At 69.0% G+C, this 452,265-nt stretch carries 389 protein-coding genes, 7 tRNA genes, 1 other RNA gene and 33 pseudogenes (2 of these 430 only partly in view); 201 read left to right on the forward strand and 229 right to left on the reverse strand.

All coding sequences use genetic code 11. The annotated features are described in order from the left end of the window. The 11 genes and pseudogenes from tssH to tssA form a co-directional block, all read right to left on the reverse strand. A pseudogene (gene tssH / locus ACFJIX_RS24405) lies at positions 1-394 on the reverse strand (type VI secretion system ATPase TssH) (it extends 2,259 nt beyond the left edge of the window). Beyond that, positions 391-1,368, reverse strand: coding sequence for a type VI secretion system baseplate subunit TssG (gene tssG / locus ACFJIX_RS24410; protein WP_377155234.1), 978 nt, complete (start codon positions 1,366-1,368; stop codon positions 391-393). Before tssG ends, tssH begins: the two are co-directional and overlap by 4 nt. Positions 1,369-1,411: 43 nt before the next feature. Beyond that, the gene (locus ACFJIX_RS24415; protein ID WP_377155235.1) at positions 1,412-1,627 is read right to left on the reverse strand and encodes a hypothetical protein; all 216 of its coding nucleotides are present in this window, start codon (positions 1,625-1,627) and stop codon (positions 1,412-1,414) included. Next, positions 1,624-3,534, reverse strand: coding sequence for a type VI secretion system baseplate subunit TssF (gene tssF, locus ACFJIX_RS24420; RefSeq protein ID WP_377155236.1), 1,911 nt, complete (start codon positions 3,532-3,534; stop codon positions 1,624-1,626). The genes ACFJIX_RS24415 and tssF overlap by 4 nt, the downstream gene beginning before the upstream one ends. A 29-nt stretch (positions 3,535-3,563) precedes the next feature. Continuing rightward, positions 3,564-4,034 (reverse strand): annotated as a pseudogene (gene tssE / locus ACFJIX_RS24425) (type VI secretion system baseplate subunit TssE); the annotation flags it as partial. A gap of 79 nt (positions 4,035-4,113) precedes the next feature. Continuing rightward, entirely contained in the window at positions 4,114-4,917 is an 804-nt protein-coding gene (locus ACFJIX_RS24430; RefSeq protein WP_377155237.1) for a type VI secretion system accessory protein TagJ, read from the reverse strand. A 19-nt stretch (positions 4,918-4,936) separates the two neighbouring features. Next, entirely contained in the window at positions 4,937-5,434 is a 498-nt protein-coding gene (locus ACFJIX_RS24435; RefSeq protein ID WP_377155238.1) for an Hcp family type VI secretion system effector, read from the reverse strand. A gap of 190 nt (positions 5,435-5,624) precedes the next feature. Beyond that, complete coding sequence (locus ACFJIX_RS24440; RefSeq protein WP_377155239.1) at positions 5,625-6,104, reverse strand: Hcp family type VI secretion system effector; 480 nt, start codon at positions 6,102-6,104, stop codon at positions 5,625-5,627. Positions 6,105-6,325: 221 nt separating this feature from the next. Continuing rightward, positions 6,326-7,825, reverse strand: a complete 1,500-nt coding sequence (tssC, locus tag ACFJIX_RS24445; RefSeq protein WP_377155240.1) for a type VI secretion system contractile sheath large subunit — start codon at positions 7,823-7,825, stop codon at positions 6,326-6,328. Between the two features lie 66 nt (positions 7,826-7,891). After that, positions 7,892-8,401, reverse strand: a complete 510-nt coding sequence (gene tssB / locus ACFJIX_RS24450) for a type VI secretion system contractile sheath small subunit (RefSeq protein ID WP_377155241.1) — start codon at positions 8,399-8,401, stop codon at positions 7,892-7,894. An 86-nt stretch (positions 8,402-8,487) separates the two neighbouring features. Next, the gene (tssA, locus tag ACFJIX_RS24455) at positions 8,488-9,519 is read right to left on the reverse strand and encodes a type VI secretion system protein TssA (protein ID WP_377155242.1); all 1,032 of its coding nucleotides are present in this window, start codon (positions 9,517-9,519) and stop codon (positions 8,488-8,490) included. A gap of 698 nt (positions 9,520-10,217) precedes the next feature. Between tssA and ACFJIX_RS24460 the strand changes: the two genes are divergently transcribed. Next, entirely contained in the window at positions 10,218-10,985 is a 768-nt protein-coding gene (locus tag ACFJIX_RS24460; protein WP_377155243.1) for a glycosyl hydrolase, read from the forward strand. Between the two features lie 116 nt (positions 10,986-11,101). Here the strand turns inward: ACFJIX_RS24460 and ACFJIX_RS24465 are convergent, their stop codons facing one another. Next, complete coding sequence (locus tag ACFJIX_RS24465) at positions 11,102-11,530, reverse strand: hypothetical protein (protein WP_377155244.1); 429 nt, start codon at positions 11,528-11,530, stop codon at positions 11,102-11,104. On the opposite strand from ACFJIX_RS24465, the gene ACFJIX_RS24470 reads away from it, so the two are divergent. Both ACFJIX_RS24470 and ACFJIX_RS24475 read left to right on the forward strand, forming a co-directional pair. Next, complete coding sequence (locus ACFJIX_RS24470; RefSeq protein WP_377155245.1) at positions 11,529-11,720, forward strand: hypothetical protein; 192 nt, start codon at positions 11,529-11,531, stop codon at positions 11,718-11,720. The genes ACFJIX_RS24465 and ACFJIX_RS24470 overlap by 2 nt on opposite strands. Before the next feature lie 108 nt (positions 11,721-11,828). Further along, entirely contained in the window at positions 11,829-12,776 is a 948-nt protein-coding gene (locus ACFJIX_RS24475) for a Crp/Fnr family transcriptional regulator (protein WP_377155246.1), read from the forward strand. Between the two features lie 40 nt (positions 12,777-12,816). Here ACFJIX_RS24475 and ACFJIX_RS24480 read toward each other — a convergent pair whose 3' ends face one another. From ACFJIX_RS24480 to ACFJIX_RS24500, 5 genes are all read right to left on the reverse strand, one after another. Continuing rightward, positions 12,817-14,982: a GAF domain-containing protein gene (locus ACFJIX_RS24480; protein WP_377155247.1), complete on the reverse strand. Its 2,166-nt coding sequence runs from the start codon at positions 14,980-14,982 to the stop codon at positions 12,817-12,819. A 20-nt stretch (positions 14,983-15,002) separates the two neighbouring features. Beyond that, entirely contained in the window at positions 15,003-15,914 is a 912-nt protein-coding gene (locus ACFJIX_RS24485; protein ID WP_377155248.1) for a response regulator transcription factor, read from the reverse strand. Between the two features lie 9 nt (positions 15,915-15,923). Next, on the reverse strand, positions 15,924-17,537 hold the full coding sequence (locus tag ACFJIX_RS24490) for an ATP-binding protein (RefSeq protein WP_377155249.1): 1,614 nt from the start codon (positions 17,535-17,537) through the stop codon (positions 15,924-15,926). Next, positions 17,534-18,133, reverse strand: coding sequence for an MEDS domain-containing protein (locus tag ACFJIX_RS24495; protein ID WP_377155250.1), 600 nt, complete (start codon positions 18,131-18,133; stop codon positions 17,534-17,536). Before ACFJIX_RS24495 ends, ACFJIX_RS24490 begins: the two co-directional genes overlap by 4 nt. 447 nt (positions 18,134-18,580) lie before the next feature. Further along, positions 18,581-18,940 carry a four-helix bundle copper-binding protein gene (locus tag ACFJIX_RS24500; RefSeq protein WP_377155251.1) on the reverse strand — a complete coding sequence of 120 codons (360 nt, stop codon included), beginning with the start codon at positions 18,938-18,940 and terminating at the stop codon, positions 18,581-18,583. 243 nt (positions 18,941-19,183) lie between these two features. Between ACFJIX_RS24500 and ACFJIX_RS24505 the strand changes: the two genes are divergently transcribed. The 5 genes and pseudogenes from ACFJIX_RS24505 (at position 19,184) to ACFJIX_RS24525 (ending at position 24,749) form a co-directional block, all read left to right on the forward strand. After that, a complete protein-coding gene (locus ACFJIX_RS24505) occupies positions 19,184-20,563 on the forward strand; it encodes a TolC family protein (protein WP_377155252.1) in 1,380 nt (459 codons plus the stop codon). Positions 20,564-20,626: 63 nt separating this feature from the next. Continuing rightward, entirely contained in the window at positions 20,627-22,783 is a 2,157-nt protein-coding gene (locus ACFJIX_RS24510; RefSeq protein ID WP_377155253.1) for an ATP-binding cassette domain-containing protein, read from the forward strand. A 41-nt stretch (positions 22,784-22,824) separates the two neighbouring features. Beyond that, positions 22,825-23,979: an HlyD family type I secretion periplasmic adaptor subunit gene (locus tag ACFJIX_RS24515; protein WP_377155254.1), complete on the forward strand. Its 1,155-nt coding sequence runs from the start codon at positions 22,825-22,827 to the stop codon at positions 23,977-23,979. Positions 23,980-24,082: 103 nt separating this feature from the next. Beyond that, positions 24,083-24,367 (forward strand): annotated as a pseudogene (locus tag ACFJIX_RS24520) (response regulator); the annotation flags it as partial. 112 nt (positions 24,368-24,479) lie between these two features. Then, positions 24,480-24,749: a response regulator transcription factor gene (locus ACFJIX_RS24525; protein ID WP_377155255.1), complete on the forward strand. Its 270-nt coding sequence runs from the start codon at positions 24,480-24,482 to the stop codon at positions 24,747-24,749. Positions 24,750-24,836: 87 nt separating this feature from the next. Here the strand turns inward: ACFJIX_RS24525 and ACFJIX_RS24530 are convergent, their stop codons facing one another. Then, positions 24,837-26,027: an EAL and HDOD domain-containing protein gene (locus tag ACFJIX_RS24530; protein WP_377155256.1), complete on the reverse strand. Its 1,191-nt coding sequence runs from the start codon at positions 26,025-26,027 to the stop codon at positions 24,837-24,839. 339 nt (positions 26,028-26,366) lie between these two features. Here ACFJIX_RS24530 and ACFJIX_RS24535 point away from each other — a divergent pair, with 339 nt between their 5' ends. Beyond that, on the forward strand, positions 26,367-27,026 hold the full coding sequence (locus ACFJIX_RS24535; protein ID WP_377161944.1) for an OmpA family protein: 660 nt from the start codon (positions 26,367-26,369) through the stop codon (positions 27,024-27,026). An 89-nt stretch (positions 27,027-27,115) separates the two neighbouring features. Here the strand turns inward: ACFJIX_RS24535 and ACFJIX_RS24540 are convergent, their stop codons facing one another. Both ACFJIX_RS24540 and ACFJIX_RS24545 read right to left on the reverse strand, forming a co-directional pair. Beyond that, the gene (locus ACFJIX_RS24540) at positions 27,116-27,319 is read right to left on the reverse strand and encodes a hypothetical protein (protein ID WP_377155257.1); all 204 of its coding nucleotides are present in this window, start codon (positions 27,317-27,319) and stop codon (positions 27,116-27,118) included. A 22-nt stretch (positions 27,320-27,341) separates the two neighbouring features. After that, positions 27,342-27,869, reverse strand: coding sequence for a hypothetical protein (locus ACFJIX_RS24545; RefSeq protein ID WP_377155258.1), 528 nt, complete (start codon positions 27,867-27,869; stop codon positions 27,342-27,344). 263 nt (positions 27,870-28,132) lie between these two features. On the opposite strand from ACFJIX_RS24545, the gene ACFJIX_RS24550 reads away from it, so the two are divergent. From ACFJIX_RS24550 to ACFJIX_RS24580, 7 genes are all read left to right on the forward strand, one after another. Further along, the gene (locus tag ACFJIX_RS24550; RefSeq protein ID WP_067271457.1) at positions 28,133-28,309 is read left to right on the forward strand and encodes a DUF1328 family protein; all 177 of its coding nucleotides are present in this window, start codon (positions 28,133-28,135) and stop codon (positions 28,307-28,309) included. A 35-nt stretch (positions 28,310-28,344) separates the two neighbouring features. Next, positions 28,345-28,881, forward strand: coding sequence for a bacterioferritin (locus tag ACFJIX_RS24555; protein ID WP_377155259.1), 537 nt, complete (start codon positions 28,345-28,347; stop codon positions 28,879-28,881). Between the two features lie 4 nt (positions 28,882-28,885). Beyond that, on the forward strand, positions 28,886-30,418 hold the full coding sequence (locus tag ACFJIX_RS24560; RefSeq protein ID WP_377155260.1) for a phosphatidylserine/phosphatidylglycerophosphate/cardiolipin synthase family protein: 1,533 nt from the start codon (positions 28,886-28,888) through the stop codon (positions 30,416-30,418). Next, positions 30,409-32,682, forward strand: a complete 2,274-nt coding sequence (locus ACFJIX_RS24565; RefSeq protein WP_377155261.1) for an AsmA family protein — start codon at positions 30,409-30,411, stop codon at positions 32,680-32,682. The genes ACFJIX_RS24560 and ACFJIX_RS24565 overlap by 10 nt, the downstream gene beginning before the upstream one ends. A 29-nt stretch (positions 32,683-32,711) precedes the next feature. Further along, a complete protein-coding gene (locus ACFJIX_RS24570) occupies positions 32,712-33,125 on the forward strand; it encodes a response regulator transcription factor (protein WP_377155262.1) in 414 nt (137 codons plus the stop codon). A gap of 135 nt (positions 33,126-33,260) precedes the next feature. Continuing rightward, positions 33,261-34,154 (forward strand): hypothetical protein, encoded by an 894-nt coding sequence (locus ACFJIX_RS24575; RefSeq protein WP_377155263.1) that lies wholly within the window; start codon positions 33,261-33,263, stop codon positions 34,152-34,154. Positions 34,155-34,180: 26 nt separating this feature from the next. Then, positions 34,181-35,143 (forward strand): GSU2403 family nucleotidyltransferase fold protein, encoded by a 963-nt coding sequence (locus ACFJIX_RS24580; RefSeq protein ID WP_377155264.1) that lies wholly within the window; start codon positions 34,181-34,183, stop codon positions 35,141-35,143. A 50-nt stretch (positions 35,144-35,193) separates the two neighbouring features. On the opposite strand, the gene ACFJIX_RS24585 is transcribed toward ACFJIX_RS24580, so the two are convergent. The 4 genes from ACFJIX_RS24585 to ACFJIX_RS24600 all read right to left on the reverse strand — a co-directional run bounded on the left by ACFJIX_RS24585 (position 35,194) and on the right by ACFJIX_RS24600 (position 40,240). Next, a complete protein-coding gene (locus ACFJIX_RS24585; protein ID WP_377155265.1) occupies positions 35,194-36,822 on the reverse strand; it encodes a DHA2 family efflux MFS transporter permease subunit in 1,629 nt (542 codons plus the stop codon). Then, positions 36,819-38,066: an efflux RND transporter periplasmic adaptor subunit gene (locus ACFJIX_RS24590; RefSeq protein WP_377155266.1), complete on the reverse strand. Its 1,248-nt coding sequence runs from the start codon at positions 38,064-38,066 to the stop codon at positions 36,819-36,821. Before ACFJIX_RS24590 ends, ACFJIX_RS24585 begins: the two co-directional genes overlap by 4 nt. A gap of 96 nt (positions 38,067-38,162) precedes the next feature. Then, positions 38,163-39,626 carry an efflux transporter outer membrane subunit gene (locus tag ACFJIX_RS24595; RefSeq protein WP_377155267.1) on the reverse strand — a complete coding sequence of 488 codons (1,464 nt, stop codon included), beginning with the start codon at positions 39,624-39,626 and terminating at the stop codon, positions 38,163-38,165. 74 nt (positions 39,627-39,700) lie between these two features. After that, on the reverse strand, positions 39,701-40,240 hold the full coding sequence (locus ACFJIX_RS24600; RefSeq protein WP_377155268.1) for a MarR family winged helix-turn-helix transcriptional regulator: 540 nt from the start codon (positions 40,238-40,240) through the stop codon (positions 39,701-39,703). 270 nt (positions 40,241-40,510) lie between these two features. On the opposite strand from ACFJIX_RS24600, the gene ACFJIX_RS24605 reads away from it, so the two are divergent. Then, positions 40,511-42,250: an ABC transporter transmembrane domain-containing protein gene (locus tag ACFJIX_RS24605; protein ID WP_377161946.1), complete on the forward strand. Its 1,740-nt coding sequence runs from the start codon at positions 40,511-40,513 to the stop codon at positions 42,248-42,250. A gap of 195 nt (positions 42,251-42,445) precedes the next feature. On the opposite strand, the gene ACFJIX_RS24610 is transcribed toward ACFJIX_RS24605, so the two are convergent. Further along, a complete protein-coding gene (locus tag ACFJIX_RS24610; protein ID WP_377155269.1) occupies positions 42,446-43,180 on the reverse strand; it encodes a response regulator in 735 nt (244 codons plus the stop codon). Between the two features lie 198 nt (positions 43,181-43,378). Here ACFJIX_RS24610 and ACFJIX_RS24615 point away from each other — a divergent pair, with 198 nt between their 5' ends. The 3 genes from ACFJIX_RS24615 (at position 43,379) to ACFJIX_RS24625 (ending at position 47,692) form a co-directional block, all read left to right on the forward strand. After that, positions 43,379-43,756 carry a response regulator gene (locus tag ACFJIX_RS24615; protein WP_377155270.1) on the forward strand — a complete coding sequence of 126 codons (378 nt, stop codon included), beginning with the start codon at positions 43,379-43,381 and terminating at the stop codon, positions 43,754-43,756. A 69-nt stretch (positions 43,757-43,825) separates the two neighbouring features. Further along, the gene (locus ACFJIX_RS24620; protein WP_377155271.1) at positions 43,826-46,480 is read left to right on the forward strand and encodes an ATP-binding protein; all 2,655 of its coding nucleotides are present in this window, start codon (positions 43,826-43,828) and stop codon (positions 46,478-46,480) included. 24 nt (positions 46,481-46,504) lie between these two features. Further along, on the forward strand, positions 46,505-47,692 hold the full coding sequence (locus ACFJIX_RS24625; RefSeq protein WP_377155272.1) for a hypothetical protein: 1,188 nt from the start codon (positions 46,505-46,507) through the stop codon (positions 47,690-47,692). A 152-nt stretch (positions 47,693-47,844) separates the two neighbouring features. Here ACFJIX_RS24625 and ACFJIX_RS24630 read toward each other — a convergent pair whose 3' ends face one another. After that, a complete protein-coding gene (locus ACFJIX_RS24630; protein ID WP_377155273.1) occupies positions 47,845-48,306 on the reverse strand; it encodes a hypothetical protein in 462 nt (153 codons plus the stop codon). Positions 48,307-48,649: 343 nt separating this feature from the next. Here ACFJIX_RS24630 and ACFJIX_RS24635 point away from each other — a divergent pair, with 343 nt between their 5' ends. Continuing rightward, positions 48,650-49,207, forward strand: coding sequence for a hypothetical protein (locus tag ACFJIX_RS24635; RefSeq protein WP_377155274.1), 558 nt, complete (start codon positions 48,650-48,652; stop codon positions 49,205-49,207). 254 nt (positions 49,208-49,461) lie between these two features. Here the strand turns inward: ACFJIX_RS24635 and ACFJIX_RS24640 are convergent, their stop codons facing one another. From ACFJIX_RS24640 to ACFJIX_RS24650, 3 genes and pseudogenes are all read right to left on the reverse strand, one after another. Beyond that, on the reverse strand, positions 49,462-50,064 hold the full coding sequence (locus tag ACFJIX_RS24640) for an EAL domain-containing protein (protein ID WP_377161948.1): 603 nt from the start codon (positions 50,062-50,064) through the stop codon (positions 49,462-49,464). Positions 50,065-50,137: 73 nt separating this feature from the next. Further along, positions 50,138-51,478: pseudogene (locus tag ACFJIX_RS24645) on the reverse strand (diguanylate cyclase domain-containing protein); the annotation flags it as partial. A gap of 103 nt (positions 51,479-51,581) precedes the next feature. Further along, a complete protein-coding gene (locus ACFJIX_RS24650; protein WP_377155275.1) occupies positions 51,582-52,271 on the reverse strand; it encodes an MCP four helix bundle domain-containing protein in 690 nt (229 codons plus the stop codon). A gap of 247 nt (positions 52,272-52,518) precedes the next feature. Here ACFJIX_RS24650 and ACFJIX_RS24655 point away from each other — a divergent pair, with 247 nt between their 5' ends. The 3 genes from ACFJIX_RS24655 to ACFJIX_RS24665 are packed head-to-tail and all read left to right on the forward strand — an operon-like array spanning position 52,519 to position 54,419. Beyond that, a complete protein-coding gene (locus ACFJIX_RS24655) occupies positions 52,519-53,358 on the forward strand; it encodes a thymidylate synthase (protein WP_377155276.1) in 840 nt (279 codons plus the stop codon). Positions 53,359-53,398: 40 nt separating this feature from the next. Further along, positions 53,399-53,659: a hypothetical protein gene (locus ACFJIX_RS24660; RefSeq protein ID WP_377155277.1), complete on the forward strand. Its 261-nt coding sequence runs from the start codon at positions 53,399-53,401 to the stop codon at positions 53,657-53,659. Further along, positions 53,637-54,419, forward strand: coding sequence for a zeta toxin family protein (locus tag ACFJIX_RS24665; RefSeq protein WP_377155278.1), 783 nt, complete (start codon positions 53,637-53,639; stop codon positions 54,417-54,419). Before ACFJIX_RS24660 ends, ACFJIX_RS24665 begins: the two co-directional genes overlap by 23 nt. A 260-nt stretch (positions 54,420-54,679) precedes the next feature. On the opposite strand, the gene ACFJIX_RS24670 is transcribed toward ACFJIX_RS24665, so the two are convergent. Then, positions 54,680-54,922, reverse strand: coding sequence for a DUF2061 domain-containing protein (locus tag ACFJIX_RS24670; protein WP_377155279.1), 243 nt, complete (start codon positions 54,920-54,922; stop codon positions 54,680-54,682). A gap of 164 nt (positions 54,923-55,086) precedes the next feature. Beyond that, positions 55,087-55,653 (reverse strand): thermonuclease family protein, encoded by a 567-nt coding sequence (locus ACFJIX_RS24675; RefSeq protein ID WP_377155280.1) that lies wholly within the window; start codon positions 55,651-55,653, stop codon positions 55,087-55,089. A gap of 261 nt (positions 55,654-55,914) precedes the next feature. Between ACFJIX_RS24675 and ACFJIX_RS24680 the strand changes: the two are divergent. The 4 genes and pseudogenes from ACFJIX_RS24680 to ACFJIX_RS24695 all read left to right on the forward strand — a co-directional run. After that, positions 55,915-56,109, forward strand: a pseudogene (locus ACFJIX_RS24680) (DNA-binding response regulator); the annotation flags it as partial. A 37-nt stretch (positions 56,110-56,146) separates the two neighbouring features. Continuing rightward, the gene (locus tag ACFJIX_RS24685) at positions 56,147-56,320 is read left to right on the forward strand and encodes a hypothetical protein (RefSeq protein ID WP_377162115.1); all 174 of its coding nucleotides are present in this window, start codon (positions 56,147-56,149) and stop codon (positions 56,318-56,320) included. A gap of 274 nt (positions 56,321-56,594) precedes the next feature. Further along, on the forward strand, positions 56,595-57,047 hold the full coding sequence (locus tag ACFJIX_RS24690; RefSeq protein ID WP_377155281.1) for a sugar nucleotide-binding protein: 453 nt from the start codon (positions 56,595-56,597) through the stop codon (positions 57,045-57,047). A gap of 61 nt (positions 57,048-57,108) precedes the next feature. Then, positions 57,109-57,345, forward strand: a complete 237-nt coding sequence (locus ACFJIX_RS24695) for a hypothetical protein (protein WP_377155282.1) — start codon at positions 57,109-57,111, stop codon at positions 57,343-57,345. A 74-nt stretch (positions 57,346-57,419) separates the two neighbouring features. Here the strand turns inward: ACFJIX_RS24695 and ACFJIX_RS24700 are convergent, their stop codons facing one another. Next, positions 57,420-57,965 (reverse strand): histidine phosphatase family protein, encoded by a 546-nt coding sequence (locus tag ACFJIX_RS24700; protein WP_377155283.1) that lies wholly within the window; start codon positions 57,963-57,965, stop codon positions 57,420-57,422. Positions 57,966-58,021: 56 nt separating this feature from the next. Between ACFJIX_RS24700 and ACFJIX_RS24705 the strand changes: the two genes are divergently transcribed. From ACFJIX_RS24705 to ACFJIX_RS24720, 4 genes and pseudogenes are all read left to right on the forward strand, one after another. Next, entirely contained in the window at positions 58,022-58,924 is a 903-nt protein-coding gene (locus ACFJIX_RS24705) for a cation:proton antiporter (RefSeq protein ID WP_377155284.1), read from the forward strand. Then, positions 58,813-59,592, forward strand: coding sequence for a cation:proton antiporter (locus tag ACFJIX_RS24710; protein WP_377155285.1), 780 nt, complete (start codon positions 58,813-58,815; stop codon positions 59,590-59,592). The genes ACFJIX_RS24705 and ACFJIX_RS24710 overlap by 112 nt, the downstream gene beginning before the upstream one ends. A 201-nt stretch (positions 59,593-59,793) precedes the next feature. After that, complete coding sequence (gene gorA / locus ACFJIX_RS24715) at positions 59,794-61,143, forward strand: glutathione-disulfide reductase (protein WP_377155286.1); 1,350 nt, start codon at positions 59,794-59,796, stop codon at positions 61,141-61,143. A 161-nt stretch (positions 61,144-61,304) separates the two neighbouring features. After that, a pseudogene (locus tag ACFJIX_RS24720) lies at positions 61,305-61,682 on the forward strand (hypothetical protein); the annotation flags it as partial. 285 nt (positions 61,683-61,967) lie between these two features. Here ACFJIX_RS24720 and ACFJIX_RS24725 read toward each other — a convergent pair. Further along, positions 61,968-62,861 carry an AraC family transcriptional regulator gene (locus tag ACFJIX_RS24725; RefSeq protein ID WP_377155287.1) on the reverse strand — a complete coding sequence of 298 codons (894 nt, stop codon included), beginning with the start codon at positions 62,859-62,861 and terminating at the stop codon, positions 61,968-61,970. 102 nt (positions 62,862-62,963) lie between these two features. Between ACFJIX_RS24725 and ACFJIX_RS24730 the strand changes: the two genes are divergently transcribed. Beyond that, positions 62,964-63,707, forward strand: coding sequence for an SDR family oxidoreductase (locus ACFJIX_RS24730; protein WP_377155288.1), 744 nt, complete (start codon positions 62,964-62,966; stop codon positions 63,705-63,707). Between the two features lie 11 nt (positions 63,708-63,718). Here ACFJIX_RS24730 and ppk2 read toward each other — a convergent pair whose 3' ends face one another. Next, positions 63,719-64,642 (reverse strand): polyphosphate kinase 2, encoded by a 924-nt coding sequence (ppk2, locus tag ACFJIX_RS24735; protein ID WP_377155289.1) that lies wholly within the window; start codon positions 64,640-64,642, stop codon positions 63,719-63,721. Between the two features lie 206 nt (positions 64,643-64,848). Here ppk2 and ACFJIX_RS24740 point away from each other — a divergent pair. Continuing rightward, a pseudogene (locus ACFJIX_RS24740) lies at positions 64,849-65,318 on the forward strand ((2Fe-2S)-binding protein). A 3-nt stretch (positions 65,319-65,321) separates the two neighbouring features. Next, positions 65,322-67,511 carry a molybdopterin cofactor-binding domain-containing protein gene (locus tag ACFJIX_RS24745; RefSeq protein WP_377155290.1) on the forward strand — a complete coding sequence of 730 codons (2,190 nt, stop codon included), beginning with the start codon at positions 65,322-65,324 and terminating at the stop codon, positions 67,509-67,511. Positions 67,512-67,843: 332 nt separating this feature from the next. Here ACFJIX_RS24745 and ACFJIX_RS24750 read toward each other — a convergent pair whose 3' ends face one another. Further along, complete coding sequence (locus ACFJIX_RS24750) at positions 67,844-68,518, reverse strand: response regulator transcription factor (protein WP_377161950.1); 675 nt, start codon at positions 68,516-68,518, stop codon at positions 67,844-67,846. On the opposite strand from ACFJIX_RS24750, the gene ACFJIX_RS24755 reads away from it, so the two are divergent. The 5 genes and pseudogenes from ACFJIX_RS24755 to ACFJIX_RS24775 all read left to right on the forward strand — a co-directional run bounded on the left by ACFJIX_RS24755 (position 68,429) and on the right by ACFJIX_RS24775 (position 72,481). Continuing rightward, entirely contained in the window at positions 68,429-68,656 is a 228-nt protein-coding gene (locus ACFJIX_RS24755) for a hypothetical protein (RefSeq protein ID WP_377162118.1), read from the forward strand. The two genes, ACFJIX_RS24750 and ACFJIX_RS24755, sit on opposite strands and share 90 nt — an antisense overlap. A 469-nt stretch (positions 68,657-69,125) precedes the next feature. Then, positions 69,126-70,859 (forward strand): annotated as a pseudogene (locus tag ACFJIX_RS24760) (FAD-dependent oxidoreductase). After that, positions 70,856-71,158 (forward strand): antibiotic biosynthesis monooxygenase family protein, encoded by a 303-nt coding sequence (locus ACFJIX_RS24765; protein ID WP_377155291.1) that lies wholly within the window; start codon positions 70,856-70,858, stop codon positions 71,156-71,158. Before ACFJIX_RS24760 ends, ACFJIX_RS24765 begins: the two are co-directional and overlap by 4 nt. A 150-nt stretch (positions 71,159-71,308) precedes the next feature. Next, the gene (locus ACFJIX_RS24770; protein WP_377155292.1) at positions 71,309-71,815 is read left to right on the forward strand and encodes a dihydrofolate reductase; all 507 of its coding nucleotides are present in this window, start codon (positions 71,309-71,311) and stop codon (positions 71,813-71,815) included. Between the two features lie 87 nt (positions 71,816-71,902). Continuing rightward, positions 71,903-72,481, forward strand: coding sequence for a DUF4337 domain-containing protein (locus ACFJIX_RS24775; protein WP_377155293.1), 579 nt, complete (start codon positions 71,903-71,905; stop codon positions 72,479-72,481). Positions 72,482-72,583: 102 nt separating this feature from the next. Here ACFJIX_RS24775 and ACFJIX_RS24780 read toward each other — a convergent pair whose 3' ends face one another. Continuing rightward, positions 72,584-72,787: a hypothetical protein gene (locus ACFJIX_RS24780; protein ID WP_377155294.1), complete on the reverse strand. Its 204-nt coding sequence runs from the start codon at positions 72,785-72,787 to the stop codon at positions 72,584-72,586. A 119-nt stretch (positions 72,788-72,906) separates the two neighbouring features. Here ACFJIX_RS24780 and ACFJIX_RS24785 point away from each other — a divergent pair, with 119 nt between their 5' ends. Beyond that, positions 72,907-74,283, forward strand: a complete 1,377-nt coding sequence (locus ACFJIX_RS24785) for a hypothetical protein (RefSeq protein WP_377155295.1) — start codon at positions 72,907-72,909, stop codon at positions 74,281-74,283. A gap of 17 nt (positions 74,284-74,300) precedes the next feature. On the opposite strand, the gene ACFJIX_RS24790 is transcribed toward ACFJIX_RS24785, so the two are convergent. Together ACFJIX_RS24790 and ACFJIX_RS24795 are read right to left on the reverse strand one after the other, a co-directional pair. Beyond that, a complete protein-coding gene (locus tag ACFJIX_RS24790; RefSeq protein ID WP_377155296.1) occupies positions 74,301-74,918 on the reverse strand; it encodes a 2-dehydro-3-deoxy-6-phosphogalactonate aldolase in 618 nt (205 codons plus the stop codon). Continuing rightward, positions 74,915-75,814, reverse strand: coding sequence for a 2-dehydro-3-deoxygalactonokinase (locus ACFJIX_RS24795; RefSeq protein ID WP_377155297.1), 900 nt, complete (start codon positions 75,812-75,814; stop codon positions 74,915-74,917). The genes ACFJIX_RS24790 and ACFJIX_RS24795 overlap by 4 nt, the downstream gene beginning before the upstream one ends. A gap of 225 nt (positions 75,815-76,039) precedes the next feature. On the opposite strand from ACFJIX_RS24795, the pseudogene ACFJIX_RS24800 reads away from it, so the two are divergent. Continuing rightward, positions 76,040-76,648 (forward strand): annotated as a pseudogene (locus tag ACFJIX_RS24800) (IclR family transcriptional regulator); the annotation flags it as partial. 173 nt (positions 76,649-76,821) lie between these two features. After that, positions 76,822-77,643, forward strand: coding sequence for an SMP-30/gluconolactonase/LRE family protein (locus tag ACFJIX_RS24805; protein ID WP_377155299.1), 822 nt, complete (start codon positions 76,822-76,824; stop codon positions 77,641-77,643). Between the two features lie 115 nt (positions 77,644-77,758). Here the strand turns inward: ACFJIX_RS24805 and ACFJIX_RS24810 are convergent, their stop codons facing one another. After that, positions 77,759-78,664 carry an SDR family NAD(P)-dependent oxidoreductase gene (locus tag ACFJIX_RS24810; RefSeq protein WP_377155300.1) on the reverse strand — a complete coding sequence of 302 codons (906 nt, stop codon included), beginning with the start codon at positions 78,662-78,664 and terminating at the stop codon, positions 77,759-77,761. A gap of 276 nt (positions 78,665-78,940) precedes the next feature. On the opposite strand from ACFJIX_RS24810, the gene xth reads away from it, so the two are divergent. Further along, complete coding sequence (gene xth, locus ACFJIX_RS24815; RefSeq protein WP_377155301.1) at positions 78,941-79,705, forward strand: exodeoxyribonuclease III; 765 nt, start codon at positions 78,941-78,943, stop codon at positions 79,703-79,705. Between the two features lie 27 nt (positions 79,706-79,732). Here xth and ACFJIX_RS24820 read toward each other — a convergent pair whose 3' ends face one another. Next, positions 79,733-80,224 carry a MarR family winged helix-turn-helix transcriptional regulator gene (locus ACFJIX_RS24820; protein ID WP_377155302.1) on the reverse strand — a complete coding sequence of 164 codons (492 nt, stop codon included), beginning with the start codon at positions 80,222-80,224 and terminating at the stop codon, positions 79,733-79,735. A gap of 108 nt (positions 80,225-80,332) precedes the next feature. Between ACFJIX_RS24820 and ACFJIX_RS24825 the strand changes: the two genes are divergently transcribed. Beyond that, positions 80,333-80,911 carry a PaaI family thioesterase gene (locus ACFJIX_RS24825; protein WP_377155303.1) on the forward strand — a complete coding sequence of 193 codons (579 nt, stop codon included), beginning with the start codon at positions 80,333-80,335 and terminating at the stop codon, positions 80,909-80,911. A 134-nt stretch (positions 80,912-81,045) separates the two neighbouring features. Here the strand turns inward: ACFJIX_RS24825 and ACFJIX_RS24830 are convergent, their stop codons facing one another. Both ACFJIX_RS24830 and edd read right to left on the reverse strand, forming a co-directional pair. Next, positions 81,046-81,681 (reverse strand): bifunctional 4-hydroxy-2-oxoglutarate aldolase/2-dehydro-3-deoxy-phosphogluconate aldolase, encoded by a 636-nt coding sequence (locus ACFJIX_RS24830; protein ID WP_377155304.1) that lies wholly within the window; start codon positions 81,679-81,681, stop codon positions 81,046-81,048. Between the two features lie 44 nt (positions 81,682-81,725). Beyond that, on the reverse strand, positions 81,726-83,546 hold the full coding sequence (gene edd, locus ACFJIX_RS24835; protein ID WP_377155305.1) for a phosphogluconate dehydratase: 1,821 nt from the start codon (positions 83,544-83,546) through the stop codon (positions 81,726-81,728). A gap of 183 nt (positions 83,547-83,729) precedes the next feature. Between edd and ACFJIX_RS24840 the strand changes: the two genes are divergently transcribed. Next, on the forward strand, positions 83,730-84,353 hold the full coding sequence (locus tag ACFJIX_RS24840) for a gamma-glutamylcyclotransferase (protein ID WP_377155306.1): 624 nt from the start codon (positions 83,730-83,732) through the stop codon (positions 84,351-84,353). 45 nt (positions 84,354-84,398) lie between these two features. Here ACFJIX_RS24840 and ACFJIX_RS24845 read toward each other — a convergent pair whose 3' ends face one another. Continuing rightward, positions 84,399-85,043: an NTP transferase domain-containing protein gene (locus tag ACFJIX_RS24845; protein ID WP_377155307.1), complete on the reverse strand. Its 645-nt coding sequence runs from the start codon at positions 85,041-85,043 to the stop codon at positions 84,399-84,401. A 189-nt stretch (positions 85,044-85,232) separates the two neighbouring features. Between ACFJIX_RS24845 and pdxH the strand changes: the two genes are divergently transcribed. Continuing rightward, positions 85,233-85,868, forward strand: a complete 636-nt coding sequence (gene pdxH / locus ACFJIX_RS24850) for a pyridoxamine 5'-phosphate oxidase (protein ID WP_377155308.1) — start codon at positions 85,233-85,235, stop codon at positions 85,866-85,868. A 3-nt stretch (positions 85,869-85,871) separates the two neighbouring features. On the opposite strand, the gene ACFJIX_RS24855 is transcribed toward pdxH, so the two are convergent. From ACFJIX_RS24855 to ACFJIX_RS24885, 7 genes are all read right to left on the reverse strand, one after another. After that, the gene (locus ACFJIX_RS24855) at positions 85,872-88,037 is read right to left on the reverse strand and encodes a TonB-dependent receptor (RefSeq protein ID WP_377155310.1); all 2,166 of its coding nucleotides are present in this window, start codon (positions 88,035-88,037) and stop codon (positions 85,872-85,874) included. A gap of 151 nt (positions 88,038-88,188) precedes the next feature. Further along, on the reverse strand, positions 88,189-88,704 hold the full coding sequence (locus ACFJIX_RS24860) for a hypothetical protein (RefSeq protein ID WP_377155311.1): 516 nt from the start codon (positions 88,702-88,704) through the stop codon (positions 88,189-88,191). Between the two features lie 15 nt (positions 88,705-88,719). Continuing rightward, positions 88,720-89,139: a DUF3299 domain-containing protein gene (locus ACFJIX_RS24865; RefSeq protein WP_377155312.1), complete on the reverse strand. Its 420-nt coding sequence runs from the start codon at positions 89,137-89,139 to the stop codon at positions 88,720-88,722. Between the two features lie 272 nt (positions 89,140-89,411). Next, complete coding sequence (locus tag ACFJIX_RS24870; RefSeq protein WP_377155313.1) at positions 89,412-90,623, reverse strand: ABC transporter permease; 1,212 nt, start codon at positions 90,621-90,623, stop codon at positions 89,412-89,414. A gap of 115 nt (positions 90,624-90,738) precedes the next feature. Further along, the gene (locus ACFJIX_RS24875) at positions 90,739-91,395 is read right to left on the reverse strand and encodes an ABC transporter ATP-binding protein (protein WP_377155314.1); all 657 of its coding nucleotides are present in this window, start codon (positions 91,393-91,395) and stop codon (positions 90,739-90,741) included. Positions 91,396-91,424: 29 nt separating this feature from the next. Continuing rightward, positions 91,425-92,000 carry a peptide-methionine (S)-S-oxide reductase MsrA gene (gene msrA, locus ACFJIX_RS24880; protein ID WP_377155315.1) on the reverse strand — a complete coding sequence of 192 codons (576 nt, stop codon included), beginning with the start codon at positions 91,998-92,000 and terminating at the stop codon, positions 91,425-91,427. Positions 92,001-92,076: 76 nt separating this feature from the next. Further along, positions 92,077-96,174, reverse strand: coding sequence for a DUF748 domain-containing protein (locus ACFJIX_RS24885; RefSeq protein WP_377155316.1), 4,098 nt, complete (start codon positions 96,172-96,174; stop codon positions 92,077-92,079). Between the two features lie 54 nt (positions 96,175-96,228). On the opposite strand from ACFJIX_RS24885, the gene ACFJIX_RS24890 reads away from it, so the two are divergent. Further along, the gene (locus ACFJIX_RS24890; RefSeq protein ID WP_377155317.1) at positions 96,229-96,996 is read left to right on the forward strand and encodes a YdcF family protein; all 768 of its coding nucleotides are present in this window, start codon (positions 96,229-96,231) and stop codon (positions 96,994-96,996) included. Positions 96,997-97,201: 205 nt separating this feature from the next. On the opposite strand, the pseudogene ACFJIX_RS24895 reads toward ACFJIX_RS24890, so the two are convergent. Continuing rightward, positions 97,202-98,756, reverse strand: a pseudogene (locus tag ACFJIX_RS24895) (UbiD family decarboxylase domain-containing protein). Between the two features lie 307 nt (positions 98,757-99,063). Here ACFJIX_RS24895 and ACFJIX_RS24900 point away from each other — a divergent pair. From ACFJIX_RS24900 to nusB, 12 genes and pseudogenes are all read left to right on the forward strand, one after another. Next, a pseudogene (locus ACFJIX_RS24900) lies at positions 99,064-99,916 on the forward strand (transglycosylase SLT domain-containing protein). Between the two features lie 378 nt (positions 99,917-100,294). Then, complete coding sequence (glyA, locus tag ACFJIX_RS24905) at positions 100,295-101,545, forward strand: serine hydroxymethyltransferase (RefSeq protein WP_377155318.1); 1,251 nt, start codon at positions 100,295-100,297, stop codon at positions 101,543-101,545. 16 nt (positions 101,546-101,561) lie between these two features. After that, positions 101,562-102,005 carry a transcriptional regulator NrdR gene (nrdR, locus tag ACFJIX_RS24910; RefSeq protein WP_067271194.1) on the forward strand — a complete coding sequence of 148 codons (444 nt, stop codon included), beginning with the start codon at positions 101,562-101,564 and terminating at the stop codon, positions 102,003-102,005. 194 nt (positions 102,006-102,199) lie between these two features. Then, positions 102,200-102,781 carry a Tfp pilus assembly protein FimT/FimU gene (locus ACFJIX_RS24915; RefSeq protein ID WP_377155319.1) on the forward strand — a complete coding sequence of 194 codons (582 nt, stop codon included), beginning with the start codon at positions 102,200-102,202 and terminating at the stop codon, positions 102,779-102,781. Beyond that, positions 102,778-103,356, forward strand: coding sequence for a type IV pilin protein (locus tag ACFJIX_RS24920; RefSeq protein ID WP_377155320.1), 579 nt, complete (start codon positions 102,778-102,780; stop codon positions 103,354-103,356). The genes ACFJIX_RS24915 and ACFJIX_RS24920 overlap by 4 nt, the downstream gene beginning before the upstream one ends. After that, positions 103,353-104,066, forward strand: a complete 714-nt coding sequence (locus ACFJIX_RS24925; RefSeq protein ID WP_377155321.1) for a type II secretion system protein J — start codon at positions 103,353-103,355, stop codon at positions 104,064-104,066. The genes ACFJIX_RS24920 and ACFJIX_RS24925 overlap by 4 nt, the downstream gene beginning before the upstream one ends. After that, positions 104,063-105,175, forward strand: a complete 1,113-nt coding sequence (locus ACFJIX_RS24930) for a hypothetical protein (protein WP_377155322.1) — start codon at positions 104,063-104,065, stop codon at positions 105,173-105,175. Before ACFJIX_RS24925 ends, ACFJIX_RS24930 begins: the two co-directional genes overlap by 4 nt. After that, on the forward strand, positions 105,172-105,699 hold the full coding sequence (locus ACFJIX_RS24935; protein WP_377155323.1) for a prepilin-type N-terminal cleavage/methylation domain-containing protein: 528 nt from the start codon (positions 105,172-105,174) through the stop codon (positions 105,697-105,699). Before ACFJIX_RS24930 ends, ACFJIX_RS24935 begins: the two co-directional genes overlap by 4 nt. 139 nt (positions 105,700-105,838) lie before the next feature. Continuing rightward, entirely contained in the window at positions 105,839-106,942 is a 1,104-nt protein-coding gene (gene ribD, locus ACFJIX_RS24940; RefSeq protein WP_377161952.1) for a bifunctional diaminohydroxyphosphoribosylaminopyrimidine deaminase/5-amino-6-(5-phosphoribosylamino)uracil reductase RibD, read from the forward strand. 127 nt (positions 106,943-107,069) lie between these two features. Further along, positions 107,070-108,182, forward strand: a complete 1,113-nt coding sequence (gene ribBA, locus ACFJIX_RS24945; RefSeq protein WP_377155324.1) for a bifunctional 3,4-dihydroxy-2-butanone-4-phosphate synthase/GTP cyclohydrolase II — start codon at positions 107,070-107,072, stop codon at positions 108,180-108,182. Positions 108,183-108,189: 7 nt separating this feature from the next. Then, entirely contained in the window at positions 108,190-108,654 is a 465-nt protein-coding gene (gene ribH / locus ACFJIX_RS24950) for a 6,7-dimethyl-8-ribityllumazine synthase (RefSeq protein ID WP_377155325.1), read from the forward strand. Continuing rightward, positions 108,651-109,151: a transcription antitermination factor NusB gene (gene nusB, locus ACFJIX_RS24955; protein WP_377155326.1), complete on the forward strand. Its 501-nt coding sequence runs from the start codon at positions 108,651-108,653 to the stop codon at positions 109,149-109,151. Before ribH ends, nusB begins: the two co-directional genes overlap by 4 nt. Here nusB and ACFJIX_RS24960 read toward each other — a convergent pair. Both ACFJIX_RS24960 and ACFJIX_RS24965 read right to left on the reverse strand, forming a co-directional pair. Continuing rightward, positions 109,129-109,434, reverse strand: a complete 306-nt coding sequence (locus ACFJIX_RS24960; RefSeq protein WP_377155327.1) for a hypothetical protein — start codon at positions 109,432-109,434, stop codon at positions 109,129-109,131. The two genes, nusB and ACFJIX_RS24960, sit on opposite strands and share 23 nt — an antisense overlap. Before the next feature lie 111 nt (positions 109,435-109,545). After that, positions 109,546-111,092: pseudogene (locus tag ACFJIX_RS24965) on the reverse strand (MFS transporter). A gap of 43 nt (positions 111,093-111,135) precedes the next feature. Between ACFJIX_RS24965 and ACFJIX_RS24970 the strand changes: the two are divergent. Together ACFJIX_RS24970 and ACFJIX_RS24975 are read left to right on the forward strand one after the other, a co-directional pair. Beyond that, entirely contained in the window at positions 111,136-112,059 is a 924-nt protein-coding gene (locus ACFJIX_RS24970) for a LysR family transcriptional regulator (RefSeq protein ID WP_377155328.1), read from the forward strand. A gap of 259 nt (positions 112,060-112,318) precedes the next feature. Further along, entirely contained in the window at positions 112,319-113,401 is a 1,083-nt protein-coding gene (locus tag ACFJIX_RS24975; RefSeq protein WP_377155329.1) for an ABC transporter substrate-binding protein, read from the forward strand. A 57-nt stretch (positions 113,402-113,458) separates the two neighbouring features. Here the strand turns inward: ACFJIX_RS24975 and ACFJIX_RS24980 are convergent, their stop codons facing one another. The 5 genes and pseudogenes from ACFJIX_RS24980 to ACFJIX_RS25000 all read right to left on the reverse strand — a co-directional run bounded on the left by ACFJIX_RS24980 (position 113,459) and on the right by ACFJIX_RS25000 (position 120,072). Continuing rightward, positions 113,459-114,622, reverse strand: a complete 1,164-nt coding sequence (locus tag ACFJIX_RS24980) for a DUF1624 domain-containing protein (protein WP_377161954.1) — start codon at positions 114,620-114,622, stop codon at positions 113,459-113,461. Between the two features lie 171 nt (positions 114,623-114,793). Next, a pseudogene (locus ACFJIX_RS24985) lies at positions 114,794-116,759 on the reverse strand (TonB-dependent siderophore receptor); the annotation flags it as partial. A 101-nt stretch (positions 116,760-116,860) separates the two neighbouring features. Then, positions 116,861-117,283 (reverse strand): hypothetical protein, encoded by a 423-nt coding sequence (locus tag ACFJIX_RS24990; protein WP_377155330.1) that lies wholly within the window; start codon positions 117,281-117,283, stop codon positions 116,861-116,863. A gap of 180 nt (positions 117,284-117,463) precedes the next feature. Beyond that, positions 117,464-118,489, reverse strand: coding sequence for a GAF domain-containing protein (locus ACFJIX_RS24995; protein ID WP_377155331.1), 1,026 nt, complete (start codon positions 118,487-118,489; stop codon positions 117,464-117,466). Between the two features lie 86 nt (positions 118,490-118,575). Further along, positions 118,576-120,072, reverse strand: a complete 1,497-nt coding sequence (locus ACFJIX_RS25000) for a hypothetical protein (RefSeq protein ID WP_377155332.1) — start codon at positions 120,070-120,072, stop codon at positions 118,576-118,578. Positions 120,073-120,319: 247 nt separating this feature from the next. On the opposite strand from ACFJIX_RS25000, the gene ACFJIX_RS25005 reads away from it, so the two are divergent. From ACFJIX_RS25005 to tolA, 5 genes are all read left to right on the forward strand, one after another. Next, a complete protein-coding gene (locus tag ACFJIX_RS25005) occupies positions 120,320-121,522 on the forward strand; it encodes a pyridoxal phosphate-dependent aminotransferase (protein ID WP_377155333.1) in 1,203 nt (400 codons plus the stop codon). Beyond that, on the forward strand, positions 121,519-122,085 hold the full coding sequence (gene ybgC / locus ACFJIX_RS25010) for a tol-pal system-associated acyl-CoA thioesterase (protein ID WP_377155334.1): 567 nt from the start codon (positions 121,519-121,521) through the stop codon (positions 122,083-122,085). Before ACFJIX_RS25005 ends, ybgC begins: the two co-directional genes overlap by 4 nt. A gap of 140 nt (positions 122,086-122,225) precedes the next feature. After that, positions 122,226-122,918, forward strand: a complete 693-nt coding sequence (tolQ, locus tag ACFJIX_RS25015; protein ID WP_377155335.1) for a protein TolQ — start codon at positions 122,226-122,228, stop codon at positions 122,916-122,918. A 15-nt stretch (positions 122,919-122,933) separates the two neighbouring features. Then, positions 122,934-123,374 carry a protein TolR gene (gene tolR / locus ACFJIX_RS25020; protein ID WP_377155336.1) on the forward strand — a complete coding sequence of 147 codons (441 nt, stop codon included), beginning with the start codon at positions 122,934-122,936 and terminating at the stop codon, positions 123,372-123,374. A 22-nt stretch (positions 123,375-123,396) separates the two neighbouring features. Then, a complete protein-coding gene (gene tolA / locus ACFJIX_RS25025; protein ID WP_377155337.1) occupies positions 123,397-124,488 on the forward strand; it encodes a cell envelope integrity protein TolA in 1,092 nt (363 codons plus the stop codon). A gap of 812 nt (positions 124,489-125,300) precedes the next feature. Here the strand turns inward: tolA and ACFJIX_RS25030 are convergent. From ACFJIX_RS25030 to pcp, 3 genes and pseudogenes are all read right to left on the reverse strand, one after another. Further along, positions 125,301-126,164: pseudogene (locus ACFJIX_RS25030) on the reverse strand (DUF692 family multinuclear iron-containing protein); the annotation flags it as partial. Next, positions 126,134-126,334 carry a hypothetical protein gene (locus tag ACFJIX_RS25035; RefSeq protein WP_377155338.1) on the reverse strand — a complete coding sequence of 67 codons (201 nt, stop codon included), beginning with the start codon at positions 126,332-126,334 and terminating at the stop codon, positions 126,134-126,136. The pseudogene ACFJIX_RS25030 and the gene ACFJIX_RS25035, both read right to left, overlap by 31 nt. Before the next feature lie 219 nt (positions 126,335-126,553). Further along, complete coding sequence (gene pcp / locus ACFJIX_RS25040; RefSeq protein ID WP_377155339.1) at positions 126,554-127,192, reverse strand: pyroglutamyl-peptidase I; 639 nt, start codon at positions 127,190-127,192, stop codon at positions 126,554-126,556. Between the two features lie 167 nt (positions 127,193-127,359). On the opposite strand from pcp, the gene ACFJIX_RS25045 reads away from it, so the two are divergent. Then, positions 127,360-129,897: an ATPase, T2SS/T4P/T4SS family gene (locus ACFJIX_RS25045; protein WP_377155340.1), complete on the forward strand. Its 2,538-nt coding sequence runs from the start codon at positions 127,360-127,362 to the stop codon at positions 129,895-129,897. Between the two features lie 66 nt (positions 129,898-129,963). Here ACFJIX_RS25045 and ACFJIX_RS25050 read toward each other — a convergent pair whose 3' ends face one another. From ACFJIX_RS25050 to ACFJIX_RS25065, 4 genes are all read right to left on the reverse strand, one after another. After that, positions 129,964-130,218, reverse strand: a complete 255-nt coding sequence (locus ACFJIX_RS25050) for a DUF1488 family protein (protein ID WP_377155341.1) — start codon at positions 130,216-130,218, stop codon at positions 129,964-129,966. Positions 130,219-130,359: 141 nt separating this feature from the next. Then, on the reverse strand, positions 130,360-131,436 hold the full coding sequence (locus tag ACFJIX_RS25055; protein WP_377155342.1) for an acyl-CoA-binding protein: 1,077 nt from the start codon (positions 131,434-131,436) through the stop codon (positions 130,360-130,362). Then, a complete protein-coding gene (locus ACFJIX_RS25060; protein ID WP_377155343.1) occupies positions 131,429-131,842 on the reverse strand; it encodes an alpha/beta hydrolase in 414 nt (137 codons plus the stop codon). Before ACFJIX_RS25060 ends, ACFJIX_RS25055 begins: the two co-directional genes overlap by 8 nt. Beyond that, positions 131,818-133,110, reverse strand: a complete 1,293-nt coding sequence (locus ACFJIX_RS25065) for an MASE1 domain-containing protein (RefSeq protein ID WP_377155344.1) — start codon at positions 133,108-133,110, stop codon at positions 131,818-131,820. Before ACFJIX_RS25065 ends, ACFJIX_RS25060 begins: the two co-directional genes overlap by 25 nt. A 90-nt stretch (positions 133,111-133,200) precedes the next feature. Between ACFJIX_RS25065 and ACFJIX_RS25070 the strand changes: the two genes are divergently transcribed. Next, positions 133,201-134,550, forward strand: a complete 1,350-nt coding sequence (locus ACFJIX_RS25070; protein WP_377155345.1) for a GTP pyrophosphokinase family protein — start codon at positions 133,201-133,203, stop codon at positions 134,548-134,550. An 87-nt stretch (positions 134,551-134,637) separates the two neighbouring features. Here ACFJIX_RS25070 and ACFJIX_RS25075 read toward each other — a convergent pair whose 3' ends face one another. Continuing rightward, a complete protein-coding gene (locus ACFJIX_RS25075; RefSeq protein WP_377155346.1) occupies positions 134,638-135,966 on the reverse strand; it encodes a 3-deoxy-D-manno-octulosonic acid transferase in 1,329 nt (442 codons plus the stop codon). Positions 135,967-136,015: 49 nt separating this feature from the next. Next, entirely contained in the window at positions 136,016-137,404 is a 1,389-nt protein-coding gene (locus ACFJIX_RS25080) for a phosphomannomutase/phosphoglucomutase (protein WP_377155347.1), read from the reverse strand. 365 nt (positions 137,405-137,769) lie between these two features. On the opposite strand from ACFJIX_RS25080, the gene ACFJIX_RS25085 reads away from it, so the two are divergent. The 3 genes from ACFJIX_RS25085 (at position 137,770) to ACFJIX_RS25095 (ending at position 141,032) form a co-directional block, all read left to right on the forward strand. Then, complete coding sequence (locus tag ACFJIX_RS25085) at positions 137,770-139,440, forward strand: DNA-3-methyladenine glycosylase 2 family protein (protein ID WP_377155348.1); 1,671 nt, start codon at positions 137,770-137,772, stop codon at positions 139,438-139,440. Between the two features lie 120 nt (positions 139,441-139,560). Beyond that, entirely contained in the window at positions 139,561-140,145 is a 585-nt protein-coding gene (locus ACFJIX_RS25090; RefSeq protein WP_377155349.1) for a methylated-DNA--[protein]-cysteine S-methyltransferase, read from the forward strand. After that, complete coding sequence (locus tag ACFJIX_RS25095; protein ID WP_377155350.1) at positions 140,142-141,032, forward strand: DMT family transporter; 891 nt, start codon at positions 140,142-140,144, stop codon at positions 141,030-141,032. The genes ACFJIX_RS25090 and ACFJIX_RS25095 overlap by 4 nt, the downstream gene beginning before the upstream one ends. Here ACFJIX_RS25095 and ACFJIX_RS25100 read toward each other — a convergent pair. Beyond that, on the reverse strand, positions 140,995-141,585 hold the full coding sequence (locus ACFJIX_RS25100; RefSeq protein WP_377155351.1) for a TetR/AcrR family transcriptional regulator: 591 nt from the start codon (positions 141,583-141,585) through the stop codon (positions 140,995-140,997). The genes ACFJIX_RS25095 and ACFJIX_RS25100 overlap by 38 nt on opposite strands. 157 nt (positions 141,586-141,742) lie before the next feature. On the opposite strand from ACFJIX_RS25100, the gene ACFJIX_RS25105 reads away from it, so the two are divergent. Further along, complete coding sequence (locus ACFJIX_RS25105) at positions 141,743-143,020, forward strand: MFS transporter (protein ID WP_377155352.1); 1,278 nt, start codon at positions 141,743-141,745, stop codon at positions 143,018-143,020. A gap of 147 nt (positions 143,021-143,167) precedes the next feature. On the opposite strand, the gene ligA is transcribed toward ACFJIX_RS25105, so the two are convergent. Continuing rightward, the gene (gene ligA / locus ACFJIX_RS25110) at positions 143,168-145,267 is read right to left on the reverse strand and encodes an NAD-dependent DNA ligase LigA (RefSeq protein WP_377155353.1); all 2,100 of its coding nucleotides are present in this window, start codon (positions 145,265-145,267) and stop codon (positions 143,168-143,170) included. Between the two features lie 91 nt (positions 145,268-145,358). On the opposite strand from ligA, the gene ACFJIX_RS25115 reads away from it, so the two are divergent. From ACFJIX_RS25115 to ACFJIX_RS25150, 8 genes are all read left to right on the forward strand, one after another. Continuing rightward, on the forward strand, positions 145,359-146,015 hold the full coding sequence (locus ACFJIX_RS25115) for a hypothetical protein (RefSeq protein ID WP_377155355.1): 657 nt from the start codon (positions 145,359-145,361) through the stop codon (positions 146,013-146,015). Between the two features lie 10 nt (positions 146,016-146,025). Further along, entirely contained in the window at positions 146,026-146,424 is a 399-nt protein-coding gene (locus ACFJIX_RS25120; RefSeq protein ID WP_377155356.1) for a toxin co-regulated pilus biosynthesis Q family protein, read from the forward strand. A gap of 152 nt (positions 146,425-146,576) precedes the next feature. Beyond that, positions 146,577-148,214 carry a hypothetical protein gene (locus tag ACFJIX_RS25125; RefSeq protein WP_377155357.1) on the forward strand — a complete coding sequence of 546 codons (1,638 nt, stop codon included), beginning with the start codon at positions 146,577-146,579 and terminating at the stop codon, positions 148,212-148,214. Continuing rightward, a complete protein-coding gene (locus ACFJIX_RS25130; protein WP_377155359.1) occupies positions 148,211-149,809 on the forward strand; it encodes a hypothetical protein in 1,599 nt (532 codons plus the stop codon). The genes ACFJIX_RS25125 and ACFJIX_RS25130 overlap by 4 nt, the downstream gene beginning before the upstream one ends. Continuing rightward, positions 149,793-150,425, forward strand: a complete 633-nt coding sequence (locus ACFJIX_RS25135) for a hypothetical protein (RefSeq protein ID WP_377155360.1) — start codon at positions 149,793-149,795, stop codon at positions 150,423-150,425. The genes ACFJIX_RS25130 and ACFJIX_RS25135 overlap by 17 nt, the downstream gene beginning before the upstream one ends. Before the next feature lie 150 nt (positions 150,426-150,575). Beyond that, positions 150,576-152,447: a GspE/PulE family protein gene (locus ACFJIX_RS25140; RefSeq protein WP_377155361.1), complete on the forward strand. Its 1,872-nt coding sequence runs from the start codon at positions 150,576-150,578 to the stop codon at positions 152,445-152,447. Between the two features lie 108 nt (positions 152,448-152,555). Then, complete coding sequence (locus ACFJIX_RS25145; RefSeq protein WP_377155362.1) at positions 152,556-153,635, forward strand: hypothetical protein; 1,080 nt, start codon at positions 152,556-152,558, stop codon at positions 153,633-153,635. Between the two features lie 125 nt (positions 153,636-153,760). Continuing rightward, entirely contained in the window at positions 153,761-154,219 is a 459-nt protein-coding gene (locus tag ACFJIX_RS25150) for a lytic transglycosylase domain-containing protein (protein WP_377155363.1), read from the forward strand. Here ACFJIX_RS25150 and ACFJIX_RS25155 read toward each other — a convergent pair. Continuing rightward, the gene (locus tag ACFJIX_RS25155; protein ID WP_377161956.1) at positions 154,146-155,498 is read right to left on the reverse strand and encodes a hemolysin family protein; all 1,353 of its coding nucleotides are present in this window, start codon (positions 155,496-155,498) and stop codon (positions 154,146-154,148) included. The two genes, ACFJIX_RS25150 and ACFJIX_RS25155, sit on opposite strands and share 74 nt — an antisense overlap. A gap of 176 nt (positions 155,499-155,674) precedes the next feature. Here ACFJIX_RS25155 and ACFJIX_RS25160 point away from each other — a divergent pair, with 176 nt between their 5' ends. The 4 genes and pseudogenes from ACFJIX_RS25160 to ACFJIX_RS25175 all read left to right on the forward strand — a co-directional run bounded on the left by ACFJIX_RS25160 (position 155,675) and on the right by ACFJIX_RS25175 (position 164,530). Next, the gene (locus ACFJIX_RS25160; RefSeq protein ID WP_377155364.1) at positions 155,675-157,030 is read left to right on the forward strand and encodes a GAF domain-containing protein; all 1,356 of its coding nucleotides are present in this window, start codon (positions 155,675-155,677) and stop codon (positions 157,028-157,030) included. Positions 157,031-157,177: 147 nt separating this feature from the next. Further along, a pseudogene (locus ACFJIX_RS25165) lies at positions 157,178-157,418 on the forward strand (ATP-binding protein); the annotation flags it as partial. 354 nt (positions 157,419-157,772) lie between these two features. Next, positions 157,773-159,266 (forward strand): ATP-binding protein, encoded by a 1,494-nt coding sequence (locus ACFJIX_RS25170; protein ID WP_377161958.1) that lies wholly within the window; start codon positions 157,773-157,775, stop codon positions 159,264-159,266. Positions 159,267-159,490: 224 nt separating this feature from the next. After that, on the forward strand, positions 159,491-164,530 hold the full coding sequence (locus tag ACFJIX_RS25175) for an autotransporter-associated beta strand repeat-containing protein (RefSeq protein ID WP_377155365.1): 5,040 nt from the start codon (positions 159,491-159,493) through the stop codon (positions 164,528-164,530). On the opposite strand, the gene ligD is transcribed toward ACFJIX_RS25175, so the two are convergent. Both ligD and ACFJIX_RS25185 read right to left on the reverse strand, forming a co-directional pair. After that, complete coding sequence (ligD, locus tag ACFJIX_RS25180) at positions 164,445-167,165, reverse strand: DNA ligase D (RefSeq protein WP_377155366.1); 2,721 nt, start codon at positions 167,163-167,165, stop codon at positions 164,445-164,447. The two genes, ACFJIX_RS25175 and ligD, sit on opposite strands and share 86 nt — an antisense overlap. A gap of 28 nt (positions 167,166-167,193) precedes the next feature. After that, positions 167,194-168,216: a Ku protein gene (locus ACFJIX_RS25185; protein WP_377155367.1), complete on the reverse strand. Its 1,023-nt coding sequence runs from the start codon at positions 168,214-168,216 to the stop codon at positions 167,194-167,196. Between the two features lie 217 nt (positions 168,217-168,433). On the opposite strand from ACFJIX_RS25185, the gene ACFJIX_RS25190 reads away from it, so the two are divergent. Then, entirely contained in the window at positions 168,434-169,105 is a 672-nt protein-coding gene (locus ACFJIX_RS25190) for a phosphoribosyltransferase (protein ID WP_377161960.1), read from the forward strand. Here the strand turns inward: ACFJIX_RS25190 and ACFJIX_RS25195 are convergent. From ACFJIX_RS25195 to smc, 4 genes are all read right to left on the reverse strand, one after another. After that, a complete protein-coding gene (locus tag ACFJIX_RS25195) occupies positions 169,102-169,782 on the reverse strand; it encodes an RES domain-containing protein (RefSeq protein ID WP_377155368.1) in 681 nt (226 codons plus the stop codon). The two genes, ACFJIX_RS25190 and ACFJIX_RS25195, sit on opposite strands and share 4 nt — an antisense overlap. Next, a complete protein-coding gene (locus ACFJIX_RS25200; RefSeq protein ID WP_377155369.1) occupies positions 169,779-170,330 on the reverse strand; it encodes a hypothetical protein in 552 nt (183 codons plus the stop codon). The genes ACFJIX_RS25195 and ACFJIX_RS25200 overlap by 4 nt, the downstream gene beginning before the upstream one ends. Positions 170,331-170,586: 256 nt before the next feature. Beyond that, positions 170,587-171,702, reverse strand: coding sequence for a cell division protein FtsZ (locus ACFJIX_RS25205; RefSeq protein WP_377155370.1), 1,116 nt, complete (start codon positions 171,700-171,702; stop codon positions 170,587-170,589). Positions 171,703-171,778: 76 nt separating this feature from the next. Further along, entirely contained in the window at positions 171,779-175,291 is a 3,513-nt protein-coding gene (gene smc / locus ACFJIX_RS25210) for a chromosome segregation protein SMC (RefSeq protein ID WP_377155371.1), read from the reverse strand. Between the two features lie 314 nt (positions 175,292-175,605). Between smc and queF the strand changes: the two genes are divergently transcribed. From queF to ACFJIX_RS25250, 8 genes and pseudogenes are all read left to right on the forward strand, one after another. Continuing rightward, on the forward strand, positions 175,606-176,037 hold the full coding sequence (gene queF / locus ACFJIX_RS25215) for a preQ(1) synthase (protein WP_377161962.1): 432 nt from the start codon (positions 175,606-175,608) through the stop codon (positions 176,035-176,037). A 33-nt stretch (positions 176,038-176,070) separates the two neighbouring features. Continuing rightward, positions 176,071-176,496, forward strand: a complete 426-nt coding sequence (locus ACFJIX_RS25220; protein WP_377155372.1) for an SET domain-containing protein — start codon at positions 176,071-176,073, stop codon at positions 176,494-176,496. A gap of 65 nt (positions 176,497-176,561) precedes the next feature. Then, positions 176,562-177,812: a succinyldiaminopimelate transaminase gene (gene dapC, locus ACFJIX_RS25225; protein WP_377155373.1), complete on the forward strand. Its 1,251-nt coding sequence runs from the start codon at positions 176,562-176,564 to the stop codon at positions 177,810-177,812. 59 nt (positions 177,813-177,871) lie between these two features. Further along, positions 177,872-178,690 carry a 2,3,4,5-tetrahydropyridine-2,6-dicarboxylate N-succinyltransferase gene (dapD, locus tag ACFJIX_RS25230; protein WP_377155374.1) on the forward strand — a complete coding sequence of 273 codons (819 nt, stop codon included), beginning with the start codon at positions 177,872-177,874 and terminating at the stop codon, positions 178,688-178,690. 56 nt (positions 178,691-178,746) lie between these two features. After that, the gene (locus ACFJIX_RS25235) at positions 178,747-179,913 is read left to right on the forward strand and encodes a PilT/PilU family type 4a pilus ATPase (RefSeq protein ID WP_377155375.1); all 1,167 of its coding nucleotides are present in this window, start codon (positions 178,747-178,749) and stop codon (positions 179,911-179,913) included. A gap of 32 nt (positions 179,914-179,945) precedes the next feature. After that, the gene (gene dapE / locus ACFJIX_RS25240) at positions 179,946-181,097 is read left to right on the forward strand and encodes a succinyl-diaminopimelate desuccinylase (protein WP_377155376.1); all 1,152 of its coding nucleotides are present in this window, start codon (positions 179,946-179,948) and stop codon (positions 181,095-181,097) included. Continuing rightward, on the forward strand, positions 181,094-181,996 hold the full coding sequence (gene prmB, locus ACFJIX_RS25245; protein WP_377155377.1) for a 50S ribosomal protein L3 N(5)-glutamine methyltransferase: 903 nt from the start codon (positions 181,094-181,096) through the stop codon (positions 181,994-181,996). Before dapE ends, prmB begins: the two co-directional genes overlap by 4 nt. Continuing rightward, a pseudogene (locus ACFJIX_RS25250) lies at positions 181,993-184,010 on the forward strand (ATP-binding cassette domain-containing protein). The gene prmB and the pseudogene ACFJIX_RS25250 overlap by 4 nt, the downstream one beginning before the upstream one ends. 126 nt (positions 184,011-184,136) lie before the next feature. Here ACFJIX_RS25250 and ACFJIX_RS25255 read toward each other — a convergent pair. Next, positions 184,137-185,507 (reverse strand): hypothetical protein, encoded by a 1,371-nt coding sequence (locus tag ACFJIX_RS25255; RefSeq protein ID WP_377155378.1) that lies wholly within the window; start codon positions 185,505-185,507, stop codon positions 184,137-184,139. 283 nt (positions 185,508-185,790) lie between these two features. Between ACFJIX_RS25255 and ACFJIX_RS25260 the strand changes: the two genes are divergently transcribed. Continuing rightward, positions 185,791-186,348 (forward strand): MarR family winged helix-turn-helix transcriptional regulator, encoded by a 558-nt coding sequence (locus ACFJIX_RS25260; protein WP_377155379.1) that lies wholly within the window; start codon positions 185,791-185,793, stop codon positions 186,346-186,348. A 49-nt stretch (positions 186,349-186,397) separates the two neighbouring features. Next, positions 186,398-186,832: an organic hydroperoxide resistance protein gene (locus ACFJIX_RS25265; protein WP_377155381.1), complete on the forward strand. Its 435-nt coding sequence runs from the start codon at positions 186,398-186,400 to the stop codon at positions 186,830-186,832. Between the two features lie 109 nt (positions 186,833-186,941). Here the strand turns inward: ACFJIX_RS25265 and ACFJIX_RS25270 are convergent, their stop codons facing one another. Next, on the reverse strand, positions 186,942-187,853 hold the full coding sequence (locus tag ACFJIX_RS25270; protein WP_377155382.1) for an asparaginase: 912 nt from the start codon (positions 187,851-187,853) through the stop codon (positions 186,942-186,944). Between the two features lie 138 nt (positions 187,854-187,991). Between ACFJIX_RS25270 and lexA the strand changes: the two genes are divergently transcribed. After that, positions 187,992-188,669 (forward strand): transcriptional repressor LexA, encoded by a 678-nt coding sequence (gene lexA, locus ACFJIX_RS25275; RefSeq protein ID WP_377155383.1) that lies wholly within the window; start codon positions 187,992-187,994, stop codon positions 188,667-188,669. A 17-nt stretch (positions 188,670-188,686) separates the two neighbouring features. Then, positions 188,687-188,992, forward strand: a complete 306-nt coding sequence (locus ACFJIX_RS25280; protein WP_377155384.1) for a helix-hairpin-helix domain-containing protein — start codon at positions 188,687-188,689, stop codon at positions 188,990-188,992. Between the two features lie 65 nt (positions 188,993-189,057). On the opposite strand, the gene ACFJIX_RS25285 is transcribed toward ACFJIX_RS25280, so the two are convergent. From ACFJIX_RS25285 to ACFJIX_RS25395, 23 genes and pseudogenes are all read right to left on the reverse strand, one after another. Next, a tRNA-Asp gene (locus ACFJIX_RS25285) sits at positions 189,058-189,134 on the reverse strand. A gap of 102 nt (positions 189,135-189,236) precedes the next feature. Then, a tRNA-Glu gene (locus ACFJIX_RS25290) sits at positions 189,237-189,312 on the reverse strand. 62 nt (positions 189,313-189,374) lie between these two features. Next, positions 189,375-189,450: transfer RNA gene (locus tag ACFJIX_RS25295), tRNA-Ala, on the reverse strand. A gap of 47 nt (positions 189,451-189,497) precedes the next feature. Further along, a tRNA-Asp gene (locus ACFJIX_RS25300) sits at positions 189,498-189,574 on the reverse strand. Positions 189,575-189,756: 182 nt separating this feature from the next. After that, positions 189,757-189,832 (reverse strand) — tRNA-Glu (locus tag ACFJIX_RS25305). 42 nt (positions 189,833-189,874) lie between these two features. Further along, positions 189,875-189,950: transfer RNA gene (locus tag ACFJIX_RS25310), tRNA-Ala, on the reverse strand. 144 nt (positions 189,951-190,094) lie between these two features. Then, positions 190,095-191,495 (reverse strand): glutamate--tRNA ligase, encoded by a 1,401-nt coding sequence (gene gltX / locus ACFJIX_RS25315; protein ID WP_377155385.1) that lies wholly within the window; start codon positions 191,493-191,495, stop codon positions 190,095-190,097. Beyond that, the gene (locus ACFJIX_RS25320; protein ID WP_377161964.1) at positions 191,492-192,703 is read right to left on the reverse strand and encodes an O-succinylhomoserine sulfhydrylase; all 1,212 of its coding nucleotides are present in this window, start codon (positions 192,701-192,703) and stop codon (positions 191,492-191,494) included. The genes gltX and ACFJIX_RS25320 overlap by 4 nt, the downstream gene beginning before the upstream one ends. 24 nt (positions 192,704-192,727) lie before the next feature. Further along, positions 192,728-194,239 carry an amidophosphoribosyltransferase gene (gene purF / locus ACFJIX_RS25325; RefSeq protein ID WP_377155386.1) on the reverse strand — a complete coding sequence of 504 codons (1,512 nt, stop codon included), beginning with the start codon at positions 194,237-194,239 and terminating at the stop codon, positions 192,728-192,730. A 10-nt stretch (positions 194,240-194,249) separates the two neighbouring features. Next, complete coding sequence (locus ACFJIX_RS25330; protein WP_377155387.1) at positions 194,250-194,789, reverse strand: CvpA family protein; 540 nt, start codon at positions 194,787-194,789, stop codon at positions 194,250-194,252. A gap of 68 nt (positions 194,790-194,857) precedes the next feature. Next, complete coding sequence (locus ACFJIX_RS25335) at positions 194,858-195,817, reverse strand: SPOR domain-containing protein (protein WP_377155388.1); 960 nt, start codon at positions 195,815-195,817, stop codon at positions 194,858-194,860. Positions 195,818-195,981: 164 nt separating this feature from the next. Beyond that, positions 195,982-197,245: pseudogene (gene folC / locus ACFJIX_RS25340) on the reverse strand (bifunctional tetrahydrofolate synthase/dihydrofolate synthase). Positions 197,246-197,459: 214 nt separating this feature from the next. Next, the gene (gene accD, locus ACFJIX_RS25345; protein WP_067270997.1) at positions 197,460-198,332 is read right to left on the reverse strand and encodes an acetyl-CoA carboxylase, carboxyltransferase subunit beta; all 873 of its coding nucleotides are present in this window, start codon (positions 198,330-198,332) and stop codon (positions 197,460-197,462) included. A 50-nt stretch (positions 198,333-198,382) separates the two neighbouring features. Continuing rightward, positions 198,383-199,180, reverse strand: a complete 798-nt coding sequence (gene trpA, locus ACFJIX_RS25350) for a tryptophan synthase subunit alpha (RefSeq protein ID WP_377161966.1) — start codon at positions 199,178-199,180, stop codon at positions 198,383-198,385. Beyond that, the gene (trpB, locus tag ACFJIX_RS25355; protein WP_377161968.1) at positions 199,123-200,451 is read right to left on the reverse strand and encodes a tryptophan synthase subunit beta; all 1,329 of its coding nucleotides are present in this window, start codon (positions 200,449-200,451) and stop codon (positions 199,123-199,125) included. The genes trpA and trpB overlap by 58 nt, the downstream gene beginning before the upstream one ends. Positions 200,452-200,544: 93 nt before the next feature. Continuing rightward, a complete protein-coding gene (locus ACFJIX_RS25360) occupies positions 200,545-201,231 on the reverse strand; it encodes a phosphoribosylanthranilate isomerase (RefSeq protein ID WP_377161970.1) in 687 nt (228 codons plus the stop codon). Beyond that, complete coding sequence (gene truA, locus ACFJIX_RS25365; RefSeq protein WP_377155389.1) at positions 201,203-201,985, reverse strand: tRNA pseudouridine(38-40) synthase TruA; 783 nt, start codon at positions 201,983-201,985, stop codon at positions 201,203-201,205. The genes ACFJIX_RS25360 and truA overlap by 29 nt, the downstream gene beginning before the upstream one ends. Before the next feature lie 88 nt (positions 201,986-202,073). Next, positions 202,074-204,761 (reverse strand): FimV/HubP family polar landmark protein, encoded by a 2,688-nt coding sequence (locus tag ACFJIX_RS25370; RefSeq protein WP_377155390.1) that lies wholly within the window; start codon positions 204,759-204,761, stop codon positions 202,074-202,076. 382 nt (positions 204,762-205,143) lie between these two features. Then, positions 205,144-206,274 (reverse strand): aspartate-semialdehyde dehydrogenase, encoded by a 1,131-nt coding sequence (asd, locus tag ACFJIX_RS25375; protein ID WP_377155391.1) that lies wholly within the window; start codon positions 206,272-206,274, stop codon positions 205,144-205,146. Between the two features lie 132 nt (positions 206,275-206,406). Further along, positions 206,407-207,531: a 3-isopropylmalate dehydrogenase gene (gene leuB, locus ACFJIX_RS25380; RefSeq protein ID WP_377155392.1), complete on the reverse strand. Its 1,125-nt coding sequence runs from the start codon at positions 207,529-207,531 to the stop codon at positions 206,407-206,409. Between the two features lie 7 nt (positions 207,532-207,538). Beyond that, positions 207,539-208,189, reverse strand: coding sequence for a 3-isopropylmalate dehydratase small subunit (gene leuD, locus ACFJIX_RS25385; RefSeq protein ID WP_377155393.1), 651 nt, complete (start codon positions 208,187-208,189; stop codon positions 207,539-207,541). Positions 208,190-208,206: 17 nt separating this feature from the next. Next, entirely contained in the window at positions 208,207-209,652 is a 1,446-nt protein-coding gene (gene leuC / locus ACFJIX_RS25390) for a 3-isopropylmalate dehydratase large subunit (protein ID WP_377155394.1), read from the reverse strand. 46 nt (positions 209,653-209,698) lie between these two features. Beyond that, positions 209,699-210,661, reverse strand: a complete 963-nt coding sequence (locus ACFJIX_RS25395) for a LysR family transcriptional regulator (RefSeq protein WP_377155395.1) — start codon at positions 210,659-210,661, stop codon at positions 209,699-209,701. A gap of 344 nt (positions 210,662-211,005) precedes the next feature. Here ACFJIX_RS25395 and ACFJIX_RS25400 point away from each other — a divergent pair, with 344 nt between their 5' ends. Further along, complete coding sequence (locus ACFJIX_RS25400) at positions 211,006-212,043, forward strand: lytic polysaccharide monooxygenase (RefSeq protein ID WP_377161972.1); 1,038 nt, start codon at positions 211,006-211,008, stop codon at positions 212,041-212,043. A 184-nt stretch (positions 212,044-212,227) separates the two neighbouring features. Here ACFJIX_RS25400 and ACFJIX_RS25405 read toward each other — a convergent pair whose 3' ends face one another. Both ACFJIX_RS25405 and ACFJIX_RS25410 read right to left on the reverse strand, forming a co-directional pair. Continuing rightward, complete coding sequence (locus ACFJIX_RS25405; RefSeq protein ID WP_377155396.1) at positions 212,228-213,955, reverse strand: NAD(P)/FAD-dependent oxidoreductase; 1,728 nt, start codon at positions 213,953-213,955, stop codon at positions 212,228-212,230. Between the two features lie 118 nt (positions 213,956-214,073). Next, the gene (locus tag ACFJIX_RS25410; protein WP_297530647.1) at positions 214,074-214,238 is read right to left on the reverse strand and encodes a hypothetical protein; all 165 of its coding nucleotides are present in this window, start codon (positions 214,236-214,238) and stop codon (positions 214,074-214,076) included. Positions 214,239-214,526: 288 nt separating this feature from the next. Here ACFJIX_RS25410 and ACFJIX_RS25415 point away from each other — a divergent pair, with 288 nt between their 5' ends. Further along, positions 214,527-216,272 (forward strand): von Willebrand factor type A domain-containing protein, encoded by a 1,746-nt coding sequence (locus tag ACFJIX_RS25415; RefSeq protein WP_377155397.1) that lies wholly within the window; start codon positions 214,527-214,529, stop codon positions 216,270-216,272. A gap of 3 nt (positions 216,273-216,275) precedes the next feature. Here the strand turns inward: ACFJIX_RS25415 and ACFJIX_RS25420 are convergent, their stop codons facing one another. Further along, complete coding sequence (locus ACFJIX_RS25420; protein ID WP_377155398.1) at positions 216,276-216,494, reverse strand: hypothetical protein; 219 nt, start codon at positions 216,492-216,494, stop codon at positions 216,276-216,278. 321 nt (positions 216,495-216,815) lie between these two features. Here ACFJIX_RS25420 and ACFJIX_RS25425 point away from each other — a divergent pair, with 321 nt between their 5' ends. Next, positions 216,816-217,256, forward strand: a complete 441-nt coding sequence (locus tag ACFJIX_RS25425) for a hypothetical protein (protein WP_377161974.1) — start codon at positions 216,816-216,818, stop codon at positions 217,254-217,256. A 372-nt stretch (positions 217,257-217,628) separates the two neighbouring features. Continuing rightward, positions 217,629-217,985, forward strand: a complete 357-nt coding sequence (locus ACFJIX_RS25430) for a hypothetical protein (protein WP_377155399.1) — start codon at positions 217,629-217,631, stop codon at positions 217,983-217,985. A 132-nt stretch (positions 217,986-218,117) separates the two neighbouring features. Here the strand turns inward: ACFJIX_RS25430 and ACFJIX_RS25435 are convergent, their stop codons facing one another. The 4 genes from ACFJIX_RS25435 to ACFJIX_RS25450 form a co-directional block, all read right to left on the reverse strand. Then, positions 218,118-218,753, reverse strand: a complete 636-nt coding sequence (locus ACFJIX_RS25435) for a DVUA0089 family protein (protein WP_377155401.1) — start codon at positions 218,751-218,753, stop codon at positions 218,118-218,120. Between the two features lie 248 nt (positions 218,754-219,001). After that, on the reverse strand, positions 219,002-219,544 hold the full coding sequence (locus tag ACFJIX_RS25440; protein WP_377155402.1) for a GAF domain-containing protein: 543 nt from the start codon (positions 219,542-219,544) through the stop codon (positions 219,002-219,004). Between the two features lie 138 nt (positions 219,545-219,682). After that, the gene (locus tag ACFJIX_RS25445) at positions 219,683-221,089 is read right to left on the reverse strand and encodes a class I SAM-dependent methyltransferase (protein WP_377155403.1); all 1,407 of its coding nucleotides are present in this window, start codon (positions 221,087-221,089) and stop codon (positions 219,683-219,685) included. Positions 221,090-221,172: 83 nt separating this feature from the next. Then, complete coding sequence (locus tag ACFJIX_RS25450) at positions 221,173-223,437, reverse strand: FAD-dependent oxidoreductase (RefSeq protein ID WP_377155404.1); 2,265 nt, start codon at positions 223,435-223,437, stop codon at positions 221,173-221,175. Positions 223,438-223,766: 329 nt separating this feature from the next. Here ACFJIX_RS25450 and ACFJIX_RS25455 point away from each other — a divergent pair, with 329 nt between their 5' ends. Further along, positions 223,767-224,360: a sigma-70 family RNA polymerase sigma factor gene (locus ACFJIX_RS25455; protein ID WP_377155405.1), complete on the forward strand. Its 594-nt coding sequence runs from the start codon at positions 223,767-223,769 to the stop codon at positions 224,358-224,360. Positions 224,361-224,621: 261 nt separating this feature from the next. Here ACFJIX_RS25455 and ACFJIX_RS25460 read toward each other — a convergent pair whose 3' ends face one another. After that, positions 224,622-224,825: a hypothetical protein gene (locus ACFJIX_RS25460; RefSeq protein ID WP_377162121.1), complete on the reverse strand. Its 204-nt coding sequence runs from the start codon at positions 224,823-224,825 to the stop codon at positions 224,622-224,624. Between ACFJIX_RS25460 and ACFJIX_RS25465 the strand changes: the two are divergent. Then, a pseudogene (locus ACFJIX_RS25465) lies at positions 224,764-224,940 on the forward strand (transcriptional regulator); the annotation flags it as partial. The gene ACFJIX_RS25460 and the pseudogene ACFJIX_RS25465 overlap by 62 nt on opposite strands. Positions 224,941-224,960: 20 nt before the next feature. Here the strand turns inward: ACFJIX_RS25465 and ACFJIX_RS25470 are convergent. From ACFJIX_RS25470 to ACFJIX_RS25490, 5 genes are all read right to left on the reverse strand, one after another. Further along, positions 224,961-225,503, reverse strand: coding sequence for a DUF2177 family protein (locus ACFJIX_RS25470; RefSeq protein WP_377155406.1), 543 nt, complete (start codon positions 225,501-225,503; stop codon positions 224,961-224,963). A gap of 13 nt (positions 225,504-225,516) precedes the next feature. Further along, positions 225,517-226,245, reverse strand: a complete 729-nt coding sequence (locus tag ACFJIX_RS25475; protein WP_377155407.1) for a DUF6134 family protein — start codon at positions 226,243-226,245, stop codon at positions 225,517-225,519. Further along, positions 226,215-227,042 carry a DUF1295 domain-containing protein gene (locus ACFJIX_RS25480; protein WP_377155408.1) on the reverse strand — a complete coding sequence of 276 codons (828 nt, stop codon included), beginning with the start codon at positions 227,040-227,042 and terminating at the stop codon, positions 226,215-226,217. Before ACFJIX_RS25480 ends, ACFJIX_RS25475 begins: the two co-directional genes overlap by 31 nt. 10 nt (positions 227,043-227,052) lie before the next feature. Then, complete coding sequence (locus ACFJIX_RS25485) at positions 227,053-228,114, reverse strand: SAM-dependent methyltransferase (protein WP_377155409.1); 1,062 nt, start codon at positions 228,112-228,114, stop codon at positions 227,053-227,055. A gap of 142 nt (positions 228,115-228,256) precedes the next feature. After that, entirely contained in the window at positions 228,257-229,501 is a 1,245-nt protein-coding gene (locus ACFJIX_RS25490; protein WP_377155410.1) for a WD40/YVTN/BNR-like repeat-containing protein, read from the reverse strand. 1,142 nt (positions 229,502-230,643) lie between these two features. Here ACFJIX_RS25490 and ACFJIX_RS25495 point away from each other — a divergent pair. After that, positions 230,644-231,048 (forward strand): RidA family protein, encoded by a 405-nt coding sequence (locus ACFJIX_RS25495; RefSeq protein ID WP_377155411.1) that lies wholly within the window; start codon positions 230,644-230,646, stop codon positions 231,046-231,048. 166 nt (positions 231,049-231,214) lie between these two features. Next, a complete protein-coding gene (locus ACFJIX_RS25500) occupies positions 231,215-231,709 on the forward strand; it encodes a GNAT family N-acetyltransferase (RefSeq protein ID WP_377155412.1) in 495 nt (164 codons plus the stop codon). A gap of 33 nt (positions 231,710-231,742) precedes the next feature. Here the strand turns inward: ACFJIX_RS25500 and ACFJIX_RS25505 are convergent, their stop codons facing one another. Beyond that, positions 231,743-232,240 (reverse strand): 5-carboxymethyl-2-hydroxymuconate Delta-isomerase, encoded by a 498-nt coding sequence (locus tag ACFJIX_RS25505; protein WP_377155413.1) that lies wholly within the window; start codon positions 232,238-232,240, stop codon positions 231,743-231,745. Between ACFJIX_RS25505 and ACFJIX_RS25510 the strand changes: the two genes are divergently transcribed. The 7 genes from ACFJIX_RS25510 to ACFJIX_RS25540 all read left to right on the forward strand — a co-directional run bounded on the left by ACFJIX_RS25510 (position 232,239) and on the right by ACFJIX_RS25540 (position 239,024). Then, positions 232,239-232,910, forward strand: coding sequence for a hemolysin III family protein (locus ACFJIX_RS25510; RefSeq protein ID WP_377155414.1), 672 nt, complete (start codon positions 232,239-232,241; stop codon positions 232,908-232,910). The genes ACFJIX_RS25505 and ACFJIX_RS25510 overlap by 2 nt on opposite strands. Positions 232,911-232,932: 22 nt before the next feature. After that, positions 232,933-233,400: a nuclear transport factor 2 family protein gene (locus ACFJIX_RS25515; protein ID WP_377155415.1), complete on the forward strand. Its 468-nt coding sequence runs from the start codon at positions 232,933-232,935 to the stop codon at positions 233,398-233,400. Positions 233,401-233,633: 233 nt separating this feature from the next. Continuing rightward, positions 233,634-234,647: a hypothetical protein gene (locus ACFJIX_RS25520; RefSeq protein WP_377155416.1), complete on the forward strand. Its 1,014-nt coding sequence runs from the start codon at positions 233,634-233,636 to the stop codon at positions 234,645-234,647. Then, on the forward strand, positions 234,635-235,189 hold the full coding sequence (locus ACFJIX_RS25525; RefSeq protein ID WP_377155417.1) for an ECF-type sigma factor: 555 nt from the start codon (positions 234,635-234,637) through the stop codon (positions 235,187-235,189). The genes ACFJIX_RS25520 and ACFJIX_RS25525 overlap by 13 nt, the downstream gene beginning before the upstream one ends. A gap of 151 nt (positions 235,190-235,340) precedes the next feature. Next, entirely contained in the window at positions 235,341-236,453 is a 1,113-nt protein-coding gene (locus tag ACFJIX_RS25530; protein WP_377155418.1) for a serine/threonine-protein kinase, read from the forward strand. Further along, entirely contained in the window at positions 236,336-238,213 is a 1,878-nt protein-coding gene (locus ACFJIX_RS25535) for a hypothetical protein (RefSeq protein ID WP_377155419.1), read from the forward strand. The genes ACFJIX_RS25530 and ACFJIX_RS25535 overlap by 118 nt, the downstream gene beginning before the upstream one ends. Before the next feature lie 79 nt (positions 238,214-238,292). Beyond that, complete coding sequence (locus tag ACFJIX_RS25540; protein WP_377155420.1) at positions 238,293-239,024, forward strand: hypothetical protein; 732 nt, start codon at positions 238,293-238,295, stop codon at positions 239,022-239,024. Between the two features lie 451 nt (positions 239,025-239,475). On the opposite strand, the gene istB is transcribed toward ACFJIX_RS25540, so the two are convergent. The 3 genes from istB to ACFJIX_RS25555 all read right to left on the reverse strand — a co-directional run bounded on the left by istB (position 239,476) and on the right by ACFJIX_RS25555 (position 242,717). After that, complete coding sequence (gene istB / locus ACFJIX_RS25545; protein ID WP_377155421.1) at positions 239,476-240,264, reverse strand: IS21-like element helper ATPase IstB; 789 nt, start codon at positions 240,262-240,264, stop codon at positions 239,476-239,478. Next, positions 240,257-241,789: an IS21 family transposase gene (gene istA, locus ACFJIX_RS25550; RefSeq protein WP_377155422.1), complete on the reverse strand. Its 1,533-nt coding sequence runs from the start codon at positions 241,787-241,789 to the stop codon at positions 240,257-240,259. Before istA ends, istB begins: the two co-directional genes overlap by 8 nt. A 544-nt stretch (positions 241,790-242,333) precedes the next feature. Beyond that, positions 242,334-242,717 (reverse strand): DUF427 domain-containing protein, encoded by a 384-nt coding sequence (locus ACFJIX_RS25555; protein ID WP_377155423.1) that lies wholly within the window; start codon positions 242,715-242,717, stop codon positions 242,334-242,336. 261 nt (positions 242,718-242,978) lie between these two features. Between ACFJIX_RS25555 and ACFJIX_RS25560 the strand changes: the two genes are divergently transcribed. From ACFJIX_RS25560 to ACFJIX_RS25590, 7 genes are all read left to right on the forward strand, one after another. Then, a complete protein-coding gene (locus tag ACFJIX_RS25560) occupies positions 242,979-244,205 on the forward strand; it encodes a hypothetical protein (RefSeq protein ID WP_377155424.1) in 1,227 nt (408 codons plus the stop codon). A gap of 6 nt (positions 244,206-244,211) precedes the next feature. Beyond that, on the forward strand, positions 244,212-245,534 hold the full coding sequence (locus ACFJIX_RS25565) for a hypothetical protein (protein ID WP_377155425.1): 1,323 nt from the start codon (positions 244,212-244,214) through the stop codon (positions 245,532-245,534). A 693-nt stretch (positions 245,535-246,227) separates the two neighbouring features. Then, the gene (locus tag ACFJIX_RS25570; protein WP_377155426.1) at positions 246,228-247,697 is read left to right on the forward strand and encodes a hypothetical protein; all 1,470 of its coding nucleotides are present in this window, start codon (positions 246,228-246,230) and stop codon (positions 247,695-247,697) included. Between the two features lie 13 nt (positions 247,698-247,710). After that, entirely contained in the window at positions 247,711-248,961 is a 1,251-nt protein-coding gene (locus ACFJIX_RS25575) for an aminotransferase class I/II-fold pyridoxal phosphate-dependent enzyme (protein ID WP_377155427.1), read from the forward strand. Further along, positions 248,958-250,259 carry a hypothetical protein gene (locus ACFJIX_RS25580; RefSeq protein ID WP_377155428.1) on the forward strand — a complete coding sequence of 434 codons (1,302 nt, stop codon included), beginning with the start codon at positions 248,958-248,960 and terminating at the stop codon, positions 250,257-250,259. Before ACFJIX_RS25575 ends, ACFJIX_RS25580 begins: the two co-directional genes overlap by 4 nt. After that, the gene (locus tag ACFJIX_RS25585) at positions 250,246-251,622 is read left to right on the forward strand and encodes an N-acetylmuramoyl-L-alanine amidase (protein WP_377155429.1); all 1,377 of its coding nucleotides are present in this window, start codon (positions 250,246-250,248) and stop codon (positions 251,620-251,622) included. Before ACFJIX_RS25580 ends, ACFJIX_RS25585 begins: the two co-directional genes overlap by 14 nt. A 14-nt stretch (positions 251,623-251,636) precedes the next feature. After that, positions 251,637-252,431 (forward strand): amidohydrolase family protein, encoded by a 795-nt coding sequence (locus ACFJIX_RS25590; protein WP_377155430.1) that lies wholly within the window; start codon positions 251,637-251,639, stop codon positions 252,429-252,431. Here ACFJIX_RS25590 and ACFJIX_RS25595 read toward each other — a convergent pair. The 5 genes from ACFJIX_RS25595 to ACFJIX_RS25615 all read right to left on the reverse strand — a co-directional run bounded on the left by ACFJIX_RS25595 (position 252,379) and on the right by ACFJIX_RS25615 (position 259,142). After that, on the reverse strand, positions 252,379-253,752 hold the full coding sequence (locus tag ACFJIX_RS25595; RefSeq protein ID WP_377155431.1) for a sigma 54-interacting transcriptional regulator: 1,374 nt from the start codon (positions 253,750-253,752) through the stop codon (positions 252,379-252,381). The two genes, ACFJIX_RS25590 and ACFJIX_RS25595, sit on opposite strands and share 53 nt — an antisense overlap. Positions 253,753-253,913: 161 nt before the next feature. After that, a complete protein-coding gene (locus ACFJIX_RS25600; RefSeq protein WP_377155432.1) occupies positions 253,914-256,136 on the reverse strand; it encodes a diguanylate cyclase domain-containing protein in 2,223 nt (740 codons plus the stop codon). 132 nt (positions 256,137-256,268) lie between these two features. Then, positions 256,269-256,637 carry a hypothetical protein gene (locus ACFJIX_RS25605; protein ID WP_377155433.1) on the reverse strand — a complete coding sequence of 123 codons (369 nt, stop codon included), beginning with the start codon at positions 256,635-256,637 and terminating at the stop codon, positions 256,269-256,271. After that, the gene (locus tag ACFJIX_RS25610; RefSeq protein WP_377155434.1) at positions 256,634-257,881 is read right to left on the reverse strand and encodes a hypothetical protein; all 1,248 of its coding nucleotides are present in this window, start codon (positions 257,879-257,881) and stop codon (positions 256,634-256,636) included. Before ACFJIX_RS25610 ends, ACFJIX_RS25605 begins: the two co-directional genes overlap by 4 nt. Further along, positions 257,820-259,142, reverse strand: coding sequence for a pentapeptide repeat-containing protein (locus ACFJIX_RS25615; protein ID WP_377155435.1), 1,323 nt, complete (start codon positions 259,140-259,142; stop codon positions 257,820-257,822). The genes ACFJIX_RS25610 and ACFJIX_RS25615 overlap by 62 nt, the downstream gene beginning before the upstream one ends. Positions 259,143-259,367: 225 nt before the next feature. On the opposite strand from ACFJIX_RS25615, the gene ACFJIX_RS25620 reads away from it, so the two are divergent. Further along, complete coding sequence (locus tag ACFJIX_RS25620) at positions 259,368-261,305, forward strand: T6SS phospholipase effector Tle1-like catalytic domain-containing protein (RefSeq protein WP_377155436.1); 1,938 nt, start codon at positions 259,368-259,370, stop codon at positions 261,303-261,305. A 37-nt stretch (positions 261,306-261,342) separates the two neighbouring features. Here the strand turns inward: ACFJIX_RS25620 and ACFJIX_RS25625 are convergent, their stop codons facing one another. Next, a complete protein-coding gene (locus ACFJIX_RS25625; protein ID WP_377155437.1) occupies positions 261,343-261,774 on the reverse strand; it encodes a hypothetical protein in 432 nt (143 codons plus the stop codon). Positions 261,775-261,911: 137 nt separating this feature from the next. On the opposite strand from ACFJIX_RS25625, the gene ACFJIX_RS25630 reads away from it, so the two are divergent. Together ACFJIX_RS25630 and ampC are read left to right on the forward strand one after the other, a co-directional pair. Next, positions 261,912-263,141 carry an esterase-like activity of phytase family protein gene (locus ACFJIX_RS25630; RefSeq protein ID WP_377155438.1) on the forward strand — a complete coding sequence of 410 codons (1,230 nt, stop codon included), beginning with the start codon at positions 261,912-261,914 and terminating at the stop codon, positions 263,139-263,141. Positions 263,142-263,277: 136 nt separating this feature from the next. Next, a complete protein-coding gene (gene ampC, locus ACFJIX_RS25635) occupies positions 263,278-264,498 on the forward strand; it encodes a class C beta-lactamase (protein WP_377155439.1) in 1,221 nt (406 codons plus the stop codon). A 76-nt stretch (positions 264,499-264,574) separates the two neighbouring features. Here the strand turns inward: ampC and ACFJIX_RS25640 are convergent, their stop codons facing one another. Continuing rightward, positions 264,575-264,988 carry a DUF5329 domain-containing protein gene (locus ACFJIX_RS25640; protein ID WP_377155440.1) on the reverse strand — a complete coding sequence of 138 codons (414 nt, stop codon included), beginning with the start codon at positions 264,986-264,988 and terminating at the stop codon, positions 264,575-264,577. A 113-nt stretch (positions 264,989-265,101) separates the two neighbouring features. Here ACFJIX_RS25640 and chrA point away from each other — a divergent pair. Together chrA and ACFJIX_RS25650 are read left to right on the forward strand one after the other, a co-directional pair. Next, positions 265,102-266,455 (forward strand): annotated as a pseudogene (gene chrA, locus ACFJIX_RS25645) (chromate efflux transporter). Between the two features lies 1 nt (position 266,456). Next, positions 266,457-267,932 carry a 3-deoxy-D-arabino-heptulosonate 7-phosphate synthase gene (locus ACFJIX_RS25650; RefSeq protein WP_377155441.1) on the forward strand — a complete coding sequence of 492 codons (1,476 nt, stop codon included), beginning with the start codon at positions 266,457-266,459 and terminating at the stop codon, positions 267,930-267,932. A 24-nt stretch (positions 267,933-267,956) separates the two neighbouring features. On the opposite strand, the gene ACFJIX_RS25655 is transcribed toward ACFJIX_RS25650, so the two are convergent. Beyond that, complete coding sequence (locus tag ACFJIX_RS25655) at positions 267,957-271,430, reverse strand: P-loop NTPase fold protein (protein ID WP_377155442.1); 3,474 nt, start codon at positions 271,428-271,430, stop codon at positions 267,957-267,959. Between the two features lie 123 nt (positions 271,431-271,553). On the opposite strand from ACFJIX_RS25655, the gene ACFJIX_RS25660 reads away from it, so the two are divergent. The 4 genes from ACFJIX_RS25660 (at position 271,554) to ACFJIX_RS25675 (ending at position 274,304) form a co-directional block, all read left to right on the forward strand. After that, on the forward strand, positions 271,554-272,192 hold the full coding sequence (locus tag ACFJIX_RS25660; RefSeq protein ID WP_377155443.1) for an HAD family acid phosphatase: 639 nt from the start codon (positions 271,554-271,556) through the stop codon (positions 272,190-272,192). Beyond that, positions 272,159-272,503, forward strand: coding sequence for an HAD family acid phosphatase (locus ACFJIX_RS25665; protein WP_377155444.1), 345 nt, complete (start codon positions 272,159-272,161; stop codon positions 272,501-272,503). Before ACFJIX_RS25660 ends, ACFJIX_RS25665 begins: the two co-directional genes overlap by 34 nt. Positions 272,504-272,623: 120 nt before the next feature. Then, positions 272,624-273,049: a BlaI/MecI/CopY family transcriptional regulator gene (locus ACFJIX_RS25670; protein ID WP_377155445.1), complete on the forward strand. Its 426-nt coding sequence runs from the start codon at positions 272,624-272,626 to the stop codon at positions 273,047-273,049. Then, the gene (locus tag ACFJIX_RS25675; protein WP_377155446.1) at positions 273,042-274,304 is read left to right on the forward strand and encodes a M56 family metallopeptidase; all 1,263 of its coding nucleotides are present in this window, start codon (positions 273,042-273,044) and stop codon (positions 274,302-274,304) included. The genes ACFJIX_RS25670 and ACFJIX_RS25675 overlap by 8 nt, the downstream gene beginning before the upstream one ends. Before the next feature lie 22 nt (positions 274,305-274,326). Here the strand turns inward: ACFJIX_RS25675 and ggt are convergent, their stop codons facing one another. From ggt to ACFJIX_RS25845, 34 genes and pseudogenes are all read right to left on the reverse strand, one after another. Then, entirely contained in the window at positions 274,327-275,997 is a 1,671-nt protein-coding gene (gene ggt / locus ACFJIX_RS25680; protein ID WP_377161976.1) for a gamma-glutamyltransferase, read from the reverse strand. Positions 275,998-276,141: 144 nt separating this feature from the next. Next, positions 276,142-276,636: a DUF1178 family protein gene (locus ACFJIX_RS25685; protein ID WP_377155447.1), complete on the reverse strand. Its 495-nt coding sequence runs from the start codon at positions 276,634-276,636 to the stop codon at positions 276,142-276,144. Positions 276,637-276,648: 12 nt separating this feature from the next. Continuing rightward, positions 276,649-277,308, reverse strand: a complete 660-nt coding sequence (locus ACFJIX_RS25690; protein WP_377155448.1) for an NUDIX domain-containing protein — start codon at positions 277,306-277,308, stop codon at positions 276,649-276,651. Next, positions 277,289-277,624 carry a DUF2818 family protein gene (locus ACFJIX_RS25695; protein WP_377155449.1) on the reverse strand — a complete coding sequence of 112 codons (336 nt, stop codon included), beginning with the start codon at positions 277,622-277,624 and terminating at the stop codon, positions 277,289-277,291. Before ACFJIX_RS25695 ends, ACFJIX_RS25690 begins: the two co-directional genes overlap by 20 nt. 58 nt (positions 277,625-277,682) lie before the next feature. After that, positions 277,683-279,164: an NADH-quinone oxidoreductase subunit NuoN gene (gene nuoN / locus ACFJIX_RS25700; RefSeq protein ID WP_377155450.1), complete on the reverse strand. Its 1,482-nt coding sequence runs from the start codon at positions 279,162-279,164 to the stop codon at positions 277,683-277,685. Positions 279,165-279,176: 12 nt separating this feature from the next. Beyond that, positions 279,177-280,646, reverse strand: a complete 1,470-nt coding sequence (locus ACFJIX_RS25705; protein WP_377155451.1) for an NADH-quinone oxidoreductase subunit M — start codon at positions 280,644-280,646, stop codon at positions 279,177-279,179. A gap of 18 nt (positions 280,647-280,664) precedes the next feature. Then, entirely contained in the window at positions 280,665-282,725 is a 2,061-nt protein-coding gene (gene nuoL, locus ACFJIX_RS25710; protein WP_377155453.1) for an NADH-quinone oxidoreductase subunit L, read from the reverse strand. Positions 282,726-282,750: 25 nt separating this feature from the next. Then, entirely contained in the window at positions 282,751-283,062 is a 312-nt protein-coding gene (nuoK, locus tag ACFJIX_RS25715; protein ID WP_067273420.1) for an NADH-quinone oxidoreductase subunit NuoK, read from the reverse strand. Further along, the gene (locus ACFJIX_RS25720; RefSeq protein ID WP_377155454.1) at positions 283,062-283,703 is read right to left on the reverse strand and encodes an NADH-quinone oxidoreductase subunit J; all 642 of its coding nucleotides are present in this window, start codon (positions 283,701-283,703) and stop codon (positions 283,062-283,064) included. The genes nuoK and ACFJIX_RS25720 overlap by 1 nt, the downstream gene beginning before the upstream one ends. A gap of 79 nt (positions 283,704-283,782) precedes the next feature. After that, positions 283,783-284,239 (reverse strand): annotated as a pseudogene (gene nuoI / locus ACFJIX_RS25725) (NADH-quinone oxidoreductase subunit NuoI). Positions 284,240-284,281: 42 nt separating this feature from the next. After that, complete coding sequence (gene nuoH / locus ACFJIX_RS25730; RefSeq protein WP_377155455.1) at positions 284,282-285,379, reverse strand: NADH-quinone oxidoreductase subunit NuoH; 1,098 nt, start codon at positions 285,377-285,379, stop codon at positions 284,282-284,284. A gap of 13 nt (positions 285,380-285,392) precedes the next feature. Further along, the gene (gene nuoG, locus ACFJIX_RS25735; RefSeq protein WP_377155456.1) at positions 285,393-287,726 is read right to left on the reverse strand and encodes an NADH-quinone oxidoreductase subunit NuoG; all 2,334 of its coding nucleotides are present in this window, start codon (positions 287,724-287,726) and stop codon (positions 285,393-285,395) included. A gap of 21 nt (positions 287,727-287,747) precedes the next feature. Further along, positions 287,748-289,145: an NADH-quinone oxidoreductase subunit NuoF gene (nuoF, locus tag ACFJIX_RS25740; protein ID WP_377155457.1), complete on the reverse strand. Its 1,398-nt coding sequence runs from the start codon at positions 289,143-289,145 to the stop codon at positions 287,748-287,750. A 12-nt stretch (positions 289,146-289,157) separates the two neighbouring features. After that, on the reverse strand, positions 289,158-289,700 hold the full coding sequence (nuoE, locus tag ACFJIX_RS25745) for an NADH-quinone oxidoreductase subunit NuoE (protein ID WP_377155458.1): 543 nt from the start codon (positions 289,698-289,700) through the stop codon (positions 289,158-289,160). Between the two features lie 11 nt (positions 289,701-289,711). After that, positions 289,712-290,968 carry an NADH-quinone oxidoreductase subunit D gene (locus ACFJIX_RS25750; protein ID WP_377161978.1) on the reverse strand — a complete coding sequence of 419 codons (1,257 nt, stop codon included), beginning with the start codon at positions 290,966-290,968 and terminating at the stop codon, positions 289,712-289,714. A gap of 9 nt (positions 290,969-290,977) precedes the next feature. Further along, positions 290,978-291,568: pseudogene (locus ACFJIX_RS25755) on the reverse strand (NADH-quinone oxidoreductase subunit C); the annotation flags it as partial. 20 nt (positions 291,569-291,588) lie between these two features. Beyond that, the gene (locus ACFJIX_RS25760; protein ID WP_067273441.1) at positions 291,589-292,065 is read right to left on the reverse strand and encodes an NADH-quinone oxidoreductase subunit B family protein; all 477 of its coding nucleotides are present in this window, start codon (positions 292,063-292,065) and stop codon (positions 291,589-291,591) included. 173 nt (positions 292,066-292,238) lie between these two features. After that, on the reverse strand, positions 292,239-292,598 hold the full coding sequence (locus ACFJIX_RS25765) for an NADH-quinone oxidoreductase subunit A (protein ID WP_067273444.1): 360 nt from the start codon (positions 292,596-292,598) through the stop codon (positions 292,239-292,241). 264 nt (positions 292,599-292,862) lie between these two features. Further along, a tRNA-Leu gene (locus ACFJIX_RS25770) sits at positions 292,863-292,947 on the reverse strand. A 134-nt stretch (positions 292,948-293,081) separates the two neighbouring features. Continuing rightward, on the reverse strand, positions 293,082-293,474 hold the full coding sequence (gene secG / locus ACFJIX_RS25775) for a preprotein translocase subunit SecG (protein WP_377155460.1): 393 nt from the start codon (positions 293,472-293,474) through the stop codon (positions 293,082-293,084). A gap of 34 nt (positions 293,475-293,508) precedes the next feature. Beyond that, a complete protein-coding gene (gene tpiA, locus ACFJIX_RS25780) occupies positions 293,509-294,249 on the reverse strand; it encodes a triose-phosphate isomerase (protein ID WP_377155461.1) in 741 nt (246 codons plus the stop codon). Between the two features lie 48 nt (positions 294,250-294,297). Then, positions 294,298-295,284, reverse strand: a complete 987-nt coding sequence (locus tag ACFJIX_RS25785) for an NAD(P)H-quinone oxidoreductase (RefSeq protein WP_377155462.1) — start codon at positions 295,282-295,284, stop codon at positions 294,298-294,300. Between the two features lie 28 nt (positions 295,285-295,312). Then, positions 295,313-297,451 (reverse strand): polyribonucleotide nucleotidyltransferase, encoded by a 2,139-nt coding sequence (gene pnp, locus ACFJIX_RS25790; protein ID WP_377155463.1) that lies wholly within the window; start codon positions 297,449-297,451, stop codon positions 295,313-295,315. Between the two features lie 283 nt (positions 297,452-297,734). Beyond that, entirely contained in the window at positions 297,735-298,004 is a 270-nt protein-coding gene (gene rpsO / locus ACFJIX_RS25795; protein WP_067273461.1) for a 30S ribosomal protein S15, read from the reverse strand. A gap of 187 nt (positions 298,005-298,191) precedes the next feature. Continuing rightward, positions 298,192-299,523 carry a branched-chain amino acid ABC transporter substrate-binding protein gene (locus ACFJIX_RS25800; protein ID WP_377155464.1) on the reverse strand — a complete coding sequence of 444 codons (1,332 nt, stop codon included), beginning with the start codon at positions 299,521-299,523 and terminating at the stop codon, positions 298,192-298,194. Beyond that, the gene (tsaD, locus tag ACFJIX_RS25805; protein ID WP_377155465.1) at positions 299,523-300,581 is read right to left on the reverse strand and encodes a tRNA (adenosine(37)-N6)-threonylcarbamoyltransferase complex transferase subunit TsaD; all 1,059 of its coding nucleotides are present in this window, start codon (positions 300,579-300,581) and stop codon (positions 299,523-299,525) included. The genes ACFJIX_RS25800 and tsaD overlap by 1 nt, the downstream gene beginning before the upstream one ends. A gap of 12 nt (positions 300,582-300,593) precedes the next feature. Next, positions 300,594-300,932 (reverse strand): ISC system 2Fe-2S type ferredoxin, encoded by a 339-nt coding sequence (gene fdx / locus ACFJIX_RS25810; RefSeq protein WP_067273474.1) that lies wholly within the window; start codon positions 300,930-300,932, stop codon positions 300,594-300,596. A gap of 58 nt (positions 300,933-300,990) precedes the next feature. Beyond that, positions 300,991-302,859 carry a Fe-S protein assembly chaperone HscA gene (hscA, locus tag ACFJIX_RS25815; protein WP_377155466.1) on the reverse strand — a complete coding sequence of 623 codons (1,869 nt, stop codon included), beginning with the start codon at positions 302,857-302,859 and terminating at the stop codon, positions 300,991-300,993. Positions 302,860-302,914: 55 nt separating this feature from the next. Further along, positions 302,915-303,436: a Fe-S protein assembly co-chaperone HscB gene (gene hscB / locus ACFJIX_RS25820; protein ID WP_377155467.1), complete on the reverse strand. Its 522-nt coding sequence runs from the start codon at positions 303,434-303,436 to the stop codon at positions 302,915-302,917. An 84-nt stretch (positions 303,437-303,520) separates the two neighbouring features. Next, positions 303,521-303,844, reverse strand: coding sequence for an iron-sulfur cluster assembly protein IscA (gene iscA, locus ACFJIX_RS25825; RefSeq protein WP_377155468.1), 324 nt, complete (start codon positions 303,842-303,844; stop codon positions 303,521-303,523). A gap of 8 nt (positions 303,845-303,852) precedes the next feature. Continuing rightward, positions 303,853-304,269 carry a Fe-S cluster assembly scaffold IscU gene (gene iscU / locus ACFJIX_RS25830; RefSeq protein ID WP_377155469.1) on the reverse strand — a complete coding sequence of 139 codons (417 nt, stop codon included), beginning with the start codon at positions 304,267-304,269 and terminating at the stop codon, positions 303,853-303,855. A gap of 71 nt (positions 304,270-304,340) precedes the next feature. After that, entirely contained in the window at positions 304,341-305,561 is a 1,221-nt protein-coding gene (locus ACFJIX_RS25835) for an IscS subfamily cysteine desulfurase (RefSeq protein WP_377155470.1), read from the reverse strand. 55 nt (positions 305,562-305,616) lie between these two features. Further along, on the reverse strand, positions 305,617-306,150 hold the full coding sequence (locus ACFJIX_RS25840) for a Fe-S cluster assembly transcription factor (RefSeq protein WP_067273486.1): 534 nt from the start codon (positions 306,148-306,150) through the stop codon (positions 305,617-305,619). A gap of 168 nt (positions 306,151-306,318) precedes the next feature. After that, positions 306,319-306,783: a low molecular weight protein-tyrosine-phosphatase gene (locus ACFJIX_RS25845; protein WP_377155471.1), complete on the reverse strand. Its 465-nt coding sequence runs from the start codon at positions 306,781-306,783 to the stop codon at positions 306,319-306,321. A 120-nt stretch (positions 306,784-306,903) separates the two neighbouring features. On the opposite strand from ACFJIX_RS25845, the gene ACFJIX_RS25850 reads away from it, so the two are divergent. The 3 genes from ACFJIX_RS25850 to ACFJIX_RS25860 all read left to right on the forward strand — a co-directional run bounded on the left by ACFJIX_RS25850 (position 306,904) and on the right by ACFJIX_RS25860 (position 309,908). Next, positions 306,904-307,068: a hypothetical protein gene (locus ACFJIX_RS25850; protein WP_377155472.1), complete on the forward strand. Its 165-nt coding sequence runs from the start codon at positions 306,904-306,906 to the stop codon at positions 307,066-307,068. Positions 307,069-307,191: 123 nt separating this feature from the next. Continuing rightward, entirely contained in the window at positions 307,192-308,169 is a 978-nt protein-coding gene (locus ACFJIX_RS25855; RefSeq protein WP_377155473.1) for an aliphatic sulfonate ABC transporter substrate-binding protein, read from the forward strand. A gap of 56 nt (positions 308,170-308,225) precedes the next feature. Beyond that, a complete protein-coding gene (locus tag ACFJIX_RS25860) occupies positions 308,226-309,908 on the forward strand; it encodes a rhodanese-like domain-containing protein (RefSeq protein ID WP_377155474.1) in 1,683 nt (560 codons plus the stop codon). A gap of 142 nt (positions 309,909-310,050) precedes the next feature. Here ACFJIX_RS25860 and uvrB read toward each other — a convergent pair whose 3' ends face one another. Continuing rightward, on the reverse strand, positions 310,051-312,216 hold the full coding sequence (gene uvrB, locus ACFJIX_RS25865) for an excinuclease ABC subunit UvrB (protein WP_377155475.1): 2,166 nt from the start codon (positions 312,214-312,216) through the stop codon (positions 310,051-310,053). Positions 312,217-312,349: 133 nt separating this feature from the next. On the opposite strand from uvrB, the gene ACFJIX_RS25870 reads away from it, so the two are divergent. From ACFJIX_RS25870 to ACFJIX_RS25905, 8 genes and pseudogenes are all read left to right on the forward strand, one after another. Continuing rightward, positions 312,350-313,552, forward strand: coding sequence for an amino acid aminotransferase (locus ACFJIX_RS25870; protein ID WP_377155476.1), 1,203 nt, complete (start codon positions 312,350-312,352; stop codon positions 313,550-313,552). Positions 313,553-313,802: 250 nt separating this feature from the next. After that, on the forward strand, positions 313,803-315,125 hold the full coding sequence (locus ACFJIX_RS25875; RefSeq protein ID WP_377155477.1) for a polyhydroxyalkanoate depolymerase: 1,323 nt from the start codon (positions 313,803-313,805) through the stop codon (positions 315,123-315,125). Then, the gene (gene rsxB, locus ACFJIX_RS25880; protein ID WP_377155478.1) at positions 315,122-315,820 is read left to right on the forward strand and encodes an electron transport complex subunit RsxB; all 699 of its coding nucleotides are present in this window, start codon (positions 315,122-315,124) and stop codon (positions 315,818-315,820) included. The genes ACFJIX_RS25875 and rsxB overlap by 4 nt, the downstream gene beginning before the upstream one ends. Positions 315,821-315,874: 54 nt before the next feature. Further along, positions 315,875-316,513, forward strand: coding sequence for an endonuclease III (gene nth, locus ACFJIX_RS25885; RefSeq protein WP_377155479.1), 639 nt, complete (start codon positions 315,875-315,877; stop codon positions 316,511-316,513). Positions 316,514-316,559: 46 nt separating this feature from the next. Beyond that, positions 316,560-316,814: a cell division protein ZapB gene (zapB, locus tag ACFJIX_RS25890; RefSeq protein ID WP_377155480.1), complete on the forward strand. Its 255-nt coding sequence runs from the start codon at positions 316,560-316,562 to the stop codon at positions 316,812-316,814. After that, positions 316,811-317,143: a cell division protein ZapA gene (locus ACFJIX_RS25895; RefSeq protein WP_377155481.1), complete on the forward strand. Its 333-nt coding sequence runs from the start codon at positions 316,811-316,813 to the stop codon at positions 317,141-317,143. The genes zapB and ACFJIX_RS25895 overlap by 4 nt, the downstream gene beginning before the upstream one ends. A 30-nt stretch (positions 317,144-317,173) precedes the next feature. Further along, positions 317,174-317,352: non-coding RNA, 6S RNA (gene ssrS / locus ACFJIX_RS25900), on the forward strand. Between the two features lie 125 nt (positions 317,353-317,477). Next, positions 317,478-317,916: pseudogene (locus ACFJIX_RS25905) on the forward strand (EVE domain-containing protein). Between the two features lie 33 nt (positions 317,917-317,949). Here the strand turns inward: ACFJIX_RS25905 and ACFJIX_RS25910 are convergent. After that, positions 317,950-318,969 carry a GGDEF domain-containing protein gene (locus ACFJIX_RS25910; protein WP_377155482.1) on the reverse strand — a complete coding sequence of 340 codons (1,020 nt, stop codon included), beginning with the start codon at positions 318,967-318,969 and terminating at the stop codon, positions 317,950-317,952. Between the two features lie 458 nt (positions 318,970-319,427). On the opposite strand from ACFJIX_RS25910, the gene rpsU reads away from it, so the two are divergent. The 5 genes from rpsU to ACFJIX_RS25935 all read left to right on the forward strand — a co-directional run bounded on the left by rpsU (position 319,428) and on the right by ACFJIX_RS25935 (position 323,037). Continuing rightward, on the forward strand, positions 319,428-319,640 hold the full coding sequence (gene rpsU, locus ACFJIX_RS25915; RefSeq protein WP_012346814.1) for a 30S ribosomal protein S21: 213 nt from the start codon (positions 319,428-319,430) through the stop codon (positions 319,638-319,640). 157 nt (positions 319,641-319,797) lie between these two features. Further along, positions 319,798-320,244, forward strand: a complete 447-nt coding sequence (locus ACFJIX_RS25920; RefSeq protein ID WP_377155483.1) for a GatB/YqeY domain-containing protein — start codon at positions 319,798-319,800, stop codon at positions 320,242-320,244. A 38-nt stretch (positions 320,245-320,282) separates the two neighbouring features. After that, positions 320,283-320,624, forward strand: coding sequence for a TIGR01244 family sulfur transferase (locus ACFJIX_RS25925; protein WP_377155484.1), 342 nt, complete (start codon positions 320,283-320,285; stop codon positions 320,622-320,624). A 275-nt stretch (positions 320,625-320,899) separates the two neighbouring features. Next, positions 320,900-321,508 carry a TRAP transporter small permease subunit gene (locus tag ACFJIX_RS25930; protein WP_377155485.1) on the forward strand — a complete coding sequence of 203 codons (609 nt, stop codon included), beginning with the start codon at positions 320,900-320,902 and terminating at the stop codon, positions 321,506-321,508. Then, on the forward strand, positions 321,508-323,037 hold the full coding sequence (locus ACFJIX_RS25935) for a TRAP transporter large permease subunit (RefSeq protein ID WP_377161980.1): 1,530 nt from the start codon (positions 321,508-321,510) through the stop codon (positions 323,035-323,037). The genes ACFJIX_RS25930 and ACFJIX_RS25935 overlap by 1 nt, the downstream gene beginning before the upstream one ends. Here ACFJIX_RS25935 and ACFJIX_RS25940 read toward each other — a convergent pair. Together ACFJIX_RS25940 and sugE are read right to left on the reverse strand one after the other, a co-directional pair. After that, a complete protein-coding gene (locus tag ACFJIX_RS25940) occupies positions 323,034-323,354 on the reverse strand; it encodes a hypothetical protein (RefSeq protein ID WP_377155486.1) in 321 nt (106 codons plus the stop codon). The genes ACFJIX_RS25935 and ACFJIX_RS25940 overlap by 4 nt on opposite strands. Positions 323,355-323,497: 143 nt before the next feature. Next, positions 323,498-323,818: a quaternary ammonium compound efflux SMR transporter SugE gene (gene sugE, locus ACFJIX_RS25945; protein WP_377155488.1), complete on the reverse strand. Its 321-nt coding sequence runs from the start codon at positions 323,816-323,818 to the stop codon at positions 323,498-323,500. A 99-nt stretch (positions 323,819-323,917) separates the two neighbouring features. On the opposite strand from sugE, the gene ACFJIX_RS25950 reads away from it, so the two are divergent. Next, entirely contained in the window at positions 323,918-324,937 is a 1,020-nt protein-coding gene (locus tag ACFJIX_RS25950) for a LysR family transcriptional regulator (protein WP_377155489.1), read from the forward strand. Here ACFJIX_RS25950 and ACFJIX_RS25955 read toward each other — a convergent pair. From ACFJIX_RS25955 to ACFJIX_RS25975, 5 genes are all read right to left on the reverse strand, one after another. Beyond that, entirely contained in the window at positions 324,852-325,811 is a 960-nt protein-coding gene (locus ACFJIX_RS25955) for an amino acid ABC transporter substrate-binding protein (RefSeq protein ID WP_377155490.1), read from the reverse strand. The two genes, ACFJIX_RS25950 and ACFJIX_RS25955, sit on opposite strands and share 86 nt — an antisense overlap. Before the next feature lie 27 nt (positions 325,812-325,838). Beyond that, positions 325,839-327,251, reverse strand: coding sequence for a replication-associated recombination protein A (locus ACFJIX_RS25960; protein ID WP_377155491.1), 1,413 nt, complete (start codon positions 327,249-327,251; stop codon positions 325,839-325,841). 21 nt (positions 327,252-327,272) lie between these two features. Beyond that, a complete protein-coding gene (gene lolA, locus ACFJIX_RS25965) occupies positions 327,273-327,893 on the reverse strand; it encodes an outer membrane lipoprotein chaperone LolA (protein WP_377155492.1) in 621 nt (206 codons plus the stop codon). A 78-nt stretch (positions 327,894-327,971) separates the two neighbouring features. Then, a complete protein-coding gene (locus tag ACFJIX_RS25970; RefSeq protein WP_377155493.1) occupies positions 327,972-330,344 on the reverse strand; it encodes a DNA translocase FtsK in 2,373 nt (790 codons plus the stop codon). An 88-nt stretch (positions 330,345-330,432) separates the two neighbouring features. After that, the gene (locus tag ACFJIX_RS25975) at positions 330,433-331,101 is read right to left on the reverse strand and encodes a Crp/Fnr family transcriptional regulator (protein ID WP_067273553.1); all 669 of its coding nucleotides are present in this window, start codon (positions 331,099-331,101) and stop codon (positions 330,433-330,435) included. A gap of 192 nt (positions 331,102-331,293) precedes the next feature. Here ACFJIX_RS25975 and trxB point away from each other — a divergent pair, with 192 nt between their 5' ends. From trxB to rpmG, 3 genes are all read left to right on the forward strand, one after another. Beyond that, entirely contained in the window at positions 331,294-332,253 is a 960-nt protein-coding gene (gene trxB / locus ACFJIX_RS25980) for a thioredoxin-disulfide reductase (RefSeq protein WP_377155494.1), read from the forward strand. Between the two features lie 255 nt (positions 332,254-332,508). After that, positions 332,509-332,742 carry a 50S ribosomal protein L28 gene (gene rpmB, locus ACFJIX_RS25985; RefSeq protein WP_377155495.1) on the forward strand — a complete coding sequence of 78 codons (234 nt, stop codon included), beginning with the start codon at positions 332,509-332,511 and terminating at the stop codon, positions 332,740-332,742. Positions 332,743-332,764: 22 nt separating this feature from the next. After that, positions 332,765-332,935 carry a 50S ribosomal protein L33 gene (gene rpmG, locus ACFJIX_RS25990; protein ID WP_067273562.1) on the forward strand — a complete coding sequence of 57 codons (171 nt, stop codon included), beginning with the start codon at positions 332,765-332,767 and terminating at the stop codon, positions 332,933-332,935. Positions 332,936-333,023: 88 nt separating this feature from the next. Here rpmG and ACFJIX_RS25995 read toward each other — a convergent pair whose 3' ends face one another. From ACFJIX_RS25995 to ACFJIX_RS26005, 3 genes are all read right to left on the reverse strand, one after another. Next, complete coding sequence (locus ACFJIX_RS25995; protein ID WP_377155497.1) at positions 333,024-333,542, reverse strand: DUF3016 domain-containing protein; 519 nt, start codon at positions 333,540-333,542, stop codon at positions 333,024-333,026. A 149-nt stretch (positions 333,543-333,691) separates the two neighbouring features. Next, complete coding sequence (locus tag ACFJIX_RS26000; protein ID WP_377155498.1) at positions 333,692-334,903, reverse strand: fatty acid desaturase; 1,212 nt, start codon at positions 334,901-334,903, stop codon at positions 333,692-333,694. Between the two features lie 232 nt (positions 334,904-335,135). Then, positions 335,136-336,404: an RsmB/NOP family class I SAM-dependent RNA methyltransferase gene (locus ACFJIX_RS26005; protein ID WP_377155499.1), complete on the reverse strand. Its 1,269-nt coding sequence runs from the start codon at positions 336,402-336,404 to the stop codon at positions 335,136-335,138. Positions 336,405-336,473: 69 nt separating this feature from the next. On the opposite strand from ACFJIX_RS26005, the gene ACFJIX_RS26010 reads away from it, so the two are divergent. Both ACFJIX_RS26010 and ACFJIX_RS26015 read left to right on the forward strand, forming a co-directional pair. Then, complete coding sequence (locus ACFJIX_RS26010; RefSeq protein ID WP_377155500.1) at positions 336,474-336,752, forward strand: DUF1653 domain-containing protein; 279 nt, start codon at positions 336,474-336,476, stop codon at positions 336,750-336,752. 18 nt (positions 336,753-336,770) lie between these two features. Next, positions 336,771-337,421, forward strand: coding sequence for a DUF1345 domain-containing protein (locus ACFJIX_RS26015; RefSeq protein ID WP_377155501.1), 651 nt, complete (start codon positions 336,771-336,773; stop codon positions 337,419-337,421). A 59-nt stretch (positions 337,422-337,480) separates the two neighbouring features. Here ACFJIX_RS26015 and purN read toward each other — a convergent pair whose 3' ends face one another. Further along, positions 337,481-338,119: a phosphoribosylglycinamide formyltransferase gene (gene purN / locus ACFJIX_RS26020; protein ID WP_377155502.1), complete on the reverse strand. Its 639-nt coding sequence runs from the start codon at positions 338,117-338,119 to the stop codon at positions 337,481-337,483. Between the two features lie 157 nt (positions 338,120-338,276). Here purN and trpS point away from each other — a divergent pair, with 157 nt between their 5' ends. Genes trpS through ACFJIX_RS26035 form a run of 3 tightly spaced genes read left to right on the forward strand, consistent with a single transcriptional unit; the run spans position 338,277 to position 341,144 of the window. Next, on the forward strand, positions 338,277-339,293 hold the full coding sequence (gene trpS / locus ACFJIX_RS26025; RefSeq protein WP_377155503.1) for a tryptophan--tRNA ligase: 1,017 nt from the start codon (positions 338,277-338,279) through the stop codon (positions 339,291-339,293). Positions 339,294-339,303: 10 nt separating this feature from the next. After that, positions 339,304-339,759, forward strand: a complete 456-nt coding sequence (locus ACFJIX_RS26030) for a DUF3717 domain-containing protein (RefSeq protein WP_377155504.1) — start codon at positions 339,304-339,306, stop codon at positions 339,757-339,759. Beyond that, positions 339,756-341,144 carry an MATE family efflux transporter gene (locus ACFJIX_RS26035; RefSeq protein ID WP_377155505.1) on the forward strand — a complete coding sequence of 463 codons (1,389 nt, stop codon included), beginning with the start codon at positions 339,756-339,758 and terminating at the stop codon, positions 341,142-341,144. Before ACFJIX_RS26030 ends, ACFJIX_RS26035 begins: the two co-directional genes overlap by 4 nt. 3 nt (positions 341,145-341,147) lie before the next feature. Here the strand turns inward: ACFJIX_RS26035 and ACFJIX_RS26040 are convergent, their stop codons facing one another. The 4 genes from ACFJIX_RS26040 to ettA form a co-directional block, all read right to left on the reverse strand. Next, positions 341,148-342,671: an ATP-binding protein gene (locus ACFJIX_RS26040; RefSeq protein ID WP_377155506.1), complete on the reverse strand. Its 1,524-nt coding sequence runs from the start codon at positions 342,669-342,671 to the stop codon at positions 341,148-341,150. Positions 342,672-342,684: 13 nt separating this feature from the next. Continuing rightward, the gene (locus ACFJIX_RS26045) at positions 342,685-343,398 is read right to left on the reverse strand and encodes a response regulator (protein WP_067282373.1); all 714 of its coding nucleotides are present in this window, start codon (positions 343,396-343,398) and stop codon (positions 342,685-342,687) included. A gap of 94 nt (positions 343,399-343,492) precedes the next feature. Next, positions 343,493-344,080 carry a Spy/CpxP family protein refolding chaperone gene (locus ACFJIX_RS26050; protein ID WP_377155507.1) on the reverse strand — a complete coding sequence of 196 codons (588 nt, stop codon included), beginning with the start codon at positions 344,078-344,080 and terminating at the stop codon, positions 343,493-343,495. A gap of 289 nt (positions 344,081-344,369) precedes the next feature. Further along, positions 344,370-346,034 carry an energy-dependent translational throttle protein EttA gene (gene ettA, locus ACFJIX_RS26055; RefSeq protein ID WP_377155508.1) on the reverse strand — a complete coding sequence of 555 codons (1,665 nt, stop codon included), beginning with the start codon at positions 346,032-346,034 and terminating at the stop codon, positions 344,370-344,372. 187 nt (positions 346,035-346,221) lie between these two features. Between ettA and ACFJIX_RS26060 the strand changes: the two genes are divergently transcribed. Continuing rightward, on the forward strand, positions 346,222-347,868 hold the full coding sequence (locus tag ACFJIX_RS26060) for an ABC transporter substrate-binding protein (RefSeq protein WP_377155509.1): 1,647 nt from the start codon (positions 346,222-346,224) through the stop codon (positions 347,866-347,868). Positions 347,869-347,939: 71 nt separating this feature from the next. On the opposite strand, the gene ACFJIX_RS26065 is transcribed toward ACFJIX_RS26060, so the two are convergent. Beyond that, positions 347,940-348,278 carry a winged helix-turn-helix domain-containing protein gene (locus tag ACFJIX_RS26065; RefSeq protein WP_377155510.1) on the reverse strand — a complete coding sequence of 113 codons (339 nt, stop codon included), beginning with the start codon at positions 348,276-348,278 and terminating at the stop codon, positions 347,940-347,942. Positions 348,279-349,105: 827 nt separating this feature from the next. On the opposite strand from ACFJIX_RS26065, the gene ACFJIX_RS26070 reads away from it, so the two are divergent. Together ACFJIX_RS26070 and mnmC are read left to right on the forward strand one after the other, a co-directional pair. Then, positions 349,106-350,674: a DEAD/DEAH box helicase gene (locus ACFJIX_RS26070; protein ID WP_377155511.1), complete on the forward strand. Its 1,569-nt coding sequence runs from the start codon at positions 349,106-349,108 to the stop codon at positions 350,672-350,674. 111 nt (positions 350,675-350,785) lie between these two features. Further along, the gene (gene mnmC, locus ACFJIX_RS26075) at positions 350,786-352,723 is read left to right on the forward strand and encodes an FAD-dependent 5-carboxymethylaminomethyl-2-thiouridine(34) oxidoreductase MnmC (protein ID WP_377155512.1); all 1,938 of its coding nucleotides are present in this window, start codon (positions 350,786-350,788) and stop codon (positions 352,721-352,723) included. 5 nt (positions 352,724-352,728) lie between these two features. On the opposite strand, the gene ACFJIX_RS26080 is transcribed toward mnmC, so the two are convergent. Together ACFJIX_RS26080 and ACFJIX_RS26085 are read right to left on the reverse strand one after the other, a co-directional pair. Beyond that, a complete protein-coding gene (locus ACFJIX_RS26080) occupies positions 352,729-353,121 on the reverse strand; it encodes a hypothetical protein (protein ID WP_377155514.1) in 393 nt (130 codons plus the stop codon). A 138-nt stretch (positions 353,122-353,259) separates the two neighbouring features. Beyond that, entirely contained in the window at positions 353,260-353,622 is a 363-nt protein-coding gene (locus tag ACFJIX_RS26085; protein WP_377155516.1) for a putative quinol monooxygenase, read from the reverse strand. 194 nt (positions 353,623-353,816) lie between these two features. On the opposite strand from ACFJIX_RS26085, the gene ACFJIX_RS26090 reads away from it, so the two are divergent. Then, positions 353,817-355,367 (forward strand): methyl-accepting chemotaxis protein, encoded by a 1,551-nt coding sequence (locus tag ACFJIX_RS26090; RefSeq protein WP_377155517.1) that lies wholly within the window; start codon positions 353,817-353,819, stop codon positions 355,365-355,367. Between the two features lie 67 nt (positions 355,368-355,434). On the opposite strand, the gene rpiA is transcribed toward ACFJIX_RS26090, so the two are convergent. The 5 genes from rpiA to ACFJIX_RS26115 form a co-directional block, all read right to left on the reverse strand. Next, a complete protein-coding gene (rpiA, locus tag ACFJIX_RS26095; RefSeq protein ID WP_377155518.1) occupies positions 355,435-356,094 on the reverse strand; it encodes a ribose-5-phosphate isomerase RpiA in 660 nt (219 codons plus the stop codon). Between the two features lie 67 nt (positions 356,095-356,161). Next, positions 356,162-356,635 carry a DUF6152 family protein gene (locus ACFJIX_RS26100; protein ID WP_377155519.1) on the reverse strand — a complete coding sequence of 158 codons (474 nt, stop codon included), beginning with the start codon at positions 356,633-356,635 and terminating at the stop codon, positions 356,162-356,164. A 37-nt stretch (positions 356,636-356,672) separates the two neighbouring features. After that, positions 356,673-357,101 carry a hypothetical protein gene (locus ACFJIX_RS26105; protein WP_377155520.1) on the reverse strand — a complete coding sequence of 143 codons (429 nt, stop codon included), beginning with the start codon at positions 357,099-357,101 and terminating at the stop codon, positions 356,673-356,675. 4 nt (positions 357,102-357,105) lie between these two features. Further along, positions 357,106-358,248 (reverse strand): 3-deoxy-7-phosphoheptulonate synthase, encoded by a 1,143-nt coding sequence (locus tag ACFJIX_RS26110; RefSeq protein WP_377155521.1) that lies wholly within the window; start codon positions 358,246-358,248, stop codon positions 357,106-357,108. A gap of 52 nt (positions 358,249-358,300) precedes the next feature. After that, positions 358,301-359,275 carry a DMT family transporter gene (locus ACFJIX_RS26115; RefSeq protein WP_377155522.1) on the reverse strand — a complete coding sequence of 325 codons (975 nt, stop codon included), beginning with the start codon at positions 359,273-359,275 and terminating at the stop codon, positions 358,301-358,303. 115 nt (positions 359,276-359,390) lie between these two features. Here ACFJIX_RS26115 and ACFJIX_RS26120 point away from each other — a divergent pair, with 115 nt between their 5' ends. From ACFJIX_RS26120 to ACFJIX_RS26140, 5 genes are all read left to right on the forward strand, one after another. Further along, positions 359,391-360,341 carry a LysR family transcriptional regulator gene (locus ACFJIX_RS26120; RefSeq protein ID WP_377155523.1) on the forward strand — a complete coding sequence of 317 codons (951 nt, stop codon included), beginning with the start codon at positions 359,391-359,393 and terminating at the stop codon, positions 360,339-360,341. A gap of 154 nt (positions 360,342-360,495) precedes the next feature. Beyond that, complete coding sequence (locus ACFJIX_RS26125) at positions 360,496-361,536, forward strand: quinone-dependent dihydroorotate dehydrogenase (protein WP_377155524.1); 1,041 nt, start codon at positions 360,496-360,498, stop codon at positions 361,534-361,536. A 173-nt stretch (positions 361,537-361,709) separates the two neighbouring features. Then, positions 361,710-362,036, forward strand: a complete 327-nt coding sequence (locus tag ACFJIX_RS26130; RefSeq protein WP_377155526.1) for an iron uptake protein — start codon at positions 361,710-361,712, stop codon at positions 362,034-362,036. Positions 362,037-362,053: 17 nt separating this feature from the next. Continuing rightward, a complete protein-coding gene (locus ACFJIX_RS26135; protein ID WP_377155527.1) occupies positions 362,054-363,739 on the forward strand; it encodes a PepSY-associated TM helix domain-containing protein in 1,686 nt (561 codons plus the stop codon). Then, a complete protein-coding gene (locus tag ACFJIX_RS26140; protein WP_377155528.1) occupies positions 363,732-364,043 on the forward strand; it encodes a DUF3325 domain-containing protein in 312 nt (103 codons plus the stop codon). The genes ACFJIX_RS26135 and ACFJIX_RS26140 overlap by 8 nt, the downstream gene beginning before the upstream one ends. A gap of 98 nt (positions 364,044-364,141) precedes the next feature. Here the strand turns inward: ACFJIX_RS26140 and ACFJIX_RS26145 are convergent, their stop codons facing one another. The 5 genes and pseudogenes from ACFJIX_RS26145 to ACFJIX_RS26165 all read right to left on the reverse strand — a co-directional run bounded on the left by ACFJIX_RS26145 (position 364,142) and on the right by ACFJIX_RS26165 (position 370,679). Next, positions 364,142-364,642, reverse strand: a complete 501-nt coding sequence (locus ACFJIX_RS26145) for an FxDxF family PEP-CTERM protein (RefSeq protein ID WP_377155529.1) — start codon at positions 364,640-364,642, stop codon at positions 364,142-364,144. Between the two features lie 230 nt (positions 364,643-364,872). Beyond that, positions 364,873-367,226: pseudogene (gene parC / locus ACFJIX_RS26150) on the reverse strand (DNA topoisomerase IV subunit A). A gap of 163 nt (positions 367,227-367,389) precedes the next feature. Then, positions 367,390-367,992: a lytic transglycosylase domain-containing protein gene (locus ACFJIX_RS26155; protein WP_377155530.1), complete on the reverse strand. Its 603-nt coding sequence runs from the start codon at positions 367,990-367,992 to the stop codon at positions 367,390-367,392. A gap of 220 nt (positions 367,993-368,212) precedes the next feature. Next, positions 368,213-368,662 (reverse strand): GNAT family N-acetyltransferase, encoded by a 450-nt coding sequence (locus ACFJIX_RS26160; RefSeq protein WP_377155531.1) that lies wholly within the window; start codon positions 368,660-368,662, stop codon positions 368,213-368,215. 15 nt (positions 368,663-368,677) lie between these two features. After that, positions 368,678-370,679 (reverse strand): annotated as a pseudogene (locus tag ACFJIX_RS26165) (DNA topoisomerase IV subunit B). Positions 370,680-370,893: 214 nt separating this feature from the next. Here ACFJIX_RS26165 and ACFJIX_RS26170 point away from each other — a divergent pair. The 7 genes and pseudogenes from ACFJIX_RS26170 to bamC all read left to right on the forward strand — a co-directional run bounded on the left by ACFJIX_RS26170 (position 370,894) and on the right by bamC (position 377,621). After that, positions 370,894-372,375 carry an amidohydrolase family protein gene (locus ACFJIX_RS26170; protein ID WP_377155532.1) on the forward strand — a complete coding sequence of 494 codons (1,482 nt, stop codon included), beginning with the start codon at positions 370,894-370,896 and terminating at the stop codon, positions 372,373-372,375. A gap of 101 nt (positions 372,376-372,476) precedes the next feature. Further along, a complete protein-coding gene (locus ACFJIX_RS26175) occupies positions 372,477-373,709 on the forward strand; it encodes an MFS transporter (protein ID WP_377155533.1) in 1,233 nt (410 codons plus the stop codon). A gap of 22 nt (positions 373,710-373,731) precedes the next feature. Then, complete coding sequence (locus ACFJIX_RS26180; RefSeq protein WP_377155534.1) at positions 373,732-373,869, forward strand: hypothetical protein; 138 nt, start codon at positions 373,732-373,734, stop codon at positions 373,867-373,869. Positions 373,870-373,962: 93 nt separating this feature from the next. After that, positions 373,963-374,766, forward strand: a complete 804-nt coding sequence (locus ACFJIX_RS26185; RefSeq protein ID WP_377155535.1) for an SDR family oxidoreductase — start codon at positions 373,963-373,965, stop codon at positions 374,764-374,766. After that, positions 374,763-375,434 carry a class I SAM-dependent methyltransferase gene (locus ACFJIX_RS26190; protein ID WP_377155536.1) on the forward strand — a complete coding sequence of 224 codons (672 nt, stop codon included), beginning with the start codon at positions 374,763-374,765 and terminating at the stop codon, positions 375,432-375,434. Before ACFJIX_RS26185 ends, ACFJIX_RS26190 begins: the two co-directional genes overlap by 4 nt. Positions 375,435-375,496: 62 nt before the next feature. Next, a pseudogene (gene dapA, locus ACFJIX_RS26195) lies at positions 375,497-376,377 on the forward strand (4-hydroxy-tetrahydrodipicolinate synthase). Positions 376,378-376,460: 83 nt separating this feature from the next. Continuing rightward, complete coding sequence (gene bamC / locus ACFJIX_RS26200; RefSeq protein ID WP_377155537.1) at positions 376,461-377,621, forward strand: outer membrane protein assembly factor BamC; 1,161 nt, start codon at positions 376,461-376,463, stop codon at positions 377,619-377,621. Between the two features lie 304 nt (positions 377,622-377,925). Here bamC and ACFJIX_RS26205 read toward each other — a convergent pair whose 3' ends face one another. The 3 genes and pseudogenes from ACFJIX_RS26205 to ACFJIX_RS26215 form a co-directional block, all read right to left on the reverse strand. Further along, entirely contained in the window at positions 377,926-378,126 is a 201-nt protein-coding gene (locus tag ACFJIX_RS26205; protein WP_082938518.1) for a hypothetical protein, read from the reverse strand. A gap of 157 nt (positions 378,127-378,283) precedes the next feature. After that, positions 378,284-378,808: a hypothetical protein gene (locus tag ACFJIX_RS26210; protein ID WP_377155538.1), complete on the reverse strand. Its 525-nt coding sequence runs from the start codon at positions 378,806-378,808 to the stop codon at positions 378,284-378,286. A 44-nt stretch (positions 378,809-378,852) separates the two neighbouring features. Next, positions 378,853-379,982, reverse strand: a pseudogene (locus tag ACFJIX_RS26215) (cupin domain-containing protein). A 107-nt stretch (positions 379,983-380,089) separates the two neighbouring features. On the opposite strand from ACFJIX_RS26215, the gene ACFJIX_RS26220 reads away from it, so the two are divergent. Next, positions 380,090-380,623, forward strand: coding sequence for a peptidylprolyl isomerase (locus ACFJIX_RS26220; RefSeq protein WP_377155539.1), 534 nt, complete (start codon positions 380,090-380,092; stop codon positions 380,621-380,623). Between the two features lie 72 nt (positions 380,624-380,695). Here ACFJIX_RS26220 and ACFJIX_RS26225 read toward each other — a convergent pair whose 3' ends face one another. The 16 genes and pseudogenes from ACFJIX_RS26225 to ACFJIX_RS26300 form a co-directional block, all read right to left on the reverse strand. After that, positions 380,696-381,634 (reverse strand): hypothetical protein, encoded by a 939-nt coding sequence (locus ACFJIX_RS26225; protein WP_377155540.1) that lies wholly within the window; start codon positions 381,632-381,634, stop codon positions 380,696-380,698. Between the two features lie 196 nt (positions 381,635-381,830). Next, complete coding sequence (locus tag ACFJIX_RS26230) at positions 381,831-383,930, reverse strand: sensor histidine kinase (RefSeq protein WP_377155541.1); 2,100 nt, start codon at positions 383,928-383,930, stop codon at positions 381,831-381,833. After that, a complete protein-coding gene (locus ACFJIX_RS26235) occupies positions 383,923-384,591 on the reverse strand; it encodes a response regulator transcription factor (RefSeq protein WP_067273685.1) in 669 nt (222 codons plus the stop codon). Before ACFJIX_RS26235 ends, ACFJIX_RS26230 begins: the two co-directional genes overlap by 8 nt. A gap of 116 nt (positions 384,592-384,707) precedes the next feature. Further along, positions 384,708-384,977 carry a hypothetical protein gene (locus tag ACFJIX_RS26240; RefSeq protein ID WP_377155542.1) on the reverse strand — a complete coding sequence of 90 codons (270 nt, stop codon included), beginning with the start codon at positions 384,975-384,977 and terminating at the stop codon, positions 384,708-384,710. A 351-nt stretch (positions 384,978-385,328) separates the two neighbouring features. Continuing rightward, complete coding sequence (locus ACFJIX_RS26245; RefSeq protein WP_377155543.1) at positions 385,329-386,477, reverse strand: ABC transporter substrate-binding protein; 1,149 nt, start codon at positions 386,475-386,477, stop codon at positions 385,329-385,331. Between the two features lie 109 nt (positions 386,478-386,586). Beyond that, entirely contained in the window at positions 386,587-387,909 is a 1,323-nt protein-coding gene (locus ACFJIX_RS26250) for a TRZ/ATZ family hydrolase (protein WP_377155544.1), read from the reverse strand. Positions 387,910-387,927: 18 nt separating this feature from the next. Further along, positions 387,928-388,932, reverse strand: a complete 1,005-nt coding sequence (locus ACFJIX_RS26255) for a nucleoside hydrolase (RefSeq protein ID WP_377161983.1) — start codon at positions 388,930-388,932, stop codon at positions 387,928-387,930. Continuing rightward, entirely contained in the window at positions 388,929-389,930 is a 1,002-nt protein-coding gene (locus tag ACFJIX_RS26260; RefSeq protein ID WP_377155546.1) for a ribokinase, read from the reverse strand. The genes ACFJIX_RS26255 and ACFJIX_RS26260 overlap by 4 nt, the downstream gene beginning before the upstream one ends. Beyond that, positions 389,927-390,943: a LacI family DNA-binding transcriptional regulator gene (locus ACFJIX_RS26265; protein WP_377155547.1), complete on the reverse strand. Its 1,017-nt coding sequence runs from the start codon at positions 390,941-390,943 to the stop codon at positions 389,927-389,929. The genes ACFJIX_RS26260 and ACFJIX_RS26265 overlap by 4 nt, the downstream gene beginning before the upstream one ends. Positions 390,944-391,152: 209 nt before the next feature. Continuing rightward, positions 391,153-392,464 (reverse strand): annotated as a pseudogene (gltA, locus tag ACFJIX_RS26270) (citrate synthase). Between the two features lie 30 nt (positions 392,465-392,494). Next, on the reverse strand, positions 392,495-392,776 hold the full coding sequence (locus tag ACFJIX_RS26275) for a succinate dehydrogenase assembly factor 2 (RefSeq protein ID WP_377155548.1): 282 nt from the start codon (positions 392,774-392,776) through the stop codon (positions 392,495-392,497). Positions 392,777-392,804: 28 nt separating this feature from the next. Next, a pseudogene (locus ACFJIX_RS26280) lies at positions 392,805-393,508 on the reverse strand (succinate dehydrogenase iron-sulfur subunit). Between the two features lie 22 nt (positions 393,509-393,530). Continuing rightward, the gene (gene sdhA / locus ACFJIX_RS26285; RefSeq protein WP_377155550.1) at positions 393,531-395,339 is read right to left on the reverse strand and encodes a succinate dehydrogenase flavoprotein subunit; all 1,809 of its coding nucleotides are present in this window, start codon (positions 395,337-395,339) and stop codon (positions 393,531-393,533) included. 3 nt (positions 395,340-395,342) lie between these two features. Continuing rightward, the gene (gene sdhD, locus ACFJIX_RS26290) at positions 395,343-395,705 is read right to left on the reverse strand and encodes a succinate dehydrogenase, hydrophobic membrane anchor protein (RefSeq protein WP_377155551.1); all 363 of its coding nucleotides are present in this window, start codon (positions 395,703-395,705) and stop codon (positions 395,343-395,345) included. Between the two features lie 75 nt (positions 395,706-395,780). Further along, entirely contained in the window at positions 395,781-396,221 is a 441-nt protein-coding gene (sdhC, locus tag ACFJIX_RS26295; RefSeq protein ID WP_377155553.1) for a succinate dehydrogenase, cytochrome b556 subunit, read from the reverse strand. A gap of 126 nt (positions 396,222-396,347) precedes the next feature. After that, positions 396,348-397,130, reverse strand: a complete 783-nt coding sequence (locus ACFJIX_RS26300) for a GntR family transcriptional regulator (RefSeq protein ID WP_377155555.1) — start codon at positions 397,128-397,130, stop codon at positions 396,348-396,350. Between the two features lie 255 nt (positions 397,131-397,385). On the opposite strand from ACFJIX_RS26300, the gene ACFJIX_RS26305 reads away from it, so the two are divergent. The 6 genes and pseudogenes from ACFJIX_RS26305 to acnB all read left to right on the forward strand — a co-directional run bounded on the left by ACFJIX_RS26305 (position 397,386) and on the right by acnB (position 403,875). After that, positions 397,386-398,372: a malate dehydrogenase gene (locus ACFJIX_RS26305; RefSeq protein ID WP_297531473.1), complete on the forward strand. Its 987-nt coding sequence runs from the start codon at positions 397,386-397,388 to the stop codon at positions 398,370-398,372. Positions 398,373-398,562: 190 nt separating this feature from the next. Further along, positions 398,563-399,574 (forward strand): annotated as a pseudogene (locus ACFJIX_RS26310) (HpcH/HpaI aldolase/citrate lyase family protein). A gap of 181 nt (positions 399,575-399,755) precedes the next feature. Beyond that, the gene (locus ACFJIX_RS26315) at positions 399,756-400,331 is read left to right on the forward strand and encodes a hypothetical protein (protein WP_377155557.1); all 576 of its coding nucleotides are present in this window, start codon (positions 399,756-399,758) and stop codon (positions 400,329-400,331) included. 232 nt (positions 400,332-400,563) lie between these two features. Further along, the gene (locus ACFJIX_RS26320) at positions 400,564-400,809 is read left to right on the forward strand and encodes an AbrB/MazE/SpoVT family DNA-binding domain-containing protein (protein ID WP_377155558.1); all 246 of its coding nucleotides are present in this window, start codon (positions 400,564-400,566) and stop codon (positions 400,807-400,809) included. Positions 400,810-400,813: 4 nt separating this feature from the next. Beyond that, the gene (locus ACFJIX_RS26325) at positions 400,814-401,236 is read left to right on the forward strand and encodes a type II toxin-antitoxin system VapC family toxin (protein WP_377155560.1); all 423 of its coding nucleotides are present in this window, start codon (positions 400,814-400,816) and stop codon (positions 401,234-401,236) included. Positions 401,237-401,286: 50 nt separating this feature from the next. Next, positions 401,287-403,875, forward strand: coding sequence for a bifunctional aconitate hydratase 2/2-methylisocitrate dehydratase (gene acnB / locus ACFJIX_RS26330; protein ID WP_377155562.1), 2,589 nt, complete (start codon positions 401,287-401,289; stop codon positions 403,873-403,875). 168 nt (positions 403,876-404,043) lie between these two features. Here acnB and sodC read toward each other — a convergent pair whose 3' ends face one another. From sodC to ACFJIX_RS26365, 7 genes and pseudogenes are all read right to left on the reverse strand, one after another. Continuing rightward, positions 404,044-404,580: a superoxide dismutase [Cu-Zn] SodC gene (gene sodC / locus ACFJIX_RS26335; protein ID WP_377155564.1), complete on the reverse strand. Its 537-nt coding sequence runs from the start codon at positions 404,578-404,580 to the stop codon at positions 404,044-404,046. A gap of 15 nt (positions 404,581-404,595) precedes the next feature. Then, positions 404,596-405,099 carry a tetratricopeptide repeat protein gene (locus ACFJIX_RS26340; RefSeq protein ID WP_377155565.1) on the reverse strand — a complete coding sequence of 168 codons (504 nt, stop codon included), beginning with the start codon at positions 405,097-405,099 and terminating at the stop codon, positions 404,596-404,598. Between the two features lie 140 nt (positions 405,100-405,239). After that, complete coding sequence (locus ACFJIX_RS26345) at positions 405,240-405,977, reverse strand: anti-sigma factor domain-containing protein (RefSeq protein ID WP_377155567.1); 738 nt, start codon at positions 405,975-405,977, stop codon at positions 405,240-405,242. After that, on the reverse strand, positions 405,974-406,549 hold the full coding sequence (locus ACFJIX_RS26350; RefSeq protein ID WP_377155569.1) for a sigma-70 family RNA polymerase sigma factor: 576 nt from the start codon (positions 406,547-406,549) through the stop codon (positions 405,974-405,976). Before ACFJIX_RS26350 ends, ACFJIX_RS26345 begins: the two co-directional genes overlap by 4 nt. Before the next feature lie 46 nt (positions 406,550-406,595). Continuing rightward, positions 406,596-407,147, reverse strand: coding sequence for a DUF3455 domain-containing protein (locus ACFJIX_RS26355; protein ID WP_377155571.1), 552 nt, complete (start codon positions 407,145-407,147; stop codon positions 406,596-406,598). A 152-nt stretch (positions 407,148-407,299) separates the two neighbouring features. Then, positions 407,300-408,158 (reverse strand): annotated as a pseudogene (locus tag ACFJIX_RS26360) (YbgC/FadM family acyl-CoA thioesterase). Positions 408,159-408,314: 156 nt separating this feature from the next. Further along, a pseudogene (locus ACFJIX_RS26365) lies at positions 408,315-409,253 on the reverse strand (alpha/beta hydrolase); the annotation flags it as partial. 141 nt (positions 409,254-409,394) lie between these two features. Between ACFJIX_RS26365 and ACFJIX_RS26370 the strand changes: the two are divergent. Both ACFJIX_RS26370 and ACFJIX_RS26375 read left to right on the forward strand, forming a co-directional pair. Further along, positions 409,395-410,555: an iron-containing alcohol dehydrogenase gene (locus ACFJIX_RS26370; protein ID WP_377155573.1), complete on the forward strand. Its 1,161-nt coding sequence runs from the start codon at positions 409,395-409,397 to the stop codon at positions 410,553-410,555. Positions 410,556-410,612: 57 nt separating this feature from the next. Beyond that, on the forward strand, positions 410,613-411,200 hold the full coding sequence (locus ACFJIX_RS26375) for a TetR/AcrR family transcriptional regulator (RefSeq protein ID WP_377155574.1): 588 nt from the start codon (positions 410,613-410,615) through the stop codon (positions 411,198-411,200). A 178-nt stretch (positions 411,201-411,378) separates the two neighbouring features. Here the strand turns inward: ACFJIX_RS26375 and ACFJIX_RS26380 are convergent, their stop codons facing one another. Next, a complete protein-coding gene (locus tag ACFJIX_RS26380) occupies positions 411,379-413,106 on the reverse strand; it encodes an IlvD/Edd family dehydratase (protein WP_377155575.1) in 1,728 nt (575 codons plus the stop codon). Positions 413,107-413,113: 7 nt separating this feature from the next. Then, the gene (locus tag ACFJIX_RS26385; RefSeq protein ID WP_377155576.1) at positions 413,114-414,121 is read right to left on the reverse strand and encodes a Bug family tripartite tricarboxylate transporter substrate binding protein; all 1,008 of its coding nucleotides are present in this window, start codon (positions 414,119-414,121) and stop codon (positions 413,114-413,116) included. A gap of 198 nt (positions 414,122-414,319) precedes the next feature. Between ACFJIX_RS26385 and ACFJIX_RS26390 the strand changes: the two are divergent. The 7 genes and pseudogenes from ACFJIX_RS26390 to ACFJIX_RS26420 all read left to right on the forward strand — a co-directional run. Then, positions 414,320-414,850: pseudogene (locus tag ACFJIX_RS26390) on the forward strand (LysR family transcriptional regulator); the annotation flags it as partial. A 49-nt stretch (positions 414,851-414,899) separates the two neighbouring features. Next, positions 414,900-415,211, forward strand: a complete 312-nt coding sequence (locus ACFJIX_RS26395) for a LysR substrate-binding domain-containing protein (protein WP_377161985.1) — start codon at positions 414,900-414,902, stop codon at positions 415,209-415,211. A gap of 129 nt (positions 415,212-415,340) precedes the next feature. Then, on the forward strand, positions 415,341-415,706 hold the full coding sequence (locus ACFJIX_RS26400) for a helix-turn-helix domain-containing protein (RefSeq protein WP_377155577.1): 366 nt from the start codon (positions 415,341-415,343) through the stop codon (positions 415,704-415,706). Continuing rightward, a pseudogene (locus ACFJIX_RS26405) lies at positions 415,640-416,047 on the forward strand (HipA N-terminal domain-containing protein); the annotation flags it as partial. The gene ACFJIX_RS26400 and the pseudogene ACFJIX_RS26405, both read left to right, overlap by 67 nt. A gap of 157 nt (positions 416,048-416,204) precedes the next feature. Beyond that, complete coding sequence (locus ACFJIX_RS26410; RefSeq protein ID WP_377161987.1) at positions 416,205-417,095, forward strand: HipA domain-containing protein; 891 nt, start codon at positions 416,205-416,207, stop codon at positions 417,093-417,095. Between the two features lie 161 nt (positions 417,096-417,256). Then, on the forward strand, positions 417,257-418,222 hold the full coding sequence (locus tag ACFJIX_RS26415) for a tripartite tricarboxylate transporter substrate-binding protein (protein WP_377155578.1): 966 nt from the start codon (positions 417,257-417,259) through the stop codon (positions 418,220-418,222). A 209-nt stretch (positions 418,223-418,431) separates the two neighbouring features. Next, positions 418,432-419,445: a Bug family tripartite tricarboxylate transporter substrate binding protein gene (locus ACFJIX_RS26420; protein WP_377161989.1), complete on the forward strand. Its 1,014-nt coding sequence runs from the start codon at positions 418,432-418,434 to the stop codon at positions 419,443-419,445. 4 nt (positions 419,446-419,449) lie between these two features. Here the strand turns inward: ACFJIX_RS26420 and ACFJIX_RS26425 are convergent, their stop codons facing one another. After that, positions 419,450-421,309, reverse strand: coding sequence for a M66 family metalloprotease (locus ACFJIX_RS26425; protein ID WP_377155579.1), 1,860 nt, complete (start codon positions 421,307-421,309; stop codon positions 419,450-419,452). A 170-nt stretch (positions 421,310-421,479) separates the two neighbouring features. Here ACFJIX_RS26425 and ACFJIX_RS26430 point away from each other — a divergent pair, with 170 nt between their 5' ends. After that, on the forward strand, positions 421,480-421,764 hold the full coding sequence (locus ACFJIX_RS26430; protein ID WP_377155581.1) for a hypothetical protein: 285 nt from the start codon (positions 421,480-421,482) through the stop codon (positions 421,762-421,764). Between the two features lie 246 nt (positions 421,765-422,010). Then, complete coding sequence (locus tag ACFJIX_RS26435) at positions 422,011-423,546, forward strand: alkaline phosphatase D family protein (protein ID WP_377155582.1); 1,536 nt, start codon at positions 422,011-422,013, stop codon at positions 423,544-423,546. 179 nt (positions 423,547-423,725) lie between these two features. On the opposite strand, the gene ACFJIX_RS26440 is transcribed toward ACFJIX_RS26435, so the two are convergent. Then, the gene (locus ACFJIX_RS26440) at positions 423,726-424,415 is read right to left on the reverse strand and encodes a M15 family metallopeptidase (RefSeq protein ID WP_377155584.1); all 690 of its coding nucleotides are present in this window, start codon (positions 424,413-424,415) and stop codon (positions 423,726-423,728) included. A gap of 105 nt (positions 424,416-424,520) precedes the next feature. Then, positions 424,521-425,648, reverse strand: coding sequence for an AraC family transcriptional regulator (locus tag ACFJIX_RS26445; protein ID WP_377155585.1), 1,128 nt, complete (start codon positions 425,646-425,648; stop codon positions 424,521-424,523). A gap of 137 nt (positions 425,649-425,785) precedes the next feature. Here ACFJIX_RS26445 and ACFJIX_RS26450 point away from each other — a divergent pair, with 137 nt between their 5' ends. After that, positions 425,786-426,637: a class I SAM-dependent methyltransferase gene (locus ACFJIX_RS26450; protein ID WP_377155586.1), complete on the forward strand. Its 852-nt coding sequence runs from the start codon at positions 425,786-425,788 to the stop codon at positions 426,635-426,637. Between the two features lie 57 nt (positions 426,638-426,694). Here the strand turns inward: ACFJIX_RS26450 and ACFJIX_RS26455 are convergent, their stop codons facing one another. The 3 genes from ACFJIX_RS26455 to ACFJIX_RS26465 form a co-directional block, all read right to left on the reverse strand. Continuing rightward, the gene (locus ACFJIX_RS26455) at positions 426,695-427,411 is read right to left on the reverse strand and encodes a GAF domain-containing protein (protein WP_377155587.1); all 717 of its coding nucleotides are present in this window, start codon (positions 427,409-427,411) and stop codon (positions 426,695-426,697) included. A 51-nt stretch (positions 427,412-427,462) separates the two neighbouring features. Further along, positions 427,463-428,434 (reverse strand): GNAT family N-acetyltransferase, encoded by a 972-nt coding sequence (locus ACFJIX_RS26460; RefSeq protein ID WP_377155588.1) that lies wholly within the window; start codon positions 428,432-428,434, stop codon positions 427,463-427,465. Between the two features lie 100 nt (positions 428,435-428,534). Continuing rightward, positions 428,535-429,026, reverse strand: a complete 492-nt coding sequence (locus tag ACFJIX_RS26465) for a response regulator (RefSeq protein ID WP_377155589.1) — start codon at positions 429,024-429,026, stop codon at positions 428,535-428,537. Positions 429,027-429,228: 202 nt separating this feature from the next. Between ACFJIX_RS26465 and ACFJIX_RS26470 the strand changes: the two genes are divergently transcribed. The 5 genes from ACFJIX_RS26470 (at position 429,229) to ACFJIX_RS26490 (ending at position 439,053) form a co-directional block, all read left to right on the forward strand. Beyond that, positions 429,229-434,367: a HAMP domain-containing protein gene (locus ACFJIX_RS26470; protein ID WP_377155591.1), complete on the forward strand. Its 5,139-nt coding sequence runs from the start codon at positions 429,229-429,231 to the stop codon at positions 434,365-434,367. Next, on the forward strand, positions 434,358-435,470 hold the full coding sequence (locus tag ACFJIX_RS26475) for a two-component system response regulator (RefSeq protein ID WP_377155593.1): 1,113 nt from the start codon (positions 434,358-434,360) through the stop codon (positions 435,468-435,470). The genes ACFJIX_RS26470 and ACFJIX_RS26475 overlap by 10 nt, the downstream gene beginning before the upstream one ends. Then, entirely contained in the window at positions 435,463-436,776 is a 1,314-nt protein-coding gene (locus tag ACFJIX_RS26480; protein ID WP_377161991.1) for an ATP-binding protein, read from the forward strand. Before ACFJIX_RS26475 ends, ACFJIX_RS26480 begins: the two co-directional genes overlap by 8 nt. A 97-nt stretch (positions 436,777-436,873) precedes the next feature. Further along, positions 436,874-437,071 (forward strand): hypothetical protein, encoded by a 198-nt coding sequence (locus ACFJIX_RS26485; RefSeq protein WP_377155595.1) that lies wholly within the window; start codon positions 436,874-436,876, stop codon positions 437,069-437,071. 1,097 nt (positions 437,072-438,168) lie between these two features. Next, positions 438,169-439,053 (forward strand): hypothetical protein, encoded by an 885-nt coding sequence (locus ACFJIX_RS26490; RefSeq protein ID WP_377155596.1) that lies wholly within the window; start codon positions 438,169-438,171, stop codon positions 439,051-439,053. A 154-nt stretch (positions 439,054-439,207) separates the two neighbouring features. Here the strand turns inward: ACFJIX_RS26490 and aceA are convergent, their stop codons facing one another. Then, entirely contained in the window at positions 439,208-440,506 is a 1,299-nt protein-coding gene (gene aceA, locus ACFJIX_RS26495) for an isocitrate lyase (protein ID WP_377155598.1), read from the reverse strand. A gap of 469 nt (positions 440,507-440,975) precedes the next feature. On the opposite strand from aceA, the gene ACFJIX_RS26500 reads away from it, so the two are divergent. Both ACFJIX_RS26500 and ACFJIX_RS26505 read left to right on the forward strand, forming a co-directional pair. Further along, the gene (locus ACFJIX_RS26500) at positions 440,976-441,164 is read left to right on the forward strand and encodes a hypothetical protein (RefSeq protein ID WP_377155599.1); all 189 of its coding nucleotides are present in this window, start codon (positions 440,976-440,978) and stop codon (positions 441,162-441,164) included. Positions 441,165-441,502: 338 nt separating this feature from the next. Beyond that, complete coding sequence (locus ACFJIX_RS26505) at positions 441,503-443,053, forward strand: methyl-accepting chemotaxis protein (protein ID WP_377155600.1); 1,551 nt, start codon at positions 441,503-441,505, stop codon at positions 443,051-443,053. Here the strand turns inward: ACFJIX_RS26505 and ACFJIX_RS26510 are convergent. Then, entirely contained in the window at positions 443,040-444,017 is a 978-nt protein-coding gene (locus tag ACFJIX_RS26510; protein WP_377155601.1) for a tripartite tricarboxylate transporter substrate binding protein BugE, read from the reverse strand. The two genes, ACFJIX_RS26505 and ACFJIX_RS26510, sit on opposite strands and share 14 nt — an antisense overlap. Positions 444,018-444,294: 277 nt before the next feature. On the opposite strand from ACFJIX_RS26510, the gene ACFJIX_RS26515 reads away from it, so the two are divergent. Further along, the gene (locus ACFJIX_RS26515; protein WP_377155602.1) at positions 444,295-445,317 is read left to right on the forward strand and encodes an alpha/beta fold hydrolase; all 1,023 of its coding nucleotides are present in this window, start codon (positions 444,295-444,297) and stop codon (positions 445,315-445,317) included. A gap of 48 nt (positions 445,318-445,365) precedes the next feature. On the opposite strand, the gene ACFJIX_RS26520 is transcribed toward ACFJIX_RS26515, so the two are convergent. Then, positions 445,366-446,418, reverse strand: coding sequence for a proline iminopeptidase-family hydrolase (locus tag ACFJIX_RS26520; protein WP_377155604.1), 1,053 nt, complete (start codon positions 446,416-446,418; stop codon positions 445,366-445,368). 96 nt (positions 446,419-446,514) lie between these two features. Continuing rightward, the gene (locus tag ACFJIX_RS26525) at positions 446,515-447,156 is read right to left on the reverse strand and encodes a response regulator transcription factor (protein WP_377155606.1); all 642 of its coding nucleotides are present in this window, start codon (positions 447,154-447,156) and stop codon (positions 446,515-446,517) included. A gap of 271 nt (positions 447,157-447,427) precedes the next feature. On the opposite strand from ACFJIX_RS26525, the gene ACFJIX_RS26530 reads away from it, so the two are divergent. The 3 genes from ACFJIX_RS26530 (at position 447,428) to ACFJIX_RS26540 (ending at position 449,937) form a co-directional block, all read left to right on the forward strand. Then, the gene (locus ACFJIX_RS26530) at positions 447,428-448,267 is read left to right on the forward strand and encodes a DNA-binding response regulator (protein WP_377155607.1); all 840 of its coding nucleotides are present in this window, start codon (positions 447,428-447,430) and stop codon (positions 448,265-448,267) included. Beyond that, positions 448,228-448,881 carry a hydrolase gene (locus tag ACFJIX_RS26535; RefSeq protein ID WP_377155609.1) on the forward strand — a complete coding sequence of 218 codons (654 nt, stop codon included), beginning with the start codon at positions 448,228-448,230 and terminating at the stop codon, positions 448,879-448,881. Before ACFJIX_RS26530 ends, ACFJIX_RS26535 begins: the two co-directional genes overlap by 40 nt. 66 nt (positions 448,882-448,947) lie before the next feature. Further along, a complete protein-coding gene (locus ACFJIX_RS26540) occupies positions 448,948-449,937 on the forward strand; it encodes an alpha/beta fold hydrolase (protein ID WP_377155611.1) in 990 nt (329 codons plus the stop codon). On the opposite strand, the gene ACFJIX_RS26545 is transcribed toward ACFJIX_RS26540, so the two are convergent. Next, complete coding sequence (locus ACFJIX_RS26545) at positions 449,921-451,633, reverse strand: ATP-binding protein (RefSeq protein WP_377155613.1); 1,713 nt, start codon at positions 451,631-451,633, stop codon at positions 449,921-449,923. The genes ACFJIX_RS26540 and ACFJIX_RS26545 overlap by 17 nt on opposite strands. A 243-nt stretch (positions 451,634-451,876) precedes the next feature. On the opposite strand from ACFJIX_RS26545, the gene ACFJIX_RS26550 reads away from it, so the two are divergent. Then, a protein-coding gene (locus ACFJIX_RS26550) for a response regulator (protein ID WP_377161993.1) crosses the window boundary here: on the forward strand, positions 451,877-452,265 show its 5' portion. The gene runs 229 nt beyond the window's last position; only the first 389 of its 618 coding nucleotides appear in the window; the start codon lies at positions 451,877-451,879; its stop codon lies beyond the right edge, outside the window.

The raw sequence follows: 452,265 nt of genomic DNA on the forward strand, positions 1-452,265 counted from the left end.
GCAGCACGTTGCGCATCGACGCCGTCTTCAGCAGGCCCAGCACCAGGTGGCCGGTGCGCACCTGCTGGTCGCCGAACATCAGCGAGCCGTAGACCCAGCCGCGCTCGACCGCGTTCTCCACCCAGCTCGACAGATCGGTCACCGAGGTCGCGCCGCGCGGCAGCCGGTCCAGCGAGGCCATCAGGTCCGACGACAGCTGCGCCGCGTCCAGCCCGTAGTGCTTGACGATGCGATGCAGGTCGGAATCGGGCGTGTTGAGGATCTGGTAGAGCCAGTGCTGCAGCTCGACGTACGGATTGCCCCGCAGCTTGCAGAACACGGTGGCGCCTTCGATCGCCTTGTAGGCCAGCGGATTGAGCTTGCCGAAGAGGCTGGTGCGGGCGATTTCAGTCATGACGATGCTCCCTGTGATGCCGGCGGCGTGGCCCGTCCCTTCACCCGCTGTTGCGGATGCAGGTGCAGGTCGCCCCGGTCGTGACGATGCGGACGGCCGCCCGAGCGGCCCGTCCAGGAGGTGAAGCCCAGGCGCGCGTTGCCGCTGAGCGCCGCGGCGGGTACCTCGTCGCGGCGCAGCACGGGCTGCAGCTCCCATTGCAGGTTGTGGCCGACGTACTGCCGGATCCAGTCGTTCAGCGGCCGCCACGCGTCGCCGTCGGGCAGGAAGCCCTCGTACTGGCGCAGCGTCAGCGGTCCCAGGACGACGCGGAAACGGTATTGCCGGTCCCAGGCCTTGTTGCCCGCGGACGTGTTGCGACCCAGACGCGGCAGCTCCCTGCCGATGCGCTCGGGCCGCTGGCGCGCGAAGCCCAGCCGCGTGCGCTCGCCGTCCTCGACGGGCAGCCAGTGCGGCACATGCTGCTCGATGCGCACCGGCACCTTGAAATGGGACGACAGGATCTTGGCGAGGCCTTCCGGATGCTGCGCGCGCCCGCCGTGCAGGCCCGCCTGGAACAGGCGCGCGGTCTGCGGCAGCGAGTCGCCGGGCCGCTGCGCGCCGTCCAGTCCGGTCGCCGCGCCCAGCCAGGCCGCGTAGCGGTCGGTCGCGGGCCGGTCGTGCTGCACGGCCGGTTGCGACTGCGCCCAGGCGCGGTAGAAGTGCAGCAGCAGCCGGTGATGGAAGACGTCGAGGAAGCGGCTCAGCGTCGGATCGCCGCGCTGGTGCAGCCGTTCACGGGTGTACTCGGTCAGGTGCAGCGGCATCGGCCCCTGCGGGCCGAGCAGGCCGAAGAAGCGCACGCCGAGGCGCGGCGCGGGGTTCCGGCCGCGCGTCAGGCTCTGCAGCGCCGCCGGCGCAAAGTCCAGTTCGGGCTCCTGGCCCAGGCGGATCGCCTCCTGCGAGGGGCGCAGACCGCGCCCCAGCCGCGGCACGTCCGGCGTCAGGCCCTCGATGCGCCGCAGCAGCGCGAAGAAATCATGCGCCCAGGGCGTCGCCTCGACGTCCTCGAAGAGTCGCGCGCAGCGCGGCTTCGCGCTCGTTGCGCTTCTCGGGCCGGCGCGCGAGCAGCGACTCGGGCGTCGGCGCGGCGCCGGCATCGGACGCCTGCGCGACGGCACCACCACCGGACGTGCCGGAGGCGTCCTCGTTGGCGTCGTCACCAGGGGTCGAGCCGGGGCCGTGCAGGTTCATCCGCGCTCCTCGTCGCGCGCGCGGTCGCCGCGACCTTCGGCGTCGCCGCCGATGCGCGGGGCCCAGCGCTTCACGAGGCCGCGCTGCGTCGTGCGCAGGCTCAGTTGCGTGAAGCTGTTGATCGCCGCGTGGCGCGTGAAGTAGCGTTCCAGCACGCTGGCGAAGAGGAAGGTGCTGTGGCCCTGGAAGGCGTGTTCGTCGAGTTCCAGGGCGATCTCCGCGCCGGTGCCGTAGCTCAGCGGCCCACTGAACGGCAGGCGCCGCACGACGGGTTTGGATTCGACCGCACGCACGCCCTCGACCTGACGCAGCCAGCCGGGATCGCCCGGTGGGCCGTACAACGCCAGCAGTCGTCGCAGGGTCGCGGCCGCCTGCGCGGGCGGCTCGTCGGCCCAGGGCAACTGCTGCTGCGTCAGCAGGCCGACCAGGCTCCAGCCTGCTTCGCCCGCCGGCTGGCGGTTGACCGGCCGCGTCGGACCATGCACCGCATCGACCTTGAGCACGGGCCCGGCGGCATCGAGCCGCCACACGCCGGCACCGTTGTGCGGCAGCAGCATCGGCAGGTCGCGGTTGGTGACCAGCGCCGAGACCGACAGCTGCCGGATGTCCTCGCGATACGGCGCATGGCGCGGATCGACCAGGGAGATGAAGACCTCGTCGCCGATGTAGCCGGTGCGCGGCCCCTGCTCCTTCTGGCGCGTGGACATCAGCCGCGGCTCGCGCCGCGCGGTGTAGAAGCCGGGGGCATCGGGCGGCGCCTCGTGATACGTCGCGTAGAGCGGCTCGAAGCCCTGCTGGCCGAGCGCCCCGGCGCCGTAGCCGATGACCGACTGCAGGCTGTGGATCTCGTAGTCCATCGGCCGGGTGCGGTCCGGCACGACGTGATATTCCCAGCTGCCCGTGCCGAGCTGGATGCGGTCCAGCCGTTTCGGGAACAGGTTGATCGCCGGCGTGCAGTGCAGCGAGACGCTGTCGACATCGACCATCGCCTCCAGCGCGCCGTCGCCGCGGGAAAAGAACAGCACGATCTCGAAGGACGTGCCGTCGATGCGCGCAAGGCGGTCGGCCAGTTGATCGATCTCGAGGAACAGGAAGCGCCGCGGCATCGCGGCGAGCTCCTGCATCAGCCGGCTGCCGGAGAAGTTGCGGTGGGTCTCGGGCAGCAGCGCCTCGTCGGGCGCGAAGCCCAGCGGACGGATGCTCGTCGCGGACCGCCATTGCAGGGGCACGGTCGACGCGTCGATGCCGTCGCCGGTGACGAAAGTCCCCAGCGGCGCGCCCAGCGCCAGTTCATGCAGGCGATAGGCGACCTCGTCCGGCGCGCTCAGATACAGCGCGAGCCGGTCGAGTCCGAGCTGCCGCACGGGGATGCCGCCACCGGTCTTGAGCCTGAGCCGCACGCCGCCGCGGCTGCCCGCCGCATCCGGCAGACGCGACACCGGCAGGTCCGGCGCGTGAGTGAAGTACTGGACGTCGTCCAGCGTCAGCGGCCACAAGGTGACGTCATGGGCGGTGCGGAATTCGCAGCGCGTGTCCTGCCCGCGCGGGATGCCGGACTGCAGCACGCTGCCGCGCGGCACCGGATGGCCTTTGGAGAGGTTGGGGTCGGTCGGATCGACGCTCAGGCGCGCGATCATCATCGACGGGATCGGCGCCAGGAAGTTCGGGTAGATCGATTCCAGCAGATGCGAGATCAGCCGCGGGTGCTCGGCGTCGAGCTTGAGCTGGACGCGCGCGGACAGGAAGGCGAAACCCTCCAGCAGCCGCTCGACATAGGGGTCGGCGACCTCGGCATCTTCCAGCCCGAGGCGGGCGGCGATCTTCGGGAAGTCGCGTGCGAATTCGGCGCCGACCTCGCGCAGGTGGGCGAGCTCGTCGTTGTACAGGCGCAGCAGGCGCGGATCCATGTCCTCAGCCCTCGGCGCACTTCGACCTGACCGGCCTCGAGGTCCATCTGCGTGCGCAGCAGGATCTCCAGCGGAATCGGCTGCGCCCACAGGTGGCCGCGGATGTCGAACTCGATCACGTTGTGCGTGTCCATCACGCTCTGCGTCTCGATCGCGCGGACCTCCAGCGTGTCGGGCAGGATGCGCGGCTCGAAGCGCAGGATGGCCTGGCGGATCTGCTTCTCCAGCAAGTGCACGTCGATGCGCGAGGCCAGTTGCCCCGACAGCGCCGGCAGTCCGAAGTTCAGCACGCTGTCGCCCACATGCCCGTAGGGATCGCATTCCTTGCCCATCGGCTGGATCGCGTTGAACAGCCAGCCCAGGTCGCGCAGCACCGCCTGGCGCAGCTGCGACTTGGTCATGACGCGGCGTTCCTCCGCCTCCACGCGGTGGAAGGGATCGTCGTCGGTCAGCCGGTCCAGCAGGGCCGGCTGCAGGCGGTCGCGGTGGATCTGGCTCATGAGCGGGTTGAGCGAGTCGAGCGGGTCGAGGGAATCCGGAGCGCCGGCATGCCGCGGCTGGCCGCGCGCGGCGACGCCGTCATGGCTGGCGGAGTTCGATGAGGCGCGCGTCGAGCAGCCCGGTCTCGCCCTGGTCGGTCATCAGCACGCGCTGGCCGACGCCGGCGTACTGGTCGTCCTGCGAGCCCGGCAGCGGCTGCCATTCGGTGCGGCGCGCCAGCCAGACGCGCTCGTCGTCGAAGGCGACGCTGCGCGGGTAACGCGTCGGGATCAGCGCGACGGAGCCGCCGCCGTTGGGGAATTCGAGGTGCGCCGCGGACCACACGAGATCGCGCAGGTCGGTCGGCGGCTCGATGTGGATCTCCTTGATCGCGGAGAACGGGACCCAGCAGTAGCGGCCGTTGATCACCGCCTCCAGCACCGGGCCGATGCGCGAATCGCCGTCGCAGATCCAGTCGAAGGCCTGGCCGTCGATCGAGCCGGCCGTCGCGGGCGCGGCGTCCAGCGCCTGCGCACGCAGTTGCCGCGCGCCGGCGACGTCGCCGTCATGCTCGAGCTTCAGCGAATGGACCAGGTTGGCGACCCACTCGGCCGGCTCGCCCATCACCATCGGCGTGGTGCGCCCCTCGAAGACGGCCTCGCGCACCAGCTCGCACTTCAGCGCTTCGCGGTAGGTGTTGACCATCGCCAGCGTGCCCGCGTCGAGTTCGCCGCAGACCTCCAGCTGCGCGGCCGCACGCGCCCATTGGCCCGTCACCGCCAGCAGCTGGAACAGCATCGTGCGCAGCTTCGCGTCCTGCGGACGCTGACGGACTTCCGCCTGCGCCGCGGCCAGCGCCTCGGTCGGGCGGCCCGCCGCCAGCAGTTCCTGCACTGCGCTCATTCCATACTCCTCAAGACACTCAGGTGAGGTCGTCGTCGAAGGTGTGCGTGCCGCCCATCGCGCCCTTGGCGTTCTGGGTGCGGTACTCGATGTTGACCTTCTGGAAGCTCATCGAGATGCGCTCCACCGGCGCGCCGGTCTCGTCGCAGTCGATGTCGTAGGACGCGACGCGCGCCTTCTCCAGCGTCAGGCAGAAGTAGTCCTCCTGCGAGCCGCCGGCCTTGCGCAGGTAGAGCTTGGCGCTCTTGACCTCGTCGTTGGTCGCGACGGCGCTCATCAGCGCGGTGCTCGCGCTGTCGAGGCCCTTGGTGATCGTCAGCTGGCGGTAGCTGCGGCGGCCGGTCTGCTGACCGGCCACGGCATCGCCGGCGGCGCCCACGCCCCAGCTGAAGCCGCGCACGACGATGTCGTTGGCGTGGCCCGCCGAGGTGGACTCGCCCTTGACCTTGCCCGCCCGCTTGAGCGACAGGTCCAGGTACATGTCGGCGCTGCTCGCGCCGCTGGTCAACGGATTCATCTTTCGCTCCGGCATGGACAACGGATGACGGCGTCGGACGCCAGCGGGTGGCACCGGACGGCATCACGCGCCGCCCTTGCTCACCGTCATTCGTTGTCCGAGCGCGGCGCGACAGACCGGAGCCTGCCGCGCCGCGGGGATCGTCGAGGGTGCCGCGCCGACGCGAGCCGGCACTGCACCCGTCAACACATCAACGCGTTTCGGTCGTGGCCACGTTCCAGCCGAACTTGACCGCGCCGCCCAGGCCGCCCTTGGCGTCTTGAGCCTTGTACTCGAACTCGATGTCGGCGTAGGACACCGACACGCTTTCGCTGATCTCGCCGCCGGCCGAAGCGGACGGGGAGACCGAGGTCACCAGGACTTGCTTCAGGGTGACCTTCAGGAAGTCCTGCTGGCCTTCGCCGGCCTTGCGGCAGGTCAGGACGGCCTGGTCGAAGTGCTTGCCCGAAGCGCAGGCCTTGGCCAGCACCGGGGACGCCTTGTCGTAGTAGTGCGCGAACACGAACTGGCCAGGAACGCCCTTGCCCTTGCCCGAACCGGTACCGGCGGCGGCGGTGCTTTCCTGACGCACGTCCCACGACCAGGCCAGCAGGTCGATCTCGCCCTTGTGGTCCTTGTGGGTGGATTCGCCTTCGACTCCGGCGAACTTCAGATTGGCGTCGATCGTCATGGTCGGTTTCTCCTAGATGAACTCTGTGAAAACAGTCTCCGCCTCGACGCTGACCGCGACGGAGACCAGGGGATTTCGGACCTTGGAAGGTCCGGATGGCGGGGTGCCTCGAAAGTTCAGACCGCGCCTTTCAAGGCGCTCCCTTCAACACGTCGCGCGTCATCGCGCGCGATTCTCAAATTCTTGTGCCGGCAATGACCGCGCGGCGGTCATCGCCTTGCTCACTTGCCCTTCTGCGACGGCAGCGTCGAGACCAGACGCAGCGACACGGTCAGGCCTTCGAGCTGGTAATGCGGACGCAGGAAGAATTTCGACGAGTAGTAGCCGGGGTTGCCCGGGATCTCCTCGACCACCACTTCCGCGGAGGCCAGCGGCTTCTGCGACTTCGTCGTTTCCGACGAGTTCGCCGGATCGCCGTCGACGTAGTTCATGATCCACTTGTTCAGCCACTTCTCCATGTCGCCGCGCTCCTTGAAGGAGCCCACCTTGTCGCGCACGATGCACTTCAGGTAATGGGCGAAACGGTTGCAGGCGAACAGATACGGCAGCCGCGCGGCCAGGTTGGCGTTGGCGGTGGCGTCCGGGTCGTCGTACTCGGCGGGCTTCTGCAGCGACTGGGCGCCGATGAACGCGGCGAAGTCCGAGTTCTTGCGGTGCACCAGCGGCATGAAGCCGTTCTTGGCCAGCTCGGCCTCGCGGCGGTCGCTGATCGCGATCTCCGTCGGGCACTTCATGGCCACGCCGCCCTCGTCGGTCGGGAAGGTGTGCGCCGGCAGACCCTCGACCGCGCCGCCCGCTTCCACGCCGCGGATGCGGGTGCACCAGCCGTAGGTCTTGAACGAGCGGTTGATGTTGGTCGCCATCGCGTAGGCCGAGTTGGCCCACGTGTACTTGGCGTGTTCGCCGCCGCCGGTCTCTTCCTCGAAGTTGAACTCCTCGACCGGGTTCGTCTTCGAGCCGTAGGGCAGGCGCGCCAGGAAACGCGGCATGGCCAGGCCGATGTAGCGCGCGTCGTCGGACTCACGCAGCGACTTCCAGGCGGCGTACTCGGGCGTGCTGAAGATCTTGGTCAGGTCGCGCGGGTTCGCGAGTTCCTGCCACGAGCCCATCTGCATCAGCGACGGATTGACCGCGGCGATGAAGGGCGAGTGCGCGGCGGCCGCGACCTTGGCGATCTCGCCCAGCAGCTCGACGTCCGGCGGGCTGTGGTCGAAGTAGTAGTCGCCGACGATGGAGCCGAAGGGCTCGCCGCCGAACTGACCGAATTCCTCCTCGTACACGCGCTTGAAGATCGGGCTCTGGTCCCAGGCCGTGCCCTTGTAGCGCTTGAGCGTCTTGCCGAGGTCGTTCTTCGAGATGCTCATCACGCGGATCTTGAGCTGCTCGTCGGTCTCGGTGTTGTTGACGAGGTAGTGCAGGCCGCGCCAGGCCGACTCCAGCTGCTGGAACTCGGCGTGGTGCAGGATCGCGTTGACCTGCTCCGACAGCTTCTTGTCGATCTCGGCGATCATGGCCTCGATCGAGACGATGACGTCGCTGCCGATCAGCGTGGTCTGCGACAGCGCCTGCTGCGCCAGCGTCAGCACCGCCTGCTCGACGGCGGACTTGGCCTCGTCGGTCTTGGGCTTGAATTCCTTGTTCAGCAGCGAGGCGAACTCGCCGCCTTCGTACTCGATGCCCTGCAATGAAGGCGCGTGTTGCGCGAGGGTGTCATCGGCCATGGTGCGTGCTCCGTGGGATCCGTGGGTCGGTTCTTGAATCGGTTCTGGAAAGCGTCAGCGGCGCGCTCACTGCGCGGCGCCGTCGTCGGGCTTCTGGGCCGAGGCCAGCGACTTGAGCAGCGCCTCGTCCTTCACGACCTTGGCGATCAGCTGCTCGGCGCCGGCCTTGCCGTCCATGTAGGTGATCAGGTTGGCGAGTTGCTGACGCGCCTCGAGCAGCTGCTTGAGGCCGTCGACCTTGCGCGCGACCGCGGCCGGGGAGAAGTCGTCCATCGACTCGAAGGTCAGGTCGACCATCAGGTTGCCTTCGCCGGTCAGCGTGTTGGGCACGGCGAACGAGACGCGCGGCTTCATGGCCTTCATGCGGGCGTCGAAGTTGTCGACGTCGAAGTCCAGGAACTTGCGGTCCGACACCGGCGGCAGCGGCTCGGTGGGCTTGCCCGACAGGTCCGACAGCACGCCCATCACGAAGGGCAGCTGCACCTTCTTCTCGGCGCCGTAGAGCTCGACGTCGTACTCGATCTGCACGCGCGGGGCGCGATTCCTGGCGATGAACTTCTGGCTGCTGGTGGCCATGGGGTGCTCCTTGAAGCGGGGATCGGGTGAAAGGCGGAACGTTGAAGAACGGCGTCGAATTCGGTGTCGGTGGCGGTGTCCGGCGCTTACTCGCTGGTCGTGCCGGCGAGCTTCTCGATCTCGTGCACGCCCTCGGGATTGAGGTCGCGCATGATTTCCAGGAAGCTCTTGCTCATCAGCCGCTGCGCGCGGCGGATCAGCAGCGGCGCGGGATTGCTGGGCTCGTGGCGCTCGATCCAGTCGCAGACGCGTTGCAGCGCGCGGACGGCGTCGTCGCGGCTGGCGATCGTGCCCGGCGCGGACACCGCGCCGACGGCCACGCCGCCGAAGCCCGCGGCCGGCGCGCCGGCCGCGTCGTCCGAGGCGGCCGCGACATCGCCGCCGCCCTGCCCCTGCAGTTGTCCGGCGGCCGCGGCGAGCGGCTTGAACAGACGCAGCAGCGGCGAGAAATCAGGACCTTGTCCGGTGCCGAGCGGCGCTTCGATCGCCGCCACGATGCCTTGCACCGTCGGCAGCGCGTCATGCAGTCGCGCGGCGAAGGCGGGATCGTTCGCGGCCTGCGCCGACAGCCCGGCCATCAGGCCTTCGGGCGACGGCACGGATTCCTCGCCCATCGGATCGGCGTTGCCCAGCGCCAGTTCCACGTCGCGGACCCGGGGACCCCCGCGCTGGCCGGTCAGGCTGGCGGCGCGCAGGTCGGCGATGCCGGCCATGACGCTGGTCAGGGGCTGCAGCGCGTTCAGGCGCATCGTGGGATCGTCGTGGTCGGAGGCATCCAGTTGCGGATGCACATGCGCCCACTGTTGTTCCAGCAGACCGCGGATCAGGGCCAGGCCGTCGATGGCGGCGCCCAGTCCCTGCAGCCGGGCACCGGCGCGCACCAGCCAGACGGCGACGCGCAGGTCGCGGGTCCGCTTCGCCAGCGCCAGGGCCTGTTCGTGGACGGCGTGCCAGTCGGGTTCCTCGGCCGGGATGATGGTGTCGCCGAATTGCTGCTCGGGTTTGCCCGCACCCGCCGCTTCCAGTGCGAGGAAGGCAGCGTCGTACTCCAGGTCGGCGCCGCACGGGGCGTCGTCCTGCAAGGGGGCAAGCAGCGAATCGAGGTCGAGGTCAGCCATCGCGTCGGAGGCAGCAAAACGGTTGCATGCCATGGACTCTATTGAGGCCTGTAACCGAGCGCAGTGGTCGAAAGTCACTTTGGCGAGAGAGAGGGGGCGCTCAGGCTAGGGATTGCCGCCCGTCTCAAGTCAAGCCCGGACAGCTCTGCGCAACGCGCGACACCCTCTTCCGAGGTACCAGGATGAATGCCAGCCGTCAGCAACATTAACAATGTGTTTCGACGCGGGACAAGGACATCGGGAGACGCTCATACTCCGGCCCCGCAAGACCTGTCCCCTGCGTGGGGGACAAGGTTATCCATCGCTGCAAGAGCTCCCCCATGAAGCATCCGGCTGAATCCCCTTTGAATGCGCTGACGGCTCCGGCCGCGCCGACGCTCGTCGCGCCGTTGCCGCCCGACGCCGACCGTCGTCGCCTGCTGACCCTGGCCGGCGCGAGCGCGCTGCTGTCCGCCTGCGGCGGCGGCGGCAGCGGCGGGGACTCGCCGGCAACGCCCGCGGCGCCTCCGGCGGGATCGCCGCCCGCGTCCCCGCCACCGCCGGCGGCTCCGCCGCCTCCTGCATCGCCCCCGCCCCCGGCAGCACCGCCGCCGGCCGGGTCGCCTCCGGCATCGCCACCGCCGCCTGCATCGCCGCCGCCACCCCCTCCTCCGCCGCCTCCGCCGCCGCCTCCTCCTCCGCCGCCGCCCATCACGTCAGTGAAGCGTGGCGTCGCCTACGACCTCAAGGACGCGGCCGACTTCAACGCGCTGTCCGGCGGGACCATCGGCTGGTGGTACAACTGGGCGCTCCAACCCAACACGACCGTGCAGTCGCAGCCGTCCATCGCCGGCGCGCTGGAGCACGTGCCGATGCTGTGGAACTTCAACTTCAACACGGCGCAGGTCGTGACGGCGTTGAAGGCACGTCCGACGGTGAAGTACCTGCTGGTGCTGAACGAACCCAACCTCACCGACCAGGCCAATCTCTCGCCGGCCGATGCCGCCGCGCAGTGGCCGCGTTATGAGGACGTCGCGCGCCAGACCGGCGTGAAGATCGTCGGCCCGGCGATCACCTGGGGCACGATGCCGAACTACGGCGATCCGGTCGTGTGGATGGATGCGTTCATCGCCGCCTACCGCGCCGCCAACGGGGGCCGCGATCCGCAGATCGACGCGCTGGCCTTCCACTGGTACGACTACGGGCTCAAGGACCAGCTGGACCGGTTGACCAAATACGGCAAGCCGTTCTGGGTCACCGAGATGGCCAACTGGCACAACGGCGCCGGCCCGCACATCGACACGTCCGACAAGCAGAAGGCGCAGATGGCCGACATGGTCAGCGTCTGCGAGAACCGCAGCGACGTGGCCCGCTATGCGTGGTTCACCGGCCGCTGGGACAACGACGTGCACTTCACCAGCCTGTTCGGCGCCACCGGCGTGCTGACGCCGGTCGGCCAGCAGTACAAGAGCCTGCCGAAGGCTTGACGGCCTGCCGATGGGTCGTCGAGGGATGCTGCCGACCTTGCAGCACCCGTTGCAGGAGGCGCAGGCCCTCAAGGCGACCCTCCAGGCCGCTGACAAGAAGAAGTGATCTGAAGTGATTAGCGCAGCGCGGCGAGCAGCGCCGCCTGCACTGTTTGAACCGCCTCCGCCGCTTGTACCGCGTGCGTGATGCGGCGGCGCTCCTTCTCTGCCTCAGTGCCGCGCCCGTCGACGGGCGCGAGCACGGCCTGCACGTCCACCACGGGCACCACGGCCGCCGTCGCCAAGCGCCGCAGGACAGCGGGCGGCAGGCCGTCGCACGCGATCGCGCCGTAGAGGCGCCCGAGCAGCCGTGCGACATCTTCCAGCGCCGCGCCGTCCTCGATCACCCGCGTGGGGTCGAGGACGGTCACCTGCGCGCCCAGTTCTCGCGCCGCCTGCTGGAACAGCATCGCCCCCGGTGCGCCCTCGTCCCCACACACCATGCCCATCCGCAGGCCCTGCAAGGGCGCAGGCGTCGTGCGCGGAGACGAAGCGGACAGCGGCATGGTCGAACGCGTGGCGTGGAGGGAGGAAGTCGGCGGCATGACGGGGGCGGCGGGCGCGGGGACCACGCCGGGAGGCGAGCTGCACAGCGTAGTCAGCTCGCGGAGGGAGGCGTTGATCGATGTCAACGCGAACGCCTCGTCGACGCCGGGCGCGCAGCACGGCTGCCCGGACTCGACGGGCTGTTACTGAACCGTCACCGAGGGTTCACTGACTGTTGCTGACCGATGTCAAGGATTGGTGCCGCCGTTGCGAGCCGTTTCTAGCATCTCCAGCAATCCCTTCAACCCCGAGACCATCATGCACAGCGCCATCGCCCTCGCCTCCCCTCCGAGCGACCTCCCCCGCGATCGCCTGCGCGATGCCCCGGCTGGCCGGCCGCGTGTGGCGCCTTCGGCCAAACCGGTGCCTCGCGAAGGCGCCGCGCCCCTGTCCGCCACCGCCGCGATCGTCGCGTGCACCACCCCCGGTCTGATCGCGCCCGATCTGCGCCCGCAAGCGCGGCCGCCGCTGCAGGTGACCGTGTCGGAACCGCGCGTCGTCTCCCGTGATCCGCAACAGCGCATGCTCGAGGTGATGCGCACCATCCGCGACATCCTGCAGCCGGCCGCCAAGGTGGTGCGCGCCGGCGACATGGTCTTCCGCGCCTCGCAGCCCTTCAGCACCGTGTACCTGATCAATGCCGGCGCGTTCAAGCTGGTGAGCCGCAGCCTGGACGGCCGCGAGCAGATCGTGAGCCTGAAGTTCCGCGGTGACTGGCTGGGCTTCAGCGGCATCGCGCACGGACGCCATCCCTGCGACGCGGTCGCGATGGACACCGGCAACATCTCGATCATTCCGTATGACCTGCTGCTGCAGGCCTGCGCGCGTTACCCGGAGATGATGGCCGTGGTCCACGAAGGCATGAGCGCCGAGATCACCCATGAGCGCCAGTCGCTGATGTCGGTGTGCACGCTGGCCTCGCTGGCACGGGTGGCGGAGTTCCTCTGCGCCTGGGCGCGCAGCATGCATCAGCGCGGCCTGCGCGCCGATGAACTCACGCTGCGCATGACGCGCGCCGACCTGGGCAACTACCTGGGCATGACGCTCGAGACGGTCAGCCGCTGCCTGTCCAAGCTCAACCGCGAGGGCCTGATCCTGTTCGGCGAACGCGGCCGTCGCCAGATCTCGATCCCCAGCCGGGAACGGCTGGAGCAGTTCGTGATCGGGGGCTCGATGGCGCGGGGGAAGCTGGCGACGGCGGCGTGAGCCCCGCCGGCGCCTTCCGGTGCCGGGCGCCATTCGTCCCTCAGCGCGACATCACCCTCCCGATTGCCCGCGCCAGCGCGGCGCGCTCATAGGGCTTGGGCAGCAGCGCCCAGTCCAGCGCGTTGTCGTGCTCGGAAGAAAGCAGTTCGGCCGAGAACCCCGACATCAGCAGCACGGCGATGTCGGGCCATTCCTTTTGAACGCGTGACGCCAGTTCCGTTCCGCGCATGCCGGCGCCCAACGCGATGTCGCTGAGCAGCAGATGGGGCAGCGGGCTGCCCTCGGACGAGTCAGCCGCTTCGTCCAGGTCGCGCAGATGCCGCAGGGCTTCTTCCCCGCTCGCGCAGGCCGCGACGCTGCAGCCGAAATCGGTCAGGTAGCGACGTGCGACGGCGCGCACTTCAGCGTCATCCTCCACCAGCAGCACGCGCAGCCCCGGCGGTACGGCCGAGGCCGTCGCCTCATGCTCGACCACCTGGCGCTGCGCGGCCGGCGGCTGCGGCAGGATCAAGGACAAGGTCGTGCCGTGACCCGGCGTGCTGTCGATGCCGATCGCCCCGCGCGACTGGCGCGCGAAACCGTAGACGGTGCTCAGTCCCAGTCCGGTGCCACGGCCCGCCTGCTTGGTCGTGAAGAAGGGTTCGAAGGCGCGCTCCTTGACGTCCTCCGGCATGCCCGTGCCGCTGTCGGAGATGGCGATGCGGACATAGTGCATCGCACCATCCGACCCGGATCCCGCAGGCGTCGGATCCTCGTCGTCCTCCTCCAGCTCGCGGCGCAACTCGGGCGGGATGGACCTCAGCGGCCCGGCTTCGAAGAGCAGTTCCCCGCCCTCCGGCATCGCATCGCGCGCGTTGATGGCGATATTCAGCAGCGCCGATTCCAGCTGCGCCGGATCGGCCTGCACATCGGGGCATTCGGCGGCCACCTCGATGCGGATGCGGATGCGCTGGTCAAGCGTGCGGTGCAGCATGTCGGCCAGCGAGCGAAGCATCGCGCCCACGTCGACGCTGGCCGGCTGCAGCCGCTGCCGGCGCGAGAACGCCAGCAACTTGCCCGTCAGCTCCGCGCCCCGGCGCGAGGCCCGCGTCGCCGCCGCGACCAGTTGCGGCGCGAAGCCGTCCTCGGTCACCGCCGGCAGTTCGGCCAGCACCTGCAGATTGCCCTGGATGACGGTCAGCAGGTTGTTGAAATCGTGCGCGATGCCGCCCGTCAGTTGACCCACGGCCTCCAGGCGCTGGGAGTGGCTCAGCGCTTCCTCGGTCTGCGCCCGCTGCAGACAGGTGCCGAGCAGGTTGGCGACCGATTCCAGGAAGCGCAGCTCCGCATCGCCGAAGCGTCGCGGCTGACGCGAGCGCACCGCCAGCGTGCCCACCGGCCTTCCCCGATCGGACAGCGGGACCGCCAGCCCGGACACCAGGCCCGCCAGCAGGTAGCTCTGCGGCACGGCGAACCGTTGCTCGCTGCGGTAGTCCTCGACGACGACCGGCGCGCCCTGGGCCAGGACGAAGCCTTGCGGCGTGTCCGGGCGGTTCGGCACCGTCGCGCCGAGGCCTTCGCCCTCCAGCAATCCGACGCCGTCCGCCAGGCGCAGCGCGGTGCGGCCCGGTTCGAGCAGGAAGACGACCGCCTGGTCCGCCTCCAGCGCCCGGGCGGCAATCGATGGCACCTGGCGCAGCACCTCCTGCGGATCGAGCGAATCGACGGCGATCCTGCCCAGTTGGGCCAGATGCTCGCTGTATCGCGCCCGCTGCAAGGCCTGGCGCACGCGCGGGTACTCGGCGACGCTGCGGATCGAGGCCATCGTGTACGGCAGGCCCAGCGGCTGCAACGGGCTCAGCGCGATCTCCACCAGCACCTCCGACCCGTCACGCCGCCGCGCGACCAGCTCGGTGGCCGTGCCGCCCATGGGCCGCGATCGCGGTGCGGCCTCGTAGGCATGCCGGTAGGCCGCGTGACTCGGACGGATGCTGTCAGGCACCAGCATCTCGACGGAGGCGCCGACGAGGTCCTCGTTGGCATATCCCAGCAGCTGCGTGACCGTCGGATTCGCGAGCCGGATCAGCCCCCGGTCGTCGACGAGCAGCAGTCCGTCCGGCGACGCGGCGAACAGCGCGCGAAAGACGGCGGATTCGTCGAGCCCCGTGGATCCGCCGTCATTCCCGCCCTGCGCGTCGTTCCCGCGGTCGTTGGTGGCGTTGCTCATGACCTTGCTCCTCGCGGCGCTCAGGTCGAGCGCGTCGAGGTCACTCTCGGCGCGAACAGGTAGCCGGCGCCCCGGACCGACTTGATCCACTGGCCTTCACCCGACTCGGCGCCGAGCTTGCGACGCAGCCGTCCCACCTGCACATCGATCGTGCGGTCGAAGGGCCCGGACTCGCGACCCCGGGTGTGCTCCAGCAGAAAGTCGCGCGACAGCACGCGCCCGGGGTGCAGCATGAGGATGTGCAGCAGGTCGAACTCGCCGGTCGTCAGCGCGACCTCCTCGCCGTCCGGCCCGGTCACGCGGCGCGCGGACACATCCATGGTCCAGCCCTCGAAGTGGAGGCGCTCACGGCCGGCGGACAGGTCCTGGACGATCTCGACTGGCTGCCCGCTGGACAGTCCCGGCGGCGCCGATGCGGCACCGGAAGCCACGACCGCATTGCCCAGGTGGCCCGGGTGGCCCGGGTGGCCCGACGAAGCAGGCGCGGCGACCGGGCTGGCCGCCGATCCTGGCGCCAGGCGCCGCAGCACGGCCTTCACGCGGGCGACCAGCTCGCGCAGGTCGAAGGGCTTGGTGACGTAGTCGTCCGCACCGACCTCCAGCCCGACGACCTTGTCCACCGCGTCGCCGCGCCCGGTGACGATCACCAGGCCGCAGCGCCAGTGCTCGCGCAACTGGCGCGCGATCACGAAGCCGTCCTCGCCGGGCAGCCCCAGGTCCAGCAGCACCAGGTCGGGCGTGTCCGCCGCCATCAGGTCCATCAGCGCCCGGCCGGTGTGGAGTTGCGTCGTGCGGAAACCGTGCGACGCGAGGTAGCCGGCCAGGAGCTGGGTGATGTCCGGCTCGTCGTCGAGGATCGCCACATGGGCCGGGGCTGGCGCCGACACGCTCGCGGGCCTGGTCGCGGAAGGGAGGGAATCGGGCGCGCTCATGAGCCTCGATTAGAGCGCGTCCGCGCGGATCAGCCGCTCCAGCGTGCGCGTCAGGCGATCCAGATCGATCGGCTTGACCATGTGCTCGTCGAAGCCGCTGCTCAGCGCCTTGTCGCGATCGGAGGCCTGGCCATACCCGGTCAGCGCGATCAGGCGCGGCGCCGCCGCCCCGAGTTCGTGATGGATCAGGGTGGCCAGCTGGTAGCCGTCGATGACCGGCATGCCGATGTCGAGCACCGCGGCATCGAAGCGCGATGCGCGCACCCGGTCCATCGCTTCCTGCGGCAGCGTCGTCGTGACGACGTCGTAGCCGGCGTAGCGCAGCGCCATGCCCAGCGTCTCGGCGGCGTCGCGGTTGTCGTCGACGACCAGCACCCGCCCCTGCACCGGCGGCAGCGTGTCCAGCGCCTCGGTGGCCGGCCCCGGCGCGGGCGGCGCGGCATGGATCTCCGCCGGCAGCGTCACGCGGAAGGTCGCGCCCTGCCCCGGCCCCGCGCTGAACACCGCCACCTGGCCGTGATGCATCTCGACCAGTTGCTTCACGATCGCCAGCCCGATGCCGAGCCCGCCCTTGGAGCGGTCCAGCGTCGTCGAGCCCTGCTCGAACAGTTCGAACACGCGCGGCAGCATGTCCGCGTCGATGCCGGCGCCGTTGTCCTGCACCTCGATCACCAGCGCATCGTCGACGGCGCGCGCCGCGACGCGGATCTCGCCGTTCGTCGGCGTGTACTTGGCGGCGTTGCTCAGCAGGTTGACGAGAACCTGGCGCAGCCGGGCCCGATCGCCCACCAGCCGCAACTCCGGTCCGACGTCGCAGGCCACCCGCAGCAGGTGGTTGCGTTCCTCGAGCAGCGGGCTCACGCCCTCGATCGCGTCGCTCAGCAGGAAAGGCACGTCCACCGGCTCGCGCGCCAGCTCGATCTTCCCGCGCGTGATGCGGGTGATGTCGAGCAGGTCGTCGACCAGCTTGGAGAGGTGGCCGACCTGGCGTTCGATGATCTCGTGCTCGCGCGACAGCTGGCCGGTCTGCAGGCGGATCAGATGCAGCGCGGTGGAGATCGGCGCCAACGGGTTGCGCAGCTCATGGCCGAGCATGGCGAGGAACTCGTCCTTCGCGCTCGCGGCGCGTTCGCGCTCATGGTCCAGCCTCGCGGCGTGCAGACCGGTCGACGCCAGCGTCGCCGCGGCGCGCATGAAGGCGCTCTGGTGCGGCGACGGGAAGTCCGGCCGGGAGGAGCCGAACCACAGGCTGCCCGCCCGCCCCGCCGGCCCCAGGTAGAGCCGCACCACGCGCAGGGTGCCCAGCGGCGATTCCAGCGCGGTCGCGCTGTCGGCGGTGTCGGGCATCTGGCGGCAGGCGATGATGAAATCGGTCCAGGCCTCCTGCGACACCCGCACGCCCCCGAGCTGCAGGACCGTGGCCGGCGCGGCGTCCGGCACCAGCGGCGCATGCAGCAGGCAGACCGCCGTGCCCACGATCCGGTTCACCGCCTCGGTCGTGAGCTGCAGGACGGTGGCGGCGTCGCGCCCGACCCAAAGGGCCGGCAGCGCGAGCAGGCCCATCAGGTCACGCAGCGCCCGGTCGGCGGCGGACGGTTCTCTTTCTCGGGACATCGTGGTCATTCGGCCCGCCGGGGTCGTGCCGGCACTGGGAGCGCCACCGGCGCGGAGCGCCCGCGACGTCGCCCCGTGGCCCGGCGCGCGGACAGCTCGCGCAGCATCTCGGCCGGCGGCGTGAAGAACGGATTCTCTCGCAGCACGCCGCCGATCATCGTCAGCGGATGCGTGCGCAGCAGATCCATCATGGTGGTGCCATCGAGCGGCGCGAGGTCGTAGACGCAGATCGCCAGGCGCCGGTTCGCGTCCAGGACGCCGTTCAGGCGCGCCTCGTACTCCAGCAGGTCCAGACGGTCGATGCCATGACGGACCGCCCAGCCCATCTGCGTCATCACACGCAGTCCATCGAATCCGCCCAGCTCCCGCCCTTGCGCCGCGGTGGCCAGCGCCATGGCCGCGAGCATGGCCTCCACGTCGATCGCGCCGGGCGCCTGCGGCCAGGGCCACAGGGCCAGCTGGCCGCGGTGTTCGCACGCCACGACGTCGATCCCGGCGCCGACCAGCCGGGCCCGGTGTTCGTCAAGGCCGCCCGGCTCGATCAGATGCAGGTTGCGTTCGTTGTTCCGCTCCGCCTCGCGGTAGACGGCGCCAGCACCTGGCACGCCTCCTCCCGGCTGTCGAAAAAAGCGCAAATGTGGAAATGGGGGGTGATCACTGCTCTCTCGCACCGTCCGCGGCGTCAAGGCCATCGGACGTCCTCCGTCCCGAGTTGCATCGGCCAGTCGGCTGGCTCTTGGGGTCGATCGCCGGATGTTAGCCGTGAAGCGGGTGTGCGACTGGCATCCGATGCCCGACGGCCATCGTCATTCCGTCCCCGACCGTGTTCGAGCGCCCCGGCCCGCCCTGTCACATGGCACGTTCTTCGATCAGTTGCCGACTCACAACCGTCAGGTACGGATTAAATCCCTGAAATCAAAGATGGACACTTGCCAGAAACCCGTCATGGCAATTCATCAATGAACCGACTGCAGTCAGTCAATCGGCCCATCAATAAGTCAGCCGGCAACCGTGCCTTGGCAGAAAGTCTGCCGCCGTGCCGCCAATTGCGCTCAAGCGTGGGCGCCCAGCGCATGTCGCTCACCCGCGTGGACATCGCAGGCAGCTGCGCAAGCCCGGCAAGCCTGGGCGCAACGCCTGCAATGCGCATGCTGATGCTTCTCGCATTCTTCGGCGCACGCCCGGCACAGATGGGCGCACAACGCGCAGAAGTCGCCGTGGTGCGCGGACTCCCGCGACAGCACACCGATCGTGGCCTCGCAGATCGCGGCGCAATCCAGATCCAGCAGGGCGCACACCTCCAGCAGGCGATCGCCGGAGCGGATGCACGCGTTGGCGCACTGACGCGTCGCCAGCAAGGCCTCGGCACACGCCTTCATGCAGGGTTCCAGGTCTTCGGAGGGGGTGGTCATCGCGAGTCCTTCAGGAGGTAAGAGGTGCCGCTTCCGGGCAACCGTCATTCCCCCGAACGCCGGCGTCAGGCCCCCTAGACATTCGTGCCCCGAACCCGACTAGCAAACTATTGCTAGTTTCTTTGCATAAACAAGCCATCAGTGGTTGACGGCGCCAAAAGGCTAGCAAGGAAATGTCATTGTGAGACGGCAGGACAGGAAACGAAACTGAGCGGGATAGAAAACAGCCCGACGGGGTTTCCCTTGAACCGCCAAGCTCCTTTCCGACCATTCCGACCCTTCCGCGCTTTCCGATCACACCGGTCAACGAATATAGACATCGCCACCGGATGGCACTATCCGCTCGCCGCGCTGGCACTGATCAGCCTGCCGGCCCACGCGGACGACGGACGCCAGATGCCGGCCGAGGCCCTGGAGGAAGCCCCCCTCGCCGTTTCCTCCGCCAGCGCCGCTTCGCCGGTGAATGCCGTTCGCTGGGGGGCCGCCATGGATGACTTCCTCACCGGCGCGTTGTCCGCGGATCCCTCGATCGAACGCGCCCGGGCCTCGATCGCCGCCGCCGAGGACGGCGTCACCGCCGCGAAGTGGCAGTTCGGTCCCTCGCCGAGCTTTTCGCGCCAACTCGCCAGCGGCATCGGCGGGTACGTCAACGTCCTGAGCATCCAGCAGCCGCTCTACACGGGAGGACTGCTGTCGGCCAACCTGAGCGCCGCACGGACCACCGTGCGCAGCAGCGAGATGGAGCTGCGCTCCGCGCAACTCCAGTTGAAGCTGAAGATCGTGCAGACCTGGGCCGACTGGGCCAAGGTCCGCGGTCGCATCGACAGCCTGGAGGCGTTGCGCGCGGAGCATCAGCAGTTGCTGGAGATGATCCGGCGTCGCAACCAGGCGGGCGTGGCCACGAACGCCGACGCGGCGCTGGCAGCCTCCCGGCTGAGCGCCGTGCAGGCGGAAATGGCGCAGGCCCGGCTCGAGGAAGCATTGCAACGCGACCGGCTGCAGCGCCTGGCGCGTCGCCCCGTCGACGATGCCTTGCGCGTCGTGCTCGACGGCGAACTCCCCGCGCCACCGGCGTTGAACCAGGTGCTCGACCGCATCCAGCTCTCGCCCGAGATGGCGATCGCGCGCGCGAACGTCGACCTGTACCGCGATGAACTGACCAAGGCCAAGGCCGCGCTGCTGCCGACCGTCAGCCTGCGCATGGACCGTCAGAGCGGCGCCTACAAGGACGATCGCATCGGCGTCGTGATCCAGGCCGGACTGCCCGGTGGCCTGTCGGCCCTGTCCGGCGTGAATGCGGCCCGCTCCCGGATCGCCGCGGCGGAAGCCGCGGTCGCCGCGACCGAACAGGACCAGTTGAGCAACTATCAGCTGGAGTACACGCGCCATGCCGCGGCGGTCGCCTCGCTGCGCAACGCCGAGCTCACCGCCTCGACCGGCGACGAGGTGCTCGCGTCGTACCGACGTCAGTTCGATGCCGGCAAGCGGGCGTGGCTGGACCTGCTGAACATGGTCCGCGAGGCCCACACCACCCGCCAATCCCAGCGCGACGCCGCGATCGACGAACGCGCCGGCCTGTATCGCCTGCACCTGCTCCTCGACGGCGCACCGGCGCTCGATTGAGCGGCTCGACATCCGTCTGCCGCAACGCCCTTCCTGCCCATCGCCACCCGCGAGATGCCCGCCATGACATGGAATCCCTTCAAGCGAACGACGGCCGAGTCGTCGCCCCCTTCGGCCGCCGTCGCGACCACCCTGGCCCACTGGCTGCGCCTGAAGGGGCGTCCCGTGCCCGTCGCGCTGGTCCGTCAACGCCAGATGGAGCTGGCTCTGCCCGGCGAGGATCTTCACAGCGCGCGCCTGCTGGCCGGTGCGCTCGATCAGCAGAGCCATTTCGTGCTGCTCGACGCGCCGCAACTCGCCGCGTTGCCGCTGCTGTGCCACCACGCCGAGCACGGCTGGCAAGTGGTCACCGCCCGCACGCCCGAGGGACTCTGGACGTGCGCCGGGCCTGATCGGCTCCGTCGCGACCTCGTGCTGGACGATCAGCCCTGCCTGCACGCGGTGGTGGATCACGAGACCGAACGGGGCGCGACCCGAAGCGCGCGCGGCATGATGCTCGCGCAGATCCGCGGCCAGTGGCCGATCTTCGTGGAGGCGGCGGGCCTGTCGCTGGTGCTCTCGACGATCGGCATCGCCATCTCGTTCTTCTCGATGCAGGTCTACGACCGCGTCATCCCGAGCCAGGGCCACCAGACCCTGTGGGTCCTGACCCTGGGCGTGGGCCTGGCGGTGGTGATCGAGTTCCTGCTGAAGCTCGCGCGGGCCTCGCTGCTCGAACCGCGGCTGAAACAGCTGGACGTCGGCATCTCGAGGGCACTGATGGCGCGGCTCAACGCGGTCCGGCTGGATCAGCGACCCGGTTCCGTCGGCACGCTGGCGTCGCAGGTGCAGAGCTTCGAGTCGATCCGCGGCATCCTGTCGGCCAGCACCCTGTTCCTGCTCTTCGACATGCCGATGGCGCTGATCTTCGCGCTCGTGATCGCGGCGATCGGCGGCTTCTGGATGGCACTGCCGGCGGTGGTGCTCTTCGGCGTGACCGTGCTGACCGGCCTGCTGCGTGCCCGCCGCATCGCCCGGCTGACCGCGAGCAGCCAGTCCGGGGCCAACGCCAAGACTGGCCTGCTGGTCGAGACCATCGAAGGCACCGAGGCGATCAAGGGCCTGGGCGCCACCTGGCGCTTCGAATCCCGCTGGGCGGCGCTGTGCGAAGTGAACGCCGCGCAGAGCCTCGCCCTGAAGCACGAGAGCGACACCACCTCGTACATTTCCGCCGCCCTGCAACAGGTCAGCTACGTGGCCCTGATCTGCGTCGGCGCGGTGCTCGCGATCGACGGGCACCTGACACAGGGCGCGATCGTCGCCTGCTCGATCCTGTCGGGGCGCGTGCTGTCGCCGCTGGCCTCGATCCCGCCCTTGCTCGTGCAGTTGGGCAGCGCTCGTGCGTCCATGAAGGCGCTCGATGCGATCTTCCGGCTGCAGGTGGACAACGAAGGCGTCGCCCGCCCCCTCGTGCCCCAGGTCCTGCACGGGGAGTTGCGCTTCGAGAATGTCGAATTCGCCTACCCCGGTCAGAAGGAAGCGCTGCGCTTCGGCAGCATGCGCTTCCGCCCCGGCGAGAAGGTCGCCATCCTGGGAACCATCGGCGCCGGCAAGACCACGCTGCTGTCGCTTGCCTGCGGCCTGACCCAGCCGACACGCGGCACCGTCTACCTGGACGGCGTCGACCAGCAGCAGATCCACGCCGGATGGCGTGCGACCCAACTGGCCTATTGCCCGCAGCACGCCTGGCTGTTCTCCGGCACGCTGCGCGACAACCTCCTTTTCGGACTGCCCGACGTCAGCGACGACCTCCTGGTCGCCGCCTGCCAGAAGACCGGTCTCTGGCCCATGGTGGCCCAGCATCCGCTGGGCCTGGACCGCAAGCTCTCGGAAGGGGGACGCGGCCTGTCGGGCGGGCAGCGTCAGCTCGTGGCGCTGACGCGCCTGGTCCTGGCCGATCGCGCGGTGTGGCTGCTCGACGAGCCGACCTCCGGCATGGACGACGGACTGGAACAGGCCACCGTCCGCTTGATGCGGCAGATGCTCAAGCCCGAGACGACGCTGCTGCTGGTGACCCATCGCCTGTCGATGCTGGCGCTGGTCGACCGCGTGATCGTTCTTTCGCCACAGGGCGTCCTGGCGGACGGCCCGCGGGACGAGGTGCTGACCAGGCTGCAGGGCCGACCGGCGCCGTCCAACGACGCCGCGCCCGCCACCAGGGCCGCCACCGCGGCCGCTTGAGCGTCGGCCGCTCGCAGAACTTCCGACATCAAGAGAACGTTATGACAACGACCAAGAGTCTTCACGAGGGTCAGGCGCGCGTGCGCTGGACCGTCCTCGCCACGGTGGCGGCGCTGGCTGCCGGCTTGTGGTGGGCCTCCCAGGCGCAGATCGAGCAGGTGACTCGCGCCGGGGGCAAGGTCATGGCATCCTCGCGCACCCAGGTGATCCAGGCACCGGACGGAGGTGTGGTGGAAAAGCTCTTCGTGCACGAGGGGGATGCCGTCCGCAAGGGCGATCTGCTGGCGCAGCTCGACAACACCAAGGCCAGCGCCGCGCTGGCGGACTCCAGCGAAAAGGCCGATGCCCTGAACGCCTCGCTGGCGCGCCTGCGCGCCGAAACGCTGGGCACGCCCTACCGTCCCGCCGGCACCGGCCCGTTCAACGAGCTGCAGCGCCAGCTCTACGAACGCCGCCACACGGCCTTGCAGGAAGAGCTCACGGTGCTGGCGACGTCCGCCGATCTCGCCCGGCGCGAGGTCGCCCTCAACGAGCCCCTGTACAAGGCCGGCGACATCAGCGCGGCCGACTATCTGCGGCTCCAGCGCACGGCGAACGAGGCCGCGGGACAGGTCACCTTGCGCCGCAACCGCTTCCTCCAGGATTCGCAGGCGGAGCTGGCCAAGACCGAAGAAGAACTCGCCAGCGTGCAGCAGATGCTGAACGACCGTCGCGGCAACCTGGAACACACGCAGTTGCGTGCGCCGGTCGACGGCGTGGTCAATCTGATCACGCTGACCACCGAGGGCGCGGTCCTGCGACCGGGCGACGAGATCATGCAGCTGCTGCCCACCGGCGACGACCTGATCATCGAGGCCCGGCTGCGCGCCGCCGACATCGGATTCATCCGACGCGGCATGCCGGCGGTGGTCAAGGTGGACGCCTTCGACTACAGCATCTACGGCGCCCTCGACGGCAGCGTGACCTACGTGAGTCCCGACGCCCTGACCGAGCGCACCGCGCAAGGCGAGCAGGCCTACTACCGCACGCACATCCGCATCAGCGGCAAGCGTTTCAAGGGCGAGAAGGCCGATCGCATCGTGATCCAGCCCGGCATGACGGCAACGGCGGAGATCATCACCGGCCGTCACACGGTGCTGGACTACCTGCTCAAGCCCGTCCGGAAAACGATCTCGGAATCACTCGGAGAGCGCTGAATCCCCGGCGACCGCACGACGCTTGCGCAAGCACCACTCACTTCACGTCATCAATCTTCATCGCCCATCAGCAACAACAACTCCGAACCAGAGGGGAACAGACATGATCACCGTCACCATCATCGAAGACGATGCCACCGTCCTGCAGCGCCTGATCGACGTCGTGTCGGCCAGCAGCGCCTGCCAGATCGTGGGCATCGGTCGCAACCGCGGCGAATCGGTCTCCGCGATCCTCGCCAATCGTGCGGACATCTACCTGGTCGACCTCGGCCTGCCCGACGTGGACGGGATCGACCTGATCAAGCTGATCGACGAGAAGTGTCCCGATGCCCACAGCATCGTGATCAGCACCTTCGGCGATGCCAAGCATGTGATGCGCAGCCTGCGCTCGGGTGCTTCGGGCTACCTGCTGAAGGAAGAGATCCAGCCCAGCCTGATCGACAAGATCATCGCCACCCACAACGGCCACGCCCCCTTGAGCCCCCGCCGTCTCCCGGCTGGTGCTCGACAAGCTCGAGAGCCTGGAGACCGGCGTGAAGCCCAAGGTGGACAAGGGGCAGAAGCTGAAGGAACTCGGCCTGGGTCAACGCGAGTGGAGCGTGCTGAACCTGCTGATCGAAGGCCTGCCGATCGTCGACATCGGCAGCCGCCTGTCGATCTCGCGCTTCACGGTGAACCAGCACTTGCGGTCGATCTATCGCAAGCTGAACGTCAACTCCCGCGCCATGGCCACGAGTGTCGCCCGGCTGCATGGGCTGATCGACGAGTGAGCGTGCCGGGGGGAGGCCCCGTGCCCGGATGCTCGCGGACAGGCCGCCCTCCCGGGTGGCTTGGTCATGGCTCAAGCGCCTGCGCCCTCAGGCGGCAGCCGTCACCATGCCATTGCCGGGCCTGCCGTCACGAGCAGGTGTGGCGGAGCCAAGGATCGACAGGAACACCGAGGCGGGTTTCGACAGCAACCGCATCCGCAGCAGTTGCTTGCAGAGCATGAAGGAGGCTTGCACCAGCGCTCCCGAGGTGCTCACGAGGCCCTCGCGACGCAAGCGGAGCCGCCCTTCGGCCAGTTCGCCGCGCAGCAGCTGCGCCAAGTCGCGATCCCGGCCATGCACGGCGGCGACGTTGAGCACCGCCAGCCAGGCAACCAGGACCGCACGGGGCAACGACGCCAGCACATCCGCCAGCGACTCCGATGTCGCTGCGCAATGGGGCGCATGGATGGCCTGCACGCGCAGCAGTCGCGCGACCAGTGCGGGATGACGCCCCGCGATCAGCGCGAGCGACGACGCCGAGACCCCCGAGCGCGCCAGCATGAACAGCTGCCCGACCACGTGCGGATCGCATCCCGGCAGCGCGTGCACGGCCAGGGTCGTCGGCCGGGCGATGCCATAGCCTTGGAAATAGTCGGCGCCCGCACGACGCGCGCGCTGAAGGGATGCATCGTCTTCGATCTTCTCGGCGATGACGGCCATGCCGAGTTGGTGGGCCTGGCGAACCAGCGCAGACAGTTGATCTGCATCAAGACCGACGGCATCGATCTTGGCGAACTGGACCCACGGGGCCAGTGCCCATCGCGCGTCGTCGGCGCGGACGATATCGTCGAGGGCGAAACGGTAGCCGCGGCCATGAAGGTCGCGGATTCGATGCAGAAGCGCCGCGTCCACCACGACGGTTTCGAGCAGCTCGATCACGCCGACATCCGGCGTCAGCGCTTCGGCGATCGGACTCATCAGCGTGCGGCAATCCATGTTGACCAGCAGGTCGCCGATGGGGTGCTCCGCGGCAGGCGCTTCGGTCAGCAGTTCGCCATCGATCAACGCGCCCGAGAGGGCCGTGGCCGTCGCGTAGGCGCCCAGTTCCGGTCCGACGCCGTCATCGCTGGCATTCCAGCGGAACAGCAGTTCCGTGGCCACGACGCGGCCGGCACGATCGATGACCGGTTGCATGGCGTAGCGGACATGTGAGCCGAGATGTTCGGCCTGCCAGTTCGGCGAGGGGGAGAGTTCCACACCGTTGACGGGGGTGCGACCGGGTTCGGACGATCGGGACATGGGCACTCCGCGGAGCGGGTAGCGAAGAAGGCTTCATGCTATGAACCAAGGGCCCGGCGCTGAATAACAAACACTTGTCATCCATGGACGCTCGATAACAGTTATGGGAGGGGTCACCGACTGGAACTTGGGGGACACGGCAGGTGCCGCACTTGCCCTCTTTCGTCACCGTCGGAGACGCGCTCGAACCGGAACCCCGGTGCGATGCGCGGGCGACTCACCCGCCAGACCCGGACCGGGTCCGCCGCCGCGCTGGGATACTGACCTGCGCGGGCGGCGGCACAGCCGCCCGGGTCGTTGGGTTTTCTTACCCGGATCACAAGGAGAAGCAACATGCAGATGCGACACACCCGACTGGCCGCGGCCGCCCTGGCGGCCGCCGTCCTGGCCGGCTGCGCGAACATGGACGAACGCCAGCGCGGCACCGCGGGCGGCGCCGCGATCGGTGCCATCTCGGGCGCGGTCATCAGTTCCGCCACCGGCGGCAAGGCGGGGACAGGCGCGTTGATCGGCGGCGCGCTCGGCGCGGTGGCCGGCAACGTCTGGTCACGCCACATGGAGGACAAGCGCCGCGCGATGGAACAGGCCACGCAGGGCACCGGCGTCGAGGTGACGCGCACGGCGGACAACCAGTTGAAGCTGGACGTGCCGAGCGACATCTCCTTCGCGACCAACAGCGCCGCCATCGAGCCGCGGCTGCGTCCGGTGCTGGACGCCTTCGCGAACGGCCTGAACAGCAATCCGTCGCCGACGATGGTGCGCGTGGTGGGCCACACCGACAACACCGGCTCCGATGCGATCAACGATCCGTTGTCGCTGCGTCGCGCGGAGAGCGTGCGGGGTTATCTGGCCGACCGCGGCGTCCGTTCCGACCGGGTCGAGGTCGCCGGCCGAGGCTCGCGCGAACCGCTCGTGTCGAACGACACGGCGGAGAGCCGCGCCAAGAACCGCCGCGTCGAGATCTTCCTGCGCGAGCCGCAGCAGGGCTCGGGCGGATGAGCGTTCCGACGCTCCCATGACAAAAGGCGCCTGTGATGCAGGCGCCTTTTTTCTATCGCGCGTCCAGCGCGTCTAGCGCGTCGAGCGCGTCAGGTCGTGGGCTTGGCGGGCTCGGGTCCCATGTGCGGTCCGGTGCGATGCAGCGCGCCGCCCTCGCCTTCCCAGGTGGTGACCTCCTCGGGTTTCGAATGCGAGGTCTTGTGCCGCGCCTCGAAGCGCCGGGCCTGCCACTGCCACAGGGCGTAGCCGGCCAGGCTCGACAACGCGAGGGGGACGAGTCGTTTCATCAGCATGGTGTCGCTCCTCGTCGATCGATCATCGTGCCGGCGCGCTGGCCTTGGGCTGGCGCGGGGGCGGAACGTCCGGTCCCGGACGCATCGTCGCGCTCGGCGGTTCGGCCGGGGCGGACGGAATCCCCGCCGCCGTCGGGTTCTCCTGCACCATGCGATCGATGCGGGTCAGGATGCCGCCGCTCTGCACGCTGCCGTCGCGCGTGCCCTGCCCCATCACCATCATGCGGCAGTCCTCGCGGTCTTCCGCGGCGACGCGCTGGCAGCGCAGCATCGCGTTGTTGGCGAGGTCCTGCGCGCTCGCGGTCCGGAGGCTGCCGCGCTGGGCTTCCTGACGGGCCGCGCCGGCTTCCTTCAGGCAGGCCGCGCGGGCCTGGCCGGTCTTGCCGGCGAGGCAGTTGGCGCGTTCCTGCTCATAGGTCGCCTGGATGTCGGACTTGGACGCGGCCGCGAAGGCCGGCGTGGTCACCATCATGACGGCCGACAGCACCGCCCCGGCGGTGATCCACGCGGCGGCGGAGGGGGACGTGAGGGTCTTGTTGAGCTTGATCATCTTGGGTTCCTTTCCAGCGCTCGGCGCCGAGGTCGGAAGACGGGACGGGAGGATGAAGCAAGGCTAGGCCCGCGACCCGCCGCGGTCTGTCGTACCGCGCCGGAGCCGCGTGTAGGACGAGTCCGGCACCGCGCTCCAAGGCAGCGGTGGCGGCGTCCTGTCCTACACCCGGACGTGGGCCCTGCTGATCCTTCCGGTCCACGGCGGCTTCTACAGTGACCCCAAGTGCCGCGCCGCGGCCGACAGCTGGAAAGGACATCGTCATGTTGAAGTGGGCCTTGATCTTTGCCGTGATCTCGCTGGTGGCGGGTGTACTCGGCTTCACCGGCCTCGCCGCGGGCGCGGCGGGCATCGCCAAGATCCTGTTCGGGATCTTCCTGGTCATCTTCCTGGTGCTGCTGGTCCTGGGCATCACCGGCGTGAACGCCCTTCGAAAGTGACCTTCACCGATTCTTGAATCCAGAGGAGCCAGCCCATGAACGCCCCCGAACACAAGCACCTGCAGCTTGACGAACAGGCCTTGCAACGCGCTCGCCAGCACCTCGACGAAGGCCCGGTCACGCCCAGCTACGGCCCGTGGCGCGAAGACGTGATCCGCCTGCTCAACGACGCGCTCGCGACCGAGCTGGTCTGCGTGCTGCGCTACAAGCGCCACTACTTCACCGCGCACGGCCTGAACTCGCCGCGCATCGCCGAGGAGTTCCTCGAGCACGCCACGCAGGAGGCGGTCCACGCCGACCGCATCGCCGAGCGCATCGTGCAGCTGGGCGGCGATCCGGACTTCAAGCCGGACACGCTGACCCAACGCAGCCACGCCGAGTACGACGAGTCCAAGGACCTGAAGGAGATGCTGCGATCGAACCTGATCGCCGAGCGCATCGCCGTCGAGGCCTACCGCCAGATGATCCAGCTCATCGGCGACAAGGACCCGACGACGCGACGCATCCTCGAGGAAGTCCTCGCCGAAGAGGAAGAGCACGCCGACGACCTCGCCGACCTGCTGAGGGACTGACAGCATGCGCCGGCGCGTCGCGGCCCTGCTCTTCGCGCTCGGCGCGAGCGTCGGTCTCGTGGCCTGCGGCACGCCGCGCGCGCCGGTCAACGGCCGCGTCCCGGAGCCGCCGTCCACGGCGCCGACGCTGACGCGGGTGGCCGCGCAGGTCGACGTCGTCGGCCCGCGCGGCCAGATGAACCAGGCCAGGCGCGAGCAGGCCCTGCAGGCGGCGGCCGCACAAGGCAAATCGGACCTGCTGAAGCGGCAGATCGCGGCGATGTCCGCGTTCGGGGATGTCGACCTGTATGCCGGCAACGATGCGCAGCTGCTCGTCGATGGGCCGGCCACCTTCGCCGCCATGTTCGCGGCCATCGAGAAGGCACGCCGGCAGATCGTCCTGGAGAGCTACATCATCGAGGACGCCGACGTGTCGCGACAGCTGGCCGACCTGCTGTTGAAGCGACGCGCGGATGGCCTTGAGGTCGCGGTCCTCTACGACGGCGTCGGATCGATCGGCACGGACGAGACCTACTTCGACCGCCTGCGTCAGGGCGGCATCGCGGTCTGCGCCTTCAATCCGGTCAACCCGCTGAAGCAGCGCACGCGGTACCACAAGATCACGCAGCGCGACCATCGCAAGATGCTGGTCATCGACGGCGAGACCGGCTTCACCGGCGGCATCAACATCAGCGCGGTGTACTCGTCGGGCTCGGGTGGTTTCGGCGGCCGAAGCGCGTCGAAGGCGCCCCGGCCCCAGGCCGCATCGAGCGAAGCCAGCGGCAGGACCGGAGGCAAGGCCGGTGACAAGGGGGATGACAAGGGGGATGACAAGGGGGATGACAAGGGGGATGACAAGGCCGACGAGAACGGCTGGCGCGACACGATGATCCAGGTCCGCGGCCCCGCGACGCAGGCGTTGCACACGATGTTCCGCGAGGTCTGGTCGCAGCAGCACTGCGAAGGCACCGTCGCGGCGATCGAGCCGCCACCCGGCCCGCCCGCGGGCCAGCAGTTGATGCGCGTGATCCCGTCCACGCCGCAGGACACCGAGAACCGCATCTACACGCTGCTGCTGGGCAGCATCCGCGCCGCGCAGCGCAGCGCGTACCTGACGATGGCCTACTTCGCGCCCGGGCAGGACATGGTCGACGCCTTGTGCGAGGCCGCGCAGCGCGGCGTCGACGTCCAGCTGATCCTGCCCTCGCGCAGCGACTTCGGCCCGGTGATGCACGCGGGCCGCAGCCACTACGAGCGCATGCTGAAGGCCGGCGTTCGCATCCATGAACTGCAGGACGCGGTGCTGCATGCGAAGACCGCCGTCATCGACGGCGTGGTCTCGACGGTCGGCTCCAGCAACATGGACTGGCGCAGCTTCGTGCACAACAACGAGGTCAACGCGGTCGTGCTCGGCGAGGACTTCGGCGGCGCGATGACGCGCATGTTCGAGCGCGACCGCGGCGCGTCGAAGACGATCGAGCTGCAGCGCTGGCAGGACCGCGGCCTGTGGCAACGGGGCAAGGAATACTTTTCCAGGATGTTTGAGCAATGGTGGTGAACAACGCGCCCTCCTCCGCGCCGGCGCCTTCGCCGGGTCCGCGACGACATCGTTTCCATGGCTGGGCCCTGGGCCTGGGCGTGCTGCTGGCGATGCTGCTGATCACGGTCGGCGTCTGCGAATGGCTGGGCTGGCCCTTCCTGCGCCGTCCGGCGGAGCAATGGCTGAGCCAGAAGCTCGACCGCCAGGTGCGCTTCGACGGCGACGAGGACAACACCGCCTGGCAGCTCCGGCTGATCGGCCACCTGCGCCTGCGTTCGCACAGCCTCACGATCGCCGGCCCCAGCTGGAGCACGCTGGGCGGTCCGATGCTGCAGGCGCAGGACGCCGCGCTGACGCTGCGTTATTCGGACCTGCTGGCCCTGCGCCACGAGGGTCAGGCCTTGCAGGTGAAGTCGCTGCGCGCGGGCGAACTGACCCTGCGGCTGGAACGTGACGTCGAGGGCCGCGCGAGCTGGCAATTCGGCAAGCAGCCGCCCAGCGACACGCAAGTGCGCAAGCGCCCCAACATCGACGGGATCCGCTTCGACCTGCTCGAAGTGGGCCAGGGCACGGTGCTGGTGGACGACAAGATCCAGCAGCTGTCACTGCTGGGCCGTTTCGCGTTGCGCGAGACCTGGGCGACGCCGGAGGACGCTGCTTCCGCGGTGCGCTCGGGCCTTGCCGCATCGGGCGCGGCGTCCGGACAGCGCGCGCCCGCGGCGGCGGCGCGGGTGGCCAGCGCGGCCGCCTCCGGCACCCGGCTCGCCGTGGACTTCGGCGAACGGGTGGCGGGCAAGCCCAAGGGCGCCTCCGCGCCCGCCGGCGAACCGGGACCCGGCGAAGGCGGCCGCAACGGCGTGACGGCGCAGGCCGAGGGCCATTGGCGCGACCTGCCGATCAAGGCCAGCCTGCAGACCGGCTCTGCGCTGCCCTGGATGTCCTCGGACCCGAACGCACCCGCCGTGCCGGTCACGCTGCGCGGCAACATCGGCAAGGCCCAGTTGAGCTTTGACGGCCAGGTCCGCGACCTGCTGGTCAGCCAGGGCCTGTCCGGGAAATACACGCTGTCGGGGCCCTCGCTGGCCGCGGTCGGCGAGCCGCTCGGCGTCACGCTGCCGACCACGCCGGCCTTCGCGATGGCGGGCAAGTTGACGCGCGACGGCTCACGCTGGACCACGGCGGTCAGCAAGGCCACGATCGGCAAGAGCCAGTTGAGCGGCGAGTTCCAGTACGACAAGCCGGAGAATGGCCGCCCCACGCTGACCGGCGAACTGCGCGGTCGCGAGCTGTGGCTGGCGGACCTCGGACCGGCGGTCGGTGTGCCTGCGGAGCCGGGTGCGCGCAAGGCGAAGAAGGGGCCTTCGCGCGTGCTGCCGGACAAGCAGTTCGACCTGCCCTCGCTGCGGGCGATGGACGCCAACGTGAATGTGAAGCTGGCGCGTTTCGAATCCGGCAGCGCGCTCCTGCAGGCCGCCGAGCCGCTGAACGCCCGGATCGTGCTGCAGGACGGCGTCCTGGAATTGCGCGACATCGATGCGCGCGTGGCGCGCGGCCAGGTGGCGGGCAACATGAAGCTGGACGGCCGGGGCCCGCAGGCGAAGTGGCAGGCGCGGCTGCGTGTCGGCGGCGTGCATCTGGAGCAGTGGCTGAACCTGGAGCGCAAGAACGGCCAGCGCTGGGTCACCGGGTTGATGGGCGGGCGCGTCGCGCTGGATGGCGAAGGCAAGTCGACGGCCGAACTGCTGGCGAGCGCGGATGGCCGCATGGTGCTGTACTGGACCGAAGGGACCATCTCCCATCTGATCGTGGAGGCGGCGGGCATCGACATCGCGCAGGGCCTGGGCATGCTGGTGCGCGGCGACGAACCGCTGGAGGTGTACTGCGGCGTCGCCGATCTGCGGGTCAAGGACGGCGTGGTGACGCCGCGGCCGATGGTCATCGACACGAAGGATTCGGTGGTGCTGGTGGATGGCGGCATGTCGCTGGCGACGGAACGGCTGGCGTTGACCGCCAAGGTCGATCCCAAGGACAAGAGCCCGCTGACGCTGCGCACACCGCTGAACATCCAGGGGACGTTCGGCGACCCCCAGATCAGCCTGCAGAAGGGGCCGCTGCTGCGCAAGCTGGTGCCCGCGGCCGTGCTGGGCGTGGCCCTGGCGCCGCTGGCGGCGATCGTTCCGCTGATCGACCTGGGCGAGGAGGCGGACCCGGAGAGTCTCAAGGCGCTGTCTGAATGCAACGCGCGGCTGGCGCCGGCTTCGAAGCGGGGCTCGGGATCGTGATAATGAGCGCCTCGCTCACGCCCATGCCCATGTCCACCGTTCCCGTCACCGCACCGACGCCCGGCACGCTGAACTGTTTCCTGGTCGAGGACAGCCCGCTGATCCGGGAGAACCTCGTCGCGACGCTGCAGGAGATGCTCGACCTCGACGTGGTCGGCTGGGCCGAGGACGAAGCCAGCGCGCTGCGCTGGCTGCACGACGAGGCGGTCCCCTGCGACATCCTCATCATCGACCTCTTCCTCAAGCGCGGCTCCGGCATGTCGCTGCTGCCCAAGGCGCGGCAACTGCAGCCCGAGGCCAAGGTCATCGTGCTGACCAACTACGCCACGGCCGACATGCGGCAGCGCTGCGAGCAGCTCGGCGCCGACCGCGTCTTCGACAAGTCCAGCGAACTGGACGAGCTGATCGCGTACTGCCTGGACCTGGCGTCCTCCAAGGCTTGAGGCCGACGGCGCAAAAGCCCATCATCGATCAAGAAATACATTCATAAATCACTGTTTTTAAACGATTTACTCCATTTTTCAAAAATGCATGGACGATCGGTACAAATCGAACTCAGGCGCCTGCCTGATCTGACCTTGCGACAGGTCATCGACGCTACCCGCGTGTTCAAGGAACAGGTTCGGGTGGATCGGGCGCTGGCGGCTCTGGGTGGTTCGATGTTCTGGAAGACTGTCGGCGACTACGAGTACCTCGTTCAACGCAACGGGAAGAGGCTGATTTATCTCGGTCCGCGCGCAGCGTCGACACAAGCGCGCTACTACGCCTTTCTGGGCGAACGCGAGGAATTGAAGCAACGTTCGACCCTCCTGCATCAGTCGGTGGAAGTGGCGCAACGGATGAATCGCGCAGTGCGAGCGGGCATTGCGCCAACGCCCCTCATCGAGATCCTCAATCAGATCGAACGGCTCGGACTTGGCACCCGGTGCCTGCTACTCGGAGCTGGCGCGCTGCTCGTCTATGCCCAGGTAGCCGGAGTCACCGGCTGCACGGTGCCAACTTCGACGCTCATGCATATCGCCCTGGATGCAGCGGAATCCGGTACGTGGGCTTCCAGGCTCCGCACGGTATTTGAGCGACGAACTCAGGTCGACGTTGCCGACCTGGGAGGTGACGACGGCCTGCTGCTGCGAGTTCGCTTCGATGCCTCTCCCTTGCTTGTGGGCGGTCGCAAACGTCGGTCTGCACCTATCGACGCACCAGGTATCGCTGATGCGCTCCGCGTGATCGGGGACGCGCCGGCGCTGGAACACGTTGTCATCGGCACCACCGGCAAGATGGCCTTTGTGAGGACCATCGATCCAGGAATGTTTGCCTTGCTTGCCCGTCGGCAGGCCAGCGATGCTTTGCCTGTCATCGATCAGATGCTCGACCAGCGGATGGTGAAGTCGTTGTTGGACACCCACCGATATGAGCAGCTAGAACAGCAACTCGAAGGTATTGAGAGAGGGGCAGGTCTTGCCATAGCGTAGCCATCGGTCCATTTCCGGTGGCACGCATGTCTTTCCTTCCCCTGGATTCCATCGTCTCTGCACAGCTGGATGATGCAATTGCCTGCTTTGAACGGCGACGGACCGCCGAAGTGCACGCGAAGAAGTTTCGACATCAGCTCCAATGGGTCCACACGTCGACGGGGACGCGACTTCAACGGTTGGATGTCCAGAGCGGCGCGTGCATCGCAGACCTCGGACTTCGATGTCCCGCCCTTGAGCGTCTCCACGACGATCAAGGACAGCGACGTTCATGCGCCATCGCCGAATTGTCAGCCTGCGATACCGCGCTCGCGCAGATGGAGCTGGACAATTCGGGGACCAGTTTCGCGCGCGTCCCGGATGTAGTCATCCGCATCCTCGATGCGCTCTGGCGCCACGAGCTGATCGATCACTATCGCGTCGTCGGGACCTACAGCCTCTTCGCCTATGAGACGGCGGCGAAGGCAAGCTTGGAGCCCGCCGCAATCGCAACGAATGACGTTGACCTGTTGTGGGACGTCCAGAGTCGCATCCGGTTTGTCCAACGGATGTCCAATCCCCCACGACTCATGCTGGACGTACTTCGCACTGCCGACCCCTCCTTCAAGCGCGACGAATCACAGAAGGAGTCGGCCATCAATGCTGCGGGCTTCTCGGTGGACTTCCTGCGCCGGCAGGAGCCCAGCAAGCACACCGATGCGTTTCCAATCAGCGGGCACGACGGTGATGTTTATCCAGTTCAAGCCGGGAGTGCGCAGGTGCTCTTGAGTTCTCCCCGCTTCGATCAGGTCGTGGTTGGAACGGACGGTCGCATGGCCTTGATGCGCACGATTGACCCGGTCACGTTCGTCCACGTCAAGAGGCGGCTATGTCAGAGCGAATCGCGTGAGTTCATCAAGCGCGCTCGGGATCGACGACAGGCAGAAGTCGTGCAGGCGCTGTTGGATGCCCGACGCCTGCGGTCGACGCTTTGCTCGCAACCGGCATGAAAATGGGGTCCCGCGGGACCCCATTCCGTTCTTGAGCGACAACCGTCGCGTCAGTGCGCCCCGCCCGCATCCACAGGCGCGCCCATCTTCGGGGGCCGCTTCGTGAGCCACACGAAGGCGATCAGCACGACGAACAGCACCGCGGACGCCAGGAAGATGTCGTCCGCCGCCCGGGTGAACGCCTGCTGGTCGACCAGCCGGTTCAGGTAGGCCAGCGCCTGGTCGTGGCTGAAGCCCTGGCGCTGCAGCGTGTCCAGCGCCGCCGTCTCGGCCGGATCGCCCAGCGACAGCCGCTCCGCCAGGTGATGGTGGTGCAGCGCCGCGCGGTTCTCCCACAAGGTCGTGGAGATCGACGTCCCCATCGCGCCCGCCGTGATCCGCACGAAGTTCGACAAGCCCGCCGCCGCGGCGATCCGCTCCGGCGTGATGCCCGACAGGGTCAGCGTCGTCAGCGGGATAAAGAAGAACGCCAGCGCCCCGCCCTGCAGGATCGTCGGGATCATGATGGTCCCGAGGTCCGTGTCCGTCGTGAACACCGACCGCATCCACAGCACGATCGCGAACATCACGAAGGCGAAGCTCGCCATCATCCGCGGGTCCCACACCGACACCTTCTTCCCCACCACCGGTGACAGCAGGATCGCCAGCACACCCACCGGCGCCAGCGCGAAGCCCGCGGCGGTGGCCGTGTAGCCCATGTGCTGCTGCAGCCACAGCGGCAGCAGCACCACGTTGCCGAAGAACAGCCCGTACGCGATCGACAGCACCGAGGCGCCGAACAGGAAGTTCCGCCGCGCGAAGAGCCGCAGATCCACCACCGGGTGCTTGTCCGTCAGCTCCCAGACGATGAACACCGCCAGGCCCACGACCGCGATCACGGCCAGCGCGATGATCTGGTTCGACTCGAACCAGTCCAGCTCCTTGCCCTTGTCCAGCATCACCTGCAGCGAGCCCACCCACAGCACCAGCAGCGCCAGCCCGATGGTGTCGATCGGCAGCTTCTTGGTCGGGGTCTCGCGGGTGCGGTAGATGCTCCAGGTCAGCCCGGCCGCAAACAGCCCCACCGGCACGTTGATGTAGAAGATCCACGGCCAGGTGACGTTGTCGGTGATCCAGCCGCCCAGCAGCGGCCCCACCACCGGCGCGACCAGTGTCGTCATCCCCCATAACGCGAGCGCCGTGCCCGCCTTGTGCTTGGGATAACTCGACAGCAGCAGCGTCTGCGACAGCGGGATCATCGGCCCCGCCACCAGGCCCTGGAACACGCGCGCCGCCACCAGCATCTCCAGCGAGTGCGCGAAGCCGCACAGCCAGGATGCCAGCACGAACAGCAGCACGCTGGTCGTGAACAGCCGCACCGCGCCGAAGCGCTGCGTCAGCCAGCCGGTCAGCGGCACCGAGATCGCGTTGGCCACGCCGAAGCTCGTGATGACCCAGGTGCCCTGCACCGGGCTGACGCCGAGGTCACCGGCGATCGCGGGCAGCGACACGTTCGCGATGGACGAGTCCAGCACGTTCATGAAGGTCGCCAGCGACAGCGAGATGGTGCCCAGCACCAGCGCGGTGCCGGTCAGCGGCGCGGGACCGGCCGGCGGCCCGGAAGTCGCCGGCGATGCCTGCGGCGAGGCGGGCCCGGGGGCCGCCGGCGCGCCGGGCGCGGTTGGAGTGGAATCGCTCATTGCACGCGCGTGGTGGTCGTCTTGGCCGCGGCCTTGCCGAGGTTGGTCGCGATGATCTTGTTCACCTGCTCGTCGGCGGCCTTCTCCTGGACGTCGAAGATCGTCGTCTGCAGGCGCGGCGCGCTGGCGCCGGTCGCGGCGGCCAGCATCGCGCCGCCCTGGTCACGGATGTCGACCTGCACGTCCATCGACAGGCCCACGCGCAGCGGATGCTCCTGCACTTCCTTCGGGTCCAGCGCAATGCGCACCGGCACGCGCTGCACGACCTTGATCCAGTTGCCGGTCGCGTTCTGCGCCGGCAGGAGCGCGAACGCCGCGCCCGTGCCGGCACCCAGGCCCTGCACCGTGCCGTGGTACTCGGTCTTCTTGCCGTAGACGTCCGCCTCCAGCGTCGCCTTCTGGCCGATGCGCAGCTTGGCCAGCTGGCTTTCCTTGAAGTTGGCGTCGACCCAGACCTGCTGCAGCCCGACCACCGCCATCAGCGGCGCGCCGGCCGCGACGCGCTGGCCCAGTTGCACCGAGCGGCGCGCGACCCAGCCGTCCACCGGCGCGATCAGCTCGGCGCGCTGCAGCGCGAGGTAGCTCTCGCGCAGACGCGCGGCGGCGCGCAGCACGTTCGGGTGTTCCTCGACCTTGACGCCGTCCGTCAGCACCTGGTTGGAGGCCAGTTGATCCTTCGCGGCCTGCAGCGCCGACTGCGCGGCGGCGGCTTGCGCACGGGCCGAGGTCAGTTGCGACTGCGCGTGTTCCAGCTCTTCCTTGCCGACGGCGCCGGTGGCCACCAGCGGCTGGCGGCGCGTGACGTCGGATTGCAGGCGATCCAGGTCGACGGAGACGCGCTTCAGGTCGGCCTCGCGGACCTTGACCTGCGCCTCGAAGCCGCTGTTGTTCGCGTACAGCGTGCGGACCTCGCGGACCGTCTGGGCCAGTTGCGCCTGTGCCTGCTCCAGCGCGACGCGGGCATCGACCGGATCCAGGCTCACCAGCTTCTGGCCGGCCTTCACGAAGTCGGTGTCGTCGGCATAGACCGCGCGCACCGTGCCGCCGACCAGCGGCGTGATCTGCACGACGTTGGCCTGCACATAGGCGTTGTCGGTGGACTCGTAGCGGCTGCCGACGATCCATTCATACCCGGCGTAGGCCAGGCCCGCCACGATGACGGCGGCGGCGATGATCGTCAGGCCCTTCTTGCGGGAGCCGTTCTTGGCGGGAGCTTGCGTGTTGGTCGGGGGCGTTGCGCTCATGGTGTGCTCTTCGGGATTCTTGTGATTCGGGGCGCGTCAGCGGCATGACCGCCGGCGTTTCAATGTCGTGTTCGATGCCTGTCGGAGGAACCGGTGTCAGCGGCGATCGGCGGAGGCGGTCGTCTGCGCGGCGTCCCGGGCGGGCTCGGCATAACCGCCCCCCAGCGCGCGCATCAGGTTGATCTGCGCATCGACCGTCAGGGCTTGCAGGTCGATCCGGCCGCGCTGCTGCAGCAGCTGGTTCTGCTGCGCGCTCAGCACCGCGATGCGGCCCGTCAGGCCGGCGCGGTGGCGCTGATCGGCCAGCGCGGCCTGGCTGTCGGCGTTGGCCACCAGCGCGTCCTGCTGCGTGCGCTGCTGGCGCAGCGACTCGAGCGTGGTGAACTGGTCGCTGGCGTCGCGCACGGCGTCCAGCACCGCGACGTTGTAGCTCGCGATCGCGGCGTCCTGCTCGGCGGCGCTGCCGCGCAGGTTGGCGCGCAGCCGGCCGCTGTCGAACAGCGGCAGGTGCAGCGCCGGACCCGCGCCGTACTGGCGGCTGCCGCTCTTGAACAGCTCATCCAGGCCGATCGAGTTCAGGCCGACGAAGGCCGTCAGGCTCACGCTCGGATAGAACTGCGCGCGGGCGACGCGGATGTCCTGCGCCGTCGCCTCGACCCGGGCGCGCGCGGCGGCCAGGTCCGGGCGGCGGCCCAGCAGGTCCAGGTGGGGCGCCTGCTGCCAGTCGAGCGCGACCGGCAGCGCGGCCTCCAGCGATTCGGTCGCCTTCGGGCCCTGCCCCGTCAGCGCGGCGATCTGATGACGCAGCAGCGCCTGCTGCTCGCGCAGCACGACCTGCTGGCGCTGGATGTCGGGCAGCGGCGCCTCGGCGACGCGCAGGTCCTGGCCGTTGTCCAGGCCGGCGGCGCTGCGCTGGCGCACGAGTTCGAAGGACTGGTCGCGCAGCGTCTTCTGCTGCTCCAGCAGACGGCCCTGCGCCTGGCTGCGCGCCAGCGCGACGTAGGCCTTGGCCACGGCGTTGGACACGCTCAGCCGCGCGGCGGCCGCGTCCGCCTCGGCCGCGCGTTGCTGGCCGAGCGCGGCCTGCAGCGCCGCGTCATGCTTGCCGAAGAAGTCGAACTCGTAGCTCAACCCGGCCTGGATGTTGGCCAGCGTGCGGACGCTGCCGGCCAGCGGCGGCGGGTAGATGCCGTTCTCGGTGATGCGCTGGCGGGTCACGTCGGCCTCGAGCTCGGCGGCCGGACGCTTCGCGGCCTCGGCGTTCTCGGTCATCGCCGCGGCGCGGGCGATGCGGGCACGGGCCAGCGCCAGGTTCGGCGAATTCGCGATCGCCTGGTCGACCAGCGCATCCAGTTGCGGATCGCGGAAGGTCTTCCACCAGGACGCGTCGAGCGCCTGGCTCTGGCCGGCGTCGAGGCCCAGACGGGCTGCTTCGGCGCCGTCGATCGGACGGCCGGGTTCGGCCAGCTTGGGGATGGGCGCGCAGGCGGTGAGCACCATCAGCAGCGCCGCGCCCATGGCCAGGGCCAGCGTGGTGCGATGAAGGAAACGGGAGGTCATCGGAGGTTCCTCAGGACTGTTGTTCTTGTGGGGAGAGCAGGCAATGGAAAAGGTCGGCATCGGGTCCGTCGCGATCATTCGAACTTGTCGACCAGCGTGGACGACTCGCCCGTCAGGTCGGCGTCGCGGATGCCCTGGCCGTTGACGACGATGCGTTGCAGCAGGCCGATCAGCGTGCGGAACTCCTGGTCGGTGAAGCCGGCCAGGTGGTCGTTGAACACCTTGGACAGCACGCCCGGGGCGGCCGCCATCGCGTTCACGCCGACCTCGGACAACGACACCATCACCACGCGCCGGTCCTCGACCGAGCGCTCGCGGCGCACCAGGTTCTTCGCTTCCAGCCGGTCCAGCAGCCGCGTCATCGCGCCGCCGTCCATCGCCAGCTCGCGGGCGAGCGCGGCACTGGACATCGGGCCGTTGAAACGCAGCCGCAACATCGGCGCCCATTGCGCGTGGGTCAGGTCGAGTTCGCCGAGCATCTTGTCGGCCTGCAGCACCATGGACTGCTTGATCTGCCGCAGCAGCCAGCCCAGGCTCGGCTCCGACGTGAAGCTGTCGGCGCTGTAGAAATCGGCGGGCGGGGGCAACTTGGCACTCATGACGTCGTCTTTCATGACTTCGGATTTCCGGGATGGCACTGACGGAAATGCTTGATGACAATTATTGCTTAGGCAATGATTGCCTTGCCAATCACTGCCTGGGATGGACTTTCCGCGTGTAGGGACATTCCCGCAACACGCGGCCCCTAAACTGACCTCATGTCCGCCATGTCCCCTTCTTCTCCCGGCTCGTCCCCCTCGGCGACGGCCTCCCGCCACCCCGAACCGGCGCCCTCTTCGAGCGGACAGGCAAACGCCGTGCGCACGCCGCCCCCCTTGCGGGCGATGGGCCCGGCGCTCTGGCCCTTCCTGCGGCCATACCGGGGGCGGATCGCCGCGGCGATCGTCTTCCTGGTCCTGGCGGCGGCAGCGACGCTGGTCTTCCCGCTCGCGCTGCGCCAGTTGATCGACCAGGGCCTGGTGTCCGCCGATCCGGGCGACCGGCTGATGGCATTGCGCGAGCATTTCGTCTGGCTGTTCGCGACCGGCGCGGCGCTGGGCGTGTTCTCGGCCCTGCGCTTCTACGCAGTGACCTGGCTGGGCGAGCGGGTCAGCGCGGACCTGCGCACCGCCGTCTACAGCCACGTGCTGCGCCAGAGTCCCGAGTTCTTCGAGACGACGCAGACCGGCGAGGTCATCAGCCGCATCACCACCGACACGACGGTGATCCAGGGCATCGTCGGCTCCAGCCTGTCGATGGGGCTGCGCAACGTCATCATGGGCCTGGGCGCGGTGGCGCTGCTGATCTTCAGCAATCCGTGGGTGATGACGCAGGTGCTGGGCATCCTGGTGCTGGTCGTGGCGCCGGCGATGTTCTTCGGACGCCGCGTGCGGCGGCTGTCGCGCTCGAGCCAGGACCGCATCGCCGACACCAGCGCGATCGCCGCGGAGATGCTCAACGCGATCACCGTCGTGCAGTCGCATGCGCAGGAGGCGCGCGAGGCCGTGCGCTTCGACGCCGCCAGCGAGGCCGCCTTCGACACCGCGCGCAAGCGGACCAAGGTGCGCTCCTTCCTCGTCGCGTTCATCATCACGGCGACCTTCGGCGCGCTGCTGTGGGGGCTGTACCAGGGCACGCAGGCGGTGATGGCCGGCAAGATCTCCGCGGGTCACCTGGGGCAGACGGTGGTCTACGTGATCCTGCTGGTGTCATCGGTGGCGGTGCTGGCGGAGGTCTGGGGCGACCTGCTGCGCGCGGCGGGCGCGATGGAGCGGCTGATGGAGCTGCTCGCGGCGCAATCGCCGGTGGCGGACCCGGCGGCGCCGGTCGCCCTGCCCGCCTCGACCGGCCCGGCGCGCGTGGCCTTCGAACAGGTCCGCTTCCACTACCCGTCGCGCCCCGACCGCGCCGCGCTGGAGGACTTCACGCTGCGCATCGAGCCTGGCGAGACCGTCGCGCTGGTCGGCCCGAGCGGTGCTGGCAAGAGCACGGTGCTGCAGCTGCTGCAGCGCTTCTTCGACGTGCAGTCCGGCAAGCTGCAGCTGGATGGCGTGCCTGTGGACCGCGTGAAGCTGGCGGACCTGCGCGGCCGCATGGCGCTGGTGCCACAGCAGAGCGTGATCTTCTCGGCCAGCGCCTTGGACAACATCCGCTACGGCCGCCCGGACGCGAGTGCGGAGGAAGTCATCGCCGCGGCCAAGGCCGCACATGCCGACGAGTTCATCCGCCAACTGCCGCAGGGTTACGACAGCTTCCTGGGCGAGCGCGGCGTGCGCCTGTCTGGCGGCCAGCGCCAGCGCATTGCGATCGCGCGGGCGATGCTGCAGGACGCGCCGCTGCTGCTGCTGGACGAAGCCACCAGCGCGCTGGATGCGGAAAGCGAGCGGCTGGTCCAGCAGGCGCTGGACGAGGCGATGCGTGACCGCACGACCCTGGTCATTGCGCACCGTCTCTCGACGGTGCAGCGTGCCGATCGCATCGTGGTGATGGATCATGGTCGCATCGTCGAGCAAGGCACGCATGCCGAGCTCGTGGCGCGAGGCGGCCTCTACGCACGCCTGGCCGCATTGCAGTTCAACGCATGACGGAGGCTGCTCCGTCGATGGCAGTGCGCGAGGCTGCCCGAGGCCGGCGGCGGAGCCCGCTTCCAGGACTGACCAGGCGCGTTCTGTCTGAGAGCAGCGAACCGCAGGTGAGCGGATCGAGTTGAGCGCCCTGGCGGGCTCCGCCGCCGGCCTCGGGCAGTCTCGCGCGGGCTCTCCCTCGCCCCGCTCCCCGACTTACTCCAGCACTTCCACCGGCACGCTGAACACGTACCCGGCCCCGCGCTCTGTGCAGATGTAGAGCGGCTGTGCCGGATCGCTTTCGATCTTGCGTCGCAGCCGCAGGATCTGGACGTCGATGGATCGGTCGTAGACCTCGGCGCCGTGAAGGCGGGAGAGGTCGAGCAGCTGATCGCGGGTCAGCACGCGCTGGGGCGACGAGCAAAGCGCCTGAAGCAGGTTGAACTCCCCATTGGAGAGTTCCACGCGCGCGCCGTCGGGCGCGGTGAGCCTGCGGCTGCGGACGTTCAACTCCCAACCGTCGAAGCGATAGCCGCGTCGACGCTCGTCGCGCGCCGGGACGGCCTCCCGCAGCAGCTGATAGCGCCGCAGCACGGCGCGGATGCGCGCAAGGAGTTCCCGCGAGCTGAAGGGCTTGTTGATGTAGTCGTCGGCGGCCAGCTCCAGCCCCATCACACGGTCGGCCTCATCCTGCCGGCCGGTGACGATGATCACCGGCACCTGACTGCTCTCACGCAGCGTGCGCGCCAGCTGCATGCCGTCCTCGCGGCCCAGCCGCAGGTCCAGCAGCACGAGGTCCACCAGTTGCGCCTGCATCACGGCCTGCATCTCCGCGCCCGACCCCACCGCGGTCACGCGCAGGTCGTGCTCGGTGAGGTAGTCGGTCAGCAGCTCGCGGATGGCCGGGTCGTCGTCGACCGCGAGGATGTGGGGCGTGGTGGTCGCATTCATGGTGGCGGCCCGAAAGCTATCACGGGTTCTTCACGCGGCGGAAGCCACGTCCGGGTGTCTCCGCATTTCAGCTGTAACGCAGGAAATCTCCCGGAAATGATGGCGGAACAGCGCCCGGCGCCAATAGCGTCATTCCCGCCCTTGCGCGCAGGCTCTGCCCCGGACTTCCGGGACGGCCCCGCCACCCGCGCCCCGCCGATGTTCACCGTAGTTGTTCTTGACGACAATGCCGCGATCCGCGAACTGATCTCCGAGTGGCTGGCCGCCGCCGGGCACGACGTGATGGACGCTCGAACGATCGCCGCCGGCTGCGCCGCCGGAGAACCCGGCGCCGAGGCCGTCGGCCTGGTGCTGCTGGACCTGCCGATGCTGCGCGACGGCGTGCGCACGCTGATCGAGCGCGTGCGCGCCACGTATCCGCGCGCGGCCCTGCTGGGATTGTCGACGCAGGTCTCGGAAGCGCTCGGCGCCGCGTCGCCGGCCGCCCGGCAGCTCGGCCTCCAGGGCCTGCTGCCCAAGCCCTGCCTGCGCGAGGAACTGCTGGCCGCCGTCCGCCCGCTGCTGCGCAAGGACTGACCCCCTGCCCCGCCCACACAATCCACCCCGTCCGCCCCTTCAACGTCCACGCCGGCTCCCTTCGCCCCCATGACCGAAACCCGCTCGCTGCGCCGCTGGATCGCCGTCGTCGGAAGCGGCGTGATCCTGGCGTTCGCCGCCTCGTCCGCCTATGACGCGTGGCGGCTGCACCAGCAGGTCACGCAGTCCACCGGCCGCGAGCTGAGCAACCTGGCCCGGGCGCTGTCGGAGGAAGCGGAGCGCAGCCTGCAGGCCGTCGACCTGCTCCTGACCGACACGGCGATCTGGTACCGCGACAAGGGTGCCAGGCAGACCGGCGCCGACATCGAGAACGCGCTGCGGATGCGCGCATCGGCCACCCCGCAGGTCAGCGTGCTGACGATCACGGATGCCGACGGCCGGCAGCGCTACCGCTCGCGCCAGACCGGCGAGCCGCTGGCCGACGTCTCCGACCGACCTTACTTCGAGACGCAACGCGACTCGCGCGTGGCCGGCCTGTTCATCAATCCGCCGATCGTGACGCGGTCGGAGCGCCGCGCCGCGCTTGTCGTGTCGCGGCGGCTGGAGACGCCGAGCGGCGCCTTCGCCGGCGTGGTGACGGCCATCGTCACGCTGGACGAGTTGCGCGAGGTCTACAACGCGATCGACCTCGGCGCGGGCAGCGCCTTGATCCTCACCTTCGACGACGGCCGGCTGGTCGTGCGCCAGCCGCCGGACCCGCGCGCCGACGGGCAGGTCTTCAGCGACCTGACCTCGCAGCAGGCCAGCGCACCGCGGATTGCGCGCAGCCCCGTCGACGGGCGCGAGAAGTTCATCGTGTCGCTCCCGGTCTCGGACCGGCCGCTGATGATGTCGGTGACCAAGGACGCGCACGAGGCGATGGCGCCGTGGCGCGCGGAGATGGTCGGCCTGGCGCTGCGCACGCTGGCGCTGGTGGCGGTGGGCCTGCTGACGATGAGCCTGATGCTGCGACAGCTGCTGCGCGTCGAGCGCGGCGAGCAGGCGCTGCGCCGCAGCGAACAGCGCTACGCGCTGGCGATGGAGGCGGCCAACGAAGGGCACGCCGAGTGGAACCTGCAGGAAAACAGCTTCTTCGCCTCGGAGCGCTGGCTGCGCCTGCACGGCGCGGCGCCGTCGGCGCGGCCGATGGAAGCCCGCGCGCTGTTCCTCTCCCTGGATCTGCATCCGGACGATCGTCCGGTCGTCACGGACAGCTTGCACGAGCACCTGGCGGGCCGCACGCCGGAGCTCGACATCGAGTACCGCGTCCGTCTTTCCGGCGGCGGCACACGTCCCGCCGATGAGCGCCGAGACAGCGCGAGCGGAGCGAAGCGAGAGGTCGGGAATGAAGCCGCGAATGAAACCCTGAGCGACACCCTGGACGACGGCGAGGACGACACCGTCTGGCGCTGGCTGCACCTGCGCGGACGATGCCTGAGCGACGCGGCGGGCCGGCCGACGCGCTTCTCGTGCGCCGCGATGGACATCACGCCGCGCAAGGACGCCGAGGCCGAACGCGAGCGCCTGCAGGCCCAACTGCGCACCGCGCAGCACATGGAGTCGCTGGGCACGCTGGCCGGCGGCATCGCGCACGACTTCAACAACATCCTGGGCGCGATCCTGGGCCACGGCGAGATGGCGCAGCGCCGAGCCGGCACTGCCAACGCCGACCTGGCGCGCCACCTGGACCGCATCATGCAGGCGGGCGCGCGGGCCCGGCTGCTGGTGCGCCGCATCCTGGACTTCAGCCGCAGCGGCGTGCATGACCGCAGCCTGGTCAACGTCGACCAGGCCGTCGAGGAGGCGCTGCAACTGGTGACGCCGACGCTGCCCGCGGATGTCGAACTCCACACCGCGCTGCGCGGCGGCAACGCCGGTCTGCTCGGGGACGTGCTGCAGATGCAGCAGTTGGTCAGCAACCTGTGCAGCAACGCCGTCGGCGCGATGCCTGGCGGCGGGCGGCTGGGCCTCAGCGTCGACGTGCTGGTGCGCGCGCAGCCCGTGCTGCTGAGCCACGGCACGCTGCCGCCGGGCCGGTACGCCGAGGTCCGCGTCTCCGACACCGGCACCGGCATTGCGCCGGACGTCTACGGCCGCATGTTCGATCCGTTCTTCAGCACGAAGGCGGTCGGCGAAGGCACGGGGCTGGGCCTGTCGGTCGTGCACAGCATCGTCGCCGACATGGGCGGCGCCATCGACGTGCGCACCGAGCCGGGCCGCGGCAGCAGCTTCGCGCTGTGGTTCCCGGTGGCCGGCGAAGCGCCGCGCGCGCTCCGGTCGAACGACGCGGAAGCGCCGCCGCGCGGCGACGGCCAGACGCTGCTGATCGTCGATGACGAGGCGCCGCTGCGCGAGTTCGCCGAGGAACTGCTGGCGGAACTCGGCTACGAGCCGGTCGGCTTCCCGAGCGCCGAGGCCGCGCTCGTCGCCTTCGAACGCGCGCCGCAACGCTTCGACGCGGTGCTGACCGATGAGACCATGCCCGGCATGAGCGGCGTCGAGCTGGCGAAGCGGCTGCTCGCGCGACGGCCCGGGCTGCCGGTGCTGGTGATGAGCGGCTACGGCGGCGAAGAGCTCGAAGCCCGCGTCGCCGCCTCCGGCGCGCGCGAGCTGGTGCGCAAGCCGCTGAGCGCGGCGGAGCTCGCGCAGGCGGTGTCCCGCGTGCTTGGCGCATCGGCGGTTTCAGCTGAAACGTCCGGGTCGCCGGGGGTAACCGCGCGGTAGTCGCACCGCCGCACGATGCGGCGCATGGACACGCTGAACCCCGGCGCTGCCGTGGCCCCTCGCTGGGCTCACCGTGGTGCACTCGTGCTGCTGGCGGCGCTGACCGCGACGACCCTCGTCGCCGTCCGCGCCGACCGCCCCTGGCCCGACCTGGCGCCGCTGCCGGCCTCGCGACGCGCGGCGTTGCTGCTGTCGGTCAGCGACGGTCTGCTGACCGCGCCGCTGCGCATCGTCGATGAACGCGACGACGGCCAGCTCACGCCCACGCAGGCCGCCTTCGCCGTGCAGGCGAGCGCCGAACGCGCGCGCAACGCCTTCCGCAAGCTCGGCGACGACCGTCCTCATGAACCCTCGCCCGAACTGACGACGGCGACCTCCGCCGCCGCGGCGCGGATCCGCACGCTGACGCTCGCGCTGGACCGGCTGGCCAACGGCCTGCGCGCCGACGACACGGCGGCGGTGCGGCACCTCGTCGCGACGCAGCTGGCGCCGGCGACCGTCGACGTCCAGCGCGCGCTCACCGATCTGGCCGCCGCGCAGTCGGAGGCGGAGCGCCGACACCAGGCCTGGGCCGCCGATCACGGCGAACGCGACCGCGCGCTGATCGATGCCGCGCTGGCGGCGGGCTGGGCGATGACGCTCGGGCTGCTATGGCTGTCCAGCCGGCTGCGACGCCAGACCGCCGCGATCGGCGCGATGCAGGCGCGTTTCGAGGAGCCGGCCTGGCGCGATGCGCTGCGGCTCGGCGTGACCGGCGAGGCACTCGAAGGCATCGGCAACGCGCTCGTGCGCGCGGGCGCCGCGGATCTCGTCTGCGTCGCGCGGACGGGCCCGGGCGCCGACGCGCTGCATCGCCTGCTGATCCGTCAGGTGGCGGCGCGCACGGGGCTGATCGATCCGCCGTGGGTGGGCGACCTGCTGCTGCTGCCCGGCCGCCAGGAGGTGCTGCGCGCACTGCGCGCCGGCGAGCCGCAGGTGTTGGGACGACATCTCTCCGACCTGGGGACGACCTTCGTGTGGCGCGGCTGCGCGACCTGCGCGCGGGCGCTGCTGCTGCCGATCTGGCACGGTCCCGTCTGGTACGGCTGCCTGGCGCTGTTCTCGACATCGGCGGACGCCTTCGATGCCGGCGAGGTCCAGCGGCTGCAGGCGATCGCCGATGCGATCAGCACGACGCTGGGCCGGGATTCGCAGCTGGGGCATTCGACATGAGCGCCGCCGGCCACCCGGGCAATTCGGGTAACGCGAGAAAGCCGCGCGACACGGGCAGCCCGGGCAGCCCGGGCAGTCCAAGCCATCGGAGCAATCCGGGCAAGTCGGACGAGCCGGGCAACCCCCGCAGCGTCGATGACTCCGCTGGTGCATCAGCGCCGGAGAACTCCACGCTCGTCGCCGCGATCTCCGCACTGGCGGCGCGCCCCGGCGCCCGCCTGGGCATGGCCGGACTGGTGCTCGGCGCTGGCGTCGCTGCCTTCGGCACGGGCATGGCCCGATTCGAAGCCGGCATCGAGACCGACTTGCGCGTCATGCACGGCCTCGATCGGCTCGATCGCCTTGTCGACGAAGCCGGCGCGCAACTGATGCGGGCGCGCGTCGCCCCGCGGCGCGAGATCGACGCCGGCACCCGCGGCGCTTTCCATCGCCTGACGGCCTTGAGCTTCCAGGCCGAGCAGACGCGCAGCGACCTGATCGCCGGCGTGCGCGGCGGCACGTCGCGCGCGGAGATGGCGGACATGCTGTCGGCCGACCGGCGCTTGTGGGACCTGCTGGCCGACGAGAGCGGCCTCGTGCGCGAGGGTTCGGTGGCGATGGCCACGCGTTTGCACGGGGACAGTCAGCGTCAGGCGTTGGACGCCGCGCTGGCGGAACGCAAGACCGTGCGCGAGACGTATGTGACCCGCATGCGCGAGGCGTCGCATGACACCGCGGGCAGCTCGCGGGCCTGGGCGGTCGGCGGCCTCGCGGCGATCGCGCTGCTGGTGGCCGCCGCCGTTCGCGGTGTGCGACCTCGACGCACGTCGGCGAAGGATCCGTCGGACGCTTCAGACGCATCCCCCCGGCGCGGCACCCCGCGTCCGGCCCGATACCACCGATCTCACGCTCGCCCAAGCCGCCGCCCGTCGACTCGAGGACGGGACGGCGGCGACGCTCGCCGGGCTGGAAGCGCGGATGGCGCGGCTGGCCTGGCTGGAACTCCAATCGGCCGGACACATCGCGCGCCTCGGCACACCGGGCCCGCGTCCGCAAGCGCTGGACCGGGCGGGCGCGCGCGCCAGCCTGCGCGCGCTCGACATCGGCCTGCGCGACGCAATCGCGCAGGTGGAAACGCTGATCCACATGAGCAATGCGCTCGACGATCTCGTCGTCCAGCGCGGCAGCGCGGTGCGAAACGAGGCGGCTGCCGTCACTGCCGCCACCGTCAACACTGCCGACATGACGGCCGAGTCAGCCGCGATCACGCAGGAATGGAACCGCCTGCTGGCGCTGGCCTCGGCCGGCGCGGCCGCGGCCTCGCGCGTCGCGCATCAGACGCTGGACCGCCTCGAGATCAGCGCCGCGCTGCTGGGCCGCTGGATCGGGCTGGTGGACGAGGCCATCGCGCTCGCCGAGCAGTCCGGCCTGGCGCCGCTGCCGGCCGAGGCCGGCTCGCTCAAGCCGGCAGACGCCGCCACCTTGTGGCAGGCGCTGGGCCGCGTCCGCGCACGGCTGAAGCGCGCGGCGGCCTGAACCTTCCGGAGACCGCGGGCACGACCCGCGCCATCAACACCCTGCCCGGTCCGGTCCGGGGATCCAGGCCGTCGAGCCGTTCGATCTCCTCCAGCGCGTCGATCACATCGAGGATCTCGGCCATCGCCAGCGGCGCATCGGCGTCGAAGGTCCACGTGCGCAAATCGGCACGATCGCGGGCCCGTTGATCGAGGGGACGCGCACCGATCGCGCGCCGTTGCCATCGGGGGTTCATCGACGACCGCACGGCGCGCTCACGCCGCCGCCAGTGCCGGGAACGACAGCCCGAGCGCGGACGCGGCCGTGGCGCTTGTCGCGACCATCGGCGCCATCGCGGTCAGCGCCGCGCGGCGATCGTGCTGCGCGAGGAACTCCGCGGCCTTGTCCGCCGCCAGCGGGCGGCCGTAGAAATAGCCCTGGATCTCGTCGCAGCCCATCTCCACGAGGCGGGCGCGCTGCTCCTGCGTCTCGACGCCCTCGGCCAGCACCGTCAGCTGCATGCTGTGCGCGAGGCCGACGACCGCGTGCACGATGCACGACGGATTCGCCTTCGGATCGAGGCTCATGCCGCGCACGAAGGACTGGTCGATCTTGAGCTTGTTCAACGGAAACCGCTTCAGGTAGGCGAGGCTGGAATAGCCGGTGCCGAAGTCGTCGATCGCCAGCGCCAGGCCGAGCCCGCGCAGCGCTTCCAGCACGTCCATGACCTTCTCCGGGTCCTGCATCGCGGTGCTCTCGGTGAGCTCGATCTCCACGTGTTCCGGATCGACGCCGGACACGGCCAGCCCGTGGCGGATCGTGTCCAGGAAGCCCGCCTGCTGGAACTGCCGCATCGACACGTTGACCGCGATGACCACCGGTTCCGCGCGGCCCTCGTTCCACAGGCGCGCCTGGTGGCAGGCCTGCTCGAAGACCCAGGGCGCCGATCGGCACGATCAGGCCGGACTCCTCGGCGAGCGGGATGAACTCCGCCGGCGAGACCAGGCGGCCCTGGCGCTTCCAGCGCAGCAGCGCCTCGAAGCCGCGCAGCGCGCCGGTCGCGAGGTCCTGCTGCGGCTGGTAGTGCAGCGCCAGCTCGCCGCGCTCGATCGCGTGCTGCAGATCGGCTTCCATGTCGAGCCGCTCCAGCGTCTGCGTCTGCAGGTGCGCCGAGTACGGCACCAACTGGTCGCCGCCCGCGCGCTCGGCCGACTGCAGCGCGGCATCGGCCTTGCGCAGCAGCGTCTCGGCGTTGCCGCCGTCCTCGCGGCTGTCGACCTCGCCCAGGCTCAGCGTCAGGAAGACCTCGTGGCGGTTGACGCGGAACGGCCGGGCCAGTTCCTCGCGCAGGTGGGCGATGGCGGCGACGTGTTCCGCGCTCGGGCCCTCGTAGAGCACCGCGATCATCGCGCCGTCCAGGCGGAACAACTGGCCGCCGTGGGCGCGGGCCGCGGCCTCCAGCCGCCGTCCGACGTCGAGCATCAACTGGTCCGCATGACGATGGCCGAGGCTGACGACGACGCGCTCGAAACGGTCCAGCTTGCCCGCCACCAGCGTCAGGTCCGCGCCGTCCAGTTGGGCGAGCCGGCGCTCCAGGCTGCGGCGATGCGGCAGCCCGGTCAGCGGATCGTGGACGGCCTGGTGCGCGAGGACATCCTCCGAGCGCAGCCGCGCCCACACGTGGTGGATCATGAACAGCGCCGTCACCGCGGTGATCAGGTTGAAGACGTGGACGACGGTGCCGATCTGGTCGATGCGATGGGTGGCCTGCTCGCTGCTGCGGTAGACCATGGCGTCGATCTCGTCCTGGAGCGCGTCGATGTCGCCGCGGACCTGGTTGGTCAGCCGGTTCAGTTCGAACAGCACCGCCTCGGCCGCGCCGGGCTTGGGGTTGTCGGCGACGGCGTCGAAGCGCGGCGTCAGCGCGAGGATGGACTCGAAGCCCACCTGCATCCGCCCGATGACGTCCTTGTGCTCGGTCTGCGCGCGCAGGGCCTGGAGGTTGGCGTCCATGTCGCGGCGCGTGTCGCGCTCGAGCATGACGAAGCGGTCATGGCTGATCGAGTTCGCGAAGTACTTGTTCATCGCCAGTTGATGCAGCAGCAGCGAAGACTCGAACTCCGAGAGGTGATGCAGCAGCGGCACCTTCTCCTTGAGCAGCGGCGTGGCGCTGCTGCGGATGCTGGCGGTCATCCAGTCCATGGCGACGGACATGCCGATGCTGAGCGCCACCAGCGCGGCCAGCAGACCGTAGACGCCCCAGCGGTAGGGCCGGCTCACCGTGTGATTCATGAGCGTTCTCCGTCGTAGCGGGTGTTCAGGGGTGTTCAGGGGTGTTCGGGGGTGCCGAGGCGCTCGGGCGTACAGGCGTACAGGCGCTCGGCCATCGCGTCGCTCAGGCGCTGAGTCGCGCGACCGCTTCGCCGGTGCCCGGCGCGAGGTCCCGGCGGATCCGCTGGCTGCCGACCACCGCGGCGCCCACCAGCATCGCGGCGCACAGCGCGATCAGCAGGCCGCGGGCGTTCAGGTAGCCCTCCTCGCCTGCTTCCGCCGCGGCGCTGATGAGCGCGGTCTGGCGGTCCTTGAGGGCATCAAGGTCGGCCATGGTCTTCAGCTGCGCCGCGCGCAGTTCGCCCACGAGCAGCGCGCCGGCCTCCTCGCGGTGGCGGTCCTTGAGCAGCGCGACGAAGCGCTGCTGCAGCGGCACGTAGTCCGAGAACGAGCGCGACAGGCGCGCGATGTCCGCGGCGCCGTTTTCCAACGCGGGCTGGTGCTTCAGCGACTCCATGGTGGCGGCGATCTCGCGCGTCTGGCGGCCGGTGTCCACGAGCGCGGCGGCGATGCGGGTCTCGTCCTCAAAGATCAGCGCGTTGCGCAGGCCGCGGCCGACGGCGTTGACCTGGTCGGACATGTCGCCCAGGCGCTGGATCAGCGGGAGGCGTTCGCGCTCGATCTGGCGCAGGCTGGCGCTGACGGCGGCCAAACGCGACACGACCACGCCGGTGCTGAGGGCCGACAGCGCGAGCAGGAGCAGGAACACGGCGGCGAGGCGCGTGCCGGTGCTGAGCGACTGGATGGATTTCATGCGGACCCCGCGTGGCTTGTCTCGATGGCCGGCGGCCGCTGGCGTACGAGCGACGTTGTCCGGGCTGCGGCGATGTTCGGAGGCGCACGTTGGGATCGGGTTACGACGGCTCACCGCGCGCATTACAGGCGTAATGCGATGGGGCGCCGCCTACCTCTTCCGGGGGGTGACGTCGTCCGGGCGAGGGAGCGGCCCGGGGAGACCGCGCGGCCTGGGGGCTCGACGCGGGCCCTCTAGAATCGCCCTCATGACGACCCCGACCACCCCTGCCTCGACCGCTGCGCGCCCCGTGCGCAGCCAGTACGAAGACTTCATGCGCCACGTGTACGAGCACGGCGTGGCCAAGGGCGACCGGACGGGGACGGGCACGCGCAGCGTGTTCGGGCACCAGATGCGATTCGACCTGAGCGAGGGGTTCCCGCTGGTCACGACGAAGAAGGTGCACCTGAAGTCGATCATCCTGGAGCTGCTGTGGTTCCTGCGCGGCGACTCCAACGTCAAGTGGCTGCAGGAGCGCGGCTGCACGATCTGGGACGAGTGGGCGCGCGAGGACGGCGACCTGGGCCCGGTCTACGGCGTGCAGTGGCGCAGCTGGCCGAAGGCGGGCGGCGGGCACGTGGACCAGATCGCGGAGGTGGTGAAGCAGCTGAAGACCAATCCGGATTCGCGCCGGATCATCGTCTCGGCGTGGAACGTGGCGGAGCTGGACCAGATGGCGCTGATGCCCTGCCACGCGTTCTTCCAGTTCTACGTGGCGGACGGCAAGCTGTCGTGCCAGCTGTACCAGCGCAGCGCGGACATCTTCCTGGGCGTGCCCTTCAACATCGCGAGCTACGCGCTGCTGACGCAGATGCTGGCGCAGCAATGCGGGCTGGGTCTGGGGGACTTCATCTGGACGGGCGGGGATTGCCACATCTACTCGAACCACTTCGAGCAGGTGGAGACGCAGCTGTCGCGCAGCCCCTTCCCGTATCCGACGATGCAGATCAAGCGCAAGCCGGCGTCGATCTTCGACTACGAGTTCGAGGACTTCGAGCTGCAGGACTACCAGCACCACGCGGCGATCAAGGCGCCGGTGGCGGTGTAACGGTAGACTCTGACCTACATCCCCCCGAAAGCACCGAGCCATGGCCCGCCGCCCCGAAGACCTCTCCGAATCCGCGATGCGCGCCGCCGAGCGTCGCTTCCCGGAACTCGCCGCCAAGGCGGGCCGGGCGGCTTATAAGCAGTCGCTGGCGGAAACCGGCGCGGTGGTGGTCGCCAACAGCAAGAACCAACTGGTTAAACGCAGGGCGGACGGCACGACGACCGTCATCAAGAACTTGCCACCAGACAAGCGGGTCAAGGTCGGCCTCGTGCTCAAGCGTGTCAAGCAAGAAGCCGCCTGATTCCAGGAAGGCGTCACAACCACGCCTGCGCGTGCTTGCAGGACCGAATGGTTCTGGCAAAAGCACGATCAAGCTCGAACTCAAACCCGAGTGGATCGGCGTATTCATCAACGCCGACGAGATTGAACGCACCCTTCGCGAAACGGAAGGACGTCTGGACCTGGCGTCCCTGGGCATCTCTGCCGCTGCAGATAAGGTGCTTCGCAGTTTTGAGGCCCACATCCGCGGATCCTCTTTCGCGAAGAAGCTTGGCTTGCATGCCTTGCTTGGCCGATTGAACGTCACTCCAACACTTGAGTTGCAGGTACCTGGCCCGTACAACTCCTATTTGGCCTCCGTGCTTGCCGATGCGATCCGGCGCGAACTACTCGAAGAGGGCAAGACCTTCACCTTCGAGACCGTCATGTCGTCCCGCGACAAGATCGAATTCATGCGAGAAGCGCGCGCGCGTGGCTATCGCGTGTACTTGTACTTTGTGGCCACGAAAGATCCGAAGATCAATGTGGAGCGGGTCAAGGTTCGGGTGAAACGGGGCGGCCACCCTGTGTCGGCGGACAAGATTCGTGAGCGCTATGTCCGCTCCATTGATCTGTTAACCGAGGCTGCCGACATCTCCAATCGCGCCTACGTCTACGACAACTCAGGCGACAAGCACAAGCTGCTCGTCCAGGTCATCGACGGGAAATCGATGGAGATCGAGGCGGGGGCGATGCCGCGGTGGTTCATTGAGACCGAGCTCTGGCAGTCGTTCAATTCGTGACTGTCAATTGCCGAGAGACCTGTTGGCCAAACCGCTGACTATCCGCACAGGCCCTGAACAACGCGTCAATTCGAGGTGAGTACGCTTCGGCCAATACACGTTGTAGATAGTACTCAGGGGGCTTCAAGATGACGGGCATAGCAACCTTGTGCAGTCGGTGACGCAATCAGCGGGTCTGGCCGGCGATTTGACACTCAGCCACGTCAATCTTGCGCGAGCAGCTTAGTGCCGTCTGCGTAGATCACAGCCTTAGGGGCCCTTCAGGCGACCTCGACCTTCGCCGTCGCGAGCGAGCGCTCATGCGCCTTCTTACGGCGTGCCGACCACCACGCCTTGATCGACGGGTGCCCCCAGTATTTGTCGAAGAAGTAGTGGAGGACGGTGTTGACCAGCGGCTCGATGAACGTCACCAGGCCCGCGATGGCGATGCTTCCGGTGAGCAGGTAGGTCACCGTGAAAGAGGTCCCGAGGTGAAGCACTCCGAACGTTGCAGTCTTGGCCATCTCGCATCCCCTTCCAGCCGAGTTTGATCTTGCTCGAGATGGTACGGATCGCTGATGCGACCGGCCAATCGCCTTTGCTCATCGCGAAGATAGGTGCTGCTCGACTGATGGTCTGGACTGGACCTCTCCATCCTTCTCAACGCGGCAGAGCAAGACCTGGCACTTCAACGGGAAGACTGATGTTCCGCGGGAGCTCTGGAGCCAGTCACTTTGCTGCGACGGAATTCCCACGGAGGGGTTGGCGTCGTCTCGCTCCACAGGCCGCGCCGCGCGCGCCGGGCATCGATCTCCTCGGCTGAGTACAGGGTGCGTTGTGCGGCCGGTTGCTCCCGCTCGTACGCCTTGTAGTGCCAGGCCAGGCCTGCTCTCAGTTGGGCTTGGCCGACATCGACCGAACGCACGCGGACAAGCCCGAGGATGCGGCCGTAGCGGTCTCTCTTCTTCCAGTCCACGACAACCTCCTGCCGGAAGACCAGCTCCGAGAGGTGCTGCCGCGAACGCTCCCCAAAGGCTTGGCGCTTCTCCGGTGCATCGATACCCACCAGCCGCACGCGATGCGGATGGTGCTCGCTGTCCAGCACGGTCAGCGTGTCGCCATCAGAGAGGCCGACGACTTCGCCGCGGAGCGTCGCTGCGCCGGCGGTGCCGAGCAAGCTGCAAAAGAGGACGGCGATCCGAACCGCGTGGGGCGAGGAAAACGGAGAGAAGCATCTGCCGGAGGGAACGGACATGAACGGTGCGGAGTGGCGGCGGGACCCGGTTTGTAGGTCATTTCCCGACAGCGAGTTGATGGATTTGCCGGCATTCGCACAAATGATAAAACTGCAAAATTCATTTCACGTTGTTACGTCGTGAAGAGCGGCGGCAACGTCCCCGCTTTTCCTCCCTGAGCGGGGTCGACATCAGTCGATTACGCCCGGCGGCGCGCAAGCGATCCGGGCTTCTTTTTTGCTCGCGCAGCGAAGAGGATGGCTGCCACCGACCGACAAGAAATGCGAATTCTGCTAATCGACGCATCGTCCTCGTTCCGACGGCGGCTTCGAGACCGACTGACCCGGGTGCCTGGCGCGGCAGTGGTGGGAGAGGCCGAGCATGAGGATCAAGCCGTCATGGCCGCAGGCCTGTGCAGGCCGGACGTCATCCTCACCGACTTGACCCTGTCCACGGGCAACGGCTTCTCGGCGGTCCAGCGACTCCGGGCCCAGGGGTTTCAAGGCACGGCGTATGCCGTCACCTGTGGGGGACGAAAGCGTGTTCGGGCCGCTGTGTATCGCCGCAGGCATCGACGGCTACTACGACAAGGTCCATGACCTGGACCGTCTGGTGCAGGCGCTGGCCGTGATCGCGGATGCCCCGACCCCACCTACGCGGTCGAGGCTCAAGATCGCCGACCTCTGACGGCTTGTGGCACGAACCGGCTTTGCGCCCATTCGTCGCGGAAAAACACGAGGCTGAATGCTCCGCCGCATCCTGTACGTCGCCTCGATTGCTGAAGGCAAGACCGACCAGGTGCTGACGCAAGCGGGACGAACGACCCGCGGGCCCGCAGCTCTCCCCTGCCGCGATGCGAGGCATGGCGCTGGCCTCCTGAACCGATGGCGGCGAGCCGCGCGCGAAGCCCCGGACGCGTGGCAGAGTCGGGGGGATCAACAGCCAAAGATCGACACTGGACATGAAGCTCCTCATCACCGGACTGAACGGCACCGTGGCTCCCTGGGTCGGCCGTGAAGCGGAAACGCGAGGCTGGGACGTGGTGGGTTGGGACCGCGGCGCGGTGGACCCTGCCGATGAGGCCGCCGCCCTGGCCTTCCTGCGCGCCGAGGCGCCGGATGCCATCGTCCACCTGGCGATGGGCGCCGAGTCGTGGGCAGCTCAACTGGCAGGCTTCGCGAGGCTGCACGGGGTGCCCCTGGTCTTCGTGAGCACCGCGATGGTCTTCGACGCTTCGTCAGGGGGACCTCATCGGCCCCGCGACCAGCGGACCGCAAAGGACGACTACGGGCAGTACAAAGATTCGATGCGAGGACGCGGTGCTGACGGCTTATCCGTCGGCGACCGTGGCCCGCATCGGTTGGCAGATCGCGCCGGATGGTGTCGGCAACAACATGCTCCGTCACCTGGATGAGCAGCAGGCCCGGGATGGGCGCATCCGCGCGAGTTCAGCGTGGCGTCCGGCGTGCTCGTTCATGTCCGACACCGCGGCGGCGCTCTGCGATCTCGTTCAGGAAGGCACCGGCGGGCCGGTTCATCTGGACAGCAACGCATTGGATGCGCTGACTTTCGACCAGTTGGTCCAGAAGGTGGGAAAGAAGTTCGAGCGGAATTGGGTGGTCGAGGTGACGCAGGACTACGTGCATGACCAGCGGCTCGTGAATGAGAGCGGCGGCTCGATGCTGCCGCCACTGAGCGTCCATTTGGGGTGATGAGGCGCGAAAGCGGAGGGACGTCCTCTGACTGAATGAGCGAGGCTTCAGCTTGCCGCGGTTCTGAACGCGGCTCAGGGGGCTGGGGCGGCCAACTGGCCCAGTACTTCTGCGCGTCCGTCGACCCAGCGCAGCGCGACGCCTTCACCAGACGCGGGATGGATTCCGCTGAGCCCGGTGATCGTCACCTGGTGCGTGACGACCACCAGCACGCCCGGTCCGCGCCAACCGGCCAGCAGCGCGGTGGCATCGCGCAGTTGGCCGGCTTCGCGCTCCATCTGCCCGAAGAAGGAGCCGAAGGCCGGCTGCTCTTTCACCGGCAAGCCGGGAAAAGCCAGCCGCGCCGTGTCCAACGTGCGACACCAGGGCGAAGCCCACACCGCGCCGACGCGCAACCCGCCCAGGCGCTGGCGCAGCGCCTCGCCGAGGCGGCGCGCCTGATCGCGCCCCGCGTCGCTGAGGTTGCGCTGCGTGCCGCAATCACCGAGCTTGAGCCCCGGCGGGTCGCCGCCCCCTGGCGCCAGCGCATGGCGGTAGAGCACCACGTCGCCGTCGCGCAGGTCCACCGCCCAGACGGGCGCAAGCAGCAGACAAAGCAGGCAGGCTAGACAGAACTTCATGGCGGCCTATTGTGAACCGGGGCGCGAAAGCCCTTTCGCACTGACATACTCGGCCCGTGCACGACCTAGAGCAGATCATCGTCCTCTTCGTCGCAGCGGTGCTTCTGGCCGCTGCCGCAAGAAGGATGGGCGCCCCCTACCCCGTCTTCCTGGCGGTAGGCGGCGCGGTGCTCGCATTGCTACCCGGCGCGCCTCATCTCACCTTGCCACCCGACCTGGTGCTTGCCCTCTTCGTGGCACCGATCCTGGTCGACGCGGGATACGACGCGTCACTGCGCGACCTGAAGGACAACTGGCTTCCGCTGGCAAGCCTGGTGATCGTCGCGGTCAGCCTGACCACCGCGGCGGTCGCGCTGGTCGCGCACACCTTGGTGCCGACCCTGCCCTGGGCCGCCGCCATCGCGCTCGGGGCCATCGTGGCTCCGCCAGATGCCGTGGCCGCGACCGCCGTCCTTCGCCCGCTGCATCCGCCGCAACGCATCCTGGGCATCCTGGAGGGCGAGAGCTTGCTGAACGACGCCAGCGCGCTCCTGATCTACCGCTTGGCCGTTGGCGCCGTCGCGGCAGGAAGTTTCTCCCTGCAAGCCATTGCGCCGGCCTTCGTCCTCAGCGTGGTCGGCAGCCTCCTCGCAGGGCCCGCGCTGGGCTTGCTGACGCAGCGGCTGCTCGAACGCGTCCAGCACATCCCGACGGCGATCATCATGCAGTTCGTCGGCGCCGTGGCCGTCTGGCAACTGGCCGAGCACCTCGGCCTGTCGGGCGTGCTCACTACGGTGTGCTTCGCCATGACATTGGCCCGCATCGCGCCCGCCCGCATCGAGGCGCGCGTCCGCGTCCCCACCAACGCGTGTGGGCGACGGTCGTCTTCGCGCTCAACATCTTTGCGTTCATCTTCATCGGCCTGCAGTTGCGCCCGATCCTCCTCGACCTGCCCGAGGCCACGCGAGACCACTATCTGACCGTTGCGGCCGCCGTGCTGCTGACCGTCATCGTGGTGCGGATTGCCTGGCACATGGCGTTCAACGCGATGCTCGGCGCGTTCGGCAAGAGACATCGCGTCAAGGTGGCGCGGCTGATGCTGAAGCCGACCGTCGGCAGCGGTCTCGTCATCTCGTGGGCCGGCATGCGAGGCATCGTCACGCTTGCCGCAGCCCTGGCGCTTCCAGCACAGTTCCCCGGGCGAGACCTCATCGTGCTCACCGCATTCCTGGTCGTCCTGGGCACCCTGCTCATCCAGGGCCTGACGCTCAAGCCGCTTCTTCGCTTGCTCAACCTGCGGGACGGCGACCCGGTGGGCGAAGAGGAAACGGCGGCGCGGCAGCGAATGCTCGAGGCCGCCTTTGCCCGGCTGCCGAAAGACTCGACACCCGTGCACGACCTGGTGCGCAAGAACCTGAAGATGCACCTGGGCCGGCCACTTCACGACACCGGCAGCGCCTTCGCGTCGTTCGGCGCCGAGTACGACGACGCCTATGAAGGGGCGCTCGACGCCGCTCGGCAGACGCTCCTGACCATGCGCGACGCGGCGGAGATCGGCGACGACGCCTTCCATACCCTGGAGAACGAACTGGACTGGCTGGAGGCGTCAGACCCACTGCGCGCAGCCAACGCGGACTCGACGGAGTAGCTGCCAAGCTGCACCAGTTGGCCAGCGCCTCAATGTCGCGCCAGCCATCGACCGGTGTCTGCCAAACATTCGCGCTGCAGCACGCGATTGTTCCGACCCGCACAATGACCTGTTCCCCGCCCACCGTTGATGGGCAGAGCGCGCGTCGTTACGCTGTCGTATCGATAGGAGCGCCCGGATCGACCTCCGGGCCGTTGACGTATGCAGCAGTTCGACTTTGATCTCTTCGTGATCGGCGCAGGTTCCGGCGGCGCACGCGCGGCTCGGGTCGCCGCAAAGCACGACGCGCGCGTGGGCATCGCCGAGGGCGCCAATTTCGGCGGCACCTGCGTCAACCGCGGCTGTGTCCCCAAGAAGCTGATGGTCTACGCGAGCCGTTTCCCCGATGCGTTCAAGGCCGGCAAGGCCTTCGGATGGGACGCGCCGGAGGCCCGCTTCGACTGGCACGCGTTGATGAACAACAAGGACACCGAAATCGACCGCCTGGAGAGCGTCTACGAGCGCAACCTCCACGGGGTAGGCGTGCAGACCTTCCCCGAACATGCCACGCTGCTGGGCGCCCACACCGTGCGGCTGCGCAGCAGCGGCAAGGTCGTGACGGCCGAGCGGATCCTGATCGCCACCGGCGCGGCCCCTGACCGCCCCAGCTTCCCCGGCGTCGAACTGGCGATCACGTCGGACGAGCTCTTCCATCTGAGCGAGCAGCCGCGGCGCCTCCTGATCGTCGGAGGCGGCTACATCGCCGTCGAGTTCGCCAGCGTCTTCGCCGGTCTGGGCAGCCAGGTGACCCAGCTCGTGCGGGGCCCGGCGCTGCTTCGCGGCTTCGACGGCGAGATCGCCGAGACACTGCGCGAGCATCTGTCCATGCGCGGCGTCGACCTGGTCTTCGATGACCGCATCGAAGTGCTGCGGCGGGAAGGCGTGGCCCTGCGCGTCGCCACGACCGGCGGTCGCTCCTTCGAGGTGGATGCCGTCCTGCTCAGCACCGGACGCCGCCCGAACATCGAAGGCCTGGGGCTCGAGGCGGCCGGCGTCGAGGTCAACGACAAAGGCGCCATCGTGGTCGGCCCCGGCGGCAGCACGACCGTCGCATCGATCTTCGCCATCGGTGACGTCACCGATCGTCTGAACCTGACGCCGGTGGCCATCCGCGAGGGTCAGGCGTTTGCGGACCGCCACTATGGCGGCATCGAGGGGCCGGAGATCGACTACGCGCTGGTCCCGACCGCGGTCTTCACCACGCCCGAGATCGGCGTGGTGGGCCTGACCGAGGCGCAGGCGCGAGAACGCTTTCCCGGCCTGCGCGTGCTGAAGACCCGCTTCCGCTCGATGGCGCAGGCCTTCGCCGGCTCGCGGGATCAGGTCTTCTTCAAGGTGCTCGTCGATGACGCGACCGACCGCGTGGTGGGCGTGCACCTGCTCGGCGACGGGGTCGCGGAGATGATCCAGTTCATCGCCGTCGCCTTGAAGGCGAACGCGACCTGGCAGGACTTCCGCAGCACGGTCGCCCTGCATCCGACCATCGCCGAAGAACTCGTCACGCTCAAGTGAGATCGGCGAGGCGGATCGCCCCCGCCTCGCGCCTCGCCTTCTCGCCTCGCGCGGACCATGCACGGGGCCCTTCCGCTTGTCCTACACGCACTCGCACCGCTCTCCGGCAGAGGCAAGTCCCGACCCCGGCACCATTCACGGCAACTCACCAGAGCACTGCCATGACCACCAACCCGCCGATCTCCGCCGCCGACATCCTCCTGGCCCACATCACGTCCGCGCGGCCCGCCGTGCGCGTCGAAGACGTCGAGCTGCACAGCTCGGCGCGCCGCCTGAGCAACGCCGCGCTGGATGCGCTGGTCGAGCTCGCGGCGCTGACCGAGACGACCGACGAAGCCGCCGCCGAGGCGGGCTATCGCCAGGCCATCGCCAACGATCCCTGCCACATCGAGGCCTTCGCGCAGCTGACCTCGCTGCTCAGCCGCCAGGGCCGTCATGACGACGCGCTGGAGCTGATCGACCAGGCCGTCGGCTGGTGCAGCGACATCGCGTCGCTGTACTTCTTCGCCGGCAAGGTCCAGGAGAGCGCCGGCCGACTGACGCAGGCCATCGCGGCCTTCGAGCAGGCGCTGGACCTGAACCCCCGCGCTGGCCGAAGCGCATTACCGCCTGGGCTCGCTGTGCGAGCAGCTCGGCGAGCCGCGCGCCTCCGCCGCCCACTTCCGCGTCTATCGCCGCCTCGTGGACGAGAACCAGTCCAACCTGCGTCTGAGCTGAGGGCCCGCGCGCCGCTACAGCGGCGATGCGCCCCCTCTGCCGCCACTGCTGGACTCGGCACGTCTGCTGGCGCGACCCGCGCTCACGCGCGCTGTGTTCCGCGCGGCTCAGCCGCGCGCATGACGACTCGGCGCCATACCCACGTGCCTGCTGAACGCCGTGCTGAAGGTGCTCGTCGAGCCGTAACCGACGCGCTCCGCCACTTCCGAGACCGGCACCTTGCCCGCCCGCAGCAGCTCCTTGGCGATCTCCATGCGCCAGGCCAGCAGGTATTCCATCGGCGCGACGCCGACCGTGCGCGTGAAGCGCTCGTAGAACGCGGACCGCGACAGCGCCGCGAGCTTCGCCAGTTGCGCCACCGTCCACGCGCGCTCGACCCGGGCGTGCATCTGCTGCAGCGCCTTCGCGAGCCGCTCATCGGCGAGCCCGCGCAGCAGGCCCGCCGGTGCGTCCGCGGTGGAGCTCGCCCGCATCGCCTCGATCAGCATGGCTTCGACCAGGCGCGACATCATGAATTCGCCGCCGGGCTTGGGCGCCATCGCCTCCTCGCTGACCAGTTTCACGAGCAGCGCCAGCCGCGATGAGCCTCGCACGTGCACCACGCGCGGCAGCAACGCCACCAGCAGGCCGGGATCGGCGCAGTCGAACGCGAACGCACCGCCGAGCGAGCGCATGTCCGCCGGACCGCGGCGCTCCCCATAGCGCAACTCGCCGCGCGTCTTCGCGGCTTCCCGCGGATCCATCGGCATCACCGGCACCGCGTCCACGCTCGACAGCGTGAAGGCCGGCGTCGTCGGCAGCAGGACGAAGTCGCCGGCCTGCAGCGTCACCGCGTCATGGCCATCGACCGCCAATCGGCTGTGCCCTTCCAGCACGATGCAGAAGCTCGGCTGGCCGTACTCGGTGTACCGCACCGCCCAGCCGCCCTTGCCGCTGATCAGGTTGGCCATGACCGCGCGCGGGCGCAGCAGGCGCACGACATCGGAAAGCGGATCGCTCATGTCCGGACGTTGGCCAAAGAAATGCGGACGATACACCCTCGTTCGTCCGGCGCAGGATCTCTATCGTGGCTCCCTGTTCCCACCCACCCATGGAGATTCCCGATGAAGACCGTCCTGATCACCGGCTGCTCGTCCGGCTACGGCCTCGCCACCGCCCGCCACTTCCACGCCCAGGGCTGGCAGGTCATCGCCACCATGCGCACCCCGCGCGACATCGATATCCCGCCCTCCTCCCGCTTGCGGGTCGTGGCGCTGGACGTCACCCGGCCGGAGAGCATCGCCCGCGCGCTCGAGGACATCGGGACCATCGATGTGCTGGTGAACAACGCCGGCATCGGCCTGTTCGGCGCCTTCGAAGCGACGCCGATGACCACCGTGCGCGACGTCTTCGAGACCAACACCTTCGGGACCCTGGCGATGTGCCAGGCGGTGATCCCCCGCCTGCGCGAGCAGCGCTCGGGCACCATCGTCAACGTGACGTCCAGCGCGACGCTGGCGCCCTTCCCGCTCGTGGCGGCCTACACGGCCAGCAAGACGGCGATCGAGGGGTTCAGCGCCTCGCTGGCGCTGGAGCTGCGCGACTTCGACGTGCGCGTGCGCCTCGTCGAACCCGGCTACGGCCCGGGCACGAACTTCTCGGCGAACGCCGGCGAGCGCATCCAGGGCCTGATCACGGCGCCCTACGCGGCCTACGCGCAGCGCATCTTTGCGGAGTTCGTCGGCGCTTCGCTCACGACGACGCCGGAGGACGTCGCCGAGGCCGTCTGGCTGGCCGCCAACGACACGACGGATCGCCTGCATCGCGCCGCCGGGCCGGATGCGGTGGCGCTCGCCGAGCGCCGTTGATCGGGGCCTGCTCAGTACTTCGCCGGCACGAACATCGACTCCGGCACCGGATGCCGCATGTAGTCGTCGTGCCGCTCGCGATCCGGCAGGCGGATCTCGGTGCGCTCGACCTCGTGGTACGGGAACTGGTCCAGCAGATGCTGGATGCAGTTCAGCCGCGCGCGCTTCTTGTCGTCGGCCGCCACCACCCACCACGGCGCCTCGGGGATGTGCGTGCGGTCCAGCATCACTTCCTTGGCGCGCGTGTAGTCCTCCCAGCGGCGGCGCGACTCCAGGTCCATCGGCGACAGCTTCCACTGCTTGAGCGGATCGTGGATGCGGCCCAGGAAGCGCAGGTGCTGTTCCTCGTCGCTGATGGAGAACCAGTACTTGATCAGCGTGATGCCGGAGCGCACCAGCATGCGCTCGAACTCGGGCACCGAGCGGAAGAACTCCTCGACGTCGTCCTCGCCGCAGAAGCCCATCACCCGCTCGACGCCGGCGCGGTTGTACCAGCTGCGGTCGAAGAGCACGATCTCGCCGGCGGCCGGCAGATGCGGCGCGTAGCGCTGGAAGTACCACTGCGTGCGCTCGCGGTCGTTGGGCGCGGGCAGCGCCACCACGCGGCACACCCGCGGGTTGAGCCGCTGCGTGATGCGCTTGATCGCCCCGCCCTTGCCCGCGGCGTCGCGGCCCTCGAAGAGGATCACGACCTTCTGCCGCGTGTGGTGCACCCAGTCCTGCAGCTTCACCAGCTCGCGCTGCAGGCGGAACAGGTGCTTGAAGTAGGCGATGCGCTCGCCGTGCGCGCTGTCGGAATCGCTCTCGTCCAGCGCGCGCAGCGCCTCGTCGACGTGGCGGTCCTCGATCTCCAGCTCCAGTTCCTCGTCGTAGCCGTCCTGCAGGTCGCGGCGGATGCGTTCGACGAGATCGTCGCGGTCGGATGCTGAGCTCATGGTCGGCGGGGACGGAATGGTGGAAGCCTCGATCATCCGCCAGCGCGGTGACGGCGGCGTGACGATGCCCCGGCCGACCGATCCGGCCTCATCCCGAGGGATGAGGCGCGTCTCCCCGCCCCGAACGAGCCGGCATGCGTCCCCCGTGCTGACGACACCGCCCCGCCATGGCCGGACAGTGGGTCTTCCACAGGAGGATCCCGCTCATGGCCTACCAGCTGAAGATCAACGGCAAGCTTCGGAGCGTCGATGTCGACGGCGACGCCCACTGCTCTGGGTGCTGCGCGACGTCGTCGGCCTGACCGGCACCAAGTTCGGGTGCGGCATGGCGATGTGCGGCGCCTGCACCGTGCACCTCGACGGCAATCCCGTCCGCTCCTGCTCCTTCCCCGTCGAGGGCGTCGGCAAGCAGGCCATCACCACGATCGAGGCCATCGGCCAGACCCCCGTCGGCAAGCGCATCCAGGCCGTCTGGGTCGACAAGGACGTGCCGCAGTGCGGCTATTGCCAATCGGGCCAGATCATGTCGGCCTGCGCGCTGCTCAAGCAGAACCCGCGCCCCACCGAGGCCGACGTCGACGCCGCGATGTCGGGCAACCTGTGCCGCTGCGGCACCTACCCGCGCATCAAGTCCGCCATCCTGATGGCGGCCGCCGGCGCACCGGCCAAGGGGTGAGCCATGGAACGCCGTGATTTCCTCAAGATCGGCGCCGGCACGGGCGGCGCCTTCGTCGCCTCGTTCTGCCTGCCCCTTCGCGCGGACGCCGCCAGTGCCGCAAAGGCCGCAAAGGCCGCAAAGGCCGCCAAGGGCGCGACCGCGGCCTCCGCGGCTGCCTCCTTCGAACCCAGCGTCTACATCCGCATCACGCCGTCCGGCAAGGTCACCTATGTGATCCCCTTCGTCGAGATGGGCCAGGGCTCCTTCACCGCCATCCCGATGATGCTGGCCGAGGAGATGGACGTCCCGCTCTCGACCGTCACCATCGAGCAGGCCCCGGCCGACGAGAAGCGCTACGCCAACCCGGTCTTCGGCATGCAGATCACGGGCGGCTCGGCCTCGATGATCGCCGCGTGGAAGGCGGTGCGAACCGCCGGCGCGACCTGCCGCGCGATGCTGGTCAACGCCGCCGCCGACACCTGGCAATGCACGGCGCAGGAATGCGTCACGCGGGACGGCAAGGTCGTGCAGGCGGCCACCGGCAAACAGCTGGCGTACGGCGCGCTCGTGACCAAGGCCGCCGGGATGCCCGTGCCCAAGGACGTGCCGCCGAAGGACCCGAAGGCCTGCCAGCTCGTCGGCACGCCGGCCAAGCGGCTGGACACGAGGAGCAAGACCAACGGCAGCGCCCAGTTCGGCATCGACACGGCGCCTGCCCGGCATGAAGGTCGCCGCGATCACGCACTGCCCGGTGGTCGGCGGCAAGGTGCGCCGCGTCGACGACAGCAAGGCGCTCGCCGTGCGCGGCGTGCGTCGGGTGCTGGTCGCGGACGACATCGTCGGCGTGGTCGCGGACCACTACGGCGCCGCGCGCAAGGGCCTCGCCGCGCTGGTCATCGATTGGGACGAGGGCCGAATGCGGGCTTCTCGACCACGGCCTGGAAGACCTCGGTGCGCGACGCGCTCAAGCGCAAGGGCATCGTGTCCAAGCAGGAGGGCGACTTCGCCGCGGCCAAGGCCGCGCCGGGCACCCGGCTCGTCGAGGTCGAGTACGACGCGCCGACGATGGTCCACGCGCCGCTGGAGCCGATGAACTGCACCCTGCACTTCCACGACGGCGCCTGCGACGTGTGGCTCGGCACGCAGGCGCCGGTGAAGGCGCAGCAGGCGATCGCCGCCGTCAGCAGCGTGCCGGTCGAGAAGATCCAGGTCCACAACTTCCTGATCGGCGGCGGCTTCGGACGCCGGCTCGACGCCGAATACGTCGGCCAGGCCGCGAAGCTCGCCCGGCAGGTCGACTTCCCGCTCAAGGTGATCTACAGCCGCGAGGAGGACATCCGCCATGGCAGCTTCCGCCCGCTCTACTGCGACGAGATGGCCGCGACGCTCGACAGCGCCGGCAAGATCACGGCGATCTCGCACCGCCTGTCCGGCTCGTCGATCGTGGCTCGCTACGCGCCGCAATGGCTGCAGCCCGGCGTCGCCGATCCCGACGCCGTCGAGGCCGCCGAGACGCCTTATTCGATCCCCGCGAAGATCGTCGAGTACGTCCCGGTCGAGCCGCCGTCCGGCTACATGACCGCGTTCTGGCGCGGCGTCGGCCCCAACCACAACGCCTGGGCCGTCGAGGGCTTCATGGACGAGCTCGCCGTCACGGCCAAGGCCGATCCGGTGGCCTTCCGCCTCGCGCACCTGAACGACAACCCGCGACTGAAGGCGGTGCTGGAGACCGCCGCCGCGAAGTCCGGCTGGGGCACGCCGCTGCCGGCGCGTACCGGCCGGGGCGTGGCGGTGCTCAACGCCTGGGGCAGCCACATCGCGATGGTGATGGAGCTCAGCGTCACGCCCGACGGCGCGGTGATGCTGCGCCGTCTGACCACGGCGCTGGACTGCGGCATCGCCGTCAACCCCGGACAGCGTCGTCGCGCAGATGGAAGGCGGTCACATCTCGGCCTGACGGCGGTGATGCTGGGCAAGCTCACCATCGACAAGGGCCGCGTGGAACAGAGCAACTTCCACGACTTCCCGCTGATGCGCATCGACCAGACGCCGCGCATCGACGTCCACCTGGTCCGCAGCGACGCGGAGCCCGGCGGCGTCGGCGAGATCGGCACCGCAATCATCGCGCCGGCCTACATCAACGCGCTGTATGCCGCGACCGGCAAGCGCTTCCGCAGCTATCCCGTCGCCGTCGAGGAGCTGAAGGCATGAACCATCCGATCTCCCCCTCCACCGGTCGTCCGGGCTCGGCGATCATCCCGACGACCACCTCGGCGACCCCCTTGGCGACCATCGCAACGGCGACGCGCGGCGCGCTGGTGGTGCTGGCCGCGTCCGCCGGACTCGCCGCCACCGCGCACGCCCAGGACGCCCGCCCCGCCGCCGCGTCGGCCGCGGTCGCCCCGCTGCGCACCGTGCAGAGCTTCGACGCGATCGCCGATCCGAAGGAGCGCTCGCGGGCGATCTTCGTCGAGGCCGGCCGCGTCATCCAGAGTCCGCGCTGCGTGGAACTGCCACCCCTCCGGCGACCGGCCGCTGCAGGGTCAGGGCGTGCAGACGCGGCTGCACGCCCCAACGTCACGCGTGGTGCGGACGGCAAGGGCGTGCCGGCGCTGCGCTGCTCGAGCTGCCACCAGGCGAAGAACAACGACGCGTCCGGCGTGCCCGGTCATGCGATGTGGCACGTCGCGCCGCGCGAGATGGCCTGGCAGAACCTGTCGCTCGGCGAGATCTGCGAGCAGATCAAGGATCCCGCGCGCAACGGCAAGCGCACGCTGGCGCAGATCCACGAGCACATGGCGCACGACACGCTGGTCGGCTGGGCGTGGATGCCCGGCGCGCAGCGCGAGCCGGCGCCGGGGACGCAGGCTCAGTTCGGGGAACTGGTCGACGCCTGGATCAAGACCGGCGCCTTCTGCCCGGCGAAGTGACCCGGCGCGCGCGGCCTCCGCGAAGGCGGTCCGTGCTGTCTGGGCTGCCGTCTGAGCCGCCGCAGTCCGGGCCGTCGGGTCCGCCTGTGCCAGGAGCGCCGACTCCTGCGGCGGTCGGGCCGTCAGCCCGCTGCGAGCGGCGATCGCGACGGCCTCGGTGCGCGCGCCCGCGCCGACCTTGCTGAGGATCGCGCGCACATGCGTCTTGACGGTGGCGCCGGTGATGCCCAGCCGCTGCGAGATGTCCTTGTTCGACGCGCCGGTGGACATCGCGACCAGCACGTCCATCTCGCGCTTGGTGAGCCGGTCCTGGGTCAGGCTGCGCGCGAGCTTGGGCGCCAGCTCGACGGACACGAACTGCACGCCGAGCATGACCGCGTCGACCGCCTCGACCAGTTGCTCGGGGCGGCGTCGCTGCAGCGGTAGCCGTGCACGCCGGCCTCCATCGCGGCGCGGACGTCCACTCGCGGTCCATCGCGGTCAGGACGAGGATGCGCGGACATCGGCCGCCGGGATGACCGCCGGGCCGCCGCGCCGCCTGGCGCGCGGTCAGCGCCAGCGCCAGCGCGCTGGTGTAGTCGGCGATGAGGACGTCGCATCGTTCGGGCGACTCGCCGACACGATCCGCACCGCGTGCGACAGGCTGCAGATCGAGGCCGCCAGGTCGGCGCGGCGGCTCGGCGCCGCCGCGCATCCCGCGCAGGTCGGGCTTCCTCGTGGACGATCTGGACGAAGGTCGGTCCAAGATGGGACATGGTCGCGCACCTCGTTGTGCTGGGCGGGTGACCCCCGGTGCTCGAAGGCCACTCCGCGAGACTCCCCACTGTGGGGGCCACTGTAGACCCGCGATCAGCGGTACCGCAACCATCCCGAACACCCGACGCGGGGACACGCCATGAACGCAGAGGCCTCGCACCACTCGCTGGAAACCCGCCGCCATCAGATGTATCCGCGGCTGAGTGCCTGCGACATGGCGCGCATGCAACGCTTCAGCACGCCGCAGACCTTCCAGCCCGGCCAGACGCTGCTCAGCGCGGGCAGGCCCGGCCCGGGGCTCTACCTGATCCTCGCCGGCACGGTGGACGTGTGTCATCGCGACGGCATGGGCAACACCACGCCGCTGGTGCAGCGCACGCGGGGCGACTTACGGGCGAGCTGGCGGCGATGTCGGCAAGCCGTCGCTGGTCGATGCGATCGCGGTGGACGCGGTCGAGACGCTGCTGCTGCCGCCGAGCCGACTGCGCGCGCTGATCATCGCGGAGGCCGACCTCGGCGAGCGCCTGGTGCGGGCGATGATCCTGCGCCGCGTGGGCCTGATCGAATCGGGGGCGAGCGGGCCGGTGCTGATCGGCCGCCCCACTTCGGCCGCGCTGCTGCGGCTGCAGAGCTTCCTGCACAGCAACGGCGAGCCGTATCGCGTGGTCGACGTCGCGCAGGACGCAGCGGCGGCCGCCTTGATCGAGGAATACGGCGCCGCGCCGGGCGACGTGGTCGCCGTCTGCCCGGACGGCGCGGTGCTGGTGAATCCGCCCGAGGCGACGCTGGCGCGCTGCATCGGCATGGTGGACACGACGCCGCGCGAGGAGCTCTTCGACGTCGCCATCGCCGGCGCCGGTCCCGCGGGGCTGGCGACGGCGGTGTACGCCGCGTCGGAGGGGCTGCGCGTGGTCGTGCTCGACCGCCGCGCCTATGGCGGCCAGGCGGGCAACAGCGCGCGGATCGAGAACTACCTCGGCTTCCCGACCGGCATCTCCGGCGGCGCGCTGACCGGTCGCGCCTGCGTGCAGGCCGAGAAGTTCGGCGCCGAGCTGCTGATTCCCACCGAGGTCAATCGCTGGACTGCGCCCGCGAAGGGCCGGAGGGCGAGCTGCTCATCGCCCTGACCGACGGCCGCAAGCTGCGCGCACGCACCGCGGTCATCGCCAGCGGTGCCCGCTACCGCCGGCTGGCGGTGCCGCGCCTGAACGATTTCGAGGGCCGCGGCATCTGGTACTGGGCCTCGGCGCTGGAGGCGCCGCTGTGCATGGGCAGCGAGGTGGTGCTGGTCGGCGGCGGCAACTCGGCGGGACAGGCGGCGGTCTTCCTGTCCGAACACGCCTCGCGCGTGCACGTGCTGGTGCGGGGGCCGGGTCTTGCCGACAGCATGTCGCGCTACCTGATCGACCGCATCGAGGCGACCTCCAACATCGCGCTGCGCCCCTACACGGAGATCACCGAGCTGCACGGCGATCCGCTGCGCGGGCTGGAGGCGGTGACCTGGCGCTGCGCCCGCACGGGCACCGAGTCGCGCCAGGACACGCGCAACGTCTTCCTGTTCGTCGGCGCCGAGCCGGAGACGGATTGGCTGGCGGGCTGCCCGGTGTTGTCCGACGCCAAAGGCTTCGTGCTGACCGGGGCGGACGTGCGACGTGCGCAGCGGCGGGCGGACCCAACCCTGGCCGCAGACCTGGAGTGGCAGATCGAGAGCGGCCCGGCGGCGCTGGAATCGAGCGTGCCGGGCGTGTTCGCGGTGGGCGACGTGCGCTCCGGCTCGGTGAAGCGGGTCGGCGGCGCGATCGGCGAAGGGGCGGCGGTCGTCGCACAGATTCATCAATGTCTGGCGAGAATGCGACTCCGGAGGTCCCCATGATCCTTGAAGTCGCCCCGCTCCCCGTCCGCGCCGGCCACGAGGCCGCGTTCGAAGCCGCGTTCCTGCAGGCGCAGGCCATCCTCTCCGCCATGCCCGGCTACCTGGGGCACGAGCTCCAGCGCTGCGTGGAGCGGCCGGGCGAGTACCTCCTGCTCGTCCACTGGCGCACGCTCGAGGACCACGAAATCGGCTTCCGCAAGTCGCCGCAGTACCAGGACTGGCGCGCGCTGCTGCACCACTTCTACGACCCGTTCCCGGTGGTGTCGCACTACGAGTCGGTGGCCGGCGCGGCGGGATGAGCGGCGCTGGGCCCGCTTCCCCCGCCGCGCACTCGCACTCGCACGCGTGCTCGCGCATCCGCACTCAGTTGTTGCCAGACTTCACCAGCGCGGCCCCGCGCAGTCCGTAAACTCCCGTCCCTGCCCCGTCCGCGCTCCGCCTGAAGCCCCATGCCCCACCTGACCCTCATCGCCGCCCTCGACCGCATGCGCGGCATCGGCCGCGACAACGAACTGCTGGTCCGCCTGCCCGAGGACATGGCGCGCTTCAAGGCGCTCACGATCGGGCACACGGTCATCATGGGACGCAAGACCTGGGACTCGATCCCCGCGAAGTTCCGGCCGCTCGTGCAGCGCCGCAACCTCGTGCTGTCGCGGCAGCCGGGGCTCGTGCTCGACGGCGCGGAGGTCTTCGCGACCCTGGACGCGGCGCTCGCCGCCTGCTCGGCCGACGAGGCCGTGTTCGTCATGGGCGGTGCCCAGGTCTACGAACTCACCCTGCCCCGCGCCGACGCCCTGGAACTCACCGAGATCGACGCCGCCTTCCAGGCCGACGCGTTCTTCCCCGCCGTCGACCCGCAGGTCTTCGCCGAGCTGCGCAGAGAGCGCCACCACAGCCCCGCCGATCGCGGCCACGACTGGCACTACGACTTCGTGCGCTACGAGCGCCGACGCTGACGCCCACACCCCGACGCCTGCCGCGGCCGTCCTGGCGCCTCGGCCGTCCACCCCGACTTCCTCATCGACTTCCACATTCCGAACCCCATGTCCGGCAACCATTTCCACGTCCACGGTCCGCACGACCACGAACTCGAACACGCCGCGCAGCACGAGCCCCACGGGCTCGCCGGCCAGCTGGCGGTGATCACCGCCGTCCTCGCCACGCTGGGCGCGTGCTTCTCGTACATGGGCGGCGCCACGCAGGCCAACGCCGGCCTGTTCAAGAACAACGCCGCGATCACCAAGACCGAGGCCGCCAACCGCTGGAATTACTTCCAGGCCAAGAGCAGCAAGCAGAACCTGGCCGAGTTCGCGCTCGACCTGACCCCCAGCGAGGAGCAGCGGGCCAAGTACCGCGAGAAGATCGCCCGCTACGAGACCGAGAAGAACGACATCAAGGCGCAGGCCGAGAAGCTCGAGGCCGAGTCCGCCGCGTGGGACCACAAGAGCGACGAGCAGTTGCACCTCCACCATCGCTGGGCGCAGGCGACGACGGCCTTGCAGGTCGCCATCGCGCTGGCCGCGATCGCGCTGCTGACCAAGCGCCGCTGGATGGAGTTCGCCACGCTGGGCGCCGGCGCGATCGGCATCGGCCTGGGCATCGCCGCGTGGCTGCACGTCTGATCGCAGGTCGCACCACACGGGCGATCGCGACCCCCACCGCCGGGGGAGATCACTCAAGTTCCTGAGCGCCCGGCCGATAGCGAAGGGATCACCGCCACGCCATCAGAGCACCGCGGGATTGCCGCCAGGGAGGCGCTTCGCAATGACCCTCATCACCTCGACCGGCGCGAGCGTGCTCGACCGCATCGCCGCGAGCCGCACGGCGTCGACGTACCGCCCCGCGGGCGTGTCGGCGCAGGCGGCCAGCGCCGCCGCCAGGACCGCGGCTTCCGCGTCCTCGGCGTCTGCCGCCTCGTCCGCCCCCACGCGCCTGACGCTCGACGCAGCGGCCGCCGGCGACCTCGTCTACGCGAAGCCGAAGACGCCAGGGTTCGGCCCCCCAGCGCTTCTGGGCCCATGCGCGCGACGACAGCCTCAGCGAACTCATGACCCGCAACAGCGGCAAGGACGCCGTCACCTTGTCCGACCGCTGGCGCGGGCTCGGCAGCGGCTTGCTGAAGCAGTTGGCGGACACCGGCACGGCGTACAAGCAGACGCTCGCCGACTACGTGCCGCCCGCCGACGGCGTCAGCGCGATGGACGGCGCCAGCGGCAGCGAAGCCGCCGCGGCGGCCGCGGCGCTCCAGGAACAGGCCATCGGTGGCGTCAGCACGAACGCCGCCGAGGTGAACCTCAAGATCCAGACGCGCTCCGGCCAGACCGTCGAGCTCACGATCGGCGTCAACAGCGGCGACCAGGGCGGCACGCGCGGCCTGCAGGTCGAGGTCAAGAGCTCGGGCGCGCTCAGCAGCGCGGAGCGCAAGGCGCTCGCCGAGCTGGGCGACGGACTCGACCGCGCCCTCGAAGGCCTGGGCGAAGGCGCACCCACGCTCGACCTGTCCGGACTGATGGCCTTCGACCGCGGCGGCGTGCTGTCCGGGCTCGATCTGAAGGTCGAGAACCCGAACGCGCCGGCCGACGTGCCCGGCGTGATGCGGGTGTTCTCGCTGCATCTGGGCACGGACACGAAGTCGGTGTCGATGCGCACCACCAGCGGCGAAATGAACCTGGAGGTCGACGCCACGCCGCCCAAGGGCGGCGTCAACAACGGGCAGCGCTCGTCCGCCATCGATCAGTTGCTGAAGCAGATCGATGCGGCCGCCGACCGCGGCCACGCCGACGCCGCCATGACGAAGTCGTTCAAGGACGCGTTCCAGCAACTGCAGGCACCGCCGGTCGATGGCGAGGTGTCGAGCGCCGTGCCCGTCGGCGCGAACGACGCCGCGAAGCCCACCGCCATCGCCGTCAACACGACGGCAGCGAAAGCCGCCGAGGCGGACGACGCCGCCGCGGCCCCGCCGCCGATGAGTGACGGGCTGCGATCGCAGGTGCAGTCGCTGCAGAGCGGCCTGGCGGACTTCAAGGCGGACTTCAGCGCCGACTCGCAGCGCACCAGCCGCATCGGGAGCATCAAGGAAGCCGGCCACGCCGACTACCGGATCGGCCAGACCACCACCGAGCGTCCGAACACGGTGACCGGCGGCCGCGCGATCACGCAGACGCAGACCGAGGAGATGGACGCCCACTTCGAGAAGTCGCGCACCTTCACGCTCGACCGTGACAACGGCAACTACGACGCCTCCACGGTCAAGGACAGCAAGACTGTCACGACGCTGATCGACACGGTGAAGGACTCGCTCTCGCGCGCCCTGCGCAAGACCGACGAGCAGCGGCTCAAGACCTTCACGCAGGTCGAGAACTTCAAGGCGACGGCGCACAACGAGTGGCCCTCGCAGCGCAGCGTCACGGAACGTCTGCGCTGAGCCGGATCTCCTCGGCGTCAGCCGGACGCCGCCCGAAACCCGGCGGCGTCCCAGGCGACCCGCATCGCACGGGCGCGCTGACGCAGTTCCGCGGCGGAGATCCCCGGCGTGTACAGCGACGACCCCGATCCTGCACCGCTGGCCCCGGCTTCCCGGAAGCTGCCCAGATTGTCCCGACCGATGCCGCCCACGCCGAACATCGGCGTCCCGTCCGGAAACACCGCGCGCCACGCCCGGATCGCCGCCGGTCCCAGGGTATCGGCCGGGAAGAGCTTGAGCGCATCCGCCCCCGCCGCCAGCGCGGCGAAGCCCTCGGTGGGCGTGGCCACGCCCGGCATCGATCGCAGGCCCATCGCCTTGCTGCGGCGGACCACGCCCGGATTCACATTGGGCGACAGCACCAGTCGTCCGCCGGCCTGCTGGACCCGGGCCACGTCGTCGACATCGAGCACCGTGCCCGCACCGATCTCCGCCTCCGGCCCGAAGCGCCGGGCCAGCAGTTCGATGCTCTCCAGCGGACGAGGCGAATTCAGCGGGACCTCGATGATCCTGATGCCGTGCTCCAGCAGGATCTCGCCGACCGCCAGCACGTCGTCGGGGAGCACGCCCCGCAGGATCGCGATCAGGCCGTTCATGCGGCGGCCTCCACCAGCCCGGCCAGCACCGCGATGCGCCACTGGCCGCGTGCCGTGGCGTCGGCCGGCGCCGGTGCCGCCACCGTGCCGGCGCGGCGCAATACCCGCTCATAACGCGCGCACAGGTCGGGCTCGCCCAGCAGCTTGATGCCGCCTTGTGGCCAGTAGGCCAGCGCGCTGCCGACCTCCGCGCCGATCAGCAGGCCCGACAGGAAATCCGGCAGGCCCTCGGGCGGCACACGGCCCAACAGGCTGGCTGCGCGGGCGGAAAACAGCGCCACGGACAGGCGGTCGTACTGCGCCAGCCCCAGCGCCGCGCCTTCGTCGAAGCAGTCGAGCCGCTCCCCGTCGAAGCGCATCAGCTTGGCCAGCATGCCGTGCCGGGTCAGCAGCGCGTACAGCTCGCCGGTCAGGCTCGTCTCGAAGCTGGTGACCCGGCCCCAACCGTCCAGCCTGGCCCACTTGCTGTGCGTGCCCGGCAGCAGGCAGCACGCGGGATCGCCCGGCTCCAGGCCCCAGAGCTGGGTCTCCTCGCCCCGCATCACGTCCTCCTGCCCCGACGGGGACTGGCACCGCAAGCCGGGCACGATGTGCAGCTCCGCCCCGTCCGACAGCGTCACCTTCACCAACGCGCCCGCGGCATCCAGGGCCGTCGCGGGGCACTTCAGGTAAGGCGCCTCCACCCATCCTTCACGGGCGCCGATCATGCCGTTGGCGATGAGCGGTACCCGGCTCCCCCGGAGCCAACCGCCACACAACGCCCGCAGCGCCGATTCGAACGAGCGTTCCCGCAGGTTCAGCAAGCCTTGCGCGCTGGAGCGGATCTCCACCACCTTCCCTTGCCGGTCGAACAGGCGCGCCCGCAGATTGGAAGAACCCCAGTCCAAGGTGATCAAGGCCGTGGATTCCATGTCGCCCCCTGAAGTTTCACTAATTGGAACTATAGCCAGCTTCGGGGCGACCGAAAGGCGAAATGCCTACAATCGCGCGATTCAAAAGTTCCGGGGAGCGGAAGACAGGACATGTCAACGGGAGATCGATCCGCCAACGGTCAACAGGGTCTCGGGGTCCTGGAAAAGGCGATGGGCCTGCTCAACATCGTGTCCGCCAAGCGGGCGCCGATGACCTTCACCGACCTGTTGCGCGCCTCGTCGCTGCCCAAGGCCACGCTGCACCGGATCCTGGGCACGCTGGTGCGGGAAGGCCTGCTGCGCCACGACCCCTACAACAGGAGCTTCCAGCTCGGGTTCCGGCTGCTCGAACTGGCCCACGAGGTCTGGAGCGATTTCGACCTGCGGCTGGCCGCCCAGGACGCGCTGGTGCGGCTGCGCGACAAACTGGGCGAATCGGTGCAGCTCTCCGTGCTGAACGGCCAGCAGGTCGTCGTGGTGGCCAGCGAGCAGGCGGGCCGCGACGTCGCGCCCGTGTCCAGCGTCGGCGTGCGGCTGCCGGTCCACGCCACCGCGGCGGGCAAGGCCATCGCCGCCGACCTCGATCCGCTGCGGCTGCGCCACCTGCTGGAGAACCTGGACTTCCACGCGTTCACGACGAACACGCTGCGCGACGCGGCCGGCCTCCAGGGCGACCTGGCGCTGGCGCGGGCGCGGGGGTATGCCGTGGATGAAGGCGAGTTCGACGAGACCAGCGTCTCCGTCGCCGCGCCGATCTTCGACTACGAGGGGCGCCCGATCGGCGCCCTGTCCGTGACCGGACCGGCATCCCGCCTGGGCGGCGCCCGCGCCCACAGCCTGAGCGCGGCGCTGATCGCCACCGCGCGGGGCATCTCCACGCCGCCGCCGGCGACGCCACGACGATCGCGATGTCCGGCAGGCCCGCGCCCGCCGCGCCGCCGGTCGACGTGCGCTGCATCAACGAGACGCGGGCGCTGCTCGGCGAAGGCCCCATGTGGTCGCCGCGGGACAACGCGCTGTATTGGGTCGACATCCTCACGCCGTCGGTGCACACCCACCGCGCGTCCGGCGGCGTCAATACCGAGATCAAGCTGGGCACCATGGCCAGCGTCGTCATCCCCAAGGCCACCGGCGGCCTGCTGGTGGCGACGCCGGGCGGACTGATGACGCTGGATCCGGACACCAAACGCATGAGCCTGCTGAGCCATCCCGAGGCCGACCGCCCCGGCAACCGCTACAACGACGGCAAATGCGACCGTCGCGGCAGGCTCTGGGTCGCCTCGATGGACATGGGCACGGCGGCCAATCGCGGCAGCCTGTTCCGCGTCGACGCGGACGGCTCATGGAAGCGGATGGACACCGGCTTCACCGTGCCCAACGGCCTGGGATGGAGCCCGGACGACCGCAAGATGTACTTCACCGACACCTATCGCCGGACGATCTACCAGTACGACTTCGACCTCCTGTCCGGGACGATCGCCAATCGCCGCGAACTCATCGTCTTCGGTGCCGACGACGGCCGGCCGGACGGCCTCACGGTCGACGACGCCGGCTGCCTCTGGGTGGCACTGTGGGACGCGTGGCACATCGCGCGCTTCTCCCCGGACGGCCGCGAGATGCATCGCATCCGCATGCCCGTACCCCGCCCCACCAGCTGCTGCTTCGGCGGCGCCAGCCTGGAGACGCTGTATGTCACCAGCGCTTCCGTGCGCCTGAGCGAGGAGGCGCTGGCCAACGCGCCCTTGTCGGGCTCGCTGTTCGCGCTGGAGATTCCCGACGTGCGGGGACTGCCCGAAGCCACGTTCGCGGGCTGACGGACTTGCGGCTCCCCGAGGGCTGACCAAGACGCAGGACTCGCCGTCGGCGACCTGCGGATCCACGCCCTGGATCACGGGGAGGAAACCGAAGGTCCGGCGCACGCCCTGGCGTTCAAGCCTCGCCATGGGGGCTCTCCTGGGTGGCCTCGGGGTGGTCGACGATGTCGAGACAATCAGCGCGTTCGGCGCGTTCGACGGGCTCGGGGCGCTCGGGCGGCGGCTCGATCGGCGATCGCCCCCACCAGCCGCGGATGCGGGTGGACAGCAGCGCGCTCGCGGCCATCGAGGTCAGCCCACCGTCCACCACCAGGTCGGTGCCGGTGATGAAGGACGCTTCATCGGACGCCAGGAACAGGACCGCGGAGGCGACGTCCGCGGGCGTGCCGATGCGCCCCGCCGGATAGCACTCGCGATTGAGCCGCATGTCGCGTTCGGTGGCGCCGCGCAAGGTCCGCTCGGTGGCGATCAAGGCCGGCGACACCGCGTTGCAGCGGATGCCGCGGGGGCCGTACTCGACCGCGATCTGCTTGGTCAGCGCGTGCACGCCGCCCTTGGCCGCGGTGTAGGCTGCCAGGCCCGGATTGGCCACGATCTGGTGGATGGACGCCAGGTTGACGATGGCGCCGCCCCCGCTGGCCAGCATCGCAGGAATGGCGCCGCGGCAGAAGCGGAACGTGGCGCCCAGCGCGGAGTCCAGCGTGGCGGCCCAGTCCTCATCGCTGCAGTCGACGACGCTGCGCTCGCGGTACGACACCGCGTTGTTCACCAGCAGATGCAGCCCGCCGAAGCAGTCGCGCGCATGACGCAGCGCCTCGTCCACCGTGCGTTGCGCGTGCGCGTCGCGGCACAGCAGATGCACGGCGCTGGTATCCAGACCCCGCAGCGCATCACGGGCAGCGACTTCATCCCATTCCACCGCCACCACGCGGGCGCCTTCGCGCACGAAGCGCCGCAGCACGGCCCGTCCGATGCCGTGTCCGACGCCGGTGACGATCGCGACCTTGCCTTCAAGCCTCATGATTTGACCGCTCCGCGCCGTGACTCCGCCTCAAAGGTTCCATTTAATGGAACTCTATCGACGGCGCGATTCTGCCATTCGCACAAGTTTGAAGATTCAGGGGTTAACCCTTCACCCTCCCGCCGCGGACTGCCGGCCCCAAGACAAGCGACAGGCGTGTTGCCCGTCTGGCCCGTCGGGCCTGTGTTGGCGATGGAGGTGCGATCAAGGGGTGACAATCAGGCCCATCCCTCTCGCCTGAACTCCGACGCGCGGCCCACCGCGCTCCGCCCGCCCATGAAATTCGCCACCTGGAACGTCAACTCCCTGGCCGTGCGCCTGCCGCAACTGCTCGACTGGCTGGCCGCCAATCCCGTGGATGCGCTCGTGCTGCAGGAGACCAAGCTCACCGACGACAAGTTCCCGACGATGGAGATCGGCGACGCCGGCTACCAGGTCCAGTGGTTCGGTCAGAAGACCTACAACGGCGTGGCCCTGCTGAGCCGGACGCCGGCTCAGGACGTGGTCAAGAACATCACCGGCTATGCCGACGAGCAGGCGCGGCTGATCGCGGGAACGGTGGGCGATGTGCGCGTGATCGGCGCCTACTTCCCGAACGGCCAGGCGCTGGACAGCGACAAGTTCGTCTACAAGATGGCCTGGCTGGACGGCCTGCGCGCCTGGCTCGCCACCGAGATGCAGCAGCACGAGAAGCTGGTGCTGATGGGCGACTTCAACATCGCCCCCGAGGACCGCGACTGCTATGACCCGGCCGCCTTCGTCGGCCAGACGCACACCTCTCCGCAGGAGCGCGCGCACTTCCAGGCGCTGATCGACATGGGGCTCACCGACGCCTACCGGATGTTCGAGCAGCCGCCCAAGAGTTACAGCTGGTGGGACTACCGGATGCTGGGCTTCCAGAAGAACAAGGGCCTGCGCATCGACCACATCCTGGTGAGCGCGGCGCTGAAGTCCAGGGTCACCGCCTGCACGATCGACCGGCAGATGCGCAAGCTGCCCAAGCCGAGCGACCACGCGCCGGTGATCGTCACGATCGACTGAGCCCCCTGCCGGAGCGCTGCGCGCCGGTCAGTCCGGCGCGAGCTCGCCGCGCATCAACGCGGCGCATTCGTCGAGCAACGCATGCAGGCGCTGCACGCGTTCGTCGCCGAGGCGCTCGTTCAGCGAGAGCTGCGCGCGCTTCCATGTCGCCTTCATCTGTCTGCGCCGCGCGTGGCCCTCTTCCGTCGCCTGCAGCTGTCGGCTGCGCGCGTCCGCGCCAGGCAGTGTCTCCACCAGGCCCAAGGCCTGGAGCGGCTGCACGTTGCGCGACAGCGTCGAGAGATCGATGTCCATGCGCCGCGCGAGCTCGCTCGGCTGGATCGGCCCCAGCACCACGATGTGCGACAGCAGCGCGTACTGCGTCGTGGTCAGGCCGGACTCGGCGAACTGCGCCTCGCAGTGGTTGGACACCAGCCGCGTCACCTGACGCAGCTTGAAGTTGGTACAGCCCTTGGGCGAGATCGGCTCCGCCTGCGTCTGCGAAGGCGTTGTCTTCGAGGGAGAGACGGAAGCGCTCATTGGAGTGATCTCTCAAGGTGTCGCCGGGAGGCTTGACAGCGGAAGATTGTAGCTGCAACCATTGCAGCCACAAGCTTTCACCCAGGCCCACCGCCACAGGACTCCATCATGAGCGCAGCACTGACACCCTCGCCCACCGCCTCATCCGTCGTGTCCCACGACGAAGCGCTGGCCCAATGGCAGGCGGAAGAGAAGGAGGTTCGCGCCCGGCTCCGCCCAGAACACGGCGTGGCCACGATGGCCGAGATCGCCGGCATGGATGGTCTGGAGCAGATGCTGGCGATGCTCGACGGCAAGCTCCCGCCGCCGCCGATCGCGCAGACGCTGGACTTCACGCTGCTGCGTGCGAGCAAGGGCGAGGTGGTTTTCCAGGGCACGCCGAAGTTCCGGCACTACAACCCGATGGGCACGGTGCACGGCGGCTGGTACGCGACGCTGCTCGATTCGGCGCTGGGCTGCGCGGTGCATACGACGATGGACGTGGGTCGCGCCTACACGACGCTCGAACTGAAGATCAACCTTGTTCGCGCGCTCAACGAGAAGGTGCCGGTCGTGCGCGCCATCGGCCGCGTGCGTCACGTCGGCCGCCAGATGGCGACCGCCGAGGCCGATCTGATTGGCCACGACGGCAAGTTGTATGCACACGCCAGCACCACGTGCCTGGTATTCGACCCCCCGAAGCGCTAAGCCCGTTGCCGCTCACCCGCCCCGTGGGGGCGGGCCGGGGTGGGGTGACTTCTGCCCCGCCCGCTTGGAGGGCGGGGATGGGGTGGGAGCGAAACGATAAAGAGGGCTTCCAGAGCCTCCTTCACCGGGTGATTTCAAGCGCGCAGCGCGCTGGCCTCCTTGGCCAGTTGCGTGATGCGGGCCCAATCGCCCGCCTTCACCGCATCCGCCGGCGTCAGCCACGAGCCGCCGCAGACCTTCACGTTTGGCAGCGCCAGGAAGTCCGGCGCCGTCTGCACCGTGATGCCGCCCGTCGGGCAGAACGCGACGTCCGGGAACGGGCCCGCCAGGGCCTTCAACAGGCTCGTGCCGCCGACGGCGGTGGCCGGGAACAGCTTCAGGAAGCGGAAGCCGGCGTCGCTGGCCATCATCACCTCGCTGGCCGTCGACACGCCCGGCAGCAGCGGCAGGAAATGCGCCGAGCAGGCCCCCGCCACATCCATCGTGAAGCCGGGACTGACGGCGAAGCTGGCGCCGGCCTTCTTCGCGGCGATGGCATCGGCCGAGGTGCGCAGCGTGCCGGCGCCGACGAGCGCCTCCGGCACCTCGCGCGCGATCGCGGCGATCGCCTCGAGCGCCACCGGCGTGCGCAGCGTCACCTCCAGCACCTTCACGCCGCCCGCCACCAGCGCGCGGGCCAGCGGCACCGCGTCCTCGACGCGGTCGATGACGATGACCGGAATGACCGGGCCGTGTTCGGCCAGGCTCAGGGTGTCCTTGATGGCAGTCATGTGAGTGTCCTTTTAGTCGAAATCAGTGGGCGTTGAGCTCGGCCTCACAGCCAGCTGATCGCGCCCTCCTCCGCCGTCGTCACGTTGCGCCGCATGCCGGCGAAGAGCTCACGGCCCAGGCCGGCGCCGTTCTCGATCACCGCATCGGCGGTGATCTGCGCCAGCTCGCGGCGATCCCATTCGGCGGCCGGCACCAGCGCGCTCAGCACGCCGGTGTTGGCGCAGACGCGCACCAGATCGCCGTCGCGCAGCGTGGCCAACGGACCGCCGGCCAGCGCCTCGGGGCTCACGTGGATCGCGGCCGGCACCTTGCCCGACGCGCCGCTCATGCGCCCGTCCGTCACCAGCGCCACCTTGAAGCCCTTGCCCTGCAGCACCGCCAGCGGCGGCGTCAGCTTGTGCAGCTCCGGCATGCCGTTGGCCTGAGGCCCCTGGAAGCGGACCACGACCACCACGTCGCGCTCCAGTTCGCCGGCCTTGAACGCGGCCTGCATCGCTTCCTGGCTGTCGAAGATGCGCGCCGGTGCCTCGACCGTGTGCCGGTCCTCCGGCACCGCGGACACCTTGATCACCGCGCGGCCCAGGTTGCCCGCCAGCAGCTTCAATCCGCCGGTCGGCGAGAACGGCGCGGCGGCCGTGCGCACGACGGTGTCGTCGCCGCTCTTGGCCGGCAGGTCGGTCCACGTGACCGAGCCGTCGTCCGCACGATGCGGCAGGCGTCCGAAGGCGCTCAGGTTCTGACCCGACACCGACGTCAGCACATCGCCATGCATCAGCCCGGCGCCGATCAGCTCCTTGATCACGAAGCCCGGACCGCCGGCGGCCTGGAACTGGTTCACGTCGGCGCTGCCGTTCGGGTACACGCGCGACAGCAGCGGCACGACGCCCGACAGCTCGGAGAAGTCGCTCCAGTCGATCAGGATCCCCGCGGAGCGCGCCACGGCGACCCAGTGGATCAGGTGGTTCGTCGAGCCGCCCGTGGCCAGCAGCGCGGCCATCGCGTTGACGATGCTGCGCTCGTCGACCATGCGGCCGATCGGCGTGTAGTCGCGCTGCGGAATGATCTTCAGCGCCTGACGCACCGCTTCGCGGGTCAGCGCCTCGCGCAGGCCATCGTGCGGATGGACGAAGGCCGCGCCCGGCACGTGCAGGCCCATCGCCTCCAGCAGCATCTGGTTGCTGTTGGCCGTGCCGTAGAAGGTGCAGGTGCCCGCGCCGTGATAGGCCTGGGACTCGGCCTGCAGCAGCTCGTCGCGGCCCACCTTGCCTTGCGCGTAGAGTTCGCGCACCTTGGCCTTGTCGTTGTTGGACAGCCCCGAGCTCATCGGCCCCGCCGGCACGAACACGCAGGGCAGATGCCCGAAGTGCAGCGCGCCGATCAACAGACCGGGCACGATCTTGTCGCAGATGCCCAGCAGCAGCGCCGCGTCGAACACATCGTGCGACAGCGCCACCGCCGTGCCCATCGCGATCGTGTCGCGCGAGAACAGGCTGAGCTCCATGCCCGGCGTGCCCTGCGTGACGCCGTCGCACATCGCCGGCACGCCGCCGGCGACCTGCGCGGTCGCGCCCAGGCGATGGACCTCGTCGCGGATGATGCCCGGGTAGGTCTCATACGGCTGGTGCGCCGACAGCATGTCGTTGTAGGCCGTGACGATGCCGAGATGCGGCGCCTTCTCCGCCACGATGCGCAGCTTGTCGTTGGCCGGCATCGCGGCCACCGCATGCGCCACGTTCGCGCAGCCCAGGCGTTGCACGCCGCGCTGCCGACCCGCCATGCGCTCGATCAGGTCCAGATAGCGCTCGCGCGACGCGGCGCTGCGCGCCTTGATCCGCGCGGTGACATCCAGAATGGTCTTGTTCATGCCGACTGCCGATGTAACTCGGCCAGGGTTAGATTGGTAACCATATTACACGCCCCAGAGCGTGTGTGGCCCTCCCTGGCCGGTTTCCCGGGTACAAGGTGGTTACAGAAACAGGGCGCACGCCACACCTTCGCGGCAGGCCACGTACCCGACGCGGGCGGCCGGTATGGCAGCATTCGATTCATGATTCACGACCCCCTTGCGGAAGCCCGCCTGGAAGACCTGCCCGCCCACAGCCAGCAACTGCTGGAAGTGGCGGAACGCACCTGGGACCGCGAGCACGGCCTGATGATGTTCGCTTATGGCTCCCTGATGTGGAACCCTGGTTTTGACCCTGCGCAGACGCTGGTGGCCAGGGTCCAGGGGTATCACCGCGCGCTGCGGTTGCGCTCGCTGGTGAACCGCGGCAGCACCGAGCAGCCCGGCCTGGTGATGACGCTGCTGTCGGGCGGCAGTTGCCGGGGCTTGATGTACCGCGTCGAACCCAAGGACAGCGAGGCGACGCTGCGTCGCCTGTGGCTGCGCGAGATGGTGGTCGGCACCTACGTGCCGCGTTGGCTGGACTGTCATTGCGCCGACGGTCTGGGCACACGCAAGGCGCTGGCCTTCACGCTGTCGCGACGCAGTCCGGGCTGGGTGGGCGATATCGCCGACGACCGGTTGCTGCACATCCTGCGCCACGCGCGTGGCCGTTACGGCACGACGCTCGATTACCTGCAGCGTGCCGTGACCTGCCTGCGGGAGCATGGCATCCGCGATCGCGCGTTGGAACGGCAGCTGGCGCTGGCCCGTTCGAACGGTCTCTGAGACCGATGGCAGGATGGCTTCGGAGCCGCCCGATCGAGGCCCGCCTCAGCCCAGGGACCGCAGGCCTTCGCTGCTCGGACGTGGCTTCGACGGATCGACGGCCAGGCGCTGCAGGTCCTCGACGGTGTCGACGTCGATGAGCACCCCCGGATCGTCGACGTCCACGGCCTGTGCCGGATAACGCGCCAGCAGCCGGCGCGCGCCCTCGTCGCCTTGCAGGCTGGTGAGCTCGGAGAAGAGTTCCGCGTTGAACCCCACCGGATGTCCGCGCCGTCCGCGGTGCTGGGCATACGCGATCGGATCGTGCTCGATCGCCTGCGCGACGGCCGTCAAGGTGGTCGACCGCACCATCGGCATGTCCGCGGGCAGGATCAGCCAGCCGGGCGCGTCCCCGGTTGCGGCCACGCCGGCCGCGATCGAATGCCCCATGCCCAGCGGCGCGGGGCGCCCGAGGCGGTCCTGGTCGGGCAGCACCAGCATGTCGCGCGAGGCCACATGGCGTCGGACCAGAGGCGCCAACGCGGTCGAGGTCACCACGAGCATCGGCAGGCCGGAGGCCATCGTCTGGCGCAAGGTCAGCGCCAGCACGGTATCTCCGTTCAAGACCTGTTCCAGCTTGTGGCCCTCGCCGCGAAAGCGCTGGCCGCGCCCTGCCGCGAGCACGACGACGGCGGGTCGTCGCTGATTCATGCGAACTTCCTTCTGGTTTGGTTCCGATCCCCCTGGGCCGGCTCTGTGGCGCGGCTGGATGGGAGCAAGCATGCCTGTGGCGCGAAAGCGCTCCCACCCGGAGTTTCACGATTGGGAGCTCTACTTAAGGGATGCCCTGCATAACTCCCCCCGGCAGAGCGTCCCGAGGATTCACCCGATACTTGCAAGATGGACAAACTCTCCGACCTTCGAAAGAGCTACGAGCGCGCCGAGCTCGACGAACACCAGTCCGCGGGCGAGCCGCTGCGCCAGTTCCGTGAATGGTTCCAGCAGGCGCTGGACGCCCAGGTGCCCGAACCCAACGCGATGACCCTGGCAACGGTCGGGCCGGACGGACGTCCGTCCACGCGCATCGTGCTGATCAAGGACATCGAGGAACGCGGCCTTGTCTGGTACACCAACTATGACAGCCGCAAGGGCCGCGAGCTGGCGCTGCATCCGTTCGCCGCCCTGCAGTTCCACTGGGTCGAGCTGGAACGCGTGGTCCGCATCGAAGGCGCCGTCGAGCAGGTCGACGCGGCGCAGTCGGATGCCTACTTCGCGTCCCGGCCGCTGGACTCGCGCCTGGGCGCATGGGCCTCGCCGCAGAGCCAGGTGATCTCGTCGCGCGCGGTGCTGGTGGCCAATGCCGCGAAGGCCGCCGCGCAGCACGGATTGAATCCGGGCCGGCCGCCGCACTGGGGCGGTTACCGGCTCGTGCCCGAGCGCTGGGAGTTCTGGCAAGGGCGCAAGTCGCGGCTGCATGACCGGCTCGTGTATCGCCGTGAAGGCGACGAGTGGGTCCGCGAACGGCTCGCGCCTTGACGCTCAGAACTTGACCTGCACCCCCGCGAAGAGGCTGCGGCCCGGCAGCGGTGTCAGCTCGCGGATCGTCTGCACGCTGCTCGCGTTGTAGGCGAGCTTGTTGGCCAGGTTGTCCAGCTTGACGTACCACATCGCGTCCAGGTTGCCGATGTCGAAGTGGCGCGCGATGTTCAGACGCAGGATGCCGTAACCCGCCGTCGGCGTGTCCAGCGCCGGCACGCGGTCCTGGCGCATCGCGCCGCGCAGCTCGGCCTGGACCAGCCACGGGCCACGTTCCGCCTGGATCGAGACACTGCCGCGCACCGGCGCCAGGCGCGGCAGCGGCTCGTTGGTGTCGCGGTTGGTGCCGCGCACGAGGTCGATCGTCGTGCCCAAAGTCAGGTCCCAACCCGCCAGCCTGGGCAGCGGCTGCTTGCCTTCCAGCTCCACGCCGTGCATCCGGGCACGCACGCCGCGGTAGAGGTACTCGGGCACCGATTCGATCCCGCCGTCCTCACCGACCTCGTCGATGCTGCGGCCGCTCGCGTCCAGCGCGATGTAGTTGGAGAAACGCGTCTGGTAGACCTGCACGCTCCACTTCGCGTCGCCCTGCTTCCAGTGCAGGCCGAGGTCGACCGCCTTCGCGCGCTCCAGGCCCAGGTTGATGTCGCCCACCTCGTAGGCACCCGACGCCACGTGCACGCCGTTGGCGAAGAGTTCGTAGAAGGTCGGCGCGCGCTGGCTGCTGCTCAGGTTGCTCGACAGGCTGAAGCCGTTGCCCAGTTCGTAGGCCCCGCTCAGCGAGAAGCTCTTCGGGCTGAAGCGCCGCGTCACCGGGTCGCCGAAACGCTCCTCGTCGCCGCCGGTCGAGCCGATGTTGACGCGCTCCGCGCGCGCGCCGGCCTGCAGACTCCAGGGACCCGAGCGGAACTGCTCGATCAGGAACAGCGCGTTGTTGCGGGTCTTGGTGCCAGGGACCAACGCCTCCTCGCCGAGGGCAGAGAAATCGCTGAGTTCCCATTGCCAGCCGAGCACGCCCTGCATCGAGCCCCAGTCGCCCTGGAAGGCGGCATGCGTCGCCTCGACCCGGCCGTCCTTGCCGTCGGACGAGAAGACGGTGCCGACCTCGCCGCTGCCCTCCACTTCCTGGTGCTTGTAGCGGCTGCTCGCGAACTGCCAGGTCACGCGCGCCAGGCCCGGCAGCGGATCCCGCCATTCGCCGGCGGTCGCGAGGCGCTGACGCTGCATCTCGATGCGCACGTCGGGCTCGACGGTGACGCCGTAGTCGTTGTGATAGTCCTCGACCGACACGCCGGCATACCCCTGCGAGAACAGCAGCGAGCCGCCCACCGCGCCGCTGCGGCCGTGACTGTCGGAGTTGCGGACATGCGTTGAGGCGCCGTCCTCGCTCTCGAAGCGCGGCACGCGCTGGTCGTCGGCGCGGCGGTCGGCCGCGTCCACGTGCCAGGCGAAGCCCGTCGTGCCGCCGTCCAGCACCACGGCACCGCCGCGTTCCTTCGAGGCGCCGCCCAGGCGCAGCTCCGCCGCGCCGTTCAGTCCGGGCTGGGCCAGTCGCGGGATGCGGTTGTCGATCGCATTGACGACGCCGCCGATCGCGTTGCCGCCGTACTGCAGCGCGGCCGCGCCGCGCAGCACCTCGACGCGCGTCAGCACCAGCGGATCGACCGGCAGCGCGTGGTCGAAGCTCAGGCTGGACGCATCGACGGAAGCGCCGGAGTTGCTGAGCATCCGGACGCGATCACCGTCGAGACCGCGCATCGTCGGCCGGTTGCTGTTCGGACCGAAGTAGGTCGAGCCCACGCCGGCCAGGCCGTCCAGGGTCTCGCCAAGGCTGGCGCCGCGCTTGAGGGTCAGCGCGTCGCCGCTCAGCACCTGCACCGGCGCGGCGAGTTCGCGCTGGCTCAGCGGGTTGCCCGTCACGACGACCACGTCGAGCTTGTGCTTGTGAGCCCGATCGGCACCGCCGGATACGGCGCCGGCATCGGCCGAGGTCGGATCGACAGCCGCCGCGGCAGGAGCCGGCGCGGGTGCAGGTGCGGGCGGGGCTGGCTGGGCCCAGGCGCCGCTTGCGGCGGCGCTCAGCGCGACGGCCAGGAGCGTGGGTTGGACAGGGGCGCGCGACGGCGCCGACGAACGGATCAAACGGATCGACGTGGACAGGATGGCCATGGAAACACTCTCGAGCACCGGCGGCGGAACGCCGCGGCGCCATCAAATTCTTGGAGGGCCCGTGCCGGCACGCCGCGACGCCGGAGGCATGCGCGAACGGCCCGGTCGCGCCGGAGGGCGCGCCTGAGCAAGGGCGGAATCGATGGAGGTGTCAGGCTCTCGGCGGACCGCGAGCGCTCTTGCGCCACTGCTGCGCGAGCGTGGCGTCATGCGGCTGATCGATGCCGGTGGGGATGTCCGGCGGCAGCGCGGCCCAGGCGGACGCCTGGACGATGGGACCCAGCACATGGCTGAGCTGGTCGAGCAGTTGGCAGTCGGGCGTTCCGGCCGCGTGACCGAAGCGCGGTGTACTGCCCTCGTCCGCCATCACGGCGACGGCGGTGCCGCCAGCGGTGGAGAGGTTCTCGCCGCCGCCCTCGGACGTGGCGGTGGCGGTGGCGGTGGCGGTGGCGGTGGCGGTGGCGGTGGCATCGACAGTGTCGACCGCCGCTTCAGCCGCCGCAGCGAGTGCCGCGACCGTGAATGCCAGACGCGAGGACGCGGCGGGCGATCCGTGCAGCGTCCGGTGCACCAGTCCAAGCGCCTGGAAGCCCATCACCGCGGCCACGCACAGCCAGATCCACCAGCGCTGCTGGCGGGTCGTGGCGGAGGCGGTCAGGCGGGACATCGGTGTCAAGCGGCGTCAGCGCGTCGCGCGGACGGCGTCCGTCACGCGATAGAACATGCCGTAGGGATCGTCGTTGAGGACGGCCATCTGACCCTCCACGGTCACGACGTCCAGCGTGTAGCGCACCGGTGTCTTGCTGCGAACCTCGACCAGGCCTTCCGGTCCGGCCGGTACGCAGAACGAGCAACTCGTCGGCACCGACGACAGCAGGAAGTGGCTCTGCTTGTCGCCGGGCTCCAGCGGCATCATGAATCCCTGGACCTTCACCGTGCGCTGGTTCAGCGCCAGCACGCCGGACGGGAAGCTCGGGGTGACCTTGCTCTTGTCCGCCTTCACGGTGACCGAGGACAGCAGCTTCCAACTGACGACGCCCTCGACCTCCTGCAGCGGCTTGAAGGGGCTGCGCGGGTCGTGATAGCCGGGGCCGGAGCCCATCGGGACCGCAGCGCCGGAAGCGGCCGGCGCCGCCTGCGCGAAGACGGCGCCCCCCCATGACGATCGTCACGAGCGCGATCGCCGCCCGGCGGGCGCGCGTTGCAGCGGAGGTGATGCGAGTGCTCATCGAGGGCGGTGGCGTCAATGCGGCCTCAGGGCCGCGTGAAGCTCAGCATTGTGCACCGGCTCGGTGACCGCCCGAAGCAAGGTCCGGGCGAGCGGCGACCAGCGCCGGATCAGGCGGGCGGTCGGCCAAGCCGCCTCGGCGTCGCTCAGCGCGGCGTCTGCAGCAGTTCGGTGACGTCGAGCCGATAGCCGCGCCACGCCGGCCACGCCGCGGCAAGCACGGCCAGCCCGAGCGCCAGCGCCGGCACAAGCGCCTCCCACCCCGACACCCAGGCGCCGGAGATCCGCACCGACTGCTGCAGCGCGAGCACCACGCCCAGTCCCGCCGTCAGCGCATGGGCCAGGCCCAGTGCCAGCAGCGTGGCGAGTCCCGCCAGCATCAGCGCCTCCATCGCGATCAGCGCGGCCACGCGCGCCGGCGTGGCGCCGAGCATCCGCAGCATGGCGAGATCGCCCTGGCGCTCCCGCACCGCATGCAGCAGCGCCACCAGCACCGACAGGGCCGCCGCCAGCAGCAGCACGCCGCCGAACCCGCGCAACACATCGACTCCTACGCCGACCATGCTCAGCAGCCGCGCCGTTTCCAGCGCGGGCACCGACGCCTGAAGGCCCGGCTGCGCATTCACCCAGCGCGGCAGCATCACCGCGGCCAGCGGGCTGCGGTAGCGGACCAGCACCATGCTCACTTCCAGCGAGGCCTCGTCGAGAGGCGCGACCTCGCCGTGCCCGTGGGCCGCATGCGCCTCCCAGACGGACGCGAGGTCCGTCAGCACGAGCCGGTCGACCACGCCGCCCGTCGGTGCCAGAACGCCGACGACCTCATAGGCCTCCTCGTGCTCGTCGCCGCCGGACGCCAGTCCGTGCGTGCCGTGGAACCGGTCGCCCGGCTTCAACCCGGAGCGCCCCGCCACCTCGGCGCCCAGCACGGCCTGCATCGGCGCCTTCCAGGCTTGGCCCTGGGCCAGGGCGAGTTGATAGAGCGCCAGATAGTCGGCCGTCGTCCCGACGATGCGGAAGCCCTGGACGCTGTCGCCGAGCGAGATCGGCACCGCCTGCGCGACCAGCGGCTGCGCGCGCAGTTGCGACACGGTGGCCAGCGGGATGTTGCCGGTCGACTGGTCGAGGTGGAACACGCCCGCCAACAGGATCTGCATCGGGCTGCCCTTGGCGCCGACGACCAGGTCGATGCCGCCGAGATCGCGCTTGAGGCCCTGCTCCATCTGCTCGCTGACCAGGACGACGAACCCGATCGCCGCCAGCCCGAGGCTCAGCAGCATCAGGTTGAGCGCCGTCAGCATCGGACGCGCCCAGAGGTAGCGCCACGCGAGGCGCGGCAGGTTCAACGGCGCGCGGCTCATGAGGTCGAGGTCGTCGATGTCACGGAAGAAGCGGCGCTCCGGCTCGGGAGTCGCAGTCGATACGGCTCGGGCCAGTCGACCCAGGCCGCCTCCACCCGTGCGTCATGCGAGGCGATCACCAGGTGCACGCCGTGCTCGGCGGCTGCGCGCCGCAACAGCGAGAGCGTCGCCTCGCAGGCCTCGTCGTCGAGGTTGGCGGTGGCTCGTCGGCGATCAAGATGCGCGGCGCGCGCAGCAGCGCCCTGGCGAGCGCCACCCGCTGCGCCTGCCCTTGGCTGAGCGCATGCGGCCGGCGATGCTCCAGCGCGCCGACGCCGAGTTCATTGAGCAGGCGCCGGATGCGCGGAAGGTCCGGCGCCAGACCGGCCGCCACATAGGGCAGCGAGAGGTTGTCGCGCACGGTGAGCGACGGACTGAGGTGCAGCCGCTGCGGCACGAAGCCGAGGTACTCCCCGCGCCACGCGTCACGCTGGGCGGGAGGCATCCGGGACACCTCCATGCCGGCCAGCATCAGATAACCCGCCGACGGCGTCAGCAGCCCCGCCATCAGCGCGAGCAGGGTGCTCTTGCCGCTGCCCGAGGTGCCGCGCACCAGCAGATGCCCGCCGGCGGGCAGCGCGAAGTCCGGAAACTGCAGGTCGAGCTCGACGCCGAGGTCGACGCCCTGCCCCGACCGGCCCGCGCCGCCGTAGCGGAAGCGCAGCCCGTCGCAGGCGATCATCGGCCAGCCCTCCGGCCGCTCCGACGTCCTGGCCGCCTCGGCGGACTTCACGGCGCCAGCCGCCCCCGCCGCTTCCGACATCAGCCTGCCGCCTCGTCCTTCAGCAGTTCCTTGAACTTCTTGGCGAACTTGTCGACCTTGGGCGCGACGACGAACGCGCAGTAGCCCTGCTCCGGATGGTTGGCGAAGTAGTCCTGGTGATAGGCCTCGGCGGGCCAGTAGTTGTCTTCGGGCTGGACCTCGGTGACGACCTTGCCGCCGTGGGCGCGCTGGGCCTCGTCGACGACCTGCCGGATCACGCCGAGCTGCTCCGGCCGCGTGTAGTAGATGCCGGACCGGTACTGGGTGCCGACGTCGGCGCCCTGGCGGTTCAGCGTGGTCGGGTCGTGGATGGTGAAGAAGACCTGCAGCAGATCCTCCAGGCTGACGACCTGGGTATCGAAGCGCACGCGCACGACCTCGGCATGGCCGGTCGTGCCGGAGCAGACCTGCTCGTAGTTCGGGCTGGCCAGCGGCCCGTTGGTGTAGCCGGACTCCACGCCGAGGACGCCCTTGACGCGCAGGAACACCGCCTCGGTGCACCAGAAGCAGCCGCCGCCGAGGGTGATGAGGTCCTCGCCGGGCTGGAGTTGGACGGGGTTCGGGGTGGTGGTCATGGCGAGGTCCTCATGAATCGGTCGGCCGGGTCACTTGTGGGCGGATCATCGGCGATCAAGCCCTGGCGCCACGGACTTACTGTGCGCTCAGCGCCAGATCCACGCGAGGCGACCAGGGCTTGTCCTTGTCGCCGCCGCGCTCGTCGTCCTTCGCGTGCAGCTTCGGCGAGGCGAGGAACATGCGCGCATTCGGCACGCCGCGCTCAAGCAGCGCGTCGCGGACGGCGACCGCGCGCTGCAGGGCCAGCTCGCGCAGCTGCTCGTCGGTGACGGTGTAGCTGTCCATCAGCAAGTCGCGCATCTGCGCCGCCGGGATGTCCTTGGACAGCCCGATCAGGTTGCGCGGCTTGTTGGGCAGCTTGGCGTTGTCGTAGACGACCTTGAGCAGCCGCGCGCGTTGCGCGTCGTCGAGCACGATCGGCGCGGGGCCCGCGTCGGCGGTGCCGGACACGCCCGACGCACCCGAAGCGCCGGAACTGCTCGAAGCGGCCGCGCCAGGTGCGTTCACCGCCTGCGTGACCGACGCGCGCCGCAGTTCACGGCGACGCTCGGCGATCAGCGCGTCCTCCAGCCGGGCGCCCTGCGCCGCGCGGCGTTCGGCGTCGGGATCGACCCAGCCGGTGATGCTCAGCTGCAGCACCGGCTTGTCGGCCAGCACCTTCGTCAGCGGTTCGAGCTTCTTCGCCGCCTCCGGCTGCAGCGCCGCCGTGCCCGGCTTGAACTCGAGCTGGCTGATCTCGGCGCCAGCGCCGCCGCCCGACAGCAGCGAGAACGGCGCCGTCAGCGCCTTCGTCAGCAGGTTGACGATGAGCTTCACGACCAGGCCGCCGACGCTGAACTCCGGATCGTTGAGCGAGCCGCTGACCGGCAGGTTCACGTCGATGACGCCGTCGCTGTCCTTGAGCAGCGCTACCGCCAGCTTGACCGGCAACCGGGTCGCCGTGGGGCTGTCGATGCGGTCGCCGAAGGTCAGCTGATTGAGCACGATCTTGTTGTCGGCCTCCAGGCGACCGCCGGGCTCGATCTGGTAATGGACCCGTGTGGACAGCTTGCCGCGCTCGATCGCATAGCCCGCGTACTTGCCGGCATACGGCGACAGCGGCGCGAGCTCGATGTCGGTGGCGCTGGCGGTGATGTCCAGCGCCAGCGGCGCGCCGCTGGGGTTCAACTGGCCGCTGATGTCGAGCAGGCCGGTGCCCTCGACCTTGCCCTTGAGCTGCAGCGGCGCCATCGCCGCCGAACCGGCCGAGAACGCGCCCAGCGTCCCTGTGAGTTCGCTGAGGTTGGCGCTGTAGTTGGGCTTGATGAAGCGGTCGTTGAAATCGACCTTGCCGCCGTTGACGCGTGTCTCGCCGATGCTGAGCCGCAGCGGCGGATCGCCGGCCGCGGACGAGGCCGCGCCGACTACCGGCGCAGTGCCGGCCGACGCCGCGCCGGACGGCCCCGTCGCCGGTGTCGGCGCCGACGTCGCGCGAGCCACCGTCGCCGCCACCGGCGCGGACGCCGCCGACGTGCCTGCCACGGCCGCCACGGCCTGGCCCTGCTCGGTCTGGTTCAGGTCGCGCAGGTTGAGGCGGCCCTGCTCGTTGATGATCAGGCGCGCGTAGAACTCGTCCAGCACGGCCTGCTGGATCTTCACGTCCGGCGCTCCGCCGGGCGCCAGCGCCACCCGCAGCCCGCCGAGCTTCAGGCCCTGCCAGCTCAACAGGTCCTCGGCCGAACGGCGTCTGCCGTCCTGCAGCCGCGCCTGGCGCAGCCGGAGGTCGGAGATCAGCAACTCGCCGTCGGCGCGCACCGACGGTCCCTTGGACGTCTCGGTGAACTCGAAGCCGCCGCGCATCGACCCCTCGGCACGCTGCAGGTGGATGCCGATGGACGGATCGAGGTAGGGATCGACCCAGTGCAGCGGCAAGTGCTCGGCGCTCAGGCGTCCCGAGGCTGTCAGCGGCGTCAGCGCGAGTTGACCGTCCCAACGGAACTTCGGCACCTCGCGCGCGTTGCGGCGCGTGGCGTCGGGCCGGCGCAGCGTCGCTGCCAGTTGCACGGGCAGCGGCTTGCGCAGTTGCCGACCGTCCCAGTCGATGCCGGACACCTTCAGCATCAGTTCCTGAACACCGATCGGCCGGGCCGGTTCGTCGTCGAGCACATGCGTCGCCAGATCGAGCAAGGTTGCCTCGCCGCCTTCCACGGCGATCTCGGCAATCTGCGCGGTCCACGGCGCATCGTTCGCCGCTTTGGCAGCGGCCAGCTCGGGATGGTCCGGCGCGCTCAAGGTCAGGCGATCGCCGCGCCCTTCAGGTTCGCGTCGGCGTGAGGCAGTTGCTGCGCCTGTGGCGACTGCGGCGCCCTGCCCGCTCGCCGCGTGCGACGCGGCCGAGGCGCCCATCCAGGCGTCCCAGCTCCACTTGCCGGACTTGTCGCGGCCCAGTTGCGCCTTCGGCGCCACCAGCGCCAGCCGGCCGGCCGTCAGTTGGCGGCTGTCCAGCGCGAGCGCCGCCTGGTCGAGGCTCAACTGCTTGAGCGCCAGCACCGGCTTCTTGCCGTCGGCGAGTTGAACGTCGTCGAGGCTGAGCGCCTTCAGCGACAGCTTGAGGTTCTCGCCCGCCGGTCCCGCGCTCACGGCACCCTGCGTGGCGAAGCGGCCCTGGACCGACAGCGGCGTCGCCGCCTTCAGATACGGCGCGAAGCCGTCCAGCGCCAGCTCCTTCAGCGCCCAGGCGAGCGCGATGCCGGCCTTGCCGACCTCGCCCTTGCCACTCAACGTCGCCGGGGTCTTCGCGCCTTCAGGCGACAGCGTCGCGGCGATCTCCACCGGCGCAGCCTTCGCGGCCAACGGCCAGCTCAGTCCGCTACCCTTGACCGTCAGGCCGTCGACGTTCCATCGGGCCACGGGACGGAGCGTCTCGTCGGTCCAGCCGACGCGACCGCCTTCCAGCGCCAGTTGCTGCACGCCGACCCGCCAGGGCGCCGCGCCCGCGGCGGATGTCTTCGCCGCATCGGAGGACGCCGCCTTCGGCGACGCGGCGACGGCCTTCGGCGCCGGCGTCGCGGCTGCCGACGTGGAGCCCGCGGACATCTCCGGCAGCCACAAGCGGCCTTGCGCGTCGCGGCCCATCAGCAGCTCCGGCTGCTTCAGCGTCACCGCGCCCAGCAGCACCTGACGCTTGAGCGGCTGCACGTCAGCCAGCTCGACGCTCAGCGTCTGCCAGCGCAGCCAGTCCTCCCAGTCACTGTCCGCCTTGCCGTCCGATCCAGCGTCCGCGCGCCGCTGCAGCGACAGCTCGCGCACCGACGTCCGGCCGCTGAGCTTGACCTCGGGCGGCTGCTTCGGCGGCTGCTTGAAATCCAGCGTCAGCTGCGAATCGACCAGGCCCTTGGCCAGCCGCATCGGCAGCTCCTTGGGCCAGTAGGCGCGGTACGCCGACAGGTCGAGCGCGTCGAGCTTGACCGTCATGCTCGCGCTGCGCGTGTCGGCGAAGGGCTGCACCTGACCCTCGCTCTGGAAGCCGACGCCGTTCAGGCGTCCCGACAGCCGCGGCTGCACATGCACCTCGACGTCCGCATCCAGCGTCGACAGGAACGGAATGCCCAGCTGCAGCGCCTTCAGCTCGTGGACCATGCCGGCGCCGCGGTCGTCCAGGCGGAATTCGCCGTCGGTCAGTTCGATGTTGTAGAGCGCCGCCTCGGCGGGCCCGTCGTCCGGCGTCGGCGTCTTCTTCGGCGAAGCGGCCAGCCTCGCGACGATGTCGTCCAGATCGGTCTTGCCATCGGGCAGCAACGCGACGCGCACCCGCGGCGACGCCACCGTCAGCGACGACAGCACCGGCGCCAGATGCCACAGCGATCGCGGCGACAGCACCGTGCGCACGCGCTGGACCTCGAACAGCGGCGGCGCGCCGGCCGTCGGACCGGCGATCTTCAGCTCGTCCAGCGTGAGCGCGAGCCGCCACGGCGTGAAGCTGGCCCCACCCAACGTGACGGGACGCCCCAGTTGCTCCGAAGCGATGCGCACGCCCGCCCGCTCGATCCACATCGGCAGCGCCACCCAGGCCACGAGCAGCAACGCGACGACGAAGAGCACCAGACCCACGAACACACGCAGCGCGCGTCGCGGCCAGACGGGAAGAGCAGAGAAGAACACGGAACAGCCGGCAAAACCCGGACGAGTCGTCAAGGAAGCTGATTATGCTGGCGGGCCTCAACACCTGACACCCATCCCCGGCTCTCGATGAACGACCTGATACATGCGGTCGCGGCCTTCCTGCTGCCGCCCACCGGCGCGTTTCCGCTGCTGCTGCTCGCGTGGTGGCTGCGGCACCGCCGCCGCTGGCTCTCCGGCGCGCTGTTCGCGACCGGGCTGATCGCCGTCTGGGTCGGCAGCACCGAGCTCGGCGCGCTGTGGCTGCAGGACCGTCTGCTGGGGCCGCAGCAGGCGGTGCGGGTCGAGCGCCTGAAGGACGTCCCGCCCAAGGAGACCCTCATCGTCGTGCTCGGCGGCGGCGCCCGCAAGCTGATGCCGGAATACGGCGGCGCCCAGCTCAAGGCCCTGTCGATCGAGCGGCTGCGCTACGGGATCTGGTTGTCGCGACGGACCGGCATCCCGCTGATGTTCACCGGCGGCACGCCACGCGACGCCTCGGACGAACGCATGACCGAAGCAGCGCTGGCCGAACGCACCGCGGCGCAGGAATTCGGCTTCACGCTCGCGGCCAAGGAAGACCGCGCCACCGACACGCGCGAAAACGCGCAGTTCACCGCCGAGCTGCTGCGCGGGCAGCCGATCCGGCGCGTCGTGCTGGTCACGCACGACGTACACATGCGCCGCGCGCTGCGGGCCTTCCGCGAGGCGCTGCCGGCGGAGGTGGAGGTGATCCCCGCGCCGCTCGGCCTGGCGCTGCCGGGGTTCGAATGGCGCGACCTGCTGCCCTCGCAGGAAGGCATCTCGCGGGCGCGTTATCTGGGTTACGAATGGCTGGGCTACGTCGGCGGTCATTGACGGCCCAAAGAGAAACCCCCTCCGCGCCGGACGTGCCGGACGAGGAAGGGGTGGGCGGACCAGCCGCCTTTGGGGCTCCGTGGCGAATTGCCGCAGGGCTCCTGGCGCGCAGAGACTGCGCCAGAGGAAGTGCCGGAAAGGCCAGACAACCTTAGGTCCGCCTCCCGGTCCTTTCAAGCCGTGTTGCCCGGGAACCCGTAATTTCCTAGCCCCCGAACAAACGCTGATAGAGATCCGCCGCACGGGCTTTCTGCTCGGCCGGCATCTCGATCACGCGGCCCCATTCGCGCGGCGTCTCGCCCGGCCACTTGTTGGTCGCGTCCAGGCCCATCTTTCCGCCCAGCCCGCTGACCGGCGAGGCGAAATCCAGGTAGTCGATCGGCGTGCCCTCGACCAGCGTCGTGTCCCGCACCGGGTCCATGCGCGTCGTGATCGCCCAGATCACGTCCTGCCAACTGCGGATGTCGACGTCCTCGTCCACGATCACGATGAACTTCGTGTACATGAACTGGCGCAGGTAGCTCCACAGGCCGAACATCAGCCGCTTGGCGTGGCCCGGATAGGCCTTCCTGATCGAGATGACCGCCATCCGGTAGCTGCAGCCTTCAGGCGGCAGATAGAAGTCGACGATCTCCGGGAACTGCTTCTGCAGGATGGGCACGAACACCTCGTTCAACGCCACGCCCAGGACCGCCGGCTCGTCGGGCGGCTTGCCGGTGTAGGTCGAGTGGTAGATCGCGCCCTCGCGCTGGGTGATCCGGTTCACCTCGAAGACGGGGAACCAGTCCTGCTCGTTGTAGTACCCGGTGTGGTCGCCGTAGGGACCTTCCAGCGCGTGCAGGTAGCCGCCCTTCTCCTTCAGCGGGATACCGTCCTCGCTGTGGCCGGTGAAGCCCGGCGCCGCCGGCGGGATGTGGCCCTCGAGCACGATCTCCGCCGTCGCCGGCACCTGCAGCATGCGGCCGGCCTCGCCGACGTTCGTGTCGGCGACCTCGGTCCGCGAGCCGCGCAGCAGGCCGGCGAACTGGTATTCGGACAGCGTGTCCGGCACCGGCGTCACCGCGCCCAGCGTCGTCGCCGGGTCGGCGCCGAGCGCCACGGCGATGGGGAACGGCTGTCCCGGATTCGCGATGCCGAAGTCGCGGAAATCCAGGGCACCCCCCGCGATGCGCCAGCCAGCGCATGATCAGTTGCCGCTTGCCGATCAACTGCTGTCTATAGATACCGAGGTTCTGACGCAGCCGCGGGTTCGCGATCTTCTGCGGCCCCCGCGTCACCACCAGCCCCCAGGTCAGCAGCGGGCCGACGTCGCCGGGCCAGCAGGTCTGGATCGGCAACCGCTTCAGGTCGACGTCGTCGCCCTCGATCACCTGCTCCTGACAGGCCGGCCGCTTCACCAGCGACGGCTTCATGTCCCACAGCGCCTTGCCCATCTGCGCCAGCTTGCCCACGTCGCGCAGGCCGCGCGGCGGCTCCGGCTCCTTCAGCGTCGCCAGCAGCTGGCCGACCTCCCTCAACTGGGTGGTCGACTCGGCCCCCATGCCCAGCGCCACGCGCCGCGGCGTCCCGAACAGGTTCGCCAGCACCGGCATCCGGTAGCCGGTCGGCTGCTCGAACAGCAGCGCCGGGCCCTCCGCCTTGAGGACCAGGTCGCTGACGGCCGTCATCTCGAGCACCGGAGACACCGGCTCGGCCACGCGGCGCAGCTCGCCCATGGCCTCCAAAGCGCCCATAAAGTCACGCAGATCTCGGTACTTCATAACCAAAAGTATTTAAGAACATGGCCCATACGGTTGACGGGTTATTTTTGATCCATAGAATCGCGCCCTGCCCTGACCCCCAGGGTTATCCCGGTCTTCGCTGTGGGACGCGAAGCCGGTGTGCTGCCAATGGACGCTGGATCGCCCGTCTGTCGCATCAAGAGCCCGGAGCCCTCTGAGAGCCCTCCGAGCCGTCGACGACGCCCGAGCCGGCCCATTATCACCACCCCCAGGTGGGTGTCCCGCGAGTGAACGCTTCGAGCGGCTCGCCAGACACACACCGGGCGTGGTCGGAGAAAGGAGTCGCATGACAGCGCGTTCAGACCTGCTATCCCTGCCCCGCCAGGCGCAAGCCGCCCTGGTGCTTTTCGTCAAGGACATCGGCCAGGGCCTCCTGGTCGTCAGCCACAACACGCTCGCCCTGGTGGGCTTCGCCGTCGTCGCCGTCGGGCTGGTCTTCGCCAGCCAGGCCGACCTGCGCCAGCAACTGGAAGGCCAGGTGCTGGGTTGGCTCAATGCGCGCCACGAGGCGCGCGTCGAGGCCTCCGGCGACGTGCTCGCCCTGATGGCCGAGCCCGACGCGATCACCCGCGCCACCGCAGTGGATCCGAAGGAGCTCACCCGTCAGCAGGCGCTGGTGGCCAATTACCTGGCCAGACGCTACCGCGTCGCGCCGGGAACCGGTCAGCCGCCTGGTCAAGGAAGCCTGGGAGGTCGGCCAGCGCGCCCGTGTCGAGCCGACGCTGATCCTGTCCATCATGGCGATCGAGTCCGGTTTCAACCCGTTCGCCCAGAGCGCCGTCGGCGCCCAAGGCCTGATGCAGGTGATGACGCGCGTCCACGACGACAAGTACGAGGCCTTCGGTGGCAACCTGGCCGCCTTCGACCCGGTCACCAACCTGCGCGTCGGCGTGCAGGTGCTCAAGGAGTGCATCCAGCGCGCCGGCAGCCTCGAGGAAGGCCTGCGCCGCTACGTCGGTGCCGCCAACCTGCCCGACGACACCGGCTACGCCTCGCGCGTGCTGGCCGAGCAGGACCTGCTGAAGGCCGTCGCCCAGGGACGCAACGTCAGCCCCTCGGCGCCGCGTCCGATCCGCGAGCCGGCGTCCGCGCCGGCCTCGACCGGCGAGCAGGTCGCCATGACCGCCGTCATGCGCTGAACGCTCGTTCCGCGACCTCGATCAACGGGTTCCACGGGAACCCGTTTCTCATTGGGCGAAGCCGGCGACCCCTCTGCCGTGGGAACAATGTCACGAGATGCCCGGCGCCCCTCGACGGTGCGGCTACACTGCGGGCTTCGCGCAACTGGCGATCAGGGCGCCCTGCCCGGAGACGGATCGGTCTCCGCACAGGCGTCGCCCGAGGTGGGCCACCACCGGGAAGCGCGAACGGCCGGGGATCTCCCTGGCTGTCCGTGCCGTTCGCCTGGGCCGCCGTCGTTCCGTCCTCCGTCGCCGGGTCGCTGTCATTCCAGAAGAATGGCGACCGCGCCGATGCGTTGCCGGCCGGGCGGCGCCAACCCTTGAGCCGACATCATCATGTTTGACCGCACCCAACAGACCCTCGCCAACGTCGACGCCGAAGTCTTCGCCGCCATCCAGCAGGAGACCCGGCGCCAGGAAGACCACATCGAGCTGATCGCCTCGGAGAACTACACCTCTCCGGCGGTGATGGAAGCCCAGGGCAGCCAGCTGACCAACAAGTACGCCGAGGGCTACCCCGGCAAGCGCTACTACGGCGGCTGCGAGTACGTGGACATCGTCGAGCAGCTGGCGATCGACCGCCTGAAGCAGCTCTACGGCGCCGAGTTCGCCAACGTGCAGCCCAACAGCGGCTCGCAGGCCAACCAGGGCGTGTTCTTCGCGCTGCTGCAGCCCGGCGACACCATCATGGGCATGAGCCTGGCCGAAGGCGGCCACCTGACCCACGGCATGGCGCTGAACATGAGCGGCAAGTGGTTCAACGTCATCTCCTACGGCCTGGACGCCAAGGAGGCGATCGACTACGACGCGATGGAAGCGCTGGCGCGCGAGAAGAAGCCCAAGCTGATCATCGCGGGCGCGTCGGCGTACTCGCTGCACATCGACTTCGAGCGCTTCGGCAAGATCGCCAAGGAGATCGGCGCCTACTTCATGGTCGACATGGCGCACTACGCCGGCCTGATCGCCGCGGGCGTCTACCCGAACCCGCTGCCGCATGCCGACGTCGTGACCTCGACGACGCACAAGAGCCTGCGCGGCCCGCGCGGCGGCATCATCCTGACCAACGACGAAGCGATCGCCAAGAAGATCAACTCGGCGATCTTCCCCGGCATCCAGGGCGGCCCGCTGATGCACGTGATCGCCGGCAAGGCGGTGGCCTTCAAGGAAGCGCTGACGCCCGAGTTCAAGGCCTACCAGCAGCAGGTCGTCGCCAACGCCAAGGTGCTGGCCGACACGCTGATCGAGCGCGGCCTGCGCATCGTCTCCGGCGGCACGCAGAGCCACGTGATGCTGGTGGACCTGCGCCCCAAGAACCTGACCGGCAAGGAAGCCGAGGCCATCCTGGGCGCGGCGCACATGACCTGCAACAAGAACGGCATCCCGAACGACCCGCAGAAGCCGATGGTGACCAGCGGCGTCCGCCTGGGCACGCCGGCGATGACCACGCGCGGCTTCAAGGAGGAGCAGGTCCGCAAGACCGCCCACCTGATCGCCGACGTGCTGGACAACCCGCATGACGAGGCCAATCTGGCCCGCGTGCGCGAGCAGGTGGCCGAGCTGACGCGTCAGTTCCCGGTCTACCGCTGAGCGGAGTCCGCGGCGCATGCGATGCCCGTTCTGCGGTCACGGCGACACGCAGGTGTCGGAGACCCGGGAGTCCGACGAAGGCGACGTGGTGCGTCGCCGCCGTCGCTGCCAGTCCTGTGACAAGCGCTTCACGACCTACGAGCGCGCGGACATCGCGCTGCCGATGGTCGTGAAGAAGGACGGCACGCGCGCCGAGTTCGACATGGGCAAGCTGCGCGCGTCGATGACGCTGGCGCTGCGCAAGCGGCCGGTGAGCATCGAGCAGATCGACGCGGCGCTGGAGCGCATCCAGGAGAAGCTGCTCAGCACCGGCGTGCGCGAGATCCCGTCGACCAAGCTGGGCGAGCACGTGATGCGCGAGCTCAAGCGCATCGACAAGGTCGCCTACGTGCGCTTCGCCTCGGTGTACCGCTCGTTCGAGGACGTCGACGAGTTCCGGCAGCTGATCCGAGACATCTGAGGTCGCGGGACGCCGCGCGTGTGCGGCACTGAAGTCGTGCGTCATTGACGCGGCCTTCACGGACTTTTCAGGCGCATCCCCCGCGCATCCCCAAAAGCCGGCCCCCTTCAGCGGGCCGGCTTTCCCCTCCTGAAGGCGAAGCGCAACGGCCGCCGTCTCCCTAGAGTTCCTGGCAACTCTTCGGGAGATCTTCCTTGCAGCCCTCCGCTTCCCCGTTCCCCTGCCATCGCCCCACCGCCCCGCGCGGCATCAGCCTCATCGAGGTGCTGGTCAGCGTCGCGCTGGTCGTGCTCGTGGCCCTGCTCGCCGGGCCCGACCTGCGCGACTGGCTCTGGCGCCAGCGACTCGCGAATGCCGCGCAGACCGTTCTCGGCGATCTTCAACTGGCTCGCAGCGAGGCGATCCAGGGCTCGCGCAACGTGAGCCTGCGCTTCGGCGGCGATGAATCCGCCGTCAGCGGCAGCGGCCGCTGCTACGTGCTGCACACCGGCGCCGCCGGTGGCTGCGACTGCCACCTGGATGCACCACCCACCTGCCGCGCCGACGCGCAGGCGATCAAGCAGGCGCGCTGGGTGCAAGACCGGGGACGGCCGGAGGTCACGGCCAACGTGCCCTCGATGCTGTTCAGCGGACGCCAGGGGACCGTATCGGTCAGCGGCACGGTCGAGGTCCGCATCGCCAGCATCGGCACGGTCCGTCACATCGTGAGCATCACGGGCCGCGTGCGCAGTTGCACGCCCGATGGCGCGCTGAACCGCCTGCCGAGGTGCGCATGACGCCGCTGATGACGCCACTGACGCCGTCGTCGGTGAAGCCACCGGTCAAGCCGCCGATGAAGCCCCGCATGACAGCGCGAACCAACGTGCGAATGAACATGCGACAGGGCATGCGACAGGGCATGCGAAAAGGCAAGCCAATGGGCCGCCGCGGTTTCTCGTTGATCGAGATCCTGACCGTGCTGGCGATCGTTGCCGTGCTGGCGGCGCTGACGCTCCCCGGTTTCCGCGATCGGGTCATCAAGGGCCGGCGCGCCGAGGCGCGCGAGGCATTGCAGGAGATCCAGCTCGCGCAGGAGCGTTTCCGCTCGCGCAGCCCGCGGTACGCCGACCGCCTCGAAGACATCGAGCAGCCCGCGACGACGAAGGGCGGGCTTTATCGGCTGCGCCTCGTCCAGGCCGACGCCACGCGCTACCGGGCCGAGGCCGTCGCGCAAGGCAGCCAGTCCGCCGACCGTCGATGCCGCGTGCTGACGCTGCGGCTGGAACTCGGCGCGGTCTACACCACCGGATTCGACGAGCAAGGGGGTCGAGCAGGCAGACGCCTGCTGGCCACAGTGATGGAGCAAGCATGACGAACCACCTCTGCCAAGGCTTGATTCGCAGTTCGACACGAGGATCCGCGCGAGGATTCACGCTCGTCGAATTCATGATCGGACTGACGATCGGCCTCCTGCTCCTGGCCGGTGCGTTCTCGATGGCGGGCGTCCAGCTCGGCGAGCACCACCGGCTGATGCTGGAACTGCAGGTCCAGCAGGAACTGCGCGCCACCGCCGAACTCCTGCTGCGCGACCTGCGTCGCGCAGCGTTCTGGGACCGTGCGCAGGACGGGGTCTGGCAGGACGATACCGACGCGCCGGTCCGCAATCCCTACGCGGATCTCACGGTCGAGGACGCCGGCCGGCGCCTGACCTACAGCTTCGCCCGGGACGGCAGCGCCCCCGGCGGCGGGAGCGTCCGCGAGACCTCCGGCTTCCGCTTGAACGACGGTCGGATCGACCAGTTGATCGCGGGCCGCTACCAACCGCTGACGGATCCCGACCTGCTGCGCGTGCGGCGGCTGGAGGTGCGACTCTCGTCGCAGGCGTATCCGTTGGAGGATGCCTGCGACCCGGCCTGTGCCTCCGGCTCCGGCGCTGGTGGCGCCGCCTGCCCGCCGACCCTGTCCGCGCGCCTGGTGACCTTGACCGTCGATGCCGAGGCCGTGCATGACCCGCGCGTCAGCCATCACCTCGAACTGCTGAGCCAGTTGCACAACCACGCGCTCTCGGGAGCCTGCCCATGACCCGGCGGAACGAGCGAGGCCTCGGCACGCTGGCGATGTGCATGGTGCTGCTGGGCGTGCTGGCACTCGGAGCCGCCTGGGCGGCGCGGCAGTTGGCGACGGCGCAGCGCGTGGCGGCCAACGACCTGCGGGCCGCCACGGCGTCCGAGGGCGCCGAGTCCGGCATGGCCTGGGCGGTCGCCATGCTCAACGGCGGCGCCATCGACGAGGCCTGCCGGCCCGCGACGGCTCGACCAGCGGTCGACGGCGCGACATCGTCTGACTTCCGCGGCCGATTCCTGCTGATCGGCGCCGATGGCTACTATCACGCGCCAGGCTCGCCACCAGCAGCTGCAGCGGCGCCAGCACCGGCAGCATCGACAACGCCGGCCTGTACGAACTCCGGCCCCTTGCGATGGTCCTGCCGCTGCGGGGTCTCCGGCAACGCGGATGCGGGCGGACCGCGCGCCGATGGCGAAGCGCAACCGCAGTTCAGCATCCGCTTCGCCGACGCGGGTGGGCCGGGCCAGCTGAAGCTGATCGCACGCGGCTGCAGCGACCGCCGGGCGGACTGTGACGATGTCTCCAACGGCCCGATCGGCGTGGCCGAGTCCGCCCAGCATCTCGCGCTCCTCAGCGCGCTGCGCGTGCCGCCTCCGTCCGCCCTGGTGGAGGGGCCGGGGAGCTTTCTCCGGGTCTTCGGTTATCCGCCGGGACGCTATCGCGACCAGCCCGCCATCACCCGACTGCGCTGCGGTGGCGATTGCGACGGCTCGCTCGCCCAGGCGCTGGCGCGCGGGCGCCGCCTGATCTGGATCGACGGCGACGCGCACCTGTCCCAATGGCCAGCGTCGGCGCTCGACGGCACGCCGCTTGTGCTGATCGTCGACGGGCGGCTGGACCTCGCCGCTCCCGGCCATCCACAAGGCGTGCTCTACGCGCGGGACGGCGTCGACTGGCACCCGCCTGCCGGCATGCCGACCTCGCTGCGCGGGGCGGTGGTCAGCGATGCCCGTGTCGACAAGGCGGGCTCGGTCGAATTGATCCATGACGCCGCCGTCCTCTACCGCATCCATCGACAGATGGGCAGCTTCGTACCGGTCCCTGGCGGCTGGACACCGACACGATGAAGTGCCTTCCCCAATCCCTTGCCCGATCCCTTCGCCATCCTCGATCCGGTCGCGCCCGGCGCCGTATCGGCAGCGGATTCACGATCGTCGAGGCGCTGGTCGCGCTGGTGTTGCTGTCCATCGGCGCGGTGGCCCTCATGACGTTGCAGGCCCGGCTGCGCGTGGCCGCAGACGAGGCCCGCCACCAGGATCAGGCCCTGCGCCTCGCCCACAATGAACTCGAGCGCTGGCGCTGGCAGCCGGGCGGCCCCTCCCCCGCGCTGTCATGGGAAGGACCGGACATCGAGTTCGCCATCGCGGGCCGCGCGGTGCCCGCGGCCGACGCGCTGGGCCGCGGCGCCGACGAGGGCGCGCCGGAGGCCGGGGCCGGCGCCGTCACGCCGCCGCTGCGACCTGTGCAGGTGCGCGTGCAGTGGACGGATCGCACCGGACGGCCCCGGTCCGTCACCCTCGAGAGCCTGCTCCCCCTCACCGATCCTGCCCTCTCCGGCCTGCTGCAGCTCCCGCCGGGATCGCGCCGCTAGACTCCGCGCCATGCAAGACGTCCGATCGCCCGCCCTGCCGCCCGAACCGCCCTCCGGCCTGCCGCCGGCCACTGCCTCGGGTGCGTCCGGCGCCTCCGCCGCATCCAGCATCTCCACGCCGCCGCGCGACGACCGTTGGATGGCCGAGGCGGTGCGCCTGGCCCACGACGCGGTCGGCCTCACCGACCCCAACCCCCGAGTGGGCTGCGTCATCGTCGACGGCGAGGATCGCGTGCTCGGCCAGGGGCACACGCAGGCCGCCGGACAGGCCCACGCCGAGGTCATGGCCTTGCGCGATGCCCAAGCCCGGGGTCAGGACGTGCGCGGCGCGACCGTTTACGTGACCCTCGAACCCTGCGCCCACCATGGCCGCACCCCGCCCTGCTGCGACGCGCTGATCGCGGCCGGCGTCGGACGGGTCGTGGTCGCGCTCGGTGACCCGAACCCGCAGGTCGCCGGTCAGGGCCTCGCGCGGATGCGCGCCGCCGGCATCGCCACGGAGGTGCTGCCGACCGACCACCCGTCCGCCGTCGAGGCGCACGAACTCAACATCGGTTTCCTGACCCGCATGCAGCACGGACGCCCCTTCGTGCGGATGAAGATCGCCGCGTCCCTCGACGGGCGGACCGCGCTCTCGAACGGCGTCAGCCAATGGATCACCGGCCCCGAGGCCCGGCGCGACGGCCACGCCTGGCGGCGTCGTGCCGGCGCCGTGCTGACCGGCATCGGCACCGCGCGCGAGGACGATCCGCGCCTGGATGTCCGGGACGTCGACACCGTGCTGCAGCCGCAGCGCGTGTTGATCGACTCGCGCCTGGAGCTGTCCCCGGACGCGCGCCTGCTGGCGCCGCCCGGGCAACTGCTGATCTATCACGCCCTGGCCGAGCCGGGCGAGCGTGGCGTCACGCTGGCGGCGCGCGGAGCGGAACTGGTCTCCGTCGCCGACCCGACCAGAGGCAAGGTCGACCTGGGCGCGGCGATCCGCGACCTGGGCCGACGCCAGGTCAATGAGCTCCACATCGAGGCCGGCTACAAGCTCAACGGATCGCTGCTGCGGGCCGGACTGATCGACGAATTGCTGATCTACGTCGCGCCGATGCTGCTGGGCGAGGGCCGCGGCATGGTCGACCTGGGCGGGCTGACGACGCTCGACGGGGCGCCGCGCTTCCGGATGGTCGACTGCCAGTCCGTCGGGGGCGATCTGCGGCTGAGACTGCGGCCGCTCGCCGCTTCATCGACCTAGCGACTTCAGCGACTTCATCGACTTCAGCCGCATCGGGCGCGTCGGCCTCGCAGCGCCAGGATCGCCCGACCTTCCCGAGGAACCCCGCGAGTCCGACCACCGGGCCGCCCCGCCTACAATCGCACCCATGCCTATTTCACCGATTCCCGAGCTGGTCGCCGAGCTGGCGGCCGGCCGCATGGTCATCCTCGTCGACGAAGAGGACCGCGAGAACGAGGGGGACCTCGTCCTCGCCGCCGACCACGTCACGCCGGAGGCGATCAACTTCATGGCCAAGCATGGCCGGGGCCTGATCTGCCTGACCCTGACCCGCGAGCGCTGCGAGCAGCTGCAGCTGCCGCCGATGGCCACCCGCAACGGCACCAAGCACGGCACGGCCTTCACCGTGTCGATCGAGGCGGCCACCGGCGTCACCACCGGCATCTCCGCCGCCGATCGCGCGCGGACCGTGCAGGCGGCGGTCGCCGAGGGCGCGGTCGCGTCGGACCTCGTGCAACCGGGCCACATCTTCCCGCTGCAGGCGCAGGACGGCGGCGTGCTCATGCGCGCCGGCCACACCGAAGCCGGTTGCGACCTGTCGCGCATGGCCGGCCTGACGCCCGCCGGCGTGATCTGCGAGATCATGAACGACGACGGCACCATGGCCCGTCTGCCGGATCTGGAGATCTTCGCCAAGGAACACGGCCTGAAGATCGGCACCATCGCCGACCTGATCGAATACCGCAGCCGCAACGAGTCGATCGTGCAGCGCATCGCGCAGCGTCCGCTGGACACGCGCGAAGGCCGCTTCGACTGCCACGTCTTCCGCGACCGCTCGAACAACGTCCACATGGCGCTTTCGCTGGGCCAATGGCAGCCCGACCAGGAAGTGCTGGTGCGGGTGCACGAGCCCTTCTCGGCAATGGACCTGCTTGACGCCGGCCGATGCGGTCACAGCTGGCCGCTGCCGCAGGCGCTGGCGGCGATCCAGCGCGAGGGCTCCGGCGTCGCGGTGCTGCTGAACTGCGGCGAGGACGCGGACGCGCTGCTGGCGCGCCTGCAGCCGGCCGCGTCGGAAGACACCCGTCAGACCATGGACCTGCGCACCTATGGCGTCGGCGCGCAGATCCTGCGCGAACTCGGCGTGCAGCGGATGAAGCTGCTGGGCAGCCCGCGCCGCATGCCGAGCATGACCGGCTACGGGCTGGAAGTGACCGGTTTCCAGGCCGCCCAGGCCGGTGCCAACGACAAGAATTGCTGAGGACCGCATGCAAGGATCTGACAAGGGTCAGTCGACCCGATTGGACGGACGGGGCCTGCGCGTCGGCATCGTCCAGGCGCGGTTCAACGACGAGTTGACGACGGCGCTGGCCAAGGCCTGCCTGGGCGAACTCGCCCGTCTGGGCGTCCAGGACGCCGACATCCGCCACGTGACCGTGCCGGGCGCGCTGGAAGTGCCGGTGGCGCTGCAGGCGATGGCCGTCAGCGGCAGGTTCGACGCGCTCGTCGCGCTGGGCTGCATCATCCGCGGCGAGACCTATCACTTCGAGCTGGTCGCCAACGAGAGCGGCGCCGGCGTGACGCGCCTGACGCTGGACCACCGCCTGCCGATCGCCAACGCGATCCTGACGGTCGAGAACGAGGAACAGGCCTGGGCGCGGGCCGAAGACAAGGGCCGCGATGCCGGGACCGTTGCCGTCGAAATGGCACAGCTGCTGAAAGAACTCAAGTGAACACCAAGGACAACACCCCCGCCGGCAAGAGCGCAGGCAAGCCGGGCGCGAAGAAGGCGCCGGCCAAGTCGGCGCGCCGCCGCTCGCGCGAGCACGCGCTGCAAGGCATCTACCAGTGGCTGGTGACTGGCGACGACCTCGGCGTGATCGACGCGCACACGCGCGAGCAGGACGGCTTCGAGAAGGCCGACCGCGGTCATTACGACAAGCTCTTCAACGGCGCGATCGAGGAAGCGGCCGATCTGGACGCGGTGCTGGCCCGTCACGCGGACCGCAAGACGACCGAGCTGTCGCCGATCGAGCACGCGATCCTGATGATCGGCGCGTACGAGCTGAAGAACTGCATCGACATCCCGTACAAGGTCGCGATCAACGAGGCCGTCGAACTGGCCAAATCCTTCGGCGGCACGGACGGCCACAAGTACGTCAACGGCGTGCTGGACCGCGCCGCGATCGACCTGCGTCCCGTCGAGGTCAAGGCCGTCCGCGGCAACTGATCTCCACCCGGACCGAGGCCGACGCTGCTCCCGCAAGGGACGCGTCGGCCTTTTTCATTGGCGCGGCAGCTGCGGGGGCCAGCCCATTGCACAGCACCTGGTATTGATCCACCTGACCCAGGAAATACGAGACTCGCATCAACGTGAGGTTGCCGCACCCAAGACCCACGGCGATCACGACGGTCAGGATCCGGAAGCCCCACTCTTCTTGCGAAAACGATGCGCGAAGTTTGCGCCAGATGGCCTCGAGCCGAAACAAGGTGGAGGGGAAAGCCAAATGCATCGAAAGACTCCCGAGCGAAGAAGACGATCAGTCTCCACCTGCTGGCGAGACCCGAATCTCACCCAGCCCTGGGAATCACACCGATTCGGTCAAAGAATGAACGCGTCGCCGCTACGTGGCGCGCCCTCGCCACAAGCTCACCAGCCCCGCGACCAGCGCGAATCCCGCAGCCATGCCGAGCCCCGCATGCGAGGCCCGTGACGCCGGCAGCCACGTGAACAGCAGCCCCATCAACAGGCTGCCCAGCGTTTGACCGGTCAGCCGTGCCACGCCTTGCGCGCCGCCGGCAGCGCCGCTGCGCTCCTTCGGCGCGGACAGCAGCATGTTGCGGTTGTTGGGTGTCTGGAAGAAGCCGAATCCCAGTCCCGCCAGCGCGGTGAAGACGACCAGCAACGGCCGTGGATCCGTCTGCGCCGGCCATGCGGCGCAGAGCGCGAGCCCCGCAGCGAGACCGCCCGCGCCGGCCGCGCAGAGCCAGGCCGTCGGCAGGCGGTCGGCCAGTCGACCGGACAGGGGCGCGGCCAGCATCACCGCCAGCGGCCACGGCGTCATCAGCAGTCCGGTCTCGAGCACGCTCAGGCCCAGCACGTGATGCATGTAGAACGGCAGCGCGACATAGCTCGCCATCTGCCCGGTGAAGCAGCACACCGACGCGATGATCGACATCCGGAACGACGGCGAGCGCAGCAGATCGATCGGGATCAGCGGCGCCGCGCGTTGCAGCTCGCGACGGACCAGCAGCGCGCCGCAGACGATCGCCGCAATCAGCAGCGCGCCGCCTTCCAGCGGCTTCGCCAGCACCTGGTCGCCGCCGAGCACGAAGGCCGCGAACATCCCCGCGTTGAGGGCGACGCTCACGACATCGAGCGGCCGCCGCGTGCCCGGCGTGCTCGGCAATCCGCGCGCGGCGATCAGCACCAGCAGGCCGACCGGCAGGTTCACCGCGAACAGCCACGGCCAGCCGGCCACCGACAGGATGGCCGCGCCGATGGCGGTCCGGCCGCCGACGCGCCCGCGACCGCCAGCGCGTTGTACGCGATGGCCTGTCCGAGCAGCCGCTTCGGATAGGTGAAACGCAGCAGCGCCAGGCCGAGCGGCATCACCGCCGCGCTGCCCAGGCCCTGCAGGCAGCGCCCCGCCACCAGCCAGCCCAGCGAGGGGGCCAGCGCGCACAGCGCCGAGGCCGCGGTGAAGAGCGAGACGCCCGCGACGAACACGCGCCGATAGCCGAGCCGCTCGCCCAGGGCCGATGCCGGCAGCAGGAACATCACCACCGCCAGCTGATAGGCCGTCGCGACCCAGATGGCATCGGCCGGCGAGCTGTCGAGAGTCTGCGCGATGTTGGGCAGTGCGACGTTGGCGATCGCGCCGTCCAGCACCACCAGCGCGATCGCGCCGAGCAGCGCGGCGACCGCGGCGTGACGTCGGGGCAACGGCACGCCGTCGGTGTCGGGCATGTCGGGCGGATGTCCGGTTGAGACGGATGCAGCCGACGCAGCAGATGCGGCAGATGCGGCAGATGCAGCGGATGCAGTGGATGTGGCGGATGAAGCGGACGGCGTGGCGGACATCGGGACGGCGACTCGGCAGGAGGTGCGTCCAGCATAGGAGCGGTCCGGCGACGCGACCAGCGCGCCGGGCGCAGGCAGTCCCTGCATGCGACGCCATCCGCACTGCTCGCGCGCGTGCTAGCGTGGCCGGATGGCCGACGACATCGATCTCAACCTGCTCACCGCGCTCGACGCGCTGCTCGCCGAAGGCAGTGTGGCGCGGGCCGCCGAGCGCCTGCGGCTCAGCGAATCCGCGATGAGTCGCACGCTGGCACGACTGCGCGCGGCCACCGGAGATCCGCTGCTCGTGCGCGCGGGCCGCACCATGGTGCCGACACCGCACGCGCTGGCGCTGCGCGACCAGGTCCGCGAGCTGGCGCAGGGCGCGCGCGCCGTGCTGCAGCCGGCGGGCGCGGGCTGGGACCTGCGCCGGCTGCAGCGGACCTTCACGCTGCGCGCGAACGACGGCTTCATCGAGGCCTTCGCGCCGGCGCTGGTCGCACGCGCGGCGGAAGAAGCGCCAGGCGTCTGCCTGCGCTTCGCCCCCAAGCCCGACAAGGACGTGCGCCCGCTGCGCGAGGGACTGATCGATCTCGACATCGGCGTGCTCGGCGAGTCCGGCCCCGAGGTGCGCATCCAGGCGCTCTATCGCGACCATTTCGTCGCCGCGGTGCGCGAGGGTCACGTGTTGCTGGAGGCGCGTGAACTCGACGCCGCGAGCTATGCGGCCTGCGCCCACGTGGTCACCTCGCGGCGGGGCCGTCGCGCGGGCCCGGTGGACGAGGTGCTGGCTGCACGCGGACTGGCGCGTCGCGTCGCCGTCGTCGTGCCGAGCTTCCGCGCGGCGCTGTCGATCGCGGCCGCGACGGACCTGGTGGCCCTGGTGCCGTCGACCTTCTTCCGGCCGGACTTCATCCAGGGCGCACTCCGCGCCCTGCCCTTGCCGGTGCCGACCGAGCCGATCACCGTCTCCCAGATGTGGCACCCGCGGCTCGAGAAGGATCCAGGACACCAATGGCTGCGCGGCCTGGTGTTCGAGCTCTGCAGGTCGATGGCGCCCCCCCGATCACCTTGATCACGGCGAGGGTCGCGCCGGTCACTCCGCGCTACCGACGTCGAGGTAATTCATGCAACCGCCGGTGTCCGAACCGGGGAAGCCCTCGCAGCGGCGTCCCCACATCGCCGTACATTTCGCACCTCAAGACGGCGCTTCGCTCCGACGATCGCCCACGCGCACCGACGTGGCGTGCCGACGACGCTCGCGTCCGCCACGCGCCCGATCATGGCGCCCCAACTTCTTGCCAGGAATGCATGTGAGAAATCTCTGTGGGCTGATGCTCTCCCTCCTGTTCGCGACGACCTGCCACGCCGATGTGCTCATCGGCCAGACCTCCGGATTCACCGGACCGGTCGCGGCCAGCGTCAAGGAAACGACCGACGGCGCCAAGCTCTACCTCGACGCCGTGAACAAGGCCGGCGGCGTCAACGGCGAGCGGATCAAGCTGATCTCGCTGGACGACAAGTTCGACCCGAAGCTGGCCGCGGAGAACGCCCGCACGCTGATCGTCGACAACAACGTGCTGGCGCTGTTCCTCACGCGCGGCACGCCGCACAACCAGGCCATCATGCCGCTGCTCACCGAGCACCGCGTGCCCCTGATCGCCCCGTCCACCGGCGCGATGGCGCTGCACAAGCCCGTCCATCCGTGGCTCTTCAACGTCCGCGCCACCTACCAGCGCGAAGCGGAACGCGCGGTGCGCCATCTGAGCCTGATCGGCATCGACAAGATCGGCGTGGTCCAGGTCGACGACTCGTTCGGCGCGGACGCGGTGGTCGGCGTGATGACGGGCTTCGCCGCGGTCGGCAAGTCGGCCGCCTTCGTCGAGAAGTTCGACCGCGCCCACCCCGACTTCAAGGCGACCGTCGCCAAGACGCAGTCGACCTCGGCGCAAGCCGTGATCTTCCTGGGCTCGGGACAGGCCGTGGTCGACGGCGTGGCCGCGATCCGCGACAGCGGCTCGCGCGTCCAGATCGTGACCCTGTCCAACAACGCCTCGTCGGGCTTCGTCGCCTCGCTCGGCAAGAACGCGCGCGGCATCATCGTCGGGCAGGTCTTCCCGTATGAACGCTCCCGCGCCGCCGCCATCGTGACCGAGGCGCAGGGGCTCGCCACCGCCCAGGGCCACGGCGACATCACGCCGGCCATGATCGAGGGCTTCGCCGGCGCCAAGGTGCTGGTGGAGGCCCTGCGCCGCGCCGGCCCGCACCCGACGCGGCAGAAGCTCCGCGACACGCTGGAAGGCCTGCAGAAGGTCAACATCGGCGGCCTGGAGATCAGCTACAGCCCGAGCGATCACTCGGGCCTGGACTTCGCGGATCTCTCCATCGTCGGGGAAGGCAACCGCTTCGTCCGCTGAGCCCGGGAGGGTCGATGTGCCGGGCCCCACACGGGGCCTGCTGGGGGCCCGGTGCGGTCACAGGTACTTGACCCAGGCCCGGTGCGTGCGCCGCTTGTAGGCCGCGAACGCCTTCACCGGCGGATAGAGCAGCGGCACCAGGCCCAGCCAGATGAGCCAGATCAGCGGGAACTGGCCGGCATCCACGCCGAATCGCACGCCCTGGTTGGGGCCGAAGACCGCGAGCAGCACGCGATAGCCGATCAGCAGCACGTAGAGGTGCAGCAGGTAATAGAACATCGGCGCGCCGCCGAAGACCGCGCATACGCGGAGGAAGGCATGGCGCCCGTGCTCGAAGGCGGCCAGCAGGACTGCTCCGATCCCCAGCGTCAACAGCAGGAAGTCCAGCGACGGCGGGTACTTCGTGAAGTTCAGGAGGGACATCGCCGTGTCCAGCGCCGTGGCGCCGGTGACCCAGGGCGCGTTCTCGCCGTAGAGATTGAAGCCGCGCAGGACCGCGAGCGCGAGCAGGCAGGCCGCCGCGAGGCCGCACAGCACGCGCTGCCGCTGCCGCACGGGCGTTGCGCGCGAGAACAGCGGCCCCGTCGCGAAGCCCAGCAGGATCACCCCGACCCAAGGCAGCGCCGGATAACTCACGCGCACCCTGACGAGCCCTTCCGGGATGAGCCAGTCGCGATGCAGCATCAACGTCCACAAGGCCCGCCAGCCGCCGTCGGGCGGCACCGACAGGCCGGTCAGCGCGTTGTGTCCCCCGACGATCGCGAGCCCGATGCCCACGAGCGCCCAGCGCGGCAGCCCCGACAGCAGCGCGAGCGCCAGCATGCTGAAGCCGATCGCCCAGATCACCTGGAGGTAGATCACGCCGAAGCTCGCGCTCCACGCGAAGTTCACCAGCGTCAGCTCCAGCCCGATCAGCAGCAGGCCGCGCTTGAGCAGGAAGCCGCGGACGTCGCGCGGCGGCGCACCGTCGGGGTGGGCGTGGAGCCAGGCCGAGAGCCCGGTCAGGAACACGAACACCGGCGCGCAGAGATGCGCCGCGAGCCGCGAGAAGAAGAGCTCCGGCGGCGTGCCGGGCACCGTCATCGGATCCGTGACCTGCAGGTGCAGGTAGAAGGTCTCGCGGACGTGATCGAGCAGCATCACGATCATCACGAATCCGCGCAGCGCGTCGATCGACGCGATGCGGGAGGACGGCGGACGGGACAAGGCGGCGGCAGTCATGGGCACTCGCGGGTTCAGAAGACGTGGCGCGCGGACAGGACGAAGCTTGCGCCCCGCGCCCGGCGCGACCCAGACCTGGCTGTAGGCGCTGGCGTAGTAGACGCGGTCGAGCAGGTTGTCGACGTCGAGCGAGAACGTCCAGTGCCTGTCGGGCCGGTAGCCGGCGAGCAGCTTGAGCGTGCCGTAACCGGGCAGCTTGAAGTCGTCGGCGGCGGCGAGCGGCGCGACGGCGCCTTCGCGCGCTGCGACGAGGTTCACGCCGAAGCCCGCCGTCGCCCGCCCGGCGCCGAGCGCAAACCCCTGGACCAGCAGCAGCGTCGCGCTGTGCCGGGGCACGTTGGCGAGCGGCCGCCCGACGAGAAACGCGTTGTTGTCGCGGGTCACCTGCGCGTGCGTGAACGCATAGGCGAAGGACAGGCGCAGGTCCCGGGCCACTTCGCCGCCGACGTCGAGTTCCACGCCTTCGCTGCGCACCTCGCCGGCCGCGACGGAGAAGTTGTTCGGGATCGGTCGGGTCCGGCGTCAGGACGTTGTTCTTCGCGATGCGGTAGACGGCCAGCGTGGCGGACAGCCGGCCGTCGGCGGCGTCGTACTTGGCGCCGGTCTCGACGGAACGGCCCTGCTCCGCCGGGAACGACGTGTAGGCGCGGCTCACGCCGCTGTTGGGCCGGAAGCTGCGCGAGGCCGTCGCGTACAGCGCGAGCGTGCCGCTCGGCTGATAGACCAGGCCCGCGCGCGGCGACGTCGCGCCGAGCGACTGGTCCGTCGTGACGCCGTTGCGGCGATTGAGCAGCGACTGGTCGTAGCGGTCGTGACGCAGACCGACCAGCAGCTTCCAGCGTTCGCCGAGGTCCATCTGGTCCTGCGCATAGACGGCGCGGGACTTCTGCGTCTCGCGGGTCCAGGTGTTGAGCGCCATCGCGGGCGGCGCCGCGCCGTAGACCGGCTCGAACAGGTCGATCGGCGTCGAGGTGGCGACGCGGTACTGCTCCCGGCGGTCGACGAAGCGGTAGGCATCGGCACCGAACAGCAGGTGGTGCGCGAGGCCGCCCGCGCGCACGGTGCCGAGCAGCTCGAAGCGGCCCGACAGGTCGGTGCCGTCGAACGCCCGCGTGCGACGCTGGCGGACCAGCGTGCGCTTGTCCGTCTGCACGAAGCGCGCCTCGGTGGCCGTGCCCGCCAGCGCGCTGTCGCGGTAGCTCAGGCCGGTCTGCAGCGACCAGTCGTCATTCAGCTGATGCTGGACGAAAAGCTGATGGCCCACGCTGCGCGTGGCCGTCGGGCCGTCGCCGGGCTCGCCGTAGAACGCATGGCGCGGCACGCGCCCGAGCTGGCCGTCGATGGCGACGACGCCGCGGTCGAAGGTCGCCTTCTGCCTCGAGAACTCGAGCTCGTAGGAGACGGTCGTGTCGGCGTCCGGCATCCAGAGGAAGGACGGCGAGACCATCGCGCGGCGTGACTCGACGTGATCGCGATCGCTGCCGACGCGCTCCTGCGCGGCGGTCAGGCGGTACGCGAGCCGCTCGCCCAGCGGGCCCGTCGATTCGGCGGTCGTCCGGTGGCTGCCGTGGCTGCCGACGGACAAGCCGAGCGCGTGCTCGGGCACGAACAGCGGCTTCCTGGTCGTGATGTTGACCGTGCCGCCGGGCTCGCCGCGACCGTAGAGCGCGGAGGCCGGGCCCTTCAGGACCTCGACCGAGGCGGCGTTCGCCGTGTCGCGCACGCCGTTGTAGCCGCGGCTCGAACTGAAGCCGTTGACCAGGTAGTCGGAGCCGAAGTTCGGATCGCCGGTGAAGCCGCGCATCGCATAGCTGTCCCACAGCCCGCCGAGGTTGCTCTGCCGGGAGATGCCGCTCGCGAGGTCCAGCGCCTGGTCCAGCCGCGTGACGCCGGCATCGGCCAGCAGGGTCTCGGACAGCACGCGCACGCTCTGCGCGAGGTCGCGCACGGGGGTGTCGGTCTTCATCGCGCCGGTGACGACGAGGGTTCGATAGGGTTGACGGGTGCCGTTCACGGCAACGGCATCGAGGGTGGCGTCGGCGCTGCCCTCCGATGCTGCTGCGCAGAGCGAAGGAACGACGAGGCATGCGACGAACGAGCGTGCGACACCGGCACGCGAAACGGAGATGGTGGACATGACAGGCAAGGAGTGACCCCGGGGAGCGCACGACGACGTGTCGACGGCTCCCCGGCGAAGTGAACCGGAGGGGATGACTGCGCGCCAGGCGCAGGGACGGTTCAGGCGGACGGCGGTCCGCGAGGCTTCGCGACGGTCCAGACGAGCGCGGGCAGCGGCCCGCGCGGCAGCGCCACGGGGGGCGCGCTGGCTTCGGCGTGGGTCAGCAGCGCATCGGGCGCCCGGCCGGGCGCCGCGGCCTGCGCGTGGAACAGGCACCAGGCGCAGGCGTCGGACTTCAGGCCGCCATCGTCGTCCACGTTGTCGACGTCGTCCTGCGGGCCGGCTGGCCCCTCTCCGCCACCAATCGCGGCGACGTTGGTATCGACATCGGCAACAACGACGGCCACGAGGGCCGCCCCCCGCTCGGACTCGCCGAACGGATGCGCGATGTGCCACGCGTCATGCATCGGACGGCCCAGCAGACTGCACACCAGCACGAGCAGGAGCAGCCAGGGGGAACCGAATCGGCGGGACGACGGCATCGGGAGGGAGACGGCGCGGAAGATGAGCGATGGAGCGGACGCGGCATTCTGCCGCAAGGCTCGCCCGACATCCGCCCAACCTCTGTCGATCTTCCGCGGATCACCCGCCGTCACCGGTCACCGGTCACCGGTCACCGGTCACCGGTCAACGGTCAACGGTCAACGGTCAACGGGTATCGGTCATTGGGGTTCATCGAGGTTCATCGGCTGCAGCTCGAGGCTCGTGATCAGACAGCAGCTCTCGCCCAGATGCTCGATGGGTTCGGCGCACAGGATGACCGGGGTCACTTCGCCGTTCGCGCCCTGCAATCGCAGCCGCAGGTCGCGGACCCGCCCGTTCGTCGCCAGGACGCGGTAGAACAGATCCCTGTCCTCCGGCAGGACGCCGTAGGCATGTGACGCCGTCGAGGTCCCGAGGATCTCTCCCTCGGACTTCCCATACCGCTGGCACAGCGCCTGGTCGGCCTCGACGATGCGCCGGTCCTTCAGCGCCACGATGGCCATCGGGATCGGGGCGGCCTGGAACAGGCGCCGGAACCGTTCCCGGCCGGCCTCGATCTCGCGGAAGTTCAGCTCCCGGGCGCGTCGCGCGTCGACGATGTCCATCGCGAAGGAAAGATCCGCGCCCAGCTCCTCCAGCATGGTCATCAGTTCGGCGTCGAAGAAGTCCGCCTCCCGGGCGCAAAGCATCAGGACGCACTCGACCTCGCCCGCGCGACGCACGGGGATCCACGCGATGGCCCGGATGCCCTGGGCGACCGCCTCCGCCCGCCATCGCCCCGCCTGCGCATCGAGGACGTAGTTGTTGCTGACGGCACTCACGCCGTCACGGAGCACCCGGGCGGTGTAGCTGCGCTGGATCTCCGCGTCCCGCAGGTCCAGCGGGTCCGGCACGTTCGCCAGCACCTCCGCCGCCGGCCCGGCAGACGCGGCCCGGCGGGCCAGGTCACCGTCCCTCTGATAGACGGCGGCCAGGATGGCGTAGCCCGCGTCGACGCAGATCTGGCAGGCCTCCCGCAGAAGCTCCCGCTCGTCGTCGATGCGCTGCACCATGCGGTTGGCGCGCAGGACGCTGGTGAGCACGCCCACCACGCGCTCGTCACGGGTGCGGGCGCGGGCGTGCACCGTGCGCTCGAGATGCAGCCGCCACAGCAAGGCGGCGACGCACACGGTCAACAGCAGGATGAGCAGGATCGAGCCGTTCATTCGACGGGTCCGTCAAGGGCACGCCGCCATTGTCGTCGGCGACGGCGCGCCTCCCCTGGAACCCGTGGAGCTGAAAGACTGGACGCTCAGCGCTCGCGTTCCTTCTCCTTCTCGATCTCGCGCTGCTTCTCGATCTCCCGCTGCTTGTCCTTCTCCTTGTCCTTCGCGCGCGCCCGGTCGTGATCGCGCGCCCGGGCGTCCTCACGGCGATCATCGGCATGCGCGGCCTGGCGTGGGGGTGGCGTGCTCGCCGCGGGACGCGCGGCCTCAGCCCCCGGTGCGCGCTGTCGCGCGGCCTCCGTCTCCAATGCGCGCTGCCGCGCGGCTTCGCGTTCACGCGCCGCGTCATGGGCACGAGCGTCTTCGCGCTCGCGCTGGACCTCTTGCTCCCGCACGCCGTCGCGCGGACGCGCCTGCTCAAGCGCCCGGTCACGCTCAGGGGGCGCATTGACCGGCTCCTGCATCGCGCGCGACGGCTGCGGCGATGGAGGAGGATTGTTGAATGACGGCATCGGCGCCGCATGGTTCGCCGGCTGCTGCTGATTCAGTTGCTGCTGATGCAGTTGCTGTTGCTGTTGCTGCTGCGCTTGCACTCCCGGTTGCGGTTGCGGTTGCGGTTGCGGTTGCGGTTGCGGTTGCGGTTGCGGTTGCGGTTGCGGTTGCGGTTGCGGTTGCGGCTGTTGATGCTGCGCTAGCTGAGGCTGCTGCTGCTGCTGCTGCTGCTGCGGCACCGGCGCCGGCGCGTGCACGACCGCCGGCAGGGCCGCCGCCAGATGCGCGGCGGCCGGCACCTCGCCCTGGAAGGGCTTGCCGCTCGCCGTCGAGCTGGCCGGCGCCACGATGGTCACGTTGGTGATGTTCGTCTCGTTGCGAACGTTGTTCACATTCGTCGTGTTGTTGACCACCGTGTTGTTGATGACCGTGTGGTTGATCTGCGTGTTGTGCTGGATGCGCATGCCGACGTTGGTGATCGGGGGCGCGCTGACCACCACGGCGGGCGGCGTGCCGAGCGGCGCTGGAACGATCAGGCCCGGACGCGATCCCGGCGGCGGCGGCACGAACACGCCCATCGGCCCCATCGGCCGGGCACCGCCGCCGATCGCGATCTGGACCGAGAGGTGCAGTCCCGGCGGCGGCGGGACGAAGCCCACGCCATGCGCCGCCCAGTAGCCGGAGACGAACACCACGGCGCCGTCGCGATGCTCGTAATAGGGATGCACCCAGACATAGTCCGGCCGCGGCGGCGAGGACCACCGCCCCGTGCACCAGACCCAGCGGCCTTGCCAGCCCCAGTAGCCGCCGGTCCACACGGCGCCCGGATAGGGCTGCGGCGGCGGGACCTCCACCAGCATCGGCGGCGGCGCGACGTCGACGAAGACGGGCTCGGGTTGCACCAGCGGCGGCTCGACGTAGACGCTGACGACCGGCGCGGGCGGCGGCGGTGGCGGCAGGGGCGCCCAGGTGGGCGGCGCGCGGTAGGACGCATCGGCATGGACGGTCGTGTGCGTGGGCGCGACGCAACCGGCGAGGAGCACCGCGAGGACAGCCGCGGCAGGCGCGGCAAGACGGAACGAGTGGTGCATGGGCATGAAGGGGGTTGACTGCGATGCCCTTGCCAACGGGGTCCCAAGGCCCGTCGTTGACATGTTTTCCGCCTCATCGGTATCCGCTTGTCAGGCACTTCAAGCTGGCGTCAAGGCCGCTTCAACAGGCCCTCACGGCGGCCTCCGCGTCGTCTCAGGATCGCGCCAAGACCGCATCAATCCCCATCGATCGGGCGTCTGCGATCCCGACGCGGACCTCGCCGCGTCTCACCCTATGATGGCGCGCATGAGACTTTCGAATCGTGTCGGGAACATCGACCCGTTCTATGTCATGGAGTGCGCCAAGCGGGCCGACGAGATCGCCCGCTCGGCGATCTGTGATCCGGCCCGGGGCGGCCGGCGCATGATCTACCTGAACATCGGCGAACCTGACTTCGGCGCCAGCCCCGGCGTCCGCGAGGCCGCCGCGCGCTTCACCGCCGAGGGCCGCATCCCCTACACGCAGGCCAACGGCCTGCGCGCGCTGCGTCAGCGCATCGCCGACTGGTACGGCCAGACGCAACAGCTGACCCTCGATCCCGATCGCATCGTCATCACTGCGGGCGCGTCCGCCGCGTTGCAGCTCGCCTGCCTGGCGCTGTTCCAGGCCGGCGACGAGGTCCTGATGCCGGACCCCAGCTATCCGTGCAACCGGCACTTCGTCGCCGCCGTCGACGCGACGCCGGTGCTGATCCCGTCGACCGCGGGAGAGCGCTTCCAGCTCAGCCTCGAGCGGCTGCGCGCGCATTGGAACGACCGCAGCCGCGGCGTGCTGCTCGCCTCGCCGAGCAACCCGACGGGCACCTCGATCGCGCCGGACGAACTCGCCCGCATCCACGCCTTCGTGCGCGAGCGCGGCGGCGTCACCATCGTCGACGAGATCTACCAACCGCTCGGCTACGACGACCGCTATGCGCGCAGCGCGCTGACGCTCGGCGACGACGTCGTGTCGATCAACAGCTTCTCCAAGTACTTCGGCATGACCGGCTGGCGGCTCGGCTGGCTGGTGCTGCCGACGGCGATGGTCGGCGCGGTCGAGAAGCTCGCGCAGAACCTCTACATCTGTCCGTCGACGATCGCCCAGCACGCCGCGCTGGCCTGCTTCGAACCCGACTCGATCACCGAGTACGAACGCCGCCGCGAAGAACTGCGCCGCCGTCGCGACGTCGTCGTGCCCGCGCTCGAGGCGATGGGCCTGCCCGTGCCGGTCGTGCCCGACGGCGCGTTCTACGCCTGGGCCGACGCCTCGGGCACCGGCCTGTCCAGCTGGGACCTGTGCATAGACCTGATGGAACACGCCCAGGTCGCGCTGACGCCCGGTCGCGACTTCGGCCCGGCCTTCGGCGAACGTTTCCTGCGCCTGTCCTTCGCCAGCAGCATGGACGACCTCCGCGAGGCGCTCGACCGCGTCCGCGTCCGCCTCGACCAACTGAAAGCCCGCGCCGCATGACCGCGCCCGACCCTTCCTCCGACTTCTCCTCCGACGCCCGATCCGGCGCCGGCGCCGACCCGGGCGCCGCCACCGTCCCGGCGCTGCTCGGCGGTCCGCTGACCGTCACCGGCCCGTCGCCCGCCCTGCCCGTCCACCAGCACGAACTGCGTGTGTACTGGGAAGACACCGACGCCGGCGGCGTCGTCTTCTACGCCAACTACCTGAAGTTCATGGAACGCGCCCGCACCGAATGGCTGCGCGGCCTGGGCTTCGAGCAGGAGACGATGCGCCGCGACGAGGGCCTGATGTTCGTCGTCAGCGACACCGCGCTGCGCTACCTGGCGCCGGCGCGTCTGGACGACTGGCTGCGCGTCAGCGTCGTGCCGGCCGAGGTCGGCCGCGCCAGCCTGGTCATCGACCAGCAGGTCTGGCGCGGCGAGCAGCTGCTGACGCAGGGACGCATCCGCATCGGCTGCGTCGATGCGATCAGCCTGAAACCGGCGCGCATCCCGGCACGCATCCTGCAAGCGCTGCAGCCGACGCCGGGGGCCGCGGGGTCGGTCTCGCCCGCCCATCGCTGACGCCGCTGACACGCTTCTTTGCATGTGGCTGGTCCGCCGTTTGCCGAGGACCCCGCCAGTCTTGTCACAATTCGTCCTCGATCCCGTCCTCGATCCGCCGCCGATCCGCCCCTGATCCCCGACCACCGCCCGTCGACCTCATGAACCAAGACCTCTCCATCGTTTCCCTGATCGCCCATGCCAGCCTCACGGTGCAACTGGTGATCGCCGCGCTGCTGCTGGTCTCGCTGGCCAGCTGGAGCGTGATCTTCAGCAAGCTCATCTCGCTGGGCCGCATCCGCTCGCGCAACGAGGGCTTCGAGCAGGAGTTCTGGTCGGGCAAGAACCTCAACGACCTCTACAACAACGTCTCCAACCGCCAGGACGGCGCACCGCTGGAGCGCATCTTCGCCTCCGGCATGCGCGAGTTCCTGAAGCTGCGCGAGAAGCGCGTGGTCGACTCCGGCCAGCTGCTGGACGGCGCCCGCCGCGCGATGCGCGCCAGCTTCCAGCGCGAGCTCGACGCGATGGAATCGCACCTGTCCTTCCTGGCGTCGGTGGGTTCGGTGTCGCCGTACGTGGGCCTGTTCGGGACCATCTGGGGGATCATGCACGCCTTCGTCGGCCTGTCCAACCTGACGCAGGTGACGCTGGCCACCGTCGCGCCCGGCATCGCCGAGGCCCTGGTGGCGACGGCGATCGGCCTGTTCGCCGCGATCCCGGCGGTGCTGGCCTACAACCGCTTCGCGCGCCAGATCGACCGCAACGCGATCACGCTGGAGACCTTCATCGAGGAGTTCTCCAACATCCTGCAACGCAACGCCGGCCAGCCCGCGCCGGCCGCGCAGCGCTGATCCGGAGACCCGGTCATGCCCGCGATGTCCTCCCGCGGCGGTTCGCGCCGCCGCACGATGAACGAGATCAACATGGTCCCGTTCATCGACGTCATGCTGGTGCTGCTGATCATCTTCATGGTCAGCGCGCCCCTCATCACCACCGGCGTCGTCGACCTGCCCAGCGTCGGCTCCAGCCGCACGCAGCCGCAGCACGTGATCCAGGTGATCGTCGGTACCGACGAGCAGCTCAAGATCAAGCTCGACGGCGACCAGGATCCGTCGCCGGTGCCGCTCAAGGCGCTGGCCGCGCGCGTCAAGGACGCGCAGAAGGGCGACGCGGCCACGCCGGTCGTGATCTCCGCCGACCGCAACGTGAAGTACGAGGCCGTCGTCAAGACGATGGACGTGCTGCAGCGCGCGGGCATCCAGCGCGTGGGCCTGTCCGTGAAGAACGGCGCCGCGGCCGACCGCTGAGACCGGACAACGATCGCACGCGATGAGCACCCTGGTCTCCCGATTCCACCCGGACCGCGACCCCCTGCGTCCGCCGCCCGCGCCCGGGCTGGGCCGCGGCTTCAGCTTCGCGATCGTCGCGCACATCCTGCTGGTGGCGGCCCTGAGCTTCGGCGTGAGCTGGCGTTCGGCGCCGGTGCCGGCGATGGACGCGGAGCTGTGGTCCGCCGTCCCGCAGGCCGCCGCGCCCAAGGAGCAGTTGCCGACCGAGAAGCAGCCCGAACCGCCGAAACCCCAGCCCGAACCTCCGAAGCCGCAACAACCGACCCCGCAGGAGGTCCAGGCCCAGCGCGACGCGGACATCGCGGTCGCCAAGGCCAAGGAACGCAAGCTCAAGGAAGAGCAGGAGCAGCGCGAGGCCGAGGACAAGCGCAAGCAGGAACAGCGCAGGAAGGACGAAGCGGACCAGAAGGAACGCGACCGCAAGGCCAAGGAAGAGCAGGCGAAGAAGGACGAGGCCAAGAAGGACGAGACCAAGGCCGCCGACAAGGCCAAGGCCGAGAAGGCCCGCAAGGAGTCTGAAGCCAAGGCCGAGGCGCAGCGCCAGGAGAACCTGCGCCGCATCCAGGGCATGGCCGGCGGGACGGGCGCACCGACCTCGACCGGCACGGCGGCGAGAAGCTCAGGCCCGTCGGCGAACTACGCAGGCCGCATCAAGGCCCGCGTGCGTCCGAACATCATCTACAACGATCCGGGCGGCGCTTCCAACCCCGAGGCGGAGGTCGAAGTGCGTGCGGGTCCGGACGGCACGATCGTCGCGCGCAAGATCGTCCAGTCGAGCGGGCTGCCGGACTTCGACAGCGCCGTGCTCGCGCGCGCTCGACAAGACGGAGAAGCTGCCCACCGACACCGACGGCACCGTGCCGCGGGTGATGATCATCACCTTCCGCCCCAGGGAGTGACGGCCATCTCGACGGTCTCGACGCGGTCCAGCCAGCCGCGCGTGACCGCCGTCGAGAGCCAGGCGCTGAAGTCGAAGGCCGCGCCCACCTCGTGCAGGGCGCGCTCCAGATCCAGCCCGGCACGCAGCGATTCGAACCAGCGCGTGGTCACGCCGTCCAGCGCGATCGACTGACCGCCCCAACCGTCCCGCCACACCATCAGCGCGTGGCGCGGTCCGCTGCCGAAGGACTCGCTGGCGAGTTCGAGCAAGGCCCGCGGGCCGGGCGCGTCGCAGCCATGCAGCGCGACATGGTCCGCGAGCACCAGCCGCACCGCGCCGGCCGGCAGGCGTCCCAGCAGCGCGAGCGAGTCCAGGTCCGCCAGCGGATCCGCGATGCGCGCCACGCGGTGCAGTTCCCATTCGATCCGGGCCAGCGCCGTCCACAGCGGCGGCAGGCCTTCGGCCTCGGCGCCGGCCAGCAGGCCGACAAGCGCCTCGCCCCACTCGCCCAGATCGCCGTCGGCGGGCGGGTGACGGCGCCAGCAGGCCCAGGCCAGCGAGGCGAAGCTCCCGGGCTCATCGACCTCCACGCGCTCGCGCAGGCGCGGATAGACCACCGCCAGCGCGCGCTCGGCCTGGGCGCTGAGATGCGCCTGGTACGCCCGCAGCGCCCTGGGCAGTCCGCCGGCGATGCCGGCCAGGGCGCGCAGCCCGGGAGGCGCCTGCAGGGCGATGTCGGCGCCCGGTCCCGCCAGCAGCGCGGTCACCAGGCAGGCCTGCAGATCGAGTAGATCCGGTAGATCCGGCAGGTCGGGAAGGTCGTGTAGGTCGGGCAAGCCCTGCCGCTCCCGAGGGGGCGGCTGGCACACCGCCGTCGACAGCATCGGCGCCGTGCCACGCTCCGCCGTGCGCGACGTCGGCCGCACACGCTCGTGACGCGAGGACGGCCGCGGCGGCGGCGGCGCGATCAGCTCCCGGTCCAGCGCGGCCTGCTCCCGACGGGCCCGGGCCACTTCCCCGCACAGGGCCGTGAGCGGCGGCAGCGCGTTGTCCCATTCGATCAGGGTCGGCCGGGCGCCGATGTGGATCAGCGCATGGCGGTACAGCGACCACACCGCCTCCCCGACCGCGCTGCCGTGGTCGGCGAAGACCAGGCCGTCCACCCGCGAATGGCCCGACACGTGGTACTGGCCGACGGCGGCCGGCTCCACGCCGTCGAGCCAGCCCAGGCCAGCCCGCAACGCGGCCTCGTCGTCCAGGCCGCGATTGAGCGCCTGGACGAACACGCTGTTCAGGTCGAGCAGCAGCCCGCATCCGGTGCGCCCGGCCAGCGCGTTGAGGAAGTCGGGCTCGCTGATCACGTCCTCGTCCCAGGCCAGATGGGCGCCAAGGTTCTCGATCAGGATCTGGCGACCCAGGCCCTGCTGCACCGCGTCCACCTGCGACACCAGCCGCGACAGGCCGCGCGGGCTGAGGGGAACCGGCAGCGGCTGGTGCGCATGCACGATCCCGTGGCGATGCCGCACGCGGGTGAACCCGGCGTGTTCCGACACCACCGCGGGCTTGACCGCCTCGATCAGCGCGCGCACGCGTTGGAGGTGCCGGTAGTCGACGCCGACCGCCGAACCCAGGCCCAGCCCCACCCCGTGCAGGCTGACCGGGCACCGGCGCGCGGCGTCCAGCAGGAGCTGACGTCCGGCACCGCCGGGCGCGAGGAAGTTCTCGGTGTGCACCTCCAGGAAGTCGAGATCGAGCGCGCTGTGCGCCATCACCTCCCGGTAATGGGGCTGGCGCCAGCCGATGCCGACCGCGACCGGCCACAGGGTGGTGCCGCGCTTCACCGGACGCCCTTCGCGACGTACGCCCATTCGCCGGGCGTGTGCTCGTCGGCCGAGGGCCCCGCGCACACGTGCTGGCCCGCCTGGGCCAGATCCAGGCACTGGCCCCTGGCCCGGCCGTCGGCGGCGCGGGCGCCCCCCGAAGGACCCGCGGACAGCGCGGCCGTCAGCGCAGCGAGGACGATCTGGCGAATGGACATGGCGGACTCCGATGAGCGGGTCGGTGCCCGCGAAGGTGACAGGCGACGGACGCGGCCATCGACCGGATCCACCGGATCGACCGCCCCGCCCCGCCTGCCCCCTCAGTTGGGCCATCGTGTCCCCTCGCTCTGCGCCTGGTGGGCGTTCATTGACATCGGTCAAGCGCGTGAACGCCTCACCGAGAACCACCAGACGATCGCTGCGCCGCGGCCTGGCGCTCAGTCGAGCTGCCCGCCCCCGGCCCGGATCTCCTGGGCGGTGACGGCCAGTTCCATCGCCAGCCGGGTCGCCGCGACCAGCGTCGGCAACGGCAGGCTGGGCGCGCCGGGATGGCGCGCGGCCTGCTCCGGCAGGTAGGGGATGTGCATGAACCCGCTGCGCACGCCCTGGCCGTCCAGCCGGTGCTGCAAGCCGTAGAACAGGTGATTGCAGACGAAGGTGCCCGCCGTCTGCGACACGGACGCCGGGAACCCCGCCGCCCGCAGTCCGGCGACGATCGCCTTGATCGGCAGCGTCGAGAAATACGCCGCCGGGCCGTCGGCCACGACAGGCTCGTCGACCGGTTGCGCGCCGGCGTTGTCCGGGATCCGCGCGTCGTCCACGTTGATCGCGACCCGCTCCAGCGACAGGTCGCAGCGCCCGCCCGCCTGGCCGATCGCCAGCACCATCGCGGGCCGCACGCGCTGCAGGGCCTCGTCCAGCCGGTGCAGGGCCTCTCCGAACACGCAGGGCAGCTGCACGGCCACGACACGGGCGCCGGCGATCACCTCGCCGTTGAGCGATCGCGCCAGTTCCCAGGACGGGTTGACGTCCTCGCCGCCGAACGGGTCGAAGCCCGTGACCAGAAGGTTCTTCATGACAACGAGTCTAGACGCGAGACCTGGCCCCCGCCGGTGCGCGGACGGTTCGCCCGATGCCGCAGTCAGGCATGCCACCTGCTTATCTGGGTAGTGACCACTCTTCAAACGGGTTAATCTCCCGCTTCAAGAATGTCCAGATACAAATTCCCCGCGGAGACCGACCGATGACCGACCCGTCCGTGCCGCTTCAATGGCCCACAGCCCAGCCAGGCAGCGCGCCGGCCGAAGCGGCACCGCAGTTCGAGTGGCCCACCCCGCCCTTCGCCGCCTATCCGCGCCCGCGCCCGCAGCGTGAGCCGCAGGCCTGCGAGATCCTCGGCCTGAACGGCAGTCGCACGGTCGGCAAGGTGATCCTGATGGTGCCGTCGGAGCGGCTGGCCCAGGTCGTCGTGCCGCCGGCGCGCAACGCGATGCCGCTGAAGTTCTCGCAGTTCAAGGCGCTCAAGCTGCTGCATGCGATCGAGGTCCCGCCGCGCGATCCGTCCACGGCGGATGACGCGACCTCGCTGGACCAGCGCCCGCGCAGCGAATTCAAGCTGGTCTACCAGGGCGGCGAGGAACAGAAGGGCACGACCATCGGCCACCACGAGACCGAGCTCGGCGTGTTCCTCTTCCCGCCGGTCAGCGAGACCAGCGACTGGGTGCGCTGCATGTTCGTGCCGCGCGAGGTCCTGGTCAGCTTCGAGGTCGGCGAGCGCATCGGCGACCTGCTGGTGCGCCAGCTGGTGGTGACGCAGGAGCAGGTCGACGCCGCCGCCGACGAGCAGCGTGAACTGCGCGACCGCCGCGTCGGCGACATCCTGGTGGCGCAGCACATCGTCAGCGCCGAGCAGTTGATGCAGGCGATCGAGCAGCAGGCCAAGATGCCGATGGTGCGCATCGGCGAGGCGCTGCTGGCGCTGGACCTGATCACGCAGGCGCAGCTGGACGAGGCGTTGGCGCAGCAGAAGCAGGACCGCTCGGTCCCGCTGGGCGAGCTGCTGGTGCGCAAGGGCATCGTCACGCGCGCGCAGCTGCAATCGGCGCTGGCCCGCAAGATGGGTTATCCGCTGGTCGACGCGGACAACTTCGCGATCGAGCCGGACTCGGTGCGCAAGCTCCCCTTCTCCGTCGCCAAGCGGCTGGAGGTGCTGCCGCTGGTGCTGCGCGACGGGCGCCTGATCGTGGCGATGGAAGATCCCACGCGGCGCGACTGCATCGACGAGGTCGAGTTCATCACCCAGCTCAAGGTCGTCCCGGCGCTGGCGCGCCTGGGCTCGCTGACCTTCGCGATCCCCGGCGCCTATGAGCGCTTCGGCAACCAGCCGGTCTCCGCCATCGGCGGTGCCCTGCCCGCGCTGACGATGGACTTCGAGCTCGACAGCTCCGACAAGCTGATCGAAACGCTCGAGCGCGAGGGCCAGGAGCAGTCCGCCCGCGAGACGGCGCGCGAGGAGGAGAAGGACCGGCAGATCGAGCAGAGCGACAACTCGCTGGTGCGGCTGATCAACACGATGATCATCGACGCGCACAACCAGAACGTGTCGGACATCCACATCGAGACCTATCCCGGCAAGGAGAAGGTCAAGATCCGCTTCCGCAAGGACGGCGTGCTGCAGCCCCACCTGGAGCTGCCGCACACCTATCGCAGCGCGCTGATCGCGCGGATCAAGATCATGTGCGACCTCGACATCTCCGAGCGCCGCAAGCCGCAGGACGGCAAGATCAACTTCGCCAAGTTCTCCGAACGCCACAAGATCGAGCTGCGGGTCGCGACCATCCCGACCAACAACAGCCTCGAGGACGTGGTGATGCGGATCCTGGCGTCGGCCAAGCCGATCCCGATGGAGAAGCTGGGGTTCTCGGAGCGCAACCTGCGCGAGCTGAAGGCGGCCTCGGAGCGGCCGTACGGCATGGTGCTGTGCGTCGGCCCGACGGGGTCGGGCAAGACGACGACGCTGCACTCGGTGCTGGCCAACATCAACACGCCGGAACGCAAGATCTGGACGGCCGAGGACCCGGTCGAAATCACGCAGGCGGGGCTGCGGCAGGTGCAGGTCAATCCGAAGATCGACTGGACCTTCGCCAAGGCGCTGCGCGCCTTCCTGCGCGCGGACCCGGACGTGATCATGGTGGGTGAGATCCGCGACGAGGAAACCGCCGAGATCGCGGTCGAGGCCTCGCTGACGGGTCACCTGGTGCTCTCCACGCTGCACACCAACAGCGCGCCGGAGACGGTCACGCGGCTGCTCGACATGGGCATGGATCCGTTCAACTTCGCCGACTCGCTGCTGGCGGTGCTGGCGCAACGGCTGGTGCGGCGCATCTGCCCGTCGTGCCGCAAGTCCGAACCGATGTCGGACACGACGCTCAACGAGCTGCTCGACGACTACCTGCATGTGTTCTCGGCCGAGAACCGGCCGGACCGCGAGAAGGTCCTCGCCGAGTGGAAGGGCCTGTACGGCCAGCCCAACCTGCTTCAGTACCACTCGCCCGGCTGCGACAAGTGCGACCACACCGGCTTCAAGGGCCGCGCGGGCCTGCATGAGCTGCTGACCGTCACCCGGCCCATCCGCCGCCTCATCCAGACCGGCGGGCGCGCGGAAGAGCTCATGCATCTGGCCATGTCCGAAGGCATGACGACGCTGAGACAGGACGGGATCGCGAAAGTCCTGCAAGGGGTCACGACGCTCGGCGAGGTCCGGTCGACCAGCAACCAGTAGCCCCCGTCGCGAGGTGCTGTCGCGAGGTCCTGTCGCGACGCGCCATCGCGAGTGGCCCGCGAGTGGCTATTCGACCTTCAGGTCGTGATCGCGCAGCATGATGGGCTCGCGAGAGCCGCCGGCGATGCGGCGTCGGACGATCCCTTCGAGTTCATCCGTGTGGGCCTGAAAGGTCTGCAGCGGATCGTCGTTCGTGCCGTTGGGGCTGTAGCGATAGTGCAGCGTCTCGCGCCGGACGGAGGCGCCGATGAATTGCTCGCCAACGAGCACCCAGAAGCGGATGGATCCGGAACTCAGGTCGTAGAACGCGGCTGGCTTCACTCTGTCTCCTGACGCTGATGCATCACCATGGGAGATCAGGTTGCGGGCATCCGCCCGCGCCGTCTGTGCACCGGCACACACAGGCCGGCGTCGGCCCATTCGGCCCATTCGGCGCTTTCGACCCTTCCAGGCCTTTCGGCCTCAGGCCGCGACGGCCTGGGCATCGGCAGCCTTGAGCTGCTGCACCAGCGCGACGTACTCGCTCATGGCCTGCTCACGCGGCCGACCTCGTAGGCTCGCCCAGGCGTCGTACTTCGCCCGCCCCACCACGTCCAGGACGCCCGGCCGCTCGCCGGTGGCGTCGCCGAGGCTGCCCTGCTTGTACAGCGCATACAGCCGCAGCAGACTGGCCTCATCGGGCGCCCTGGCGAGCGTCCGGGACAGCGCGGCCGCGGCCTCGAAGGCCGCTTCGGCCGGGCTGGGGCCATCGGGCACGGGCTCGCCGCCGAAGTGCTCGTCCTCCAGCGCGGGCTCGTCCGGGAACCATCGTGCCTCGATCAGCCGCCCCTGATGCAGGCTGATCGCCAGCACGCCCTGGGAGGCCAGTGAACCGGCCTTCAGCGTCGTCGGCAGCACCGCCATCCCGACATTGAGCACCGGCGTGCCGAAAGCGGTGAACGTCAGCCCCTCGCCCGCCCAAGCCTGCAAGCGCGCCAGGCCCTTGCTGCCACGGAAGATGCCGGTGCTGCGGTTGTGCCCCGGCTGGTACCAGGTGAAGTCGGGGATGCCGCGCTCGTACAAGGCGGCGAAATCGGCGCGCTCCAGGTCCGCGCGGGCGGCGGCCAGCAGCGCGTCGATCGCCTCGCGGCTCATGCGCGGATCGTCGCGGCTCATGCCCAGGCCAGAGTCGCTGGCGCCGAAGAATTCCAGGGTGCGCTGGGCGACGATCTCCTTGTCGTTGTCCACGCAGATCAGGTGATAGCTGTTCTCCAGGATCACCATGCGCGCCTGGCCGGCGCGCTTGCCGGCGCCGATGTGCTCGACGAGGAAATTGGCGGAGCGGACGCTGGTCAATTCATCCTCGCGCGCATGGATCACCAGCGTGGGACAGGGAATGCGGGTCAGGTCCTTCCTCACGAAGCGGCGCAAGCGATCCACCTCGCGGATGCAGGCCAGCGGGACCCAGCTGTAGGCGAAGGCATCGCCGCGCTCGAATTTGGCGCGCACGATGGCGCGCAGCTGATCGTTCTTGATGCCGTACGGATCTTCCTCATCCACGCGCATCCGGTCCGTCACGCCCGGCACCAGGTACAGCAGGTGGCGCAGCCCGCGATACCAGGGCGTGGACCAGCCATCGATGAAGACCGGCGGCGCCAGTGCCGACCAGACGTCCCTTGTCGTGCCGTTCGCGCTTGCAGGTCTCGATGGCCAGCAGCGAGCCCATGCACATGCCCATCACATGCAGCACCTCGTGCTGGTCGACGATCTCGCGGTACTTGGCCCGGACCGCCTCCAGCCAGTCCTCGGCGCGCACGCCGAGCAGGTCGGACGGCTGGCCGCCGTGGCCCGGCAGCGTGATCGAGTAGGTGACGAAGCCCGCGTTCTTCAGGCGCTTGTGCATCGAGCCCAGGTCGTACTGCGTGCCGCCGAGGCCATGGATCAGGAAAACGGCCGGCTCAGCCATGAATCTTCTCCCCGGCCGCCAGACTCAGCAGGGCCACGACCAGCTCGACCCGACCGTCGCCGCCGTGCACCGCGGCCAGCCGCTCGCGCACGCGCTGCACCTGTCCGCCCGGCAGGCGCAGCGTGTAGGCCTGCTCGCTGGAGGCGCGCACGCCCTGCGCCACCGCCTGCCAGGTGGCTTCCACCAGGCCGCGTTCCGCGGGGTCGATCAAGTCGAGCCAGTCCTGGATAGTGACGGCGGCCGACGCCGCGCGGCCCAGGACCTGGTCGGCACCCGCCCCCCCAGGTGGCCCGGCCGGTGGTGGCGTCGTACTCGACGCTGGCCACGCCCACGGCCTGCAGCGTGCGCTCGTAGCGCAGGTGCCACTCGTCGGCGCGGGCAAGCGCGGCGCGGCGCCCTTCGGCCAGCGCGCGGGTCACCAGCAGCACGGCCGCCCAAACCATCACGAAGCCCTGCACCTCGACGACGGCCTCGCCGCGAAAGCCTTCATGGAACGCGAACGGCCCGTCGCCCTGCGCCGTGCGTCCGATGATCAGCAAGGCGCCGAGCAAGGTGGCCAGCGTGCCGCCGCGAGCGCCCCACATCAGCGACGCCACCAGCAGGAAAGGCATCGGCACGTAGGCCAAGGTCGCCGCGACGCCGCCCCAACGCTGCGCGGCCTGGTCCGAGAACACCAGCAGCACGGCGATGATGAAGCCGGCGAATGCCACCACCCCGCCGAGGAACGGCGCCATCGGCAGGCCGCCTGATCGTCTGATGCGGAAGCCCTGGAAGGCGGTGACCAGCGGCGCGACCAGCAGCAGGCCGACGATCGTCGACAGCGCCCACGCGCGCCACTCGACGCCGAGGTCCGCGTCCGGACGTTGCCAGCCCCACAGCAAGGTCGCCAGCGTGGCCCCGATCAGCGACGCCGCCACGGCGCCGGCCATCAAGAGCGCCGCCCCGCGAGGCGTCTGCGAATCCTGTCGGTCAAGCGTCGCGATCCAGGCGCCCAGCGCCATGCTCGACACCTCGATGCCGGCGAACGCCAGTGCCGGACCGACCCCGAGCCGGTGATCCACGAGGCCCCACACGGTCGCGGCCACCCCGGCGCCCGCCAGAAGCGCCGGCCAGGCCCAGCGGGCGCTGACCAGCAGAGCGGCGAACGTGATACCGCTGCTCAGCCAGACCAGCGTGGTCTGCGTCGCGGCATGGGCCATGGACCGCGACAACATGGCCGCTCCCAGCCACAGCAGGGCCACCAAGGCGGCCTTCATCAGATGTTGCATTGATGCTCCCTCACGCCCAGGTCGCGGAGCAGGATAGCGTGAGGATTTGCGTCAGGGCAAGCGTGTCAGGTCTTGCCAGGCCGGCGCTGCATGACTCGCCGCGGCGGCTGCGGGGAGTTGTGCAGAGTTTCCCTGGACCGGGCCTCTGCGCTGCCGACGACTGCGGCCGGCGCACGGTGCGATGATGGGCAGGAGCACGAGCGCACCCGCTTCCGGACTGAGCGCTGTACAGGTGTCGCAGGGCCGCTGCGCCCTGGCGAGTCGATCGATGAGACGGTCGCCGGTTGGAAGCCGGCGATCGCAATGGAGAGGAGAACCATGGCGAGTCTGGACTTCGAGGGCGAGAAGGCACAGTTCCGTGTCTTCTACGACGCCAATTCGGCGATGCTGGAGAACGCCAGCAGGTCGCTGGTCAGCCTCCTCACGGACCTGCTCCCGCAACTCGGCTCGGTGCCCTTCTCCAAGATCGAGTCACGGCTGAAGGACCGCGAGGAGTGCATCAAGAAATTCAATCTCAAATACCGTCAAGCCCTGGAAGCCGGCTCGACGGCGTACGAGATCAGGAACCACGTCAGTGACCTGGTGGGCCTGCGCATCGTCTGCCTCTATGAGGACGACATCGAGAAGATCGGCGCGATTCTCCAGAGCGAGTTCGAGGTGGTCGAAGTCACCGACAAGATCTCGACCATCGAGAACACGGAGGCCTCGTTCGGCTACAAGGGTCTGCATTTCGATCTCAAGCTCAAGAACCCGCGGCTCGAGTTGCCCGAATACCGGGCCTATGCGGACCTCCAGTTCGAAGTGCAGGTACGGACGATCGTGCAGGACTCCTGGAGCGTGCTGGATCACAAGATCAAGTACAAGAAATCCATTCCCAACCATCTGAAGCGCCGGATCAACACGCTGGCCGCGCTCTTCGAGCTGGCCGACCGGGAGTTCCGACAGATTCGGGACTCCACCGAAGAGGAGCTTCAAAAGGAAGAGGACGAGCCGGCCGAGCCAGCGGAAACGTCGGTTCCGCAAGGCGTCAATGGTGCGGCGCCAGGTGAAGCGCCGCGTACCGAGCCTCCCGAGTCCCCGGCGACCGAGCGTCGCAGCGCGAAGCTCAACGCCTTCAATTTCCTGAAGATCGCCAGCCATTTCTTCCCCACCTTCGACTTCGTGCCGCAGAAGGTGGATGGCTTCGTTCAGGAGATCGTGACGGCGCAGCCGTCCATTTCACGCTCGGAGTTCAACCAGTATTTGCGCGAGAACATCGGCATCGTCAAGCGATACCAGGTCCACTTCGAAGACAGTTCCGAGAACCGGATGAATCCTTTCACCGTGATCCGTCACAGCCTCTATCTGGGCGACAAGACGCTGTTCCAAGGCATCCTGACGAGTCTCGCGAAGAAGAATTTCGAGGAGTGGCTCTCGGTCCACGCCATCGAGGAACTCTGAGGCCACGGCCGCTGGGCGAGATCCCGTCCTGAACCGCGCCGAGGCGACCGTTCGCGGGCGTTCGCGGGCGTTCGGGACTGGCGGCGCCTAGCGCGCCAGGAGGTCCAGGATCGGCGCCGCCATCCGCGCCGCCGCGCCGCGATGCGCCGCGGCAAAGGCCGTGGCCGCCGCCGCCATCGCATCACGCTCATCGGCCTTGGTGAGAAGCACGAGCGCTTCAGCCAGTCCTTGCGTCAGCGTCTCGACGCGCCGCGCGGCGCCCGCCTGCAGCGACAGCTCCGCCGCCTCGGCGAAGTTGAAGGTGTGCGGTCCCATGAACAGCGGCACGCCGCAGGCGGCCGTCTCGATCAGGTTCTGTCCGCCGAGCTTCTCGAAGCTGCCGCCAAGCAGCGCGACATCGGCCAGGCCGTAGTACAGCGCCATCTCGCGCATCGAGTCGCCCAGCCACACGTCCGCCACGCCCGCGCTCAGCGGCGGCGTGGCGATGTCGCTGGTGCCGAAGGCGCTGCGGCGCGCGAGCGTGAGGCCCGCCTCGGTCACCATCGCGGCGATCTCGTCGAAGCGCTGCGGGTGCCGCGGCACGATCAGCAGCAGCGGTGAACCCGCCTGCGCCCTCGCCTGCGACGCCGCCTTCCAGGCGGCCAGCATCGCGGCCTCCTCGCCTTCGCGAGACACCGCCAGCATCACCACGGGCCGGTTCAGCCCGGCGCGCCACGCGCGGCCTCGCGCGAGCAGCGCGTCATCGGGCTGGAGGTCGAACTTCAGGTTGCCGCAGACGCGCACGTCCTCGACGCCGGCCTGACGCAGCCGATCGGCATCGGCCGCCGTCTGCGCCAACGCCAGCCGCAGGCTGCGCGCCGCCGGCGCCAGCAGCGCCTTGAACTTCTCGCCGCGACGCAGGCTGCGCGCGGACAGCCGCGCATTCGCGAGCACCATCGGCACGCCCGCCTTCCGCGTCTCGTGCTGCACGTTGGGCCAGATCTCGGTTTCCATCAGCACGCCGACCGACGGCCGCGTGCGCTTGAGGAAACGGCGCACCGCGCCGGGCGTGTCGAAGGGCAGCCAGCGCTGCGTGTCGCCGTCGCGCAGCAGCGCGCGGCCGGCCTCCCGGCCGGTCGCCGTCGTGTGCGTGAGCAGCAGCCGCATGCCGGGCCGCTCCTGGCGGAGGCGCTCGATCAGCGCCGCGGCCGCCCGCGTCTCGCCCAGCGAGACCGCATGCACCCAGATCGCGCCCGGGGCGATCGCCTCGCCGAAGCCGAAGCGTTCGCCCGGATGCACCGCGTAGAGCGGCTCCACGCGCCCGCGCAGCAGCACGCGCGCCAGGTAGGCCGGCGTCGCGAGCCTCAGCACGGTGCTGAAGACCGCGCGCGCCAGGCGCTCCTTGAACGAATCGGAACTCAAAGGCGAATGCCCCATGCCGCGATCAAGGAGCCCGCCAACGATGGGCCGCTCAACGATGCGCCGCTCAATGGCCGGACGTGAACGTGATGTCTGGCTTCACGCGCTGGAGCTGGGCCAGCACTTCCTTCTGGATGCGCTCCAGCGCTTCCTGCGTGTGGCCTTCGAAGCGCAGCACCAGCACCGGCGTCGTGTTGGACGCGCGCACCAGGCCGAAGCCGTCGTCGTACTCCACGCGGATGCCGTCGATCGTGATGATGTCCTTGGCGTTCGGGAACTGGGCGATCTCCTTGAGCTTGGCGACAACCTCGTGGTGCTCGCCTTCCTTGCAGGGGACGTTCAGTTCCGGCGTGTTGACGCTGTTGGGCAGGTCGTTCAGGACTTTGCTCGGGTCGTCGCTGCGCGAGAGGATTTCCAGCATGCGCGCGGCGGTGTACATCGCGTCGTCGAAGCCGTACCAGCGCTCGGCGAAGAAGATGTGGCCCGACAGCTCGCCGGCCAGCGGCGCGCCGGTCTCCTTCAGCTTGGCCTTGGCCAGCGAGTGGCCCGTCATCCACATCAGCGGCTTGCCGCCGTGCTCCACGATCCACGGGGCCAGGCGTTGCGTGCACTTGACGTCGAAGATGATCTCCGAGCCCGGCAGGCGCGTCAGGATGTCCGCGGCGATCAGCATGATCTGGCGGTCCGGCATGATCATCGTGCCGTCCTTGGTGACGATGCCCAGGCGGTCGCCGTCGCCGTCGAAGGCCAGGCCCAGCTCGGCGTCGGTCGCGTGCACGATGCGCCGGAGGTCCTCGAGGTTCTCGGGACGCGACGGATCCGGATGGTGGTTGGGGAAGTCGCCGTCCACCTTCGAGAAGATGTCCACCACCTCGCAGCCCAGCGCGCGCAGGATGGCCGGGGCGGTCGCGCCCGGGATGCCGTTGCCGCTGTCGACCACGACCTTCATCGGGCGCGACAGCTTGGCATCCTTGACGATGCGCTGGGTGTACTCGGCGATGACGTCCATCTGGCCGACGCGGCCGTTGCCGGTGGCGTAGTCCTCGGACTCGATGCGGCGCTTCAGTCCCTGGATCTGCTCGCCGTAGACGGCGGCGCCCTTCAGGACCATCTTGAAGCCGTTGTAATCCTTCGGGTTGTGGCTGCCCGTGACCATGATGCCGGAGTTGCAGCCATGCTTGCCGCGCGTCGCGGCCACGTAGTACAGCATCGGCGTCGTGACGGCGCCGATGTCGACGACGTCCAGACCGGTCGACTTCAGCCCGCGGATCAGCGCGTTCACCAGCGACGGGCCCGACAGGCGGCCGTCGCGGCCGACGGCAACGGCCTTCTCACCGGCGTTGATCGCCTCGGTGCCGAAGGACTTGCCGAGATGCTCGGCGAGCGTCTCGTCCAGCGTCGTGCCCACGACCCCGCGGATGTCATAGGCCTTGAAGATGGATGCGTGAACTTGCATGTGCTTCCTTGCAGGAATTGGTGGTGGTTCGAAACTGGGGCGCATTGTAGGCAGCGCCTATGAGAGGTCCGTGTAACCCGGTGCACGGCGGGCTACAGAGGGCAATTCCCGGGCCAGGATTGAGCGCACGGGGATCGGCCAAGCCGCCTCGGGAACCGGCCAAGCCGCCTCAAGACCGAGCGATCGGGAACCGGCCAAGGCTCCTTGGGACCGAGCGATCGGGAACCGGCCAGGGCCCCCTTTTCTCCATGTCCCTCCTTTGTCGGCCGCCCCGGCCTCCAAATTCCCTCCTCGACTTCCGAAAAGGGGGCCCTGGCCGGTTCCCTCCGGACGTCTCGTGGTGGGCCCCCAGGGGGAAGAGGGACATGTCCGAAAACGGCGAGAACCGCCGGACACCGGCTCCTATGATCCTTGCCATGGACTTCCTTCTCGACCCGGATCACTGCTACCCCGCGCTGCTGGCGCGCGACGCGCGCTTCGACGGTCAATGGTTCGTCGGCGTGACCTCGACCGGCGTCTATTGCCGCCCGATCTGCCGGGTGCGCGCGCCGCGGCGAGAGAACTGCCGCTTCTTCCCCAGCGCCTCGCTGGCCGAGGCCGCCCACTTCCGCCCATGCCTGAAATGCCGCCCCGAACTGGCGCCGGCCGCACGCCCATGGAGCACGATGGACGCCGCCGAGGTGCTGGCACGCGAAGCAGCACGCTGGCTCGACGAATGCGCGCCAGAGGAAGCCTCGCTGCCCACACTCGCCGCGCACCTGGGCGTCAGCGAGCGCCATGTGCGCCGCGTCTTCACCGCCGTGCACGGCGTTGCACCGTTGCAGTACCTGCAGACGCGCCGGCTGCTGCTGGCCAAGCAGCTGCTGACCGACACGCGGCTGCCGATCGGCGAGGTCGCGCTCGCGGCAGGCTTCTCGAGCCTGCGCCGCTTCAACGCCGCCTTCCAGGAACATTACCGTCTGAGTCCCAGCGCGCTGCGCAAGGGCGGCGCCGAGGCCGATGCGAGCGCATCCGGCAACGCGCTGGAGACCGCCGAGCTGCGTCTGGACCTGCGCCCGCCGCTGCTGAGCTCGGCGCTGCTGAACTTCCTCGCCGCCCGCGCAGTGCCAGGTGTTGAGCAGGTCGATGTCGAGCGCCTGTCGCTGTCGCGCAGCGTGCGACTGGTGCGCCCGGGCCAGGCGGACGTGCTGGGCTGGCTGTCGCTGCGACTGCCCCCCGACGGCGATGAACGGCCGCGCGTGCGCCTGTCGCTGAGCGCGTCGCTGTGGCCGGTGATCGCGCCGCTGATGCCGCGCCTGCGTCGCTGGCTCGACCTCGATGCCGACCCGCAGGCCATCGCCGCCGCGCTCGGCGAGACCCTCGGTCCTGCCGCCGCGGGCCTGCGCCTGCCGGGGTCGCTGGATCGATTCGAACTCGCGATCCGCGCCGTGCTCGGTCAGCAGGTGACGGTCGCGGCCGCACGCACGCTGGCCACGCGCCTGATCGCCAGATTCGGCGAGCCGTTGCCCGATGCCGCTGGCGCCCCGCCCGGCGTGACGCATGTGTTCCCGACGCCGGCCACGTTGGCCGCCGCCACGGTCGACGACATCGCCCCGATCGGCATGCCCGGCCGCCGGGCCGAGGCGCTGATCCACCTCGCCCGCCAATGGCCGACGCTGGCCTTTGCCCACGGCCGCGGCACGGTGGAGGACGCGATCGCGGAGCTCGCCGCCCTGCCCGGCCTCGGTCCGTGGACGGCGCACTACATGTTGATGCGCGGCTGGAGCTGGCCCGACGCCTATCTGCCGGGCGATGTCGTGCTGAAGCAATGCCTTGAAGCACGCGCCGGCCAGCCGCTGCGTCCGCGCGAGCTGATCGCTGCCGCCGAGCATTTCGCTCCTTACCGCAGCTACGCCGTGTTGCAACTATGGCGGGATGCCGCAACGAAATCCGCCGCTGCGAGGACTCTCTCGAAATCGGCCGCCGCCAAGTCCGTTTCGAAGTCCGCCGCTGCCAAACCCACGCGAAGTCAACCCAGGGTTGTGGGGCCGGAATGAGGCCGGGGGTTCCCGGAGGGATGCCCCCTGCCTCGTGGAGAGCCCGCGCTTGGCCCACCGGAGTTGGCGGACCTCCCGCCAAACCAAGGCCCAGCCTCCCGCCCACCAAGGAGAGTTTCGATGAACCACCGCCACCACACTGCCTGGACCGAGACCGACACCCCGCTCGGCCGCCTGCTGATCGCGCGCAATGCCGAGGGCTTGTCGGGTCTGTGGTTCGAGGACCAGAAGTACCATCCCGGCGCCCTCGCCGCTCCCCGCGACGATGAGGACGCGCTGCTGCGCGACGCCGTCGCGGCGATGAAGGACTACTTCGCCGGCCGGACCGCGGCGCTTCCCCCGATGTCGCCCTCGGGCACCGCGTTCCAGCAAGCCGTGTGGCGGGCCCTGCTCGGCATCCCGGCGGGCGAGACCCTGACCTACGGCCAGCTCGCCGCACGCCTGGGCCGGCCGGAGGCCGTGCGCGCCGTCGCGGCGGCGGTGGGGCGCAACCCGGTGTCGGTGCTGATCCCGTGCCACCGCGTCCTCGGCGCCGACGGCAGCCTCACCGGTTACGCCGGCGGCCTCCACCGCAAGGAAGCCCTACTGACAATCGAAGGAGGCCTGCCCGCTAAGCTGCGCTCCTCGCCCATAGAGACTTCTCCCGGGACCCCGGCCCTTCGCCGTCCCGGCAAGCACGACAACAACCAAGAGGCCCCCGCGTGAAGCGTAGCGATCTGATCGAACTGCTGGTCCTGGCCGCCATCTGGGGCGCGTCCTTCCTGTTCATGCGGGTGGCCGCGCCGGAGTTCGGCGCGGTGGCGACGGCTGCCGTGCGCGTGGCCGGGGCCTCGCTGTTCCTGATCCCGCTGCTGGGCCTGCGCGAAGGACTCGGCGACCTGCGCACCCACTGGAAGGGCCTGCTGCTGGTCGGTCTGCTGAACAGCGCCTTCCCGTTCGCGCTGTTCAGCTTCGCGGCGCTGTCGATCAACGCCGGCCTGTCGAGCATCCTCAACGCCACCACGCCGATGTGGGGCGCGCTGGTCGCCTGGGCCTGGTTCGGGCAACGCCTGGACGGGTCGCGGATGCTGGGCCTGGCGCTGGGCTTCGCGGGTGTCGTGCTGCTGGCCTGGGACAAGGCCTCGTTCAAGCCCGGCGGCAGCGGCTTCGCGATCGTCGCCTGCCTGATCGCCGCGCTGAGCTACGGCGTCGCCGCCAGCGCCACCAAGCGCTACCTCACCGGCGCCAGCCCGCTGGCCGTCGCCACCGGCAGCCAGTTCGCGGCCGCGCTGCTGCTGGCCGCGCCGGCCTGGTCGCTGCGTCCGGCCGCGATGCCGAGCGGTCACGCCTGGGGCGCGGTGGCGCTGCTGGCGCTGCTGTGCACCGGCATCGCCTACATCCTGTTCTTCCGGCTGATGAAGCGCGTCGGCCCGACCAACACGATCTCGGTGACCTTCCTGATCCCGGTCTTCGGCCTGCTGTGGGGCTGGATCTTCCTCGGCGAGACGCTGAGCGCCAGCATGGCCGCGGGTTGCCTCGTCGTGCTGCTCGGCACCGCGCTGGCGGTGGGTGTGCTCAAGCTGCCTTCGACGTCGCCTCCAGCGACGTCCTGAGGATCCTGTCCGACAGGCCCGGTGCCGCGCCCGCGCAGGCCCGGGCCAGGATCATCCCGCCGACCATCGTCGACAGCACGCCGATCGCGCGGGCTTCATCCTCCGCGGTCGGCTCGTCGACGATCGTGCCGTCGGGCCGGTGCACGGCCAGCTCGCGCAGGTAGGCGGCGATGCCGGTGCTCATCGATTCGCGCAGCAGACCGCCCTCGCGCGCCGCGTCGACGCCCAGCGCCGCCATCGGGCATCCCGCCCCGGGCGCGTCGCGATGCGCGGCGCCGAAGTAGCGTTTGAGGAAAGGCTGGTAGTCGCCGCCGTGCTTCTCCAGCTGCGCGCCCAGCCGCGACAGCGAGCCTTCGAAGGCCACGTCGCAGGCTTCGGCCGCGAGTTCCTCCTTCGACGCAAAGCGCCCATAGAAGCCGCCGTGCGTGAAGCCGGCCTCGCGGGAGATCTCCGCCAGGCCGACCCCGGCCACGCCCCGCTCGCGGTACAACTTGGATGCTGCGTCGACCAGCGCCTTGCGGTTGGCAGCCGATTGCTCTTTGGTGACTTTCATGATGGGCACCATTGTAGGAAGCCCCGCTACAACTTCCGGCCGAGGCGCGATGTCACGATTTTGAGTAGGGGCATCATCAAATCTGCGGCGGACGTCGGAAATCTCGATACGATGGCGGCCATCATTAAAACAGGCACCCCTGGAAGGATCCTCCCGCATGCTTGCCGCCGCCATGTCCCGACGCATGACCCACCGGGGTCTGCACTTCAGCTGGGTGATCGCCGGGCTGACCTTCCTGACGATGCTGTTCATGTCGGCGGCGCTGGGCCTGCCCGGCGCGATGCTGCAGCCGCTGGCGCAGGAATTCGGCTGGTCCACCAGCCAGATCTCGTCGGCGCTGGCGTTGCGTTTCGCGCTGTTCGGATTGATGGGGCCGTTCGCGGCGGTGCTGATGGAGCGCTTCGGCGTGCGCGCCGTCGTCAGCGTGGCGCTGGGGCTGGTCGGCGGCGGCATGCTGCTGGCCGGGCTGGTCACGCAGCTGTGGCACCTGGTCGTGCTGTGGGGCGTGGTGCTGGGTCTGGGCAGCGGCATGACGGCGCTGGTGCTCGGCGCCATCGTGTCCAACCGCTGGTTCGCGACGCGCAAGGGCCTGATCATGGGCATCCTGACCGCGAGCGCCGCGACCGGCCAGTTGATCTGCCTGCCGATCGCCGCCTGGATGATCGAGCGTTGGGGCTGGCGCGCCCCGCTGCTGCCGCTGGCCGTGCTGTGCCTGGCGGTAATGAGCCTGGTGCTGCTGTTCATGCGCGACCGGCCGTCGGATGTGGGCCTCGCGCCCTATGGCGCCGATCCTGCCGCTGCCGCGGCGCCGGCCGCGCCCGCCGCCAAGGTCACGTGGCTCACGCCGTTCACCGCCTTGCGTGAAGCATCGAGCCAACCGACCTTCTGGCTGCTCTTCGGCACCTTCTTCATCTGCGGGCTGTCTACCAACGGCCTGGTGCAGACCCATTTCATCTCGCTGTGCGGCGACTACGGTCTGGCGGCGGTGCCGGCGGCCTCGGTGCTGGCGATGATGGGGATCTTCGACTTCATCGGCACGATCCTGTCGGGCTGGCTCAGCGACCGCTACGACACCCGCAAGCTGCTGTGCTGGTACTACGCGCTGCGCGGGCTGTCGCTGATGTGGTTGCCGAACGCGGAGTTCACGCTCTACGGGCTGTCGCTGTTCGCGGTGTTCTACGGACTGGACTGGATCGCCACGGTACCGCCGACGGTGCGCCTGACGGCGGAGCGCTTCGGCGCGGCGAAGGTGGGGATGGTGTTCGGTTGGATCTTCGCGGGCCACCAGATCGGCGCGGCAGTCGCAGCCTACGGCGCGGGGCTGAGCCGCAGCCTGCTGCTGAGCTACGCCCCGGCGCTGTACGTCGCCGGCGCGGCCTGCCTGCTGGCGGCGGTCATGGCGATGGTGATCCGTCGGAAGACCGCTGCTGCATGACTCCCTAGACCCCGCGCGCTGCGCGCGCCCCTCACCCCTGCCCTCTCCCGCAAGCGGTAGAGGGAGTAAGAGGGTCCGCTCGGTGCATTCTCACTCCCTCTCCCGCTCGCGGGAGAGGGCGGGGGTGAGGGCCAGCGGCCTGTGCAGTCAGCCAGCGTCGACGACGTCCGGCGGCGCGGCGAGCAGCGCCTGCAGTCCTTCCTCGTCGAGGACAGTGACACCCAGCTCGCGCGCCTTGTCGAGCTTGGAGCCCGCCTCCTCGCCCGCGATCACGTAGCTGGTCTTCTTCGACACCGAGCCGCTGACCTTGCCGCCGGCGGCCTCGATCAGCTCCTTGGCCTCATCGCGCGACAGCGTCGGCAGCGTGCCGGTCAGCACCAGCGTCTTGCCGGCCAGCGGCTGCGGTCCGGCGGGCGCCGCGGCGGCCCCTTCCGATTGCGGGAATTCGACGCCCGCGGCGAGCAGCTGCTCGACGACCTCGCGGTTGTGCGCCTCGGCGAAGAACGCCGCGATGCTCTTCGCGACGATCGGCCCGACGTCCTTGACCGCCAGCAACTGCTCCTCGGTCGCGCCCATCAGCGCGTCCAGGTTGCCGAAGTGCTTCGCCAGATCCTTGGCCGTGGTCTCGCCGACCTGCCGGATGCCCAGCGCGAAGAGAAAGCGCGCCATCGTCGTGCGCTTGCTCTTCTCCAGCGCGTCGATCAGGTTCAGCGCGCTCCGGTCCCCCATGCGTTCCAGCGCGGTGAGCTTGGCCACGCCGAGCTTGTAGAGCCCCGGCAGGCTGGTGACGATGCCGCCGTCGACGAGCTGGTCGACGAGCTTGTCGCCCAGGCCCTCGATGTCCATCGCGCGCCGCCCGGCGAAGTGCAGCATCGCCTGCTTGCGCTGCGCGGGGCAGAAGATGCCGCCGCTGCAGCGGTGGTCGATGCCGCCCTTCTCGCGCACGACGTCGCTGCCGCAGATCGGGCAGTGCTTCGGCATGCGGAAGTTGGGCACGTAGCTCGCGCGCTTCGCATCGACCTTGCCGACGACCTCGGGGATCACGTCGCCGGCGCGCCGGATGATGACCTGGTCGCCGACGCGGATGCCCTTGCGGCGCATCTCGAAGAGGTTGTGCAGCGTCGCGTTGCTGACCGTCGTGCCGCCGACGAAGACCGGCTCCAGCTTGGCCACCGGCGTCAGCTTGCCGGTGCGACCGACCTGGATGTCGATGCGGTCGAGCGTCGTGACCTGCTCCTGCGCCGGGTACTTGTGCGCCACCGCCCAGCGCGGCTCGCGCGAGACGAAGCCCAGCCGCCGCTGCAGCTCGCGGCTGTTGACCTTGTAGACGACGCCGTCGATGTCGAAGGGCAACGCATCGCGCTTCTCGCCGATCGATTGATGGAAGGCCACCAGGCCTTCGGCGCCGCGCACCACCGCGCGGTCGGCATTGACCGGCAGGCCGTAGGCCTGCAGCGCGTCCAGCATCGCGCTGTGCGTCGCCGGGATCTCCCAGCCCTGCGTCTCCCCGATGCCGTAGGCGAAGAAGCTCAGCGGCCGCTGCCGCACCAGCGCCGGGTCCAGCTGCCGGATCGCCCCGGCGGCCGTGTTGCGCGGATTGACGAAGGTCTTCTCGTTCGCGGCCCGCTGGCGTTCGTTGAGCGCCTCGAAATCGTCGCGACGCATGTAGGCCTCGCCGCGCACCTCCAGCACCGCGGCCTTCGCGCCCTCGCCCGAGAGCTTCAACGGGATCTGCTTGATCGTGCGCACGTTCTGCGTCACGTCCTCGCCGGTCTCGCCGTTGCCGCGCGTGGCGGCCTGCACCAGCACGCCGTGCTCGTAGCGCAGGCTGATCGCCAGGCCGTCGAATTTCAGCTCCGCCGCGTACTCGACCGGCGCGGCGTTCTCGCCCAGGTCCAGTTCGCGTCGCACACGCGCGTCGAAGTTCTCGGCGCCGCTGGCCTCGGTGTCGGTCTCGGTGCGGATCGACAACATCGGCACCACGTGCCTCACCGGCTCGAAGCCCTCCAGCACCTGCCCGCCCACGCGCTGCGTCGGCGAGTCCGGCGTCAGCAGCGCCGGGAACGCGGCCTCGATGGCCTGCAGTTCCTGGAACAGCTTGTCGTACTCGGCATCGGGCAGCGACGGCGTGTCGAGCACGTAGTACAGGTGGGCGTGGTGATGCAGTAGCGCGCGGAGTTCGGCGGCGCGGGCGGTGGCGTGTTGGGCGGAGAGCGAAGACACGGAAGCGGACCTCGAGGGAGTCATGCGCGCATTGTGGCGCACCCCCACTGAGCCACCGCTGGTCACGGCTGGCACCCCTGTCTTCTCGCACTCTCTGGAAAGGAGGTCTGTTCCCATGACCCTCGACGTCGTCACCGCATCCGCGCCCCTCGCCCGTTCGAAGCACCGCCGCGCCGGCGCCCGTCCGCAACGCGGCGTCACCCTGCTCGAACTCCTGATCGGGGTCGGCGTGATCATCGTTGTCATGGTCATCGTGCTGATGGGCATGCGCAACCTCAACGCGCAGATGGACCGCTCCGCCCTGCTGCGGCAGGCGCCGCAGATCCGGGCCAACGTGGCCGGCTTCGGGAAAACCGGCGCGGTGAACCTCGCCGAGGTGACCACCGCCCGCGCGCACGGCTTGAGCGCCTTCCCGCTCGGATCCGTCACCGTGGCGGGCGACGCCGTCACCGTGAAGCACGAGCTCGGCGGCCAGATCTTCGTCGCGGGCTTCAACGACGACTTCGGAGCCGCGAAGAAGGGCGAGGCGTTCACGCTGAGCTACACCGGCATTCCCACGTCGCAATGCGCCAGCGTCGCGCGGGGACTCGCGCTCGTGGCCGACGGCATCTGGGTCGGCGAGGAGACGGCCGAGATCAGGCACACGAAGCCCGCCGACAACAAGGTCGTGAAAGTGCCCGGCTCCGCCGAGCCGATCGGCGTCGGCAAACTCGTCGATGCATGCAAGACCGAGAGCGCCGTGGTCACCGTCCACGCGTTGATGGCCAACTGAACGCGCACCGATGGTCTCGTCACGATTCCTCTGCGTCTGCGCGCTGATGTCCGGCGCGGCGGTCTCCGCATCGCCCCTGCCGCCGGACACCGGTCCACGGCCGGTCGCCGCCGCACGGGCGGACCTCGAGACCGACGCTGCGATGGGGTGGACCTTCGCCCGCGTCGACGGCACCGTCCACCAGGCGTTGCAGCGCTGGACACGCGAGGCGGGCTGGCAGCTGGTGTGGGAGGTCGATCGCGACTTCCCCATCGATGCCGAGGTCACGCTGCGCGGCAACTTCCTGGACGCGTTGGCCCAGGCGATGGCCGTGTTGCGCGACACCGACTTCCCGCTGCAGGCCCGCGTCCAGGCGGGGACCCGCGTGGTGCGGGTCGTCCGCTACCTGCCCGATGGTGCTCGCCAGTGAGGACCTTCCCCGTGCCGTCTTTCCCGCGGTCCTCACCGCGCTTATCTCCGCACTCATCTCCGTGTCCATCGCTGCGTTCGGTGCTGCGTTCGGTGCTGCGTTCGTCGCCGAGGTCCCTCCCGCATCCTCCGGGCGGCGCTCCCCGTCGCCTCGTGATCGTCGGCGGGATGGCGGCCTGCGTCGCCATCGTCATCGCCATCGCCGGATGCGCGATGCCGGCCGCGCGCGAGACCGAGCGGGCCCAGCAGGCCCTGCTCGATCGCGCCGAGGCGCTGCAGGCCCGGCTGCGCGAGCCGGCCACACCGCCGCCGCTCGTCGTGAGCGATCCGACCCCGCGCTTCGCAAGCCGGTCCATCCCGCTGCGCCGCGACGAGCGGCTGCCGGACCACCTCGGCGACATCCGCCTGCACGCGCCGGGTCGGCTGCCGCTGGCCGCGGTGGCCGAACTGCTCTCGCGCGCGATCGGCCTGCCGGTGATCATGACGCCGGACGCGCTGCACAGCGCCGCCGACTACGCGCCCGGTCCCGCGCCGCGGCCGGCCTTCGACGCGGCCACCGCCGCGCCCGAGGAGAGCGCCGCGCTGCGCCGGGCCGGCCGGGCGGGCGCCCTGCGGCTGGACATCTCCGCGCCGGAACACCAGAACACCGTCGAGATCGACCACGCCGGCCCCTTGCGTCCGCTGCTGGACCGCATCGCGGCGCAGGCGGGACTGCACTGGCGCCACACCGGCGGACGCATCGTGTTCTCCCGCGTGGTCACGCGCGCGATGCCGGTCAAGGCGCTGCCCGGCGGCCTGGACGCGAGCGCGTCGTTCGACGTGTTCGGCGGCGCGGAAAGCTCCGGCGGAGGTGCCGCCAAGATCGACGGCAACGCGCAGAGCGACTACTGGGCCGGGCTGCCCGACGCGCTCAAGCCGATGCTCTCCCCGGCCGCGGCGCTGCAGGTGGATCCGCGCGCGGGACTCGTGACCGTCACGGACGCGCTCGCCAACGTCGAACGCGTGCAGACCTACCTCGACGCGCTCAACGCCAACCTGCTGCGCCAGGTCGTGCTCGAGATCGAGGTGCTGCAGGTGAGCTTCAACGACGAGTTCAGCAACGGCATCGACTGGCGCCTGATGCTGGGCCGGCTCGGCCAGGGTAACCAGCTGGACCTGATCGCGCCGGTGGCGCTCGGTCCGCTGGGCGCGGGCACGCCCGCGGCGCTGAGCTTCGTGCTCGGCCAGTCGGGCTCGCGCGGATCGCCCAGCGAGTGGGTCGCCAAGGCGTTGCAGGAGTACGGTCGCGTGTCGACCGCCTATTCGAGCGTGGTCACCACCACGAACCGGATGCCGGTGCCGGTCGGCGCGTTGCAGACGCGCTCGTACGTGCAGCGCGCGACGGCGCCGACCGTGAGCCCGACCACCGGCCTGACCACCGCGGGCGCGCTGGAGCCCGGCAAGCTCACGACCGGCCTCGGTCTGACGGTGCTGCCGGTGATCCTGGATTCGCACCTCGTGCTGCTGCAGACCGCGCTGCAGATCAGCGAGCTGCGGCAGCTGCGCGCCTTCACCAGCGGCAGCGGCCAGCTGGCGCGGTCGGTGCAGTTGCCCGAGACGATGAGCTTCAGCACCCTGCAGCGCATCAGCGTGCCGGCCGGTCGCACGCTGGTGCTGGCCGGCTTCGAGCGCCGGCAGACCCAGCTCGACGACGCGGACATGGTGCGCGGCCTGGTGCCGCTGGCGCGGCGCGGCATGCACGCCAGACAAGGGACGGTCGTGCTGATCACGCCAAGACTGGTGGGGCCATGATGGGCGCGCGACCGACACCGCCGGGCGGCGACGACAAGACCGCCGAGGGGCGCGAGGCCCGAGCAACGCGCGAAGCCAGCGAGGCCCGCGGTCTCGACGAGCACGGCGTGGCCCGGGTGATCGCCGTCGCCGGCGTGCGGCTGGCCTTCGGGCTGGACTGGCACCCGGTGGCGCGGCCCGACGAGCCGGGCCCCGACCTGCGCCAGGCGCGCGCCGCCGGCTACCGCTTCGTCGCGCGACTGCCGGACGGTGCCCTGCTGGGACTGGCGCGCCGGATCGACACGGGTCGACGCGCGCATCGACTTCTGCATCGTCGCGCCCATTCGGCGGTGGCCTTGCTCGTGGCCCGTTTCGCGGAACGCGGCGCGGAGGCCTGCCTGATCGCCGCCTCCGGCACCGGCATCGGCACCCGAGCGTCTGGTGGTACGAGCACGCGCGTGGCCTTTGTCGGCCTGATGGAGCGGCGGCCGGTGCCAGGCTTTGACCGCGTGCTGCCCGACCTCGACGCGGCGCTGGCGGTGCTGCAGGAGTTCCGCGACATGCATCCGGACCAGGAGGTCCGCGTCGCCAGCCATCTGCCCGGGCAGGACCGCATCGGCGAAGCGCTCGCACCGGACCTGCTGTTCGGCCAGCCCGACGGCGACACGCGCCTGCTGCCTCTGCTGCCTGCGCGCTGGCCGGCCGCGCTCGCCGCGGGCCTGGCCGCGCTGGGCCTGAGCGTCGGCTTCACGATGTGGATGCGGCATCAGCGCGAGGTGGAGCGCGCGACGCTCGACGCGGCGCGCCATCTCGCGGCGACGGCGGCGTCCCGTGCGCAAGCCTCCGCCCAACGCGCCCGCCGACTGGGCAGCCTGTTGGAGCAGGCGGGCCGACCGGGCCTCGCCCCGTTGGACCGCTGGCGTGCCGCCATCGCCGCGCTGCCCGTGAGCCGCGCCGGATGGACGCTTCAGCAGGTCGACTGCGATCGCTCGAACGGATGCGTCGCCACCTGGGCGCGCCATCACGGCAGCCTCGAGATGCTGGACGGGCTGCCGGCCGGCGTGATCGGCGCGCCATCGATGCGGCCCGAGCTGTCGGCCGGCGAGGACGCCCTCGCGGCCTCGATGCAGACGGCGCTGGCGGACACCGTCGAGCCGCCGCTGAGGCGGGGCGAGGCGCTCATCGCCGCGCGGCTGCCGCCGTTGCGCCTGGCCATGAACGTCTGGGGCAGCCACCTGCAGGAGCTGGCGACCGTCGGCGGCGCCGACGCGTCGCTCACGCCGGGACCGTCCCTCGACGGCGAGGCCGGCGTCAGCGACCCGACCACCACGAGCACCGCGACAGCCAGGACAGGCATGAGCACCACGACAGATGCAGCCTCCACGACAGGCACGGCCTCCACGACCGGCATGACCGGTGCGGACCAGGAGCGCGCGGACCTCGTCGCGCAGCCGGTCGTCCGGATGGTCTGGCGCTTGAAGGACGGCGTCTGGTCCCTGCCGCTGGTCCAGGTGCCGCCGTACGTCGTCGTGGAGACCCTCACCCTGAATTTCGCCGCGTCACAGATCAGCTATGAGCTTTCCGGATCCCTCTTCGCGCATGGCCTGCGTTACTGACGTCTTCACTCCCCGACACTGCCGGCGGGTCCGCGCGACGGCGCTGGGGTCCTGCCTGCAGGCGGCGCTGTCGGTGACGCTGTCGATGACCTTCTCGACCGCCCTGTCGACAGCCCATGCCGGCGGCGACGGAAGCCGCGCGCCCGAGACGACGCCGGGCGTCAGCTTGCGCCACCTGGTCGATGTGGCGCGACACAACAAGGCGGCGGAGCTGGCCGCCGCCACGGCCCGTCTGGCGGGCACGCCGCGCCCGCCCGGTGATCCGGCGGTGCCGGCGCCATCAACGGCACGGGGTGCCGCGCTCGCCGAGCTGCCCCGGCTCTGGTCGCTCATGGCCGCCGGAGACCGCTGGCGGGCCGAGGTGCTGTTGAGGGGGCGCCTGCATGCCGTCGACAGCTCGTCCGGGCCGGAGACCCGCGTCGGACCGTGGCGTGTGCTCGGACTGACATCGGAGGGACTGCGTGTCGAACGGGTCGCGGCGAGCGGACGTCCACCTCGTCCCCCTCGTGCTGCCGCCACCCGCACAGGGAGCCGCGGCCGCGAGCTATCGCTTCGACGGCGGCAGGTCGCTCGCCGCCGGCGCCTCCGCGCAAGCCGGCCTTGGACGGCTCGATGACGGAGACGGAAACGACGACAGCGGCGATGGCATCGGCGATGGCGGTCACGGCGGTGACGGCGACGCCGTCCATCGCGCCACGGCATTGCCCCTGCCCGCGGCCCCCGCAGCCGCGGCGCCGTCCAGCGCGCCCTCCCTTTGAGCAACGCCTTGAGTTCCCCCTTCAGCCGCCACGTCGACGACCCGGCGCGCCTGCCTCCGTTCGAGCGCGTGCTGTCCGTCGCCGCGGACGCGTTGCTCGCCGCGCCCGCGGTCGACGGACTGCCGGTCGCCAGCCACAAGCAGGACCGGCTGGCGGCGCTCGCGCTGGCCGGCGGGCGCTTCCTCATCGTGTCGGCGGTGGACGAGGTCCATCGGCCCGACTGGTATCGCCTCGTCCAGGCCGGGAAGGCGAAAGGCCTGACCTATGCCGGCCACCTGACCGCCGCGCCCGAGGTCTTCGCCGCGCTGCTCGCTGGCGCGGCGACGCGGGTGAACGCCCCGCTGGAAGCCCTCGAGGCCACCGCCGACGAACGCCAGGCCGCCGAGACGGCCCGCGACATCGACGCCATGGTGGCGGGCTCCTCGCCGCTGGAATGGTTCCGCGCCATCGTGCAGCGCTGCCGCCTGGCCGGCGCGAGCGACCTGCACATCGAACTGCGGGGGCCGGTCGCGCTGGCCCGGGTGCGGCTGGACGGCCGCATGCGGGTGCTGGACCGCCATCCGGCGCGCACCGCCGTCGACGGGCTGTCGGCCGCCTACACGATGCTGGCCGAGGAGCGTTCCCGCACCGAGGTCGCCTTCAACGGCGCAGTGCCGCAGGCCGCGATGATCCCGCTGGAACTGCCCGGCCTGCGGCTGACGCTCCGGTACCAGAGCCATCCCGCGGTCGGCGGCATGGACGTGGTGATCCGCCTGTTGCGCGCCTCCGGCAGCGGTCGCGATGACGCCGCCGGATCACCCGACGCCGGACCTCTCGACGCCGGTCGACCGCGTCTGGCGTCGCTGGAAGCGCTGGGGTTCACGCCGTGGCAGGCCGGCCGCCTGCGCGAGGCGCTGGCCTCGGCCTGGGGCGGCGTGTTCGTCGCCGGAGTCACCGGCTCGGGCAAGACCACGACGCTCAACGCGATGATGACCATGCTGGCCCGCGACGGCTCGCGCAAGCTCTTCACCATCGAGGATCCGGTCGAGTACGAGACGCCCGGCGTCAGCCATCTCTCCATCCAGCGCGGCGCGGCGGGCGGCGCGGATCCGTTCCACGGCGCGATGCTGGCGTTCCTGCGCATGGATCCCGACGTCGGCCTGTTCGGCGAGATCCGCGACGGCCTGTCGGCCTCGATGGCGCAGGCCGCCATCCAGACCGGGCACAAGATCCTGTCGACGGTCCATGCGACCTCCGCGCTGGGCATCGTGGGCCGGCTCTCGTCGCGCCTGCTCGGACTGGACCGCGAGGACCTGTGCGATCCGGAGTTCCTCTCCGCGATGGTCTACCAGGTACTGATGCCGATCAACTGCGAGCACTGCAAGCGCCCCGCCGCCGCCGTCATGGGCGCGGACACGCTGCAGACGCTGCAGGCGGGTTTCGGCCTCGACCCGGACAAGATTTACTGCGCCAGCGCGCACGGCTGCACGCACTGCCGGCGGCCCGGCATCGACTACGGGGACGGCATGACCCCTGGACACCCCGCCGGCGCCGCAGGCGCCGGAGACCCCAAAAGCGCCCGAAGCGACCGGACCGCCCGAACCACTGAACGCGCCGACGACACCCACGACGGCACGGCCGGCGTCAAGGTCGGCGCGGAAGTGATCGTTCCGGACCTGCGTCTGCTGGACCTGCTGCGGCAGGGCCGGGACGCCGAGGCCCGGCGCCACTGGCGGCGCCGCCGCACGGCGCCGTTCACCGATCCGGACATGGACGGCAAGGACGCCTGGGGGCATGTGCTGTACGACGTCGCCCACGGGCGCGTCGATCCCTATCACTTCGAGCGGACCTTCGGCAGCGCGGCGCTGCTGGCCCAGACGCTCGCCGCCGACGATGCCTGAACCCGCCGCCGCGGACGTCGCGATCCGCCTCGGCCCGGTCCCCTGCCCGGACCACGATCGCGACCCTGCCCTCGACCTCGACCCACACTTCGACATGCGCCCGCCCCGATGACCCACCCGCTCGACTGGCTGCTGCTGCGCGCGGCGGCCCGGCGCCTGCGCCGCCGGCGCGGCGATTTCTACTACGACCTGGCCTCGGCGCTGGAGGATCGCGTCCCGCTCTACACCATCCTGCGCAAGCTCGAGGCCCGCGCCCGCCGGCGCTCGCGCGGCGACCAATTGCTGTACCGCCGCATGCTGCGCGCGGCGATGGGCGGCTCGCTGGCCCGCGCGCTGCACGGCGTCATGCCGCCGACCGAGCTGCTCATGATCGACGCGTTGCAGGGCGGCGGCGATGAGCGCCTGGCCCAGGGCCTGCACTTCCTGTCCGGCACCGTCGAGAAGGTCGACGGCATGTTCCGCGCGGTGCGCAAGGCGGTGGCCTATCCGCTGCTGCTGCTCGGCGCGATGACCGCCATCCTGGTGGCCTTCTCGCTGCACGCGGTGCCGGTGCTGGCCGATCTGATCGCCCCGGAGCGCTGGCCGCCGCTGGGGCGCGCGCTGTACGCGGTCGCGTGGACGATCCGCCACCACGGCCTGACGCTGGGCGCGGCGGTGCTCGTCGCGGGCGGGCTCTTCGTGTGGTCCCTGCCGCGCTGGCAGGGCCGCACGCGACGCTGGCTGGACCGGCACCCGCCGTTCAGCCTCTACCGCGATTTCTCCGGGGCGATGCTGGTGATCTCGCTGTCGTCGCTGATGCGGGCCGGCGTGTCGCTGCGGGCGTCGCTGGAGCGCGCGGGCCGGTTCAGCGCCCCGTGGATGCGCTGGCACCTGCGGCAGATCCTGTCGCGATTGTCCGGACGTGAATCGGCGCAGTTCGGTCGCGCCTTCGCCACCGGCGTGCTCAACCCCCGCATGGAGGAACGCGTGCAGGACGCCGCCGAGCGCCGCGACCCCGTCGCCGCGTTCGTGCGGATCGGCATCGGCTCGATCGATCGCCTGCAGCTCGGCATCTCCGACTCCGCCGCGCGCCTGAACGGGCTGCTGATGGTCGCCGCGGCCATGCTGCTGCTGTTCCTGCTCGGCGGTTTCCTGAGCACCGTCATGGAGGCGCAGAGCAGCCTTCAATCCGACATGGGGGGCCTGTGAGGCGCGCGATCGCGGCGGCGATGATGGCGCTGGCGGCCGCGATGCCGCCGCAGGCTCAGGCTCAGGCTCAGGCTCAGGCTCAGGCTCAGGCTGGGAAAGTGCCACCGGTCGGAAGGACGGCGCGCTTGAACGACGCCCGGTTCGACCGCTGCTTCCAGCTCGCGGGAAATCGCTACGGCGTTTCGCCGCTGCTGCTGAAGGCCGTCGCGCGCCAGGAGTCCGGCCTGAACCCGGCCGCGGTCCATCGCAATGCCAACGGCTCGACCGACATCGGCCTGATGCAGATCAACTCCTCCTGGCTGCCCGTGCTGGCGCGGCATGGCGTCAAGGAGGACGACCTGCGCGTGCCCTGCGCCAACATCCTGGTCGGGGCGTGGATCCTGGGCAGCAACTTCCGTTCGATGGGGCGCACGGTCGATGCGCTGGGCGCCTACAACGCGCGCGATCCGGCCAAGCGGTTGGCCTATGCGCATCAGGTGCTGCGGCGGTACGCGGCGCTGCGCGCGGAGCTCAGTCTCCGCGCTCCGATGATCCCGACGCCTCCGCGTCCCCCGACGGCGGACCGCCCACCCGCGCGATCATGACCTGGTCGACGCGGTGGCTGTCGACGTCGACGACCTCGAAGCGCCAGCCGTGCCATTCGACGACGTCGGTGCGCTTGGGGATGCGGCGCAGCATCACCATCAGGAAGCCGGCCAGCGTGTCGTACTGGCCGTGGTGCGGGAAGTCGTCCACGCCCAGCGCGCGCTGCACGTCGGGGATGGGCGTGATGCCGTCGGCCAGGAAGCTGCCGTCGTCGCGCCGGATGATCTGCTGCTCCTCCTCGGCGGTGGAGACCAGCGAGCCCATCACCGTGCTCATCACGTCGTTCAGCGTGATGACGCCGACGACCAGCGAGTACTCGTTGACGATCACGGCGAAGTCCTCGTGCGCGTTCCTGAAATGCGTCAGCACCTCGGCCAGCGTCAGCCGGTCCGGCACGATCAGCACCTTCTTGACCAGCGCGGGCTCGGCGCGCAGCGAGATGATCTCGCCGCGCAGCACGCGCTGGAACAGGTCGGTCGCGTCGACGTAACCCACGACCTGGTCGATCTCGCCGGCGCAGACCAGGTAGGTCGAATGCGGCGAGTCCGCGATCCGGGTGCGGATCAGCGCCTCGTCGTCGTCGAGCGAGAAGTAGACGACGCGCTCGCGCGAGGTCATGGACGACTCGACGGTGCGGGTCTCGAGCTCGAAGACGTTCTCGATCACCTGCTGGTCCGCCGCCGAGACGACGCCGGCGCGCTGGCCCGCCGCGGCCAGGGCGAGGATGTCGTCGTGGGTGATCGTGTTGTCCGGGCTCATCGGCCGGCCCAGCAGCCGCAGCAGGCCGTCGGCGACGTGGTTCAGTCCCCAGGCCAGCGGCCGCAGCACGAGGGTGAGGAACAGCATCGGCCGGATCAGCGCCATCGCGACCCGCTCGGGTTCGTTCATCGACAGCCGCTTGGGCAGCAGGTCCGCCAGCACGACGAAGAGGATGGTCACGCAGGTGAAGGACAGCGCGAAGGCGGCGCGCTGCGCGGTGTCGATGTCGATCAGCGGGCGCAGCAGCGATTCGAAATGCGGCGTCAGCGCGCCCTCCCCGACCACGCCGGCCAGGATCGCCAGCGTGTTCACGCCGATCTGCACGACGGTGAAGTAATAGCCGGGCTGTTCCTGCACCTTCAGCACCTGCGCGGCGCGGTGGTCGCCCTCGTCCGCCAGCTGCCGCAGCTTCAATCGCCGCGACGCGGCCAGCGAGAGTTCCGCCATCGAGAAGAACGCGCTGGCACAGATCAGCAGGAGGATGAGCAGCAGGCTGGAACTCAAGGCGGCTTTCGGAATGGGGGAGCCGCCAGTGTAGCGGGCGCCTCCCGCGGCCCGGGTGGCCCGTCCAGGCCAGAAACCCCCTCGGCGCCGACCCGTGAAGGCCCCGGGTTCACCAGGCTGGTGCGGGTGCGCGGCTTGCTTGGGGCCCATGGACTCGCTTGAATCGGGCTTTCACAAGGAAAATTCTGCCGATGCATGCCTCGCCAGCCGGTTCCGACGGCCTCCCCTCCGCGCCGATCCCCGCGCCACTTCCGGCGCCGCGCCGCCGCCATTTCCTGGACGGCGGCGGCGAGATGGGCGAACGCATGCGCGCGCTGGACTGGAGCGCCACGCCGCTCGGTCCGCCGGACGGCTGGCCGGGCGCGCTGAAGACGGTCGTGCGGATGATGCTGGACTCGCGCTACGCGATGTGGATGGCGTGGGGGTCGGAGATGACCTTCTTCTGCAACGACGCCTACCTGCCGACGCTGGGCATGAAGCGCGAATGGGCGCTCGGGGCGCGTTCGCAACAGGTCTGGGCCGAAGTCTGGGACGCCGCGTACAGCCGCATCCGCCATGTGCAGGCGACCGGCGAGGCGACCTGGGACGAGGGGCTGCTGCTGTTCCTGGAACGCAGCGGTTTCGCCGAGGAGACGTATCACACCTTCTCCTACAGCCCGGTCTACGACGACGAACTGCGCGTGAACGGCATGCTGTGCGTCGTCACCGAGGTCACGGACCGGGTGATCGGCGAGCGCCGCCTGCGCGTGCTGCGCGACCTCGCGACGCGCACCGTCGGCGCGGACCAGCCGCACGAATGCGCGCGGCGGGCCTGCCACGTGGTGTCCGACTATCCGATGGACCTGCCGTTCGCGGCGCTCTACCTGGACGAACCCGGCGGCCAGACCGCGCGACGCATCTGCTTCAGCCTCCCCGGCGGCGCGGGGGCGGAGGGGGCCGATGTCCCCTTCCCCGAGCTCATCAGCCTGCTCGATCCGCCGGACGGCTGGCCGTTGCAGGATCTCGCCGCGGGCGGCGCGGCACGCGACCTGCCCGACATGCCGGCGCTGGGCGTGTCGCTGACGCTGCCGCCCTGGCCCGAGACGCTGACGCGCGCCGTGCTGCTGCCGCTGCGCAGCGCGGGCAAGGACCTCGCCGGTTTCCTGGTGCTGGGCGTCAGCCCGCGCCGCCCGCTGGACGAGGACTACCGCGATTTCCTGAACCTGGTCGCGGGCCAGGTGTCGGCGGCGCTCGCCGACGCGTCCGCCTACGAGGCGGAACGCCGTCGCGCGGAATCGCTGGCCGCGCTCGACCGGGCGAAGACGGCCTTCTTCTCCAACATCAGCCACGAGTTCCGCACGCCGCTGACGCTGATGCTGGGCCCGCTCGAGGAACTGGTGACCGCGCCCCGGCCTGGACGGCCCGGCGCGGGACCGGCTGGCGCTGGTGCTGCGCAACGCCACGCGGCTGCAGCGGCTGGTCAACACGCTGCTGGATTTCTCGCGCATCGAGGCCGGCCGCTCGCAGGCGCGCTACCAGGCGAGCGACCTCGCGGCGCTGACGCGTGACCTGGCAAGCACCTTCCGCTCCGCGATGGAGCGCGCCGGGCTGGCCTTCGAGGTCGACTGCGCGCCGCTGGGCGCGCACGCCTACGTCGACCGCGAGATGTGGAAAAGATCGTCCTGAACCTGCTGTCCAACGCCTTCAAGTTCACGATGCGGGGGCAGGTGACGGTGCGGCTGCGTGAATCCAGACGTGAACCCAGACGTGAACCCGGCGGCGAGCCGGCCCTCGCCGTGCTGGAGGTGGCCGACACCGGCACCGGCATCCCCGCGGACGAGTTGCCGAAGGTCTTCGATCGTTTCCATCGCGTCGCGGGCGCGGGAGGGGCGCACCCACGAGGGGTCGGGCATCGGGCTGGCGCTGGTGCAGGAACTCGTGCGCCTGCACGGCGGCCGGATCGAGGTCTCCAGCGTCCATGGCGAGGGCACGCTCTTCCGCGTCCTGCTCCCGCTGGGGTGGGAGCACCTGCCGCCGGAGCACGTCGAACGCCTCGAGCGGGCGGAGGAGCGCCACGGGCGCGCCGGCGTCCCCGCGTCGCCAGCCAGCACGACCGGCGCGCGGGCCTACGTCGACGAGGCGCTGCGTTGGCTGCCCGCGCCGGAGCCGCTGCGGGAGGCCGCGCCCGGCCACGCCGGCGCCGATGGCGTCGACACCAGCCGCGACCCGGGCGCCGGCTGGCCGGCGGCGGACCAGCGCTTCGCCGCGACCTTCGGCGCGCGGGTCATCGTCGCCGACGACAACGCCGACATGCGCGCCTACCTGCGCGACCTGCTGTCGCCGTACTACGCGGTGGAGCTCACCGCGGACGGCCTGCAGGCCCTGGAGGCCGCGCGGCGCGAGCCGCCGGACCTGCTGCTGAGCGACGTCATGATGCCGAGGCTGGACGGCCTGGCGCTGCTGGCGGCGATCCGCGCGGATGCGCGGCTCGGCGGCGTGCCGGTGGTGCTGCTGTCGGCGCGGGCCGGCGAGGAGGCCCGCATCGAGGGCCTGGACACCGGCGCCGACGACTACCTGATCAAGCCGTTCTCGTCGCGCGAGCTGCTCGCGCGGCTGGGCGCGCTGCTGGAACTGCGGCGCCTGCGGCAATCGTCGGAGGCGGCATTCCGGCTGCGCACCGAGCAGTTCGAGACGCTGCTCAACGAGGCGCCGATGGGCGTGTTCCTGGTCGAGCACGACGGGACGGCGCTGCGCCTGCGCGAGGCCAATCCGACGGCGCGCGCGGCCTTCGGCGGTCCGCCGGAGCTGGTCGGCGCGCTGATCGGCGAACGATTCGACGCGCTCGTGGAGCGGCAGTGGGGCCATCCGCTGTCGGACCAGATCGTGTCCCTGTTCCAGCGCACGCTGGAGACCGGCGACCCGTACCACACGCCCGAGTTCATCCAGGAGCGCAGCGACCTGGGTGTCATCGAGGCCTACGAATGGCAGATCAGCCGGATCCCGCTGGCGGACGGCGCGCCGGGCGTGGTGTGCTACTTCCGCGAGATCTCCGCGCATCTGAAGGCGCGGCGGCGGCTGGAGGCGGCGGACCGCCAGAAGGACCAGTTCCTGGCGATGCTGGCGCACGAGCTGCGCAATCCGATCGCGCCGATCCGCAGCGCGGGCGACGTGCTGTCGCGTCTGGGCCTGCCGGACGAACGCTCGACGAAGATGGTGGACATCATCCGCCGTCAGGTCCAGACGCTGACGCGGCTGGTGGACGACCTGCTGGACGTCTCGCGGATCACGCAGGGCCGGGTGGAACTGCAGTGCGGGCCGGTGCTGCTGTCGGAGGTCATCGCGCAGGCGGTGGAGACGGCGGAGCCGCTGATGCGGGAGCGGCGCCACCACTTCTCGGTGACCACCGGCGGCTTGCCGGTGCGCGTGCACGGCGACCTGGCCCGGCTGGTGCAGTGCGTGGCCAACGTGCTGACGAACGCCGCGAAATACACCGATCCGGAAGGCCGGATCGAGCTGGCGATGAGCGAGGAGCCGTCCCCGTCCGGCGGCCCCGGCATCGCGCTGATCCGCGTCAGCGACAACGGCATCGGCGTGCCGCCCGCGCTGCAGGCGACGATGTTCGACCTGTTCGTGCAGGGCGACCGCGCGCTGGACCGCTCGCAGGGCGGGCTGGGCATCGGCCTGTCGCTGGTGAAGCAGCTGATCGGCATGCACGGCGGCAGCGTCTCGGTGCACAGCGAGGGCTCCAGCCGCGGCGCGCGGTTCGAGCTGCGCCTGCCCCTGCTCGTGCCCTCGCCTGCCTGACCCGCCAGTGCAGACGTGCGCCGTGACGGCGCGCGGGGGATGTGGGCCGGCGTGAACCGCAGGGTTCGCGCGTCGTACTCATTCCGGGCTCGCATCGCGCCTCCGCCCCGTCGGCCAGGCGCCGTGCCGGCGCGCTGGACCTCGTCCTCCAGTGGGTCGGCAGGCTGGCCCCACGGCGGGCCCCGGGTCCGAGTCACAAGCCTCGTTCCCACTGGAGTTCCCCCATGTCTGCACCCCCTCGTCCCCGATCGTCGGGCAAGTCGGGCACGCTGGCCGGCGTCCGCCGCAGCCGCCTGGGCGTGGCCATCGGCGCGATCTCGCTCGCCTGCTGGGTGTCCGGGCCGGCCACGGCATCCGCCGACAACGGCGTGGCGCCGGGGACCGGCGGCGAAGGGCGCCTCGGCCCATCGCCGTTCAGCGCCGTCCCGAACAATTTCACCGGCACGGGCGGCGATGCCGGCGGCCAGGGCGGATCGCCGGGGATCAACCGGGTGCGGAACAACAGCGTGAACGGCACCGGAGGCCAAGGGTATGGCCTCGGTCCCAACGCCCCCACGGTGCAGGGCGGCGCGGTCGGTCTTCTGATCTCGACGGACACCGGCGTCACCGCCCTGCGTCTCGGCGGCAACGGAAAGGACGGACCCGATGCCGGCTTCCTGCGCTTCCACGGCGCCTCGGGCGGCGGCGGGGGCGCGGGGGTGTTCGCCACCTCGCCCCTCGCGCTCGAGGTCACCGCCGCCGGCGGTGTGGCCGGCGGCAACGGCGGCGCCGGCGGCACCGGGCAGCCGGGTTCCACCAACAGCGCCAAGGGCGGCGGCGGGGGCGGCGGCAACGGCGTCACGATGTCCGGCGGAGGACTGCTCACCAACGCCGGCACCATCGTCGGCGGTGCCGGGGGCCGTGGCGCGGGCAGCTCGGACATCAGCGCCCGTGCCGCGGGCGGCGGCGGAGGCGGCCACGCCGTCGAGGGCGCGAACCTCACGCTCATCAATCGAGGCACGCTGACCGGCGGGGTCGGCGGGGCCAGCGGCGGCTACCAGGCCCAAGCCGGCGAGGACGGCGCCGCGGTCCACTGGAGCGGCGGCGACAACCTCCTGCGGCTGCAGTCCGGCTCGGTCATCAACGGCGCGCTGTGGGTCGGCACCGGCGCCACCGCGACGCTGAGCGTGGAAGCTGCGGTCGCACCGATGAACGGGTGGCTGCTGCTGGACGGCAACGCGACGATCGACACGGCGGCGGACCTCTCCCTCGGTGGCCCCGTCACCGGCGCCGGCCAGTTGACCAAGACCGGCGACGCCGTGTTGACGCTGTCGGGCAACGGCAGTTTCTCCGGCGGCCTCATGATCGGCGGCGGCGAAGTGCGTGCGTCCGCGCCGGCGCTGGGCACCGGCGCGATCCGCAACGACGCCCTGTTGCGCATCGACACCGCCACGGATGCCGCCCTGCCACAGGATCTGACCGGCACCGGCCGCTGGGTCAAGCAAGGGAGCGCCGCCTTGACGCTGGGCGGCACGACCCGCCTGGACGGGCCGCTGGACATCGCGCAGGGCCAGTTGGCGATCGGCGCCTCGGGCACGCTCGCCGCCGCCGCGCTGGCGCTCACCGGCGCCGACAGCCTTCTCGATCTGACGGCCACGGCCGGTGTCACGACGATCGGCGGCCTGGACGGCGTGGCGGGCTCGACGATCCGCACCGGTGCCGCCGCCCTGGTCGCCGGCGACGCGTCGGACCACGCGTTCTCGGGCACCGTCACCGGCCCCGGAGCGTTGGAAAAACGCGGCAGCGGCACGCTGACACTCGCCGGCGCCAACGCCTATGCCGGCGGCACGACGATCAGCGCCGGCACCCTCGTGGGCTCGGCCGCGAGCTTCGGCAGCGGCGCGATCGTCGACAACGCCGTGCTGCGCATCGACCAGTCCACCGATGCCGATTGGGTGAACGCCGTCTCCGGCGTCGGCAGCGTCGAGAAGCGCGGCGCCGGCACCTTGACCTTGCAGCAGGCCATCGATGCGGCCGGTGGACTGAGCGTGGTGGACGGCAGGATCGTCGTCGCGCAGCAGGCGCTGCTGGGCACTGGCGCGGTGACGGTCGGCGGCCAGGGTCAGGTCGTGCTCCTCCTGGCCGCCGACACGGCCTTGCGCCACATCGGCGGCGACGGACTCGTGGCCGTCGATCTTGGCGACACGAATCGCCTGCTGACGATGAGCGCGGTTCCTGCGGGCGCCACGGCCTTCACGGGCACGCTGGTCCTGGACAACGCCGGCCTCGCGCTGACGGGGCCGGGGGCCGAATCGCTCTCCGCCGCCGCGCTGCGCGTGGATGCCGGCGGCCGGCTGCTCGCCGGGGCGGACACCGGCTCGATCGGCACGCTGCGGATGAACGGCGGATCGATCCGTTTCACGCCGGCCGCCACGGACGACGCCACGAGCGTGCGACCGTTGCTGATCACTCGTTCACTGGACCTGTCGGGCAGCGGCACGATCCAGGTCGAGCTGGACCTGCATGGCGCGCCGGCCGCCGACTCGATGGGCCCGCTGCTGGCGCGTGATGACGGCGTGTCGCTGCTGCTGGCACGCACCGCCCCGGGCGGGCAGGTGCTGGGCGATGGCGCCGGGCTCGGCCTCGTCGGCATCGATGGTCAAGCCGTCGGGAACACCACCGTCGGCGAGGTCGTCCAGGGCGGGCAACGCGTGGCCCTCACATCGACGCGTTATGGCCTGTCCACGGGCGCGGCCCGGGACGGTCTGTACCTGACCGCCCGGCTGCTCGGTGTCGACGTGCTGGCCGGCCGGGAACTGACGCTCACGGCGCCGGCCGATGCCGACGGCACGGCGCGGGAGCTGTCAGTCCCGCTCGGCGGCGCGGGCGGCGTGGCCATCGACGCCGGAAGCGGCAGGACCATCCATCTCTCCAGCCTGGACAACACGTATGCCGGCGGCACGCGGCTGATCACGGGCACGCTGTCGCTGGCGGGCGGCAGCCTGCCCGAAGGGAGTGTCGTCACCTTCCAGGGCGTGGGCACCGGACTGGATCTCGGCGCCGCGGGGCGACCGCAACGCCTGGGCGGCCTGGACGGCGGCGACGCGTCGGGCAGGCTCCGCCTGGGCGCGCAGACGCTCACGCTGGAGACCGTCGGCGACCATGCGTTCGCAGGCACGATCGACGGTGCCGGCGCACTGGTGAAGACAGGTCCGGGCACCCAGACGCTGACAGGGACCAACACCTACGGCGGTGGCACCACGATCAACGCCGGCACGCTGGTGGGATCGACGTCCAGCTTCGGCGGCGGCGACATCCGCAACGACGGGACATTGATCCTGGACCAGGCCGTCGACGGCACGCTCGCCAACACGATCTCCGGCGGCGGCACGGTCTCCAAGCAGGGCGCGGGGACCCTGACGCTGAGCAGCACCATCACCGGCCCCGGCCCACTGCGCATCGAGGCCGGCACGCTCCGCACGGACCTGGCCCGCCTCGGCACGGGCCCGCTCGTGAACAACGCCGTGCTCGAGCTCGACGTCCCGCGCGGCGCGCTGCTGGACAGCCGCCTGAGCGGCACCGGCCAGCTCGTGAAGACGGGCGCCGGCGACCTGACGCTGGAAGGCTCGCAGGCCGCGGGCGGCATCAGCGTCCGCACCGGCGGCCTCATCGTCGGTGCCGCCGCGGACGGCAGCGCGCTGCTGCGCGGCAACGTCGACATCGGCGCCGGTGCCCGGCTGCAAGGCAAGGGCACGATCGACGGCAATGCCCGCGTGTCGAGGGACGCGACGCTGCAGTTGCTGGCGGCCAGCGCGGCACTGCGCATGAAAGGCGACCTGCACCTGGACCCGGGCGCCCGGTTGAACGTCCCGCTGGATGCCACGAGCCGCCAGCCGGCCCTGATCGTCGACGGGAAGATGACCGTGGAGGGCGCGTCGCTCCATGTCGATGCGGAGGACGGCGACTGGAGACCCAACGAGCGCGTCGATCTGCTGCGCAGCGGCGCGGTCGACGGCCGGTTCTCCGCCGTCGACACGAACCTGGCCTTCCTGACGCCGACGCCCGAGTACACGTCGCAAGGCGTCGCGCTGGTGATGCGACGCAACCAGGTCTCCTTCGTGGACCTGGCGCAGACGCCCAACCAGAAGAGCGTGGCCGGCTCGCTGGTGTCGCACGAGGACACCGCGCCGGCATCGGATCTGCTGGTCAAACTGCCCCGCAACGAGGTCGGAGTCGCGTTGGAAGACCTGGCAGGCGGGCTGCAGGCGGGCGCTCTCAATGCGCCGGCGATGGCCGCGGCGCAGCAGCGACTGGCGTTGAATCGCCAGTTGCGCAACGCACTGGGAACACGGCCCCCGACGGACTCGGGTCGCGGCCTGTGGGCCACGGTCTACGAGTCGCGCGGCACGCTGGTCGGCGACGCGGTCGACACGCTCGGCGCCACGTCCGACGGGCTGCTGTTCGGCATCGATCTGTGGAGCGCGCAGGACGCCCGCCTCGGCGTCGCGATCGGCGCGGATCGGCAGACGGTGGCCAGCAACGGCGACGACCGCGCGGACGTGCGCTCGGGCTCGCTGGCGCTGTATGGCGGCCTGGCGTGGCACGGCTTCAACCTGCGGGGCGCCCTCTCCTACGCGCAGTCGCGTGTCCAGACCGGACGCGTGGTGGTCAGCGGCGGGACCGTCGCCGCGCTGAAGGCGAGCGAACGGGCACGTCACGCCGAGGGCTTCATCGAAGTCGGTCTGCCGGCTCGCCTGCCCTTCGGCCAGATCGAGCCCTTCTTTCAGGCCGGCCGCTTCGTGACCTGGGCGGACGGCTTCAACGAGCGCGGCGACGCCGCCGCGGCACTGACCGGCGGCAAGGCGCGCGACAGTCGTTCCTTCGGCATGGCCGGCCTGCACGGGAACATCGACGGGTGGGTCGCGCTGGGCGCCTCCTGGGGCCTGCAGGCAACGGCGGCCGTGCAGCACCTCGGAGGACCGGCCACGGTCACCCGGCGCGTCCGCTTGCCGGGCGCGGACAGCTTCGTCACCAGCGCGCCGTCGGGCGCCGGCACGGGGGGTGCTGGCCGACCTGGGCCTGACGGTTCAGCCGCGTCCGGGCATGACCCTGGCCCTGCACGCCGCGCACGGAGAAACCGGCGGCAGCCGCGAGAACAGCGTGCGCGTGCAAGGCGTCTGGCAGTACTGAGACCCGCGCTCAGAGTCCCAGGAGCTTCATGCCCTGGGTCAAGGTCTGGCGGCTGGTCCAGTAGTCCTTCCACGGATCGGCCTTCTGGAAGCTGAGCCGGTCGCGCGCGTTGGCGAGGGTCCACTGGTCGCCGCGCTTGACGTCGTCGAGCTCGTCCCAGTCGATCGGCATCGACACGCCCAGGCCGGGGCGCGCGCGGACCGAAAAGGCGCAGGCGGTGGTCTGCCCTTCCCCGTTGCGGAGGTAGTCCGGGAAGATCTTCCCGACGCGGTTCTTCGGTCCGCTCTTGGCCGAGAACTTCTTCGGGAAGGTCTCGGCCAGATGCTGCACGAGGGCCTGGCTGAAGGCCTTCGCCGTCGCATGGTCGTGGCGCCGCGCCAGCGGGACCACCACGTGCAGGCCCTTGCCGCCGCTGGTCTTCAGCCAGCTCCGCAGGCCGAGTTCCTTGAGCAGCGCGCGTGTGATGCGCGCCGCGTCCACGACCGCGGGGAATGCGACGCCCTCGCCCGGGTCCAGGTCGATGATGAAGCGGTCCGCGCGGTCGAGCTTGTCGTCCTGCGCGTTCCAGGTGTGGAACTCGATCGCGTTCATCTGCGTCAAGTGCATCAGCGCGGCCGGATCGGGAAGGACGATGAGCGCGTCGCCCTCGACGTGCTTCTGGAAGAACAGCTGGCCCTCGACGCCGTCGGGCGCGCGCACGATCGCGACGGGTCGCCGCCCCAGGTGCGGTTGCATCCACTCGATCACGCTTTCGTAGAAGCGGATCAGCTCGATCTTCGTGTGGCCGGTGGACGGATCGATGACGCGCTCCGGATGCGTGATGCGCAACTGTCCGGAAGTGGCCGAGGTCGATGCGTTCGCCTTGCTCGAACGCTTGGCCGTGGTCTTGGCCGTGGTCTTGGCCGCCGCGCTCGAAGACCCGGAGGACTTCGGCGCCTTGACCGCCTCGGCGGGCTTGGCCGATTCCCGCCCGATGTCCTTCGGCGCCTTGTCTTCGCGCTCGCCCTGGAACGATGCGTGGCGCACGTGGCCGTCCGGCGTCCACTCCGCGAAGGCGACTTCGACGACCCGCGTGGGCTTCACCCAGCGCGCGACGCCCCCGGCGCGGCCGGTGATGCGGGCCCAGTGACTGCGGGCGATGGTCTGTTCGTCGAAGTGCGGCGTCTTGACTTCGATCGCCGTGAGCTGCCGGTGCATCTCGCCGGCCTGCTTCAGCGACCAGCCGGTGCCCACACGCCCGGCGTAGCGGAGTTCGCCGTCCTCGTAGTAGCCGAGCAGCAGGCTGCCCAGTGCCTTCGCGCCGTCGGACCGGTCCGTGAAACCGACGACGACGAACTCCTGCCGCAGCTGGCACTTCAGCTTCACCCACGCGTCGCTGCGGGCGGACACATAGCCGCTGTCCGGCCGCTTCAGGATCAGCCCTTCGAGCCGCATCTGGCACGCGGCGGCGAGCATCTCCTCGGGCGGCACCGCGAAGTCCTCGCTGAAGCGCAGGCGTTCGCCCTCGTGGCCGGCCATCAACGCGCGCAGCACGGCGCGGCGGTGGATCAAGGGCACTTCGCGCAGGTCGTGGCCGTTCAGGAACGGCAGGTCGAAGAGGAAGTAGACGATGTCCTCGTGTTGCGTGCGCTTCGGATGGCCGATCGCGTTCTGCAGCAGGTTGAAGTCGGGCGCGCCGTCGTCGCGCAGCACGACGATCTCACCGTCCAGCCAGCCGCTGTCGATGTCGAGGCCTTTGATCGCCTCGGCGAGCGACGGCAGACGGGAGGTCCAGTCGTTGCCGCCGCGCGTCATCAGCCGGACCTTGCCCTTGTCGACCCGTGCCATCAACCGGTAGCCGTCGAACTTCGCCTCGGCGATCCAGTCGCCGGGCGGGGTCGCGCTGACCAAGGTGGCGAGTTGCGGCGTGAGCTCGGCGGGCAGCCGCGCCTTCTTCGCGCGGCTCAGGTCGGGTTCGGCGCCATCGCCGATGCCGGTGGACGGGTCGTCGGATCCGCCCGCTGACACGCCATCGGCCTTCACCGCCTTGGCGGATCCGGTGGGCTTGGTGGGCTTGGTCGATTTGGCAGGCTTGGCGGGCTCCACGCCACGCGCCGCCGCCCGTCCCAACGGATGCTGGATGACGCTGTCAGGCAGCTCGACGGTGACGTCGAACTCGGCATGCGGACGCTCCAGGCCATCGTGCTTCTTGATCAGCAGCCACTGCTCGCGCTTGGCGTCGCCGCGCGAGGTCCGGATCAACTGCCACAGCCCGGCCAGTTTCTGCCCGTGCAGGCGGAACACCAGCTTGCCGTCGCGCAGTCCGTCGTGGGGATCGCCTTCGGGCGTCCAGGTGCCGTTGTCCCAGACGATCACCTCGCCGGCGCCGTACTGCTTCGGCGGGATCGTGCCTTCGAAGCCGCCGTAGGACAGCGGGTGATCCTCGACGTGGATCGCCATGCGGCGTTCCTTCGGGTCGTACGACGGCCCCTTGGGGACCGCCCAGCTCAGCAGCACGCCGTCGAGCTCCAGTCGGAAGTCGTAGTGCAGGTGGCTGGCCCAGTGCTTCTGGATGACGAAGGACAGCGCCTGGGCCGACGTCGTTGCCGATGTGCTGCCGCGGGCCGGACGCTTCGCCCGCGGGCGGGCAGGCCCCGCGTCATGTCCGGCATCGTCCGGCTCGGGCGTGATGCGGAAGTCCCGCTTCTGGCGGTAGCGGGACAGCGGATCCTGGCGCGCTGCGGTCGGCATCGAACGGCTCCTCGCTTGTCCGCGGCGCTCAGGCCGCCTTCTTCTTCGACTTCCCGCCGAGGCTGCGGCGCAGCAGCTCGGTGAGGTCGACGACGTTGCCGCCCTCGCCCGCCGATTCGGGCGCGGCCTCGAGCGGCGTGACGGTCTCCGTCTCGCCCTCGTCGACCTTGCGCGCGATCAGCGCGCGGATCGCGGCGGTGAACTCGTCGTGGTAGTCCTCGGGGTGCCAGTCGTTGCTCATCTCGTCGATCAGCTGGCGCGCCATCTGCAGTTCGGCGGGTTTGAAGCCATGCGCCGACTTGCCCTCGGCGGGCAGGTCGAGGTCGTCGCAGGGGCGGATCTCGTTGGCCCAGCGCAGCATGCCGATCATCAGCGCCGGTCCCGCGGGCAGCAGCGCGGCCAGGTGTTCCTTGCTGTGGATCACCAGCCGTGCGATCGCGATGAGGCCGGCGTCCGCCATCGCCTCGCGCAGCAGCGCGTAGACCTTGCCGGACTTGCCGATGGGCTCGAGGTAGTACGGCTTTTCCAGGTAGACGAAGGACACCTGGGTCGCGGGGACGAAGGTCTCGATCTCGATGGTCTGCGTGGTGGTCGGATAGGCCTTGCGGATCTCGTCGTCGGAGACCAGGACGTAGTCGCCGTTCTCCTGCTTCACGCCCTTGACGATCTGCGTCTTGTCGATGTCCTTGCCGGTGCGCTTGTTGATGCGCTTGTAGCCGACCGGGTCCATGGTGCGCTTGTCGAGCCAGTCGAAGTCGACGCGCTGGTCCCGGGAGGCCGGATACAGCGCCACCGGCACGTGCAGCAGACCGAAGCTGATCGCGCCCTTCCAGATCGCGCGGCGCGCGGCGGGAGCGTCGTCGCTGTCGCCCCGGGTCGACGCCGCGTCGGCGGATTTGCCCCGGGCCTTGGGGTGCGCCGCCTTTGCGGGCGACGCCCGGTCGGCATTGGAAGCGCGCTTGCGGCTCGCGCCGGAGGTGCTCCGACTGGCCGGGCGCGGGGCCGGTTTGCGGCTGCCCGTGGAGGACGTGGAGGTGGTTCTGCTGGGCATGGGGACCTCGACGGCGGATTCGATGGAATCCACTCATCGGCAAATCGCGCGCCCGTGAACCGAGGGAGGCCACGCCGGCACGGGCATCCGGCTTGCTCTGTCCTGGGGATGGAAACACCGCCGTTGCGAGGCCATCATGTCCCCGGAAGCCCACGCCATGCTGCTTGTCCGCCCCTCCTCCGACGTCCCCGATCCGGAGTCACGTGCCCGGTTGCTGATGGCTGTTGAGCAGCGATTCCTGGATCGGCGCGATGCGGGCCGACAACTGGCGAGCCGTCTGACGGCCTACGCGCATCGCGACGATGTGACGGTGCTGGCGCTGCCGCGCGGCGGCGTGCCGGTGGCGGCGGAGATCGCGCGGGCGCTGGAAGCGCCGCTGGACATCCTGGTCGTGCGCAAGCTGGGCCTGCCCGGACAGCCCGAGTACGCCATGGGCGCCATCGCCTCGGGCGACGTGCGCGTCCTCAACACGCAGGTGCTGCAGCAGCTGGCGATCAGTTATTCCGCGATCGACCTCGTGACCCGCGCCGAGACGCGCGAGCTGCACCGGCGCGAGAAGCTCTATCGCGGCGACCGGCCGATGCCACCGGTCGACGGCCGACAGGTGATCCTCGTGGACGACGGCATGGCGACGGGCGCGTCGATGCGCGCGGGCGTGCAGGCGCTGCGGGAATTGCGGCCGGCGAGGATCGTCGTGGCGGTGCCGGTGTCGTCGGCGGAGACCTGCCACCTGATCACGCAGAACGCGGACGAGGTCATCTGCGCGCGGACGCCGGAGCGCTTCCGCTCCGTCGGGCAGTGGTACGAGCGGTTCGAGCAGACGACGGATGAGGAGGTGCGGCGGTTGTTGGCGACCGCACCCGAGCTGTCGACGACGGCCAGGGATTAAGCGACCAGTTCATGTAGCTCACCCCAGGTGAGCGGACTGGCCTCTCCCAAAGGCTGGATGAAGGGGTGTGCGGCCAGAAAGGCTTGGAACTCGACATCATCTCCAAGTCGTGGGCGCTCCACACTTGGCTGCAAATCCATCTCCTCCTTGCGCGAATGCCAGATGGCATACACCCGGCCAGGCTGGAAGCGGTGGAACGATTCATAGCTCAGGCCATGCACGAGATGGCCATATCGACGGAAGAGCTCGAGCGCCATTCGGCGCGACGACTCGTAGCCCGGCTCAAGTTTGCCTTCGAGACCGAGAACATGACGGTTCGGCCCATCGATGGGTATGAAGAGCCCCGGCTGCCGCATCCTGAATCGGACAACACGAAGTTGTGTGGCCACAGAGGGTTTCCAGAAAATCTGATTGGACCAGCAGTCCCAGAACAGGGCGCGGACTTCCGTCGCGCACGACTGGACGTTGGATGCCGTGTAGAGCACCGCAAATTCATTCTCGTGACCGACGGGCGGATCGATATGATTGTTTCGAAATCGAGCCGGAGGTGGATTCCAGTCGGCATCGGGATGATCGTAGGCACGAATCAGCGTGACAGTGCCGGGATCAACCAGTTCCAGGTCCAACTCCCGGCCGTTGAACAGAGGTACGCCGAGCCACTTCTGGGTGGATGTCATCGGACCCTCCGATGCTGCAGTTCGTCCTTGACTGCCCCGAGCACTGACCCGAGCCGAAACTCCGGCGATTGCAGGAAGAGCCAACTGGCCTCGCGCTCCGGCAATGCATCGTACAAACGATGCCCGAGGAGCACTTCCAGCGGCGTCGCCCAGGCGAGCATGCGCGTTGGCACGCGAAAGAAGGACCCGATATCCCGCGAGTCCATCCATGCGTCGCCGGCGTCGATCGCCTCGAAGAATCGACCCAGTATCGAGCGCAACGGTGCTCCGGCCACGCCTGGCAATGCCTGGAAGAGACCGAAGAGCGGGTAGGACTGGGATGCCGCCACGAAGCTGATGACTTGCCGGGCAGTCTCCAACTTCGTGACGACATCGGGGTCGACCTTCAGCAGCGCGGCCAGTTGTTCCCTGGAGCCGAACGTCGTGGCAAGGAGGAACACGTTCGGATCAACCTCGGGAGCGGGCTCGGTCGGAAGGGTAAGCGCTGCGTTGGCTGCAGGCGCCATCCATGGACGCGGCCTGCTTGCCGCGGGTTCGAGAATTTCCATCACTTCAACACCGTGCCCGTTGCCGGGTACACGTCCATCAACACACACGTCTTCACTGTGCCGATGGTGCGCTTGTCACGCCATGACTGAAAGTTCTGCGAACGGGCCAGCGACCTAGATGAACGCGGAGTCCCGATGACACGAATTTGCGCCTGGTCGTCCAAGTGGGCCGGTCGGCGGCGCCCAGACCGCCTGCCGGAATGAGCAACGGGCACCTTGCGGGTGCCCGTTGCTCATTCGAAGGCGCGTTCGGCGATCAGCTGAACAGGCGTCTCGCCACCGCGCTGCCCGCGGCGAGATCGCGCGCGGCCAGGGACTTGTAGAGCTCCGACAGTTCCTGTCCGATCGACTGGAACGCATGCAGGTTCAGGATCTGGTTGCGGTCGTCGCAGAGGTCGGCCTCGAAGTCGCGGGCCAGGTTGCGCGCCGATTCCTGCCAGGTCGCGAACGGCTCCAGCGCCTCCGGCGTCTGCAGCACGTCCAGCGACAGCGTCAGTTCCCGCAGCGCCGAGGCTTGCGGGTCTTCCGCCAGGGCCGCCTGGGCATCGAAGTTCAGCGTCAGCAGCGGCGGCGCGCCCTCCTCGGCCGCCGGCATCACCAGCCGGCCGGGAATCGATCCGGGCACGAACCCGTGCCGCAGCGCCCCCTGCTGCACGAAGCCCAGCGTCCACGCCGCGCCACGCGCCTTCAGCACGATCGCCAGCTGCGCGTCGTGGCCCGCCGCGAACTGGTCGAGCTCACGCGCCCGGCCGACGACGTCCAGCATGTCCGGGAACTCCGGCATCGCACCGATGCCGTCCGCGAAGCCCTGGATCTTCTGCACGAACTCCGAGTACTCGATCTCGTTGAGCGCCCCGCTGCGGTTGGCCATCTGCAGCCCCGCCTGGAACTCGCCGTAGCGCTGGCCCGGATGCGGCAGTTCCCACTCGCCGCTGTCCGCGTTCAGGCCTTCGATGTGGAACGGCTTCGTGCCCGCGCGCCGGCTGCCCGGCAGGTGCGACAGCGCCATCTCGCCGCTCACCGGCGACTCCGGCGTCATCGTCGCGATCGCGTCGATCAGCGCGTCGATCCGCGTCGACGCCTTGCGTGCCCGCGCCATCGCCGGCACCGTCTCGTCCAGCGTGCGCAGATCCATCGTGCGCGAGTCCACCGCCTCGCCGTCGGCCGTGCCGTCCAGCGTGACCGGCGACTGGCCCGTCGCGGCGCCACCAGCGCCCAGGCTGGGCTCCTGGCGGTCGCCCGCCGGCACGATCGGCTCGGCGCGCCGCGGGCCCGCCTTGCGCGCGCTCCACCAGCCCTGCGCCAGCAGCCCCACCAGCACCACGCCGCCCAGCGCGGCCAACAGCGTCGTCAGGTTCCAGTCCGTCGTCATCGCTCATTTGCTCCTGCGGCCCCGCGCGCCTCGTGCGCCTCGTGCGCTTCGTGCGCCGCGATCACCGTCGTCATCCTCATTGCTCGGCCATCGCCAGCGCGGATTCCATGTCCACCGCCACGATGCGCGACACGCCCTGCTCCTGCATCGTCACGCCGATCAGCTGACGGGCCATCTCCATCGCGATCTTGTTGTGCGAGATGAACAGGAACTGCGTGATCTTGCTCATCTCCTGCACGAGCCGCGCGTAGCGTTCCGTGTTCGCGTCGTCCAGCGGCGCGTCCACCTCGTCCAGCAGGCAGAACGGCGCCGGATTCAGCTGGAAGATCGCGAACACCAGCGCGATCGCCGTCAGCGCCTTCTCGCCGCCCGACAGCAGGTGGATGGTCGAGTTCTTCTTGCCCGGCGGCTGCGCCATCACCTGCACGCCGGCGTCCAGGATCTCGTCGCCGGTCATGACCAGCTTGGCCTGGCCGCCGCCGAACAGGCTCGGGAACATGCGCCCGAAATGCTCGTTGACCTGGGTGAAGGTCGAGCCCAGCAGGTCGCGCGTCTCCAGGTCGATCTTGTGGATCGCGTCCTCCAGCGTCGTGATCGCGCTGGTGAGGTCGGCCATCTGCGAGTCGAGGAAGGTCTTGCGCTCGCGCGCCGCGCCCAGCTCGTCGAGCGCCGCCAGGTTCACCGCGCCCAGCGCCGCGATGTCGCGGTTGATGCGGTCGATCTCGCCCTGCAGGCCGTAGAGCTTGACGCCGCCGTCCTCGACGCCCTTCGCCAGCGCCTCCAGGTCGACGTTCTGCGCCACCAGCTGTTCCATGAACTGCTGGCCGCCGAGCGCGGCCGCCTGCTCGTCGAGCTGCAGCTTGGTGATGCGCTCGCGCAGCGGCTCGAGCGCACGTTCGATCGTCATGCGCTGCTCTTCGCTGCGCTTGAGGCGCTGGCTGAGGTCGTCGTAGTTGGCGCGAACGACGGCCAGCGCCTGCTCGCGCTCCATCTTCAGCGCCAGCGCGTCCTGCAGGCCGGCCTGCGCGGCGGCGTCGTCGAGCTCGGCGCGCTCTTGCGCCATGCTCTGCACCGTCTGCTCGTTGACCTGCACCTGCTGGCGCGAGGTCTCGATGCCGCGCTGCAGTTCGCCGCGCTTGGCCGCCAGCGCGCGGGCGCTGAAGACCGCCTCCTGCGCGCGGCGCTCCAGCACGCGCTGATGCTCGCGGGCCTCGGTCAGCTTGCGCTCGGCGTTGATCACCGACTCGTCGAGCTCGGCATGTTTCTCCTGCGTCGTCGCGAGCTGCAGATCCAGTTCCTCGAAGCGCGCCTCGCCTTCCATGCGGCGTTCCATCAGCGCTTCGTGCTGCGCGTCGATCTCGCCGAGTTCGTCGTCGAGCTGCGTGCGGCGCGCGACGGCGGCCTCGGTCTGCTGCGCCAGGCGCAGCAACTCGACCTGCAGCTGATGCGCGCGGGCCTGCGTTTCCGAGGCCTCGCGGCGCACCACGGCCAGCCGCTGCGACGCGTCCGTGTAGCTCGCTTCGGCGCGCACGGCCTGGGCGCGCGACTCGTCGGCGATCAGGGTCTGCGCGCGCTGTTCGCGCTCGAGGTTCTCAATCTCCTGCGCACGGGCCAGCAGGCCGGCGGTCTCGCTGTCGGGCGCGTAGAAGCTCACCGCGAACTGGCTCACCGCGTGGCCGTCGCGGGTCATGATCAGCTCGCCATGGGTCAGCTTCGGACGCTGCGCCAGCGCGTCGCCGATGGACTCCGCCGTGTAGATGCCTTCGAGCCAGTCGTTCAGCAGCGCCTTCAGGCCGTTGGACTCCAGCTTGAGCAGGTCGCTCAGCGGCGACAGCGCGCGATGCGTGTTGACGATCTCGCCGTTGGGCAGCGAATAGAACGCCAGCCGCGCCGGCGGCGGATCGGACGCGAAGGCCTGCACCGTCTCCAGCCGGCCGACCGAGAGCGCGCCCATGCGCTCGCGCATCGCGGCCTCGAGGGCGTTTTCCCAGCCCGGCGTGATGTGCAGCTGCGTCCACAGGCCCTTGATGTCCTGAAGGCCGTGCTTGGCCAGCCAGGGCTTGAGCTTGCCTTCGGTCTGCACCTTCTCCTGCAGCGCGCGCAGCGCGGTCAGGCGGGCGACGATGTCCGTCAGCCTCGCGGCCTGCTGCTGCGATTCGCGCTGCGCGTGCTGGCGGGCCTCGTCGGCGGCGGGCGCGGCTTCGGCGAGTTCCGCCAGACGCGCGTCGGCGACGGCCTGCTGTTCATCGGCGGCGACCGACAGGCGCTTCACCTCGTCGAGCTTGTCGTGCTGCGGCGCCGCCAGGCCCTGGCGCTCCTGCGCGAGGCGCTCGCGGCGGCCGCGCAGGCCCTTGAGCTGCTCGTCGACGCTGCGGCTCTCCGCGGCCAGCACCTGGATCTGCTGCTGGACCTGCGTCACCTGCGTGCGCTGCTCGTTGGCGCGGCCTTGCGCGGCGCGTACCTGGTCCTCGACCTCGGGCAACTTCATCGCCTGTTCCTCGGCCTGGGCGGCGAGGACCTCGCTCTGCTCCTCGGCCTGGGCGATCTGGGTGGCGACGTCCTCGAGCTCGACCTGCGCCTGCTCGGCGCGGTCCTGCCACTGCTGGTTCTGCGCCTGCAGCTCGACCAGGCGCTGCTCCAGCCGCTGGCGGCCTTCGACGACGTAGCGGATGCGCTCCTCGAGCCGGCTGACCTCCATCTGCGCCTCGGCCATGCGGCCCTGCGCGGCGTGCAGTTCGTCGCCGGCGCCGTAGTGGGCCTGACGGATGGTCTCCAGCTCGGCCTCGAGCTGGCGCAGCTCGGCCATCCGGGCCTCGAGCGCGTTGACCGCCTCCGAGTGCTCGGTCTTGACCCGCGTGGCCTCGCCCGCCGCATCCCGATGCTTCAGGAACCACAGCTGGTGCAGCTTCAGCGTGCCCTGCTCCTGCAGGTTGCGGTAGTTCGCGGCGACCTCGGCCTGGCGCTCCAGCTTCTCGAGGTTGTTGTTGAGCTCGCGGAGGATGTCCTCGACGCGGGTCAGGTTCTCGCGCGTGTCGCGCAGGCGGAGCTCGGTCTCGCGTCTGCGTTCCTTGTACTTCGAGACGCCGGCGGCCTCCTCGAGGAACATGCGCAGTTCCTCGGGCTTGGATTCGATGATCCGGCTGATCGTGCCCTGGCCGATGATGGCGTAGGCGCGCGGGCCGAGACCGGTGCCCAGGAACACGTCCTGCACGTCGCGGCGCCGCACCGGCTGGTTGTTGATGAAGTAGCTGCTGGTGCCGTCGCGGGTCAGGACGCGCTTGACGGCGATCTCGGTGAACTGGTTCCACTGGCCGCCGGCGCGGGCGCTGGTGTTGTCGAACACCAGTTCCACGCTGGAGCGGCTGGCCGGCTTGCGGTTGCCCGAGCCGTTGAAGATCACGTCCTGCATGGACTCGCCGCGCAGTTCGCTGGCCTTGCTTTCGCCTAGCACCCAGCGCACCGCGTCCATGATGTTGGACTTGCCGCAGCCGTTGGGGCCGACCACGCCGACCAGCTGCCCGGGCAGCTGGAAGGTCGTCGGATCGGCAAAGGACTTGAAGCCCGAGAGCTTGATCGAGTTCAGTCGCATCGGGTGGGATCACCGGCCGTCGCAGCCGTCACGTGATCTAAGCCTTTGATTTGATTGTGGAAACGCCCCTTGACGGGGCGCTCGATCGCGGCGGATGATACCATCGCGCCCTTCGCATTCCGGCCGCCGCCGCCCTCTGAAGCAGCGACCCGGCCGCCACCCGCATTCATCCCCCGCCCATGGCCAAGAACACCCCCGTCAAGCCCGCGTCGACCGCGTCCTCCACCAAGGCACTGAAGGCTTCGAAGCTGAAGATGGTCGCACCGATCAAGGCCGCGAAGGCTGACACGGCCGTCCCGCCCAAGATGCGCGACATGCCGCCCAATCCGCCGAGCCGCCCGAGCAAGGAGATCCATGTCTTCCCCAACCCGGCCCCGGAGCGCGACTACGTCATCCAGTTCCAGATCCCCGAGTTCACCTGCCACTGCCCGCTGACCGGCCAGCCGGACTTCGCGCACTTCACGATCGACATGATCGCGGACCAGTACTGCGTCGAGCTCAAGAGCCTGAAGATGTACTTCTGGAGCTACCGCGACGAGGGCGCATTCCACGAGAAGGTGACCAACACCATCCTCGAGGACATCGTGAAGGTCACGAACCCGCGCTTCATCCGCATCACCGCGAAGTGGTACGTCCGCGGCGGCATCTACACGAACGTCGTGACCGAGCACCGCAAGAAGGGCTGGAAGCCGCTGCCGGCGGTGGACCTGCCCGCGCACGGCTTCGAGAGCGGCCTGCTGCGCTGAGCGGCTGCGCGGAACCTCGCCGAACGGCACCGGATGGCCCTGGCCTACGACACGGACACGCAGTTCGTCGCGGTCGCGCTCAAGCGCAGCCGCATCGACGGCTACGGCGTGTTCGCGGCCGAGGCCATCCCCGCCGGCACGCGGCTGGGCCTGCTGACCGGCGAGTCGATCACCGTCGCCGAGGCGCGCCGCCGCGCGCAGGAAAGCCAACGGCTGATGCTGGTGGAACTGTCACCGGCACGGGCGATCGACGCGAGCCGCTCGCAGGACGCGATGCGGTTCACGAACCACAGCTGCCAGCCGAATGCCCGCATCCAGGTCGAGGACGGCGAGATCAGCTTCTTCGCGTTGCGCGATCTCGGCCCGGGCGACGAGATCACCGTCGACTACGGCCTGACCCATCACGAGGGACGCCTGGCCTGCCGCTGTGGCGCGCCGGGATGTCGAGGTTCACTCTGATCGGCAAGCCTGCGTTGTCGATGTAAGTACCGGCAGCGGATCCCGGTCCCCCTATGATTCCGCGCATGAGTTCCACCCCTGTTTCGCCTCCGGTCAGCCCGCCGGTCAACCCGAGGCTCGCGCTGCTGAACCCCTACCCGTTCGAGCGGTTGCGCGCCCTGACCCAGGGCATCGTTCCGAACCCCGAGTTCCGGCCGATCTCGCTCGGCATCGGCGAGCCGAAACACCCGGCGCCGAAGTTGGTCGAGGACGCGCTGATGGCCAACCTCCAGGGCCTGTCGAGCTACCCCGCCACCGCCGGCGAACCCAAGCTGCGCGAAGCCATCGCAGGCTGGCTGCAGCGGCGTTATGCGCTGGCGCTCGATCCCGCCACGCAGATCCTGCCGGTCAACGGTTCGCGGGAGGCGCTGTTCGCGCTCGCGCAGGTGGTGATCGATCCGTCCCGCCCCGGCGCGACCGTCGTCTGCCCCAATCCGTTCTATCAGATCTACGAGGGCGCCGCGCTGCTGGCCGGCGCGACGCCGGCCTTCGCGAACTCCGACCCGGCGCGCAACTTCGCCGCCGACTGGTCGCGGATCGACGAGGCGACCTGGTCGCGCACGCAACTGCTGTACGTCTGCTCGCCGGGCAACCCCACCGGTGCGGTCATGCCGCTGTCCGAGTGGAAGACGCTCTTCGAACTCAGCGACCGGCACGGCTTCGTGATCGCGTCGGACGAGTGCTACTCCGAGATCTACTTCCGCGACGGCCCCGACGCCGCGCCGCTGTCGGGCCTGCAGGCCGCCGCGCGGCTCGGCCGGCCGGACTTCCGCAACCTGATCGCGTTCACCAGCCTGTCCAAGCGCTCCAACGTGCCGGGCATGCGCTCGGGCTTCGTCGCCGGCGACGCCGCGTGGATCAAGCGCTTCCTGCTGTACCGGACCTATCACGGCTCGGCCATGAGCCCGCTGATCCAGGCCGCGAGCATCGCAGCCTGGAACGATGAGGATCACGTCGTCGCCAACCGCGCGCAGTACCGCGCCAAGTTCGCCGCCGTCACGCCGCTGCTGGCCGAGGTCCTCGACGTCGCCCTGCCCGACGCGGGTTTCTACCTGTGGGCGGCCGTGCCAGACGGTAACGATATTGGCTTCGCCCAGGGCCTGCTCGCTCAATACAATGTCGGCGTTCTGCCCGGCAGCCTGCTGGCCCGCGACGCCCACGGCATCAACCCCGGCGCCGGCCGCATCCGCCTGGCGCTGGTGGCCGAACAGGCCGAATGCCTGGAAGCCGCCCGCCGCATCGTCGACTTCGTGAAGCAGCTTCAACCGTCGCCCTGACCGTTCACGGCTTCACTCACACCGCTCTCCCCGCATCCCCTCGAACACATCCCCGCACCATGACGCAAGACCTGCAATCGATCATCGACCTCGCCTGGGAAGGCCGCGCCAACCTGACCTCCGCCAACAGCCCCGAAGTGCGCGCGGCGGTGGACGAGGTGATCGCCGCCCTGGACGCCGGCACGCTGCGCGTGGCCGAACGCAAGGCCGTCGGTGAATGGACCGTGCACCAGTGGGTCAAGAAGGCCGTGCTGCTGTCGTTCCGCCTGAACGACAACCGCCAGATGGGCGCCGGCGACATGACCTTCTTCGACAAGGTCCCGACCAAGTTCGGCGGCCAGACCGACGAGCAGCTGCGCGCCGCCGGCGTGCGCGTCGTGCCTCCGGCTGTCGCCCGCCGCGGCAGCTTCATGGCGAAGAACGTCGTGCTGATGCCGTCCTACGTGAACATCGGCGCCTACGTCGACGAAGGCACGATGGTCGACACCTGGGCCACCGTCGGCTCCTGCGCCCAGATCGGCAAGCACGTCCACCTGTCCGGCGGCGTCGGCATCGGTGGCGTGCTGGAGCCGCTGCAGGCCAACCCGACCATCATCGAGGACAACTGCTTCATCGGTGCCCGCTCGGAGATCGTCGAGGGCGTGATCGTCGAGGAGAACTCGGTGATCTCGATGGGCGTCTACATCGGCCAGAGCACCCCGATCTACGACCGCGAGACGGACACCGTCTCGTACGGCCGCGTCCCGGCGGGCTCGGTCGTCATCAGCGGCAGCCTGCCGAAGAACGACAAGTACAGCCTGTACGCCGCCATCATCGTGAAGAAGGTCGACGCCGGCACCCGCGCGAAGACGTCCATCAACGAACTGCTGCGCGCCTGAGCCCACGAGCCTCACGACGCCACGCTGAAGAAGATCATCCGTCCGGAGGAGACCGCATGAGCACGGGAAACATGGAGCGCATCCTGCGCCTGATGGCCGAGAAGGGCGCATCCGACACCTACCTGTCGGCCAACATGCCGGTGCTGATCCGGATCAACGGGCAGATGCTGCAGCTGTCGGATCAACTCCTGACCCCGGCCCAGCCGCGCGCGCTGATCTCCGAGGTCGTCGACCCGCAGCACATGTCCGAGCTCGACACCAACGGCGAGCTCAACCTGGCGGTCTCCATCCCCAAGGTCGGCAGCTTCCGGCTGTCGGGCTTCCGCCAGCGCGGCTCGATCGCGGCGGTGTTCCGGCACATCCCGCACGTCATCCCGACGCTGGACAGCCTGGGCCTGCCGCCCATCCTGGCCAAGCTGATCACCGAGAAGCGCGGCCTGATCCTGATGGTCGGCGCGACCGGCACCGGCAAGAGCACCACGCTCGCGTCGATGCTGGAGCACCGCAACCAGACGATGACCGGCCACATCCTCACGATCGAGGATCCGCTGGAATACCTGTTCACCAACAAGCGCTCGCTGGTCAATCAGCGCGAGGTCGGCCGCGACACCGCGTCGCTGCAGATCGCGCTGAAGAACGCGCTGCGCCAGGCGCCGGACTGCATCCTGATCGGCGAGATCCGCGACCGCGAAACGATGACCGCCGCGATCTCGTACGCGCTGTCGGGCCACCTGGTCGTCGCCACGCTGCACGGCAACAACAGCTACCACGCGCTCAACCGGATCATGTCCTTCTACACGCCGGAATCGCGTCCGGCGATGCTGAACGACCTGGGCGCCGGCCTGAAGGCGGTGGTCTCGCAGCGCCTGGTGCGCGCCGCCGCGGGCGGCCGCGTGCCGGTCACGGAAATCCTGCTGAACACCAAGCTCGTCGCCGAGCTGATCGAGCAAGGCGACTTCGCCGGCGTCAAGGAGGCGATGGAGAAGTCGATGGCCGAGGGCTCGCAGAGCTTCGAGGAACACTTCGCCCGCCTCATCACCGAGGGCACGATCACCCGCGAGGAAGGTCTGGCCTTTGCCGACTCGCCGACCAACCTGCTCTGGCGTCTGCAGAACGACGGCCCCGGCGTCAAGCCCGGCGGCCCCGGCGCACCGAAGCGGGAAGAACCGGCCGAGGACACCGCCAACTTCACCTCCATCACGCTGGACGTGCAGCCGGGCTGAGGCCCGCGCCGCACACACGATCCCACCGACCGATGGACGACCTGACCCTCGCGCTGCTGGAGCAGTTGATCGCCCGCCCGTCGGTCACGCCGGCCGATGCCGGGTGCCTGGAATTGATCGGCGCGCGGCTGGCCGGGGCGGGCTTCACGCTCGAGCGCATGGACAGCGGGCCGGACGACTTCCGCGTCAGCAACCTGTGGGCCGTGCGCCGCGGGCAGTCGGCGGACGGTCCGTTGCTGGTCTTCGCCGGCCACACCGACGTCGTGCCCACCGGTGACCTCGCGAAGTGGAGCAGCGATCCCTTCGTCCCGACCGTGCGCGGCGACCGCCTGTACGGGCGCGGCGCGGCCGACATGAAGACCTCGCTGGCGGCGATGGTCGTCGCCGCGGAAGACTTCGCCGCGATGCATCCCGACCATCGCGGCAGCGTCGCTTTCCTGCTGACGAGCGATGAGGAAGGCCCGGCGCGTGACGGCACGGTGGTCTGCGTCGAGCGCCTGCGCGCACGCGGCGAGCGGCTCGACTACTGCATCGTCGGCGAGCCGACCTCCGTCGAGCGCCTCGGGGACACCGTCAAGAACGGCCGGCGCGGCTCGCTCTCCGGCAAGCTGCGCGTGATCGGCGTGCAGGGCCACGTCGCCTACCCGCATCTGGCGCGCAACCCGGTCCACCAGGCCGCGCCGGCGTTGGCCGAACTGGCCGCGAGCGATTGGGATCGCGGCAACGCCTATTTCCCGCCGACGACCTTCCAGATCTCCAACATCGCCGCCGGCACCGGCGCCGGCAACGTGATCCCGGGCGAGATGGTGGTGGACTTCAACTTCCGCTTCTCGACCGAATCGACGCCGGAGGCTCTGCGCCAGCGGGTGCATGCGCTGCTGGACCGCCACGGCCTCGAGTACACGCTGGACTGGACGCTGTCCGGCGAGCCCTTCTTGACGCCGGTGGGCGAGCTGTCGGCGGCGATCGGCGCTGCCATCGAGGCCGAGACCGGCGTGACCGCCGAGTTGTCCACGACCGGCGGCACCTCGGACGGCCGCTTCATCGCCAAGCTCTGCCCGCAGGTGGTGGAATTCGGACCGCTCAATGCGAGCATCCACAAGATCGACGAATACGTGCCGCTGGACCAGATCGCGCCGCTGACGCGCATCTACCGACGCACCCTGGAGAATCTGCTGCTGTGACGCTGTTGGAATTGATCGAGGCCCAGGCCGCCCGCCTCCGTGAGGCGGGCGTTTCGTTTGGGCATGGCACGACGAACGCCTTCGACGAGGCCGCCTGGCTGGGCCTGTGGGCGCTGGACCTGCCGCTGGACGCGCTGGACGAGCACGAGGCCGACGCCGTCGACGACGCTGGCCGGACGAAGGTCGAGGCACTGGTCGCCGAACGCATCGCGACGCGCAAGCCCGCCGCCTACCTGACGCGCGAGGCGTGGCTGCAGGGCGTGCCCTTCTACGTCGATGAGCGCGCCATCGTGCCGCGCAGCTTCATTGCCGAGCTGCTGGCCGACGCGACCATCGACGCGTGGCTGTCGGACCAGACCACCCGCGTGCTGGACTTGTGCACCGGCAACGGCAGCCTGGCCGTGCTGGCCGCGATGGCCTGGCCCGATGTGGCGGTCGACGCCATCGACCTGAGCGCCGAGGCGCTCGCCGTGGCGGCGATCAACGTCGAGCGTCATCAGCTCGGCGATCGCATCCGGCTGCTGCAGGGCGACGGCCTCGCGCCGGCGCAGGGTCCCTACGACCTGATCCTGTGCAACCCGCCGTACGTGAACAGCACCTCGATGGCGGCGCTGCCGCACGAGTACCGCGCCGAGCCCGAACTCGCCCTCGCGGGCGGCGCCGACGGGATGGACTTCATCCGCACGCTGCTGTCCGACGCCCCCGCGCAGATGACGCCGCACGCGGTGCTGGTCCTGGAGATCGGCAACGAGCGCGCCTTCTTCGAGGCTGCCTTCCCTCAACTTGAATCCGCCTGGCTGGAGACCTCCGCCGGCGAAGACCAGGTCCTGCTGCTGACCCGCGAGGCGCTGGTCGCCGCGGGCTTCGGCGATGACGACGAACAAGGAGTTTCCCCATGATCACGCTGCGCAACATCGTGCTGCGCCGCGGCACCAAGGTCGTTCTCGATGACGCGAGCGTCGTGCTGCAACCCGGCGAGAAGGTCGGCCTCGTCGGCCGCAACGGCGCGGGCAAGTCCAGCCTGTTCTCGCTGCTGACCGACCGCCTGCACAGCGACAAGGGCGACGTGGAGATCCCGCGCCACTGGGCGCTCGCCGAAGTGGCGCAGCACATGCCCGAGACCGACATGCCGGCCACCGAGTTCGTGCTGGAGGGGACGTCCGCCTGATGGCCGCGCGCCAGGCCCTGGCCGAGGCCGAAGCCGCCGACGACGGTCACGCCATCGCCGATGCCTACGCGCAGCTGATGGACGCCGGCAGCCTCGACGCCCCCGCCCGCGCGCAGGCGCTGATGATGGGCCTGGGCTTCAAGGGCGCGCAGGTCGATGCGCCGGTCAACAGTTTCTCCGGCGGCTGGCGCATGCGGCTGCAGCTGGCGCGCGCGCTGATGTGCCCGTCCGACCTGATGCTGCTGGACGAGCCCACGAACCACTTGGACCTGGACGCCCTGGTCTGGCTGGAAGCGTGGCTGCAGCGCTATGAAGGCACGATGATCATCATCAGCCATGACCGCGAATTCCTGGACGCGATCACCAAGGTCACGCTGCATCTGGACGATGCGAAGCTGTACCGCTACGGCGGCAACTACACCGCGTTCGAGTCGATGCGCGCCGAGCGCATGCTCCAGCAGCAGCAGGCCTTCAGCAAGCAGCAGGAGCGCATGGCGCATCTGCAGAAGTTCATCGACCGCTTCAAGGCCAAGGCCAGCAAGGCCAAGCAGGCGCAGAGCCGCGTGAAGGCGCTGGAGCGCATGGAGCGCCTCGCGCCGGTGCTGACGGCGTCGGACTTCAGCTTCGAGTTCCGCGAGCCGCTGAACCTGCCCAATCCGATGCTGATGTTCGACACCGTGTCCGTCGGCTACGACACCGACGAAGGCGAGAAGGTCATCGTGCGCGGCATCGACCGCTCGGTGCTCGCCGGCCAGCGCTTCGGCATCCTTGGCGCGAACGGCCAGGGCAAGTCGACCTTCGTGAAGACGGTGGCGCGCATGCAGCGCGCGATGGGCGGCACGATCACCGAGGGCAAGGGCCTGTCGATCGGCTACTTCGCGCAGCAGGAGATGGACGTGCTGCGGCCTGATGAAGGCCCGCTGATGCACATGATCCGCCTGGCCAAGGAGGTCAGCCCGAACGCCCGCGAGCAGGAGCTGCGCGACTTCCTCGGCCAGTTCCGCTTCGTCGGCGACATGGTGAACCAGGACGTGGGCAGCCTGTCGGGCGGCGAGAAGGCGCGGCTGGTGCTGGCGATGCTGGTCTGGCAGCGCCCCAACCTGCTGCTGCTGGACGAACCGACCAACCACCTGGACCTGCAGACGCGCGAGGCGCTGTCGATGGCGCTCAACGAGTTCGAGGGCACCGTCATGCTGGTCAGCCATGACCGCGCGCTGCTGCGCGAGGTCTGCGACGAGTTCTGGCTGGTGGCCGACGGCAAGCTGGCGCCCTTCGACGGCGACCTGGACGATTACCAGCGCTGGCTGCTGGATCGGTCCAAGGAGGCCGCGAAACTCGCCAAGGAAGAGGCCAAGCAGGCCCTGCGCAGCGCGCGCGCCAGCAGCGCGGCCGCCGCCCCTGCGCCGGCCCCTGTGGCCGTGGCAGCGGCGCCCGTGGCCGCCGTGCCGGTGGCGCCGCCCGCCCGTCAAGCGCGAGGACCGCAAGCTCAGCGGCCAGGCCCGTCAGAAGCTGTCCGAGCAGACGCGCCCGCTGCGCAAGGAGATGGAGCAGATCGACGCCCGCATGAAGGCGTGGGCGGACGACGCGCCGCGCTGGAAGCGCAGCTGTCGGGCGCGGGCCAGACGCCCGCGCAGATCGCGGACGCCGGCAAGCGCCTGAAGGCCATCGGCGACGAGATCGAGGCCGCGGAACTGCGGTGGCTGGAGCTCAGCGAGCAGGTGGACGCGATCCAGGCGACGGGCTGAGTCCGTCGCCTTTGCTTCGTCAGAGGCTGACGAAGGTCGCGTCGAATCATCAGCCGACCACTGTGCGCAGACGTTCGCGGCCTAGGCCGGCACCATCGCAGTTCAGAACGCGGTCGGGATCAACCGTCAGAATGTGACGAACCGGACCGCGTCCGCCGACAGCGTGCCCACGCCGTTGCCAGGCATCAGTTCGACCTTCGTCTCCGCCGGGCAACTGCGGTCCGACGTGAACCGCCCCAGGTAGGTTCCGGTGGCGGCACCCGCATCGCGCTGATCGACCGTGATCGCACGCTCGACCACTGCACAGGAGGATCCGAGATACGTGGTGACGATGTACCGGGCATCCGGCGCGCGTGAAGCGTCGGCCGACCATTGGACGTAGATGTCCGTCGGCGCCCCCCCTGTATTGAAGAACCACTGCGCAGACGGGAAGCTGCTCTGCGGGACATAGGCGATCGCGTCCGCAGCCAAATGCCCCCCGTTGAGGGTCGATTCCTCGAGCAGGACCGCGTTCGATTGGGGACCACTCAGACTCGCCTCGCCGACCTTGATCCAGCGACCGCCGATCTGGCTTTGATAGGTGAGGACCGGCTTGCTGCTGCCGTTGCCGCCCACTGCCGTCCACACCGCCAGACCGTTGAGCCCGCCCTCGGGCCAACGCGCATAGACGTCCTGCGTGCCACTCGGCCCGTTGGAGGGCAACTGCCATCTGGCGGTGTTAACGGGCACGGAGTCCACCGTGTCCAACCGGATCGCGTCCGCGATCACGCGGCCATCCGCGTTGGTAGCATCGACCTCGATCCTCAGCTGCGACTCGTACGAGGCCGTGAACGCAGGCCCCAGCAGCTTCCACTCGCCCGAACTCTGGCGTTGGTTGACGGTGTATTGAGCGAGGAGCGCGCCGCCATAGGTACGCACACGGAACACCGTATTCGTGGCGTTGGTCGACGACGTCGGCCAATGCGCAGACAGCGTCATCTGCCGGCTTCCAGAAATCCCACCCTGATTGAAGATGTCCACCTCGTACTGAACGATCTTCGGATAGTTGACGAAGTTGGGCTCGATGTAGGCGTAGTCCTGGCCGTAGTAGCCGGACAAGGTCGTGCCCGCCGCCCACATGTTGTTGAACCGGTAGACCGAGTTGGAGCGGTTGTCGGCGACCACGGCGGGATAGCGATAGATTGAACGCGACGACATCGGGGCCGACAGGTAGTTCGTTCCGTAGATCCCGGTGCCGTCCGTCAACGTCGACCAATTGCCAATCGTGGAGAAGTTGGGCGAGGTGTTGTCGATGATGTTGCTCAGCCCGCTGGCCACGAGGTGGTTCGCGCCTGCGAAAGTCGGCGAGCCCGCAGTGCTCGACGTCCATGCATAGCCAGCAGTGAAGCCGGCCGAGGTGTTGTCGACGACGGTAGTCGTCTGGGCGATCGCGGCGGCGGCGCTGCCGAGCAGGCATGCGAGCACGCGCGGCAAGCGCCGCTGGAGGTACGTGTTCATGAAACTCCCTGTGAATAGGCATGGTCCCAGGCTCTGCCGCCATGCCGCTTTTCCGGTTGCACCGACGTCACGGACCTCGTGAGGATCCTTGCGTTGCGTCGCTGTCGCCTCGTCGAGGCGCGCGCAGTGTCTCGGGTTTCCCCCACCGCTCGGAATCCGGGTAATCCCGCAAGCTATGACATTCCATGCGGCCTGTGGAACGCACCCGATAGTCGGCTTCAACAATGGAAGATAAAGACCATTTCAATTGCGAGCAATTTAATTGCTCGCTATAGTTCAGCCCATGCCGAACACAAAGCGCTTCAAACCGCAGGTCGCTGCCGCCCCGGCCCCGACCCGCGCCCAGCCGGTGCCCGCGGGCACGGACTGGCTGAAGCTGGATGTTCAGCTGTGCTTCGCGCTCTATTCGACCTCGCTGGCGATGACGAAGCTCTACAAGCCGCTGTTGGCTCCCCTGGGCCTGACCTATCCGCAATACCTGGCGATGCTGGTGCTGTGGGAGACCGACGGCCCGAGCGTCTCCGATCTGGGGCAACGCTTGAACCTGGACTCCGGCACGCTGACGCCGCTGCTGAAACGCCTGGAATCGAACGGCCTCATCGAACGCCGCCGCGCCATGGCCGATGAGCGCCGCGTCGAGATCCACCTGACGCCCGCCGGCCGCGCACTGCGTGAGCAAGCCGTCGCCATCCCCGAACAACTGGCCTGCGCCAGCGCCTGCGGTCCCGCCGAACTGGAGTCGCTGACAAGACGCCTGCATGAATTGCGAGCCAATGTACTGACCCATCTGGCACGCGATCCCGCCGATCCCGTCACTGTCGACGGGGATGGCGAGACCTGACCCCGAGTTGTCCGTTCACCCCTCACCCATCACCACCAAGGAGCCTCACATGGCCATCGAAAAAGCCCTCTACACCGCCACCGCCACCGCCACTGGCGGCCGTCAAGGCACCGCGCAATCGTCCGACGGCGCGCTGAAGGTCGATCTGTCCACGCCGAAGGAACTCGGCGGCGGCGGCGGCCCCGGCACCAACCCGGAACAGCTGTTCGCAGCGGGCTACTCGGCCTGCTTCATCGGCGCGATGAAGGCCGTCTCGGGTCGCAACAAGGTCGCGCTGCCGGCCGAAGTCTCGATCACCAGCGAAGTCGGCATCGGCCCCCACGCCAACAAGCCGGGCGCCTTCGGCATCGCCGTGTCGATGAAGATCTCCGTGCCGGGCATGGACCGCGCCGCGCTGGAGAAGCTGGTCGCCGAAGCCCATGAGGTCTGCCCGTACTCGAACGCCACGCGCGGCAACATCGACGTCACGCTGACGATCGTCTGATCATCCGGGTCCGGCTCGTTCCGGACTCTCGATGGAAAAAAAGCGCCGGCAATGCCGGCGCTTTTCGTTGGCGCGCCTTCTTTGGCGCACATTCTTTGGCCCGATGAGATCAGCGCGGGCGCAGCAACGTGAGCATCAACTCGATGCGCGCCGTCCAGGGCGATAGCGCGGCCGCGGGCTCGTCGGACGCACCGACGATGCGCCCCTGCGCGCAACGCGTCGTACGCCAGACCGGGACGCCGGCGTCCTTCAACGCCTGCACCGGCGCGTCGAGCGCACGATTCAGCGTGCCGTTCCCGGTGCAGGCCAGCACCAGCCCCTGGAGCCCTGCCGCACGCCACGCGTCGAGTGAACGCACTTCCGAGCCGGCGTGGCTGCCGAGCACCTCGACCCAAGGCCACCGCGACGCGTCTTCGGGAAGCAGACCCACACCCAACGCCTCGCCTTGCGGCCAGTCGCGGAAACGGCGCAACGTCCCCTCCTCCACCACGGCCAGCGGACCGGCGTCGGGCCCCGCCTCGAAGGCGTTCAGGCGATAGCTGTGCGTCTTGCGCAGCTCCAACCCGGACCACACCTGGCCCGCCACGACCGCGACGACGCCGCGCACGCCTTCGGCTTCGGCAACAGCCACCGCATCCAGCAGGTTCTGCGGACCGTCCGCCTGGATGGCCGTGGCCGGGCGCATCGCGGCCGTCAGGACCACCGGCTTCTCCGGCGCGAGCACGCGTTGCAGCAGGTAAGCGGTCTCCTCGAGCGTGTCGGTGCCATGCGTGATCACGATGCCGCGGACCTCGGGGCGATCCAGATGCTCCCGCACCCGACGCGCGAGTCGCGCCCAGGTCGCGTGATCCATGTCCTTGCTGTCGAGCTGAGCCAGCTGCTCAGCCTCGAGCGCCTTCGACGCCAACGCCGGTACCGCGCTCACCAGCGACTCGACCGACAGCGAGCCGGCCTTGTAGCCGACGTTATCCGTCGCACTGCCGGAGGCCCCGGCGATGGTCCCGCCGGTGCCGATGATCACGAGGGTCTGGGCCACACTTTGCAATTTCTCGTCTCCTGTATAAAAATCCAGATGCTGGATGAATTCTCAGGCGGCTTTTGAACCATCAGGGTCGCCGCGTTCTCGACATCCGGTCCTCAATGGAAAAAAGGCTTGCTCGTGGATACACCGCCCAAACTCACTGCCCGGCAACAGCAGATCTTCGATCTGGTCCGCGACAGCATCGAGAGCACCGGCTCGCCGCCCACCCGCGCGGAGATCGCGCAGCAACTGGGATTCAAGTCCGCGAATGCGGCCGAGGAACACCTGCAGGCTCTGGCGCGAAAAGGCGTCATCGAGTTGGTCGGCGGTACCGCACGTGGCATCCGCCTGCCGTCGACCGCCTTGCGTCAGGTCAATCGCGCCCGGGAGCACAGCCAGTTCGCGCTGCCGCTGGCGAGCCTCGCACAGTTGACGCTGCCGCTCGTGGGCCGCGTCGCTGCCGGCGCGCCGATCCTCGCCGAGGAACATGTCGAGCAGCACTATAGCGTCGACCCCTCGATGTTCTCGAAGGCGCCCGACTTCCTGCTCCGCGTCAAAGGCATGAGCATGAAGGACATCGGCATCATGGACGGCGACCTGCTCGCCGTTCAGAAGATCAGCGAGGCGCGCAACGGCCAGGTCGTCGTGGCGCGCATCGGTGAAGAGGTCACCGTGAAGCGCTTTCAGCGCCATGCCGACGGCATTCGCCTGCTGCCGGAGAACCCGGACTTCCAACCGATCGAGGTCACCCCCGATGAGGAGTTTGCGATCGAAGGCCTGGCAGTCGGTCTGATCCGTTCCGGCGGCTTTCACTGAGCGCCGCCATCCCCCTCATGAGCGCGCGAAAGACGCACAGCAAAGCAGCCTCGGCCGCCGAATGCGCGTCTCTGCGGCAGATTCCCGACATCGGACCGGCGATGGTGCGGGATTTCGAGTTGATGGGGATTCATCAGCCGATGGATCTCGTGGGCGCCGATGCCTTCGCGCTGTATAAGCGGATTTGCAAACTCACCGGTCAGCGGCATGACCCGTGCGTCCTGGATACTTATATGGCCGCCGTCGATTTCATGAACGGCGGCCCTCCCCGTGATTGGTGGAGTTATACGGCGCAGCGCAAGCGCGAGTATCCGGATATCTGATTGAAGAACAGAAGCGACGACCAAAGAAAAAACCCTACCGATTTGCATCGACAGGGTTTTAATGTTGGCGGAGTGGACGGGGCTCGAACCCGCGACCCCCGGCGTGACAGGCCGGTATTCTAACCAACTGAACTACCACTCCAGATACGACGCTATTGAGTGCATCGATATCATTTGCGAACAAGTTCTGCTGCAAGCAATCAGTTCTATACAGAACCGCGATGCAGCCAAGCCTTGTCAAACTTGGCGTCCCCTAGGGGATTCGAACCCCTGTAGCCACCGTGAAAGGGTGGTGTCCTAGGCCTCTAGACGAAGGGGACAGGACCTGCTTGTTTTGACTCGAACTGCGCGTACCTTGCAACCGTCACACCCGAAGGCGTTCTGGTGGAGGTAAGCGGGATCGAACCGCTGACCTCTTGCATGCCATGCAAGCGCTCTCCCAGCTGAGCTATACCCCCGAATGCTTTCGCATCGAATCGGTACGCCGCCCGAGTCTCAACTTTGTTGGCGGAGTGGACGGGGCTCGAACCCGCGACCCCCGGCGTGACAGGCCGGTATTCTAACCAACTGAACTACCACTCCAGATACTCAAGACCTTTCGATCTGTCGCATCAAACTCTTCTTGCTTTGATTTCATCAATTACTTGACGTCATCGCTGCGTCGATTTCGTTACTGTACCTGATTTTGACAACGATCAAATCGATTTCCGAAGAATTTTTCGATTTTCTCGTTCAATCTCTGGTCAGTAACCAAGCTCGAAACTTGGCGTCCCCTAGGGGATTCGAACCCCTGTAGCCACCGTGAAAGGGTGGTGTCCTAGGCCTCTAGACGAAGGGGACTGAACCTTCTTCCTTGAACCGCGCGCCACGCAAACTGAAGTTTGGTGGAGGTAAGCGGGATCGAACCGCTGACCTCTTGCATGCCATGCAAGCGCTCTCCCAGCTGAGCTATACCCCCTTCGGGGAATTCGACCCGGCTTCTTTTCGGCTTTCTGAATTTCATCGGGGAGCTCGCGCTCCCCGTTTAATTCATCGTCTGCCGCTTCGAAGTTCGTTTCGAACGTCGCGCTGTTCAAGCGAGAACGAGAGTATAGATCGAGTTTTAAACGGAACGCAAGCGGTTCAACAAAATTTCTTTGTCGAAAAGTTCCAGCACCGCATCCACCGACGGCGTCTGCGAACGACCGCAGGCCAGCACCCGCACGGGAATCGCCAGTTGCGGCATCTTGATGCCGTGCGCCGTGATCGTTTCCTTGATCGCGGCGCTGATCGACGCCTTGTCCCAATTCGCCAGCGCGTCGAGCTTGTCCGCCAGCGCCAGCACGGCCGGCTTCACGGCATCGGTCAGGTGCTGGGCCCGGTCCGCCTCGCTCGGCGTCACCGGCGACACATACATCGCCAGCCAGTCTGCCAGCGCCACCGTGGTACTGCAGCGATCCTTGAACAGCGCGCACATCGCTTCGAGGCGCTCCGGCGCGGCCAGGCCACGCCTGCCAAGTTGCACCGCCACCAGCGACGCCAGACGCGCGTCATCGGCCAGCTTGATGTAGTGCGAGTTGACCCATTCCAGCTTGGCCGGATCCCATTGCGCGGGGCTCTTCGAGAGATGGCTGCCGTCGAACCACGACACCAGCTGCGCCACGCTGTAGAGCTCGTCGTCGCCGTGGCTCCAGCCCAGGCGCGACAGGTAGTTCAGCATCGCTTCGGGCAGATAGCCGTTCTCCTCATACGCGGTGACGCTGACCGCGCCGCGGCGCTTGGACAGCTTCAGTCCGTCGTCGCCCAGGATCACCGGGATGTGGCCGAACGCCGGCAGCGCCGCGCCCAATGCGTTGAACAGGTTGATCTGCCAGGGCGTGTTGTTGATGTGCTCATCGCCGCGGAAGACATGGGTGATCTTCATGTCCCAGTCGTCGATCACGACCGCGAAGTTGTAGGTCGGGACGCCGTCCGGACGCAGCAGGATGAGGTCGTCGATCTCGCGGTTGTTGATCGTGATCGGTCCCTTGACCAGGTCGTCCCAGGTCACGTCGCCGTCGACCGGATTCTTGAAACGCACCACCGGCTCGATGCCCGCGGGAATCGCGGGCAGCGTCTTGCCCGGCTCCGGACGCCAGGTGCCGTCGTAGCGCCGCTTCTCGCCACGCGCCTCCTGGCCCGCCTTCATCGCGGCGAGCTCCTCGGGCGAGCAGTAGCAACGGTAGGCGGTGCCGGCAGCGATCATCTGTTCGATCACCGCGTGATAGCGCTCCAGGCGCTGCATCTGGTAGACCGGGCCTTCGTCGTACTCGAGACCCAGCCACCGCATCGATGCCAGGATCTGGTCGACCGAATCCTGCGTCGATCGCGCGACGTCGGTGTCCTCGATGCGCAGCACGAATTCGCCGCCATGGTGGCGCGCGTAGGCCCACGAGAACAGCGCCGTGCGCGCCGTGCCCAGGTGCAGGAAGCCCGTCGGCGACGGGGCGATGCGGGTGCGGACCGGGGTGGAAGGAGTCGTCATAGGGAATTCAAACCGCGGGCCAGGTCGGCCTTGATGTCTTCGATGTCTTCCAGGCCGACCGCGACGCGGATCAGACCCTGCGTGATGCCGGCCGCCTGGCGCTGCGGCTCGGTGAGCCGGCCGTGCGAAGTGCTGGCCGGATGCGTGATGGTGGTCTTGGTGTCGCCGAGGTTGGCGGTGATCGAGCAGATGCGCGTCTGGTCGATCACCTGGAACGCCGCGGCGCGGCCGCCGTCCTCGCCACCGCTCTTCACGATGAAGGACACGACCGCCCCGCCCTGCCCGCCTTGCTGGCGCATCGCGAGCTCATGCTGCGGATGCGACTTCAGGCCCGGGTAGTACACGCGCTCGATGCCGGGGTGCGCCTCCAGCCATTCGGCCAACACGGCGGCACTCGCGGTCTGCGCCTTCATGCGCACCGACAGCGTCTCCATGCCCTTGAGCACGACCCAGGCGTTGAACGGCGACAGCGACATGCCCACCGAGCGCATCACGGGGGTGAACACCTCGTCGACGTGCTTCGCGGAGGCGCAGATCGCGCCCGCGATGACGCGGCCCTGCCCGTCGAGGTACTTGGTGCCGGAATGGATGATGAAGTCCGCGCCCATCTTCGCCGGTTGCTGCAGCGCGGGCGAGGCGAAGCAGTTGTCGACGGCCAGCAGCGCGCCGTGCGCGTGCGCGATCTCCGCCAGCGCGGCGACATCGCAGACCTCGGTCAGCGGATTGGTCGGCGTCTCGGCGAACAGCAGCTTCGTGTTGGGTTGCAGGGTCCCCTTCCACTCGGCCAGGTCGGTCTGCGACACGAAGGTCGTCTGGACGCCGAACTTGCCGAACTCGCCCTGCAGCAGCTTGATGGTCGAGCCGAACACCGAGCGCGAGCACACCACGTGGTCGCCGGACTTCAGCAGGCCCATGACCAGCAGCATGATCGCGGACATGCCCGACGAAGTCGCGATGCAGGCCTCGGTGCCTTCGAGCGCGGCGAGCCGGCGCTCCATCATCATGACCGTGGGATTCGAGAAGCGGCTGTAGACGAAGGCCTCTTCCTCGTTGGCGAAACGGCGCGCGGCGGTGGCTGCGTCCGGATGCACGAAGGAACTGGTCAGGTACAGCGCTTCCGAGTTCTCGCCCCACGGCGACGGCGGCAGGCCTTCGCGAACGGCGAGCGTGTCCAGCCGGACGTCGGCGGGCAGGTCCACGCGCGGGATGCCGCCCCTTCTTGTCGTTGCCCATCACTGGTCTCCGCCGCTCTGCAGCGCCAGGCGGCTGCGCGCCGGCATGTCCTCTTCCTCCGGCTGCGACTTGCGCTGCGCCTGCAGCGTGGCGAAGTCCTCGGCCGATACGTCGCCGGTGATGTAGGTGCCGTCGAAGCAGGAGGCCTCGAAACCGTTCAGACCCGGGCGGAGCTGGCCGACCACGCGCTTCATCGCATCGACGTCCTGGTAGATCAGCGCGTCGGCGCCGATGAACTGGCGGATCTCCTCGATCGAGCGGCCGTGGGCGATCAGTTCCTCCTTGGTCGGCATGTCGATGCCGTAGACGTTGGGGAAGCGCACCGGCGGCGCGGCCGAGGCAAGGTAGACCTTGTTCGCGCCGGCCTCGCGGGCCATCTGGACGATTTCCTTGGAGGTCGTGCCGCGCACGATGGAGTCGTCGACCAGCAGCACGTTGCGGCCCTTGAATTCGAGGCCGATCGCGTTGAGCTTCTGGCGCACCGACTTCTTGCGCGTGGACTGGCCCGGCATGATGAAGGTCCGGCCGACGTAGCGGTTCTTCACGAAGCCCTCGCGATACGGCTTGCCGATGCGGTGCGCGAGCTGCATCGCCGACGGGCGGCTGGACTCGGGAATCGGGATGACGACGTCGATCTCGCTCGGCGGGATCGTCGAGATCAGGCGCTGGGCCAGGGTCTCGCCCATGTTCAGCCGGGCCTGGTAGACCGAGATGCCGTCCATCACCGAGTCCGGGCGCGCCAGATAGACGAACTCGAACATGCAGGGGTTCAGCGTCGGGTTCTCGGCGCACTGCTGCGTGTGGACCGTGCCGTGGGTGTCGATGAACAGGGCCTCGCCGGGCGCGAGGTCGCGCGTCAGCGTGTGCGCCGTGCCTTCGAGCGCCACGCTCTCGCTGGCGACCATGACCTCGCCGTCGGCCGCCTGGCCGAAGCACAAGGGGCGGATGCCGTAGGGGTCGCGGAATGCGAGCAGGCCATGCCCGGCGATCAGGGCGATCACGGCGTAGGAGCCCTTGATCCGCTTGTGCACCGTGCCCACGGCCTTGAAGATCTGCGCCGGCGTCAGCGGCAGGTCGCGGCCGGCCCGCTCGAGCTCATGCGCGAGCACGTTGATCAGGACTTCGGTATCGCTCTCGGTGTTGATGTGGCGGCGGTCGACGTCGAACAGCTCGTCCTTCAGCGCATGCGCGTTGGTGAGGTTGCCGTTGTGGACCAGCACGATGCCGTAGGGCGCATTGACGTAGAAGGGCTGCGCCTCCTCTTCCGAATAGGCATTGCCCGCCGTCGGATAGCGCACCTGGCCGAGGCCGACGTTGCCGGGCAGCCCGCGCATGTTGCGGGTGCGGAACACGTCGCGCACCATGCCACGCGCCTTGTGCATGAAGCACTTCTGACCCTGCATCGTGACGATGCCGGCCGCGTCCTGGCCGCGATGCTGCAGCAGCAGCAGCGCGTCATAGATCAGCTGGTTGACCGGCGCCTTGGAAATCACACCGACGATGCCGCACATGGGGAGGTCCTTAATGCTTCTGGAACGGGAGGAAAACGACGGCCGGAGCGCTCGTGACGCTCAGGCCGGAATGTAAGTCTTGCAGGGCCGCGGGCAACAGCGGCTTCACCTGCGTGAGCGTGGCCTGCAGCCAGGGCGCGATCTGCGATTCGGCCCAGGGCTGCGAGCGCACGGCCGGCGTCATGTCGACGATGACGGTCGCCAGCAGCGCCAGCAGCACCGCGCGCAGCACGCCGAAGGCAGCGCCGCCGAGCCGGTCCAGCACACCCAGCGGCGTCGCGTGGATCAAGGCCCGGATCAGCTTCGCACCGAGACCCCAGATCAGCAGCACCAGGATGAAGGCCAGCACCAGCCCGAGGGCGTGGATCAGCGCCGGACCGATCTTCTCCGCCGGCAGGAAGCGCTCGATGAACGGCGCCACGAAGGGCGAGGCCGCGTAGGCCACCAGCCAGCCGGCGATGGTCATCAGCTCGAACACCAGGCCGCGCCAAGCGCCCAGCAGGACCGAGATGACGAGCAGGCTCAGCAGCGCGAGGTCGACCCAGTTCATCGCGGCGATCGGAGGTGCGCTGAGGCGGGTTCATGGTCGTGCATCGTGACAGTCTCCGTGCCGGCCCGTCAGAGCGTCAGCACGGCCGACGACAGGCCGCCGCCGCGGACTTTCGCCGCGACCTTGTCCGCCTCGTCGCGCGAATTGAACGGCCCCACCCGCACGCGGATGCGCTTGCCGTCCGCCGTGTCGACCGCCTGCGTGTACGTCTTCAGGCCCATGCGCTCGACCTTCACGCGCACATCCTGCGCGGCCTTGCCGTCGGCGTAGGCACCGACCTGCACGATGAAACGCGCGGCGGACGCGGCCGCGTCCGGCTTTCTCTCGGAAGAGGGCCGCCCCTCCAGCAGCGCCTGGGCGCGGGCAGCATCCGCGGAGCGGGTGTCGGGTTTCGGGTCAGGCTTGCGTTCGGGCTTGGCGTCGACCTTGGGCTCGGGCTTGCGTTCCGGCTTGGTCTCGGGTCTGACCTCGGGCTTGTGTTCAGGCTTGGGCTCGACGCGCGCCGGGCGGGCGGGCTCGGCGATCGTCGCGCGCTCGTCGGGCTTGGTGTCCATGCGCGTGGGCGGCATGGCCTGGGCCACTTGATCGGCCACCGGGTCGCGAGGCGCTTCCGGCGGCGGAACCGGCCGGTCGGCGGCGGCTTGCTCCGCGGACTCGGTGATGATGCCGCGGCCGGCATCCGCCCCGGCGGTCTGACCGCGCGAGGTCGGAGCAGTCGGCGCGGGAATGGTCAGCGGCGTGGCGCCGTCCTTGCGCGGGATGTCGATCGGCAGGTCGACCGGGATCGGACGCGGCTGGGTCTCGAACAGCAACGGGAACACGATCACCGCGACGCCCACCAGTACCGCGGCGCCGATCAGGCGACGGCGCGCCCGCAGACGCAGTTGCTGGACATCGTCGACCGCCTCGGCGCCGCCGCGGGCGCGCCCTCGCGCACCGTCGCCGGCACGGCCCCGCTCAGCCCGATCACCGCCTCGGTCGCCGGAGTCGTTCGCTTCACCGCGCTTCAGGAAGGACAGAAAACCCATGTACTCGGAGAACCTGGTTGATGCCGCGCCGTCGCCGCGGGAGTGCCTTCGGGACCCTGGGCCCCGGAGCGGAAAGCGGCCCCTCCGTAGGTACGGACAGGGCCGCCGACTTCAACTGCGAGAGATTCGAATGCAGCGTTGCGAAGCGCTCAATGCCGCCCGCTTCAAGACTCGGATTCCGGCTGGACGCCGCCGCCCAGTCTCGGGATGCCGTTCTTGAGCACGCCGCCCACGGTGAAGAACGAACCGAAGACCAAAATTCTATCAGCGGGGTCCGCCTCGGCCGCCGCCGCGGCCAGGGCCGACGCGGGGTCCGGGTGCAGCGATGCGCCGACTTCCTTCGGCGTCTGCAGCGTGCCGGCGGCGCGCGCCTCGTCGAAACGTGTCCGCAGCGCCTGGGCGGTCGCCGCACGCGCGATCGGCAGGTCGCAGAAATGCCAGTGGTCGATCAGCGGCGAGATGCGCGCCAGGATGTTGGCGAGGTCCTTGTCCGCCATCGCGCCGAAGACGGCACGGGTGCGCGGGTAGAAGCCCATCTGGTCGAGGTTCTGTGCCAGCGCCGCCACCGCATGCGGGTTGTGCGCGACGTCCAGCACCAGCATCGGCGAGCCCGGGATCACCTGGAAGCGGCCCGGCAGTTCGACCAGCGCCAGCCCCGCGCGCACCGCCTGCGCGGAGATCGGGAGCCGCTCATACAGCGCTTCAAAGACCGCCAGCACGCCGGAGGCATTCAGCAGCTGGTTGACGCCGCGCAGCGCCGGGTAGGACATGCCGCTATAGCGCCGCGCGCGTCCCGCCCACTGCCATTGCTGGCGATCGCCCGAATAGCTGAAATCGCGTCCGAGCTGGCGCACCTCGGCGCCGATGGACTCGGCATACGCCGCGATCGAGGCCGGCGGCATCGGATCGGACACGATGGCCGGCCTGCCCGGCCGCATGATGTGCGCCTTCTCGCGGCCCACGGACTCGCGATCCGGGCCGAGGTACTCGGTATGGTCCAGGTCGATGCTCGTGATGACGCTGCAATCGGCGTCCATGACGTTCACCGCATCCAGGCGCCCGCCCAGGCCGACTTCCAGGATCACCAGGTCCAGCGGCTCGGATGCCAGCTTGTGCAGGATCGCGAGCGTGGTGAATTCGAAATAGGTCAGCGCGAGATCACCGCGGGCCTGCTCCACCGCCTCGAAGTGTGGCAGCAGCGCCGCGGCGTCGACCGGCCGCCCACCGACGCGGCAGCGCTCCTGGAAATGCACCAGGTGCGGCTTGATGTAGAGGCCGACGCGGTAGCCCGCCTGCAGAGCGACGCTCTCCAGCATCGCGCAGGTCGAGCCCTTGCCGTTCGTGCCGGCGACCATCACGACCGGTGTGTCCGGGACCGAAGTTCAGGTTCAGACGCTGGCGCATCTCGGCGACACGTGCCAGCGTCATGTCGATGTCCTTCGGATGCAGCCGCTCGCAGCGGGCCAGCCAGGCGTCGAGCACCTGCTGCGCGTCGCCGCCGGGGGTCAACACGGGAATGGACAGATCGTTCGAAGTGGTGGACATCAGGAATTCCAAGGCTCAAATGAAGACGGCCAGACCGGGAGTGGTCTGGCCGTGCTGAGTACCGCCACCGCCCCGGGGGCGGTTCGCCGTCGCGACGTCAGGCGACCGCGTCGGAACTCTGCCGCTGCAGGATGGCCAGGTTCCGGGCGATGACCTCGCGCAGCTTGCGGCGGTCGACGATCATGTCGATCGCGCCCTTCTCCATCAGGAACTCGGCGCGCTGGAAGCCCGGGGGCAGTTTCTCGCGCACGGTGTTCTCGATGACGCGCGGGCCGGCGAAGCCGATCAGCGCCTTCGGTTCGGCGATAACGATGTCGCCGACGAACGCGAAGCTCGCCGACACACCACCCATCGTCGGATCGGTCAGCACGCTGACGTAAGGCAGCTTCGCCTTGGCCAGACGCGTGAGCGCGGCGTTGGACTTGGCCATCTGCATCAGCGAGAGCAGGCCTTCCTGCATCCGCGCGCCGCCGGTGGCGGTGAAGCAGATGAACGGCGTCTTCTGTTCCAGCGCGGTCTCGACGCCGCGCGCGAAGCGCTCGCCGACCACGGAGCCCATCGAGCCGCCCATGAAGTCGAACTCGAAGCACGCGGTGACCACGGGGATGCTCATCACCGCGCCGCCCATGACGACCAGCGCGTCGGTCTCGCCGGTCGATTCCAGCGCTTCCTTGAGCCGGTCCGGATACTTCTTGCTGTCCTTGAACTTCAGCGCGTCCACGGGCAGCACTTCCTGGCCGACCTCGTAGCGGCCTTCGCCATCCAGGAACGCATCCAGGCGGGCGCGGGCGCCGATGCGATGGTGGTGACCGCACTTCGGGCAGACGTTGACGTTCTGCTCAAGGTCGGTCTTGTACAGCACCGTTTCGCAGGACGGGCACTTGATCCACAGGCCTTCCGGCACCGTACGGCGCTGGTCGGGGTCGGTCTGCTGGATCTTCGGGGGAAGCAGTTTCTCAAGCCAACTCATGGCGGGCTCCTATGTCTATCGCCAGACGCGCAACAGGGCAGTTTGCCCCGTCAGGCGTCCAGCGCGGCGCGGATGTCTCGGATGAAGGCCGCTGCCTGGATCGCGACATTATCCCTTGTCTGCGACTCGATCAGCTGGACGAGGGCCGAACCGATCACCACCGCGTCCGCATGGCGCGCCACGGCGGCCGCCGTCGCCCCATCGCGGATGCCAAAACCGACTCCCAGCGGGATGGACACGTGCTTGCGCAGACGCGGCATCGCCTCGGCGACAGCGCCGGTGTCCAGGTGCCCGGCGCCGGTCACGCCCTTCAGCGAGACGTAATAGACGTAGCCGCTGGCCAGCCGTCCGAGACGGGCGACGCGTTCGTCCGTCGAGGTGGGCGCCAGCAGGAAGATCGGGTCCAGGCCCTGCGCCTTCAGCGCCGCGGCAAAACGCTCGCATTCCTCGGGCGGATAGTCGACGACCAGCACGCCGTCGACGCCGGCGGCCTTGGCCTCGGTCACGAAGCGCTCCAGACCGAAGCGCTCGACCGGGTTCGCATAGCCCATCAGCACAACCGGCGTCGCGTCATCGTGCTGGCGGAAGTCCCGGACGATCTCCAGCACGTGCGTCAGCGTGATGCCCTTGGCCAGCGCGCGTTCGCTGGCCTTCTGGATCACGGGGCCGTCGGCCATGGGGTCGGAGAACGGCACCCCCAGCTCGATCACGTCGGCGCCGGCCTTGGCCATCGCCAGCATCAGCTCGACGGTCACATCCGCATACGGATCGCCGGCGGTCACGTACGGGATCAAAGCCTTGCGGCCTTCGGCGCCCAGGCGGGCGAAAGTGGCTTGGATACGGCTGATTGCGCACCTCCCTTCACGGCGTGGCCGGCCATCGAGGGCCGGTCGAAGTATTCGGCACCCGACAGGTCGGCGACGGTGCCGATGTCCTTGTCGCCGCGGCCGGAGAGGTTGACCAGCAGATGCTGGTCGGGACGCATCGTCGGCGCCAGCTTGATCGCATGCGCCAGCGCATGGCTCGATTCGAGCGCGGGGATGATGCCCTCGGTGCGGCACAGCCGGTGGAAGGCCGTGAGCGCTTCGGCATCGGTGGCGCCGACGTACTCGGCGCGACCGATGTCCTTCAGGTAGGCGTGCTCGGGGCCGACGCCCGGGTAGTCCAGTCCGGCGGAGATCGAATGCGTCTCGATGATCTGCCCCGCGTCGTCCTGCAGCAGATAGGTGCGATTGCCGTGCAGCACGCCGGGCGAGCCGGCGGTCAGCGTGGCCGCATGCTTGGGCGTGTGGACGCCCTGCCCCGCGGCCTCGACACCGATCAGGCGCACGCCCTCGTGCGGGATGTACGGGTAGAAGATCCCGATCGCATTGCTGCCACCGCCGACGCAGGCGATGACGGCGTCGGGCTGTCTGCCGGTCATCTCGGGCATCTGCACGAGGCACTCGTCGCCGATGACGCGCTGGAAGTCGCGGACCATCATCGGATACGGGTGCGGGCCGGCCACGGTGCCGATGATGTAGAAGGTCGACTCGATGTTGGTGACCCAGTCGCGCATCGCCTCGTTGAGCGCGTCCTTCAGCGTCTTCGAACCCGACTCCACCGGCACGACGCGCGCGCCGAGCAGGTTCATCCGGTAGACGTTCGGCGACTGGCGCTTCACGTCCTCGGAGCCCATGTACACGACGCACTCCATGCCGTAGCGGGCGCAGATCGTCGCGGTGGCGACGCCATGCTGGCCGGCGCCGGTTTCCGCGATGACGCGCTTCTTGCCCATGCGGCGGGCCAGCAGCGCCTGGCCGATGGTGTTGTTGACCTTGTGCGCGCCGGTGTGGTTCAGGTCCTCGCGCTTGAGGAAGATCTGCGCACCGCCAAGCTCGCTGCTCAACCGCTTGGCGTGATAGATCGGGCTCGGCCGGCCGACGAAGTGCGCGAGCTCGTACTGGAACTCGCGGATGAACTCCGGGTCCTGGCTGTAGCGGGCGTAGGCCTCGTTGAGTTCGTCCAGCGCGTGGATCAAGGTCTCGGCGACGAAGCGGCCACCGTAGTAGCCGTGCGAGTTCGCGGTGGACACGGGGCCGAAGCGGCCCTGCGCGTCAGGCTGCGCATAGCCCGCCAACGGGCCGGTCGTGAATGGAATCGATGTCTTGGACATGAGGGGTCCTCGGTGAGGATGCCCGCGCACGAACCTGCAGGGAACGGAAGCAGGGATTCAGGCCGACTTCAGGCGGTCGGCCTCGCGCACGGCATCGCAGAACTGGCGGATCTTGCCGGCGTCCTTGAGGCCCTTCGAGGCCTCCACGCCGGAGCTGACGTCAACGGCCCAGGGCCGCACCTTCAGCACGCCATCGATCACGTTGGCTGCACTCAACCCACCAGACAAAACGACCGGAGAGGGAACGCTTGGAGGCAGCAGTGACCAATCGAAGACCTTTCCGCCGCCACCGTAGCCGTCGACGAAGGCGTCGACCAGCACGGCCTGGGCGTGGGAGAACCGAGTCGCGAAGTCTAGCAAATCGAAACCGGGCGCCATCCGTGCCGCCCGCAGATAGGGGCGCGACCAGCGATCGCAGTCCTCGGGCGTTTCATCGCCGTGGAACTGCAGCGTCAGCGTCGGGATCGCGGCCAGCGCCGCGTGAATCGCCTCGGGCGAGGCATTGACGAACAGTCCCACCGGCGTCACGAACGGCGGCAGGCGCCGCGCCAGCGCGGCGGCGCGTTCGACGCCGACGGCACGCGGGCTCTTCTCGTAGAAGACCAGCCCGATCGCGTCGGCGCCGGCCTCGACGGCGGCGTCGACATCGGCTTCGCGGGTCAGGCCGCAGATCTTGATGCGGGTTCGGCTCATGGGGGTCCGGTGCGGTCGGGTCTCAGGGCAACCAGTCCATCGCCGCCGTATGACGCGGCAGGTTCAGGTGATCGTCGTAGGTCGGGCCGACGAAGTACAGCCCGTCCGGCGGAAAGGTCGGCGCCGCGGCATCACGAGAACGCGCGGCCAGCACCTCGTCCATCCACGAGGGCGGCTTCTGCCCGGCGCCGACGGCGATCAGGCAGCCCATGATGTTGCGGATCATGTGATGCAGGAAGGCGATGCCGTCGAACTCGAAGCGCCAGTACGGACCGCGCTTGTGGATCTCGATGCCGCGCAGGATCTTCACCGGCGACGCCGCCTGGCACTCCGCGGAGCGGAAGGAGCTGAAGTCGTGCTCGCCGACCAGCCGCGAGGCCGCATCCCGCATCGCGTCGCCGTCCAGCGGCCGGAAGGTCCAGCCGACGCCGCCAGCCTGGATGGAGGGGCGCACGTTCGATTCCAGCAGCAGGTACCAGTAGCGGCGACCGCGCGCCAGGTTGCGCGCATGGAAGTCCTCGCCGGGGAAGGCGGCCCACTGGACCGCGATGTCGCGCGGCAGGTAACGGTTGACGCCACGGACCCACGAGAACACCTCGCGCTCCACCGGCGAATCGAAGTGGACGACCTGGTTCAGTCCGTGGACACCGGTGTCGGTGCGGCCGGCGCAGATCGTGCGGATCGGCTGCGCGACGAACTCGGCGAGCGCCGCCTCCAGCGCGTCCTGGACGGTGCCGCCGCCGGGCTGGCTCTGCCAGCCCTTGTAGGCCTCGCCGCGGTAACTCACGCCCAGCGCCACGCGCATGCAGGTCTCCGGATCTCAGGGGAAAGTGAACGCCAAAAAGAAAAGGCGCCCGGCCAGGCCGAGCGCCTTGTCGTGAACCGCTCGCAGTTTAGCGAAGCTGGTCCAGCATCTGCTGGGCGCGGGCACGCATCGGACCGTCGGCCTTGCCGACCAGTTCCTGCAGCACGTCGCGGGCACCTTCGGTGTCGCCGATCTGGCGGAACTCCTCGGCCAGCTCCAGCTGACGCTGCAGGGCTTCGTCGTCGTTCGGGTCGATGCTGTCGAGGTCGACACCCAGGTCGTCCAGGCTCATCGTGTCCCGCGTCGTCGGCTTGGCGTCGGGCAGCGCATCCAGATCCGGCAGATCGATCGACGCGATGTCCTCGATGTCGTTCACCTTGCCGATCGTGCGCTCGTCACGGCTGGCCGGTGCGTCGGTCGGCAGGTCCAGGTCGATGCTCGACAGGTCGAAGTCCAGCGACGACGAATCCTGCGCAGGCGCCGGAGCGGGCGTGCTGCCACCCAGGTCGTCCAGGTCACCGAGATCGAACTCGAGTTCACGGGCGCTGGCAGGGGTCGGCGCGGCCGGCGGCGTGCTCAGGTCCAGGTCCATGTTCATCGGCGCCTGGCTCGATGCCGACGGCAGCGCCTGCGTGGCGGCCATCGCGGGCGCCGGTGCCGGCGGCGAACCCAGATCCAGGTCCAGATCCAGATCCATCAGGCTGGACGGGCCGCTGTCGCGCGGGGCGGCCGCGACACCCGCCGCGGCGGTCGCCGCCGCGCGGGCCAGCGCGCCGCCGCCCGGATGCGCCATGCCGGTCGCGGGCAAGGTGCTCGCGTTCATCGGCTCGGGGCGCTCATCGTCGCTCTCGAACATCGTCGGCGCGCCGCCGGGCTGGTACAGCGGATTCTCAGGATCAGCCTGACGGCCAAGTTCCTGGACCTTCGCCCAATCCTCGCCCTGCCCCTTGGTCTCGGCGTACAGCTGGACGGCCAGTTGCTCGAAGCCCTTGATGTCGCGGCGCTTGCCGTAGACCTCGAGCAGCTTCAGGCGGATGGCCAGGCGCTCCGGGTTGGCGCGCAGCGCCTCCTTCAGGATCTCCTCGGCCTGCAGGTCGCGACCGTAGGCCAGGTAGACGTCGGCTTCGGCGACCGGATCGACGTCACCGATCGCATCGAGCTGGCTCAGCGAATAGCTCATCGACGACTGGCCGGTCGTCGACGCGTCGCGCGTGTCGACGCGCTGGCCGCCGCTATGGCCGAAGAACGAGTCCGGCGCCAGACGGCTTTCCGCGAAGGCCGTCTCGGAACGCGAGGCCGCGTCGCGGCGCGCGCGCCAGCGGTTGTAGCCGATGCCACCGGCGATGACCGCCAGGGCGGCCACGAGCGCGGGCAGGTAGTCGCTCAGCGAGTCGAGGAAGCCGGGCTCCTCCGGCTCGGGCTTGGGCGCCGGCACGGCGCGCGGCGCCGAAGCAGCGACCGGGCGCGAGGCGGCAGCCTCAGCCACGGCGGCCGAGGCAGCCGCGGAAGCGGCCGGCGCTTCCGACGCGGCGGCGGGGACGTTCGCGGCGACCGTCACCGGCGGCACGACCGCCGGAGCGGGTGCGGGTGCGGGAGCCGGCGCAGGCGTCGGGGCCGGCGTCGGTGCGGGAGCCGGGGCTGCGGCGGTCGTCGGCGCAGCCGGCTTCGAGGCCGCGCTCGACAGCTTCTTCAACTCTTCGACGTTGCGCGTCAGCTCGGCCACTCTGGCAGCCGAATCCTTCTTCTCGGTGTCCTTGGACACCTTGGACTCGGCGCTGGGAAGGCCGCTGGGCTTGCTCAGCGTCAGCTTGTCCGGCGCGGTCGAGGTCGCGGGCTTGCGGTCCTCGACGGCGGCCTGCACGGAGCCCTTGGCCTGGCGGCTGTTCTCGTCAGCCTTCAGGGCCGGGGCCCCTTCCGCCAGACGCTGGCGGTAGCCGCCGAAATCGCTGCTCTGCGCCTGGATGACGCGGCGCGCTTCCTGCGGCGTGATCGACTGGACCGACTCGCTGCCCGGCACCGACAGCACGGCGCCCGACTTCAGCCGGTTCATGTTCTGGTTGATGAACGCGTCCGGGTTGCTGCGGTACAGGCCGACCAGCATCTGGTCCAGCGAGACGCCGGACGGCTGGGTGCGATTCGCGATGCGCGACAGCGTGTCGCCGGGCTGGACCGTGTATTCGGAGCCGGGCGTGGCCGGTGCCGGCGCGGCGGGCGACGGGGCCGGACGCGGCGCACGGGCCGTGGCGGGCGCGGGCGGCTGGCTCACCGGCGTGGCGGGCGCCGACGACACCGGCGCCTGCGTGCGGGCCACCGGCGGCGGCGCGACGACGGCCGGCGTCGAAGCCGGCGCGGAGATCACCGGGGATGTGGTCGGCTCGTTCGAACGCGCGACGTTGGTGTTGCTCGGCGGATCGAACAGCAGCGTGAACTCGCGGGTCAGGCGGCCACTCGACCAGTTGACCTCGAGAATGACGTCGACAAACGGTTCCTGGACCGCGCGGTCGCTGCTCAGGCGCAGGTAGGGTCGGCCGTCGGCGCGACGGGCCAGTTGCACCTGCGTGCTGGCCAGCACCGCGTTGTAGTCAAGACCTGACGCCCGATAGGACTCGGGCGGCGCCACGCGCAGTTTGAGCGAACTGGCCTCCTCCGGGCTGAGGCTGCTGACGTCGATCTCCGCGCGCAGCGTTTCGCCGAGCGCCGACTGCACCGTCAGTTTTCCAAGCCCCAGGCCGTAGGCGGAACCCGCCGCGAGTCCCAACACGGTGACCGCGGCCACCTGGCTCAGCGCAAATCGCGCATATGCGCTCGCATGTTTTTTCAAGGCGTCCCCCAAAGCAACAAGGCGGACCATCCAAAGGACCGCCTGTCTGACGTATTGTTGTTGTGCGACTGATGCGCCCGGGCAGGCTCCCAGCCATTCCCGCGGTAGAAAATCACAACGGTGGCAAGCATATACGCATCGTTGCTGAGGTAGCTCATGAATAACAACGATGAGCTAGCGCAGATACACAGGTGGTTACCGCCTTGTCGCTAGAAGGCAACGGGCCCCTCCCCTGGCAATCCCTAATCGGCATGAAAAAAAGCGATGGCAGAGCCACCGCTTTCAGCACACCGCGCGCCAGCCGGCGTCTCGCCGACGACGGCCGGCGAGGCACGGATCAACGATCCAGCAGGATGCGCAGCATCCGACGCAGCGGTTCCGCCGCGCCCCACAGCAACTGGTCACCGACGGTGAACGCGCCGACGTATTCAGGCCCCATGGCCAGCTTGCGGATGCGGCCGACCGGGATCGTCATCGTGCCGGTGACGGCGACGGGGGTCAGGTCCTTGATCGTGGCCTCGCGCGTGTTGGGCACAACCTTCACCCACTCGTTGTCGGCGGCGATCATGGCTTCGATCTCGTCCAGCGGCACGTCCTTGCGCAGCTTCAGGGTCAGCGCCTGCGAGTGGCAGCGCATCGCGCCCACGCGCACGCAGAAGCCGTCGACCGGGATGGCGGCGGTACCGAAGCCCTCGCCCTGGCCGAGGATCTTGTTGGTCTCGGCCATGCCCTTCCACTCTTCCTTGGACATGCCGTTGCCCAGGTCCTTGTCGATCCAGGGGATCAGCGATCCGCCCAGCGGCACGCCGAAGTTGGCGATCTCGTCGCCGGACAGCGCGCGCTGCTTCGCGATGACCTTGCGATCGATCTCGAGGATGGCGCTCTTGGGATCGTCGAGCAGCGCCTTCACTTCCGCGTTCAGCGTGCCGTACTGGGTCAGCAGCTCGCGCATGTGCTGCGCGCCGCCGCCGGACGCGGCCTGGTAGGTCTGCGTGGACATCCACTCGACCAGGCCGGCCTTGTACAGCGCGCCCACGCCCATCAGCATGCAGCTGACGGTGCAGTTGCCGCCGATCCAGTCGCGACCACCCTTGGACAGCGCGTTCTTGATGACCGGCATGTTGACCGGGTCCAGCACGATCACGGCGTTGTCGGCCATGCGCAGCGAGGACGCGGCGTCGATCCAGTGGCCGTTCCAGCCCGCGGCGCGGAGCTTGGGATAGACCTCGTTGGTGTAGTCGCCGCCCTGGCAGGTGATGACGATCTCGCAGCGCTTGAGCTGCTCGATGTCGAAGGCGTTCTGCAGCGCCGTCTCGTTCTTGGCGAACGCCGGAGCGGTGCCGCCCGCGTTCGAGGTGCTGAAGAACAGCGGCTCGATCAGATCGAAATCGCGCTCCTGCGCCATGCGGTCCATCAGCACCGAGCCGACCATGCCGCGCCACCCCACCAAACCAACCAATGTCGTCATTTGCGTACCTTCGTTCATTGAAAGGCCCGGCATTGCTGGCCGGGCATCGCCCAAACACCGTCACACACCCTGGGAGCCTGCCCGGCTCGCTTCGCCGGGTGTGTGAGGTGGGGCGAGACGAACCGGAGCGGACTAGCTCTTGATGGTTTTGGTCGTCGTGGCAATGGTCGTGACCGAGCCCTTGCTGGACGCAATGGCGGCAACGACGGCATCACCCATCTCGCGGGTGCTCACCTTCTGGGTGCCCTCGCTCCAGATGTCCGCGGTACGCAGACCCTGGGCCACCACGGACTGAACCGCCGACTCGATGCGAGCGGCGGCTTCGGGCTGGTTGAGGGAGAACTTGAGCATCATGGCAGCGGAAAGGATTGTAGCCAGCGGATTGGCGATTCCCTTGCCGGCGATGTCCGGCGCGCTGCCGTGACTCGGTTCGTAGAGGCCTTTGTTGTTCTTGTCCAACGAGGCACTGGGCAGCATGCCGATGGAGCCGGTCAGCATCGCCGCCTCGTCCGACAGGATGTCGCCGAACATGTTGCCGGTGACGACGACGTCGAACTTCTTGGGCGCCTTGACCAGCTGCATCGCGGCGTTGTCGACGTACATGTGGTCGAGCTCGACGTCCGGATACGCCTTGTGGACGTCGGTGACGACGTCCTTCCAGAACTGGAAGGTCTCCAGCACGTTGGCCTTGTCGACGCTGGTCACCTTCTTGTTGCGCTTGCGCGCGGCCTGGAAGGCGACGTGGGCGATGCGTTCGATCTCGGGGCGCGAGTAGCGCATCGTGTCGAAGGCCTCCTCGCTGCCGGGGAAGTGGCCGTCGACGGCCGTGCGGCGCCCGCGCGGCTGGCCGAAGTAGATGTCGCCGGTGAGCTCGCGGATGATCAGGATGTCCAGGCCGGCGACCAGCTCGGGCTTGAGGCTGGACGCGTGCGTCAGCTGCTCGTAGCAGATCGCCGGACGGAAGTTGGCGAACAGGCCGAGCGCCTTGCGCAGTCCGAGGATGGCCTGCTCGGGGCGCAGCGCGCGCTCCAGCTTGTCGTACTTCCAGTCGCCGACGGCACCGAACAGCACGGCGTCCGCGTCCTGCGCAAGCTTGAGCGTCGCTTCGGGCAGCGGGTGACCGGACGCCTCGTAGGCGGCGCCGCCGACGGGCGCGGTCTCGAGCTCGAACGGGAGTTCGAGCACGTCCAGGACCTTGACGGCCTCCGCGACGATTTCGGTGCCGATGCCGTCACCAGGCAGGACTGCGATCTTCATAGGGTCCTCAGCGAGTAATTCGATTGTTCAGCCACGGCTTGGTGGCGATGCGTTCGGCTTCGAAGGCCTTGATCTTGTCGGCGTGGCGCAGCGTCAGCGCGATGTCGTCGAAGCCGTTGAGCAGGCAGTACTTGCGGAACGGTTGGACATCGAAAGGCAGCTCTTCACCATCGGGCTTGACGACGACCTGGCGGTCCAGGTCCACGGTCAGCTGATAACCGGGGAAGGCGAACACCTCGTCGAACAGGCGCGCGACCTGGCGCTCCGGCAACACGATCGGCAGCACGCCGTTCTTGAAGGTGTTGTTGAAGAAGATGTCGGCGAAGCTCGGCGCGATCAGCGCGCGGAAGCCGTACTGCTGCAGCGCCCACGGCGCGTGCTCGCGGCTGGAGCCGCAACCGAAGTTGCTGCGCGCGATCAGCACCGACGCGCCTTGATAGCGCGGCTGGTTCAGCACGAAGTCCGGATTGGGCTTGCGGCTGGCCGGATCCTGGCCCGGCTCGCCGTGATCGAGGTAGCGCCACTCGTCGAAGAGATTCGGGCCGAAGCCGCTGCGCTTGATCGACTTCAGGAACTGCTTGGGGATGATCGCGTCGGTGTCGACGTTCTCGCGATCCATCGGGGCCACGAGGCCCTTGTGCACGGTGAACTTGTCCATGTCTTGATCCTCGATCCTCAGGCGATGCGGCGCACGTCGACGAAGTGGCCTTCCATCGCGGCGGCGGCGGCCATCGCGGGGCTCACCAGGTGGGTGCGGCCGCCGGCGCCCTGCCGGCCTTCGAAGTTGCGGTTGCTGGTGGAGGCGCAGCGCTCGCCCGGCTCCAGCCGGTCGGCGTTCATCGCCAGGCACATCGAGCAGCCCGGCTCGCGCCATTCGAAGCCGGCGGCCTTGAAGATCTGGTCCAGCCCTTCGGCCTCGGCCTGCGCCTTCACGAGGCCGGAGCCCGGCACCACCATGGCCAGCTTGACGTTGCCGGCGACGCGCCCGCCCAGACGCTTCACGACCGCCGCGGCCTCGCGCATGTCCTCGATGCGGCTGTTGGTGCAGCTGCCGATGAAGACCTTGTCGATGCGGATGTCGTTGATCGCCTTGTTGGGCTCCAGCGCCATGTACTGCAGCGCGCGCTCGATGGCGCCGCGCTTGACGGCGTCCTTCTCCTTGTCGGGATCGGGCACGCGGTCGTCGATGGACAGGACCATCTCGGGCGAGGTGCCCCAGGTGACCTGCGGACGGATCTGGGCCGCGTCGAGCTCGACGACGGCATCGAACTTCGCCCCCGTGTCCGAGTGCAGCGTGCGCCAGTACTGGACGGCCTGGTCCCATTCGACGCCGGCGGGCGTGAACGGGCGGCCCTTGACGTACTGGATCGTCGTGTCGTCGACAGCGATCAGCCCGGCGCGCGCGCCCGCCTCGATCGCCATGTTGCAGACGGTCATGCGGCCCTCCATCGACAGCGCGCGGATGGCGCTGCCGGCGAACTCAATCGTGTAGCCGGTGCCGCCGGCGGTGCCGATGCGACCGATGATCGCCAGCACGATGTCCTTGGCGCCGACGCCGGGCATGACCTGACCCTCGACCTTGATCAGCAGGTTCTTCGCCTTCTTGGCCAGCAGCGTCTGCGTGGCCAGCACGTGCTCGACCTCGGAGGTGCCGATGCCGTGCGCCAGCGCGCCGAAGGCGCCATGCGTAGAGGTGTGGCTGTCGCCGCAGACGACCGTCATGCCGGGCAGCGTGGCGCCCTGCTCCGGACCGATCACGTGGACGATGCCCTGGCGCTTGTCGTTCATCTTGAACTGCGTGATGCCGAAGCGGTCGCAATTCTTGTCCAGCGTGTCGACCTGCAGGCGCGACACCGGATCGGCGATGCCCTGGCTGCGGTCGGTCGTGGGCACGTTGTGGTCGCTGACGGCCAGGTTGGCCGACAGGCGCCAGACCTTGCGGCCGGCCAGGTCCAGGCCTTCGAAGGCCTGCGGGCTGGTGACCTCGTGGACCAGGTGGCGGTCGATGTAGAGGACGGACGTGCCGTCCTCCTCGGTATGCACCACGTGCTCGTCCCAGAGCTTGTCGTAGAGGGTACGCGGCGAACCGGCGTGGGCGGCGTTGGAGATGTTGGCGGTCATGGGATGGCTCTCCATCACTTCAGGGAAAGATGGCTGTCTTTGCGGCTCATTTCGAGCCGGCCTTGGAAACTTGATTCGCGGGCATCGCGGGCGTGGCGGAAGCCCCCGCGGCGGCGGCCTCCTTGGCGGCAGGGCACAGCGCGTCGACGAAGCGCTGCACGACGGTCGGCAGGCGCTCCTGGCGGGCCACACCCAGAACATAGTCGCGCTGGGCCCAGGCTTCATCCAGCGTCAGGCGCTTCACGTCGAAGACCTGCGCGAAACGGCGCGACGGTGCGTCGGGCAGCACCGCGACGCCCAGGCCGGCCTCGACCAGTTGCGCGATCGCGTCGAAGCCGCGCACCTGCAGCCGTGCCTTGAGCGTGCGGCCGCGGGCCATGGCTTCCTGCATCATCAGTTCCTGTGCCGCGGCGCCGCCGTGCAGGCCGACGAGGTCGTGGTCCAGCAGGTCGTCGAAGCTGACCGACTCGCGCCCGGCGAGTTCGTGGCCGGCCGGCACCAGCACGGCCAGACGGCCGGTGCGGTAGGACCAGGTCTGCAGCCGGTTGTCCAGCAGCGGCGTCGTGAACACGCCGACATCGGCGCGGCCTTCGGCGACGGCCGCCTGCACCTCGGCGCTGGTCTGGTCCTCAAGGCTGATGCGGATCTGCGGATGGGCCTGCGAGAACGCGGCCAGATCCGGCGGCAACGCTTCCGCGATCGCACCGGCGTTGGCGGCGATGCGCAGATGGCCCTTGATGCCGCGGGCGAATTCGACGACTTCGCTCTCCAGCGCATGCAGCGAGGCATGCAACGAGCGGATGTGGCGCACCAGCGCGCGGCAGGCCTCGGTGGGCTCGACGCCGCGGGCGCGACGCTCGAACAACTGCACCCCGAGTCGCGTCTCCAGGTCCGAGATCCGTTTGCTGGCCGCCGCCAGCGCCAGATGCTCGCGCTCGGCCCCGCGGGTGATGGATCGAGTCTGTTCGATCGCCAGCACGAGATTCAAGGTGGTGAGGTCGAGGCGCATGGTATGGCGGCGGCTGGGTTGAACTGTAGCCTTCGCTCAGAGAGCAAGACTGCGGTCGTTCATGATAATCCCTTCGCCTTAAACGAAAGCTGGAAAATCTTCAGCGACCGTCGTTACTGTTGTTTGGCTTGTTTTGGTATTCCTCAGGTCCTATGGTGGTACTGCTTTGGTGCGATGTCGGGCCCATCCGCCACAAAGCGCTTCCATCATCATTTCCAGGAGACCTGCATGAACTTCCGAGCCCCGATCCGCCGGTGCCGCCGCGCTGGCCACGTTGTCGACCGCCATGACCGCGGCGCTGGCGCCCAGCGCCGCGTTCGCGCACGGCGCACCTGAGTTCCCCGATCTCGCGTCAGTACAACTGCTACAAGAATCCGTCACTGCCGGCCTGCCAGGCCGCGATCGCCTTCGGCGGGGAGCAGGCCATCTACGACTGGAACGGCGTCAACCAGGCGGCCGCCAACGGCAATCACAAGGCGGTGGTGCCGGACCTCAAGATCTGCGCCGGCGGACAGGAGAAGTTCAAGGGTTTCGACCTGGCGCGCGCGGACTGGCCCACCACGGCCTACTCGCCGGGCGCCGACGGCAAGTACGAGTACCGCTACAACGCCACCGCGCCGCACCGCTCGCTGAACTGGACCTTCTTCCTGACGCGCGACGGCTGGAACCCGAGCACCTCGCCGCTGCGCTGGTCCGACCTGGAGCAGGTGCAGCAACTCGGCCCCGACCAGATCGTCACCACGGGCAAGACCTACACGATGAAGCTCAGCCTGCCGCGGCGGACCGGCAAGCATGTGCTGTTCTCCGCCTGGCAACGGGCGGACAGCACCGAGGCGTTCTATGCCTGCTCCGACGTGGACTTCGGCGGCGGCACGACGCCACCCGGCACGCCCTCGGGGCTGAAGCAGATCGGCCAGGTTTCGGCGGCGCAGGACCTGCCGTCGGGCAGCCAGGTGAAGCTGCGCGTGTTCAATGGCGCGGGCAATGACCTGGAGACGATCTCGGTGTCGCTGACCGCCGCGGCGACCAAGGCCGCGTGGCTGGGCCAGATCGCGACCAAGGTGAACCAGACCTCGGGCTACGTGAAGGTCGGCACCCTGCAGGGCGGCAATGTCGTCGTGCCGGGCGGCGCGACGGTGATGGACGTCTACCTGCAGAACGCCAACTCGGGCGCGAGCTACGCACTGGACGTCATCCTGCCGACGACGCCCCCGACGAACCCGCCGGGCGGCGCGCCCGCATGGGCGGAGGGATCGAGCTACACGGCCGGGCAGATCGTGAGCTATCAGGGCAAGCAGTACCGCTGCCTGCAGGCGCACACGGCCTGGGCCGGCGCGGGATGGAATCCGGCGGCTTCGCCGACGCTCTGGCAGGCGGTCTGAACTGCCGGCACCGAGCGCCGGCAGAGGGTGCCGGGGGCCCCGTGTCGTCAATCGCGTCGCAGGCTCCGCATTCCTCCCCGGCGCCCCCGGCACCCTCTGCCGCGATGCGGCATGGTGCGCGGGTAGCGGCGCAGGGGGGCGGCGCGGGTAGCGGCGCGGATTGCAGTGCGGCAGGGAGTCGGGGTCAGTCCTTGATGCCCAGGAGGCTGCGGCCCACCGCCTCGGCCACCTCGATCCCATCGACGCCGGCGGACATGATGCCGCCGGCGTAGCCGGCACCCTCGCCGGCCGGATACAGGCCGCGGACGTTCAGGCTCTGGTAGTCCTTGCCGCGCGTGATGCGCAGCGGCGAGGACGTCCGCGTCTCGACGCCGGTCAGCACCGCGTCGTTCATCGCGAAGCCACGGATCTGGCGCTCGAAAGCGGGCAGTGCCTCGCGAATCGCGGCGAGCGCGTACTCGGGCAGGCTGCCGAAGCCCTTCTGCTGCAGGTCGGTCATCGTGACGCCGGGCTTGTAGCTCGGCTCCACGCTGCCGAGCGCGGTGCTGCGCTGGCGCTTGACGAAGTCCCCCACCAGCGCGGCCGGCGCCAGGTAGTTGCCCTCGCCGAGCTCGTAGGCGCGCGATTCCCAGAAGCGCTGGAACGCGAAGCCGTCCAGCGGATTGACGGTGCTGCCGTCCTTCTTCCCGTCCTGGCGATAGTCCTCGGGCGTGATGCCGACGACGATGCCCGCATTCGCATTGCGCTCGTTGCGCGAGTACTGGCTCATGCCGTTGGTGACGACGCGATTCGGTTCCGACGTCGCCGCGACGACGGTGCCGCCGGGGCACATGCAGAAGCTGTAGACCGAGCGGCCGTTGCCCGCGTGGTGGACCAGCTTGTAGTCGGCCGCGCCGAGGATGGGATGACCGGCGTTCGGGCCGAAGCGGGCCTTGTCGATGATCGACTGCGGATGCTCGATGCGGTAGCCGATGGAGAACGGCTTCGCTTCCATGTGCACGCCGCGCGCGTGGAGCATCGTGAAGGTGTCGCGCGCGCTGTGGCCGAGCGCGATGACGACGTGATCGGCGCGCAGCTGCTCGCCGGATTCGAGCATCACGCCGCGCACGTGCCGCTGGCCATCGGTGCCAGGCTCGATGAGCACGTCGGTGACCTTCTGCTGGAAGCGGATCTCGCCGCCGAGGCTTTCGATCTCGGCGCGCATCTTGATGATCATGCTCACCAGGCGGAAGGTGCCGATGTGCGGCTTGCTGACGAAGAGGATCTCCTCGGGCGCGCCGGCCTTGACGAACTCGGTCAGGACCTTGCGCGTGAGGAAGCGCGGATCGGAGATCTGGCTGTAGAGCTTGCCGTCGGAGAAGGTGCCCGCGCCCCCTTCCCCGAACTGGACGTTGGATTCGGGGTCGAGCACGCTTTCGCGCCACAGGCCCCAGGTGTCCTTGGTGCGCTCGCGGACCTGCTTGCCGCGTTCGAGCACGATGGGCCTCAGGCCCATCTGCGCCAGGATCAGCGCGGCGAAGAGGCCGCAAGGACCGAAGCCGATGACGATGGGGCGCGGACGCCCGGTGGCGTCGGCGACACCCGTGGCCCCGGCAGCGTCAGCGGCACCGGCGGCGTAGAAGTCGGCCGGCGCATGGCCGACGAACTGGTAGGCGGTGTCCGGCGAGGGCTTGATGTGCGTGTCGCCAGCGTGGCGCTGGAGCAGCGCGGCTTCGGCGGCGGCGTCGCCCACCTCGCAATCGACGGAGTAGATCAGCACCATCGCGGTCTTCTTGCGGGCGTCGTAGCTGCGCTTGAAGACGGTGAAGGCGGTGAGCTGCGCGTCGGAGATGCCGAGCCGGTCGACGACGGCGGGGCGCAGCGCCTCCTCGGGGTGGTTGAGGGGCAGTCGGAGTTCGTTGATGCGGATCATGGCGATTGATCGGGCAGCGGCGCGAGGTCCGGTGGACGGGCCTCGCTGAAAGCAAAACAGGCCCCGCCGGAGGGCATGGGCCTGTTGTCGGATCGATGGGGAGGAACTCCCCGCGACCTCAACCCGAGTGCGGACGCTTGCCCGGGTTCTTCTTCGAGCGGGTGTGCGAACCGCGCTCGAGGCTGCTCTTCTGACCGCGATGCGAGGTCACGGTCACGCCCTTCGGCGCGACGGGACGGGGGGCGGCCTTGCGGTCGGCTTCCGTGATGATCTTGTTGCCCATGTTGGCTCCGGTAAATGAACTGAGAAACACCTGCCCGAAGTCACACACTCAACGGCCTCGGACCCGAAGGGGCGACCGGTTGCCTGGAGCAGCGTCGGTAATACGGTGAAGGGCGGGAGTTTACACGCGCCGGAGGGGTCCCCGCTCTCCCCCGCTGCGGGGACTGCGACCTGTCAACCATCCCCCCTCGGGTCCGTTGACCGTCGATCGGGTCGTCGCCACGATGATCCGCATCCGGCCAGGACGGCGTCCGAGGCGCCGGCCGGCCGCACCACAGAGGGAGCACCCATGTCATTCCCGTCCCGTTCCGCCGTCGCTCAGTCCGCCCTGCTGGCGGTCTCGTTCGCCACGCTGGCCGCTTGCACCACGTCGCCGGCGCCGGAGCAGCGCGCCTCGGACCAACGCGCGCAAGAATCCGCGCGCGCCGCCGACGCCAAGGCGGCACCCACCGAGCAACCGCCGCCACGACCTTCCCCGGGGCCCCTCATGCCCATCATCGCGGCGGCCCCGGCGGCGCCCGCCCCGATCGCCGAACAGCGGCAGCGCGCGGCGGTCAGCGTCGCGGCCTACGCGCCCCAATGGACGCCGCCACCGCCGGCCTCGACGGCCAATTACACGGCCTTCTCCGACAACCCCTGGCAGCGCGCCGCCGAACTGCCCGTCTCCACCTTCAGCGCCAGCGTCGACACCGGCAGCTACGCCAACGTCCGCCGCTTCATCAACCGCGGCCAGATGCCGCCGCAGGACGCGGTGAGGGTGGAGGAACTGGTCAACTACTTCGGCTTCGACGCCCCCGGCCCAGAGACCGGCGAGCGCGATCCGTTCAAGGTCCGCGCGCAGGTGCTGGCCTCGCCCTGGAATGCCGAGCGCGGCCTGATCCGCATCGCCATCAAGGGCAAGGACATCGCCAAGGCGAGCCTGCCGCCGGCGAACCTGGTGTTCCTCGTCGACGTGTCCGGCTCGATGGGTCCGGAGGACCGGTTGCCTCTCGTGAAGTCCGCGCTGAAGCTGTTGACCGCGCAGCTGCGTCCGGTGGACCGGGTGAGCGTCGTCACCTACGCCAACGGCACGCGCATCGCGCTGCCGCCGACGCCCGGCGACCGCAAGGCGTCCATCAACAGCGCGATCGATCAGCTCCAGGCCGGCGGCGCCACCTACGGCGAAGGTGGCCTGAAACTCGCCTACGCGCAGGCCCGCGAGTCCTTCATCCCGGAAGGCATCAATCGCGTGCTACTCGCCACCGACGGCGACCTGAATGTCGGCGAGACCAACCAGGAGACGCTCAAGAAGATGATCGAGGGCGAGCGCGACAGCGGCGTCACGCTGACGGCGCTGGGCGTGGGCCAGTCCAACTTCAACGAAGCGCTGATGAAGAAGCTGGCCGACACCGGCAACGGCAGCTACCACTACCTGGATTCGCTGCAGGAAGCGCACAAGGTGCTGGTCAACGAAATGACCTCGACGCTGGCGACGATCGCGCAGGACCTGAAGCTGCAGGTCGAGTTCAACCCGGCGACGGTGCAGGAGTACCGCCTGATCGGCTACGAGCTGCATGCGCTCAAGCGCGAGGACTTCAACAACGACAAGGTCGACGCGGGCGACATCGGCGCCGGTCACCAGGTCACGGCGCTGTACGAGTTCGTGCCGGCCGGCGCGAAGGGCAATGTCGATCCGCTGCGCTACGGCAACGAGGGCAAGGCGGCGGCCAAGGCATCGCCGCGCGTCGGCAAGAACGGCGAGCTGGCGTGGATCAAGCTGCGCTACAAGGCGCCGGGCCAGTCGACAAGCCAACTGGTTGAACTGCCGGTCGCCAAACCAGCAACGATGCCGGCGCTGGCCGCGCAGGACGCCGACACGCGTTTCGCGGTGGCGGTCGCTGCATGGGGTCAGTGGTTGCGCGGCAGCTCGCTGATCGGCAATTACGGGCCGGAGCAGTTCGTGCCGCTCGCCCGGGGCGCGCGGGGTGAAGACCGGTACGGCCACCGCGCGGAATTCGCCAGACTGGCCGAGCTGTCGGCCACCCTGAAACGCTGAGGCTTACTCGACCGCGTGACCGCCGGCGTCCAGGGCCGGCGGGCGCAGCAGATCCACGTCGACGCCCATCGCCTCACTGGCGCGCTCGACGGCCTGCCAGAGCTCGGCCGGCATCTGCAGGATCTCCTCCGGCGAGCTGGCACGCGTGATCCACGCGTCGATCTCCTGGTGCTGCGCCACCGTGATCAGGTCCAGGTTCAACATCTCGTCGATCGTCTTCACAGCGCTTTCCTTCTTGTGGGGGTCGGCGGCAGGTGTCGAAGCCTGCACCCCTGACGGGGACTGCTGTGGCACTGCGTCTACCTTCCGCCACGCCGACCGCTCGATAGTATGCGGGACGATTCTCCGGCTCGCGCCCCGTCCGTCATCCGCATGGCGGCCCTTCCTACAGACTTCACGGCACGCGTCGCCTAACGTGAAGGGATGAAGCCCAACGCGCCCTCCCCCGACCGCGAGCCGACGTCCTCCGACGAGGACACCGTTCCGCTGCTCCTTCGGGGCTTCTCCGTCGTCCACGGCGCATTGGCGCTGCTCTTCACGGCCATGGCGCTGCTGCTGCTGGCCATCGCGGCGAAGGAAGCCTGGATGGCGCTCCACCTCGACTGGAACGACGAGGCCGCGCAACTGGTCATCGAAGCGATGGGCGTGCTTGCCGCCGCGGTGGTCGCGCTGCAGATCGCACAGACGATCACCGAAGAGGAAGTGATCCGCACCGCCCACATCAGCGCGCCGACGCGGGTGCGACGATTCCTCTCGCGATTCATGGTGGTCATCGTCGTCGCGCTCGCGATCGAGGCGCTGGTCGCCACCTTCCGCGCCGCGCATTCAGACTCGACGCTGCTGCTCCACGCCGCGGTGATGGTCTTCGCCGTCGGGGCCCTGGTCGCCGGCTGGGGCCTGTTCATCCACTTGAACCGCTCCGCCGAAGAACTCGAGCCCGAGGCCATGCAAGAGGCGAAGCGCGAGGATCACAAGCTGAAGTGACTCGCCTGCGACACCGCGTCTTCAATCATTCAGCGCGGCATTCGAAGCACACCCCGGATCCAAGTCCCCGCCCCTACCGATCCCAGGCATCAGGTCGGCCACTTGCACTGAAGTCGGTCATGGCGCGAAAGGGCGGTCATTCGCGACGATAGGTCCCAGGTGTTCGAAGCACCTGCATGGAAGCGGCAGGCCGCCCCGATAGAGCGGCCACTTTCGCCCCCTATTCCGCGTGTTCACCGGGCGAGATGGGCCACTCCGCGAGGATGGCCACACGGACCTTCCTGACGTGTTTCGACATCTCGCCCACCCCGATCGCGCGGATCAACCCGCTCTTCCCGTGGGCTCATTGCTCCGCCTCCCGGGAAGGACGCCATGACCTGTCTGACCGATGCCGAACTTCCACCGCTCCCCGCCCTCGACGACCGTCCGCGCCGCGCCATCGAGGTCCTCATCCCCGCAGCGTCGACTGCCGCATCGAGGTGCCACGTGCTGAACCGCAAGCTCACCACACGCGCCGCCTTCGACGGCATCTGCGACCGCATCCACCTGCTGCAGCACCACGTGGAGGTCATGCGCGCCGACGACTCCGCCGCCCGGCTCGCCCATGACCATGCCGTGATGGGCCAGGTGCTCGATGAACTCGACGTCTTGCTGCGCGTCATCGCCCTGGCGGGCTTCGAGGAACAGCTCTATCGCTGGGCGATGCCGCAGCGGGACCTCAAGTCCTGACCCTCGGCACCCGCGGCGCATGCAGCACCCGCAGCAGAAGACATGTTGAACGCCACATGGAAAAGGGAGGCCGTGGGCCTCCCTTTGCTCTGCGCCCGCAGGGCCCGGAGGCCGCGCGGCTCAGCCTGTCGATCAGGCCTTGCGGGTCTGCTTGCGACGCGCCACGCCCAGGCCTGCCAGCGCCAGGCCGGCCAGCGCCAGCGATGCCGGCTCGGGAACGCTCTGGCCGTCCACCGACAACACGTTCAGCGTGCCGTTGGTCGCCGTCATCGTCAGCTGCCAGGCGCCGAAGGCGTTGCTCGGGCCGTCGTAGTTGCCGAAGAAGTTGTTCAGCTGATATCCCGCCCATGCGTCCTGGGCGCTGTAGCTCAGCTGACCCAGGGTGATCATGTAGGCGCCAGCTTGCGAGAACGTGTAGCCGTAAGCCGAGTCGTAGTAATGGACCGAGCCGTCGCCGTAAGTCTCGCCCGAATCGTCCTGCGCGAAGAGCGCGTTGCCGCCTTGCAGCAGCATCATGTAGTTGTCGAAACCGGTGATCACGCCGTCGCCGTTCAGGTCGACACCCGTCGACTCGCGCACCAGTGAGTCGAAGAACACATGCGTACCTGCCGACACGCTGAACGTCACCTGCGAGATCTTCCGGCCATCCAGCTGGCCATCGCCATTGCCATCGATGTTGTAGATGGAGCCCTTGACCACCACCGGTGCCGCCGCAGCGACGCCTGCCATCACGGTCATGGCCAGTGCCATCAACGTCTTCTTGAACATCCTCTTCCCTCTGTTGTCGTATGAACCGACGCCACAGGAGCAAGGGCTGTGCCAAACGCGTAAGCCGTTGATTCGTTTGGATACGATCATGACCATGTCATGATCATGTAAAGATCTCCGACGCTTTTCACGTCCCTTCCTGGGACGACAAAGACGTCACTGATTAGAAGGACGACGGGTACCGAGGATCGCTTGAAAGTGGCAGACAGGTCACCTAAGGCACCGCACCAGCCGCCGCGGGATCCCGCTCAATCGTTCTCGAACGGCAGCGTGTCCAGGAAGTCCTGCGCCTCGACCTTGCGCGCCACCAGCCGCGCGCACCCCTTCAGCCGCGAGAGGTCCTCCAACCGCAGTCCTGGATTGGGCTGGAGGCTGAAACAGCACACCGTGCCGAAGACGCGACCATCGGACAGCACGACCGGGGCGCTCAGATGCGCGCCGATGGGCACCGGTGTCGGCGGGAGCTTCAACTCGGCGGCCACCGCGGCGGCGTTGGTCATCAACTCCGGCGCTCGGCCTTCCACGATGCGCTGGCAGTAGCTCTGCTCCAGCGGCGCCGAATCGCCGACTTGCACCTCGATCGCCGACTCCCCGTCAACGAAGCGGAACACGCGTTCCCCATCCTGGAATTCCGAGACGAAAACGACATCCATGTCGAGCTGCTCTCGCAGGCCTTTCAACACATCGGTGATCCGCGCGTCGAGGTCCGGGTCGAAGCCATCCGAGGTGGCAGCAAGCAATTCAGAGATCGCGACTTCAAGGGAATGGGCGGTGAACGGGCGGTCGTACATCGGGCGGAATCGGCTGGAGCAGCGTCGGTGGCTGGATGGAAAGAACATGCTACCCAAGCGCGGCGAGGAGCCATGTGCCGGGGGTATCGCAGTTACAGCTTGTAGGAACTCCCCGCGTCGCGTCGATGGCAAGTCGCCTCAGGTTGCAGGGGCCAGGCGGTACAGCCCGACGTCCACCCGTCCGGCGCGGAATCCGGCTTCGCAGTAGCAGAGGTAGTACTCCCACAGGCGCTTGAACGGCAGGTCGAATCCCTGTGCCTCGATCGCCGGCCACTCGGCCAGGAAACGACGGCGCCATTCGACCAGCGTGGCCGCATAACCGCGTCCGAAACGCGCCTGCGTCGAGAAGCTGAGGCTGGCCTTGCGGGCCTCCTCGGCCATGCGTTCCGGCGTGGGCAGCATGCCGCCGGGGAAGATGCAGCGCTGGATGAAGTCCGGATTCGCGCGATAACGCTCGAAGTGCTGCTCGTCGATCGTGATCGCCTGCAGCACGGCCACGCCATCAGGCTTCAGCCGGTCACGCAAGGTCGCGAAGTAGACCGGCCAGTACGCCTCGCCCACGGCCTCGATCATCTCGATCGACACGATGCGGTCGAAGCGGCCATCGACATCGCGGTAGTCCTGCAACCGCAGGTCGACCCGGTCGGCCACGCCCCATTGCTCGGCGCGCGCCTGCGCGAATCGCAGTTGCTCGGTCGACAGCGTCAGTCCGACGACCTCCACGCCGCAGCGCTTGGCCAGCGTCGCCGCCAGGGTGCCCCAGCCGCAGCCGATCTCCAGCACACGCTGGCCCGCGCGCAGGTCCAGCAGCTCGACGATGCGATCCAGACGGCGCGCCTGGGCGCGCTCCAGCGAGTCGACGGCGTCGGCGCCGCCATCGGAGCTGGCGGAACTGGCGGTGAAGGCTGAGGCCGACGCCGAAGCTGACGCCGAAGCGGATCTGCCCGCGGTCTCGCCGGCCGATTCGGGAGTCGGCGCTTCGGGGGGCGGCGATTCGCGATGCGACGGGTCGGCCGCCTCCTCATACAGCGCGCTGGAGTACAGCATGCTGTCGTCCAGCCAGCGTTCGTAGAAGCGGTTGCCGAGGTCGTAGTGCGCGGCGATGTTGTGCCGGCTGCCGCTGCGCGTGTTCGCGTTCGCGCGATGCAGCAGGCGCGAGAACCAACGCGCCGGACCGCGCGTCTCGGCGATCGCGCCGAACGCCGTCTCGTTGGCGATCCCGAACGACAGCAGCGTCGTCAGGTCGGGCGTGCTCCAGTCACCGTCGCGGTACGAGAACGCCAATCCCAGGTCGCCTTGCAGCAGCAGTCGCAACGCCGGCCGCCAACGATGCAGGTGCAGCGTCGCGGCCGGGCCGGGGTAAGGACCGACGGCCTCGACGCGGCGGCCATCGGGCAGCGTGAGCGCCAGGCGCCCCAGCTGGATGCGGGACAGCACGCGCCGCAGCGATTCGTGGCGTGCGCCCAGCCGGTCGCCGCCCAGCGTCGCGGGGGTGATCTCGAGGACCGCGGGGGCGGTCAGGAACGCGCTCGTGTCGTCATGCATGCAAGGTCGCCTCGGAAGAATCGGCCGGGTCGGGCCCGGTCTGTTCGGTCTGTTCGGATCGGGTGGGTTCGGATCGGGCCGGCTCAGGCCGGATCGGTCCCGCGCGAGCGGACGACCGTCATCGGATGCCTGGGCGCGGTCGGCCGCTCGTGCAGCCTCGCGCCCTTGAGCCACAGGCGCAGCGCTTCCCAATGGATGCCCGCCACGACCTTCAGCGTCAGCAGCGGATGCGTCACCAGCAGCCGCAGCAACGCGCCATCGGTCAGCGGCGAGCGCGCGGCGTCGAGCCGAGCGTTCAGCACGGCCGCGCCATCGGCATCGCGGTCACCCTGGCTGAGGCTGTTGCCGGCGCCGACGCCCTCGTTGACGCCGTTGTTGACGCCGTTGTTGACGCCCTCGCCCTGTTGCTCATGCACGCTGACGCCGATGGAGAGCCGCTCGCGCGGCGGCTCGATCCGGAAGCGGTACTGCAGGTCCATGCCGAGGAACGGCGACACATACAGCCGCTTGCCGCTGCGCTGCTCGATGAGCGGCGCAGCGCGTTGCGCCTCGTCGACCTCGATCAGGTAGCTGTGCCGTTCGCCGAAGGTGTTGTTGACCTCGTAGACGATGGCGCGCAACGTGCCGTCCGGCGCATCGCAGAACCAGACGCTCAATGGATTGAAGGCGTAGCCGAGGAGGCGCGGCATCGCGAGCAGCCGGACCGCCCCGCCGACGGGCAGGCCGGCCAGCGCCAGGCGCGCATCGACGTGGGCGCGCAAGCCCGGCACGTCGCTGGCCGTGCCGTCGCCATGATCGGAGGGCCGGAAGCTGAAGAGATTGAATCGCCCGACCGAGAACCAGCGCAGCCGCGCATCCAGCGCGGGCAGTTCGTCGAGGTCGAGCAGCAGCGTGAACATCCGGTACCGCAGCCGGTGCCGCAGCGGCTTCAAGCGCTGATGCATCACCTGCCCGCGATAGATCGCCGAGTGCAGGTCCGCGTCCGGCCGCCTGCTCATGCGGACACCGCCCGCGGCAGGTGGATGCGATCGGACTCGCCCGCGACGGTCCACGGCCGGCGCACGCCGCCGAGGGCCTCGGCCACCGCGAGCCCGGCCTGCAGCCCGTCCTCGTGGAACCCGGACCCCGAAGTACGCGCCGCAGAACCAGGTGCGCTGCTGCCCCTGCAGCGACCACAGCTCGCGCTGCGCGGCAATCGCAGCGATGTCGAAGCGGGGATGCTCGTAGACGTCGGTGCGGATCAGATGCTCGGGTCGCGGCGCCACCGCCGGGTTCAGCGACACGAACAGCGGCACCGCGCTGCGACCTTGCGGCAGGTGCGGCTGCAGCCGGTTCATCCAGTACGTGACGGTCGGCGGCAGTTGGAACGGACCATCACCCCGCCCCGCGAGGTAGTTCCAGCTCGACCACACGGCCCGCCGGCGCGGCATCAGCGCGGGATCACGATGCAGCACCGCGAGGTTGCGGGTGTAGGGGAACGCGCCGAGCAGCCGCCGCTCCTCCGCCGTCGGCGTGGTCAGCATGCGCAGCGACTGGTCCGCATGCGTCGCCAGCACGACGTGATCGAAGACCGGCGTCCACGCGCCGCGCCGCGTGCGCAACCGCACGCCGCCGGGCTCGCGGGCGACGGAGATCACCGGCTCGTCGCGATGCAGGCGGTCCTCGAAGCCCCGCGTCAGGCGACGCACGTACTCGCGGCTGCCGCCGTCGACCGTCCGCCAGATCGGACGGTCGGTCAGCTTCAGCAGCCCGTGGTTCTCACAGAAGCGCACGAACGCGGCCACCGGATACCGTCCGATGTCCGCCGCCGCCGAGGACCAGATCGCCGCGCCCATCGGGTACAGGTGATCGTCGCGGAAGGCGCGACCGTAACCGCGCGCGTCGAGGTAGTCGTCGAGCGCCAGGTCGCCGCACGCGGCGGCGTCGCGGGGCGCCTCGCGATAGAAGCGCAGCAGGTCGCGCAACATGCCCCAGAAGCGCGGACGGACGAGGTTGCCGCGCTGTGCGAACAGCCCGTTGAGGTCGGTGCCGGCGTACTCCAGCCCGCCGTCGTTCAGGCTGACCGCGAAGGACATGTCCGACGCCCGCGTCGGCACCTCCAGGTGGCGGAACAGCGCGCTCAGGTTGGGATAGGCCGGCTCGTTGTAGACGATGAAGCCGGTATCGACCGGCACCTGCAGCAACCCGCAGGGCGCGTCGACGGTGTGGCTGTGCCCGCCGATTCGCGCCTCGGCCTCGAAGACCTGCACGTCGTGCCGCTGCGACAGCAGCCAGGCGCAGGACAGCCCGGAGATCCCGGCGCCGACGACGGCCACCCGCAACCGGCGTCCTTCGTCGACGAGTGGCATCGGCAAACTGGGTCGTGGATCGGGGCGGTCCATGGGCGCGTCCTTGGTCGTTCTGGTTGTTTGGCGCTTCTACGCGGGCAGCCGCGTTTTGGATTCTTCCCTCGTGAAGGATCTCCCCAGTGCGCGGGCGAGGGTCGCCCGCATGGTGGTCCTCCGCAAGCCGAGCGATGATCCGGGACGCCGTTCGCCGCGTAAGAGCGTCCATGGGCCCCCTGCGACGCGACGAACCCCCCTCGGCTCCGGCCACCCCGCCGGACGCCGCGTCCGTGTCATCGTCCCCTGCGTCGACCGCCGTGTCGGCCGCCAGGCCCTCGCCGAAAGCCCGCCACTTGAAGATCGTCCCGATCGATCCCGACCGCAGCGCGTCGCCGCCCCCCACCGGGGACGACTGGCCGGCGCTGATGCGCCGCGTGGCGGAGCTGCGGGACCGGGAGGCCTTCGGCCGGGTGTTCTCGCACTTCGCGCCGCGGGTGAAGAGTTACCTGATCCGCACCGGCAGCACCGACGGCGCGGCCGAGGACCTGGCGCAGGACACGCTGGTGATGGTCTGGCGCAAGGCCGCGCTGTTCGATCCGGCGCAGGCGGCCCTCTCGACCTGGATCTTCACGATCGCACGCCGGCTGCGCATCGACGCCGCGCGGCGCCATCAACTGGACGGCGCCGGCGACGAATGTTTCGAATTCGACCGGCTCGAAGCCGACCAGCCCGGTGTCGCCGACCACGTCGAGGCGACACGGTTGTCCCGTCGCGTGCGCGAGGCGCTCAACCGGCTCCCGCCCGAACAGGCCCAGGTCTTGCGCCTGTCCTTTTACGACGACGAACCGCATGCCCGCATCGCGGCCGAACTCGGCCTGCCGCTGGGCACCGTCAAGTCGCGGATCCGGCTGGCCGTGGCGCACCTGCGCCGGCTGGTCGATCTCTGATGTCCCGAATCCCGTTGCCCTCCTCGACCATGCTGCCGCCCCTCGACATCCGCCATCACCCCGCCGACGAGCTGCTGCTCTCCCTCGTCAGCGGCGCGCTGCCGATCGGTCTGCAGCTGGTGACGGAGACCCACCTGGAGCTGTGCCCGGCCTGCCGGGAGCGCGTGGCGATGCTGCGCGCCCTCGGCGGCGTGGTGCTCGACGAGCAGCCGAAGCGCCCCTGCGCGAAGACGCGCTGGCGAGGGCCTTCGATCGCATCGATCAGCTGGAGCAGGCCGAGCGCGCCACGGGCAGCCCGATGCCGCGCAAGGTGCCGGCCCCGCCGCCGCTGCCCGCGGGCGCGGTCTGGCCGAAGGCCCTGGAAGGCTGCAGCGCGACGCGCTGGCGCTGGATCGGCCCCGGCATGCGCTGGAGCCGCGTGACGGTGCCGGGCTCGCCGGAAGCCAACGTCTTCCTGCTGCGCATCGGCGCCGGCAAGTACCTGCCGCAGCACACGCATCGCGGCACCGAGCTGACGCAGATCATCTACGGTCGCTTCCACGACGGCCGGGCGCTGTTCGGGCCGGGCGACTTCGACCTCGCCGACGGCGAGGTCCACCATCAACCGGTGGTGCAGGACGGCAGCGAGTGCATCTGCGTGGCGGCCGTCGAAGGCCGCCTGCATTTCGACGGGCTCATCGCCCGCTGCGTTCGGATCGCTCGTCGGCATGTAGCCGCGGTGATCGCCGCGCCGGCGCCCGAGGCGACGCCGCTCACGATCGCGCCCCAGACCAGGTCGATGGCGGTCACGTGCCAGGGCCAGTCGCGCAGCGTGGCCTGGTTGGTGAAGTCGTAGGTCGCGTAGGCGAGGAAGCCGAACAGCGCGCCGCGCCAAAGCGCCACGATCGGATGGCCCTCGGCCAATGCGGGCGCCACGGCGAAGAACACGAGTCCGACGATGTACAGCGGATAGAACACCGCCACGGCGCGCCAGTCGACGGTGGGCGCCATCAGGTGGCCGATGGCCGGTTGATAGAGCGCGCCGGAAGTGGCACTCAGCCAGACCGCGTCCATCGCCAGGAAGACGACCAGCGTCATCAGGTAGGCCAGCGGCCAGCGCCAGGCCGGCGCGCGGGTGGGGATGGGATCTTCTCGCAAGCTCATGGGGGTCTCCGGTTCAAGGCAGGCGGTACGTCAGCACGCGATCGCCCTTGACCTGCGCATCGAGGCCAAGCCATCGACCATCCGTCCGATCACGCCACAACGTGAGCACCTGACGGGCCGGTGCGGATTTGCCGGACGAAGGCGCCGTCGACGTGATCCGCCACCTCGACGCGTCGACGTCGCGGCCGCCTGCGGGGATGGCCGCGTCGGGCAGGCGCTCGATGTGGACTTCGTCCACCTCGCCGGTCTGCGGATTCAGCAAGCGCTGCTGACGAATCAGCGCGGGATTCCAATACGCGTAACTCATGAGGCAGGCCGGCTCGCCGGGCATGGCGGAGGCCAGACGCCGATCGACTTCGACCGGCTTTCCATCGTCGTCGGTGCGGCTGCGGATCTCCTGCAGGCAATCACCGCGCCAGCGCTCGCGGGCCTCGTGGCGATAGCGGAAGACGTTGATGCCGAGCAGCCTCACGTCGAAGGCGGCGTTGCTGGTGACCTCGCGCGCCTCGGCCGGGCCGTCGACGGTGAAACGATGCGTGCCGATCGGCTTGCCATCGAGGCGCACCTCGAAGTTCCAGCTCTCGGCCCGGGCCGGCGCGGCGGGCCCGACAGCGCCCATGGCCACAAGGGCAACGAAGGCCGCAGCAGCAGCGGCACCGCGGAATGCTCGCGGCGATGGTGCCGCACTCATTGCCGTAGTCATTGCCGCGGTCATCGCACGTCTCCGCGCTTCGGCGGCCACGGGATGAAGGCGCTCGTGCGCGCGATGTAGTCGCGATAGGCGGGGCGGCGCTCGCCGATGTCCTTCTCCAGCAGCGTGACGCCGGAAACGCGCAAGAGCAGGAAGGTCATCAACAGCGGCGAGGCCAGCACCCACGCGCCCGCCCATCCGCCGGCGACCCACCCCATCACGCCCAGGCCCCACCACACGCAGGTTTCGCCGAAGTAGTTGGGGTGGCGCGAATAGCGCCACAAGCCGCCGTCCATCACCCGCCCGTGATTGGCCGGATCGCGGCGGAAGCGCGCGAGCTGCGCATCGGCGACCGCCTCGACCAGCAGACCGCCCGCCGCCAGCGCGGCACCGAGGCTGTCCCACACGCCCCAGGGCACCCGGCCCGCTTCGCCTGCCGCGTCGCTGGCGACCAGCATCGGCCAGCTGACGATCCATCCCAGCACCGCCTGCAGCAGGAACACGAGCCACAGGCTCTTGAGCGCGAAGTTCGGCTGGTTGCGTGCCCGGATGGCTTGATAACGGCGGTCCTCGCCGTGGCCCGAATTGCGCACCGTCACGTAGACGCCGAGCCGCAACGCCCACGCGACCGTGATCGCCAGCATGACCTGGGCACGCGCGTCGCCGCCGGTCTTCCACACATAGAACGCGACGGGCACCGCGATGAACGCCGACCAGACGCGATCGGCGAGGCTCGCATCGCGCAGCGGGATGCTCGCGAGCCAGGTCGGCACCGCGATGGCGACGGCGATCAGCAGGCCGGTGAGACCCAGCGCGGGCAAGGCCGGCAGCGATTCGACAACTGGCATGGCGTCGGCCTCAACGTCGGGGGGCGAAGAGGTAGTGACTGACCCACCACTGCTGCCCGCGGTCGTAGCCGAACAGTTCCTCGACGGACAACAGGAAGAGCCGCCAGCGCTGCCACCACATCGGCGCGTCGGCGGCGCCGTAGACCGACTCGAACATCGGCCACAGGGCGCTGCGATGCGCGTCGAAGCGCTCCAGCCAGGCGGCGGCCGTGCGCGCGTAATGGCGCCCGTCCCAGCGCCAGCGGTCCAGCAGCGCAAGGTCGTCCTGGCACAGCAGCGCGAGGTCGTCGCTGGGCATCATCCCGCCGGAGAAGAAGTACTGGCTCATCCAGTCGGTGGCGTCGCGGACCTCGAAGGCGTACGGCGCCTCGCGGTGCGCGAAGACATGCATGAAGAAGCGGCCGTCGTCGCGCAGCCAGCCGGCGACCTTGCGGAAGGCGCGCGGCCAGTTGCGCAGGTGCTCGAACATCTCCACGGACACGACGCGGTCGAAGCGACGGTCCAGGCTGCCGTCCTCGCCGAACGCGTTGAAGTCGCAGGTCATCACGCGCAGGTTGCGGAGTCCGCGCGCCTGGGCCTGCCCCTCGATGAAGGCGCGCTGCGACGCGGAGTTCGACACCGCCCGGATCTCCGCCGCGGGGAACCGCGCCGCCATCCACAGGCTCAGCGAGCCCCAGCCGCAACCGAGCTCGAGGATGGACTGCCCGTCGGCGAGCCCGGCGCGCGCCGCGGTTTCCTCGAGCGCCGCCTCCTCGGCGGCCTCGAGCGTGTCCACGCCCTCGGGCCACCAGCAGCAGCTGTACTTGCGCTGTGGGCCGAGCATCGCCTCGAACAGCGTGGCAGGCAGCTCATAGTGCTGCTCGTTGGCCTTCTCGGTCTGCACGGCCAGCGGCGCGGCGCGCAGCGAGGCCAGGAAGGCCTGCGTCAGCGCCGCAGCGGTCTCGTGGTCGTGGTGATGCGATTCGTCGAGCCGCTGCCGCAGCAGGCGGCGGATGCCCAGCCGCACGGCGGCCTCGGGCAGCAGGCCGCGCTCGGCGAGCCGGACGGCGATCGAGGAGATGTCGAGATCCATGGAGACGACCGGAAGCAGAGGACGCTCCCTATACGCAGGAAGCGGCGATCTGGATCTCCGGCGTCGACCGATGCGACTTCGGCTGCGGCCTGGTCGGCCGATGTGTCGACGGCTGACGTGTCGTCGGTTACTGCTTCGTCGGCTACTGCGGCGTGAAAACGAGATTCGCCGACACGTAGCTGATCGGCATGAACACGCCGCCGCCGACATACTGCAGCTGCAGTGTGTCCGCCTGCCCGCCGGACAGCGACCCGGTCACGCCCGGCGTCGTCGATGACCGGCGCACGCCCCCATAGAGCGCGCCGCCGGACTTGCCGGCCAGCAGGGTCAGGCCGTTCGCGCTGCTGGCCACGGCTGTCCAGGCGCCGGCGTCGGCCGTGGGCCGCCAGGACTGCCCGCCGTCCGGCGATTCATACAGCGCGCCGCCGCTCGTGGCCGCCACGACATAACGGCCGTCCGACGAGGTGGCGATCCCGCGCCAGTCGCGGCCCGTCGTCACGGCTTCCCAGGTGGTGCCGAAATCGTCGGAGCGCCAGATGGCGCCGGTGTCGACCGTCGCGTACTGCCGCTGGCCGTCCGCGGACACCGCCGTGCCCCACCAGAACTGGGCCGAGGCCCGCGGGGTCCAGGTCACGCCGAAGTCGGTCGAGACATACAGCTGCGCGCCATTGGTGCCGGCGACCAGCACGCGCCCGTCGGCCGATGAACTGACGGTGCGCCAGGCGCGATTGCTGTCGCGTGCCGTCCAGTTGGTGCCGCCATCGGGCGACGTCCAGATCTGTCCGAGGTAGGCCGTGGCCACGAGGCGCTGGCCGTCCGCCGAACTGGCGACGGCGGACCACGCGCGGCTGCTGCCGTCGTCGGACCAGCTCAGGCCGCCGTTCGTCGACAGATAAAGGGCGCCCCCGTTGGTCGACGCCAGGATCCGCAGTCCGTCGGAGGACATCGCGACACCGGACCAGGTCTGGCCGACGAGCCGCAGCGTCCATTGAGAGCCGGTGTCATTGGAGGTATAGAGCTCGCCGGACGCCGAGGCGGCAACCTGCCGCGTGCCGTCGGCGGACACGGCGGTCGCGGCCCAGGTCCCGGTCGGCGCCTGAGGCGTCCAGGCCACCGTGTTGCCCCCGGGCAATCCGAGGGTCGAGATCCGCTGGCCGGCGTTCTGCGCGATCGTCCAGCCGCCGGCGCCGACTCCGGTGACCTTGATCCAGTCACCGACGACCGGAGAGGCCGGCAGCGTGATGACCACGGAAGCGTTCGAATTCGCGAGATAGCCGGTGTTCGATGCGGCCTGCACGGCGGCGCCGGTCACCTCCACCCAGCGCGTGTCGGCCGGGGCGGCGCTGCAGACGTAGGAGGTGGCGGTGACTTCGCCGGCGTCCAGCACGCCGTTGCGGTTGGCATCCTGCCCGACTGCACGCGCTGGCCGCCATAGGCGCAATTGGCGCCGGCCGATTCCGCGACGACCGCGACCAGGGCGTCGAGGCCGGAAGACCCCGAGGGGCCGGTCGGGCCGGTGGGGCCGGTGGGGCCGGTGGGGCCCGTAGGACCGGTAGGACCTGCGGAGCCATTCGATCCGTTCAAGCCATTGCTGCCGTCCGCCCCCCGGCAGACATAGGCGACGCTGCTGGCCTCGCTGTCTTCCAGCGCGCCATTGCCATTGGCATCCAGGCCGGCCAGCACGGCCGAGCCGCCTTGTGCGCAATTCGCGCCGGCGGCTTCCGCGCGGACGCGGACCAGCATGGCGGGCCCCGCGGCGCCGGGGGGTGCCGGGGGTGCCGGCCAGGCCGTTGCAGACGTACTGCGTGCTGGACACCTCCGCGTCGGAGAGCACGCCATTCGAATTGGCGTCGCTGCCGGATTCAATGCGCGTGCCGCCCGCGGCACAGTGACTCCCTGCCGGTTCGGCGGCGACGCGCACCAAGGTCGCGACCGTGGTGCCGGGTGTTGCTTCCGGTACCGCATCCGGCTCGGAGCCGCCGCCACAGGCTGTCAGTGCCGTGGTGGCGCCCGCGATCATGGCCAGGATCAGCAGACGGGATGAACGGGTGGATGGCACGCCGCGCGCGCGACGGTCGGTGATGGCATGGAGCATGGCGGACTTCGATGCGCCTTCAGCCGCCGCACCATGCGACGCTCCCCCTGAGGCGCGAAACGCCGGAGTATCTTCAAGCGCCGGCCAGATTGGCGAACCACCCCTTCCGGCGGTAGGAAAAGTTACAGAAACTGTCGTGCGTCCGCCGCAGATGACGACCCGCGTGGCGGACCCATTGCGGCTTCATCGACTGGCTCGTTCTCCGGTACGCGTGGACGCGGACTGGGCGATCATGTCGCCGGCGCCTGCGCGACGAAGGCGCAGGGATGCGGTGTACGACAGACCGACGGTTTGGCACTGAAGCGATGCGCACCATCGCGTGCGTTCCATTGTTTGGTCGCTCCAAACACTGATTGTGCGGACTGCCTGTTTATCGGCGACCGCCGGATTCCTAAAGTGACTGCATCCGCAACCCCCTTGAAGGAACTCCGCTCATGCCCACCCGCGACGTCGTCTCCCCGCCCGACCGCCACGCCCTGTACGAGCTGCACCGCTATTCCCCCGCCATCCGTTCCAACGGCCTGCTGTTCGTGTCCGGCCAGGTCGGCAGTCGCGCCGACGGTTCTCCCGAGCCGGAGCTCGACGACCAGGTGCGTCTCGCGTTCAAGAACCTCAACGCCATCCTCGCCGCGGCCGGCTGCGGCTTCAAGGACGTCATCGACGTGACGGTCTTCATGGTGGACCCGCACACCCATTTCGAGCGCGCCTGGGAAGTCGCCGCGGAGTTCTGGGGCGAGGCGCCCTACCCGACCGCCACCGCGATCGGCGTCACGTGGCTTTCAGGCTTCCAATTTGAGATCAAGGTCATCGCCAAGCTGCCGGAAGCCACGCCCGCCTGAAGCGGCGATGTCGCGGCGATGTCGCGGCGATGTCGCGATAGCATCCAGCGCCCGTTCCCGCATGCGCAGCCGATGGCTGTCGTTTCGCGACTCGCCCCTCACCGGGTGGGTCGCGAGCGTCACGCACATCCACGCGGCGGGAGATCTTGCGAACTGAATGCCCACGATGACCAGCCCTGCGCGACGCCTCGCCCGTCCTGAAGACCTCGAACCGGTCTTCGCGATCTACGCCCATCCGAAGGTCGTTCCCTACCTCACGTACGAGCCGATGGAGCTTGCGTCCTTCGTGCCGATCTTCGAGGAGCTCGTGCGCAGCGGCGCCTTCTGGATCTGGGAAGTGGATGGCGCAATCGGCGGCTTCTACCGGGCCACACGTTATCCGGGTCGCGTGAGTCACGTGCTCCTGCTGGGCACGCTGACCGTCGATCCCGCACGCCATGGACAAGGCATCGGCCGGGCCATGATCGACGACGCCCTCCGCCACTTCCGCGCCGACGGCATCCGCCGCGTCGAACTCTACGCCGAGGCCGACAACGAGCAGGCGCTGGCGTTCTACAGGCGCCTCGGGTTCGTGGTGGAAGGAACGCTCAGGGACTTCTACAAGCGCGCGGATCAGGCGCACTACGTCGATGAGCATGTGCTGGGCTTGCTGCTGGTCTGAGTCCGATCTGACGGAATCGAAGCTCCGCGGCGCTCAACCGGCGATGACTGCCTTCGCGTAGGTCTCCCGCTGGATCTCGACGACCTCGACGGACACCTGGATGTGAAGTTCCGACGTGGCCGGAATGCAGGCCACCAGCGCCTTCAAGGCGATCGCCCCCATCTCGCGCCGCGTGTCGTCGCTGCGCCCGGTCAACACGGAGAGCGTGCCGGCCACGAACGCACGGCCGCGCGCTTCCACGCCGACGAGAAACTGCTCCGCCTGGAACGCCCGGCTCTTGATGTCGATTTCCTCGAAGTGACCCGACTCCGCGAGCGCGGCGTTCACCGTGGTGAGGCAGCGCCCCACGTCGAGGTCGGTCAGGTTGGCGCTGTGATGAAGCGTGAAGTGAGGCAAGGCAATCTCCAGGGTTGAGCCATGATAGGTCTGGCTGTTTTTCAGCGTCGCCAGCGCCGCGAAAGACCTGTCCCCGACGGGCCCTCTGACGGCTGCGTGCATACTTGGAACGGTCAGCCCCTGGACCCGCTTCATGACCGACCGCCCCCTCCCCGCCGACCGCCCGCAGACCCTGGGCGAAGAGATCGCCAACGCCATCAGCCATGGCCTGGGCGCCCTGCTGGCGATCGCCGCCCTCCCCATCCTCGTGATCCGCGCGATGAACCACGGCGAGGTGGCGGACGTCGTGGCCGCGGCCATCTTCGCGTCCAGCGGCATCCTGCTGTACGGCATCTCCACGCTGTACCACGCGCTGCCCGCGAAGCTGGCCAACGGGCGGCTGAAGGCATGGCTGATGCGCCTGGACCATGCGGCGATCTACGTCTTCATCGCGGGCAGCTACACGCCCTTCACGCTGGGCGTGCTGCACTCGGGACCGGGCGTGACGCTGCTGATCGCCGTCTGGGCCGCGGCCGCCTTCGGCGTGACGATCAAGCTGCTGAACCGGCTGCGCCACCCGCTGGTGTCCACGGCGCTCTATCTCGCCATGGGCTGGGTGGTGGTCTTCGCCATCGGGCCGTTGATCGAGCGCACCCCGGGGCCAGGTCTTGCGCTGCTCGTGGCGGGCGGCCTGAGCTACACGCTGGGCGCTTTCGTTTTCCTCCTCGACAACAAGCTGCGCTACGCACACTTCGTCTGGCACCTGTTCGTGCTGGGCGGCAGCGTCTGCCATTTCTTCGCGGCGCTGTTCTACGCCTATGCGTAAGGCGGCCTGCCTGCTCGCAGCCGTGGCGCTTGCAACCGCGGGTGCGGCGCGGGCGCAGTCCGTTCACCCCAGCATCCCGGATGCCGACCTGCCGGCCCTCATCGCCAAGCTGGACCAGCGCCACTTCGACGCCTTCAACCATTGCGACACGGACACGCTGCAGGCGCTCTACGCGCCGGACGTCGAGTTCTTCCATGACCTCAACGGGCGCGTCATGAACCGCGATCAGTTCATCCAGGCCGTCCGGAAGAACATCTGCGGCAAGCTGCAGCGGCGCGTGCTGGAAGGCACGATGGAGGTCTACCCCATGGCGAAGATCGGCGCCCTTCAGATGGGACGGCACTGCTTCGTGAAAGCCGGCGAGGCCGACTGCATCCAGCAGGGACGCTACTCCATCCTGTGGCGCTTCGACGGAACGAACTGGCAGATCGCCAAGGTGTTCAGCTACGACCATCGGCCGATGACGGGCGGCGCCGCGCCTGCGCCATGACGCGGTGGCATCGATCAGTGACGGGAAGGGGGCGCTGCGTCGCCCCACCGTCACAGCACCTGCTACCTCACTGAACGAAATCCCGGACAGGCGCCGGACATCCGGCGTCCACGGACGACCGGATTCCTTGTCCCCTGCTTGAGGTTCCGGCCACTTGTCCGTCCTCGACCGCCCATCTCGTTCACCTTGGCAGGACGGCGTGTTGTTGCTCGCCGTCCCCAAGGGGGAGCGCGATGGACGAGTTGTTCAAGGGCCTGCTGACCGCAGGCACGGTGTTGCTGGTGATGGCGGCGGCGCGCCACGGCGGGCGCCGGGTGGCAGGTCTTGTCGCCGCGCTGCCGACGATCACCGCGCCGACGCTGGCCTGGCTGGCGCATGACGAAGGCATGGCCTTCGCGATCAGCGCCGCGATCGGCAGCGTCGCCGCCTGCGCGATGCTGGCGGTCTTCGCGCTGGGCTACGCACGCGCCGCCCGCTACGGCGGCGCCGCTGTCGCGCTGGCCTGCGGGCTGGGCGGCGCGATGGCCATGGCGCTGCCGGCGAAGGCGGCCAGTGCCGACCTCAGCGCCGCGTTGATGCTCGCGCTCGGCAGTTGCGCCGTCACCTTCGTGGCGATGCCCCGACTCGGGGCGGAGATCGTGTCACGTCAGCAGCTCCCTCCACGGTCCGCCCAACGCCTCTACTCCCGGCACGACTCCCGGCCCTTCACCCGACCTGACAGCTCGATGTGGCGCTCGATGTGGCTGGTCGCCGCGATGGCGGGCACGCTCACCGCGATCGCGACGCTCATCGGTCCGGCCATGGGCGGCTTCGCGGCCGGGTTGCTCTCGTCGCTGCCGCTGATCACCGGCCCGGTCGCCATGGCCGAACACGCCAACGGCGGACACCGCGCCGCCGCGCACTTCCTGCGCGGCTACGTCGGCGGGCTCTTCGGCAAGGCGGCCTTCGGCACCGTGTTCGTCCTGCTCGCTCCCCCACACGGGGGCCCTCGCGGCGCTGTCCCTCGCCTGCGCCTGCGCATGCCTGCTGTCGACCGTGCGGCTGCGCCCGCCGCTTCCGGGCGCCGCCTCGCTGCCGATGCCGCCGATGCCGCCGATCGCCCGCGCCTCACGCCGGACGGAGTGACACCAGATGAAACAAGCCCGTCAGAACTCGGGGACGCGCCGCCGTCCGGGCCGCGCGGGGCGCGCGCTACCATGGCCGTCACCAACCTCGTTTTGGACGGAACCACGACATGGGGGAAGTGACGCAGTTGATCGGACGGGCGCGCGAAGGCGACCGCGGCGCGTTCGACAGGATCTTCGAGCTGCTCTATCCCGAGCTCCGGCAGGTGGCCCACCGGCGGCTCTCGCGCGGTTCCGGCGATGGCCTGATGGCGACGACGGCGCTCGTCAACGAGTGCTACCTCAAGTTCCTGCAGCGCGATTCGCTGACGCCCTCGGACCGTGGCCACTTCCTGGCCTACGCGGCCACGGTGATGCGATCGATCGTCGTCGACGCGGCGCGCCAGGCGAAGACGGACCGCCGCGGCGGCGACGCCGAACAGGTCACGCTGAACTCCGAGCTCATCGGCGCCCTCCCCGCGGCGTCCGACGAGATCCTGGCCGTGCATGCCGCGCTGGAGGACCTCGGCCGTGTCGACGAGCGGCTGGGACGCGTGGTCGAGATGCGCTACTTCGGCGGCCTCGAGGACGAGGAGATCGCCGAAGCGCTGGGCCTGTCCGCGCGCACCGTGCGCCGCGACTGGGACAAGGCCCGGCTGCTGCTGGCCCACGCGCTGCGGGACTGACGGCGCCGTCGCGGGTCGGATGAACGCATGACGACCCTTTCAAGATTCGAAGGCGACTGGCCCGCGATCAGCGCGTTGCTGGACGAGGCGCTCAACCTCTCGCCGACCGCGCGCAAGGCCTGGCTGAGAAGGCCTGATCGGCGAACACGCCGTGCATCGCGAGGCGCTGCGCGCCCTGCTCGCGCATCAGGCCGAGGTCGAGACCGATGACTTCCTCGACACGCTGCCTCGCCTGTTCGCGGCGGACGGCCCGGCCGACAGGCCCTTGCCCTTCGACGGCGTCCTTCCGGGCAGCAGCGTCGGCGCCTACCGGCTGATCGCCGAGATCGGCCGCGGCGGCATGGGCACGGTGTGGCTCGCCGAACGGGCGGACGGCCTGATGCACCGGCGCGTCGCGCTGAAGTTGCCGCGCCTCGTCTGGGGCGACAGCCTCGCCGAGCGGATGGATCGGGAAAGGGAGATCCTCGAGACGCTCGAGCACGAACACATCGCCCGCCTGTACGACGCGGGCATCGACGCGCAGGGCCGGCCGTTCCTGGCGATGGAGCATGTCGACGGCGTGCCGATCGACGCGTACTGCCGCGACCGGGCGCTGTCGGTGCGCGAGCGGGTCGCGCTGCTGCTCCAGGTGATGGCGGCGGTCGGGCATGCGCATGCGCGACTCGTCGTGCATCGCGACCTCAAGCCGAGCAACATCCTGGTGACGCCCGACGGCAAGGTGAAGCTGCTGGACTTCGGCATCGCCAAGCTGCTCGAAGGCGACAGCACGCAGCGCACCGCGCTGACCGAGTTCTCGGGCCGCGCGTTGACGCTGGACTACGCCAGCCCCGAGCAGATCCGCGGCGACCCGCTGGGCACGGCCAGCGATGTGTACAGCCTGGGCGTGGTGGCCTACGAGGTGCTGGCGGGCGTGCGACCGTATCGCCTCAAGCGCGGCAGTGCGGCGGAGCTGGAAGAGGTGATCGCCTCGGCGGACGTCCCGCGGGCCAGCAACATTGCCAGCGCCGACAGCGCAAGCAGTGCCAGCACCGCCAGCGGGAGCTCGGATCCGTGGGCCGACCGCTCGCTGCGCAGGCAGCTGCGTGGCGACCTCGATGCGATCCTGGACCACGCGCTGAAGAAGTCCCCACCGAACGGTATCCGACGATGGACGCCTTCGCGCAGGACCTGCGCCGCTGGATGGCCGGCGAGCCGGTGCAGGCGCGACCCGATGGCTTCGCGTACCGCCTGGCCAAGCTCGTGCGACGACACCGGCTGCCGGTGACGGCCGGCGCCATCGCGACGGTCGCGCTGATCGCCGGCGCGTCGGTCGCGCTGTGGCAGGCCCATCAGGCAGGACTGCAGACCCAGCGCGCCCAGGCCGAAGCCGCCACGGCCCAGGCCGTGCAGGGCTTCCTGGAAGGCGTGTTCCGCGCGAACACGGCCGACCAGGCCAACCCGGCGAAGGCCCGCGACACGACCGCGCGCGAGCTGCTGGACCGCGGCGCCGAACGCATCAATGCCGAGCTCAAGGACGCGCCCGCCGCACGACTCCGGCTGCTCACCGTGCTGGCCTCGATGTACCAGGACCTGGGTCTGAACGCGCGCGAGGTCGACCTGCAGCGTCAGCGCCTGAGCGTGGCGCGCGAGCTGCACGGTCCGGCCAGCGACGAGGCGGTACTGGCGATGGCGGCGTTGGCCAACGCATTGGCCCTGGACGGCAAGCGGAAGGAAGCCGCCGCGCAGTTGAAGGAGGCCACGGCCCTGCTGGATGCGCGCCAGGACAACAGCTCGCCGACGCGGCTGCAGGTGGAGATCGGCCAGGCCTCGCTGAACCGGCGCGCGGAACCGGAGCTGGCGATGGCCTTCGCCGAGCGCGCGCTGGCGATCGCCCGCCGCGGCCACTCCAACGCCGACCTGCTGCTGGTGCTGCACATCCTGGGCGATGCGGCCTTGTACGACCGGTCGTTCGAGCGCGCGCAGGCGGCCTACACGGAAGCCGTCCAGCTCTGCGAAGCGCATCCGCCGCTGGGGGCCGGCGAGCTGTCGCTGCTCTACGAATTCCTCGGCCACTCCCAGCGCGCGCTGGGCCGATACGCCGAAGCCGAGACCAGCATGCGCAAGGGCGTGGCGGCGGAGGTCGCGCGCAACGCCAACGCGGTGCGCGTGGCGGAGACGCAGACGCACCTCGCGATCTTCCTCAACCTGGGCGGGCGCTTCCGCGACAGCCTGACGGCGCTGGCGCCGGCCTGGCGCTGGAGCGAGACCGCGCCGGCCGATCTTCCGCAGCGCCGCTGGGTCCGCATGTGGCAGGCGCGCGCACTGGCGAACTACGGCCAGACGCAAGCCGCGCTGGCCGTCAGCAGCGACGACGTGGCCGTGCTTGGAAAGCCCCACCCGGCTGACGGCATGGACGAGCAGGTGCTGACGGACCGCGCAATGGCGTTGACGAGCCTTGGCCGATTGGCCGAAGCCCAGACCTTGCTGGAGCGCCAGAGACAGGCCACCCCCGCCGGCAAGCCGCCGGGCAGGCTCTACAGCCTGGCACTTCGACGCTGGCAGGTCCAGAGCGGCCAGGCGCGCGAGGCGCTGGCGGGCCTGCAGGCGCAGCGCGCCGCGAGAAAGGTGCCGCCCGCCCCGGCCGCCAGCGAGCCCGTGACGGAGCAGGTCGAGTCCGCCTGGCTCGAACTGAACGCCGGTCATCTCGACGTGGCGCAAGCGCAGGCGCGGCAGGCGCTCGCCGCCATCGACAGCGGCTGGCATGCCGACTACCAACGGGACAACCAGGCCATCGCCACGCTGGTGCTGGGTCAGTCCTTGCTTCAACAGACGAAGGCCGAGGCGGCGGTGCCGCTGCTGCAGGAGTCCGTGCGCTTGCACCGGCTGCTCTACGACGCGACGCAGAGTCCGCCAGTGGCGGATGCGCTCAGCGCTCTGGCGCAGGCGCAACGCGCGCTGCGCAACAACGCGGAGGCCGACCGCTTGCTCGAACAGGTCCGCGCGATCCGCACCGCGCAGCGCGAGCCGATTCAGTTGCAACGCTGAAGCGCGGCGATGTCCGCTTCGGGGACGGGATCTCGTAATCAGGGATAGGCGGGTGATGTTGCCCGCGGCGGAGATCCCGATGCGCGTTTCGATCCCGTTCCCGATGCCGTGGCCCGAAGCCTGGCGGCCCTTGCCCTGCGCCGTGGCGACCTCGGCGGCGTATGCCGCGCTCTACACGGCCTCCAACCACATGACGAGCCTGCGGACCGATGTCGGCGCGGGCGTGTTCGCGTGGGAACGCGGCATTCCCTTCGTGGGCTGGACGGTGGTGCCCTACCTCTCGATCTGCGTCTTCTTCGCGTTGTCGTTCTTCAGCGACGCGGACGCCGAACGCCTTCGGCGTCACGTGCTGCGGCTGCTCCTCGTGCTGATCGTGTCGGTGCTCTGCTACGCGGCATTCCCGCTGCGCTTCACCTTCGAGCGACCGCCGACCGACGGCGCGATCGGTCTGATGTTCGACCTGCTCGGCCATTGCGACATGCCTTACAACCGCGCGCCGTCGCTGCACATCGGCGTGCTGGTGCTGATCTGGGCGCGCTTCGCGCCGGTGGCGCGCGGCGGGTGGGCCCTGGTCCTGCACGCGTGGTTCGCGCTGATCGGGGTCTCGGTGCTGACGACGTACCAGCACCACGTGCTGGACGTGCCGGCGGGGGCGGCACTCGGCATTGCGGCGATCCTGCTCACGATGCCGCCGCGACGTCCCGCGCATGCGGCAGAGGCGCCACGTGGATCGGCCGCGGCAAGCCGGACAGGAAGCCGACCAGGCAGCCGAAAGGGCAGCCGCACCGGCGGCGAGGCCGTTCGCGCCTAACTCCTGCGAGGTAGCGCGTCTCTTGACGCTTACCGTTGTTTGCAGCTCTTGCGTCTACCGGTCGGAGGCGCGTTCATCGCGCGGAAAAAATGGAATCAATCCAGACAGACATCCGCGAGAGAAGAGCATGCACGATCCATCAACGGGCTTCACACCACGCCACGTCGGGCGCTCGTTGTTCATTGTTCCGGAAGGTCAGTTGAGGCGCTTTACGCCGGGGCGATGTGCTCAAGACCTGTCGTCGAGCAAGCGGGCGAGTTGGGCTCCGCCCGTAGGCGTCAAGGTGGTGAACGGAGCTGAAAGAACCTCGGCGGCAATTCGAGCGAGACCGGCAGGATAGAGCCCCGACTGTCCTTCCGGATCGAGCAAGGCCCAGCCTGTTGATTTCCACTCGATCCTGACCCGCCGTTTCCATCTAATCCTGACCCACCCTTGTTCGAGCCACTGAGGCTCAGGCTGTGGGTAACTTCTTGGTTTTGGACTCCTTCTGGGTGGGTTGTGCTGAGCTGTTTTTGAACCGGTAGCTCTCGTTGCCGGTTTCAAGGATATGGCAGTGGTGGGTGAGCCGGTCCAGCAAGGCTGTGGTCATCTTGGCGTCGCCGAAGACGCTGGCCCATTCACTGAAGCTCAGGTTCGTCGTGATGACGACGCTGGTGCGCTCGTAGAGCTTGCTCAGCAGGTGGAAGAGCAGCGCGCCGCCCGATGAGCTAAACGGCAGGTAACCGAGCTCGTCGAGGATCACCAGGTCCATATGGGCGAGCCGGTGCGCCATCTGGCCCGTCTTGTTGTTCAGCTTCTCCTGCTCCAGCAGGTTCACGAGTTCTACCGTGGAGAAGAAGCGCACTCGCCTGCGGTGATGCTCTAGCGCCTGCACGCCGATGGCAGTGGCCAGGTGGGTCTTGCCCGTGCCCGGCCCACCGACCAGCACGACGTTCTCGGCCCGGTCCATGAACTCGCCGCGGTGCAACTGCTTCACCAACGCCTCGTTCACCTCGCTGTGCGCAAACTCGAAGCCAGCCAAGTCACGGTAAACCGGGAACTTGGCCTGCTTGAGCTGGTACGCGACGGCCCGCACCTCGCGCTCGGCGGACTCTGCCTTGAGCAGCTGAGCCAGGAAGGGCTGCGCGGCTTCAAACGCCGGTGCGCCTTGCTCGGCCAGGTCGCCCACGGCTTGCGCCATGCCAAACATCTTGAGCTCGCGCAGCGCGGTCATGAGCCCGTTGGTTGCTGAGTCACGCATTGCGGACCTTCCTTTCTTCGCGCAGTGCGTCGTAGCGGTTCACGTTGGCCTGCGGCTCGTTGGTCAAGCGCAGCGCGTGCGGGGCGTCCACGGGCGGTGGCGCGGCCTTCCCGTCCACCAGCCGGTGCAGCACGTTGAGCACGTACATCTTGGTCGGCACGCCGACCTCCAGGGCCAGCTCGACGGCTGCCAGCACCGCCTGCTCCTCGTGGTGCAGGACCAGCGCCAGGACGTCGACCATCTCTCGGTCACCGCCAGGCTTCTTGAGCAGCTCGGCCTGCAGCCGCTTGAAGGCCTGCGGCAGCTCGACAAACGGCGCGCCGTTGCGCAGCGCGCCAGGCTTGCGCTGCAGCACCGCCAGGTAGTGACGCCAGTCGAAGATCGTCTTGCCGAGCGTGTCGTGCCGGCGGTCGATGAACCGCTGGTGCTCGCAGATGATGTTGCCTTCGGCTGCGACGACGAGTCTGTCGGCGTAGACGCGCAGGCTCACCGGCCGGTTGGCGTACGACGCCGGCACGCTGTACCTGGTGCGCTCGAAGGTGACCAGGCAGGTCGGTGAGACGCGCTTGGTGTGCTCGATGAAGCCGTCGAAGGGGCGTGGCAACTGCATCAGCAGCGGCCGCTCCTCCTGCCAAGCGTCGTGCACGGTGCCTGGCAGCTTGCCGTGTGAGATCTCGGTCCACAGCGCCTTGCAGCGCTCCTCCAGCCAGACGTTGAGCGCGTCCAGCGAGGGGAAGGCTGGCACGGGCTGCCAGAGCCGGTGCCGGGCGTCGCGCACGTTCTTCTCGATTTGGCCCTTCTCCCAGCCCGAGGCTGGGTTGCAGAACTCGACCTCGAAGAGGTAGTGGCTGACCAGCGCGGCGAAGCGCGCATTGACGTCGCGCGCCTTGCCGCTCAGGACCTTGTCCACGGCGGTCTTCATGTTGTCGTAGATGCCGCGCTTGGGCACGCCACCGAACACGCGGAAGGCGTGGTTGTGAGCGTCGAACAGCATCTCGTGCGTCTGCAGCAGGTAGGCCCTCATGTAGAAGGCCCGGCTGTGGCTGAGCTTGAAGTGCGCCACCTGCAGCTTGGTGCGCTCGCCGGCGAGCACGGCCCAGTCCTCGCTCCAGTCGAACTGGAAGGCCTCGCCGGGCTCGAAGACCAGTGGCACGAAGGTGCCGCGGCCCGTGGTCTTCTGGGCCTCCTGGCGCTTGAGCGCCCAGTCCCGCGCGAAGGCGGCCACGCGGTTGTAGGAGCCGTCGTAGCCGAGTTCCATAAGCTCAGCGTGCATCTGCTTCAAGGTGCGCCGCTGCTTGCGGTTCTTGCCGGACTCGGTCTTGAGCCACTGGGCCAGCTTCTCCGCGAACGGATCGAGCCGGCTGCGGCTCTCTCGCTTGGCGTACGACGGCTCCTTGTCGTCGCTGCGCAGGTACTTCCGGATGGTGTTGCGAGACAGGCCGGTGCGCCGGGCTATCTCTCGGATGGACAACTGCTCACGCAGGGCCCATCGCCTGATGACACTTAGTGTCGCCACGTCAATCACTCCAATGCTCCTGCCGCAAGTTGCGGCAGGCTAGGGTTCATACGTGGGTCAGGTTTGAACGGAAATCAGTGCGGCCGGTGGGTCAGGATTCGGCGGCAATCAACAGTCCCGCACGGCAAAGGTCCGATATGCCGTTCACACCGACCGTCCGCCCACCCTGTGGGAGCTGGAAGCCGACGGCCGACCGGTCGCAACACTCGCCGACATCGAAGCAGCGCGGAGCACCTGGTTCTGGTTGCACCTCGGTGCCGCCGTGCTCGCCGGCGGCATCGGACTGGCCTCGGTCGCGTCCTGGTTCAGAAAAACTTCGAGGTTCCACCGTTGGCCCTGATGCGATCCACCGTGCTCACCGTCGCCGTGCTGCTCTGCGCCACGGCCTGCACGCCAACCCCACCGTCCACGCCCGCCTCTCAAGGCGCGATGTCGCCCGAACTGCGCCAGGCGTTGCAGGAGATCGAACGGCGTGGACGCGAAGAGGACGCTCGTCGCCCGCGCTTGACCTCGCTGAACGGCGACGCGTGCGCGCCTTCACGACGGCACGACCTCACGGCAGGCTGCGCACCACCAGCTCCTCCGACTTCGATTCATCGAACGCCATCCGTTCCTTGAGCCCTTCGTGCTCATCGAACGGCGTCTCATACGACCACACGGCGTCCTTCACGCGCTGATCGTCGACGTCGACGTCGAAGTAGCTCGCCGTGCCCTTGAACGGGCATTCGGTCGAGGTCGCCGTGCGTTTCAGCCGATCCTGCCGCACATCGCCGCGCGGGAAATAGAAACGCGGCGGGTGGCCATCCTCGTCGACCCGCACGACGTCGCGCGAATCCGCCAGCGTCTGGCCCGCGAAGACGACCGTCATGCGCTCGTCGACGTGGGACTCCCGCACCTGATGCTCGGGATGATCACGATGGCCTGAGGACTTGCTCATGGCGGAACCTTCCTGGAAATGGCTGAGGAAATCGTCTCCGAGCAATCGGCATGCCTCGCCTGGCGCGCGGCTCAAGCGCGGCTCAAACAAACGCCGCGCGGCGACACGCGAAGCTCATTTCGCCCTTCAGGCCCTCGCCACGCGGGAAAGCGAAGCGCGCTTCGCCGTCTTCGACGGCTTTCGGGGCTGCTGCCCAGGTAGATCCACGTCCCCGCGCAGTGGCACGGTGCTTGCAAAAGATGAGGCAAGGAGCACCGCCCCATGTCGCATCCACTGGTCGACTACAGCCCCGAGACCGAGGCTCAGGAAGGCACCTCGCCAGGTCCGCTGGCCGCCGTCGCGCAGCGCACGCCGGCCTCGGCCGGCGTGTTCAACGAAGGCCAGGTGCTGGAGCTCGCCGCCCAGCTGCTGGAGGCGCGCACCGCGCCCGCGCTGGCCGCTTCGCTGAACCATCTGATCGCCCGCACCGCCCGCCAGCTCGGCACGTCCGTCGATCCCGCCGCGGCGCGTGCGTTGCAAGGCGCGCTGCTCCAGAGCGCCGCCCGCGTCCTCCCCTGCACCGGCTGCCCGCGCGGCAACCAGCCCCTCGCCGCCGCGACGCGCGCTGCGGGCCTCGAACTCGAGGGCCTCAGCCCCGAGGACAAGGAGTTCGAGCTCGCGCGCAACTTCGTGCGCCTGTCCGCCGACGCCGTGCGCCATCTCGTCACCGCCCCTGCCCGCCTGTCCGCGCCCTTCCCGCCCTCACCGCAGCGGGCGGCCCGGGACGCCTTCGCACTGGCCGCGCGCCATCACGCCCCCGGCCTCCTTTCCTCACCCCACCGCAACCAGGAGCCCACCATGCACGACATCGACCGCACCCAGATGGAGTACGAGAACGAGCAGTTCGAATTCGGAGAGAACGAGTGGTCGACGGAATCCGGCGCCTTCAACGAGGCCGAAGAACTCGAGCTCGCCGGCGAGTTGCTGTCCGTGGCCAACGAAGGTGAGCTCGACCGCTTCCTCGGCGACCTCGTCAGCCGCGCAACCAAGGCCGTCGGCTCCTTCGCGCGCTCCCCCATCGGGCAGGCCGTCGGCGGCGTGCTCAAGGGCGTGGCCAAGAAGGCCCTGCCCATGGCGGGCACCGCCATCGGCACCTACTTCGGCGGGCCGCTCGGCGCCAAGATCGGCAGCGGGCTGGCCAACGCCGCCAGCAATGCGCTCGGCCTCGAAGCCGAGATGGCCGGCGAGGACCGCGAGTTCGAAGGCGCCAAGCAGTTCGTCCGTCTGGCCGCGCAGACCGCCGCGCAGGCCGCCTCCGCGCCGCCCAACGCGGACCCGCGCGCGGTCGCGCAGCAGGCCGCCGTCGCCGCCGCGAAGCAGCACGCGCCGGGCCTGCTCACCGGCGGTGCGTCCGCCGCATCCGCCCCGCCGACCGCCGCACGCCCGGGCGCCGCCACCAGCGGCCGCTGGGTGCGCCGCGGCCATCGCATCGTCATCTTCGGCGCGTGAACCACCATGGCCATCGGCACCTATCCCGCGTGGTTCCTGATGCAGGAATCGCGTGCGCTGCTGACGCGTCTGGCGCGGGTCAAGCCCTTCGCGCTGGTCGAGCCGATGGTGCCCGCGGCCAACCTGCTGCCGGCCGCGCAGAGCGCGATTGAAGGCCACCTGATCGCCGGCCGGCGCGAGCTGCGCCGCCTGGTCCACGGCTTCATGGGCTGGCTCGACAGCGGCGCCGCGCAACGCGCCAGCGCCGCCGAGGCGCAACGCCGCTTCGCCTACCTGCGGCTCAAGTTCAACGCCGTGCTGACGCAGTTCGACCTCTTCAGCGACGTCGTCACGCAGCGCAGCGAAAGCGAGAGCGGCGTCTGGCTGTCCGGGCTGGACGTGCTGTCGGCCGATGCGCTCGCGCTGCGCGGCCGCTACTACCGCGCGCCGCCGGTGATCTGCTACCTCGACCGCGGCCCCGGCGCGGCCATTCGCCGCGCGCGCACCCGGCTGCCCGGCGGCGGCACCAGCCCCGTGGCCGTGATCCGCGTGCCGCGCGAACGCATGATCGGCAGCGGCATCGCCTCGTCGCTCGTGCACGAGGTCGGTCATCAGGCGGCGGCGCTGCTCGGGCTGGTCGACTCGCTGCGGCCGGTGCTGCGCGGGCTGCAGCAAGGCGCCGGCGACGGCGCCGTGGCCTGGGGCCTGTACGAACGCTGGATCAGCGAGATCGTGGCCGACTTCTGGTCCGTCGCGCGCATCGGCGTGGCCGCGCCGACCGGGCTGATGGCCGTGGTCAGCCTGCCGCGCGCCTTCGTCTTCCGCATCAACGTCGACGACCCGCACCCCGTCCCCTGGCTGCGCGTGAAGCTCAGCTGCGCGATGGGCGACGCGCTCTACCCGCATCCGCAGTGGGCGCGGTTGGCCGCGATGTGGGAAGCCTTCTATCCGACCCGCGGCCTGGACGCCGAGTCGCTGCGCCTGCTCGATCGCCTGCAGGCGCTGATGCCGGCCTTCGTCAGCGTGCTCGTGCAGCACCGCCCCGCGGCGCTGCGCGGCCGCACGCTGGCCCAGGTGCTGGACGTGGCCGAACGGCGTCCGGCGCGGCTCTCGGCGCTGTTCCGGCTCTGGACCCGGGTGCCGGCGCTGATGTACCGGGCGCCGCCGTCGCTCGTCTTCGCGGTCATCGGCCAGGCGCGCTGCGACGGCCGGCTCAGCCCCGAGGACGAATCGCTGCTGCTGGGCAAGCTGCTCACGCACTGGGCGCTGGCCAGCACGCTGGACACCACGCAGGCCTGCGCCGCGGCGCAGGGCCGCAGCTTCACTGTCACCGAAGGAGAACCCTCATGAGCAAGCACCATCACGACCACGATACCGATCGCCGGTCCTCGATCGAGGTCCGGGTGCGCGACAGCGGCGGCGCGCACCGTCCGATCGCCCAGGCCCAGGTCGGCCTGTTCCACACCACCGGGCTCGCCGCCGGGTCCCACCCGGCCGACGAGCAGGTGCTGCTGCTCAAGCGCAGCGACGGCGACGGCCACCTGTGCTTCGACGACGTCGCGCCGGGCGAGTACGTGCTCGGCTTCCTGCACCACCCGCGGACCTACTCGGCCCGCTTCACCGTCGGCGACTGCGACACCCGCACGCAAGACCTGGAACCGGAGTTCTGCGCCCAGCTGGAAGCGCGCTGGATGACGCGCGACTGCGAGACGCTGGACTGCCGCCCGCCCCAGGTCGGCGACTACCTGAAGGCCACGGTCAACCACACCGTCAATCCGCAGCTGCACATCGTGCCGCCGCACGGTTCGACCGAGCTGTCGCACGACGGCAGCTTCACCAGCTTCTCCACCCCCGTGTCGGCGCGCCGGCCGCGTCGACTTCGTCTACGAGCTGCGCTCCCCGGCGCTGGGCGCCGCCGCGGGACAGCCGCCGGCCGTGCTGACGCTGGCCCACACCGGCCACGCCGGGTCGGTGCCGACGCAGCCGGTCTCCGGTCAGCTCGGCATTGCCCTCAGCCGCACCGGGACCGAGCCGACCGACGACATGGCGCTGTGGCTGGCCATCCGCAACGGCACCGATGCGCTGGGCTTCAACCACTACCTGCGCTTCATGGACGTGCTGTTCGGTGGCCGGCGGCACGGTCCGCGCCACGGCGACCGTCACAACGACCGTCACAACGACCGCCACAACGACCGTAACGGCGACCGCGACGGCGACCGCGGCGGCTTCGGCCACGGCGGCGGAAGCGGCAACGCCGGACGCGGCTTCGAAGCCGAGAAGGAGGCGTTCGAGAAGCTCTCGCTGAAGCGCTTCCTGCCCTTCAACGACAGCGACTCGTACCGGGTGCTGAAGGCCGCGACCGAGGCGTTCGTGATGGTCAACTGCGGCGTGCTGCAAGGCGGCGAACACGACCGGGCCTTCCGCCCGCGCCACGACAACGCCTACCTGGACCGGCGCGACCTGCCGGCCTTCGACGACGCGCGCGGCAGCTTCGACGACTACCTCGAACAGCCCGGGGGCCTGCTGCCCTACCTGGCGCTGGTGGCGCGCAAGCTGCCCGACATCCCGATCATCGAGGGCAACCCCGACGGCGCGAACCTGGCCGTCGGCTTCGTGCACGACAAGCTGGCCAACCCCTGCCTGATCGAGCTGATCTGGTCGTACTGGCATGAGGAAGCGATGCTCGTGCAGACGATGAACGCGGTGACGCGGCGCTTCCAGAACCGCGGCTCGCCGACCACGCCCGACCCGCTCGCCAACCTCGAGATCGATCCGCTGCGGCCGCTCAACAGCCTGCTGTGGGGCTACACGCAGGACGAGCAGCACCGGCTCACCGTGAACCGCCGCAACGCCGAGTACGCCCACCAGTACGGCCTGACGCTGCGCGGCAAGGCGGTGAAGGACTTCCGGATCGCCGACTCGCGCTCGCAGTTCCTCGAGGGCTTCCACCACCTGCTGCGGCTGCTGACGGCGTTCTACAAGCAGGACGACGACACCACGGTCAAGGCCGACGCCTTCCCGGTGCTGAACGCGCTCAAGGAGGTGCACCTGGTGATGTCGCAGGGCGCGCACAACAACTTCGGCGAGCTGGCGACCACCGCGCGCATCGAGATGCTGATGCAGCAATGGCTGCTGGGGCGGCCCGAGTTCCGCGAGTTCCTGCCCAGCCGCATCATGGTGGCCTACCCCGAGCCGTGGATGGACCGCGTCGATGCGATGAAGAAGCTGCAGGGCTGGACCGACACCAGCGTCGTGCACTTCCGCAACCTGGCGATCTTCGGCGAGCAGGTGATGCTGGCGATCCGCGTCGGCAACTGGAGCGAGGTCTTCGAGCCGACCCCGGCCTTCAACTTCGCCCGCTACTGGCGGCCGCAGATCCAGGGCTACATCCATGCCTACCGGGCGGCCACCGGCATCGACCTGAGCAGCGAGACCGCCGATCCGAGCGCCGACGCGATGCTGCCCTCGCTGCTGATGCAGCGTCGGCTGGCCCAGCAGCAGCGCAACGCCTGACGGAGTCGCGGTCATGCTGGACTTCACCTCGTCCCTGTACCTGGGGCTGCGCCACGCGGAAGGCAGCGCCCGGAACTGGCCGGCCCTGAGCCTGGGCCGGCCCGCGGCGCTGCAGGCGCCGCCGGGCGCCGAGGCGGTGGCGCGCGAGCTGGCGGCGCTGCAGGGCTGCGAGGCGGCCACGCTGCTGCCGTCGACGCTGCACCTGTTCTGGGACCTGTTCGGCCTGCTGGCAAGACCTGGCACCGTGATCTGCGTGGAGGACGGCACCTACGCCATCGCGCGCTGGGGCATCGAGCGCGCCGCCGCACGCGGTGCGACGGTGCACGGTTTCGCGGCGTCGGATGCGGACGGCCTTGAACGCCTCGCCGCCGGCGCCGCCCGGGCCATCCAGGCCGCCGGGTCCGCGGGGACCGACGGCGCGGGTCCGCGCCTGCTCATCGTCTGCGACGGCTTCCGTCCGGGCCGCGAGCAGCAGTCGCCGATCGCCCGCTACGCCGCGACGGCCGCGCGCCACGGCGGCTGCCTGGTGCTCGACGACACGCAGGCACTCGGCGTGCTCGGGCCGGCGGGCGGCGGCTCGGTGCGCCGGCACGGCCTCGAGGGCGCGCCGGTGATCGTCGGCGCATCGCTCGCCAAAGGCTTCGGCGTGCCGATGGCGGTGCTCTCCGGCAGCAGCGCGACGCTGCGCTGGTTCGAAACCCGCAGCGAGACGCGCGTCCACACCAGCCCGCCGACGTTGGCGGTGATCGAGGCGGCACGCCACGCGCTGGCGCTGAACGGCCGCTTCGGCGACGCGCTGCGCGCGCGGCTGATGCAGCGCGTGCGGGAGTTCCGCGGCCGGCTCGCCGCGCTGCGCCTGCGTTGCATGGGCGGCGATTTCCCGGTGCAGTCGCTCGCGCCGCTGCCCGGCATCGACATGCCGGCGCTGCACGCCGCGCTGCTGCAGCGGCAAGTCCGCACCGTCCTGCACGCCGCAGGCGTGGCGGCGCCGTCGCGTCCGCCGTCGCATCCGCTGTTTCATCCTGCGTCGCATCCGGCGTCGCATCCGGCGTCGCATCCGGCGTCGCATCCGGCGTCGCACACGCAGTGGCGTCCGCAGTCGCGTTGGCCGTCGCCATCGCGATCGCAGGCGCAGGCACGGCTGAGTTTCGTGATCACCGCGGCGCACACCGCGGCCTGCATCGAGCGCGCCGTGCAGGCGCTGATGCAGGCCCTGGCGGCGTTGCGGCGGCCCTTCCACCCCTTCCTTGCGGAGGCTCCATGAATCCCACGACATCCTTTGAGTTGCTGTCCACCGGCAACGAATTCGAGACCGCGTCCGAGGAGTTCGAGCGCGGCTACCGGGGTGGCCGCTCCGGCGGCTCGCGCTACGGTGGCTCGCAGCGCCGCTCTCCGTCGTCGCAACGGCGATCGCCACAACGATCCCCGCAGCGTTCACAGCAGCGTTCACAGCAACGGCCGCCATCGCATGCGTCGCGGCCCTCGCGCTCGTCGCCCTGGGGGCGCTATGGCGGCCCCGCCTGGGACCCCACGCCGTGGCCGGCCTGGGGCGGCCCCGGATCGCGCTATCAGCGCTGCATGCAGCAATGCCTGGCGTCGCCCTATGCGCCGCCCGATGTGCCGCCGTACGCGCCACCTGAACCCGCCCCTGCTGCTGCCGCCGACCCCGGTCCCGCAGCGGCGCCCGATGCCCCCAGCGAGGAGATGACCATGCATCCGATCCGTTGCAACTGCCCCCGATGCGGGGGCGCCCAGGAGACCTTCGAGTTCGCCGCGGAAGGTGAAGGTGAATTCGAGGGGGCGTACGAAGGCGAAGGCGAGTACGAGGGTCAATACGAAGGGCAATACGAGGGCCAGTACGAGGGCCCTTACGAAGGCCCCCACGAGAGCCAGTTCGAAGGCGCGTACGAATACGAGGGCGAGTACGAAGGCGAATACGAGGGCCAGGGCGAATACGGACGCGGTAGCGGCTCGCCGTTCAGCGAGGCCGAGGAGATCGCCCTCGCCGCCGAGCTGCTGTCGGTGTCCAGCGAGGCCGAGCTCGAGCAGTTCCTCGGCAAGCTGTGGAAGGGGGTCAAGAAGGTCGCCGGCACGGTCGGCAAGATCGCCAAGCCCTTCTCGGGCGTGTTGAAGGCGGTGGCCAAGAAGGCGCTGCCCTTCGTCGGCGGCGCGCTCGGGTCGATGATCCCGATCCCGGGGGTCGGCACCGCGCTGGGCACGGCGCTGGGCAGCGCGGTGAGCTCGGCGCTGGAGATGGAGTTCGAAGGCCTGGAGCTGGAGGACCGCGAGTTCGAGATGGCGCGCCGCTTCGTGCGCATCGCCGGCACGGCCGCACAGCAGGCCACCGACGGCACGGCGCCGGCGGAGTTCGAAGCCGCCGTGGCCGCCGCCGCGCAGCAGCACCTGCCGCACTTCAGCGGCCGCGCGCTGCCGGGCCGGCCCGGCGCATCGGGCGGTTCGGGCACGCGCAACGGGCGGCCGCTGGACGCGTCGCGGCTCGACGCTGGTGCTGCACGGCGTCTGATCAGCCATCCACCGGGAGATGCACATGGACACGCGTGAATTCGAGATTGTCGGCGAATGGGGCCTGGGCGACATGATCGGCGGCATCGGCAGCCGCATCGGACAGGTCGCGGGCCAGATCGTCGGCACGCTGGCGGGTGCGGCGGGCGCCGCAAGCGCGGCCGGCGCCGGCATCATCGACCTGACCGACAAGGCCGACAAGAGCAACCGCCACGGCATGCGCCCGGCCGCGCAGGTGAAGGCGCTGGTGCTGCACCAGATGGCCTGCTGCCGCAACCGCAAGAACGCGCTGACGGACTACCTGAAGATCGGCTCGCACTTCGCGATCATGGCCGACGGCCGCATCCTGCAGCTGCATCCGGAGCTCGCGATGGTCTGGGCCAGCAACGGCTTCAACCACGGCAGCGTGGCGGTGGAGTTCGCGGGCAACTTCCCCAACACCAAGGGCAAGTGGTGGCAGGGCGACAAGTACGGCCGCGACCAGGTCACGCCGGCGCAACTGGAAGCCGGCCGCCGGCTGGTGCGCTACCTCGTCGCGAAGATCGGGTTGAAGACGATCCTGGCGCACCGCCAGAGCAGTGCCTCGCGCGAGAACGACCCCGGTCCCGACATCTGGTACCACGTCGGGCAATGGGCCGTCGACACGCTGAAGCTCAGCGACGGCGGGTCGGGCTTCAAGGTCGGCGACGGCAACGCGATCCCCGACCTGTGGCGCACCTGGGGCCGCAGCGCGCCGGTGAAGGAGGCCGAGTTCGGCGGCGTCGGCGCCGGTGAGTTCGGCGCCGGTGAGTTCGGTGAGGGCGAGGGGGAACAGGAAGGCGAACAGCAGGCCGAACAGGAAAGCGCCTTCGGCCCGCTGAACGCGCGGCTGAGCTGGCTGCCGAAGTCCTACTCGCGGGCGCAGATCGTGCGGGCCGGCAGCTCGTTCGCGGGCTTCGGCGGCGTGTACATCGCGTTCGAGCCTGCCGCGGCCGGCGTGACCGACGCGAAGCCGAAGATCCTGAAGGTCGGCATGAGCGACACCTTCGCGCGGCGCATGGGCGATCCGGCGCACATCGCGCTGAACCGCGCCCACCCGAAGCTGCAGTACTACCTGGCCAAGGTGCACGGCCACCGCGGCGCGCACGGCGTGGCCGGCGTGGTGCGCATGGTCGAGCTCGCGCTGGCGCGCTTGCTGCGCCGCTCCGACGACCTCACGGATGCGCAGTTGCCCTTCAAGCCGTCGATGACCCGCGGTCCCGTGAAGATCGTCAACGTGCTGCCGCCGCAGCTGCAGACCGCGATGACACGAGCCCTGCGCAAGACACCGATCGATCCGAAACCCTTCGACCCGATGCCGCCGGGTCAGCTGGTGCTGCCGCGCGGCGTGCGTTGGGAGTTCGAGCAGATCGGCCCGGCTTGACGACGAGCATCCCCATGATCATCGACTGCCACTGCCACGCCGGCCCCGGCGACGGCTTCACCGGCCCGTGGGACAGCGGCGCGCCGCTGCGCGACTACGCCCGGCGCGCCGCGCAGGCCGGCATCGGGCGCACGGTGATCTTCGCGGCCTTCCACTCCGACTACGGGCGGGCGAACGCCGAGGTCGCGCGCATCGTGGCCGCGCAGCCGGAGCGCTGGATCGGTTTCGTCTTCGTGCACGCGGCGCGCGATCGCGGCCGCATCGGCGAGCTGGTGCGCATCGGCGTCGAGGACCACGGCTTCGTCGGCATCAAGCTGCACCGCCACGATGCCAACATCTCGCGCGAGGTCTGCGAGGCGGCGCGCGAGCACGCGCTGCCGGTGCTCTACGACGTGGTCGGCGAGGTGGCGCAGGCGGAGCTGCTCGCGCAGGAGTTCCCGGATGTCGATTTCATCGTGCCGCACCTGGGCAGCTTCTCCGACGACTGGCGCGCGCAGCGCGCGCTGATCGATCCGTTGGTCCGCCACGCCAACATCCACGCCGACACCTCCGGCGTGCGCCGCTTCGACCTGCTGGCCGAGGCCGTGCGGCGCGCCGGCGCGCACAAGCTGCTGTTCGGCAGCGACGGCCCGTGGCTGCATCCCGGCGTCGAGCTGGCCAAGGTGCGCGCGCTGGGCCTGTCCGCGTCCGACGAGGCGCTGGTCACCGGCGGCAATCTGCTGCGCCTGACCGCGCGGGCGCGGCGGCGCGCCGCGTTCACACCAGCGCCCGCTGACTGGCGCGCCGGATCTGCAAGGCTCGGTCGGTGACGCCGAGCCGCGTCGCGGCGCGCTGCAGGTTGCCCTCTTCGCACTCCAGCGCCATCTCCACCGCCAGTTCGGTGGCGCGCTGGCTGATGTCCTTCATGCCGATGCCCAGTTGCACCGCCGAGCGGATGGCCGACCGGAAGCTGTTGTCCGGCCACAGCGGCGGCGCGCCCGGCACCGTGTGGTCTTCCGGCGGAATGTCGCCGACCGTGATCGCCCCGCGGCCGCAATGGCGTTGGCAGATGCGCGTGACCAGTTGGCGCAGGTCGCGCACGTTGCCGGGGTAGTCGCGCGCGATCAGGAACTCGCGCACCGCCGGGTCGATGGTGAGCTCGGCCTGCGACGGGAGCAGCTCGCGCATGAAATGCAGCGCCAGCGGCAGCACGTCGTCCTTGCGCTCGCGCAGCGGCAGCGTGCGGCACCGCCAGCCGGCGATGCGGTAGTAGAAGTCGGCGCGGAAGCTGCCCTCGGCGATGCCGCGCTCCAGGTCGCGGTGGGTGGCCGAGACCAGGCGCAGATCGCTGTGCTGCCAGGTGTTGCTGCCCACGCGCTTGTACTGGCGCTCCTGCACCGCGCGCAGCAGCCGGGCCTGCAACTCGCACGGCAGCTCGCCGACCTCATCGAGGAACAGCGTGCCCTTGTGCGCCAGGGCGAAGGCGCCCTCGCGCGATCCGACCGCGCCGGTGAAGGCGCCGCGCTCATGGCCGAAGAACTCGCTGCCGGACAACTCGGGCGACAAGGTCGTGCAGTCGACCACGACGAACTCGCCCTTGTCGGGACGCGGGTCGAGGTCGTGGATCAGCCGGGCGATCAGCTCCTTGCCGGTGCCGCTCTCGCCGGTGATCAGCACCGACGACGAGGTGGAGACCGTCGCCTCGATCACGCTGCGCATCGAGCGCCGCCACGCCGGGCTGGTGCCGACCAGGCAGGACGCGACCGCCGGCGAATCGACCAGGGCGTCGACACGCAGCCACTGCTGCAGCCGCGCGCTGATCTCGTCGGCCGTCGCGGGCAGCTCGGGCCACTGCAGCACATCGCGCGCGCCGGCATGGACGAGGTGCCACTGCACCGCGCTCGACAGCGCCTCGGCGCCGACGCAGATCGCCAGCACCAGGGCGCTGTCGCCATGTCGTCGCAGCAAGGTGAGGACCTCGTCGTCGCACGCGCCGAAGACGACCAGGCCCAACGCCGCGCCGTCCTCCGGCGCTGAAGCGCTCACGGCGATGCCCGCGCGCGTGAGCAGCGAGACGCAGCGCTCATGCAGACCGGCGTCGCACGACCCGGTAAAGGCGATCCAGGCCGATGGCGCCAATTGCTCCCCCAAAGGAATGTCTTGTCCGATTCGTAACCGGCGACCTTCCCATTCCCGTCCGAGAGGCCTGAACCGCGATCACGTCCGAGTCAGTCTAGGTTCTGTCGTCGTGCGCGACATCCCTAACCTCGCGATGCAACGAGATGCTTCCTCACCCCGCCCTCAACCGGCCCTCACCCTGCCCTCACCCGCCCCTTCCCATCGCGCTTCCCCCGCAGCATCTCGTGGTCCGCGCGCTCGATGAGTTCGTGCGCGCCGACCGTGTCGTCCGGCGAGAACACCGCGACCCCGGCGGTGACGCCCACCGCCACCTTCGCCCCGGACGACAACACGATCGGCTCGCCGATCGCGTCGATGACGCGCGCCAGCACCGTGCGCCATTCCCCGTCCTCGATGCAGGTCAGGACCAGGACGAACTCGTCGCCGCCCAGCCGCGCGACCGTGTCCAGCGGGCGGATGCCCGCCGTCAGGCGCGCCGCCACCGTCTGCAGCAACTGGTCGCCGGCGTCGTGCCCCTGCGCGTCGTTGACCGCCTTGAAGCCATCCAGGTCCAGGTAGCAGACCGCCACCTGCTGGCGCTCGCGCCGCGCCAGCGCCAGGGCCTGCTCGATCCGGTCGTACAACAGCACGCGGTTGGGCAGCTGCGTCAGCGCGTCGTGGAAGGCCGCGTGCGCCAGGTCCTCGTGCGCCGCCTTCATCGCCGTGATGTCGACCGCCATCGCGAAGATCTCCGTGTCCGACAAGGGCACCGCGCCGAAGTCCACCCACACCGCCTCGCCGGTCTTGCTCCGCATCCGGATCTGCGAGCGGTAGTAGCCGTGCTCGGCCAAGGCCGCGTAGACCTGCCGGCCCACCTCCTCGAACTGCGCGTCGTCCCAATAGAACACCCGCGCCGACACGCCCTGCAGCTCACCGGGCCCGTAACCGAGCAGCCGCTCCAGCGCGCGGTTGCGCCAGCTGATCGTGCGGCGCGAGATCCTGGCCATGCCGACCAGGTCGCTCTCGAGCATCGCCGCCTGCTCGCGCAGCAGCCGCCGCTGCTGCGTGACGTCGCGGCCCGAGGAGAACACCATCAGTTCCCCGCCGATCTCGGTGACGCTCAGCTGCAGTTCCACGTCGATCACTTCGCCGTCGTCGCGCCGGTGCTGCACGTCGACGCGCTGCCGGTCCCCGGCCTTGACCCCGGCAAGCCAGCGCGTGATCGCGGCCTCGTCCTGGTTGGCATCCCAGCTCGAGATGTGCCGCCCCAGCAGCGACGCACGCGTCGACTTCAGCATCTCCGCGAAGGCGTCGCTGAACTCCACCAGCCGACCCTGCCGGTTGACGATGTGGATGCCGTCGGCCGAGACGCGCATCAGCGCCTGGATCCGCTTGCCCTGATCGGCCAGCGCCTGCATCGCGCCATCCTGCCGCCGCGTCACGCGATGGACCTGCCACGCCGCCAGCGCCACCAGCAGCCAGGCCAACACGGCCAGCGAGGCCACCGTCCAGGCCTGCTGGCGCCAGGGCTTGAAGAAGCGCTCGTTGTTCACCCCGGCGTAGACGACGAAGGGCCAGTCGTCCAGCGCGCGGTACGCGCTGGTGCGGTTCTGCCCGTCGATCGTCACCGTCGACACGAAGGTCCCCTGGCGCGGCTGCGCGGCCTGCATCTCGCGCAGCTTGTCGGAGACCTGCGTCTCGCCGATGCCGCCCTGCGCCGGGCTGCCCGGCGCCATGCGCGCGACCAGGCGCAGGTCGTCGCGGCGCAGCGTCATCGCGTCGAGCGGCGCGAGGTCGTAGCGTTCGAAGAGATGCCGGAAATGATCGACGCCCACGGTCACGTACAGAACGCCCGCGAACCGGTTGCGCACCACCAGCGGCCGTCCGAAGCCGATCACCCAGTTGCCGGACACCCGCGAGACCAGCGGCCCGGTGACCTGCGTCAGCGGCTTCGAGAGGTCGCGGGCCTTGATGAAGAAGTCGCGATCGGAGATCCACGCCGGCGCGTCGGCCGGCAGCCGCGTGCCCCAGCGCACCTGCCCGGACGCGTCGGCGGCGCGCAGGGCCTCGATGCCGAAGAGCAGGCCGAAGCGCGCGTGGAGCACCTCGTTCAGCACCGCGTCGGAGGCGCCGCCCGGCGCTTCGAGCAGCCGTTCCATCTCGCCGGCGGTCGCGCGCAGCACCGCGTCGACGCGGCCCATCTCGGCCGCGACGTTGAGTTGCGCCACGGCGGCCAGGCCCTCGGAGACATCGCGCGCCTGCGCCGCATACGCGCGATGGGACGTGACCAGCACATGCGCCACGAGCGCGCCCAGCACCAGCGCGACGGTGAGGTTGGCGCCGATCAGCCAGGCCGTCATGCGGCGCCGGCGGCGCACGGCGCCATCGACGAGGTGTTGCGGATCGGAAAGCGGCATGCCCTGAATGGTGCCTCAGCCGGACGCCTCTGGGCGGGGTCTCCTCCCTGTCCCGACACATATCCCTGGATGGCGCGCCGTGCGCGGGGAAACCCACCCCCTCGAGACGCGGTGGCGAGCGGGAGCCCCTCTTCAACGCCCGGGCCGTGTCGGGAAGTCCAGCCAAGCGCGACGAGCTTGATAGGCCTGCAGGCGCTGTTGATACCCGCGGCGCTCCTCCTGCCCCAGATCCTTTGGCAGGCCGGCGATCGCCTCCCGTTGCAGATCGACGGCGTGAAGGAACTCCCCTGCGGCCGCATAGGCAGCGGCATGCGTGTCCAGCAGCATGAACGGGGCCTCTCCGGGCGACTCCTGCTGCGCCTGTCTCAGCGCCCGGGAACTCAAGGTGATGGCCTTGTCGGCGTTTCGAAGCTTCGCGTCCGGACACGTCGCCAGCAGCCATGCCAGGCCGTTCAACTGATCGGTCCCGCCGCTCAACGCGGCCTGCGACAACCAGGTCACCGCGCGTTCATGATCGCCGCCATCGGCGAACAAGATGCCCAACTGGTACTGGGCAAGGGATGTCCGCGAAACGCGGCCTTGGCGATCTTGCTCCACGCCTCGTTCTCCTGGTCCTCCCGTTCCTCGTCGGTCCTCTTCGCCACTGTCGCCGTCCCCTTCCTGTCGCCGGCCGGTCGCGCAGCCGCGATGCGTTCCTTCGCCGCCCGACTGTCCGCTGGCGGCTTTCCCGGTCGCTCCGACCGGAGCGCGTGGTAGTTGAGGCCCCCCTTGACGAGACCCGCCTCCACGCTCCCGTTCGCGGCGGCTCTTTCCGCCCTCTGGGCATCTTTCAGAACCCGACCGAGTTCCCAATCCAAGCCCGCGGAGGGGGCACTGACCGATTCGAGCACGCGCCGCCAGGGCGCCGAGCCGGCCTTCAGCGTCGCCGCGATCGCCAACGCGGTGCCTGCATCCGGCTTGCGGGCCACCGCCGTCGATTGAAGCCACGACTGCGTGTCCGCGGCCTGCGGACCCGGCGACCCCGCCAGCGCGTGCGCCAGCGTCGCGTACGCCAGGTCATCGCCCGCGCTGGCAGCCTCGCGCAGCGTGGTCGATAGTTCGATCAGTCCCTGCCGCTGATCGGCCAGGTCCCCACGAAGAAATTTCGCCATCGAGGGGAACCAGACTGGCGTGCTGGACATCGCATCCTTCTTCAGGACACCACGGTCGTCCAGCGCATCGCTCCACGGCTTGAAACGCTCGTCCTGCAGATCGGGCGACCCCTTGGTCATCGCTCGGACCAGCAGGGCGGGGTCCATCAGCAGTGCACGCATCAGGCCCGGAGACGGCTCATGCGGCTGACTCTCGTCGGGCACCTTGTTCCTGGCATTCACCACCTCGATCCACCAGGACTCCAGCATCCACCGCCGCTCAAACGCCCGCTTGAGCTGAGGTTCCCGCGCGATCTCGTCCGCGATCAGGCCCTGCAGCAGCGGGAGATAACTCTCGCGGGACATCGACGCGCGGATCTCCGCCGGCATCGGCAGGTAGTCGTAGCGGATCCAGTGCCCCCATTCGGCCAGCAGGCCGTAGACCGTGTTGCGCGTGGGCACCTGTTCCTGGTCCTCGATCCGCTTCCATGCCCGCACGGTCGCCTCTCGATCCTCATCCGCAAGGTCGAGAACCGCCTTGAGTTGCGCGCGCTCATTGGCATCCAGCCATTGGGATCGGACATAGGTCAGATCCGCCAGATGCAGGCGCGCCATGGTGAACGCATTCCTGAAAGAGGATCGCCCCCCGCATGTCCGTGCCGGTCAGATCCGCTTGCAGGAATCTGGCGAACCTCAGATCGGCGGCGATCAGGCTGGCCAGGCGAAGGTCGGCCTCATGGAGATCAGCCGCCCGAAGGTCCGCGAAATCCATCGAGGCTGCCTTCAGCGTGGTGCGGCTCATCCTGGCGCCTGTGAACCTGGCGTTGATCGCGACAGCGCCGGTGAAATCGACGTTCGAAAGATCCTGCCCGCGAAAATCGGCCATCGTCGCCCTGGCAAAGGCAAAGCTGGTGCGTCTGCGTCCCTTCTCTCCGGCACTGTCATCCGCGGCATCGCTCGCGCTGAAGACCGAACTGACGAACCGAGTCTTCAGGAGATCCGCACCGCCAAGATCCACGCCGGAAAGATCCACCCGTGTCAGTACCGCCCCGGAAAGATCCGCGAACCGCATGTCGCGCGCCCGGAGGTTCAGAAGCGGCTGAGCCGCCGGCTTCCCTTCCGTGGCCGTCGCCAGCCTGGGCTGCAGGATCGCACCGCGCAGATCAAGCCTGCGGGGCCGGATGTAGTCCGTCAGCCTGTCCGGCAGCTGTCGCACCGACGCATCGGGAACCACGGCATCCGCCATCGCGTAGAGCCCGACCAGCACGCTGCCCAACAAGCCCGCGGACCGCCACGCGCGTTGCGTGCCGGCAGCGCGGCGTGGCATCAGCGCCCACAGCGCGACCAGGTCCGTCAGCACCGCGAAACGGTGCAGCATCGTCATCGACGCCGAATGGAAGGCCAGACCGCGAATCTGAATCGCCAGCAGGAGCAGCAAGGGGATGGCCACCAGACCGATGAATGTCAGCAGCTTCGCGGCCCCCTGCAGGATCCGGTCCGGCCCGCTCGGCAGTGCGGACCGGGTCAGCAGGAACGGATGCAGCAGGTCGATCGCCTGCGCGCTCGCCATCCCTTCAGCCACGCTGCGCCCGATGAAGAGATCGACCTTCCGCCGCAGCGTCCTCCATTGAAGGAGCAGCGCCACATGCAGCACGAGCAGCAGCAACGGCGCGAGGACCAGATAGTGCTCCGTCGGCACGGTGCCGTTGATGATCGGCAAGGTCTGCCCGAGGCCGAGGACAAAGTCCGAGTCGCTCAGCTGGAAGAGCGACAACGCCACATAGGCCCCGGCGAACTGGAACAACGCCAACGCCTTGCCGGTGTGATTCGCGGACTCATCCGCGGCCTCCTTGAGGTCGTCGAGCTCCACGGTCATCCATGCCTCGCCACGTTGTTGTGCGCGCGAGCACCTTACCGACGCAAGCTCGCTCCGCCATCCTCAAGGCAGGGGAAACGCTGGAGCCCCGCGTGATCGGTCATGGCGTGATCCCCGGTGCCACCGAGCACCGTCGCGTGAAGGTCCCTTCCTTGGGGGATGACCGCCGTGCCCATCCGCCCTAGCCTTCCACCTTCGCCAAGAGAAGCACAGAGGGGGATGCCAATGGACACGAGCACGACAGGCGCCGGCGGCGTCGACCTCCGCAAGCGCAACCTCGTGCTGTTCTGCGACGGCACGAACAACACGCTGACCGGTGGGATCGAGGACACCAACGTCCTCAAGCTGTTCGGCTACCTGCGCAGCCGGCGGCCGGCCATCGACTCGCTGCTGTACTACGACCCCGGCGTCGGCTCGCCCGACTCGGCGCCGCCCACCGGGCTCATCGACCTGATCAAGCGCCGCTGGGCGCGCATCGCCGGGCTGGCCTCGGGCCAGGGCGTCTACGACAACATCGGCGAGGGCTACCGCTTCCTGATGCGCCACTTCGACGAGCGAATCGACGACCGCATCTTCTGCTTCGGCTTCTCGCGGGGCGCGTTCACGGCGCGCGCGATCGTCGGCATGGTCAACCTCTTCGGCATCCTGCGCCCCGAGCACGAGGAGCTGATCCCGACGCTGGTCCGGATCTATTTCTCGCAGCCGCCGATCGAGGAGCAGGCCGAGGGCCGCAAGAACTGGCGGCGCTCGCTGGCGCGCTTCGTCCACCGCGGGTTCGCCAGACCGGGCCAGGAAGGCGCGCGCGGCGCCCAGGGCGGCGAGGAGGCGACCGCGGCCACGCGCAACCGGCTCGCGGAGCAGGTCCGGCGCAACTTCGCGCGGCCCGCGGACGTCTTCTGGGTCGGCGTCTGGGACACCGTCGAATCGGTCGGCCTGCCGCCCTTCGGCTCGCGCGACAACCCGGCCACGGCGACCTTCGCGGACAAGCGGCACATGCTCAACGTCCGCCACGCGCTGGCCTTCGACGAGCACCGCTGGCCCTTCCTGCCGCGGGTCTACGACTCGCCGAGCCGCGTCGACGTGCCCGGGGTCGACCGCTTCAACCGCCCGATCGTGCGCACGCTGCGCCAGCTCTGGTCCCCGGGCGTGCATTGCGACGTCGGCGGCAGCTATCCGGCGCAATCGGCGGAGAGCCGTCGCTATCCCCACGGCCGCACCGGCCTGCCCGATGCGTCGATGGTGTGGATGGTCAACGAGGTGGCGGCCGAGCTCGGCGTCCCGCCGCTGTCCAGCCTGCCCGCCGGCAGCGATGCCTTCGGCATGCCGCTGCCCGAGTCCTTCGTCGGCACGCTGCCGCTGCGCCACGACGCGCTCCACGACACGCCGTTCTGGGCGCTCGCCGGCATGACGGTGCGGCGCATGACGACGGAGGTCGTCCGCATCCCCAAGGGCAGGCAGAAGATCCCAGTCGACGTGGCGCCCGAGTCGCCGCCCGCGCCATTCCAGGGCCCCAGCGTCTGGGACGAGCGGCGGTCGCTGCCGTGGCTGCTGTTCGCGGTCCTCGCGGGCGCGGTCTTCCTGCTGCTCTCCGGCTGGAACCTGCAGCAGCTGCCCTTCCTGCAGTCGAGGCTGCCGGCGCCGGGCGGCTGGTGGGAGTGCCTGATGCGCAGCGCCGTGGCGCCGTGGGAGTTCGCTCGCCACCAGGCGGGCTTCCTGGTCCACGTCGTGGTCCACGGCTGGCCCGATCACCTCGACTGGATCCGCCAGAACCGCGCGGGCATCTTCTGGGGCCTCGCGGGGGACCTGCTCTTCCTGCTGGCGGCGGCCTACCTGCTGTCGCGGCTCGCGTCGCGCGTGTTCACGTGGATGGCGGGATGGCGCCACCCGGGCGAGTCGCGGTCACGGCTGCTGCTGGCCATCGGCTGGCTGCCGGCGCTGGCCTTCGGCGCCGACGCGCTGGAAGACCTGTCGACGCTGGCCGCGGTCGCGATCGACACCCTCGGCATGCCCCGCCTTGCCGGCGTGGCGCTACTGGCGATGAGCGCCTGCTCGCTGGTGAAGCTCCTCGCGTGGGGCCTCGGCATCGCCGTCTTCGGCGTGGGCCGCGTGCTGCTGGCGGTGCTGCCGGTCAAGACGGTCGGCAAGGTGGGACGCAAGACCTGACCCTGCGCGGACCTCGTCCGAGGCAGGCGCCGAGGCCTCAAAGGCCTTCCATCGCCTTCTCGTGCGCCTGGTCCTTCAGCGTGCCGCCCTTGGGCTTGAGCAGGTCGCGGGCGTTGGGGATGCCGGAGCTGGCCGACGCAGGCGCCGGCGGCGCCTTGTAGGCCGGCATGACGGTGATCGTGCCGCCCTTGACCTGCTGCTCGGTGCTGCCCGCCGGGCAGGCATCGTTGGTGTAGAGCACGCTGCCGTTGACCAGGCAGCGGCGCGCGCGGCCGGGGACCGGATTCGTCCGCGGGTCATCCGCCGTGACGGGCGGGCTCTCGGCGAAGGGGTTCTTGGGAATCTCGACCTTCTCTGCCTGGCGCTCGACCTGCCGCGCGGCATCGCGCAGGAACGGGATCTCGTCGCGCTTCTTCCAGCCGACGACACCCAGGATGGCGACAACGATGATGAGCAGCACGGCTCGCATGACTTCTTCTCCCTGATCGGCCGGCCATGTGTTTCGAAATGATGCGGCGCGGCGGGTGCGAATGATAGCGACGGCCTGTCACCTCGGCGCAACCTTGCGCAACGAACATGACACGCATCACGACCTCCATCGCTGTCATGTCCTTCACCTCGACGCTGTCCTTCCGCCGTTCCATCGCTTGCTCCCTCGCCGCGACCCGCGGCCTCGTGCCGCTGCTGGTGGCGACCGCAGCGCTGGCCGCCTGCGGCGGCAGCGACGACGACGCCGGCGAGCCCATCAACGGCAACAACAACATCACCGTCTCCAGCCTGCGCCTGATCGGCCAGCAGGTGCTGCCGCGCCGGATGGACTACGCGGGCACGGTCGTCGGCGGGCTGTCCGGCGTCGACTACGACCCCAAGACCGACACCTACGTGCTGATCAGCGACGACCGCACGACGACGGACTCCGCCGGCGCGCCCCGCCTCTACACCGCCAAGCTGAGCTTCGACGCGAACACCTTCAGCGCGGTGAGCTTCACCGGCGTGGTGACGATGAAGCAGCCGGACGGCAGCGTCTATCCCAAAGTGCCGGACGCAAAGGTCGCGGATCCGGAGTCGGTCCGCGTGGATCCGGTCACCGGCAACTGGGTCTGGCTCAGCGAGGGCGACCGCACGCTGACGAGTACGCCGCCGCGCGTGATCAACCCCTTCATCCGCGAGATCTCGCCGCAGGGCGGCCACGTGCGCGAGTACACCCTGCCGGCGATGTTCCAGATGAGCGCGCAGGAGACCGGCCCGCGCGGCAACCTGGTCTTCGAGGGCCTGAGCTTCTCGCCCGACGCCCAGTCGGCCTGGGTGCTGATGGAAGGCGCGCTGATCCAGGACGGCGCCACACCGACGCCGGCGGCGGGCAGCGCGTCGCGCCTGACGCGCTTCGATCGCGCGAGCGGCGTGGCCAACGCGCAGTACGTCTATCCGATCGAGAAGGTGCAGGCCACGCCGGTGCCGGCCGACCAGTTCACGGTCAACGGTCCGACGGAGATCCTGGCGCTGTCGGCGACGCGTTTCCTGGTGCTGGAGCGCAGCTTCTCGGTCGGCGTGATCGGCAACCAGGTGCGGCTCTACGAGATCGACACCGCCAACGCGACCAACGTGCTGACGGCCCCCTCGCTGACCGGCGCGACGCCGGTGAGCAAGAAGCTGGTGCTGGACTTCGAGACGCTGAAGACGCAGCTCGGCGGCATCGCCAACCTCGAAGGCATGACCTTCGGGCCGAAGCTGCCCAACGGCAAGCGCAGCCTGGTCGTCGTCGCCGACGACAACTTCCCGACGGCGGACTCGCTGACGGACCGCAACCAGATGCTGGTCTTCGAAGTCCAGCCTTGAGATCAGGGGCGCGTTACGGCGGCCGCCCGTAACGCGCCTTTCGCCTTCAGCCGGAGGGCGACAGCCTCTATGGTCCGGGTTGAACGCCGCGCATCTCGCGCGGACCGATTCCAACGATTCCAACGAGGCTTCATCGATGCATGGGATTCCACGCGCCGCGGCGCGACTGACGGCACAACTGACGGCGCTCGCCGCGTCCGGTCTCGCGCTCTTCTCCGCGCAGGCAACGACTGACCCCGTGCGTGACCCCGTGCATGATGCCGCGGCGATCCACGCGGCCGTCGACGCGGCGGTCCGCCCGATGATGGCGAGGAACGACATCCCCGGCATGGCCGTCGGCGTGACGGTCGGCGGACGGTCCTACGTCTTCAACTACGGCGTCGCGTCGAAGCAGTCCGGCCAGCCGGTCGACGACAGGACGCTGTTCGAGGTCGGCTCCGTCAGCAAGACCTTCAACGCGACGCTGGGCGCGAAGGCGCTGGTGGCAGGCAAGCTCCAGCTGTCGGACCACCCCAGCCGTTTCCTGCCCGCGCTGAAGGGCCATCCGATCGACCGCGCGACGCTGCTGAACCTCGTCACCTACACGGCCGGCGGCCTCACGCTGCAGGTGCCCGACGCGGTGACCGACGAGGCGTCGATGCTGCGCTATCTCCAGCAGTGGAAGCCGGACTTCGCGCCGGGGGAGAAGCGGCGCTATTCGAATCCGAGCATCGGCCTGTTCGGCCGCGCTGCGGCCGCGGCGCTGGGACGCGATTACGCCGATGCGGTCGAGGCGGACCTGCTGCCCCAGCTCGGCCTGCGCGAGACCTACCTGCGGGTGCCGACGGCGGCCATGGCCGACTACGCCACGGGCTACGACAAGGTCGAGCTCCAGGGGGCGATCCAGGACATGGCCGTGCGGGTCTCGCCGGGCGCGTTCGACGCGGAGTCCTACGGCATCAAGACGACGGCGGCGGATCTGGTGCGATTCATGCAGGTCAACATCGATCCCGGCGGCCTTGACCCGACGACCCGCCAGGCGGTCGAGGCCACGCACGTCGGCCATTTCCAGGTCGACGGCATGACGCAGGGCCTGGGCTGGGAGCAGTACCCGTGGCCGGTGTCGCTGGCGCAGCTTCAGGCGGGCAACGCGCTGGGGCGCGTGACCACGGCGGTCAAGCCGCTGGACCACACGCCGGCGGGACCGCGGCTGTTCAACAAGACCGGCTCGACGCGCGGCTTCGGCGCCTACGTCGTATTCGTGCCGACGCAACGCATCGGCGTCGTGCTGCTGGGCAACCGGAGCTGGCCGATCCCGGAGCGCGTGGACGCGGCCTACGCGATCCTCGGCAAGCTCCAGGCGAGCACCACCCGCTGAAGCGACTCGGCTGGACAGCTTCAGCGTGAGCACTTCAGCGTGATCGCTTCAGCGCAAGCGCGTCAGCAAGATGAGTTCAACGCGCGGGCGAAGGCGCCGAGGCGCCCTTCCCCGCGGCGCGCACGGTCGCGAGCTCGCGCGTGAGCCAGGTCTTGCTCTCGACCGGCGTCGTGCCGCCACAGCGCACGAGATAGGGCTTGCCGCTCATGCTGCTCCTGGACGCGCCGAGGTCGATGAACTGCTCCGCAGTCTTCACGAGGTTCTTGTCCTCGAGGTAGCTCAGCTTACGCTCGAGGTGGGTCTTCGCCTCGGCGGCGGAGTGCCAGTCCCCGTTGCGGTTGAACTGGCAGGACGACGCGGTCAGCTTGTCGAGCAGCGCGGCGACTTCGGCCTTCGCGGCCGGGGGCAGCGGATCGGCCTTGACGAAGGCCGGTGCGAAGGTCGCGGTCAACGCAGTGGCGAGCAGCATCGTGATCACAGGGGCGCGCATGGGCAAGGTCGTCGTGGCGTCGGAAAGCGCGATGTTGCCATGGCGCCTGATGAGGCACACTTCGCTGCCATCGCCCGGCCCTCGCGTCCGGCCCGCCGCCATTCGATCTCCGCATGACCCGCCCTGTCTCCCCTCCGCCGGACCGCCCCCCCGCGGTCGGATTCCGGGAAGCCTTCCGCTTCTGGCTGAAGCTGGGATTCATCAGCTTCGGCGGCCCCGCCGGGCAGATCGCGATCATGCATGCCGAGCTCGTCGAACGGCGCCGCTGGATCAGCGAGGGGCGCTTCCTGCATGCCCTCAACTACTGCATGCTGCTGCCCGGCCCGGAGGCCCAGCAACTGGCCACCTACATCGGCTGGCTCATGCACCGGACCTGGGGCGGGCTGGTCGCCGGCGGGCTCTTCGTCCTGCCGTCGCTGCTGATCCTGGTCGCGCTGTCGTGGGTCTATGCCGCCTTCGGCACCCAGCCGGTGATCGCCGGGCTGTTCTACGGCATCAAGCCCGCCGTGACGGCGATCGTGCTGCATGCGGCGCATCGCATCGGCGGGCGCGTGCTCAGGAACGGCTGGCTGTGGGCCATCGCGGTCGCGGCCTTCGTCGCGATCTTCGCCTTCGACACCCCTTTCCCATTGATCGTGCTGACGGCCGGCGTCGTCGGTGCCGTCGGCGCGCGCCTGGCGCCGGCGGCGTTCTCCGGCGCCGGGCCCCACGCGGCCCGGAGCGGCTACGGCCCCGCGCTCATCGACGACGACACGCCCACGCCCCCCGCATGCGCGCTTCACGCGACGCCGGCTGCTGGGCGTGCTCGGCGTTGGTCTCGGCCTGTGGGCGGTCGCGATGGGCGGGCTGGTGCTGCTGTACGGCGCCGACGGCGTGCTGACGCGGATGGGCGGCTTCTTCACGAAGGCTGCGCTGATGACCTTCGGCGGCGCCTACGCCGTGCTGCCCTACGTGGTCCAGGGCGCCGTCGACCAGCATCACTGGCTCAGCGGGCCTCAGATGATCGACGGGCTGGCGCTCGGTGAGACCACGCCCGGCCCACTGATCATGGTGGTGGCCTTCGTCGGTTTCATGGGCGGCTGGAACACGCAACCCTTCGGGCCCGAGGCGCCCTTCCTCGCCGGCGCCATCGCGGCCGCGGTGGTCACCTTCTTCACCTTCCTGCCGTCCTTCGTCCTCGTGCTCGCCGGCGGACCGCTGATCGAGTCGACGCACGGCAACCTGCGCCTGAGCGCGCCGCTCACCGCCATCACCGCGGCCGTCGTCGGCGTGATCGTCAATCTCGCCTGCTTCTTCGCCGGGCACGTGTTCTGGTCGGACGGGCTGCATGGCCGCTTCGACCTCGTGTCCGCGCTGATCGCCGCCGCCGCGGCGTTCGCGCTGTTCCGCCTCAAGTGGGGCGTGCTCCCCCTGCTCGGCGCCTGCGCGGCGATCGGGCTGGCGTGGTCGATGGCCATGGGCGCTTGAGGTGTCGCAGGCCCTGCCCCCGCTCCTCGAAGACGCGCTGCGGCGGACGGCCCGGCGGTATCGCGCGCCCGCGCTGCCGGCGACCTTGCAGGACGCTCGCGCCGCGGGCGCGGCGACCGCGCTCGCCGTCGCGATCGAACACGCACGGACGGCACTCGCCCGCGGGGAGGCACCCGAAGACGCCGTGCAGACGCTGTTCCTCGACGCGCTCGCCGACCTGATCGGCGAGGCGATGCGTCCGCTCAAGACGCATGGCGACGACATCGCGGAAAGCGGCGGCGACCCCGCCTTCCAGGCCATGGTGTTGCGCCACCGCTCGGCGGTGGTCCGCGAGTACGCCTCGCTCAGCGCGCATGCCGAGCGCGATCGTCGCGCGGTCCGCGCCGCGGTCAACGCCCTCGCCCATCCCGCGAAGACGCAGCGCCGATCGCCGGGCCCGGCGCGCGAGGCGCTCCTGGCGCTTCACGCCGCGGGCGAAGCGGGCGACTGGGCGCATGTTTCCGACGTCATCGCGCCGTTGCGCGACCTGCCCGAGGTTCGCACCGAACCGCTGCTCCTTCGCGGCCTCGAGCGCCTCGCCGACGACAGTGCGATGAAGCATCTCCGGCGCCTCGACGCGCTGTCCTCGGATGCACTCGTGGCGCGTTATCGCGCGCTGTGGGACCGGCAAGGACCGGTCGCCGGCAGCGAGCAGGCGGCCGCCAGCGGCGCAGGCGCGCAGCAGCGCGGCGACGCGGTGGAGGCGCTGGCCACCGAGGCGCTCGACGCGCTCGTCAGCCGCATGAATGCGGAAGGCGGCAGCGGTGTCGGCACGGGCCACGGCGATGTTGGTATCAGTGCCGGTGTTGGTATCAGTGCCGGTGTTGGTGGCACGCGATACCGGGTCGCGACTTCGCTGCGGGTGCCGCCCTCCTTCCCCGGCGATGCGCAACGCGCGAAGAGCGAATGGGACGTGGCACTGCTGCGGCGCCATGGGACCGCGGAGCCTGGCGACGAGGACTGGGACCTTTGCCTGCTCATCGAAGCCAAGGCCTCCCCGGATGCCGCGACGACGGACCTGCCCCGTCTGCTGCGCGGCTTGCGCCTGCTGGCGCAGGCCGACATCGGCACGACCTATGGGTTCGCCTCGAACGATGGCGACGTGCGCCTGCGCGGCGCCTCGCTGAGCACGCTGCCCACCGAGCAGGGCGATCTGGCGCGCGCCGTGCTCTATTGCTGCGACGGTCCGGAGGAGCGCGCGCCGCGGCTGCTCAACGCGGCGAGCCGCATGCAACTGCTCTCCGCGGAGGCCAGCCTGGACGTCGCCATGCGGCTGGAGGACGGCTCGCCGGTCACCCCTTCCCTGCTGCGCCCGGTCTGGCGACTGCTGCTCGAAGCGCCCGCCTTCACCTCGGTCCTGCACCAGTACGCGACGCTGCGCGTCGTGCGCGAGTTGATGGTCCATCCGCACGACCTGCTGACCGCGGTGACGGCCTGAGAGCGATCGATCGGCAGCGACCGGTCATTTCATTTCGGGCCGACTGGACGAAGGCGAAGGCGAAGGCAGCTCCGAATCCGGCTCCGCATTTGCTGCCGCGCTGTTCTCGGATGGCCCGCGCATGTCGACCTCCTCCGATTCGCCAGGCATGCGGATCCCGTCGAGCAGGCGCGCGAAGACCTCCACCTCTTCCGGACGCGGCGGCCATCCGGTGCCGAACAGCAGTTCGTGCTTCGCGATGAAGCGCTCCGCGTCATCGATCAGTCGCACGTCGTCGTACTGGGAAAACGTCGAGAAGTCGCCTGGCCGGCTGTGACCCAGATCCGACCGGAATCGCGACAGCCAGTCTGCGCCGAAGGCTTCGTGCAGCGCGCCCAGCGCCACGAGCTGCTGCGCGGCGATCCGTCGATTCGGCTCTGCGCTCGGCGGGTTCGCCGCCGAGGGCGCGTCGTCGTCCCTCGTGGCGAAACGGCGCAGCCGCGCCTTGAGGTCATCGAGCAACGTGCGATCGCGCGCTTCCCCTTGCTGCAGCATCTCGAAGTAGCGCAGCTTGTTGCCGAAGCGCTTGACCGCGCGCGGGGTGTGGGCGGACTCGCGGACCAGCTCGGTCCAGACCTTGAGCGCGTCGCGGAAGTCCTTGGAATCGGTGGCCTCGCGATGGCGCCGGCTCGCGGCGCGCAGGAGCAGCAGTCCCGCCAACGCGGCGCCGACGACCAGCACGCCGGCCACGATCCATTCATCCGCATGACTGTCCGCGCCGGCTTGCACGAGGACCCGCGTCGCCGACTGCGCGGGGGATCGCCCCCAGGCCAGCGTCGGATCGGATGCGCCAAGGCCCGGCGTCGGTACCCAGCGCGGCGCGCTCGCGGCGCTCGCGACAGCGGCGGCTTCCGGGGCGGACGCGGCCGTCAACACAGGCCCCGTTGCCAGGTCTTGCGCTTGCGCCTTCAACGGAAGCTGCGGGCGCAGCAGGACGCCCAGACTCACGCCGCCTGCGATCGCGCCCGCGAGCGCCAACCACATCGCGTGGCGACGGAGCCCCTGCATCGCCTCGCGCCGCCACGACGACGAGGCGGCCATCGCCGGATCGTCGGTCAGCAGCCGCCACGCCTCATACGACTGCGCGGTCGGCACCTTGATCTCCAGGTTGATCAGCTTCTGCAAGTAGTTGGCCGCGTAGGCGCGGCGCTGTTCGCGCGCGGCCTGCTCGGGGTTGGCGTTGGCATCGGATGCGGACGCGCTCGCCAGCTCCTTCGCGATGCGCTCGAACGCGATCGCCAGCGCCGCCTGCACCTTGTCGGTCGCCATGCCGAAGAGCACGAAGCACTGCCCCGACGAGGTCAGGAAGTTCACCGCTTCCATGATCTCGAGCACGGCCTCGGGCCGGCAGCGGTCGAGATCGTCGATGACGACGACCACGCGCTCGGGCAAGGCGCGCGAGACCTCGCCGAACTGCTCGGCGAAGCGCGTGCGGAAGCTGTTCTGCTCGGCGGCGAGCTTGGGTTTCATCCCTTGAAGCCCGCCGGCCAGCAGCGCGGCGGGATCCGCGCCGAAGGCCGTCAGCGCCTTGCGCAGCGCGGCCAGCGTGGTGCCCGCGACCGTCAACAGCGCGAGCCATTCCGCCCAGGGCAAGGGCGGTGCGCTCGGCGTCGTGCTCGAAGCGGCATCCGACGCCGGTCCCGCCGCCGTCCTTGTCGGCGCGGCAGCGGTCTTCGCGGGCTCCTGCCCTACCAGCGAGCCCAGCACCTGGTCGACGCGCCGCAGCATCTGCGCCTCCGCCGCGGGATCGTTCATCCCGGCGTGCAAGGTCAGGATCAACGCCGCCGCCGCGCACAGCAGCACCGTGAACGCCCAGTGCTTGCGCGAGCGCAGCCACAACAGGCGCAGCCGGAAGCCGATGCCATCGAGGCTGAGCCATGGCGGCAGCGCCTGCTTGCTCAGCGCGCCCAGCAGCGCGGCGAAGAGGTGATCCTCCTTCTGGTGGTGCCAGGCGTTGAACCAGATCGGCCGAGAGCCGTGTTTGCGCAGGTCCGCGCAGACAAGGCCCATCAGCGAGCTCTTGCCCGAACCCCAGTCGCCGGTGATGGCGAGCGTCAGCGGCGGCTCGGTCGCCGGGTTGCGCAGGAAGCGGGAGATGCCCGCGGCGAGCGGCTCGAAGTTGAGCCGGTCTTGCTTCGGGTCGGTCAACGCCGCGTCGGTGGCCGGCGTGTCGGCCATGCCGGCCACCACCTGGCGCGCCTGCGTGAACGACCGCCAGGCGCGAAGGAACATCGGCACCGACAGCAGCAGAGCGAGCCAGTACCAAGGCGCCGGATAGCGCGCATAGACACGGGGATCAATCCAGGTACGGCCACCGTCGCGCGTGGTCAGCAGCAGGCCGCCCTCGCCGACGGCCCAGCCGCGCAGGCCGTCCGCGCCGATGTAGCCCGTGCGCAAGCCAAAGGGCAAGGGCATCGGCGGCCGCAGCGGTTGACGCGGACGCGCCATCGCCGCTTGCGCGTCCGGCGCGGTCAGGTCCCCGGATTCCCACAGCAGGCCGCCGTTGGTGGTCTGGAGCACGCTGTCGTCTTTCGCGCCCATCGCCCAAGCCTTCTTGCCGTCGGCGCTGACGCGCAGCACGCCCAGTCCCGCCGCGATGCCCGCCGGCTGCGAGCGCCAGGTCTTGCCGCCGTCGTCGGACCTCAGCACGGTGCCGCTGGCACCGTAGGCCCAGCCGCGTTCGCCGTCGCCGGAGAAGTCGACGCTCAGCAGCCCGTCCAAGGCCCTTCTCGTCGCCGGCGACCACGTCAGCGCGCCATCGTCGGACGTGATCAGGAGGCCGTTCTTCCCCAGCGCCCACGCGCGCCGCCCCGCGTCATCCAAGCGGACAACCGTCAGGAGCCGGAAGCCGTCCCCTTCCTGATAGGCCGGTGCCGGGGACGCCTGCACCGGGAGCGACTGCACCGGCGGCGCCTTCACATCGCGCGGTGGTGGCCGGTTCACGGACTGGACGACGCTCGACGACGCGATGGCCGACGACCCGTAGCCGGCTTCCGACCAACGCCGGGCCTGTTCGTCCATGACGAACATGCGACCACTCTCCATGATCACCGCGCCGACGGGGTGAGCCGCGTCGAGGCGCACCTCCCTCATCCTGGAAGTGCCGGGGCGATCCGCCGAGTGCCAACTCGCGCCGCCGTCCAGCGTCTCGATCGTGACGCCGTCGTCACTCGCGAGCCACCACCGCTGGCTGTCGTCGTCGACGGCGATGGACGTGAGGTTTCCGCTGACATCGGGCAGGCGCCGGAACGCGTTGCGTTCGACGGGCAGAAGCCACCACTCCCAGAGACCGCGCTCGACGCGCGTGACCGGCAGTGCCGAGTCCACTGGCCCAGGCGGCTGCAACAACGCCACGGTGGTGGCGAGCGCGCACCAGACGAGCCCCATCGTCAGCCAGACACGGCCACCGCGTCGATGCGTCGCAGGCGAGCCGGGCGAGCCGGGCGAGGGAGCTTGCATGGCGAGGAGCGAGTGGGCAACGTCATCCGTATATCCCGCGGCCCCGGCCCGCGCATCATCAATTGGGATGAGCCCGCGCCATCGCACAATCCACGCGTTCCGAACCACGAGAAAGTCACCGGCATGCGCCTCGCAGCGATCCGACTCCGCCTCACACGCACGACGCTGGCCGCGGTCGTGGCGATGAGCCCGATGACCGCCATGGTCTCGATGGCGCAGGTCACATCGGCGGCTCCGGCGGTCTCCGCCAGCGAGCCACCGATCATCGGCCGTGAAGGCGTGACGGCCACCTTGTGGTTCCAGACCGCGGCGGAGCGGCAGGCCGCGACGCTCGCGGTCTATCGCGCCGCGACCGCCCGCCTCCCCGCCGCGCGCAAGGCCACCCACGAGACCGCGTCGCTCGAGCAGGCCGCGCAAGGCGGCTTCGCCCGCAAGCCGCCGGCGATCGTGCTGGACGTCGACGAGACGGTGGTCGACAACTCGCCGTACGAGGCGTGGCGCATCCAGGCCGGCAAGCCCTACGACAGCGCCTCGTGGGCCGCCTGGGTCGCTTCCGCGCAGGCCACCGCGATCCCGGGAGCGCCCGAGTTCATCGCCCGTGCGCGCGCCCTCGGCTTCCGTGTCGTCTTCGTCACCAACCGGACCTGCCCCGCCAACGGCCCCTACGGACCGAAGGCCTTCACGCCGCGTGCCCACAGAAGGCGCAGACGCTCGCGAATCTGGAACGGGTGCTGGGCCGCCCCGTCGCTCCCGGCGACCTGATGCTGCGCGGCGACCGCGCGGACTGGGCCGAATCCGACAAGAGCGCCAGGCGCCTGGCGGTGGCGCGCACGCATCGCATCGCCATGCTCGTCGGCGACGACCTCAACGACTTCGTGCCCCGCGCGAAGTACGTCGAGCAGGACCACGCGAAACGCTGGGGCCTGACCTGGGTGCCGATCCCCAATCCGACTTACGGATCCTGGGGCGATTCCCTGACGCTGCCTCAACGCTACGACGCGCTGAAGCCCTGGCGCGGACCCGGCTCCGCCGAACCAGCCGTCCCGGCGTCCGGAGCGTCCGCCGCTCAGTAATCGATCAACGCAAGGCCACCGGACGTGGTCCCTGGGCTTAAGCGCTTGAGGGCTTGAGGGCTTGACGATTCCATTTACAGCTGTAATCATTCATTCGATTACACGCGTAAACGGAATCACATGCCCGACGATCTCCCGCCCATCACCTCCGCCGAAGCCGAGGTCATGGAAGTGCTCTGGCGCTCCTCGCCGCTGTCGGCGGAGGACATCGCCGCGGCGCTTTCCGACCGGCAGGACTGGCAGCTCGCCACGGTGAAGACGTTGTTGAACCGGCTGCTGAAGAAGGACGCCCTCGTCGCCGAGCGCGACGGCCGGCGCTTCCTCTACGCGCCGCGCTTCCCGCGCGCCGACTGGGCGCACAGCGAGAGCCTCTCGCTGCTCGACCGCCTGTTCGGCGGCAGCCTCGCGCCGCTGGTGTCGCACTTCTCCGCGCGCCGCCAGCTCAAGGCCAGCGACGTCAAGGCGCTCAAGCAGTTGATCGACGACCACGAGCAGCGCGCCGCCAAGCCGCGCAGGTCCCGCAAGGGAGACGCCGCCGATGACTGACGCCCTGCTCCATGCGTTGCTCCGGCAGAGCGCGCTCGTTGCCCTCGTCGCGGTCGCCTTGCTGACCTTGCGTCGTCCCTTGACACGCTGCTTCAGCCCCGGGCTGGCCTACGCGGCCTGGCTGGTGCTGCCGGCGCTGCTGCTGGTCGACCTGCTCCCCGCGAGCCGCCCGCCCCTGACCTACACGCCTGGTCAGATGCGCATGATCATTGCCCCGCCGGTGGAGTCGTCGACCGCGGTTGCCGGCTCGCCGCTCGCATCCGCGATGCTCTGGCTGTCGCTCTGGGCCGTCGGTGCGATGGTCATCGTCGCGCGCATGGTCTGGCTGCAGCGCCGATTCGGTGCGACGCTGACGCGCGACGCGCACGCCCGCCACTGGATCGGCGAACAAGGCCCCGCACTGGTCGGTCTGTGGCCGGCCCGGCTGGTCCTGCCGCCGGATTTCGAGCAACGCTTCGACGCCATCCAACGCCCGCTGGTGCTCGCCCACGAGGACGTCCATCGCCGTCGCTTCGACAACCATTGGAACGCTCTCGCCGCCGCGCTCTGCGCGCTGCACTGGTTCAACCCGCTGGCGTGGCTGGCGCTGCGCGCGATGCGCGCGGACCAGGAGGTGTCCTGCGACCAGGCCGTGATGCGCCGCTTCCCCGGCCGCGAGGCCGACTACGGCCGCGCGCTGCTGCGTGCCCAGCAATCCCCTTCGCCACTCCAGCCGTGGTCCGGCTGGCGCTCGTCCCACCCCTTGATAGAAAGAGTCGCCATGCTGCGTCACCCGCCGCGTTCCCTCGTCCGCCGCCTGCTGGGCGCCACGCTGCTGGCCGCCCTGGCGCTGGGCGCCGCCAACGCCGTGCACGCGACCAAGCCCAAGCCCGCGGACATCCCGCCGGGCGAAGCCCGCATCAGCCTCGACATCGCCGTGGAAGTCACCACCGGCACGAAGGAGGCGAGCGACAAGCGCAAATCGGCCATGCGGCTCATCGTCCGCGAGGGCGAGCAGGCCATGGTGCTGATGGGCGGCACGCTCGACAAACCCACGCCGGATCAGGTCAAGCTCGTCTTCACCGCGCGCCGGCAGCCGCCGGGCAGCCTGCTCGGCGATCTCTTCGTGACCTTCGTGGCCAGCCAGGGCGGACGCCCGCTGTACGCGAACGAGTCGGTGATGGCCAACGCGCAGCCCTCCCACCTGAACGTCGCGCCCGTGGACGGGGCCATGCCGATCATCGATCTGCGAATCACGCCGACGCTGCTGGACTGAACGGCCGCCCCGGCCGCACGCCTCAATAGCCGGCCGCCAGCCCCGTGTTCCGCCGCGGATCGTTCGCGCCGTAGAAGCGGTTGTTCCCCACCGGCTTCCCATTGAGCGACGGCGCGCCGACGATGATCGCCGCCAGGTGGTTCGCCGGATGCGGCGCGCCCAGCTTGTGCCCCATGCCTTCCAGCAGCTTGCGCGTGTCCGGCGAGAACGCATACGGTTCGACGTTGGTCACGTCCGGCAGCCATTGCTGGTGGAAGCGCGGCGCGTCCACCGCCTCCTGCACGTTCATGTCGAAGTCGATGGCGTTGAGCATCGTCTGCAGCACCGCCGTGATGATGCGGCTGCCGCCCGGCGTCCCGACCACCATCACCGGCTTGCCGTCCTTGGTGACGATCGTCGGGCTCATCGACGACAAGGGCCGCTTCCCGGGCGCGATCGCATTCGCCTCGCCCTGCACCAGCCCATACATGTTGGGCACGCCGACCTTGGAGGTGAAGTCGTCCATCTCGTTGTTGAGCAGCACGCCCGTCTTCGCCGCCGTGACCTTCGCGCCGAACCAGTCGTTCAGCGTGTAGGTCACCGACACCGCGTTGCCCCACTTGTCCGCGATCGAGTAGTGCGTCGTGTTGCTGCCCTCATGCGGCGGCACGCCGGGCTTGATCTCCATCGACACGCCCGCCTTCGCCGGGTCGATCGCCGCGCGCAGCTTGGCCGCGTAGTTCTTGTCCAACAGCCGTTGCAGCGGGTTCTTCACGAAGTCCGGATCGCCCAGCGTGCTGTTGCGATCGACGTAGGCATGGCGCATCGCCTCGATCTGGTAGTGCGCGCCCTGCGCCGATCCCCAGCCGAGCTGCCGCAGCGGGTAGCCCTCGAGGATGTTCAGCATCTCGCAGATGATCACGCCGCCGGAGCTCGGCGGCGGCGCCGACACGACGTGGTAGCCGCGGTAGTCGCATTCCACCGGGAGGAGCTCACGCGTCTGGTACTGGTCCAGGTCGGCCTGCGTCAGGATGCCCTTGCCGGCCTGGCTGGACTCGACCAGCGCCTTCGCCACCCAGCCCTTGTAGAAGCCGTCCGTGCCCTTGGCACCGATCTCGCGCAGCGTCTTCGCGAGGTCCTTCTGCACCAGCTTGTCGCCGGCCTGGAAGGGCTTGCCCTTGTTCAGGAAGATCGCGCCCGAGGCCGGGTCCGCCACGAAGTCCTTCGTGGCCGTCTGGAACATGTCGACGTCGCCCTGGTCCAGCGCGAAGCCGCGGTCCGCCAGCGCAATCGCGGGCGCGATCAGCGCGGGGCGCTTCATCGTGCCGTACTTCTCCCGCGCGTACTCCATGCCGGAGACCGTCCCCGGCACGCCCACCGCAAGGTGCCCGTGCGTGCTCAGGCCCTTGATGACGTTGCCGTCCTTGTCGAGGTACATGTTGGCCGTCGCGGCCAGCGGGGCCTTCTCGCGGAAGTCGAGGAAGGTCTTGCGGCCGTCGGCCAGCTGGATCGTCATGAACCCGCCGCCGCCGAGGTTGCCCGCCGCCGGGTACACGACCGCAAGCGCGTAGCCCACCGCCACCGCGGCGTCGACGGCATTGCCGCCGTCCTTGAGCACGTCGACGCCGACCCGCGTCGCGAGGTGCTGCGCGGTCACCACCATGCCGTTCTGCGCGGCCACCGGTGCGGCCGACGCCGCGAGGGACGGCGCCATCGGCGCAAAGGCCAGGGACGCGGTCACCGCCGCGGCACACGTGAGCAAACGGAAAGTCTTCATGAACCTGATTCCTCAAGAGATGCGACGGGGCATTCGACACCCGCGGCGGTGTCGCCCGCAATCCCAAGCGGCGTCAGGTCGTTACTGGAGAGGGTCTTTCAGCGCATCGGGCACCGGCAGTGCGACGATGTCGATGCCCTCGTCCGCGAGCTCGCGCGCCTCGTCCGGCGTCGCGCGGCCGCGGATGCCGCGCTCCTCGGCTTCGCCGTAATGGATGCGGCGCGCCTCGGTGGCGAATCGGTCGCCCACGTCCTCGGTCTTCGCCATCAGCGTGCGAACCGCCTGCAGGACCTGCTTCTGCATCTCGATCGCGATCGGCGGCACGCCGTCCGGCATCGAGGGCCCTGAAGGCAGCGACGGCGCTTCGGCGCCGCTCGTGCGCGACTTCGCCGTCGTCGGCTCGGCGGCGGAAGAGAGATTCAGCCGCGGCGCGCTTGGCATCCGCCGCACGGCCGCGCTGTTGCACAGCGGGCAGCTCAGCAGACCGCGCGCTTGATGCGACTCGAAATCGGTGGCGGAGGCGAACCAGCCCTCAAAGGCATGGCCGGCCTCGCAGGCCAGGTTCAGTACCAGCATGATGGACCGATGCTAGCGGCTGGACGCTTCGTCCGCCGGCATCCAGTCCAATGGCCATGCGCCGGCCCGCCAGCGCTGCAGCCATTGCAGGCAGATCAGCGTCTTCGCGTCGGTGACGCGACCGTCGAAGGCCATGCGGTCGAGCTCGTCCTCGGCCACCGGCAGCAGGTCGAGGAACTCCTCGTCGTCGAGCTGCCGTTCGCCGGCGATCAGGCCGCGGGCGAAGAAGATCTCGATGCGTTCGTCCGAATAGGCGATCGCGTTGTGGAGCACGCCCGCGTAGGCCCACTCGCGCGCGCGGAAGCCGGTCTCCTCGAACAGCTCACGCATCGCGCAGCGCAGCGGAGATTCGTCCGGATCCAGCTTGCCCGCGGGGAACTCCAGCACCACGCGGCCCATCGGATAGCGGTACTGGCGTTCCAGCAGCACGCGGCCGTCGTCGAACAGCGGCACGATCACCGCCGCGCCGGGGTGGCGGATGTACTCGCGCGTGGCCTCCCGGCCATTGGGCAGCGCGACGCGGTCGCGCTTCACATGAAGAAAATTGCCCCGAAGGATCCACTCGGACGCCAGCGGGGCTTCGCGCAGATGTTCGTCGGCATCGGCGGCCGGCGGGATGCCGATCACGCCGTCGTCATCGGGTCGGTTGGCGTCAGGCAGCTTCTTCGTCATCGAACTCTCGCACCTTGGCCCGCGAGCGGCGCAGGTAGCGCCATACGAAACCCGGGAAGCCCAAGGTCACGAACATCGCCAGCGCCGCCGCGTAGAACTCCCAGCCCTGCGGGAAACGCTGGCCCTGCTGCGACTCGAGGCCGAAGCCCACGGCCAGCGTCACCAGCGCGAGCAGGAAGAGCTCCAGCAGGCGCCAGCCGCCGGCCTTGGGATCGCGACGCGGCCCCACCAGCAGGATGCGCGAACTCAGGTAAGGCAGGTTGGCCGCGACAAGCGCGACCACCAGCACCATCCAGACAGAAACGCCTTGATCCATGGTCGTGCTCCGTATCCCGTCGTCGGCCGCTGCCGTTTCCGCCCGCCGTCGCCGGCGATCAGTGCGCCAGCGCGCGCGTGACGGCCTGGCTGCACAGTGCCAGCAGACCGCTCGGCACCAGGCCCAGCACCAGCACCGCGGCGCCGTTCAGCGACATCACCACGCGGGCGTCCGCGGGGGCGCTCAGCGGGCTGTGGTCGGTCGGTTCATCGAAGAACATGACCTTCACGACACGCAGGTAGTAGAACGCGCCCACCAGCGACAGCAGCACCGCGATCACGGCCAGCCAGATGTAGAGCGACTGGCCCGTCGTGACCATCGCCTGCAGCACGGCCAGCTTGCCGTAGAAGCCCACCATCGGCGGGATGCCGGCCAGCGAGAACATATAGATCGCCATCACGAAGGCGTACCACGGGCTGCGCTTGAACAGACCGGCCAGATCGCTGATCTGCTCGGACTCGAAGCCCTGGCGCGCCAGCAGCATGATCAGGCCGAAGCTGCCCAGCGTCGTCAGCACGTAGGTGATCGCGTAGAACATCGCCGAGCTGTAGGCGTTCAGCGCATGCAGGTCCGGCTGGCCGTTCACCACGCCCGAAGCCAGGCCCAGCACGACGAAGCCCATCTGCGAGATCGTCGAGTACGCCAGCATCCGCTTCAGGTTGCTCTGCGCGATCGCCGCCAGGTTGCCCACGACCAGCGAGGCCACCGCCATCACCAGCATCATCTGCTGCCAGTCGGTCGCCAGCGGCAGCATGCCTTCCACCAGCAGGCGCAGCGTCATGCCCAGCGCGGCCAGCTTGGGCGCGCCGCCGATCAGCAGCGTCGCGGCCGTCGGCGCGCCCTGGTAGACGTCCGGCACCCACATGTGGAAAGGCGCGGCGCCCAGCTTGAAGCCCAGGCCGGCGACGACGAAGACCACGCCCAGCACCAGCACGCCCTTGTTGACGGTGCCGGTGGAGATGACCTCGAACACGCGCGGGATCGAGAGCGAGCCCGTGGCGCCGTACATCATCGACAGGCCGTACAGCAGGAAGCCCGAGGCCAGCGCGCCCAGCACGAAGTACTTCATCGCGGCTTCGGTCGAGATCGTGTGATCGCGACGCAGCGCCGTCAGCGCGTACAGCGACAGGCTCATCAGCTCCAGACCCAGGTAGGTGGTCAGGAAGTTGTTGGCCGCCACCATCACGTTGACGCCCAGCAGCACCAGCAGGCTCAGCGTGAACAGTTCGCCCTTGAGGATGTCGCGCGACTCGGCGTACGGACGCGCGTAGACCAGCGTGACGATCAGCGCGATGGCGCTGACGCCGCTCAGCAGGTGGCTGAGCGGGTCGACGACCAGCATGCCCTGCATCGTCTCGGTGGGCACGTCGCCCATCGCGGCGAAGTGCATCACGCCGACCACCGCCAGGCTGAGCTGCGTCAGCCAGTAGGTCGTCGTGCGGCGCGCGTCGGTGACGAACAGGTCCACCAGCGCGACCACGCAGGCCAGCGCCAGCAACAGGATTTCGGGATAGACCGCGACCCAGTTCATGTCGTTCATTGTGTTGGGCCCTTATTGGATCTTGGACACCGCGACGTGCTTGAGCAGCGCGTCGACGGATTGATGCATCACGTCGGTGAACGGCTTCGGGTACACGCCCATGTAGAGCGTCGCGATCGCCAGCACGCCCAGCATCAGGAACTCGCGGCCGTTGATGTCGGTCAGGTTGCGGACGTTGTCGTTGGTCACCGCGCCGAAGTAGACGCGCTTGATCATCCACAGCGTGTAGGCCGCGCCGAAGATCAGCGCCGTGGCCGCCAGCAGGCCGATCCAGAAGTTGTGGCCGACGGCGCCCAGGATCACCATCCACTCGCCCACGAAACCGGCCGTCGCCGGCAGGCCGCAGTTGGCCATGCCGAAGAACACCGCCAGCGCCGCGAACTTGGGCATCGTGTTGACGACGCCGCCGTAGTCGGCGATCTCACGCGAATGCACGCGGTCGTACAGGACGCCGATGCACAGGAACATCGCGCCCGACACGAAGCCGTGCGAGATCATCTGCACCAGGCCGCCGGCGACGCCCAGCTCGTTGAAGATGAAGAAGCCCAGCGTCACGAAGCCCATGTGGGCCACCGACGAGTAGGCCACCAGCTTCTTCATGTCGCGCTGGACCATGGCCACCAGGCCGATGTAGATCACGGCGATCAGCGACAGGCCGATGATGAACCAGTCGTAGTGACGCGCGGCGTCAGGCGCGATCGGCAGCGAGAAGCGCAGGAAGCCGTAGGCGCCCAGCTTCAGCATGATGGCCGCCAGGACCACCGAGCCGCCGGTCGGCGCCTCCACGTGGGCGTCCGGCAACCACGTGTGCACCGGCCACATCGGCACCTTCACCGCGAAGGCCGCGAAGAAGGCGAAGAACAGCAGGGTCTGCGCCGGCATCCCCAGCGGCAGCTTGTGCCACAGCAGGATCTCGAAGCTGCCCGACTGGCTGTACAGGTACAGCAGCGCGATCAGCATCAGCAGCGAGCCGGCCAGCGTGTACAGGAAGAACTTGAAGGCCGCGTACACGCGACGAGGTCCGCCCCAGACGCCGATGATGATGTACATCGGGATCAGCGTGGCCTCGAAGAACACGTAGAACAGCATGCCGTCGAGCGCGCAGAACACGCCGATCATCAGGCCCGACAGGATCAGGAAGGCGCCCATGTACTGGTGCACCCGCGTGTCGATCACTTCCCAGGCCGCGATCACCACGATGATCGAGATGAAGGCCGTCAGCGGGACGAACCACATCGAGATGCCGTCCACGCCCAGGTGGTAGTGGATGTTGAAGCGCGGGATCCAGGTCGCGACCTCGACGAACTGCATCGCCGCCGTCGAGTTGTCGAAGCCGCTGATCAGCGGCAGCGTCACCAGGAAGGACGCGACCGCCGCGACCAGCGCCATCCAGCGCACCGCGCCGGCATTGTTGTCGCGCCCGAGCGCGAGCAGCAGGCCACCGCAGACGATGGGCAGCCAAATGGAGAGACTTAGCAACATTCTTATTCTCCGCCCGCGTCAGAGGCCGAACAGGGCCTTGAATTGGGGCCCCATGTAAGGCCACAGCTGCCAGGTCATCAGACCCACGACACCCAGGATCATCACCAGCGCGTACCAGTACAGGTGGCCGGTCTGGATCAGCCGCACCAGGCCGGCGACGCCGCCCACCGTGCGCGCCGAGCCGTTGATCAGCACGCCGTCGATGACGCCCTGGTCGCCGCCCTTCCACAGGCCGGATCCGAGCGCGCGCGCGCCGCGGGCCAGCACGTTCTCGTTGAACCAGTCCATGTAGTACTTGTTCTCGAGGATCGTCACGATCGGGCGGAAGATGCGCGCGATCGCGGCCGGGATCGCCGGGCTGATCATGTAGAACCAGTAGGCCACGGCCACGCCGGCGATCGCCAGCCACAGCGGCAGCGTCTGCAGGCTGTGCACCGCCATCGCGACGGCGCCGTGGAACTCCTCGCCCAGTTCGGTCATCGCGTGATGGACCTCGTGGTTCACGAAGATCGAGTCCTTGAAGAAGTCGCCGTGCAGCATCGGCTTGATCGTGAAGAAGCCGATCAGCACCGACGGGATCGCCAGCAGCACCAGCGGCACCGTCACCACCCACTTCGACTCATGCGGGGTGTGGTCGTGCGCGTCACCGTGATGGTCGTCGTGATCATCGTGGTGGTCGTGCTCGCCCGGGAAGGGCTTGTGGTGGAAGTTCTCCTTGCCGTGGAAGACCAGGAAGTACATCCGGAAGCTGTAGAACGCCGTCACGAAGACGCCGGCCACCACCGCGAAGTAGGCGAAGCCCGCGCCCGGCAGGTGCGAGGCGTGGACCGCCTCGATGATCGAGTCCTTCGAGTAGAAGCCCGAGAAGAACGGCGTGCCGATCAGCGCCAGCGAGCCCAGCAGCGAGGTGATCCAGGTCACCTTCATGTACTTGCGCAGGCCGCCCATGTTGCGGATGTCCTGGTCATGGTGCATGCCGATGATCACGGAGCCCGCGCCGAGGAACAGCAGCGCCTTGAAGAACGCATGCGTCATCAGGTGGAACACCGCCACCGAGTAGGCCGAGGCGCCCAGCGCCACCGTCATGTAGCCCAGCTGCGAGAGCGTGGAGTACGCGACGACGCGCTTGATGTCGTTCTGGATGATGCCCAGGAAGCCCATGAACAGCGCCGTGATCGAGCCGATCACCAGCACGAAGCTCAGCGCCGTGTCGGACAGCTCGAACAGCGGGCTGAAGCGCGACACCATGAAGATGCCGGCCGTCACCATCGTCGCCGCGTGGATCAGCGCCGAGATCGGGGTCGGGCCTTCCATCGAGTCCGGCAGCCACACGTGCAGCGGGAACTGCGCCGACTTGCCCATCGCGCCGATGAACAGGCAGATGCAGGCCACGCTCAGCATCATCCACGGCTCGCCGCCGAAGGGATTCGCGAAGCCGATCTTGGCCAGTTCCGCCGACTTGGCGAAGGTCTCGGTGTAGTTCAGCGAGCCGCCGTAGGCGACCAGCAGGCCGATGCCCAGGATGAAGCCGAAGTCGCCGACCCGGTTCACCAGGAAGGCCTTCATGTTGGCGAAGATCGCCGTCGGCTTCGTGTACCAGAAGCCGATCAGCAGGTAGGACACGAGGCCCACCGCTTCCCAGCCGAAGAACAGCTGCAGCATGTTGTTGGACATCACCAGCATCAGCATGCTGAAGGTGAACAACGAGATGTAGCTGAAGAAGCGCTGGTAGCCGGGGTCTTCCTCCATGTAGCCGATGGTGTAGATGTGCACCATCAGCGAGACGAAGGTCACCACGCACATCATCATCGCGGACAGGCCGTCGATCATGAAGCCGACTTCCATCTTCAGGCCGCCCAGCACCATCCACTCGTAGACGGTCTGGTTGAAGCGCGCGCCGTCGAGCACGGCGTTGAGCGTCATCACGGAGATGATCAGCGCCACCAGCACGCCGAGGATGGTCACGACGTGGGCGCCGCGGCGGCCCACCTGCTTGCCGAACAGGCCCGCCACGATGGCGCCGGCCAACGGCGCCAGGGGCACCGCCAGCAGCATGTTCTGAGAGAGTGTTGCAGACATTGTTTTTCTCGCTTCCTGACGCTCGTCAGCCCTTCAGGGCGTCCAGCTCTTCCACGTCGATGCTGCTGCGGTTGCGGAACAGCACGACCAGGATCGCCAGGCCGATCGCCGACTCGGCGGCCGCCACGGTGAGGATGAAGAACACGAACACCTGGCCGGCCATGTCGCCCAGGTAGTGCGAGAACGCCACGAAGTTCATGTTGACCGCCAGCAGCATCAGCTCGATGGCCATCAGCAGCACGATCAGGTTCTTGCGGTTCAGGAAGATGCCGATCACCGACAGCGCGAACAGGAACGCGCCCAGGATCAGGAAATGGTTCAGGCTCAGCGCACCCATCACGCGGCTCCTTCGTTCTTGTCAGCCGCCGGCAGCGACGGCGCTTCGACGGTCGGGGCGACCTTGACGATGCGCAGGCGGTCCGCCTTCTTCACGCGCACCTGCTGCGACGCGTCCTGGTGGCGCGAGTCCTTGCGGCCGCGCAGCGTCAACGCGATCGCCGCGATGATCCCCACCAGCAGCAGCACCGCGGCGATCTGCACCGGGAACAGGTAGTTGGTGTAGATCTCGATGCCCAGCAGCTTGGTGTTGCCCAGCTGCGCCATGTTGGGGATCTCCGGGGCGTTCTCGACGCCGCGGAAGCCGCCCATCAGCACGGCGGCGATCTCCAGCGCGATGACCGCGCCGACGAGGCTGGCCACCGGCAGGTGCTTCCAGATGCTCTCGCGCACGGCGGTGGACTCGAAGTCCAGCATCATCACGACGAACAGGAACAGCACCATCACGGCGCCGATGTAGACCAGCACCAGCGTGATGGCCAGGAACTCCGCCTTCAGCAGCATCCACAGACAGGAGGCGCTGAAGAACGAGAGGATCAGGAACAGGGCCGAGTGCACGGTGCTCTTGGCCGTGATGACACGGACCGCGGAGGCCAGCAGTACGAACGAGAAAACGTAGAAGAGCGCGGTAGTGATATCCATGCGATGTCCTGCAAGCAGGCCGCCGGTCGCGGTCCTCTCCCCTCGCCTCGCGGCGCGGTGAAGACGACCGCCGGACCGGTCAGCGGTACTTGGCGTCGGCCTCCTTGCTGGCTGCGATCTGCGGCTCGTACCGGTCCCCCCACCGCCAGGAGCATCTCCTTGGTGAAGTACAGGTCGCCGCGCTTCTCGCCGTGGTATTCGAAGATGTCGGTCTCGACGATCGAGTCCACCGGGCAGCTCTCTTCGCAGAAGCCGCAGAAGATGCACTTGGTCAGGTCGATGTCGTAGCGCGTCGTGCGGCGCGAGCCGTCGGCGCGCACCTCCGATTCGATCGTGATCGCCATGGCGGGGCACACGGCCTCGCACAGCTTGCAGGCGATGCAGCGCTCTTCACCGTTCTCGTACCGGCGCAGCGCGTGCAGACCGCGGAAGCGAGGAGACAGCGGGGTCTTCTCTTCCGGGAACTGCACCGTGATGTTCTTCGAGAGGAAATGCCGGCCGGTGAGGGCCATGCCCTTCAGCAGCTCGGTGAGCATGAAGCTCTTGACTAGGTCCTTGATCACAGCGGATACCTCGGATTACTTCCAGATATTGAACGGCGACTGGATCCACAGACCCACCACGACGAGCCACACCAGGGTGACCGGAATGAAGATCTTCCAGCCCAGACGCATGATCTGGTCATAGCGGTAGCGCGGGAAGGTCGCGCGCACCCACAGGAAGCAGGTCACGACGAAGAAGGTCTTGGCGAACAGCCAGAACCAGTTCCAGAACGCCATCGAGTGCTGGATCCACGCGGGCGTGTCCATGCCCAGCAGCGACCACGAGATCGGGGCCGACCAGCCGCCCAGGAACATCAGCACCGCCAGGGCCGACACCAGGATCATGTTGGCGTACTCGGCCAGGAAGAACATCGCGAACGACATGCCCGAGTACTCGATCATGTGACCGGCCACGATTTCCGATTCGCCTTCGACGACGTCGAACGGGTGGCGGTTCGTCTCGGCCAGGCCGGAGATGAAGTACACCAGGAAGATCGGCAGCAGCGGCAGCCAGTTCCAGGACAGGATGTTCACGCCGTGCGATGCGAACCAGCCCTGCTCCTGGCTGGTCACGATGGCGCTGACGTTCATCGAGCCGGTCACCATCAGCACGACGACCAGGCAGAAGCCCATCGCGATCTCGTAGGAGACCATCTGTGCCGAGGCGCGCAACGCGCCCAGGAAGGCGTACTTCGAGTTCGAGGCCCAGCCCGCGATGATCACGCCGTAGACCTCGAGCGAGGTGATGGCCATCAGGAACAGCAGGCCGGCGTTGACGTCGGCAATCGCGACGCCCGGGCCGAAGGGCACGACCGCCCAGGCGGCCAGCGCCGGCATGATCGTCATGATCGGGCCGAGGAAGAACAGGCCCTTGTTCGCGGCGCTCGGGACGATGATCTCCTTGAAGATCAGCTTCACGGCGTCGGCGATCGGGGTCAGCAGGCCCAGCGGACCGACACGGTTCGGACCCGGACGGATCTGCGACCAGCCGATGGCCTTGCGTTCCCACAGCGTCAGGTAGGCGACGCAGCCCAGCAGCGGCAGCAGCACGGCGATGATCTTGAGCACGCTCCAGACCACCGGCCAGACCACACCTCCCAGCAGCGAGGCGCCGGCGTTATAGAAGTTTTCCATCGTCGTCTCGTCCTCAGGCCTTGGTCACGGCGATCGCGCCGGTGAACGCGCCCAGTGCGGCGGTCTCGGGGATGCCGGCGGGGATGCGCACCACGGTCGCGGGCAGCGATGCGTCCAGCTGCGCGGCCAGCACGGCCTCGCCGCCGTTCTGCGTCACGCGCACCTGCGCACCCTGCTCGGTCAGGCCGAGTTCGGTCCACAGCGCCTGCGGCAGCGAGGCGATCGCCGCGTCACGGCCGTCGCGGGTCAGCTGCAGCGAGGTGGCGCGGCGCACCAGGGCGTCGGTCGCGTAGATCGGCACCGTCGTCAGGCGTTCCAGGCCTTGCACCGGCGCGGCTGCGGCGGATTGGGCCGACACGGTGTTGCCCAGGCGGTTCGTCAGGTCCAGCGACGAGCCCAGGGCCGCGGTGCGGACCTGCTCGGAGCTGTCGAAGTCGAAGCCTTGCAGGCTCAGCAGGTTGCCCAGCACGCGCAGGATCTTCCAGCCCGGGCGGGTCTCGCCGCGGGCCTTGGCCACGCCGACGAAGCTCTGCAGGCGGCCTTCCGCGTTGACGAAGCTGCCCGAGGTCTCGGTGAACGGCGCCGTCGGCAGCAGCACGTCGGCGAACTCGACCACCGGGCCGGTCTTGAACGGCGTCAGCACGACGACCATCTCGGCCGCGTTGACGGCCTTGGCGGCGGCGGCGGCGTTCGCGCCGTCCAGCACCGGGTCGGTGTTGAGCAGCAGCAGCGCCTTGGCCGGCTGGTCGTTCAGCAGCTGGGCCGCCGTGCGACCGCCCTGCCCCGGACGGGCGTTGACGAGCTGCGCGCCGACGCTGTTCGCAGCGGCCGACAGCACGCCGACGGTGGCGCCGGTCTGCTCGCCGATCCAGTTCGCCAGCGACAGCAGCGTCGCGGCCTGCGGATGCTGGATCGCGGCGTTGCCGATCAGCACGGCCTTGCGCTCGCCCGACAGCAGCGTGTCGGCGATCGCCTTGGCGGCGTCGGTCGCGTTGCCTTGCACCGGCGCGCTCACGCCCTTGGCGGCGCCGATGGCGGCGGCGACGTTGGCCAGTTCAGCGACCCAGGCCGACGGCGCGGCGGTGATCGCGGCAGCGACCGGCATCTTCCAGTCTTCGACCGAGCCGGCCAGCGACACGATCTGCGCGCCGCGGCGGGCGGCCTGGCGCAGGCGTTGCGCGAACAGCGGGTGGTCCTTGCGCAGCGACGAGCCGACGACGAAGGCGCGGTCCAGTTGCGACAACGATGCGATCGAGGTGCCGAGCCACAGCGCCTTGCCGTCCGCGGCGCGCAGCGCCGGGTCGACGACGCGCAGCTGCGTGTCGATGTTCTCGCTGCCCAGGCCGCGCACCAGTTGCGCCAGCAGGTGCAGTTCCTCGACGGTGCTGTGCTCGGAGCCCAGCGCGGCGATGGACGCGCCGCCCTTCTCCGTCTTGACCTGCTTCAGGCCGTTGGCGACGTATTCCAGCGCGGTGGTCCAGTCGACCGACTTCCACTCGCCGCCCTGCTTGAGCATCGGCGTGGTCAGGCGTTCGTCGCCGTTCAGCGCTTCGTAGGAGAAGCGGTCGCGGTCGGCGATCCAGCACTCGTTGACGGCTTCGTTCTCCAGCGGGACGACGCGCATCACTTCGTTGTTCTTGACCTGGACGATCAGGTTCGCGCCGGTCGAGTCATGCGGGCTGACGCTCTTGCGACGCGACAGTTCCCAGGTGCGGGCGCTGTAGCGGAAGGGCTTGCTGGTCAGCGCGCCGACCGGGCAGATGTCGATCATGTTGCCCGACAGCTCCGAGTCCACGGTGCGGCCGACGAAGGTCTGGATCTCGCTGTGCTCGCCGCGGTGCGCCATGCCCAGCTCCATCACGCCGGAGATCTCCTGGCCGAAGCGGACGCAGCGCGTGCAGTGGATGCAGCGGCTCATCTCTTCCATCGAGATCAGCGGGCCGACGTTCTTGTGGAACACCACGCGCTTCTCTTCCGAGTAGCGCGAGGCGCTGGCGCCGTAACCGACGGCCAGATCCTGCAGCTGGCATTCGCCGCCCTGGTCGCAGATCGGGCAGTCCAGCGGGTGATTGATCAGCAGGAACTCCATCACGCCCTGCTGGGCCTTGATGGCTTTCTCGCTCTTGGTGCGGACGATCATGCCCTGCGTCACCGGCGTCGCGCAGGCGGGCAGCGGCTTGGGCGCCTTCTCCACGTCCACCAGGCACATGCGGCAGTTGGCCGCGATGCTCAGCTTCTTGTGATAGCAGAAGTGCGGGATGTAGGTGCCGGCCTTCTCGGCGGCATGCATCACCATGCTGCCTTCGGGCACTTCGACCTTCTGGCCGTCGAGTTCGATTTCAACCATAGTTCTTCTCAGCGGCTCCGATCAGGCGTGCGCCGGCGACTTCGCCGAGGCGGACGGGGACGACGCGGCAGGCGCCTTGTTCTGCTGGGCCTGTTCGATCATCGCGATGAACTCACCCTTGAAGTGCTTGAGCATCGCGCGCACCGGCATCGCCGCGGCGTCGCCCAGCGCGCAGATGGTGCGGCCCTGGATGTTGTCGGCCACGGAGTTCAGCAGGTCGATGTCCTCGACGCGGCCCTTGCCGTGGGCGATGCGCTCGATCACGCGGTGCATCCAGCCCGTGCCTTCGCGGCAGGGGGTGCACTGGCCGCAGGACTCGTGCGCGTAGAAGTAGGACAGGCGCAGCAGGCTGGTCACCATGCAGCGGGTCTCGTCCATCACGATGACGGCGCCCGAACCCAGCATCGAGCCGGCCTTGGCGATGGAGTCATAGTCCATCGTGCACTGCATCATGACGTCGGCCGGCAGCACCGGGGCCGACGAGCCGCCGGGGATGACCGCCTTGAGCTTGCGGCCGCCGCGCATGCCGCCGGCGAGCTCGAGCAGCTTCTCGAACGAGGTGCCCAGCGGGATCTCGTAGTTGCCGGGACGCTCGACGTCGCCGGAGATCGAGAAGATCTTGGTGCCGCCGTTGTTGGGCTTGCCGACCTCGAGGTAGGCCTGGCCGCCGTTGCGGATGATCCAGGGCACCGCCGCGAAGGTCTCGGTGTTGTTGATGGTCGTCGGCTTGCCGTACAGGCCGAACGAGGCCGGGAACGGCGGCTTGAAGCGGGGCTGGCCCTTCTTGCCTTCGAGCGATTCCAGCAGCGCGGTTTCCTCGCCGCAGATGTAGGCGCCGAAGCCGTGGTGGCCGTGCAGCTGGAAGCTGAAGTTGCTGCCCAGGATGTTGTCGCCCAGCAGGCCGGCCGCGCGGGCCTCTTCCAGCGCGGCTTCGAAGCGTTCGTACACCTCGAAGATCTCGCCGTGGATGTAGTTGTAGCCGACCTTGATGCCCATCGCGTACGCCGCGATCGCCATGCCTTCGATGACGATGTGCGGGTTGTACATGAGGATGTCGCGGTCCTTGCAGGTACCCGGCTCGCCCTCGTCGCTGTTGCAGACCAGGTACTTCGCGCCCGGGAACTGGCGCGGCATGAAGCTCCACTTCAGGCCGGTCGGGAAACCCGCGCCGCCGCGGCCGCGCAGGCCGGAGGCCTTCACTTCCGCGATGACCTGGTCGGAGGTCATGCCCTGACCCTCGCCCTGGGCGAGGATCTTGCGCAGGGCCTGGTAGCCGCCGCGCGCTTCGTAGTCCTTCAGCGACCAGTTCTTGCCATCGAGGCCCGCGTAGATCTGCGGGGTGATGTTGCGGTCGTGGAAGCAGGTCTCGGCACCCGTGGCCTGCCACTTCGAGAGGTCGATGTTCGCGATGTTGGTCATCGTCCAGGTCCCTCAGTTCTTGTTGGCCACAGATTGCTGGCCATGGTGCGCTCTGAGCGCATCCACCAGCTCATCGAGACGTTCGGCGCTCATGAAGCTGAGCATCTGGCGATCGTTCACCAGCATCACCGGCGAGTCGGCGCAGGCGCCCAGGCACTCGCTCTGCTGCACGGTGAAGACGCCGTCGGCGGTCGTGCCGCCGGCCTCGACGCCCAGCTTCTTGCACAGGTGGTCCAGCGCCTTCTGGCCGTCGCGCAGCTGGCACGGCAGGTTGGTGCAGACGTTCAGCTTGAACAGGCCCAGCTTGCGCTGGTTGTACATGTTGTAGAAGGTCGTGACCTCGTACACGGCGATCGCCGGCATGCCCAGGTACTGCGCGATCGCGTCCTCGGCCTCGCGGGACACGAAGCCCTGCTCCTGCTGGACGATGGACAGGCAGGCCATGACGGCCGACTGCGCCTGCTCGGCCGGGTACTTGGCGACTTCGCGCGCGAAGCGGGCCGCGGTGGCCTCGCTCAACACGAACCCGGTGCTCACAATTTCAGTGCTGCTCATGCGGTCACCACTCAACGGTCAATTTCACCGAACACGATGTCCATCGTGCCGATCACGGCCACCGCGTCGGCAATCATGTGTCCGCGGGCCATCTCGTCCAGCGCGGCCAGGTGCGAATAACCCGGCGCGCGGATCTTCAGGCGGTACGGCTTGTTGGCGCCGTCGCTGATCAGGTAGATGCCGAACTCGCCCTTCGGGTGCTCGACCGAGGCGTAGGCCTCGCCCTCGGGGACGCGGAAACCTTCGGTGAACAGCTTGAAGTGGTGGATCAGCTCTTCCATGCTGGTCTTCATCGCCACGCGGCTGGGCGGCGCCACCTTGTGGTTGTCGGTGATGACCGGACCCGGGTTGGCCTTCAGCCACTTCACGCACTGCTGGACGATGCGGTTGGACTGGCGCATCTCCTCGACGCGCACGCAGTAGCGGTCGTAGGTGTCGCCGTTGGTGCCGACCGGGATGTCGAAGTCCATCTTGCCGTAGACGTCGTAGGGCTGCGTCTTGCGCGTGTCCCACGCGATGCCGGAGCCGCGCAGCATCGGACCCGTCAGGCCCAGGTTCAGCGCGCGCTCGGGCGTGACGACGCCGATGCCCACGGTGCGCTGCTTCCAGATGCGGTTGTCGGTCAGCAGCGTCTCGTAGTCGTCGACGTTGGCCGGGAAGCGGGCGCAGAAGTCCTCGATGAAATCGAGCAGCGAGCCCTGGCGGTTCTCGTTGAGCTTGTCGATCGCCTTCTGGTTCTTGATCTTGCTGACCTTGTACTGCGGCATCGAGTCCGGCAGGTCGCGGTACACGCCACCCGGACGGAAGTAGGCCGCGTGCATGCGCGCGCCCGAGACCGCCTCGTACATGTCGAAGATGTCCTCACGCTCGCGGAAGCAGTAGATGAGGATGTTCATCGCGCCGCAGTCGATGCCGTGCGCGCCCAGCCAGAGCAGGTGGTTCAGGATGCGGGTCAGCTCGCCGAACATCACGCGGATGTACTGCGCGCGCTCCGGCACTTCCAGGCCGAGCATCTTCTCGATGGCCAGGCAGTACGCGTGCTCGTTGGACATCATCGACACGTAGTCGAGGCGGTCCATGTAGGGCAGCGACTGGATGAAGGTCTTGGTCTCGGCCAGCTTCTCGGTGGCGCGGTGCAGCAGGCCGATGTGCGGATCGGCGCGCTGGATGACTTCCCCGTCCAGCTCCAGCACCAGGCGCAGCACGCCGTGCGCGGCCGGATGCTGCGGGCCGAAGTTCAGGGTGTAGTTCTTGATTTCGGCTGGCATGCTCACAGGCCCCCCGTAGTTGTCTTCGCGGATCACGCGCGGCGTGATCTCGCGCGGCTCGATGGTGACCGGCTGGTAGATCACGCGCTTCTGCTCGGGGTCGTAGCGCATCTCGACATGGCCCGTCACCGGGAAGTCCTTGCGCATCGGGTGGCCGATGAAACCGTAGTCGGTCAGGATGCGGCGCAGGTCCTCGTGGCCTTCGAAGATGATCCCGTACAGGTCGAACGCTTCGCGCTCGAACCAGTTGGCGGCGTTCCAGATCGGGGTCACGGCGGCGACGGACGGGAAGTCGTCCTCCGGCGCGAAGACCTTCAGGCGCAGGCGCCAGTTCTTGTTGATCGACAGCAGGTGGGTGACGACCGCGAAACGCGCGCCTTCGTAGGCGCCGTCCTTGTAGGCGGAGTAGTCCACGCCGCACAGGTCGATCAGTTGCTCGAAGCGCAGCTCGGAGTGGTCGCGCAGCAGCTTGGCGACGTTGAAGTAGTCCTTGGCCGCGACGGTGATCGTGATTTCACCCAGCTCGCGCTTGAACGCGACGATCTGGTCGCCCAGCACGCTGTGCAGGGCCGCCTGCAGGGTGTCGAGTTTGATGGTCATGGGGGTCTGCCTGCTTCTGCTCAGCGAGCGATGGTGTTCTCGCGGCGGATCTTGGCCTGCAGCTGCAGGATGCCGTAGAGCAGCGCCTCGGCGGTCGGCGGACAGCCCGGGACATAGACGTCGACCGGGACGATGCGGTCACAGCCCCGCACGACCGAATAGCTGTAGTGGTAGTAGCCGCCGCCGTTCGCGCAGCTGCCCATCGAGAGCACCCAGCGCGGCTCGGCCATCTGGTCGTAGACCTTGCGCAGCGCCGGCGCCATCTTGTTGCACAGCGTGCCGGCCACGATCATCAGGTCGGACTGGCGCGGGCTGGGACGGAACAGCATGCCGAAGCGGTCGATGTCGTAGCGGGCGGCGCCCGCGTGCATCATCTCGACCGCGCAGCAGGCAAGACCGAAGGTCATCGGCCACAACGAACCGGTCTTGGACCAGTTCACCAGCTTGTCCAGCTGGGTGGTCATGAAGCCTTCCTTCATTACGCCTTCGTTACCCATATCGAATTCCCATCTTTCGAGATCAGCGGAGAAGGAACTTCGTGACTGCGGACGTTGCATTAACGCCGCGTTGACGCGTCGCCCTTCCCTAACGGACACGCGCCCGAAACGGGCGCCGTGTCCTGAAGCATTCACGGATCCGGCGCGTCATCGCGGATCCGCCCATCGGGTCGTCACTCCCAGTCGAGCGCGCCCTTCTTCCATTCGTAGGCGAAGCCCACCACCAGGATGCCGAGGAAGAGCATCATCGCCCAGAAGCCTGCCGGTCCGATCTCGCGCAGCGAGACGGCCCACGGGAACAGGAAGGCGATTTCCAGATCGAAGAGGATGAAGAGGATGGCGACGAGGTAGTAGCGCACGTCGAACTTCATGCGCGCGTCCTCGAAGGCCTCGAAGCCGCATTCGTAGGGGCTGTTCTTCGCCGCATCAGGGCGACGCGGGCCCGCCAGGAAGCCCAGTACTTGCGGGGCGATACCCACTCCGCAACCGACCAGGATGAAAAGGATGACGGGCAGGTATTGTTCCAGGCTCACGACTTGCTCTCGTTTTATGGCCGGGAAAACCAATTCCCGACGTGTCACCGAAGATTGGCGGGCCAGGGCCGACCAACGATTCGGCAAAAGCAACGGGCGCGCCGCCAGCGATTATCCAATCGCTCACGGACCGCGCCCGCCTTGTCCTCCGGAAATTCGCACACGGGATGTGCGCTGGGATTTCCTGAGTCCTACGACCTGCTTGATCACCTTCGATCCGGCTTTCCGGCTAGATCGCGAAGACCATGGCAGGCCGATTTATTCTGGTGCCGACGGCGAGACTCGAACTCGCACAGCTTTCGCCACTACCCCCTCAAGATAGCGTGTCTACCAATTTCACCACGTCGGCTTGTCGTCACCTTTCAGTGACCTTGTCTTGACGGCTCGCGTTTCAGACAGCCTCGAATTCTATAGTGCTTTCTGAGCCCCAAAAGGAAACCAAAGCAATTTTGTCGAGGTGCTTGCGCTTGCCGCCCACCTCTGTCAGTTCGAGGCGCCGGATGCAGCAGCCGACGGCGCCGCTTGCGGAGCGATCGACGCGCCAGGCAGCACCGCGGCCGAGGCCGGCGCGGACGGCACGGCGGCGCGTTCGAGCAGTTGCTCGCCCGCCGACGGACCGGAACCGATGCCGCCGTCGCGATGGCTGCCCATGTAGGCCAGCGCCAGCGTCGACACGAAGAAGATGGTCGCCGCAACGGCCGTCGAGCGCGACAGGAAGTTCGCGCTGCCGGTGGCGCCGAACAGCGAGCCCGAGGCACCGCTGCCGAACGACGCACCCATGTCGGCGCCCTTGCCGTGCTGCACCAGCACCAGGCCGATCATCGCCAGCGCTGCGAGCAGTTGCAGCACCAGCACCAGATTCATCATCACTTGCATTGCTATTTTCTCCAGGAACCTTGAACGCCGGGCATCAGCCGGCAGCGCGGCAGATCGCCGCGAAATCGGCCGCCTTCAGCGCGGCGCCTCCGATGAGGCCGCCGTCGATGTCCGGCTGCGCAAACAGTTGGGGGGCGTTGTCGGGCTTGACGCTGCCGCCGTACAGGATCTGCATCTGATCGGCCTTCTGCGTGGCCGCGCGCAGTTGCTGGCGCAGCAGCGCGTGGACCTGCTGGGCCTGCTCCGGCGTGGCCGTCAGGCCGGTGCCGATCGCCCACACCGGCTCGTAGGCCACCACGATCTCGCCGATGCAGTGCGTCAGCGTGTGGATGACCGCCGCGAGCTGGCGCTTGACGACTTCCTCGGTGCGGCCCGCCTCGCGCTCGGCCAGCGTTTCGCCGACGCAGACGATGGGCGTGACGCCGTGCGCCAGCGCGGCCTTGGCCTTGTCGGCCACCAGCTGGTCGCTCTCGGCGTGGTACGCGCGGCGCTCCGAGTGGCCGACGATCGCGTAGCGGCAACCCAGATCCGCGAGCATGGCCGACGACACCTCGCCGGTGTAGGCGCCCTGCTCGTGCGTGGACACGTCCTGCGAGCCGTAGGCGACCTGCGTGCCGGTCAGCGCCAGCGCCGTGTCCGTGATGTACGGGAACGGCACGCACACGGCGACCTGGGCGTTCCACGGACCCGCTTCCTTCAGGCCCGCCAGCAGCACGGCGTTGGACGCACGGGTGCCGTGCATCTTCCAGTTGCCGACCACCAGTTTCTTGCGCATCAGATCAACTCCCTTGAATCCGAAAAATCCTGCGGATGAGCGGACCGCTCACCAGCTCAGCACGATCTTGCCGACGTGCTCGCCCGACTCCATCAGCGCATGCGCCGCGGCGGCTTCCGACGCGGGCAACTGCTTGAAGATCACCGGCGAGATCGCCCGCGACTCGAGCAGCGGCCATACGCGCTCGCGCAGCGCGCGAGCGATGCCGGCCTTGAAGGCGATCGGACGCGGACGCAGCGTGGAGCCAGTGATCGTCAGACGGCGGCGCAAGACCTGACCCGCATCGAACTCCGCCTTCACGCCGCCCTGCACCGCGATGATCACGGCACGGCCGTCGTCGGCCAGGCACTGCACGTTGCGGGCGACATAGCTGCCGGCCACCATGTCCAGGATCACGTCGACGCCGCGACCGTCCGTCGCCGTCTTCACTTCCTCGACGAAGTCCTGGTCGCGATAGTTGATCGCGACGTCGGCGCCGAGCGCCAGGCAGGCCTTCGCCTTGTCCGCGTTGCCGACGGTGACCAGCACCGTCGAGCCCAGCGCCTTCGCCAACTGGATCGCCGTCACGCCGATGCCGCTGCTGCCGCCGTGGACCAGCAGGCTTTCGCCAGGCTGCAGGCGGGCACGCTCGAAGACGTTGCTCCAGACGGTGAAGAAGGTCTCCGGCAGGCTCGCCGCCTCGACCATGCTCCAGCCCTTCGGCACCGGCAGGCACTGGGCCACCGGCGCCACGCAGAGCTCGGCATAACCACCACCCGCCACCAGCGCGCAGACCGCGTCGCCGACCTGGAGGCCGGCGGCGGCCAGCGCCTGGGCATCCCCCGACTCGACCGTGCCCGCGACTTCCAGTCCTGGAAGATCGCTGGCACCAGCCGGCGCCGGATAGGCACCCTTGCGCTGCAGCACGTCCGGACGGTTGATGCCGTAAGCCTGCACGCGGATCAGGCACTCGCCAGCCCCGGCGACGGGGGCGGCGCGCTCGATCAGCTGCAGGACCTCCGGTCCGCCGGGCTGGGTGATGGCGATGGCCTTCATGACGTGAGCTGCCGGGCCGCTTCGCCGATTACTCGGCCGAGCCTTCGCCGTGGAACGGAGCGGCCGGGGCCGCATCGCGGTCCAGCAGCGCCTTCATCGACAGCTTGATGCGGCCCTTCTCGTCGGTCTCGAGCACCTTGACCTTGACGATCTGACCTTCGCTCAGGAAGTCGGTGACCTTCTCGACGCGCTGATGCGCGATCTGGCTGATGTGCAGCAGGCCGTCCTTGCCGGGCAGGATGTTGACCAGCGCGCCGAAGTCCAGGATCTTGGTGACCGCACCTTCGTAGACCTTGCCGATCTCGGCTTCCGCGGTGATCTCGGCGATGCGCTTCTTGGCGATCTCGGCCTTGGCGCCGTCGGTCGACGCGATCGTGATCGTGCCGTCTTCGCCGATGTCGATCTGCGTGCCGGTCTCTTCGGTCAGCGCGCGGATGGTCGCGCCGCCCTTGCCGATCACGTCACGGATCTTCTCCGGATTGATCTTCATCGTGTACAGGCGGGGCGCGAACTGCGAGATCTCGGCGTTGGCCGTGCCTTGAGCGCCGACCATGGCTTCCAGGATGTGCAGGCGGGCTTCCTTGGCTTGCGCCAGGGCGACCTGCATGATTTCCTTGGTGATGCCCTGGATCTTGATGTCCATCTGCAGCGCGGTGATGCCCGAGGTCGTGCCGGCCACCTTGAAGTCCATGTCGCCCAGGTGATCTTCATCGCCCAGGATGTCGGTCAGCACGGCGAAGCGGTTGGCGTCCTTGATCAGACCCATCGCGATGCCGGCGACGTGCGCCTTCAGCGGCACGCCGGCGTCCAGCAGCGACAGGCAGCCGCCGCAGACCGAAGCCATCGACGAGGAGCCGTTGGACTCGGTGATTTCCGAGACCACGCGGATCGAGTACGGGAAGTCTTCCTTGGTCGGCAGCACGGCGACGAGCGCGCGCTTGGCCAGACGGCCGTGGCCGATTTCGCGGCGCTTGGGGCTGCCCACGCGACCGGTTTCGCCGGTGGCGAACGGGGGCATGTTGTAGTGCAGCATGAAGCGCTCGGAGTACTCGCCGGCCAGCGCGTCGATGGTCTGCGCGTCGCGGTCGGTGCCCAGCGTCGCGGCAACCAGCGCCTGCGTTTCGCCGCGGGTGAACAACGACGAACCGTGGGCGCGCGGCAGCACGCCGTTGCGGATCTCGATGGCGCGGACGGTGCGGGTATCGCGGCCGTCGATGCGCGGTTCGCCGGCCAGGATCTGGCCGCGGACGATGCGGGCTTCGATCTCGAACAGCAGGCCGTCGACTTCGACGCCGTCGAAGGCGGTGCCTTCGGCGGTCAGGGCGGCCTTGACCTTCGAGTAGGCGCTGCGGCAGGCCTCGGTACGGGCCTGCTTCGAACGGATCTGGTAGGCGGCGCGCAGGTCTTCCTCAGCCAGGGCGGTGACCTTGGCGATGAAGGCCTCGTCCTTGGCCGGGGCGACCCAGTTCCACGACGGCTTGCCGGCGTCGCGGACCAGTTCGTTGATCGCGGCGATGGCGACCTTGCCCTGGTCGTGACCGAAGGTCACGGCGCCCAGCATGATGTCTTCGCTCAGCTGGTCGGCTTCGGACTCGACCATCAGCACGGCGGCTTCGGTGCCGGCGACGACCAGGTCCAGCTTGGAGTCGATCAGCTGGGTCTTGCCCGGGTTCAGCACGTACTCGCCGTTGACGTAGCCCACGCGGGCGGCGCCAATCGGGCCGTTGAACGGGATGCCGGAGATGGCCAGCGCGGCGCTGGTGGCGATCAGGGCGGCGATGTCGGCCTGGACTTCAGGGTTCAGCGACACCGTGTGGACGACGACCTGGACTTCGTTGAAGAAGCCTTCCGGGAACAGCGGGCGGATCGGGCGGTCGATCAGGCGCGAGGTCAGGGTCTCGAGCTCGCTCGGGCGGCCTTCACGCTTGAAGAAGCTGCCGGGGATCTTGCCGGCGGCGTAGGTCTTCTCGATGTAGTCGACGGTCAGCGGGAAGAAGTCCTGGCCGGCCTTCGGGGAGGACTTGGCGACGACGGTCGCCAGCACCACGGTGTCCTCGATGTTCACCAGCACGGCGCCGGAGGACTGACGGGCGATTTCGCCGGTCTCCATCACGACTTGATGTTGGCCCCATTGGAAGGTCTTCACGACCTTGTTGAACATGCTCATTCGAGTTCTCCTCAGTTCAGGGATGCGCCGCTTGCGGTGCGGCACAGAGACCGGGAGTGAAACTGGGTTTGGCGGGATGCCATTCCAGAGCGGCTGCTTGTCCGGCTGCCACCGGCAAACGCTTTGGAATGACACATCGGCGCCACGTCAGTTCAACTCCGTTGTCCGACCGGTCCGCGGACCGGTCGGGCCGCCTGCCGGAACACTCCGGCCGACGGCACGCAGAAACGACAAAGAGCCTGTTGGAGTCAGACCAATCAGGCTCTTTGCTTTCATGCGCCGATTACTTGCGCAGACCCAGCTTCTGGATCAGGGCGGTGTAGCGGTCGGCGTCCTTCTTCTTCAGGTAGGACAGCAGGCTCTTGCGCGCGTTGACCATCTTCAGCAGGCCGCGGCGGCCGTGGTGGTCCTTGGCGTGCAGCTTGAAGTGGGGGGTCAGCTCGTTGATGCGCGCGGTCAGCAGGGCGACTTGCACTTCCGGCGAGCCGGTGTCGTTGGCGCTGCGCGCGTTGGCCTTGACGATCTCGGCCTTGTTTTGGTCGAAGCTGGACATGATGCGTTCCTTGTTCCGGAATGATTCGGAAGGTCCGCCGGCATGGCCAGTGAAGGCGTCAGGTGCGCAGACGGTTTCCGAGGTTGGACTTGCGATCACAGGTGAAACCGACCCGTGTCGTGCTGATTGCCGTCGCCAGGATGAACCTGACAGGACAGCCGGGGAGTATAGCCGCAAACCATACCTTTCAGTAGGGCCGCTTCATCCGGCAGCTGGAAGGCTGCTCCGCCTGCGCCGCATCGAGGAAGCGCAGCGTGCGGAAGCCGTAGCCGGACCCCTCGTTGTCGTGGGCCGTGCCGGCTTCGCCGGCACGGCGCATGACGCTGACGTAGAGCGGCTGCTGGAGCTGGTGATCCGACGGCCGCATCCAGCCCTGGTGAGCCACGCCGAGCGGCCGACCATCGAGCCTCAAACCTTCCAGCGCCAGCGCGACCGCCTTCGGATCGGTGCTGCCGGCCTTCTCCATCGCAGCGGCCAGCATCTCGACCATCAGCTGCATGCGCGCATGGAGGTAGTCGTGCTCCGGCTTCGGGAAGCGCTGGCGGAAGGTCGCATAGAAGCGCTCCGAGTCCACGGTGCCGACGTTCGGATGCCACTCCGCCACCGCCAGCACGCGGTCGACGCCCGCCTCGCCCAGCACGCCGGGCACCCCCAGCGCGTTGCCGTAGAACGTGTAGAAGCGTGCATCGAGGCCGATGTCCTTGGCCGCCTTGATCAGCAGCGTCAGGTCGTTGCCCCAGTTGCCGGTGAGCACGGCCTGGGCGCCACTGGCGCGGATCTTCGTCGCGTACGGAAGAAAGTCCTTCACGCGGCCGAGCGGGTGGAGTTCATCGCCGACGATCTGCAGGTCCGGACGACGCTGCGCCAGCATCGCCCTCGCCTGCTCTCGCAGGTGTTGGCCGAAGCTGTAGTCCTGCCCGATCAGGTAGAGCCGCTTGAGATTCCGATCCTGGGCGATCACCTCGACCAGCGCGGCCAGCCGCATGTCGGTATGGGCGTCAAAACGGAAGTGCCAGAAGCTGCACTGCGCACCGGTCAGCGCAGGGTCGACGGCCGCATAGTTGAGGAACAACGCGCGGCGGTCGGGCTCACGGGTGTTGTGCTTGTCGAGCGCGCCGATCAGCGCGCTCGCAACGGCCGAGCTGTTGCCCTGGAGGACCACCGGGATGCCCTGGTCCGTCGCCGCGCGCAGCATCGACAGCGACTCCTCGACGGAGCCCTTGCTGTCGAAGCGGACGATCTCCAGACGGCGCGCGCCGCCCGGCAGCTTCACGCCGCCACGCGCGTTGACGCGCTCGGTCGCCCAGATGAGATTGCGGAAGACAGCCTCGCCGCCGTTGCCGAGCGGACCGGAGAGCCCCTCGATCAAGGCGAGCCGGATCGGAGCGGCAGGCGTCACCGGGACAGGCGGGACGGCGGCGGCCGGGGCGACTTGAGCGAGCACGACACCTGCGGCAAGCGCGGAAGCGACAGCCGTCGCAGCGGTCAGCGCGACCGCCGCCCTCCTCGTCCAGCGCATCACAGCTGCGCCGGGCTGGCGAGCTGCGACAGGTCCCAGCGCGGCTTGACCTCGAAGCCACCATCGCGCGTCAGGTTCGCCATGTCGCGCTGCAGACGCAGTCCGGCCGCGAGGGCGATCATGGCGCCGTTGTCCGTGCACAGGTGCAGCTCGGGATAGTGGACGCGCACGCGGCGCTTCTCGCAGGCTGCATCCAGCTGCTCTCGCAAGCGCCTGTTCGCGCCGACGCCGCCTGCCACGACCAGACGCTTCAGGCCGGTTTCCTTCAGCGCCAGCAACGCCTTCTTGACCAGCACCTCCACGATGGCGGCCTGCGTCGAGGCCGCGAGATCGGCCCGCTGCGACTCGGTGATGCCGCCGGGCTGCGCCTCGAGCTTGCGGACTTGCGTCAGCACCGCCGTCTTCAAGCCGGCAAAGCTGAAGTCCGGCTTGCCACTGTGCATGAGCGGGCGCGGCAGCGCGAAGGCTTCCGGATTCCCCTGCTCCGCCAGCTTCGACAGATGGGGACCACCGGGATACGGCAGCCCGAGCAGCTTGGCCGACTTGTCGAAGGCTTCCCCGGCGGCGTCGTCGATGGTCTCGCCGAGCAGCTCGTAGCTGCCGACGTCGTCGACGCGCATCAGTTGCGTGTGCCCCCCGGACACCAGCAGCGCGACGAACGGGAACTCCGGCGGGTCCGCCGAGAGGAACGGCGACAGCAGGTGCCCTTCGAGGTGATGGATGCCCATCACCGGCCGATCAAGCGCGACGCCCAGCGAGGCGGCAACGCCCGCACCGACCAGCAGCGCGCCAGCCAGGCCGGGACCTTGCGTGTACGCGACGACGTCGACATCCGCCAGCGACAGGCCGGCGCTCGCAAGAACTTCGCGCGTCAACGGCAGCACACGGCGGATATGGTCACGCGAGGCCAGCTCGGGCACGACGCCGCCGTAGGCCTGGTGCATCGTGATCTGGCTGTGCAGCGCATGGGCGAGCAGCGTCGGCACGCCATCGCCGGACGCGTCGACCAGCGCCACGCCGGTTTCGTCGCAAGAGGATTCGATGCCGAGGACGCGCATGGGCTCAGACGCTCAATGGTTCTCTTTGGCGTGGTTGATCGAGTACTTGGGGATCTCGACCGTCACGTCCTTGTTGGACAGGATGGCCTGGCAGGACAGGCGCGAGTTGGGCTCCAGACCCCAGGCGCGGTCCAGCATGTCTTCCTCGTTCTCCTCCATCTCGGACAGGGACGCGAAGCCCTCGCGCACGATCACGTGGCAGGTCGTGCAGGCACAGACCTGGTCGCAGGCGTGTTCGATGTCGATGTGGTTGTCGAGCATCGCCTCGCAGATCGTCGTGCCCGAGGGGGCCTCGATCGACTTGCCCTCGGGCGCGTATTCGGGATGGGGAAGGATCTTGATGACAGGCATGGGGAGGTATCCTTGAGGCTGGCGAGCTGAGCTTGTCCGGCTGGGCGTCGGCTTGCGGTCAGACCTGATCGATGCTGCGGCCGGTCAGGGCCTGCTGGATGCCGCGGTTCATGCGCGCGGCGGCGAAGGCCTCGGTGCCCTTGGCCAGCGCCTCGACGGCGGCATCGATCGCATCGGCGTTCGCGACCGCGTCGTCGGCCTGCGCCTTGGCGAGCAGGTCCGTCTGCAGCGCGGCGATCTCGGCGCGCTCGGCGTCGCTGAGCAGGTCGCCGTCGGCGCGCAGCGCGGACTGGGTCGCGAGGATCATCCGCTCGGCCTCGACGCGCGCCTCGCGCAGCTTGCGGGCGACCATGTCGCCCTCGGCACTCGCGAAGCCCTCGCGCAACATCGTCGCGATCTGGTCGTCGGAGAGCCCGTAGCTCGGCTTGACCTGCACCGCCGCCTCGACGCCCGAGCCCAGCTCGCGCGCGGAGACGCTCAGCAGGCCGTCAGCGTCGACCTGGAAGGTCACGCGGATGCGGGCGGCGCCGGCGACCATCGGAGGAATGCCGCGCAACTCGAAGCGCGCCAGCGAGCGGCACTCGCTCACCAGTTCGCGCTCGCCCTGCAGCACGTGCACCGCCAGCGCGGTCTGGCCGTCCTTGAAGGTGGTGAAGTCCTGCGCCTTCGCCACGGGGATCGTGGCATTGCGCTCGATGATGCGTTCGACCAGGCCGCCCATCGTCTCCAGACCCAGCGACAGTGGGATCACGTCCAGCAGCAGGATCTCGCCATCGGCGCTGTTGCCGGCCAACTGGTTGGCCTGCACGGAGGCGCCGAGCGCAACGACCTCGTCGGGATTCAGATTGGTCAGGACCTCGCGACCGAACAGCTCGCCGACGACGCGACGCACGATCGGCATGCGCGTCGAGCCGCCGACCATCACCGTGCCCTGAACCTCATCCGCGGTGACCTTGGCGTCGCGCAGCACGCGTCGCACGGCCAGCAGTGTCTTGTTGACCAGCGGCTGGGCCAGCTCGTCGAACTGACCGCGCGAGACCTCGACGCTCAGCGCGCCGGCATCCAGCGCGGCGCTCAGCGTCACGCGCTCGTGATCGGTCAACGCTTCCTTGGCCTCACGCGCGGCGACGAGTACGCGGCGCTTGTCCGCCGCGCTGCTGACGCTCAAGCCCGCCTGCGCCAGCGCCCAGTCGGCCAGCAGGCGATCGAAGTCGTCGCCGCCAAGTTGCGCGTCGCCGCCGGTGGCCACCACTTCGAAGACGCCCTTCGTCAGGCGCAGCAGCGAGATGTCGAAGGTGCCGCCACCCAGGTCGTAGACGGCGTAGAGCCCTTCGCTGCCGTTGTCGAGCCCGTAGGCGATCGCGGCGGCGGTGGGCTCGTTGATCAGACGCAGCACGTTCAGGCCCGCCAACTGGGCCGCATCCTTGGTCGCCTGGCGCTGCGCGTCGTCGAAGTACGCGGGCACCGTGATGACGGCACCGAACAGGTCGTCGTTGAACGTGTCCTCGGCGCGCTGGCGCAGCGTGGCGAGGATCTCGGCGCTGATTTCGACCGGCGACTTCAGGCCCTCGCGGGTGACCACGCTCAGCATGCCGGGCGTGTCCTCGAAGCGGTAGGGGAGCTTGTCGCGGTTGGCGATGTCGTCGAGCCGGCGCCCCATGAAGCGCTTCACCGAGACGATGGTGTTCTCCGGATCCTCAGCCTGCGCGGCGAGCGCCTCGTAACCGAACTGGCGGCGGCCTTCCGGCATCACGCGCACGGCCGACGGCAGGATCACGCGACCCTGCTCGTCCGGCAGGCACTCGGCGACGCCGTGGCGCATCGCCGCCACCAGCGAATGCGTCGTGCCGAGGTCGATGCCCACCGCGATGCGACGCTGATGGGGATCGGGCGACGCGCCGGGTTCGGAGATTTGCAGCAGGGCCATGGTGTGTTGTCTTGTTCTTCGAAGGTCGAATCGAATGTCGAATCGGATGCCGGGTTCAGGAAGGCTCGAGCGCATCCAGTCGATGGTCGATGTCCGAGCGGAAACGCGTCAGGAACATCAGCGCGCGCACCGATTCGGCGGCGCCGGCGGCGTTGTCCTCGTCATCGAGCTGGCGGCCGGCCTGCGCCAGCAGTGCCCGTTCGCGGTCCGCGACCTGCTTGTCGATGGCCAGGATCGCGTCGGGCGTCTTCGCCTCGTCAAGCGACTCGCGCCACTCCATCTGCTCCATCAGGAAGGCCGCGGGCATGCGGGTGTTCTCGTTGGCCTGGATCGGCGCGCCGCGCAGTTCGCAAAGGTAGGAAGCGCGCTTGAGCGGATCGCGCAGGCGCTGGTGCGCCTCGTTGACGCGCAGCGCCCATTGCATCGCCAGACGCTGCGACGCCGCGCCGTCGGCGGCGAAGCGGTCCGGATGCACCTTGGCCGCGAGCGCCTTCCAGCGCTCGGCGATCTCGGCGCCGTCTTGCGCGAAGCGCTGCGGCAAGCCGAACAGGATGAAGTCGTCGTCGTCGAGTTTCATGAACTCACGCTCGGCGCGAAGCCGAATCAATCGCACGAACAAAAAAGCGCGGCACCGTGGCCGCGCCTCTCTTCGCTTGCGAACTCAGACGCGGAAAGACTCGCCGCAGCCGCAGCGGTCCTTTTCGCGAGGGTTGCGGAACTTGAAGCCCTCGTTCAGGCCCTCGCGGACGAAGTCCAGCTCGGTGCCGTCCAGGTACGGCAGGCTCTTCGGGTCGATCAGCACCTTCACGCCATGGCCCTCGAAGATCACGTCCTCGGGGGTCACCTCGTCCGCGTACTCCAGCTTGTAGGCCAGGCCCGAGCAGCCGGTGGTCTTCACGCCCAGGCGCACGCCCACGCCACGGCCGCGCTTGGCGATGTAGCGCGTGACGTGCCGGGCGGCGGCTTCGGTCAGGGTGACGGACATCGCTGACCTCAGGCGGTGGCGGTGGCGCCCGCCTCGGCGTTCGAACCGTGCTTGGCACGGTAGTCGTCCACGGCGGCCTTGATGGCGTCCTCGGCCAGGATCGAGCAGTGGATCTTCACCGGCGGCAGGGCCAGTTCTTCCGCGATCTGGTTGTTCTTGATGGACAGCGCCTGGTCCAGCGTCTTGCCCTTGACCCACTCGGTGACCAGCGAGCTCGACGCGATCGCCGAGCCGCAGCCGTAGGTCTTGAACTTCGCGTCCTCGATCAGGCCGGTCGCGGGATTGACCTTGATCTGGAGCTTCATCACGTCGCCGCAGGCCGGCGCGCCGACCATGCCGGTGCCGACGGATTCGTCGCCCTTGTCGAAGCCGCCCACGTTGCGGGGATTTTCGTAGTGGTCGATGACCTTGTCGCTGTATGCCATGTCGTGTTCTCCAACAACCTTGTTCGTAATGATCAGATGGCGATCAATCCGCCGCTATCAATGAGGGGCGCTCAATGCGCGGCCCATTGGATGCTGCTGATATCGACGCCTTCCTTGAACATGTCCCACAGCGGGGACAGTTCGCGCAGCTTGGCGACCCGGTCCTTCAGCAGCGAGACGGCGTAATCGATTTCCTCTTCGGTCGTGAAACGGCCGATCGTCATGCGCAGCGAGGAGTGCGCCAGTTCGTCGCTGCGGCCCAGCGCGCGCAGCACGTAGCTGGGTTCCAGGCTTGCCGACGTGCAGGCCGAGCCCGACGACACGGCGATGCCCTTGATGCCCATGATCAGCGACTCGCCCTCGACGTAGTTGAACGAGGCGTTGACGTTGTGGGGCACGCGGCGGGTCAGGTCGCCGTTGATGAACACCTGCTCGATGTCCTTCAGGCCGTCCAGCAGGCGCTGCTGCAGCGCCTTGATGCGGGGCAGCTCGGTGGCCATTTCCTCGCGGGCGATGCGGAAGGCTTCGCCCATGCCGACGATCTGATGCGTCGGCAGCGTGCCCGAACGCAGGCCGCGCTCATGACCGCCGCCATGCATCTGCGCTTCCAGGCGCACGCGCGGCTTGCGACGCACGTACAACGCGCCGATGCCCTTGGGGCCGTAGGACTTGTGCGAAGCCAGGCTCATCAGGTCGACGGGCAGCGTGGTCAGGTCGATCTCGACCTTGCCGGTGGCCTGCGCGGCGTCGACATGGAAGACGATGCCCTTCTCGCGGCACAGCGCGCCGATGGTCGGGATGTCCTGGATCACGCCGATCTCGTTGTTCACGAACATCACCGAGATCAGGATCGTGTCCGGGCGGATGGCCGCCTTCAGCACGTCGAGGTCGATCAGGCCGTCTTCCTGGACGTCGAGGTAGGTGACCTCGAAGCCCTGGCGCTCCAGCTCACGCGTCGTGTCGAGCACGGCCTTGTGCTCGGTCTTGATCGTGATCAGGTGCTTGCCGCGCGACTGGTAGAAGTTCGCCGCGCCCTTGATGGCGAGGTTGTTCGACTCGGTCGCGCCGGAGGTCCAGACGATCTCGCGCGGGTCCGCGCCGATCAGCTTCGCGACTTCGACGCGCGCCTTCTCCACGGCTTCTTCCGCCTCCCAGCCCCACGCGTGACTGCGCGACGCCGGATTGCCGAAGTGCTCGCGCAGCCACGGAATCATCGCGTCGACGACGCGCGGGTCCACCGGCGTGGTGGCGCCGTAGTCCATGTAGATGGGGAAGTGCGGGGTCATGTCCATGGGAACGTTCTTCTTATCGACTACTGAATGGTTGACGTGGACCGGAGGGCCGGGATCACTTGCTCATGGCATTGCCGAGCGCGAACACGGAATTCGGCGCGGTGATGCGGATGGGCTTGACGACGGGAGTGCTCGAGATGGCGCGCTTGATCGGCGCTTCCTCGACGGTGACGCCCTTGGCGAGCTGGTCGTCGACGAGCTTGCGCAGCGTGACCGAGTCGAGGTACTCGATCATCTTGTTGTTCAGCGCCGTCCACAGGTCGTGCGTGATGCAGCGGCCGGTGTCGTCGCCCATGCAGTTTTCCTTGCCACCACAACCGGTCGCGTCAATGGGTTCGTCAACGGCGACGATGATGTCGGCGACGGTGATCTCATCGGAGCGGCGGCCCAGCGAATAACCGCCGCCAGGACCGCGGGTGGATTCGACCAGCTGGTGGCGGCGGAGCTTGCCGAACAGCTGTTCGAGATAGGACAACGAGATCTGCTGGCGCTGGCTGATCGCCGCCAGCGCGACGGGCCCGCCGTTTTCGCGCAGGGCCAGATCGATCATCGCGGTGACGGCAAAACGACCTTTGGTGGTGAGACGCATCGAACTTCTCCTTGGCGCCCTTGTCGGGCTACAGGACATGGAGGCGGCGGCTCGGCTGACGCCGGGTCGACTCACGGAGCAGGGTTAACCCCCGCTAAGTCCGACCATTTTACTCAATTAAGAAGAAGCTTGCTCGGGTTACCCCGGACAGGGGTCGAGGGGGCCCTTTCAGGCCAGTCGAGTGGCTGCGATTTGCGCCAGACGACCGCAGCCTGACTCCAGCAGATCGAGCACCTGCTCGAAGCCGTCGGCACCGCCGTAATACGGATCTGGTACCTCGATCTCCCCGGGCAGCAGGGAAATCTTGTGCTGCAGCGCAGCAGGGCAGCGGCGTCGGAGCTCGCGCAGATGGCCGCCATCCATGGCGACCAGCAGGTCGAAGCGCTCGAAATCATCGGTGCGAAGCGCGCGCGCCCGTTGATCGCAGAGCTCATAGCCCCTTTTTCGGGCGTGGTCTTGGGAGCGTTCATCCGGGGCTTCGCCGGCATGCCAGCCCTGCACGCCGGCGGAGTCGACGTGGACGCGGTCCGCCAGCCCCATCTCCACCAATTGGTGACGGAGCACGCCTTCGGCCGTCGGCGAGCGACAAATGTTGCCCGTGCAGACAAAGAGGATGGAGAGCTCGGCAGGCATGGGGCGGCATTGTGGCGCCGGCGCCGCCGATTGCCATTCGGCAGATCCGCGATCGGCAGGACCGTCACATGGGACCAGAATTTGCTCATCGACCCATCACACCCACCCTGGAGCCCTGCCATGAACCTCACGCAAATCGAAACCGTCCGCGCCGCTCGCCTGCAGCTGATCGACCTCGGCGACGAGAAGACGGCGGCGCTACTGGAGTGGGCGCTAAAAGAGGAAGCCGCGCCCTCCCCGGCTCCCGGCACCACGCCTCAGCGTGACGATCCGCGGGCGGGCTGACATCCCGAACGCGCTTGAGCAGAGCGCGTTTATCGATCCTCGCTTTGCTTCCTTCCGATCCCCGGCCTGGATCCGTAGCCTGCGGCGTTCCCCTGTTTCACGCTCGATCTCGAGCACGCTGCCATGGTTTCCCTGCGCTTCCAGACCTCCCGCCGCCAATGGCTGGCACAAACCGCCGCCCTCGCGGGGGCGGCGGCCCTCCCCGCGTTCCCGGTCCGCGCGGCCGAGGCCAGGACCCTGCGCATCGGCTACCAGAAGTCCAGCACGCTGACGCTGTTCCTCAAGTCTCGCGGCATCCTCGAGAAGGCGCTCGCGCCGCAGCAGGTCGCCGTGAGCTGGCATGAATTCACCTCCGGCCTGCCGCTGCTGGAAGCGCTCAATATCGGCGCGCTCGACCTCAGCGCGGACGTGGCCGACGCCGTCCCGCCGTTCGCGCTCGCCGCCGGGGCCAAGCTCACCTATTACGCGATCGAGACGCCCTCGCCCACCGCGCAGGCCATCGTGGTCCGCAAGGATTCGCCGATCACCAGCATCGCCCAGTTGAAGGGCAGGAAGATCGGCTTCGCCAAGGGCGCCGGCGCGCACTACCTGCTGCTGGAAGCGCTGAGCCAGGCCGGCCTGTCGATCCGCGACATCGAGCCCGCCTACCTCAACCCCGCCGACGGCCGCTCGGCCTTCGAGAACGGCGCCATCGCCGCCTGGGTCGTCTGGGATCCGTTCCTGGCCGCCGTACAGCGCCAGTCGGGCGCGCGCATCCTGGTCGACGGCACCCGCATCGCCGCCTACCGGCGCTTCTACCTGGCGGCCACCTCGTTCGCGCAACAGAATCCCGAGGTTCTCCAGCGCGTCTACGACGAACTTCAGCGTGCCGGCGAGTGGGTGAAGAAGAACCCCGCCGCCGCGGCCGAATGGCATGCGCCGGTGCTTGGCCTGGACGCTTCGATCGTCGCCGCCGCGAACGAGCGCCGCAGCTATGCGGTCCGCCCGGTCGACCCGGAGTCCCTGTCCGAGCAACAGCGCATCGCCGACGCCTTCAGCGGTGCGCAGATCCTGCCCCGCCGCATCGCGGTCCAGGAATCGCCCGTGTGGCGCCCGGCTTGAACACCGCCCCGTCACCCGACCCGCACCGCCCCGGTCCGATCGCAAGGAGCATCGCCATGTCCGTCCTGAACTCCGACACGGGAACCGCCCAAGGGCTGCCCCGTCCGCCGGCCCCGAAGCACCCCGCGCCGCTGCCGACCCGCACGCCCGCCGACGTCCGCGCCGCGCTGCTCGCGCGCGTGGAGATCGCCCTGCTCGACGTCCGCGAAGAGGCCGCCTACGCCGAAGCCCATCCGCTGTGGGCCGCCAATCTCGCGGCCTCGCGGCTGGAGCTCGACGCCTGGGGTCGCCTGCCCCGCCGCGACGTGCCCATCGTCGTCTACGACGACGGCGAAGGCGTCGCCGCGCCATCGGCGCGCAAGCTGCAGTCGCTGGGCTACACGGATGTCGCCCTGCTCGCGGGTGGCCTGTCCGCCTGGCGCGACGACGGCCTGGAGCTCTTCCGCGACGTCAACGTTCCGAGCAAGGCCTTCGGCGAACTCGTCGAAGCGCGCCGGCACACGCCATCACTGCCGGCGGAGGAAGTCCAGGAACGGCTCGCGCGTCGAGACAACATCGTGCTGCTGGATGCCCGCCGCTTCGACGAGTACCGCACGATGAGCCTGCCGGGCTCGATCAGCACGCCTGGCGGCGAACTGGTGCGGCGCGCGCGCGACCTCGCGCCCGATCCGTCGACGACGATCGTCGTGCACTGCGCCGGCCGCACTCGCAGCCTCATCGGCGCGCAGTCGCTGATCGACGCCGGCGTGCCGAATCCTGTCGCCGCGCTCCGCAACGGGACCATCGGATGGACGCTCGCCGGCCTCACGCTCGCGCAGGGCCAGGGACGCTCGCACGAGGACGTGCCGGTCGGCGAGCTGTCCGCCGCGAGAGAAGGGGCGGCCGCCCTCGCCCGCCGGGCTCACGTGCAACGCATCGATGCCTCCGTTCTCGCGGAATGGCTGGAAGATGCACGACGGTCGACCTATCGATTCGATGTCCGTAGCGCCGCCGAGTACGGCCGCGGCCACCGCCCCGGTTTCCGCAACGCGCCCGGCGGGCAGCTCGTCCAGGAGACGGACCACCATGTGCCGGTGCGTGGCGCGCGCATCGTGCTGGCCGACGACGACGGCGTCCGCGCGCCGATGGCCGCGGCCTGGCTGGCGCAGATGGGGTGGGAGGTCGCCGTGCTGCCGCCCGACGCCACCGCCCACACCGAGACCGGCCCCGACCTGCCGCCGCAGCCGCTCTCGCCGACGGTCGCGACCGTGACGCCCGCCGAGCTCGCCCGCTGGCGCGCCGAGGAGGCGGATCGGGAGCAGCCGGATACGGTCGTCGTCGACGTGGCGCCGAGCATCACCTACATCGTCCGTCACATCCCCGGCGCGTGGTGGAGCCCAAGGGCGCGGCTCGCTGATGCGCTTCGGACGGTGATCCCGCCGGCACGTCGCGTCGTGCTCACGGGCAACCTGGGTGTGCTCCCGCGTTTCGTCGCCGCCGACCTCGCGGCCGAACTGGCTTCAGAGGGGCGCGAACTGCTGGTGCTCGAAGGCGGCACGACGGCCTGGTATGACGCCGGCCTGCCGATCGAGTCCGCCAATCCGCGCCTGGCCTTCCCGCGCGACGACCGTTATCGGCGCCCTTACGAGGGCACGAATCACCCGCGCGACGCAATGCAGGCCTACCTCGACTGGGAGTTCGGACTGATCGCGCAGCTCGACCGCGACGGGACGCACTTCTTCCGCGTCATCGAGAACTGACGCAGCCCGCACCACCGAACTCGCAGTCCCCAGTTCCCACTGGGGCCGGAATGGGGCTGGGGGTCCCTGGAGGGGCGCCCCCTGCCCCGTGGAGTGCCCGCGCTCGGCCACGCGAAGTCGGGGAGCCTCGACCAGAAGCGGCCTACTTCCCCTTGCCGGCCGTGATCGGTACGACGTTGTCGTGCACGGCCGCGCCGAACGCCTGCTCCTTGAGTTGCGAGAGCTGGTCGCGCAGCCGCGCGGCCTTCTCGAACTCCAGGTTGCGCGCGTGCTCCAGCATCTGCTTCTCCAGCTGCGTGATGCGCTTGCTCAGGTCCTTTTCACTCAGGGCCTCGACTTCAGCGGCGTCGTGGATCACCTTGGCGTCGTCGCGGCCCGGCTTGTCGCTGTAGACGCCCTCGATCAGGTCGCGGATGCGCTTGACCACGCCGCGCGGCGTGATGCCGTTGGCCTCATTGAACTCGATCTGTTTGGCGCGCCGGCGCTCGGTCTCCCCGATCGCCTTCTTCATCGACTCGGTCATGCGGTCCGCATACAGGATCGCCTTGCCATTCACGTTCCGGGCGGCCCGCCCGATGGTCTGGATCAGGCTGCGTTCCGCGCGCAGGAAACCTTCCTTGTCCGCATCCAGGATCGCCACCAGCGACACCTCGGGGATGTCCAGGCCTTCGCGCAGCAGGTTGATCCCCACCAGCACATCGAAGGTCCCGAGCCGCAAGTCGCGCAGGATCTCCACCCGCTCGACGGTATCGATGTCCGAGTGCAGGTAACGCACCTTCACGCCGTTGTCGCTGAGGTACTCGGTCAGTTGCTCGGCCATGCGCTTGGTCAGCGTCGTGATCAGCACGCGTTCCTTGATCTCCACCCGGTCGCGGATCTCCTGCAGGACATCGTCGACCTGATGCACGGCCGGTCTCACCTCGACGATCGGATCCACCAGACCGGTGGGCCGCACCAACTGCTCGACGACGTTGCCGGCCTGACGCTTCTCGTAGTCACCCGGCGTCGCGCTGACGAAGATGGCCTGGCGCATCTTGCGCTCGTACTCCTCGAACTTCAGCGGCCGGTTGTCCATCGCCGACGGCAATCTGAAACCGTACTCGACCAGCGTGCTCTTGCGCGCCCGGTCACCGTTGTACATGCCGCCGAACTGGCCGATCAGCACGTGGCTCTCATCCAGGAACATCAGCGCGTCGGGCGGCAGGTAGTCCACCAGCGTCGGCGGAGGATCGCCCGGCGCGGCCTGCGACAGATGACGCGTGTAGTTCTCGATGCCCTTGCAGTGGCCGACCTCCTGGAGCATCTCCAGGTCGAAGCGCGTGCGCTGCTCCAGCCGCTGGGCCTCGACGAGCTTGCCTTCCTTGATGAAGAAGGCGACGCGCTCGCGCAGTTCCTCCTTGATCGTCTCGATCGCGGCGACCACGCGGTCGCGCGGCGTCACGTAATGGCTCGAGGGATAGACCGTGAAGCGCGGGATCTTCTGCCGGATCTGTCCGGTCAGCGGATCGAAAAGCACCAGGCCCTCGACTTCGTCGTCGAAGAGCTCGATCCGCAGCGCCAGCTCCGAGTGCTCGGCCGGGAACACGTCGATCGTGTCGCCGCGCACGCGGAAGTGGCCGCGGGTGAATTCCATCTCGTTGCGCGTGTACTGCATGCGCGCCAGCTGCTGGATCACGTCGCGCTGACCGACCTTGTCGCCGACCCGCAGCGTCATCACCATCTGGTGGTAATCGCTCGGGTTGCCGATGCCGTAGATCGCCGACACCGACGCCACGATCACCACGTCGCGCCGTTCCAGCAGGCTCTTGGTGCAGGACAGCCGCAACTGCTCGATCTGCTCGTTGATCGCACTGTCCTTCTCGATGAACAGGTCGCGCTGCGGAACGTAGGCCTCGGGCTGGTAGTAGTCGTAGTAGCTGACGAAGTACTCGACCGCGTTCTTCGGGAAGAACTCGCGGAACTCGCTGTACAGCTGCGCCGCCAGCGTCTTGTTGGGCGCGAAGACGATGGCCGGGCGTCCGAGCCGCGCGATCGTGTTGGCCATCGTGAAGGTCTTGCCTGAGCCGGTCACGCCCAGCAGCGTCTGGAAGCTTTCGCCGTCGTTGACGCCGTCCACGAGTTGCTGGATCGCCGTCGGCTGGTCGCCCGCGGGCGGGTACGGCTGGAACAGCTGGAAGGGAGAGCCTTCGAAAGAGACGAATTCGCCCTTCGGCGACTCGCCCGCGCCGGCGGTGTCCACCTCTGGCGAGGCGGGGCTCTCCCCCTTGGCGACGGGAGTTTCAGGCTTGGCGGCGGAGGATCGACTCATCAGGGTTTCCCAGGGGCAACGCATGTTCCCTGCCTACAATCGGCGGGCTTCGCTGGGCGCTCAGGAGGCGCCTCGGGCGTCAGGACGCGACAGCGTAGCGCAGTCCTCTCCACCGTTTGTCAGGAAAGCCTCCATGTCCTTGTTCGCCGCCGTCGCCATGGCCCCTCGCGACCCCATCCTGGGTCTGAACGAGCAATTCAACGCCGACCCGAATCCCGACAAGGTCAACCTGGGCGTCGGCGTCTACTACGACGACAACGGCAAGCTGCCGCTGCTGGCCTGCGTGGCCGCGGCGGAAGCGCAGATGCAGGCCGCGCCCAAGCCGCGCGGCTATCTGCCCATCGACGGCATCGCCGCCTATGACCTGGCGGTGCAGGGCCTGGTCTTCGGCGCCGACAGCGAGGTGCTCAAGAGCAAGCGCGTCGCGACGGTCCAGGCCATCGGGGGCACCGGCGGTCTGAAGATCGGCGCCGACTTCCTCAAGCGGCTGAACCCGGACGCGAAGGTCCTGATCTCCGACCCCTCCTGGGAAAACCACCGCGCGCTGTTCACCAACGCCGGCTTCCCGGTCGACACCTACCCCTACTATGACGCCGCCAACCGCGGCATCAACTTCGACGGCATGCTGTCGGCGCTCAACGCCGCGCCGGCCGGCACGGTCGTCGTCCTGCACGCCTGCTGCCACAACCCGACCGGCTACGACCTGACGCCCGCGCAGTGGAGCCAGGTCGTCGAAGTGGTCAAGGCGAAGAACCTGGTCGCCTTCCTGGACATGGCCTACCAGGGCTTCGGCGAAGGCATCGCCGAGGACGGCGCCGTGATCCAGCAATTCCTGGCCGCGGGCCTGGACTTCTTCGTGTCGACGAGTTTTTCCAAGAGCTTCTCGCTCTATGGCGAGCGCGTCGGCGCACTGAGCGTGGTCTGCGCCTCGGCCGAGGAAACGGTCAAGGTCCTGAGCCAGCTGAAGATCGTCATCCGGACGAACTACTCCAACCCGCCGACGCACGGCGCCCAGGTCGTGGCGACCGTGCTGTCGACCCCGACGCTGCGGGCCCAGTGGGAAGAGGAACTGGCCGGCATGCGCGTGCGCATCAAGCAGATGCGCGAGGCGCTCGTCACCGAGCTCAAGGCCGCCGGCATCACCGACGACCTGAGCTACGTCACCCGTCAGAAGGGCATGTTCAGCTACAGCGGCCTGAGCGCCGAGCAGATGCAGCGCCTGCGTTCCGAGTTTGGCGTCTACGGCGTCGATTCGGGTCGCATCTGCGTCGCCGCGCTGAACAGCAAGAACCTGAAGCCGGTCGCCACCGCGATCGCCGCCGTGAAGAAGGCCTGACCTCCGGGCTCCTCTCCGACACCACACTTCGATGCGCTGATCGCACGATCAGCCTCCGAACACAGGGCCGGACCCGCCGCAAGCGGGCCGGCCCTGCGCATTTATGGCGAAATGCGTCGGTTCGAAGTCCCTCCTCCCGCCTTGCTCGGCGCACCGGCGACACACACTGCAAGAAGCCGGGCACTAGAATTGCTGCATTGCACAACGGGTGCCAGCCTTCGCCTCACTCCCCCCTCCAGAGGTCCGCCAGATGCTCTACCAGCTTTATGAAACCCAACGCGCGCTGCTGAGCCCGTTCTCCGAATTCGCCAGCGCCACGGCCAAGCTGTACAGCCACCCGCTGTCGCCTTTCGCCCATACGCCGTTGTCGCACCGGATGTCCGCGGGCCTCGACCTGATGCACCGGCTGGCCAAGGAGTACGAGAAGCCGGAGTTCGAGATCAACAGCGTCGAAGTCGACGGTGTCGACGTCGCCGTGCAGGAACTGGTGGCGCTGGAGCAGCCGTTCTGCCGTCTGCTCCGGTTCAAGCGCTACACCGACGACCAGGCCGTGCTGGCGAAGATGAAGGCGCAACCGACCGTGCTGGTCGTCGCACCGCTGTCAGGCCACCACAGCACGCTGCTGCGCGACACCGTCAAGCAGCTGCTGAAGGACCACAAGGTCTTCATCACCGACTGGACCGACGCCCGCATGGTGCCGCTCGCGGCTGGCGCCTTCCACCTTGACGACTACATCTACTACGTCCAGGACTTCATCCGCCACGTCGGCGAGGACTGCCATGTGATCTCGGTCTGTCAGCCGACGGTGCCGGTGCTCGCGGCGATCTCGCTGATGGCCTCCAAGGGCGAGACCACCCCGCGCTCGATGACGATGATGGGCGGTCCGATCGACGCCCGCCGCAGCCCGACGGCCGTCAACAACCTGGCGATGAACAAGAGCTACAGCTGGTTCGAGAACAACGTGATCTACCGCGTTCCGACCAACTTCCCGGGCGCCGGTCGCGAGGTCTACCCGGGCTTCCTGCAGCACACCGGCTTCGTGGCGATGAATCCGGACCGCCACCTGAGCTCGCACTACGACTACTTCCTGGACCTGGTCCGCGGCGACGACGACAACGTCGACGCCCACCGCCGCTTCTACGACGAGTACAACGCCGTGCTGGACATGCCGGCCGAGTACTACCTGGACACGATCAAGACGGTGTTCCAGGACTTCGCACTGGTGAACGGCACGTGGGAAGTGGGCGGCGACCTGGTGCGCCCGCAGGACATCACCCAGACCGCACTGCTCACGGTTGAAGGCGAACTGGACGACATCTCCGGCGCCGGCCAGACCAAGGCGGCGCACGAGCTGTGCAGCGGCATCGACGCGAAGAACCAGGCCCATTACGACGCGGTCGGTGCCGGCCACTACGGCATCTTCTCGGGCCGCCGCTGGCGCGAGAAGGTCTATCCGGTGATCCGCGACTTCATTGCGAAGTACGATGCGGCCCCGTTGCACCAGCCCGCCGCGACGAAGCGTGCTGCCGCCCGTCCCGCTGCGGCCCGCCGGCCGCGCAAGCCGACCGAGTGAATCCCGCCGCCGCCGCCTCCGCTGAACCGACCTCCTCCGCGTTCGACGACTTCGTCGAACGCCTGAACCTGGCCCTGCCGCAGACGCAATGCACGCGCTGCGGCTATCCCGACTGCCACTCCTACGCCCACGCGATGGCGAGCGGCGAGGCGGCGATCAACCAGTGCCCCCCCGGCGGTGCCGAAGGCATCGCGCGCCTGGCCACGCTGACCGATCGCGAACCGTCGCCCCTCAATCCGGACCACGGTATCGAGGGACCCCGCCGGCTTGCCGTCATCGACGAAGGCTGGTGCATTGGCTGCACCTTGTGCATCAAGGCCTGTCCCGTCGACGCGATCATCGGAACCAACAAGCAGATGCATGTCGTCATCGACGCGGACTGCACCGGATGCGAACTGTGTATCCCGGTCTGCCCCGTCGACTGCATCTCGCTGGCGGACGTCACGCCGGGGCGAAGCGGTTGGGCTGCATGGAGCGCGCCGCAGGCCGAGCGCGCTCGCGAGCGCTACCGTTGGCACGAGATCCGTGTCACGCGCGACCAGCATGAGCACGATGCGCGCCTCGAAACCAAGGCGCAGCACAAGCTCGATCACCTCGAAGAGGAAACGCGGCTCACCGACGCGGCACAGATCGACCGCAAGCGCGCCGTCATCGAGGCCGCGCTCGCGCGGGCCCGTGCCAAGCGCGGCGCCTGAACGCTGCCTCTCTTCGATCCCGCCCCGCCCATCGCCAGCCGTTTCCCGCTCGCCATGAATCAAACGCAAGTCCGCGAATTCTTCGAGATCCTCCGCCGCGCCAATCCGTCGCCGCAGACCGAACTGGAATATGCCAGCGTCTTCGAACTGCTCGCTGCGGTGCTGCTGTCCGCGCAGGCCACCGATGTCGGCGTCAACAAGGCGACGAGACGGCTGTTCGTCGTCGCCAACACGCCGCAGAAGATCCTGGACCTGGGCGAGGAACGGCTCGCCGAATACATCAAGACGATCGGCCTTTACAAGACCAAGGCGAAGAACCTCTACGCGACCTGCGGCATCCTGGTCGAGCAGTACGGCGGCGCCGTGCCGCAAAGCCGCGAGGCGCTCGAATCCTTGCCCGGTGTCGGTCGCAAGACGGCGAACGTGGTGCTCAACGTCGCCTTCGGCGAAGCGACGATGGCCGTGGATACGCACATCTTTCGCGTCGGCAATCGCACCGGCCTCGCGCCCGGCAAGAACGTGCTGGAAGTCGAACAGCAATTGCTTCAACGCGTGCCGGAGGAATTCCTGGTCGACGCGCACCACTGGCTGATCCTTCATGGCCGCTACGTCTGCCAGGCACGTCGACCGCTGTGCGAACGCTGCGCCGTCGTCGCGCAATGTGACAGCGCCCCGATGGCTGCGGCGCGCTGAGCGAACCCCGCCCCTACAATCCGCGCGTTCATCCGTCAGGGAAGCCATGTCCAGCATCAACGACCTAGTCGACCGCGTCGAGCGCCTGCTGGTGCGTCACGAGGAACTCAAACGCACGAACGGCTTGCTCGAGCAACAGGTCCAGGCGCTCACCCTGGAGCGCGACAGCCTGCGCTCCAGACTGGCCGCGGCGCGCGCGCGCGTCGACGCCCTGCTGGATCGTCTCCCGCTGGAGGCGGCGGACCTGCTGGAGAGCGGCGACGGCACTGAACCCTCAGATTCTCGAAAGACGGGCGCATGAAGCAAATGGAAGTCACGATCATGGGCCAGAGCTATCTGCTCGGCTGCCCGGAGGGCGGCGAAGCCGCGTTGCAGAAGGCCGTGGCGCGTGTCGACAAGGAAATGTGTGCGATCCGCGACGCGGGTCGCATCAAGGCACGCGAACGGATCGCGGTGCTGGCGGCCCTGAACCTCGCCTATTCGCTCACCGAATCGAACGCACCGGCAGTGGCGCCTGACGATGCAACGGATGCAATCGCCGGTGGCGCGCGCGGCACCACCGTACCCGATCTTGAAACGCTGATGAAGCGGCTCGATGAAGCCCTTGTCCAAGACGGGCAACTGCTGTGAACGCGGAGTCGCGGCGCGTAGAATCCATCCTGTCCACTGCGTTCGCGTGAGTTTTATATTTCCTTGAACCGATGCTTTCGCGAGCAAGGGCTTGGAACATTGCAGAGCTGGTGTGAGCGTCTCGCGTCAGATGAACCCGAAGCCCTGCTGACCTCGCCCACCTGTACCCCTAGGGTTCAGGAATGCGGCTCACGGTTCGCCGTGGACACCTCTTCCCAAACCGCGCCTGATTTTTTCGTCACGCGCGGTTTTTTCATGGTCGAGCTTGATCGGCCATCGCCATGAGGGTTCCGCCTTGAGCACCGCATCGCACGATTCCCGGCAGTACTGGCTGATGAAGTCCGAACCGGATGAGGCCTCGATCGACCATCTGCAGGCCGCCGGTGAACTTCCGTGGACCGGTGTCCGCAATTACCAGGCACGCAACTTCATGCGCGACCGGATGCGCATCGGCGACGGCGTGCTGTTCTATCACTCGTCCTGTCCGGAGCCGGGCATCGCCGGGTTCGCCGAGGTCAGCAGCACGGCCTATCCGGACGAGACCCAGTTCGATCCCGGGAGTCACTACTTCGATGCGAAGGCCAGGCGCGAGGAACCGCGCTGGCAGCACGTCAACGTGCGCTTCGTGCGCAAGACCCGGTTGTTGAGCCTGGCAGAGATGAAGCGCGATCCCGCGCTTGCCGGGCATGCGCACCCTGCAGCCGGGCAACCGGCTGTCGATCACGCCGGTGACGCCGTCGGAATGGCAGCACCTTCAGAAGTTGCTCGCCTGACCGGCGAGCGCGATGCTCGGTCCAGCAGCAGCCTCAGCCGCCCATCCCGAACGGGATCGACGCCAGCACGACCTGATTGCCGCCGCGCCGCTGCGCTTCCTTGACCGCCATCTCGGCGGCGCCCAGCAGTTCCTCCTGGCGCGAGGCGGTATGCGGGAAGCTCGCCACGCCCATCGACAACGACAGGCCGATGTCCTGCCCATGCAGCACGACGATCTGGGCATGGCACTGGCGGCGCAGCTGTTCCATGCGCGCATGCGCGGTCGCGAGGCCGACGCCCGACAACAGCACCGCGAAGAGGTCGTCGCCGATGCGGCAGGCCGCATCCATCGCGCGAGTGTTGGCGCGCAGCATGCGCCCCAGGCCTTCGAGCAGGCGTTGACGCGCCTCCTCGCCCAAACCGGCCTCCGGCGCCACCGGATCCAGCGCGATCAGCACCAGCGTGAACTCGCGGTGCTCGCGGGTCGAGAGATCGATCTCGCGCAGCAGTTGATCGTCGAACTGCGCGCGCATGTAGAGGCCAGAGACCTCGTCGCGGCCGCTGCCCTGCTGCAACTCGCGCCGCATCTGTTCGAGCGACTTCTGCTGCTGCTCGAGTTGCTGCAGCGCGCGCTGCAGGTGCGTCTCGCGGTGACGCTCTTCGGTCTTGTCGCTCCACAGCGCCATGACGTGCTCCGCGCCGAGCGGCACGCGCATGACCATGAACTCGCGACGGCGTCCGCCGATCTCCAGCCGGTGCTCGGAACTCACCACGCCGCGCTGCGCGAGCGTGGCCTGCTCGGAGCGTCGCATCGCCTGCACTTCGTCGCCGCGCATCAGCTCGGCATCGGTGGCGCCGACGATGCCGGTCTCCAGGCGACCGAAGAGCTCGCTCATGCCCGGGCTGGCGAAGACATAACGTCCGGTCGCCATCGACTTCACGGTCAGGCAGGCGCCGGTCGGCTCCAGCAGGCTGAGCAAGCCGGCCGCAACGGGCGTCTGGGGCGTTCCCGACGATTCCAGCCAGGCATCGAAACTGGCAGGCGCGGGCGTCGCGGCGGCTTGTAATTCCATGGGTCGGGCCGGGCCAGGGGGAGGCCCCTCGCGGTCGAATGGTGGTGGATCGAATGTAGATGGGCGTCCGTCGCCGGGGCAAGTGCCGATGGCAGGACAGAGGTGCCACTCCCCCTAAGCTTGGGGTGCGGCATCCTAGCTTGCCACGGCTTGGGCCGAGAGCGATGCACTTCGCCCAGCGAGGCGGGCCTGCGCTCCGGCGGGGACAAGGCGTGAAAATGTCACACCCGCCTGCAAGGCGAGCATGCGGCCTTCACAGGGGACACGCTGGCGGGAACCAGACGTTGTCTCCTGCGCGGCGCGGCTGCATCGAGTTGAGTGGTCACCGGTCAAAAATAAGGCTAGAATCCTCGTTTTGCTGGCAAACCCTGCGCGTCGATTCGGAAGTGGAATCCGGATACTCCGCTTCGAAGGCAAGCCCTTCCTCGCGAACACCGAGCGCTATTTGAAGGAATTTCATGACCACCATTCGCGTCAAAGAAAACGAGCCGTTCGACGTGGCCCTGCGCCGCTTCAAGCGCACGATTGAAAAGCTGGGCCTGCTCACCGAGCTGCGCGCCCGCGAGTTCTACGAGAAGCCGACTGCCGAGCGCAAGCGCAAGAAGGCGGCTGCCGTGAAGCGTCACTACAAGCGCGTGCGCAGCATGCAGCTGCCCAAGAAGCTGTACTGATCGCCTGATCGGACCGCTTCGGCACCGGGGACCCGTCCACTGACGATCCCCACCGCCGGAACAGCACAGAAAGCCCGCGCAGGACGCTGCCGCGGGCTTTTCTGTTTCTGCGCGACATTACGACATCTCCATCGAGACCAGGAACCAAGGAGCCCTCATGAGCCTGAAGGAACAGATCACCGAAGACATGAAGACGGCGATGCGCGCCAAGGACAGCGAACGCCTGGGCACGATCCGGCTGCTGCTGGCCGCGGTGAAGCAGAAGGAAGTGGACGAACGCGTCGTGGTGGACGACGTGATGCTGGTGGCCATCGTCGACAAGCTGATCAAGCAGCGCAAGGACTCGATCAGCCAGTTCACGGCGGCAGGCCGCATGGACCTGGCCGACAAGGAAACCGCGGAGCTGAAGGTGCTGGAGGTCTACCTGCCGCAGCGCTTGAGCGAAGACGAGATCAAGGCAGAAGTCGCCGCCATCGTGACGGAGCTGGGTGCCAAGGGCCCTGCCGACATGGGCAAGGTGATGGGCGCCGTGAAGGGCAAGCTGGCGGGCAAGGCCGACATGGGCCTGGTCTCGGCGGCGGTGAAAGCGGCGCTGGCGGGCTGAGCGCCCTCCTCGCTTCGACTCAACGACAGGAGTTCGCGATGGAACTGACCGTCCAACAATTGACGCCCGATTTCTGCGTCGCGCCGCAGCTGACGCCGGAGGCGATGGCTGCACTGGCCGAAGCCGGCTTCAAGTCGGTGATCAACAACCGGCCCGATTTCGAGCACGGCCCTGACCAGCCAACCAGCGAGCAGGTCCGCGCCGCGGCCGAAGCCGCGGGACTGGTGTATCGCCACTTGCCGGTGCAGGGCGGTTATCAATCGCCGGAAGAGATCGCCGCGATGCGCGCGTTGCTCGACGAAGTGCCGAAGCCGGTGCTGGCGTTCTGCCGTTCCGGCGCGCGTTCCACGCGCCTCTTCGCCGCCGCCACCCAACTCTGAGCCGACGAGAGCCCCTCGGTGCTTCAGATCGAGGCGACCGGGGGCCCTTTTCGGAGGTCAAGGAGGGAATTCGACTGCCGGGAGGCAGTCGAAGGAGGGACACGGAGAAAAGGGACCCCGGTCGCCTCGATCAACGCTCCATTCTTCGCATGTCGGGGCTTTCCCGCAGCCCCTCCCGAATTCAGGTTCCCGACAGCCCCCGCTGGCTACAGTCCACGTCTATACACAAGAAGCGAGCCCCCGTCGGGGTTCGAGATGGAGACCTGGACTCGTCGATGAAAGCCCTGCTTGCATTTGCCAAGGGCATCGACTGGCTGACGGACCGGTTCGGCACGCTTGCCGCCTGGGCTGTCCTGCTGTCGTGCTTTATCAGCGCCGCGAACGCGGTGATCCGCTACGGCCTGGACATCAGTTCCAACGCCTTCCTTGAGATCCAGTGGTACCTGTTCGCCGCCTGCGTGATGGGCGGCGCCGCGCAGGTGCTGCGGCTCAACGAGCATGTGCGCGTCGACATCCTCTACACGCGGCTGCGCGGCCACGGCAAGGTCTACGTCGACCTGTTCGGACTCATCGTCTTCCTGATCCCCGTGATGGGGTATGCGGGCTGGCTGTCGTGGGACTTCTTCCTGGTGAAGCTCACCACCGGCATGCGCGCGGAGGACACCGTCGCCGCGCTCGGCTACGGCGGTTATGCGTGGAAGCTGTTCACCAGCGGCGAGGTGTCAGGCAACGCCGGCGGGCTGATCCGCTGGCCGGCCGCGCTGACGCTGCCGGCGGGCTTCGCGCTCGTGTTCCTGCAGGGGATCTCGGAGGTGATCAAGCGCATCGGCTACCTGGCCCATCTCGTCGAGATGGACACGCACTACGAGAGGCCGCTGCAATGATCACGATGGAGCAATTCCCCCCGCTGATGTTCGCGGGGCTGATCATCATCATGCTGATCGGCTTCCCCGTGGCGTTCTCGCTGGCCGCGCTGGGCCTGGCCTGCGGCTTCTTCGCGGTGAGCCAGGGCTGGTTCCCGCCGTCGTTCATGTCGGCGCTGCCGCAGAACGTCTTCGGCATCCTCTCCAACGAACTGCTGCTCGCGATCCCCTTCTTCACGCTGATGGGCGCGTTGCTGGAGAAATGCGGCCTGGCCGAGGACATGCTCGATTCGATGGGCCAGCTCTTCGGGCCGGTGCGCGGCGGGCTGGGCTACTCGGTGATCATCGTGGGCTTCATCCTGGGCGCGATCACCGGCACGGTGGCGGGTCAGGTGATCGCGATGGCGATGATCTCGCTGCCGGTCATGATGCGCTACGGCTACAACATGCGCTACGCCACCGGCGTGCTGGCCGCCTCGGGGACGATCACGCAGCTGGTGCCGCCCTCCCTGGTGCTGGTGGTGCTGGCGGACCAGCTCGGCAAGCCCGTCGGCGACATGTACAAGGGCGCTTGGGGACCGTCGATCCTGCAAGTGCTGATCTTCGCGCTGTACACCTTCATGGTCTCGCGCTTCAGGCCGGAGCATGTGCCCGGCGTACCCAAGGAGGCGCGCACCCTTGACGGCTGGGCGCTGTGGGCGAAGTGCCTGCGCGGGATCATCCCGTCGGCGATCCTGATCTTCGCGGTGCTCGGCTCCATGGGCGGATTGCCCGGCATCGACAAGGCGATCTGCACGCCCACCGAGGCCGGCGCGATGGGGGCGGTCGGCGCGTTCATCCTGGCGGCGTCGCACCGGCGGCTGAACTGGCCGGTGGTCAAGGACGCCATGATCGGCACGATGCGCATCACCGCGATGGTGGTGTTCATCCTGATCGGGTCGCGGACCTTCTCCCTCGTGTTCCAGGGCGTCGAAGGCGGCAAGTGGATCGAGCACCTGCTCTCCAACCTGCCCGGCGGTCAGATCGGCTTCCTGATCGTCGTCAACCTCTTCATCTTCTTCCTGGCGTTCTTCCTCGACTTCTTCGAGATCGCCTTCATCATCCTGCCGCTGCTAGGCCCGGTCGCCGACAAGATGGGCATCGACCTCGTGTGGTTCGGCGTGATGCTCTGCGTGAACATGCAGACGAGCTTCATGCACCCGCCGTTCGGCTTCGCGCTGTTCTACCTGAGAGGGATCTCGGACACGCTGTTCAAGAACGGCGCGCTGCCCAAGCGGGTGCTTTCGAGCGATATCTACCTGGGCTCGATCCCCTGGGTGGTGATGCAGCTGATCCTGGTGGCGATCGTCATCTTCTTCCCGGTCACGGTGACGGCGTTCCTCGACAAGGCGGAAGCGGTCGACATGGACAAGGCGACGGAGATGCTCCAGGGCATCGACGCCGGCCAGGCTGAGCGCACCGATCCCAACGCGGACACGAACGCGCTGTTCGGATTGCCGGCGGAGGCCGCGTCCGCACCGGCCTCCGCTGCCTCTGAAGGAACTCCCTAGCGCGTCGAGGGCGGCATGTTCGACGCCTCCTTGATGCGATCCCAGGCGTCCTTCACCGCGGGCTTGGCGCGCGCCCATTCGAGCGACGAGCCCTGGCGCTGATTGCCCCAGTCCCGATGCAGCTCGGCTTCGAAGTCCTCGAAGTCCCGGTCCGGATAGCGGGCAAACGCATCGACCCCATAGGCATACGCCGGACCGAAGTCGTCATGCGTGTCGCCTTGCTGGATGTAGGGCCGGTTGGCGTAGTTGTCGCGCCAGTAGGCGGCCTCCTGCTCGTGGTCGTAGGCCTTGTCCCGGGGTTCGTTGAAGTCGGGCATGGGAGTCTCCGGAAGTCTTCGATGACCTTCGTCGGCAAGTGCCATGCCCTGCGCTCGCTACAGCCAACAGGCGCCGAGGACCTTCTGCTGACAACTGATCAGGCGCCGGTCGGCAACCGCGAACGACGCGGCAGTTGGCGGGCTTACTGCGGCGTGACGATCTTGAGCCCGACGATGCCCGCGGCGATCAGGCCGATGCACGCGAGCCTCGCCGGCGACGCCGACTCGCCCAGCAGCGCGATGCCCGCGATCGCGGTGCCGACGGCACCGATGCCCGTCCACACCGCGTAGGCCGTCCCCACCGGCAGATGCTTCAGCGCCCAGCCCAGCAGCACGACGCTCGTCACCATCGCCGCCACGGTGCCCACCGTCGGCCATGGCCGTGTGAACCCCTCCGTGTACTTCAGGCCGACGGCCCAGCCGATCTCGAACAATCCGGCCAGAAACAACACGCCCCACACCATCGCCATCTCCTTGAAAGTGGAATGGACGCCACTGTATGTTCGTGGCCCTGATAGTTAAAGTCAGCATCCATCAGATTGCCTGACAGATCACGGAGCACCATGGCTTTCGACCTCGACAACCTCCGCGTCTTCCTCGCGGCGATCGACCACGGTTCGTTCTCCGCTGCGGCGCGCGCGCTGGGGCGCGTGCCCTCAGCCGTCAGCATGACGATCGCGAACCTGGAAGCTCAGCTCGACCTCCCTCTCTTCGACCGCGCCGGCCGGGAACCCGTCCCCACCGCGCAGGCGCTCGCGCTGGTGCCGCAGGCGCGCCGGCTGGCCGAGCAGCTCGGCCAGCTCAACCGCCATGCGTTGTCGATGACCCAAGGGCTGGAGCCCTCGCTGACGATCACGGTCGTGCCCGAGCTCGTCGCAGCAACGCCATGGAGCGATGCACTGACGACGCTGTCCGCCGAGTTCCCGCTGCTGGACGTCGAGGTGCTGACCGCGCCGCAGGCGGACGCGCTCGCGATGCTGAAGTCCGGCCGCGCGCAACTGGCCCTCGTCTTCGAACGACAAGGACTCGACCCGTCGGAGCAGTTCCAGGAAGTGGCCCGCGAAACGCTGATCGCCGTCGCGGCAGCCTCGCATCCGATGCTCGCGCGCGATCCTTCAGCGCTCCGCGACGAGCACCTCATCGGCGAACGTCAGATCCTGGTCGCCGGTCGTGACGCCTGCGACGTCGACAAGCGGATCGCCGTCTCCCGCGTGCAATGGCGCACCGACAGTCCGGTGGCGGCCTTGCGGATGGTGTCCGCGGGCCTAGGATGGGCGTGGTTGCCGTCGGGGTTCGTGCGCGCGGCGCTGGCCTCGGGGGAACTGGTGCAGATTCCCGCAGGCAACTTCACGACCGCCCTGCAGCTCTACGTCGACGTCGTCTGGACGCAGACGCGGCCGCTCGGACTCGCCGCACGGCGTTTCGTCGAACTGCTGAACGGTCGCGAAGGCTGCTCCGGCACGATCGCTGGCGATCGGACGCCGGCAGGTACGCCGTTCAGCGGTAGCGCTCCGGATCCGGCGAGTCCGTCGGCTGAGCGACCACGCGCCGGAAAGCAGCGTTCATCGGCAGCTTCAGGTTGATGCCCGTCGGCGGCAGCGGCGACTCGAACCAGCGTCTGTAGATGGTGTGGATCTCGCCGCTGCGGTACAGGCCGGTCAGTACGTCGTCGACCATGGTCTTGAACATCGGATCGTCGCGATTGAGCCCGATCGCATAGGGCTCCACGGTCAACGCGCGATCGGAGATCACGTAGTCGTCCGTCGAGACCGCCGCACCCTGCTGCGCCAGCAGGCTGCGGATGATCACGTCGTCCATCATGAACGCGTCGGCGCGGCCGCTGCGCAGCAGCTGGAATGCGTCCGGATCGTCCAGCCCCGCGACGATGCGGATGTTCAGCCCCTGTTGCTCATTGACCTTGGCCAGGTGCTGGATGCTGGTCGTGCCGATGGTGCTCACCACCGGCCGGCCGCGAAGGTCGAGCAGGCTCTGCACCTTCTCGCCGTGGCGCGTCATCAGCTTGGTCTCGGCCACGAAGATCGTCACCGAGAATGCCTGGCTGCGCGCGCGCTCGGCGGTGTTGGTCGTGATGCCGCACTCCATGTCCAAGGTGCCGTTGCTGACCATCGGCATGCGCGTCGCCGAACCGACCGCGACGCGTCGCACCTCCAGGTCGGGCAGCTTGAGCCGCACGCGCAGCGACGCGATCACGCGCTCGCAGAGTTCGACGGAATAGCCCGTCGGCCGCAGCTGCGCGTCGAGATAGCTGAACGGTGCCGACGCCGGCCGGTAACCGATGACGACGACCCCGGTTTCGCGGATGCGCGTCAGCGTCGGGCCTTCGGGCGGTTGCGCCAGGCGCGACGCCGACGGTCCGGCGAGTCCCGGCTTGACCGGCGCGGCGCTCGCGGGCAACGCGCCCGCCGTCCACACCAACATCAGAAGGACCGCGGTCACAACGCTGACGATCCGCGCACTCATCGATCAGGCCTCGCCGTTTTCACCGTTTTCGCCGATGCCATCGGTGCCGCCTCGACCGGGGGCATCGTCCTGTCCGAGCGTTCCGGCGTCGAGCCGCCGCAATTCGTCGAGCCGCGCGCCGATCTTGATCTCCAGGCCGCGCGGCACGGGTTCATAGAAGCGCCGATCCTCGAGGCCGTCCGGCAGGTACTGCTCGCCGGCCACGTACGCACCGGGGAAGTCATGCGCGTAGCGATAGGCCTTGCCGTAGCCGAGCTCCTTCATGAGACGCGTCGGCGCGTTGCGCAGGTGGACCGGCACCGGCCGCGAGCTGTCCTGCTTGATCAGCGTGCGGACCTGGTTGTAGGCGTTGTAGACGGCATTCGACTTCGGCGCGATCGCCAGATAGACGACCGCCTGCGCCAGCGCGAGCTCGCCTTCCGGCGACCCGAGACGCTCATAGGTTTCGGCCGCGTCCAGGCAGATCCGCAGTGCACGCGGATCGGCGTTTCCAATGTCTTCGCTGGCCATCCGGACCAGTCGCCGCGTGATGTAGCGCGCATCGACACCGCCGTCGAGCATCCGCACCAGCCAATACAACGCCGCATCCGGATGGGAGCCTCGCACCGACTTGTGCAGCGCCGAAATGACGTCGTAGAACTGGTCGCCGCCCTTGTCGTAGCGCCGCAATTGCTCGCCCAGCGTGCGCTCCAGCAGTGCCTCGTCGATCTCCGCCGTGCCCGCGGGGGTCAGTTGCGCCACGGTCTCCAGCGTGTTCAGCAGACGCCGCGCATCGCCGTCGGCATAACCGATCAAGCGCAGCGTGGCGGCCTCGCTCACCGGTGGCGCGCCGAGCGCCTCGCGCCCGCGCGTCAGCAGTTCGCGCATGTCCTGCTCGTCCAGCGACTTCAGCACGTGCACCGTCGCCCGCGACAGCAGCGCCGAGTTCACCTCGAACGACGGGTTCTCGGTCGTCGCTCCGATGAAGCTGAACAGCCCCGACTCGACGTGCGGCAGGAAGGCGTCCTGCTGCGCCTTGTTGAAGCGGTGGACCTCATCGACGAACACGATCGTGCGCCGCCCCTGCCCCGCCGCGACCTGCGCGCGGTCGACCGCCTCGCGGATGTCCTTGACGCCGCCCAGGACCGCGGAGATCGCGATGAACTGTGCATCGAAGTGCTGCGTCATCAGGCGCGCCAGCGTCGTCTTGCCGACGCCGGGCGGACCCCACAGGATCATCGAATGCGGCCGGCCGCTCTCGAGCGCGACACGCAGCGGCATGCCCTCACCCAGCAGGTGGCGCTGGCCGACGACCTCGTCGAGCTTGTGCGGCCGCAGCCGTTCCGGCAGCGGTGCGTGCTGGCTCGGTGCGGCCCTCGCAGGCCGTCCGCCCGGGACGGAATCGAACTCGTCCGGAAAGAGCGACGCGTTGCTCATCGATGCTGACTCAGACGCCGCTCAGGGTTGGCGAGCGATGTCCGTGCCCGGCGGCGGGTTGAAGCGGAAGCGGTCGGCCGACACCTTGGCGTTCGGCTCGATCGCACTGAACTGCATCACCGACTGCTGGCCGAAACCGTCGACGATCTCCAGCGCGCCCAGTTCGCGACCTTTGAAACCGAGCTTCAGGCTCTGCAGACCGCTGTCGTTGCGCTTGGGCGTAGCCTGCACCCAGTCCAGGCCGTTCGCGGCCGGCAACGACTTCAGCGTGAAATCCTTCGACAGGTCGCCGCCCGCGAGCAGCGACACCGGCGTCGCGCCCAACGCCTGGTCCATGTTGCGGACGCTGGCCTGCTGCAGATCCGGGTCGTAGATCCACACTTCCTTGCCGTCGGCCACGATCAATTGCTCGGCCGGCTTGGCGTAGCTGAAGCGGAACTGGTTCGGGCGTTGGAACTCGAAGGTGCCGGTCGTCGTCTTCTTGCGCTTGCCATCGGGTGCGGTGACGGTCTGCGTGAACGCCGCGCGGCCGCTCTTCACTTCGGTGACGAACTGCTGCAGCGCGCTCACGCCGTCGGCGTGAGCCAATTGCGTGACGCAGACGGCGATCGCCGCGATGCCACGGGTCAGGATACGGAGCATGGAGGAAGCCTCAATCATTCGTCGCGTTCATTCGTCGCGTTCATTCGTCGCGTTCAGTGGTCGCGTCCGGTGACGCCGTCAGTCGTCCCGCTTGGGCACGATGATGTCGCGGTTGCCGTTGGTGGCCATCGCCGAGACGACACCGGACTTCTCCATCTGCTCCAGCAAACGGGCGGCCCGGTTGTAGCCGATGCGCAGATGTCTCTGCACCAGCGAGATCGATGCCCGCTTGTGCTGCAGGACGATGCCCACCGCCTGGTCGTACATCGGGTCGGATTCGCCGTCGCCGCCTGCTGTCAGGCCGGGCAGCCCATCGCCGCCCCCATCGCCGTCCAGCACGCCGCCTTCCAGGATGCCTTCGATGTAGTTGGGCTCGCCTTGCTCCTTCAGGTACTCGACGACGCGATGCACCTCGTCGTCGCTGACGAACGCGCCGTGCACGCGCACCGGCAGGCCGGTACCCGACGCCATGTAGAGCATGTCGCCCATGCCCAGCAGCGCTTCCGCGCCCATCTGGTCGAGGATGGTCCGCGAGTCGATCTTGCTCGATACCTGGAAGGACAGGCGCGTCGGGATGTTGGCCTTGATCAGGCCGGTGATCACGTCGACCGACGGACGTTGCGTCGCGAGGATCAGATGGATGCCGGCCGCCCGCGCCTTCTGCGCCAGGCGGGCGATCAGTTCCTCGATCTTCTTGCCGACGACCATCATCAGGTCGGCCAGTTCGTCGATGACGACGACGATGTGCGGCAGACGCTCCAGCGGTTCCGGCTCTTCCGGCGTCAGGCTGAACGGGTTGGGGATCTTCTCCTCGCGTTCGGCCGCGTCGGCGATCTTCTTGTTGAAGCCCGCGAGGTTGCGCACGCCCATCTTGGACATGAGCTTGTAGCGCCGCTCCATCTCGTTGACACACCAGTTCAACGCGTTGCTGGCCTGCTTCATGTCGGTCACGACGGGTGCCAGCAGATGCGGGATGCCTTCGTAGACGCTCATTTCGAGCATCTTCGGATCGATCAGGATCAGACGGACATCGCGGGCCTCGGCCTTGTAGAGCACCGACAGGATCATCGCGTTGATGCCCACCGACTTGCCCGAGCCGGTCGTGCCGGCCACCAGGCAGTGCGGCATCTTGGCCAGGTCGGCCACCACCGGCAGACCGACGATGTCCTTGCCCAGGCCCATCGTCAGCGGCGACGCGGCGTCGGCGTAGACCTGGGAGCCCAGGATCTCGGACAGCCGGATGGTCTGGCGGCGCGCGTTCGGCAGCTCCAGCGCCATGTAGTTCTTGCCCGGGATGGTCTCGACGACGCGGATCGAGGTCAGGCTCAACGAGCGCGCCAGGTCCTTGGCCAGGCCCAGGATCTGCGAGCCCTTCACGCCGGTCGCCGGCTCAATCTCGTAACGCGTGATCACCGGCCCCGGCGAGGCCGCCACCACCCGCACATCGACGCCGAAGTCCTTCAACTTCTTCTCGATCATGCGGCTGGTCATCTCCAGCGATTCGGGCGTCACCGTCTCGATGCGCGGCGGCGGCGCGTCCAACAGGTCCACCTGGGGCAGCTTCGCGTCCGTCGGATCGGTGAACAGCGTCTGCTGGCGCTCCTTGATGACGCGCGTGGACTTCGGCACCTCGGCGACCGGCGGCTCGATGACGATCGGGATGTGATGCTCTTCCTCGACCAGACGCTCGACCTCGACGACCGCTTCGCGCTCGCGTTTGGCTTCCTTGCCGACGCGCTTGTCCTCGGCGATCTCGCGACGGACCTCGCGCTTCTCGATCAGACGTTCGATCTTGGTTCCGATCTGCTCGGCCACGCGCAGCCAGGAGAACTTCAGCGCCAACGACACGCCGGCCACCAGCGCGGCGATCCACACGACGCCAGAACCCGCGAAGCCGAGCAGCTTCATGCTGGCGGGTCCGAGCAGGTAGCCCAACACGCCGCCGGCATGTCCGGGCAGGTGCGACTCCCAGCCATAGAGGCGGGTCCATTCGAGCGCGCAGCTCGCGGCCATCAGGAGAACGAGGCCGGCTACCGTCGGCAGGCGCTCCTTGAAGGTCAGCATCGGGCCGCCGTCGGCGCGCAGCATGCGCGCCAGGCCGCTCAGCCACGCACGCAGCGAGATGAGCATCAGCCACCAGCAGGAGTAGCCGAAGCCGAACAGCATCAGGTCGGAGATCCAGGCGCCGAGCGCACCGACGCGGTTGTGCGCCGGGGCTGAGGTGCCGGCCGTACTGAAGGCCGCATCGGCGCGGTCATGGCTGACCATGGCGAGCAAGACCAGGCACCACACCAGCGCGCCGATCAGCAGCCACAGCGGCGTGCGCAGCGGACTGGGAGGCGCGGGCGGCGCGGCGGGCGGCGCGGCCTTCTTGGACTTGCGTGCCGGCGCGGGGCGCTCGGTCGGAGCGGCGTCGTCACCGCCGCCCAGCAGGGAACCGGGAAAACTCATTCCTCGATTGTGACGCACAAGCCCCGCGTCCCGGACGCGGGGCTCCTCACCAAGGTGAAGAAACGTTGAAGCGTCAGTCTCTGGCGCCTCAGTCGTGCTGCAGGCGTTCCTTGATGACCACGGAGCCGTTCTCGAGCGTCTCGATGACGCCCTTGTCCTCCAGGTCCTTCATGACGCGGCTGACCATCTCGCGCGACGCGCCGACGACCTTCGCCATGTCCTGCCGCGATACCTTGCCGCGAATGATCTTCACGCCCTTCTCTTCCTCCGCCATGTCCAGCAGCGTACGCGCGACGCGACCGTAGACATCGAGCAGCGCGAGCGACTCGATCTGGCGGTCCGCGTTTCTCAGCCGCGCGACGAGGCCGCGCAGGATGCCGTAGGCCAGGCTCGACGAATCCGGCAGACCGCGTCCGAAATCGGCGCGGCCCAGCACCAGCATGTCGGTCTGCACCTCGGCGCGGACCGTGGCCGAGTGCGGCTCGTTGTCGATGAGGCTCATCTCGCCGACGTAGTCGCCAGGCTGCAGCACGGCGAGGATGACTTCGCGGCCGCGGCTGTCCGCGGTCAGCACGCGGGCGCGGCCGTTGAGCAGGATGAAGAGCGCGTTGGACTTGGTGCCCTGCTCGACGATCAACTCGCCGCGTTTGAAGCGCCGTTTGACGACGCTGTCCGCGATGGACTGGGCCTGGTCGGCGGTCAGCAGGGAGAACAAGGGAACCCTGCGGATCAGATCCAAATTGGACAACATGGCCATGAAGGGATGCCTCCTGTCGGGGGTTAGGGTCAATCGTGGTTGTCAGGATGGCAGAGAGACCCGCCACCTAGAATGGATGCATTGTGCCAATTTGTTCACGCCTGTTCATAGGGTCAACGCCATAGGCCGCCCGCCGGTCCCCTTAGGCTGTCGACCCTTGCGTCCGTTGAACGCATCCCCATTTCCCCCGTCATGAGCCAAAACACCCGCCACGCCCAGCTGTTGATCCTCGGTTCCGGCCCCGCCGGCTACACCGCCGCCATCTATGCGGCGCGTGCCAACTTGAAGCCGCTTCTGGTGACGGGCATGGCGCAAGGGGGTCAGTTGATGACCACGACCGAAGTGGACAACTGGCCCGCCGACGTGATGGGCGTGCAAGGCCCCGAACTGATGCAGCGCTTCCAGGAACACGCCGAGCGTTTCCAGACCGAGATCGTCTTCGACCACATCAACAGCGTCGACTTTTCCAAGCGTCCGTTCACGCTCACCGGCGACAGCGCGGTCTACACGGCCGACGCGGTGATCCTGGCCACCGGCGCTTCCGCGCAATACCTGGGACTGCCGTCGGAAGAATCGTTCATGGGCCGCGGCGTCAGCGCCTGCGCGACTTGCGACGGCTTCTTCTATCGCGAGCAGGAAGTCTGCGTCGTCGGCGGCGGCAATACCGCGGTCGAGGAAGCGCTGTACCTGTCCAACATCGCCAGCAAGGTCCATCTGATCCACCGTCGCGACAAGTTCCGCGCCGAGCCGATCCTGGTCGACAAGCTGATGGACAAGGTCAAGGCCGGCAAGATCGAACTGCACGCGTTCCAGACGCTGGACGAGGTGCTGGGCGACGCGAGCGGCGTGACCGGCGTGCGCATCAAGAGCACGCAGGACGGCACGACCACCGACATCAAGTTGCAGGGCTGCTTCATCGCGATCGGTCACAAGCCCAACACGGACATCTTCCAGGGCCAGATCGAAATGAAGGACGGCTACATCCGCACGAAGAGCGGTCTGGAAGGCTTCGCCACGATGACCACCGTGCCGGGCGTGTTCGCCGCGGGCGACGTGCAGGACCATGTGTATCGCCAGGCCATCACCAGTGCCGGCACCGGCTGCATGGCGGCGCTGGATGCTCAGCGTTTCCTGGAGCAGGAATCAGCCTGACCCTTCCGCTCTGCGCGACCGTGGCGCCCCTGGACGGGCCCCCCCCCGAGGCTCACTGACCGGCCCGCCTTTGCGCGGGCCGGTTCGTTTCTGCTACACTCTTCGTTTCCCCGCGCCATCAACCTGTGAAGGATCTTGACGCGAGGAAGATGGGATACCGCCACCCTATGGCGAGGTGAGGCCGCCGCCCGCGACTCGACAGCGAGGTCGAGACGATTGGGACGGTCGCCGGATGACAAGTATCGGAGTGTCCTCATGGCACGCGTCTGCGAAGTCACGGGCAAGAAGCCCATGGTCGGGAACAACGTTTCCCACGCCAACAACAAAACCAAGCGCCGGTTCCTCCCGAACCTGCAATACCGCCGTTTCTGGGTCGAAAGCGAAAACCGCTGGGTCCGTCTGCGCATCACCAACGCCGGGCTGCGTCTGATCGACAAGAAGGGCATCGACGCCGTGCTGGCCGACCTGCGCGCGCGCGGTCAAGCCTAATCACTGAACCAGGAGCGACACCATGGCATCCAAAGGCGGACGCGAGAAGATCAAGCTGGAATCCACTGCCGGCACCGGTCATTTCTACACCACCAACAAGAACAAGAAGACCACGCCTCAAAAGCTGGAATTCATGAAGTTCGACCCCAAGGCACGCAAGCACGTGCTGTACAAGGAAACCAAGCTGAAGTGATTCAGCCCGGTCCTTGAAGAAGAAAACCCGCCTATCGGCGGGTTTTTTCATGGGCGACCGAAAAGGGGCGTCACGGCCCCCATCGCGATCAGCGGGTCGGCGCCAGGTGCGCCTTGCCAAGCAGTTCGCGCGCCATCCAGTCGTCGATCATCTTCTTCTCATAGCGCAGCGGCTCGGAGTCGAAGTAGCGGTTGCCGACGCCATTCTGGTAGTCCATGTCCTTCAAGTCCGCCTTGCCGGACTTCAGGACCTGGCCGTTCTCGCTGAGCGTATAGGTGAAGCTCATGCGCGGAATCGTCACCGATCGAAGGATGCGGAGCCGATCGGTGCGGACATGCGGTTCGACTTCCCCCGCGAGGTCGACGTCGGTGACGTCGATCTTGAGCTGCTTGCCGGGCAGCTCGCGCGCGGCGAGCGCCTTGAAGTGCTCTTCCAGTTGCTTTATGGCGTTGTCGCGGTCCACGCCGACCCAGCCGATGTCGGAGAAGTTCTCCGGCTTGATGAAGTTGACTTCCGCTTGAGCCTGCGCAGCCGCGGCGATCGCGCCCAGGCTGGCGCCCATCAGGCCGAACAACACAGTGCGCTTGAAAAGGGTCGAGGCCATCATGTCAATCTCCTTGTCTGAGAGTTCAACAAATTATGGGCGCCGCCAAGAAAAAAGGCGCCCGGTAGGGGCGCCCTTTGCATTGCTTCATCTCCGCCTGGGTGTCGGCCATCACTCTGGCCGACCTCGGGGCACGATGAGCCGACCTTCGCTCAGACGCGCACCGTGCGCAAACCCGTCGCGAAGGCCTTCAGTTCGGCGATGCCGCTTTCTTCGGCCTTGCGGCACCAGGCCTGCAGGTCATGCACCAGCTGCTCAGCCGACACGTTCGTGCGGGTCCACAACTGACGCAGTTCTTCGCGCATCGTCACCAGCTTGTCGAGCACCGGGCTCGCCGCGCGGGCGCCGTTCAGTTGCTCCTGATAGGCAGCCGGGATCTTCTCGGCATCGCGATGCAGCCAGCGGGTCGCCAGCTTGAACTGATGGAACTTGACGCTGTGCTGCTCGCCCGCAGCCTTCAACTGGAGCAGCTCGGCCTTACAGGCGCCGCGCAGGCCGCGCGCATAACGCGCCATCACTTCATAGCGGTTGGCGATGATGGCCTCCAGGGTGTCCTTGTCGGCCACCGCCTTGAGTTCGCCGGTCTTCATCTGGGGCGCGGTCTTGCGCACCTTCGCCCAGCCGATCATCTCCATCGCACGGATGTAGCCCCAGCCGATGTCGAACTCGAAAGGCTTGACCGAGAACTTGGCCGACGTCGGATAGGTGTGGTGATTGTTGTGCAGCTCTTCGCCGCCAATGATCACACCCCACGGCGAGACGTTCGTCGACGCGTCCTGCGCCTCGAAGTTGCGATAGCCCCAATAGTGACCGACGCCGTTGATCACGCCGGCGGCCCAGAACGGGATCCAGGCCATCTGCACCGCCCAGACCGCCATGCCGGCCACGCCGAACAGCGCCAGGTCGATGATCATCATCAGGGACACGCCCCACACCGAACGGCCGGTGTAGACATGGCGCTCGATCCAGTCGTCCGGCACGCCATGGCTGAACTTCTTGATCGTTTCTTCGTTCTTGGCTTCGGCGCGATACAACTCGGCGCCACGCGTCATCACCGTCTTGATGCCGCGGGTGACGGGGCTGTGCGGATCATCCTCGGTCTCGCACTTCGCGTGGTGCTTGCGGTGGATGGCCACCCATTCGCGAGTGACCATGCCGGTCGTCAGCCACATCCAGAAGCGGAAGAAGTGCGACGGAATCGGACCCAGGTCGAGTGCCCGGTGCGCCTGGGCGCGGTGCAGGAAGATCGTGACGCCAGCAATGGTGATATGCGTCACCACGAGGGTGAAGACCACGATCTGCCACCAGCTGGCGCCGGTGAGGCCGTCGATCATCCACGCCAGGATGGCGTCGTGCACAGACATCAATACGTTCATTCGGTCCTAACCCTGCTCGCGAGGAGCCAGTTGTCCACAGGAAGCCCCGATTGTAGGCGACGCACTCTAGAAATCGCCCAGATGTAAGCCGCTTTCCCGTCGGTCTTTTGACGCTTCACGACCGGAAGGGCCTGAAGACGTGATCGAACAGACACGATGGCCCGTTCGCAATAAGAAACATGCCGCTGACAGGACCCCCTGCCAGATCCGGTCGGCAGGCTCATTTCTTACGTTCCCAGACTGCGGCGAAGAAGCCGTCGCTCTGGTGACGATGGGGCCACAGGCGCAGATAGCCGTTCTCGGACAGCTGTGCCGCCTGGGTCGCGTCGACCTGGGCGTGGGTCAGCACGTCCTGCGCGGGCATCAGGACGAAGTCGGGATGCGCCTCCGCGAAGGCCTGGGCGACCGACTCGTTCTCGGCATCGAGCAGCGAACAGGTCGCATAGACCAGGCGGCCGCCCGGCTTGAGCAGGCGCGAGGCGCTGTTCAGGATGGCCAGCTGCTTGTCGTGCAATTCCAGGACGCTGTTCGGGGATCGGCGCCATTTCAGATCGGGATTCCGGCGCAGCGTGCCCAGGCCCGAGCACGGCGCATCGACCAGCACGCGGTCGATCTTGCCGGCCAGGCGCTTGACGCGCTCATCGCGTTCGTTGCTGATCTGCACGGGGTAGACGTTCGACAGCCCGCTGCGCGCCAGGCGCGGCTTGAGCTTGTCGAGTCGATGCCCCGAGACGTCGAATGCGTACAGCCGACCGGTGTTGCGCATCGCGGCACCCAGCGCCAGGGTCTTGCCGCCGGCGCCGGCGCAGAAATCGACGACCATCTCTCCGCGCTTGGCCTCGGTGAGCAAGGACAGCAATTGGCTGCCTTCATCCTGCACCTCGACCTGGCCGCTGGTGAAGACGTCCAGCTTCTGCAGCGCCGGCTTGCCTTCGAGCCGCAGGCCCCAGGGCGAGAACGGCGTCAGCGACGACGCGAATCCCTTGTCCTTCAAGGCCGCCTGCACGTCCTCGCGCTTGGCCTTCAGCAGGTTGACACGCAGGTCCAGGGGCGCGGACACGTTGACGGCGTCCGCCAGTTGCCAGAACTGCTCATCACCCAGACGCTGCCTCAGCGGCTCGACCAGCCAGTCGGGCAGGTTGTGGCGCAGCTTCTCCGGCAGCTTGCTGCGGTCGACCTTCGCCACCTGCTTGAGCCATTGCTGCTCCTGGTCATCGGTGGCCGCGCGGAGGAAGGTGTCGCTGCCGGCCCAGGCGAGGATCGCCAGCCGCCGCGACATCGGACCGCGGCCCGACTGGGCCAGATGCTGCAGCACCGGACGCTGGCGCAGCACGGCGTAGGCGGTTTCGGCGATGGTGTGGCGCTCGCGCTGGCCAAGCGCCTTGTGCGCACGGAAGAAATCGGAAACGAGGGCGTCGGCGGGCTTGTCGAACAGCAGCAGGCTGTCCACCAGTTCGGCGCAGAGTTCAAGAAGGGCATTAGGATGCATCGCGCGATTATCCCCGGCTCCGGCGTCAGGCCCGCGCCCTGCCCCATTCCCGCCGTCACGACCCTGCCCATGAGCGCCTCCCACACCGTCCCAGCCCCTGCCGCGCACGGCGCCGGCGATCCGCTGCAACCGCTGCCCGAGGCGCCCACCGGGCGCTACCGCCACTACAAGGGCGGCGAGTACGAGGTCCGCGGCGTCGTCCGCCACAGCGAGACGCTGGAGCCCCTCGTGCTCTACGTGCCGCTCTACAACGACAGTGGCCTGTGGGTGCGTCCTTACGGCATGTTCTTCGGCTCCGTCGACGTCGACGGGGTGACGCAACCGCGCTTCGCCCGGATCCCGGACTGATTGCGCGTGGATCGGCCCATGCCCCTGCTGCACCAGATCAAGCGCCGCCCCCGCCTGCTGATCGGCGCGGCCACCGGCGCACTGCTGGCGGCCGCCTGGCCGGTCGAACTGGCCTGGCACACCCGCGCGTTGCTGGGCTGGAGCGCCGGCGTCTGGACCTACCTCGTGCTGATCGGCTGGATGATGTTCCGCACCGATGCGGAAGACGTCGAGGAGCAGGCCGGCGCCGTCGCGGACGGTGCGCCGACGGTGCTGGTCTTGGCGATCCTCGGCGGTGCCGCCAGCATGGCGGCGATCGCGCTGGAACTGGCGCAGGTGAAAGAGGCCGGCCTGTTGAAGGCCTGGCCGCACCTGCTGGTGGCATCGGCGACGCTGACCGGTTCGTGGCTGCTGCTTCCGGTGGAGTTCGGACTGGCGTATGCGTCGCTGTTCCACTGCGGCCCGAAGGCGCCCCACGGGCTGGAATTCCCCGGTGACGAGGACGCTCCCGACTACCTGGATTTCTTCTATTTCGCGGCCACGGTCGCCGCGACCTCACAGACCTCGGACGTCGTCGTCAGCGCGCGACCGATCCGGCGACTGGTGCTGGTGCAGGCGATACAGGCCTTCGTGTTCAACACCGTCGTGCTGGCGCTGACGATCAACTTCCTTGCCGGCATGCTGGGCTGAACGCCCGGCCGGGGATTCAGCCCTCGGCGCAGCCTGCGACGGGTCGTGCGGCCATGCGGTCAGTTGAACATCTGCGGCTCGCCGCCGCGATGGAGGACGCGCGCGCCCTGGATCGCGAGCTGCCCCTCGACGAACCAGCGCACGGCGCTCGGGTACATGCGGTGTTCGACCTTGAGCACGCGCGCCGCCAGCGCCGCCTCGTCGTCGCCGTCCAGCACCGGCACGATGGCCTGCGCGACGATCGGACCATGGTCCAGTTCCGCCGTCACGAAGTGCACCGTCGCGCCCGCCACGCGGCAGCCGGCCTCGATGGCGCGCTGGTGCGTGTGCAGCCCCGTGAATGCCGGCAGCAGCGACGGGTGGATGTTGAGCATGCGCCCCGAGTAATGACCGGTGAACGCCGGCGTCAGAATGCGCATGAAGCCGGCCAGCACCACCAGATCGGGGGCGAAGCCATCGACGACGCGCTGCAGTTCCGCATCGAACGCAGCGCGCGCGGCGTCTCCCTTGCCGAAGGCCTTGTGGTCGACGACCGCGGTGGCGACGCCATGCGCCCGCGCGAATTCAAGCCCGGCGGCATCCGGCCGGTTGCTGATCACCGCGGCGATGCGGGCCGGCCATCCACCGGCCGTGCAGGCCTGGACGATGGCCTCCATGTTGGAGCCTCGCCCGGAGATCAGGATCACGATGTTCTTCATGGGCCGGCAGTGTAGCCAAGGGCATCGGCGCCAGCGCACTGCCATGACCGGCGTCGACCGGGCCGACGCTCCCTACAATCGCCCTCCCGCCGTCGCATGTCCGACCTCGTCCCGAGATCGCCGCGCGCCGGTGCGGCCACCGCCCCAGCCTTCCGCCATGACCGACCAACCCACCCTCACCCCGCGCCAGCGCGTGCTCTCCGGCATGCGTCCGACGGGCGCGCTGCACCTCGGCCATTACCACGGCGCGCTGAAGAACTGGGTGCGATTGCAGGACGCCTACGACTGCTTCTTCTTCGTCGCCGACTGGCACGCCCTGACCACGCATTACCAACACCGCGAAGGCCTGGAACAGAGCGTCTACGACATGGTCGTCGACTGGCTGGCGGCCGGCGTCGATCCGGAACAGGCGACGCTCTTCATCCAGAGCCGCATGCCGGAACACGCCGAGCTGTTCACGCTGCTGGCGATGAGCACGCCGTCGAGCTGGCTGGAACGGATGCCGAGCTACAAGGACCTCGTGGCCGAGAACCGCGAGCTGGCGACCTACGGCTTCCTCGGCTACCCGCTGCTTCAGGCGGCCGACATCCTGATCTACAAGGCGGCCTTCGTGCCGGTCGGCGAGGACCAGGCACCGCACGTCGAGGTGACGCGCGAGGTCGCGCGACGCTTCAACCACCTCTACCGGCAGCCCTCGGCGCCGCTGTTCCCGGAGCCGCAGGCGCTGATGACCGAGAACTCGCGACTTCCCGGCCTGGACGGACGCAAGATGAGCAAGACCTACGGCAACGCGATCGCGATGCGCGACGCGCCGGAGGTCGTCGCCGATAAGGTGCGCAAGATGCAGACGGATCCGCAGCGCGTGCGTCGCGGCGATCCGGGCGAGCCCGAGCGCTGCCCGGTGTGGGCACTGCACAAGGTCTATGCCGACAGCGACACGCGGGCATGGGTCGAGTCGGGCTGCCGCAGCACGGGCATCGGCTGCCTGGACTGCAAGCAGCCGCTGATCGAGGCGATCCACGATGAGCAGGCGCCCTGGCGCGCCCGCGCCGACGAACTGCTCGCCGATCCGAAGAAGGTCCACTGGATCGTCGAGGTCGGCACCGAACGTGCCCGTGCGGTGGCACGCAAGACGCTGCGCGAGGTGCGCGGCGCGATGGGCATCGACTACTGAGCACGCACAGATGGCCGGCATCCACATCACCGACATCGAGTCCGCCATCAATTGGTGGCGACAGCGCTCGCCGGGCGACGGCGTGACGCTGGGTCCCGAGCTGCGCGCGCTGGCGGAGGTCTATGCGCTGATGGTCTTCCATCACGAGACCGAGTGCGACGAGGACTCGATGCCGCCGCGCGCGCTCGCGGCCTGGACGCGCTGGTACGACACCACGCCGGACGCGCCCTGCATCGCGATCTGTTCGACCAGCCAGGGCGACGAACTCTGCAAGGGCTGCGGACGCAGCTTCGACGAGGTCCAGAACTGGCCGGTGCTGACGCCCGGAGAGAAACGCGCCACCTGGCGGCGGATCACGATCGAAGGCACGGCGTGGCGCTTCAACCGCTATGCGGAGCGGGCGATCGAGCGGCGCAACGCCGCCGGCGCCGACGCTCAAGCGGCCGCCGACAAGGATCCCGCTTGAGCGCTGCGCTCCACGGCCGCCTCGCGAGCCTGCGCCAGATCCTGCCGCTCGCGTGGCCCGTGTTCATCGGGCAACTCGCAGTGCTGGCGTATTCGACGATCGACACGCTGCTCGTCGCCCGCCACTCCGCCATCGACCTCGCGGCCCTCGCGGTTGGCTCGGCCGTCTACACGTCGGTGTTCGTGGGATTGATGGGCGTGGTGCTGGCGATCTCGCCGGTGGCCGGGCAGCTCTTCGGCGCGAAGCGCATGGCCGAAGCCGGCGACAGCCTGCATCAGGCCGCGTGGCTCGCGCTGGCGCTCACGGTGATCGGCGAATTGATCCTGTGGTTCCCGCAGCCCTTCCTCGCGATCTCGCAGGTCAGTCCCGAGATCGCCGCAAAGATCCGCGACTACCTGCGCATGCTGGGCATCGCGCTGCCCGCGGCCTTGCTGTTCACCGCCTACCGCGGCTTCAACACGGCGGTGTCGCGACCGAAGGCGGTGATGGCGTTGCAGATCGGCGGACTGCTCTTGAAGTTCCCGGCCAGCGCGCTGCTGATCGGCGGATTCACGCTGGGGCCGCTGCACGTGCCACCGCTGGGCGCGGTCGGCTGCGCGATCGCGACGGCAATCGTGATGTGGAGTCAGCTGCTGATCGCACTGGCCGTGCTGCGTCGCGATCCGTTCTATGCCGCGTTCGGCTTCGCTCGGACCGGGCTGCATCGCCCACGCAAGGACACGTTGATGCGGCTGCTGAAGCTGGGCGTGCCCATGGGCGCGTCCGTGCTGATCGAGGTGACCGGCTTCACCTTCATGGCGATCTTCATCGCGCGGCTGGGCACGACGCCGGTGGCGGGGCACCAGCTCTGCGCCAACCTCGTGGCGATGATGTTCATGCTGCCGCTGTCGCAGGCGAACGCCTGCAGCACGCTCGTGGCGCAGGCCATGGGCGCGCGCGACTATGCGGCGGCGCGCCGGCTCGGCTGGCATGGATTGGAGATCGCGCTGGCGATCGCGTTCGTACTCGGCGGCGTGGTCTTCTCGCTGCGGGAGCAGGTGCTGGGCCTTTACACCAGCAATGCCGCCGTCATCGCCGCCGCGCTGCCCCTGCTGGGCTGGTTGTGGCTCTTCCACGTGTCCGACGCCGGCCAGACCGTGGCCGCCTTCGTGCTGCGCGCCCATCACATTGCGACCGCGCCGATGCTCATCTACGCGTTCGCGATCTGGGGGCTCGGCCTGGGCGGCGGCTACTGGCTGGTCTTCGGCGACCATGCCGTCGCGTTGCCCGCGATCATGCAGGGCGCGATGGGGTTCTGGAGCGCTGCCTCAGTCGGACTTGCCGCCGCCGCGATCGGGCTCGGCGTCCTGCTGGCCCTCGTTCATCGCCGGGAGATCGGGCGTTGAGCGTCAGCCAGCCACGTTCAGCGGCAATGTGATCACGAAGCAGCTGCCGCCGCCCTCGCGGGCATCGCATCGCACCGTGCCCTGGTGGGCCGTCGCGATCTGCTTCACCAGGCTCAGGCCGAGTCCCACGCCGCCCGACACCTCGGCATGGCCGGGCAGACGGAAGAAGGCCTCGAAGATCCGCTCGCGCATCGGCTCGGGCACGCCCGGACCGCGGTCGCAGACCTGCAACTCGACGCGATCCTGCCCGGCGCGGCGCACCTTGAGCTCGACGACCGGCCCGCCGTAGCGGCGTGCGTTCTCGAGCAGGTTGCGCAGCGCGCGTCGCAGCAGGCGGTCGTCGCCGTTCAGCGGCAGGCGGGCGATGCCGGTCTCGATCTCGAGCTCGGCGTCACCCAGCGCGGCCGATTCGGCGGCGATCGCCAGCAGGTCCACCGGCTCCAGCCGCAGCGACTGCGCGCCGCCTTCCAGCCGGCTCGCCAGCAGCACCTCTTCGACGAGCGCGTCCAGCTCCACGATGTTGGTGTTGATCTCCTGCCCCAGGCGCGCGCGCTGGGCCGGCGACGCGTCGTCCAGCATCGAGAACGCCATCTTCAGCCGCGCCAGCGGCGAGCGGAGTTCATGGCTCGCGTTGGCGAGCAGGCTCTTCTGCGATCTCAGCAAAGCCTCGATCCGTTCGGCGGCGAGGTTGAAGCTGGTCGCGAGCGCGGCGACTTCGTCCTTGCCGTTGTCCTGCACGCGGAAACTCAGATCGCCGGAGCCGAACTGCTCGACACCGGACTTCAGCGACTCCAGCCGGCGCGTCAGCCGGCGCACGACCGGATAGGCCCCGACGGCCACGGCCACGAACAGCACCGCCAGCAGCACGGCCAGGGCTTCGCCGCTCGGGCGGGGGATCCAACCGGGCAGCCAGGAGCCGTTCGCCGCATCCTCGCGACGCTGCTGCTCCAAACGGTCCAGCATGCGCTGGCGCATCTGCTCGACTTCGGGCCGCGGCTCGCGGCGGATGGGACTGCGCACGTCGTTCGGCGGCGGGCCATCGACGAACGGATCGCGGCGCTCGCGCTGCATCCGGTGCGGACCGCTCGCGGCACGCGCGTCGGCTTCGAGCTTGTCCTGGCCGGTCGGCCCAGATGCGCCCGGCGGGCGGGCCAGGCGCAGGAACAGCAGGTGCCGCCCGTCGTCCAGCGGCACGCGCTGCACGCGCGAACCGGGCAGGTCCTCGCGGCGCTCGAACAGCGGCGAAGCGCCGATACGGCGTCCGCGCGAATCCTCCAGCGCCAGCGCCATCCGCAGGCGCTGACCCCAGTCCTCGACGGCGTCGGCCTGCTCGTCGGTCGACGCGGTGACCGGCGGCAGCGCGCGCTGCACCAGCACCGCGAGCGCCACCAGCCGCTCCGAGGCGGCCTGCTCGAAGGTCCCGCGCTCCTGCTCGATGCGGCCTTGGAAGAGCCACGCCGAGCCCAGCGCAAATGCCAGCAACACCACCACGACGGTGATGTAGATGCGCAGGTACAGCGCCTTCACTGCGTCGCAGCCTTCATTCCAGGCCTTCGGCGTCCTGCTTGCGAGCGAACACGTAACCGGCACCGCGCACCGTGAGCACGCGGCGCGGGTTCTTGGCGTCGTCCTCGATGACCGAACGGATGCGGGAGATGTGCACGTCGATCGAGCGGTCGAAGGCCTCCAGCGGGTGGCCCTTGAGCGCGTCCATGATCTGGTCGCGCGACAGCACCCGGCCCGGGCTCTGCGCCAGCACGACCAGCAGGTCGAACTGGTGGCTCGTCAAGTCGCAGGCATTGCCGTCCAGGCGCACCTGTCTCGCCGCCAGGTCGATCTCCAGGCGGCCGAAGCGCAGCACCTCGTCGCCCATCGCCTGGGGCTCGGTGCGGCGCAGCAGCGCCTTCACGCGGGCCTGCAGCTCACGGGGCTCGAAGGGTTTGGGCAGGTAATCGTCCGCGCCCAGCTCCAGGCCGAGGATGCGATCCATCGGCTCGCCGCGTGCCGACAGCATCAGCACCGGCAGGCGGCGCCAGCGCTTGTCGCTGCGCAGTTGGCGGCAGAACTCGAGGCCATCGCCGTCGGGCAGCATCAGGTCCAGGACCAGCAGTTCGAACTGGCCGGCCTCGAGCTCGGTGCGGCCCTGCGCCAGCGAACCGGCAAAGCTGACGTCGAAGCCGGCGCTGCTGAGGTAGTCGCCCAGCATCGCGGTGAGCCGGGCGTCGTCGTCGATCAGGAGCAGTCGTGGGTTCATCGGGCGTTGCGGTGCAGCCACCGACCGGGCCGGATCGGCCAGGCCGCGCGCCGCGGACTCATCGAAAGACTGAAGCATAGCCGGCCTCGTGCGTTCAGCGGTCAGTGAAAGGCTTCGGGACCGGGTTGGCCTCGTTGGCGCCGCGGCGTTCCTTGGCGCGCTCGGCGCGGTCCTTCATGCGCTCCTTCATCTTCTCGCGCTGCTGGTCCTTCAACTGGGCGATCTTGGCGCGCTGCTCGGGGGTCAGGACACGCGACGCGTCGATCATGGCCAGCGTGATGCGCTTGGACTCGACGTCATGCGCGGCGTGCATCTGCTGGCGCACCTGCTCGACGGCGTTGGCGTCGACGGTCGGCGCGGTGAACAGCGCCTGCATGCGCTCGTGCAGCTGACGCTCGGTGTCGCGTTGCGTCTTCAGGTCCTTGTGCGCGGCGTCGAAGATCTGCTTGATCTGGGCCCGCTGCGCATCGGTGACGCCGGCGTCCTTCAGCAGCTTGCCGTGCATCGGGCCCATGGGGCCGAAGCCGGGGCCGCCGAAATCGGGGCCACCGCGGTGCATGCCGTGCGGCGGGGGCGGCGGCGCGTCGCCCGGTGCCGTCTGGGCGTGCGCCGCCAGGGCGGCCACGCTCATCGTCGCGGCCAGGGCCAGCATCTTGAGGGGGCGGGAGAAGCTCTTGACCATCTCGGGATCTCCAAATCGTTCTGGGGTGAGGAAATGGTCGAGGGCGCGCGTCAATTGGCCGTGGGCGCGCCGTAAAGATTCGTGAAATGAATCAGCGCCAATGAAAAACGCCCGCGGTGCCTCTTGAAATCGAGACATCGCGGGCGGATTGGCGTCTGCACACCGCTCGGCATTGCGTGACCGCCGCGGCTCCGATTCGGGAGGCTCCGCTAGGCGCAAACCGGAGCCATAGCCCAGCTATGGCGAGGATTTGCAACGACGCGGAGCGCCCGAAGCGGAGCTGCGGAGGTTACGCAATAGGTTTGAAACGCACGCGCTTCGGTCGCGCGCCTTCTTCGCCCAGGCGCTTCTTCTTGTCGGCTTCGTACTCGTGGAAGTTGCCGTCGAAGAAGAACCACTGCGAGTCGCCCTCGCAGGCCAGGATGTGCGTGCAGATGCGGTCCAGGAACCAGCGATCGTGGGAGATCACCATCGCCGAGCCGGCGAACTCCAGCAGCGCCTCTTCCAGCGCGCGCAGGGTTTCGACGTCCAGGTCGTTCGACGGTTCGTCGAGCATCAGCACGTTGCCGCCCTGGGCCAGGGTCTTGGCCAGGTGCAGACGGCCGCGCTCACCGCCGGACAACTGGCCGACCATCTTCTGCTGGTCGTTGCCCTTGAAGTTGAAGCGGCCGATGTAGGCGCGCGACGGCATCACGAACTTGCCGACGATGATGTTGTCCAGACCGCCGGAGACGTCCTCCCACACGGTCTTGTTGGCGTCCAGGCTCTGGCGGCTCTGGTCGACGAAGGCCAGCTTGGCCGTCTTGCCGATCTTCACCGTGCCGCTGTCCGGCTGCTCCACGCCCTGGATCATGCGGAACAGCGTCGACTTGCCGGCGCCGTTCGGGCCGATGATGCCGACGATCGCGCCCGCCGGGACCTTGAACGACAGGTTGTCGATCAGGACGCGGTCGCCGAAGGACTTGGTCACGCCTTCGAACTCGATCACCTCATTGCCCAGGCGCTCGGCCACGGGGATGAAGATCTCGTTGGTCTCGTTGCGCTTCTGGTATTCGACGTCGCTCAGTTCCTCGAAGCGGGCCAGACGCGCCTTGCTCTTGGCCTGGCGGCCCTTCGCGTTCGAGCGCACCCACTTCAGTTCTTCCTTCATCGCCTTGGCGCGGGCGTCCTCGGTCTTCTGTTCCTGCTCCAGGCGGCGTTCCTTCTGGTCCAGCCAGTCGGAGTAGTTGCCCTTCCAGGGAATGCCGTGGCCGCGGTCCAGTTCCAGGATCCATTCGGCGGCGTTGTCCAGGAAGTAGCGATCATGGGTGATCGCCACCACGGTGCCGGGGAAGCGCTGCAGGAACTGCTCCAGCCACTCGACCGATTCGGCGTCCAAGTGGTTGGTCGGTTCGTCCAGCAGCAGCATGTCGGGCTTGGACAGCAGCAGGCGGCACAGCGCCACGCGGCGCTTCTCGCCGCCGGACAGCACGCCGATGTTGGCGTCCCACGGCGGCAGGTTCAGCGCGTCGGCGGCCAGTTCCAGCTGCAGGTCGGTGTTCTCGGAGCCGGCGGCGGCGATGATCGCCTCCAGCTCGCCCTGCTCGGCGGCCAGCGCGTCGAAGTCGGCGTTCTCTTCGGCGTAGGCGGCATAGACCTCGTCCAGGCGCTTCTTGGCGGCCAGCACGCCGCCGATGCCTTCCTCGACCGCTTCGCGCACGGTCTGGTCCGGATTCAGCTGCGGCTCCTGCTCCAGGTAGCCGATCTTGATGCCAGGCATCGGGACGGCTTCGCCCTCGATCTCCTTGTCGACGCCGGCCATGATCTTCAGCAGCGTGGACTTGCCCGAGCCGTTCAGGCCCAGCACGCCGATCTTGGCGCCGGGGAAGAAGGACAGCGAGACGTTCTTGAGGATGTGGCGCTTCGGAGGAACCGTCTTGTTGACGCGGTTCATCGAAAAGACGTATTGAGCCATGGCGATGGTTCTTCAGCGTTTCGTGGGTTGACCTGGAGCCCTGGGGCCGCCTGCAGCAGCGGGTGCGACAGTGGGGCCGGAGCCTGCGTGGGCGGCGGGGCGCCCGGGCAATAGTCGTGCATTGTCGCAGCTTCCGCCGGTGCCCCTGAACTCGACCGCCCTGCCCGTTCCCTCAGAGATGACCACCATGCTGTTCCGTTCCATCTCGCGCTCCATCTCGCGCGCCATCCCGGTTCGTTCGCGCACATCGGCCGCCCTGGGCGCCTGGCCGCTCACGATCGCCCTGAGCCTGGGGCTCCTGGGCGCCGCGCACGCGCAGACCCTGCGCTGGGCCAGCCAGGGCGACATGCAGACGGCCGATCCGCATTCGCAGAACGAAATCGTCACCAACGCGATGAACGGCCAGGTCTACGAGCGCCTGGTCTCGCGCGACCGCAACCTAAACCTGGTGCCGGGTCTTGCCACCGAATGGACGCAGCTCAAGCCCACGCTGTGGCGGCTGAAGCTGCGCCAGGGCGTGAAGTTCCAGGACGGCACGCCGTTCACGGCGGACGACGTCGTGTTCTCGATCAACCGGGCCAAGGATCCGTATTCGCAGATCAGCGTCTACGCGCAGGCCGTCGGCACGCCGAAGAAGATCGACGACCACACGGTCGAGTTCCAGCTCGACAAGGTCAATCCGATCTTCCTGCAGCACCTGGACACGCTGTTCATCATGAGCCGCAAATGGTGCGAACAGCACAACGTCGTCAAGCCGCAGAACTTCAAGGACAAGCAGGAGACCTACGCGGCCACGCATTCGAACGGCACCGGGCCGTACACGATGGTGGCCCGCGAGCCCGGCATCCGCACGACCTTCAAGCGCAATCCGGCCTGGTGGGGCAAGTTCGACGGCAACGTGCAGGACGCCGTCTACACGCCGATCGCCAACGACGCGACCCGGCTGGCCGCGCTGGTGTCGGGCGAGATCGACTTCGTGCTCGACCCGTCGCCGCGCGACATCCCGAAGCTCAAGCAGACGCCGCAGGTCAAGGTCCAGGAAGGCCCGGAGAACCGCATCGTCTTCATCGGCATGGACCAGTCGCGCGACAAGCTGCTCTACGGCAAGGTGCCCGGCGACAAGAACCCGTTCAAGGACCTGCGCGTGCGGCAGGCGCTGTACCAGGCGATCGACATCAACGCGATGCGCACCAAGCTGATGAACGGCCTGAGCCTGCCCACCGGCGGGCTGACGCCGTCGCCGCTGGGCGCGTTCAACGATCCGCAGCTGGAGACGCGCCTGCCCTTCGACCTGGCCGCGGCGCGCAAGCTGATGGCCGACGCCGGTTATGCCAACGGCTTCGAGGTCACGCTCGATTGCACCAACAACCGCTACATCAATGACGAGCGCATCTGTCTGGCGCTGGCCTCGATGTGGGCGCAGCTCAAGGTCAAGGTCAGCGTGAACGCGCAACCGCGCGTGCTGATGTTCCCCAAGCTGGAGAAGCTCGACACCAGCCTCTACATGTACGGCTGGGGCGGCAGCATCACCGACGCGGAGGTCGCGATGACGCCGTTGATGCGCAACCGCGGCGAGAAGTCGGTCGGCCAGTACAACTTCGGCAACTGGCGGGACGACAAGTTCGATCAGCTCGCCGCCGCGTCCAGCGAGGAAGCCGATCCGAAGAAGCGCGAGGAACTGATCAAGGCCGCGCTGCGCGAGTTCCGCGCGCAGACGCACCTGATCCCGCTGCACCGCCAGATGATCCCGTGGGCGACCCGCGCCAACGTGACGGTGGTCCACCGTCCCGACAACTGGTTCGAACTGCGCTGGGCCTCAGTCGCCCCGAAGTAAGGCAGATCGAACTCCCTCTCCCCGCTTGCGGAAGAGGGTCGGGGGTGAGGGCCAGCGGCCGCATTCGTGCATCAGCGCAACGGCGGATCGAACAGATACCCGATGCCGCGCACCGTGCGAATCAGCGGCGAGCTCGGATCGTCGTTCAGTTTCTGTCGCAGCCTCGACACCATCAGGTCCACCGAGCGCTCCAGCGCCGTGACGCCGTCGCCGCGCGCCAGGTGCAGCAGCTCCTGGCGTTGCAGCACGCTGTGCGGACGTTCGAGGAAGGCGCGCAGCAGCTTGTATTCGCTCTGTGACAGCACCACGCAGAAGCCCCCCGGTCCGGACAGTCGACGCGTCATCGGCTCCAGCTTGAAGCGGCCGAACATCAGCACCTCGGCCGCATCGCCCTCGCGGGGTCGCAGCAACGCCTTGATGCGGGCCTGCAGTTCGCGCGGTTCCCCGTCCTTCGGGGAGCACCGCGTCCGCGCCGCGCTCCAGGGCGAGGACGCGTTCCAGCGTGCTGTCGTGCTGCAGCAGCACGATCACCGGCATCCGCGAGCGCTGTCTCAATCGGGTCAGCGCGCCCCAGCCGGCCTCGCGGGCGTCGCTGGGATCGATGAGGGCGAGGTCCACCGGCAGCAGCGGCACGCGGTCCAGCAGGGCCGCCTCCGCGCTGTCGGTGACGCGGAAGCCCCAGGCCCGCATCAGGCCGGCGAATCGCAGGCGCGCATGCGGGTCGGGGTCCAGCAGCAGCAGATGGGTGCCGGCGGCAGGATCGGGAAACAGGGCGCTCATGACGATGGGACAAGTGGACACATTGGCGCAAGACTATGCCGCCGCAATCCCGTTTGAACGCCGATCAGGACGGGCCTCACCACCCTTTTTACCCACGGTTTACCGCACTGAAACACGGCTGCGGACACCGACACGCTTGCCTGAGTGAGGCCTGTCACCGAGCTTGCTGGAAGCTGTCCGGATCGCCGTATTTGCGCCCTTGCGGTGCACGCGTTCCCTCTTCTTCCCCCTCTTCCGCATCGAGGGAGAGGAATGGGGCGAGGCTCGTCGACCGAACCAATTGCTCACAGGGGTGACAGACCCCGTCAGCTACAATGCCCCCATCGCCGCGGCTCAGTCTTGCCGCGGCTTTATCTTTTGAGCTCACGCTCTCCCACGGCAGCCGAAGACTGGCGCCAGCCCTCACCGGGCCGGCGTGCTGCACACAAAGCCCGTTCGGGCACCAACAAAGCAGCTTATGAGTTTTGACGCATTGGGGCTCTCCCAGCCCCTGCTCCGCGCGATCGCCGATGCCGGCTACTCGACCCCCACCCCCATCCAGAGCCAGGCGATCCCCGCCGTCCTGACCGGCGGCGACCTGCTGGCCGGCGCCCAGACCGGTACCGGCAAGACCGCCGGTTTCACGCTTCCCCTGCTGGAGCGCCTGTCCGCCAGCAAGCCCGTCCGTGACGCCAAGGGACGCGTCGCGATCCGCGCGCTGGTGCTGACGCCGACCCGCGAGCTGGCCGCCCAGGTCGAGGAAAGCGTGCGCACCTACGGCAAGTACCTGCCGCTGACCAGCATGGTCATGTTCGGCGGCGTCGGCATGAATCCGCAGATCAGCCAGCTGCGCAAGGGCGTGGACATCCTGGTGGCGACGCCGGGCCGCCTGCTGGACCACGCACAGCAAGGCACGCTGGACCTGTCCAAGGTCGAGATCCTGGTGCTGGACGAAGCCGACCGCATGCTCGACATGGGCTTCATCCACGACATCAAGAAGGTGCTCGCGCTGCTGCCGGCGAAGAAGCAGAGCCTGCTCTTCTCCGCGACCTTCAGCGATGAGATCAAGGCGCTGGCCGACCGCCTGCTGGACAAGCCGGGCCTGATCGAGGTGGCGCGCCGCAACGCGACGGCCGACACGATCGCGCAGCGCATCCACCCGGTCGACCGCGACAAGAAGAAGGAACTGCTCGCCCATCTGATCACGAAGAACGACTGGCACCAGGTGCTCGTGTTCACGCGGATGAAGCACGGCGCGAACCGTCTGGCCGAGTACCTGGACAAGTCGGGCATCACCGCGATGGCGATCCACGGCAACAAGAGCCAGGGCGCCCGCACGAAGGCGCTGGCCGAGTTCAAGAGCGGCGACCTGAAGGTGCTGGTCGCGACCGACATCGCCGCGCGCGGCATCGACATCGACCAGTTGCCCCACGTCATCAACTACGAGCTGCCGAACGTCGCCGAAGACTACGTGCACCGCATCGGCCGCACCGGCCGCGCGGGCGCGCAGGGCGAGGCCCTGTCGCTGGTGTGCGTCGACGAGGAAGGCTTCCTGCGCGAGATCCAGAAGCTGATCAAGCGCGAGATCCCGCGCGAGGTCGTGCCGGGCTTCGAGCCGGACCCGAACGCCAAGCCCGAACCCATCGTGCTGGGCCGCATGGTGCTGAACGGCGGGCTGGGCAAGTCCTCGGGCTCGCCGCGTCCGGCGGGTGGCGGCGGTGGTGGTGGTGGCCGTCGCGGCGGTGGTGGTGGCGGCGGTGGCCGCTCGCAGGGCCAGGGCGGCCGTCCGCAGGGCGGCGGTCAGGGCCAGGGCCGTCCGGCGCAGGGTGCGCAAGGCGGCGGCCAGAGAGCCGGCGGCCAGCCGCAAGGTCAGCGCCAGGGACAAGGCCAAGGCGGCCAGGGTCAAGGTCAGCGTCAGGCACAAGGTCAAGGCGGTCAGCGCCAAGCTCAGGGTCAAGGTCAAGGCCAGGGCCAGGGCAGCCGTCACGGCAGCCAGGGCAACCGTCCGGCAGGCGCGGCACTGACGCGTCCGAAGTCGAACTCCTGATCCCGGACCTTCCGTGATGCAACGGCGCCCTCACCGGCGCCGTTGTCGTTTCCGCCTCCGTGCCGCCGTGCGAGACCGCATTGGGCATACTCGCGGCCACTCCCCGTCCCCATGAAGACCGCGCCCATCCTTCCGGCCCGCGTCGATTTCTCCGGCGCCATCCCGAACGCGCCGGACTTCGGCGATCTCTACCACGCCCCTTTCGGCGCGTTCGCGCAGGCGCGGCAGGTCTTCCTCGACGGCAACGAGATGCCGGAACGGTGGGCGGGTCGACGGCACTTCGTCGTGCTTGAAACGGGCTTCGGCCTGGGCAACAACTTCCTCGCCACCTGGGCCGCGTGGCGCGAGGACCCGGCGCGTTGCGAGCGGCTGGTCTTCCTCAGCATCGAGAAGCATCCGCTGACGCAGGACGACCTCGAGCGCGCTCATGCGGCGTCGCCGGAGCCTGCGCTGGCGCGCCAGTTGCTCGAGGCCTGGCCGGCACCCACGCCCAACCTGCACACGCTGGACTTCGACGAAGGCCGCGTCCGGCTGATGCTGGCGTTCGGCGACGCGCACGATTGGATGCCGGAGCTGGTGGCGTCGGTGGATGCTTTCTTCCTCGATGGCTTCGCGCCGGCGAAGAACCCCGAACTGTGGGACGACGCCATCTTGAAGCAGGTCGGCCGGCTGGCCGCGCCGGGCGCCACGGCGGCGACCTGGAGCGTCGCCCGCGGCGTGCGCGACGGATTGACGGCGGCGGGCTTCGAGGTCCGGAAGCGACCGGGCACCGGCGGCAAGTGGCAAACGACCGTGGCGCGTTTCGCTCCTCGCCATCGGGCGCCGGTGCCGCCGGGCCGGACGGCCGTCGCGCCGCAGGCCAAGGACGTGCTGATCATCGGCGCCGGGCTGGCGGGCGCCGCCTGCGCGCGCGTGCTGGCGCGGGAAGGCTTGCGAGTCACGGTGCTCGAAGGCGGCGCAACGACCGCGGCGCAGGCCTCCGGCAATCCAGGCGGACTGTTCCACGGCACGCTCCACGCCGAGGACGGTCCGCATGCCCGCTTCAGCCGCGCCGCGGCGCTCGCCACGGAGCGCGAACTGCGCCGCATCGCGCCCGCCCTGCCCTGGCTGCAATGGGGACTGCTGCGCGTCGAGCGCGATCCCCAGGCGCTGGCATCGATGCAGGCGCTGTTGGCGCGCAGCGGGCTCCCCGCCGACTATGCGCAGGCCCTGAGCGCCGAGGAAGCGGGAGCGAAGGCAGGCCTTGCATTGACCCAACCCGCATGGTTCTTCGCAGGGGGAGGCGCGGTGTCGCCGCCGGCGCTCGTGAAGGCGTGGCTGGATGAGGCGGCGCGATCCGACGGCTTCCAGTTGCGTTTGAACACGCCGGTCGAACGACTGCATCGTGACGACGCCAGCGGTCGCTGGGCCGCGTTGAACATCGTCGGCGAATCCATCGCGACCGCGGATGCCGTGGTGCTGTGTGGCGGCATCGGAAGCGCTCCGCTGGCCTCCGCATGGACGGCCGGCCCGTCGTGGCCATGGGTGGCGCAGCGCGGGCAATTGAGCCTCATGCCGCAAGACCTGTCCCCGCCGATGCTGGCGATGCCGGTGGCGGGACTGGGCTACGCGCTCACTCTCCCCGACGGCACGCTGTGCTTCGGCGCGAGCACCGATGGCGGCGACATGGACCCCACGCTCCGTGCGTCGGACCACTCACAGAACATGGATCGGTTGCGTTCGTTGCTACCGTCGGCCGCGCTCCCCGATGACATGCCCGTCGCGGGTCGTGTGGGCTGGCGCAGCCTGGTGCCGGACCGGCTTCCGATCGTGGGCGCGCTGCCGGCCGCCATGCCCGAGCGCCGCGCCGAGCAGGTGCGCTTCTGGCCGCGTCAGCCCGGCTTGATGGTGCTGGGCGCCCTCGCCTCGCGTGGGATCACATGGGCGACGCTGTGCGCCGAACTCGTCGCCGCGCAGTTGACTGGCGCACCGTGGCCGGTGGAATCGAGCCTCGCGGACGCGCTCGATCCAGCCCGCTTTGCCGCCAAGGCGCACCGGGCCACGACGTAGAGCGCCTACTCGCGCTGCAGGTCTTGCGCCTTGTCGGCCACCATCGCCAATGCCAGGGCATCCCGACCGCGCGGCGAGAGCTGGAGCATCGGCGCCATGGCCGTCACGACGGCCGCCGCAGCCACGATCGACGTCAACGCGACGCCGACGCCCCACTTCAGCAGGTTGGTGAACGCCTGATGCATTTCCGACCGGAGGCTGCCGATCTCGGCACGCACCGTGCCGATCTCCCCGCGGAGCGCGCCCACCTCCTGCTGCAGCTGCTCTCGCGTCGCCAGGGTCGGCAACACCACATCCAAGCGCGTCTTCAGCATCTGCACCTGCAGCGCCAGTTCGGCGTTTCCGCCCATCGCGCTTGCGCGCTGTCCTTCTTCATTGAACTGCATGAACTTCCCCATTGCGACGACGGGCGTCGCCCATCCATGGCCATTACTCTGCCACTGCGAGAGAAGTTGCGGATTCAACTTTCGGGGGAAGCGGCGGGGGGATTCGACCTCCCCTTGCGCGGCGTCAACACCTCTCGTCATTTCGGGGGGTCAGGCCTTGACGGCGTCCACCGGCTTGCCGTCGGCGCCCACGCGCACGACGTAGCTCGTCACCTCGCGCGACACCAGCATCGGGATGATCGTGCCGAAGCCCAGCCGCTGGAAATGCTCGGAGGCCCGGTGCTCGTCCAGGCCGCTCGCATCGGTGTACTGCTCGAGGATCACGTAGCGGTCCGGATCCTGCGGCGAGCGGTAGAACGCATACGCCAGGTTCTTGGCCTCGCGGCGCGTGGCCTCGGTCAGTTCGACGAGCAGCGCGCCGACCTGGTCGCCCAGACCCGGCTTGACGTGGTAATGCGCGATCACCTGCAGGAAGCTGCCGCGCTCGGCGGTCGGGAGACTCGTGTCGGACATGGCGGACATCGGTGAGGGACGGGGTCGTGACGGATGGCGCATTGTCCGGCGCCCCGCCGTCGAACCATTTAAGTTTCTTCACGTACGCGTCGATATGAAGCGAAGGTGCCGTCAAGGCGTCGCGCGCCCGCATGGGCGCAGACATACGAATCCAAACGGATCCAAGCGGATTCAATATCTCGGGAGACACATTCATGATTCATCTCGTGGCGGGCCGATCGATCGGCCAGCGGCTCGGCGTGGTGCTGGGCCTGGTGCTGCTGATCGCCTTCGTGGGCTCGGGCCTGAGCTACCTGGCCCTGGGCCGCGTGGCCGCCGAGACCGACGTGATGCTCAACCAGGATCTGGCCGCCGAACGTGTCGCGTCCGACTGGTACCGCAACATCACCAATGGTGTGAACCGCACCAGCGCGATCGCGGTCAGCGCGGACCCCAGCCTGGCCCAGTTCTTCGCCGCCACCTCGGCCGAATCGACCAAGCAGTCGGGCGAGCTGCAGAAGCAGCTCGACGGCTACATGGTCACGCCCGAGGAACGCAAGATGTTCGAGACGCTCAGCGAGGCCCGCAAGGGTTACCTGAGCACCCGCGACGCGGTGGCCGCCGCCAAGAAGGCCGGTGACGCGGACAAGTCTCGCGAAGTCTTCGACCGCGAGTTCCAGCCGGCCGCGGCGAAGTTCCAGGAAGCGATCCAGGCCATCGTGCAACACAAGCGCAGCTTGCTGGACGACGCCGCCAAGCAGGTCGACGCGACCAACGGCCGGGCGCGGACCGCGCTGCTGGTGTTCTCGCTGGTCGCGCTGGCGCTCGGCGTGTGGTTCGCGGTGACGCTGACGCGCTCGATCACTGGCCCGCTGCGTGGTGCCGCCGAAGTGGCGGACGCCATCGCCCATTTCGACCTGACGCAGCGCGTGCCTCAAGGCGGCCGTGATGAAACGGGCCAACTGCTCGGCTCGCTGGGTGGCATGCAATCGCAATTGCTGAAGCTGATCGGCGACGTGCGCGGCTCGGCCGAGAGCATCGGCACCGCCAGCGCGGAGATCGCCACCGGCAACCACGACCTGAGCGCGCGCACCGAGCAGACGGCCTCCAACCTGCAGGAAGTTGCCGCGTCGATGACGCAGCTGACGGGCACCGTGCGCCAGACGGCGGATTCGGCGATGACGGCCAACCAGCTGTCGAGCTCGGCAGCGGAGACGGCGCAACGCGGCGGCTCGGTGATGAGTCAGGTGGTGAGCACCATGGGCGACATCAGCAACAGCTCGCGCCGCATCGCCGACATCATCGGCACCATCGATGGCATCGCGTTCCAGACCAACATCCTGGCGCTGAACGCGGCCGTGGAAGCGGCGCGCGCCGGCGAACAGGGCCGCGGTTTCGCGGTGGTTGCGAGCGAGGTGCGTTCGCTCGCACAGCGCAGCGCCGAGGCGGCCAAGGAGATCAAGACGCTGATCGGCGCCAGCGTCGAGCGCGTCGAGTCGGGCTCGCGCCTGGTGGAAGACGCCGGCGGCGCGATGACCGAGATCGTGGCCAGCGTGCAGCGCGTGGCCGACATCATCGGCGAGATCAGCGCCGCGTCGCGTGAGCAGAGCGACGGCATCAACCAGGTCAACGCGGCCATCGGCCAGCTGGACCAGATGACGCAACAGAACGCGGCGCTGGTCGAGGAATCGGCGGCGGCGGCCGAGAGCCTCAAGGAGCAGTCGCAACGGCTGGCCACCGCGATCTCGGTGTTCCGGCTGCGCTGAGCGCTCGGGGAGCAGAAGAAAGATCGGGGCCCCGCGGGGCCCCGACGTCATTTCCTCCGGCGTTCGCTCAGAACGTCATCGTCTTCACGCCCTGCGCCGTCCCGAGCAGGCACACGCCCGCCTTGTTGCGGGCGAAGACGCCGACGGTGACCACGCCGGGCCACTGGGTGACCTCGGCCTCGAACGCGGCCGGGTCCGTGATCTTCAGGCCCTTGACGTCCAGGATCTGGCAGCTGTTGTCCGTCACGCAGTCCTTGCGCAGCACCGGCTCCGCGCCCATCGCCCGGAAACGGCGCGCGATCTGCGCGGCGGCCATCGGGATCACCTCGACCGGCAGCGGGAAGCCGCCCAGCACGTCGACCAGCTTGCTCTCGTCGGCGATGCAGACGAAGGTCTTCGCCAGATCGGCCACGATCTTCTCGCGCGTCAGCGCCGCACCGCCGCCCTTGACCATGTGCCCCTGGCGATCGATCTCGTCGGCGCCGTCGATGTAGACCTGCAGCGACTCGACCTCCGACGCGTCCAGCACCGGGATGCCCAGCGCCTTCATCCGCTCGGTGCTGCGCACCGAGCTCGACACCGCGCCCGAGATGCGGATCGCGCTGGCGGCCAGCGCGTCGATGAACTTGTCCACCGTCGATCCGGTGCCCACGCCCACCACCGTGTCCGGCGTCACGTACTGCAATGCGGCCTGGCCGACCAGGGTCTTCAATTCGTCTTGGGTCATGGCGAAGGGATCGAGCGAAGGCTCGTCGTTGATGGCGGGAGAGGAAAGGCGGGATTATCTCCGCCGCTCACGCCGGCGACGACCTCAGTCCGTACACCTTCCCGCCGACGAACAGGTACTCCGCCCGCAGCACCGCCTCCCCCTGCTCGCCCGGGGCGGCGAAGCCGATCACCGACACGTCGGTGCCCGGCCTGATCTCCTCGACCTTCCAGGCCTCCAGCCGCGTCAGCGGCGCGAGTTCGACCTCCCAGCGCCGGTCGCGCCGCGTCGGCACCTGCGTCTTCGCGAGCAGCGCCTGGCCGTCGACGGCGGTCGTCTGCTTGGGCAGCGTCCGCTGCTTCAGGTCCGCCGGCAGCACCAGCCGCTCCGGCACCTCGAGGTCCAGTTCCGCATGCGGGTTGCGCCAGGCGACCTTGAGCGCCTTGCCTTCGAGATACAACGGGCGATCCTGGTCGAAGCCGCTCCACCCGTGATGGGCGCGGACGGTGGCGGGCATCAGGGGCGCGGCCGCGAGCGCGGCCAGCAACAGACGACGTTCCATCGAAGCCTCCTTGAAAGACGCGCCGGCGGGTGGGAAGTCAGACGAACGCGATCCAGCGCCCGCAGATGATGACAGCGACCCAAATCCCCAACGACAGCAGGCATTGCCAGCGCCCGAGCCGATCCTGCGCGCGGACGCCGCCGCGCCAGTGGAACCACGCGGCGTTCAGGCCCGCCAGCGCGATCAGCGCGACCTTGATCCGCAACGCCGGATTGACCCACAGCTCCTGGGGCTGGATCGCGAACATCGCCGCGCCGGACACCGCGCACAGCGCGAAGCCCGCCAAGGCCGCGGGAATCGCCAGCCGGGCCAGCGACGACGGATCCAGCTCGCGCCGCAGACCCAGCGTCCTTAGCTCGAAGACCAGCAGCCCACCGAACAGCGCGCCCAGCCCGATCAGGTGCACGACCGAGAACGCTGGGTAAGCCCACGGATGGGCCACCAGCGTCGTCATCGTGCGCCACATGGGCTCAGGCCACGCGACGCTCGCGACGCTCTCGACGTTCACGCACCGCGGCCGCCAGCGAGCGCATCAGCGGTTCGGTCTGGCTCCAACCCAGGCAGGCGTCGGTGATCGACACGCCCGGCAGCAGGTCGGCCTTGGTCTGACCGGCCAGCAGGTCCTGGCGACCCGGCTGCAGGTGGGACTCGACCATCACGCCGGTGATGCGCGCATCGCCGCCGGCGATCTGCGCGCCGACATCGTGGCCCACGTCGATCTGGCGCTCATACTTCTTCGACGAGTTCGCGTGAGAGAAGTCGATCATCAACTGCTCGCGCAGCCCCGCGGCCTTCAGCACCTCGGCCGCCGCCTGCACCGACGCCGCGTCGTAGTTCGGCGCCTTGCCGCCGCGCAGGATCAGGTGGCAGTCGTCGTTGCCGCGGGTCTCGAAGATCGCGGCCAGGCCCATCTTCGTCATGCCCATGAAGGCGTGGCTCGCGCGCGCCGCCAGCACCGCGTCGGCGGCGATCTTCACCGAGCCGTCCGTGCCGTTCTTGAAACCCACCGGGCAGGACAGGCCCGACGCCAACTGGCGGTGGCTCTGGCTCTCGGTGGTGCGCGCGCCGATCGCGCCCCAGGCGATCAGGTCCGAGATGTACTGCGGCGACAGCAGGTCCAGGAACTCGGTGCCCGCGGGCAGGCCCAGCGCCGTCACGTCCAGCAGCAGCTGGCGCGCCAGCCGCAGGCCTTCGTTCATGTGGAAGCTGCCGTCCAGGTGCGGGTCGTTGATGTAGCCCTTCCACCCCACCGTCGTGCGCGGCTTCTCGAAGTACACGCGCATCACGATCAGCAGGTCCTGCTCGAGCTCGCCGCGCAGGTCCTTCAGCAGCCGGGCGTAGTCCATCGCCTGGCCATGGTCGTGGATGGAGCACGGCCCGACGATGCACAGCAGCCGGTCGTCGCGGCCGTGCAGCACGTCGCTGATCTCGCGGCGCGCGGTCTCGACGACCTTCAGCGAGGCCTCCGGCAGCGGCAGCTCGTCGAGCAGCAGCGCCGGCGAGATCAGCGGGCGGACCGCATCGATGCGGGTGTCGTCGGTGCGGGTGTCGTCGCGGGTGGAATCGGCGGAACCGATCTCGCGATCGTGCTGCGGGTGGTCGAGGTGCTTCATGGCGGCGGCGCTGCGCCCTCTCGGGCGTCGATACGCGAAATTGAACCGCCGATTATCCGCCCGCCCGCGACATCGAGGCCAGTCCGACCGAGGCCGCCGACACGACGAAGCCCGCCAGGGCCAGCGCGCCGAAGTGCTCGCCGAGCAGCCCCATGCCCATCAGCGCCGACACGCCGGGGATCAGGTAGAAGAGCCTGGCCACCGCGCCGGCCTGGCCGCGCCGGATCATCACGAACATCAGGCTGAACGCGCCGATCGAGTTCACCAGCCCCAGCCACAGCGTCGAGCCGATCAATTCCGGACTCCAGTCCGGCATCCCGGGTTCGCGCCACCAGGCCAGCGCCAGTACGGTGAGCGCGGAGACCGTCATCTGGATGCCGCTGCCGGTGCGCAGGTCCATGCCGGCGCAGAAGCGCTTCTGGTACAGCGTGCCGGCGACCAGGCCGGCCAGCCCGAGCAGCCCCGCGCCGTAGGCCATCCACGCCCCACCGCCCAGCGGCCGGTCGACGATCACCAGCGCCACGCCAGCCGCGCCGCCGAGCATGCCCAGCCACTGGCCGGCGCTCATCCGTTCGGCCAGCCACAGGTGGGCGCCCATCGCGGTGGCCAGCGGCATCATCCCGATCAGCAGCGCGGCCACGCCGGTCGGCAGACCCCACGCGATCGCGCAGTAGACGCCGGAGAAATGCAGCACCTGCATCAGCAGGCCGACGACGCCGAGGTGGATCCAGGCCCGCGCCGTCTTCGGCCACGGTGCGCGCGTCGCGACCGACACGGCCAGCAGCACCACCGCCGCCAGCCCGAAGCGCAGCGCCAGCAGCGTGAACGGTCCCGCGTGCGGCAGCGCCAGCTTGCCGGCGACGTAACCCGTGCTCCACAGCAGGATGAACAGCGCCGGCAGGCTCAGCGCCACCAGGGCGCCGAGACGGTCGGGTCGCGTGCCGCCAGCCAGCCGTGGAAGCCGGCGTGACGCCGGGGACGACTGCGGTGAATGCGGCGTGGCAGTGGTGAGGGTTGAGGTCGTCATGGCGAACTCCCAGGTGAACGTCGATGAGACGAACTCTAGAAATGGAAGCCCCTGGACACAATCCATCAGCGATTCGTTTTAGAGTTTCCAGATCGAGAACAATCAAGGGACCGTCATGGGCCGCCTGGAAGACCTGCAAGCCTTTGCCCGCGTCGTGGACGCACGCAGCTTTTCGGGCGCGGCCAAGCTGCTGGGCGCGACCAAGTCCGCCGTCAGCAAGCAGGTCGCGCGGCTGGAACAGCAGCTCGGCACGCGGCTGCTGCACCGGACCACCCGCAGCATCAGCCCCACCGCCGAGGGGCGCAGCGTCTACGAGCGTGCCCAGCGCCTGATCGAGGAGGCGCAGGCGCTCGATGCGGAACTCGCCGGCCAGCGCGAGCAGCCGCGCGGCGTGCTGCGGCTGAGCACCTCGACCGCCTTCGGCAACCTGCAATTCACCGCGCTGATGGCGGAGTTCTGCGCGCTGCATCCGCAGCTGCAGATCGTGCTCGGCCTCAACGACCGCTATGTCGACCTGGCCGAGGAAGGCTTCGACGTCGTGATGCGCCTGACGGGGCGTCCGAGTCCCGGGCTTGTCGCGCGCAAGCTGGCCGACATCCGTTTCGTGCTGAGTGCGTCGCCGGACTACCTCGCCAGGCATGGCACGCCGACGGCGGTCGCGGACCTGGCCGGCCACCGCTGCCTGCGCTTCGGCTACCTGCACGCGCCGGAGCGCTGGCGCTTCCGCCATGCCGCCGAGGGCGAGTCGGAGGTCGAGATCTCCGGGGCTCTGCGCTTCGAGAGCGGCCTCACGGCCAACAGCAGCGAGTCGCTGCGGGTGGCGGCGCTGGCCGGCATGGGCCTGGCGGTGCTGCCCACCTACGCGATCGGTCGCGACCTGCGCGAGGGCCGCCTGACCGCCCTGCTCCCGGACTGGACACCGCTGGGCGGTCCGGCCGAGGCCAACGTGCTCTACGCGGTCTACCTGCCGAGCCGCTTTCCGAGTCCGAAGGTGCGCGCGCTGATCGATTTCTGTGTCGAACGGTTCGGCGACGTGGCGCCATGGGATCGCCCGGAACCCACCTGACACCAGCGCCGGCGGGCCCGCGGCGGGAGCCGCCCCGAAGGCTCCGCCAGGCCCCGGCCCGAACGGGCCAGGGGGAGTCCCCCATCACCGTTCGCACGCCAGGAGTAGGCGCGGCCAGGGTCGCGCGAAGGGCGATGAGACAATCCGCCCCATCATGGCTCTCATCCCCTACGGCTTCGCCCGTCCCTTCCTGTTCGGTCTGGATCCCGAACACGCGCACGAACTGACCCTGGGCAGCATCGCCCGTCTGCAGAACACCCCCGCCCAATGCGCCTGGGCGCAGACGCGGGTGTCCGATCCGGTGACCGTCGCCGGACTGCGCTTCCCCAACCGCATCGGCCTGGCGGCCGGCCTCGACAAGAACGGGCGCTGCATCGACGGCCTCGGCGCAATGGGCTTCGGCTTCATCGAGGTCGGCACCGTCACGCCCAAGGCGCAGCCCGGCAACGACAAGCCGCGCATGTTCCGTCTGCCGGCCAAGCAGGCGCTGATCAACCGCCTGGGCTTCAACAACGAGGGGCTGGACGCGTTCATCGCCAACGTCAAGCGCTCGCACAGCTTCCGTCACCATGGCGGGCTGCTCGGCCTGAACATCGGCAAGAACGCCGCGACGCCGATCGAGCATGCCGTCGACGACTACCTGATCGGCCTGGAAGGCGTGTTCCCGCATGCCGACTACATCACCGTCAACATCTCCAGCCCCAACACCAAGAACCTGCGCCAGTTGCAGAGCGACGAGGCGCTGGATGCGCTGCTCGGTCCGCTGCAGGCGCGTCGGCTGGCGCTGCAGGACGAGAGCGGGCGGCAGGTCCCGCTGTTCGTGAAGATCGCGCCGGACCTCGACGAGGAGCAGGTCGCCGTCATCGCCGCGAGCCTGAAGCGCCACGGCATCGACGGCGTCATCGCGACCAACACGACCATCTCGCGCGAGGCCGTGCAGGGCCTGCCGCACGCGAACGAGACCGGCGGCCTGTCCGGCGCGCCGGTCTTCGAGGCCAGCAACCGGGTGATCCGCCTGCTGCGCGCGGCGCTGGGCAGCGGCTATCCGATCATCGGCGTCGGCGGCGTTCTCGGCGGCGAGGATGCGCGGGCCAAGCTGCAGGCCGGCGCGGATCTGGTCCAGCTCTATACCGGCCTGATCTACAAGGGCCCGGCGCTGGTGCCCGAGTGCGCGAAGGCGATGGCGCGGCTCTGACCCCGCACTCGTCGATCCACGTCCCACCTGCCAGACAAAGCGCTCCCGAGGGAGCGCTTTTTCGTTGGCGCATCCAGCAAAGACCTGCTGGCGAGAGATAGAACTTCATTCGGTTGGGCCATTGCCGAGACGATAATGCCTCGCATTCACATCTCCCCGATGCCTGCCCGCTCATGATTGATGCCGCTACCCGCCCCGCTCGAGGCACTGGCCGACGACCTCCGCTCGCCCTTCTCTCCCGCATCGGCGCGGCGATCCTCGGCGGCTACGCGTTCTGCTGGGGCTTCATCGCGATCGCGCACAGCGGGCTCTATGCGCTGGGCATGCCCTTCCACGACGCCGAGCACCTGAGCGCGATCCTGGGCGTGCTGCTCTTCCTGGTGGTGTTCCTCTGGACCTTCGCGGCACGCCGCGTCGGCCTGTGCTGGGCGGTGCTGCTGGCCGGCGGCGGCGTCATGACCGGGGCAGCCGCGCTGATCCAGCGCGCGCTGCTCGCCTGACGCGAAAGGATCGGACCGTGTTCCAGAATTTCCGGCTGTCGATGGCCTGGCTGCACACCTGGTTCGGCCTGGTGCTGGGCTTCGTGCTGATGGTGGTGTTCTTCTTCGGCGCGCTGTCGGTCTTCGACCGCGAGATCGACCGCTGGGCGATCCCGTCCTCGCGCTTCGAGCCGCAGCCGATGCCGTCCTTCGACCAGATCCTCAAGCCCGCCTTCGAGAAGATGCAGCCGGCCAAGGAGACCGTCGCGCTGCTCGAAGGCCGCGTCAACGGACCGCTGCCCGGGCGCTTCGACGTCTTCAGCAGCTGGGGCGCGTACACGACCCACCGCGATCCGGTGGTGTCGGTGTTTGCCGGCTTCAAGGTCCCGAACGCGAAGGATCCGGACGAGACCGTCTTCGCGGTCCATGCGCTCGATCCGCGCAATGGCGCTGTGCTGCCGCAGGGTCAGCTGCGCATCGGCAGCGAGTTCTTCTATCCGCTGCACTACAGCCTGCACGTCACGTGGAAGGACCTGGGCTACTGGATCGTCGGCTTCTCGGCGCTGATGATGCTGGCGGCGCTGGTCAGCGGCGTGGTGATGCACCGCAAGATCTTCCGCGAGTTCTTCACCTTCCGTCGCAACAAGACCGTGCAGCGCAGCGCGCTGGACCTGCACAACCTCACCGGCGTCGTGGCGCTGCCCTTCCACTTCTTCTTCGCGTTCACGGGGCTGGTGATCTTCGCGGGCATCTATTTCCCGGTCGCCCACACACAGCTGCATGACCTGCACGACCTCCATGAACGCGTGGAGGCACAGGAGACCGGCCTGCCGCACGAGCGCGCCGGCACCGCGGCGCCGCTGGCCTCGGTGGACGCGATGGTGGCCGAGGCGCAGCGTCGCTGGGCGGCCAAGGGCATGGCAGGCGACGTGGGCTTCGTCAACGTGCAGCACGTCGGCGATGCCAACGCCTATGTGAGCGTGTATCGCGCCGGCACCGACCGCGTCGCGCTGACCGGCGAAGGCATCCACTTCAAGGGGACCACCGGCGAGCTGCTGCGCGAGGATCCGCCGCGCACCGCCGTCGACAGCGTCAACGAGTTCCTCACCGGGCTGCACCTGCAGCACTTCCGGCATTGGCTGCTGCGCTGGCTCTACGTGCTGGGCGGCCTGCTGGGCTGCGTGTGCATCGCGACGGGCTTCCTGTTCTTCGTGGAGAAGCGCAAGCAGCAGCACGCGAAGGCCGGCGGACAGGGCAGCCGCATCGTGGACGCGCTGGCGGTGACGACCGTCACCGGCATGCTGGTCGCGACGATGGCGATGTTGATCGCCAACCGCCTGCTGCCGGAGTCGCTCGCCGACAAGGGCGCGTGGGAGCGCAACGTGTTCTGGAGCACCTGGGCGCTGACGATGGTGCATGCCTTCCTCCGCGGCGGCGCCGTCGCGCAGGCGCGCATGAATCCGGCCTGGCGCGAGCAATGCTGGGCGATCGCCTTGGGCGCGGCGTCGGCGGTCATCGCGAATGCGGTCACGACGGGCGACCACCTCGGCAAGACACTGTCGGCCGGCTACTGGCCGGTGGCCGGCGCGGACCTGAGCCTGATCGCGATGGCCGCCATCGCCCTGTTCGCCGCCAGCAAGCTGGCGCAAAGGGCCAGGCGTTCAGCGTCGCCGGAGCCTGCCTCGCCGTCCGCCCTCAAGACCGCGGGAGTCCGTCATGGCTGAGCCCGTTGTGCTGTTGAGCGCTGCCGCCGTGAACGCCGTGCTGGGCTTCGGCTGGCTGGCGTTGGCGATGGACACCCACTGGGAGCAGGTCCACGGCGAAGCCGCGCCGACGGCGGCCACCGTCCGGAATCTCCGCGCGGCCGGCGTGCTCGCACTGGCGCTGTCGCTCGGCCTGTGCCTGCAGGCGGATCACCCGTCGATGGCCGCGCTGGTCTGGCTGATGCTGCTGGCGGGCTCGGCAGCGGCCATCGCGGCCACGCTGTCGTGGCGCCCGCGATGGCTGAAGGCGCTGTGGCCGCGTTGAGCGGCTGAAAGACAAACGGCCGCGTGAGCGGCCGAATGAAGAACGGCCACTCACGCGGCCGTCGAGGCAGTGGCCGCAACCCGCGGCCCGGATGCCGATCAGTCCTGGCGACGACGACGCGCCGCGAAGCCGATGCCGGCGATACCGGCCAGCATCAGCGCGTAGGTCGCGGGCTCCGGCACGGCAGCCGCCGCGGCGACGTTGACCGTCGTCGACAGCACCGCGATGCCACCGAAGCCGGCACCGCCCAGCGTGCCGCTGGCGAGGAGCTGATAGGTACCGGCGGCCAGGTTGGCGTAATGGAAGCCAGCCGCGCTCGCATCCAGGTCGGTCAGCCCGTTCAGGCCCGCGAAGCTGAAGCTCACCGACTGCAGCGGCACCGTGAAGCCGTTGCCGAAGCTGATGGTGGTTGCCGCCAGCACCGAGCCGGTGACGTCCGAGGCCTGCGTCAGGGTGAAGGATCCGAGGACCACGTCCGAAAAGCTGTTGCCGCTCGGGGTCACCGTCGGCGTGACAAACACCGGATCCAGGGTCGCGGCGCCCGCGGCGCCACCGATCAGCGCGGCGCCCAGCGCCAGCACGAGAGACTTCAATTTCATGGCTGCCGATCCCGTCAGTCGAGTTGATTCGTGACGGAGTTTGCACTGCAGCATGGGTTCGCGTCCTGCACAAACCGGCGACTTTTGTTGCGGTGCGTCACTGGCGTGTCACATCCGCAGGGGACAAGGGCCAGGTTTTGTCCCTTTCCCTTGTCCCATGTGTGCCCACTTCAGGCACGCCGCCGATCGAACAGGCGATGGGCGGTGACCGGGGAGACGATCCCTCAGCTTTACCCTGCCGTGATGCGCATCGGCTTCTGCATCACGTCGCAGGGCTTGCCCTTCTTGGCTCGTTTGCCGGCGTAGCCGGCGAGCGCCACGCCCTTCAGCGGCTCTTCCCGGGCCTTGCCCCCGCGGATCGTGCCGCTGACCAGCAGATGGGTCGTGAACGCGGCCACGCTGACCAGCGCATCCTTCGCGTCCAGGTCGATCAGCGTCAGGCCGCGACCGCCCTTGGGCTGGTGCTTGAGCTCGTCCATCGCGAAGGTCAGCAGGCGACCGGTCATCGACAGGCAGGCGACCTGCACGCCGGCGACCTCCCCGGCCGGCACCACCGACGGCGGCAGCGGGCGCTCCTCGCCTTCCAGGCTCAGGAAGCTCTTGCCCGCCTTCTGGCGTCCGACCAGGTCGCCGACCTCGGCCACCAGGCCGAAGCCGCCCGTCCCCGCGAGCAGCAGCTTCTGCGTCGCCGCGCCGGCGAAGTAGTGCGCGATCTGGGTGCCCGACTCCAGCTCGATCAGCGTGGTGATCGGCTGGCCGTCGCCGCGGCCGCCGGGCAGCGCCGAGACCGGCACCGAGTAGGCCCGGCCGTTGGTGCCCAGCACCACCAGCGGATCGACGCTGCGGCACGGGAACACGCCGTACAGCGAGTCACCGGACTTGAACGCCAGCGCCGCCGGATCCACCTCGTGGCCCTTGAGCGCGCGCACCCAGCCCTTCAGGCTGACGACCACCGTCACGGGCTCGTCGACGATGCGCACCTCGGCGACCGCGCGCTTGTCTTCCTTGATCTCGGTGCGGCGGTCGTCGCCGTACTGCTTGGCGTCGGCCTCGATCTCCTTGACCACCGTGCGGCGCAGCACCGACGGGTTGGACAGGATCTCCTCGAGCTTGCCGGCCTCCTCGCGCAGGTTCTTCAGCTCCTGCTCGATCTTGATGAACTCCAGTCGCGCCAGCTGGCGCAGGCGGATTTCCAGGATGTCCTCGGCCTGGCGCTCGCTGAGCTTGAAGCGCTCGATCAGCGCGGGTTTCGGTTCGTCCGAGTGGCGGATGAGCGCGATGACCTCGTCGATGTGCAGCAGGATCTCGTGGCGGCCTTCCAGGATGTGGATGCGGTCGCGGACCTTGTCCAGGCGATGCTGCGTGCGCCGCGTCACCGTGTTCAGGCGGAAGCCGATCCACTCGGTCAGGATCTTGCGCAGCGTCTTCTGCGTCGGCCGGCCGTCGTCGCCGACCATCGTCAGGTTCAGCGGCGCCGTCGTCTCCAGGCTGGTCTGCGCGAGCAGCGTGTTGATGAAGTCCTGCTGGTCGACGGTGCGGCTCTTGGGCTCGAAGACCAGGCGCACCGGCGCGTCCTTGTTGGACTCGTCGCGGGCCTTGTCCAGCACCGCCAGCATCGCGCCCTTGAGCTGCAGCTGCTCCGGCGTCACCGTCTTCTTGCCGGTCTTGACCTTGGGGTTGGTCAGCTCCTCGATCTCCTCGAGCACCTTGGCCGTGCTGACGCCTTGCGGCAGCTCGGTCACGACCAGTTGCCACTGGCCGCGGGCGAGGTCCTCGATCTTCCAGCGCGCGCGCACCTTCAGGCTGCCGCGGCCCGTGCTGTAGGCCGCGCGGATCTCGTCCGCCGAGCTGATCAACTGGCCGCCGCCCGGATAGTCCGGGCCCTTGATCACGCCGAAGAGCTCATCGTCGCTGGCATCCGGTCGCTTGAGCAGCAGCACCGCCGCCTCGGCGACCTCGCGCAGGTTGTGGCTCGGGATCTCCGTGGCCATGCCTACCGCGATGCCCGAGGCGCCGTTCAGCAGCACGAACGGCAGCCGCGCCGGCAGTTCGCGGGGCTCGCTCTCGGACCCGTCGTAGTTGGGCTGGAAGTCGACCCGTGCCCTGGTCCAGCTCGTCCAGCAGCAGGCGCGAGTAGGCGGACAGGCGCGCTTCCGTGTACCGCATCGCGGCGGCGTTGTCGCCGTCCCGGCTGCCGAAGTTGCCTTGGCCGTCGACCAGCGGATAGCGCTGGCTGAAGTCCTGCGCCATGCGCACCATCGCGTCGTACGCGGCCTGGTCGCCGTGCGGGTGGTACTTGCCCGAGCACCTCGCCGACCACGCGAGCGCTCTTGACCGCCTTGGCGCCGGTCGTCCCGGTGAAGCCCAGGCCGAGCCGCTCCATCGTGAACAGGATGCGCCGCTGCACCGGCTTCTGGCCGTCGCTGTAGGACGGCAAGGCCCGGCCCTTCACCACCGACAGCGCGTATTCCAGGTAGGCCTGCTGCGCGTACTGCGCCAGCGTCAGCGCGTCGCCCGATGGGGACTGACCGCCCGGGCCGCCGGCGCCGTTGGGGTTCTCGAAATCAAAGGTCTCTTGGGTCATCTCTCTCATGCCGGCCTGCGCCGGTCGTTCGAATCTGCTTGCGAATGTCTGGAAAAACGTTCTTGCGAATGTTCTTGCGAATGTCTTTGGGAAGGTGCTTGGGAACGTTCCCGGGAATCTGTTGCTCAGGAATCCTTCGGCGTCCGCCGGTCGCCACGACCGCTCATTCGAGCGGCGCCGCGACCATCGTCAGTTGCCTGGCCCGGCTGCCGAGGCTGCGCTGCAGCAGCGCCCAGTAGAGCTCCATCACGAGGTGGACGTGCGCCTGCGTCTCGTCGATGTCGGGCATGTGGCCGCCTGCGCGACGCACCGCGCCTTCGCCGGCGTTCCAGGCCGCCAGCGCCGCGTCCAGGCGGCCGAAGCGCCGTGTCAGGTCCGCCAGCATCCGCGCGCCGATCAGCACGTTGGTGCGCGGATCCTGGAGGTAGCCGGTGCGCCGCAACTCTTCCGGCGTGGCGTAGCGTTGCGCCGTGACCGCGGTGATCTGCATCAGACCGGTCGCGCCGCGCGGCGACACCGCGTCGGGCTTGAAGCCGGACTCGACCGCGATGATCGCCTTGAGCAACTCCGCGTCGATGCCGGTCGCGGCCGCGGCCTCGCGCAGATACGGCTGCACGGCCTTGACCTCGGGCGCGATGTCCAGCCAGGTCAGCATGCGCTGGCCGTGGTCGGTCTTGCCCGGCACGCGCCGGATGCCGCTCAGCGGCGACATCACCGGCTGGAAGCGGCTGTCCACCTGCACCGGCGCGAAATCGCGCGATGCCATCGGCATCCACGTAACCCCACAGCTCCGCATGCGCCGGCGACATCTTGGCCGCGAAGGCCACGGCGATGCTCAGCGCCAGCCGCTTGCGCAGCCCGCGTCCGCGCGGCGTGGGGCGGCCATGGCTCATGGCGCCTCCAGGCCCTGCGCGGCGCGCGCCTCGTACTCGCGCTGGAGCAGCGACATCACGATCAGGTCGTCGTAGCCCTCGCCCATGACGCCTTCAGCATCGGCCAACGGCTCGGCCCGCACGCATTCGCGCAGCCGGCCTTCCTCGACATAGCCCTCGCTGAGGTACAGCGATTGCGCCCGCGTGTTGCGGCCTTTCACGTCCAGCCAGAAGCGGTGCGCCCCCCAGCTGCGTGAACGCCATCTTCTTGAGCAGCCGCACGCACAGGCGACCGACGCCCTGCCCCTTCGGGCCGAGCACGATGCGCTTGAGCTCCACCGAGCGGTTGGGGTTGCGGCAGCCCTGCAGGATCACGAAACCCGCGCGTTCGGCATCGAGCTCCACGATGAAATGCCGCGCGTCCGGGAACCGGACGGCGCCCTCGTGCTGCGTGCGTTCCCACGGCGTGATGAAGGGCCGGTTGCCGGCGTCCTGCTCCACGCCGACGACGAAGTCCAGGTCGGACAGCATCGTGGGTCGAAGCGTGACGCGGTGTTCCAGCATGGCGCGGTCCGGGAATCAGACGTCGACTTCGATGGAGTCGCCGTGCAGCTCCATCAGCTCACGCCGCGCGGCCGCTTCACCCTTGCCCATCAGCTTGTTGATGGCGCCTTCGGTGTCGCCGAAGTCCAGCTCGCCGTACTGCACCTGCAGCAGGCGGCGCGTCTCGGGGTTCAGCGTCGTGTCCCAGAGCTGCTCGGCGTTCATCTCGCCCAGGCCCTTGAAGCGGCTGATGCTCCAGCTGCCTTCGCGCGCGCCTTCCTTGCGCAGCTTGTCGAGGATCGCGGTCTGCTCGCCCTCGTCCAGCGCGTAGAGCTTGGCCGCGGGCTTCTTGCCGCGCGCCGGCGCATCCACGCGGAACAGCGGCGGCCTGCGCCACGTAGACGTGGCCGGTGGCGATCAGCTTGGGGAAGTGGCGGAAGAACAGCGTCAGCAGCAGCACCTGGATGTGGGCGCCGTCGACGTCCGCGTCCGAGAGGATGCAGATCTTCCCGTAGCGCAGGCCGGACAGGTCCGGCTCGTCGTTCTTGCCGTGCGGATCGACGCCGATGGCCACCGAGATGTCGTGGATCTCGTTGTTGGCGAACAGCCGGTCGCGCTCGACCTCCCAGGCGTTGAGCACCTTGCCGCGCAGCGGCAGGATGGCCTGCGTCTCCTTGTCGCGGCCCAGCTTGGCGGAACCGCCGGCGGAGTCGCCCTCGACCAGGAACAGCTCGTTGTGCAGCAGGTCGGTGCTCTCGCAGTCGGTCAGCTTGCCGGGCAGCACGGCCACGCCGGAGCTCTTGCGCTTCTCGACCTTCTGCGCCGCGCGCTGGCGCGTCTGCGCCTGCTTGATGACGAGCTCGGCCAGCTTCTTGCCGTGCTCGACGTGCTGGTTGAGCCACAGCTCCAGCGCCGGCTTCACGAAGGCCGACACGAGGCGCAGTGCGTCGCGCGAGTTCAGCCGTTCCTTGGTCTGGCCCTGGAACTGCGGATCCAGCACCTTGGCCGACAGCACGAAGCTGGCGCGCGAGAACACGTCTTCCGCCATCAGCTTCACGCCCTTCGGTGCGAGGGCGTGCATCTCGATGAAGCCCTTGATCGCGCCGAACAGGCCGTCCTTCAGCCCGGACTCGTGCGTGCCGCCGGCCACCGTCGGGATCAGGTTCACATAGCTCTCGCGCATGACCTGACCCTCCTCGGTGAAGGCCACGCACCAGCTCGCGCCCTCGCCCTCGGCGAAGTTCTCGCTCTCGGAGGCCGTCGCGAACTGCTCGCCCTCGAACAGCGGGATCAGCGGATCCGCCGGCAGCGCCTGCATCAGGTAGTCGCGCAGGCCGCCCTTGTAGGTCCAGGTCTGCGTCTCGCCGGTCTTCTCCTGCGTCAGCGTCACCGTGACGCCGGGCATCAGCACGGCCTTGGAGCGCAGCAGGTGCACCAGCTCGCCCTTGGGCAGGTCGGCGCTCTCGAAGTACTTGCCGTCGGGCCAGACGCGCACCGTCGTGCCCTGCTTGCGGTCGCCGGTCTTGAGCTCGGCCTTGCGCGTGGCGACCGGCTCGATGACGTCGCCGCCGGAGAAGGCCAGCGTCGCGACCTGACCCTCGCGATAGACCGTCACCTGCAGCCGCTTGGCCAGCGCGTTGGTCACCGAGACGCCCACGCCGTGCAGGCCGCCGGAGAAGCTGTAGGCGCCGCCCGAGCCCTTGTCGAACTTGCCGCCGGCGTGCAGTCGTGTGAAGACGATCTCCACGACCGGCACGCCTTCCTCGGGGTGCAGGCCGTAGGGAATGCCGCGGCCGTCGTCCTCGATGGTGATCGAGCCGTCGGTGTGCTGGATGACGGCGATGCGCTTGCCGTGACCGGCCAGCGCCTCGTCGGCCGCGTTGTCGATCACCTCCTGGATGATGTGCAGGGGGTTGTCGGTGCGGGTGTACATGCCCGGGCGCTGCTTGACGGGCTCGAGTCCCTTGAGGACGCGGATCGAGCCTTCGCCGTAGCTGCCAGGAGCGCTGCCGGTGGAAGTGACTGCTTTGGTTGCCATGGGGCGGGATTCTATGCAGCGTCGGCGACGCTTCCGGACGCCTGCGGGCACGGGTCGTTCCCATGGGGGTTTCCACCCCCACGAGACGGCCTTCGCGCGCATGCCGCACGCCACACGCGCTCCCGCACGTCCCGTTACCGCTGGAGCCCCGACGGCATGGGAGCGCTGACGTAGCATCCGCCGCTTGTCCGCACGCCCCCGCCCGACTGGTCCGATGTCGCTCCTGCCCCGTTCCTCGCGCCCGCTGCTGGCGCCCCTGGCCCCCCTCGCCCTGGTGTTGGCCGCCCTCCTCGGGGCGGGACCGGCCCGGGCCGACAACTACAAGGCCAGCCCGGAGATGGCGATGGAGCTGCGCCACGCCCGCTGGTTCGACGGCGAGAAGCTGCAGAGCGGCACGCTCTACGTCGAGGACGGCCGTTTCGTCGAGAAGCGGCCCCGCAAGGTCAACCGCCTGCTGGAGCTGCGCGGCCAGACGCTGGTGGCGCCGCTCGCCGACGCGCACAACCACAACCTGCAGAGCGCCTGGGGCCTGGACAAGTTCGGTCAGGATTACTTGCGCGACGGCGTGTTCTACGCGGCGATGCTGTGCGCCGACCCGGCCGCGATCGAGCCGATCCGCGCCCGCATCTCGCAGCCGGAAGCGCCGGACGTGCTGTTCGCCACCGCCTGCATCACCTCGTCGGACGGCCAGCCGCTGGCGATGCTGCAGTCGGGCACGCCGCCGATGGCGCTGGACCAGATCGTCGACAAGGCGGTGCTGGTCATGGACACGCCCGAGCAGGTCGGCCAGAAGTGGCCGCTGATCGCCGGCCGCCACAGCGACCTGGTCAAGGTCATCATGAGCTACCACGACCGCCCCGAGCTGCGCCAGGTGCCCGAGCAACGCGGCCGCCTGGGCGTGACGCCCGAGGTCGTGGCGGAGGTGGTCCGCCGCGCGCATGCGGAGCAGCGGCGCGTCGTGGTCCACATCGAGAGCGCTGCCGATTTCGCCGCCGTCGTGCGCGCCGGCGCCGATTTCATCGCCGAGTTGCCGGGCTACTTTCCGCAGCATGGCGAGGATCCCGAAACCCATCTGATTGCGCCCGACGTCGCCGCCCTGGCCGCGGAGAAGAAGATCGGCATCATCACCGCGACCGTGGCGACGCGGCTGTTCCAGCCGGCGCCGGAGCTGCTCGCGCGCATCGAGGCCGTGCAGAAGCAGAACCTGGAGCGGCTCAGGACGGCCGGTGCCCAGTTGCTCGTGGGTTCGGACCTTTTCACCGGCAACGCGCTGAGCGAGCTCCACCACCTCGAGCAACTGGGCGTGCTGGACAAGCCGGCGCTGTTGCGACTGGCCACGGTGGACACGCCGAAGGCCCTGTTCCCGCACCGCAAGCTCGGCTGCTTCCGGCCCGGCTGCGAAGCCAGCTTCCTGGTGCTGATCGGCAACCCGCTCGAGGACCTCGACGCGCTGGACAAACCGCTGCTGCGCATCAAGCAGGGCCGCGTGCTGACGCAGCTGGAGGACGTCGCCGCGACGGCGGGCGAAGAGAACAACGCGCTGAACTCCGCCGCCGGCGCGCAGAAGAAGTCCTCCGGCAAGAAGTCCGGCGCGAAGTCCACGAAGAAATCGTCCAACTCGAAGGCCAAGCCCGCGGGCAAGTCCACCAAGGGCACGAAGACGAGCGCCCGCGACGCCTCGACCCCACGCGCCTGAACGCCGCGGGCGCGCCGATCGATCGCCCTTCGGAGGGAGCGCGGCCGCCCCGCGTCATCCAGGCGTCAGCGGAACGCGCATGAAGCCATTACATTGACCGGATGAGCGCGATGCCGATCCCCCCTTCCTCCTCCCGCACCCTGTCGATGCGGCAGGTGCTGATCTGCGGCGCCGCGATCGTCACGCTGTCGATGGGCATCCGCCACGGCTTCGGCCTGTGGCTGACGCCGGTCACGATGGACCGCGGCTGGACCCGCGAGGCCTTCTCCCTCGCGCTGGCCGTGCAGAACATCGCCTGGGGCGCCGCCGGCCCCTTCGCCGGCATGCTGGCCGACCGCTTCGGCGCGCTGCGCGTGCTGATCGCCGGCGCCCTGCTCTACGCGGCGGGGCTGGCGCTGATGGCCGTGTCGTCGTCGACCGCCGGTTTCCTGGGCAGCGCCGGGGTGCTGATCGGGCTGGCCCAGTCGGGCACCACCTACGCGGTCATCTACGGCGTCATCAGCCGCAACGTCTCCGCGGAGAAGCGCTCCTGGGCCATGGGCGTGGCGGCGGCGGCGGGCTCCTTCGGGCAGTTCCTGATGGTGCCGGTCGAGAACTGGCTGATCGGCTACACCGGCTGGCAGAACGCGCTGTTCGTGCTGGCGATCGCCGCCTGCCTGATCATCCCGCTGGCCTTCGGCCTGCGCGAGCCGGCGCGCGACGCCGTCCACGGCGCGCACCACCAGAGCATCGGCCAGGCGCTGCGCGAGGCCTTCGGCTACCGCAGCTTCCAGCTGCTGATGCTGGGCTACTTCGTCTGCGGCTTCCAGGTCGTGTTCATCGGCGTGCACATGCCGAGCTACCTGAAGGACCACGGCCTCACGCCCCAGGTCGCCACCAACGCGCTGGCGCTGATCGGCCTGTTCAACGTCTTCGGCACCTACGCTGCCGGCACGCTGGGCCAGAAGCTGCCCAAACGCTACCTGCTGTCGGGCATCTACCTGCTGCGCTCGATCGCGATCATCGTCTTCCTGTCCGTGCCGCTGACGCCCGCCAGCGTCTACGTCTTCGCCGCGGTGATGGGCGTGCTCTGGCTGTCCACCGTGCCGCCCACCAACGCGATCGTGGCGCAGATCTTCGGCGTGCAGCACATGTCGATGCTGGGCGGCTTCGTGTTCTTCAGCCACCAGATCGGCAGCTTCCTGGGCGTGTGGCTGGGCGGCAAGCTCTACGACGCGACGGGGTCCTACGACGTCGTCTGGTACCTGGCCATCGCGCTGGGCGTGATGGCGATGCTGGCCAACCTGCCGGTGCGCGAGACCGCGATCACGCGGCACGCCGCGGCGGCCGCCTGACGGTGTGCGACGGAGCGACACGATGACAGGCAGGCGACGCGGACTCTGGCGGATCGTGGCGTGGCTGGGCGCGTGCGGCGTACTGGCGGCGGTCTTCCTGGCCTACGCGCAGCCCTCGCTGATGCAGCAGCTGGGCGATGCGATCTGGGCCTGTTTCTGATCTACCTGATCCGGTTCCCGAACCGGGCTTTCTCTCTGACGATCTGACGACGAGTACAACCAGCGCCACGAGCGCAACGACAACGGAGACAACATGGTCGTGATCATCACCGGCGCCTCCGACGGCATCGGCGCCGAACTGGCGCGTCAATGGGCGCGGCGCGAGGGCGCCAAGCTCTCGCTGGTGCTGGCGGCGCGCAGCGTCGACAAGCTCGAGAAGGTGGCGGCGGAGTGCGAGTCGCTCGGCGCCCACACCCGCGTGCAGCGTTGCGACGTCGAGTCGCAGGAAGACTGCCAGGAACTCGTGCGCACGACGCTGGGCGCCTTCGGCGCGATCGACGTGCTGGTCAACAACGCCGGCATGTCGGCGCATGCGCTCTTCGACCAGGTCAAGGACCTCGCCTGGTACCAGCGGCTGATGCAGATCAACCTGTGGGGCTCGGCCTGGTGCACCCAGGCCGCGCTGCCGGCGCTCAAGGCCAGCAAGGGCCGCATCGTGGCGGTCTCGAGCCTGGCCGGCCTGCTGGGCATCCCGGGTCGCACCGCCTACAGCGCCAGCAAGTTCGCGATGACCGGCTTCTTCGAGGCGCTGCGCACCGAGGTCGCGGCCAGCGGCGTCAGCGTGACCATCGCCTATCCGGGCGTCGTCGACACGCAGATCCGCTATCGGGGCTTCAACGCGCAGGGGCACGCCTCGGGGCTGAGCAGCCTCGACGAACGCGGCGCGATGCCGGTCCAGGAGTGCGCCAGACTGATCCTCGACGGCACGCTGGCCCGCGAGCGCGACATCGTCATGACCGCCAAGGGCAAGCTGGGCCGCTGGCTCAAGCTGCTGGCGCCTGCGATGGTCGATCGCATGGCGATGAAGGCCCTCAAGAAGGAACAACGCCCCGCATGAGCTTCTCCTCTTTCCCCAGCCCCCCGTTCCCGAGCGACTGGGTGCTGCGCTGGGCGCAGGCCTGGCGCGACCGCGACGGTGTCACGGCGCTGGACCTGGCCTGCGGCTCCGGCCGCCATCTGCGCCTGCTGACGGGCGAAGGCGTGGCCGTCACCGGCGTCGACCGCGACGCCGCGGCGCTGGCGACGCTCGCCGGGCTCTCCGACCGCGTCGAGCTGATCGAGGCCGACATCGAGCAGGGACCCTGGCCGCTGACCGACCGCGTCTTCGACGTCGTGCTCGTCACCAACTATCTGTGGCGCCCGCTGCTGCCGCGCGTCATCGAGGCCGTCGCGCCCGGCGGCTGGCTGATTTACGAGACCTTTACCGATGGACAACAGACGGTCGGCCGGCCCGCGCGACCGGACTTCCTGCTGCGGCCCGGCGAGTTGCTGGCCGCCGTCGACGGCCTGCGCGTGATCGCCTACGAGGACGGTTTCATCGAGGCGGAGCCCCCCGTCACCGGGGGCGGCGCCGTCAACGGCCGGTATGTCCAGCGCGTTGCTGCCGTTCGGGAGAACCGGCCCGCCGCCGGTGCCGCGACCGCAGCCGGCCTTGACGGCGGCGGCGGCAGGGGCGGCGACAGCGATGTGCCGCCTGGGGTCTACCCGAGATACCGGCTGCGCTGAGCGCGCAGGCCCGGAAGCGCCCCGGCGCTTCAGTAGAATCCGCCGATCCAGAGGAATCCTCAATGAACGCAATTGTTGGCAGCATCGTCGCGCTGGTCACGCCGATGCATGAAGATGGCCGCATCGACTTCGATGGGCTGCGCAGCCTGATCGACTGGCACATCGACCAGGGCACGGACGTCATCGGCGTCGTCGGCACGACCGGCGAGTCCCGACGGTCACGATGGAAGAGAACCGCGAAGTCATCCGCGTCGCGGTCGAGCACGTCAAGGGCCGCAAGCCGGTCCTCGCCGGCACGGGCGCCAACGCCACGGCCGAGGCCATCGAGCTGAGCCGCTTCGCCAAGCAGGTCGGCGCCGACGCCACGCTGTCGGTCGTCCCCTACTACAACAAGCCCTCGCAGGAAGGCATCTACCAGCACTTCAAGGCGATCGCCGAGGCGGTCGACATTCCAATGATGCTGTACAACGTGCCCGGCCGCACGGTGGCGGACATGTCGGTGGAGACCACGCTGCGTTGCGCCTCGCTGCCCGGCGTGTTCGGCATCAAGGACGCGACCGGCAACGTCGAGCGCGCCGCCTGGCTGATCAAGCACGCCCCGCAAGGTTTCAGCATCTACTCGGGCGACGACGCGACCGCCATCGCGATGATGCTCATGGGCGGCCGCGGCTCCGTCAGCGTCACCGCCAACATCGCGCCCAAGGCGATGCACGAGATGTGCATGGCCGCGATCGAAGGTCGCGTGCGCGAGGCCACCGCGCTGCACTTCCAGCTGCTGCCGCTGCACAAGCAGCTGTTCTGCGAACCCAGTCCCGCCCCGAGCAAGTGGGCCCTGAACAAGCTGGGCCGCTGCCCCAACAACCTGCGCCTGCCGCTGACGCCGCTGACCGCCGCCGGCCAGGATCTGGTCGAAGGCGCCATGCGCGAAGCCGGCCTGCTCTAATCACCCCCGGCCGGCGCGCGCCGGCCGCACCCTTTTCCTTCAGCGGCCGCGGGCCGCAGCGACCTACCTCGGAGATCTCCAGCGTGACTCGTTCCCTTTCTGAATCCGGCGCGCCCACTCCGGTGCGCGTGGCCTGCCTGATGGCGCTGGCCTCGCTGACGGCGTGCAGCACGTTCGAGAGCATCACCAGCAGCGACAAGGTCGACTACCGCACCCAGGCCAAGCAGACCACCGGCCTGGACGTGCCGCCGGACCTGACGCAGCTGCCCAAGGAAAACCGTCCCACCGGCCCGATCAGCGCCGCGCAACTGGCCGCACAGCCGAACGCCCAGCGCCAGGCCGTCGCCACCGCCGGAGCGCCCGTCGCGCTGGACAAGGCCGGGACGATCGAATTCCACCGCCTGGGCAACGCCCGCTGGCTGCACAGCACGCTGCCGCCGGAGCAGCTCTGGCCGCAGGTCAAGGGCTTCTGGCAGGACCGCGGCTTCACGATCGAGTCCGAGGACCAGAACGTCGGCCTGATGGAAACCAACTGGGCCGAGAACAAGGCCAAGCTGCCGCAGGACTTCATCCGCAAGACGCTGGGCTCGCTGCTGGATTCGCTGTACTCCACCGGCGAACGCGACAAGTACCGCACCCGCCTGGAGCGCAACGAGCAGGGCGGCACCGACATCTACGTCACGCACCGCGGGCTGGTCGAGGTCTACACGAACTCGCAACGCGACGACACCGGCTGGCAGCCGCGCCCCTCCGATCCGGAGCTGGAAGCCGAGATGACCTCGCGCCTGATGCTCAAGCTCGGCGGCAAGGAAGAGGACGCCAAGACGCTCGTCGCCAACGCGCAGCAGCCGGCGCCCTCCTTCGCCGAAGCGCCGCGCGGCAACGCGCCGCGCTCGCTGGCGGACGTGCCGGATCAGCTCAAGATCAACGAGGACTTCGACCGCGCCTGGCGCCGGGTCGGCCAGTCGCTGGACCGCCACGGCTTCACCATCGAGGACCGGGACCGCAAGCAGGGCCTGTTCTTCCTGCGCTACGCCGATCCGAACCAGGCCGGCAAGGAAGAGCCCAACTTCTTCCAGCGTCTGTTCGGCGCGACCAGCGCGTCCACCGCGGTGCGTTATCGCGTGTCGGTCAAGACCGAGGGCACGACCTCGACCGTCATGATCCTGGACGACAAGGGTCAGCAGCAGACCAACGAAATGGCCAAGCGCATCCTGCAACTGCTGATGGAAGACGTGCGCTGATCTCCCTGGATGGCGGACCACCGTACGCCATCAGTTTGCGCAAAACAAAAACGCCACCTTCCGGTGGCGTTTTCATTGGCGAGCCATTCGTCGGGAGCGACCGGCCACATTCGGTTGGGCGAGGCTAGGTAAACTCCACTCTAATACCAGCGCGGGGCGCTCAGCGCGCGGATTCCCGAAGCGGGGAAGAGGCAAAGGCGATGGGCCTGGGACAGGCAAAGGACAGGCAAAGAACAGGCAAAGAACAGGCAAAGAAAAGCCGCAAGGGCGAACCCTTGCGGCTTTCTCAGGACGAGAGATCGTCTTAGTTGCTGGCGGCCGAAGCGGGCGCAGCAGCGTCGGAAGCGGCAGCCGAAGCTTCCACAGCCGGGGCCGAGGCCTCAACAGCGGGAGCCGAAGCTTCCGGAGCCGGGGTGGCCACGGGAGCAACGACTTCTTCCTTCTTGCCGCAAGCGGTCAGGGCAACAACGGCCAGCAGGGAGGCCAACAGGATCGACTTTTTCATACTTGTCCTCAAGTAACTTTTAGACGAACAATCAATTACCGGTAATTAATGAAGTCGTACCAGATGACAAGTACGAACTTCAGCAGACCAAGACGTGAGAAACCTCGAGCGCTTCCCCCGCCTAGCCAGCAATTATAGCCACCAGTTTGTAATCTCCTTACAAGCCTAGGGTGCTGCTGGCGAACGAGTCGGCAGACCGTTGCTCAATAGCGTCAAACCACTCGCGGGCCATGGCTTCTTCGCGGGCGTCTTGTACCGAAAGAGAGGCCCGCGCCGGCGTCCACAGCTTCATCGTCAGCAATCCGGGTGCCAGCAGCAGGCCCATGGGAGCGGGGGTGCTGCGCTCCGCGAGGTCGGCGGGATCGAAGGCGCGCGCCTGCACCACATGGTCATGCGCCTGGCGCCACTGGACGAAACGAGGATGGACGCGCCGCAGCGTCTCGTAGTCATGGGCTGCCAGCAGGCGCAATTTGCGGTGGGGCAGCGCCCATCGATGCAGGGCATCCAGCAGCGCGGGATCGGACAGCGGCCAGTGGGCGAAGTCCGGGTCCAGCCAGCACAGCTCGCGACCGCCCTGCTCCGCAGCCCGCTGCAGCGCTTGCTGCAGCATTTGCCGGACCTCCGCGGCGGTTTCGACGAGTCCGGGCGTCAAAGCTTCTGGCATCGTGGGTTCCGGCGACATGTCGAACTCCTCGTGACGTTGGCGTGGGATGGCGGCGGGAGCGGTCAGGCGGGGTTCACCCACCCGTCCTCGGTCCACTGATCCAGCAAATCGCGTGCACCGTCGCTCAGTTTCGCGACCTCGGCAGGAGACAGCGCTCGGCTGTCCGCCATCCGGCGCATCAGCGTCGCATCGCGTCCGCCGGCCCGGAAGGATTGTCCATTGATGAAGACATGGGCCGCGTCGTACATCATGCGGGGTGCGGGCGCTCAGCCGCGCCCCCCTGCCCCGGCGGCAAGGCGGCGCCGGGTTCGAAGAGGACGCGGGGCTTGGGCTCGGTCAGCGCCTCGCCCAGCGCGCGCTCCAGCGCCAGCGGCTGCGAGGCCGCTCTCAGCACCGCTTCGCGCGCAAAGGCCGTCAGCGCCTCGGGAATGCGTCCCGGCTCGCCGGTCGCCGGCTGACGGGGGTCGACATACATCCGGTCGCCGCGCGGCGCTTCCTCGTCGTCGGTCAGGCGGACCAGCAGTTCATTGGCCAACTCGCTGCGCCAGGGCGAACGGAAACCCACCGAGGCGGTCATGCAGTCGCCGCCGACGGCCACGCCGTCGTGCGCCCATCCCGGCGGCAGGTACAGCATGTCGCCGGGCTCGAGCACGAAGTCCTGCTCCGGCTCGAAGTCCGCCAGCACCTTCAGCGGGACGTCCTCGCGCAGCTCGCCGGTGGTCGACACGCCCAATCGGCCGATGCGCCAGTGGCGACGGCCGCTGACCTGGATCAGGAAGACGTCGTAGGAATCGAAATGCGGACCGACGCCGCCGCCCTCGCTGGCATACGACAGCATCAGGTCGTCGAGCCGGGCCTCGGGAACGAACCGGAAGCGGCTCAGCAACGCCGCAGCCGGCTCGACGTGCAGATCCAGCCCCTGCACCAGCAGTGTCCATTGCGGCTTGCTCCAGGCGGGCAACTTGGCGATCGGGCCCTGGCGCATCGTCCAGCGATCGCCGTCCTGCTGCGACACGAGTCGGGATTCCACCTCGTCGCTGGCCGCCAGCCGGGCCAGGCTGGCGCGATCGATCGGCGGCACCACGCCGGGCAAGGCCTGGCGCACGAGCAGCGGCTGCTTCTGCCAATGGCGCTTCATGAACTGCGCGGGGCTCAGGCCGCCGAGCAGCGGCAGCTTCGCGTCGATGTCGATGCCGGAGGCGCCGGAAGCGGCCGGGGCTCGCTTGGACGGGATCGGGGATGTCTGGGGGGACTTGGACTTGGAGGTCATGGGCGCGCATTGTCTGAGAGAATTGCGCGATGCAAATCACTGCCCCCTGCGTCGTCTCCCTGACTTGGAGACTCGAGGACGCCCAAGGCCAATCCGTCGAGGTGCTGGACCCGCCGATGGAGTTCTTTTACGGCGGTCAAGACCTGTTCACGAAGGTCGAGGAAGCGCTCGCCGACAAGCTTGCCGGCGACGAGGTCAGCGTGGCGCTCGAGCCCGAGGACGCGTTCGGCGACTACGACAGCGCCCTGGTGTGCTTCGAGCCGCGCGAGGTGTTCCCCGAGAACATCGATGTCGGCATGCAGTTCGAAGGACTGCCCGAAGGCGCGTCGACGCCCGACATGCCCGCCGACCGCATCTACACCGTGACCGAGGTCTATCCGGAGCACATCGTATTGGACGGCAACCACCCGCTGGCCGGTGTCGGCCTGCGCATCCACGTGACGGTGCACGATGTGCGCGAGGCCACGGAGGAAGAGCTGGAAGCCGGTTCGCTGGGCGATTCGGGTTTCACCGTCGCCACCGGCCTCACCGCCGGGCCGGGGCCGGACGAACCGATCCACTGACTGCTGAACTCGTCATCCGAACACAGCGAAGCCCCGCCAATGCGGGGCTTCGCTTTTTCAGCATCCTGCCCGTCACACATCGCGGGCACAAAGCCGCCGATAGAGATCGAAGACCTTCGCCTCCAGTTCGGCCGGACTGCAGCAGATGCGTGCGCCGATCAGCCGCGCGCGATAGTTGTGGATCTGCTCGCGAACCGCGTGCGACCAGCTCTGGGTGCTCGGCGTCAGGTCGAAGGTGCTGCTGCGCAGCACGTGCAGCCAGCCGATCAGCACCGGCTCCGGCACTCCCGCCAAGGTCTCGGCGAGGGTCTCCGGCGGTCGCGCCCGGCCGGCATGCAGGCGGTGGAGCATCAGCAGCCGGATCACCAGCGCCGGGTCCGAGGCCGCCGTCATCGCCAACGCCTCAGGCGGCGCGCCATGCCGCACCAGGCGGAAGAGGCGCCCCAGCACGTCCAGGTCGCAGCTCGGCAGCGATCGCGGCGACTCCTCCTGCGGCGCCATCAGCAGATCGCCCTGGAAGTAGCGCACGCCCAGCGCCTTGAGGCGCAGGTAGTCCGCGGACTCCGTCATGCGGTCGGCGATCAGCGTCGCACCGGCCTGGCACGCCAGTTCCTGGACCGTCGCCCAGGCGCTCACCGGCGCCAGCGACACATCGAGCTTCACGAACGAGACCATCGGCAGCCAGGCGGTACGCGCATCATCCGGCGACACCACGCCCGCCAGCGCGAAGCGGTAGCCTCGCGCATGCAGTTGCGCGATGCGGCGGGTCACCGACTCCTGGACGGGCATGCCCACGGGCAGTTGGATCGCGCCGAGCGAGCCGCACAGGACATCCCCGATCGGACTGAGCAGGGTCGCCGCGTCCATGTCGATGAACAGGCAGCCGGGACGGCGATGCGCCAGGCCGCCGTCGAGCAGGGCCTGGCTGAGCAGCAGGCTGGTCGCATAGGCACTGGGCGGCGGCGCGCGGCGCGAGCCGGCGCTCCATCGGAAGCACAGTTCCTGTCCCATCGGTTCGACGGATCCGTCGATGATGGATTGGCGTGCGAAACGGGAACTGGCCGGTTCGGGTTGAATCAGCAGCCGGGCTACCGTAACGCCGTTGCGGGAGGGTCGGGAAGATTGCATGACCATGGAAATCGTCGGCAGACCCGGATGCCCGGGCGGGGATATCAGTATTTCCAGGAACGGCCAAACGTTCGATGGCTCAGCTCAGTGGCAATGCAGCGGTTTCCGACTGGGAACAGTCGTCGACCGACTCGTTTGCTGAGTCCTGGGCCGGCAATATCGTCAACGGCAGGCTCAAGCAGGTGCGCGCGCCTTGCGGCGTGCGTTCGAAATGGAAGACCGCGCCGATGCGCTCGGCGCGGCGCCGCAGACCGTGCAGGCCGGTTCCTCCGGTCAGCGGCGACTCGTCGCCGGACATCTCCGCGCGCGCGTCGCGCTGGGCCGCCCCGGACTGGCCGTTGTCCTCGATGAGCACTTCCAGCCGCGCGCCCTGCTGCACCGTCATGCGGATCGAGAGCCGGCTCGCCTGGGCGTACTTGATGGTGTTGGCGACGGACTCCTCCACGATGCGCATCACCTGCCTGGAAAGATCAGCCAGCAGCACGATCTCGGGTCCTTCGGGAATGTCGTACTCGATCTGGAAGTCGGCCCGGGTGAGCGATTCGTCGAGGTTGCTGCAGTAGGTGAACAGGATGTCGTGGATCGTCCGCTGCTCGTGGACTTCCGTCACCGAGATGATCTCGCGCAGGTCCTTCAACGCATCCATCAGCCCGCGCTCGAGACGGTCATGGTCGATGTCGCGGTCTCGCACGCTGAACAGCGTCGTGACCAGCTTGGAGCCGATGCCGTCGTGCAGGTCGCGGTAGATCCGGTCCCGCTCGGCCTGCGCGGCGGATTCGGTCTCCATCTCGCGCTGCCGGTTGTAGCTGATCAACAGCTCCCGTTCGCGCTGCTGCAGCGTGTCCGTGAGGATGCGGTTGTTGTCGCGGACGCGCTTCACGCTCGCCTGGAACTTCGTCAGCAGGATCTGCGCGACGACGAACAGCAGCAGCGGCACGCTCAGGTGACTCAGGAAGATCGGCGTCACCAGCAGATGGGAGAGCGACCAGCCTGCATCAGGCATCGGGAAGGACACGAGCTGTCGCACCGCGTTGTGGTCGCGCAGCGCGAAGACCTGCGCCAGCACGGACTGGAACAGCAGCGACATGGCCGTGCGCGAGCGTGTGCGTGCCACGTGCAACGCTAGGCGCGAGCAGGCGTAGAGATGGAACACCAGCAGCACGGGCAGCCAGTAGGTGTCCAGCCATTCCCGCCCGCGCAGATCCAGCAGCGGATAGGTGAGCGCCGCGAACGCGCCCGCGCCGAACAGGGCCAGCATCCCGCCCCGGCCCAGGGGCTCGTCGACGAAGGCGAAGATGAACAGCGTCAGCACCACCACGACGCCGCCGATGCAGGCGTACTGGGCCCAGAGCCACAGCGGCAGCATCGCGGCCGGGACGTACGGCAACAGCACCAGCGAGAACAGCACCGACCACAACACCGTCGTCGCCCCCGCATGCAGGAACACGGCGCCCTCCCGCCGGTTCGCCAGCCAGGCGCCCAGCATGAACATGCCCGCCAGCAGGCAGAACACGTTGGACGCATTGGCCAGCGAGGTCCCGACGAACAGGGTCAATTCGCCGATGTAGGAGATGGTGTCGAGGTCCCCGATGTAGATCGGCGCGATGTGGATCTGCCGGTCCCAAGTCGTGAGTTCGACCGTCAGCACGTTGCCTTCCGGCCGCACGAGGCTCCGCGCCAGCGGCACCTGCAAGGGGCGGTACCACTTGTAGCGCGCGTCGGCGGTCGACTTCGGCAGGCCGGCGACCCAGACGCCGTTGAGGTAGACGTCCATGCCATCCAGGGCCTGGCTGATCAGCAGGCTGGTGCCTGGGATCCGCGACTCCTGCCGGAAAGGCGTGCCAGCCGGCGTCTCGCAGCACGGCGCCGGGCGAGCGAGATAGCGGTCCAGGTCGATCCGGAATCTCGCCCGCTTCAATCCGGCCGACTGGCTGACGTCGTGAAAGTAAGGGAGGGCGAAGCCCCCCTGGTGGGCGAGGATCAGCCCCTCCAGCCGGGGGATCTCCGGACCCGCATCGCGCGCAGCGGAAGTGGCTTCGACGATCTCCAGGTCCTGGGCCCCCTCCACGCGGTAGACCCGCGTCGCCAGACTGCTGGTCGCCACGACCAGCAAGGCCAGGATGAAGAAGGTCAGCCAGAAGAACACCGTCTTCAGCGAGCTCCGCCTCGGACTACTCATCGATGAGACCGTGCAGGCGCGCGGCGTTGGCCGCCATGGCCCGCGACTTCACACCGAGCTTGCGGTAGACGCTGCGCAGGTGCTGGTTGACGGTGTGATGCGAGATGCTCAGCCGGCGTCCGATCTCGACGATGGGCAGGCCATCGACCAGATGCCGCAGGACCTCCCATTCCCGCTCGCCCAGCCCGAGGTCACGGAGCACCTTCTGCCGGTCGACATGCGGCCGCACGTTGTTCTCGAGCATCGTGATCCGCTCGACGACCAGCTGCGCGACCGCCGGGCTCAGCGGGGCCTGCCCGTTGTGCGCGCTGACGAGCTTGTCCACCATCGACGGCTGGATCTCCTCCTTGAGCAGATAGCCGCTGGCCCCCGCCCGCAGGCTGCGCATCACATGCTTGCTGTCGCCGAAGGTGCTGACGACGACGCTGCGCGACTCCGGGCATTTGTCCTGGATCAGCCGGATCAGTTCGACACCGTCCACGTCCGGCAATCCCAGGTCGACGATGTACAGGTCCGCGCGGTTGGCGAGGATCGCCGCCACGGCCTCTCCGCGATTCTTGGCGATGCCCACCACCTCGCAAAAGCTACTGTTCGAAATCACGTCCACCAACCTCTTCATGACGGTGGGGTCGTCCTCGATGATCACGACGGCGATACTCATTCATTGGCTCCTTCTCACTCGTTATCCCATTGCCCAGAGGCGGGCACAGTTTCGCGAGCGAGCAGAAACGAGCAATCACCGAAGCAAGTAAACCCGAAAACGCCAGACTACTGAATTCAGTGGTGGTCCAGGATTCGCGGCGGCGGCTGGTCCCACTCCCTGTCGACGGGCCGCGCGACCCGATGCCATCGGCCTTTGATCCAGCCTTCCGTGCTGGCGGCCAGGCAGGCGATCAGCAGCATCAGTCCACCAATCGCCAGCAGATAACCAATGACAGTAAGTTCAAATAAGGGATGCCCGGGGGGCGACGACTCGGTCCGCTCGGCCACCAGGCATCCCACGCCGGCGAGCGTCAAGCCGATCGAGATCGCATACATATTTCGCATGACACAAATCCATTCGCAAACTGTTGGCGGCAGTGTCACCGACTGCGATCAGTTTGCTAATCACTCATGAATGCATTTATCGACTTAAACATGTCAGCCTCCGGCGATTCGAATGACGAATTCATTGGTCGACCAACGAATTCGTGTCGTTCGAGGAGGTCGTTTCGAATAAGCGGGCCGGTCTGACCCATTCTCGGGCCGCCATTGCCGATATCGAGGCCCTGGGCGGGAGCACCGACTCAGTCGCTGAAAACCGCCCGACGGCGACTTGTCTGGCCGGCTTGCGCGTCAGGAAAAACAGGACGGGCGCCCGAAGGCGCCCGTCGCGAAGGGAAGTTTCGACCCCTGGATTCAGCGCAGGAAGCGGCCTCGCGGATCGATGATCGCGATGTCCGCGTAGTTCGTGCCCGTGTGGTCGGTGGGCGAATACCCCACCTCCATGCCGCCCAGATCGAAGCGGGTCATGCTGTTGAGGACCTTCTGGATGGCGGCGCGGCTGGGATCCTTGCCGGCGCGCTTGAGCGCCTCGACCAGGACCTTGGCGGAGGCAAAGCCTTCCATCATGGCCGGCGTGACCTGGCCGTTGGACTCGGCGGGATTCGCCTTCACCAGGTCGCCGAGTTCGCGGACCATCGGCACGTTGGTCGAGCGCTCGCTCGGGAAGACCTGCGACACGATGATGCCGGCGGCGTTCTGGCCCAGCAGCTGGACGAACCCGTTGGACGCGTTGTTCGACAGGGTGGCACCCAGGATGCGCGAACCGGCCGCGCGCAGCGCATTGATCGTGTCGGCGGTGATCTGCTGCGAGGCGACCATCAGCACGACCTGCGGGTCCGCGGCGATCAGTTGCTTGACGACGCCGGCGATGTCCGGCTTCTCGCGCTCATAGGTGAAGTGGGCCACCGGCTTCATCTTGCGGTCGTTGAAGCCCGCCATCGCACCGACGATGCCGTCCGCGCCGAAGGTGTCGTTCACCTGCACCAGCGCGATGCGCGTGTTGCCCATCTCCAGCAGCAGTTGGACGGCACGCTCGGCCTCGCGCTGGTAGGTCGAACGCACGTTGAAGACAAGGGGATGGACCGGCTTGTGCAGCAGCATGGCGCCGGTGGACGGCGCGATCAGCGGCACCTGGCCCTTTTCCAGCAGCGGGAGCACGGCCTGCGTGTGCGGCGTGCCGCGCGTCAGGAACAGGGCGACGGCGCCCTTGTCGATGAGTGTCTGCGCGTTGGCGGCGGCGCGCTTGGGATCGAAGCCGTCGTCCAGCGACTGCAGGTCGATCTTCTGACCGTTGACGCCGCCGGTGGCGTTGACCTTGTCGATGTAGAGCCTAGCGCCCAGCGTCAGTTCCTTGACGCTGGCCGCGACCTGGCCGGTGAAGCCGGCCGTCTGGCCGATCAGGATGTCCGCGCGGGCCGCGGCGCTGAGGCCGAAGGCCACCAGGGCGGTGGCGATGGAGGCGGCGAACCGGCTCAGGGGCCGGTTCCGTGTAGGCTTGCTCATGGTGGTCTGTCCCGCCGGCTCGCGGTGGCGGCCGGCTTGTGTCTCCAGCACGCCGACGGTCAGTTCGCCGCCGGCCCCTCGGCGCCGCGACCCCCACGTTCAGGGGGGATCAGCGCCCCGCGCGCATCTTAGCCACGATGTCCGTGACCCGCCCCAGCAAAGCCTGCGTGTCGAAGGTCAGAACGTTGCGATTCGACAGCACCTGACGGCCGCCCACCCAGACGTCCGTGACATGTTCACGCCCCGCCACATAAACGAGTTGCGCGTCGGCGTGATAGACCGGCTGGCATTCGATCGAGTCCAGCGCCACGGCCACCACGTCGGCCAGCTTGCCGGCTTCCAGCGTGCCCAGATCGTTCGCGCGGCCCATGGCCTTGGCGGCACGCACCGTGGCCATCTCCAGCGCGGTGCGCGCGGAGACCGTCAGCGGATCGCCGGTCACGCCCTTGGCGAGCAGCGCCGCGGCGCGGATCTCGCTGAACATGTCCTGGCGGTTGTTGGAGGCCGCGCCGTCGGTCCCGAGGATGGTGTTGACGCCGGCCGCCTCCAGGGCCTTCACCGGCGCCACGCCCGAGGCCAGCTTGAGGTTGGAGCTCGGGTTGTGGACCAGGTGCACGCCCTGCTTCGCGACGAGGTCGATCTCCTCGGGGCTCAGGTGGACCATGTGCACGGCAATCATCTTCGCGTTCAGCAGGCCGAGCTTGTTCAGGCGCGCCAGCGGGCGCTCGCCGTACTGCTTGATGCTGCCGTCGATCTCGTCCTGCGTCTCATGGATGTGGCAGTGCATCTGCAGGTCGTACTTCTCCGCCAGCTCGCGCAGCTGGATGAAGGTCTCGTCCGAGACCGTGTACGGCGCGTGCGGCGCGCTGGTCCAGTCCAGCAGCTTCTCGCCCTTGAACTGCTCGTAGGCGGCCAGGCCTTTCTCGATGTAGTCCTGCGCGTTGGCGGCGTAGCCGGTGGGGAAGTCGATCACGTTGATCGACACGCCGGCGCGGATGCCGCTGTCCACCGCCGCGCGGGCCATCGCGGTCGGGAAGAAGTACATGTCGTTCAGGTAGGTCACGCCGCCGCGCAGCGCCTCGGCCGCGGACAGCAGCGAACCCTGGTAGGTCCAGTCCTCGCTGACCCACTGGCGCTCCAGCGGCCAGATGTGGTTGTTGAGCCAGTCCATCAGCGCGAGGTCGTCCGCGACGCCGCGCAACAGCGACATCGCCGAATGCGTGTGGGCGTTGATCAGGCCGGGGATCAGCACGTGGTTCGGGAGCTCGACGCGCTCGGCGTCGGCGTAGCGCTTGAGCGCTTCCTCAAGCGGCAGGACGGCGGCGATGCGTTCGCCTTCGATGGCCAGCGCGTGCTGCTCGAGCACCGGGCTGTCCGGGGTCATGGTGATCAGCCAGCGGGGCAACAGCAGCTTCACGGCTTGGGTCGTCATGGGGGTCTCCTCAAATGCTCAAAAGATCTCGTCGAACAGCGCCAGCACGCGCGCCGCATCAACCTCGACGCAGACCTGCTGCGCCGGATGGCCGCTCCACGGCGTGCCGCTGCCGTGCTCGCCGCGCCAATCCTGGATGGTCTGGCCGGTGGCGATGCCTTCCAGCGCCACGCGCACCGGGCCGGCACGCAGGGTGAAGGCGTCCGGCACCAACAGGATCGCCGCCGCGCTGGCATCGTGCGCGTAGATGCCGCCGATGCCGTCGCGCGCATCGTAGAACTGCTGGTAGTGGCGCGTGGCCTGCCAGAGCAGGTCGCCCGCGCCCTCGCCGCGGCCGCGCAGCTTCGCCAGGTCGGCCTCGCGCATGATCGCTTCCTGCGTCACGTCCAGACCGACGATGGTCACCGGCCAGGCCGCGGTGAAGACCTGGTCCGCGGCTTCGGGATCGGCCAGGATGTTGGCTTCGGCCACCGGCGTCACGTTGCCGCCGTGGCCCTTCAGGCCGAAGGCGCCGCCCATCACGACGACGCGCTTGACCTTGCCGGCGATCGCCGGATCGTGCGCCAGCGCGAGCGCCAGGTTCGTGAACGGACCGACGGCCACCAGCGTGATCTCGCCGGGCCGCTCGTTGACGAGGTCGCAGATCAGCTGATGTGCGGGCCGCGGATCGAGCGGCCGCGTCGGCGCCGGCAGACGGTCGGCGACGCCGCCCAGTCCGTCATCGCCGTGCACGTGCGCGGCATCCTTGCGCCGGCGTTCGTCGCGCAGCGGGCCTTCGGCGCCGGCCGCGACGGGCACATCCTTGCGGTAGAGCGCGGTCAGCCCGCGCGCGTTGCGCGTGGTCGTGGCGACGGGGCCGTTGCCGAAGGCCGTCGTGACGGCCACCAGCTCGAAACGCGGATGGCAGGCCAGCAGCGCGAGCGCGAGCGCGTCGTCGATGCCGGGGTCGGTGTCGAAGAGGACCGGGACGCGGCCGGAAGCGGGGGATCTTGCTGTCCATGGGGTACTGCGCTCCAGGGTCAGGAGTTGCCGTCGGCGGAGTGTGCCCCGTTCGCCGTCAACGTGGCGAGCTCGGGCAATTCCGGCAGCTCGGAGCGGTGCGGCATCGCCTGCTGCACGCCGGTGCGGCTGACCGCGAGCGCCGCGGCCAACTGCCCCAGCGCGGCCGCGCGGGCCGGCACCAGGCCCTCGGCCAGACCGACCGCGAGACCGCCCACCAGCGTGTCGCCGGCACCGACCGTGTCCACCGCATCGACGCGGGAGGCGCGCAGATGCAGCCCCTCCGGATGCTCGTCGCTGAGCAGCCACGCGCCGGCGCCGCCCAGCGTCACGAGCACGTGGCGCGGTCCCAGCGTTCGCAGATGCGCGGCGGTCGCGCGCGCGATGGCGATGCCGTCGGCATCGCCGGGCAGCGCCACGGCGCGGGCCAGTTGCAGCGCCTCGGTCTCGTTGACGATCAGCCAGTCGCTCAGGCCCAGCAGCGCGGCCGGCAGGTCCTGCGCGGGCGCGGCGTTCAGCACCGTGATCACGCCGGCCTCGCGGGCGATCTCGAAGGCGCGCTGGATCGCCGGCACCGGCACCTCCAGCTGCGCCACGACGACCTTGGCCTGCCGCAGCAACGCCCCGCCCTGCTCCACGTCGGCCGCGTCGAGGTCCGCATTGCTGCCGGGCACGACGACGATCGCGTTCTCGCCACCCTCGCTCGCGACCATGATCACCGCCACGCCGGGCCACGCGGCCTCGTCGCGTCGGATCGCCTGGACATGCACCCGCTCCGCTTCCAGCGCCTTCAGCAGATCCTGGCCGTGCTGGCGCATGCCGACGCGGCCGATCAGCGCGACCTCGGCGCCGAGCCGCGACGCGGCCACCGCCTGGTTGCCGCCCTTGCCGCCGGGCGTGCCGGCGAAGGCCTCGCCGATCAGGGTCTCGCCCGGCGCGGGCAGGCGCACGGCGTGGGCCACGAGGTCCATGTTGACGCTGCCCACCACCACCACGGTGGCCGCAGCCTTTGCTGAAGTCATGAAAGCTCCGGAGACGACGGCGCCGCGGTGCTCTCGCGCAGCACGACCTGCGGCACGAGTTGCAGGTCCTTGAAGGGCGCCTGGGGATTCTCGATGCGCTCGATCAGCGCGCGACCGGCCTCCCGGCCGAGCTCGCGGATCGAGCAGCCCACGCTGGTCAGCGCGGGATAGACATAGCTGCCGAGCTCGATCGCATCGAAGCCCACGACCGACAGCTGACGCGGCACGTTCAGTCCGAGTTCGGCGGCGGCGCGCAGCGCGCCCATGCCCATCAGGTCGTTGCAGGTGAAGACGGCCGTCAGCTCGGGCTGGCGGGTCAGTAGCGCCTTGACGGCCTCGTAGCCGCCGGCGGTGCTGAAGTCGCTCTCGGCCAGCCACTCCGCGCGCGCCTCGAGGCCGCGCTGCTGCAGCGCGTTGCGCCAGCCGGCGACGCGTTCAGTCGTCACTTCGAATTCGGCGGGGCCGCTCACACAGCCGATGCGGCGATGGCCCAGTTCCAGCAGATGGCGGACGACCTCGAAGGCGCCCAGCTGGTTGTTCACGCTGACGCGGTCCGCGCGCGCGCCGGGCACCAGGCGGTCCACGGTCACCACGGGCACGCTCGCATGACGGAAGGTGCTGGCCAGCGTCTCGGCATCGCCGGCGGAGCTCAGCAGCAGGCCGTCGATGCGCTTCTCGAGCAGCGTGCGCAGGTAGGCCTGCTGGTGCTTGGGGTCGTTGTCCGAGTTGCAGAGGAAGACCGAGTAGCCCGCCTGTCGGCACCACTCCTCGGCACCGACGACCAGCTCCGCGAAGAACGGGTTGCGCACGTTGGGTACCAGCACGCCGACGATCTTGGTCTCGCTGCGCCGCAGCGAGCGGGCCACCGCGCTGGGCAGGTAACCGATCTCGTCGACCGCCGCCAGCACGCGCGCGCGGGCTTCGGCGCTCACCGGTCGCGTGTTGTTCAGCACATGCGACACCGTGGTGAAGGACACCCCCGCCAGCGCGGCCACATCCTTGATGGTGCTCATCGGTCGATCCGGTCCTCTGCTCGTGCCAAACTGGCTGGTTCAGTCAATTGCAAACGTTTGCAGAGCATACCCCAAGGGCAATGGGCGCCAGGCCGGGGCGAACCCCGTGCCTCAAATATTCAAATGCCGGTCCAGATGAAGAAAAGCCCCTGGGCCGAGGCACAGGGGCTTGGTGGGGTGAGCCGGTGTTCCGGCTCGGCGTCTGCTGATCAGCGTTGGGCGATCGGCGTGACGTCGCGCTTGGTGGCGCCGACGAAGAGCTGACGCGGACGGCCGATCTTGTACTCGGGGTCGCCGATCATCTCGTTCAGCTGGGGCGATCCAGCCGACCGTGCGGGCCAGCGCGAAGATCGCCGTGAACAGCGGCACCGGGATGCCGATGGCGCGCTGCACGATGCCGGAGTAGAAGTCGACGTTCGGGTACAGCTTGCGGGCGACGAAGTATTCGTCTTCCAGCGCGATCTTCTCCAGCTCCATCGCCAGCTTGAACAGCGGGTCGTCGTGCAGGCCCAGTTCGTTCAGGACTTCGTGGCAGGTCTCGCGCATCAGCTTGGCGCGCGGGTCGTAGTTCTTGTAGACCCGGTGACCGAAGCCCATCAGCTTGACGTTGCTGTTCTTGTCCTTGACCTGCTTGATGAACTCGCCGATCTTGGCCACGCCACCCATCTGCTGGATGTCGTTGAGCATGTTCAGGCAGGCCTCGTTGGCACCGCCGTGCGCGGGACCCCACAGGCAGGCCACGCCCGCGGCGATCGCCGCGAACGGGTTGGTGCCCGACGAGCCGCACAGGCGCACCGTCGAGGTCGAGGCGTTCTGCTCGTGGTCCGCATGCAGCGTGAAGATGCGGTCCATCGCGCGGACCAGCACGTCGTTGGGCTTGTACTCCTCGCACGGCGTGGCGAACATCATGCGCATGAAGTTGCCGGCGTACGAGAGGTCGTTCTTCGGATAGATGTACGGCTGGCCGATCGTGTACTTGTAGGCCATCGCCACGAGCGTCGGCATCTTCGCGATCAGGCGGATCGCGGCGATCTCGCGGTGCTCGGGGTTATTGATGTCGGTGCTGTCGTGATAGAAGGCCGACAGCGCGCCCACCAGGCCGGTCATGACCGCCATCGGATGCGCGTCGCGACGGAAGCCGCGCAGGAAGAACTGCATCTGCTCGTTGACCATCGTGTGGTTGGTCACGCGGTTGACGAACTCTTCCTTCTGCGACGGGCTGGGCAGCTCTCCGTACAGCAGCAGGTAGCAGGTCTCGAGGTAGTCGCAGTTGGTCGCCAGCTGCTCGATCGGGTAGCCGCGGTACAGCAGCTCGCCCTTGTCGCCGTCGATGTAGGTGATCGTGGAGTTGCACGACGCCGTCGACAGGAAGCCCGGGTCGTACGTGAACTTGCCGGTCTGCGCGTAAAGCTTGCGGATGTCGATCACATCCGGACCGATGGTGCCCTTGTACAGGGGCAGATCCATTTGCGGGCTGCCATCGGAGAACGACAGGGTGGCTTTGACGTCAGACGGGGTCATGGGCATTCCTTATGACTTCGGGGGTTCTGGTTACTGAGGAGTCCGCAGCATCGCGAGCACGGCATGAACGTCGGGCCGGTCCAGCTCGTCGGCCGGTTCCTTGCGGGCCAGCATCAGATCGAGCAGGTCGTTGTCCGACAGGTCCATCAGCTGGCGCAGGCCTTCCGCGTGGAATTCGGTCAACGCGCCTTCGTGCCGCCGGAAGAACCGCTCGATGAAAAGATCATTCTCCAACAGCCCGCGGCGGCAGCGCCACTTGAGCTTGGAGAGATCCCTCTCATCGATGAGGGTGTTGGTGTCGGCGGCGTTCATGCGTGTGCGTAGGTTCGCGCGAGCAGGCTCAGACGGTGCGGCGCACCATCAGTTCCTTGATCTTGCCGATCGCCTTCGTCGGGTTGAGACCCTTCGGGCAGACGTCGACGCAGTTCATGATGGTGTGGCAGCGGAACAGGCGGTACGGGTCCTCGAGGTTGTCGAGGCGCTCCGCGGTGGCCTGGTCGCGGCTGTCGGCGATGAAGCGGTAGGCCTGCAGCAGACCGGCGGGACCGACGAACTTGTCGGGGTTCCACCAGAAGCTGGGGCAGCTCGTCGAGCAGCTCGCGCACAGGATGCACTCGTACAGGCCGTTGAGCTCGTCGCGCTCCTCGGGGACTGCAGGCGCTCCTTCTCGGGCGGCGCTTCCTCGTTCACCAGGAACGGACGGATCGAGTTGTACTGCTTGAAGAACTGCGTCATGTCCACGATCAGGTCGCGGACCACGGGCAGGCCCGGCAGCGGCTTGAGGATGATGACGTCCGGCAGCGAACGCAGGTTGGTCAGGCAGGCCAGACCGTTCTTGCCGTTGATGTTCATCGCGTCGGAGCCGCAGACGCCTTCGCGGCACGAGCGGCGGAACGACAGCGAGGGATCCACCGCCTTGAGCTTGAGCAGGGCGTCCAGCAGCATGCGTTCGTTGCCGGCGAGCTCCAGCTCGATGGTCTGCATGTACGGCTTGGCGTCCTTGTCCGGGTCGTAGCGGTAGATCTTGAAGGTGCGCTTGATCATGTTTGAGTGCTCCTGCGGCCGGTCAGAAAGTACGGACCTTCGGGGGGACGCTATCGACGGTCAGCGGTTGCAGATTCACCGGCTTGTAGGTCAGGCTGTTGGACTTGGAGTGCCACAGCGTGTGCTTCATCCACTCCTTGTCGTTGCGGCCCAACGGGAATTCCGCATCGTCCGCGCCGCGCTCGAAGTCGTTCACCGTGTGGGCGCCGCGGCATTCCTTGCGCGCGGCGGCGGACACGATCGTCGCCTGCGCGGCCTCGATCAGGTTGTCCACTTCCAGGGCCTCGACACGCGCGGTGTTGAAGACCTTGGACTTGTCCTGCAGCGTGATGTTCTTGACCCGCTCGCGGATCGCGGCGATGGCGGTGACGCCCTCGTCGAGCAGCTTGCTGGTGCGGAACACGCCGGCATGCGACTGCATCGCGGCGCGCAGATCGTCGGCGACGCCCTGCGCGTATTCGCCGCCGGTGTTGGACTCCAGACGGTTCAGGCGCGCCAGCGTCTGGTCGGCGGCGTCCTTGGGCAGCGGCTTGTGCGACTTGCCGCCGTTCTTGACCGCGTCCACGATGTGATTGCCCGCGGCGCGACCGAAGACCAGCAGGTCCAGCAGCGAGTTGGTGCCCAGGCGGTTGGCGCCGTGCACCGACACGCAGGAGCATTCGCCCACCGCGTACAGGCCGTTGACGATGTCCTTGTAGTTGTCGCCCTTGGGGGCGACGACCTGGCCGTGGACGTTGGTCGGGATGCCGCCCATCTGGTAATGGATGGTCGGCACGACGGGGATCGGTTCCTTCGTGATGTCGACGTTGGCGAAGTTGTGGCCGATCTCCAGCACCGACGGCAGGCGCTTGGCGATGGTGTCGCCGCCCAGGTGGGTCATGTCCAGCACGACGTAGTCCTTGTTGGGACCGCAGCCGCGACCTTCCTTGATCTCCTGGTCCATGCAGCGCGAGACGAAGTCGCGCGGCGCCAGGTCCTTCAGCGTCGGGGCGTAGCGCTCCATGAAGCGCTCGCCGTTGGCGTTGCGCAGGATCGCGCCCTCGCCGCGGCAGCCTTCGGTCAGCAGCACGCCCGCGCCGGCCACGCCGGTCGGGTGGAACTGCCAGAACTCCATGTCCTGCAGCGGGATGTCGGCACGCGCCGCCATGCCCAGGCCGTCGCCGGTGTTGATGAAGGCGTTGGTCGACGCGGCGAAGATGCGGCCGGCACCGCCGGTGGCCAGCAGCACGGTCTTCGCTTCGAGGATGTGGATCTCGCCCGTCTCCATCTCCAGCGCGGTCACGCCGACGCAGTCGCCATCGGCGTCGCGGATCAGGTCCAGCGCCATCCACTCGACGAAGAAGTTGGTGCGGGCCTTGACGTTCTGCTGGTACAGCGTGTGCAGCAGCGCGTGGCCGGTGCGGTCGGCCGCGGCGCAGGCGCGCTGGACCGGCTTCTCGCCGTAGTTGGCGGTGTGGCCGCCGAACGGGCGCTGATAGATCGTGCCGTCCGGGTTGCGGTCGAACGGCATGCCGAAGTGTTCGAGCTCGTAGACGACCTTGGGCGCTTCACGGCACATGAACTCGATGGCGTCCTGGTCACCCAGCCAGTCCGAGCCCTTCACGGTGTCGTAGAAGTGGTAATGCCAGTTGTCCTCGGACATGTTCCCCAGGCTGGCGCCGATGCCGCCCTGGGCGGCCACGGTGTGCGAGCGGGTGGGAAAAACCTTGGACAGGACGGCCACGTTCAGGCCGGCCAGCGACAGTTGCAGCGACGCGCGCATGCCGGAGCCGCCGGCACCGACGATCACCACATCGAATTTGCGCTTGGGCAGCGAGGTTCCGATTTGCATTTCTTACAGCCTCCAGAGCACTTGGATCGCCCAACCCGCGCAACCCGTCAACCACACCAGCGTGAACGTGTGCAGGAACAGCCGCACGCCCACCGGTTTCACGTAATCCATCCAGATGTCGCGCACGCCGACCCAGGCGTGATACGCCAGGGACACGATCAGCGCGAAGGTCAGGAACTTCATCCATTGCTTGCTGAAGATGCCGGCCCACAGGTCGTAGCCGATGGTCTGGCTGGTGAACAGCACTTGCGCCAGCAGCACGATCGTGAACAGCGCCATGAGCAGCGCGGTGGCGCGCTGGATCATCCAGTCGCGCAGACCGTAGTGCGCACCGGTGACGATGCGCTTGGTTCCGTAGGTGGTCATTGTTGATTTGCCTCTTGGGTCAATCGTCGGAATTCAGTCCGACCGCACGGCCCGCGCCGCCCGGTCGCGGCCTGATCAGTACAGGCCGAACAGCTTCGCGCCGAGCGCCAGCGTCAGCACGACGCTCAGCACCAGCGTCGCGACGGCGCTGACGTGCCCTTGCTGCTTGCTCACGCTGTGCGTCGCGTCCATCCACAGGTGGCGGACGCCGGCGATGAAGTGGTGCAGGTAGCCCCAGATCAGGCCCAGCGTCACGAGCTTGATGAACCAGCCCGGCAGGAAGCCGATGCCGGACACGAAGGCCGCGGTGAAGGTCTCGTACGAGATCTCCGACGTGAGGCTGGTGTCGAACATCCAGATCACGAACGGGAGCAGGAAGAACATCAGCAGGCCGCTGATGCGATGCAGGATCGAGACGATGCCGGCCGGCGGCAAGCGGTACGCCACGATCTGCGTGACATGGATGTTGGTGTAGACCGGTCGATTCTTCTTGGTGGCTTGGGTGGCGTCCGTCATGTCCGACCTTGTAATCAATGTGAAACCCGAAGATTTTATGGCAACGCAACACCCCTCAAGGGTGTCCTGGGCGCATGTCGTCTTCCGGCGTTGCCATGAAAACGTCAGCGCCGCAACGCGAAAGCATCAGTTCAGGCTGTTGCGATAAAAGTGGTGGGAAGTGTTGTAGAGACCGCGGCGCAACTCCACCGGCTTGTCGCCGTAGGTGAAGGAGAGCCGCTCCACGCTCAGCAGCGGACTGCCGGGCGTCACCTGCAGCAGCGCGGCGGCATCGTCCTCCGCCGCGACCGCACGGATCTTTTCCTGCGCCCGGATCATGGGCACGTTGAATTCGGTTTCGAGCAGGCTGTAGAACGGGCCGCGATGCTCGAGCAGCCGCTCGGTCGTCAACCCCTTGAACAGCGTGCCGGGCAACCAGATGTCGTCGAGCACGACCGGATGGCCGCCGCTGTGCAGCAGGCGGCGGATCTCGATCACGGGATCGCCGGCGCGCAGCTGCATCAGCTTGGCGATGAAGGCCGGTGCGCGCTGGCGTTTGCAGTCCAGCAGCTGGCGGCCGAGCGACGAGGCCTCGTCGGCGTCGGGCGTCAGGCGCAGGAAGCGGTATTGCTGCTGCTGTTCCGCATGGGTGGCGACGAAGGTGCCCTTGCCCTGCTTGCGGACCAGCAGGTTGTCGGCGGCCAGTTCGTCGACGGCCTTGCGCACGGTGCCCTGGCTCACCCCGAAGCGGGCCGCCAGGTCCATCTCGCTGGGGATGGTCTCCCCCGCCTTCCATTCGCCGGCCTGCAGCCCCTTCAGGATCAACCCCTTGATCTGGCGATACAGCGGACTGAACGACGGCGCGGCTTCCGCGCGCGCCAGCTCATTGAGCGGCGTCACGGGGTGGACCGGTGCGGCGGGGGGCGACATGGGGCGCGATTCGAGCACAAACCCGAATGCAGCGTCCACCCTCCGGAGGGAGTCCGACCGGATTAGTCTTATATAAGACAGAAGAGTGTCAGTTCCGCGCAATGGTCGTGCGCTACTTTTGGGGGCAACTCCCCAGACCGGTGGGCGAAGAAGACCCTTTCGCGATCCGTGCCGGGGCCGCGCTGTCCTACACTTGCCGCCGCTGGCGCGGACTGCGCCTCACGCATCATTCACTCGCACTTCTCGGAGACCCTGATGAGCAAGAAACCCGTTCGCGTCGCCGTCACCGGCGCCGCCGGCCAGATCGGCTATGCCCTGCTGTTCCGCATCGCTTCCGGCGAGATGCTGGGCAAGGACCAGCCCGTCATCCTGCAACTGCTGGAGATCCCCGACGAGAAGGCCCAGAACGCGCTCAAGGGCGTGATCATGGAGCTGGAAGACTGCGCCTTCCCGCTGCTGGCCGGCATCGAGGCCCACAGCGACCCGATGACCGCCTTCAAGGACACCGACTACGCGCTGCTGGTCGGCTCGCGTCCGCGCGGCCCGGGCATGGAACGCTCGGAACTGCTGTCGATCAACGGCGCCATCTTCACCGCGCAGGGCAAGGCCCTGAACGCCGTGGCCTCGCGCAACGTCAAGGTGCTGGTGGTCGGCAACCCGGCCAACACCAACGCCTACATCGCGATGAAGTCGGCCCCGGACCTGCCGGCCAAGAACTTCACCGCCATGCTGCGCCTGGACCACAACCGCGCCGCCTCGCAGATCGCCGCCAAGACCGGCAAGCCGGTCGCCGGCATCGAGAAGCTGGCCGTGTGGGGCAACCACTCGCCGACGATGTACGCGGACTACCGCTTCGCCACGATCGACGGCCAGTCGGTCAAGGCCCTGATCAACGATGAAGAGTGGAACCGCACGACCTTCCTGCCGACCGTCGGCAAGCGCGGCGCCGCGATCATCGCCGCCCGCGGCCTGTCGTCGGCCGCCTCGGCCGCCAACGCCGCCATCGACCACATGCGCGACTGGGCCCTGGGCACCAACGGCAAGTGGGTCACGATGGGCGTGCCGTCCAACGGCGAATACGGCATCCCGAAGGACGTCATGTTCGGCTACCCGGTGACGGTCGAGAACGGCGAGTACAAGATCGTCGAAGGCCTGGAGATCGACGAGTTCTCGCAAGGCGCGATCAAGAAGACGCTGGACGAACTGCTGGAAGAACAAAACGGCGTGAAGCACCTTCTGTAAACCACCCCTACCGCCTTCGGCGTCCCCTCAAGGGGCGGCTCCGAGGCCTGGCAAAGCCAGATCCTCGTGCCCTGCTTGATAGGGACCAGGCTTCGCCGGTCCGTCGCTGAAGGCAGTATCGTTGGGCCGACCTTCGCAAGAAGGCCGGCCCTTCTTCTTTCCAGACCTCCTCATCGCCCCTCCTCATCGCATGAGCACCCTCCTCACCCCTGCCCAGGCCCTGTTCGAAGAAGGCCAGGCGCCCGTCGTGCTGCCGGTCGTCGATCACTACTGCGGCGTCGAGGCGCGCATGCTCAAGAGCCTCGAACTGCAGGTGCGCATGGGGCCGGTCTTCGACATCACGCTCGATTGCGAGGACGGCGCGCCCGTCGGCGGCGAGGCCGAGCACATGCTGCTGGTGCTGCACCTGCTGAACGGCTCGCTGAACGCCCATGGACGCGTCGGCGTGCGGGTGCATCCGTTCAGGCATCCGGCCTTCGAGGCCGATGTCGAGGCGGTGATCGCCGGCGGCGGCGAGAAGCTCGCCTTCCTGATGATCCCGAAGCCTGAAGGCATCGAGGATCTGAGCCGCGCGATCGCCTTCATCGACGACTGCCTGAAGCGCCACGCGATCAGGAAGCCGCTGCCGCTGCACACGCTGATCGAGACGCACGGCGCGCTGCGCGACGTGATGGCGATCGCCGCGCATCCGCGCATCGAATCGCTCTCGTTCGGCCTGATGGATTTCGTGTCCGCGCATCGCGGCGCTATCCCGCGCTCGGCGCTGACGGTCGAGGGCCAGTTCACGCACCCGCTGGTGCAACGCGCGAAGCTGGCGATCTCCGCCGCCGCGCACAGCTACGGCAAGACGCCGTCGCACTGCGTCGTCACCGAGTTCAAGAGCGAACGCGCGATCCAGTCCGCCGCCGAGCGCGCCCGCGCGCGAGTTCGGCTACACGCGGATGTGGAGCATCCATCCGAACCAGATCCAGCCGATCATCGACGCCTTCGCGCCCAGCGTCGCGGAGATCGACGAAGCCATCGACATCCTGCAGGCCGCGCAAGCCGCGCAATGGGCGCCGATCCAACACCGCGACATGCTCCATGACCGCGCCAGTTACCGTCTGTTCTGGCATCTGCTGCAGCGCGCGCACGGCACCGGGCAGAGCCTGCCGACAGAGGTCGAGCAAGCGTGGTTTGCGCCGCATCCATCGCCCCTGTGACGGCACGAACACCCCGTGAAGACCCTAGCAACGATCAACGGTTTGACACATTAAATCCCCGCTTCAGGGGACGCGCGCGCAGTCACAATCGCGCATCGCCGAGCTCCGGCGTTTCGTTTTTCCGGCCGTTGCTTCGGCTGGTGATCCAAGGTCCCTCAGGTCCAACTTTCACGTCCTCCCCATGCGACTGACCGCCCTCCTCCTTTCCGGCGCCGCTGCCGCCGCGCTGACGCTGACCACCGGCATCGCCGCCGCCCAGCCCGCCGCCAACACCGGCACCGCCAAGCCCGCGGCGCCGGCCAAGCCCGCGGCCGCCAAGCCCGCACCGGCGAAGACCGCCGCCAAGAAGCCGGCCGCCAAGACGCCCACCCCGCCGCCTCCGCTGCCGGAAGCGAACGAGGAACAGCTGGCCGCCGCCAAGCGCGCCTACCTGGGCCTGTACGAGTGCGAGTTCAAGCAGTCGATCACCATCGAGCCGAACGCCAAGGACGTGGGCTACATCAACGTGGCCTTCAAGAAGGACACCTTCGTGATGAAGCCCGTGCTGTCGACCACCGGCGCCCTGCGCCTGGAAGACGTCACCGGCCGCACGCTGATGGTCCAGATCGCCAACAAGTCGATGCTGCTGGACGTGAAGGCCGGTCAGCGCCTGGTCGACGAGTGCGTCCACCCGGAACAACGCGCCGCGATCGAAGCCGCGCGTTCCGCTTCGGCTCCCGCCGGTGGCGGCCTGGGCATCACACCGAGCGCGCAGTAAAGCCTTCGCGCCCGCTGGACGAAGCCGCCTCTCGAGGCGGCTTTTTCTTGTCCACCGCCCCTATCCATACTTCGGGAGTCGGGCTTCCGGTGCTGACGCTGGCTTTCATGGGCTGAAAGTACGTACAATTCATGCATACTTTCTGATTCATACCGTTCGTGCGACGCCGCACTGAACGGTCATGAATTCGCCAGAGCCGTCGTCTAATCTCCCAGCATCGCCAGGAGCCCGCATGGAAGCCACCGTCGCCGAACGAGGTCAGATCACCCTGCCCAAGGCCGTGCGCGACGCGCTGGGCCTGACCAAGGGCACGACGCTCAAGGTCGAGCTCGACGGCGCGCGCATCATCCTGCGCAAGAACGTCGACGACGCCATCTCCCGCGCCCGTGGCCGCTTCAAGCTGCCCGAAGGCACCGCCACCGACGACGTGATGCGCGACCTGCGCGGCCGCGCGCCGGACGAATCGACGGACGCCTGATCCGATGATTGCTGTCGACAGCTCCGTCCTCATCGACCTCCTGGGCGACGCGCCCGGCGCGGACGCGGCCGAGGCCGCCCTGCGCCTGGCGCTGTCCAGCGGCCCGGTGGTGCTGTGCGACGTCGTGCTGTCCGAGGTGACCGCCGGCCTGGGCCATGGTTCCGAGGTGATGGACGCGCTGGAGGAGATGGGCCTGAGCTTCCTGGCCATCGACCAGCGCGCCGCGATCCGCGCCGGCGAGATGCAACGCAAGTTCAAGCAACGGCTGGCCGACAAGGGGGCGAACGCCTCGTCGTCGCGCGCCATGCCCGACTTCCTGGTGGGCGCGCACGCGATGCTGCAGTGCGACGGCCTGATCACCCGCGACCAGGGATTCTTCCGAGACTATTTCAAGGGCCTCAAGGTCATCGTGCCCAGCGCGCCATGACCGGTCAGACCCGCCTTTTGACCCAAGCAGAGACAACGACTGGAGTTCGCATGCTGCAAGCCTACCGCCAACACGAAGCCGAACGCGCCGCGCTCGGCATTCCGCCGCTGCCACTCGACGCCAAGCAGGTGGCCGAGCTGATCGAACTGATCAAGACCCCGCCCGCCGGTGAAGACGCGTTCCTGCTGGACCTGCTGACCCACCGCGTGCCCCCGGGCGTGGACGACGCCGCCAAGGTCAAGGCCAGCTTCCTGGCCGCCGTCGCGCACGGCGACCTGAAGGTGGGCCTGATCTCCAAGGCCAAGGCCACCGAGCTGCTGGGCACCATGGTCGGCGGCTACAACGTGCATCCGCTGATCGAGCTGCTGGACGACGCGGAAGTCGCCGGCGTCGCCGCCGAGGGCCTGAAGAAGACCCTGCTGATGTTCGACTACTTCAACGACGTCGCCGCCAAGGCCAAGGCGGGCAACGCCAAGGCCAAGGAAGTGATGCAGAGCTGGGCCGACGCGGAGTGGTTCACCTCGCGCCCCGAGGTCGAGAAGAAGATCACCGTCACCGTCTTCAAGGTGCCTGGCGAGACCAACACCGACGACCTGTCGCCGGCCCCGGACGCCTGGAGCCGCCCCGACATCCCGCTGCACTACCTGGCGATGCTGAAGAACACGCGTCCGGACGCGGCCTTCAAGCCCGAGGAAGACGGCAAGCGCGGCCCGATGCAGTTCATCGAGGAACTGAAGAAGAAGGGCCACGTCGTGGCCTACGTCGGCGACGTCGTCGGCACGGGCTCGTCGCGCAAGTCGGCGACCAACTCGGTGATCTGGGCCACGGGCCAGGACATCCCCTTCGTCCCGAACAAGCGCTTCGGCGGCGTGACGCTGGGCGGCAAGATCGCGCCGATCTTCTTCAACACGCAGGAAGACTCGGGCTCGCTGCCGATCGAGGTCGACGTCAGCAAGCTGGAGATGGGCGACGTCATCGACGTGCTGCCGTATGAAGGCAAGCTGGTGAAGAACGGCGAGACCGTTACCGAGTTCAAGCTCAAGAGCGACGTGCTGTTCGACGAAGTGCGCGCCGGCGGCCGGATCAACCTGATCATCGGCCGCTCGCTGACCGCCAAGGCGCGTGAGTTCCTGGGCCTGCCCGCCTCGACGCTGTTCCGCCTGCCGCAGGCACCGGCCGAAACGAAGGCCGGCTTCACGCTGGCGCAGAAGATGGTCGGCCGCGCGGTCGGCCTGCCGGAAGGCCAGGGCGTGCGTCCGGGCACCTACTGCGAGCCCAAGATGACGACCGTCGGTTCGCAGGACACGACCGGCCCGATGACCCGCGACGAGCTGAAGGACCTGGCCTGCCTGGGCTTCTCGGCCGACCTGGTGATGCAGTCCTTTTGCCACACCGCGGCCTACCCGAAGCCGGTGGACGTCAAGACGCACCGCGAGCTGCCCGCCTTCATCTCCAACCGGGGCGGCGTGTCGCTGCGTCCGGGCGACGGCGTGATCCACAGCTGGCTGAACCGCCTGCTGCTGCCCGACACCGTCGGCACCGGCGGCGACTCGCACACGCGTTTCCCGATCGGCATTTCGTTCCCCGCAGGTTCGGGCCTGGTCGCCTTCGGCGCGGCCACCGGCGTGATGCCGCTGGACATGCCGGAATCGGTGCTGGTGCGCTTCAAGGGTGAGATGCAGCCGGGCGTGACGCTGCGCGACCTGGTGCACGCGATCCCGCTGTACGCGCTCAAGGCCGGTCTGCTGACCGTCGCCAAGGCCGGCAAGAAGAACATCTTCTCGGGCCGCATCCTGGAGATCGAAGGCCTGCCCGACCTGAAGGTCGAGCAAGCGTTCGAGCTGTCCGACGCCTCCGCCGAGCGCTCGGCCGCCGGCTGCACGATCAAGCTGAATCCGGCGCCGATCAAGGAGTACCTGAGCTCCAACGTCGTCCTGATGAAGAACATGATCGCCGACGGTTACGCCGACGCGAAGACGCTGCAGCGCCGCATCGAGAAGGTCGAAGCCTGGCTGGCCCAGCCCGACCTGCTGGAAGCCGACAAGGACGCCGAATACGCGGCCGTGATCGAGATCGACCTGGCCGACATCACCGAGCCGATCGTCTGCTGCCCGAACGATCCGGACGACGCCAAGGTGCTGTCCGAAGTCGCCGGCACGAAGATCGACGAGGCTTTCATCGGCTCGTGCATGACCAACATCGGTCACTTCCGCGCGGCGGCCAAGCTGCTGGGCGGCCAGCGCGACATCCCGGTCAAGCTGTGGGTCGCGCCGCCGACCAAGATGGACCAGAGCGAGCTGATCAAGGAAGGCCACTACGCCGCCTTCGGCACGGCGGGTGCGCGCACCGAGATGCCGGGCTGCTCGCTGTGCATGGGCAACCAGGCGCAGGTCCGCGAGGGCGCGACGGTGATCTCCACCTCCACGCGCAACTTCCCCAACCGTCTGGGCAAGAACACCAACGTGTTCCTGGGCTCGGCCGAGCTGGCCGCCATCGCGTCCCGCCTGGGCCGCCTGCCGACCAAGGAGGAGTACCTCAAGGACATGGGCGTGATCGATGCCGACAAGGCGAGCGTCTACCGCTACATGAACTTCGACCAGATCGAGGAATACGCGGAAACGGCGAAGTCGGTGGCGTGATGCAACGAGCGACCTGACGGTCGCTCGGTCGCGAGATCGGCGGGGGATGTTGAGTCCCCTGCCCCTCGCCAAAGAACAAGGGCCCGGAGGTGCAAACCTTCGGGCCCTTTGCATTGGGCGAACGTGTCGTCGCCACGACTCGGGCATCGCGTGCCCGATCAGGGAGGCTCAACCGCCGATGACGCCGCAGGCGACACGCGCCCCGCCACCGCCCAGCGGCGCGGGATGGTCGGAGTGGTTGTCGCCGCCCATATGGACCATCAACGCGTGACCCTTCACCTCGTCGATCTTCTTCAGCCGCGGCGACAGCACCGGGTTCGTCGCCTGGCCCTCGTGCGACACGTACAGCGGCGGCAGGTCGCCCAGGTGGCCGTCGCCCCACGGCTCGCCGTGGCGCTTGCTGCCCAGCGGATCAAAGTGCCCGCCCGCGGCGCCGGCCGGCGTGACCGTGCCGTTGGTCGTCGACGGCGCGCACGAGGGGTTCTCATGCACGTGGAAGCCGTGCACGCCGTGCGGCAGTCCGGTCAGTTGCGGATAGAACGCCAGGCCGTAGGGCGTCTCCACGATGCGCACCGTGCCGACCGAGGGGCCGGCGCCATCCGCCTGCGCGGCGGCGAGGTTCACGGTCAGCTCGGCGGCATGGGCCGCCGCCATGGCGCCGCAGGACACGAACAGGCCCAGGCACAACGACTTCACGAGGTTCATTCAAAGCTCCTTGGTTTACCAGCCACCCTGGGCCACGTACTTGTTGCCGTTGGCCTGGTAGCGCGCGATGGCTTCCTTCAGCTCCGTGTGCTGCTCGCAGGACGACTTGCACTCGGTGGCCAACGACGCCAGACGGGCCTGCGCCTTCGGCAGGTCGCCCTTCATCAGGTAGAGCTCGCCAGAGTACTCCAACGCGTTGCGGTGATGGGGATCGATGCGCAGCGCCTCGTCGTAGTAGCGCTCCGATGCGGCCAGGTCCGGATTGCCGGCCTTGCGCGACACGTAGCCCATCAGGTTGTTCCAGTCCGCGTTGCGGCGATCGTCGACGCGCTTCAGTTCGTCACGGGCCGCTTCCCACTGGCGGGCCTCGATCAGTTGACGGGCGGTGGCCAGGCGGTTCACCGCCGGCGCCGGCGCGGCCGACGGCGGCGGCGACATGTCGGCGGCCTGCGCGGACGGGATGGAACCGGCCAGCGCCCAGACGGCGGCCACCAGGGACAGCAGCTTCATGGTCTTCATGTGTTGCTCCTCGAGCGTGATGCAGGACATCCTGCTCCTTGACTTACGGGCTTGTCATGACGGCGGACGCACCCGGCTTCGAAAATTCGTTGTAACGATTCGTCGGGCGCCCGACGGCTGATGCCGCCCTCACCCGGGCCTCACCACACCTTGACGCAGGCCCCTTCGAGCACGAAGGTCGACGGCGTCGTCGGTGCCGGTCCATCGCTCGACTCCAGGCTGATCGCGACGCGGCTCACACTGAAGAAGAGCTTCTCGGACTCGGCCGGCAACGCGATCTGCGTCTGACCCGATGGGGAGACCGTGCCGACCACGAACGGCGCGCCGTCCTTCGGGATGGCCCACAGCGTCGCGCGACGGCCTTCAGACACGGCGATGGGGCGCAGCACTTTCACGGTGAGCAGCTTGCCGTGGCGCTTCGAACTCACGACGACGGACGGCGGCGCGGCTTCCGCGCTGAGCACGCCGACGTAGCTCGCGGGCAGCGCTTCCGAGGCGGGCTCCAGACCGACCGTGGTGGGCACCGTCTTCACGAGCACCACCGCGAGCAGCATGCCCGCCAGGACGCCGCCGGCCGCGCGACCGGTGAGCCAGCCCAGCACGGCGCTCAAGCCGCCGCTCGCCTGGGTCGATTGCGCTTGCTGAGCGCGCGGGAACAAGCGCTGCTCGATGCCCTGCCAGGTCGTGACGGGCGGCTGGATCGGCACCGGCGAACGCTCCATCACCGCCATGCGCTGCTCCCACTGCGCGACCGCAAGCGCGATCGGCCGTGAGTCGCGCATCAGCGCGACGAAGCGACGCCGCGCGGGTCCTTGCAACGTGCCCAGCACGTACTCGCGCGAGAGGTGTTCCACCAGCTCGGGTCGGTTGTAGTTCATGGCGCGGTCACTCCCCCGGCTTCGAGGCAGGCCTTGAGGCGATCGAGCCCCCGGCGCACCCACGCCTTGATCGTGCCGAGCGGCGCATGGAGCGCTTCGGCGATCTCGGTGTGGACCATGCCGCGGTAGTACGCGAGCGCCAGGGCCTGTCGCTGCTGCGCGGACAGCGCCTGCATGCAGGCACCGATGCGGGCGTCGGCGAGGTTCTGCTCGAGCAGCTGCAGCGGCTCGCCGGCCGCATCCGCCGGCACGGCGAGCGCGTCCTCGTCGAGCTCGACCGAGTGCTCGTCCTCGTTGCGGCGCGAGCGCAGCTGGTCGATGGCCTTGTTGCGGACGATGTTGATCATCCAGGTCATCGGCGTGCCGGCATCGGGCCGGTAGGCCTGCGCGTGGTGCCAGATGCTCACGTAAGCCTCCTGGAGGTTCTCCTCCGCGCGCTGTTCGTTCCTCAACATACGCAAGGAGACGGAGAACAGATGCGCGCTCGTCAGTCGATAGACGAGCTCGAAGGCCGCGCGGTCGCGCAGCGCCACGCGGGCCATCAGGTGGGGGAGATCTTGATTCGCTTGCATCGCCGGGGTCACTGCCAGGACCCGGGATGATCGGTCAAGACGGACCTCACCGCGACGGGGTGGAACCCCAAAAGAGGTAGTCGGCGGTGTAGTCGATCCGGACGGTCCGGCCGGTGGCCGCCGCGACGCACTCCTGCGCCGGCGGCGCGACACCGCCCACCGTGTTGATGCGCTGCACGGCGTCGACGGGATCGAGGCCGCCGGTACCGCTGCGCGACTTCACCGTCAGCAGCAGCCAGGGAATGGCGCCCGCCGTCGGCGACGGAGACGATGCCTTGGCCTGGCCGACGATGCGGGAGCCATCCTCCAGGCGCCAGAACGGTCCGGCGCCGTGGTCGCCGACCTTGGCATTGCGCGCGTCGAAGAGCGTCGCTTCGGGCCCGCGGAACTGCCACTCCCAGGCGCCGTTGGCGGCCTGGGCGCATTCGTAGATCTGGACGCCGATGGCATGGACCTGAAGCACCAACCGCGAGCCGTCTGCGGGGCGAAGCGCCGGGGGGACGTCGGGGACCTTCACCGCGATCGCGTTCGCGGTCGCATTCGCCGGGGTCAGGCAGGCGGGCCAGCACGTCCGCGGACGGTCGGGAGGCCTGCGCACTCGCGCAGGTGGCGACGGCGATGGCCAGAGCGGGAAAAACGGTAGCGGCGATTCGCTTCATGGAAATCTCCTTGGTCGGATGGCAGAAGGAGCGGCGTCAGTGCCGCACATCATCCACTTACGGAGAGAGGTCCAGGACGGATGCACCCGTCTTACAAACCCCGCACCATCTCCACGTGCGCGATCCCCGCCTCCTCGAAGACCGGCCCGCGCCGCTGGAACCCCGCGCGGGTGTAGAACCCTTCGGCGCTCAGCTGCGCATGCAGCAGCACCTCGCGGTAGCCCTGCTCGCGACCGGCCTGCATCAGCGCGTCCAGCACCTGGCGACCGACGCGGCTGCCGCGCATCGGCGACAGCACCGCCATCCGCCCGATCTTGGCCACCCCCGGCACGTGCTCCAGCAGCCGGCCCGTCGCCAGCGGCCGGCCCAGCCGGTTGTAGGCCACCGCGTGCGTGCAACTCTCGTCGGCGGCGTCCCACTCCATTTCGGCGGGGGATCTTCTGCTCCTCGACGAAAACGGCCTGGCGGATGCGGTGCGCGTCCTCGCCCACCGTCGCCCAGTTGCCCACGCGCGCCTCGGTCATCGCCTCGCCGCGCTCGAAGCCCAGCAGCAGGTCGCGCAGCGCCTGGGGCACCGCCTTGGGCACGCGCGCCACCGGATCCGCGAAGACATAGACCAGCTCGCCGTGCACCAGGCACTCGTCGCCGCGGAACACCGCGCAGCTCACCGTCAGCGAGCTCGTGCCCACGCGTTCCGTGCGCACGCCGATGTCGAGCAGCTCGTCGTAATGCGCCGAGCCGAGGTACTCGATCGTCGACTTGCGGACGAAGAGGTCACCCTCCAGCGCCTGCATCGTCGGCGCGTAGGGCAGCGCCAGCGCGCGCCAGTAGCCGCCCACCGCCGTGTCGAAGTAGGTCAGGTAGTGGCCGTTGAAGACGATCTGCTGCGCGTCGATCTCGGCCCAGCGCACGCGCAGGCGTTCGAAGAAGCGGAAGCGGTCGCGGGTCAGGGCGTGGGGCGCGGTGGTGCTCATGCGGAAGCCCCGGGTCGGGGTCGAGGAAGTCGTCGTCCCGGAAGCGGGATCGGAGGCGGGATCGGAAGCGCGATCGGAAACAGGAACGGAAGCAGGAACAGGAGCAGGAACGGAAACCGGCGCCGGCAGGCCGAAAGCCGTCCTCAGCGCGTCCGCGCAGGCATCGAGCGCCTGCTCGGCCTCCGGAATGCTACGACCCATCTTGATGAAGTCGTGAGTCACGCCGCGGTACAGCTCCAGCCGCACCTCGTTGCCGCTGGCGCGCAGCAGGTCGGCATAGGCGATGCCTTCGTCGATCAGCGGATCGGCCTCGGCCAGGATGAGCGTGGCGGGCGCCAGGTCCTCGTGGTCCTCGGCCTGCAGCGGCGCGAAGCGCCAGTCGTCGCGCTGTTCCGTCGGGATGTACTGGTTGAAGAACCAAGCGATCGTGTCGGCGTCCAGCAGATGGCCCTTGGCGAAGCGGCGGTGCGAGTCGGTGTCCGCATGCGCCGTCGCGCCGGGCGTGATCAGCAGCTGCATCACCAGCGACAGGCCCAGACGGTCACGGATGTCGCGCGCATGCAGCGCCGTCACCGCGGCCAACGTGCCGCCGGCGCTGTCGCCGCCGACGGCGATGCGCGCGCGGTCCAGGCCCAGGTCGGTGGCGGCTGTCGCCAGCCATGCCAGCGCGGCCCAGCAGTCGTCGACCGCGGCCGGGAACGGATGGTCCGGCGCCAGGCGGTAGTCGACCGCGATCACCGCGGCGCCGGTGCGCAGCGCCAGCTGGCGGCACAGGCTGTCGTGGGTCTCGAGGCTGCCGATGACGAAGCCGCCGCCGTGGAAGTACAGCAGCACCGGCAGGCCGCGCGCGTCCCGCGCGGCCGCGTCCTCACGCGTGAACGGGGCGTAGAGGCGCGCGGCGATGTCGCCGGCGGGACCGGGGATTGCCAGATTCTCGATGCGCGGCAGCGGCGCCCGCGGCAGGTCCAGGATCTCGGCGCCCATGAGGTAGGCGATGCGGGCCTGCTTGGGCGTGAGGCTGTGGAACGACGGGCGGTTGGCGCGGTGGATGCGCTCCAGCACCGCGGCCATCCGCGGTGTCAACAAGGTGCTACTCAACGGGAACTCCAGGACGTAGGCTCGGCTGCTGCCAAACCCCAATCGCGGGATTCTCCCAGACCCCGCGGGCCCGCGCCGATGCGGCCCGCCATCACCAGGCAAAGGACGTCGCCCATGGCCCTGATCCAGTACCTCACCCACATCCACCTGGAGGCCGGCGCGCGCCGGCTGATCGGTGCCGAATGCGTGCGCGCCGGCATCGGCAAGCCGCTGATCGTCACCGACAAGGGCGTGCGCGCGGCCGGCGTGCTGGACCTGGTGCTCGAGGCCTGGGCCGCGTCGCCGATCGACGCGGCCGCCCTGCCCGTCTACGACGGTACGCCGCCCAACCCGACCGAGGCCGCCGTGCGCGAGGCCGTCGAGCTGTTCCGCGCCCACGGCTGCGACGGGCTGATCGCCGTCGGCGGCGGCTCCAGCATCGACCTGGCCAAGGGGGTGGCGATCGCCGCGAGGCACGACGGCCCGCTGACGCGCTACGCCACCATCCTCGGCGGCGCCGGCAACATCACGTCCCAGGCCGTGCCGCTGATCGCGGTGCCGACGACGGCGGGCACCGGCTCCGAGGTCGCGCGCGGCGCGATCATCATCGTGGACGACGGCCGCAAGCTCGGTTTCCACAACTGGGAGCTGATGCCCAAGTCGGCAGTCTGCGATCCGGAGCTGACGCGCAAGCTGCCCGCCTCGCTGACGGCCGCGACCGGCATGGACGCCATCGCGCATTGCATGGAGACCTTCATGTCGTCGGCCTTCAATCCGCCGGCCGACGGCATCGCACTGGAGGGCCTGCGCCGCGGCTGGCGCCAGATCGAACGGGCCACCACGCATCCCGACGACATCGACGCCCGCCTGGACATGATGGCCGCGAGCACGATGGGCGCGCTGGCCTTCCAGAAGGGATTGGGCTGCGTGCACTCGCTGAGCCACGCGCTCGGCGGGCTCATGCCCAGGCTGCACCACGGCACGCTGAACGCGGTGTTCCTGCCGGCGGTGATCCGCTTCAACGGGATGCACGACTCGATGCGGCGCGACGACAAGATCGCCCGCATGGGTCATGCGATGAACCTGCAGGCAGGCACGCCGGCCGACGAACTCGCCGCCGCCGTCAAGGCAATGAACCAGCGGCTGGGACTGCCCGCCGGCCTTGGCGAGATTGGCGTGACGGTCGATCTCTACGAGCAGATCGTCGACCGCGCGCTGCACGACCACACCCACAAGACCAATCCGCGCGAGGCCTCGGCGAGCGACTACCGGAAGATGCTGGACGAGTCCCTGTGATCTACCAACTGGTAGATCACCCGTAGAATCGGGGCTCCTTCATCCGATGCAGGCCCCATGACCGTCGAGCTCTCCCCCAAGGCTGCCGAGATCGTCGCGCACACGCGATCGCTGCTGGTCTCGGGCGGCTACAACAGCTTCAGCTACGCCGACCTGGCCGAACGCGTCAGCATCACCAAGGCCAGCATCCATCACCATTTCCCGAGCAAGGCGGTGCTGGTCCAGCGCGTCGTCTCGCTCTATCGCGAGGAAGCGAGGAACGGCCTCGCCGGCCTGGTGCAGAAGATCGACAACCCGGTGGCCGAGCTCAACGCCTACGCGGACTACTGGGCTGGCTGCATCCGCAGCGGCGAACACCCGTTCTGCATCTGCGCGATGCTCGCCACCGAGATGCCGACCATCCCCGAGGAAGTCGCGATCGAGGTGCGAGGCCATTTCCACGACCTGGGTGCGTGGCTCGCGTCCGTGCTCAAGCGCGGCGTCGCGGCCGGACAGTTCCATCTGCCCGGTAGCCCGGCCGCGTCGGCGCGCGCCTTCATGGCGGTGGTGCACGGTGCCATGCTGGTGGCCCGCGCCGTGGACGACCCGAAGGCATTTGCAGCTGTCGTGCAGCCGGCGATCGTCAAGCTGACGCAGCCAGCCTGAGGAACCGACCCGCTCCGTCGAGGATCCGCGACCTCTTGCTCCCTCTCCCGCTTGCGGGAGAGGGTGGGGGTGAGGGCCAGCGGCGGCGGAAGTGCGGAAGCCGTCTTGCTGACTGCCTAGTCCGCTGGCCCTCACCCCTGCCCTCTCCCGCAAGCGGGAGAGGGGGGTAAGACAGTGCTCAGCGGTCTTCGGGGGCCTTGCCTCTCGTCTTCACCGCGCGCAGGAAGTCGAAGTCCACGCCCTGGTCCGCCTGCGTGACGGTCTGCAGGAACAGCTTGCGATAGCCCCGCTCCGCCGTCGGCTCGACGACCGGGTGCTCGGCGGCACGCTTCGCCAGCTCCTCGTCGGAGACCAGCAGCGCGATCTCCCGATGCTTCACGCTCAGGCGGATGCGATCGCCGTTGCGCACGTGGGCGAGCGGACCGCCCACGGCCGCCTCCGGCGTCACGTGCAGCACGATCGTCCCGAAGGCCGTGCCGCTCATGCGGCCGTCGGACACGCGCACGATGTCCTTCACGCCGGCCCGCGCGAGCTTGCGCGGGATCGGGATGTAGCCTGCCTCGGGCATGCCCGGCGCGCCCTTCGGCCCGATGTTCTTCAGCACCAGGATGTCGTCGGCGGTGACGTCGAGGTCGTCGCTGTCGATGCGCGCGGCGAGGTCCGCGCTGTCCTCGAAGACGACCGCCCTGCCCTCATGCTCCATGAGCTTGGGATCCGCCGCCGACTGCTTGATGATCGCGCCGCCGGGCGCCAGGTTGCCGCGCAGCACGGCCAGGCCGCCCTGCGGATAGATCGGCCGGTCGAAGGTCCGCACGACGTCCTGCGGGAAGCCCTCGCCGGCGCGCTCGATCTCCTCGCCCAGCGTGCGGCCGGTGACCGTCAGCGCCTCCAGGCGCAGCAGCGGCTTGAGCTCGCGCAGCAGCGTCGCCATGCCGCCCGCGTGGTGGAAGTCCTCCATGTAATGCTGGCCCGACGGCTTCAGGTCGAGCAGCACCGGCGTCTCGCGCCCCAGGCGGTCGAGGCCCGCGAGGTCGATGTCGATGCCCATGCGGCCCGCGATCGCGGTCAGGTGCACGATGCCGTTGGTGGAGCCGCCGATCGCGAGCAGCACGCGCAGCGCGTTCTCGAACGCGGCCGGCGTCAGGATCTTGTCGATCGTCAGGCCCTTGCGCGCCAGCTCGACCGCCTGCGCGCCGGTCTGCTCGGCCACGCGGATGCGGTCCGCGGTGACGGCCGGCGGCGAGGCACCACCCGGCACCGTCATGCCGAGCGCCTCCGCCACGCAGGCCATCGTGCTGGCCGTGCCCATCACCGAGCAGGTGCCCACGCTCGCAACGAGCTGGTTGTTGACGTCGGCGATCTCCTGGTCGTCGATCTCGTCCGCGCGGTACTTGCCCCAGTAGCGGCGGCAGTCGGTGCAGGCGCCGACGCGCTCGCCGCGATGGCTGCCGGTCAGCATCGAGCCGGTGATCAGCTGGATCGCCGGGATGCCCGCCGACGCCGCGCCCATCAGCTGCGCCGGCACCGTCTTGTCGCAGCCGCCGATCAGCACCACCGCGTCCATCGGCTGCGCGCGCACCAGTTCCTCGGTGTCCATCGACATCAGGTTGCGCAGGTACATGCTGGTCGGGGCCGAGAAGCTCTCGTGCACCGAGATCGTCGGGAAGTCCATCGGCAGCCCGCCGGCGAGCATGATCCCGCGCTTCACCGCCTCCAGCAGCTGCGGCATGTTCCCGTGGCACGGGTTGTAGCTGCTGCCGGTGTTGGTGATGCCAATGACCGGCCGGTCCAGCGCATCGTCCGTGTAGCCCGCGCCCTTGATGAAGGCCTTGCGCAGGAACAGGGAGAAGCCCTGGTCGCCGTAGTGGGTGAGGCCCTTCTTCAGGCCCTTGGGTTGATCGCTCACGACTGCCTCACTCGTCTGCCTTGATGTTGGCCGCGGCGATGACCTTGGCCCATGTCGTCACTTCGCCCTTGAGTCGCTCCTGCGCGGCGGCCGGCGTCAGCGGCGCCTGCGCCACCACGCCCTGCTGGGCCAACTGTGCCAGCACCTCGGGCTTCTTGAGCGCCTTGTAGATCTCCGCGTTCAGGCGCGACACGACGTCCGCCGGCGTGCCCGCCGGCACCAGCACGCCGAAGGTCGAGGTCGCCAGCAGGCTGGGGAAGCCCGCCTCGGCCGTGGTCGGCACGTCGGGCAGGTTGGGATCCCGCGCGGACGCCGCCACGGCCAGCGGCGTCAGCTTGCCGCCCTTGATGAACTGCAGCACCGCCGGCACGGTCTCGGCCATGAACTGGATCTGACCCGCGATCAGGTCGGTGACGGCGGGGCCGCTGCCGCGGTAGGGGATGTTGTCGGTGGCGAGCTTGCCCTGGAGCTTCAGCATCTCCGACGCCATGCGCTGCGGCGCGCCGGCGCCGGAGGAGCCGAAGGAGGTCTTGCCGGGATTCGCCTGGATGTAGGCGACGAGCTCCTTCAGCGACTTCGCCGGCACCGAGGGGTTGGCCACGAAGACCAAGGGCACGCTGCCGACGACGGCCGCGGTCTGGAAGTCCTTGACCAGGTCGTAGCGGACCTTGCCCTTCTCCAGCGTCGCGATGGTGGCGTGGGAGGTCATCGCGCCCATCAGGATCGTGTAGCCATCGGGCGCGGCCTTGGCCACCGCCTGCGCGCCGAGGTTGCCGCCCGCGCCGGCGCGGTTCTCGACGATGACCTGCTTGCCCAGCCCCGTCGACAGCTCCGCCGCGAGGATGCGGCCGATGATGTCGGTGGCGCCGCCGGGCGAGAACGGCACGATCATCGTGATGACCTTGTCCGGCCAGGTCGCGGCGGCGGCGGATCCGCCCAGGACGAGCGAGGACGACGCCGCCGCGGCGGCGACGGCGAGGACCTGGCGGCGACGGACGCCGGAAGTCCGAAGCACGGGACGGGGCAATGAGCGCGGCAATGAACGGGGCATGTTGTCTCCTGGCTGTGGTCAGCGGGGTTGTTATGAGTCGTTGTGGGTAGCGATGGTTGGCCAAAGACGACCTGAGAACAATTTGCTTCCCATTGCTTCAGAGCAAAAAATTCCTTATGTTCCGAAGCCGCCCGGTCGGGGCGACGGATGAAGGACGCCGGGATGGATCTGCGCTACGTTCAGAGCTTCGTGACGACGGTGGAGTGCGGCTCCATCGCGGAGGCCGCGCGGCGGCTCGACATGACCGCGCCGGCGGTGGCCGCGCGCCTGAAGGCGCTGGAGGACGACCTCGGCACGGCGCTGATCCGGCGCTCGGGGCGTTCGGTGAAGCCGACGGCGGCGGGGCTCAACATCTTCGACCGTGCCCGCAACATGCTGCGCGAGGAGCGCGACCTGCGCGCGCTCGCCAACGAGAAGGTGCAGCTGGGCGAACTGCGGCTGGGCGCGTTCGTCTCGGCGCTGACGACGGTGCTGCCGCCGGTGCTGCGGCGTCTCTACGCGAGCCATCCCGACCTCTCGGTCTCGGTCGTCTCGAACGCGTCGACGGAGTTGGTGCGCATGGTCGCGGCCGGCGACCTGGACGCCGCGGTGGTGGTGGAGCCTCAATTCACGATCCCCAAGACCTGCGAGTGGCGCGAGCTGATGACGGAGCCGCTCGTCGTCGTGGCGCCGAAGGAGCTCGCCCGGCGCGACGCGCACGACCTGCTCCAGACCGAGCCCTTCATCCAGTACGACCGCTCCCGTGCTCGGCGGTCAGCTGGCGGACCGCTACCTGCGCCATCAAGGCCTGACCCCGCGACGGCGGCTGGAGATCAACGGCCTGATGTCCATCGCCGCGATGGTCGACCAGGGGCTGGGGATCTCGCTGCTGCCGGACTGGTCGGCGCTGTGGTCCAGCGGCTTGTCGATCCAGAAGGTGCCGCTGCCCGGCACGGCACCGGTCCGCAAGAGCGGCTTCGTCTGGAGCGCACGGAGCCCGCGCGCGCCGCTGGCACGGATGTTCCTGGAGCAGGCGGAGGCGCTGTTCGCCCCGAAGGTCAAGCGGAAACGGTGAGCCTTAAATCCTGGCAAAGCAGGCGGATAGATGCTTAAAATGACGCATGATAGTAAAAACCTGCCAAACCATCCGAATACAACTCCATTGACCTGATAGGCGTATAGTCCTGGTAAAACAGGAGGAAAGATGCGCAAAGTTGTTCGCGAACCTTTTCCCGACCCCATGGTTCGGGACGCCCTGGCCTTCGGGCAGGCAGTCCGTGCTGCCCGGACGGCGGCAGGCATCACCCTTGAAGCCGCCGCCGAGGCGCTGAGCATCAGCAAGGCGACGATGAGCGATCTTGAAGGCGGCAAGGGGACGGTGGCATTGGGTACGGCGCTGCGCGTCGCGCGGGATCTCGGCGTCGCCTTCTTCACGACGCCGCTGGTGACGCACTACGAGGCCGCGAGCGCGCTCCAGCATCTGCGCGTGACTGACCCCATTCCATGGGGAGGCCCCAGCGCCGAACGCACCCGCTCCCTGAACGGACGCGTGGAAGGACCCGCAAAGTGATCAAGCTCGCGATCTGGGCGGCAGACCGTCGCGTTGGGACTCTCGCGTACGACCCGGCTGGCACGCTTTTCGATTTCAGCTATGCCGAAGAGTGGGAGCACTGGCCCGGCACCTTCCCTCTGAGCCCCCAGATGCACATGGCGCCGCGACTCCTCTCGCAGGCATCGGGTCCGGCGCGATTCGGGGACCTATCGCCAGAGACGCGCTCCGCGATCGCCCGAGCGTTCTTCCAGAACCTCATGCCGGAAGGGCAGGCCCTGGACGTGGCGGCACAGGCGAATGGCTTGTCGAAAGCAAATCTGGCGGGACTGCTGGTGGCCCTGGGCACCGAGACGGCGGGCGCGCTGAGCGTCAGTCTGGCCGATGCATCGACGCCGCCACGGATCGACATCGGTCGAAGCACACTGCGCCCGCTGCCGCCCGCAGAGCTGAGCGAACGCATCCGGGGGGCGCCTCCAGACGCCCTTCTCCGTCTGGGACGGCAAGGTCAGGCTGTCGATTGCCGGGCTTCAGGACAAGATCGCAGTCTTCGAGGACGACAACGAGTTCTTCCTCGCCAACGGCGGCGACTTCGCCTCGACGGTCATCCTCAAGCCAGCACCGCTCGATCCACGTTTCGGCGAGCTTCCGGCCATCGAGCATGTCTGCATGCACCTCGCCGCCGCCGTCGGTATTCCGGCCGCCAAGACCCGCCTGCTCCACGTGCCGGAGCCAGTGCTGCTGGTCCAGCGCTTCGATCGCAGGCGCTCGGCAGACGGACGGGTCGAGCGGCTGCACATCATCGACGCCTGCCAGGCGTTGGGGCTCACGCCCGAGCTCAAGTACGAACGCGCCTACGGCGATCAGGACGCGGTGAAGCATCTGCGCGACGGGGCGTCGATGCAGCAGCTGTTCGGACTCGCTGCGATCGGCACGTCGCCGCTCGAGATGCAATCGCAACTCCTGGATCGCGTGATCTTCAACGTCCTCATCGGCAACACCGATGCGCATGGCAAGAACTGGTCGTTCTTCATCGAACGGCATCCCGGGCTGCTGCGCCTGGCGCCCGCCTACGACCTCGTGGACGTCGAAGCCGTGGCCGACGAGCACATGAGCACGAGCTTCGCCATGGGCATCGGCGATGCGTTCCATCTCGACGAACTCGGCGCATTCCAGTGGGCGAGCATGGCCCTGGAATGCGCCCTCGCACCGCGACAACTGGCAACGCGAATCCGGGCCTTGAGCACCCGACTGCCCAAGGCGCTCAAGGACTCACGTCCAATGCTGGAGGAGCAAGGCGTGCCCCCGGCATTGCTGGATGCCATGGCCGCACGCCTCCAACATCGTTGCGAGTTCATCGCAAAGCATGCGTCGTTGATTCCCCAGGTCTCGCCAGAGGACCTGATGTGACGCGTTCACACCGGTCCCCCGCCATGCCGCCCCGGCATAACAGCTAGCGCCATTCCAGCATTGGTCGCGGCGAGGCCACCGACCAGAATGCGCGCGGGCGGCTCCTCCCGGTCCGACCCGCAGCGCGCCGTCTCCGGCGCCGATTCCCCCACAAGGTCCCCATGAAGAGACAAGCATTCCTCTGGGCCGGCGCCGCGATGGCGTTCGCCGCCCCGCTCGCGTTCGCGCAATCCCTCCCCGCCGGTCCGCTCAAGATCGTCGTCGGCTACTCGGCCGGCGGCGCCGTGGACGTGGTCGCCCGCGCGGTCGCCGTGCGGCTGCAGGCCGAGCTGAAGCAGCCCGTCATCGTCGACAACAAACCCGGCGGCGGCAGCAACATCGCCGCCCGCACCGTCGTGTCCGCGCCGGCCGACGGCGCCACGCTGCTGATGGCCGCCAACGCCGTCGCGGCCAACATGGCCCTCTACCAGCCGCCGCCGTACGACTCGGAGAAAAACCTGGCCCCCGTCGCGCTGATCGGCCGCGTGCCGGTCATCATCGCGGTCAACCCGGAGTCGCCGTACAAGACGCTGGCCCAGCTGGTCGAGGCCGCCAAGGCCAAGCCGGAATCCGTCGGTTATGCGACGCCGGGCAACGGCTCCACGCCGCATCTGGCCGTCGAGCTGTTCGCCAGCGCCGCCAAGATCAACCTGATGCACGTGCCCTACAAGGGCGGCGCCCAGGCGCTCACCGACGTCATCGGCGGCCAGGTGCCCGTGGTGGCGCTCAACGCGCTCGAGATCCTGCCGCACTGGAAGAGCGGCAAGCTGCGCCCGCTCGCCGTGCTGAGCGCCAAGCGCTCCAGCCTGTTCCCCGACGTGCCGACGATCGCGGAGTCCGGCTTCCCCGGTTTCGAGGCCTCGGTCTGGTACGGCCTGATGGCGCCGGTCGGCACGCCCAAGCCGGTGCTCGCCGCGCTGAGCGCCGCCGCCGTCAAGGCCGCCCAGTCGGCCGAGGTCAAGGAACGCCTGGCCCAGGCCGGCGGCGAGAGCACGCCCGGCGACGCCGCGGCCTTCGCCAAGCACCTGCATGCGGAGCGCGAGCGCTACACGAAGCTGATCACCGCCGCCAAGATCAAACCGGATTGAGCGGCACATTCCCTTCGCAGGCCAGCCCTCGCGAGGCGTCCGGGCGAGGCGCGCGCCTTGCCGGACGACGGGCGATCTGCGCGTCCGCCGCACGCTCCGCCCGGGTAATCACGCTCGTGATGCGCGGGGAATCGACGTCTCATCGATCCACAAGATCAGGAGACCTCATGTCCATGCCCCGCTTTGCCCCCCGGCCCGTCCTCCGCCCGATGCGCTCCGCCGCCTCCGGCCTGTCGTGCCGCGCTTCCTCCCGCCGCGCGATCCTCGCCACGACCGCGGCAGCCCTGCTCGGCGCGTGGGCCGCACTGCCCGCCTTCGCGCAGGACGCCTTCCCCACCAAGCCGATCCGCTTCATCGTGCCCTACGCGGCCGGCGGCACCACCGACCTGGTGGCCCGCACCGTCGGCGCGCACATGTCGCAGACGCTGGGGCAGGCCGTCGTCATCGAGAACCGTGGCGGCGCCGGCGGCAACCTCGGCATGGACGCGGTCGCCAAGGCCGCGCCCGACGGTTACACGGTCGGCATGGGCGCCATCTCGACCAACGCGCTGAACCCGCACATCTACAAGAAGATGTCCTTCGATCCGCGCAAGGACTTCAGCGCGATCGGGCTGCTCGGGAACTCGACGATCGTCCTCGAGGTCGGACCGTCCCTGCCGGTCAAGACCGTCGCCGAGTTGCGCGCCCATGTCGCGAAGAATCCGGGGCTGCCCTTCGGCACGGCCGGCGCGGGCACCTCGATGCATCTGGCCGGCGTGCTGTTCGGCCAGCTCAGCCATACCGAGTGGGTGCATGTGCCCTACAAGGGCAGCGCGCCGCTGATCACCGACCTGATCGGCGGCCAGATCCCCGTCGCCTTCGACAATCTGCCCGCGTCGCTGCCACACATCCAGGCCGGCAAGCTGCGCGCGCTGGCGGTGGCCGGCTCGCAGCGCAATCCGGCGCTGCCGGATGTGCCGACACTCGCGGAGGCCGGCCTGCCGGGCTATGCGATCGAACCGTGGTTCGGCGTGTACGGTCCCGCCGGATTGCCCGCGCCGGTCGTGCGCCGCCTGGAGCAGGCGCTGAAGGCCGCGCTGGCCGATCCGGGCGTGAAGGAGAAGCTGGTCGCCGCCGGGTTCTCGCCGAAGTCATCGACCGCCGCGGAGCTCGCGACGCTGTCGGCGCAGGAGTACGAACGGCTCGGCAAGGTGGCGCGCAGCGCCAACATGACGGCGGATTGAAGGGTCAGCGCGCGGGCCGCTTCACCACCGCGCCGACCTTGCACGACGCCGTGTCGAACTGCGTCGTCCCCGGCGCGCCTCGGCCGCCGGTGGTGCCGTCGGCCGGCGTCCACTCGTTCACCAGCGGCAAGGTACCGCCGAAGTCCGCCGCGTTCATCGCGGTGAACCGCGTCTGCCACAGCGAACCGTGCGGCGTGCTGAACAGCTGCAGCTTCACCAGCCCGCCGCGACCGGTCGGCAGGTTGACCGCGTAGGTCGCGAAGTTGTCCGCGCTGGTCGCGTCCTTCGCGCCGCGCTTGTAGCCCGTTGCATCGTTGGGCTTGTTCCAGTCGCGGTACCCGATCGGCAGCAGGTGGCGCAGCACCGTGCCGTCGGCGTAGGTCGCCACCAGCGTGTAGTCGCAGCCGCTGGTCACGCAGTAGTAGCCGCTCCAGCCGCCGGGCTTGTCGCTGAGGAGGCGGTCCACATCGGCTTGCACCGTCGGATCGATGCGCTGCGGCAGGTTGCCGGTCCACGCCGGCGTCACCACCATCGTGCTGGCCGTCGGCGCCGCATTGAAGTGCGACACCGTGCCGATCACCGTCTGCACCTGCTGGTCCAGTTGCAACACGTCCGTGCCGGCACGCGCGCGGTCGTCGTTGGAGACTTTCTCAAAGGCGCCCGTCGTGCGGTTCCAGCGCTTGTAGCCGCCGTCGAAGGTCGAGTCCGGGAACAGCTTGTCCAGGAAGCCCTGCTGCAGGACCGCCGCCTGGTAGTCGGAGAACGCGTTCCACCGGTAGCTCGCCGCGTTGCGGTCGTCGTCGCCGCCGGACATCGGCGTGCGCTGATAGCAGACACCGTCGACGGTGCGCGTGTCGCAGGACTGGCCGCTGAACTCGCGCGTTGTCAGCAGCTGCTGCTTCACGCTGTCGAAGCCCCAGGCCGAGCCGCTCTTCGTGCCCAGCTTGTACGGATCGTCGCCCGCCTCCGCCGCGGCATCGGCGTGCGGCAGCCCGTAGGCATGGCCCATCTCGTGATTGAAGATCGCCGAGTAGATCGTGTCCGGCCGGTAGTCGCCGCCCGACACGGCCACGCCGCTGCCGCCCAGTCCGCCGCCGGTCGAGGCCGCGACCTGCCTGCCGCCGCTGAGGGTCTGGACGAAGCCGTAGAAGCCCGCCGCGAAGGCCTGGTCGCGGTTGGCCGTCCAGCCGCGCAGGTCACGCAGGAGGCGCAGCATCCGGGCGTTCGTGTCGCCATCGATGGCGCGGTAGTCGGCCCACGAGGACACCGTCATCGCGGGATAGCAGAACTTGTCGTCGTTGCGGCCGGGCACCGCCAGCTGGTCGATCGTGACCGCGCCGGCGAGGCGCGCGTCCAGCTTTGCGATGGGCAGCTTCTCGCGGTACTCGAGGTCGATCGGATACCCCGCCGTCGAGAAGGCGCTGAGGTTGAAGTCGGGCACGACCGATTGCGACGCGCGCGCGCCGAACAGGTAGATCGGCACCGTGTGATGCTTCAGCGTCGTGGCCGGCGTGACGGTCAGCGCGATCGTCCGCGGCGACGAGAAATCGGTCTGACCGACTTCCAGCGTCGCGCCGATCTGCATCCATTCCTTGGGCAGCAGCGCGCTGTACTTGACCGACGAATACGCAACACCGCCGCCGTCCGAGGTCGGCAGCCGGCCCGGCGTGTTCATCGTCAGCGGACCGAGCGTGCGACCGTCCGCGAGCTTCACGCGGACCAGCAGCGAGCCCACCGAGCCCGCCGTCGTGGATGGCTGCAGCATCAGCAGCGCCGCGCGGTCGGCGACCAGTTGGAGCTTGCGGCTCTTGTTGAGCTTGGCCTCGTTGGGCGACTGCAGGATGCGACCGTGGGCCGGGATCACATGCGTCTGCGCCAGCTCGACGCCCAGCAGTTCCGGCGTGACCGTCGGCGCGGGGCGGAGACACCTGCACGGGCGCCGACGCCGGTGCAGGCGCGGGAGCGGGTGTCGGCGCGGGAGCGGGTGCAGGCGAAGGCGAAGGCGCGGACGAAGGTCCCGGCAGGTAGAGCGCCATGGCGCGCACCGGCGCGGGCGCGGGCTCCACCGGCTGCGTTGACACGCTGGAGACGGCGAAGCGCATCGGCACGGACGGACTCGATCGCGCCGTCACGGTCGCCGGAACGGGCGCCGGCGGGATGATCGGCGGCGGCATCGGCACCGCGCCGGTCAAGGCGAACTTCGGTTTCTTGATCGCCGGTGCCGAAGGCTCCGGCGGTCGCACAGGCCCCATGCCGGCGAAGGCGCGTGCGTTGGTGCCGCCGCCCTGCGCGGCAGCGCTCACGCTGGGTTCGGGTTGACTGCTGCCTCCCGCCTTGTATGCGGCGAACGACGCTGCGGCGATGAACGCGGCAGCGGAAACGACCGCTTTGGGGTAGGGAACCGTCATGAGTGCGACATACGAATCTGCAAAAAGGCGGCGAATGATCAACGATCCTTCCAGGTTCTTTGCCTCGCCTTGACCAACTCTTACGCCTGATGCAGCCCGCTACAGGTCAGCCGGGAGGTCACGGGGCCGTCAGGCTTCGCGGCTACGCTCCGGGGTCATGACTTGCCTCTGGACCCCCTCGCGCCGCGGCCTGCTGCAGGCCGCCCTCGCCGCCGGCTGCGCCCCGGCACTGCTCCGCCATGCCGACGCCGCCAGCGCGCCGCTGTTCGCGTTGGGCGTCGCCTCCGGCAGCCCCCGTGCCGAACGCGTCGTGCTGTGGACCCGGCTGATCGGCGACCGGCTGCCGGCCCAGGTGCCGGTGCAGTGGGAACTCGCGGAGGACGGATCCTTCAAGGCCGTCGTCGCGCGCGGCACTGAACACGCGGAACCGGGTACCGCGCACAGCGTGCACGCCGAACCCGCGGGCCTGCGGCCCGACCGCTGGTACTGGTATCGCTTCCGCGCGCTGGGTCAGCGGAGCCCGATCGGCCGGACCCGCACCGCGCCGGCGGCGGGCGCGGTGGCGGCCTCGCTGCGTTTCGCCATCGCGTCCTGCCAGCGCTACGACCACGGCGAGTACGCCGCCTGGGGCGACATGGCGACGCAGGAGCTCGACCTCGTGTTCTTCCTCGGCGACTACATCTATGAATCCGCCACCGCGGTGGACAGCAAGGCGCCGCGTCGGCATCACGGCGGCCAGTGCCGCACGCTGGAGGACTACCGCCAACGCTACGCGCAATACAAGAGCGATCCGCAGCTCCAGGCGATGCACGCCAACGCGCCGTGGATCCTCACCTGGGACGACCACGAGACCCAGAACGACTGGGCGGGCGACGTGTCGCAAGACCTGGCCCCCGATTTCCATGAGCGCCGCGTCGCCGCCGCGCAGGCCTACTGGGAGCACCAGCCTTTCCCGAAGCACCTGCGTCCGCGTGGCGCCGACATGACGCTGAACCAGCGCTACGACTGGGGCAACCTGGCGCGGCTCGTCACGATCGACGACCGCTCGTGGCGCGATCCGCAGGCCTGCCCGAAACCGGGCCGCGGCGGCTCCAACACGGTCGACCTGAAGGACTGCCCGACGCTGCGCAATCCGCAGCGCACGCTGCTGGGCGCGCCGCAGGAGCAGTGGCTGCGCGACAGCTGGGACGCGACGCGCCCCTGGAATCTGCTCGCGCAGCAGACGCTGATGGCCCGCTTCAACTCGCAGGATCCGGCGAAGGGGCCGGGCCGCTACTGGACCGACGGCTGGGACGGTTACCCCTTCGCCCGCGAGCGGCTGCTGCGCGACCTGGCGGCACGGCAGGTGCCCAACGCGGTGGTGCTCGGCGGGGACGTGCACGCGAACTACGTGTCCGACCTGAAGCTCGACTGGGACGACCCGACAGCCCCGGTGCTGGCCAGCGAGTTCTGCGGCACGTCCATCTCCAGCAACGGCTCGGAGCAGTCGCGGCTGGACAAGGCCCTGCCCTTCAATCCCCACATCCGCTATGGCCGCAGCGATCAGCGCGGCTACATGCGCTTCGAGCTGCGCGCCGAGCGGCTGGAAGCCGAGCTGCGCAGCGTGCAGACGCCGTGGGACGCGAGGAGCGCGATGTTCACGGCGGCGCGCTTTGCGGTGGAGGCGGGACGGCCGGGCGCGCAGGCGGCTTGACCGGCGCCAGTGCCGGTGGACGGCCGAGGCCGCCGGCCCTCCCCCTGCCCTCTCCCGCAAGCGGGAGAGGGAGTAAGCGCGCTTCGTTCAGTCCTTCACATTCGGCGTCTTGAAGGTGCCGCTCGCGAGCGCCCGCTGCGCGCGGGCCTCGTCGAACTCCCAGTGCCACGGCTCCCGGCTCACCGTGCGGACGAGCCGAAGGACGTGGCATGCCGCTTGAGCCACTCGTAGGTGGGGTTGCCGTCGCCGCCCGCGACGGAGAGGTCGAACGCGATGCCGTTCTGGTGCTTGGAGAAGCCCGGCTTCGCCGCCGTGTTGAATCCGGGCAGTCCCCGCACGAAGCCGTCGTGCAGCAGCTTCTGCTCCGGGTAGGACCGGAAGCCGCTGTTGAGCGTAATCCTGACGCCGTCGTCCTTCGCGGCCGCCACCAGCGCGGCGAACGGCGCGATGGTCTTCATCGCCAGGCGCTCGATCTCGAGGTTCGAGTCGACGATCGCGACGAGGTCGAGCTGCTCGAGGAACTCGCCGTTGTCCCACGCGGCATTCGGGCCGAAGCGGTTGGCACCGGGCTCGGGCGGCACGAGGCCGATCGTCTCGTTCATGAAGGTGCCGGCGAGGTTGCGCGTCGACGTCCAGCCGAGGACATCCCCGCCGGCGGCCGCCGCCGCGCGACCGAAGACGATGCGCTTCTTGCTGCCGGCCTCCTCGAGCCTGACCGCGACGATCGTCACCGACGTGCCCTTCGCGATGGTCTTGAAGCCGCCGCCCGGCGACGGCACGAAGGCCATCAGATCGTCGTCGCGGCGGATGCGCGCATCCGGGTCGTCGACGACGAAGGTCCTGTCGCGGAAGCTTTCTTCGAGGCTCACGGCGGGCTCCAGGAGTGGGCACCGCCAGCGTAATCCCGAGCGGCCCGCCAAGGCCAGCCGGCGGGCCGGCGCGTCATCAAGGAAGGGGACTTGAGGAAGGGGACGTCAGGCCGCCGCGCTCCCTTGCTGCGCCCGTCGCCACGTCGCCGGCGGCAGTCCTGCCGCGCGCTTGAAGGCGCGCGAGAACGCGGCCTCCGAGTCATACCCGACCTCCAGCGCGATCGCCGCCACCGCGGCCCGGCTCTCGCGCAGCAGCCGCGCGCCGCATTGCATCCGCCAATGGGTCAGGTACTGCATCGGCGGCATGCCGGCGAGCGAGACGAAGCGCTCATGCAACGCGGACCGCGACAGTCCGACGCGATGCCCCAGTTCCTCGAGGGTCCACGGCGCCGACGGATCGCCGTGCATCAGCGTGATCGCGTGGCCGACCTGCCGGTCCTTCAGTGCGCCGAGCCAGCCGCGCGAGGCCGCCGGCAAGCTCTCCAGGTAGCGGCGCGCGCCGTCGACGAACACCATCTCGCTGACCCGCTCCAGCATCGCCGCCGTGCCCGCGCGCCGGCTCACCGTCTCGCTGGCCGCGTGCGACAGCATAGGTGCCACCCACTCGCCGACCGAGTCCCGCGGCAGCACCAGCAGCCGCGGCAGCGCGTCGATCAGCGGATTGAAAGGCCGCAGATCGCAGGCGATGAATCCGCACAGCAGCACGGTGCTCGCGTCCTCCGACGGCAGCAGGCCGGGCTCGACCATGAAGCCGCGGTAGGTCACAGGAATGGGCTTCGGTTCCTCGGGCTGGAACAGCAGACCGTCGCCGCGCGCCGGGTGCAAGCCAGGCGCGCTGGACACCGCGTGGGCATCGCCATGCGGGAGCATGGCGATGTCGCCGGCCTGCAGGCGCCGCGGCGCCTCGCCGTCGAGGGCGATCCAGCACTCGCCCTTGACCACCAGGTGGTATTCGATGACGTGTTCGGCGCCGGGCATCACCGCCGGCGCGAGCTCACGCGACGGCGGCGCCCAGGCGGCCCAGTCGTCGCGGCAGCTGACATGGAAGAACACCGAGCCGCGCAGGCGCACGCTGCGCAGCACATCGGACAGAGGGTCGGACAGGCGATCGGAGGCACGGTCGAACGAGCGGTCGAACGAGCGGTCGAACGAGCGGTCTGACGGAAGGTCGGACGGGGAGTCGGACGTGGGAGCCGCGTGGGGGTCGTGGGGGTCGTGGGGGTCGTGGGACATGGCCGATGCCGCCGCGACGGCGGACGTTCGAGCAAAGCGGCGCGACATCGGGTGAAGCGCCCGGCGCGGTGCCTCGGAATCATAGGCACACCGACGGACGCACCGCCGGACACCCCCCAGTTTGAAGGAACCGAGACATGACGACCCCCGCGAACATTCCCGCCTCCGCTGTCGGCAGCACCGCCGTGCCGGACTACACCGCCATCAAGCAACGCCAGCAGGCCACCTGGGCCAGCGGCGACTACACCATCGTCGGCACCACGCTGCAGATCGTGGGGGAGTCCCTGGCCGAGGCGGTCGACCTGCGTGCCGACGAGCGCGTCCTGGACGTCGCCGCCGGCAACGGCAACGCGACGCTGGCCGCCGCGCGCCGGTATGCCGACGTGACCTCGACCGACTACGTCCAGGCGCTGCTCGATCGCGGCCGCCGCCGCGCCGAGGCCGAAGGTCTCTCCGTCCGCTTCGAGGTGGCGGACGCCGAGTCGCTGCCCTACGAGGCCGGCAGCTTCGACGTGGCGCTGTCCACCTTCGGCGTGATGTTCGCGCCGGACCAGGCCAGCGCCGCGCGCGAGCTGTTGCGCGTGGTCCGTCCGGGCGGTCGCATCGGCCTGGCCAACTGGACGCCCGAAGGCTTCATCGGCCGGCTGTTCAAGACGATCGGCGCGCACGTGCCGCCACCGGCGGGCGTGCGTTCACCGGCGCTGTGGGGCGCGGAGTCGCATCTGGTCACGCTGTTCGGGCCGAAGGCGCAGGAGCTGCGGGTGCAGCGCAGGCACTTCAACTTCCGCTATCGCTCGGCGGACCACTTCCTGCAGGTCTTCCGCGACTACTACGGTCCAACGCACAAGGCCTTCGGCGCGCTGGATCCGGCGGGCCAGGCCGCGCTGAGCGACGACATCCGCGCGCTGCTGGATGAGCTCGACGTCGGCGGCGGTCGCGGACTGGTCGTGCCGAGCGAATACGCGGAGATCGTGATCACCGTGGCGTGAGGCGGCGGTGGCAGGACCGCATTCCGAGGCGGTGCTCCGCCTCGGGCCCTCCGCGCCTCACTGCGGTTGCGCGATCAGGCCGCCGGACAGCGTGATCGCCACGGCGATCACCAGCGCCAGCTCGTCCCCGCCGAAGAAGTCTTTGTCGAAGGCTTCGGAATCGAGGATGCCGACGACGCGCCGGTCGGCGTCGAACAGCGGCAGGCAGGCTTCGGCCTTCACCTTCGGATCGCAGGTGTAGTAGCCGCCGCCCTCGGCCACGAACGCGGCCACGTCGTTGATCAGGCGCGCGCGGCCGCTCAGGCCCACGGCGCTGTTGTTGCTGCCTGCGGCGAAGGCCTCGGTCAACGGGAACTCGGCGCGGCTCTCCGCGCCGAAGTAGGCCAGCTTCACCAGCACCGACTCGTCGGCGGACTTGCGCCGCGCCTGATACACGCCGAACCAGTGGCTGCGGCTGTGCTCGCGGTAATAGCGCGTGACGATCGTGGCTTCGGCCAGCAGGCGCTGGTTGTCAGCGCCCTGCCCGCCCAGGATGCCGGCGAGCTCATAAGGCTGCTCCGCCAACTGGCCGAACAGGGAGCAGGCGCCGCCTTCGCCGAGTTCCGGCACGCGGAAGCTCCAGCTCACCGGCGAGGCGGCCAGCGTTTCCGGTGTCAGCAGCGCTTGCAGCGCCGCCCGGTGCGCGCGCACGGCCTCCGTGAACGACGGGGAAGAGGCGGCGTCGGCGAGGTCGGCCCGCAGGCCGCTCCAGTCAAGGTATTGATCGAGAGTCATGGTCGGGAAGGAAACAGGAGGATGTCGCGAACGTCGCCGACAGCGGCGCCGTCACGCGCTCCTTTCAAGATCGAGTTCCCAAGTTTCGCCGACAAGGTCCAACCCGAATCCCTGGAAGGGCTCTGTCCCCGTCAGCCGGTAGCCCGCCTTGCGATAGATGTGCTTGGCCGCATCGAGCTGGCTGTTGGTCCACAGCCGCACGCGCTGGTAGCCGGCCTCGCGTGCGAAGCGGTGGCATTCGGCGACGAGCCGATCGCCCAGTCCGAGCCCGCGCGCGGCCGGCTCCACGAGCAGCAGCCGCAGCTGCGCGGTGCCGTCGATCGGCACGTCCGTCGTCTCGTCGCGCGCCTGCACCAGCGCCACGCTGCCAATGTTGGCGCCGTCGCGCTCGGCGATCCAGCAGGCTTCGCGGCGGGCATCGAAGCGCTCGATGAAGTCGGCGGCGATGCGCGCCACCAGGGCCTCGAAGCGCACGTCGAACTGGTACTCGCGCGCATAGAGCGCGCCGTGCCGCGACACGATCCACCCCATGTCGCCAGGCCGGTGCGGGCGCAGGATGAAGCCCTGCTTCGCGGGCTTGTCGTCGGGCGCTTCCAGCAGCCCCTGCACGCGGCGGAAGGCCTGCAGCAGCTCGGTCTGCTGCGCCTCGCCAAGCTGGCCGAGCAACGCGCCGACCTGCTCCTGCGAGCGCCGCTCCAGCGGCTTGAAGGCCTTGCGCCCGGCGGGACTCAGTTGCAGCAGCGACTGGCGCGCGTCGACCGCGCTGCGGGTCGCACGCACGAGGTCGCGTTCCTTCAGGTCGCGCAGCAGGCGGCTCAGATAGCCGCCGTCGAGGTCGAGCAGACGACCGAGGTCGGTGGCGGTGATGCCGTCGCTGTTCTCGAGATGCGCGAGCTCGAAAAGGATGCGCCCTTCGGTCAGGCTGAACGGGGAATCCAGCAGGCCTTCGTTGAGCACCCCGATGCGGCGCGTGTAGAAGCGGTTGAAGCGGCGGACGGCTTCGATGCGGTCAGGATCGGACATGGCGGCATGCTCCGCCAATTGATTGCTTTTGGCAAGCAATTGATTGCCAGCGCATCAGCGAGCTGCGTCGTCGACATTCGCCATGGCGTCGCCGCCACACTCAGTGTTTCGGTGTGCGATCCCTGTACATCGGACGCGCGGGACGGATCGCCGGCGCGTTGCTTCCTGCCGCGAAATTGCCCGGTCTTGCCGCCAGCAATACCGCCAGCAGGTCGGTCACGTTCAGCGGCTTGTAGAGCAGGCGATTGAATCCGGCCGACCCGGCCGACTCGTCCGTGATCTCCGGTCCACCGCCGGTCAGGCACACGTACATGACATGGCGGCCGGCCTCGGCGTCGATCAGCTTGGCTTCGGACACCACCTCCAGGCCGTTCATGTCCGGCATGTCGAAGTCGACGAACACCAGCTCCGGCTTGAACAGCTTCAACAGGCGCAGCCCCACCCGGCCGCTGTAGGCGACCGAGGTCGCGCAGCCATAGCAGCGGAACAACTCGCTGAGGCTGCGCGCGCCCTCCGGGTCGTCGTCGATCACGAGGACCCTCAGCGCGTGCGGCGACGTGTGGGACGCCGCGTGAGGCGATGTATCGGACATCGAAGTCTTCTCCCTGAATGCAACACGACGCAACAGCGGCCCGCGCACGACAAAGCGCGGGCGGCATCCGCCGTCCGTCCACACCGCATATCGGCAAGCTGCGTGCCCGGCCCGGCCCTCCTAAACCCAGGTCCCGCCCGCGTTGTCGCACGGCTAAAGTCGATCGGTTGAGCCGCGATCAGACGGCCGTCGGGAGTCCTCAATGAGCGTCTTGGAAGAAGGGGTGGCCGTGGTCCCGGCCGAGCACCTGAATGCAATGCTGCTGGCGCTCCATGCGCTGCGCCGCGGAGACCCGGACGTGCGGCTGCCCTTCCACTGGACCGGCGTCGCCGGCAAGCTCGCCGACGCCTTCAACGAGGTGGTCGAGCAGAACGCCTCGATGGCCGCCGAACTCTCCCGCCTGCGACAGGTCGTCGGCCGCGAAGGCCGGCTCAAGCAGCGCGCCACCCTGCCCGAACTGCGCGGCTTCTGGGGCCAGCAGATCGACTGCATCAACGCGCTCATCGACGATCTCGTCCATCCCACCAGTGAAGCCGCGCGCGTGATCGGCGCGGTCGCCGAGGGCGACCTCACCAAGTCCATGGCGCTGGAGGTCGAGAGCCGCCCGCTGCAGGGTGAGTTCCTCCACACCGCCAAGACCATCAACCGGATGGTGGAGCAGCTCGGCGACTTCTCCGCCGAAGTGACCCGGGTCGCGCGCGAGGTCGGCACCGAAGGCAAGCTCGGCGGCCAGGCCGAGGTCAAGGGCGTCGCCGGGACCTGGAAGGACCTGACCGACTCCGTCAACTCGATGGCCGGCAACCTCACCGACCAGGTCCGCAACATCGCCGACGTCACCACCGCCGTCGCGCAGGGCGACCTGTCCAAGAAGATCGAGGTCGACGTCAAGGGCGAGTTCCTGACGCTGAAGAACACCATCAACACGATGGTGGACCAGCTGCGCTCGTTCGCGTCGGAAGTGACCCGCGTCGCGCGCGAGGTCGGCACCGAAGGCTCGCTGGGCGGCCAGGCCCGCGTGGAAGGCGTGTCCGGGACCTGGAAGGACCTGACCGACTCCGTCAACTCGATGGCCGGCAACCTGACCTCGCAGGTGCGCAACATCGCGGACGTGACCAAGGCCGTGGCCGCGGGCGACCTCTCCAAGAAGATCACCGTCGACGTCAAGGGCGAGATCCTCGAGCTCAAGAACACCGTCAACACGATGGTGGACCAGCTGCGCTCCTTCGCCGCGGAAGTGACCCGCGTGGCGCGCGAGGTCGGCACCGAAGGCAAGCTCGGCGGCCAGGCCGACGTGCAGGGCGTGGCCGGCACGTGGAAGGACCTGACCGAGTCGGTGAACTTCATGGCCGGCAACCTGACCTCGCAGGTGCGCAACATCGCCGAGGTCACCACCGCCGTGGCCGCGGGCGACCTCTCCAAGAAGATCACCGTCGACGTCAAGGGCGAGATCCTCGAGCTCAAGAACACCGTCAACACGATGGTGGACCAGCTGCGCTCCTTCGCCGCGGAAGTGACCCGGGTCGCGCGCGAGGTCGGCACCGAGGGCAAGCTCGGCGGCCAGGCCGACGTGCAGGGCGTGGCCGGCACGTGGAAGGATTTGACCGACTCGGTCAACTCGATGGCGTCCAACCTGACCTCGCAGGTGCGCAACATCGCCGACGTGACCAAGGCCGTGGCCGCGGGCGACCTCTCCAAGAAGATCACCGTCGACGTGCTCGGCGAGATCCTGGAGCTCAAGACCACGATCAACACGATGGTGGACCAGCTCTCGTCGTTCGCCGCGGAAGTGACCCGCGTCGCGCGCGAGGTCGGCACCGAAGGCCGCCTCGGCGGCCAGGCCACGGTGCGCGGCGTGTCGGGCACCTGGAAGGACCTGACCGACAACGTGAACTTCATGGCCGGCAACCTGACCGGCCAGGTGCGCGGCATTGCCAAGGTCGTGACCGCCGTGGCCAACGGCGACCTCGCGCAGAAGCTGACCGTGGAGGCCAAGGGCGAGATCGCCGCGCTGGCCGACACCATCAACTCGATGACGGACACGCTCGCGATCTTCGCGGACCAGGTGACCACCGTCGCGCGCGAGGTGGGCGTCGAGGGCAAGCTCGGCGGCCAGGCCAAGGTGCCGGGCGCGTCCGGCACCTGGAAGGGCCTGACGGAGAACGTGAACGAGCTCGCCGCCAACCTGACCACCCAGGTGCGCGCGATCGCGGAGGTCGCCACCGCCGTGACGCAGGGCGACCTGACGCGCTCGATCACCGTTGAGACGCAAGGCGAGGTCGCGTCCCTCAAGGACACGATCAACGAGATGATCCGCAACCTGAAGGACACGACGCAGAAGAACACCGAGCAGGACTGGCTCAAGACCAACCTGGCCAAGTTCACGCGGATGCTGCAGGGCCAGAAGGACCTGGTCACCGTCGGTCAGCTGATCCTCAGCGAACTGGCGCCCGTCGTCGGCGTGCAGCAGGCCGAGTTCTTCGTGCTCAACATGCGCGGCGAGATGCCCCGCCTGAAGCTGATCGCCAGCTACGCCTCCGGCGGCCTGGCCACGCACGGCAAGGAGCTGGCGCTCGGCCAGGGGCTGGTCGGCCAGTGCGCGCTGGACCAGGAGAAGATCCTGCTGACCAACGTGCCGGGCACCGCCTTCCGCATCGCGTCCGGCCTCAGCGAGACCGCGGCGATGGAGGTGCTGGTGCTGCCCGTGGTCTTCGAAGGCCGCGTGCGCGGCGTGCTGGAGCTGGCCTCGCTGGAGCGCTTCAGCTCGACCCACCAGGCCTTCCTCGACCAGTTGACCGAATCCATCGGCATCGTGATCAACACGATCGAAGCCAGCACGCGGACGGAAGACCTGCTGATCCAGTCGCAGTCGCTGGCCGAAGAGCTGCAGCGCCGGCAGCAGGAACTGCAGCAGACCAACGGCGAGCTGCAGGAGAAGGCGCAGTTGCTGGCCCACCAGAACCAGGAAGTCGAGCGCAAGAACACCGAGGTCGAACAGGCCCGCCAGGCGCTGGAGGAAAAGGCCGAGCAGCTGGCCCTGACCTCGAAGTACAAGTCCGAGTTCCTCGCCAACATGTCGCACGAGCTGCGCACGCCGCTGAACTCGCTGCTCATCCTGTCCGACCAGCTCTGCAAGAACAGCGAGGGCAACCTGACGCTCAAGCAGGTCGAGTTCTCCAAGACCATCCACGCGTCCGGCAACGACCTGCTGATGCTGATCAACGACATCCTGGACCTGTCCAAGATCGAGTCGGGCACGGTGGCCGTGGACGTCAGCGAACTGCGGCTGGACGAGCTGCAGCGCTCGGTGGAGCGCAGCTTCCGCCACTTCGCGGACTCCAAGCACGTCGGCTTCGCCGTCGAGATGGACCAGCCGCTGCCCAAGTCGCTGGTCACCGACGTCAAGCGGTTGCAGCAGATCATCAAGAACCTGCTGTCCAACGCCTTCAAGTTCACGCACCAGGGCCAGGTCACCTTCAGCGTCACCGCGGCGTCCGACGGCTGGGCCGCCGACAACGAGGTGCTCAACCACGCGGGCCAGGTGATCGCCTTCGCGGTCGCGGACACCGGCATCGGCATCTCCGCCGACAAGCAGCAGATCATCTTCGAGGCCTTCCAGCAGGCCGACGGCTCGACCTCGCGCAAGTACGGCGGCACCGGCCTGGGCCTGGCCATCAGTCGCGAGCTCGCGCGGCTGTTGGGCGGCGAGATCCGGCTCGTCAGCGCGCCGGGTCGCGGCTCGACCTTCACGCTCTACCTGCCGCAGCACTACACGCCGGCGCGCAATGCGCGGCCTCGCCTGGCGCCGGCCGCGCCGGCCAAGCCCGAGGCCGGCGGCGCGCCGTCGACCGCGCCCGCCGATGACCGCGACGATCTGCCGACCCACTCCCCGGCCGCGATCTCCGCCGCCGAACTGGCCGAGGCGGCCGTGCAGCGCGCCGCCGCGCGGCGGGCGCCGTCCGCGCAGGCCCGCCCGGTCGAAGGTCGTGGCGATGGCCGCGATGAGGGCAAGGGCCAGGGCAAGAGCGACGGCGCCGGCGATGGCGGCATGACACCGCTCGACGCGCACCGCGTCCAGATGGACACGCCGCCCGACAGCATCGTCTTCGCCAACGTCGCCAAGGACGACCGCGAGGACATCGGCAGCGGCGACCGCGTGCTGCTGATCGTCGAGAACGACCTGGCCTTCGCGAACGTGCTGCTTGAAGCGGCGCGACAGTCCGGCATGAAGGGCCTCGTGGCAACCACCGGGGCGGGCGCGCTGGCGATGGCGCAGGAGTTCCGCCCCAGCCTGATCACGCTGGACATCTTCCTGCCCGACATGCAGGGCTGGCGCGTGCTGGACCGGCTCAAGTCCGACCCGGACATGCGTCACCTGCCGGTGTGCGTGGTCTCGACCGACGATGCGCGCGAACGCGCATTGCAGGCCGGCGCGCTGGGCTTCCTGCCCAAGCCGCTGCAGTCGCGCGACGATGTCGATGTCGCGCTGCGCGACCTGCAGCGCTACCTGGACCGTCCGCGACGGCGACTGGCCGTGGCGATGCCCGAAGGACCGGAGCGGCTCGCGCTGCTGACGCCGCTGGCCGACGACATCGAGACGGTGTTCGTCCAGACCGCGGCGCAGGCGCGCGACGTGCTGCCCGGCGTCGATGCGCTGCTGGTCGACGCAGTCGCGAGCGCCTTCGGTCCGCAGGACGTCCTGGACGCGCTCGAGACACGGCCCGGCACGCTGCCGCTGCCGGTGGTCGCGCTGAACACCGAGATGCCCGCCGCCGCCGGCGCCACGGAGCCCTCCGAGGAACAGGCCGCCGCGCGCCGCTGGACCCGGCCGCACGGCCTGCCGGTGCGCACGGCCACGGGCACCGACGCGGCGCTCGCGGCGCTGGCGCTGGCGCTGCACCGCGCGCCCGCCGACATGGGCGACGGCGAGCGCCAGGCAATGCACGACGCGCAGGAGACCAGCTGCCCGCTGGCCGGCAAGAAGGCGCTGATCGTGGACGACGACATGCGCAACATCTTCGCGCTGGCGACCGTGCTGGACGGCCACGGCATGGTCATCGTCTCCGCCGACAACGGCCGCGAGGCGATCCGGCTGGTGCAGGAGGACCCGTCGATCGACATCGTGCTGATGGACATCATGATGCCGGAGATGGACGGCCTGGAGACGATGCAGCAGATCCGCCGCCTGCCGCGCGGACGCGAGCTGCCGATGGTCGCCGTCACCGCCAAGGCGATGAAGGGCGACCGCCAGAAGTGCATCGAGGCCGGCGCCTGGGACTACCTGTCCAAGCCCGTCGACCCCGCCAACATGCTGACTGTGCTGCGGGGCTGGCTATGCCGCTGAGCGCCCTCTTCGACGGCTACGCGACGCCGGACGCGGCGGAGCGCGCCAGCATCCTGATCGTGGACGACCTGCCGGAGAAACTGCTCGTCTTCGAGACCATCCTGGCCGACCTGGACCAGCACCTGGTCATCGCGCGTTCCGGCAGCGAGGCGTTGCGCGAGGTGCTGCGCCAGCAGTTCGCGGTGATCCTGATGGACGTGAACATGCCGGGCATCGACGGCCTGGAGACGGCGCGGCTGATCCGCGGCTACCGGCGCTCGGCGCACACGCCCATCATCTTCGTCACCGCGTATGCGGACGAGCTGCAGACGGCGCAGGGCTACTCGCTCGGCGCGGTCGACTACATCCTCTCGCCGGTCATCCCCGACGTGCTGCGCAGCAAGGTGCGGGTCTTCGTCGACCTCTTCATCATGCAGCAGCGGCTGCGGCAGCAGGCGCTGGAGCGCATCGCCATCGCGCGCGCCGAGGCCGCGCAGCGCGCCGCCGAGGAGAACACGCGGCGCTCGATCTTCCTGGCGCAGGCGGGACGGGAACTGGCCGACTCGCTGGACGCGGACGTCGCGATGCGGCGCCTGCTCGCGCTGCTGGTGCCGAACTTCGCCCCGCGCGCCCTGCTGTGGCTGCGCGACGCGGGCCACGGCCATGAGCGCGTGCTGCGCTGCGACGCGCCGCCCGCGGCCGGCGAACCCGCCCCGTTCATCGAAGGCCGCGAGCAGATGCTGTCCGAGGTGCTCTACGACGCCACGCGCACCGCGATCGAGCAGATGATGCCGCCTCTGCCGCACGGCGCTTCCGCGGCGCCGCACGCGCCCCCCGGCCTTCGCCCCCGCCCTCCCGCCCGGCGTGCCCGGCCTGCCCGACGACGAGCCCCCGCCCCGCGCGCCGCTGCGCCGCGACACCGCCAGCGGCGTCGTGCTGCCGCTGGTCGCGGGCGAGCGCATGCTCGGCGGCCTGCTGCTGGTCGAGCCGCATCAGCCGCCCGACTGGCCGACGCTGGAGGAACTGGCGGGCCGCGCCGCGATCGCCTTCGAGAACGCGCGGCTGTACGGCGCGCTCCAGGCCGAGATCGTCGAACGCCGCCAGGCCGAGGCCGGGCTGCTTGAAGCGAGCCGGCGCAAGGACGAGTTCCTCGCGATGCTGTCGCACGAGCTGCGCAATCCGCTGGCGCCGATCCGCAACGCGATCGAGGTCATGCGCGCGCTCGCCGACACGTCCACGCGCGACGGCCAGCCGCACCCCGACGCGCAGGACCGCGACCGGCGGCTGGGCGAGGCGGTCGCGGTCACGGATCGCCAGGCCCGGCACCTGACGCGGCTGGTCGACGAGCTCCTCGACGTGGCGCGGATCAGCCAGGGCAAGATCGTGCTGAAGAACGAGACCGTCGATCTGCGCGACATCGTGCGCCACGGCCTGGAGCCGGTGCAGTCGTTGATCGACGGGCAAGGCCAGCAGCTCTGCCTGACGCTGCCCGATCGCCCGGCGCGCGTGCGCGGCGACGCGGCGCGCTTGATCCAGGTCGTCACCAACCTGCTGCACAACGCGAGCAAGTACACCGGCGCCGGAGGCCGCATCGAGCTGACGCTCGTCCACCAGGACACCGACGGCGTCGGACAAGAGGGCGTGTTCGTGCTGACCGTGCGCGACAACGGACGCGGCATCGCCGCGTCGCTGCTGCCGCATGTCTTCGACCTGTTCGAACAGGGACCGCGCGGACTCGACCGCAACCAGGGCGGCCTCGGCGTCGGACTGACGCTGGTGCAGCGCCTGGTGCAGCTCCATCACGGCCAGGTGGAGGCCCGCAGCGAAGGCCCCGGTCACGGCTCCGAGTTCGAGGTGCGCCTGCCCGCCGCCGTGGACGAGGCGCTCGGGACACCGCTCGCGCCCGTCGCTTCCGAGGAGCGCGTCGTGCCCCCGCGCGCCGAGATGGCGGTCGGCAATGACGTTCGCAATGAAGTTCGCGGCGAGGTCCGCGGAGACGGGCACCAGGACGAGGACCAGTGCCCGTGCCCGTGCCGCGTGATGGTCGTCGACGACAACCGCGACGCGGCCGATTCGATGGCGGTGTTCCTCGAACTCGCGGGCTTCGACACCGCGGTGCAGCTCGATGGCCCCAGCGCGCTCGACGCCGCGACCACGCGCGCGCCGCAGGTGGTGCTGCTCGACATCGGCCTGCCCGGCCTGGACGGTTATGAGGTCGCGCGCCGCCTGCGCGCCCTGCCCGGCGGCATGGACTGCCTGTTGATCGCGCTCACCGGCTACGGCCAGCAGGACGACCGTCGCCGTGCGCACGAAGCCGGCTTCGACGTCCATCTGGTCAAGCCGGCCGATCCGGATGCGGTCGTCGAACTGATCCAGGAATGGCGGCTGCGCGATCGGAGCGCACGTCCCGCGGAGGCGGCCGCGCGCTGAACGGGAGGCACTGGACGGGAACACTGGACGGGAGGCGCCGAACGGGAACGGCGGCCGGGGCACTACGGGGACTCCCTTCTCATCAAAGACGATCACCATGCCTCTTCCCCTCCTCGCCACCGTGCTCGCTCCCGCCGTCTCGTCGCTTGTCGGCGGTCTCGTCCAGAAGGGCGTCTCCAAAGTTGCCGGGCCACGGGCCGGCATGATGGCCGGCGACCTCGCCGGCGCCGTCGCGCCCAGCCTGATGCAGAACGCGGGCGCCAGCGTGCCTTCGACTTTCCTCCAAAGGCGCTGACCGCAACCAGCACGGGGCTGCTCATCGGCAGCCTCGCACCCAGCCATCGCAACGAGCCAGGTCTGCACCCACCCGATCCATGAACCGGGACTGCGACCGGCCACTGCCGCACGGTGTGGTCCCCTTCGGAAGACACACCATGACTGGCCTGTTCCCGCTCGGCGTTACGAGCGGCCCGTCGCTGCCGCCGGACGATCCGGTGAGCGTCACCTTGGGTCACCGCTTTCTCTCGTCGCGTCCCCAGGTGATCGACGACTTTTCCGGATCCGGCTTCCTGCCGCTGCTGCGGATGCTGGCGCGCGTTCGCAACCTCGACGGCCCGGACGACATCGCGAGCGGCATTCCGACGGCGATGTCCCGGGCCCAGGCGCCCTACGCGGAGATGGGGCTGCTGGCCGCCTTCTTCCCGCTGGTCGCCGCCGCCGCGGTGGGCGCGGTCAGATCGGCGCGCGCGGGCTACGCGCAGGGCTATCCCGACAGTGTGCGGCGCACCCTGGACCAGCAGCAGCGGTTGATCGACGCATTGAGGCACGGCAACAGCGTCGGCAACGGCGCCGACACCGGCGAATCGGAAGCCGCGCTGCAGCCGCTCATCGACCTGCACGCGCAGGGCGTCGAGCGATTCGAGGCGCGTCGACGGCATCGCGACAAGGGTCTCCTCTCGCTGCTGAAGCACAACCTGACCAGCAAGCGGCATCACACCCCGGGCAACGGCGTGCTGAGCGACGCCTTCAACAAGCGGGCCGCCGACATCATCGCCGAGCGCCTGGCACGCCACTGGCGGCTGGACACCGAGGAGACGAGTTATCAATCGCATCTGCTGCGCAAGTGCGAAGGCGAGCGGCAGGTGGCCAAACGCACCCGGACCGTCAGGCTGCTGACGGGCATCGGCATGCCGGGCATGGCGGCCGGCATGGTGGCCTCCATGGGCAAGTCGGCGGCCTCCGCCGGCGCGGTGGCGGCGCAGGCCGCGGGGAGCGTGTCCAGGCAGGTGGCCGCCGAAGCGGCCCATCACGCCCTCGGGGCGGCGACTGGCGGCATCATGATGGGCGCCCAGTTGGCCCAGGGCCTGTCGGGCGTCGTGAACGGACGCCTCCATGCCCGCGCAGCACCGCCAGATCCGCCGCGACCGGGACGCCTTGCAGGCGATCGCCGCCGACCTGCCCGAACGCGTTCCGACGCTGTATGCGCGGGACGCGCGGTTCCGGCTGGCCGACAGCGCCAGGAGCCAGGCGTGCGACGCGATGCTGAGCGCGGGCCAGGGACTGATGCTGGGCGCCTCCGTGTCGACCTTCGCCTGCCCGCCCGTGGCCCTGGCGCTGGCGGTTCCGGGCATCGCCCTCACGCTGGGCGGCAGCGTGGGCGCCGGCATCAACGAGGCGCATCGGGACGGCTATCTCGGCGAACAGGCGCCGGCGTCGATGAAGGCGGCGATGCGCCTGGGCAACCTCGGGCCGCGCTTGCGCGAAGGAACGCTGGGCCAGGTCTTGCGGGAGGTCGCGGACCGGTTCGAGGGTCACCAGGACCGGGCCTCGCTGGCGCGCCGTCGGCGCGATCCGAAGTCCCGCGGCGGGGAGACCGGATTCGCGCCTCAGGAACAGTGGGCAGGCGAGCTGCGGCAGCACCCGGCCAGCGCCGCCATCACCGCGCTGAAGTCTTTCCGGCAGGAGGTGTTCTTCGCCACGGCCCGCGATCTGGCACGCCGCCGGGATCCGGCGACGCAGGCGCTGTTCCATGACGCGACCGGGCGCCGGCTGAAGACGCTGACTGACGATGAACGCTTCGCGCGGTACCTGGCCGCCGATCCCGAGGCCCGGGCCATCCAGCGGCGACGGCACAACGAGATCCTCGCGCGCCACCTCCAGGCGGTGGACCGCTTCGGACGCGCCGACAGCCGCGAGGCCCTGACCGACCTGGCGCACGTGAAGCGGGACCGCGCCGCCCGACACGGGCCCACGCCCCCAGCAATGCGAGCGACTTGAGCGACATGCGCGACAGGAGCGACAGGAGCGGCAACAGCAACTAGAGCGGCGGACCGGACACGACCGGCGCCATCGGAGCGACGAAAAAAGGGCTGCTTCCCAGCAGCCCTTTCCGGTTCACGGGCCCCGCCACGACGGGGCCTCGGCGCGGCGATCAGCCGTGCTTCGCGTCGAAGAACTGTTCGTCCTCCGTCGACCCCTTCAGCGCCGCGGTCGACGCCTGCGCCTCGATCGTGGTGGTGACCGCGTCGAAGTAACCGGTGCCCACTTCGCGCTGGTGCTTCACCGCGGTGAAGCCCTTCTCGGCGGCGGCGAATTCCGCCTCCTGCAGCTCGACGAAGGCGCTCATGTTGTTGCGCGCATAGCCGTAGGCCAGGTTGAACATCGAGTAGTTCAGGCTGTGGAAGCCGGCCAGCGTGATGAACTGGAACTTGTAGCCCATCGCGCCCAGCTCGCGCTGGAACTTGGCGATCGTGGCGTCGTCCAGGTTCTTCTTCCAGTTGAAGCTCGGCGAGCAGTTGTAGGCCAGCAGCTTGCCCGGGAACTTCGCGTGGATGGCTTCGGCGAAGGCCTTGGCGAAGGCCAGGTCCGGCTTGCCCGTTTCGCACCAGATCATGTCGGCGTACGGCGCGTAGGCCAGGCCGCGGCTGATGGCCTGCTCCAGGCCGTTGCGGGTGCGGAAGAAACCTTCGACGGTGCGCTCGCCGGTGCAGAAGGGCTTGTCGTTGTCGTCGATGTCGCTGGTCACCAGGTCGCCGGCCTCGGCGTCGGTGCGGGCCAGCAAAACGGTCGGCACGCCCATCGTGTCGGCGGCCAGGCGCGCGGCGACCAGCTTGGCCACCGCTTCACGCGAAGGCACCAGCACCTTGCCGCCCATGTGGCCGCACTTCTTCGCGGCGGCCAGCTGGTCTTCGAAGTGCACGCCCGAAGCGCCCGCCTCGATCATGGCCTTCATCAGCTCGAAGGCGTTCAGCACGCCGCCGAAGCCGGCTTCCGCGTCCGCGACGATGGGGGCGAAGTAGTCGATGTCGCTCTTGCCTTCGCTCCATTGGATCTCGTCGGCGCGCTTGAAGGTGGCGTTGATCTTCTTGACGACCTTCGGCACCGAGTCCACCGAGTACAGCGATTGGTCGGGGTACATCTCGCCATTGCTGTTGGCGTCGCCGGCGACCTGCCAGCCGGACAGGTAGATCGCCTTCAGGCCGGCCTTGACCTGTTGCATGGCCTGGTTGCCCGTCAGCGCGCCCAGCGAGTTGATGAAGGGCTCGGTGTTCACGAGGTTCCACAGCTTCTCGGCGCCGCGCTTGGCCAGCGTGTGCTCGATGTTGATGGAGCCGCGCAGGCGGACCACGTCGGCCGCCGAGTAGCCGCGCTGGACGCCCTTCCACCGGGGGTTCTCCGCCCAGTCCTTCTCGAGGGCGGCAATCTGCTGTTCGCGGGTCAAGGTCGTCATGGTGAGCTCCTGGTGGTTCGAGTGAAGTTGCAAAACCGATGGCTCAAATCTAGACGCCTGGACCTCCGGCGTGTGAGGCGATGTCTTATATAAGACTGATTTTTTAATCCTTTTAAATCAATAACTTGCAAAACATAAACCGGATCGTGAGAACAGCTCTTCCATGATGAGAAATCTTGCGGCACTGCAGCACGTCAGTTTTTTGCATGCCGGCAAGTTCTTTTCATAATTTGAAATCCATCGATGCACCGCGCGGACGGATTCATTGCAAATGAAGGAGTCACTCCCTCATTTGCAGCAGGCGGTCGTCGCTCAGTCGCAATTCGATGGTCGACCCTTTGAGTCCGCCCACCGCACTAGAGCTTTCGTGCCGCGACCTGATTTCAGGCCGCCGCGCGCCGGGACACCGGTCGTGCTCCGCGGCACCGTGGCGACCTCCCGATCGCGCGGCGGTTTTCAAGGAAAAACGATGATTGGTGCAATTGCAAGTGCTGTGCTTCCGGGCCTGCTGGGCGGCGTCGGCGGCAACAAGGGTTCGGGTTCCGCAGGCGGCGGCGGCCTGCTGTCGGGCATCGGCGGCATCGCCAACAGCCTGACCGGCGGCCTGCTGGGCGGCGCGGCCAACTCGCTGGGACTGGGCAAGCTGTTCGGCGGCTGATCCGCATCCGGCGGTGCGGCGGATGTGGCGACAGCGGTCTCTTGACCACCTGTCGCCCGCATCCGGCGCTATCCGGCCACGCTGACAAGGGGGCGCTCCGTGCGCCCCTGTTCTTTGGTGACATGGCGATGTTTCATCGCGCATCGCCGGGCACAACTGCACGTTCGCGCCGATTCACCCCGCACGTTGTCAGACAACTAGCTTCTACAGTCCTTCCCATGCACGCGTCAGCAAGCCTGTTGGTGCGGCGTTAAGAGCGCACACCGATGATCCATCGGCCACGGCGTTGTATGACAACTGGCTTCCGCCATGACGGAAGTCGAGACTGGGGAGATGCTGTGAAACTGAATGACATGCGCCTGTCGGTGCGGCTGGCAACGGGCTTCGGCGTGGTGCTGCTGCTGGTGGCGGCGCTGATGACCGTCGGCTGGCTGGGACTGAACCGGACCGCCGACGCCACCCGCACCATGATGGCGGTGCCGCTGCAGAAGGAGCGCCTGGTGAGCGAGTGGTACATGCTGACCATCGTCGGCGTGAAGCGCTACACCGCCATCGCCAAGAGCACGGACGCCTCGCTGGCCGACTACTTCGCCGGCGACGTGAAGATCTCCACCGCGCGCGGCAACGAGATCGTCAAGGCGCTCGACGAGCTGCCCAAGAGCGACGCCGAGAAGAAGGTCGTCGCCGAGCTGACCGAGGCGCGCCAGGCCTACATCGCGACGCGCAACAAGATCGCCGAGCTCAAGAAGAGCGGCGACACCGACGCCACCGAGCGGCTGCTCAACGACCAGTTCCGTCCGCAGGCCGAGGCCTATCTCCTGAAGATGACGGGCTACCTGAAGTTCCAGCAGCAGACGCTGGACGAGATGGCCGCGGAGGTCGACCACGTGACGCAGCGCGCGCAGACCCGCATCACGGTGATGGGCCTGCTGGCGATCTTGGCGGGCACGCTGTTCGCGTGGGCGTTGACGCGCTCGGTGACCAAGCCGCTGTCGGAAGCGGTGCGGCTGGTCGAGGCCGTGGCCGAAGGCGACCTCACCCGCGCCGCGCCCCCGCAGGGCAAGGACGAGATCGGCGCGATGGTCGGCGCCCTGGAGCGCATGCGGACCAGCCTGCAGACGGCGATCTCGCAGGTGCGCGAGTCCTCGGAGAACATCCAGAACGCCTGCCACGAGGTGTCGGCGGGCAACCAGGACCTGAGCCAGCGCACCGAGCAGACGGCGTCCAACGTGCAGCGCGCGGCCAGCACGATGGAACAGCTCAGCGGCACCGTCGGGCACACGGCCCAGTCGTCGGGAGAAGCGAACAAGCTCGCGGTGGCGGCGTCCTCGGTGGCGGCGCGCGGCGGCCAGGTCGTGGCGGAGGTCGTCACGCGCATGCAGGGCATCCACGACAGCTCGCGCAAGATCGCCGACATCATCGGCACCATCGACGGCATCGCGTTCCAGACCAACATCCTGGCGCTGAACGCGGCGGTCGAGGCGGCGCGCGCCGGCGAGCAGGGCCGCGGCTTCGCGGTCGTCGCCTCGGAGGTGCGCACGCTGGCGAGCCGCTCGGCGGCCGCGGCCAAGGAGATCAAGTCGCTGATCGCGGCCAGCATGGAGCAGGTCGAAGCCGGCACCGGGCTGGTGAACCGCGCGGGCGACACGATGAACGAGGTGGTTCAGGCCATCGCCCAGGTCAACCGCATCGTGGGCGAGATCAGCGTCGCCAGCGCCGAGCAGGCGACGGGCGTGTCGCAGGTGTCCAGCGCGGTCAGCGAGATGGACGCCGCCACACAGCAGAACGCCGCGATGGTCGAGGAGATCGCCAGCGCGGCGTCCAGCCTGCGCGGCCAGGCGCTGGGCCTGGTCGACGCGGTGCGGGTCTTCCGGATCAGTCGAGCTTGAGCTTCTGCTGCTCGACGACCTTCTTGTAGACCGCGTACTCGGCCTTGATCTGCTCGGTGAACTGCTCGGGCGTATTGCCGATCACGATCGAGCCGGTCTCCTCGATGCGCTTCCTGACCTCGGGCATCTCGACGGTCTTGCGCGCGGCCTCGTTGATCTTGGCCACGACTTCCTTGGGCAGGTTCTTCGGGCCGAGGATGCCGTAGTAGGCCATGCGGTTCACGGGCTCGAGGCCGAGCTCCTTGAAGGTCGGCACGTTGGGCAGCACGGCCAGGCGCTGCGGCGCCGCGACGGCGATCGCGACCAGGCGGCCGTCCTTGATGAAGGGCAGCGCCGACGGCAGGTTGTCGAAGATCATCGGCACCTGGCCGGCGACGGTGTCGTTCAGCGCGGGGCCCGCGCCGCGGTACGGGATGTGCGTGACGAAGACGCCGGTCAGGCTCTTGTACAGCTCCATCTGCAGGTGGCCGATGCCGCCGGTGCCCGAGGTCGAGTAGCTGTACTTGCCGGGGTTCTTCTTCAGTTCGGCGACGAAGGCCTTGTAGTCCTTGGCCGGGAAGGACGGATGCACGGCGATCACGTTGGGCGTGGCCGCGAGGTTGATGATGGGCGTGAAGTCCGTCAGCGGGTTGTACGGCGTCTTGGGATTGATCGCGGGGTTGGTGGCCGTGGTGGACACGGTCGCGACGCCGAGGGAGTAGCCGTCGGGCGCGGACTTGGCGGTGTCGTTGGCGCCGATGATGCCGCCGCCGCCGGCCTTGTTCTCGACGATCATCGTCTGGCCCAGCGGCCCGTTGATGTGCTGCGCGACGACGCGGGCCACGATGTCGGTCGTGCCGCCCGGCGCGAACGGCACCACCAGCTTGACCGGCTTGGTCGGATAGGACTGGGCCAGCGCCGCGGCGCAGGACAGCGACAGCGTGCTCAGCAGCAGGCCGTGTTGGAGGATCGAGCGACGGTTCATTGGGCTCCTCGTCTTTTGAACAATAGGTAACGTGATCGGAACAGCTTAAGTATGTGCCGGCTGGCCCGGCCTAGCGGAACTACGTAGAGACCTCGTCACAGGAGCGGGAAACCCCTGGCGCGGTCTGAGGCTGCGTTCGGGAGTTCCGATGTGACCAGGCGAGCCCCCGCAGCGGGAGGCTTCACCACGTTTAACCACAGCCAACCCCCGCTGACGACAGGAGGAAGTACCTTGGCTGCGCGCCGCTGATTGCCATGCGGCAACGAAAGGTCCCTCCATGCGCACCGCCCCTCCTCATCCCTGTTCATCCGCTCACGCCCGCTGGCTGGCACTCGCGGCGCTGGTGTTCTGCGCAGGCGCGATCGCGGCACCGCCGCAGGCCTCCGAGGCGCTGCCATCACCGCCTTCGTCCGAGGCGTCGATCGTCGTGCGGCACGACTTCGCCGATGTCGACGGACACCGTGTCTTCTATCGGGAAGCCGGTCCGGCCGATGCGCCCGCGATCCTGCTGCTGCACGGCTTCCCCAGTTCGTCCCACCTGTTTCGCGAGCTGATCCCCAAGCTCGCGCGGCGCTACCGCGTGATCGCGCCGGACATCCCCGGCTATGGCCTGACCGAGGTGAAGGCCGGCGCCTCGTTCGGCTACACCTTCGACGAGTTGGCGCGCGTGGTCGAACGCTTCGCCGAGACCCGCCAGCTCCAGCGCCATGCGCTCTACGTCTTCGACATCGGCGCGCCCATCGGCTGGCGGCTGGCGGTCGCGCACCCCGAGCGCATCACTGCCATCGTGTCGCAGAACGGCAATGCCTACGAGGAAGGTCTGAGCCCCGGCTGGGCGCCGATGCGCAAGTACTGGTCGGATCCGTCCCCCGCCAACCGAGAGCCGCTGCGCGGCCTGTTCAAGCGGGAGACGACGAAGTGGCAGTACCTGGAGGGCGTCAGCCAGCCTGACCGCATCGCGCCCGAGAACTACCTGCTGGACCAGCTCTTCCTCGATCGCCCGGGCCAGGAAGACATCCAGCTGGCCGTGCTGCTCGACTACCGCTCCAACCTGAAGCAATACCTGACCCTCCAGGACTACTTCCGCAAGCACCAGCCGCCGCTGCTCGCCGTCTGGGGGGCCAACGACCCGTTCTTCCTGCCCGCAGGCGCGACGGCCTTCCAGCGGGATCTGCCTCGGGCCGAGGTCCATCTGATCGAGGGCGCGGGGCACTTCGCCCTGGTCTCCCACGGCGACGAGGTCGCCCGGCGGATGCTGGACTTCCTCGATCGCCACATCCCTCGACCCGCGCCGCGCTGAGCCGACGCCCCGGCCGGTCGCCGCGAGGCGATCGGCCATGACCCCGGCTCAAGTCCTGAGCGACGCGAGGAAGCGCAGCAGGTGGCCGAAGTACACCGCCTGGTCGTCCCACATCGCGAGGTGGCTGCCGTTCGGGCAGATCGCCGCCTTCGCGTCGGGCATCAGCGTGGCCATGCGACGGATGTCCTCGGGATCCATCGTGTCGTGCCGCGCGCCCAGCAGCAGCGTGCGCGTGCGGATGTCCCTGAGCCGGTCCCACAAGGACCAGTCCTTCAGGTTTCCGCTCACCTCGAATTCGCTGGGCCCCTGCATCTGCACATAGATCGCCTTGTTGAGGTGCTTGAAGCTGCGCATCAGCGCATCGGGCCAGGGGTCGAGCCGGCAGATGATCTTCGTGTACAGATGGGTCAGGATGATCTGCTCGTACTCGGGGTTGTCGAAGTCCCGTGCGGCCTCGAGGACGTTGAGCCGTTGCAGCAGTGGCGCGGGGAGCAGCGTCTCTTTCAGGTGGTTCACATGCTTCAGGTAGGCCTGCATGCCCGCGACCATGTTGGAGACGACCAGGCCCTTCAACACCCGGGGATGCCTGAGCGCGTACTCCATCGCGAGCAGCCCGCCCCACGAGTGGCCGAACAGCACGAACTGCTCCAGGCCCAACGCCAGGCGCACCTCTTCCACTTCCTCCAGATATCGCGGCAGGGTCCATAGCGTCGGGTCCTCGGGCTGGTCCGAGTTGTTGACGCCGAGCTGGTCGTAGAAATAGATCTCGTAGCCCGCATCCGGCAGGAAGGCCGCCATCGCTTCCAGGTACTCGTGCGAGAACGCCGGGCCGCCGTGCAGCAACAGGATCTTCGTCTTGCCGCTGCCGACGCGCTTGGTCCAGACCTTGTACTTGCCGCCGACCACCGGCACCAGCCGCACGCCGGCCGTGCGCACGCCCACGGGGTTCAGCCCGTCCGGCACGCGGGCCGCGATGTCGGCGCCGCGCGCCGCTGCGGTGGCCGCCGCCGCGCCCGTGGAGACGACCAGCGCGCTGGTGGCCGCAGTGACCGCCGTCGCAGCAGCGGCACCGGCGGCCAGGAAACTTCTTCTGTCAGTCATGGAGGTTCTCCAGTGAAAAATGCCCTAGCGGGCAGGAGGCGCCCTCGCGTCAGGAGGACGCGCGCCAGGAGGCGTCGCGCCGCTGCGTGGATGGCATCAATTCAGCGAGGCGAGCTCATACCGCGGCGACCGTGTGAACTCGACGATGCCAAGCTCCGCCGCGATGCTCGCGGCCTCGGTGCGCGTGGACGCGGCGAGCTTGCCGAGGATGGCCTTGACGTGGCTCTTGACCGTGCCCGGCGCGATGCCGAGGTTGGTCGCGATGGACTTGTTGCATTGCCCGCGCGCCAGCAGCTGGAGGACGGTCTCCTCGCGGCAGGTCAGCGGCTCGCGCGAGAAGTTGGCGGCGACCCGCTGCGCCACCTCCGCGCACACATAGCTGCGGCCGGCCGCGAGCGCGTCCACGGCAAGCAGCAGTTCGGTTTCAGTGCAGGACGCCAGCAGCACGCCGCCCAGCCCTCGACGCAGCGCGGACAGCATCGGCTGCTCGCGCGCCTGCGACGAGACGACCAGCACGCTCGCGGCACGCTGCGGATCGGCGCGGCTCGCCGACAGCCCTTGCACGCCCCTCGACCAATCCGTCACGAGCACCTGAGCCGGCAGCCCGTCGAGCGCTTCGCCCGGCTGCATCAGCTGCAGGTGGGGGGCGCGATGCAGCGCGGCGCGAAGACCCATCGCGAGCAGCGGCTCCTCGTGATCGACGGCGACTCTCAGCAGACCGGAGGGGGCACGAACCATGATGAACTCCTGTTCGTGCACCGGCACGACTGGCCGTCATCGTCGACCCAAGGACGATGGGGCGTCGAGTTAGTTCCGGTTAAGAACCATAAGCCGCGGTGCACGACGGTCCATCGTTTTTCACCGGGAAACGTCGAAGGTGCCAGGTCATGCGCGGCCGCCACCGCTCCCGGTTAATCATGGTGAAACGAGGTGAGACGCGGCGTTCACGCCGTGTCCACCGGGCTTCCACCTTCCATACTCGTCTCACCGCCATCCGCAGGAGACCCGCGTGGATCAACGCCCCCCCTTCCCTCCTAGCGCTGCGATGTCCGCAAGACCCACCGTGATCGAGCTCTCCCACGAGGTGCCGGTCGTTGAAGCGGGACTTCGTCAGATCCTCGGCGCGTGGCCCGAATTCGAGCTGAGGCCGTCGTCCCATGACACCGCGCATCCACCCGCGCCGCAGGGGGCGCCGGACGTGCTCGTCCTCGACCCGGCGCGAGCCATGCAACGCACGGTGCGACAGGCCTGGCAGCACGCGGCCGCGCCGCCCTCCGGCCCATCGCCCCGCACGCAGACGCTGATCGTCGCGATGGACGGCCAGACGCTCGACGTGCGCGGCGCCGTGGAGGCCGGCATCCGGGGCTATGTGATGGTGAGCTGTGGTCGCGACGAGATCGTCCGGGCCGTCAGGGCCGTGGCGGCGGGTCATCGCCATCTCTGCACGGCGGCCTCGCTGCGCTTGGCCGACAGGCTGGATCAACCCACCCTGACCCTGCGCGAGCGCGAGGTGCTGGCGCTCGTCCTGCGCGGCCTGAGCAACAAGGAGATGGCGCGCTCGCTGGCGATCTCCGAGGGCACGGTGAAGGCGCACCTGCGCACGCTCTTCTCGAAGCTCGGCGCCCGGTGCCGCACCGAGGCCCTGTGGATCGCCTCGGAGCGCGGACTGCTCACGCGACCCAGCCCCGCGGACGGCGCACCTGTCCGAATGGACGAGCCGAGCATGACCGCACGTGCGTTGGCGCCGGGCGCCCTTCTTCCGAGACTGGGGACTCGTTACGCAACCCCGACTTTCTCCGAGGAGGCCCCATGCCCATCACCGCCACCGCCAGCGCTGCATCCCGCCTGATCACGCCGACCGATCACACCCTGGTGCTGATCGACTTCCAGGCGCAGATGGCCTTCGCCACGCAGTCCATCGACGGCGTGAGCCTGCGCAACAACGCCGCCATCGTGGCCCGCGCCGCCGCCGGCTTCAAGGTGTCCACGATCCTGACGACCGTCGCGGCGCGCAGCTTCTCCGGCCCGATGTTCGACGAGGTCACCGACGCCTTCCCCGCCCAGGAACTGATCGACCGCAGCACGATGAACTGCTGGGAGGACGCCAACGTCGTCCGCACCCTCAACGCCATCGGCAAGCCGCGCGTGGTCCTTGCGGGCCTGTGGACCTCCGTGTGCATCGTGGGGCCGGCGCTGTCCGCGCTGGAACAGGGATTCGACGTCCACGTGCTCACCGACGCCTGCGGCGACGTCACCGCGGAGGCCCATGAGCGCGCCGTCGCCCGCATGGTGCAAGCAGGCGCGCAGCCGATGACCTCGCTGCAGTACCTGCTCGAACTGCAGCGCGACTGGGGCCGCGCCGAGACCTACGAACTCACTACCGGCATCGCCCGGCAACTGGCCGGCGCGTACGGCGTGGGCATCGCCTACGCCAACGCGATGTTCGGCGCGACCGAGGGCTGACGCGCGTCCCCCCATCCACCCCTTCTTCATTTCTCCCTTCTTTCCTTCAACCCTGAAAGGTTTCCCATGAAGCACTCCGCCCACGCCTGGGCCCTGGCGACATCGCTGCTGCTGGCGTTCGCGCCGCACGGCGTCCAGGCCGCCCCCTCCGCCGCCAAGGAAGCGACGAACGTCGCCAGCACGGCGGCGGTCAGTTATCGCACGGTGAAGATCGACGGCCTCAACATCTTCTACCGCGAAGCGGGTCCGAAGGATGCGCCGGTGCTGCTGCTGCTGCACGGCTTCCCGACCTCGTCGCAGATGTTCCGCAACCTGATCCCGCGCCTGGCCGATCGCTACCGCGTGATCGCACCCGACTACCCCGGCTACGGTCAGAGCGACATGCCGGCCATGGACAAGTTCCAGTACAGCTTCGACAACCTCGCCAAGGTCATCGACAAGTTCACCGAGGCCGTCGGCGCGAAGCACTACGCGATGTACGTGCAGGACTACGGCGCGCCGATCGGCTACCGCCTCGCGGCCGCGCATCCCGAGCGCATCACCGCGATCGTGGTCCAGAACGGCAACGCCTACGACGAAGGTCTGGACAACGAGTTCTGGGTCCCCGCCAAGGCTTACTGGGCCGACAAGTCCGTGGCCAACGGCAACAAGCTGCGCGGCCTGTTCGAGCTGTCCGCGACGAAGTGGCAGTACGCGGAGGGCTACCGCGACGCGGCCCACATCAGCCCCGACGCCGCGGCCACGGACCAGTTCTACATGGACCGGCCGGGCAACAAGGACATCCAGCTCGAGATGTTCTACAGCTACGGGACGAACCCGCCGCTGTACCCGTCCTGGCAGGCCTATTTCCGCAAGCATCAGCCGCCCATGCTGATCGTCTGGGGCAAGGGCGACAAGATCTTCCCGCCCGCCGGCGCCCACCCCTATCTGCGTGACCTGCCCAAGGCGGAGCTGCACCTGCTCGACACCGGCCACTTCGCGCTCGAGGAGGAGAGCGAGAAGATCGCCGGGCTGATGCGCACCTTCCTGCAGAAGAACGTCAAGGCGTCGAAGTAAGCGAAGGCGTCGACGTCATCGACGTCATTGACGTCTCCGATGCCGTCGGCGCAGTCGATGCATCGCTGGCGCCGCCGAGCTCGCTCAGCAGCTCGGCGGCGCTCATCAGATCCCGCGTCGCGAATCCTTCGGTGAACTCATGCTCCGCGTCCGCGGCGGCCCAGGCCAGCGCGCCGCGCAGATCGTCGATGGAACGTCCGTCGGCCGCGGCCCAATCGTCCGCGGGCCGCTTCGCCCATTCGGCGCCGGCGCGCTCGAGCGTCGCGCACAGGTAGCGCGCATGGCGTCCGCGCACGGCCGGCTCCTCGCGGGCGGCCCGCAGTCGTTCGATGCAATAGGTCCGCGTCGTCTCGAGCAGGCGATAGGCCACGCCGGACGCGTCCAGGTCCGCCGCCAGCAGCGACTTGGCGGCGAGTTGCGCCAGTCCCTCCGCGGCCTCCGCGCCCGGCAGATCCGCGACGGCCGCGGCGCCCTCGCTGTCGAAGACGCCCGCGAACACCGACACCGCCCGCAACAGCGCGGCTTCGCCGTCCGACAGCAGACCGTAACTCCAGTCGAGCGTCGCGGTCAGCGTGCGATGCCGCTCGGGGCCGGCGCGTCGCCCTTGCAACAGGCGGAAGCGGTCGTCGAGCTGCTGGAGCAGGCCGCCGACGCTGAACGCATCGACGCGCGTGGCGGCGAATTCGATCGCCAGCGCCAGGCCGTCCAGCCGCCGGCAGATCTCGGCCACCCTTGGCGCATCGCCGTCACTGAGCGCGAACGATGCCAGGCGTTCGGTCGCCCGCTCCACGAAGAGCTGGATGGCGGGGAACGCCAGGGACTGCGCGGCGCTCAGCTGCGCGGAGGCGGCCGGCGCCGCCAGACCGGGCAGCCGGCGCACGCGTTCGCCCTTCACGAGCAGCGGCTCTCGGCTCGTGACCAGGATCTTCACGCCGGCCGCTTCCGCCAGGATGCGATTCACGCAGGCGGCGGCCGCGTCGATGAGGTGCTCGCAGTTGTCGATCACGAGCAGCAGTTGCTGGTCGCGCAGGCAGTCGCACAGTGCGGCCGGCATGTCGGCCGAATGCGCCGCCATGCCGATCGCGGTCGCGACGACATGCGGAACCAGCAACGGATCCTTCAGGGGCGCGAGGTCCACGAGCCATGCCCCGTCCTTGAACGACGGGAGCGCGCCCTGGGCGACGGCAAGCGCCACGGTCGTCTTCCCGATGCCGCCCGGCCCGAGCAGCGACAGGAGCCGCGACCCTTGCAGGTCCTGCTGCAGGGCGGCGATCGCGTCCGCCCTTCCGACCACCCGTGTCGTGCCGGTCGGCAGGTTGTGCCTGCGCAAGGGCGCCACCTCCTTCGGCAAGGGTTCCGGCGATCCCGGGACATGGACGTCGGCGATGAACCGGTACCCCCGGCCGATGACCGTCGCGATGTATCGCGGGTCGCCGACGCCTTCGCCCAGCACGCGCCGCAGGCCGGCCATGTTGACCTTGAGATTGCTCTCGTCGACGACCGTGCTCGGCCAGGCGCGCGCCATGAGCTCGCGTTTGGTCACCATCTCCCCGGGACGCTCGACCAGCGCCGTGAGGAGGTCGAGCGCACGCCCGCCGATCCTCGATGGCGTGCCGCCGTTCAGGAGCAGCTGCCGTTCAGGCAGCAGGGGTGAAGGGCCCGAAGACGAACTGCCTGCGAGGCCGCGCCGCGACATCCATGATCCACTCCCCGCGGGCCTGCCGGAACGGCCCGATGGGCGGGAACTCTAGGAGCCGCGTATCGACGCCGCCAGCCACCACGCAGGGATCGCCCACTCACTCGATCGAGTGAGTGGCACGGCATTTTTCTTGACCGAGCCGGAACGCCGGCGGTAAGGTCGCCCGCTGATTCCGAACCGCGCCTCGCGCGCCGCCCATGTCCCTGTCCCCGTCCGTGCCCGGCTCCCCCCGAGCGCCCGATCCGCCTGCTCGTCGTCGACGACCATCCGATTGTCCGCACCGGCATCGGCGCAGTGATCTCGGGACAGCCGGACATGACGCTGCTTGCCGAGGCCGAGGACGGCCTCGAGGCCGTGGCGATGTACGAGCGGCACCGCCCCGACGTCACGCTGATGGACCTGCAGATGCCGCGCATGAACGGCATGGTCGCGATGGGCGAGATCCTGAAGCGCTGGCCCTCGGCGCGCATCGTCGTGCTGACCACCTACCGCGGCGACGTGCAGGCCCTGCGCGCGCTCAAGATCGGGGCCTGGGGCTATCTGTTGAAGAACACCTTGCGCAAGGAACTGGTGTCCGCCGTGCGCGACGTCCATGCCGGCAGGCGCTACGTCGCCGCGGAAGTGGCGCT

Source organism: Roseateles sp. UC29_93, assembly GCF_042695725.1.
Lineage (GTDB): Bacteria > Pseudomonadota > Gammaproteobacteria > Burkholderiales > Burkholderiaceae_C > Roseateles > Roseateles noduli_A.

Excerpts from the sequence above, each read along its gene's own strand:
- accD (WP_067270997.1), bottom strand. The coding sequence starts at position 198,332 with ATGAGTTGGCTTGAGAAACTGCTTCCCCCGAAGATCCAGCAGACCGAC.
- ACFJIX_RS24650 (WP_377155275.1), bottom strand. The coding sequence starts at position 52,271 with ATGAAATCCATCCAGTCGCTCAGCACCGGCACGCGCCTCGCCGCCGTG.
- ACFJIX_RS24840 (WP_377155306.1), top strand. The coding sequence starts at position 83,730 with ATGATTCACGACCCCCTTGCGGAAGCCCGCCTGGAAGACCTGCCCGCC.
- ACFJIX_RS24565 (WP_377155261.1), top strand. The coding sequence starts at position 30,409 with ATGGTGGTGAACAACGCGCCCTCCTCCGCGCCGGCGCCTTCGCCGGGT.
- ACFJIX_RS25895 (WP_377155481.1), top strand. The coding sequence starts at position 316,811 with ATGAAGCAAATGGAAGTCACGATCATGGGCCAGAGCTATCTGCTCGGC.
- ACFJIX_RS26420 (WP_377161989.1), top strand. The coding sequence starts at position 418,432 with ATGCGCTCCGCCGCCTCCGGCCTGTCGTGCCGCGCTTCCTCCCGCCGC.
- tssA (WP_377155242.1), bottom strand. The coding sequence starts at position 9,519 with ATGGCTGACCTCGACCTCGATTCGCTGCTTGCCCCCTTGCAGGACGAC.
- ACFJIX_RS25065 (WP_377155344.1), bottom strand. The coding sequence starts at position 133,110 with ATGCAACATCTGATGAAGGCCGCCTTGGTGGCCCTGCTGTGGCTGGGA.
- ACFJIX_RS25220 (WP_377155372.1), top strand. The coding sequence starts at position 176,071 with ATGGCCCTGGCCTACGACACGGACACGCAGTTCGTCGCGGTCGCGCTC.
- ACFJIX_RS26260 (WP_377155546.1), bottom strand. The coding sequence starts at position 389,930 with ATGACTTCAGCAAAGGCTGCGGCCACCGTGGTGGTGGTGGGCAGCGTC.
- ACFJIX_RS25485 (WP_377155409.1), bottom strand. The coding sequence starts at position 228,114 with ATGGATCTCGACATCTCCTCGATCGCCGTCCGGCTCGCCGAGCGCGGC.
- hscA (WP_377155466.1), bottom strand. The coding sequence starts at position 302,859 with ATGGCCCTGCTGCAAATCTCCGAACCCGGCGCGTCGCCCGATCCCCAT.
- ACFJIX_RS24490 (WP_377155249.1), bottom strand. The coding sequence starts at position 17,537 with ATGACCACGATGTCCCGAGAAAGAGAACCGTCCGCCGCCGACCGGGCG.
- ACFJIX_RS25590 (WP_377155430.1), top strand. The coding sequence starts at position 251,637 with ATGATCATCGACTGCCACTGCCACGCCGGCCCCGGCGACGGCTTCACC.
- ACFJIX_RS25200 (WP_377155369.1), bottom strand. The coding sequence starts at position 170,330 with ATGGAAATTCTCGAACCCGCGGCAAGCAGGCCGCGTCCATGGATGGCG.
- ACFJIX_RS25520 (WP_377155416.1), top strand. The coding sequence starts at position 233,634 with ATGGACGAGTTGTTCAAGGGCCTGCTGACCGCAGGCACGGTGTTGCTG.
- ACFJIX_RS25560 (WP_377155424.1), top strand. The coding sequence starts at position 242,979 with ATGTCGCATCCACTGGTCGACTACAGCCCCGAGACCGAGGCTCAGGAA.
- pcp (WP_377155339.1), bottom strand. The coding sequence starts at position 127,192 with ATGAAGAACCTTCTGGTCACGGGCTTCGACCCGTTCGGCGGCGAGGAC.
- ACFJIX_RS25995 (WP_377155497.1), bottom strand. The coding sequence starts at position 333,542 with ATGATGGCCTCGACCCTTTTCAAGCGCACTGTGTTGTTCGGCCTGATG.
- sdhA (WP_377155550.1), bottom strand. The coding sequence starts at position 395,339 with ATGCAAATCGGAACCTCGCTGCCCAAGCGCAAATTCGATGTGGTGATC.
- ACFJIX_RS24825 (WP_377155303.1), top strand. The coding sequence starts at position 80,333 with ATGAGCGCAGCACTGACACCCTCGCCCACCGCCTCATCCGTCGTGTCC.
- ACFJIX_RS26115 (WP_377155522.1), bottom strand. The coding sequence starts at position 359,275 with ATGACGACCTCAACCCTCACCACTGCCACGCCGCATTCACCGCAGTCG.
- rpsU (WP_012346814.1), top strand. The coding sequence starts at position 319,428 with ATGACCACCATTCGCGTCAAAGAAAACGAGCCGTTCGACGTGGCCCTG.
- ACFJIX_RS25405 (WP_377155396.1), bottom strand. The coding sequence starts at position 213,955 with ATGATCCGCATCAACGAACTCCGACTGCCCCTCAACCACCCCGAGGAG.
- ACFJIX_RS26220 (WP_377155539.1), top strand. The coding sequence starts at position 380,090 with ATGCAAATCACTGCCCCCTGCGTCGTCTCCCTGACTTGGAGACTCGAG.
- ACFJIX_RS25870 (WP_377155476.1), top strand. The coding sequence starts at position 312,350 with ATGTCCTTGTTCGCCGCCGTCGCCATGGCCCCTCGCGACCCCATCCTG.
- ACFJIX_RS26010 (WP_377155500.1), top strand. The coding sequence starts at position 336,474 with ATGAGCGCCTCCCACACCGTCCCAGCCCCTGCCGCGCACGGCGCCGGC.
- dapC (WP_377155373.1), top strand. The coding sequence starts at position 176,562 with ATGAGTTCCACCCCTGTTTCGCCTCCGGTCAGCCCGCCGGTCAACCCG.
- ACFJIX_RS25395 (WP_377155395.1), bottom strand. The coding sequence starts at position 210,661 with ATGCGCCTCGACCTCACCACCTTGAATCTCGTGCTGGCGATCGAACAG.
- ACFJIX_RS26180 (WP_377155534.1), top strand. The coding sequence starts at position 373,732 with ATGACAGGCAGGCGACGCGGACTCTGGCGGATCGTGGCGTGGCTGGGC.
- purN (WP_377155502.1), bottom strand. The coding sequence starts at position 338,119 with ATGAAGAACATCGTGATCCTGATCTCCGGGCGAGGCTCCAACATGGAG.
- ACFJIX_RS24625 (WP_377155272.1), top strand. The coding sequence starts at position 46,505 with ATGGACACGCTGAACCCCGGCGCTGCCGTGGCCCCTCGCTGGGCTCAC.
- ACFJIX_RS26085 (WP_377155516.1), bottom strand. The coding sequence starts at position 353,622 with ATGTCCGACACGAGTCTCCCGACCGCCGAGCGCGGCAGCTTCCTGCAG.
- nuoE (WP_377155458.1), bottom strand. The coding sequence starts at position 289,700 with ATGAGCAGCACTGAAATTGTGAGCACCGGGTTCGTGTTGAGCGAGGCC.
- ACFJIX_RS26350 (WP_377155569.1), bottom strand. The coding sequence starts at position 406,549 with ATGCAAGCGAATCAAGATCTCCCCCACCTGATGGCCCGCGTGGCGCTG.
- ACFJIX_RS26090 (WP_377155517.1), top strand. The coding sequence starts at position 353,817 with ATGATTCATCTCGTGGCGGGCCGATCGATCGGCCAGCGGCTCGGCGTG.
- ACFJIX_RS24685 (WP_377162115.1), top strand. The coding sequence starts at position 56,147 with ATGCCGTCACCTGTGGGGGACGAAAGCGTGTTCGGGCCGCTGTGTATC.
- ACFJIX_RS26315 (WP_377155557.1), top strand. The coding sequence starts at position 399,756 with ATGCGACTGACCGCCCTCCTCCTTTCCGGCGCCGCTGCCGCCGCGCTG.
- msrA (WP_377155315.1), bottom strand. The coding sequence starts at position 92,000 with ATGACCACCACCCCGAACCCCGTCCAACTCCAGCCCGGCGAGGACCTC.
- ACFJIX_RS26275 (WP_377155548.1), bottom strand. The coding sequence starts at position 392,776 with ATGAACGCCGCCGACACCAACACCCTCATCGATGAGAGGGATCTCTCC.
- tpiA (WP_377155461.1), bottom strand. The coding sequence starts at position 294,249 with ATGCGCAAGAAACTGGTGGTCGGCAACTGGAAGATGCACGGCACCCGT.
- ACFJIX_RS25430 (WP_377155399.1), top strand. The coding sequence starts at position 217,629 with ATGACCTGTCTGACCGATGCCGAACTTCCACCGCTCCCCGCCCTCGAC.
- ACFJIX_RS24485 (WP_377155248.1), bottom strand. The coding sequence starts at position 15,914 with ATGAGCGCGCCCGATTCCCTCCCTTCCGCGACCAGGCCCGCGAGCGTG.
- ribH (WP_377155325.1), top strand. The coding sequence starts at position 108,190 with ATGCAAGGATCTGACAAGGGTCAGTCGACCCGATTGGACGGACGGGGC.
- ACFJIX_RS25410 (WP_297530647.1), bottom strand. The coding sequence starts at position 214,238 with ATGGGCAACAAGATCATCACGGAAGCCGACCGCAAGGCCGCCCCCCGT.
- ACFJIX_RS26235 (WP_067273685.1), bottom strand. The coding sequence starts at position 384,591 with ATGAGTATCGCCGTCGTGATCATCGAGGACGACCCCACCGTCATGAAG.
- ACFJIX_RS24855 (WP_377155310.1), bottom strand. The coding sequence starts at position 88,037 with ATGGCCATCCTGTCCACGTCGATCCGTTTGATCCGTTCGTCGGCGCCG.
- ACFJIX_RS26080 (WP_377155514.1), bottom strand. The coding sequence starts at position 353,121 with ATGGGGAAGTTCATGCAGTTCAATGAAGAAGGACAGCGCGCAAGCGCG.
- ACFJIX_RS26050 (WP_377155507.1), bottom strand. The coding sequence starts at position 344,080 with ATGGTCAAGAGCTTCTCCCGCCCCCTCAAGATGCTGGCCCTGGCCGCG.
- ACFJIX_RS24970 (WP_377155328.1), top strand. The coding sequence starts at position 111,136 with ATGGCCGACGACATCGATCTCAACCTGCTCACCGCGCTCGACGCGCTG.
- ACFJIX_RS25135 (WP_377155360.1), top strand. The coding sequence starts at position 149,793 with ATGGCCTGCGTTACTGACGTCTTCACTCCCCGACACTGCCGGCGGGTC.
- tssC (WP_377155240.1), bottom strand. The coding sequence starts at position 7,825 with ATGGCCGATGACACCCTCGCGCAACACGCGCCTTCATTGCAGGGCATC.
- ACFJIX_RS26515 (WP_377155602.1), top strand. The coding sequence starts at position 444,295 with ATGCGCACCGCCCCTCCTCATCCCTGTTCATCCGCTCACGCCCGCTGG.
- rpsO (WP_067273461.1), bottom strand. The coding sequence starts at position 298,004 with ATGTCCAGCTTCGACCAAAACAAGGCCGAGATCGTCAAGGCCAACGCG.
- ACFJIX_RS25255 (WP_377155378.1), bottom strand. The coding sequence starts at position 185,507 with ATGAACACGTACCTCCAGCGGCGCTTGCCGCGCGTGCTCGCATGCCTG.
- ACFJIX_RS26375 (WP_377155574.1), top strand. The coding sequence starts at position 410,613 with ATGACCGTCGAGCTCTCCCCCAAGGCTGCCGAGATCGTCGCGCACACG.
- ACFJIX_RS26155 (WP_377155530.1), bottom strand. The coding sequence starts at position 367,992 with ATGGCATCGCGCGATTTCGCGCCGGTGCAGGTGGACAGCCGCTTCCAG.
- ACFJIX_RS25850 (WP_377155472.1), top strand. The coding sequence starts at position 306,904 with ATGAACCTCACGCAAATCGAAACCGTCCGCGCCGCTCGCCTGCAGCTG.
- ACFJIX_RS24480 (WP_377155247.1), bottom strand. The coding sequence starts at position 14,982 with ATGAGCAACGCCACCAACGACCGCGGGAACGACGCGCAGGGCGGGAAT.
- trxB (WP_377155494.1), top strand. The coding sequence starts at position 331,294 with ATGAGCCAAAACACCCGCCACGCCCAGCTGTTGATCCTCGGTTCCGGC.
- ACFJIX_RS26160 (WP_377155531.1), bottom strand. The coding sequence starts at position 368,662 with ATGCTGGAACACCGCGTCACGCTTCGACCCACGATGCTGTCCGACCTG.
- glyA (WP_377155318.1), top strand. The coding sequence starts at position 100,295 with ATGTTTGACCGCACCCAACAGACCCTCGCCAACGTCGACGCCGAAGTC.
- ACFJIX_RS26545 (WP_377155613.1), bottom strand. The coding sequence starts at position 451,633 with ATGTCGCGGCGCGGCCTCGCAGGCAGTTCGTCTTCGGGCCCTTCACCC.
- ACFJIX_RS26205 (WP_082938518.1), bottom strand. The coding sequence starts at position 378,126 with ATGAAAAAGTCGATCCTGTTGGCCTCCCTGCTGGCCGTTGTTGCCCTG.
- ACFJIX_RS24775 (WP_377155293.1), top strand. The coding sequence starts at position 71,903 with ATGTCCGGCAACCATTTCCACGTCCACGGTCCGCACGACCACGAACTC.
- zapB (WP_377155480.1), top strand. The coding sequence starts at position 316,560 with ATGTCCAGCATCAACGACCTAGTCGACCGCGTCGAGCGCCTGCTGGTG.
- ACFJIX_RS25480 (WP_377155408.1), bottom strand. The coding sequence starts at position 227,042 with ATGCCAGTTGTCGAATCGCTGCCGGCCTTGCCCGCGCTGGGTCTCACC.
- ACFJIX_RS24755 (WP_377162118.1), top strand. The coding sequence starts at position 68,429 with ATGCGTCTTGACGGTGGCGCCGGTGATGCCCAGCCGCTGCGAGATGTC.
- nuoK (WP_067273420.1), bottom strand. The coding sequence starts at position 283,062 with ATGGGTGCGCTGAGCCTGAACCATTTCCTGATCCTGGGCGCGTTCCTG.
- ACFJIX_RS24515 (WP_377155254.1), top strand. The coding sequence starts at position 22,825 with ATGACAACGACCAAGAGTCTTCACGAGGGTCAGGCGCGCGTGCGCTGG.
- ACFJIX_RS25695 (WP_377155449.1), bottom strand. The coding sequence starts at position 277,624 with ATGGATCAAGGCGTTTCTGTCTGGATGGTGCTGGTGGTCGCGCTTGTC.
- ppk2 (WP_377155289.1), bottom strand. The coding sequence starts at position 64,642 with ATGAGCTCAGCATCCGACCGCGACGATCTCGTCGAACGCATCCGCCGC.
- ACFJIX_RS25170 (WP_377161958.1), top strand. The coding sequence starts at position 157,773 with ATGCGCGCCTACCTGCGCGACCTGCTGTCGCCGTACTACGCGGTGGAG.
- ACFJIX_RS25655 (WP_377155442.1), bottom strand. The coding sequence starts at position 271,430 with ATGCAAGCTCCCTCGCCCGGCTCGCCCGGCTCGCCTGCGACGCATCGA.
- ACFJIX_RS24510 (WP_377155253.1), top strand. The coding sequence starts at position 20,627 with ATGACATGGAATCCCTTCAAGCGAACGACGGCCGAGTCGTCGCCCCCT.
- ACFJIX_RS24745 (WP_377155290.1), top strand. The coding sequence starts at position 65,322 with ATGGAACGCCGTGATTTCCTCAAGATCGGCGCCGGCACGGGCGGCGCC.
- ACFJIX_RS25580 (WP_377155428.1), top strand. The coding sequence starts at position 248,958 with ATGAATCCCACGACATCCTTTGAGTTGCTGTCCACCGGCAACGAATTC.
- ACFJIX_RS24920 (WP_377155320.1), top strand. The coding sequence starts at position 102,778 with ATGACGCCGCTGATGACGCCACTGACGCCGTCGTCGGTGAAGCCACCG.
- ACFJIX_RS24860 (WP_377155311.1), bottom strand. The coding sequence starts at position 88,704 with ATGTCCCGCCTGACCGCCTCCGCCACGACCCGCCAGCAGCGCTGGTGG.
- ACFJIX_RS26045 (WP_067282373.1), bottom strand. The coding sequence starts at position 343,398 with ATGAACCCACGACTGCTCCTGATCGACGACGACGCCCGGCTCACCGCG.
- gltX (WP_377155385.1), bottom strand. The coding sequence starts at position 191,495 with ATGACGACTCCTTCCACCCCGGTCCGCACCCGCATCGCCCCGTCGCCG.
- ACFJIX_RS25120 (WP_377155356.1), top strand. The coding sequence starts at position 146,026 with ATGGTCTCGTCACGATTCCTCTGCGTCTGCGCGCTGATGTCCGGCGCG.
- ACFJIX_RS25540 (WP_377155420.1), top strand. The coding sequence starts at position 238,293 with ATGCGCGTTTCGATCCCGTTCCCGATGCCGTGGCCCGAAGCCTGGCGG.
- ACFJIX_RS24670 (WP_377155279.1), bottom strand. The coding sequence starts at position 54,922 with ATGGCCAAGACTGCAACGTTCGGAGTGCTTCACCTCGGGACCTCTTTC.
- ACFJIX_RS25705 (WP_377155451.1), bottom strand. The coding sequence starts at position 280,646 with ATGTTGCTAAGTCTCTCCATTTGGCTGCCCATCGTCTGCGGTGGCCTG.
- ACFJIX_RS26415 (WP_377155578.1), top strand. The coding sequence starts at position 417,257 with ATGAAGAGACAAGCATTCCTCTGGGCCGGCGCCGCGATGGCGTTCGCC.
- ribBA (WP_377155324.1), top strand. The coding sequence starts at position 107,070 with ATGCCTATTTCACCGATTCCCGAGCTGGTCGCCGAGCTGGCGGCCGGC.
- ACFJIX_RS26185 (WP_377155535.1), top strand. The coding sequence starts at position 373,963 with ATGGTCGTGATCATCACCGGCGCCTCCGACGGCATCGGCGCCGAACTG.
- nuoF (WP_377155457.1), bottom strand. The coding sequence starts at position 289,145 with ATGACCAACATCGCGAACATCGACCTCTCGAAGTGGCAGGCCACGGGT.
- ACFJIX_RS24935 (WP_377155323.1), top strand. The coding sequence starts at position 105,172 with ATGAAGTGCCTTCCCCAATCCCTTGCCCGATCCCTTCGCCATCCTCGA.
- ACFJIX_RS26175 (WP_377155533.1), top strand. The coding sequence starts at position 372,477 with ATGAGCGCGATGCCGATCCCCCCTTCCTCCTCCCGCACCCTGTCGATG.
- ACFJIX_RS26460 (WP_377155588.1), bottom strand. The coding sequence starts at position 428,434 with ATGTCCGATCCTGACCGCATCGAAGCCGTCCGCCGCTTCAACCGCTTC.
- ACFJIX_RS25630 (WP_377155438.1), top strand. The coding sequence starts at position 261,912 with ATGTCCTTCACCTCGACGCTGTCCTTCCGCCGTTCCATCGCTTGCTCC.
- ACFJIX_RS25335 (WP_377155388.1), bottom strand. The coding sequence starts at position 195,817 with ATGGGTTTTCTGTCCTTCCTGAAGCGCGGTGAAGCGAACGACTCCGGC.
- nuoL (WP_377155453.1), bottom strand. The coding sequence starts at position 282,725 with ATGTCTGCAACACTCTCTCAGAACATGCTGCTGGCGGTGCCCCTGGCG.
- ACFJIX_RS24675 (WP_377155280.1), bottom strand. The coding sequence starts at position 55,653 with ATGTCCGTTCCCTCCGGCAGATGCTTCTCTCCGTTTTCCTCGCCCCAC.
- ACFJIX_RS26070 (WP_377155511.1), top strand. The coding sequence starts at position 349,106 with ATGAGTTTTGACGCATTGGGGCTCTCCCAGCCCCTGCTCCGCGCGATC.
- ACFJIX_RS25690 (WP_377155448.1), bottom strand. The coding sequence starts at position 277,308 with ATGACGAAGAAGCTGCCTGACGCCAACCGACCCGATGACGACGGCGTG.
- ACFJIX_RS24990 (WP_377155330.1), bottom strand. The coding sequence starts at position 117,283 with ATGCCGTCGTCCCGCCGATTCGGTTCCCCCTGGCTGCTCCTGCTCGTG.
- uvrB (WP_377155475.1), bottom strand. The coding sequence starts at position 312,216 with ATGAGTCGATCCTCCGCCGCCAAGCCTGAAACTCCCGTCGCCAAGGGG.
- ACFJIX_RS25005 (WP_377155333.1), top strand. The coding sequence starts at position 120,320 with ATGAGACTTTCGAATCGTGTCGGGAACATCGACCCGTTCTATGTCATG.
- tolA (WP_377155337.1), top strand. The coding sequence starts at position 123,397 with ATGAGCACCCTGGTCTCCCGATTCCACCCGGACCGCGACCCCCTGCGT.
- ACFJIX_RS24805 (WP_377155299.1), top strand. The coding sequence starts at position 76,822 with ATGTGGTCGCCGCGGGACAACGCGCTGTATTGGGTCGACATCCTCACG.
- ACFJIX_RS25660 (WP_377155443.1), top strand. The coding sequence starts at position 271,554 with ATGCGCCTCGCAGCGATCCGACTCCGCCTCACACGCACGACGCTGGCC.
- ACFJIX_RS24585 (WP_377155265.1), bottom strand. The coding sequence starts at position 36,822 with ATGAGCGATTCCACTCCAACCGCGCCCGGCGCGCCGGCGGCCCCCGGG.
- ACFJIX_RS24695 (WP_377155282.1), top strand. The coding sequence starts at position 57,109 with ATGTCCGACACCGCGGCGGCGCTCTGCGATCTCGTTCAGGAAGGCACC.
- ACFJIX_RS25950 (WP_377155489.1), top strand. The coding sequence starts at position 323,918 with ATGGCTTTCGACCTCGACAACCTCCGCGTCTTCCTCGCGGCGATCGAC.
- ACFJIX_RS24960 (WP_377155327.1), bottom strand. The coding sequence starts at position 109,434 with ATGCATTTGGCTTTCCCCTCCACCTTGTTTCGGCTCGAGGCCATCTGG.
- ACFJIX_RS24600 (WP_377155268.1), bottom strand. The coding sequence starts at position 40,240 with ATGAAAGACGACGTCATGAGTGCCAAGTTGCCCCCGCCCGCCGATTTC.
- ACFJIX_RS24820 (WP_377155302.1), bottom strand. The coding sequence starts at position 80,224 with ATGAGCGCTTCCGTCTCTCCCTCGAAGACAACGCCTTCGCAGACGCAG.
- ACFJIX_RS26475 (WP_377155593.1), top strand. The coding sequence starts at position 434,358 with ATGCCGCTGAGCGCCCTCTTCGACGGCTACGCGACGCCGGACGCGGCG.
- ACFJIX_RS24440 (WP_377155239.1), bottom strand. The coding sequence starts at position 6,104 with ATGACGATCGACGCCAATCTGAAGTTCGCCGGAGTCGAAGGCGAATCC.
- ACFJIX_RS25190 (WP_377161960.1), top strand. The coding sequence starts at position 168,434 with ATGGCTGTTGAGCAGCGATTCCTGGATCGGCGCGATGCGGGCCGACAA.
- ACFJIX_RS25330 (WP_377155387.1), bottom strand. The coding sequence starts at position 194,789 with ATGAACTGGGTCGACCTCGCGCTGCTGAGCCTGCTCGTCATCTCGGTC.
- ligD (WP_377155366.1), bottom strand. The coding sequence starts at position 167,165 with ATGCCGACCGCAGCGCGCCAGGATCCGCTGTCCCGCTACCGCCAGAAG.
- ACFJIX_RS24890 (WP_377155317.1), top strand. The coding sequence starts at position 96,229 with ATGAACGACCTGATACATGCGGTCGCGGCCTTCCTGCTGCCGCCCACC.
- ACFJIX_RS25555 (WP_377155423.1), bottom strand. The coding sequence starts at position 242,717 with ATGAGCAAGTCCTCAGGCCATCGTGATCATCCCGAGCATCAGGTGCGG.
- ACFJIX_RS24660 (WP_377155277.1), top strand. The coding sequence starts at position 53,399 with ATGGCCCGCCGCCCCGAAGACCTCTCCGAATCCGCGATGCGCGCCGCC.
- ACFJIX_RS24605 (WP_377161946.1), top strand. The coding sequence starts at position 40,511 with ATGGGCCCGGCGCTCTGGCCCTTCCTGCGGCCATACCGGGGGCGGATC.
- ACFJIX_RS25920 (WP_377155483.1), top strand. The coding sequence starts at position 319,798 with ATGAGCCTGAAGGAACAGATCACCGAAGACATGAAGACGGCGATGCGC.
- ACFJIX_RS25670 (WP_377155445.1), top strand. The coding sequence starts at position 272,624 with ATGCCCGACGATCTCCCGCCCATCACCTCCGCCGAAGCCGAGGTCATG.
- ACFJIX_RS26005 (WP_377155499.1), bottom strand. The coding sequence starts at position 336,404 with ATGCATCCTAATGCCCTTCTTGAACTCTGCGCCGAACTGGTGGACAGC.
- ACFJIX_RS25175 (WP_377155365.1), top strand. The coding sequence starts at position 159,491 with ATGTCTGCACCCCCTCGTCCCCGATCGTCGGGCAAGTCGGGCACGCTG.
- ACFJIX_RS24980 (WP_377161954.1), bottom strand. The coding sequence starts at position 114,622 with ATGACTGCCGCCGCCTTGTCCCGTCCGCCGTCCTCCCGCATCGCGTCG.
- ACFJIX_RS24655 (WP_377155276.1), top strand. The coding sequence starts at position 52,519 with ATGACGACCCCGACCACCCCTGCCTCGACCGCTGCGCGCCCCGTGCGC.
- ACFJIX_RS24590 (WP_377155266.1), bottom strand. The coding sequence starts at position 38,066 with ATGAGCGCAACGCCCCCGACCAACACGCAAGCTCCCGCCAAGAACGGC.
- iscA (WP_377155468.1), bottom strand. The coding sequence starts at position 303,844 with ATGTCCGTCACCCTGACCGAAGCCGCCGCCCGGCACGTCACGCGCTAC.
- ACFJIX_RS25570 (WP_377155426.1), top strand. The coding sequence starts at position 246,228 with ATGGCGCTGTGGCTGGCCATCCGCAACGGCACCGATGCGCTGGGCTTC.
- ACFJIX_RS25460 (WP_377162121.1), bottom strand. The coding sequence starts at position 224,825 with ATGCGCAGCAGGAAGACGTTGGCTTCCGGCGAGCCCGGCACCGTCACG.
- ACFJIX_RS26140 (WP_377155528.1), top strand. The coding sequence starts at position 363,732 with ATGGCTGAGCCCGTTGTGCTGTTGAGCGCTGCCGCCGTGAACGCCGTG.
- ACFJIX_RS26485 (WP_377155595.1), top strand. The coding sequence starts at position 436,874 with ATGCCTCTTCCCCTCCTCGCCACCGTGCTCGCTCCCGCCGTCTCGTCG.
- ACFJIX_RS26030 (WP_377155504.1), top strand. The coding sequence starts at position 339,304 with ATGGCCGGCATCCACATCACCGACATCGAGTCCGCCATCAATTGGTGG.
- ACFJIX_RS25750 (WP_377161978.1), bottom strand. The coding sequence starts at position 290,968 with ATGCCAGCCGAAATCAAGAACTACACCCTGAACTTCGGCCCGCAGCAT.
- ACFJIX_RS25415 (WP_377155397.1), top strand. The coding sequence starts at position 214,527 with ATGTCATTCCCGTCCCGTTCCGCCGTCGCTCAGTCCGCCCTGCTGGCG.
- ACFJIX_RS25940 (WP_377155486.1), bottom strand. The coding sequence starts at position 323,354 with ATGCCCGACTTCAACGAACCCCGGGACAAGGCCTACGACCACGAGCAG.
- ACFJIX_RS25760 (WP_067273441.1), bottom strand. The coding sequence starts at position 292,065 with ATGGGTAACGAAGGCGTAATGAAGGAAGGCTTCATGACCACCCAGCTG.
- ACFJIX_RS25115 (WP_377155355.1), top strand. The coding sequence starts at position 145,359 with ATGACCCTCGACGTCGTCACCGCATCCGCGCCCCTCGCCCGTTCGAAG.
- xth (WP_377155301.1), top strand. The coding sequence starts at position 78,941 with ATGAAATTCGCCACCTGGAACGTCAACTCCCTGGCCGTGCGCCTGCCG.
- leuB (WP_377155392.1), bottom strand. The coding sequence starts at position 207,531 with ATGAAGATCGCAGTCCTGCCTGGTGACGGCATCGGCACCGAAATCGTC.
- nuoN (WP_377155450.1), bottom strand. The coding sequence starts at position 279,164 with ATGAACGACATGAACTGGGTCGCGGTCTATCCCGAAATCCTGTTGCTG.
- ACFJIX_RS25495 (WP_377155411.1), top strand. The coding sequence starts at position 230,644 with ATGCCCACCCGCGACGTCGTCTCCCCGCCCGACCGCCACGCCCTGTAC.
- ACFJIX_RS25610 (WP_377155434.1), bottom strand. The coding sequence starts at position 257,881 with ATGGCGCGCCTGCATCTGGCGGATCTGACCTATGTCCGATCCCAATGG.
- ACFJIX_RS25685 (WP_377155447.1), bottom strand. The coding sequence starts at position 276,636 with ATGCTGGTACTGAACCTGGCCTGCGAGGCCGGCCATGCCTTTGAGGGC.
- ACFJIX_RS26435 (WP_377155582.1), top strand. The coding sequence starts at position 422,011 with ATGACTTGCCTCTGGACCCCCTCGCGCCGCGGCCTGCTGCAGGCCGCC.
- ACFJIX_RS24925 (WP_377155321.1), top strand. The coding sequence starts at position 103,353 with ATGACGAACCACCTCTGCCAAGGCTTGATTCGCAGTTCGACACGAGGA.
- ACFJIX_RS26120 (WP_377155523.1), top strand. The coding sequence starts at position 359,391 with ATGGGCCGCCTGGAAGACCTGCAAGCCTTTGCCCGCGTCGTGGACGCA.
- sdhC (WP_377155553.1), bottom strand. The coding sequence starts at position 396,221 with ATGACGGACGCCACCCAAGCCACCAAGAAGAATCGACCGGTCTACACC.
- ACFJIX_RS26400 (WP_377155577.1), top strand. The coding sequence starts at position 415,341 with ATGCGCAAAGTTGTTCGCGAACCTTTTCCCGACCCCATGGTTCGGGAC.
- ACFJIX_RS26015 (WP_377155501.1), top strand. The coding sequence starts at position 336,771 with ATGCCCCTGCTGCACCAGATCAAGCGCCGCCCCCGCCTGCTGATCGGC.
- ACFJIX_RS24550 (WP_067271457.1), top strand. The coding sequence starts at position 28,133 with ATGTTGAAGTGGGCCTTGATCTTTGCCGTGATCTCGCTGGTGGCGGGT.
- purF (WP_377155386.1), bottom strand. The coding sequence starts at position 194,239 with ATGTGCGGCATCGTCGGTGTGATTTCCAAGGCGCCGGTCAACCAGCTG.
- ACFJIX_RS26245 (WP_377155543.1), bottom strand. The coding sequence starts at position 386,477 with ATGAGCAAGCCTACACGGAACCGGCCCCTGAGCCGGTTCGCCGCCTCC.
- ACFJIX_RS26370 (WP_377155573.1), top strand. The coding sequence starts at position 409,395 with ATGGCCCTGATCCAGTACCTCACCCACATCCACCTGGAGGCCGGCGCG.
- ribD (WP_377161952.1), top strand. The coding sequence starts at position 105,839 with ATGGCCGAGGCGGTGCGCCTGGCCCACGACGCGGTCGGCCTCACCGAC.
- secG (WP_377155460.1), bottom strand. The coding sequence starts at position 293,474 with ATGCAAGTGATGATGAATCTGGTGCTGGTGCTGCAACTGCTCGCAGCG.
- ACFJIX_RS25105 (WP_377155352.1), top strand. The coding sequence starts at position 141,743 with ATGCTTGCCGCCGCCATGTCCCGACGCATGACCCACCGGGGTCTGCAC.
- ACFJIX_RS25440 (WP_377155402.1), bottom strand. The coding sequence starts at position 219,544 with ATGTACGACCGCCCGTTCACCGCCCATTCCCTTGAAGTCGCGATCTCT.
- ACFJIX_RS26525 (WP_377155606.1), bottom strand. The coding sequence starts at position 447,156 with ATGGTTCGTGCCCCCTCCGGTCTGCTGAGAGTCGCCGTCGATCACGAG.
- ACFJIX_RS26210 (WP_377155538.1), bottom strand. The coding sequence starts at position 378,808 with ATGTCGCCGGAACCCACGATGCCAGAAGCTTTGACGCCCGGACTCGTC.
- asd (WP_377155391.1), bottom strand. The coding sequence starts at position 206,274 with ATGACGACATTGGTTGGTTTGGTGGGGTGGCGCGGCATGGTCGGCTCG.
- ACFJIX_RS25130 (WP_377155359.1), top strand. The coding sequence starts at position 148,211 with ATGATGGGCGCGCGACCGACACCGCCGGGCGGCGACGACAAGACCGCC.
- ACFJIX_RS24530 (WP_377155256.1), bottom strand. The coding sequence starts at position 26,027 with ATGTCCCGATCGTCCGAACCCGGTCGCACCCCCGTCAACGGTGTGGAA.
- ACFJIX_RS25720 (WP_377155454.1), bottom strand. The coding sequence starts at position 283,703 with ATGGATATCACTACCGCGCTCTTCTACGTTTTCTCGTTCGTACTGCTG.
- ACFJIX_RS26300 (WP_377155555.1), bottom strand. The coding sequence starts at position 397,130 with ATGTCGCCCCCCGCCGCACCGGTCCACCCCGTGACGCCGCTCAATGAG.
- ACFJIX_RS24615 (WP_377155270.1), top strand. The coding sequence starts at position 43,379 with ATGTTCACCGTAGTTGTTCTTGACGACAATGCCGCGATCCGCGAACTG.
- tssF (WP_377155236.1), bottom strand. The coding sequence starts at position 3,534 with ATGGATCCGCGCCTGCTGCGCCTGTACAACGACGAGCTCGCCCACCTG.
- ACFJIX_RS26105 (WP_377155520.1), bottom strand. The coding sequence starts at position 357,101 with ATGTGGCGCACGATGACGACGCTGGTGGCCCATCCGTGGGCTTACCCA.
- ACFJIX_RS25280 (WP_377155384.1), top strand. The coding sequence starts at position 188,687 with ATGAGCGCGCGAAAGACGCACAGCAAAGCAGCCTCGGCCGCCGAATGC.
- sdhD (WP_377155551.1), bottom strand. The coding sequence starts at position 395,705 with ATGACCACCTACGGAACCAAGCGCATCGTCACCGGTGCGCACTACGGT.
- ACFJIX_RS24770 (WP_377155292.1), top strand. The coding sequence starts at position 71,309 with ATGCCCCACCTGACCCTCATCGCCGCCCTCGACCGCATGCGCGGCATC.
- iscU (WP_377155469.1), bottom strand. The coding sequence starts at position 304,269 with ATGGCATACAGCGACAAGGTCATCGACCACTACGAAAATCCCCGCAAC.
- ACFJIX_RS25265 (WP_377155381.1), top strand. The coding sequence starts at position 186,398 with ATGGCCATCGAAAAAGCCCTCTACACCGCCACCGCCACCGCCACTGGC.
- ACFJIX_RS25620 (WP_377155436.1), top strand. The coding sequence starts at position 259,368 with ATGGACACGAGCACGACAGGCGCCGGCGGCGTCGACCTCCGCAAGCGC.
- acnB (WP_377155562.1), top strand. The coding sequence starts at position 401,287 with ATGCTGCAAGCCTACCGCCAACACGAAGCCGAACGCGCCGCGCTCGGC.
- ACFJIX_RS24545 (WP_377155258.1), bottom strand. The coding sequence starts at position 27,869 with ATGATCAAGCTCAACAAGACCCTCACGTCCCCCTCCGCCGCCGCGTGG.
- ACFJIX_RS24785 (WP_377155295.1), top strand. The coding sequence starts at position 72,907 with ATGACCCGCAACAGCGGCAAGGACGCCGTCACCTTGTCCGACCGCTGG.
- ACFJIX_RS26450 (WP_377155586.1), top strand. The coding sequence starts at position 425,786 with ATGACGACCCCCGCGAACATTCCCGCCTCCGCTGTCGGCAGCACCGCC.
- ACFJIX_RS25510 (WP_377155414.1), top strand. The coding sequence starts at position 232,239 with ATGACCGACCGCCCCCTCCCCGCCGACCGCCCGCAGACCCTGGGCGAA.
- sodC (WP_377155564.1), bottom strand. The coding sequence starts at position 404,580 with ATGAACCTCGTGAAGTCGTTGTGCCTGGGCCTGTTCGTGTCCTGCGGC.
- ACFJIX_RS26470 (WP_377155591.1), top strand. The coding sequence starts at position 429,229 with ATGAGCGTCTTGGAAGAAGGGGTGGCCGTGGTCCCGGCCGAGCACCTG.
- ACFJIX_RS24870 (WP_377155313.1), bottom strand. The coding sequence starts at position 90,623 with ATGAGCCGCGCGCCGTTGAACCTGCCGCGCCTCGCGTGGCGCTACCTC.
- ACFJIX_RS25930 (WP_377155485.1), top strand. The coding sequence starts at position 320,900 with ATGAAAGCCCTGCTTGCATTTGCCAAGGGCATCGACTGGCTGACGGAC.
- ACFJIX_RS24750 (WP_377161950.1), bottom strand. The coding sequence starts at position 68,518 with ATGGACGTGCTGGTCGCGATGTCCACCGGCGCGTCGAACAAGGACATC.
- dapE (WP_377155376.1), top strand. The coding sequence starts at position 179,946 with ATGGACGACCTGACCCTCGCGCTGCTGGAGCAGTTGATCGCCCGCCCG.
- ACFJIX_RS25925 (WP_377155484.1), top strand. The coding sequence starts at position 320,283 with ATGGAACTGACCGTCCAACAATTGACGCCCGATTTCTGCGTCGCGCCG.
- ACFJIX_RS25160 (WP_377155364.1), top strand. The coding sequence starts at position 155,675 with ATGCATGCCTCGCCAGCCGGTTCCGACGGCCTCCCCTCCGCGCCGATC.
- ACFJIX_RS24560 (WP_377155260.1), top strand. The coding sequence starts at position 28,886 with ATGCGCCGGCGCGTCGCGGCCCTGCTCTTCGCGCTCGGCGCGAGCGTC.
- ACFJIX_RS26110 (WP_377155521.1), bottom strand. The coding sequence starts at position 358,248 with ATGAAGCACCTCGACCACCCGCAGCACGATCGCGAGATCGGTTCCGCC.
- ACFJIX_RS25000 (WP_377155332.1), bottom strand. The coding sequence starts at position 120,072 with ATGCACCACTCGTTCCGTCTTGCCGCGCCTGCCGCGGCTGTCCTCGCG.
- ACFJIX_RS25450 (WP_377155404.1), bottom strand. The coding sequence starts at position 223,437 with ATGCCACTCGTCGACGAAGGACGCCGGTTGCGGGTGGCCGTCGTCGGC.
- ACFJIX_RS26230 (WP_377155541.1), bottom strand. The coding sequence starts at position 383,930 with ATGAGTAGTCCGAGGCGGAGCTCGCTGAAGACGGTGTTCTTCTGGCTG.
- ACFJIX_RS25505 (WP_377155413.1), bottom strand. The coding sequence starts at position 232,240 with ATGAAGCGGGTCCAGGGGCTGACCGTTCCAAGTATGCACGCAGCCGTC.
- ACFJIX_RS24865 (WP_377155312.1), bottom strand. The coding sequence starts at position 89,139 with ATGGGCTCCGGCCCCGGCTATCACGACCCGCGCAGCCCCTTCAAGCCG.
- ACFJIX_RS25060 (WP_377155343.1), bottom strand. The coding sequence starts at position 131,842 with ATGGCTGAGCCGGCCGTTTTCCTGATCCATGGCCTCGGCGGCACGCAG.
- ACFJIX_RS25860 (WP_377155474.1), top strand. The coding sequence starts at position 308,226 with ATGTCCGTCCTGAACTCCGACACGGGAACCGCCCAAGGGCTGCCCCGT.
- ACFJIX_RS25445 (WP_377155403.1), bottom strand. The coding sequence starts at position 221,089 with ATGCATGACGACACGAGCGCGTTCCTGACCGCCCCCGCGGTCCTCGAG.
- ACFJIX_RS26190 (WP_377155536.1), top strand. The coding sequence starts at position 374,763 with ATGAGCTTCTCCTCTTTCCCCAGCCCCCCGTTCCCGAGCGACTGGGTG.
- ACFJIX_RS24995 (WP_377155331.1), bottom strand. The coding sequence starts at position 118,489 with ATGAACGGCTCGATCCTGCTCATCCTGCTGTTGACCGTGTGCGTCGCC.
- ACFJIX_RS25185 (WP_377155367.1), bottom strand. The coding sequence starts at position 168,216 with ATGCCCAGCAGAACCACCTCCACGTCCTCCACGGGCAGCCGCAAACCG.
- ACFJIX_RS24540 (WP_377155257.1), bottom strand. The coding sequence starts at position 27,319 with ATGCTGATGAAACGACTCGTCCCCCTCGCGTTGTCGAGCCTGGCCGGC.
- ACFJIX_RS25535 (WP_377155419.1), top strand. The coding sequence starts at position 236,336 with ATGGACGCCTTCGCGCAGGACCTGCGCCGCTGGATGGCCGGCGAGCCG.
- ACFJIX_RS24975 (WP_377155329.1), top strand. The coding sequence starts at position 112,319 with ATGCTCTCCCTCCTGTTCGCGACGACCTGCCACGCCGATGTGCTCATC.
- ACFJIX_RS24580 (WP_377155264.1), top strand. The coding sequence starts at position 34,181 with ATGTCTTTCCTTCCCCTGGATTCCATCGTCTCTGCACAGCTGGATGAT.
- ACFJIX_RS26240 (WP_377155542.1), bottom strand. The coding sequence starts at position 384,977 with ATGCGAAATATGTATGCGATCTCGATCGGCTTGACGCTCGCCGGCGTG.
- nth (WP_377155479.1), top strand. The coding sequence starts at position 315,875 with ATGAATCAAACGCAAGTCCGCGAATTCTTCGAGATCCTCCGCCGCGCC.
- ACFJIX_RS24465 (WP_377155244.1), bottom strand. The coding sequence starts at position 11,530 with ATGCCGCTGTCCGCTTCGTCTCCGCGCACGACGCCTGCGCCCTTGCAG.
- ACFJIX_RS25500 (WP_377155412.1), top strand. The coding sequence starts at position 231,215 with ATGACCAGCCCTGCGCGACGCCTCGCCCGTCCTGAAGACCTCGAACCG.
- leuD (WP_377155393.1), bottom strand. The coding sequence starts at position 208,189 with ATGGACAAGTTCACCGTGCACAAGGGCCTCGTGGCCCCGATGGATCGC.
- ACFJIX_RS25970 (WP_377155493.1), bottom strand. The coding sequence starts at position 330,344 with ATGAGTTTTCCCGGTTCCCTGCTGGGCGGCGGTGACGACGCCGCTCCG.
- ACFJIX_RS25090 (WP_377155349.1), top strand. The coding sequence starts at position 139,561 with ATGAACCACCGCCACCACACTGCCTGGACCGAGACCGACACCCCGCTC.
- pnp (WP_377155463.1), bottom strand. The coding sequence starts at position 297,451 with ATGAGCATGTTCAACAAGGTCGTGAAGACCTTCCAATGGGGCCAACAT.
- ACFJIX_RS25145 (WP_377155362.1), top strand. The coding sequence starts at position 152,556 with ATGACCCACCCGCTCGACTGGCTGCTGCTGCGCGCGGCGGCCCGGCGC.
- tolQ (WP_377155335.1), top strand. The coding sequence starts at position 122,226 with ATGAACCAAGACCTCTCCATCGTTTCCCTGATCGCCCATGCCAGCCTC.
- ACFJIX_RS26520 (WP_377155604.1), bottom strand. The coding sequence starts at position 446,418 with ATGACTGACAGAAGAAGTTTCCTGGCCGCCGGTGCCGCTGCTGCGACG.
- ACFJIX_RS25625 (WP_377155437.1), bottom strand. The coding sequence starts at position 261,774 with ATGCGAGCCGTGCTGCTCATCATCGTTGTCGCCATCCTGGGTGTCGTC.
- ACFJIX_RS25600 (WP_377155432.1), bottom strand. The coding sequence starts at position 256,136 with ATGCCGCTTTCCGATCCGCAACACCTCGTCGATGGCGCCGTGCGCCGC.
- ACFJIX_RS26320 (WP_377155558.1), top strand. The coding sequence starts at position 400,564 with ATGGAAGCCACCGTCGCCGAACGAGGTCAGATCACCCTGCCCAAGGCC.
- ACFJIX_RS25640 (WP_377155440.1), bottom strand. The coding sequence starts at position 264,988 with ATGCGCGCCCCTGTGATCACGATGCTGCTCGCCACTGCGTTGACCGCG.
- ACFJIX_RS24535 (WP_377161944.1), top strand. The coding sequence starts at position 26,367 with ATGCGACACACCCGACTGGCCGCGGCCGCCCTGGCGGCCGCCGTCCTG.
- lolA (WP_377155492.1), bottom strand. The coding sequence starts at position 327,893 with ATGCTCCGTATCCTGACCCGTGGCATCGCGGCGATCGCCGTCTGCGTC.
- ACFJIX_RS25070 (WP_377155345.1), top strand. The coding sequence starts at position 133,201 with ATGACTCGCCGCGGCGGCTGCGGGGAGTTGTGCAGAGTTTCCCTGGAC.
- ACFJIX_RS26145 (WP_377155529.1), bottom strand. The coding sequence starts at position 364,642 with ATGAAATTGAAGTCTCTCGTGCTGGCGCTGGGCGCCGCGCTGATCGGT.
- ACFJIX_RS26340 (WP_377155565.1), bottom strand. The coding sequence starts at position 405,099 with ATGAAGACCATGAAGCTGCTGTCCCTGGTGGCCGCCGTCTGGGCGCTG.
- tssB (WP_377155241.1), bottom strand. The coding sequence starts at position 8,401 with ATGGCCACCAGCAGCCAGAAGTTCATCGCCAGGAATCGCGCCCCGCGC.
- ACFJIX_RS26225 (WP_377155540.1), bottom strand. The coding sequence starts at position 381,634 with ATGGGACAGGAACTGTGCTTCCGATGGAGCGCCGGCTCGCGCCGCGCG.
- ACFJIX_RS24595 (WP_377155267.1), bottom strand. The coding sequence starts at position 39,626 with ATGACCTCCCGTTTCCTTCATCGCACCACGCTGGCCCTGGCCATGGGC.
- ettA (WP_377155508.1), bottom strand. The coding sequence starts at position 346,034 with ATGGCTCAATACGTCTTTTCGATGAACCGCGTCAACAAGACGGTTCCT.
- ACFJIX_RS25100 (WP_377155351.1), bottom strand. The coding sequence starts at position 141,585 with ATGAAAGTCACCAAAGAGCAATCGGCTGCCAACCGCAAGGCGCTGGTC.
- istB (WP_377155421.1), bottom strand. The coding sequence starts at position 240,264 with ATGCGTGACTCAGCAACCAACGGGCTCATGACCGCGCTGCGCGAGCTC.
- leuC (WP_377155394.1), bottom strand. The coding sequence starts at position 209,652 with ATGACCGCCAACATCTCCAACGCCGCCCACGCCGGTTCGCCGCGTACC.
- ACFJIX_RS25615 (WP_377155435.1), bottom strand. The coding sequence starts at position 259,142 with ATGACCGTGGAGCTCGACGACCTCAAGGAGGCCGCGGATGAGTCCGCG.
- ACFJIX_RS26100 (WP_377155519.1), bottom strand. The coding sequence starts at position 356,635 with ATGGAACGTCGTCTGTTGCTGGCCGCGCTCGCGGCCGCGCCCCTGATG.
- ACFJIX_RS25045 (WP_377155340.1), top strand. The coding sequence starts at position 127,360 with ATGACCGACCCGTCCGTGCCGCTTCAATGGCCCACAGCCCAGCCAGGC.
- ACFJIX_RS24500 (WP_377155251.1), bottom strand. The coding sequence starts at position 18,940 with ATGACCACCCCCTCCGAAGACCTGGAACCCTGCATGAAGGCGTGTGCC.
- ACFJIX_RS26490 (WP_377155596.1), top strand. The coding sequence starts at position 438,169 with ATGCCCGCGCAGCACCGCCAGATCCGCCGCGACCGGGACGCCTTGCAG.
- nuoG (WP_377155456.1), bottom strand. The coding sequence starts at position 287,726 with ATGGTTGAAATCGAACTCGACGGCCAGAAGGTCGAAGTGCCCGAAGGC.
- ACFJIX_RS25975 (WP_067273553.1), bottom strand. The coding sequence starts at position 331,101 with ATGGCCATGTTGTCCAATTTGGATCTGATCCGCAGGGTTCCCTTGTTC.
- hscB (WP_377155467.1), bottom strand. The coding sequence starts at position 303,436 with ATGAAACTCGACGACGACGACTTCATCCTGTTCGGCTTGCCGCAGCGC.
- ACFJIX_RS25960 (WP_377155491.1), bottom strand. The coding sequence starts at position 327,251 with ATGAGCAACGCGTCGCTCTTTCCGGACGAGTTCGATTCCGTCCCGGGC.
- rpiA (WP_377155518.1), bottom strand. The coding sequence starts at position 356,094 with ATGACCCAAGACGAATTGAAGACCCTGGTCGGCCAGGCCGCATTGCAG.
- ACFJIX_RS24845 (WP_377155307.1), bottom strand. The coding sequence starts at position 85,043 with ATGAATCAGCGACGACCCGCCGTCGTCGTGCTCGCGGCAGGGCGCGGC.
- ACFJIX_RS24635 (WP_377155274.1), top strand. The coding sequence starts at position 48,650 with ATGGCGCGGCTGGCCTGGCTGGAACTCCAATCGGCCGGACACATCGCG.
- ACFJIX_RS25435 (WP_377155401.1), bottom strand. The coding sequence starts at position 218,753 with ATGTTCAAGAAGACGTTGATGGCACTGGCCATGACCGTGATGGCAGGC.
- ACFJIX_RS25470 (WP_377155406.1), bottom strand. The coding sequence starts at position 225,503 with ATGAGCTTGCGAGAAGATCCCATCCCCACCCGCGCGCCGGCCTGGCGC.
- dapD (WP_377155374.1), top strand. The coding sequence starts at position 177,872 with ATGACGCAAGACCTGCAATCGATCATCGACCTCGCCTGGGAAGGCCGC.
- ACFJIX_RS25835 (WP_377155470.1), bottom strand. The coding sequence starts at position 305,561 with ATGGACATGACCCCGCACTTCCCCATCTACATGGACTACGGCGCCACC.
- ACFJIX_RS24570 (WP_377155262.1), top strand. The coding sequence starts at position 32,712 with ATGTCCACCGTTCCCGTCACCGCACCGACGCCCGGCACGCTGAACTGT.
- ACFJIX_RS25085 (WP_377155348.1), top strand. The coding sequence starts at position 137,770 with ATGTCCGAAAACGGCGAGAACCGCCGGACACCGGCTCCTATGATCCTT.
- tolR (WP_377155336.1), top strand. The coding sequence starts at position 122,934 with ATGCCCGCGATGTCCTCCCGCGGCGGTTCGCGCCGCCGCACGATGAAC.
- ACFJIX_RS26000 (WP_377155498.1), bottom strand. The coding sequence starts at position 334,903 with ATGTCTGTGCACGACGCCATCCTGGCGTGGATGATCGACGGCCTCACC.
- ACFJIX_RS25080 (WP_377155347.1), bottom strand. The coding sequence starts at position 137,404 with ATGCAAGTTCACGCATCCATCTTCAAGGCCTATGACATCCGCGGGGTC.
- truA (WP_377155389.1), bottom strand. The coding sequence starts at position 201,985 with ATGCGCGTGGCGCTGGGCGTGAGTTACCGCGGCGAGGCCTACAAGGGC.
- rpmG (WP_067273562.1), top strand. The coding sequence starts at position 332,765 with ATGGCATCCAAAGGCGGACGCGAGAAGATCAAGCTGGAATCCACTGCC.
- ACFJIX_RS24610 (WP_377155269.1), bottom strand. The coding sequence starts at position 43,180 with ATGAATGCGACCACCACGCCCCACATCCTCGCGGTCGACGACGACCCG.
- nuoH (WP_377155455.1), bottom strand. The coding sequence starts at position 285,379 with ATGGAAAACTTCTATAACGCCGGCGCCTCGCTGCTGGGAGGTGTGGTC.
- ACFJIX_RS26265 (WP_377155547.1), bottom strand. The coding sequence starts at position 390,943 with ATGAGCACCATCAAGGATGTGGCCGCGCTGGCGGGGGTGTCCTTCACC.
- ACFJIX_RS24470 (WP_377155245.1), top strand. The coding sequence starts at position 11,529 with ATGGTCGAACGCGTGGCGTGGAGGGAGGAAGTCGGCGGCATGACGGGG.
- ACFJIX_RS25035 (WP_377155338.1), bottom strand. The coding sequence starts at position 126,334 with ATGTCCATTCGCCAGATCGTCCTCGCTGCGCTGACGGCCGCGCTGTCC.
- ACFJIX_RS24730 (WP_377155288.1), top strand. The coding sequence starts at position 62,964 with ATGAAGACCGTCCTGATCACCGGCTGCTCGTCCGGCTACGGCCTCGCC.
- ACFJIX_RS26535 (WP_377155609.1), top strand. The coding sequence starts at position 448,228 with ATGCCCATCACCGCCACCGCCAGCGCTGCATCCCGCCTGATCACGCCG.
- ACFJIX_RS25785 (WP_377155462.1), bottom strand. The coding sequence starts at position 295,284 with ATGAAGGCCATCGCCATCACCCAGCCCGGCGGACCGGAGGTCCTGCAG.
- ACFJIX_RS25800 (WP_377155464.1), bottom strand. The coding sequence starts at position 299,523 with ATGCGCTGGACGAGGAGGGCGGCGGTCGCGCTGACCGCTGCGACGGCT.
- ACFJIX_RS26305 (WP_297531473.1), top strand. The coding sequence starts at position 397,386 with ATGAGCAAGAAACCCGTTCGCGTCGCCGTCACCGGCGCCGCCGGCCAG.
- ACFJIX_RS25205 (WP_377155370.1), bottom strand. The coding sequence starts at position 171,702 with ATGACGACGGACTGGAACCTGACGACGCTGTTGGCCGCGCTGGGCGGC.
- ggt (WP_377161976.1), bottom strand. The coding sequence starts at position 275,997 with ATGGCGCCGTCCCTCGCGGCGTCGGCCGCACCGGTGGCCGCGCAGAAC.
- nrdR (WP_067271194.1), top strand. The coding sequence starts at position 101,562 with ATGCGATGCCCGTTCTGCGGTCACGGCGACACGCAGGTGTCGGAGACC.
- ACFJIX_RS24620 (WP_377155271.1), top strand. The coding sequence starts at position 43,826 with ATGACCGAAACCCGCTCGCTGCGCCGCTGGATCGCCGTCGTCGGAAGC.
- ACFJIX_RS26500 (WP_377155599.1), top strand. The coding sequence starts at position 440,976 with ATGATTGGTGCAATTGCAAGTGCTGTGCTTCCGGGCCTGCTGGGCGGC.
- trpS (WP_377155503.1), top strand. The coding sequence starts at position 338,277 with ATGACCGACCAACCCACCCTCACCCCGCGCCAGCGCGTGCTCTCCGGC.
- mnmC (WP_377155512.1), top strand. The coding sequence starts at position 350,786 with ATGAAGACCGCGCCCATCCTTCCGGCCCGCGTCGATTTCTCCGGCGCC.
- ACFJIX_RS25585 (WP_377155429.1), top strand. The coding sequence starts at position 250,246 with ATGGACACGCGTGAATTCGAGATTGTCGGCGAATGGGGCCTGGGCGAC.
- ACFJIX_RS26510 (WP_377155601.1), bottom strand. The coding sequence starts at position 444,017 with ATGAACCGTCGCTCGATCCTCCAACACGGCCTGCTGCTGAGCACGCTG.
- ACFJIX_RS25195 (WP_377155368.1), bottom strand. The coding sequence starts at position 169,782 with ATGACATCCACCCAGAAGTGGCTCGGCGTACCTCTGTTCAACGGCCGG.
- ACFJIX_RS26465 (WP_377155589.1), bottom strand. The coding sequence starts at position 429,026 with ATGTCCGATACATCGCCTCACGCGGCGTCCCACACGTCGCCGCACGCG.
- ACFJIX_RS25875 (WP_377155477.1), top strand. The coding sequence starts at position 313,803 with ATGCTCTACCAGCTTTATGAAACCCAACGCGCGCTGCTGAGCCCGTTC.
- ACFJIX_RS24555 (WP_377155259.1), top strand. The coding sequence starts at position 28,345 with ATGAACGCCCCCGAACACAAGCACCTGCAGCTTGACGAACAGGCCTTG.
- ACFJIX_RS24830 (WP_377155304.1), bottom strand. The coding sequence starts at position 81,681 with ATGACTGCCATCAAGGACACCCTGAGCCTGGCCGAACACGGCCCGGTC.
- fdx (WP_067273474.1), bottom strand. The coding sequence starts at position 300,932 with ATGCCTGTCATCAAGATCCTTCCCCATCCCGAATACGCGCCCGAGGGC.
- ACFJIX_RS26540 (WP_377155611.1), top strand. The coding sequence starts at position 448,948 with ATGAAGCACTCCGCCCACGCCTGGGCCCTGGCGACATCGCTGCTGCTG.
- ACFJIX_RS24475 (WP_377155246.1), top strand. The coding sequence starts at position 11,829 with ATGCACAGCGCCATCGCCCTCGCCTCCCCTCCGAGCGACCTCCCCCGC.
- tsaD (WP_377155465.1), bottom strand. The coding sequence starts at position 300,581 with ATGCGCGTCCTCGGCATCGAATCCTCTTGCGACGAAACCGGCGTGGCG.
- ACFJIX_RS26250 (WP_377155544.1), bottom strand. The coding sequence starts at position 387,909 with ATGACGACCCAAGCCGTGAAGCTGCTGTTGCCCCGCTGGCTGATCACC.
- ACFJIX_RS26455 (WP_377155587.1), bottom strand. The coding sequence starts at position 427,411 with ATGACTCTCGATCAATACCTTGACTGGAGCGGCCTGCGGGCCGACCTC.
- ACFJIX_RS24700 (WP_377155283.1), bottom strand. The coding sequence starts at position 57,965 with ATGAAGTTCTGTCTAGCCTGCCTGCTTTGTCTGCTGCTTGCGCCCGTC.
- ybgC (WP_377155334.1), top strand. The coding sequence starts at position 121,519 with ATGACCGCGCCCGACCCTTCCTCCGACTTCTCCTCCGACGCCCGATCC.
- ACFJIX_RS26345 (WP_377155567.1), bottom strand. The coding sequence starts at position 405,977 with ATGAACTACAACCGACCCGAGCTGGTGGAACACCTCTCGCGCGAGTAC.
- ACFJIX_RS25845 (WP_377155471.1), bottom strand. The coding sequence starts at position 306,783 with ATGCCTGCCGAGCTCTCCATCCTCTTTGTCTGCACGGGCAACATTTGT.
- ampC (WP_377155439.1), top strand. The coding sequence starts at position 263,278 with ATGCATGGGATTCCACGCGCCGCGGCGCGACTGACGGCACAACTGACG.
- smc (WP_377155371.1), bottom strand. The coding sequence starts at position 175,291 with ATGCGACTGAACTCGATCAAGCTCTCGGGCTTCAAGTCCTTTGCCGAT.
- ACFJIX_RS26325 (WP_377155560.1), top strand. The coding sequence starts at position 400,814 with ATGATTGCTGTCGACAGCTCCGTCCTCATCGACCTCCTGGGCGACGCG.
- ACFJIX_RS24415 (WP_377155235.1), bottom strand. The coding sequence starts at position 1,627 with ATGAACCTGCACGGCCCCGGCTCGACCCCTGGTGACGACGCCAACGAG.
- ACFJIX_RS26170 (WP_377155532.1), top strand. The coding sequence starts at position 370,894 with ATGTCGCTCCTGCCCCGTTCCTCGCGCCCGCTGCTGGCGCCCCTGGCC.
- ACFJIX_RS25840 (WP_067273486.1), bottom strand. The coding sequence starts at position 306,150 with ATGCGTCTCACCACCAAAGGTCGTTTTGCCGTCACCGCGATGATCGAT.
- ACFJIX_RS25075 (WP_377155346.1), bottom strand. The coding sequence starts at position 135,966 with ATGGGGCATTCGCCTTTGAGTTCCGATTCGTTCAAGGAGCGCCTGGCG.
- aceA (WP_377155598.1), bottom strand. The coding sequence starts at position 440,506 with ATGACGACCTTGACCCGCGAACAGCAGATTGCCGCCCTCGAGAAGGAC.
- sugE (WP_377155488.1), bottom strand. The coding sequence starts at position 323,818 with ATGGTGTGGGGCGTGTTGTTTCTGGCCGGATTGTTCGAGATCGGCTGG.
- ACFJIX_RS25235 (WP_377155375.1), top strand. The coding sequence starts at position 178,747 with ATGAGCACGGGAAACATGGAGCGCATCCTGCGCCTGATGGCCGAGAAG.
- edd (WP_377155305.1), bottom strand. The coding sequence starts at position 83,546 with ATGAACAAGACCATTCTGGATGTCACCGCGCGGATCAAGGCGCGCAGC.
- ACFJIX_RS24790 (WP_377155296.1), bottom strand. The coding sequence starts at position 74,918 with ATGAACGGCCTGATCGCGATCCTGCGGGGCGTGCTCCCCGACGACGTG.
- ACFJIX_RS25910 (WP_377155482.1), bottom strand. The coding sequence starts at position 318,969 with ATGGAATTACAAGCCGCCGCGACGCCCGCGCCTGCCAGTTTCGATGCC.
- ACFJIX_RS24725 (WP_377155287.1), bottom strand. The coding sequence starts at position 62,861 with ATGAGCGATCCGCTTTCCGATGTCGTGCGCCTGCTGCGCCCGCGCGCG.
- ACFJIX_RS25565 (WP_377155425.1), top strand. The coding sequence starts at position 244,212 with ATGGCCATCGGCACCTATCCCGCGTGGTTCCTGATGCAGGAATCGCGT.
- ACFJIX_RS24930 (WP_377155322.1), top strand. The coding sequence starts at position 104,063 with ATGACCCGGCGGAACGAGCGAGGCCTCGGCACGCTGGCGATGTGCATG.
- ACFJIX_RS24810 (WP_377155300.1), bottom strand. The coding sequence starts at position 78,664 with ATGAGGCTTGAAGGCAAGGTCGCGATCGTCACCGGCGTCGGACACGGC.
- ACFJIX_RS26125 (WP_377155524.1), top strand. The coding sequence starts at position 360,496 with ATGGCTCTCATCCCCTACGGCTTCGCCCGTCCCTTCCTGTTCGGTCTG.
- gorA (WP_377155286.1), top strand. The coding sequence starts at position 59,794 with ATGCAGCAGTTCGACTTTGATCTCTTCGTGATCGGCGCAGGTTCCGGC.
- ACFJIX_RS25525 (WP_377155417.1), top strand. The coding sequence starts at position 234,635 with ATGGGGGAAGTGACGCAGTTGATCGGACGGGCGCGCGAAGGCGACCGC.
- ACFJIX_RS24430 (WP_377155237.1), bottom strand. The coding sequence starts at position 4,917 with ATGAGCGCAGTGCAGGAACTGCTGGCGGCGGGCCGCCCGACCGAGGCG.
- ACFJIX_RS25425 (WP_377161974.1), top strand. The coding sequence starts at position 216,816 with ATGGCGCTGCTGCTGCTGGCCATCGCGGCGAAGGAAGCCTGGATGGCG.
- pdxH (WP_377155308.1), top strand. The coding sequence starts at position 85,233 with ATGGACAAACTCTCCGACCTTCGAAAGAGCTACGAGCGCGCCGAGCTC.
- ACFJIX_RS25575 (WP_377155427.1), top strand. The coding sequence starts at position 247,711 with ATGCTGGACTTCACCTCGTCCCTGTACCTGGGGCTGCGCCACGCGGAA.
- ACFJIX_RS26445 (WP_377155585.1), bottom strand. The coding sequence starts at position 425,648 with ATGTCCCACGACCCCCACGACCCCCACGACCCCCACGCGGCTCCCACG.
- ACFJIX_RS26130 (WP_377155526.1), top strand. The coding sequence starts at position 361,710 with ATGATTGATGCCGCTACCCGCCCCGCTCGAGGCACTGGCCGACGACCT.
- ACFJIX_RS25855 (WP_377155473.1), top strand. The coding sequence starts at position 307,192 with ATGGTTTCCCTGCGCTTCCAGACCTCCCGCCGCCAATGGCTGGCACAA.
- ACFJIX_RS25260 (WP_377155379.1), top strand. The coding sequence starts at position 185,791 with ATGCCGAACACAAAGCGCTTCAAACCGCAGGTCGCTGCCGCCCCGGCC.
- ACFJIX_RS26060 (WP_377155509.1), top strand. The coding sequence starts at position 346,222 with ATGCTGTTCCGTTCCATCTCGCGCTCCATCTCGCGCGCCATCCCGGTT.
- queF (WP_377161962.1), top strand. The coding sequence starts at position 175,606 with ATGCCGCCCAATCCGCCGAGCCGCCCGAGCAAGGAGATCCATGTCTTC.
- ACFJIX_RS24690 (WP_377155281.1), top strand. The coding sequence starts at position 56,595 with ATGAAGCTCCTCATCACCGGACTGAACGGCACCGTGGCTCCCTGGGTC.
- ACFJIX_RS25675 (WP_377155446.1), top strand. The coding sequence starts at position 273,042 with ATGACTGACGCCCTGCTCCATGCGTTGCTCCGGCAGAGCGCGCTCGTT.
- ligA (WP_377155353.1), bottom strand. The coding sequence starts at position 145,267 with ATGACTCCCTCGAGGTCCGCTTCCGTGTCTTCGCTCTCCGCCCAACAC.
- rpmB (WP_377155495.1), top strand. The coding sequence starts at position 332,509 with ATGGCACGCGTCTGCGAAGTCACGGGCAAGAAGCCCATGGTCGGGAAC.
- ACFJIX_RS24765 (WP_377155291.1), top strand. The coding sequence starts at position 70,856 with ATGATCCTTGAAGTCGCCCCGCTCCCCGTCCGCGCCGGCCACGAGGCC.
- ACFJIX_RS26430 (WP_377155581.1), top strand. The coding sequence starts at position 421,480 with ATGGCGCGCACCGGCGCGGGCGCGGGCTCCACCGGCTGCGTTGACACG.
- ACFJIX_RS24435 (WP_377155238.1), bottom strand. The coding sequence starts at position 5,434 with ATGAATCCGTTGACCAGCGGCGCGAGCAGCGCCGACATGTACCTGGAC.